Origin of the sequence: Flavobacterium sp. (assembly GCF_052437795.1) — a bacterium.
GTDB lineage: Bacteria > Bacteroidota > Bacteroidia > Flavobacteriales > Flavobacteriaceae > Flavobacterium.
Genome location: NZ_JBQVPA010000001.1, coordinates 1,014,224 through 1,379,329 on the forward strand (window position 1 = coordinate 1,014,224; position 365,106 = coordinate 1,379,329).

At 45.3% G+C, this 365,106-nt stretch carries 331 protein-coding genes, 7 tRNA genes, 1 other RNA gene and 1 pseudogene (1 of these 340 running past the window's edge); 182 read left to right on the top strand and 158 right to left on the bottom strand.

Going from position 1 to position 365,106, the window contains the following annotated elements; translation table 11 throughout:
- Positions 1–673, bottom strand: the 5' portion of a protein-coding gene (locus ACT6R0_RS04980; protein WP_444651856.1) for an agmatine deiminase family protein. 395 nt of this gene lie to the left of the window's left edge; only the first 673 of its 1,068 coding nucleotides appear in the window; its start codon is at positions 671–673; its stop codon lies beyond the left edge, outside the window.
- 65 nt (positions 674–738) lie between these two features.
- Positions 739–1,614, bottom strand: a complete 876-nt coding sequence (locus ACT6R0_RS04985; protein WP_444651858.1) for a carbon-nitrogen hydrolase — start codon at positions 1,612–1,614, stop codon at positions 739–741.
- 360 nt (positions 1,615–1,974) lie between these two features.
- On the opposite strand from ACT6R0_RS04985, the gene ACT6R0_RS04990 reads away from it, so the two are divergent.
- The 5 genes from ACT6R0_RS04990 (at position 1,975) to ACT6R0_RS05010 (ending at position 6,453) form a co-directional block, all read left to right on the top strand.
- Positions 1,975–2,655, top strand: a complete 681-nt coding sequence (locus ACT6R0_RS04990) for a hypothetical protein (protein WP_444651860.1) — start codon at positions 1,975–1,977, stop codon at positions 2,653–2,655.
- A 40-nt stretch (positions 2,656–2,695) separates the two neighbouring features.
- On the top strand, positions 2,696–3,319 hold the full coding sequence (locus ACT6R0_RS04995; protein ID WP_444651862.1) for a hypothetical protein: 624 nt from the start codon (positions 2,696–2,698) through the stop codon (positions 3,317–3,319).
- Positions 3,309–4,088 carry a sensor histidine kinase gene (locus ACT6R0_RS05000; protein ID WP_444651864.1) on the top strand — a complete coding sequence of 260 codons (780 nt, stop codon included), beginning with the start codon at positions 3,309–3,311 and terminating at the stop codon, positions 4,086–4,088. Before ACT6R0_RS04995 ends, ACT6R0_RS05000 begins: the two co-directional genes overlap by 11 nt.
- 5 nt (positions 4,089–4,093) lie before the next feature.
- Positions 4,094–4,756 (top strand): response regulator, encoded by a 663-nt coding sequence (locus tag ACT6R0_RS05005; protein WP_444651866.1) that lies wholly within the window; start codon positions 4,094–4,096, stop codon positions 4,754–4,756.
- Between the two features lie 71 nt (positions 4,757–4,827).
- Complete coding sequence (locus ACT6R0_RS05010) at positions 4,828–6,453, top strand: NADP-dependent glyceraldehyde-3-phosphate dehydrogenase (RefSeq protein WP_444651868.1); 1,626 nt, start codon at positions 4,828–4,830, stop codon at positions 6,451–6,453.
- Positions 6,454–6,482: 29 nt separating this feature from the next.
- Here ACT6R0_RS05010 and ACT6R0_RS05015 read toward each other — a convergent pair whose 3' ends face one another.
- Complete coding sequence (locus ACT6R0_RS05015; RefSeq protein WP_444651870.1) at positions 6,483–7,664, bottom strand: glycoside hydrolase family 88 protein; 1,182 nt, start codon at positions 7,662–7,664, stop codon at positions 6,483–6,485.
- Between the two features lie 35 nt (positions 7,665–7,699).
- A complete protein-coding gene (locus ACT6R0_RS05020) occupies positions 7,700–8,854 on the bottom strand; it encodes a DUF4861 family protein (RefSeq protein ID WP_444658700.1) in 1,155 nt (384 codons plus the stop codon).
- Between the two features lie 148 nt (positions 8,855–9,002).
- Between ACT6R0_RS05020 and trhA the strand changes: the two genes are divergently transcribed.
- A complete protein-coding gene (trhA, locus tag ACT6R0_RS05025; RefSeq protein ID WP_444651874.1) occupies positions 9,003–9,638 on the top strand; it encodes a PAQR family membrane homeostasis protein TrhA in 636 nt (211 codons plus the stop codon).
- A 56-nt stretch (positions 9,639–9,694) separates the two neighbouring features.
- Complete coding sequence (locus ACT6R0_RS05030) at positions 9,695–13,741, top strand: PAS domain S-box protein (RefSeq protein WP_444651876.1); 4,047 nt, start codon at positions 9,695–9,697, stop codon at positions 13,739–13,741.
- 27 nt (positions 13,742–13,768) lie between these two features.
- Here the strand turns inward: ACT6R0_RS05030 and ACT6R0_RS05035 are convergent, their stop codons facing one another.
- Entirely contained in the window at positions 13,769–16,318 is a 2,550-nt protein-coding gene (locus ACT6R0_RS05035) for a PAS domain-containing protein (protein WP_444651877.1), read from the bottom strand.
- Between the two features lie 48 nt (positions 16,319–16,366).
- On the opposite strand from ACT6R0_RS05035, the gene ACT6R0_RS05040 reads away from it, so the two are divergent.
- On the top strand, positions 16,367–17,965 hold the full coding sequence (locus ACT6R0_RS05040; protein ID WP_444651879.1) for a Na+/H+ antiporter: 1,599 nt from the start codon (positions 16,367–16,369) through the stop codon (positions 17,963–17,965).
- Between the two features lie 69 nt (positions 17,966–18,034).
- Here the strand turns inward: ACT6R0_RS05040 and ACT6R0_RS05045 are convergent, their stop codons facing one another.
- Positions 18,035–19,267: an MDR family MFS transporter gene (locus ACT6R0_RS05045; RefSeq protein ID WP_444651881.1), complete on the bottom strand. Its 1,233-nt coding sequence runs from the start codon at positions 19,265–19,267 to the stop codon at positions 18,035–18,037.
- Between the two features lie 167 nt (positions 19,268–19,434).
- Here ACT6R0_RS05045 and ACT6R0_RS05050 point away from each other — a divergent pair, with 167 nt between their 5' ends.
- From ACT6R0_RS05050 to ACT6R0_RS05060, 3 genes are all read left to right on the top strand, one after another.
- Complete coding sequence (locus tag ACT6R0_RS05050; protein ID WP_444651883.1) at positions 19,435–20,037, top strand: DUF1684 domain-containing protein; 603 nt, start codon at positions 19,435–19,437, stop codon at positions 20,035–20,037.
- A 92-nt stretch (positions 20,038–20,129) separates the two neighbouring features.
- Positions 20,130–20,408, top strand: coding sequence for a hypothetical protein (locus tag ACT6R0_RS05055; RefSeq protein WP_444651885.1), 279 nt, complete (start codon positions 20,130–20,132; stop codon positions 20,406–20,408).
- 362 nt (positions 20,409–20,770) lie between these two features.
- Entirely contained in the window at positions 20,771–21,049 is a 279-nt protein-coding gene (locus ACT6R0_RS05060; protein ID WP_444651886.1) for a hypothetical protein, read from the top strand.
- A 109-nt stretch (positions 21,050–21,158) separates the two neighbouring features.
- On the opposite strand, the gene kdsA is transcribed toward ACT6R0_RS05060, so the two are convergent.
- The 4 genes from kdsA to ACT6R0_RS05080 form a co-directional block, all read right to left on the bottom strand.
- Positions 21,159–21,977, bottom strand: a complete 819-nt coding sequence (kdsA, locus tag ACT6R0_RS05065) for a 3-deoxy-8-phosphooctulonate synthase (protein ID WP_444651888.1) — start codon at positions 21,975–21,977, stop codon at positions 21,159–21,161.
- A 132-nt stretch (positions 21,978–22,109) separates the two neighbouring features.
- The gene (locus tag ACT6R0_RS05070; RefSeq protein WP_444651889.1) at positions 22,110–22,565 is read right to left on the bottom strand and encodes a 2-dehydro-3-deoxyphosphooctonate aldolase; all 456 of its coding nucleotides are present in this window, start codon (positions 22,563–22,565) and stop codon (positions 22,110–22,112) included.
- A gap of 179 nt (positions 22,566–22,744) precedes the next feature.
- Positions 22,745–25,117: a glycosyltransferase gene (locus ACT6R0_RS05075; RefSeq protein WP_444651890.1), complete on the bottom strand. Its 2,373-nt coding sequence runs from the start codon at positions 25,115–25,117 to the stop codon at positions 22,745–22,747.
- Between the two features lie 134 nt (positions 25,118–25,251).
- Positions 25,252–25,512: a hypothetical protein gene (locus tag ACT6R0_RS05080; RefSeq protein WP_444651892.1), complete on the bottom strand. Its 261-nt coding sequence runs from the start codon at positions 25,510–25,512 to the stop codon at positions 25,252–25,254.
- A gap of 344 nt (positions 25,513–25,856) precedes the next feature.
- On the opposite strand from ACT6R0_RS05080, the gene ACT6R0_RS05085 reads away from it, so the two are divergent.
- From ACT6R0_RS05085 to lpdA (ACT6R0_RS05095), 3 genes are all read left to right on the top strand, one after another.
- The gene (locus ACT6R0_RS05085; protein WP_444651894.1) at positions 25,857–28,046 is read left to right on the top strand and encodes a glutamine synthetase III family protein; all 2,190 of its coding nucleotides are present in this window, start codon (positions 25,857–25,859) and stop codon (positions 28,044–28,046) included.
- Between the two features lie 157 nt (positions 28,047–28,203).
- Positions 28,204–29,835 (top strand): carboxylesterase/lipase family protein, encoded by a 1,632-nt coding sequence (locus ACT6R0_RS05090; RefSeq protein ID WP_444651896.1) that lies wholly within the window; start codon positions 28,204–28,206, stop codon positions 29,833–29,835.
- A 318-nt stretch (positions 29,836–30,153) separates the two neighbouring features.
- The gene (gene lpdA / locus ACT6R0_RS05095; protein WP_444651897.1) at positions 30,154–31,560 is read left to right on the top strand and encodes a dihydrolipoyl dehydrogenase; all 1,407 of its coding nucleotides are present in this window, start codon (positions 30,154–30,156) and stop codon (positions 31,558–31,560) included.
- Positions 31,561–31,728: 168 nt separating this feature from the next.
- On the opposite strand, the gene ACT6R0_RS05100 is transcribed toward lpdA (ACT6R0_RS05095), so the two are convergent.
- Positions 31,729–32,823 (bottom strand): endonuclease, encoded by a 1,095-nt coding sequence (locus ACT6R0_RS05100; RefSeq protein ID WP_444651899.1) that lies wholly within the window; start codon positions 32,821–32,823, stop codon positions 31,729–31,731.
- A gap of 76 nt (positions 32,824–32,899) precedes the next feature.
- Complete coding sequence (locus ACT6R0_RS05105; protein ID WP_444651900.1) at positions 32,900–34,114, bottom strand: RsmB/NOP family class I SAM-dependent RNA methyltransferase; 1,215 nt, start codon at positions 34,112–34,114, stop codon at positions 32,900–32,902.
- A 163-nt stretch (positions 34,115–34,277) separates the two neighbouring features.
- Between ACT6R0_RS05105 and ACT6R0_RS05110 the strand changes: the two genes are divergently transcribed.
- From ACT6R0_RS05110 to ACT6R0_RS05135, 6 genes are all read left to right on the top strand, one after another.
- Complete coding sequence (locus tag ACT6R0_RS05110) at positions 34,278–35,582, top strand: AAA family ATPase (RefSeq protein ID WP_444651902.1); 1,305 nt, start codon at positions 34,278–34,280, stop codon at positions 35,580–35,582.
- Positions 35,582–36,829, top strand: coding sequence for a tetratricopeptide repeat protein (locus tag ACT6R0_RS05115; protein WP_444651903.1), 1,248 nt, complete (start codon positions 35,582–35,584; stop codon positions 36,827–36,829). The genes ACT6R0_RS05110 and ACT6R0_RS05115 overlap by 1 nt, the downstream gene beginning before the upstream one ends.
- A gap of 120 nt (positions 36,830–36,949) precedes the next feature.
- On the top strand, positions 36,950–37,378 hold the full coding sequence (locus ACT6R0_RS05120; protein WP_444651905.1) for a response regulator: 429 nt from the start codon (positions 36,950–36,952) through the stop codon (positions 37,376–37,378).
- Positions 37,379–37,387: 9 nt separating this feature from the next.
- Positions 37,388–37,990 (top strand): biliverdin-producing heme oxygenase, encoded by a 603-nt coding sequence (locus ACT6R0_RS05125; protein WP_444651907.1) that lies wholly within the window; start codon positions 37,388–37,390, stop codon positions 37,988–37,990.
- A gap of 4 nt (positions 37,991–37,994) precedes the next feature.
- Positions 37,995–40,262, top strand: a complete 2,268-nt coding sequence (locus ACT6R0_RS05130) for an ATP-binding protein (RefSeq protein WP_444651909.1) — start codon at positions 37,995–37,997, stop codon at positions 40,260–40,262.
- A 12-nt stretch (positions 40,263–40,274) separates the two neighbouring features.
- A complete protein-coding gene (locus tag ACT6R0_RS05135) occupies positions 40,275–40,724 on the top strand; it encodes a DinB family protein (RefSeq protein ID WP_444651911.1) in 450 nt (149 codons plus the stop codon).
- A gap of 260 nt (positions 40,725–40,984) precedes the next feature.
- Here ACT6R0_RS05135 and ACT6R0_RS05140 read toward each other — a convergent pair whose 3' ends face one another.
- Positions 40,985–41,587, bottom strand: coding sequence for a 3'-5' exonuclease (locus ACT6R0_RS05140; RefSeq protein WP_444651913.1), 603 nt, complete (start codon positions 41,585–41,587; stop codon positions 40,985–40,987).
- 3 nt (positions 41,588–41,590) lie between these two features.
- A complete protein-coding gene (locus ACT6R0_RS05145; protein WP_444651915.1) occupies positions 41,591–43,510 on the bottom strand; it encodes a DUF294 nucleotidyltransferase-like domain-containing protein in 1,920 nt (639 codons plus the stop codon).
- Between the two features lie 165 nt (positions 43,511–43,675).
- On the opposite strand from ACT6R0_RS05145, the gene ACT6R0_RS05150 reads away from it, so the two are divergent.
- Positions 43,676–44,182, top strand: coding sequence for a DUF2911 domain-containing protein (locus ACT6R0_RS05150; RefSeq protein ID WP_444651928.1), 507 nt, complete (start codon positions 43,676–43,678; stop codon positions 44,180–44,182).
- Between the two features lie 187 nt (positions 44,183–44,369).
- Here ACT6R0_RS05150 and ACT6R0_RS05155 read toward each other — a convergent pair whose 3' ends face one another.
- A complete protein-coding gene (locus ACT6R0_RS05155; protein WP_444651930.1) occupies positions 44,370–44,783 on the bottom strand; it encodes a hypothetical protein in 414 nt (137 codons plus the stop codon).
- A gap of 159 nt (positions 44,784–44,942) precedes the next feature.
- Between ACT6R0_RS05155 and nudK the strand changes: the two genes are divergently transcribed.
- The 3 genes from nudK (at position 44,943) to ACT6R0_RS05170 (ending at position 48,449) form a co-directional block, all read left to right on the top strand.
- Positions 44,943–45,527, top strand: a complete 585-nt coding sequence (gene nudK, locus ACT6R0_RS05160) for a GDP-mannose pyrophosphatase NudK (protein ID WP_444651932.1) — start codon at positions 44,943–44,945, stop codon at positions 45,525–45,527.
- Positions 45,528–45,630: 103 nt separating this feature from the next.
- The gene (locus tag ACT6R0_RS05165) at positions 45,631–47,934 is read left to right on the top strand and encodes an acyl-CoA dehydrogenase family protein (RefSeq protein WP_444651934.1); all 2,304 of its coding nucleotides are present in this window, start codon (positions 45,631–45,633) and stop codon (positions 47,932–47,934) included.
- 80 nt (positions 47,935–48,014) lie between these two features.
- Positions 48,015–48,449, top strand: a complete 435-nt coding sequence (locus ACT6R0_RS05170; protein WP_444651936.1) for a DUF1456 family protein — start codon at positions 48,015–48,017, stop codon at positions 48,447–48,449.
- 40 nt (positions 48,450–48,489) lie between these two features.
- Here the strand turns inward: ACT6R0_RS05170 and ACT6R0_RS05175 are convergent, their stop codons facing one another.
- Positions 48,490–50,412, bottom strand: a complete 1,923-nt coding sequence (locus tag ACT6R0_RS05175) for a T9SS type A sorting domain-containing protein (RefSeq protein WP_444651938.1) — start codon at positions 50,410–50,412, stop codon at positions 48,490–48,492.
- A gap of 88 nt (positions 50,413–50,500) precedes the next feature.
- On the opposite strand from ACT6R0_RS05175, the gene ACT6R0_RS05180 reads away from it, so the two are divergent.
- The 3 genes from ACT6R0_RS05180 (at position 50,501) to ACT6R0_RS05190 (ending at position 52,650) form a co-directional block, all read left to right on the top strand.
- Positions 50,501–51,025, top strand: coding sequence for a DUF4269 domain-containing protein (locus tag ACT6R0_RS05180; RefSeq protein WP_444651939.1), 525 nt, complete (start codon positions 50,501–50,503; stop codon positions 51,023–51,025).
- Positions 51,026–51,268: 243 nt separating this feature from the next.
- Positions 51,269–52,162, top strand: a complete 894-nt coding sequence (locus tag ACT6R0_RS05185; protein ID WP_444651941.1) for a hypothetical protein — start codon at positions 51,269–51,271, stop codon at positions 52,160–52,162.
- A 107-nt stretch (positions 52,163–52,269) separates the two neighbouring features.
- A complete protein-coding gene (locus tag ACT6R0_RS05190) occupies positions 52,270–52,650 on the top strand; it encodes an SMI1/KNR4 family protein (RefSeq protein WP_444652315.1) in 381 nt (126 codons plus the stop codon).
- A 108-nt stretch (positions 52,651–52,758) separates the two neighbouring features.
- Here ACT6R0_RS05190 and glyA read toward each other — a convergent pair whose 3' ends face one another.
- On the bottom strand, positions 52,759–54,033 hold the full coding sequence (gene glyA, locus ACT6R0_RS05195; protein ID WP_444651943.1) for a serine hydroxymethyltransferase: 1,275 nt from the start codon (positions 54,031–54,033) through the stop codon (positions 52,759–52,761).
- A gap of 110 nt (positions 54,034–54,143) precedes the next feature.
- Here glyA and fahA point away from each other — a divergent pair, with 110 nt between their 5' ends.
- Positions 54,144–55,427 carry a fumarylacetoacetase gene (gene fahA / locus ACT6R0_RS05200; RefSeq protein WP_444651945.1) on the top strand — a complete coding sequence of 428 codons (1,284 nt, stop codon included), beginning with the start codon at positions 54,144–54,146 and terminating at the stop codon, positions 55,425–55,427.
- Between the two features lie 132 nt (positions 55,428–55,559).
- Here the strand turns inward: fahA and ACT6R0_RS05205 are convergent, their stop codons facing one another.
- The 9 genes from ACT6R0_RS05205 to ACT6R0_RS05245 form a co-directional block, all read right to left on the bottom strand.
- The gene (locus tag ACT6R0_RS05205; RefSeq protein WP_444651947.1) at positions 55,560–56,234 is read right to left on the bottom strand and encodes a hypothetical protein; all 675 of its coding nucleotides are present in this window, start codon (positions 56,232–56,234) and stop codon (positions 55,560–55,562) included.
- Complete coding sequence (locus tag ACT6R0_RS05210) at positions 56,235–56,915, bottom strand: hypothetical protein (RefSeq protein ID WP_444651948.1); 681 nt, start codon at positions 56,913–56,915, stop codon at positions 56,235–56,237. It abuts the gene before it with no gap.
- Positions 56,899–57,561 (bottom strand): hypothetical protein, encoded by a 663-nt coding sequence (locus ACT6R0_RS05215; RefSeq protein WP_444651949.1) that lies wholly within the window; start codon positions 57,559–57,561, stop codon positions 56,899–56,901. Before ACT6R0_RS05215 ends, ACT6R0_RS05210 begins: the two co-directional genes overlap by 17 nt.
- 401 nt (positions 57,562–57,962) lie before the next feature.
- Entirely contained in the window at positions 57,963–58,910 is a 948-nt protein-coding gene (locus tag ACT6R0_RS05220) for an oxidoreductase (protein WP_444651950.1), read from the bottom strand.
- A 133-nt stretch (positions 58,911–59,043) separates the two neighbouring features.
- Positions 59,044–62,769, bottom strand: coding sequence for a T9SS type A sorting domain-containing protein (locus ACT6R0_RS05225; protein WP_444667366.1), 3,726 nt, complete (start codon positions 62,767–62,769; stop codon positions 59,044–59,046).
- 107 nt (positions 62,770–62,876) lie between these two features.
- Positions 62,877–65,549: a hybrid sensor histidine kinase/response regulator transcription factor gene (locus ACT6R0_RS05230; RefSeq protein ID WP_444651955.1), complete on the bottom strand. Its 2,673-nt coding sequence runs from the start codon at positions 65,547–65,549 to the stop codon at positions 62,877–62,879.
- Positions 65,550–65,652: 103 nt separating this feature from the next.
- A tRNA-Val gene (locus ACT6R0_RS05235) sits at positions 65,653–65,727 on the bottom strand.
- Positions 65,728–65,822: 95 nt separating this feature from the next.
- On the bottom strand, positions 65,823–66,200 hold the full coding sequence (locus ACT6R0_RS05240) for a DUF4258 domain-containing protein (RefSeq protein ID WP_444651957.1): 378 nt from the start codon (positions 66,198–66,200) through the stop codon (positions 65,823–65,825).
- Between the two features lie 17 nt (positions 66,201–66,217).
- Entirely contained in the window at positions 66,218–67,390 is a 1,173-nt protein-coding gene (locus ACT6R0_RS05245) for a proline dehydrogenase family protein (protein WP_444651959.1), read from the bottom strand.
- 87 nt (positions 67,391–67,477) lie between these two features.
- Here ACT6R0_RS05245 and aroB point away from each other — a divergent pair, with 87 nt between their 5' ends.
- The 6 genes from aroB to ACT6R0_RS05275 all read left to right on the top strand — a co-directional run bounded on the left by aroB (position 67,478) and on the right by ACT6R0_RS05275 (position 72,237).
- Positions 67,478–68,539 (top strand): 3-dehydroquinate synthase, encoded by a 1,062-nt coding sequence (gene aroB / locus ACT6R0_RS05250; RefSeq protein WP_444651960.1) that lies wholly within the window; start codon positions 67,478–67,480, stop codon positions 68,537–68,539.
- A gap of 57 nt (positions 68,540–68,596) precedes the next feature.
- Positions 68,597–68,773, top strand: coding sequence for a hypothetical protein (locus ACT6R0_RS05255; RefSeq protein ID WP_444656378.1), 177 nt, complete (start codon positions 68,597–68,599; stop codon positions 68,771–68,773).
- 56 nt (positions 68,774–68,829) lie between these two features.
- Positions 68,830–70,239, top strand: coding sequence for an arginine decarboxylase (locus tag ACT6R0_RS05260; RefSeq protein ID WP_444651962.1), 1,410 nt, complete (start codon positions 68,830–68,832; stop codon positions 70,237–70,239).
- A gap of 27 nt (positions 70,240–70,266) precedes the next feature.
- Complete coding sequence (locus ACT6R0_RS05265) at positions 70,267–71,238, top strand: deoxyhypusine synthase family protein (RefSeq protein ID WP_444651964.1); 972 nt, start codon at positions 70,267–70,269, stop codon at positions 71,236–71,238.
- Between the two features lie 9 nt (positions 71,239–71,247).
- Positions 71,248–71,685, top strand: a complete 438-nt coding sequence (locus tag ACT6R0_RS05270) for a DNA primase (RefSeq protein WP_444651966.1) — start codon at positions 71,248–71,250, stop codon at positions 71,683–71,685.
- An 84-nt stretch (positions 71,686–71,769) separates the two neighbouring features.
- Complete coding sequence (locus ACT6R0_RS05275; protein WP_444651967.1) at positions 71,770–72,237, top strand: hypothetical protein; 468 nt, start codon at positions 71,770–71,772, stop codon at positions 72,235–72,237.
- 70 nt (positions 72,238–72,307) lie between these two features.
- On the opposite strand, the gene acs is transcribed toward ACT6R0_RS05275, so the two are convergent.
- Genes acs through ACT6R0_RS05290 form a run of 3 tightly spaced genes read right to left on the bottom strand, consistent with a single transcriptional unit; the run spans position 72,308 to position 75,992 of the window.
- Positions 72,308–74,248: an acetate--CoA ligase gene (gene acs / locus ACT6R0_RS05280; RefSeq protein ID WP_444652316.1), complete on the bottom strand. Its 1,941-nt coding sequence runs from the start codon at positions 74,246–74,248 to the stop codon at positions 72,308–72,310.
- Positions 74,249–74,283: 35 nt separating this feature from the next.
- Positions 74,284–74,505 (bottom strand): DUF6814 family protein, encoded by a 222-nt coding sequence (locus ACT6R0_RS05285; RefSeq protein WP_444651968.1) that lies wholly within the window; start codon positions 74,503–74,505, stop codon positions 74,284–74,286.
- Positions 74,502–75,992: an MFS transporter gene (locus ACT6R0_RS05290; RefSeq protein ID WP_444651970.1), complete on the bottom strand. Its 1,491-nt coding sequence runs from the start codon at positions 75,990–75,992 to the stop codon at positions 74,502–74,504. The genes ACT6R0_RS05285 and ACT6R0_RS05290 overlap by 4 nt, the downstream gene beginning before the upstream one ends.
- A gap of 193 nt (positions 75,993–76,185) precedes the next feature.
- Between ACT6R0_RS05290 and ACT6R0_RS05295 the strand changes: the two genes are divergently transcribed.
- From ACT6R0_RS05295 to ACT6R0_RS05335, 9 genes are all read left to right on the top strand, one after another.
- Positions 76,186–76,803 carry a flavin reductase family protein gene (locus ACT6R0_RS05295; protein ID WP_444651972.1) on the top strand — a complete coding sequence of 206 codons (618 nt, stop codon included), beginning with the start codon at positions 76,186–76,188 and terminating at the stop codon, positions 76,801–76,803.
- Positions 76,800–79,112, top strand: coding sequence for an oxidoreductase (locus tag ACT6R0_RS05300; protein WP_444651974.1), 2,313 nt, complete (start codon positions 76,800–76,802; stop codon positions 79,110–79,112). The genes ACT6R0_RS05295 and ACT6R0_RS05300 overlap by 4 nt, the downstream gene beginning before the upstream one ends.
- Positions 79,113–79,127: 15 nt before the next feature.
- Positions 79,128–80,744 (top strand): AMP-binding protein, encoded by a 1,617-nt coding sequence (locus tag ACT6R0_RS05305; RefSeq protein WP_444651975.1) that lies wholly within the window; start codon positions 79,128–79,130, stop codon positions 80,742–80,744.
- Positions 80,744–81,181: an acyl-CoA thioesterase gene (locus ACT6R0_RS05310; protein WP_444651977.1), complete on the top strand. Its 438-nt coding sequence runs from the start codon at positions 80,744–80,746 to the stop codon at positions 81,179–81,181. The genes ACT6R0_RS05305 and ACT6R0_RS05310 overlap by 1 nt, the downstream gene beginning before the upstream one ends.
- Before the next feature lie 81 nt (positions 81,182–81,262).
- Positions 81,263–82,237 (top strand): carbon-nitrogen hydrolase family protein, encoded by a 975-nt coding sequence (locus ACT6R0_RS05315; RefSeq protein WP_444651979.1) that lies wholly within the window; start codon positions 81,263–81,265, stop codon positions 82,235–82,237.
- Positions 82,237–82,728, top strand: a complete 492-nt coding sequence (locus ACT6R0_RS05320; protein WP_444651980.1) for a hypothetical protein — start codon at positions 82,237–82,239, stop codon at positions 82,726–82,728. Before ACT6R0_RS05315 ends, ACT6R0_RS05320 begins: the two co-directional genes overlap by 1 nt.
- Before the next feature lie 175 nt (positions 82,729–82,903).
- Complete coding sequence (locus ACT6R0_RS05325; RefSeq protein ID WP_444651982.1) at positions 82,904–84,004, top strand: cupin domain-containing protein; 1,101 nt, start codon at positions 82,904–82,906, stop codon at positions 84,002–84,004.
- A 149-nt stretch (positions 84,005–84,153) separates the two neighbouring features.
- Positions 84,154–85,080, top strand: coding sequence for a fumarylacetoacetate hydrolase family protein (locus tag ACT6R0_RS05330; protein WP_444651984.1), 927 nt, complete (start codon positions 84,154–84,156; stop codon positions 85,078–85,080).
- A 218-nt stretch (positions 85,081–85,298) separates the two neighbouring features.
- A complete protein-coding gene (locus ACT6R0_RS05335; RefSeq protein ID WP_444651986.1) occupies positions 85,299–86,051 on the top strand; it encodes a maleate cis-trans isomerase family protein in 753 nt (250 codons plus the stop codon).
- A gap of 60 nt (positions 86,052–86,111) precedes the next feature.
- Here ACT6R0_RS05335 and ACT6R0_RS05340 read toward each other — a convergent pair whose 3' ends face one another.
- The 7 genes from ACT6R0_RS05340 to ACT6R0_RS05370 all read right to left on the bottom strand — a co-directional run bounded on the left by ACT6R0_RS05340 (position 86,112) and on the right by ACT6R0_RS05370 (position 94,687).
- Positions 86,112–87,290 carry an AIR synthase related protein gene (locus ACT6R0_RS05340; RefSeq protein ID WP_444651988.1) on the bottom strand — a complete coding sequence of 393 codons (1,179 nt, stop codon included), beginning with the start codon at positions 87,288–87,290 and terminating at the stop codon, positions 86,112–86,114.
- Between the two features lie 81 nt (positions 87,291–87,371).
- Positions 87,372–88,097 carry a 3-deoxy-manno-octulosonate cytidylyltransferase gene (gene kdsB, locus ACT6R0_RS05345; protein WP_444651990.1) on the bottom strand — a complete coding sequence of 242 codons (726 nt, stop codon included), beginning with the start codon at positions 88,095–88,097 and terminating at the stop codon, positions 87,372–87,374.
- Between the two features lie 138 nt (positions 88,098–88,235).
- Entirely contained in the window at positions 88,236–89,654 is a 1,419-nt protein-coding gene (locus ACT6R0_RS05350; RefSeq protein ID WP_444651992.1) for an ATP-dependent DNA helicase, read from the bottom strand.
- Between the two features lie 52 nt (positions 89,655–89,706).
- Complete coding sequence (locus ACT6R0_RS05355) at positions 89,707–90,225, bottom strand: DinB family protein (RefSeq protein ID WP_444651994.1); 519 nt, start codon at positions 90,223–90,225, stop codon at positions 89,707–89,709.
- Between the two features lie 80 nt (positions 90,226–90,305).
- Positions 90,306–92,882 carry a phosphoenolpyruvate carboxylase gene (locus ACT6R0_RS05360; protein ID WP_444651996.1) on the bottom strand — a complete coding sequence of 859 codons (2,577 nt, stop codon included), beginning with the start codon at positions 92,880–92,882 and terminating at the stop codon, positions 90,306–90,308.
- Between the two features lie 77 nt (positions 92,883–92,959).
- A complete protein-coding gene (locus ACT6R0_RS05365) occupies positions 92,960–93,439 on the bottom strand; it encodes an Lrp/AsnC family transcriptional regulator (RefSeq protein ID WP_294823891.1) in 480 nt (159 codons plus the stop codon).
- 93 nt (positions 93,440–93,532) lie between these two features.
- Entirely contained in the window at positions 93,533–94,687 is a 1,155-nt protein-coding gene (locus ACT6R0_RS05370) for a M14 family metallopeptidase (protein ID WP_444651999.1), read from the bottom strand.
- Between the two features lie 279 nt (positions 94,688–94,966).
- On the opposite strand from ACT6R0_RS05370, the gene ACT6R0_RS05375 reads away from it, so the two are divergent.
- Positions 94,967–95,422, top strand: coding sequence for a helix-turn-helix domain-containing protein (locus ACT6R0_RS05375; protein ID WP_444652000.1), 456 nt, complete (start codon positions 94,967–94,969; stop codon positions 95,420–95,422).
- A gap of 259 nt (positions 95,423–95,681) precedes the next feature.
- Here the strand turns inward: ACT6R0_RS05375 and ACT6R0_RS05380 are convergent, their stop codons facing one another.
- Positions 95,682–96,233, bottom strand: coding sequence for a 1-acyl-sn-glycerol-3-phosphate acyltransferase (locus ACT6R0_RS05380; protein ID WP_444652002.1), 552 nt, complete (start codon positions 96,231–96,233; stop codon positions 95,682–95,684).
- A gap of 75 nt (positions 96,234–96,308) precedes the next feature.
- Here ACT6R0_RS05380 and ACT6R0_RS05385 point away from each other — a divergent pair, with 75 nt between their 5' ends.
- Positions 96,309–97,043, top strand: coding sequence for a phytanoyl-CoA dioxygenase family protein (locus ACT6R0_RS05385; RefSeq protein WP_444652004.1), 735 nt, complete (start codon positions 96,309–96,311; stop codon positions 97,041–97,043).
- Positions 97,037–97,699 carry a spermidine synthase gene (locus tag ACT6R0_RS05390; RefSeq protein WP_444652006.1) on the top strand — a complete coding sequence of 221 codons (663 nt, stop codon included), beginning with the start codon at positions 97,037–97,039 and terminating at the stop codon, positions 97,697–97,699. The genes ACT6R0_RS05385 and ACT6R0_RS05390 overlap by 7 nt, the downstream gene beginning before the upstream one ends.
- 2 nt (positions 97,700–97,701) lie before the next feature.
- On the opposite strand, the gene ACT6R0_RS05395 is transcribed toward ACT6R0_RS05390, so the two are convergent.
- A complete protein-coding gene (locus tag ACT6R0_RS05395; RefSeq protein ID WP_444652008.1) occupies positions 97,702–98,154 on the bottom strand; it encodes a response regulator in 453 nt (150 codons plus the stop codon).
- 361 nt (positions 98,155–98,515) lie between these two features.
- Here ACT6R0_RS05395 and ACT6R0_RS05400 point away from each other — a divergent pair, with 361 nt between their 5' ends.
- The 5 genes from ACT6R0_RS05400 to rplT all read left to right on the top strand — a co-directional run bounded on the left by ACT6R0_RS05400 (position 98,516) and on the right by rplT (position 102,139).
- A complete protein-coding gene (locus ACT6R0_RS05400) occupies positions 98,516–98,707 on the top strand; it encodes a hypothetical protein (protein ID WP_444652010.1) in 192 nt (63 codons plus the stop codon).
- Between the two features lie 141 nt (positions 98,708–98,848).
- On the top strand, positions 98,849–100,795 hold the full coding sequence (thrS, locus tag ACT6R0_RS05405) for a threonine--tRNA ligase (RefSeq protein WP_444652011.1): 1,947 nt from the start codon (positions 98,849–98,851) through the stop codon (positions 100,793–100,795).
- A gap of 29 nt (positions 100,796–100,824) precedes the next feature.
- Positions 100,825–101,373 carry a translation initiation factor IF-3 gene (gene infC, locus ACT6R0_RS05410; protein WP_444652317.1) on the top strand — a complete coding sequence of 183 codons (549 nt, stop codon included), beginning with the start codon at positions 100,825–100,827 and terminating at the stop codon, positions 101,371–101,373.
- Between the two features lie 124 nt (positions 101,374–101,497).
- A complete protein-coding gene (gene rpmI, locus ACT6R0_RS05415) occupies positions 101,498–101,695 on the top strand; it encodes a 50S ribosomal protein L35 (RefSeq protein WP_294825037.1) in 198 nt (65 codons plus the stop codon).
- Positions 101,696–101,794: 99 nt separating this feature from the next.
- A complete protein-coding gene (gene rplT / locus ACT6R0_RS05420; protein ID WP_444652013.1) occupies positions 101,795–102,139 on the top strand; it encodes a 50S ribosomal protein L20 in 345 nt (114 codons plus the stop codon).
- 241 nt (positions 102,140–102,380) lie between these two features.
- On the opposite strand, the gene ACT6R0_RS05425 is transcribed toward rplT, so the two are convergent.
- Both ACT6R0_RS05425 and ACT6R0_RS05430 read right to left on the bottom strand, forming a co-directional pair.
- Positions 102,381–103,223 (bottom strand): isoaspartyl peptidase/L-asparaginase, encoded by an 843-nt coding sequence (locus ACT6R0_RS05425; protein ID WP_444652015.1) that lies wholly within the window; start codon positions 103,221–103,223, stop codon positions 102,381–102,383.
- A 12-nt stretch (positions 103,224–103,235) separates the two neighbouring features.
- Entirely contained in the window at positions 103,236–104,132 is an 897-nt protein-coding gene (locus ACT6R0_RS05430; RefSeq protein ID WP_444652016.1) for a cyanophycinase, read from the bottom strand.
- A 200-nt stretch (positions 104,133–104,332) separates the two neighbouring features.
- On the opposite strand from ACT6R0_RS05430, the gene cphA reads away from it, so the two are divergent.
- On the top strand, positions 104,333–106,960 hold the full coding sequence (gene cphA, locus ACT6R0_RS05435; protein ID WP_444652018.1) for a cyanophycin synthetase: 2,628 nt from the start codon (positions 104,333–104,335) through the stop codon (positions 106,958–106,960).
- Positions 106,961–107,070: 110 nt separating this feature from the next.
- On the opposite strand, the gene ACT6R0_RS05440 is transcribed toward cphA, so the two are convergent.
- The gene (locus ACT6R0_RS05440) at positions 107,071–108,333 is read right to left on the bottom strand and encodes an asparagine synthetase B (RefSeq protein ID WP_444652020.1); all 1,263 of its coding nucleotides are present in this window, start codon (positions 108,331–108,333) and stop codon (positions 107,071–107,073) included.
- A gap of 269 nt (positions 108,334–108,602) precedes the next feature.
- On the opposite strand from ACT6R0_RS05440, the gene ppsA reads away from it, so the two are divergent.
- On the top strand, positions 108,603–111,047 hold the full coding sequence (gene ppsA, locus ACT6R0_RS05445) for a phosphoenolpyruvate synthase (RefSeq protein ID WP_444652022.1): 2,445 nt from the start codon (positions 108,603–108,605) through the stop codon (positions 111,045–111,047).
- Positions 111,048–111,355: 308 nt separating this feature from the next.
- Here ppsA and dnaB read toward each other — a convergent pair whose 3' ends face one another.
- From dnaB to tgt, 5 genes are all read right to left on the bottom strand, one after another.
- The gene (gene dnaB, locus ACT6R0_RS05450) at positions 111,356–112,897 is read right to left on the bottom strand and encodes a replicative DNA helicase (protein ID WP_444652024.1); all 1,542 of its coding nucleotides are present in this window, start codon (positions 112,895–112,897) and stop codon (positions 111,356–111,358) included.
- Between the two features lie 164 nt (positions 112,898–113,061).
- On the bottom strand, positions 113,062–114,015 hold the full coding sequence (locus ACT6R0_RS05455) for an acetyl-CoA carboxylase carboxyltransferase subunit alpha (protein ID WP_444652026.1): 954 nt from the start codon (positions 114,013–114,015) through the stop codon (positions 113,062–113,064).
- Positions 114,016–114,088: 73 nt separating this feature from the next.
- Positions 114,089–115,042, bottom strand: a complete 954-nt coding sequence (locus tag ACT6R0_RS05460) for a DMT family transporter (RefSeq protein ID WP_444652027.1) — start codon at positions 115,040–115,042, stop codon at positions 114,089–114,091.
- Positions 115,029–116,105 (bottom strand): LptF/LptG family permease, encoded by a 1,077-nt coding sequence (locus tag ACT6R0_RS05465; protein WP_444652029.1) that lies wholly within the window; start codon positions 116,103–116,105, stop codon positions 115,029–115,031. The genes ACT6R0_RS05460 and ACT6R0_RS05465 overlap by 14 nt, the downstream gene beginning before the upstream one ends.
- Positions 116,106–116,123: 18 nt before the next feature.
- Positions 116,124–117,254 (bottom strand): tRNA guanosine(34) transglycosylase Tgt, encoded by a 1,131-nt coding sequence (tgt, locus tag ACT6R0_RS05470; RefSeq protein WP_444652031.1) that lies wholly within the window; start codon positions 117,252–117,254, stop codon positions 116,124–116,126.
- A gap of 350 nt (positions 117,255–117,604) precedes the next feature.
- On the opposite strand from tgt, the gene ACT6R0_RS05475 reads away from it, so the two are divergent.
- From ACT6R0_RS05475 to ACT6R0_RS05485, 3 genes are all read left to right on the top strand, one after another.
- Positions 117,605–118,528, top strand: a complete 924-nt coding sequence (locus tag ACT6R0_RS05475) for a protein-glutamine glutaminase family protein (protein WP_444652033.1) — start codon at positions 117,605–117,607, stop codon at positions 118,526–118,528.
- Positions 118,529–118,674: 146 nt separating this feature from the next.
- Positions 118,675–119,079 (top strand): hypothetical protein, encoded by a 405-nt coding sequence (locus ACT6R0_RS05480; RefSeq protein WP_444652035.1) that lies wholly within the window; start codon positions 118,675–118,677, stop codon positions 119,077–119,079.
- Between the two features lie 229 nt (positions 119,080–119,308).
- A complete protein-coding gene (locus tag ACT6R0_RS05485; RefSeq protein WP_444652037.1) occupies positions 119,309–119,656 on the top strand; it encodes a nuclear transport factor 2 family protein in 348 nt (115 codons plus the stop codon).
- 76 nt (positions 119,657–119,732) lie between these two features.
- Here the strand turns inward: ACT6R0_RS05485 and ACT6R0_RS05490 are convergent, their stop codons facing one another.
- The 7 genes from ACT6R0_RS05490 to ACT6R0_RS05520 all read right to left on the bottom strand — a co-directional run bounded on the left by ACT6R0_RS05490 (position 119,733) and on the right by ACT6R0_RS05520 (position 123,882).
- Positions 119,733–120,488 (bottom strand): LytR/AlgR family response regulator transcription factor, encoded by a 756-nt coding sequence (locus ACT6R0_RS05490; protein ID WP_444652039.1) that lies wholly within the window; start codon positions 120,486–120,488, stop codon positions 119,733–119,735.
- 52 nt (positions 120,489–120,540) lie between these two features.
- Positions 120,541–120,861: a 2TM domain-containing protein gene (locus ACT6R0_RS05495; protein WP_444652040.1), complete on the bottom strand. Its 321-nt coding sequence runs from the start codon at positions 120,859–120,861 to the stop codon at positions 120,541–120,543.
- Positions 120,862–120,867: 6 nt separating this feature from the next.
- A complete protein-coding gene (locus tag ACT6R0_RS05500) occupies positions 120,868–121,188 on the bottom strand; it encodes a 2TM domain-containing protein (protein ID WP_444652041.1) in 321 nt (106 codons plus the stop codon).
- A 3-nt stretch (positions 121,189–121,191) separates the two neighbouring features.
- Positions 121,192–121,515, bottom strand: coding sequence for a 2TM domain-containing protein (locus ACT6R0_RS05505; protein WP_444652042.1), 324 nt, complete (start codon positions 121,513–121,515; stop codon positions 121,192–121,194).
- Positions 121,516–121,517: 2 nt separating this feature from the next.
- Positions 121,518–121,808: a 2TM domain-containing protein gene (locus ACT6R0_RS05510; protein WP_444652043.1), complete on the bottom strand. Its 291-nt coding sequence runs from the start codon at positions 121,806–121,808 to the stop codon at positions 121,518–121,520.
- Between the two features lie 108 nt (positions 121,809–121,916).
- Complete coding sequence (locus tag ACT6R0_RS05515; protein ID WP_444652045.1) at positions 121,917–123,254, bottom strand: 2TM domain-containing protein; 1,338 nt, start codon at positions 123,252–123,254, stop codon at positions 121,917–121,919.
- Between the two features lie 4 nt (positions 123,255–123,258).
- Positions 123,259–123,882, bottom strand: a complete 624-nt coding sequence (locus ACT6R0_RS05520) for a hypothetical protein (RefSeq protein ID WP_444652047.1) — start codon at positions 123,880–123,882, stop codon at positions 123,259–123,261.
- Positions 123,883–124,054: 172 nt separating this feature from the next.
- On the opposite strand from ACT6R0_RS05520, the gene ACT6R0_RS05525 reads away from it, so the two are divergent.
- Both ACT6R0_RS05525 and ACT6R0_RS05530 read left to right on the top strand, forming a co-directional pair.
- The gene (locus ACT6R0_RS05525) at positions 124,055–124,192 is read left to right on the top strand and encodes a hypothetical protein (RefSeq protein ID WP_444652049.1); all 138 of its coding nucleotides are present in this window, start codon (positions 124,055–124,057) and stop codon (positions 124,190–124,192) included.
- Positions 124,193–124,285: 93 nt separating this feature from the next.
- Positions 124,286–124,393 (top strand): T9SS type A sorting domain-containing protein, encoded by a 108-nt coding sequence (locus ACT6R0_RS05530; protein WP_444652050.1) that lies wholly within the window; start codon positions 124,286–124,288, stop codon positions 124,391–124,393.
- Between the two features lie 262 nt (positions 124,394–124,655).
- Here the strand turns inward: ACT6R0_RS05530 and ACT6R0_RS05535 are convergent, their stop codons facing one another.
- The 4 genes from ACT6R0_RS05535 to ACT6R0_RS05550 all read right to left on the bottom strand — a co-directional run bounded on the left by ACT6R0_RS05535 (position 124,656) and on the right by ACT6R0_RS05550 (position 127,803).
- On the bottom strand, positions 124,656–125,549 hold the full coding sequence (locus ACT6R0_RS05535) for an OmpA family protein (protein ID WP_444652052.1): 894 nt from the start codon (positions 125,547–125,549) through the stop codon (positions 124,656–124,658).
- Between the two features lie 116 nt (positions 125,550–125,665).
- On the bottom strand, positions 125,666–126,184 hold the full coding sequence (locus ACT6R0_RS05540) for a C40 family peptidase (protein ID WP_444652054.1): 519 nt from the start codon (positions 126,182–126,184) through the stop codon (positions 125,666–125,668).
- 71 nt (positions 126,185–126,255) lie between these two features.
- The gene (locus tag ACT6R0_RS05545) at positions 126,256–127,305 is read right to left on the bottom strand and encodes an isochorismate synthase (protein ID WP_444652056.1); all 1,050 of its coding nucleotides are present in this window, start codon (positions 127,303–127,305) and stop codon (positions 126,256–126,258) included.
- 72 nt (positions 127,306–127,377) lie between these two features.
- A complete protein-coding gene (locus tag ACT6R0_RS05550; RefSeq protein ID WP_444652058.1) occupies positions 127,378–127,803 on the bottom strand; it encodes a PaaI family thioesterase in 426 nt (141 codons plus the stop codon).
- A gap of 182 nt (positions 127,804–127,985) precedes the next feature.
- On the opposite strand from ACT6R0_RS05550, the gene ACT6R0_RS05555 reads away from it, so the two are divergent.
- From ACT6R0_RS05555 to purL, 5 genes are all read left to right on the top strand, one after another.
- Positions 127,986–129,575 (top strand): hypothetical protein, encoded by a 1,590-nt coding sequence (locus ACT6R0_RS05555; protein WP_444652059.1) that lies wholly within the window; start codon positions 127,986–127,988, stop codon positions 129,573–129,575.
- Between the two features lie 116 nt (positions 129,576–129,691).
- Entirely contained in the window at positions 129,692–130,333 is a 642-nt protein-coding gene (locus ACT6R0_RS05560; protein WP_444652061.1) for a DUF1579 domain-containing protein, read from the top strand.
- A gap of 121 nt (positions 130,334–130,454) precedes the next feature.
- A complete protein-coding gene (locus tag ACT6R0_RS05565; protein WP_444652063.1) occupies positions 130,455–130,883 on the top strand; it encodes a MarR family winged helix-turn-helix transcriptional regulator in 429 nt (142 codons plus the stop codon).
- Between the two features lie 56 nt (positions 130,884–130,939).
- On the top strand, positions 130,940–132,004 hold the full coding sequence (locus tag ACT6R0_RS05570; protein ID WP_444652064.1) for a S41 family peptidase: 1,065 nt from the start codon (positions 130,940–130,942) through the stop codon (positions 132,002–132,004).
- 570 nt (positions 132,005–132,574) lie between these two features.
- Complete coding sequence (gene purL / locus ACT6R0_RS05575) at positions 132,575–136,234, top strand: phosphoribosylformylglycinamidine synthase (RefSeq protein ID WP_444652066.1); 3,660 nt, start codon at positions 132,575–132,577, stop codon at positions 136,232–136,234.
- A gap of 226 nt (positions 136,235–136,460) precedes the next feature.
- Here the strand turns inward: purL and ACT6R0_RS05580 are convergent, their stop codons facing one another.
- Both ACT6R0_RS05580 and ACT6R0_RS05585 read right to left on the bottom strand, forming a co-directional pair.
- Positions 136,461–136,943: a hypothetical protein gene (locus ACT6R0_RS05580; RefSeq protein ID WP_444652068.1), complete on the bottom strand. Its 483-nt coding sequence runs from the start codon at positions 136,941–136,943 to the stop codon at positions 136,461–136,463.
- Positions 136,944–136,948: 5 nt separating this feature from the next.
- On the bottom strand, positions 136,949–137,443 hold the full coding sequence (locus ACT6R0_RS05585; protein WP_444652069.1) for a hypothetical protein: 495 nt from the start codon (positions 137,441–137,443) through the stop codon (positions 136,949–136,951).
- Between the two features lie 110 nt (positions 137,444–137,553).
- Here ACT6R0_RS05585 and ACT6R0_RS05590 point away from each other — a divergent pair, with 110 nt between their 5' ends.
- The 3 genes from ACT6R0_RS05590 to ACT6R0_RS05600 all read left to right on the top strand — a co-directional run bounded on the left by ACT6R0_RS05590 (position 137,554) and on the right by ACT6R0_RS05600 (position 139,619).
- Positions 137,554–137,739, top strand: coding sequence for a hypothetical protein (locus tag ACT6R0_RS05590; protein WP_444652071.1), 186 nt, complete (start codon positions 137,554–137,556; stop codon positions 137,737–137,739).
- 49 nt (positions 137,740–137,788) lie between these two features.
- Positions 137,789–138,703 carry an alpha/beta fold hydrolase gene (locus ACT6R0_RS05595; RefSeq protein WP_444652073.1) on the top strand — a complete coding sequence of 305 codons (915 nt, stop codon included), beginning with the start codon at positions 137,789–137,791 and terminating at the stop codon, positions 138,701–138,703.
- A gap of 67 nt (positions 138,704–138,770) precedes the next feature.
- Positions 138,771–139,619, top strand: coding sequence for a hypothetical protein (locus ACT6R0_RS05600; protein WP_444652075.1), 849 nt, complete (start codon positions 138,771–138,773; stop codon positions 139,617–139,619).
- 128 nt (positions 139,620–139,747) lie between these two features.
- Here ACT6R0_RS05600 and ACT6R0_RS05605 read toward each other — a convergent pair whose 3' ends face one another.
- Positions 139,748–140,335, bottom strand: coding sequence for a dual specificity protein phosphatase family protein (locus ACT6R0_RS05605; RefSeq protein WP_444652076.1), 588 nt, complete (start codon positions 140,333–140,335; stop codon positions 139,748–139,750).
- Entirely contained in the window at positions 140,332–142,257 is a 1,926-nt protein-coding gene (locus ACT6R0_RS05610; RefSeq protein WP_444652077.1) for an LTA synthase family protein, read from the bottom strand. Before ACT6R0_RS05610 ends, ACT6R0_RS05605 begins: the two co-directional genes overlap by 4 nt.
- Positions 142,258–142,392: 135 nt before the next feature.
- Between ACT6R0_RS05610 and ACT6R0_RS05615 the strand changes: the two genes are divergently transcribed.
- Entirely contained in the window at positions 142,393–144,174 is a 1,782-nt protein-coding gene (locus ACT6R0_RS05615; RefSeq protein ID WP_444652079.1) for an AMP-dependent synthetase/ligase, read from the top strand.
- 77 nt (positions 144,175–144,251) lie between these two features.
- Here ACT6R0_RS05615 and ACT6R0_RS05620 read toward each other — a convergent pair whose 3' ends face one another.
- Positions 144,252–144,581 carry a hypothetical protein gene (locus ACT6R0_RS05620; protein WP_444652080.1) on the bottom strand — a complete coding sequence of 110 codons (330 nt, stop codon included), beginning with the start codon at positions 144,579–144,581 and terminating at the stop codon, positions 144,252–144,254.
- A gap of 153 nt (positions 144,582–144,734) precedes the next feature.
- Here ACT6R0_RS05620 and ACT6R0_RS05625 point away from each other — a divergent pair, with 153 nt between their 5' ends.
- The 5 genes from ACT6R0_RS05625 (at position 144,735) to ACT6R0_RS05645 (ending at position 147,775) form a co-directional block, all read left to right on the top strand.
- Complete coding sequence (locus tag ACT6R0_RS05625) at positions 144,735–145,058, top strand: hypothetical protein (protein WP_444658690.1); 324 nt, start codon at positions 144,735–144,737, stop codon at positions 145,056–145,058.
- Between the two features lie 98 nt (positions 145,059–145,156).
- Positions 145,157–146,023 (top strand): bestrophin family protein, encoded by an 867-nt coding sequence (locus tag ACT6R0_RS05630; RefSeq protein ID WP_444652084.1) that lies wholly within the window; start codon positions 145,157–145,159, stop codon positions 146,021–146,023.
- Between the two features lie 160 nt (positions 146,024–146,183).
- Positions 146,184–146,492 carry a hypothetical protein gene (locus tag ACT6R0_RS05635; protein WP_444652086.1) on the top strand — a complete coding sequence of 103 codons (309 nt, stop codon included), beginning with the start codon at positions 146,184–146,186 and terminating at the stop codon, positions 146,490–146,492.
- A gap of 3 nt (positions 146,493–146,495) precedes the next feature.
- Positions 146,496–147,572, top strand: coding sequence for a DNA topoisomerase IB (locus ACT6R0_RS05640; RefSeq protein ID WP_444652088.1), 1,077 nt, complete (start codon positions 146,496–146,498; stop codon positions 147,570–147,572).
- A gap of 32 nt (positions 147,573–147,604) precedes the next feature.
- Positions 147,605–147,775 (top strand): hypothetical protein, encoded by a 171-nt coding sequence (locus ACT6R0_RS05645; RefSeq protein WP_444652090.1) that lies wholly within the window; start codon positions 147,605–147,607, stop codon positions 147,773–147,775.
- Here ACT6R0_RS05645 and ACT6R0_RS05650 read toward each other — a convergent pair whose 3' ends face one another.
- The gene (locus ACT6R0_RS05650) at positions 147,776–148,870 is read right to left on the bottom strand and encodes a serine hydrolase domain-containing protein (RefSeq protein ID WP_444652091.1); all 1,095 of its coding nucleotides are present in this window, start codon (positions 148,868–148,870) and stop codon (positions 147,776–147,778) included.
- Between the two features lie 27 nt (positions 148,871–148,897).
- Here ACT6R0_RS05650 and ACT6R0_RS05655 point away from each other — a divergent pair, with 27 nt between their 5' ends.
- Positions 148,898–149,422 carry a GNAT family N-acetyltransferase gene (locus tag ACT6R0_RS05655; RefSeq protein ID WP_444652093.1) on the top strand — a complete coding sequence of 175 codons (525 nt, stop codon included), beginning with the start codon at positions 148,898–148,900 and terminating at the stop codon, positions 149,420–149,422.
- 85 nt (positions 149,423–149,507) lie between these two features.
- Positions 149,508–150,152 carry a hypothetical protein gene (locus ACT6R0_RS05660; RefSeq protein WP_444652095.1) on the top strand — a complete coding sequence of 215 codons (645 nt, stop codon included), beginning with the start codon at positions 149,508–149,510 and terminating at the stop codon, positions 150,150–150,152.
- 85 nt (positions 150,153–150,237) lie between these two features.
- Here ACT6R0_RS05660 and rho read toward each other — a convergent pair whose 3' ends face one another.
- Positions 150,238–152,085 carry a transcription termination factor Rho gene (rho, locus tag ACT6R0_RS05665; protein WP_444652097.1) on the bottom strand — a complete coding sequence of 616 codons (1,848 nt, stop codon included), beginning with the start codon at positions 152,083–152,085 and terminating at the stop codon, positions 150,238–150,240.
- A gap of 186 nt (positions 152,086–152,271) precedes the next feature.
- Here rho and ACT6R0_RS05670 point away from each other — a divergent pair, with 186 nt between their 5' ends.
- The 3 genes from ACT6R0_RS05670 to ACT6R0_RS05680 all read left to right on the top strand — a co-directional run bounded on the left by ACT6R0_RS05670 (position 152,272) and on the right by ACT6R0_RS05680 (position 154,047).
- Positions 152,272–152,694, top strand: coding sequence for a DUF4293 domain-containing protein (locus tag ACT6R0_RS05670; RefSeq protein WP_444652098.1), 423 nt, complete (start codon positions 152,272–152,274; stop codon positions 152,692–152,694).
- Between the two features lie 113 nt (positions 152,695–152,807).
- Positions 152,808–153,437: a hypothetical protein gene (locus ACT6R0_RS05675; protein ID WP_444652100.1), complete on the top strand. Its 630-nt coding sequence runs from the start codon at positions 152,808–152,810 to the stop codon at positions 153,435–153,437.
- Between the two features lies 1 nt (position 153,438).
- Positions 153,439–154,047, top strand: coding sequence for a hypothetical protein (locus ACT6R0_RS05680; protein WP_444652102.1), 609 nt, complete (start codon positions 153,439–153,441; stop codon positions 154,045–154,047).
- Here the strand turns inward: ACT6R0_RS05680 and ACT6R0_RS05685 are convergent.
- Entirely contained in the window at positions 154,044–154,541 is a 498-nt protein-coding gene (locus tag ACT6R0_RS05685; protein ID WP_444652103.1) for a metallophosphoesterase family protein, read from the bottom strand. The genes ACT6R0_RS05680 and ACT6R0_RS05685 overlap by 4 nt on opposite strands.
- 118 nt (positions 154,542–154,659) lie before the next feature.
- Between ACT6R0_RS05685 and truA the strand changes: the two genes are divergently transcribed.
- From truA to ACT6R0_RS05700, 3 genes are read left to right on the top strand one after another with little or no spacing between them, the layout of a single operon-like run.
- Positions 154,660–155,394, top strand: a complete 735-nt coding sequence (gene truA / locus ACT6R0_RS05690) for a tRNA pseudouridine(38-40) synthase TruA (RefSeq protein ID WP_444652105.1) — start codon at positions 154,660–154,662, stop codon at positions 155,392–155,394.
- 15 nt (positions 155,395–155,409) lie between these two features.
- Positions 155,410–157,173 carry an ABC transporter ATP-binding protein gene (locus ACT6R0_RS05695; protein WP_444652107.1) on the top strand — a complete coding sequence of 588 codons (1,764 nt, stop codon included), beginning with the start codon at positions 155,410–155,412 and terminating at the stop codon, positions 157,171–157,173.
- Between the two features lie 26 nt (positions 157,174–157,199).
- Positions 157,200–157,505, top strand: a complete 306-nt coding sequence (locus ACT6R0_RS05700) for a hypothetical protein (RefSeq protein ID WP_444652109.1) — start codon at positions 157,200–157,202, stop codon at positions 157,503–157,505.
- Positions 157,506–157,575: 70 nt separating this feature from the next.
- Here ACT6R0_RS05700 and ACT6R0_RS05705 read toward each other — a convergent pair whose 3' ends face one another.
- Complete coding sequence (locus ACT6R0_RS05705) at positions 157,576–159,366, bottom strand: DUF6119 family protein (protein WP_444652111.1); 1,791 nt, start codon at positions 159,364–159,366, stop codon at positions 157,576–157,578.
- Between the two features lie 155 nt (positions 159,367–159,521).
- On the opposite strand from ACT6R0_RS05705, the gene lpdA (ACT6R0_RS05710) reads away from it, so the two are divergent.
- From lpdA (ACT6R0_RS05710) to ACT6R0_RS05725, 4 genes are all read left to right on the top strand, one after another.
- Positions 159,522–160,910 (top strand): dihydrolipoyl dehydrogenase, encoded by a 1,389-nt coding sequence (gene lpdA / locus ACT6R0_RS05710; protein ID WP_444652113.1) that lies wholly within the window; start codon positions 159,522–159,524, stop codon positions 160,908–160,910.
- A gap of 300 nt (positions 160,911–161,210) precedes the next feature.
- Positions 161,211–161,984 carry a class I SAM-dependent methyltransferase gene (locus tag ACT6R0_RS05715; RefSeq protein WP_444652114.1) on the top strand — a complete coding sequence of 258 codons (774 nt, stop codon included), beginning with the start codon at positions 161,211–161,213 and terminating at the stop codon, positions 161,982–161,984.
- Between the two features lie 99 nt (positions 161,985–162,083).
- On the top strand, positions 162,084–162,626 hold the full coding sequence (locus ACT6R0_RS05720; RefSeq protein ID WP_444652115.1) for a nuclear transport factor 2 family protein: 543 nt from the start codon (positions 162,084–162,086) through the stop codon (positions 162,624–162,626).
- An 86-nt stretch (positions 162,627–162,712) separates the two neighbouring features.
- Positions 162,713–162,901 (top strand): hypothetical protein, encoded by a 189-nt coding sequence (locus ACT6R0_RS05725; RefSeq protein WP_444652117.1) that lies wholly within the window; start codon positions 162,713–162,715, stop codon positions 162,899–162,901.
- A 69-nt stretch (positions 162,902–162,970) separates the two neighbouring features.
- On the opposite strand, the gene ACT6R0_RS05730 is transcribed toward ACT6R0_RS05725, so the two are convergent.
- Complete coding sequence (locus ACT6R0_RS05730) at positions 162,971–163,213, bottom strand: hypothetical protein (protein WP_444652118.1); 243 nt, start codon at positions 163,211–163,213, stop codon at positions 162,971–162,973.
- A gap of 274 nt (positions 163,214–163,487) precedes the next feature.
- Here ACT6R0_RS05730 and ACT6R0_RS05735 point away from each other — a divergent pair, with 274 nt between their 5' ends.
- Complete coding sequence (locus ACT6R0_RS05735; protein ID WP_444652119.1) at positions 163,488–163,688, top strand: hypothetical protein; 201 nt, start codon at positions 163,488–163,490, stop codon at positions 163,686–163,688.
- Positions 163,689–163,898: 210 nt separating this feature from the next.
- Here ACT6R0_RS05735 and ACT6R0_RS05740 read toward each other — a convergent pair whose 3' ends face one another.
- Positions 163,899–165,170: a retropepsin-like aspartic protease gene (locus ACT6R0_RS05740; RefSeq protein WP_444652121.1), complete on the bottom strand. Its 1,272-nt coding sequence runs from the start codon at positions 165,168–165,170 to the stop codon at positions 163,899–163,901.
- Between the two features lie 170 nt (positions 165,171–165,340).
- On the opposite strand from ACT6R0_RS05740, the gene ACT6R0_RS05745 reads away from it, so the two are divergent.
- From ACT6R0_RS05745 to ACT6R0_RS05760, 4 genes are all read left to right on the top strand, one after another.
- Positions 165,341–166,192: an aldose 1-epimerase family protein gene (locus ACT6R0_RS05745; protein WP_444652123.1), complete on the top strand. Its 852-nt coding sequence runs from the start codon at positions 165,341–165,343 to the stop codon at positions 166,190–166,192.
- A 74-nt stretch (positions 166,193–166,266) separates the two neighbouring features.
- Positions 166,267–166,674, top strand: a complete 408-nt coding sequence (locus ACT6R0_RS05750) for a hypothetical protein (RefSeq protein WP_444652124.1) — start codon at positions 166,267–166,269, stop codon at positions 166,672–166,674.
- 102 nt (positions 166,675–166,776) lie between these two features.
- Positions 166,777–167,925: an ABC transporter ATP-binding protein gene (locus ACT6R0_RS05755; protein ID WP_444652126.1), complete on the top strand. Its 1,149-nt coding sequence runs from the start codon at positions 166,777–166,779 to the stop codon at positions 167,923–167,925.
- Between the two features lie 12 nt (positions 167,926–167,937).
- Positions 167,938–169,563, top strand: a complete 1,626-nt coding sequence (locus ACT6R0_RS05760) for a hypothetical protein (protein WP_444652128.1) — start codon at positions 167,938–167,940, stop codon at positions 169,561–169,563.
- Here the strand turns inward: ACT6R0_RS05760 and ACT6R0_RS05765 are convergent.
- A complete protein-coding gene (locus tag ACT6R0_RS05765; RefSeq protein ID WP_444652130.1) occupies positions 169,560–169,799 on the bottom strand; it encodes a VF530 family protein in 240 nt (79 codons plus the stop codon). The two genes, ACT6R0_RS05760 and ACT6R0_RS05765, sit on opposite strands and share 4 nt — an antisense overlap.
- Before the next feature lie 157 nt (positions 169,800–169,956).
- Between ACT6R0_RS05765 and ACT6R0_RS05770 the strand changes: the two genes are divergently transcribed.
- Positions 169,957–170,442 carry a SixA phosphatase family protein gene (locus tag ACT6R0_RS05770; RefSeq protein WP_444652132.1) on the top strand — a complete coding sequence of 162 codons (486 nt, stop codon included), beginning with the start codon at positions 169,957–169,959 and terminating at the stop codon, positions 170,440–170,442.
- 120 nt (positions 170,443–170,562) lie between these two features.
- Complete coding sequence (gene smpB / locus ACT6R0_RS05775; protein WP_444652134.1) at positions 170,563–171,018, top strand: SsrA-binding protein SmpB; 456 nt, start codon at positions 170,563–170,565, stop codon at positions 171,016–171,018.
- Between the two features lie 212 nt (positions 171,019–171,230).
- On the opposite strand, the gene ACT6R0_RS05780 is transcribed toward smpB, so the two are convergent.
- On the bottom strand, positions 171,231–171,881 hold the full coding sequence (locus ACT6R0_RS05780) for a DUF1349 domain-containing protein (RefSeq protein WP_444652135.1): 651 nt from the start codon (positions 171,879–171,881) through the stop codon (positions 171,231–171,233).
- Positions 171,882–171,883: 2 nt separating this feature from the next.
- Positions 171,884–172,531: a protein-L-isoaspartate(D-aspartate) O-methyltransferase gene (locus ACT6R0_RS05785; protein ID WP_444652136.1), complete on the bottom strand. Its 648-nt coding sequence runs from the start codon at positions 172,529–172,531 to the stop codon at positions 171,884–171,886.
- Between the two features lie 158 nt (positions 172,532–172,689).
- Here ACT6R0_RS05785 and ACT6R0_RS05790 point away from each other — a divergent pair, with 158 nt between their 5' ends.
- From ACT6R0_RS05790 to ACT6R0_RS05825, 8 genes are all read left to right on the top strand, one after another.
- The gene (locus tag ACT6R0_RS05790) at positions 172,690–173,664 is read left to right on the top strand and encodes a Gfo/Idh/MocA family protein (protein ID WP_444652137.1); all 975 of its coding nucleotides are present in this window, start codon (positions 172,690–172,692) and stop codon (positions 173,662–173,664) included.
- A gap of 88 nt (positions 173,665–173,752) precedes the next feature.
- Positions 173,753–174,637: a 3-hydroxyacyl-CoA dehydrogenase family protein gene (locus ACT6R0_RS05795; RefSeq protein ID WP_444652138.1), complete on the top strand. Its 885-nt coding sequence runs from the start codon at positions 173,753–173,755 to the stop codon at positions 174,635–174,637.
- Between the two features lie 136 nt (positions 174,638–174,773).
- The gene (locus ACT6R0_RS05800; protein ID WP_444652139.1) at positions 174,774–175,988 is read left to right on the top strand and encodes a DUF1015 domain-containing protein; all 1,215 of its coding nucleotides are present in this window, start codon (positions 174,774–174,776) and stop codon (positions 175,986–175,988) included.
- Positions 175,989–176,005: 17 nt separating this feature from the next.
- Positions 176,006–176,668, top strand: a complete 663-nt coding sequence (locus tag ACT6R0_RS05805) for a YggS family pyridoxal phosphate-dependent enzyme (protein WP_444652318.1) — start codon at positions 176,006–176,008, stop codon at positions 176,666–176,668.
- Positions 176,669–176,811: 143 nt separating this feature from the next.
- Positions 176,812–178,176, top strand: coding sequence for an exonuclease domain-containing protein (locus ACT6R0_RS05810; RefSeq protein ID WP_444652140.1), 1,365 nt, complete (start codon positions 176,812–176,814; stop codon positions 178,174–178,176).
- Between the two features lie 36 nt (positions 178,177–178,212).
- On the top strand, positions 178,213–179,025 hold the full coding sequence (locus ACT6R0_RS05815; RefSeq protein WP_444652141.1) for an ion transporter: 813 nt from the start codon (positions 178,213–178,215) through the stop codon (positions 179,023–179,025).
- Positions 179,025–179,936 carry a tRNA (adenosine(37)-N6)-dimethylallyltransferase MiaA gene (gene miaA, locus ACT6R0_RS05820; protein ID WP_444652142.1) on the top strand — a complete coding sequence of 304 codons (912 nt, stop codon included), beginning with the start codon at positions 179,025–179,027 and terminating at the stop codon, positions 179,934–179,936. Before ACT6R0_RS05815 ends, miaA begins: the two co-directional genes overlap by 1 nt.
- Entirely contained in the window at positions 179,936–180,676 is a 741-nt protein-coding gene (locus ACT6R0_RS05825) for an acyl-[acyl-carrier-protein] thioesterase (RefSeq protein ID WP_444652143.1), read from the top strand. The genes miaA and ACT6R0_RS05825 overlap by 1 nt, the downstream gene beginning before the upstream one ends.
- A gap of 161 nt (positions 180,677–180,837) precedes the next feature.
- On the opposite strand, the gene ACT6R0_RS05830 is transcribed toward ACT6R0_RS05825, so the two are convergent.
- The 15 genes from ACT6R0_RS05830 to ACT6R0_RS05900 all read right to left on the bottom strand — a co-directional run bounded on the left by ACT6R0_RS05830 (position 180,838) and on the right by ACT6R0_RS05900 (position 205,534).
- Positions 180,838–181,560: a response regulator transcription factor gene (locus tag ACT6R0_RS05830; protein WP_444652144.1), complete on the bottom strand. Its 723-nt coding sequence runs from the start codon at positions 181,558–181,560 to the stop codon at positions 180,838–180,840.
- Between the two features lie 7 nt (positions 181,561–181,567).
- Positions 181,568–183,109, bottom strand: coding sequence for an ATP-binding protein (locus ACT6R0_RS05835; RefSeq protein ID WP_444652145.1), 1,542 nt, complete (start codon positions 183,107–183,109; stop codon positions 181,568–181,570).
- Positions 183,110–183,174: 65 nt separating this feature from the next.
- Positions 183,175–183,768, bottom strand: a complete 594-nt coding sequence (gene coaE, locus ACT6R0_RS05840) for a dephospho-CoA kinase (protein ID WP_444652146.1) — start codon at positions 183,766–183,768, stop codon at positions 183,175–183,177.
- Positions 183,769–184,767 (bottom strand): glycosyltransferase, encoded by a 999-nt coding sequence (locus tag ACT6R0_RS05845; protein ID WP_444652147.1) that lies wholly within the window; start codon positions 184,765–184,767, stop codon positions 183,769–183,771. It abuts the gene before it with no gap.
- 144 nt (positions 184,768–184,911) lie between these two features.
- Positions 184,912–190,215: an Ig-like domain-containing protein gene (locus ACT6R0_RS05850; RefSeq protein ID WP_444652148.1), complete on the bottom strand. Its 5,304-nt coding sequence runs from the start codon at positions 190,213–190,215 to the stop codon at positions 184,912–184,914.
- Positions 190,216–190,556: 341 nt separating this feature from the next.
- Positions 190,557–196,907, bottom strand: coding sequence for an Ig-like domain-containing protein (locus ACT6R0_RS05855; RefSeq protein WP_444658653.1), 6,351 nt, complete (start codon positions 196,905–196,907; stop codon positions 190,557–190,559).
- 284 nt (positions 196,908–197,191) lie between these two features.
- Positions 197,192–198,382, bottom strand: coding sequence for an enoyl-ACP reductase FabV (gene fabV / locus ACT6R0_RS05860; RefSeq protein WP_444652150.1), 1,191 nt, complete (start codon positions 198,380–198,382; stop codon positions 197,192–197,194).
- A gap of 52 nt (positions 198,383–198,434) precedes the next feature.
- A complete protein-coding gene (gene recN / locus ACT6R0_RS05865) occupies positions 198,435–200,087 on the bottom strand; it encodes a DNA repair protein RecN (RefSeq protein ID WP_444652151.1) in 1,653 nt (550 codons plus the stop codon).
- 117 nt (positions 200,088–200,204) lie between these two features.
- Positions 200,205–201,089: a type IX secretion system protein PorD gene (gene porD / locus ACT6R0_RS05870; RefSeq protein WP_444652152.1), complete on the bottom strand. Its 885-nt coding sequence runs from the start codon at positions 201,087–201,089 to the stop codon at positions 200,205–200,207.
- On the bottom strand, positions 201,082–202,293 hold the full coding sequence (gene coaBC, locus ACT6R0_RS05875) for a bifunctional phosphopantothenoylcysteine decarboxylase/phosphopantothenate--cysteine ligase CoaBC (protein ID WP_444652153.1): 1,212 nt from the start codon (positions 202,291–202,293) through the stop codon (positions 201,082–201,084). Before coaBC ends, porD begins: the two co-directional genes overlap by 8 nt.
- A gap of 9 nt (positions 202,294–202,302) precedes the next feature.
- Positions 202,303–202,617, bottom strand: a complete 315-nt coding sequence (locus tag ACT6R0_RS05880; protein ID WP_444652154.1) for a DNA-directed RNA polymerase subunit omega — start codon at positions 202,615–202,617, stop codon at positions 202,303–202,305.
- Between the two features lie 7 nt (positions 202,618–202,624).
- The gene (locus ACT6R0_RS05885; protein ID WP_444652155.1) at positions 202,625–203,431 is read right to left on the bottom strand and encodes an outer membrane protein assembly factor BamD; all 807 of its coding nucleotides are present in this window, start codon (positions 203,429–203,431) and stop codon (positions 202,625–202,627) included.
- Between the two features lie 151 nt (positions 203,432–203,582).
- Positions 203,583–204,095, bottom strand: coding sequence for a ferritin (locus ACT6R0_RS05890; protein ID WP_444652156.1), 513 nt, complete (start codon positions 204,093–204,095; stop codon positions 203,583–203,585).
- Between the two features lie 40 nt (positions 204,096–204,135).
- Entirely contained in the window at positions 204,136–205,014 is an 879-nt protein-coding gene (gene dapA, locus ACT6R0_RS05895; protein WP_444652157.1) for a 4-hydroxy-tetrahydrodipicolinate synthase, read from the bottom strand.
- Position 205,015: 1 nt separating this feature from the next.
- Positions 205,016–205,534: a DUF6913 domain-containing protein gene (locus ACT6R0_RS05900; RefSeq protein ID WP_444652158.1), complete on the bottom strand. Its 519-nt coding sequence runs from the start codon at positions 205,532–205,534 to the stop codon at positions 205,016–205,018.
- Positions 205,535–205,584: 50 nt separating this feature from the next.
- Between ACT6R0_RS05900 and ACT6R0_RS05905 the strand changes: the two genes are divergently transcribed.
- Positions 205,585–206,379 (top strand): 5'-nucleotidase C-terminal domain-containing protein, encoded by a 795-nt coding sequence (locus ACT6R0_RS05905; protein ID WP_444652159.1) that lies wholly within the window; start codon positions 205,585–205,587, stop codon positions 206,377–206,379.
- Entirely contained in the window at positions 206,379–207,287 is a 909-nt protein-coding gene (locus ACT6R0_RS05910) for a bifunctional metallophosphatase/5'-nucleotidase (RefSeq protein ID WP_444652160.1), read from the top strand. The genes ACT6R0_RS05905 and ACT6R0_RS05910 overlap by 1 nt, the downstream gene beginning before the upstream one ends.
- A 117-nt stretch (positions 207,288–207,404) precedes the next feature.
- On the opposite strand, the gene ACT6R0_RS05915 is transcribed toward ACT6R0_RS05910, so the two are convergent.
- The 4 genes from ACT6R0_RS05915 to ACT6R0_RS05930 form a co-directional block, all read right to left on the bottom strand.
- On the bottom strand, positions 207,405–207,692 hold the full coding sequence (locus ACT6R0_RS05915) for a hypothetical protein (RefSeq protein WP_444652161.1): 288 nt from the start codon (positions 207,690–207,692) through the stop codon (positions 207,405–207,407).
- Positions 207,693–207,831: 139 nt separating this feature from the next.
- Complete coding sequence (locus ACT6R0_RS05920; RefSeq protein WP_444652162.1) at positions 207,832–208,026, bottom strand: ArsR family transcriptional regulator; 195 nt, start codon at positions 208,024–208,026, stop codon at positions 207,832–207,834.
- A 57-nt stretch (positions 208,027–208,083) separates the two neighbouring features.
- Entirely contained in the window at positions 208,084–208,530 is a 447-nt protein-coding gene (locus ACT6R0_RS05925) for a hypothetical protein (protein WP_444652163.1), read from the bottom strand.
- Positions 208,531–208,541: 11 nt separating this feature from the next.
- A complete protein-coding gene (locus ACT6R0_RS05930) occupies positions 208,542–208,814 on the bottom strand; it encodes a hypothetical protein (RefSeq protein WP_444652164.1) in 273 nt (90 codons plus the stop codon).
- A gap of 121 nt (positions 208,815–208,935) precedes the next feature.
- Here ACT6R0_RS05930 and nadC point away from each other — a divergent pair, with 121 nt between their 5' ends.
- The 4 genes from nadC (at position 208,936) to priA (ending at position 213,871) form a co-directional block, all read left to right on the top strand.
- Positions 208,936–209,793: a carboxylating nicotinate-nucleotide diphosphorylase gene (gene nadC, locus ACT6R0_RS05935; protein ID WP_444652165.1), complete on the top strand. Its 858-nt coding sequence runs from the start codon at positions 208,936–208,938 to the stop codon at positions 209,791–209,793.
- On the top strand, positions 209,793–210,719 hold the full coding sequence (locus ACT6R0_RS05940; protein ID WP_444652166.1) for a YihY/virulence factor BrkB family protein: 927 nt from the start codon (positions 209,793–209,795) through the stop codon (positions 210,717–210,719). Before nadC ends, ACT6R0_RS05940 begins: the two co-directional genes overlap by 1 nt.
- A 21-nt stretch (positions 210,720–210,740) precedes the next feature.
- Positions 210,741–211,169 (top strand): DUF2147 domain-containing protein, encoded by a 429-nt coding sequence (locus tag ACT6R0_RS05945; RefSeq protein ID WP_444652167.1) that lies wholly within the window; start codon positions 210,741–210,743, stop codon positions 211,167–211,169.
- A 254-nt stretch (positions 211,170–211,423) separates the two neighbouring features.
- Positions 211,424–213,871: a replication restart helicase PriA gene (gene priA, locus ACT6R0_RS05950; protein WP_444652168.1), complete on the top strand. Its 2,448-nt coding sequence runs from the start codon at positions 211,424–211,426 to the stop codon at positions 213,869–213,871.
- A 66-nt stretch (positions 213,872–213,937) separates the two neighbouring features.
- On the opposite strand, the gene ACT6R0_RS05955 is transcribed toward priA, so the two are convergent.
- On the bottom strand, positions 213,938–214,636 hold the full coding sequence (locus ACT6R0_RS05955) for a LytR/AlgR family response regulator transcription factor (protein ID WP_444652169.1): 699 nt from the start codon (positions 214,634–214,636) through the stop codon (positions 213,938–213,940).
- Positions 214,637–214,812: 176 nt separating this feature from the next.
- Here ACT6R0_RS05955 and rpsF point away from each other — a divergent pair, with 176 nt between their 5' ends.
- The 8 genes from rpsF to rlmH all read left to right on the top strand — a co-directional run bounded on the left by rpsF (position 214,813) and on the right by rlmH (position 220,143).
- Entirely contained in the window at positions 214,813–215,157 is a 345-nt protein-coding gene (gene rpsF, locus ACT6R0_RS05960) for a 30S ribosomal protein S6 (protein ID WP_444652170.1), read from the top strand.
- Positions 215,158–215,159: 2 nt separating this feature from the next.
- On the top strand, positions 215,160–215,456 hold the full coding sequence (rpsR, locus tag ACT6R0_RS05965) for a 30S ribosomal protein S18 (RefSeq protein ID WP_020211613.1): 297 nt from the start codon (positions 215,160–215,162) through the stop codon (positions 215,454–215,456).
- Between the two features lie 15 nt (positions 215,457–215,471).
- Positions 215,472–215,918: a 50S ribosomal protein L9 gene (rplI, locus tag ACT6R0_RS05970; RefSeq protein WP_444652171.1), complete on the top strand. Its 447-nt coding sequence runs from the start codon at positions 215,472–215,474 to the stop codon at positions 215,916–215,918.
- A 101-nt stretch (positions 215,919–216,019) separates the two neighbouring features.
- On the top strand, positions 216,020–216,487 hold the full coding sequence (locus ACT6R0_RS05975) for a DUF6495 family protein (protein WP_444652172.1): 468 nt from the start codon (positions 216,020–216,022) through the stop codon (positions 216,485–216,487).
- 102 nt (positions 216,488–216,589) lie between these two features.
- On the top strand, positions 216,590–216,739 hold the full coding sequence (locus tag ACT6R0_RS05980; RefSeq protein WP_444652173.1) for a hypothetical protein: 150 nt from the start codon (positions 216,590–216,592) through the stop codon (positions 216,737–216,739).
- A gap of 78 nt (positions 216,740–216,817) precedes the next feature.
- Positions 216,818–217,390: a hypothetical protein gene (locus tag ACT6R0_RS05985; protein WP_444656143.1), complete on the top strand. Its 573-nt coding sequence runs from the start codon at positions 216,818–216,820 to the stop codon at positions 217,388–217,390.
- A 170-nt stretch (positions 217,391–217,560) separates the two neighbouring features.
- On the top strand, positions 217,561–219,555 hold the full coding sequence (gene ligA, locus ACT6R0_RS05990; protein WP_444652175.1) for an NAD-dependent DNA ligase LigA: 1,995 nt from the start codon (positions 217,561–217,563) through the stop codon (positions 219,553–219,555).
- Between the two features lie 114 nt (positions 219,556–219,669).
- Positions 219,670–220,143 carry a 23S rRNA (pseudouridine(1915)-N(3))-methyltransferase RlmH gene (rlmH, locus tag ACT6R0_RS05995; RefSeq protein WP_444652176.1) on the top strand — a complete coding sequence of 158 codons (474 nt, stop codon included), beginning with the start codon at positions 219,670–219,672 and terminating at the stop codon, positions 220,141–220,143.
- Positions 220,144–220,195: 52 nt separating this feature from the next.
- Here rlmH and folP read toward each other — a convergent pair whose 3' ends face one another.
- Positions 220,196–221,020: a dihydropteroate synthase gene (gene folP / locus ACT6R0_RS06000; protein ID WP_444652177.1), complete on the bottom strand. Its 825-nt coding sequence runs from the start codon at positions 221,018–221,020 to the stop codon at positions 220,196–220,198.
- A gap of 84 nt (positions 221,021–221,104) precedes the next feature.
- On the opposite strand from folP, the gene ACT6R0_RS06005 reads away from it, so the two are divergent.
- The 6 genes from ACT6R0_RS06005 (at position 221,105) to tpiA (ending at position 225,974) form a co-directional block, all read left to right on the top strand.
- Positions 221,105–221,647, top strand: coding sequence for a DUF1599 domain-containing protein (locus tag ACT6R0_RS06005; protein ID WP_444652178.1), 543 nt, complete (start codon positions 221,105–221,107; stop codon positions 221,645–221,647).
- Between the two features lie 66 nt (positions 221,648–221,713).
- Positions 221,714–222,796, top strand: coding sequence for a MauE/DoxX family redox-associated membrane protein (locus tag ACT6R0_RS06010; protein WP_444652179.1), 1,083 nt, complete (start codon positions 221,714–221,716; stop codon positions 222,794–222,796).
- A gap of 9 nt (positions 222,797–222,805) precedes the next feature.
- Complete coding sequence (locus ACT6R0_RS06015; RefSeq protein WP_444652180.1) at positions 222,806–223,882, top strand: ABC transporter permease; 1,077 nt, start codon at positions 222,806–222,808, stop codon at positions 223,880–223,882.
- Positions 223,883–224,000: 118 nt separating this feature from the next.
- Complete coding sequence (locus tag ACT6R0_RS06020) at positions 224,001–224,546, top strand: STM3941 family protein (RefSeq protein WP_444652181.1); 546 nt, start codon at positions 224,001–224,003, stop codon at positions 224,544–224,546.
- A 172-nt stretch (positions 224,547–224,718) separates the two neighbouring features.
- Positions 224,719–225,219 (top strand): TlpA family protein disulfide reductase, encoded by a 501-nt coding sequence (locus tag ACT6R0_RS06025; RefSeq protein ID WP_444652182.1) that lies wholly within the window; start codon positions 224,719–224,721, stop codon positions 225,217–225,219.
- Complete coding sequence (gene tpiA / locus ACT6R0_RS06030; protein WP_444652183.1) at positions 225,219–225,974, top strand: triose-phosphate isomerase; 756 nt, start codon at positions 225,219–225,221, stop codon at positions 225,972–225,974. Before ACT6R0_RS06025 ends, tpiA begins: the two co-directional genes overlap by 1 nt.
- A gap of 134 nt (positions 225,975–226,108) precedes the next feature.
- Here tpiA and ACT6R0_RS06035 read toward each other — a convergent pair whose 3' ends face one another.
- Genes ACT6R0_RS06035 through ACT6R0_RS06055 form a run of 5 tightly spaced genes read right to left on the bottom strand, consistent with a single transcriptional unit; the run spans position 226,109 to position 232,671 of the window.
- Complete coding sequence (locus tag ACT6R0_RS06035) at positions 226,109–226,693, bottom strand: chemotaxis protein CheB (RefSeq protein ID WP_444652184.1); 585 nt, start codon at positions 226,691–226,693, stop codon at positions 226,109–226,111.
- Positions 226,675–227,484 carry a CheR family methyltransferase gene (locus ACT6R0_RS06040; RefSeq protein ID WP_444652185.1) on the bottom strand — a complete coding sequence of 270 codons (810 nt, stop codon included), beginning with the start codon at positions 227,482–227,484 and terminating at the stop codon, positions 226,675–226,677. Before ACT6R0_RS06040 ends, ACT6R0_RS06035 begins: the two co-directional genes overlap by 19 nt.
- Positions 227,485–227,490: 6 nt before the next feature.
- Entirely contained in the window at positions 227,491–227,853 is a 363-nt protein-coding gene (locus ACT6R0_RS06045) for a response regulator (RefSeq protein ID WP_444652186.1), read from the bottom strand.
- 5 nt (positions 227,854–227,858) lie between these two features.
- Entirely contained in the window at positions 227,859–231,407 is a 3,549-nt protein-coding gene (locus ACT6R0_RS06050) for a response regulator (RefSeq protein WP_444652187.1), read from the bottom strand.
- A 49-nt stretch (positions 231,408–231,456) separates the two neighbouring features.
- Complete coding sequence (locus ACT6R0_RS06055) at positions 231,457–232,671, bottom strand: hybrid sensor histidine kinase/response regulator (RefSeq protein WP_444652188.1); 1,215 nt, start codon at positions 232,669–232,671, stop codon at positions 231,457–231,459.
- 387 nt (positions 232,672–233,058) lie between these two features.
- Between ACT6R0_RS06055 and ACT6R0_RS06060 the strand changes: the two genes are divergently transcribed.
- Positions 233,059–233,679 (top strand): L-threonylcarbamoyladenylate synthase, encoded by a 621-nt coding sequence (locus ACT6R0_RS06060; RefSeq protein ID WP_444652189.1) that lies wholly within the window; start codon positions 233,059–233,061, stop codon positions 233,677–233,679.
- 149 nt (positions 233,680–233,828) lie between these two features.
- Here the strand turns inward: ACT6R0_RS06060 and ACT6R0_RS06065 are convergent, their stop codons facing one another.
- Complete coding sequence (locus tag ACT6R0_RS06065) at positions 233,829–238,961, bottom strand: T9SS type B sorting domain-containing protein (RefSeq protein WP_444652190.1); 5,133 nt, start codon at positions 238,959–238,961, stop codon at positions 233,829–233,831.
- Between the two features lie 267 nt (positions 238,962–239,228).
- Positions 239,229–240,791, bottom strand: a complete 1,563-nt coding sequence (locus ACT6R0_RS06070; RefSeq protein ID WP_444652191.1) for a T9SS type A sorting domain-containing protein — start codon at positions 240,789–240,791, stop codon at positions 239,229–239,231.
- Positions 240,792–240,954: 163 nt separating this feature from the next.
- Here ACT6R0_RS06070 and ACT6R0_RS06075 point away from each other — a divergent pair, with 163 nt between their 5' ends.
- Both ACT6R0_RS06075 and ACT6R0_RS06080 read left to right on the top strand, forming a co-directional pair.
- Positions 240,955–241,113, top strand: coding sequence for a hypothetical protein (locus tag ACT6R0_RS06075; RefSeq protein WP_444652192.1), 159 nt, complete (start codon positions 240,955–240,957; stop codon positions 241,111–241,113).
- Between the two features lie 41 nt (positions 241,114–241,154).
- Positions 241,155–241,616 (top strand): hypothetical protein, encoded by a 462-nt coding sequence (locus tag ACT6R0_RS06080; protein ID WP_444652193.1) that lies wholly within the window; start codon positions 241,155–241,157, stop codon positions 241,614–241,616.
- Positions 241,617–241,641: 25 nt separating this feature from the next.
- Here the strand turns inward: ACT6R0_RS06080 and ACT6R0_RS06085 are convergent, their stop codons facing one another.
- On the bottom strand, positions 241,642–243,978 hold the full coding sequence (locus ACT6R0_RS06085; RefSeq protein ID WP_444652319.1) for an ATP-dependent helicase: 2,337 nt from the start codon (positions 243,976–243,978) through the stop codon (positions 241,642–241,644).
- A gap of 158 nt (positions 243,979–244,136) precedes the next feature.
- Here ACT6R0_RS06085 and ACT6R0_RS06090 point away from each other — a divergent pair, with 158 nt between their 5' ends.
- Positions 244,137–244,709, top strand: coding sequence for a pentapeptide repeat-containing protein (locus tag ACT6R0_RS06090; protein WP_444652194.1), 573 nt, complete (start codon positions 244,137–244,139; stop codon positions 244,707–244,709).
- A gap of 1 nt (position 244,710) precedes the next feature.
- Here the strand turns inward: ACT6R0_RS06090 and ACT6R0_RS06095 are convergent, their stop codons facing one another.
- A complete protein-coding gene (locus ACT6R0_RS06095) occupies positions 244,711–245,127 on the bottom strand; it encodes a hypothetical protein (protein WP_444652195.1) in 417 nt (138 codons plus the stop codon).
- Positions 245,128–245,401: 274 nt separating this feature from the next.
- Between ACT6R0_RS06095 and ACT6R0_RS06100 the strand changes: the two genes are divergently transcribed.
- Positions 245,402–245,827: a response regulator gene (locus ACT6R0_RS06100; protein WP_444652196.1), complete on the top strand. Its 426-nt coding sequence runs from the start codon at positions 245,402–245,404 to the stop codon at positions 245,825–245,827.
- Between the two features lie 84 nt (positions 245,828–245,911).
- Positions 245,912–246,103, top strand: coding sequence for a cold-shock protein (locus ACT6R0_RS06105; RefSeq protein ID WP_444652197.1), 192 nt, complete (start codon positions 245,912–245,914; stop codon positions 246,101–246,103).
- A 50-nt stretch (positions 246,104–246,153) separates the two neighbouring features.
- Here the strand turns inward: ACT6R0_RS06105 and ACT6R0_RS06110 are convergent, their stop codons facing one another.
- The 7 genes from ACT6R0_RS06110 to ACT6R0_RS06140 all read right to left on the bottom strand — a co-directional run bounded on the left by ACT6R0_RS06110 (position 246,154) and on the right by ACT6R0_RS06140 (position 252,300).
- Positions 246,154–246,828, bottom strand: a complete 675-nt coding sequence (locus tag ACT6R0_RS06110) for a DNA alkylation repair protein (protein WP_444652198.1) — start codon at positions 246,826–246,828, stop codon at positions 246,154–246,156.
- A gap of 25 nt (positions 246,829–246,853) precedes the next feature.
- Positions 246,854–247,741 (bottom strand): cupin-like domain-containing protein, encoded by an 888-nt coding sequence (locus tag ACT6R0_RS06115; protein WP_444652199.1) that lies wholly within the window; start codon positions 247,739–247,741, stop codon positions 246,854–246,856.
- A gap of 91 nt (positions 247,742–247,832) precedes the next feature.
- Positions 247,833–249,296, bottom strand: a complete 1,464-nt coding sequence (locus tag ACT6R0_RS06120; protein WP_444652200.1) for a magnesium chelatase — start codon at positions 249,294–249,296, stop codon at positions 247,833–247,835.
- A gap of 56 nt (positions 249,297–249,352) precedes the next feature.
- The gene (locus ACT6R0_RS06125) at positions 249,353–250,471 is read right to left on the bottom strand and encodes a vWA domain-containing protein (RefSeq protein WP_444652201.1); all 1,119 of its coding nucleotides are present in this window, start codon (positions 250,469–250,471) and stop codon (positions 249,353–249,355) included.
- Between the two features lie 113 nt (positions 250,472–250,584).
- Entirely contained in the window at positions 250,585–250,998 is a 414-nt protein-coding gene (locus tag ACT6R0_RS06130) for a hypothetical protein (protein ID WP_444652202.1), read from the bottom strand.
- A gap of 173 nt (positions 250,999–251,171) precedes the next feature.
- On the bottom strand, positions 251,172–251,789 hold the full coding sequence (locus ACT6R0_RS06135) for a porin family protein (RefSeq protein ID WP_444652203.1): 618 nt from the start codon (positions 251,787–251,789) through the stop codon (positions 251,172–251,174).
- A 13-nt stretch (positions 251,790–251,802) separates the two neighbouring features.
- Entirely contained in the window at positions 251,803–252,300 is a 498-nt protein-coding gene (locus ACT6R0_RS06140; RefSeq protein WP_444652204.1) for a hypothetical protein, read from the bottom strand.
- A gap of 107 nt (positions 252,301–252,407) precedes the next feature.
- Here ACT6R0_RS06140 and ACT6R0_RS06145 point away from each other — a divergent pair, with 107 nt between their 5' ends.
- From ACT6R0_RS06145 to ACT6R0_RS06160, 4 genes are all read left to right on the top strand, one after another.
- Positions 252,408–252,746, top strand: coding sequence for a PadR family transcriptional regulator (locus tag ACT6R0_RS06145; protein WP_444652205.1), 339 nt, complete (start codon positions 252,408–252,410; stop codon positions 252,744–252,746).
- On the top strand, positions 252,743–253,177 hold the full coding sequence (locus ACT6R0_RS06150; protein ID WP_444652206.1) for a GldL-related protein: 435 nt from the start codon (positions 252,743–252,745) through the stop codon (positions 253,175–253,177). The genes ACT6R0_RS06145 and ACT6R0_RS06150 overlap by 4 nt, the downstream gene beginning before the upstream one ends.
- A 124-nt stretch (positions 253,178–253,301) precedes the next feature.
- Positions 253,302–253,478: a hypothetical protein gene (locus ACT6R0_RS06155; protein ID WP_444652207.1), complete on the top strand. Its 177-nt coding sequence runs from the start codon at positions 253,302–253,304 to the stop codon at positions 253,476–253,478.
- Between the two features lie 125 nt (positions 253,479–253,603).
- On the top strand, positions 253,604–255,070 hold the full coding sequence (locus ACT6R0_RS06160; RefSeq protein WP_444652208.1) for a tetratricopeptide repeat protein: 1,467 nt from the start codon (positions 253,604–253,606) through the stop codon (positions 255,068–255,070).
- Positions 255,071–255,076: 6 nt separating this feature from the next.
- Here the strand turns inward: ACT6R0_RS06160 and ACT6R0_RS06165 are convergent, their stop codons facing one another.
- Both ACT6R0_RS06165 and ACT6R0_RS06170 read right to left on the bottom strand, forming a co-directional pair.
- Complete coding sequence (locus ACT6R0_RS06165) at positions 255,077–255,310, bottom strand: hypothetical protein (protein WP_444652209.1); 234 nt, start codon at positions 255,308–255,310, stop codon at positions 255,077–255,079.
- Positions 255,311–255,385: 75 nt separating this feature from the next.
- Positions 255,386–256,546: a THUMP domain-containing class I SAM-dependent RNA methyltransferase gene (locus ACT6R0_RS06170; RefSeq protein WP_444652210.1), complete on the bottom strand. Its 1,161-nt coding sequence runs from the start codon at positions 256,544–256,546 to the stop codon at positions 255,386–255,388.
- 183 nt (positions 256,547–256,729) lie between these two features.
- Here ACT6R0_RS06170 and ACT6R0_RS06175 point away from each other — a divergent pair, with 183 nt between their 5' ends.
- From ACT6R0_RS06175 to ACT6R0_RS06210, 8 genes are all read left to right on the top strand, one after another.
- Positions 256,730–257,461, top strand: coding sequence for a class I SAM-dependent DNA methyltransferase (locus ACT6R0_RS06175; protein WP_444652211.1), 732 nt, complete (start codon positions 256,730–256,732; stop codon positions 257,459–257,461).
- Between the two features lie 2 nt (positions 257,462–257,463).
- The gene (locus ACT6R0_RS06180; protein WP_444652212.1) at positions 257,464–258,195 is read left to right on the top strand and encodes a ZIP family metal transporter; all 732 of its coding nucleotides are present in this window, start codon (positions 257,464–257,466) and stop codon (positions 258,193–258,195) included.
- 17 nt (positions 258,196–258,212) lie between these two features.
- The gene (murQ, locus tag ACT6R0_RS06185; protein ID WP_444652213.1) at positions 258,213–259,028 is read left to right on the top strand and encodes an N-acetylmuramic acid 6-phosphate etherase; all 816 of its coding nucleotides are present in this window, start codon (positions 258,213–258,215) and stop codon (positions 259,026–259,028) included.
- Positions 259,015–259,242 (top strand): DUF6095 family protein, encoded by a 228-nt coding sequence (locus tag ACT6R0_RS06190; protein WP_444652214.1) that lies wholly within the window; start codon positions 259,015–259,017, stop codon positions 259,240–259,242. Before murQ ends, ACT6R0_RS06190 begins: the two co-directional genes overlap by 14 nt.
- The gene (locus ACT6R0_RS06195; RefSeq protein ID WP_444652215.1) at positions 259,232–259,606 is read left to right on the top strand and encodes a DNA topoisomerase IV; all 375 of its coding nucleotides are present in this window, start codon (positions 259,232–259,234) and stop codon (positions 259,604–259,606) included. Before ACT6R0_RS06190 ends, ACT6R0_RS06195 begins: the two co-directional genes overlap by 11 nt.
- Before the next feature lie 83 nt (positions 259,607–259,689).
- A complete protein-coding gene (locus ACT6R0_RS06200) occupies positions 259,690–260,466 on the top strand; it encodes a TerC family protein (protein WP_444652216.1) in 777 nt (258 codons plus the stop codon).
- A gap of 212 nt (positions 260,467–260,678) precedes the next feature.
- Positions 260,679–262,151, top strand: a complete 1,473-nt coding sequence (locus tag ACT6R0_RS06205) for a hypothetical protein (RefSeq protein ID WP_444652217.1) — start codon at positions 260,679–260,681, stop codon at positions 262,149–262,151.
- 68 nt (positions 262,152–262,219) lie between these two features.
- A complete protein-coding gene (locus ACT6R0_RS06210) occupies positions 262,220–263,995 on the top strand; it encodes a cytochrome c peroxidase (RefSeq protein ID WP_444652218.1) in 1,776 nt (591 codons plus the stop codon).
- Positions 263,996–264,083: 88 nt separating this feature from the next.
- On the opposite strand, the gene ACT6R0_RS06215 is transcribed toward ACT6R0_RS06210, so the two are convergent.
- The 7 genes from ACT6R0_RS06215 to ACT6R0_RS06245 form a co-directional block, all read right to left on the bottom strand.
- Positions 264,084–266,726, bottom strand: coding sequence for a DNA gyrase/topoisomerase IV subunit A (locus ACT6R0_RS06215; protein ID WP_444652219.1), 2,643 nt, complete (start codon positions 266,724–266,726; stop codon positions 264,084–264,086).
- A gap of 6 nt (positions 266,727–266,732) precedes the next feature.
- Positions 266,733–267,248 carry a hypothetical protein gene (locus ACT6R0_RS06220; protein ID WP_444652220.1) on the bottom strand — a complete coding sequence of 172 codons (516 nt, stop codon included), beginning with the start codon at positions 267,246–267,248 and terminating at the stop codon, positions 266,733–266,735.
- Positions 267,235–269,085, bottom strand: a complete 1,851-nt coding sequence (locus ACT6R0_RS06225) for a DNA topoisomerase IV subunit B (RefSeq protein ID WP_444652221.1) — start codon at positions 269,083–269,085, stop codon at positions 267,235–267,237. Before ACT6R0_RS06225 ends, ACT6R0_RS06220 begins: the two co-directional genes overlap by 14 nt.
- Positions 269,086–269,428: 343 nt before the next feature.
- Positions 269,429–270,394, bottom strand: coding sequence for a transglutaminase domain-containing protein (locus ACT6R0_RS06230; protein WP_444652222.1), 966 nt, complete (start codon positions 270,392–270,394; stop codon positions 269,429–269,431).
- A gap of 203 nt (positions 270,395–270,597) precedes the next feature.
- Entirely contained in the window at positions 270,598–271,533 is a 936-nt protein-coding gene (locus ACT6R0_RS06235) for a transglutaminase domain-containing protein (RefSeq protein WP_444652223.1), read from the bottom strand.
- Positions 271,534–271,641: 108 nt separating this feature from the next.
- Entirely contained in the window at positions 271,642–272,325 is a 684-nt protein-coding gene (locus ACT6R0_RS06240) for a TIGR02117 family protein (RefSeq protein ID WP_444652224.1), read from the bottom strand.
- Entirely contained in the window at positions 272,309–272,848 is a 540-nt protein-coding gene (locus tag ACT6R0_RS06245; RefSeq protein WP_444652225.1) for an NADPH-dependent FMN reductase, read from the bottom strand. The genes ACT6R0_RS06240 and ACT6R0_RS06245 overlap by 17 nt, the downstream gene beginning before the upstream one ends.
- A gap of 80 nt (positions 272,849–272,928) precedes the next feature.
- On the opposite strand from ACT6R0_RS06245, the gene ACT6R0_RS06250 reads away from it, so the two are divergent.
- On the top strand, positions 272,929–274,839 hold the full coding sequence (locus ACT6R0_RS06250; protein WP_444652226.1) for a DUF4209 domain-containing protein: 1,911 nt from the start codon (positions 272,929–272,931) through the stop codon (positions 274,837–274,839).
- Between the two features lie 10 nt (positions 274,840–274,849).
- Here the strand turns inward: ACT6R0_RS06250 and ACT6R0_RS06255 are convergent, their stop codons facing one another.
- Both ACT6R0_RS06255 and ychF read right to left on the bottom strand, forming a co-directional pair.
- Positions 274,850–276,244: a hypothetical protein gene (locus tag ACT6R0_RS06255; RefSeq protein WP_444652227.1), complete on the bottom strand. Its 1,395-nt coding sequence runs from the start codon at positions 276,242–276,244 to the stop codon at positions 274,850–274,852.
- A gap of 148 nt (positions 276,245–276,392) precedes the next feature.
- The gene (gene ychF, locus ACT6R0_RS06260; RefSeq protein ID WP_444652228.1) at positions 276,393–277,487 is read right to left on the bottom strand and encodes a redox-regulated ATPase YchF; all 1,095 of its coding nucleotides are present in this window, start codon (positions 277,485–277,487) and stop codon (positions 276,393–276,395) included.
- 208 nt (positions 277,488–277,695) lie between these two features.
- Here ychF and ACT6R0_RS06265 point away from each other — a divergent pair, with 208 nt between their 5' ends.
- Positions 277,696–278,211 (top strand): hypothetical protein, encoded by a 516-nt coding sequence (locus tag ACT6R0_RS06265; RefSeq protein WP_444652229.1) that lies wholly within the window; start codon positions 277,696–277,698, stop codon positions 278,209–278,211.
- A 65-nt stretch (positions 278,212–278,276) separates the two neighbouring features.
- Here the strand turns inward: ACT6R0_RS06265 and ACT6R0_RS06270 are convergent, their stop codons facing one another.
- Both ACT6R0_RS06270 and ACT6R0_RS06275 read right to left on the bottom strand, forming a co-directional pair.
- Positions 278,277–278,720 (bottom strand): hypothetical protein, encoded by a 444-nt coding sequence (locus ACT6R0_RS06270; protein WP_444652230.1) that lies wholly within the window; start codon positions 278,718–278,720, stop codon positions 278,277–278,279.
- Between the two features lie 217 nt (positions 278,721–278,937).
- Complete coding sequence (locus tag ACT6R0_RS06275; protein WP_444652231.1) at positions 278,938–279,288, bottom strand: 4Fe-4S dicluster domain-containing protein; 351 nt, start codon at positions 279,286–279,288, stop codon at positions 278,938–278,940.
- 71 nt (positions 279,289–279,359) lie between these two features.
- Here ACT6R0_RS06275 and ACT6R0_RS06280 point away from each other — a divergent pair, with 71 nt between their 5' ends.
- From ACT6R0_RS06280 to ACT6R0_RS06330, 11 genes are all read left to right on the top strand, one after another.
- The gene (locus ACT6R0_RS06280) at positions 279,360–280,418 is read left to right on the top strand and encodes an acyl-CoA reductase (protein ID WP_444652232.1); all 1,059 of its coding nucleotides are present in this window, start codon (positions 279,360–279,362) and stop codon (positions 280,416–280,418) included.
- A gap of 76 nt (positions 280,419–280,494) precedes the next feature.
- On the top strand, positions 280,495–281,565 hold the full coding sequence (gene serC / locus ACT6R0_RS06285; protein WP_444652233.1) for a 3-phosphoserine/phosphohydroxythreonine transaminase: 1,071 nt from the start codon (positions 280,495–280,497) through the stop codon (positions 281,563–281,565).
- A gap of 135 nt (positions 281,566–281,700) precedes the next feature.
- Positions 281,701–282,666 (top strand): D-2-hydroxyacid dehydrogenase, encoded by a 966-nt coding sequence (locus tag ACT6R0_RS06290; RefSeq protein WP_444652234.1) that lies wholly within the window; start codon positions 281,701–281,703, stop codon positions 282,664–282,666.
- Between the two features lie 163 nt (positions 282,667–282,829).
- Positions 282,830–283,384, top strand: a complete 555-nt coding sequence (locus ACT6R0_RS06295) for a hypothetical protein (RefSeq protein WP_444652235.1) — start codon at positions 282,830–282,832, stop codon at positions 283,382–283,384.
- Complete coding sequence (locus ACT6R0_RS06300; RefSeq protein ID WP_444652236.1) at positions 283,384–284,127, top strand: hypothetical protein; 744 nt, start codon at positions 283,384–283,386, stop codon at positions 284,125–284,127. Before ACT6R0_RS06295 ends, ACT6R0_RS06300 begins: the two co-directional genes overlap by 1 nt.
- The gene (locus ACT6R0_RS06305; protein ID WP_444652320.1) at positions 284,124–284,693 is read left to right on the top strand and encodes a pseudouridine synthase; all 570 of its coding nucleotides are present in this window, start codon (positions 284,124–284,126) and stop codon (positions 284,691–284,693) included. Before ACT6R0_RS06300 ends, ACT6R0_RS06305 begins: the two co-directional genes overlap by 4 nt.
- 19 nt (positions 284,694–284,712) lie before the next feature.
- Positions 284,713–285,063, top strand: coding sequence for a hypothetical protein (locus tag ACT6R0_RS06310; protein WP_444652237.1), 351 nt, complete (start codon positions 284,713–284,715; stop codon positions 285,061–285,063).
- 99 nt (positions 285,064–285,162) lie between these two features.
- Entirely contained in the window at positions 285,163–290,289 is a 5,127-nt protein-coding gene (locus ACT6R0_RS06315; RefSeq protein ID WP_444652238.1) for a translocation/assembly module TamB domain-containing protein, read from the top strand.
- Positions 290,267–292,609: a translocation and assembly module lipoprotein TamL gene (gene tamL / locus ACT6R0_RS06320; RefSeq protein WP_444652239.1), complete on the top strand. Its 2,343-nt coding sequence runs from the start codon at positions 290,267–290,269 to the stop codon at positions 292,607–292,609. Before ACT6R0_RS06315 ends, tamL begins: the two co-directional genes overlap by 23 nt.
- 132 nt (positions 292,610–292,741) lie before the next feature.
- Positions 292,742–293,266 carry a hypothetical protein gene (locus tag ACT6R0_RS06325; RefSeq protein ID WP_444652240.1) on the top strand — a complete coding sequence of 175 codons (525 nt, stop codon included), beginning with the start codon at positions 292,742–292,744 and terminating at the stop codon, positions 293,264–293,266.
- Positions 293,267–293,284: 18 nt separating this feature from the next.
- Positions 293,285–293,986 (top strand): pyridoxal-dependent decarboxylase, encoded by a 702-nt coding sequence (locus ACT6R0_RS06330; RefSeq protein ID WP_444652321.1) that lies wholly within the window; start codon positions 293,285–293,287, stop codon positions 293,984–293,986.
- Between the two features lies 1 nt (position 293,987).
- On the opposite strand, the gene ACT6R0_RS06335 is transcribed toward ACT6R0_RS06330, so the two are convergent.
- Positions 293,988–295,253 carry an NAD(P)/FAD-dependent oxidoreductase gene (locus tag ACT6R0_RS06335; protein WP_444652241.1) on the bottom strand — a complete coding sequence of 422 codons (1,266 nt, stop codon included), beginning with the start codon at positions 295,251–295,253 and terminating at the stop codon, positions 293,988–293,990.
- A gap of 241 nt (positions 295,254–295,494) precedes the next feature.
- On the opposite strand from ACT6R0_RS06335, the gene ACT6R0_RS06340 reads away from it, so the two are divergent.
- The 16 genes from ACT6R0_RS06340 to ACT6R0_RS06415 all read left to right on the top strand — a co-directional run bounded on the left by ACT6R0_RS06340 (position 295,495) and on the right by ACT6R0_RS06415 (position 311,819).
- Complete coding sequence (locus ACT6R0_RS06340) at positions 295,495–296,466, top strand: YihY/virulence factor BrkB family protein (protein ID WP_444652242.1); 972 nt, start codon at positions 295,495–295,497, stop codon at positions 296,464–296,466.
- A 257-nt stretch (positions 296,467–296,723) separates the two neighbouring features.
- The gene (locus ACT6R0_RS06345) at positions 296,724–297,005 is read left to right on the top strand and encodes a DUF7674 family protein (protein WP_444652243.1); all 282 of its coding nucleotides are present in this window, start codon (positions 296,724–296,726) and stop codon (positions 297,003–297,005) included.
- 101 nt (positions 297,006–297,106) lie between these two features.
- Positions 297,107–297,184 carry a K(+)-transporting ATPase subunit F gene (gene kdpF, locus ACT6R0_RS06350; protein ID WP_444652322.1) on the top strand — a complete coding sequence of 26 codons (78 nt, stop codon included), beginning with the start codon at positions 297,107–297,109 and terminating at the stop codon, positions 297,182–297,184.
- 23 nt (positions 297,185–297,207) lie between these two features.
- Positions 297,208–298,896 (top strand): potassium-transporting ATPase subunit KdpA, encoded by a 1,689-nt coding sequence (gene kdpA, locus ACT6R0_RS06355; protein ID WP_444652244.1) that lies wholly within the window; start codon positions 297,208–297,210, stop codon positions 298,894–298,896.
- Positions 298,897–298,903: 7 nt separating this feature from the next.
- On the top strand, positions 298,904–300,937 hold the full coding sequence (gene kdpB / locus ACT6R0_RS06360; protein WP_444652245.1) for a potassium-transporting ATPase subunit KdpB: 2,034 nt from the start codon (positions 298,904–298,906) through the stop codon (positions 300,935–300,937).
- Between the two features lie 10 nt (positions 300,938–300,947).
- On the top strand, positions 300,948–301,511 hold the full coding sequence (locus ACT6R0_RS06365; protein ID WP_444652246.1) for a K(+)-transporting ATPase subunit C: 564 nt from the start codon (positions 300,948–300,950) through the stop codon (positions 301,509–301,511).
- Complete coding sequence (locus ACT6R0_RS06370; RefSeq protein ID WP_444652247.1) at positions 301,508–302,614, top strand: porin; 1,107 nt, start codon at positions 301,508–301,510, stop codon at positions 302,612–302,614. The genes ACT6R0_RS06365 and ACT6R0_RS06370 overlap by 4 nt, the downstream gene beginning before the upstream one ends.
- Entirely contained in the window at positions 302,614–303,741 is a 1,128-nt protein-coding gene (locus ACT6R0_RS06375; protein ID WP_444652248.1) for a sensor protein KdpD, read from the top strand. The genes ACT6R0_RS06370 and ACT6R0_RS06375 overlap by 1 nt, the downstream gene beginning before the upstream one ends.
- Complete coding sequence (locus ACT6R0_RS06380; RefSeq protein ID WP_444652249.1) at positions 303,713–305,464, top strand: ATP-binding protein; 1,752 nt, start codon at positions 303,713–303,715, stop codon at positions 305,462–305,464. Before ACT6R0_RS06375 ends, ACT6R0_RS06380 begins: the two co-directional genes overlap by 29 nt.
- A gap of 121 nt (positions 305,465–305,585) precedes the next feature.
- The gene (locus tag ACT6R0_RS06385; protein ID WP_444652250.1) at positions 305,586–306,554 is read left to right on the top strand and encodes a PEP/pyruvate-binding domain-containing protein; all 969 of its coding nucleotides are present in this window, start codon (positions 305,586–305,588) and stop codon (positions 306,552–306,554) included.
- Positions 306,555–306,607: 53 nt separating this feature from the next.
- Positions 306,608–307,798, top strand: a complete 1,191-nt coding sequence (locus ACT6R0_RS06390; protein ID WP_444652251.1) for a PAS domain-containing sensor histidine kinase — start codon at positions 306,608–306,610, stop codon at positions 307,796–307,798.
- Positions 307,791–308,840 carry a response regulator gene (locus ACT6R0_RS06395; protein WP_444652252.1) on the top strand — a complete coding sequence of 350 codons (1,050 nt, stop codon included), beginning with the start codon at positions 307,791–307,793 and terminating at the stop codon, positions 308,838–308,840. The genes ACT6R0_RS06390 and ACT6R0_RS06395 overlap by 8 nt, the downstream gene beginning before the upstream one ends.
- A gap of 92 nt (positions 308,841–308,932) precedes the next feature.
- Positions 308,933–309,358: a hypothetical protein gene (locus ACT6R0_RS06400; protein WP_444655917.1), complete on the top strand. Its 426-nt coding sequence runs from the start codon at positions 308,933–308,935 to the stop codon at positions 309,356–309,358.
- A 56-nt stretch (positions 309,359–309,414) separates the two neighbouring features.
- Positions 309,415–310,779 carry an oxygen-independent coproporphyrinogen III oxidase gene (gene hemN, locus ACT6R0_RS06405; RefSeq protein ID WP_444652254.1) on the top strand — a complete coding sequence of 455 codons (1,365 nt, stop codon included), beginning with the start codon at positions 309,415–309,417 and terminating at the stop codon, positions 310,777–310,779.
- Positions 310,780–310,817: 38 nt separating this feature from the next.
- Complete coding sequence (locus tag ACT6R0_RS06410) at positions 310,818–311,042, top strand: hypothetical protein (RefSeq protein WP_444652255.1); 225 nt, start codon at positions 310,818–310,820, stop codon at positions 311,040–311,042.
- Positions 311,043–311,819: a hypothetical protein gene (locus ACT6R0_RS06415; RefSeq protein WP_444652256.1), complete on the top strand. Its 777-nt coding sequence runs from the start codon at positions 311,043–311,045 to the stop codon at positions 311,817–311,819.
- Positions 311,820–311,863: 44 nt separating this feature from the next.
- Here the strand turns inward: ACT6R0_RS06415 and ACT6R0_RS06420 are convergent, their stop codons facing one another.
- Positions 311,864–312,223 (bottom strand): winged helix-turn-helix transcriptional regulator, encoded by a 360-nt coding sequence (locus ACT6R0_RS06420; protein ID WP_444652257.1) that lies wholly within the window; start codon positions 312,221–312,223, stop codon positions 311,864–311,866.
- An 80-nt stretch (positions 312,224–312,303) separates the two neighbouring features.
- Here ACT6R0_RS06420 and ACT6R0_RS06425 point away from each other — a divergent pair, with 80 nt between their 5' ends.
- Entirely contained in the window at positions 312,304–313,182 is an 879-nt protein-coding gene (locus tag ACT6R0_RS06425) for an NmrA family NAD(P)-binding protein (RefSeq protein ID WP_444652258.1), read from the top strand.
- A 52-nt stretch (positions 313,183–313,234) separates the two neighbouring features.
- Here ACT6R0_RS06425 and ACT6R0_RS06430 read toward each other — a convergent pair whose 3' ends face one another.
- The 8 genes from ACT6R0_RS06430 to ACT6R0_RS06465 form a co-directional block, all read right to left on the bottom strand.
- Positions 313,235–313,936, bottom strand: coding sequence for a sulfite exporter TauE/SafE family protein (locus ACT6R0_RS06430; protein WP_444652259.1), 702 nt, complete (start codon positions 313,934–313,936; stop codon positions 313,235–313,237).
- A gap of 106 nt (positions 313,937–314,042) precedes the next feature.
- Positions 314,043–314,489, bottom strand: coding sequence for a FixH family protein (locus ACT6R0_RS06435; protein WP_444652260.1), 447 nt, complete (start codon positions 314,487–314,489; stop codon positions 314,043–314,045).
- A 19-nt stretch (positions 314,490–314,508) separates the two neighbouring features.
- Positions 314,509–315,927 (bottom strand): cytochrome c oxidase accessory protein CcoG, encoded by a 1,419-nt coding sequence (gene ccoG, locus ACT6R0_RS06440; RefSeq protein ID WP_444652261.1) that lies wholly within the window; start codon positions 315,925–315,927, stop codon positions 314,509–314,511.
- A 5-nt stretch (positions 315,928–315,932) separates the two neighbouring features.
- Positions 315,933–316,844 (bottom strand): cbb3-type cytochrome c oxidase N-terminal domain-containing protein, encoded by a 912-nt coding sequence (locus ACT6R0_RS06445; RefSeq protein WP_444652262.1) that lies wholly within the window; start codon positions 316,842–316,844, stop codon positions 315,933–315,935.
- A 16-nt stretch (positions 316,845–316,860) separates the two neighbouring features.
- Positions 316,861–317,052, bottom strand: coding sequence for a CcoQ/FixQ family Cbb3-type cytochrome c oxidase assembly chaperone (locus ACT6R0_RS06450; protein ID WP_444652263.1), 192 nt, complete (start codon positions 317,050–317,052; stop codon positions 316,861–316,863).
- 8 nt (positions 317,053–317,060) lie between these two features.
- Positions 317,061–319,256: a cytochrome-c oxidase, cbb3-type subunit I gene (gene ccoN, locus ACT6R0_RS06455; RefSeq protein WP_444652264.1), complete on the bottom strand. Its 2,196-nt coding sequence runs from the start codon at positions 319,254–319,256 to the stop codon at positions 317,061–317,063.
- 9 nt (positions 319,257–319,265) lie between these two features.
- A complete protein-coding gene (gene ccoS, locus ACT6R0_RS06460) occupies positions 319,266–319,436 on the bottom strand; it encodes a cbb3-type cytochrome oxidase assembly protein CcoS (protein WP_444652265.1) in 171 nt (56 codons plus the stop codon).
- An 83-nt stretch (positions 319,437–319,519) separates the two neighbouring features.
- Positions 319,520–321,892 carry a heavy metal translocating P-type ATPase gene (locus tag ACT6R0_RS06465; protein ID WP_444652266.1) on the bottom strand — a complete coding sequence of 791 codons (2,373 nt, stop codon included), beginning with the start codon at positions 321,890–321,892 and terminating at the stop codon, positions 319,520–319,522.
- Positions 321,893–322,045: 153 nt separating this feature from the next.
- Between ACT6R0_RS06465 and ACT6R0_RS06470 the strand changes: the two genes are divergently transcribed.
- A complete protein-coding gene (locus tag ACT6R0_RS06470) occupies positions 322,046–323,314 on the top strand; it encodes an acetyl-CoA hydrolase/transferase family protein (RefSeq protein ID WP_444652267.1) in 1,269 nt (422 codons plus the stop codon).
- A gap of 110 nt (positions 323,315–323,424) precedes the next feature.
- On the opposite strand, the gene ACT6R0_RS06475 is transcribed toward ACT6R0_RS06470, so the two are convergent.
- Complete coding sequence (locus ACT6R0_RS06475; protein ID WP_444652323.1) at positions 323,425–324,795, bottom strand: exonuclease domain-containing protein; 1,371 nt, start codon at positions 324,793–324,795, stop codon at positions 323,425–323,427.
- 207 nt (positions 324,796–325,002) lie between these two features.
- Between ACT6R0_RS06475 and ACT6R0_RS06480 the strand changes: the two genes are divergently transcribed.
- The gene (locus ACT6R0_RS06480) at positions 325,003–325,608 is read left to right on the top strand and encodes a DNA-3-methyladenine glycosylase (RefSeq protein WP_444652268.1); all 606 of its coding nucleotides are present in this window, start codon (positions 325,003–325,005) and stop codon (positions 325,606–325,608) included.
- A gap of 62 nt (positions 325,609–325,670) precedes the next feature.
- Here ACT6R0_RS06480 and ACT6R0_RS06485 read toward each other — a convergent pair whose 3' ends face one another.
- The 10 genes from ACT6R0_RS06485 to ACT6R0_RS06530 all read right to left on the bottom strand — a co-directional run bounded on the left by ACT6R0_RS06485 (position 325,671) and on the right by ACT6R0_RS06530 (position 332,077).
- Positions 325,671–326,222, bottom strand: coding sequence for an exonuclease domain-containing protein (locus ACT6R0_RS06485; RefSeq protein WP_444652269.1), 552 nt, complete (start codon positions 326,220–326,222; stop codon positions 325,671–325,673).
- A 90-nt stretch (positions 326,223–326,312) separates the two neighbouring features.
- Positions 326,313–327,410 carry a slipin family protein gene (locus tag ACT6R0_RS06490; RefSeq protein ID WP_444652270.1) on the bottom strand — a complete coding sequence of 366 codons (1,098 nt, stop codon included), beginning with the start codon at positions 327,408–327,410 and terminating at the stop codon, positions 326,313–326,315.
- Between the two features lie 561 nt (positions 327,411–327,971).
- Entirely contained in the window at positions 327,972–328,319 is a 348-nt protein-coding gene (locus ACT6R0_RS06495; protein ID WP_444652271.1) for a hypothetical protein, read from the bottom strand.
- Positions 328,320–328,610: 291 nt separating this feature from the next.
- On the bottom strand, positions 328,611–328,931 hold the full coding sequence (locus ACT6R0_RS06500; RefSeq protein WP_444652272.1) for a hypothetical protein: 321 nt from the start codon (positions 328,929–328,931) through the stop codon (positions 328,611–328,613).
- Positions 328,932–328,965: 34 nt separating this feature from the next.
- A tRNA-Phe gene (locus ACT6R0_RS06505) sits at positions 328,966–329,039 on the bottom strand.
- A gap of 5 nt (positions 329,040–329,044) precedes the next feature.
- A tRNA-Leu gene (locus ACT6R0_RS06510) sits at positions 329,045–329,117 on the bottom strand.
- Positions 329,118–329,397: 280 nt separating this feature from the next.
- Positions 329,398–329,469: transfer RNA gene (locus ACT6R0_RS06515), tRNA-Pro, on the bottom strand.
- A gap of 94 nt (positions 329,470–329,563) precedes the next feature.
- Positions 329,564–329,635: transfer RNA gene (locus ACT6R0_RS06520), tRNA-Asp, on the bottom strand.
- Between the two features lie 23 nt (positions 329,636–329,658).
- A tRNA-Lys gene (locus tag ACT6R0_RS06525) sits at positions 329,659–329,732 on the bottom strand.
- A 923-nt stretch (positions 329,733–330,655) separates the two neighbouring features.
- The gene (locus ACT6R0_RS06530; RefSeq protein WP_444652273.1) at positions 330,656–332,077 is read right to left on the bottom strand and encodes an RtcB family protein; all 1,422 of its coding nucleotides are present in this window, start codon (positions 332,075–332,077) and stop codon (positions 330,656–330,658) included.
- A 276-nt stretch (positions 332,078–332,353) separates the two neighbouring features.
- Between ACT6R0_RS06530 and ACT6R0_RS06535 the strand changes: the two genes are divergently transcribed.
- The 3 genes and pseudogenes from ACT6R0_RS06535 to ACT6R0_RS06545 all read left to right on the top strand — a co-directional run bounded on the left by ACT6R0_RS06535 (position 332,354) and on the right by ACT6R0_RS06545 (position 336,046).
- Positions 332,354–333,418, top strand: a complete 1,065-nt coding sequence (locus tag ACT6R0_RS06535; protein WP_444652274.1) for a helix-turn-helix transcriptional regulator — start codon at positions 332,354–332,356, stop codon at positions 333,416–333,418.
- A 126-nt stretch (positions 333,419–333,544) separates the two neighbouring features.
- A pseudogene (locus ACT6R0_RS06540) lies at positions 333,545–334,162 on the top strand (DNA alkylation repair protein); the annotation flags it as partial.
- A 66-nt stretch (positions 334,163–334,228) separates the two neighbouring features.
- Positions 334,229–336,046, top strand: a complete 1,818-nt coding sequence (locus ACT6R0_RS06545) for a chloride channel protein (RefSeq protein WP_444652275.1) — start codon at positions 334,229–334,231, stop codon at positions 336,044–336,046.
- 98 nt (positions 336,047–336,144) lie between these two features.
- Here ACT6R0_RS06545 and fsa read toward each other — a convergent pair whose 3' ends face one another.
- The 3 genes from fsa to ffs form a co-directional block, all read right to left on the bottom strand.
- Positions 336,145–336,801, bottom strand: coding sequence for a fructose-6-phosphate aldolase (gene fsa / locus ACT6R0_RS06550; RefSeq protein WP_444652276.1), 657 nt, complete (start codon positions 336,799–336,801; stop codon positions 336,145–336,147).
- Between the two features lie 43 nt (positions 336,802–336,844).
- Positions 336,845–337,648 (bottom strand): SDR family oxidoreductase, encoded by an 804-nt coding sequence (locus ACT6R0_RS06555; RefSeq protein WP_444652277.1) that lies wholly within the window; start codon positions 337,646–337,648, stop codon positions 336,845–336,847.
- Positions 337,649–337,766: 118 nt separating this feature from the next.
- An RNA gene (ffs, locus tag ACT6R0_RS06560) (signal recognition particle sRNA small type) lies at positions 337,767–337,864 on the bottom strand.
- A gap of 87 nt (positions 337,865–337,951) precedes the next feature.
- Here ffs and ACT6R0_RS06565 point away from each other — a divergent pair.
- Positions 337,952–338,986 carry a glutaminyl-peptide cyclotransferase gene (locus ACT6R0_RS06565; RefSeq protein WP_444652278.1) on the top strand — a complete coding sequence of 345 codons (1,035 nt, stop codon included), beginning with the start codon at positions 337,952–337,954 and terminating at the stop codon, positions 338,984–338,986.
- A gap of 60 nt (positions 338,987–339,046) precedes the next feature.
- On the opposite strand, the gene ACT6R0_RS06570 is transcribed toward ACT6R0_RS06565, so the two are convergent.
- Positions 339,047–339,742, bottom strand: a complete 696-nt coding sequence (locus ACT6R0_RS06570) for a lysostaphin resistance A-like protein (RefSeq protein WP_444652279.1) — start codon at positions 339,740–339,742, stop codon at positions 339,047–339,049.
- Between the two features lie 89 nt (positions 339,743–339,831).
- On the opposite strand from ACT6R0_RS06570, the gene ACT6R0_RS06575 reads away from it, so the two are divergent.
- Both ACT6R0_RS06575 and ACT6R0_RS06580 read left to right on the top strand, forming a co-directional pair.
- A complete protein-coding gene (locus tag ACT6R0_RS06575; RefSeq protein ID WP_444652280.1) occupies positions 339,832–340,242 on the top strand; it encodes a helix-turn-helix domain-containing protein in 411 nt (136 codons plus the stop codon).
- Positions 340,242–340,703 (top strand): hypothetical protein, encoded by a 462-nt coding sequence (locus tag ACT6R0_RS06580; protein WP_444652281.1) that lies wholly within the window; start codon positions 340,242–340,244, stop codon positions 340,701–340,703. Before ACT6R0_RS06575 ends, ACT6R0_RS06580 begins: the two co-directional genes overlap by 1 nt.
- On the opposite strand, the gene ACT6R0_RS06585 is transcribed toward ACT6R0_RS06580, so the two are convergent.
- Positions 340,704–341,138, bottom strand: coding sequence for a hypothetical protein (locus ACT6R0_RS06585; RefSeq protein WP_444652282.1), 435 nt, complete (start codon positions 341,136–341,138; stop codon positions 340,704–340,706).
- 78 nt (positions 341,139–341,216) lie between these two features.
- Positions 341,217–341,774 (bottom strand): fasciclin domain-containing protein, encoded by a 558-nt coding sequence (locus ACT6R0_RS06590; protein ID WP_444652283.1) that lies wholly within the window; start codon positions 341,772–341,774, stop codon positions 341,217–341,219.
- 212 nt (positions 341,775–341,986) lie between these two features.
- Between ACT6R0_RS06590 and ACT6R0_RS06595 the strand changes: the two genes are divergently transcribed.
- The 4 genes from ACT6R0_RS06595 to ACT6R0_RS06610 all read left to right on the top strand — a co-directional run bounded on the left by ACT6R0_RS06595 (position 341,987) and on the right by ACT6R0_RS06610 (position 345,109).
- On the top strand, positions 341,987–342,274 hold the full coding sequence (locus tag ACT6R0_RS06595) for a hypothetical protein (protein ID WP_444652284.1): 288 nt from the start codon (positions 341,987–341,989) through the stop codon (positions 342,272–342,274).
- Positions 342,275–342,449: 175 nt separating this feature from the next.
- Complete coding sequence (locus ACT6R0_RS06600) at positions 342,450–342,809, top strand: BlaI/MecI/CopY family transcriptional regulator (protein WP_444652285.1); 360 nt, start codon at positions 342,450–342,452, stop codon at positions 342,807–342,809.
- 1 nt (position 342,810) lies between these two features.
- Positions 342,811–344,814 carry a M56 family metallopeptidase gene (locus tag ACT6R0_RS06605; RefSeq protein ID WP_444652286.1) on the top strand — a complete coding sequence of 668 codons (2,004 nt, stop codon included), beginning with the start codon at positions 342,811–342,813 and terminating at the stop codon, positions 344,812–344,814.
- A 151-nt stretch (positions 344,815–344,965) separates the two neighbouring features.
- A complete protein-coding gene (locus ACT6R0_RS06610) occupies positions 344,966–345,109 on the top strand; it encodes an SsrA-binding protein (RefSeq protein ID WP_444652287.1) in 144 nt (47 codons plus the stop codon).
- A 28-nt stretch (positions 345,110–345,137) separates the two neighbouring features.
- Here ACT6R0_RS06610 and ACT6R0_RS06615 read toward each other — a convergent pair whose 3' ends face one another.
- The gene (locus ACT6R0_RS06615) at positions 345,138–345,650 is read right to left on the bottom strand and encodes an adenine phosphoribosyltransferase (protein WP_444652288.1); all 513 of its coding nucleotides are present in this window, start codon (positions 345,648–345,650) and stop codon (positions 345,138–345,140) included.
- A 113-nt stretch (positions 345,651–345,763) separates the two neighbouring features.
- On the opposite strand from ACT6R0_RS06615, the gene ACT6R0_RS06620 reads away from it, so the two are divergent.
- Positions 345,764–345,837, top strand: a tRNA-Arg gene (locus tag ACT6R0_RS06620).
- Positions 345,838–346,144: 307 nt separating this feature from the next.
- On the opposite strand, the gene ACT6R0_RS06625 is transcribed toward ACT6R0_RS06620, so the two are convergent.
- From ACT6R0_RS06625 to ACT6R0_RS06635, 3 genes are all read right to left on the bottom strand, one after another.
- Positions 346,145–347,590: a T9SS type A sorting domain-containing protein gene (locus ACT6R0_RS06625; protein WP_444652289.1), complete on the bottom strand. Its 1,446-nt coding sequence runs from the start codon at positions 347,588–347,590 to the stop codon at positions 346,145–346,147.
- A 122-nt stretch (positions 347,591–347,712) separates the two neighbouring features.
- Positions 347,713–348,537 (bottom strand): T9SS type A sorting domain-containing protein, encoded by an 825-nt coding sequence (locus tag ACT6R0_RS06630; RefSeq protein WP_444652290.1) that lies wholly within the window; start codon positions 348,535–348,537, stop codon positions 347,713–347,715.
- 81 nt (positions 348,538–348,618) lie between these two features.
- Positions 348,619–350,712, bottom strand: coding sequence for a serine hydrolase (locus tag ACT6R0_RS06635; RefSeq protein WP_444652291.1), 2,094 nt, complete (start codon positions 350,710–350,712; stop codon positions 348,619–348,621).
- A gap of 314 nt (positions 350,713–351,026) precedes the next feature.
- On the opposite strand from ACT6R0_RS06635, the gene ACT6R0_RS06640 reads away from it, so the two are divergent.
- Both ACT6R0_RS06640 and ACT6R0_RS06645 read left to right on the top strand, forming a co-directional pair.
- Positions 351,027–354,011 carry a ligand-binding sensor domain-containing protein gene (locus ACT6R0_RS06640; protein ID WP_444652292.1) on the top strand — a complete coding sequence of 995 codons (2,985 nt, stop codon included), beginning with the start codon at positions 351,027–351,029 and terminating at the stop codon, positions 354,009–354,011.
- Between the two features lies 1 nt (position 354,012).
- Positions 354,013–354,759, top strand: coding sequence for a LytR/AlgR family response regulator transcription factor (locus tag ACT6R0_RS06645; protein ID WP_444652293.1), 747 nt, complete (start codon positions 354,013–354,015; stop codon positions 354,757–354,759).
- Positions 354,760–354,869: 110 nt separating this feature from the next.
- Here the strand turns inward: ACT6R0_RS06645 and ACT6R0_RS06650 are convergent, their stop codons facing one another.
- The 6 genes from ACT6R0_RS06650 to ACT6R0_RS06675 form a co-directional block, all read right to left on the bottom strand.
- Complete coding sequence (locus ACT6R0_RS06650; protein WP_444652294.1) at positions 354,870–356,858, bottom strand: heavy metal translocating P-type ATPase; 1,989 nt, start codon at positions 356,856–356,858, stop codon at positions 354,870–354,872.
- Between the two features lie 5 nt (positions 356,859–356,863).
- A complete protein-coding gene (locus ACT6R0_RS06655) occupies positions 356,864–357,229 on the bottom strand; it encodes a DUF3703 domain-containing protein (protein WP_444652295.1) in 366 nt (121 codons plus the stop codon).
- A gap of 11 nt (positions 357,230–357,240) precedes the next feature.
- Positions 357,241–358,581, bottom strand: coding sequence for an efflux RND transporter periplasmic adaptor subunit (locus ACT6R0_RS06660; protein WP_444652296.1), 1,341 nt, complete (start codon positions 358,579–358,581; stop codon positions 357,241–357,243).
- Between the two features lie 11 nt (positions 358,582–358,592).
- Positions 358,593–362,936 carry a CusA/CzcA family heavy metal efflux RND transporter gene (locus ACT6R0_RS06665; RefSeq protein ID WP_444652297.1) on the bottom strand — a complete coding sequence of 1,448 codons (4,344 nt, stop codon included), beginning with the start codon at positions 362,934–362,936 and terminating at the stop codon, positions 358,593–358,595.
- Between the two features lie 83 nt (positions 362,937–363,019).
- On the bottom strand, positions 363,020–363,346 hold the full coding sequence (locus ACT6R0_RS06670; RefSeq protein ID WP_444652298.1) for a DUF6660 family protein: 327 nt from the start codon (positions 363,344–363,346) through the stop codon (positions 363,020–363,022).
- Positions 363,347–364,180: 834 nt separating this feature from the next.
- Positions 364,181–365,106 (bottom strand): T9SS type B sorting domain-containing protein (locus ACT6R0_RS06675; RefSeq protein ID WP_444667371.1); only part of this gene is annotated, 926 nt, incomplete at its 5' end.

Consider the following 365,106-nt stretch of genomic DNA (forward strand, 5'->3'; position numbering starts at 1 on the left):
GCCCATCGGTATCATCGCCTACAATACCGTCGCCAAGCCAAATTATGTGCTCAACGCCATAATATTCTTTCAGGTATTCCTCGATCTGCTCCCGGTCAAGGTGTGGGTTTCGGTTCTCGTTCAGCAGGCAGGCCGTTGTAGTAAGCAGTGTGCCTTTGCCGTTGAACTCCACACTACCGCCTTCCATCACGATCCCGGGATGGAAAACCCTGTGCCCAAGTGCTGCACCTATTTTGGTTGGTATCACATCGTCCAGGTCGTAAGGTGGGTACTTGTCGCCCCAGGCGTTATAGCCCCAGTCAACAATAGCCTTTTCGCCGGTTTCCTTATTTACGACAAATGCAGGCCCATGGTCGCGGCACCACGCATCGTTGGTAGGGTGGAAGTAGAAACTTACCTCACCCAGACGCCCTTCAGGGACCAATGGCAGGAAGCTTTCAAGTTGTGACTGAGCGAAACGCTGCATCTCCTCATCAGCCACATTAATGCACACCGGCTGGTGGCGCGAAACCTGCAATATGAACTCGCAATATGGCTTGTATATCGTATGCAGCTTCCCAGGCCATGACGCTTCCTTATGCGGCCATGAAAGCCACATAGCACGCTGTTCAGAAAATTCTGCGGGGAATGAAAAACCTAAATTTTTAGGAGTATTATCTGAATGGATATCCATTATGATCTGTTGAGTTTGAATGGCAACCTGAAACTTTAAACTTTAATCTTTAAACCTGGAACGTTCTAATCCCCGTCAAGGTAGCGTTTCGTAATAGGCTGATAGCTATCGATCCTCCTGTCGCGAAGGAAAGGCCAGTGCGTACGGTAATGGTCGCTGGTTTGGGTGTCTATCTCTACTACGGTGGTCTCCTCCTTGTCGTGTGTGGCAAGGTACATGAGCTTTCCGTGCGGATTGGCTACAAAGCTGCCGCCCCAGAATTTCATGGCGCCCTCCTGCTCATAGCCTACGCGGTTCACACTAACTACGTGAACGCCATTGGCAACGGCGTGCGAACGCTGTATGGTTTGCCATGCGTCATATTGCTCTTTATTCGTCTCCTCATCCTGTGCGGAAGCCCACCCGATGGCAGTAGGGTAGAACATGATCTCAGCACCCATGAGCGCGGTAATGCGGCTGGCTTCGGGATACCACTGGTCCCAGCATATGAGCACACCTATTTTGGCGAACTTTGTCTGGAACACTTTATATCCAAGGTCACCGGGGGTAAAATAGAATTTCTCATAATAGCCCGGATCGTCGGGAATGTGCATTTTGCGGTACTTGCCCAAGTATTCGCCATCGGCATCAATTACTGCTGTGGTATTATGGTAAAGTCCTTCGGCACGCTTTTCGAAAAGGGAAGCAACGATCACTACGTTAAGCTCTTTGGCCACTTCGCTCAGCGCCGTTGTCGACGGGCCGGGTATGGACTCCGCCAGCTTAAAGTTCTCATAATCCTCTACATCGCAAAAATACAACGAGGTGAAGAGTTCCTGGAGGCACACGATCTGCGCTCCCTTTGCAGCGGCATTACGCACTTCTTTAATAGCTTTTTCGAGGTTGGGCTGCTTTTCGGCCACGCAGCTCATCTGTACTAATCCTACTTTTACTTTTGACATTTCTATTGAATAAAATTGAACCGCAAATTTATGCAAAAAGTTTGGGATTTTTGGGGTAGTACGGTGTTAGCGTTTGGTTAAAAGGGGAACAGAAGATAATTCTTCTTCCGTTTTGGATCAACTATACTTATAAGATAGTTTACAAGTCTCCGGATGCCTAAAAAGCATATATGAAGAACAGTCAAATGAATATTTTACCGTTTGCCTTTAGCAAAAGATCTCCTATTTACCTTGTATTCACTTGACGAGATATTAATGGTAGTTAAATATTTCTTAAAAAATAGGGTTTTGCCTATGTAGGGATATTGATGAAATGCTGAATTTTACTACAACCAATTATTAACCAAAATTTAATTTATTATGAAAAAAACAACGATCATTGCAGGCTTATCTGTAGTTTCATTAGTGTCTGTTGGATTAGCACTATTCTTTGGGATCGATAGGACTGTAAAAAAATATCCGGCAATATTAGCGCTCAAAAAGTCATGTCCATCATCAATACCTCTCAGTATTAGAGCTCTTACGACTAAGGATAAAATTTATGTTGACCTAAGTAAAATTGGGAATAATCAGCAAGTAATCACATGGTTAGCCAAATATGATGATTGTATGAGTTTTCCTGATAACTATTGGTTCACTGAATTTGCCCATAGTATAGATCCTGTAAATATTAGCGAAAGTGAATACAAAACAATTACATTGGGAGGTATTAAAGATGAACTGTTACGTACATCATCTATAAAATATGATGATTATAAAGAAACATACGATAAATACCTTCAGGTCAACCTGTCACCGACTTCGTTAACTATTACAGCTAATACTACTTATGATGCAGCCCTTGTACTTTATTCTTTCCCTTTAATTGAAAGTATCGTAATGAATCATGGATTGGATAGCAGTGCAGCATTTGATTTTGCAACAACTACGATCGATGGGGTGTCGACCGTTTTTTTAAGGGTCAGGCAAAATGAGAATGCTAAAGACACTGTAGGTTTTTACGATTTCTCTAATAAGCCTCCTTATATGGACCTATTATAATTTAATAAGTAACTTCATCGTATCAAGATGAAGTTTTTTTATGGAGAATTTTCATTTCATTCAAATATTAGTTGCTGCAAGCTTTCTTATAAGCTTGTTTTGGCTTGAGAGAAAAGGTATCGATAAGATAGTTTTCAATATTATATGCCTGAATTTTGCTGTAGAAATGACTGTGAGTACTTTATTGACCCTCGGTTTCGAACATGTAGGGATATTTTATACACTTTATACCATATGTCATAACTCTTTATGGCTTTTGCTAATAACACGTATTTTTAAGGTCCGGGGTATGAGGATGATCGCTCCTTATTTACTTTTCTGCATTTTAAACCTTATTTTATACGAAGGATCATATGACTATAACACTTACAGCTTTGTAATTGGTGGCTTTATATATGTGGCAATATTTATTTATCAAAGTTTTAGATCATTACAACTTGAAAAATTTCAGTTCTTTTTAGGGCTGGACTACTTTTTATTATTCATACCTGTTTTATTTTTTTTAGGGCTTAGTTTTTATTTCGGATTTAAAGACAGTTCGTTAGGCGATATTAAATTAATTGGCGAACTAGATCTGTATAAGTTTGTTATGAATTTTGTTAATTTTGTATATTACAGCCTATTAGTGGTTTATGTAATAAAAAGAGCGAAAAGTGGTAGATAGTAATAATAAAATAGCATTGGGTATCGTGATCGCCATACTTTTCATAAGCCTGCTTATTTTCTTCTGCGCGCTCCTCATAAAACTATACATACGCAAGATAAAGAACTATACACGCGTTATTTACCAAAAAGACCTTGACTTCCAAAAAACACTTACGGCCACCATACTTGAGACCCAGGAACAGGTGCTCAACAACATCTCGCAGGACCTGCATGACGATGCCGGGCAGCAGCTTACCTACATCAATTTCATGATCGAGAACTTAAAACTCGATAAGCCGGAATTGGCAGGCGACCTTGAGCCTTTGGGAAATTCGGCCTATATGCTGTCCAATTCCATCCGGCGCATCAGCCATTCCCTCAACAGCCAGATGCTCGTTCAGCAAAATTTCGTAAAAGCCATAGAAGGCGAGGCCGTCAGGCTCCGTCAGGTAAGCGGGATGGTTATTAAGTACACCGCATGTGGGAATTTACATAATAATTTCGACCCTGCTAAACAGATAGTAATTTTTCGTATATTTCAGGAGATCATCAACAATGCCCTGAAACATTCCCGTGCCACTGAAATTAGTATTGATGTGACAGCAGACCCTTCTTTCATGTTAAAGGTTTCTGACAACGGCAGAGGCTTTAAGTATGATGATGTAAAAAAAGGTCCTGCAGGTTTGGGGCTGCTCAACCTGGTAAGCCGCGCCGAGATGGTGGGACTTGCCATAACCATCTATTCAGCCGCAGGAAAAGGCACTACGATCACCTTACTTGAAATATAATACCTATGCAAAAAATTACCATCGGCCTTGTCGACGACCATAAGATCGTGCGGCAGGGGCTTAAAGAATTACTGGAAAAGCTGGGGAACTACAAAGTCATTGCCGAATACGACAGTGCCCCTGCATTTTTGGACGCTTGCAGTACCGATGAAAATCCTTCGATACTTATTGTCGATTATTCCATGCCGGGTATGAACGGGGTAGAGCTAATCCGCGAGATCGAAAAGCTGGAAGCCGAGTACAGGATCCTCCTGCTCACACAGCATTTTGATGATCATATCATTGATACGGCTTACCACTATGGCGCGCGCGGTTTCCTCCATAAGAATTGCAGTGCGGCCGACCTGAAATTCGCCATTGACAGCATTGCCAATACAGGTTACACCAATGTTGTCGAGATCTTGAACAGGGTGCGCAAATTTGATGTATCATTACTTGAGGAGAAGAAAAAGCACGGCATCGAGCTTACATCCCGCGAGCATGATTTCCTAAAGCTCGTTTGCGATGGCCGCGAGCTTACTTATGAGCAGATGGCCGACATCATGAACGTATCGGTCAAGTCCATTGAAGCCTACCGGACCGCTCTTTTTGATAAATACAATATTAAATCCAAGGTAGGGCTGGTGCTATTTTCCTACAGATACAAGCTCACCGACCCTTTTTTATAAATTAATCTAAATATGTAGGATAATACCGTCGCGATGTTTAATTTTAGTCTTCCAAAAAACATAACATCTAAATGGCAACACCAAACTCGCGTTTCGAAAACATTTTTACATCAGAAGGTCAAATACCTCAAGAATACCAATTACCCGAACTTCACCAGCGCGAATACCTGCTCAACGGGCAGATGGTGCAATGGGAAGGTCCGGTGACTGAAGTATATTCACCCGTATGCATCCCTGGTACCGACGGCCTTAAGCGCAAGCTCGTCGGCAGCTACCCCGATACTTCAGCCAAAGAAGCCCTTGCCGCCCTCGATGCCGCCCTTGCCGCCTATGATAACGGAATGGGGGAGTGGCCCTCGATGAGCGTTGAAAAACGTATTGCGTGCATGCAGAATTTTGTATACTTAATGCTGAAGCAGCGTGATCTGGTGATAAAGCTGCTAATGTGGGAAATAGGCAAATCGCTGGCCGACTCCACTAAGGAATTCGACCGTACAGTAGATTATATCAATGCCACCATTGATGCGCTCAAGGATCTCGACCGTGAGTCGTCGCGCTTCCAGGAAGCCGAGGGTACCATTGCCCAGACACGTCGCCTGCCGCTGGGTGTCGTGCTCAGCATGGGGCCGTTCAACTATCCGCTCAACGAGATATTCACTACGCTGATACCTGCCCTCATCATGGGCAATACCATATTATTTAAGCTGCCAAAGCACGGCATACTGGCACATTACCCGTTACTCGAAGCTTTTAAGGAAGCCTTCCCGAAAGGAACTGTGAACACGCTGTATGGCAAGGGTGCCGAGATCATTCCGCCGCTTATGGAAAGCGGCAAGATCAATGTGCTGGCCTTCATAGGGTCGAGTAAAGTCGCTAACGGCCTTAAAAAGCAGCATCCTAAAGTGAACCGCCTGCGCGCTATCCTAAGCCTCGATGCCAAGAATGCCGCCATAGTGACCAATAATGCCGACCTTGATGTGGCTGTGTCAGAATGTATTGCAGGAGCATTATCATTCAACGGTCAAAGGTGTACCGCCCTCAAGCTGCTGTTCGTACAGGATGGCGTGGCAGACGAATTTGTGAGGAGGTTAAGCGAAAAAGTATCGGCCCTTAAGCCCGGCCTGCCATGGGATAAAGATGTAAAAGTCACCCCACTGCCGGAACCTGATAAACCTGCTTACCTTAAAGAATGTATTGAAGATGCCATTGCCAATGGCGCTAAGGTAATGAACGAGGGTGGGGGATATACCGAAGCTTCCTTCGTTTTCCCTGCTGTAGTATACCCTGTAAATGATTCGATGAAATTATACCACGAAGAGCAGTTCGGGCCCGTGGTGCCGGTAGTTCGCTTCAGTTCGATAGAGGAGCCGATAGACTACCAGGTCAACGCATCACATGGTATGCAGGTTAGCATTTTCAGTAACGACGCTGCCGAGGTTGCCAGCCTTATCGATCCGTTCGTGGGGCTTGTAAGTCGTGTCAACATCAACTGCCAGGCACAGCGTGGCCCTGATGTTTTCCCTTTCACAGGGCGCAAGGACAGTGCAGAGGGCACGCTGTCGGTGTTTGACGCGCTTCGGTCATTCTCCATCCGTTCACTTGTCGCGGCAAAGGTTACCGATGCCAATAAAGAATTGCTAAACAAGATCGTGCGCGACCATGAGTCCGGCTTCCTGAGCACTGATTATATTTTTTAATGATGTGTCAGCATAGCGAGAAAACTTGCTTACTGCATTTTTTTAAGTCTGAGTAACGCTTCAAGGTAGTAATAGTCAGCATACACGATTGAGCAGTCGATCTCGCTTCCTGCCGGCTTATGCCCTGTAGAATGCATTAAAAAAGCATTATTCAGGCTATGGCTTTGGTATTTGGCCGAAAGTTCCGTGAGCATTTTTTCGGCTTTGGAACGGTATTCCTTTTTCAGGATTTTATCGTCGGTAAGTGCCGATAGCTCCAGCAGGGCCGATGCCGTTATCGCTGCCGCTGATGCATCCCTGGGTTCATTGGGTATTCCCGGCGCGTTAAAGTCCCAGTAGGGGATCAGGTCTTTTGGGAGTCGGTCGAGGTACACTCTGGCTACCTTATTTGCAAATTCCAAAAATTTAGGGTCTTTCGTTTCGCGGTAAACCATGGTAAACCCGTAAATAGCCCAGGCTTGGCCACGTGCCCACATACTGTCGTCGGCAAAGCCCTGTGCGGTCACACCTTTTATCTTGTGGCCGGTTTGCGGGTCATATACCAAAACGTGGTAAGAGCTGTGATCATCCCTAAAGTGGTTGGCCATGGTAGTCTCGGCATGCTTCACGGCAATGTCATACAGTTTTTTGTCGCCGCCATTTTTTGAGGCCCAAAACAGCAATTCCAGGTTCATCATGTTATCGATGATGGTATTATGGCCACCATAATTGTTATGCGGCCATGACTGTATCGTGCCCACTTTTGGGTTATAGAGCGTTGCCAGCGTATCGGCAGTCCTGAGGATGATCTCCTTATAACCCGGGTTCTTCGTTATCCTGTAGCCATTGCCAAAGCTGTTGAATACCTGGAATCCCAGATCGTGGTCGCTGGCCTTATTGACCGATAGCGGTGTGAGCAGAAGCGTATATTTATCGGCGGCGGTAAGGAACTTCTGGTCGCCGGTAGCTTCATACAGATACCACAGCTCGCCCGGCCAGAAACCGCTGGTCCAGTCACCGTATTCTACGAATTTCCAATATTTCGCGTTGTTTGGAACACTCCTGGGCAATACTCCGGTATCGGGAATGGTTGCGAGTGTTTTGGTAGCCTGCGCGGCGCAATATTCTATCTGTCTTTGTATATCCGGTCCAGCGCCTGTGTCGCTTTTTAATCCAAGTGCAGCCATCATTGCAGCACCCGCCATCCCTATGAATTTTAATTTTATGCTCATGGTATTATTGATCGTTCTATTTCTCAGGTACTTACCTATATTTTTACTTCCAGCGGATGCGCGATGATCTGCGCCTGCCTTTGCAGCATGGCATCCCATTCTGAAACATCGTCCACCTGCCCGCTTTTCTGCCAGGCAAAACCGGCATAATATACTATCTTACTATTAGGTTTTAGTAGTACCAGCAGGTTACTTTGGTCGGCCGTTTTTGATACATAGGCAAATGCCGACATGATCGTTTCCGGGTCGGTCACTATGCCTTCGCCTATGTAAGCGTCATCTATTTTCTCCCAATGGCGGAACCAGCTTTTTTTCTTATCCATACCAACTTTACCTTCATTTCTGTGCATGGTAATGCCCACGGCATAATTCGGAAGTTTTTTATCGGATCTTACCGTAACTTCAAATTTAGAAAAATTCGACCCCACATCAAGCGTTATACGCTTGGTTTCGCGCACGCCAAATTCGCCCCACGGTGCATAATCCAGCTCAAAAACCGTGCGCAGCTGCCCGGTTGCTATAATTCTGTGGGCAATAAAATTTTCAGATACCTGCAGGCTGTCTTTTATCCAGATGCCACTGCCTCCCGTACCCCGGCTGGCACCAACATGGTAGGGGTCATAACCCTCCCCGCGGTCGGTATGGTAGTAACCGGGCGAAGCTTTATGGCCGGCATACCATGCCTCGATAACAGGATGGGAAACCCGCTTCAGCCAGATGTCCACGCCGCTCGACAAAGTACTCCCTGGAATGCCTTTCAGCGCTTCCTGCTGCCCTTTTGGACCGTATACCCGAAAGGCGACCTTATCATTCTCCCATGCAAGATCATCGCTGCGCTCGGGAATAAATCGTGAATAGGTACCGTACATTATACCGGAAGAGGATGTTTTGCTATCTACAGATAATTTATAGGCCTCGGTCTCATTAGCCCTGACTTCGGCAACAAAAAGCAGTTCATCAACTTTTCCGTCACCGTCATTATCGATCCATTGCAACGGCAGGTATTCATGTGAATTTGCCTTTTGTATCCGGATATCGTTTTGGGAATGTGATCTCAGCAATTTTGCCAGATGCTTCCGTTTTACAGCCACGACCTCCTTCCTGTCAAAGTCAAGATCGTTCTTTACCATAACAGCGATCTCCTGTGCGATGCCGTTAATGCATATCAACAGGAAAGTGATCAGGGCCATGGGTTTGCAGGTTAGCATGCCCAAAGATATAAAATGAAAATGCTGCAAACATTCCTGTCAGAAAATTTATCTTCAGGGAGTATGATATTTCAATTCTTTTTAGCGATGAGATAACGGCTTTGCGTACCTTTACCGTAAACAATCTATCATGCCCAAAAAGAACCGCAAACGTGAGGAACTATGGAATGTGATCACCCACGGAACAGGTGCGCTGCTGTCTGCAGCGGCCTTGGCATTGCTGGTGGTCTATGCGGCCTTCAACGGTACTGCGGTACACATTGCTGTGGCTATAGTATTTGGCTTCAGCCTGCTGCTTCTTTATTCAGCATCGACGGTATACCACTATGCAGCGACCCTTCGCTGGAAACGTTTTTTCCGAAAAATAGACCACCTGTGCATATACATCCTTATTGCCGGCACCTACACGCCCGTGGCCTTATTAGGGCTAAAAGGGGCTTGGGGCTGGACGATATTCGGGTTGATATGGGCTTTTGCGGTAGCAGGCTTCATCTTTAAATTCTCGCCACTGCGAAAGTCCGAAAAACTATCACTTTTACTATATGCGCTCATGGGCTGGCTTATCGTTATCGCCATCAAGCCGCTGATAGAGACTGTAGCGCCACAGGCTTTATACTATTTGCTGGGCGGCGGGCTTTGCTACACCTTTGGCATCTATTTTTACGTAAAGGAAAAAATACCCTACAACCATGCTATATGGCATGTTTTTGTACTGGGCGGCAGTACGTTGCATTTCTTCGGGATATTTTTTTACCTGATACCCTGATTCACGGAATAATTTACTATTTTTAGGACACTAATACTCAAACTTCCCGAAGATACTTGGAAAATTTTGACACAAAGCAGCCTTTCCCCCGTGGTGGCGGAGAAATGGGGGGACTTATACGCGATTTCGATTGGGCGAAAACTTCTGTCGGCCCAATAGATACCTGGCCTTTAAGCCTGAAAAATACAGTGAGTACCATGCTGTATTCAAAATTTCCAATGTTCCTTTTTTGGGGGAATGACAATGTTCAGTTTTACAATGACTCTTTCAGGCAAATGCTTGGCAACGATGGCAAGCACCCCGAAGCATTAGGCCAAAAAGCCATTGATTGCTGGATGGAGATCTGGGATACTATTGGGCCGCTCATTCAGAAAGTGCGAGATCAGGGTGACGGCATTTACTTTGAGGACATGCTCATCCCTATTTATCGGAACGGGCAAATGGAAGATGGCTATTGGACCTTTAGCTACAGTCCCGTGACAGGTGATAGTGGCGACATCGAAGGCGTTTTATCCATTACTGCCGAAATTACTGAAAAGGTGGTTACGATCAACAAGATCGAAGACAACAGGAAAGAACTTGAGTTTGCGCTGGATGCCGCCGAACTGGGCGTGTGGGACCTCGACCCCGCCACAGGCAAATTCTCCGGCAATGCCCGCCTCAAGAGCTGGTTCGGACTTGAACCTGAAGAGGAGATACCACTTGAACTTGCTACGAATGCCATTGCTGAAAAAGATCGCCGGAAAGTTACTGAAGCAATAGGCCGGGCACTCGAGTACGAGTCGGGTGGCCGGTACAATATCGAATATACGGTCATACACCCTTTTACACGTGAAGAGCGCCTGTTAAGGGCCAAAGGCAGGGCATGGTTCAACGAAGATAAAGTGGCTTACCGATTTAATGGCACAGTGCAGGATATAACCGAGAACCGCAAGGCCCAGGAAGAGATAGCCGAAGCGCACCAACTGGCCGACATTGCCATAAAGAGCGCGGGCATGGGGCTGTTCAGGGTAGACCTCATTACAGGCGATATTAACTATTCACCCTTGTTCGCACAGATACTTACCGGTAATATTAATAAGCGGGAAATTACCCGAAAGGAATTTTTGCAGCACGTACACCCCGACGACCTGCCCGAAAGGGCAAAGGCCCTGGAAGAGGGTATAAAAGAAAATCAATTTTATTATTCCCCCCGCGTAACATGGGACGACGGTACGATACACCGCATTGTGGTGATGGGCTCGAATACATTTGATGCCGATGGCAATGCTATAGCCTTCTCCGGAACAGTGAGGGACATAAGCGTACTTGAATCGCAACGACTGGCGTTGGAGAGATCGGAAACAGAAAAACGCGAAAGCGATGCTATGTTCCGCCACGTGACCAACAGTTCGCCGGTAGGTTTGTGGCTCTCTGACGAAAGCGGCAATATTGTTTATTTGAACAGGATCTTATCAGACTGGACAGGTATCTCCAACCAGGACCTGCAAGGAAATGGATGGGCTAATGCCATAATTGAGGAAGACAGGCAGCGCAGCCTGGTGACTTATACTGAAGCTGTAGGAACACGCTCGCATTATGACGTTATTTTCAGGATCAGGAGAGTGGACAGTACAAAAATATGGTGCCGTGCGGTTGGCGATCCCTATTATGACGAAAGCGGAGCATTTGCCGGATACGCCGGATACTGCATGGATATTGATGAGATCATCGAAGGGCGCAAGGCACTTAGTGAAAGTGAAATACGCTTTAAATCGATGATAGAGCAGGCTCCGGTGGCTACCTGCCTGTTTACAGGCCATGACCTGAAGATAGAGGTGGCCAATGACATAATGATAGGATATTGGGGCAAAGACAGGTCCATCATCGGCAATCCCCTGGCCGAAGCGCTCCCTGAGTTAGAGGGACAGCCATTCCTTGATATACTCCATGACATATACAGTACGGGCAAAACACATTCTGAAACAGAGGCCATAGCGCACCTGGAGATAAATGGTATTTTGCAGGAGTTTTATTTTGACTATACCTACAAGCCGATCTTTGATGCCGACGGAAAAGTGAATGGCATAATGAACATGGCCATAGATGTGACCGACCGGGTAGAAGCACAAAGAAAAGTGGACGCTACCCGTAAGCAATTGCTTGACTCTTTTGAGCAGTCACCGGTAGGCATTGCGACGCTTGAGAAAGAAGGGCTGACCTTTAGTATGGCCAACCGCTTTTATAGTGAACTTGTGGGACGCGACCCGCAAAGCCTTATCGGGAAGCCGCTGCTTGAGGCGCTCCCTGAAATAGAAGGCCAGGGTTTTGATACATTGCTTGAACAGGTCATCGCAACAGGAATACCTTTTGTGGCCAATGAGGTAGCGGTAGATATATTGCGCAATGGTGTTATCGAGACCATTTATGTGGACCTTGCTTACCAGCCAATGATATCTGATACCAGCGATGTAGAGCGGATCCTGGTCGTAGCAACCGATGTAACGCAGCAGGTACGCTCCAGACAAAAGGTAGAAATGAGTGAATCAAAACTTCGTTCGATCATTGCGACGGCTCCGGCAGGTATCGGGCTTTTTGTAGGGCGTGACCTCATCATTGAAATGCCAAACCAGACATTTATCGATATTGTGGGCAAGGGCTGGGACATAGTAGGCAAACCGCTCCGTGAAGCCATGCCCGAACTGGTAACACACGGGCAGCCTTTCCTGAAGATACTGGACGATGTATTTACCACGGGTAAAATGTACCAAAGCTATGGCGACCAGGTGAAGATCGTGCAGAACGGGGTAATGAGCTATAATTATTATAACATTACTTACACACCCGTATTTGATGAGAACAATGAAGTATATGCCATACTTGATATTGCCGTAGACGTAACCGACGCCGTACTGGCACGCCAAAAACTGGAAAATTCCCAGGCCGCGCTACGCGGTGCGATAGAGCTTGCCGAGCTTGCCACATGGGTATATAACATTAAAGAAAATACCTTTAGCTATTCTGACAGGTTTAAGGAATGGCTTGGTTTTGATGATGATGAAAAGACTATCATTGAAGCCTACAACCCGTTGCCGGAAGACTATGTTGAAATGGTAGATGCTAAGATAAAGGCTGCCATAGCACCCGGATCGGACGGGATCTATGAAAATGAACATCCTATCATCAACCATGCTACCGGGCAGGTGCGTATTATCCATGCGCAGGCGCAGGTAAGCTATGGCATTAGCGGCGACCCTGAATATCTTACCGGTACCGCGCAGGATGTTACAAAGGAGCGCAGGCTTCAGCAACAGCTCGAGTATGAAGTGAAACAGCGTACCGAAGAGCTGCAACGGGCCAACATGGAACTGGGCGAGGCCAACACTTCCCTGAGGATCAACAATGAAGAGCTTAACCAATTCGCCTACATCGCCTCACACGATCTGCAGGAGCCTACAAGGAAGATAACCATCTTTTCGAAAATGCTGCAGGAAAGCCTTAGCCCGATGGATGAAAGGCCGGCCAACTACCTCAAAAAGATCCACAGTGCCGCAGAAAGGATGGGCAACCTGATACGCGATGTACTGAGCTATTCGCAATTATCGAGGAATAACCAGATGTTTAGGCAGGTTGACCTGAATAAGATACTGGCCGACAACCTGACCGATTTCGAGTTGGTAATTGAGCAGTCAGGAGCAAAAATAAATTCGGATATCCTGCCGGTGATCGATGCCATTCCGTTGCAAATGTCGCAGCTGTTGGGCAACCTGGTATCCAATTCTCTAAAATATACCCGAGAGGGAGTAGCACCTGTCATTACAATTTCGGCGACATTGATGCCACCGGGCACGGTAGATTTTGAATATCATGACGAAAATATAGCTTATTATAAACTGGAGTTCCGGGACAATGGTATCGGTTTTGATGAAGAATACGCCGACCGCATTTTCCAGATCTTCCAAAGACTGCACGGTAAATCAGAATTTTCCGGAACGGGCATAGGGCTTGCCATTTGTAAAAAAATAGTACATAACCACAATGGGCATATAGAGGCATCATCGGCCAAAGATAGCGGAGCGGTATTTACTGTTTATTTGCCGGAGCGGCAACAGGTAAGAAGTTAATCATCATTTCACCACCTACATACAACTCTAATTAGTTATAGTGAAGTGTTTTTCCGGGATCAATAAATTAAATACAGCGCCATTTTCCGAACTGCCGTAGGCGTTAAGGTTGCCGTTGTGGTTCAATGCGATCTTTTTGCACATCGCAAGGCCGATCCCTGTACCTTCATATTCTGACTTGCCGTGCAGCCTTTGGAAAATATTAAATATCTTTTCCGCATATTCTTCCCTGAAGCCTATACCATTATCGCGGAAGGTTATTTTGTAGTACGGTGCCATATGAAAATCATTTTCAGCTTTATCGCTTACTGACATTATTTCTGCGGATATCTGTATCGTAGGTTGGATATCAGTCCGGGCGAACTTAAGTGAATTGCTTATCAGGTTACCAAAAAGCTGCGACATCTGCAACGGGATGGCATCGATCACCGGCAGTTCTTCAACAGTTATTTTTGCGCCCTTCTGTTCAATAAGCAATTCAAAATCGCCCACCACGCCTTCGAGTATGGAATTAAGGTCGGTCGGGATAAAGATCTCATTGTCCTTTATCAGTTCAGAGTAGGTAAGTACATCGCGTATAAGTGTTTGCATTCTCAACGAGGCGACTTTTATTTTCTCGAAATAATTGCGGGACTGTTCGTCAAGCCTGTCTCCCGAGCGCATTTCGATCATTTGGGTAAAAGTGCTTATCTTACGCAAAGGTTCCTGCAGGTCGTGAGAGGCAATATAAGCGAATTGTGCGAGTTCGGCATTTGATCTCTTTAGGTCATTATTGGCTATCTCAAGTTCCCTGGTACGGAAACGCACCACCTCTTCGATCTTCCTGCGTGACATCACCTGAGCGGTCACATCTACAGTTATGGCCAGTACGCCCAGCATTTCACCATCGGTATTGCGGTAAGGTTCATATACAAAATTCTGGTACACTGTTTCTGGCTTGCCGTGGCGTATGAGGTTTACCGCCATTTCATTAGCTACAACGCGCTTACCGGTAGTAAATACATTATCCAGTAACTGCTCCAGCCCCTGCTCGCGGGAATCGGGCAGGTCTTCAAAAACAGGCTTATTCATAACGGCTTCAACGGGTTTGCCCCATAATTCGATCATGGCATCATTGGCAATTTCCACAACATGTTCCGGCCCGAGCATAATGCACATTGCTACAGGTGCCTGCAGTATTATATTCCTGAAGTTCTTTTCACTCTGCTCTATTTTTTTGGCAGCGATAACAAGGTCGGTTACTTCGGCGGCGGTGTTCATTACACCGTAAATAGTACCATCGGTACCATAAAGCGGCGTAAAGCTGTAATTGAAGAAGAAGGGCTGTAAACTACCGTCGACAACCAGATCTACCTGCTGGTTGCGTGCATGGAAGGGTATGCCTGTAGTAAAAACATTATCCAATTGTTCATAGATCCCGGAACCTTCAAGCTCCGGCAAGACCTCGTGATACGTTTTTCCTACAACATCGCTGCCCTTGCCCCATACATCCATGATGGACCGGTTGACCATGCCGATACGCATCTCCCTTCCCAGGTATACACCTATAGGGAACGGCGCGCTTTCTACCACTGACAGCATACGCTGCTCACTATCCTCTACACGTTTCTGTGCCATAACATTGGCTGTAACATCGTGGCACAATGTCATAACACCATCAATTTTCCCGTCAGGATTTTTATACGGCTGATAGATCAGGTTAAGGAAACCTTCATTAGTCACACCATCGGTAGTTATGGAATAGGGGTGATTATTAAGATGGTAGGGGTGCCCGGACGATCTGACACTTTCAATGATCCTTCGGAAATACGGGTCGGTATCAGGTATGGCCTCGAACAGCGGCTTGCCTATCATTCGCCTGTAGTCACGGCCTGTGAGTTTCAGGTAGGCATCATTTACCACCTCGACGATATTATCGTCCCCACGAAGCACAATGATCCCTACCGCAGCTTCGCGGATCAGCGACTCAAAATGCTTTTCCGATTCGGTAAGCTTGCGTTCGGTATGTACTTTTTCTGTTGTTTCGGTGCAGGCTACGAACACGCCGTTTATTTTTCCTTCATCATCATATATCGGACTGTAGCCGGAGTTCCAGTAAATATTCTCTGTTTTGCCATTTCGGTAAAAGGGCACCAGCTGGTCCTCGAACCATACCGGCTCGCCTGTGGTTAGTACCTGTTCGAATAGCGGCCCTGCAAAGTCCCATACATCTGCCCAGAGCTCACGCCCTTTTTTGCCGATCCCCGGGTGCTTGCCGTTATTGCCCAGGCTGGGACGAAAGGCATCGTTGTAAAAGCAGGTCATTTCCTCTCCCCAAAATAATATCATGGGAAAGGCCGAATTTAGCAATATGCCCAGCGATGTACGCAGGCTGAGAGGCCATGTTTCGGGTGCCCCAAGCGATGTTTCGGCCCAGTTAAGGCTGCGGATGATCTCGCCCGATTCGCCGCCGCGGGAAAGGAAGTTGTTTACAGGTGCTTTTTCCATGCAAATATGCCAGATGGTTATGGTAAGGCAATAAGGCACTAAAATAGTAAATTCGATCCTTTTCCTTTCATCTTTTTTGGTAAAATACATACAAAATTACTATAGCTTTTTTGTTGGGAAAATTCGTAATTTTCCCCCATGGAAAACATAAATATCATTGTCATGATGCTCTTCGGGGTAGCGTTCCTCACCATCCTGAGCAACAAATATAAGTTCCCGTTCCCCATAGTGCTGGTTCTGTGCGGCATCATTATAAGCGTGATACCGGGGCTGCCCGTCATTGCCCTTAGCCCCGATGTGGTTTTCCTTATCTTCCTGCCGCCGCTGCTGTACCATGCGGCATGGAATACCAGCTGGCATGATTTTAAAAAAGCCATCCGCCCCATATCATTAGCCGCCATCGGGCTCGTGCTGTTCACTACATTGGCAGTTGCCGTGATAGCGCACGAACTTATTGGGCTTGGCTGGCCCTTGGCTTTTCTTATCGGGGCGATAGTTTCGCCTCCCGATGCCGTTGCCGCGACTTCTGTCACAAAAGGGCTGGGGCTGCACCCACGCATCATTACTATACTCGAAGGGGAGAGCCTGGTGAACGATGCCAGCGGCCTCGTTGCCTACAAATATGCGCTCACTGCCATAACCGCGGGCAATTTTGTAATGTGGGAAGCCAGTGGCAACTTTTTCCTGATGGTGGTCGCGGGCATCGCGATAGGGTTGGGGCTTGGCTATATCATGTACCTTATCCACAAAAAATTCGTGTGCGACCCTATTGTTGAAACAACCCTTACTTTCCTAACGCCTTTTGCCTCATACCTTTTAGCAGAACATTTTCACTTTTCCGGTGTACTGGCGGTTGTTACAACGGGTTTGTACCTCTCGTTCCGGGCCGGTCAGATCTTCACGCACCAAAGCCGCATCATGGCCGTAGCCGTGTGGGATGTAGTGGCGTATATCCTTAACGGGTTGGTATTCATCCTCATCGGGCTTCAGCTCAGGGAGATAATGAATGGCATTAACGGCTATTCTACCGGCGAATTACTGCTGTGGGGCGGGGCGGTGAGCGCTGTGGTCATTATCATCCGTTTCATCTGGGTCATTCCCGCGGCGATGCTCCCGCGTATGCTCAGTAAAAAAATACGCGAGACCGAGCCTTTCGACCGCCGCAATCTTGTAGTTTTTGGCTGGGCGGGCATGCGTGGTGTAGTATCTATGGCAGCGGCAATGGCTATCCCTTTAGCCATGCCCGACGGTTCACCGTTCCCGCATCGCAGCCTCATTATTTTCATTACGTTCTGTGTTATTGTCTCCACCCTGATACTGCTTGGGCTAACGCTGCCATTTGCCATAAAAAAGATGAAGCTGGAGCCTTATTCGGCCTACGCCGAAGAGTATGAGGTCCGTAATATGCTGGTTTCGCAAACAATTGCCCATATTGAGGAGAACCTCTCCTTATTGCAGGATGAGCTGCTCCATAACATAAAGAGCAAGTATGAAGTAAAATTCAACCGTCTGCAAAAGACAGAGCTTCCTGCCAACTTTTTCGGCAAAGGCGAGGCGCTGCCCATAAACATCTTCAATGAGTTTACCCAGCTGCAGATCGACCTTATCGACATCGAACGCGAAAAGATAGAGCAGTTGCACCGTAAAGGCGGTACCAGCGAGGAAGTGCTGCGCAAAATTGAAAAAGAGCTTGATCTTGAAGAGACAAGGTTGCGAATGGATATGTATGAGGGATAGGTCCTCATCATTAATTACCCGGGAAAACGCCTATTTCTAGTCGGTTATTTAGTTTCTAAATAATTTAGACTACACGCTTTTTATCGCGCTATCCTCACGCATTATCATTCGCTGTAGAAGAATGCAGCAACCGAAGGAAAAGACACCTATGATGCCCATCACGAGCCAGTTGGCGGCATAACCGTGTTTGGCTATGAGCATCATGCCCAATTGCGCGCTGGCTATGTGTGCCAGGCTGAACATCATAGTGTACCACCCCATGTAGAGACCTTCCTGGCCTCTTGGCGCACGGCTAAAGGCAAATGAATTGGAGAAAGGGAAGTTAAACATTTCACCGAACGTGATAAGTATAATGCTGATGATCAGTATACCGATCCATCCTTCAAAAAGCAGGACAAGGAAGCTTAACGCGATGAGCAGCGCCCCCCAGCCAACAATGCGTAACTTTGGTACGTGCTTCCTTTCAAAATAGCCTACAAGCGGCATTTCTAGAGCAAAGACCATAAGCCCGTTGAACGACATGAGCAGCCCGGTATGGAATTCCGTAAGCCCATATTGTACATTATGGTAGAGTGGGAGGGAGGTGAGCAACTGGAAAAAAACCATGGCCGTGGCAAAGCTGCAAAACAGGAATACCCAGAACAACTTATCCTTTCGCAGCGTACGGCTTTCTTTTATCTCATCTGTAAAAATTTCGGGCGTGGCAACCTTCTTTTTCTCCTTTACTAAAAGGCGGAATATGAGTATGGCAGTGATGCATGTCGCGCCATCTATCCAAAACAGGGCATTATATCCCAGCGCAACAATAATCAGCCCTCCCATTGCCGGCCCTGCTGCAAAGCCAAGGTTTACAGCAAGCCTTACGAGCGTCATCGCACGGGTGCGGTTCTCAGGTTTTGCGTAGGTACTAACAGAAACGAACATTGCAGGACGGAACATGTCGGCAATGACCATAATGCTGAACATACCTATGCATAAGCCCTTAAAAGTGGTAATGTGCTGTATGCCAAAAAACATAAGCCCACTGGTAAACAGGCTGAATATCATTATTTTGTAAAACCCGAACTTGTCTGAAAGCTTACCACCCAACCACGACCCCAGCATGGAACCCAACCCGAAGCACATGATCACCGCACCGACTTGCTCGTAGCTAAAACCAAGATCTTCGCGCATGTATTTGGTAAGAAAGGGAAAGACCATGGTCCCTGCACGGTTGATGAAGGTAATGATGGCTAATATCCATATCTCCCTGCGGAAACCGCGGAAGTTGTTTACATAACGGGAAATGGCCTGCCGGAACATCGTTTGGGTTTGTTTGCTTCAAAGGTACGTATCCTTTGCCAGTGCTTAATGATCAGATACCAATAATTCTTACAGATCGAAAATTTTTAATACATGGCTTTATCAGGCATGTTGTTTTTGAAGATCACAGGGAGACAATATTGTTTACTTTTGTGAAAATCATTTCTATGAAAACTATCCTTAGCACTTTTGCAATGATCATCTCCTTGTATGCCGGAGCACAGGAATGCTCTGTTCAAAATTCAGAAAAATACCAGCAAAACCTCAATGCAGAATACGCCGACCCCGCTAAGTCACCATTGCTTAAAGCGGACCTGGCAACTTTTAAAGCACTTGATATTTATCCTATAGATATGGAATATTGTGTTGAGGCCAGACTGGTCCGCACACCCAACGAAAAGCCTTTTAAAATGCCTACCACAGGCAACAGGAAGCCCATGTATGTTAAGTATGGTGAGCTGAATTTTAAACTAAAAGGGAAGGCGTTTAAACTTGATGTTTTTCAAAGCCTTGACATGGCAAAGCTGGATGAGTACAAAGATCACCTGTTCCTTCCGTTCACCGATCTTACTTCGGGTAACGGAAGCTATGGCGGCGGGAGGTATATCGACCTTAAGGTCCCAAAAGGTGATATGGTCACCATCGACTTCAATACTGCGTATAATCCGTATTGTGCCTACGATCATGGCTATTCATGCCCCATCCCTCCGAAACAGAACGACCTTGAGGCAGAAGTGAAGGCTGGTGTGAAAGATCACATAAAACATTAGATCTGAATTGTTCGATTTTGTAATATTTTTTACGTTAATTGTTGTTCTGCGTTTGTATTATCGCTTAATTTAGCCTTACTAAAATTTGATGTATGGAAAATAAGTATGCCGACCTGGAGAACAGTTTTGACTGTGCCTGTAAAGATGTAGTTACAAAATTATCAGAAGTGTATAAATCGGATTACCAAGTGGGAGGCCCTGGTAAACTGAACACTTTTCTTGACCTCATCCAGCAGGAATTTGATGCAGTAGAAACAAAGTTCGTAGGGGACAATAACCTGATCAGTGATCATGGAGCACTGCATGCCGTACGTGCCATTGCAAAGGCTTACGCCAAAAGGTGTGTTGAAGATTATGGAAAAGTCGCATGATAATATATTGCTTTAAACAAAAGTTAATGTTAAAACAACATTAAAATATGATGTAGGTATAAAATTATATTATATTTGAACCAAATTGGCAGGAAGGCTATTATAGGCTGCTTTATTTTTGGGGGCATTTATAGGCGCTACGTTAATATAAAGCCGTTACTGCCAATTTACTCTTCTCTCTCTCTCTCTCTTAAATTCATCAATACTGTTTATTTAAATAGTCAATTACTATTTATTGCAGATGCTGTTACCGACGTTTTTATTGTTGGAAAAATTTTATTAATTTTAAGTTAAATTTCATAACTTCATCATTTGATGGATCACTAATTTTGGCTGAAAATTTCAAAATCAATTAATGACGGATGGGTTTCGACTATAAAGAATTAGAAGAACGACTGGCAACGGCCTGTAATGATGTACATAAGGAGTTTCTCCAGAGATTTAACAGCGAAATATACTTTTCGGCCGGTGGCGCGAGGCTAGAAACATTCATAAATGATCTGCAGAAAGAGTTTGAGAGGACCGCATCGGCTTTCCTGAAAAAGCATGATCTCGAAAAAGACAGCGAAGCTAAAAAGAGGGTACTTACCATCACAAAACTTTATGCTAAAAAGTGCACAGAGGATTTCAGTAAGATATAAGTTTAAAATTTAGCCACGGACCATATAATTTACTGATCAATGATCAGCCTTAATTAATAGTCCGTGGCTTATAGACATGGCTTGCGCCGGTAGGGATATTCAGAAAGAATTAAAACTGGTTCACCGTTTTGCGTATGGCTACGAGTTTTTTCATAAGCCCTTCAAAATGATCAAGATGCAGCATATTTGCGCCATCACTTTTAGCATTGGCAGGATCAAAGTGCGTTTCGATGAAAATACCATCAACACCTACAGCTATTCCTGCCTTGGCAATGGTCTCGATCATATCGGGGCGTCCACCCGTAACACCAATGGTCTGGTTCGGTTGCTGTAGCGAGTGCGTCACATCCAATATCGTCGTAGCGAACTGCTGCATTGCAGGGATGCCACGGTAATCTACGATCATGTCCTGATACCCGAACATAGTACCCCTGTCGGTAGCCATTACATTTTCATTGCCACAATCCAGTACTTTTTGTACGGCATGCTTCATGCTCTCCGGGCTCATGAACTGCCCTTTTTTAAGGTTGACCGTTTTGCCGGTATTGGCTGCGGCCACTACAAGGTCGGTCTGGCGTACAAGGAAGGCCGGGATCTGCAGCACATCTACATATTCAGCCGCCATTGCGGCATCCTCATTGGTATGGATGTCAGTTACTGTAGGCACTCCAAAAGTCTGCGATACCTTTTGCAGTATCTTCAGTGCTTTTTCGTCGCCAATGCCGCTAAAGCTGTCAATGCGGGAGCGGTTCGCTTTTTTGAAAGACCCTTTGAATACATAGGGTATCTCCAGCCTGTCGGTCACCTCAACAAGTTTTTCAGCAATGCGGAGCGCCATTTCTTCCCCTTCGATCGCGCAAGGGCCGGCCAGGAGGAAAAAGTTACCGCTGTCGGTATATTTTATCTGTGGGATATTCTTTAAGTTCATTGTTGTGTTTTTAATTGCAGTGCAAAGATAGTTATTTCAGATGTCAGATCGTAGATATCACATTTTTTACTACTCAGCCTTAATAGGCCAGCTTACAGCAGGAGTGAAGGCCGATCTGAGATCTGAAATAACCTATTCTATGATCCTGATCCCAAACCCATGCGGTGCAACGATCTCTCCTTTTTCATAAAGGTTGATATAAATGCGTACCGGCTCGGCAAGGCCATCCCAGCTTACTGCATATATATCGAGCAGCCCGGCGCCCATGTCTGTCCGTTTAGAAGGGAAGGGGCAGCAAGTATCAATTTTTTTATAACTCAGCTTTTCACCTTTAGGGCCTGTCAACGCGCCAAAGTAACGCTGTACGTTGATCTCGGCTGTCTGGTAGCTCATAAACCCTAAATTTACAGGATAATCGTGGTCGTACCCGTAATTCTTGTCTTTACTGATCTCGACAATAATGAAAGTTTTTTCTTTAGACAATGACGGCATTTTAGCATCGTCATTGATGTTCTTTATCGTATTGCGGGTACTCACGCAAGAGGTAAGCGCTAAAAGGGATATCGAAAGCAAAAATATCTTTTTCATTGTTGTTGATCGTTTGTCCAAAGTTATTCAAAAATTTAATATCAAGCTTCACTCAAAACAGATATATACCTGTACAGAAACGTAACTGTAACGTGTAACGTATATCTGAACCTGATCAGTGCCCACATAATAAAAAAGCCCCGATCATCGGGGCCTCAGTCAATCAGTGTGTGTTGTGTTTAGAATTCCATCTGGCGCAGCGCGGCAATTTTGTTTGCCCTTTGCTTCCTGCGGAAATAGGTCATGTTCGGGTTTCCGAAGTATTTTGATATGCTAAGCCTTGCCATAAGGTAGCTTACAGTGCTTTCGGCACCCTGGTTCAGGTTTACGTTCTGCTCTTCCATTCCGTCAAAGCAGCCGCCTGTGCACGGGTTGTATACTACCTGGTGCAGGCGGTTGTTGCCAAGGAACCAGTTAAAGGCCATCTCCATCTTATTACGGTATTCTTCCTCTTTAAAAATGTCATGGAACTTACGCAAAGCCAGTATCGTATAAGCCACATCAATAGGCTGTTCGCCGTAATCTCCCCTGTTCTCTCCTTTTAACAGCCAGCTCCTGTTGGATATTACTTGTATCGAATTTTCATCGAACGTATGCGATAGCAGGAAGTCGAACGAAGCCTTTGCAATTTCCTTGTATGTTTCGCTTCCGGTCATGGCGTGGCATAGCAGCAATGCTTCAGGAAGCACGCTGTTGGCATAGGTAAGGTAGCTCTCAAACCATTTCCAGTCTTCCTCTGCTTCGTGGCGGTACATCTGCACAAGTCGGTCACCAAAGAGTTTGATGTAGATCATCGTATCGGCATCTTTAATACCACGGTTGTAGTAATACAGTCCTTTTATTGTAAATGCCATCGCCCTTGTAGAAAACACATTTCGGGTAAGTGGCAGCGACCTTTGGAAAATGGCTTCGGCTTTACTGATCACCGGTGCAGGCAGTATTTTGCTTAATGAAACTACATAACCCAATGCCCACATGGCGCGGCCTGAACTGTCTTCAAGATTTTCGTTTTTATTCTGGTCTGTAAAGTTGGTATTGTAGTCAACGTAATTCAGGAACCTGCCATCTTTGCTTTGGCAATAGTCAATAAAATTAAGGTATATATTGATGTATTTCAAAACCGACTCATCCCTGTATGATTTATAATACTGGCACATTGAAATAAGCGCGCGGGCATTATCGTCAATCGTATACCCGGAATGAATGTCCGGCCTGTTCAGTTTGCTGAATTGCAACATTCCGAAGTCAGTCGTCATATTTTTAATATGCTGCAGGTTCACTTCAGGATTACGGTACTGCAGCCTGATACTGCCGCCGGCTGTCCTTTCAAGCAATATAGCATGGTCTACCGCCGAGTTTTCCCATGCGGTGTGGATAATTTTATGCAATCCATTTAGCACCATGGTATTTCTGCGTTCAACATCGAACAGTAGTGTATTTATTGATTCTGCCAGCTCTGCCGAATTTCCAAAATCGAAGGTCATGCCGGTATCTCCTGCCAACACTTCTTTAGCATGTGGGATTGGGGTAGAGATGATAGGGCATCCGCAGCTTAGCGCATACGCGAAAGTTCCGCTTACCGCCTGGTTCGGGTCTTTAGATGAGAATACATATATGTCGGTCAGTTGAAGGTACTCCAGCAATTCCTGCAGGTCAACATATTTGTTGATGAACTGTACATTATCCTGTATCCCCAACTCGTTGATCTTCGCTATAAGCGACTCGCGGTAGGTTTCACCTTCATTAAGAGCTACAGTAGGGTGTGTTTTGCCTATGATGAGGAAAAGCGTTTCCGGAGTTTTGTCAATTACCTTCGGCAGCGCCTCCAGTGTTGTCTCAATGCTCTTACCTGAACTGAGCAAACCAAAAGTAGAAAGCACTGTCCTGCCTTCGAACCCATATTTGCGCTTCAGGTCATTTTTGTCAGTGTGGGCCACAAGGTGTGTTCCGTGAGGTATTACCGCGATCTTTTCACGGTCTATTATATAGTCGCGCACCAGTATGTCGGCAGCGTTATTTGTCATTACAATAAGGGAATCTACCCTGTTCAGAATGTGCTGTACGTTGGCCTTGAACTCCTCATTAGGATTAGGCAGCACAGTATGGAAAACTATGGTAAGCGGCTTCTCAACAGCATCAATGAAGTTGTTGAATTCATTAACGGTCTCATGGAAAAGCCCGAACTCATGCTGAATGAGCACGATCTTCAGGTTCTCATCATTATTTATGGATGTTGCCAATGCTTTATATGATGTCGGGTCTGAAGTGTTCAGGGTATATTTTATACTTGGGTCAGTATAGGAATGTTGTTCCTTGTTGGTTTCAAGTGCACAAACTTTGATAGAGAATGAATCGACATAGTGGTCATTCATTGCTTTGATCAAATCTTGCGAATAGGTGGCTATACCGCATTGCCTTGGAGGGAAAGTAGTGAGCATTAAAATTTCCGGGAGGTTTTCCGGATCTTGCCCCATTATATTGTGGGCGGCAAGCTGTTCGATAAGGCTGTTATAAGGCTGGAATTTTTTTCCTGCTGATCTTCTTGTTTTCATGGCGCTTTTCTTTGGTAATATTTATTAGTTATTGGTAGTAGGTTTGGGTATTTTAATTTTAAAGCCGGCTACAAAGTGTTTTTATAACCGGCTTATGTCATTCCTTGCGGAACATATATATAAAAGTGGATATCTTATACGTGGGCTTTGTTTACCCACTCATTGGCTCTGTCCTTTGCTGAATTTACAGCATCTTTAGCATCAGATGCTACATTGCTATATTCTTTTTTAGCCTTGCGCTGCAGTTCATTCAGCTTGCTGCTAAAGTTTTCACGGGCTTCTTCTACTTGTGCCGCATATTTGCTTTGTGACCTTCTGCGGGCAATCAGCACCGCTGCTGCTGCCAGGACTGCTGCTCCTACAGCAATTCCTACTATCATTTTTTTGTTACTCATATTACTTAGGTTATTTGTGTTTACAAAACTTTGACTAAATTACGGCATCATCAGTCAAATGGTAATTTGCTTAATAAATATTTAACTCAATTAACATACGGTTATGAAATTTATAATTTACTTAACGATTGTAAGAATTTCATTGAATTATTTGTAATCAGGAAAATTAAACAGTCATTCCTAATGATTAAATGTTGATCACATAATTACAGGGGTAAATTGTATAATCAGTAAATATTTTAATTTTGACCCCTTAAAAAATAGGGGGTATTTAAAATTTAAAAATATTTTTTATACATTTGCCTAAGTTTTTATCAACCACTAACAATTTAAATCACAGTTTCATGTCAACATTTCGTTCCCATGCGCTACTGCAAACCGCTAACAGGAAGCCGGTAAAAGTAGATGAACTCGAAAGAAAGTCGGTTATTTTTGGAAGCAACGTCTTTAATGATAAGGCTATGCGCCAGTTCTTAACGCCCGAAGCCTACAAAGCAGTACAGAGCGCAGTACAGCACGGAACTAAAATAGACCGTAAACTTGCCGATTATATCGCAATGGGTATGAAAGAATGGGCACTTACTAAAGGTGTGACCCATTATACGCACTGGTTCCAGCCGCTAACCGGTACTACTGCCGAAAAGCACGATGCCTTTTTTGAAACATCCTATGACGGCAGCGACCCAGTAGAAAAATTCGGCGGTACGCAACTTGTACAGCAGGAGCCGGATGCGTCCAGCTTCCCTAACGGTGGTATCAGGAACACGTTCGAAGCGCGTGGCTATACAGCATGGGACCCAACTTCGCCTGCATTCATATATGGTACAACACTTTGCATCCCTACAGTATTCGTATCATACACTGGCGAGGCGCTCGATTACAAGGCACCGCTTCTACGAGCACTTTCCGCTATTGATGACGCGGCTACTGAGGTCTGCAAATATTTTGATAAGAACGTTAAGAAAGTTAGTGCCACCCTTGGGTGGGAGCAGGAGTATTTCCTTGTAGATTCTGCCCTTGCCGCATCAAGGCCAGACATCACCCTTACAGGCCGTACGCTGCTTGGGCATACTTCGGCTAAAGGCCAGCAGTTGGAGGACCACTATTTCGGTTCGATCCCAACACGTGTGCTTAACTATATGCGCGACCTTGAAAATGAGTGCATGCTACTTGGCATACCGGTAAAGACCCGCCACAATGAGGTAGCGCCTAACCAATTCGAGCTTGCCCCGATATTCGAGGAGACCAACCTTGCCGTAGACCATAACTCGCTATTGATGGACGTGATGTCTAAAGTTGCCGAGCGCCACGATTTTAAAGTGCTATTCCACGAGAAGCCATTCAAAGGAGTTAACGGCTCGGGTAAGCACAACAACTGGTCGCTTGCTACAGATACAGGCGTGAACCTTCTTGGCCCGGGCAAAACGCCAATGAGCAACCTGCAGTTCCTTACGTTCTTCATCAACACCATTAAAGCGGTGTACAAGAATGAAGAGCTAATGAGGGCATCTATAGCGACAGCTACGAACGACCACAGGCTTGGTGCCAACGAAGCGCCACCGGCCATCATATCGGTTTTCATAGGCGACCAGCTTACGAAAGTGTTAGCTGAGTTGGAAGGTGTGTCAGCGGGCAAGCTTTCGCCTGAAGAAAAAACCGACCTTAAACTGAACGTAGTAGGTAAGATCCCTGATGTATTGCTGGATAATACCGACAGGAACAGGACATCGCCATTCGCCTTTACAGGAAATAAATTCGAGTTCAGGGCAGTAGGCTCAAGCGCCAACTGTGCTAACGCAATGACCATAGTTAATACGATCGTTGCCAAGCAGCTGAAAGACTTCAAAAAAGAAGTTGACGCGCTTATCGAAGAAAAGGGGATGAAGAAAGATGACGCCATCTTCAACGTATTGAGGGAATACATCAAAGAAACCAAAGCCATCCTTTTTGAAGGCGACGGGTATAGCGACGCGTGGGAGCAGGAAGCGGCAAAACGTGGCCTGAGCAACTTTAAGACTACGCCATCTGCGCTTAAGGCTAAGGTATCTGAACAGTCGCTTGCGCTGTTTGAAGAAATGAACGTAATGAACCACGTTGAGGCCGAAGCGCGCTACGAGATCGAGCTTGAAGAATATACTAAAAAGATACAGATCGAGGGCAGGGTACTGGGCGACATAGCACGCAACCACGTAGTGCCTACAGCTATCCGTTATCAAAATGTGCTTATAGAGAACGTTAAGGGCCTTAAAGAGATATTTGGCAAAGACTTTGAAAATATCGGCAAAGAGCAAATTGCCCTTATCAGGGAAATTTCGGGTCATATTGCTGGTATTCATACAAGTGTTGAGCAAATGGTTGAGTCGCGTAAGAATGCCAATACTCTTGGCAGCGCCGAAGAAATGGCACATGCTTACTGCGATAACGTAAAACCATTCTTTGACGTGATCAGGGATCACTGCGACAAGCTGGAGCTTTTGGTAGACGATGAGATCTGGCCACTAACAAAATACAGGGAACTACTGTTCACAAAGTAATATTTGAAGATAATGAGTTTGAAGCCCCCGCCGAAATGTGGGGGCTTTTTCATTCCCTGATGCGAGGTATAGCACATACCTGACTTCAGCTTTTTAAAAATTCCATAGGTAGCAAGACGGGATTAGTTTATATTTGGTTTTCCAAATAAGCATTACCATGAAAAATATTGCAATGGCGATCCTGCTATCAGTTACTGCAACGACATTCGCCCAAAAAGCGCCTACTGCAAAAACGCAGCAGGGAATTCTCGAAGGGATAACGCTTCCGTCAGGCATAAATACATACCGGGGCATCCCTTTTGCACAGCCACCTGTAGGCGAACTGCGATGGAAAGCCCCGCAACCTCCAAAAAGCTGGAACGGCATGCGCAAAGCTGATAAATTTGGTAATAACGCGATGCAAAAGCCGGTATTTGGCGATATGAACTTCCGTGCGCCCCAAATGAGCGAGGACTGCCTGTACCTTAATGTTTGGACACCCGCTAAAAAAGCAGGAGAGAAACTTCCGGTACTTGTTTATTTTTACGGCGGTGGCTTCATAGCAGGCGACGGGTCGGAATATAGGTATGACGGCGAAAGCCTTGCCGAAAAAGGCATTGTAACCGTAACGCTCAACTACAGGCTTGGCATATTCGGTTTCTTTTCGCATCCTGAACTGACTAAGGAATCACCCGATCATGCTTCGGGTAATTACGGCCTGCTTGACCAGAACGCAGCATTGCTTTGGGTAAAGAATAACATTTCGGCCTTTGGTGGCGACCCCAACAAAATAACCATAGCGGGCGAATCGGCAGGGTCGATATCAGTATCAGCGCAGATGGCATCACCATTGTCCAAGAACCTTATTGCAGGGGCGATAGGGCAGAGCGGGGCGATGATCAACCCTACGCTGGCAGCTGTGCCATTGGCGGAGAGCGAAAAGCACGGCCTTGATTTTGCAGCACGGCTCGAGAATGCCCCACTGGCAAAATTACGTAGCCTCTCTGCCTCGGAACTTTTGGAGGAAGCATCAAAATGGGGAGCGTTCACTACCCGTGCGACCATTGATGGCTATTTCATACCCAAATCGCCCGAAGCAGTATTTGCTGCCGGCGAACAGGCCAAAGTACCGCTGTTGGCAGGATGGACCTCGGCCGAAGTTCCTTATATGGCATTTATGCAGGGGCAGTTCCCTACGCCTGAAAATTATACAGCGCGCGTAAAAGCTACCTATGGCGACAAAACCGATGAAGTATTGCAATTGTATCCCGGAAGTAATGAAAAAGAGGTTATCGGATCGGCTACAGCACTGGCAAGCGATGGGTTTATCGTATACAGCACCTGGAAATGGCTGGAGCTGCACCGCAAAACTTCGAAACAGCCTGCGTATGCTTATATTTTCTCAAAGCAGCGGCCAAAAATGAAAGCCGAAATGGGCAATGCCCACGAAGGCTTGGCGGGAGGCATCATAAAAGATGACGGCGCTACGAAGGAAGAGAACAAAATGCCGGAACCCATGGAAGGCGCGAACCACGCATCGGACATCGAATACCTGTTGGGCAACCTGGCGACCAATACTGTTTATGAGTGGACGAACGATGATCACAAGGCTTCAGAGACAGGGGAGGAGTACTTTGCCAATTTCATAAAGACAGGCAACCCCAACGGCAAGAAAGTTCCTGAATGGCCGGTAAGCACGCCGGAGGGCGATATGACGATCATGGATATCAATACACAAAGCAAAGCGTATAAGGAGCCGCACAGGGCGAGGTATTTATTTTTAGAAGGGTATTTTGGCGGTAAGAAATAAAACTCCTGCTCAGAAAAGTCTACCAACTTTGTGAAGGTGTTCAATAATATATAACCAATGATCTTCATGCCAGATATGCCATCGCTTCCAAATTCGAGAAGATCTGTGAATCCACGCCCTAGTGCAGCTCGCGTGAGGGATAGAGGCGATATCCTGTGGAGAGAAACGGAGCAGATAAAGCCGAGAGCCCGGCGCGTAACGCAGTGGAGCGGCACGCCCAAATAATCCAACTACCAAAATCCGCTTTTTTCATTGGCATATAAATGATATTGCCTAAATTTGCGGGACTAAATTTTCAACCAAAATAAAACACATACCATGAGTTCATTTGATGTAGTCGTTATAGGTTCAGGTCCCGGTGGTTACGTGGCAGCCATACGTTGCGCGCAGCTGGGTTTCAACACCGCAATTGTAGAAAAATATCCAACACTTGGCGGCACCTGCCTTAACGTAGGCTGTATCCCTTCGAAAGCGCTATTGGATTCATCGCACCATTACCACGATGCTACATCGCACTTTAAGGAGCACGGTATTGACATTGCGGGTGAGATCAAGCTGAACTTCGAGCAAATGATAGCGCGTAAGCAGGGTGTTGTAGACCAGAATGTTAGCGGCATCAAGTACCTTATGGATAAGAACAAGATCACGGTGCTTGAAGGCGTGGGCTCATTTGAAGACGCTACGCACATCAAAGTGACCAAGGCTGACGGCGCATCGGAAACAGTAGAAGCAAAATATACTATCATTGCTACCGGTTCCAAGCCATCGTCACTGCCATTCATCAAAATAGACAAAGAAAAGATAATCACCTCTACCGAAGCCTTAAAGCTGAAAGAAGTACCGAAGCACCTTATCGTTATAGGCGGTGGCGTTATCGGGCTGGAACTGGGCCAGGTATACCTTCGCCTTGGCGCACAGGTATCGGTGGTGGAATACCTTGACCGCATTATCCCGGGCATGGACGCAGGCCTTTCTAAAGAACTAACCAAAGTGCTTAAAAAGCAGGGTATGAAGTTCTACACATCGCACAAAGTGAAGTCGGTAGAGCGTGGAGGTGAAGGTGTACAGGTGCAGGCCGAGAATGCCAAAGGCGAAACCATTACGCTTGATGGCGATTATGCATTGGTATCCGTAGGCCGCCGTCCGTTTACCGACGGGCTGAACGCTGAAGCTGCCGGAGTGAAGATATCCGATAGGGGACAGGTAGAAGTGAATGACCACCTGCAGACTGCCGCATCGAACATTTACGCGATAGGAGATGTTGTTAAAGGCGCGATGCTGGCACACAAAGCTGAGGAAGAAGGGGTATTCGTAGCCGAAACCCTTGCCGGGCAGAAACCTCATATTGACTATAACCTGATACCTGGTGTTGTATACACATGGCCTGAAGTGGCCGCCGTAGGCAAGACCGAAGAGCAATTGAAAGAAGCAGGTGTTGAATACAAATCGGGAAGCTTCCCGTTCAAAGCATTGGGCCGCAGCCGTGCGAGCATGGACACCGATGGTTTCGTGAAAATACTGGCAGATGCCAAAACCGACGAGGTTTTAGGTATCCACATGATAGGCGCACGTACAGCCGACCTTATAGCCGAAGCGGTTACCGCCATGGAATTCAAGGCCTCTGCCGAGGACATTTCAAGAATGAGCCACGCGCACCCTACTTATGCGGAAGCTATCAAGGAAGCGGCACTGGCTGCTACAGATAACAGGGCGATACATATATAATTATCTATTGCTTTAGAATAACAAAACCCATCCTTGCGATGGGTTTTGTATTTTATATTGATGAGCTGTTTCCTGATCAGCCGTTGTAAATTATCTGAGGATAGCTCAAAAAAAAATGCCCCAAGTTTCAACTTGAGGCATTTGTATAAAGTAAGATGGATCTCGAAATTAGTTAACCACGATCTTCTGCGTAGCGGTTTTTTCATCAGCAGTGACCTTTAGGATGTAAAAGCCCTGTGGAAGGTTGCTGAGCCTGTATTCATTGCTTTGGGCCTTAGGCTGATGTATGTATTGTATTAGCTGGCCGTTAAGGTTGATAAGCTGTATCTCGTCAAGCTCAGTCTCAGAATAAATGTTCACCTCATTATTTACAGCAGGGTTAGGATACACTTTTAGTGTTGCCAGCAGTTGGTCTTCTACACCTGCAATGCCCCAACGGTCCTGTGCTACCGGCCCGCCCCATATAAGCGTCGCGAGGTAAGGATTATCGATGAAAGGGTTCCTGTTGCCCTGGCCAAATGCATTATTGGCATTGCCAAGGTAAGTGTTCCTCTTATCCTCATATAACGATACGGGATCTTCGGCGTTCCATTCCAAAAATAGCAAAGGCATATTGGCATCAGAAGCAATAGTAGCGCCAACGCCAACATTCTTAGGAAGGCATTGATTGCCATAACGCAGGTACATGTACATCATCATCCTGGCCACATCGCCTTTCCATTCGTCACCGGGATACCATGATGTACCCGTTTCAAATGAATTCCCCGAACCATCAAAGAATTTGTCATTATCCCTGTCAGCGTTCCTTTTTTTATCGCTGGCCCTTACGTGATGCGCGTCAGCGCCCGGGCCTGAAGTTCCAAGGTCAGGATTACCTAAGGCTTTCGGATAGGTATGCTCCCTGTTCCATAAGCATGGGGAAGCTGTACCATCATCATCCATATCTTTATTCCTCCTGCGGTGATCTTTATCATTAGTAGTTACCGCCATGCACATATCACTACTGAAACCGTACAAAAGCAAAAGGTTGGTATTGGTAGCATCCTGTGGGTCAAGATCAACGATCTTCAACGCGTTTTCCAGTTGCTGATAGGTCAGGTTGTTAGTGTGTGTATTGGTGATCTTTGTAGCCAGTGCGGTTTTAAGTGCTGTTCCGCTTTGGTTAAAGTTAAAGCCGTTGTAATAAGGCGCGGCAGGTGCACCGTCCTGGGCAAGGGCGATACCTGTAACCGAGGCCAGTAAAAGGGTAATTATTTTCTTCATTGTAATTTTTTGGGACATCAAATGTAGGGCGATTATTTTAATATCGCCTGAAATTTAACACGATATCTGATAATTGTTATTTTTTTCTTTCCATCAGCGCCATGTAAAAGCCATCAAACCCACTTTCATATGCCAGCACCTTGTTCTCTTTTACAAAAGTGAACTGTTTTCCTATCTCGGTAGTTAGGAAATGCCTGACCTGTAGTTCGTTCTCTGACGGTAGTACTGAGCAGGTAGCATATACCAGCTTCCCGCCGGGCTTCACTATCTTAGAATAGCTTTCCAGTACCTCGGCCTGTGTTTTTTTGATATTATCGATGAATTCCGGCTGGAGCTTCCATTTGCTGTCCGGGTTCCTTTTTAGTACGCCAAGTCCGCTGCATGGCGCGTCAATAAGGACACGATCGGCTTTCTCATGAAGTTTTTTTATCACCTTGGTGCTATCGATAATGCGGTATTCAATATTAAAGGCTCCATCACGCTTGGCTCTTAGCTTAAGCTGCTTTAGCTTGCTTTCATAAAGGTCCATGGCGATGAGCTGGCCCTTATTTTCCATCAGTGAGGCCATGTGAAGCGTTTTTCCGCCTGCACCTGCACAGGTGTCTACCACACGCATTCCCGGCTCTACTTCAAGAAAGCGTGCCACAAGCTGCGACGATGCGTCCTGTACTTCGAACAAACCTTCCTTAAAGGGATCGGTAAGGAATACATTGGAACGCTCTTTAAGTACAAGCGCATCCGGATAATCCTTCGGTGCTTCGGTATCAATGTTCAGGTCCATAAGTACCGCCCTTAACTTCTCGCGCGTCGTCTTTAAAGTATTGACACGCAGTATAACTTTGGCCTGCTCGTTTTGCGCGGCAAGCTCTTTTTCCCATTTCTTTTCGCCCAGCTCTTTTACACCCAGTTCGTCCATCCAGTCAGGAATGGACTCACGGTATTTACGCTCTTTGGAAAGTTCGTCAAAACGCCCCTTGATGCGGCGCACCGGCGTTTCCTCAAAATATTTCCAGTCAGGCAGGGTAACGCCGCGAAGTACTGCCCATACGGCAAATACGCGCCACAGGTTGTCGCGGTCATAAGGTTCCTTCACTTCGGCAATCTCGGCATAAAGCCTTTTCCAGCGTACGATCTCATATATGGTCTCTGCAACGAACTTACGATCGGCACTGCCCCAGCGCTTGTCTTTTTTCAGGGCACGGGCCACAACTTTATCGGCGTATTCGCCATCGTTAAAAATGAACCCCAGCGAGTCAATAACCGTAAAAACTAAATTCCTGTGTAATCTCATTGTAAAAAATTGAACGGCAAAGGTATTGATTTTTTAGGATGTTTTCGGTGTCGGGATAAAAGTTGGTTTTTCGTGTATTTATTGGGCTTTTGAGATAAATTAACCGTTTTTCATTTTTTATTTACGGGTTAAAAAGTAAATTAGCAGATATTTAAAATTACCGATGGATAATAATGCTATTGAAAACCTGAGGGAGGCGCTTAAATTTTCCCCAAACAACATTCCCCTGAGACTACATCTTGCCGAAAGCCTGCTGAATCTTAACAGGCTACAGGAAGCGGAAGCTGAATATAAAGCAGTACTGGCCTTACAGGACCATGCCGGCGCCAAGTATGGACTGGCACTTACTTATTTCAGGCTGGGGCAGTATGCGACCTGCAGCGTAATATTAGAAGATGCTTTGCACAGCGACCCTGATAACATAAATTTCCTGGTGCTGTATGCCAAAACGCTGCTACGGGAAAACCTTTACCAGCAGGCTGCGGATGCCTACCGCAAAGTACTGGAAACGGTCCCCGGTTACGCTGATGAGGAACTGGATGCTGAGCTTCGGGTTGGCATGGCCCCGCAAACACAGGCTGCCGAACAGGAGAACAATGCCTTCCTTACCAAGCCTAAGACCAATTTTGGCGATGTGGGTGGTATGGAAAAGATCAAGAAGGAGATCGAATTAAAGATCATTCATCCGCTGAACCACGCCGACCTGTATAAAGCATACGGAAAGAAGACCGGGGGCGGGATATTGCTATACGGCCCTCCGGGATGTGGAAAGACCTTTATAGCCAAAGCAACGGCCGGTGAGATCAATGCCAACTTCATAAGCGTTGGGCTTAATGACATACTGGATATGTGGATAGGCAACAGTGAGAAGAACCTGCATGAGGTGTTTGAAACCGCAAGAAGGAATAAGCCCTGTGTGTTATTCTTTGACGAGATCGACGCATTGGGTGCGAGCAGGAGCGACATGAAAAATTCGGCGTCGCGCCATCTTATCAACCAGTTCTTACAGGAGCTGGATGGCGTGGAGTCTGATAATGACGGCATACTTGTCCTTGGAGCGACTAACGCGCCATGGCACCTCGATACCGCCTTCAGGAGGCCGGGCAGGTTTGACAGGATCATTTTTATACCGCCTCCCGATGAAGAAGCGAGGGAGTTGATCTTCAATATCAAACTAAAAGGGAAACCCATAGCGAGCATCAATACCGGAAAGCTTGCAAAACAGGCCGAGAACTTTTCCGGCGCGGACATAGAAGCCGTTATAGACATTGCCATTGAAGATAAGCTGGAAGCGTCCTTCAAGACCGGGATACCCGAGCCAATACAGGAAAAAGATCTGGCTAATGCCATTAAAAAACATAATGCCAGCACAAAGGAATGGTTTGTATCCGCCAAAAATTTTGCATTGTATGCTAACGAATCCGGGTTGTACAACGATGTGCTTTCCTATCTAAAAATAAAGAAATAATGACCGAAGTCCTTTTAGAAAGGGCAATGCTGCTGCTACAGCAGCAACGCTATGATGATGCCGAAAGAATATTGAATGAGATCATAAGCCTTAACCCTCAGGATGACCACGCGCTCTATCTTTTGGGGGAGGTAAGCCTGCAGAAGGATCTTTATGACAGGGCAGAAGAACTGGCAGACAGCGCGATCGCCATCAGTCCGGCAACAAGCCATTACTTTTTCCTGAAGTCGCGCATCTTCCTGTCAAAAGAAAAAATAAACGATGCCGAACGGTATGTGACCGAAGCCATCAGCCTGGACCCGTACCGCGCAGACTATTTTGCATTTTGGGCACAGATAAAACTATACCGTAAAAATTTTGCCGAAGCGCTCGATATTGCCAACCAGGCCCTGGCGCTTGATGCATCGCATGTTTTTGCGCTCAATGTACGCAGTACCGCTTTGCTGAAGCTAAACCGCAAAGAGGAATCGTTCGAGACCATTGCCGAAGCGCTGCATGAAAATCCCAATGATGCCTATACCCATGCGAATTATGGCTGGGGGCTTTTGGAAAAAAGGGAAACCGGTAAGGCACTGGAGCATTTTAAGGAAGCGCTTAAAAATGATCCAAATTCCGTACACGGACAGGCCGGGATGACCGAGGCGCTCAAAGCCCGTTTCTTTTTGTACAGGTGGTTCCTCCAATATTCTTTCTGGATGTCGAACATGACCGCAAAGTACCAGTGGGCTTTTATACTCGGATTTTATTTCGGGTCAAAATTCCTGCAGGGCCTGGCCCGTTCAAGCGAAACATTGCGCCCGTTCCTGTACCCGCTGATACTGCTATTGTTCATATTCGCATTTTCCACCTGGATCATTGGCCCATTAGGCAACCTGTTCCTGCGGCTGAACCCTTATGGCAGTCATCTGTTGGACAGGGAAGAAAAAATAAGCTCATCTCTTGTAGGCATAAGCCTTCTCGCATCATTGCTAAGCGGCCTGGCGTATCTCATTACAAAACAGGAAAGCTACATACTGCTCGCATTTTTTACATTTACCATGATGATCCCGCTCAGCAGGCTTTTTGGTGCTCCTAAAGCCGTATTCATGATATACAACGCTGTAATGTTCGTTGCGGGCGCGACAGCTGTAGCATTAGTTTTTGCGGGCAGGGAGCTGATACCGGAACTTGCGGGGCTGTATTTGATAGGGTTGCTTGCCTTCCAGTTCCTTGCGAACTATTATGCGACAAGAAGTAAATTTAGTTAATGGGCCATGTTAAAAATAACAAGTTAAAACTTTCTTAATATTAATGATGAGATCTTTGGTTTTTGATTTTTTAAGGTATTTTTGGTAATCTCCTTGCTATGCCTACTAAATGTCAGTACTATGAAAAATGCATTTACCATATTTTATACCGATGATGACCAGGAGGATCTGGAATTCTTTAAGGAGATAATCGATACAATTGATGCTGATGTAAGCTTACTAACGCAAAGCAACGGTAAAGAGTTACTAAATGCCCTGCACAACCCGCCGCCACACCCGCACCTTGTATTCCTGGACATCAATATGCCGGGCATGACCGGCTATGAGGTTTTGAAAGAGTTAAGGCGATCCCACCAAAAACTGCCTGTTGTAATGTTCTCAACTTCCGGAGACCATGATTCGATATCTAAAAGCAGGGAATTGGGTGCAACCTATTACCTGCCAAAATCGGGCATTTTTGACCAGCTAAAAAGATCCATCGAACACGCCCTGTCCATAAACTGGGGAAGTTTTATTCCCAACGATAAAAACTTTGTTTACAGCCACTAAAAACTTCTAATGAACGAAACCGCTCTCGCACCGTTCCTGGACAAACTGCGCCAGGCCACTGCTCAATCGCATATCAACCTTGAAAGCCTTCCGCTATCAACGATAATAGTAGATCCCAAAGTTACCAATGCCGAATATACAGCCTACCTCCGCCTGATGCGCGATGTGATCGCCGATACCGAAGAGAACATCTTTCCGCTATTGGAAAACATAGTGCCTGACCTGAAGCACCGTACCAAATCGCATTTTATAGATGCCGACCTGAAGGCCCTTGGTGTTGAGGCTGTCGGGACACATAGCAGGCCTGTAACCCGCAATCTTAAGGAACTATCTGCTGGTTTTGCATTAGGTATCATGTATGTGGTAGAAGGTTCGTCACTGGGTGGTAGGGTGATACTGAAGAATATTACGGCGGCTTTAGGCCATGATGGCGAAAAGGGAGCGTCTTACTTTGCAGGCTATGGCGGGCAGACAGGCAGTACATGGCGTACATTTCTTTCGACATTAACCGACTATGAAAGTCAACACAATGCCGGCGATGAGATAATTGCCGGAGCCAATTTTACATTTGATGCCATAAACGAACATTTTAGCAATAACGCCCCGGTATAACTGTATGAAGATAAGGGATATTGTAAACCGCGACATTGTAGATCTTGCCAATTGTGAGCAGGAACCTATCCACATTCCGGGCAGCATACAGCCGCATGGTTTTCTGCTGGGTTTAAAGCAGGATCCTTTCATAATTGATTATTGCAGTGGCAACTGTGCCGAATTTACCGGGTACAGCCATTCGGAATTGCTTGGGTCAGGATTTGGGAATGCTTTTGGAGAAGAGGCGCTTGCACTTCTGAAAGGCTATATTTCTGATGAAAAGATGCTTTCATCATCGCTTCTAAAGCTACAGATCAAGGGAAAGGATTTTTTGTGCACCGTGCATAAAAGCGGGAACGTTTACATACTCGAAGCAGAGCCGGTAAGCGACGACCCCCGTGCTGCAAGTGCTGTATATGACCAGACATCGCAATTCCTTACCTATATGCACGACACACATACCCTGAAGGAACTGTGTGGTTTGGTAGCGAAAGGGACACGCGAGATCACGGGGTATGACAGGGTAATGGTATACCGTTTTGATAAAGACCACAACGGTGAGGTATTTGCCGAAAGCGTGCGAGAGGACCTGGAACCATTCCTGGGGCTGCACTACCCACACACCGACATACCTCCACAGGCGAGGGAATTGTATATGCGTAATCTCCTGAGGCTTATAACCGATATTGATTATACACCGGTGCCAATTTATACAGTTGATGATACCGCAGATAAAAACCTCGACCTGAGCCTCTCCATACTGCGCAGCACATCGCCAATACACGTACAGTACCTGCATAATATGGGAGTAGGGGCAACGCTTACAATATCCCTCATTTATAAAAAGAAACTGTGGGGGCTCATAGCCTGCCACCATTATTCTCCAAAAAACATAACTCCCGATGTAAGGCTCGCGGCACAATTGCAGGGGCATTTCATTACTTCGCAAATAGATGTACGCCAGGCTTCGGAAGAGTATGAGGAGTCGCGAAAAGTAGCACAGTCACTTGAAAAGATGAACAGCTACACGCTGGGGAGCACATCGGCATTGCAGGATATAGCCAATACGAGTGACATCTTAAAGCTTTGTAATGCATCGGGTGTCTCTATCGTTTTCAATGATAAAGTATATAAAGGCGGCCTTACCCCGGCCGATAACGAGATCAGGCAAATGGCCAACTGGCTGGCAGCCTACAGTAACCGTACCACCTTTACGACTGATAAACTCGTAGATCTCCTTCCGGAGATGAAAGGCCATTGCGGGAAAGCATCGGGCATTATTTATCATTCCCTTGACATTGACAGCGATAATTGCATCATTTGGTACAGGCCCGAAACGATCACCGAAGTACACTGGGCGGGAGACCCGGCAAAATCTATAATTAAGGACGAGAAAGGGCTTTCACCAAGAAATTCATTCTCGCTCTGGAAAGAAATAGTAAGCTGCATGAGCAGTCCGTGGCTGCAGCCGGAAATTGATACTGCTTCGGCTTATGCCAACAGCCTCCAGCGCCACATTAACCTCCTGATAATATCTTTAGAAGAAGAAAAATACCGCAAGCTTAGCGAACTTTTGAAGCAAACCAACTCTGAACTTGAGAACATAAACTGGATCAGCACGCACGACCTACAGGAGCCTTTACGGAAAATACAACTCATATCTTCGCGGATAATGAGTAAGGAAGAAGATAATCTGTCTCCCGACCTGCACGATTCGCTTAAACGAATGAACGCATCAGCACAACGCATGCAAACCCTGCTGGTAGACATACTGAAATATACGAAGCTGAAACATACAGATGATTCATTTGAAAGAGTTGATATCGGTACTCTGATCGAAGAAGTTAAAGAGGATATGACAGAAACGATCGCAGACCGATCAGCAGAGATCATTGCAGAATACCTTCCCGTAATTGAGGGCATACCGTTCCTGCTGAGGCAATTGTTCTCTAACCTGATAGCCAATTCTATTAAATATGGCGCTCCCGGCAGGACGCCCGTAATAAAGATCACGGGTGCAGATGAACTGAGGAGTTATACCGAAGAAGACAAACGACGCTTTAAGGTAATTTATGTCGCCGATAATGGTATAGGCTTCGACCAGCAATATGCTGAATCTATATTCAACATATTTACCAAACTGCATGCCTCATCCGATTATAAAGGATCGGGAGTTGGGCTTGCACTTTGCAGGAAGATCATGCAGAACCACAATGGCTACATAACGGCTTCGGGAGCTCAGGGTGAAGGGGCAGTAATGAGCCTATATTTTCCTGTGGAAGAACGTTAGCTTTAAATAGATATGACATCTTACTTCAATGAGCTGTTTGAATATACCCATCACTTTAATGACAAGGTGATCACTCTGCTTTTTACCCTTGAGGACGTTCCTGAAAGATCGCAGAAGCTACTCTGCCATACCATTAATGCCCATGAGATCTGGATCGCAAGGATAGAAAAACGCACACCTTCAACAGGGGTATGGGACACTCGCCCATTGGAAACCCTTAAAACCATCAACGATAAAAACTATAGCGATACGCTCCATATCCTTGAAAATTTTGATATTAACGAAAAAGTAAGCTATGTAAACAGCCAGGGCGCGGCATTTGTGAACACGGTAGGGGAGATACTGCTGCATGCCGGCAATCATTCAACCTATCACCGCGGCCAGATAGCTACCGATTGTAAGGAGCACGGCATTGAACCATTGGTAACAGATTACATTTTCTATAAACGGCAGAGCTTATAACTTAAAAAACAAGGCTGTAACGAATTGTTACAGCCCTGAAACATGCTAAGCACCCGTGCTTAGGAGTTTCAGTATAAAGGTTCCTGTTGACAAGGATTCGTTAAGGGTATCGCCCTGATCATCATTCCTTGCCTGAGCATGCAAATACTATGGACTTGCCCTTCATTACTATGCCGGATGCCAGATTAGGATGCACAAGCTGAATATAAAAACATCTGAGCAATTATGAAACTGGCGCTCGACAAAGGAATCATCTGATCTTATAATCCCAATTTCTTTTTCAGTTTCAGGAAGACCAAAGCAGTAGTATAAGCATTACCTGCAGCAGTATGCCTGTCGCTTTTGCCTATTTTAAGTACGTCGCACAATTCATCGAGAGTGGACTGGCTGTCTTCCGGGAGGTCTTTCCAGCGTTGGTAAAGCGTATTGGTATCCATTACAGGATTTTTTAAACGCCCGAGGTCAAGCCGCCTGAGCGCCTGGTTGATCATCTCGATATCCAAATTGACATTATGTCCAACGAGTGTTGAATCCCTGATAAAGTTAAGAAATTGTATCATGGTCTCGGCCTCTACGAATTTTTCATGCTTTGGCTCTTTAACTATACCACCCATTGCAACTGACTGCGGACTGAATTTATCCTGTTGCACAAATACCTGCAAAAAATCTCCAACCTCAATGGCGTGCCCGGTAACACCTATGGCGCCAATAGACAGGATCACATCTTCCCTCCAGTCAAGGCCAGTTGCTTCCATGTCAAATATCACATAGCGCCTGTGCTCTTTGTCATCTCCTTCAAAAAGGGCAAGGTAGTTTTTCCAGAATTGGGGCGCACTGCCGCCGGTAAGCCAGTCGAATGCCATAATTTATTTGATGGAAGTTATAGAAAAACGGTTCTTTATCATATCCTGAATATCACTTATAGGTTGGAAAGTATTTTTAAGCTTTACTTTATCTGATTTTGATAACTCATTTAAATTTAAATATTTACCATCCGAATTGTCTTTGAGCCCCTCCTCAGTACGAAATTTCATCAGGGTATTATAAGCCTCAGCACATTCCTCATACAGGTCGGCGTTCTTTGGCTCGAGCTCTGCCAGCTTTTTAAAACGGTGGTAGGTGTTGGTGATCTCAATCTGGTTCAGGCTCAGTGCCAGCAGCCTGGCCGCATCTACAAGAGGTTCGATGGCCCTGCTTTTAATATCAAAAAAGTCTTTATGCTCTCCGTCACTTTCTACAAGGAACTGGCGGAAAAAGCCCAATGGTGGTGGATTCTTCAATACATCGGCGGCAAGGTATGCAAAGAACTTTTTGTTACGCGAAATGTTCATTTCAATGTGCGAAGATAAAGCATCCTCTATTACCGGCGCACCGTAAATAAAATCAAAATCGAAGAAGATATTGCTTAACTCCACGTTCTTTTCAGCAGGTGTATTGATCCAGGAATCATACTGTTTCATCCAGTCGGTCAGTGATTTGCACCATTGATTATTGCTTGCCAGCAGTTTGGAAGGGGAGGGTTCGTAGCCCACTTTTACCAAAAACTCAATGACTATCTCTGCCAATTCAATAAAATACCGTTTTACATTATTATACTGTTCCGGTTCAACGTCTTCAAAAACTAGAGCATTATCCTGATCAGTTACCAGTAATTGTTCCTTACGTCCCTGGCTTCCGATGTTCATCCATACGAAGCGGACAGGAGGGGGAGTACCGATCTTTTCGACGGCTAACTCTATGGCACGCTTTGTAATGGCAATATTTATCTCGGCCACAATGTTAGAAATGTGAGAGATGGGTATAAGGTTATCAATGGAACTCTGGATAAGGTCGGTAAGCTTTTCACGCACGTATCGAAGCTCTTTGGCGCTGGTGGCCCTTCGGGTTTGCTTGAGCAGTACACCCGGAGTATTGGATTGTGCCGCAACCACATCATGCTCAGAAATGATGCCACTTACAGTGGATCTTTCAGTACCGTCGCGGGTAACGCATAAGTGACCAACATCATGCTTTAGCATCAGCATTTGCGCTTCGGCTATAGATATATTTTCGGGCACTGTTATTACAGGACTGCTCATTACCTCGCGTGCTTCAGATTCAATAGAGAGCATCCCTGTGGCAATTTTTGAACGGAGGTCCCTATCGGTAATTATACCTATTGGAAGCTGGTTCTCCTGTATGATAACACTGCCTACGGAGCTGTTCGACATCGTTTTTGCAATGAATTTCAGCACATCGTCTGCATTGGCAGTTATAGGATTACGTGTATATTTTATAGGTTGGAAGTACTGGATGTCGGCTACCTGGTCGCTAAATATTACATTCTCGGCCATAAGCTTACCACTGCGCTCCTTGTCATAAGGATTGCGGGTTTGCGAGGCAAAACTCTCCAAAAGGAATTCCAATACCTTCGGATTTCCCGTTATGAAAGGCCTGAAAACCTCGATAGGTATGCCATATACAACAGATTCTTCGCGTGCACGCGCTGTCATAAGGTAATCATTCCTGGCAAAAAAAGGGCGCAAACCCAGGATATCGCCCTCATCGCATTTATCGATAAGCGTCTCTTCGGCATCCGATGTCAATGAAAGACCTACAGCGCCATCTTTAACCACATAAAAGTCAGCATGGGTAGCGTCACCGCCTTTAAATAATACCTGATTCTTTTCAAGATATATTACTTTCGAATTTTCGGAAATAAGCATAAGGTCGGCATATTCGAGGCTGCTGAAAGGAGGGAAGTGCTTTAAAAAATCGGAAATGCCTTGCGCGACAGGGTTTTTCATAACAGGTATTTGAAACCTAAATGTACAGATTTTTCATTTCCTGCAAAAGAGATGCTTACAGGAAATATATAAAGGTTTGTTAAAATTGAAGCCGGCATAGATATCAATGAATTTGTAAGCACTGTAATGATTAAATTTACAGAACAAATTTATAAATAAACTACGATGAAACTATTCAGTAAAGCAGTAATGCTATTTATAGCAGTACTGGCAACATCATTAATGTCCGCACAGGAACAAAAGCCGGCAAGCCCTGCGGCAACAGCAATGGGGAAGATCAACGGCGCCAGCATCACTATCGAATATAGCAGCCCATCTGTAAAGGGAAGGCCGATATGGGGAGAACTCGTGCCTTATGGCAAGATATGGCGTGCCGGAGCAAACAAACCAACGACTTTTGAAACTACAAAACTGCTAATGGTCGAGGGTAAAGAATTGCCTGCAGGTAAATATGCTCTATATGTTATTCCTGAAAAAGACAGCGCCACCGTTATTTTCGGGAAAGACCCTTCGGTTGGTTACAATAAGTATGATGAGTCGTACAAACAATTAAGCGTTGTTGTAAAGACCAAAAAAGCAAAAGAGATGACAGAAAATCTTGTATACAGCATCAATAAAGATAACGTAACGCTTACTTGGGATAATTTAGATATTCCGGTAAATATCAAGTAAATATTTATCATCTTATAAACACATTGTCCCTTAGATAGGGCAATGTGTTTTTTTATTGATTATAATCAAGAAGTGATGTGTATATGAACATATAAAAACATTATATTATTTTACATAATATGCATTATATGTCAAAATATAAAAAATATTTAGCAGGCCGAAACCTGCTAGATCATTGTATTACAGATCATTTTTTGATGTCGCCCGTGTAAACGAACTTCTCACCTTGATATACCGTTACCTGAACAACACCTGTTTTAAGCATATGCATAACATATCCAAATACCTGATTGTTAGGAAAACGGATATAGTATGTACTTTCTGCCATTGTTGGCGCAGGTTTTTTCAGTTTAAAACGATATTCGCCATCAGGCATTATATGCAATGTGAATTTATCTGTTTCTGCAGCTGTGTACATTAGCTGGCCGCCTACATAATGCTCTGTAACTGTTTCAGGTAATGCCGGGAAATCTTTAAATGAATTTGATTTTTTCATTGTTGAATACAACTCAAATGTTTTGATCGATAATGGGACCTGCTTATCCTGGGCGGTCATATTCATTGCAAAGGCCATCAATAAGCAAACAAGTAACTTTTTCATTTTGGTAATTTTTTGATTATGGACGTAAATATAATAAGATTTTCATCTCTTATCCGGATAAGCCATAAATACAACAAAAAATATCAATTAGGTAATTTCCCGTTAAAATATTCAGCCGATATTTGCGTTAGATCACTTCAAACCAATCATCATTTGTATATGTCTGAAAACGTAAAGATCATCTCATCTAGAGTGCTTTCCGATAACTGGGGAAAGCTGAACAAAGTAAAATATGAAACGCAGCTTAAAGATGGCTCCTGGCAAACCCAGGAACGCGAAGTTTATAACCGTGGCAACGGAGCGGCGATCTTGCTATACAATAAAGCTAGGCAAACTGTAATACTTACAGAACAGTTTAGGTTACCAACATGGTTTAATGGTAATGCGGATGGCATGATGATCGAAGCACCTGCAGGTTTGCTGGACGAATATGACCCCGAAGAGTGCATTCGACGCGAAACTGAGGAAGAGACCGGCTACACAGTTACCGATATTAAACGTATTATGGAAGTGTATATGTCACCGGGATCGGTTACTGAGATACTCTATTTCTTTGTAGCAGCTTATTCGGACGCTATGAAAACCGGCGATGGCGGTGGCCTAGATAAAGAGCAGGAAAATATAGAAGTACTTGAATTGAACTTTGATAAAGCATTGAAAATGATTTATTCAGGTGAAATTAAAGATGCCAAAACCATCATGCTTTTACAGTATGCCCAAATTCATTCCCTATTAAATCCTTAGTACCTAACCACTGGTTGCTAAGGCCCTCAGCAACTTAGTTTAACATAACTTTACGACCCATTCTGTAGGTAATTGCTTATTTTTAAGTTTAAATACTTATCGAATGGATATTACCTTCAGCAACGACCCAAAACTCTATATACTACTTCCGTTTATCTATTTTGCATGGCAGGACGACCTTCTGGCCAACAAAGAGATGAAAATAATAACTGATCTAATTGACGGTCAGGAATGGCTTACCAAAGCCGAAAAAGAATTCCTGAAGTCAAAAATAAACACAGCCTCCCCTCCTGCCCGTTCGGAACTTTTTCATTGGAGGGAAAAGATCAATGCAGCGCTGGAAAATACTAAGCCTGCCAACCTTACCGAATTGGGTATACTCATCGCAAATCATGAAAGGGAAGCCATCAAAAGTGAAGACATTAGTTCTCTTGCCGGTGCCTTTGCAGGATTAGAGTCCGGATTGGGTATCATGAGCCGCGAGGTCATTGCGGGCTTTCGCCAAAACAGGGATACCGTCACTAATAAACACAGTACAACGGAAAGTTTCAGCGTTAGTAAAATGACCGCATTACTTGATGGGTCGCAGTCGGAAATAATAAATAAGGTAAAAGAGCTCATTGGGTCGGAAGATCTTGCGCTTGATATCCCAACAGATATCATGCAGTACAGGGAGAAGGTCCTGCAATGGTCGAAAATACTGGCTGATCACGGTCTTGGGTCATACGCCTATCCTAAAGCTCACGGAGGAAAAGATGACATACAGGGATATTTTTCCATCATGGAAACGCTAAGCTATCACGACCTGAGCCTAGTCATTAAGTTTGGTGTACAATTCGGGCTTTGGGGAATGAGCATTCTTTCTCTCGGTACTGAAAAACATTATAAAAAATACCTGAAGGCTGTAGGGAGTTTGGAGCTTCCGGGATGTTTTGCAATGACGGAGACCCATCACGGATCTAACGTAAAAGGCATTGAAACTACCGCTACCTACGATCATACCAACCGGACTTTTACCATTCATACACCCACCAAATATGCCCGTAAAGAATATATTGGCAACGCGGCCAACCATGGTGAAATGGCGACTGTATTTGCCAAATTGATGATCGACGGAAAAGATCATGGCGTGAACGCATTTATCGTACCTATCCGCAATAGGGATAAACAACCTGTGAACGGTGTTGTTATTGAAGACTGTGGCCATAAAATGGGACTGAACGGTGTAGACAATGGCATCATATATTTCGATAAAGTGGTCATACCCTATGAAAATATGCTCGACCGCTTTGCACAGGTGAATGAAGCAGGTGAATTTGAAACGCCGATCCCAAGTGATAACAGGCGTTTCTTTACAATGTTGGGGACACTTGTCGGCGGAAGGATCGGCATACCTCGGTCGGCTTTGGCGGCAGGTAAGACAGGATTGGCCATCGCTATAAAATATGGTGATAAGCGCAGGCAGTTCGGTCCTGAAGGCGCCAGTGAAGTACCTATCCTAAATTACCGCATGCACCAGCAGCGGCTAATGCCCTACCTTGCCAATGCCTATGCGTTACACTTTAGCTTACAATACCTTACCAAACGCTTTGTTAACCGCAAGGAAGATGAAATGCAGGAAATAGAGGCGCTGGCCGCCGGAATGAAAGCATATACTACATGGAACACGCGCGATGCTCTGCAGGAATGCCGGGAGGCCTGTGGTGGTAAAGGCTACCTTAGCGAGAACCGTATTGACGACCTGAAGAACGATACCGAGATATACACCACATTTGAAGGTGATAATACTGTATTAATGCAGCTTGTGGCCAAGAACAGGCTGGGTGAATTCCGTAAGGAGTTTGGCGAAATGAATGTCTCTTCAATTTTTAATTACGTGCTGGAACAGGCAAAAACCGCTGTCACCGAAAAGAACCCGTTCGCTACACGGAATACCGATGAAGCTCACCTGAAAAGTCGTGAATTCCATCTGAACGCTTTTAAATACAGGGAAAAAGAAATAGTAACATCGGCCGCGAGGCGCTTTAAAAGGCTGGTTGATGACGGATTGGATGCATTTGACGCAGCCAATGTGTTGCACCCACACATGATGCAGATAGCTGACTCGTACCTGGACCGCGTGATCCTGGAACAATTCCAGGCACAGCTTGATGTGGTACAGGACGAAGGCCTAAAAGAAGTTTTAGAAAGGCTATACCATCTCTTCGCACTCAACAAGATCAGCGAACATAAAGAATATTATCTCGAGCAGGGCTACATGGAAGGTAGCAAGACCAAAGCGATACGAAAGCTGGTAAGCCAGTTGTGCTGGGAAATACGGCAGGATGCGGTGCCTTTGGTCGATGCCTTTAACATCCCTGAGAGCTGCCTTGCACCGATCGTTACAAATAAAAAGGGCGAGGCGTAAATTTTAGCAGTTGGATAAGCTGGAACTTAATAATTATTTACAAATTCCCGCATTAACAAATAAATCCTACCTTTGCACTTATGAACAACAATGATATATTTAAAAAACTGCGCGTAGCCTTGCAGCTGCGTGACGACCAGATCGTAGAAATACTGGAATTGGTCGACTTCAGGATCAGCAAGGCTGAATTAGGGGCATTTTTCCGTAATGCCGACCATCCTAATTATATGGAATGCGGCGACCAGGTGCTGCGCAATTTCCTTAACGGATTGGTGATCCACCTGCGCGGAACAAAAGAAAATCCGACCAATGCGATGGATGTGCTTGAAAAGAATAAAACAGCCATAAAACAAAATACAGTAAAGGCAGCTCCCGAAAAAAAGGCTACTACAGAAAAAGAGAAGCCGAAAAGGCCACCGCTCAAAGGCCCGAAACAGCATAATAACAACAAGCCTAAAAAGGAACCGATCGTTGAAAAAGTAAAGTTCAATAACGGTAAAAACAAAAGATCCTGATCTTAGTTAGATCAGGATTTTTTGTTAGGTTGAATTTATATTATTGCTTTACTATTTTTTTGGAGGTTGAGTTCCCTTTGCTATCTGTGATCTTTATGATATAAGTCCCTTTTGCAAGGCCGCCCAGGTTTATGGTTTTCGAACCTTCAAGGCTTCCGCTCAGTAATACCTGCCCCACTACGTTGATAACACTATAACTGTCGAGGCTATCCCCGCTTTCTATATTTATTATGTCCGAAGATGGGTTAGGATATACTTTCAGCATCTTTTCATTGAGGTCTTTAACGCCCGCCACGGGCACGCCACATTCGGTCGCACCAAGCTTGGCAATGAAAAAATCGGAAAAGCCATCCATTATCGATGAAGAAGTTATGGTAGGGACACCATCATTTTCGTCAGTAAACAGTTGGTATTTTACAGATCCTCCTACAACATAGTTTCCGTCGTTATCCATTTTGATCGTGGAAACGGAATCATTATATCCTGGCGACCCCATAATGTGGTGCATGCCGGTCACTACGCCTGTCTCCTTATCAAACTTTACGACTATCGGGTCATTGCGGTGCCCGTTAGGCCTGTTGAGCTCAAATCCATTCCAGGATTCGTTGTTACCGTCCCCTCCAAGCAATATCTCGTTCTCACCAATACCTATGCAGATACCTTCGGTAAGTCCGGTAGGTGCTGCCTGTGTAGTAAACCCGCTGTTGGACTGGTACCATAAAACCTGGCCATTACTGTCCATTTTCATGATGTACTTTCGGTTACCTATACCTGTCATGTCGGGGATCGTATAACCGCCCCAGCTGTAAGCTAAATTTGGATACTCATCGACTCCCATCCTAAAATACCTTCCACAGATATAAATGTTCGATTCATCGTCAATTTGTATATCCCTCAGGAAATCGCTTCCAAGGACATCCGGTGTAGCGGTAAACTCCCTGCGCCACAGTTCTTCGCCATTTTCAGATAAAGCAAGCAAAACCATTGCTTCATTGAATGTTGTTCCGCCATAGCTAAAGTTGTCCATCCACGAATTTCCCCCGGGATAATATGCTTCGATAGTCCGGTGCCCTCCTATATAATATTGGTGGGCAACAGGATCATACCTGAATTTCATCATTGTAGAGTTAACCACACCATCAAAGTCCAAAGGCATGACATTTTCATAATTACCTTGAGCATCCATTTTTATAATGAAATATTTAAAATAATTTGCGCCTGACCCCGGTATATAATCGTATGTATCGGGTACTACTGCCTGTCCGTCAAGATGGCTGCCTTTAAGTAGGCCTACAAGTGCATGTATCGTACCATCACCTTCAACATGAATTGGTGATATGGTCCCAATAGATGTAAATATATTGACATCTCCCTGCAACATTTTTCGCCAAACCAGGCTGCCTGCTCCCTGAGTATATTTGGCTATAGCCAACCTTTTGTATCCGGGATGGTTTTCCAGCACATTTACATTAGGGGGCAAGGCAGGCAGATGATCGTCTTCGCTAAAGTGAGGCGGCTCAAAACTGATGGGGCCCTGGTTAGCATCATTATAAACATAAGCTGAAACATATACTCCCCCATTATCGTCGAGGGCAATATTGTATCCCTGATCATAATTCCCGCCACCTATTACACGGCTCCAGCGGTAGGTGCCATCGCACGTGGTCGACAGGAGTAAAATGTCAGCATAGCCATTGGCCGATTCGGTACTGTTGTAAACATCAAAAGGGATGCCATCATAATTGGTATTGTTAGCAGCTACCTGGGTTAGGAAATAATAATTGTTATCTGCATCTATGTCAATGTCTTTAATGTGCTCAGAAAAAGGGCTAAATTCGGGCACATACTCATTGTACGCGATCCTGCTTCCACCGCCACGTTTGGCCCATTGCCAGTCGAATTCCTGCGATACGGCATGCCCTGCCGAGAACAGCAGTGCCGAAATAAATAATTTTTTGATCATAGCTAAATTGGTTTTTTTTATAAACTTATAAAAAAAATCTGATAATTTAGCCTTGGATAAGATCCTTTGATGCGTTAAAATAATAAACATGCTTCAGTTCCATTCCATAGATCACCTTCAAGAAGGCACACCAGTACAACAGGATGCCTATACTATATTGGTATCAAATAAAATAATGGATATCCTTGCCCCTTTCTCCCCTATTCTTTCCGGGACTATTCCATTGAATATTCATATCGAAGGCAGCGACCTGGATATCCTCTGTTGTTTTAAAAATGAGGATGAGTTTGCCGGATCGATACAAGCTGCTTTTTCAAAACATGAAAATTACGATCTTCGAAAGAAGGAAATTGCGGGCAACCCTACGATCATCGCTAACTTTTTCGTGATTGGGTTCGAGATAGAGATCTTCGGGCAGGCGGTGCCGGTAACGCAACAAAACGGTTACCGCCACATGATCGCAGAACATAATATATTACAGGAAAAAGGCGAAGCATTCCGCAGTGAAGTTATCCGCCTGAAAAGATCGGGAATGAAGACAGAGCCTGCCTTTGCAAAACTGCTGGACCTGGAAGGCGATCCTTATATTTCGCTTTTGGAGTATCAAGTATGATGACCTGTACCCTTTACGCAAAATTTTATACATTTATTTAGATCACAATACGAAGGTAGAAGAAAGACGAATGAAAGTTACCCACATAAGAAATGGACAATTTACCGGATCCTCAGGTGGTTCTGGTAAAGAATGGAAAGTAGTAAGATGATGTCGTTAAATAAAAGCATCGGCCTTGCATACTGTGACATAAACTGGCACATACTTTGTACGAACGACCCCACTAATCACAAACCAACTAAAATGAGATCAAAATTATTTTCCCTACTCTTGCTTTTCTTACTTGCCTCCTGCTCTTCTGATGATGATAAAGCAATTGCTTCCGGCGACGGCTCGTTCGTTGAGTTCAGCCTTGACGGTGAGGATGTCGCCATTACAAAGAGAAATACTGACTTTATTGCCAATGAGAACTGCGATAGGATCTATGCTACCATTTCCCATATTTCAGATGACCAAACGTTACGCTTCAGGATGGAATTTGAACTGATGGGGACCGGGCATATTGACAATATCAGGTTTGTAGAATATTCTGACAACAACCGGAACTATAACACTGTCAACTTTCAGCCTGCAGAGACATTCAGCATCAATAACTTTAGTTATGACGCGGCTACGAAGCAATTGTATTTTGACTTCGATGGCGACCTCTACGACATCGACGATCAGGGCCAGAAAAAGCATATATCCGGTAAATTTCAATATTACTCTGCCAATTCAGTTGAATGTGGCTTTTTCCAACGCCATGTAACAGCAGATGACGGATCAATGCATTTTACACGATGGGTTGTGAATACTTCGGCTGACTGGGTACTTTATCAGTTTTATTCAGATAATGGATATTTGATGCGCATTTATTCGGATACCGATATAAGGAATGTGTCGCCCGGTACTTATGATCTTGCATCCGGCGACAATGTGCGCATAGAACTTTATAAATACATTGGTGAGACCAAAGCTACTCCATTACAGCCATTGTATTCCAATGAGTGGGAGTTTTATGACTGTACAGGGACAATAACCGTTAATTCCCAAAACCTTCAGCCATTCCCGCATACCACAGGAACATTCAGTTTCCAGGCAACTGATGCCAATGGGAACATTATTTTTGAAAACCTGTCCGGAACGTTTGAGATGTAATTGCCTCATGGCTGATACCCTTTTGTAATTAACTAATTACTAAATTTATTTGATGATCTTGAATGCATTGATCATTTAAACATTATACATATGCCATTCCCGTAGACATAAAATATATTGTTGAGACTGAGAAGGAACTGAACATTGGATTTCCTGAAAAATTCAGAGAAAAAATGATGCTTCTAAACGGTGGCGAAGTGGTTACCGAAAATGATGATTGGAACTTATTCCCTTTTTTTGATAAGTCGGATAAAAAAAGGATTAGCCGCACTTGCGATCACATTGCCCTTGAAACCCTTAATGCAAGGAAATGGGCTGGATTTCCTGAAAACGCCGTAGCTATAGCAGCAAATGGTTGTGGTGACCTGCTTATATTAAAGCCATCGATACATAATACAATGATCTTGGATGAAACGATCTTTATATGGTTTCACGAAACCGGTACTATTGAAGCCCTAGCCGATCCTTTTGATGAATTGGAGGAATAAATGCTTACAACCATTTCATAAAAAAATCCCTCTTGCGAGGGATCTTGATATTTATAAGGGATCTTTTCGCTCGATCGCGTTCCGATCAAAATGATGCGGAATGTCTATTTAGAAAACGAAGATCGGCCTTTCGCTCATCATGTCGTTTACTTCATCTGCGATCTGCTCAAGCGATCCTTCATTGGTGTGGTCAGCGATAACACGGTCAATGAAGTCAACTATCGTCTCCATGTCGGCTTCAACAAGGCCACGCGTAGTTACCGCTGCCGTACCCACACGGATACCTGAAGTTACGAATGGTGACTTATCGTCGAACGGGACCATATTCTTGTTTACCGTGATCTCGGCTTTTACCAAAGCGTTTTCAGCTTCCTTACCGGAAATTCCCTTGTTCCTAAGATCGATAAGCATCATGTGGTTATCTGTACCGCCGGAAATGATGTCATAACCACGGTTTACGAATGCTGCTGCCATTGCTTTGGCATTCTTCTGTACCTGCATGGCATAACGGAAGAACTCATCTGTCAGCGCCTCTCCGAACGCCACTGCCTTGGCAGCGATGATATGCTCCAACGGCCCACCCTGGTTCCCCGGGAATACCGAACCATCCATAAGTGACGACATCATGCGTATCTCACCTTTTGGTGTTTTTAATCCAAACGGGTTCTCAAAGTCCTTGCCCATCATGATCATGCCGCCACGTGGCCCGCGAAGGGTTTTGTGGGTAGTAGTCGTTACAATGTGGCAATGCGGGATAGGATCGTTCATAAGCCCTTTGGCTATCAGTCCGGCAGGGTGCGCGATGTCGGCCATCAAAAGTGCACCAACGCTGTCCGCAATTTCGCGGAAGCGCTTAAAATCCATATCACGAGAGTATGCCGATGCTCCCGCAATGATAAGCTGTGGCTTTTCCTTAGTGGCTATTTCCTGTATCTTGTCGTAGTTGAGGCGGCCTGTCTCCTTCTCCACCCCGTAGAACACAGGGTTATAAAGCTTGCCCGAAAAATTAACCGGCGAACCGTGCGTAAGGTGTCCGCCATGCGAAAGGTCGAAGCCCAATATCTTATCGCCAGGTTTTAATACTGCTGCAAAAACCGCTGTATTGGCCTGTGAGCCAGAATGTGGCTGTACGTTCACATAATCGGCACCGAAAAGCGCTTTTGCCCTGTCGATGGCGATCTGCTCAATAACATCCACTACCTCGCAGCCACCATAGTAGCGCCTGCCAGGGTAGCCCTCGGCATATTTGTTTGTCAGTATGGAACCTGCGGCTTCCAGTACCTGGTCGCTCACAAAATTTTCTGATGCAATTAGTTCAAGTCCGTGGATTTGCCTGTCCTGTTCTTCAAGGATCAGGTCGAAAATTTGTTCGTCGCGTTGCATTTTATAATTTTTCGTTAATTTGTCATCAAAAGTACAAAAAACGTTTGGTAAAACGACGGGGGAAACTATATTTGACAATTCAATAAAACAAATAAACAGAAACTCATAATATGCCGATAACAGCAAATGACCCATCACGCAGATCCTGGCTCAACGTACCGAAAGACAGCGATTTCCCTATACAAAACATCCCTTTTGGAGTATTCCTGACCAAAGATGACGTAGTAACCATCGGTACCCGCATTGGCGACCATGCCATCGACCTGGGTGCGCTACAACAGCTGAACTACTTTGAGGGCATCGAGCTGACCGACGACATGTTCATGCAGGACACGCTGAACGACTTCATATCCGACGGAAAGAAGACCTGGAGGCTGGTGCGCAACCGCATTGCAGAGCTGTTTGATGAAAATAACGACGAACTGAAAAACAACGAAGACCATAAAGCCGTGGTGATTTTCCATATCGATGATGTGGAAATGCAATTGCCGGTGCTTATTGGCGACTATACCGACTTTTACTCGAGCCGCGAGCACGCTACCAATGTAGGCATCATGTTCCGCGACCCGGAGAACGCACTGCTGCCCAATTGGCTGCACCTGCCCGTAGGCTACCACGGAAGGTCGTCAACAATTGTGCCGTCGGGCATACCGGTACACAGGCCAATGGGACAAACGCTTCCGAACGGTGAAACGCAGCCTGTATTCGGCCCATCGCGCCTGGTGGACTTTGAGCTGGAAATGGCTTTCATCACTACCGATGCCAATGTAATGGGCGAGTCGATACCGGTTGACGAAGCCGAGGAGCATATTTTCGGGATGGTGCTGTTCAACGACTGGAGCGCGCGCGATATACAAAAATGGGAATATGTACCCCTGGGGCCGTTCCTTGCCAAAAACTTTGCCTCGTCAATGTCGCCGTGGATCGTGACCATGGATGCCCTCGAGCCTTTCCGTGTTGAAGGACCTGCACAAACCGACCCGCAGCCGCTGGAATACCTGCAGCAAGAGGGCGCACACTCATTCGACATCAAGCTTCAGGTGGCCATCGAGCCGGAAGGCGGTGAAGAGACGGTGATATCAAATTCTAATTTTAAATACATGTACTGGAGCATGGCCCAGCAGCTGGCGCACCACACCGTAAACGGATGCCGCGTGAATAGCGGCGACCTGATGGGCAGCGGCACCATATCCGGCCCGACTCCTGACAGCTACGGCTCGATGCTGGAACTGACCTGGGGTGGTAAAAACCCCATAACCCTGAAAGACGGCACCGAACGCAAGTTCATCAACGACGGCGACAGCGTGATCATGCGCGGCTACTGTGAGAACGACGAAGTACGGATTGGTTTTGGCGAGGTATGCAGTAAGTTGCTGCCGCCTTATAAAAAATAATGAAAGCCCCGAAAGGGGCTTTTATATTGTTTGCTTGGAAATATGTTTTATATTAGATATATGAATAATCGTTAATATTATTGGTATTAGTACTATAGCAAAAAATGCACCAAAACATAAGCGACATATTTCTTATCCATATAGTTTCTTCAATATATCCTTGCCGTAAAATTCACAATAGTCCATTTTAGATGGCATAACCTCTGCACTCGACGCAGCTGCAACTTCTTCTGGCTTAAATCTAAAACATCCTAAATTATCTTTATAATGAGATAATAATTCGCTTCTAAAAATCTCAGGTGTTGCATTATTAACAGATGTATAATATTTTAGAATTTCAGTTTGCCACTCGAAATCTGTTGCTCTTTCCTTCCAACTCTCCAAATCAATTAATATTATCCCAGCCGAATTTAATATTGAAAGAATAAATGTTGCACAAGTGAGACCAATATCGCCTTTTGCATATACTAAAGTACCATCACCGTTGAATTTACTATTTGTATATTTAATTCCAAAATCAATTTTGCCATGCTTATCCTTAATTAATTCACACAGTGAAGGTATTTGTAATGCAATAGCATCAATTATTATGTCTCTATTATATTTAACGTAGATATAATCTTTATATCCTAAATCTCCAATCGTCACATGGTTTCGCACAGTTTGATTAAAAAAATCAATTGTGTTAATTCTTCCATTCCATTTATATAATATTGACGAATGCAAATATGCACCTTCAATCCCTACAGCTATTGCAAATATAAAATCATCATCATGATTAAGATTCTTAACTTCATCTAAGATCATTTACAATAAAGAATTAAACAGGGACTTATTTAATTTATCTTCCCCTAATTGCGCAACCGCTAGATCCTTAGCTTTGGCAAAAACAAATTTGCGATTAGACAGTTGATTTTTAAATGGAATTGTAGCTGTCAAAAAAGCCGTCAAAACAGCTAATGAAAAATCTAGTTTAGCGACGCTTTCTAAAACTGTATCGGATAATTTAATAGAATGGAAAGATAAAATATCTTGGAAGAGCCTATGTACCTCTTTAATTGAATCCTGCGTTTTATCAATCTTATCAAGCATTCTAATTTTCTGAATAAAACTATCGGTTACAACATAAATATTTAAACTTGTTGCAAAATTTAAATTTTGACCCTCAATTTCTATAAAATTTACTTTCGAATTTTGCACACAACTAATAGCACCAAATTTTAAAAGTATATCATGATTTCTAAAAAATTGAAATTCAGTTAAACTATCAGAAATAACAAATTTAGAAGAAACAAAAGACGTTTTTCTAAATGTAGAATGATCTATTAAATGATTACAAATTTGAAATGTATCAAACATTTTGTTCCCTCCAAAGCACTCAAAATCTGGAGATGTTTGATCTCCCAAATTAGGAATATGCAATATACAGTGCCTTACAGCAGTATTATTAGATATTTCGTTTATGTTATTATTAATTTCCGTTTTCATTACAAATATGCATAATCATTTTTTCAGCTTCTTCTTTATACAACTTATAATTTTCTAACACTTTTAAAATATTACTTCCTTGTTGAGATATCTCATTATAATTATTCCGATAATTAAAATCAAATAATATAGCCTTTTCGGGTTCCTTTCCATTTTCTGTGTAAACGATTGGGTGTGCATCTAACTTGAGTCTACATTCTAAAAAATTTTTGCTAGCATAAAACCCATAACTGTTATCATTTATATCATCGCTAAAATATTCATCTACGATTTTATTATTCGGATTATAAAAAAGATCTTTGGATAAAGAATTTATATTACCATCTTCTGTTTTCAAAAACCAATGAAAATTAATTCCAGATCCACTAACATTTAATGGAAAAACATCAAATATTTTTAATATAATATCACTTATCCCACTATCGCCTAAATAGTCATTATCAGCAGTTATAGAAAAATGTACCTCAGTCATCATTAAAGCAAATTTCTTTGTAATGACTTGTACAATATCTCCTTGAAATGATGATTTTTCTAAAATATCACTTTCATTAATTATATCATTTTTGTCAAAAAAGTACCTATCGAATAAATTTGGCTTAAAAATTCCAATTAAGGTAATATTTTCAATCTTCAGTTCTTTTGTCATCGTTTAATAAATCTGTTCAAATATAGTAATTATTTTATAACGTAATTATCTGTATAATGTTTCATTATGTAAGACGAGTAGTGATAAAAGTTTTGTGTAATAAATTTATAAATATCTATTTAGATAATTTATATATATATTATTTATTTTAACATTGAAATATAACTTATTAAAACTAAACTGCAAACAAATTACTTGCTTTTGGTATTGATCTAACAAATCCTCACCCCGTACCCCTCAAATTCTAAATAACACCCTCCATCCACGTATTTTTTCATGGCTAAAAAGGTAGCTTTGCTATTTTTACGCAAAAAAATGCAATAAAAAGATTGTTTTAGCGATACTATTACCTGCCCGACACCCGACTCTAAAAGCCAGATACTTTTGCGGGCTTTTTTTACTCAATGCCTGTTATCGCAATTAATGTAAAGGTCCTCTTCTGACGCTGATAAAAATGTAATGCCGGGACAGCCAAATGAAACGTATTCAAAACCGAAAACCACAGGGGGCTTGTTTTTAAATAGTTTTCCGGCAAATTGGTTTACTGATGGATATTCATGATCAATGTAATTCAACGGTGCCTGTATGGTCCCTTCGCTATCAACGAACATTTTGTCCAGTACAGGTTGGTTCGAGGCTGAATTATATACCAACAGCCATCGTGCATATATCCTTTCATCTACGATAATATCCTGCAGAAAGAACCGGTAGCCATCTGCATCAGCATTCCATACATCGCCCATAGTATATATCTTCCTATCATAATGATGGATCTTCTTTTCGTTTTCCGCGGTCATTTTAACGTTCGGGAAGTCTTTTGGAGGTATCTTTTTCCATAACAACTGCTTTATACCTCCTTTGGCAAATGGGTTTTCCTTGCCAATATATACCAGTGAATTACTGTAATATTCCCCCAGATCCTTTAAATATTTTCTATCTACTTTAAAACCTATCATGTACTCGTAAGCTTCGAACGGACCTTCATCAACAGAAGAATATATAGTCAGGCAGGCAAAGGCTTCTAACCGGCTTACCTTGAATGTTACCAGCTTATCTTTAAAGTGATCATATATGTAAACATTATCCGTTTCCTGAATTTTTGTTTTATGTAAAAGCTGCTTCCTGTATTTGCCATCAAGCTTAAATACCTGCAGATGGTTTTTTGAAGGTGGAATGGTAAGGGAGTCAGGATGCTCGCTGACATGATAATTATCTGAAAGCGAAATGAAGGCAAAGGAATCTTTCGCTTCGGTCTCATATGGGTCAATATCGTAAATATCCAGTTTTTGGGCATTAGTAAGCCACGAAGCCATTATGGTAAAAAACAGGCAAAAGTTTATTTTCTTCACAAGATTTGGTAATTATTTAAGAAGGGATAATGATACAAAATATAAAAATAGGTTGATAGTTCCGAATGAAAAATGATCAAAATGAAAAAGCCCCATATCTCTCGAAATGGGGCTTTTGAATTAGTATGATAAATTACCGTTTTATAAACTTCACATGAGCTCTGTTGGCCGAAGTAATAAAATACATTCCTGCGCTCAGCGAGGCTGTGTTCACTACATTCGTTCCCGGAACCAATGTTTGTATACCTACTGTCTTGCCAGTCATGTCGGTTATTACAATGTCAGCTGCATCATCTGTTTCAATAAACAATTGCTCTATTACAGGGTTAGGATATACTTTCCAGCCTTTATGTTCAAAAGTTTCGTTACCGAGATCCGTGATCGTTATACATTGCGATGTTGCCTGGCAACCATTATGCGTAACGATAACGGCATACGATCCATTAGCAGTAGCCGTGAACGAAGGTGCCGTCGCTCCATCTATTTGCTGGCCGTCGTTACAGTTGATCCATTGGTAGGAGGCTCCTGAAAGGGTTGCAGTGATCATAGCCCCTGTAACAGTAACGCCTGCATTTACATTGTTTACCGCTACCGTCATTGTTGCCGTTGAAGCGCACTGGCCTGGATTAGGCGTAAAAGTATACGTAGTCGTGGTATTGTTGTTTACCGCAGGGCTCCACGTACCGGTAATGCCATTGTTCGAAACCGTTGGCAAAGTGAACGAACCACCAGGGCATATTGCCGCGATCTGGGTAAATGACGGAGTTACGTTATTGTTTACCGAAACCGTCATCGTTGCCGTTGAAGCGCACTGGCCTGCATTAGGCGTAAAAGTATACGTAGTCGTGGTATTGTTGTTTACCGCAGGGCTCCACGTACCGGTAATGCCATTGTTCGAAACCGTTGGTAAAGTGAACGTGCCTCCCTGGCATATGGCCGGAACCTGGGTGAAAGTTGGTGTAACACCGTTAGTCACATTTACCGTCATAGTGGTGAAAACGGCACACTCTCCCGCATTGGGCATAAATACATATGTTGTAGTTGCTGTATTATTCACGGCAGGACTCCAGGTACCGTTGATCCCGTTATTTGAAGTTGTTGGCAATGTGAACGTGCCTCCCTGGCAAATCGGCGCGATCTGGGTAAATGTTGGTGTCACGTTATTGTTTACAACTACGGTCATAGAAGCGCTAATCGCACACTGACCTGCATTAGGCGTGAAGATATAGGTGGTCGTTGCCGCATTATTTATAGCAGGGCTCCACGTTCCGGTAATGCCATTGTTCGATGTTGCCGGCAGGGTAAATGACCCACCGGAACAAATAGCGGCAACTTGCGTGAATGCTGGTGTTGCATTGCTGTTTACCACAACGGTCATCATTGCAGTTGACGCACATTGGCCTGCTGTTGGCGTAAAGGTATAGGTTGTGGTAGCTGTATTATTAGCTGCCGGGCTCCATGTCCCAGTAATGCCATTGAGCGATGTGGATGGCAATGTAAAGTTACCGCCTGAACAGATGGCAGGTACCTGCGTAAATGTTGGAATGATGTTTCCATTAACAGTAACTGTCATCGTTGCAGCAGAAGCACATTGTCCTGCTATTGGCGTAAAAGTATATGTAGTAGTGGCGTTGTTATTTACCGCAGGGTTCCACGTACCTGTCACTCCATTAGTAGAAGTCGTTGGTAAAATGAATGATCCTCCAGGGCATATTGCTGCGATCTGTGTAAATAGCGGAGTTATGTTATTATTTACTGAAACAGTCATAGTAGCAGTAATTGCACATTGTCCTGCCGTTGGCGTAAAAGTATATGTAGTCGTGGCATTGTTATTTACTGCGGGGCTCCAAGTACCTGTCACTCCATTAGTAGAAGTCGTTGGCAAGGTGAATGATCCTCCAGGGCATATTGCCGCGATCTGTGTAAATGCCGGCACGACAGGAGTTGTTACATTTATTGCAATAGTGTTGCTTGTCGCAGTTATTACCGATGCACACGAAGCATTACTCGTCATTACAACAGAAACAACATTTCCGTTACCAAGGGTTGTAGTGGTAAAGGTCGGACTGTTCGTACCTACATTCGTGGTGCCCACTTTCCATTGGTACGAAGGTGTCGTGCCCCCGTTCGCTGCTACAGCAGTGAATGTAACACTTTGTCCCTGGCAGATCGATGTAGTTGAGGCGCCAATAGCGACCGACGGGGTACAGGCAGCCGGAGGCGGCCCCTGAAGGCAAATTCCGAAACTGCGGGTCTGTAGTGTTGATGAAGCATTAAATACGCGCACATAATATTCCTGGCCTATAATAAAGCTATTGCCTGTATAACTCTCGCTATAACCGTCCGGAAGGTCATTTTTACACGTAACAACAGTTCCGGTACAGCTTCCCTGGCGAATTTCGAGGCCATGGTTAAGATATTGTGCACCGTTAAGGGATACGCTCATTGTCGCTGCGGTTGCGGTAAATTTATACCATACATCCTGCGAGGCGCTTGTTCCACATGAAGGTGCGCCACCATCTAATAGTGTTCCGCTGAATGTCCCGGTAACATAGGTACAGGTTGCAGCAGGTGTAAGCTGTGTGGCATTAGCACAAAGGTCGTTCGCCTGATTTGGGAAATTTTGAACGCAAATACTGAAACTACGTGTAGTTAGTGTACCCGATGCGTTGAAAACCCTTATATAGTATTGTTGCCCAACGATAAAGTTGTTATTGAAATAACTCTCACTATACCCGTCAGCGTTATAGTCATTTTTACACGTAACCAAAGTACCGTTGCAGCCGCCCTGATAAATTTCAAAACCGGGGTTCAGGTACTGGGAACCATCTATATACACACTCATGGTAACATCGGTAGCTGTAAATTTATACCAAACGTCCTGTGAGGCACTTGTGGCGCATGAAGGAACTCCGCCATCCTTTAGCGTACCGCTGAAAGTGCCAGAGGTTAGGTTACACGTATTACTTGATGTAAGCTGTGTGGCATTGGCACAAAGGTCGTTCGCCTGATTTGGGAAATTTTGAACGCAAATACTGAAACTACGTGTAGTTAGTGTACCCGATGCGTTGAAAACCCTTATATAGTATTGTTGCCCAACGATAAAGTTGTTATTGAAATAACTCTCACTATACCCGTCAGCGTTATAGTCATTTTTACACGTAACCAAAGTACCGTTGCAGCCGCCCTGATAAATTTCAAAACCGGGGTTCAGGTACTGGGAACCATCTATATACACACTCATGGTAACATCGGTAGCTGTAAATTTATACCAAACGTCCTGTGAGGCACTTGTGGCGCATGAAGGAACTCCGCCATCCTTAAGGGAGCCGCTAAAAGTACCCGGCGTTAAGGTGCAGGTAACGTTACCGGGGGTAAGCAGCTGTGCGTTGGAACAAAGGTCGTTGGCAGGGGTTGGGAAATTTTGAACGCATATCGTGAAAGAAGCAGTGGTTAACTGTGCTGTTGCCGTAAAAACCCTAATGTAGTATTCCTGCCCGACAACAAAATTGTTGCTGAAGTAACTTTCGCCATAGCCTGCAAAGTAATCATTCCTGCATGCTACTATTGTGCTGTTGCATCCGCCCTGCCTGATCTCCAGTCCGTGGTTAAGGCCATTAACAGCATTTAAGTAGATGCCATTGGTAACATCGGTCGCGGTAAATTTGTACCATACATCCTGTATGGATTCGCTAGCGCAGGAGGGTGCCGCACCGGTTAGGGTTGCCCCACTAAATGTACCCGCTGTGTTGCTGCATGCGATCCCGGGCGTTAGCGCGATGGCGTTGCTGCAGTCATTGTTGGCATGTGAAGTAAAACTCCACAGAGAAAGAAAAAAGAGTAAAAGATTCCTCATCATCTTGATTGAATTATTTTATGTATCTGTAATATTGGCAAATGTATCGTAAGGGTGCGAAAAAGCCTTTAAACGTTGTTGCATATTCATGTACTAATGTTGCAACAGTGCTAAGAATCCTCATTTTTAAGGAATTGACTTGGGCTTTTACCAAAATGCTCTGTAAATGCTTTCGTGAAATAGGATTGGCTGTTGAACCCGCATTGGTACGCTATTTCCGAAATATTACCGTCGTTGGCCAACAACAGGTCCTTTGCTTTTTCAAGCCGCACCATGCGTATGAAGTTGGTAGTAGAGAATCCTGTCAGAGCCGCAAGCTTCCTGTGCAGCTGGCTTCGGCTCACGGCCATATCAGATGACAGTTCGTTAACTGAATATTCGGCATCATCAATGTTTTTTATAATGCTTTCGATCACTTTATTTATATAAGCGTTGTCACTTTTTATCCGCTCCTCAAATGTCTTTGCCGAATTTATTGCCGATCGGTATAGCTGCCTGTTGCGCTGCACCGTGGTAAAAAGATTGTTTACGGTCAGCTTAAGCTCATCGGGCGAAAAAGGTTTGGAAATATACGCATCGGCACCGTAGCCAAGGCCTTGTAGGCGGCTTTCCAGAGATGCTTTCGCTGAAAAAAGAACGAACGGAAGGTGGCTTGATAATTCATCCGAACGGATATCCCTCAATAGCCCGATACCGTCCTTTTCGGGCATCATAATATCGGAAAGTATAATGTCAGGCATATTTTCGCGAATTATTTCTATGGCATCCTGCCCGTTTTTGGCATGTATTATCCTGAAATTATCCTGTAGTACCGAAATGGTGAAGGCAGCCGTATCAGCATCATCTTCCGCAAGCAGTAGTGTCGGTGGTTCGCTATCGCCATATACAGCCTCCGGGGTATTTTGAAGTTGCTTTACCGGCAATGTGATCGTGAACGCTGTTCCCGCAGCTGTGCTTTGCATTTGTATACTTCCCTGTGCCAGCGCTGTCAACTCTTTTACTAACGAGAGGCCGATACCCGTACCATTCGTTCCCGACGAATATTTTCCCCTGAAGAACCTCCGGAACACTTTTTTCTGTTCTGTTTCGGGTATGCCGGGGCCATTGTCTTTTACTTCAATGGTAAGCTCATCCTGCCCTACCCGCGAACTTACCTTCACCTCACTGCCTGCCGGACTATATTTTATAGCATTGCCAATGAGGTTTGACATTATTTTCTCCAAAGCATTCGACGGGAAAGAGTAATATCCATCTATATCATTTTTATCGCTGATGATACTTTTACCACCAGCTGCTGCCTCGCTGGCAAAGCCATCAATAATGTCATCGATGAAATCGCCGATATTGCCCGTCGTATGATCCAGCCTGAAACTTCCCTTACCCAGCTTTGAAGCATCCAGCAACTCATTAACCAAACGCATAAGCCTTTTGGAATTTCGCTCAACAAGTACCAACTGTTCGGTATTTTTCAATCCGGGATCATTTTTCATCAGTTGTATCGGCCCGTCTATAAGTGTAAGCGGGGTCCTTATCTCGTGGAAGATGTTCTCGAACATCTTTAGTTTTTCCTGTTCAAATTCCTGCGTGATCTTCCTGCGTTGTATGACCAGGTACATTACGAACCCTGCAATAATTATTACCAGTATGGCACCAAAAAGTACTAGGTTACGCTGGTTCCTTCCGCGCTCTATTTCCTGCTTGTTCAGCTGGATCTCTTTTCCCTTTTTTTCGCTTTGGTAACGAATTTCCAATTCATCCACCTCTTTTTGCTTTTCTACAGAGAACAAGCGCTGGCGTGCCTCATTTTCAAGCTTTTTATAGTAGTAGGCATTCCTGAGATCACCCATGGCTTCATAAGCCAGGCCGATGCGGTCATACAGCGCAGGCTTGAACTGGTCTTCCGGGCGCAGGTCATTTGCAGCTATTGCTTTCTTCATGAACATTATGGCCTGCTGGTAGTTTTTTCGTTCCAAATGATGATCGCCCATATTTTGGCAGGCCGTCATCATGTTAAGGAGATCTTTGTTCTTAGTGGCAAGATCAAGGCTCTTTTGGTAATAATACATACAGGAATCGGGCTTAACGACCTGATAGGCTGCGCCAAGTGAGTTATAGACAGTCGCCAGATACTGCGGCTGTTTGTTCTGCAAAAGTGTTTTCTCCGCATCTTTAAGCGTTGCTACTGCTTCATTGTATGACTGTGTGGAAATTTGCAATACGGCCAGGTTCGTACTGATCAACGCATAGTACTGATAGTCGTTCGCCTCTTTTTTAGCCTGTGCGGCAAGTTTAAGGTATTCTCCCGCTTTTTTGGGGTTATTCTGGTAAAAATAGCAAACCCCTATACCATTATATATGGTGCCTGCCAGCGACTTTTCATTATGTTTTTCGGCAAGGCCCAACCCTTTCAGGTAAAAGAAAATGGCCTCTTTCATCTTATTTTGCTTTTGGTACGCCTCCCCTATTTTGGCATACGAACGGATGACGATCTTGTGGCCGTTTTCACCGTTAGCGATGGCGATGGCTTTATTGGAATAATATATCGTAGAGTCCGGATCTTGCGTCAGGTAGTAGCCGGCCAGTTCTACGCTAAGTTCCGCCTTCCTTAGCCCATCGGCATTTTTTATCAGCTTTTGGAGCGAATCGGCGGTACCCTGTCCCCAAACCTGCATCGGCATGTAAAAGGAAGCTATAGTTATTAAAAGTGCTGTAAAATATTTTTTCGTGCTGGCAGAGTAATTTGCTTTGGAAGTTATTCCAAAAGCGGCATTTCTTATTGTCATTCCGGTCGGGATCATTTTTGCAAATATATAACAAGTGGGGAATGTATTGTTATATAGGCATAAAACAAAAAACTCCCCAGTTTCCTGAGGAGTTTTGAAGTAGTGGGCGATGAGGGATTCGAACCCCCGACCCTCTCGGTGTAAACGAGATGCTCTGAACCAACTGAGCTAATCGCCCCAATATGTTTCGCAATTTGTCACTGTGGTCAGTTCCGTATTGCGAGTGCAAATATACGCTAAGGATTTGTATTTGCAAGGATTTTGATAAAAAAATCACTCTTTTTTTACGGCCTTCAAAATGGCCTTATCGCTAAAGTTGACCACCTCAAGTACAATCGGCTGTTCCTTAGCCGTTTTCCCTTCTATCACATAAAGCTTGCCTCCGCCCGGGTTGGGCTTGTTGCTTTTGGAAAAATCGACATCACCATACTGCAGGCTCATTTTTACGTCGTCTATCGTTACCCACTTCTCGTTCAGCGTTGCCTCGGCTTCTTTAGAAATGTTCAGGCCTTTAGCACGGATATCCTTTAGCACCCTGCAATTAGGCAGGTAGCAAAACTCAGTGCGCTTTTCTTTAAAGAGGAATACAAGGAATACTCCCCCTATGAGAACGCCTAACAGGTAGTAGGCCAGTCGGTGTGCAAATTTCATTTATACAGTATTATAACTTAATCTTTCAGTTTACGGCGCTTTCTTTCGGCGCTTATCAGGTTGAGCTCACGGCTGGTTTGCCCGGCTACAGATGTATTTTCTTCAGCCCTGCGTATCAGGTACGGCATAACGTCGCGCACCGGGCCGAACGGCAGGTACTTCGCTACATTATATCCATGTGCCGCAAGGTTAAAGCTGATGTTATCACTCATGCCATACAGCTGCCCGAACCAAACGCGGTCGTCATTTTTGGCAATGCCGGACTGCTTCATCAGTTCCATCACGAGGTATGAACTTGCCTCATTGTGCGTGCCTGCAAATATCGCCATTTTATCAAGGTGTTCCATCATGTATTTGATGGCATTGTTGTAATTCGCGTCGGTAGCTTCTTTAGAAGCACATATCGGTGTTGGGTACCCTTTCTCTTCGGCACGTTTATGTTCCTTTTCCATATAGGCGCCGCGAACCACTTTCATCCCAATGTGAAAGCCTTCTTTCTTCGCCTCATCGTGAAGCTTTTTTAGGTAATCGAGCCTGTCATGGCGGTACATCTGCAGTGTGTTGAATACAATGGCCTTATCCTTATTATATTTGAGCATCATATCGGCCACAAGGTTATCGGCGGCATCCTGCATCCAGCTCTCCTCTGCATCGATGAGTAGTGCAACATCATTGGCGTGCGCCGTTTTGCACACGATCTCAAAGCGCTCCGTTACCCTCGCCCATTCGGCTTTTTCGTCAGCGGTAAACTCCTGCCCTTCACCCAGTTTCACCCACAGGTCGAACCTTCCGAACCCGGTAGGCTTGAATACGGCAAAAGATATCGCTTTGTTATTTTTTGAGAATTCAATGGTCTTCAGCGTCACGGCCAAAGCTTTATCAAACTCGGCCTCAGCTTCTTTTGCTTCAACAGAATAATCCAATATCGAGGACACGCCTTTGGTGTACATCCTTTTAACAACAGGCAGGCAATCCTCTTCGGTGGTGCCCCCGCAAAAATGGTCAAATACAGTGGCACGGATCAATCCTTCGACAGGCAGCCTGAGCTTAAGCGCGAAGTTGGTCATTGCGGTACCCACCTTTACCAATGGCCTCGAAGCGATCATCCTGAAAAGAAAATACGCCCTGTTGAGCTCCGCATTGCTTTTTAGTGAGAACGCGCCGGTTGTATCATCGAAGATTTTTTCCATTGTCTTAAAAAATTTGTGCAAATATAAATACTGTGCAATAATTAATGCTATAAAATACTTTATTTTGCTTTTTCAATAAAACATCACATGAACCCGATAGAAGCCGGCAACTACACCATATACTTTAATGAGGACTGCTATGATCATTTGCAGAAGATCTTGGCTATTGGCGGTTATACCGGTATCTTTATACTGGCCGACACCAATACCTCTCAGTATTGCCTGCCCAATTTCCTGGCACAGCTGGCTACCGAACTGCCTATCGAGATCATTGAAATAGAAGCGGGAGAACCCAACAAATCGTTGGAGACCTGTACAGAAGTATGGCACGCGCTGACCGACCTCGGGGCCGAACGCAAAAGCCTTATCATTAATATAGGCGGAGGCGTGGTTACCGACCTTGGCGGGTTCGTAGCCTCGACATTTAAAAGGGGCATTGACTTCATTAATATACCTACCTCCCTACTGGCGATGGTAGACGCATCTGTTGGCGGAAAAACGGGCGTCGACCTTGGTGTACTGAAAAACCAGATAGGCGTGATCAATAACCCTGTTGCGGTACTTATCGATACTAATTTCCTTACTACACTTCCGCAGATGGAAATGCGCTCCGGACTGGCCGAAATGCTCAAGCATGGGCTCATTGCCGACAAAACCTATTGGGATAATTTTTCCGACCTGGGCAATATGACCACCGATGACCTGGGGGCGCTGATACATTGGTCTGTAGAAATAAAGAATAACATTGTTGAACAGGACCCCAACGAAAAAGGCCTGCGCAAGCTGCTCAACTTTGGGCATACGCTGGGACACGCAATAGAATCGCACTTTTTAAACAGCGCCACTCCCCAGCTCCACGGCGAAGCTGTTGCTGCAGGCATGGTACTGGAAAGCTATATTGCCATGGCCAAAGGGCTTTTGGTAGAAGAGGAATACGATGAGATAAGATCGGTGATACTTTCAATTTTCGGGACCGTAAGTTTTACCGCAAAGGATGTTGAGGACATCATCGGCTTGCTGGTGCACGATAAAAAGAATGAGGGGGGCAGGGTACTGTTCGTATTGCCTGATGGCATAGGAAGTGCGGTTATTAACAAGAAAGCTGAGAACATATTGATAATCAAAGCGTTTGAAGACTATCAAAAGTAACAATTTTTTAAGAGATTTGTTTTTAAATACGGATTATTATTTTTTACATTTGCCCTGATGAAATTAAATAAAAACATCTTTTCCTTCGCCGGTTTTGCCCGAAAATCCAAGGTTTTGCAAGGCATATGCAATATAACGTTTTCGTTAAAGGACGTTGCCGGGGCTGAGATATTCAACAGCATACCCAACCACAGGGAAAAGCTCCAGATAATATACGCCAATCTAAGGGTTTGAAAAGGGTTATAATTTAGGAATATTCTTATTTTTATAACATTTATACAAACAAACAGATGAACACAAAATATTTCGACCTGATCAACCAAACATTCTATTTCCCTCAGGAAGAATTTACGCTGAATAAAGACAACCTCCAGTTCCATAATATCGACCTGATGAAACTGGTAGAACAATATGGTACACCACTCAAATTCACCTACCTGCCACAAATATCCAACAATATCCGCAAGGCCAAAAGCTGGTTCAGGAACGCGATGGAAAAGAACAAGTACGATGGCAAGTATTATTATTGCTATTGCACAAAAAGCTCTCACTTCGAATATGTGATGAATGAGGCTTTTAAGAATAATATCCATATCGAAACGTCGGCAGCGTTTGACGTTGACATTGTAGAAAGGCTCTTTGCCGCAGGGAAGATCAATAAGAATACATATGTCATCTGCAACGGCTTTAAAAGGGCGCAGTACATAGAGAACATTGCAAGGCTGATCAATAACGGCCACAACAGGACCATCCCGATCATTGACAACTACGAGGAACTTGACCTGCTTCAGGAGCAGATCCCGGGCAAATTCAAGATAGGCATCCGCATTGCTGCCGAAGAAGAGCCGAAGTTCGAATTCTATACCTCGAGGCTTGGCATCGGCTACAAGAACATCCTGCCATTTTACCGTAAGCAGATCCAGGAGAATAAGAAGGTGGAACTGAAAATGCTTCACTTTTTCATCAATACCGGCATCAGGGACACGTCCTATTACTGGAACGAGCTTGTAAAGTGTTTAAGGGTATACATTAGCCTTAAAAAAGAATGCCCTACACTGGACAGCCTTAACATTGGCGGCGGTTTCCCTATCAAGAACTCGCTTGCCTTTGAATATGATTACCAATACATGGTCGATGAGATCATCAACCAGATCAAAATAGCTTGTGAAGATGCAGAGGTGGACGTGCCTAACATCTTTACTGAATTCGGTTCGTTTACCGTTGGCGAGAGCGGTGGCGCAATATACCAGGTGCTCTATCAAAAGCAGCAGAACGACAGGGAAAAATGGAACATGATCGACTCATCGTTCATTACCACACTTCCTGATACTTGGGCGATCAACAAGCGCTTCATCATGCTGGCCGTAAACCGCTGGAACGACTCCTACGAAAGGGTATTGTTGGGTGGTCTTACCTGCGACAGCGACGATTATTACAACTCTGAGCAGAATATGAACGCCATATACCTGCCGAAATATAACAAGGAGAAGCCATTATACATAGGGTTCTTTAACACGGGTGCCTACCAAGAAACGATTGGTGGCTATGGCGGATTGCACCACTGCCTCATCCCGCAGCCGAAACACATCCTGATAGACAGAGATGAGAACGGCATTATAGCTACCGAAGTATTCTCGGAGCAGCAACAGGCCGAAGACGTGCTTTCAATTTTGGGGTACGCCAAAAAAGAGAACAAATAACAAACAGATAAGACAAAAACCACTGAAATGAGTAAAGGACCTATAAGCCAGTTCATTGAGAAGTACTACCTGCACTTTAACTCTGCCGCATTGGTAGATGCTGCAAAAGGGTACGAAAAGCAATTGGAAGACGGCGCCAAAATGATGGTGACCCTTGCCGGTGCCATGAGTACGGCGGAACTTGGAAAGATTTTCGCCGAAATGATCCGCCGCGACAAGGTGCAGATCATATCGTGTACCGGTGCCAACCTTGAAGAAGACATCATGAACCTTGTGGCGCATTCCCACTACGAGCGCGTTCCTAATTACAGGGACCTTACGCCACAAGAGGAATGGGACCTTCTTGAGAGGGGCCTTAACCGTGTTACCGATACCTGCATCCCTGAGCATGAGGCTTTCCGCCGCCTGCAAAAGCATATTTACAAAATATGGAAGGATGCCGACGATAAGGGCGAGCGTTATTTCCCGCATGAGTTCATGTACAAAATGCTGCTTTCGGGTGTGCTTGAAGAATATTATGAGATCGATCTTAAGGACAGCTGGATGTATGCCGCTGCCGAGGCCAACCTGCCAATGGTGGTCCCTGGTTGGGAAGACAGCACCATGGGCAACATCTTTGCTTCTTATGTGATCAAAGGCGAACTGAAGGCTTCGACAATGAAGTCGGGTATAGAATATATGGCTTTCCTTGCTGATTGGTATACTAAGAACAGTGAGAACGGTATAGGCTTCTTCCAGATCGGTGGTGGTATCGCGGGCGATTTCCCTATCTGTGTGGTACCGATGCTGTATCAGGACATGGAAATGCACGATGTTCCTTTCTGGAGCTACTTCTGCCAGATATCTGACTCAACTACAAGCTACGGTTCCTACTCCGGGGCTGTGCCTAATGAAAAGATCACTTGGGGGAAACTTGACATTACAACACCTAAATTTATCATAGAAAGTGATGCCACTATCGTTGCACCACTTATATTTGCCTACTTGTTGGATTATTAATACCGCTTTATGAAAAGAGTTATAGTTGACTACGCAAAATTAACCAATGAGATCCTGACCCTGCTGGTGGAGAAGTTCCCGGAGGGATATGATGACTCTAATATAGTACGCTTTAAGAATGCCAGGAATGAAACCATTGAGGCCGTTGAAGTGCGTACGGAAGACACCATATACCTTGTAAAAGTGAGCACAAAACTTGCCGACAGAATCGAGAACTTTGATGATGATGAAATAGATGAGCCGGCTGATGACCTTGACGCATTGAAAGATCTTGAAGTTGGCGACGATGATGCTGATGAAAAAGAGGATACTGCTGATAGTGATGATGCAGATGCGGACGGGGATGACGACGATGACGATGATGAAGATGAAGATGGAATGCCGAGACGAAATCGTATCGTAGGCCTTGATGAAATAGACGAGGACGACGAGGATGATGAGGAATAATTTATCATAAAACGAATATTAAAGAACTCTTAACAGGGTTCTTTTTTTGTTTTATATGCAGTAATTTTATTCAAAACAAATCAAATGAAAACAACCTTTGCATTGCTGGCAGCAGGAGCGCTGATAGTTTCGTGCCAGAAAAAAGAAGAGAAAACCGAGACTACGGTCACTGAAGAAACTACTGTGACCACGCCGGCAACCGAGCCTATGGCCGAAAAGGAATGCTACCTGAAGGTAATGAAAAAAGACACCATAATTGTGGAGATCGAGCGCCATGGCGACAGCATCCATGGGATCTACCATTGGAAACCTTTTGAAAAAGATAAAAAGATAAGCACCTACAAGGGCGTTATGAATGGCAACACGGCCAATGTGGTGGCCCAGTCCCAACAGGAAGGGATGGACTTTAAAGAAGAAGTCATTTTTACTGTAACAGATAAAACGCTAGCTGTAAAATTTGGCGAAATGAAAGAAGATAAAGGCATTTGGAAATACAAAGATGTTAGCAAAACATCTGAAGAAGTACTGGATAAGGTAGATTGTAAAAATTAGACAGTATCCCTCCTTACAAGACAAAAGGCAGCCCGGTCGGGCTGCCTTTACTTTTATATATCTGTTTTGTTTACACTTTTGCATCCTTGATCTCATCCACTATCTCAGGATTAAGCAGCGTACTGGTATCACCAAAGTTAGAGAAATCGCCTTCGGCGATTTTCCTCAGGATGCGACGCATGATCTTGCCGGAGCGCGTTTTTGGCAGTCCGGAAACGAACTGTATCTTATCCAGTTTTGCAATAGGCCCGATATGGCTGGATATGTGCTCATTGATCTCCCTGGTCAGGTTATCCCTGTCGCGCACCTCGCCCACTTCCTTCAGTATAATAAAACCGTACAGCGCGTTGCCCTTCACATCGTGCGGGAAGCCTACAATAGCCGATTCTGCTACTGCAGGGTGCTCGTTGATCGCATCCTCTATTGGTGCTGTACCCAGGTTATGTCCTGATACAATAACAACATCATCTACCCTGCCGGTGATCCGGTAATAGCCTACTTCATCACGAAGAGCGCCGTCTCCCGTAAAATATTTGCCCGGGAAGGTCGAAAAATACGTCTCTTTAAAACGTTGGTGGTCGCCCCATATCGTGCGCGCCATCCCTGGCCAGGGGAATTTAATGCACAGGCTGCCCACTACCTGGTTCCCTTCGATCTCGTTGCGCCTTTCATCCATGAGTACCGGCTGTACACCCGGCAATGGCAATGTGGCATAAGTTGGTTTTGTAGGGGTAACAAAAGGTATCGGCGATATCATGATGCCGCCTGTCTCTGTTTGCCACCATGTATCTACGATAGGCGATTTCTTTTTGCCCACGTGGTCGTTGTACCAGTGCCAAGCCTCCTCATTAATAGGCTCGCCAACCGACCCGATGATCTTAAGCGATGACAGGTCGTGCTTATCTACCCACTCCCAATTTTCTTTAGCTAAGGAACGTATGGCTGTTGGCGCGGTATAGAATTGCGTTACTTTATGCTTATCGATAACCTCCCAAAAACGCCCGAAGTCAGGGTACGATGGTACACCCTCGAATATTACGGTCGTGGCGCCATTGAGTAATGGACCGTATAGTATATACGAGTGCCCGGTGATCCAGCCGATGTCGGCGGTACACCAAAATACGTCGTTCTCCTCATAGGCAAAAATGTTCTTGAAGGTATAAGCGCTGTATACCATGTAACCGGCTGTGGTATGGAGCATTCCTTTTGGCTTTCCGGTAGATCCGGAAGTATACAGTATGAACAGCGGGTCCTCGGCATCCATGATCTCCGCTACATTATTAGCAACGGCTTCGTCGAGCAACGGCTGCAGCCATTGGTCACGGCCTTCCTTCATGTTCACAGCGGTCCCGGTACGCTTTACCACCAAAACCTGTTTGACCGACAGGCATTTTTCCAATGCCTCGTCTACAATGCCTTTCAGGTCGATGGTCTTGCTACCACGGAAGCCACCATCGGAAGTAATTACCATTGAGCATTGCGAATCCTGGATCCTCGCCGCTACGGCAGAAGCCGAAAACCCTGCGAACACTACAGAATGCACCGCCCCTATCCTGGCACACGCCAGTACCGCTACTGCAAGCTCAGGGATCATGGGCAGGTAGATACATACCCTGTCCCCTTTTTTAACGCCTTGGCCCCTAAGTACATTAGCCATTTTGGCTACCCTGTCATACAGCTCGTTATAGGTAATGTGCTGTGCTTCTTCCTTAGGGTCGTTCGGTTCGAATATGATGGCCGTCTTCTCGCCTCTCTTGGCCAAATGCCTGTCAATGCAGTTCTTAACAATGTTCACTTTAGCATTTACGAACCATTTTACATCGGCCTCCTGCATGTCGAATTCCACCACCTTGTCCCATTTTTGGTACCAGGTAAAATTTTCGTCGGCTATCTTATCCCAAAACTTACGGGGTTCGCGTATGGATTTATTATAATGCTTAAAATATTGCTCAAGGCTTTTTACCTGATAGTAACTCATTGTGTTTGCTTTTTGGAATTGTAAAGATACGATCCTTTGGTAATTATGGGAATTATTCTGAAGTTTTTTTACACATCATCATATTCGCCTTTAATGGCATAATATCCGAAAATGCCCAATCCAAGTACAATGAGTGGTGTAAGTACGAATAATATAATGATCCCGAAAACAAGGTCCTCCTGATTACCGGTATCTAATTTTGGCAGCCCGAACTCAACAATGCAGAAGTATGCCGCCGCAACTGCCAGTGCCATCCATACTATCCCGAGTATCCTTTTTAATGCTTTCATGATCGATCGTGTTCAGTATTATTTTTAGTTTTAAGGTACACCATCCCGATCACAAAGCTGATCCCCGCAATGATGATCGGATACCACAACCCCTCGAGATAGAACTCCGGGTCGCCATTTTTTTCAGCATTCGTGACCAGGTAGGTGGAGATCGCCGGCAACAACCCGCCAAAGATCCCGTTGCCTACATGGTAGGGCAGTGACATTGAGGTGTAGCGTATCTTTACAGGGAACATTTCTACCAGGAAAGCAGCGATCGGGCCGTAGACCATGGTTACGAAAATAACCTGGATAAAGATCAGGAAAACCAGGTAATATTGCCCGGAAGGTCCAAGTTGTACAACTTCTTTAACCTCTTCTTTACCAGTAGTTTTGTTAATGTTTCTTTTATGATCTGCCTTTGTACCATCGGTATATATTTTACTATCAGGCGATGGTAGCTCACCCGGCGCTCGATAATATTGCTCAGGACTTATTTCTGTTTTCAGCGAAACGTCGGCAGTAATGTACATTTCCTTATATATTGGCCTGTACAGCATGATCGCCAAGAGCATTCCCAGCATCATAATAGGCTTTCGTCCCACTTTATCACTTAGCCATCCGAAAAAAACAAAGAAAGGCGTCCCCAAAAGCAGCGCGATCCCTAAAAGTGAATCTACCTGCGACGATTCAACATGCATTACTGTCTTCATAAAGTTCATGGCATAGAACTGCCCGGTATACCAAACTACACCCTGCCCCATCGCTGCACCAAATAATGCCAGCAGTACGAACTTGAGGTTATATTTGTTGCCAAAGCTTTCTTTTAACGGATTAGTGCTCGTCTTACCTTCAGCCTTAGCCTTTGCGAATTCCGGCGATTCGTGCATTTTTTTACGGATCACATACGACACGATAACCATCAGTATCGATATCCAGAAAGGCACGCGCCAGCCCCACGCGTCGAATTCCTCTGCAGATAATAATTTACGTGTAATTAGTATTACCATCAGCGAGATAAACAGTCCAAACGTTGCGGTTGTCTGTATCCAGGAGGTCCAGTAGCCTCGCTGGCCTTTCGGCGAATGCTCTGCTACGTAGGTTGCCGCGCCACCATATTCGCCACCCAGGGCAAGCCCCTGTAGTAAACGTAGCAGCAATACTAACAATGGTGCGAAAAATCCGATGGACTCATAAGTAGGTATGCATCCAATGAGAAAAGTGGCCCCGCCCATCAGCAGCAGCGTGACCATGAAAGTATATTTTCTTCCGATCATATCGCCCAGCCTGCCAAAGAACAGCGCCCCGAAAGGCCTTACCACAAAGCCGGCAGCAAAAGTAGCCAGCGTAGATAAAAAGGCAGCCGTAGGATTATCGGCCGGAAAGAACTTAGTAGAAATGACAACTGCCAGGCTGCCAAAAATATAGAAATCATACCACTCGATAAGTGTGCCAAGGGAAGAGGCCGTGATGACTTTCCAGATGCCTTTAGTCGATGTGCCTGCCATAGTATTCTGTAGTTTTAATATTTTTATAAATATAGAAAGCCTTTCGTTAAACTAAAAAACACTATATCTATAAAACATGATACTTTTTTGTCACGATAATTAAAATTTGCCATAAATCCTGAATATATCACAAAAATCAATAAAAATTAATCCGTAATTTTTCTTTTATTTGTGGGACTAAACAACCACCACCATGCAGATCGATCCGGCGCATACCAGCCAGAAAGACGTTTACAAGATCCTTACGGGGTCAGTAATTCCGCGCCCTATCGGATGGATATCCACAGTAAGTGAAGACGGCATCCCCAACCTTGCACCATTCTCCTTTTTTAATGCTGTTGGCGAAGACCCTCCGCACGTGATGTTCTCTACCGTACGCAGTGGGGATACAAACAAAGACACATTGAATAACGTACTGGCTACTAAACAATTCGTAGTGAATATGGCTACAGAAGAACTTGTGGAGGCGATGAACAATTCGTCTATAAATCTTCCCCCTGACGGCAACGAATTTGAATATGCCGGACTGACAGCTATACCTTCTGTAGTAGTAAAAGCACCAAGGGTAGCCGAAAGCCCCATCCATTTTGAGTGCGAGCTCGTGCATCACTACAGCTTTGAAGATCATAAAGATGGCGGCGCTACTGTAATGATAGGCCGCATTGTGATGTTCCATGTAGATGAAAGCGTGCTCTTACCTGACTTTAAGATAAACCGGGAGAACTACAAGCCCATTGCCCGTCTCGAAGGTGCAAATTATGCAAAGATCGGTGAGGTTTTCTCCATAAAAAGACCCTTTATAAAAGAATGAAAATAACAGTAATAGGCGGCGGCCCCGGCGGGTTGTATTTTTCAATACTGCTGAAAAAGGCAAGGCCGGACTACACCATTGATGTATACGAACGCAACCGCGCCGATGATTCTTTTGGCTTTGGTGTAGTGTTCTCTGACGAGACACTGAGCGAGTTCCTTACCCGCGACCCGCAGTCGTATGACCTGATCCGGACTAAATTCGCTTACTGGGATGAACTGGATGTTGCGCGGGATGGTGAGAAGGTACGCATTACCGGCAATGGCTTTTGCGGATGCTCCCGTAAAACGCTACTACAGCTCTTGCAGCAGCGCGCTAAAGAAGAAGGCGTAAACCTTCATTTCGAAGCTAATGTAGACGATCTGGGCCAATTTTCAGGCTCGGATATCATTGTGGCAGCGGACGGCATCAATAGTAGCATACGCGGGCAATTTGAGCAGGAATTCGGCACGAGTATCGAAATGAAGAGTAACCGTTTTGTGTGGATGGGCTCTACCCGTCCATTGGATGCGTTTACCTATTTTTTCAGGACCACACCATTTGGTACATTCGTAGCGCACACCTACCAGTACGAGGAAGGCATGAGCACCTGGATATTTGAAACCACGGATGAAACCTGGCGCAAGGCAGGTTTTTTGGTTACTGATGAAGAAGATACGATCGCAAGGCTTAAAGATATTTTCAAAGAAGAGCTTGACGGCCACGGCCTGATCTCCAACCGCTCGCACTGGAGGCAGTTCCCTGCCATTACCAATGACAGATGGAGCCACAACAATATTGTGCTACTTGGCGATGCAAAAGCAACAGCCCACTACTCCATTGGCTCCGGCACCAAGCTGGCCATGGAATGCGCCATTGCGTTAGCCGACTCAATAATAGATCATGGCAGCGATGTACCCGCCGTTTTTGAGAATTATGAAAAGCTGCGCCGTAACCGTGTGGAAATGATACAGCACGCGGCCAATGTGTCGCTCGACTGGTTTGAGCACATGGACCGCCACATACAGCACCCGTTCCAGCAATTTGCTTTCAGCGTGATGACACGGGCCAAGAAGGTTACTTTCGAGAACCTTGGCCTGCGTGACAGGTCGTTCACGCAAAAAGTATTGGCGGAATTCAATGCGAATTTAGCCGATAATAAACCTGATACCCCAGCAGCATTCACGCCATTTTCATTACGGTCGATGGTCCTTGATAACCGTATAGTGATGAGCCCAATGGAGCAATACTCAGCAAAGGATGGTTTGGTTTCCGACTGGCACCTGATGCATTACGGTTCGCGTGCCACAGCAGGCTTAGGATTGATAATTACCGAAGCAACAGCCATTTCCCCTACCGGAAGAATTACTTTAGGATGTCCCGGCATTTGGTCTAAAGAACAAATGGTTGCATGGAAACGAATAACTAATTTTATTCATCAGAACAGTGCAACCAAAATAGCGATACAGATAGGCCACTCCGGGCGAAAGGGCGCCGTGCAATTTCCTTGGAAAGGCAATAATGAACCGTTGAAAGATGCCTGGGGACTGCTTTCGGCCTCCCCTATCCCATTTAAAGATACGATGGGTCAGCCGCACGAAATGACCTCGGAGGACATGGACATCATAACCGATGAATTCGTGAGCGCGGCCAAAAATGCGGATGAAGCAGGCTTTGATATGATCGAGCTCCAGGCACACCACGGCTTCCTGTTAGCATCGTTCCTTTCACCGCTTACTAACACACGCAACGATGAATTTGGCGGAAGCATTGAGCACAGGCTTAAATTCCCGCTAAGGGTATTTAAGGCAATGCGAGAGGTATTCCCTCCGGAAAAACCTATGAGCGTACGAATATCAGCATCCGACTGGGCTGAAGGCGGCATTAGTGATGGTGATGTTTTGACGCTTTCTGAAGCTTTTAAAAAGGCAGGTGCCGACATTATAAATGTATCGACGGGATTGACCGTTGAATATCAAAAGCCAGCCGTGGGCAGGATGTGGCAAACGCCGTTTAGCGATATGGTGCGCAATACCGTGAACATTCCGACCATTACAGCAGGCTATATACAGGACATTGACCAGATCAATACCATACTCCTGAATGGCCGTGCCGACCTTGTGGCATTGGGCAAGACATTATTGCTTGACCCATCATTCGTACGAAACGCACAGGCGTATGAACAATACAAAGCGCAGGATCTGAACGCTGTCGGGATACCGAAGCAGTACATGTCGGCGGCATCACACTTCTATCCCTACAAAGGCGGCGAAAGAAAAGCAATGGAAAGCATGAAAAAGGCATTGAAACCTGTAACACACAAAAAGTAATTTCCCATTATAACAATGAAACATTACGAAGATAATTTTGCACACGACCACCTGCCCCACCCTTCGCTGCAGGCGGAATGCTTTACGGGACATTCGGATTTCGAGTTCCCGGAAGACCTGAATTGTGTAGAAAAGCTGCTGGACAGGCATATAGCCGAAGGTAATGGCGAAAGGATCGCAATCCGTACTTTTGAGGGCAGCTGGACCTTCAATGAACTTTATGAAAAAGCCAACCAGATCGCTCATGTATTAAAAGAAAACCTGGATTTTGTACCCGGTAACCGTGTACTGATACGTTCTGCGAATAATCCGATATATGTGGCTTGTTGGTTCGGCATCCTTAAAGCAGGTGGTATCGTAGTAGCTACCATGCCATTGCTACGGGAAAAAGAATTGAGCGTAATGGTAGAATGTGCCGAAATATCGCACGCACTTTGCGACTATACACTTGAAGAAGCATTGCTTGCTGTAGACTCACCATTCCTGAAGCATGTCATTACTTTTGATGGTTCAGGGAAACACGTTTCGAAACTTGAAACACTGATGGGCAATAAGCCCAAAACCTTTGATAACCATCCCACAAAAGCAGATTCACTATCCATTATTGGCTTTACTTCCGGCACTACCGGTAAACCGAAAATGACCTCCCATTACCACAAGGATATATTACTTATTTGCGAGGCTTTCCCAAAATACGCATTACAACCCACGCCTGATGATGTTTTTACAGGCAGCCCACCCCTTGGGTTTACCTTCGGACTGGGCGGATTGGTGCTGTTCCCGTTTTACTACGGCGCATCGACATTCCTGATAGAAAAACCATCACCGGACCTGCTGCTTAAAGCTATTGAAGATTATAAGGTCACCATCTGCTTTACAGCCCCAACGGCATGGCGTGTCATAACAACAAAAGTGAAGGATTTCGATATCTCTTCGCTGCGCAAATGCGTTTCGGCAGGAGAGACATTACCCCTTAAAGTATGGGATGACTGGTACGATGCGACAGGGTTAAAGATCATAGATGGTATCGGTTCCACCGAAATACTCCATATCTTTATATCCTCGAATGAGGAGAACATGCGCAGGGGCGCGACAGGATTACCGGTACGTGGCTACGAGGCACGCATCACAGATAGCGAAGGCAATGAAATAACCGATGGCACACCGGGACGATTGGCTGTACGTGGGATAACCGGCTGCAAGTACCTGAACAGCCCTGACAAGCAGAAGGAGTATGTGGAGAACGGCTGGAACATAACTGGTGACATTTTCCGTAAGGATGAGGACGGCTACTATTGGTTCGTGGCACGGGGTGATGACATGATCATCTCTTCCGGCTACAACATCGCCGCCATTGAGGTGGAAAGCGTATTGCTGGGCCATGAGGACATTGCAGAATGTGCCGTAGTTGGCCTGCCCGACGAGAACCGCGGGATGCTGGTATGTGCCTACGTGGTTTTAAAGGATAATGACAAAGCATCTGACGAGCTGACCAAGGCAATACAGGACTGGTTCAAGAACGTGGCCGCTCCTTATAAATACCCGCGCGAGATACGCTACATGGAAACGCTCCCCAAAACGGAGACAGGAAAAATACAACGATTTAAACTAAAAAATACAGTACAAGCCTGATGGAAAAAGCATTTAAAAAAGAGGAGACCGTTCGTTTCCAGCATGTGGATTTTGCGGGGATAGTATTCTACCCAAGATTTTTGGAAATGCTCAACAATATCGTTGAAGATTTTTATGACGAGATACTTGGCATGCCGTTCAAGAACATTCACAAAACAGGCGGAATACCCACAGTTGACTTAAAGATACAGTTTAAGAAAGCGGCCCGACTTGGCGATGTACTAACAAAATACATCTGGGTAAAAAAAATTGGCGTGTCATCAATGAAGTGCGGATTTAAGTTTGATCATGCCGACGGTTCTCTATGCCTTGAGGGCGAAGTATCGTTAGTGCGGGTGGAATTTAATGAAGGCCGCGATGATATAAAGGCAAGCCCTTTTCCAGATGAAATGCGCGACAAGCTGGAGGAATATTTTATTCCGGACATGAGGTTTTAAACAGACTTTAGATGGGAGATGATAAGATGTAAGATAATAGACCATAGACGTAATTCATAATTGATAATTCGCAATTAAAATATGTTGGACCTTCCAAAATTCAAGGCTGCCGCCGTACAAGCCTCCCCTGTTTTTCTGAACGTGGATGCCACAGTTGAAAAAGCCTGTTCGATAATTGCTGAGGCTGCAGGGAATGGGGCTTCGTTGGTGGCCTTTCCCGAAGTATTCGTGGCCGGTTATCCCTATTGGAACTGGATCATGACACCCGTACAGGGCAGCAAATGGTACGAGAAGCTGTATGTTAACTCTATCACTTTACCGGGGCCGGAAACCGACAGGATATGCCAGGCGGCCAAAGAGCAAAACTGCCACGTGGTAATTGGAGTGAACGAGCGTGGGCAGAGCTTTGGCGAATTGTACAACACTAATCTTATCATAGATAATAACGGTAATATTGTTGGCAAGCATCGCAAGCTGGTACCTACCTGGGCGGAAAAGCTTACCTGGACCGGTGGTGACGGGTCGTCGCTGAAAGTATATAATACAGAGATCGGGCCTATCGGTACACTGGCATGCGGCGAGAATACCAATACACTGGCACGCTTTACACTATTGGCACAAGGCGAGCTGATACATATCGCCAACTACATTTCGCTGCCCGTTGCCCCGCCGGATTACAACATGGCAGAGGCGATAAAGATACGTGCGGCGGCTCATTCCTTTGAGGGGAAACTGTTCACGATCGTGTCGTGCTCGACCATAACGAAAGAGATCATTGACATCATGAAGGAAGATGTGCCGAACGCGGAGGAATTGCTTACCCGGAAGAACAGCGCTTTCTCGGGTGTCATTGGGCCAAACGGCGCTGTGATAGGCGAACCGCTGATCGATGAGGAAGGGATCGTGTATGCCGATATTGACCTGTCGAAATGCATACAGCCTAAGCAGATGCACGACATACTGGGGCATTACAATCGCTTCGATATTTTCGATCTGCGGGTGAATACTGCCCCGAGGAAGAATATAACGTTCATCGACGGACAGGAGGATCTTTAATGTTCAGAAAGCTTAAAGCACTGACGATAGTAAGCCTGTTATTGATGGCGGGTGCACTTTGGCTTATTATGCTGAAGTACGAGGATATGGAAGTTCTTAAAAGTGGCAAGGAGATAACTGTACGTATTATCGATATACCGACTCCTTGTGGCGAGGGCTCGAGAAATAATAAAGCACATTTCAGGTTTGATTATCTTGGACAGATACACGTTAAGAATTTCAAGGGATTGCACTGTGATGAGTTGCATACCGGTAAAGAGTTTAAATTGCTTACAAATACAGACAATTCTACGTTCGTTTTTAAAGATGAGGGTGCGAAAATAAAGTCGGACATTGCTGCATTTGCCGGATTGGCTGCGATATTTTTAGTTTTTGCCATTATTGGCCAGCGGCAAAAGGATAGATCGCTTATACCCAAGCAAAGGAATTACAAAAAAGAAAAGAAGCCAAGCCAGCTTAAAATGGGACGTTATGGAAATAAGATAGAATAAAGCAAACGGCAGGAGATGCTTCCAAATTAAAAGTAGATGGCCATTAGCCCTGACTGGAGCGGCATCCTCCCGTAGCGGTAGCGAGGGAGATACAGCGGAAGGCAGGAATATGAATGGCTGATATAGACAGGCCCCTTCGCTTTAAATAAAATAAATTCAACTAAATAAGTTTAGTATGGAAACAAAATATGATGACAGTGTTTTAGGCCGTGCACGGGTGCAGGATACCCCGGAACTGGAAGCCTATTACAAAGAGTTGGAAAGCCTTGGCGCGGGTGCGCTGTGGACAGTGGCCAACGACATCGAGCCATGGGAGCCGCGCACATCATCGGTGCCGATGTTGTGGAAATATGAGCAGCTGCGGGAACTGGTACTAAGATCATCGGAACTGGTTACGCCCGAGCAGGCAGGCCGCCGCGTGGTGTACCTTGTAAATGACAAGCGCCGCGATGTGAGCGCTGCCGTGGGTTGGCTTTATACCGGCATACAGGTTACGCGTCCGGGCGAAAGCACGTCGGCGCACAGGCACAGGGCTTCGGCACTGCGATTCATAATGGAGGGCGAAGGCGGATATACCGTTGTGGACGGCAACAAGATCATGCTTGAAGTCAACGATTTCGTGATAACACCAAACAGCACCTGGCACGAGCATGGTGTTGAGGAAGGTGGCAAGACCTGCATCTGGCAGGACGGGCTGGACATTCCGCTTGTAAATGCCCTTGAAGCCAACGATTATGCGGTGTATGACGGAAAGCAGCCATTGACAGCACCGGTAAACCATTCGCCAATGACCTATAGCGGCGTGGGACTGGTCCCTGCTGACAGCGGTTGGGACAAGCCCTACTCTCCCCTTTTCAAATATTCGTGGAAGCACGTATACCCGGCGCTTTTGGAGGCGGCAAAGGCCAATGAAGGTTCCCCGTACGACGGAATCCTTATGCATTATACCAATCCGCAAACAGGCGGTCACGTGATGCAGACAATGGGCGCTTCGATACAACTGCTTCGCCCAAGCGAGCACACGCTGGCACACAGGCATACAGGATCGTTTGTATACCAATGTGCGAAAGGCAATGGTTATTCGATCATAGCAGGCAAACGCCTTGACTGGAAAGAGCGGGATATTTTCTGCGTGCCATCATGGGCCTACCATGAACACGTGAACCTTAGCGAAACAGAAGATGCGTGCCTGTTCTCATTCAACGACCTGCCTGTTATTACATCACTGGGATTGTACCAGGAAATGGCGCATCCCGATGGGCGGCAATCCGTTTAGGGTTCGGTCGCAGCGAGGTTTTCACTCAGTAACGGTTGTCAGTTCGAGCGCAATCGAGAACGACAACTGCATATCGCAAGCATCCCGACTGTGCTCGATGTGACAAAAATGTGAAATTAAACAAGTAAGATACACAAACAACCAATATAATGAAATTAGTCACCTACCGGATAAACCATGCCCCGCCAAGCCTGGGATTTGTTGAAGAAAATATGATCGTGGATGCGCACAAGCTGGGACAATTAAAAAGAAGCCATCTGCCCGACAATATGCTTGAGTTCATCGACCTTGGTATTGATGGTATCAACAATGCGATACACTTGCTTAATACCGCCACTAAAGACGAATTGCTTGACTGCTCCATACCTTTAGCGAATGCCACGCTCTTAGCACCTATACCTAAACCCAGAAAGAACATTTTTGGCATCGGGCTGAATTATACCGAGCATGTTGCAGAATCGGCACGTACACTTGACACTTCAAATGAATTGCCGCAACAGCCGGTTATCTTCTCGAAGCCGCCATCTGCGGTGACCGGTACAGAAACGAATATTATCCATAACCAAAAGATCACACAGCAGCTGGATTGGGAAGTCGAGTTGGCGGTTATCATTGGCAAACGAGGCAAAAATGTACCTAAAGATCAGGCAATGGATTATGTTTACGGCTATACTGTCATCAACGACATCAGCGCGCGCGATTGCCGCCGTGCCGGGCAATGGATCGTGTCTAAAGGGCAGGATACTTTTGCACCGATGGGGCCAGTTCTTGTGACCCGCGATGAAATAGTCGACCCACACAATCTCAATTTGAAACTGACTGTAAACGGCGTGGAAAAGCAGAATTCGAATACCAAATTCATGCTGTTCAACATTGAAGACCTGATACACGACCTTAGTACGGTATTCACACTCGATGCCGGGGACATCATCGCTACGGGAACTCCGGCAGGTGTTGGCGCAGGCCGTAGCCCTCAGGAGTGGATGTGGCCGGGTGATGTGGTGGAGGCTACCGTTGAAGGCATTGGAACGTTGAGGAATACAATTGTAGATAGTGAAGAATTAAATTCTAAATAGCAAATTGCAATAACTTCCAAATTAACCACATAGATACATAGGCTTCATAGATTTAATAGCTCGGTTAAGGATACATAGTTACACATAGAAAAGCGGAGCTTTTAATTCTGTGTGACTGAACTTACTTTAACTAAAAAACTAATGGCTATGTAACTATGTGGTAAAAATGCATAAGAATTATTGGTGCTTTGACTTGATAATTTATTGAAACTTACAAAATGAAAAAGACATACCGTATTGGCCAGATCGTGCCGAGCTCAAATATTACCATGGAAACGGAAATACCCGCATTGCTTCGTTCGCGTGAGACGATCGCACCTGAAAGGTTTACTTTCCATTCCAGTCGTATGCGAATGAAAAAAGTGACCAAGGAGGAACTGGAGGCTATGGATGCCCAAAGCCTGAAGTGCGCACAGGAATTGAGTGATGCCCGTGTCGACGTTATGGGGTACGCATGCCTTGTGGCTATCATGAGCATGGGACGCGGCTACCACTGCGTATCAGAAACCAACCTGCATGAGGAAACCGTAAAAAATGATTTCCCTACCCCTATCGTGACCAGTGCGGGCGCGCTGATCAACGGGCTGAAAGTGCTTGGCGCTAAAAAAGTCGCTGTCATTACACCCTATATGAAGCCACTGACACAGCTTGTGGTAGATTACATCGAACACCAGGGGTTTGAGGTTGTTGATTTTATTGCACTTGAAATTGCCGACAACCTTGAGGTTGCAGCACAGGACCCAATGAACCTTTTGGATATTTACAAAAGGCTTAACCTTGAAGGTGCAGATGTGCTTGTAGTTTCTGCCTGTGTACAAATGCCTTCCTTAGAAGCCATAGATGCGATAGAAAAAGAGATCAGCATACCGGTAACATCGGCGGCAGTGTGTACAACTTACGAAATGCTGAAGAAATTGGGGCTTGATACAAAGGTACCCATGGGCGGGGCACTGCTTAGCGGGAAATATTAATTATATTTTAAAAACAGTAAACAATAACGCCGACTAATTAGCCGGCGTTATTTGTATCATCTAGTATTCGAATGTCCCGTATTCGCTCTCGATGGTCAGCTTTTTAGTTCCGGAAGGATTCACCCTTCCAACAATTTTCGCGTCAACATTGAACGACTTCGAAATTTCTATAATGTCCTGTGCAATGTTTTCCGGTACGTAAAGCTCCATCCTGTGCCCGCAATTAAAAACCTGGTACATCTCTTTCCAGTCGGTGCCGCTTTGCTCCTGTATCAGCCTGAATAATGGCGGAACCGGGAACAGGTTGTCTTTCACCACATGCACATTATCTACAAAATGCAGCACCTTTGTTTGCGCGCCTCCGCTGCAATGTACCATCCCATGGATATCGGCAGGGGTATATTTTTCAAGTATCTTTTTAATGATGGGGGCATAGGTACGCGTTGGCGAAAGCACCAGCTGCCCTGCATCTATAGGGCTTCCGTTAACTGCATCGGTCAGTTTTACCTTTCCGGAATACACCAGGTCAGACGGCACTGCTGCGTCAAAGCTTTCAGGGTATTTTTGCGCGAGGTAATTGTCGAAAACATCGTGGCGTGCAGAAGTGAGTCCGTTACTGCCCATACCGCCGTTGTAGCCTTTTTCGTAAGATGCCTGCCCAAAAGAAGCCAGCCCCACAATTACATCGCCGGGTTTGATATTGGCATTATCAATAACATTACTACGTTTCATTCGCGCAGTTACCGTAGAGTCTACTATAATGGTACGTACCAGATCGCCTACATCGGCAGTTTCACCACCGGTGGAATGGATGGTAACACCATAAGACTTTAGTTCTTCAATAAGCTCTTCGGTACCGTTGATGATGGCAGAGATCACGTCGCCAGGTATTAGGTTCTTGTTACGCCCAATGGTCGAGGAAAGCATGATATTATCTGTAACGCCTACGCAAAGCAGGTCGTCGATGTTCATGATAAGGGCATCCTGCGCAATGCCTTTCCATACGGAGATATCGCCGGTTTCCTTCCAGTACATATAGGCAAGGGACGACTTGGTTCCCGCGCCGTCGGCATGCATGATGAGGCAATAGTCATTATCGCCGGTAAGATGATCGTGAACGATCTTGCAAAAAGCTTTCGGGAACAGTCCTTTGTCGATATTCTTTATGGCGTTGTGCACATCTTCCTTGGATGCCGAAACACCGCGCTGGCTGTAGCGTTTGCTGGTATCAGAACTCATGTAGTATAGTTTGTGTCGTTGTTGGGACAAAGATAGTTGTAATGGAACAATGTAGCAATTATTTACTGCAGCAATTGATAATTACAACATCCTCCTCGCCTTTTCCAAATCCTCCGGCGTATCAATACCTATCCCGGCATGGCTTGTCTCTACCATTTTAATTTTTTTGCCATACTCCAGATAACGCAGCTGTTCCAGCTTTTCTGAGGCTTCGAGCGACTTCATCGGCAGCCTGTAAAAATCCAGCAACGCGTGCTTCCTGAACGCATAAATGCCTATGTGGCGGAAGTACCTCACCCCTGCCTCCTTATCCCTCGGATACGGAATGACTGAGCGTGAAAAATAGAGCGCAAAGTTTTTTTGGTCAACGATCACTTTTACGTTATTCGGGTTTTCGATATCCTCCAAATTGGTAATGTGCATCATCAGCGAGGCCAGGTCGATCTCGTGGGCCGTATCGCTTTTGAAAACCTCAAGTACATCGGCCAGCGGCTCCTTATTGATAAATGGTTCATCACCCTGCACATTGACCACAATGTCCACATCAAGGTTCTCAACAGCTTCGGCAATGCGATCACTGCCACTTTCGTGCTGCTTGATGCTCATAATGGCTTTGCCACCATTGGATACAATTTCGTTAAAAATTATATCGGAATCCGTTACCACGAATACATCGTCAAACAGCCCTGTGTTCAGTGCTGCGTGGTAGGTACGGGTTATCACGGTCTTTCCGCCGAGGTCCTGCATCAGTTTGGCAGGAAAGCGGGTACTGGCATATCTTGCGGGTATTACGGCTATTATTTTCATGGTCATGAGGCCTCTCCCGGCCCTTCTCCAAAGGAGAATATACTGTTGGAGAGGTTGCGGTTATTGAGTTATTAGTAATTTGTAAACTTTTTTTTGCGTTTTAGTGCAGCTGCTCCCTCTCCTTGGGCTGGGGAGAAGCTATTCAAAACCCTCATCCTTAAACCCTATCAGGTATAATTTATCTTTTGCCCTGGTTATGGCCGTATACAGCCACCGTATGTAATCTTTCGTGATGCCCTCCGGCAGGTACGGCTGCTCTATGAATACCGTATTCCACTGCCCGCCCTGCGACTTGTGGCAGGTAATGGCATAGGAGAACTTAACCTGTAGCGCATTGAAATGCGGGTTGTTCTTTACTTTCAGGAACTTTCGATATTGCGGTTCACCTTCATAATCCAGCATCACTTCATTGTACAGGCGGTTGGATTCCTCGTAGTTCAGCGATGGCGATTCGCTCCCTACTGTGTCCAGCAGCAATATTGTTTCCAGCGGCTTAGCATCAGGATAATCGACCATGCGGACTTTAACCCGTGCGAACTTGAACCCATATAATTCCTCGATCCTGAAAATTTCCAGTATCTCGATAATGTCACCGTTGGCAATAAAGCCGGCCTCACTTTTTTCGTCAAGCCAAAAATAGTTATTCTTTACCACCATCATGTAATCACCGGCAGAAAGTTCACTTTCGCGCGACAAAATCCGGGTACGTATTTGCTGGTTATACTGATTGGCGCGCTTGTTGGATCGCACAATGAACGCCGTGTCCTCAATGCTGTAATTGCTGTACGCGTCGTTTATAGCGTCCTGTATGTCGTAGCCGTCGGTGAGCCTGATGATGTCCTTAAAGCCTTTTACCTTAAATTGGAATGCATCAAAAAAAGCTGTCTTCAGCAGCTCCCTCAATTCGGTAGCATTATATAATATACCCGAATTCTCCTCCTGACGCATTACCTCGTCAAGTTCGATATGCTGTACATCCCTGAAGTAATTCTGCGAAAGCGCCTCAATATCCAGCGCAGGGCTAAGGTCGGAATTCACAGGCGGAAGCTGTGCTGTATCGCCTATCATGATCATCTTACAATTGTTCCCCGAATATACGTAGGACATCAGGTCGTCCAGTAATGAGCCGTTCTCATACATCTTAGATTCCTGAACGGAGTCCGAGATCATCGAAGCTTCATCAACAATAAAAACAGTATTGGTGAACTTATTCTGCTGCAGCGTGAAGCCCACCATGCCGCCACTCCCCTTTTTAGGGAAGTAAATACGCTTGTGTATGGTAAAGGCCGGCTTGCCCGAATAGCCCGCGATAACCTTTGCCGCACGGCCTGTCGGTGCAAGGAGGACGTATTTTTTCCCGGCATCCGCCAAATGGTTAACGATCGTAGAAATGATAGTGGTCTTCCCAGTACCCGCGTAGCCTTTCAGTACAAAGAGGCTGTCATTCTTAGGGTTGATGATAAATTCGGCAGCCTTCTGCAAAAAAATATCCTGCTTAAGCGTTGGGCTAAAAGGGAATTTCTGGCGGAGCAGCCTGTAAAACGTTGGGGAATCCATATAAAGGGAGCGGGATTTATTTATCCAAAGATACGGTCAAATTATCAACTTGCTACAAATACCTTTCCCTGAAAACGTTGATATGATGGTTCTGGTGGCCTATCAGCAAAAAGCCGAAAGCTCGCACCGATACAGTATATCCAGATGCAGTTCCTTTTCGCAGCATGTCTTCTTTATCAAACGATTTGAACATCATGATATTGGCATGGCGGAGCGCGCTCATTTCGGTAAGCAATTCGTTTATGCTCCTGTCGTCGCCATGTGCATTGGCAGCATAGCTGTTCTCATCAAACCCCGGAAGCGCCGTAGTATCGTTGCGCGAAAAACGCAACGCACGGTACGCGAATATCCTTTCGGAATCGATAAGGTGCTGTAAGATGTCTTTGATCGTCCATTTCCCTTCGGCATAACGATAGTCATATTTATCCATGGGTATCTCGCGAACGAAATGTACAAGGTTATGCACACTTATTTCAAGCTCTTCTATTAGCGGGTACGATGGGTCTACAAGCTTAATGTATGCTTCCTGATAAGGCGCATATTCGTCAGGGGTAATATCGGTTATTTTCATTTACTATCTATATAGGGCAAAACTACAAAAATGCCACATTTTTACTGTGTCCAATGTGGCATTTTCGTAATTACATAAAATTAAGCCGAATTCCTGCTGGCATTGATATTCCCAAAAAGCGAGCGGGTCACGATCTTTTCGTACACTTCCAGCTGGCTTTCATCTCCTTTGCCACTTTTTATCTGCCTTATCCTGTTAAGCGCATATTGCTGTATGGTTAGCAGCGGCAATACGATATGTTCACGCATTTTGATCGAAGCCCAGCCATCGGGATAATTTTCCATCAGTTCATTATAACCCGAAATTTTAAGCAACAGTCGCCTTGTCTCATTAAATTCATCAAAGATTATTTGCCAGAATTCACCAAACTCCGGGTCGTCCTTCATATAGGCCGTTAGCGGGAAGAACGATTTGGATAGCGACATCATTGTATTCTCCAGCAGCGTACGGAAGAACAGCGACTTGTCATACAACGCCTGTACCTTTTCCCACTCCCCTCTTTCTTCATACTTGCCTAAAGCATAACCTACCCCAAAGAACCCCGGCACATTCTGCTTGAGCTGGCTCCACGAGCCAACAAATGGTATCGCCCTGAGGTCGCCAAAATCCAGCTCCTTCGACTTGCTCCTTTTTGATGGGCGGCTACCAATGTTGGTTTTTGCATAATAGTTAAGTGTGCTCATCTGGTCAAGGTACGGCAGGAATTTTGGATGCTGCTTAAAGGCGGTATATTTTTCGTAGCCCAGTTGCGCAAGGTCGTCGATCGTAGCCTTCTGGTCGTCAGTAAATTGCTTTTTGTCCTTATCGAATACCCCATTGGTTATCCCGGCGCTCAGCAGGTTCTCAAGGTTAAAGCGGCAGGAATCGAGCGTACCGAAGTTAGAGCTTATCGTTTGTCCCTGTATGGTTATCTGTATCTCATTGTTCTCGATACTGGCACCCTGAGAGGCATAATACTTATGTGTTTTACCGCCACCCCTTGCCGGAGGGCCGCCACGCCCGTCAAAGAACACGACTTTTACCCCATATTCGCGCGCCATCAGCGTAAGGTTTTCTTTTGCCCTGTATATGCCCCAGTTGGCCATCAGGTAGCCACCGTCTTTTGTCCCGTCTGAAAAACCTACCATTATAGTCTGTTTATTACCCCGGCTTTTTAAGTGTGCGGCGTAGTCTTTATTTGTGTAGAGCAGTTTCATAATAACATCTGCATCCTTAAGGTCTTCAACCGTTTCAAAAAGCGGTACGATGTCCACAGGAGGTTTTTCCCAGCCCAAAAGGCGGAACATTGCCAGCAATTCCAAAACGTTGAGCGCGCTTTCGTTATTGCTGATCACATAACGGTTGGCCCCCTGCTCACCATTTTTCTCCTGGATGGTTTTTATGGTAAGTATGGATTCGAGCGTGCTCCGTGTATAGTCATTAAAATCTTCCGGGTTTATGGATGCTTTTAATTTAGCCAAGGCTTTAAGCTTATCTGTATCATCCAAGGACTGATAACCGGAAAAGGCTTTATCTTTTTTAGCAAGATGCTCCATGATCTCTTCAAATACATTATCATGTATCCTGCTGTTCTGTCTAATGTCGAGCGATGCAAAATGATAGCCAAAAAGGTTTACCTTGTTTATAAGCCCGTCTATCTCGTCCGAATAAAGCGACTGGTGCTCATTAACCACAATGTCGCGTACTTTAGCCAACGTTTTTTTCAGTTCCTCGAGGGTTATGTAGATCTCGCCGTCCCTTGAGTAGAACACCGACCGGTACAACTTCTGCTCCACATCGGCGATCAGTTCCTGTACTCCTGTAAAGGTCAGCCTCCGCTTTAGTTTACGAATGTCATTATAATAGCACTTCATTACCGAACATCGCAGCCTGTCGGCTACCTGCATCGTAATTTCGGTAGTTACAAAAGGATTGCCATCTCGATCGCCGCCGGGCCAAAACCCAAACGACAGCACCGGATGCCGTAGTTCGCCCTCTTTATAAATGGTATCCTGCACAAACGACGATATGTCGCCCGCTGCATTGTAAAAAACATTTTCAAGGAACCATATCAGGCTCACGGCCTCGTCATAAGGCGTAGGCTTTTCTTTTTTGATAAATGGCGTTTTGCCCAATTGGGAAAGAAGAAGCTTTACCTCTGCCAGGCTGTTCTTCTTGATGGCAGCAGTAAGATCGGTAATGATACCCAGCACCGAACCCGGGTAAAATTGCGTTGGATGCGCCGTTAACACTGCCCTAACCTGGAACTCTTCTAAAAATTCCCTTAGTTCATCCATCAAACCACGATTTTCGGCCTTTTCGCGGCTGTCGCGCACCGAACCGTTCCCTTCCACATTATTGAGGCTGTTAAAAGCCGCATCCTCAATGGCATCGAACAGCACTACCTGCCTTTCTACATATTGGATGAAACGGAACATAAGGCCTACCTGCTCTTTATCGGAACTGCCTTTCAGGTATTTGCCAACGAACGCATCAAATATCTCCTCAGGACTATTATTGTTTTTGTAGCCTTCTTCACAAATTTCTGAGAACAGCGGTAAAAGCGATCCCGTGTTATCTATAGACTGGAAAGGCAGGGTCAGGAATATGCTGTTGAAGAGCTGGTATTTAAGCTGCACTTCTTCATTAAAGCGCTCAATTCGTGTGGCGGGATACATAATGATATTTTTTGCTGAATTTAATAAAAAAACCCCCATGTAAAAAACATGAGGGTTATAAAATTTCCATAAAGATCTTACATATCTTTAAATATGGTATGCATCAGGCGCTTCTTGTCGTTGATGCTTTCTTCAAGCGATATCATTGTCTCGGTCCTGTAAACACCCTCAATATCGTCGATCATGAAGATAACCTCTTTGGCATGCTTGGTATCTTTTGCCCTTATTTTGCAAAAGATGTTGAATTTACCGGTAGTAACGTGCGCAACGGTAACAAATGGTATCTCATTGATCCTTTCAAGGACGAATTTTGTCTGCGAAGTGTTATGAAGGAATACGCCCACATAAGCAATGAACGAATAGCCCAGTTTTTCATAATCCAGTGTTAGCGAAGATCCCATGATGATACCGGCATCTTCCATTTTTTTTACCCTAACGTGCACTGTACCTGCAGAAATAAGCAATTTCTTTGCTATGTCAGTAAATGGCACCCTGGTGTTATCGATCAGCATATCAAGGATCTGGTGATCAACTTCATCTAAACGAAACTTGCTCATAAATGTATTATTTTTTTAAGTTGGTTAATGTTTGTCGGGCGTTCCTCCTTAGCCCTAATTTGTTTTAGTTTACATTTATAAGAAAAAAGCTGTTCAAACCTCCTGTCCATTAACAAATTTTCTACGCTCACCTATAAAAAAATTTGCTTTTTCATCAGTTTTTGGCATTTTATTTCCCTCATCAGTGGAAAATTCTGCACCGTTACAGTCAATTTCTGCGTGACCATGCATAGTATCCAAATTACCTATTTCGCTAATAATAGCTTGAAAAATTACAGAATTATCAAATAGCACTTCCCTATATTGTGATGCAAAATTCGTGATTTTTTCTTTATTTTCATAATTTATTTTGACATTTTTGAATAGGATGTCATAAAAAACAATCTTATTTTGAGGAATATTAAAATATTCCTCGGATCTGTTAACAGCTATAACGTTTTCGTAAATAGCGTTAATTCCTGACAATAATGCAAAAAAGATAAATTTTCGAGTTATTTCACGCTCGTGATCGCCCTGATAGTAGCCTGCCTCAAATAGTACTGTAGGCACACCCAGTGACTGGAACATATCACCGATACAGTTAATATTGAACGAATCATCAAATCGCCCTACCTGCCCGGGAATGTGTTCCTGAAGTGTATCATTCATGGCAGCTATCAGGTTTATAGCCTTTTGCCGGCTATCATTTATTTCCCTTTCATCATTATAGGCAGGCGATAAAAAGGAGACTGTGGCAGGCATGGGCGCATCGCCAACACCAAATATGGTCCGCTGGTCATGCATGTTATAGCAGTAGTGCGGCTTAAACTCCTCAAAGCATTTACGCAGCACCTTGCTTTCCGGCTGCGACAGGTAAACAGAATCACGGTTAAGGTCGACAGCGTTGGCGTTCACACGGGTGTAAGCTTCAGCACCATCAGGATTAAGTATTGGAAGTATATATAAGGTAAAATGACCCAGTAATGTTTTTGCGAAAGCATCCTCGCTGTTTAGAAATGATAGCAGGTCAAAGATCGCTTTAGTTGTTGTCGACTCGTTACCATGCATCTGCGACCAAATAAATATCCTGATATCACCTGTCCCGGCAAGAATGCTATAAATAGGTTTTCCCAATACCGATCTCCCTTCGACCCTAACATCACATACACCTTTATACTCCTCTAAAATTGGCTGAATATGCTTATTGGTAATGTAGCGTCCGGAAAGCTGGCTTTCCTTATATATAGTAAATAATGCCTGTAGATCCATTGATTTTGTTTGATCACAAATGTAAACATCTTACATTTTACATCTGTAAATATATTTATTTTGTGTTTTGTTTACAATTGTAATCGTTATTAAGTACGTATTAATGTTTATATCAAGTTGTGATTGAAAACAATATGTAATAAATTTACAGTCAATAATATATATTGGACTATATAAAGTATCAGTATAGTATTTTCGATATGTTTCAACCTAAATACTTATTATAATGATTAATTGTTTACATTTGTAAATCCAATAAATATACAAATGTAATTTACAATGGTAAACACAGATGACTTTATAAAACGCCTTGAAGCCATATTGGATTATTATTCACTTACAGCTTCATTATTTGCGGATAAGCTGGGGATACAACGTTCCGGACTCTCTCACCTAATGTCCGGCCGCAACAAGCCAAGCCTTGATCTCGTAATGAAGATAACGGAGAATTTTTCTGAGGTAGACCTCTACTGGCTCCTGAACGGTACGGGTTCTTTTCCGAAGAAAATGACGAGCGAAAGTGAACCGCCCCAATCGCTATCCCCCGCCCCAGTAGTACCTATAGAAACAAAAGGAACAATATTAGGCGACCTATTCTCGCAAACTGAAGACAACAATGAAAAAACACAGCCCCCTCTGCCGCATATAAAAGCTGCATCTCCAGGAAAGAAAACTGAAAGGATCGTAGTATTTTATACAGATGGGACTTTTAAAGAATATTTTCCGGAACAGTGACCTGTAACAGATCACTTGATTAGAAAATTTGCGTGACCAGTGTCCATTAAAAAATAAAATTAAAAAACCCCGACTGCTTTATAAAAAGCGTGCCGGGGCCATTAACCAATAAAACAAACACAAATTTTCTTTACAAATAAACCCCTTCTAATGGGTAATACTTAAGTCGATCTTATTGACTAATTTGTACCTTCAAATCTGCATTGTAAAGATACGATCGCAATTCGTAAAAATTACCTAACATAACGTTAAACTGTTCTTAATCATTTTTATAACTATATTCCGGGTTGTATCCTGTAACCCCCTTGTAGTTACTCTCCAGTATTTTAAAGTCGGTTTCCTTATCTCCTGTCAAATTATATGGAGGTGCCAGGACAACTTCCTTTTTCCCATGGTCAAAGGCAACGGCAACAACAGGCACATCCGCCTTCAGGGCAATGTAATAAAATCCTGTTTTCCATTCCGTCACTTTTTTGCGGGTACCCTCAGGCGCGATGGCGAGGCGGAATATTTCACGGCTTTTGAAGATAGAGGCAATAGCATCAACCTTATTCTCTTTTTTCTGCCTGTTGAGCGGCGTCCCACCCATCCATCGGAAATAGGCGCCGAACGGAAATCGGAATAATTCTTTTTTTGCGACAAAGTGCATTTCCAGCCCAATCGCACCCCGTACGAGTACTCCGATAATAAAATCCATCCAACTGGTGTGAGGTACCACGATGATGACACATTTTTTTAAGCCGCTTTCTATAGTTCCCTTTAGCTTCCAGCCCATTAGCCTGAAAAAGATGAACCCGTAAATTTTTTTCATATTATTTATAAAAAACACCGCTCAAAATTACTATATATTTACAAGATCGAAATTGTTTATCATTCCTTTATTAAGATGACAGTAGGAAAATCGGTTAGCGAGGTCAGGCATGAGATCACCAAAGAAGGATTTGCCGTAATTAATGACATTTACACCAATGCCGAAATTGAGGGGATCCTCAGCGCAATAGAAAGAGCAGATACTTCCGGAGATACCTTCCGCAGATCGGTACACCTCTTCGCTATCAGGCAATTTTTAAAAGGAGTACCCGATACATTGCCGCTCATTTTCACGAACAAACTGAAAGGCCTCCTGAATGAGATTTTTGGAGCAGGCTATTTCCCCGTAAGATCTATTTACTTTGATAAACCCAGCGGGTCAAATTGGTTTGTGGCCTGGCACCAGGACCTTACTATCTCCGTTAAAGAGAAGTTCGATATGCAAGGCTTTGGGCCATGGACTGTAAAACAGGGACAGTTTGCCGTACAGCCGCCGGTGGATCTGCTGGAGGATATTTTTACGATCCGTATACATCTGGATGAAGCAAATGAAAATAACGGCGCTTTGAAAGTAATTCCCAATTCGCACTCAAAAGGTATCTACAGGCCCGAAACCATTGATAGGGATAATGAGCGTGAAGTTACGTGTAATGTACCAAAGGGTGGAATTATGCTGATGAAGCCCCTCCTGCTCCACAGTTCCGGAAGAACTGTGAATGAAGCAAGACGCAGGGTTATCCATATTGAATTTAGCAGAAGGGAATTGCCTGCAAATTTGCAATGGTCCGAAAAAACAGAAGTACCATGCTAAAGCGACTCCTTAGTTTCTTCATCCCTGTCAATATTCACGAACAGAATTCGGACACAAGCCAAAAACTGGAGGTTACATGGAATAATGGACAGCTGGTGCTTGACTCAAAAAACACGAATTATTCGTACGGAAGCCTGCAACGCATACTTCGCAAAGGGCTCCACTACATTGGATCTGAAAGGATACGCGGTTTCGAAAATACCCTGGTGCTTGGCGTTGCTGCGGGAAGTGTAATAAAAACGCTTGCTGAGGAAATAAAATTCAGAGGAAAGATCACGGGGGTTGAGATCGATCCGGCCGCTATAGAGATCGCCAATACCTACTTTGGACTGAATGAAGTAGCAAACTGCGAGATCGTTATTGATGATGCCTTTGAGTTCGTGCTGAAGACAAAAGAAAAATATGACCTTATAATAATAGATATTTTTCGTGATACAGAAATGCCTAATTTCCTGTTTGAGGATTTTTGGCGGAACCGGATAAATTTCCTTCTAAGAATAAATGGCTTCATCCTTTTCAATACCATGACGCTTAACGAAAAACATAAAGAACGCAATCTGCTGTACAGGTCACGCTTCAGTAGTGATTATTCGGTAAGGATGTACCCTAAAGTGGAAGACCACAATGAGCTGTTCACCATAAAGAAGTTGCGATAGTGTTATGCTGACAACACAAAATCTTCTCTTGCAGGCTGCTGTACGCCGTGCTCTGCGACCGAACGTAATGCCTTATTGATCAGGCCGCAAAGATCAGAAAAACTGGAAGGTTTGGTTATGAAAAAATTGGCACCATGCCCATATGAAGTTTCTATATCATTCTGGTGGTTGCTCGTGGTGAGCATTATAACAACGCTGTCCTTTAAGCTCAGGTGGCTACGGATATCCTGCAGGCATTCTATACCCGACCTCATTGGCATGTTAAGGTCAATAAAAATAATATCTGCTTGTGGATCAGGCGGCTGATGCAGGTGCTCCATTAGCTTTTGGCCGTTATTCAACACACTGAGCTTCAGACTGGGATAAAGCGAGCCGAGCGCTTCGGTGAAAAGTGTGCAATCATCATCGTCATCGTCGGCGAGCATGATATGACTCCATTTAAATTCAGTTTTCATAATAACATTTTTAGGAAAGCCTCAAAACGGTACGTTTGAAATTTATTTCGCAAGCCTGCTAAAGTTTGAAAACGTAAATTACGCCGGTATGATTTTGTAACAATCGATTAACCACTACAAAGATACGCTATTTATATGGTTGATCTTATGGAATCATACGTGATTGTTATGTTATCTTACAGTTATAATGATTTAAACTACTACAAAAAGATGTTATTTTATGCTAAAAATATTAAACATTCCTTAATAGGAGGCTTGTTTCGAATAAAAATTTTGAAAATCGATAATGAATTAATATATTGCAGAAAATAATTGTTGTGATTTAGAACAATTTCAGCATTATATTAAAAAAATAAAAGCAATGTCAAAGAATATTTCAAAATACAGGAAGCAATATTTAAAAGCGCTGGCTGCCGGGCAAGTCAACAACGATATCGAATACCGATATGGGATTTCAGGTCATGGCCGCATTGTGTGGGGTACCATAATCGCGTTATCAATTGTCGTTATATGTATTTCTGTTGCTTCAGGAAGCGGACACCATGCATGGTAAGCGCATATTCAAATTACTACCCGCATTACACGTACTTCCGGACAATTATTGGTAGCTAAATTCCCGGGATATAAACGCTCAATTTCCCTATTGACATTCTCCCTATATTCCACTATATTTGCGGTCAATAATTTATAAACAATGATAAATATTACATTGCCGGACGGTTCGGTAAAAAATTTCGACGCGGGTGTATCACCCATGGACGTTGCCATGAGCATTAGTGAAGGATTAGCAAGGAATGTGATCTCTGCTTCCTTTAATGGTACAACTGTTGAAACGAAAACCCCACTGACGACGGACGGCTCTTTAGTATTATACACCTGGAACGATGCCGAAGGCAAAAAAGCATTCTGGCACTCATCGTCGCACGTACTGGCTCAGGCACTCCAGGAAATGTACCCTGGCATTAAGCTGACCATTGGGCCTGCCATCGATAATGGCTTTTACTATGACGTTGACTTTGGCGATCACGTGGTGACTGATAAAGATTTTAAAGCTATTGAAGACCGCTTCCTTGCCATTGCCCGTGAAAAGCATGAATTCACAATGCGTGAGGCTTCAAAAGCCGATGCACTCGATCTCTATAAAAAAGAGAACAACCAATACAAGGTTGAGCTGATCGAGAACCTGGAGGACGGGACGATCACTTTTTGCGATCATGCTACTTTTACCGACCTTTGCCGCGGCGGCCACATCCCGAACACCGGTATCATTAAGGCGATGAAGATAATGAGCGTGGCCGGTGCCTATTGGCGCGGTGATGAGAAGAACAAGCAGTTGACAAGGGTATACGGCGTATCCTTCCCTAAGCAAAAAGACCTTACAGAATACCTTGAGCTACTGGAAGAGGCCAAACGCCGCGACCACAGGAAATTAGGAAAAGAGCTTGATCTTTTTGCCTTCAGCAGCAAGGTTGGGCAGGGCTTGCCTTTATGGCTGCCAAAAGGTGCCGCACTGCGCGACCGCCTGGAGCAGTTCCTTAAAAAGGCACAGAAGAAAGCCGGATATGAGCAGGTGGTAACGCCGCACATCGGGCAGAAAGAGTTATATGTAACATCGGGCCACTATGCGAAATATGGCGCCGATAGTTTCCAGCCGATCCACACCCCGAATGAAGGTGAGGAATTCCTGCTGAAGCCAATGAACTGCCCGCACCACTGCGAGATATACAATACCAAGCCATGGTCTTATAAAGACCTGCCGAAGCGTTATGCTGAATTCGGCACCGTATACCGCTACGAGCAGAGTGGCGAACTCCACGGGCTTACACGCGTTCGCGGGTTTACCCAGGATGACGCGCACATCTTTTGTACGCCTGACCAGCTGGATGCGGAATTCAAGAACGTGATCGACCTGGTACTGTATGTATTCAGTTCTCTTGGATTTGAGAACTTCAGCGCACAGATATCGCTACGCGACCAGGAGAACCGTGAGAAATATATAGGTAGCGATGAAAATTGGGAAAAAGCTGAAAATGCGATCATAAACGCGGCTCGTGACAAAGGGCTTAATACTGTGGTGGAATATGGCGAGGCTGCCTTCTACGGCCCCAAGCTGGACTTCATGGTAAAGGATGCGCTTGGGCGACAGTGGCAATTGGGTACGATACAGGTAGATTATAACCTTCCGGAACGCTTTGACCTGACCTATAAAGGCTCTGATAATGAGCTGCACAGGCCGGTAATGATACACCGTGCACCGTTTGGTTCGATGGAGCGTTTCATCGCGATATTACTTGAAAATACAGCAGGGAACTTCCCGCTTTGGCTAATGCCCGAGCAGGCTATCATATTGTCTCTTAGTGAGAAATATGAAAATTATGCCAAAAAAGTTTTAGAATTGCTGGAAAATCACGAAATTCGCGCCCTGATCGACAACCGTAACGAGACGATAGGCAGGAAAATACGCGAAGCAGAAGTTCAAAAACTGCCATTTATGCTTATCGTTGGCGAGGAAGAAGAGAAGAACGGAACGATATCCGTACGCCGCCACGGCGACGCGGGCAAGTCGAACCAAAGCATGACAATTGAAGGATTTGCCGCACTTGTGCAGGCAGAAATAGATAAAACATTAAAAGCATTCTAAGTCAAACTTAAAATTTAAGAGCCATAGCAATTAGAAACAACAGGGGCCCGGCCCGCGTAGAAAAAAAAGATGCCCACAGGATAAATAACCTTATCCGTGTCCCCGAAGTAAGGCTTGTTGGGGAGAACATAGAGCCCGGAGTCTATAAGACCTCTCAGGCACTACAGATGGCAGATCAGCAGGAACTGGATCTGGTTGAAATATCACCAAATGCAGAGCCGCCGGTATGCAAGATAATGGACTATAAGAAGTTTGTTTATGAGCAGAAGAAGCGCGACAAAATGCTTAAGGCAAAGAGTACGCAGATCGTCGTAAAGGAAATTCGCTTCGGGCCGCAGACAGACGAGCACGATTATGAGTTCAAGAAGAAGAATGCCGAGAAGTTCCTTAAAGAGGGATCGAAGCTAAAAGCTTTCGTATTCTTCAAAGGGCGCTCGATCATTTACAAGGAACAGGGACAGATCCTATTGTTAAGGCTTGCCACAGACCTTGAAGAATGGGGCAAGGTAGAAGCCATGCCTGTACTTGAAGGAAAGAGGATGATCATGTTCATTGCTCCGAAGAAGAAAAAGGTATAACAAAGTCTAAAAGACGAAAGTTAAAAAGTTGGAAAGCCCTGTACTGCTTTTGACTTTATAACTTTCGACTTTTTAACTTTATGACTAGAAAAGTAAGTAAGATAAATCAAAATACAGGAAGAAAATGCCTAAAATGAAAACAAAATCCGGAGCCAAAAAGCGCTTTAAAGTGACTGGCTCAGGTAAGATCAAAAGGAAGCACGCTTTCAAGAGTCACATCCTGACTAAAAAATCTAAGAAGCGTAAGCTTGCGCTTACTCACTCTGCACTGGTTCACCCAACAGATGAGAAGAGCGTTAAACAGCAATTAAGGCTTATCTAATACGCCGCTGTTTCGGTTAAAACAATTAATAACCCTGGAGTATGGCTTTCAAGTCCCTAAAATCATAAAGGGCGCCTGCTACAAAAACACATTTAAATTATGCCAAGATCAGTAAATTCAGTAGCTTCAAGAGCTCGTCGCAAGAGAGTATTGAAGCAGGCCAAAGGTTTCTTTGGACGTCGTAAAAACGTTTGGACAGTAGCCAAAAACGCGGTAGAAAAAGCAATGGTTTATGCTTACCGTGACAGAAAACAAAAAAAGAGGAACTTCCGCGCTTTGTGGATCATGCGTATCAACGCTGGTGCACGCCTTCACGGAATGAGTTACTCTCAATTCATGGGACAGGTTAAAAAAGCAAATATCGAATTGAACCGTAAAGTTCTTGCCGACCTTGCCATGAACCACCCTGAAGCGTTTACTGCTATAGTAAACCAGGTTAAATAAGAACGTTTATAAACAATATATTTATCTTACTTACATAAAAAGATCCCGCTACGGCGGGATCTTTTGTTTTGCATAACAGTCGACCGGAGTAAAAACGGAGCCTAAGAATGGCTATTGTCGGAAATGTATCAATTTAAAATTGATAAGGCTTCTCATTGCTCCACGATGCTCCTAACAACAAAGAGCCCAAAGATCTTTAAAACCTTTGAGCCCTGAATATTTGTGCATCTATTAAAAGTAACTACCCAAATAGTTCCATTTCTTCCCCATCATAGCTGGCATACACCATACTTGGATGTGAATCTTGGTGGCATATATTGCCATCACGATCAATAGCAATGGCGCCTGCAAAACCATCATAAGGCTTTAGTTCCTCAAAGGTTTTGGCAAATGCCTCTTTTATAGGCATGCCATCGGTAACGCGGGTTACGATCTTGGCGGCAGTAGCATTGCTCACAATGTCCTCTCCCACCCCGGTACAGCTCACGCCACAAAATGCATTGGCATAATTTCCTGCTACAGTAGCCGAATCGGATATGCGCCCCGGCATCTCAAAACCTTTGCCGCCCGTAGATGTCGCCACAGCAATGTTTCCTGTCGCATCCAGCGCCACACAGCCTACGGTCCCTAAACCTTTAATCTCCAGCTTAGCTTCATATTCGGCACGGCGTTGCGGTATTTCGGTAGAGAAAGCTTCAAAACCGTTGTAGCGTGCAAAATTAGTAGCACCGCCACCGCCCAACACACGATCATCAAAAGGCATCAGCTTTACCGCTACCTGTATGGGGTTCTTCACCTCTTCGATATTAATAACACCGCTCATTTTTTGTGTCGCCCCGTCCATCAGGGCAGCGCTCATGCGTATCTTGCCGTCACTTTGTATCTGCGAGCCGGTCCCGGCATTAAAAAGCGTATCGTCTTCCAACAGGGTCACGGCATAAGCCACAGTCTCCAATGCGGTATGCTCCTTCAGGTATTCATAAGCAGCCTTTACAATTGCGCTCATGGCTTCCTGCTTGGCCAGCTTTGTGCCCGCATCGGTATGCGACTCACTGAAAAATCCCCCGTGGATGATAACTTTCATAAAGAGTAGGTTTTAATCCGCCGAAGTGATCAGCGGCGAAAAATATTGTGAATTATGTATTTCAAGCGCATGTGTGTTCAGGTCATAAATGTCGTACATACTCATTACGTGTACCGTGAGGCTATTGATGGATATCGGCCTGCCAAGCTCCACCTGCGTAAGGTTGGTGTCTTTAATATTACGTCCATCGACCAAAATTACAAGTCCGGAACCTATTGCTTCCATCTTACCATCACTCGTAATGAGCAGTCCGGTATCTTCGCCAAGGCCAATGCCAAGTACGCGAGGATTACCTACTACTGCCTGGAAAAGCCTTCCTATACGACCGCGGTGTACAAAGTGTGTATCGATTATTACGTTCTGTATCAGGCTCAGCCCACTGGTTATCTTAACCTCACCTTTAAGCAATGCTTCGTGGCTGCTTCCCTGGTAGATCATGTTATTGGAAGCCGCCGCCGCTCCTGCCGAAGTTCCGGCATATATAAAATCTTCGTTCTGGAATTTATCAAGAATGATATCATGGAGTTTTGTACCCCCTAATATAGAGGTGAGCCGCAACTGGTCGCCGCCGGTGAACATTACCACATCGGCCGCCTGAATGCGCTCTAAAGTCTCAGGCTCTGAACATTGCTCTCTTTTTTCGATATGCATTATGCCCACATTCTTGGCCTTCAGGTATTCAAAAGCCTTTACATATTCCGGCCCTACCTCGCGGGGCACTACCGATGCTGTTGTGATCACTTCGATCTTTGAATCCTCGTTATGTTTTGATTCGCGGATGATACGCCTTAAAATACCGGTCTCAAAAAAGTTCAGGTTATTGGCTACGTTAGCATCAAATGAAGATTCTGTAAAGCTTCCCTTATCAACTGCGCCCCCTATAATTATAAGTTTTCCTTTTGCATTCATGCGCCAAAAATAATTAAAATAAAAATAACATTACCCGCAACGCTATGGCAACAGTAAAAGAATTTTATAAAAAAATCTTATAAGAGAGTGTTTTTGATCATATTTTTAATTAATTTTCTGACGATGAATTATTCACCGTAACGAAACATTAGCGAATAACCAAAAACACCTATTTAACATATAATTTACCCTAACCATTTATGAAGATATTGAAGATACAGGCACTTCGCGGGCCAAACATCTGGAGCGTTTACAGGAAAAAACTCATCCAGATGCGCCTTGACCTTGAAGAGGCGGAACAAACCCCTACGAACTTAATACCCGGCTTCCGCGAACGCATTGAAGCCCTGCTGCCCAGCCTTATCTCGCATCGCTGTTCCGAGGGATGTGAAGGCGGGTTCTTCATCCGCGTCAAAGAAGGTACCTGGATGGGCCATGTCATAGAGCATATCGCACTTGAGATACAAACCCTTGCCGGGATGGATACGGGTTTTGGACGCACGCGCGAAACAAAAACGCCCGGCGTATATAATGTTGTGTTCAGCTACATCGAGGAAAGTGTTGGTGCTTTTGCCGCCGAAGCCGCGGTTCGCATTGCTGAAGCACTGATCGCAGGCACAGAATATGATATTGATGCCGACATCCAGGAAATGCGCAAGATCCGCGAGCGCGATCGCCTTGGCCCAAGTACAGGCAGTATCGTTGAAGAGGCCGTGGCACGCGACATCCCATGGATCAGGTTAGGGACTAACTCGCTCGTGCAGTTGGGCTACGGCATCAACCAGATACGTTTTCAGGCTACCATAACGAATAAAACAAGCCACATAGCGGTTGACATTGCCTGCAATAAAGAACAGACAAAGCGCCTTCTTGAGGCAGCTTCTATCCCGGTCGCAGGTGGAGGCATTTGTCGTGATGAGGAAGGCCTGGAAGAGATCATCAATAAAATTGGCTACCCGATAGTGCTTAAACCCCTTGACGGTAACCATGGCAAAGGGGCATCCATAAATGTGACCACTATTGAAGATGCCAGGGCAGGATTGGAATTTGCCCAAAAGTATGGGCCGAGGGTTATCGTGGAGAAATTCATTACCGGATTCGATTTCCGTGTGCTTGTGATCGATAATAAAGTAGTGGCCGCCGCGCAGAGGGTTCCTGCTCACGTGAAAGGCAACGGAAAAAATACTATACAGGAACTTATTGATATTGAAAATACCGACCCACGCAGGGGCTACGGCCATGAGAACGTATTAACAGAAATATCGGTAGACAGGGATACGACCGACCTGTTGGATAAAAAAGGCTACGACCTTGAAACTGTTCCCGGGCAGGATGAGATCGTGTACCTGAAATCGACCGCCAACCTGAGCACCGGCGGTACATCGGTAGACGTTACCGACATGATGCACCCTGAGAACATCTTCCTTTCAGAGCGCATTGCGAGGGTTATCGGGCTCGACGTATGTGGTATCGACATTATGGCCGAAAACCTTACGCAACCGCTTAAAGAGAACGGAGGCGTGATACTTGAAGTAAACGCCGCACCGGGTTTCCGCATGCACCTTGCGCCAAGCGAAGGACTGCCCCGCAATGTGGCCTCACCGGTTATCGACATGCTTTACCCTCCCGGAAAAGAAAGCCGCATCCCGATCTTTGCGGTTACCGGTACTAACGGAAAAACCACCACTACCCGACTGCTGGCCCACATCGTGAAAAACAACGGTTTTAAAGTAGGCTTTACCACTTCTGACGGTATTTACGTACAAAACCATATGCTTGAAAAGGGCGACACTACAGGACCCTTCAGTGCCGAATACATACTTAAGGACCCAACGGTAGAATTTGCCGTACTGGAGACCGCACGCGGGGGGATCCTGCGTTCCGGGCTTGGTTACAGCCGATGCGATATCGGGATCATAACCAACATACAGGAAGACCATCTTGGGCTGAATGACATCCACGACCTGGATGATCTTTCTAAAGTGAAACGCGTGGTGGTGCGCAGTGTGAAAAAAGACGGCTGGGCCATACTTAACGGTGATGATGCCGAATGCATTAAGATCGCTAAAGAATTAGATTGCAACGTTGCTTATTTCTGTATGGATGAGGATAGCCGAAAAGCTAAAGAACTCGCGAAAGAAGGAAAGGTACATGCCGTTTATGAGAATGGGTTCATCACGATCAAGAAAGGCGAATGGAAGATACGCATCGAAAAAGCATCGCATGTACCACTCACCCTGGGCGGGAAGGCGAAATTCATGATCGCTAACGTGTTGGCAGCTTCATTGGCATCATACCTATGGGGCTTTAAGACAGACGATATCAGCCTCTCACTGCAGACTTTCATTCCGGGTGCGGCACAAACACCCGGCAGGATGAATATATTCAATTTCAGGAAATTTACCGTGCTTATCGATTTCGCACACAACCCTGCAGGCTACCGTGCTGTAGAGGAATACCTCCAGAATGTTGAGGCTACCCAAAAGATCGGCATCATTGCCGGCGTGGGCGACAGGCGCGATGAGGATATCAGGGAATGTGCCGAGATCGCAGGCAGGATGTTCGACCACATTATCATTCGCCAGGAAAAGCATTTGAGAGGGCGTACCGATGAGAATATCAACGGACTCATACTGGAAGGCATTGCACGTTCGGGCAGGAATGTAACCCATGAGATCATAGCAAAGGAGACCGACGCGATAAAGCACGCGATAGACAATGCACAGGAAGGCAGCTACATCACCGCATTAAGCGATGTAGTGGCCAACGCTATAGAAATTGTGCAGGGATACCTTGATAAAGAAAATGAGGAGATAATCGCTGAATAAATACTTAGTGCAAATTCGTAAAATAAATGATCCCGCATTGCGGGATCATTTATTTTACATCTTTAAAAAACTTACAGTCCTTATGCTGACACGGAACTCTGATAACCGAATTACGTTTTTAATTTTTTCTTTCTCGCCGCAGGGAACAATACATTGTTCAATATAAGCCTGTAGCCGGGAGAGGTAGGATGCAGGTCAAGTACTGTGGGCGCATCCCCTACCCTGTGCTGGTAATCCTCAGGGTCGTGGCCGCCATAATAAGTGAACATTCCCTTTCCTTTGGTCCCGTGAATATAACGTGCCTCACCAGTCTGCTTATTCTCGCCCATTACCAGCACGCTTGATTTTACCTTATCGGAATAAAAAGCCGTGGTTTGTCCCATGAAGCCTTTCACCAGCATAGTGTGGTTCTGGCACAGCATGGACGGTATCGGATCCCATTTCGCAGAATATTCCATTAATGTAAAGTAATCATTATCAGGTAAGATGGCACGTTTATTTGTGGTGTCAATATCCGAAAACTCATATACCATTGGGTTGCGTTCCAGTATATAATCCTTAAAGGCGAATGAATTATTATAATCGATCTTCGACTGGTAGTTCGCATCGCTGGCATCACCGTCGAACATAGGCTCACAAATGTCTACTCCTTCTGCCGACAGCGCGATATCAAAACTATCGGTCGCTGAGCACATCGCGAACATAAAGCCGCCACCTATTACGAAGTTGCGAATTTTAGTAGCTACAGCCAGTTTCTCATCAGATACCTTTTCAAATCCCAGCTTTGCGGCCAGCGCTTCAGCCTCCTTTTTTTGTTCGATGTACCATGGCGCATTGCGGTACATTCCGAAGAATTTGCCATACTGGCCGGTAAAATCTTCATGGTGCAGGTGCAGCCAGTCATACAGCAGCAGGGCATCGCTCAATACTTCTTCATCATATATCGGCGTAAATGGTATTTCGGCATACGTCAGCACCAGCGTCACAGCATCATCCCAAGGCTGCTTGCCTTTTGGGGTATAAACCGCAATTTTCGGCGCTTTTTCGAGCACTACATTTTCCATGTTCTGCGAAGGGCTGCTGATATCATCGAGGATGCTATTAGCCTCGCTGTCACTGACCACTTCGAAGCTTACGCCCCGTATTTGGCACTCCCTGCGAATTTCATCGGCATCAGGCAACAAAAATGATCCGCCACGGTAATTGAGCAGCCAGTTCACCTTATAGCTGCGGTCTAAAGCCCAATAGGTAATGCCATAGGCTTTAAGGTGGTTTTGCTGTGTGGTTTCGTCCATTGGCAGCAGGATCATAGAAGCTTTCATCCCCATCGACGCCAACAGCAGCAGGACTATATATATTCGTTTAAAAAGCATTTTCCTTTTTCTTTAAGTATTTCCAAAGATAGCAAATAGATGAATGTATATATAACTGGCCTGTAGCTAATTTATTTTACCAGCAACATTTGCGAATTAGCACTAACTTAATTCTGAATATCACAAAATTTACGAAAAGTTTAATAATTAATCACACTATATCGTTTTCGTAAAATAAAATTACCTCATACATTTGCATCATTTTCAAATTAAGGCAAATTTACATAGGCTCAATTGAAAACTTCATAATTTCTTAACAACACAACATCATGAATTACACACTGCCCTTAAAAAATGTCGGAATTAACGACATACCCCTCGTTGGAGGAAAGAACGCCTCCCTTGGCGAAATGCTCCAAAACCTAACTTCGCTTGGCGTGACCATCCCCGACGGATTTGTGGTAACGGTAAATGCCTACTACGCGTTCCTTAAGCACAATGCGCTCGACGAGAAGATCAAAGAGACTATAGATGCAATTGATCACGACAATATCGAGTCCCTGCGCCGTGGCGGCATGCAGATACGCCAGTCGTTCCTCAATGGAAAGTTCTCTGAGGAAATGCGCGAGGAGATCACCAACTGCTACCTTGAGCTTTCGGCTCAGTACGGGCAGGAAATGACAGATGTCGCAGTACGCAGTTCTGCTACCGCTGAAGATCTTCCGGATGCTTCCTTTGCTGGCCAGCAGGAGACGTTCCTGAACGTGCGCGGGCCGGAGATGCTTATGGATTCCATCCGCAAATGCTTTGCCTCCCTCTTTACCGACAGGGCCATAAGCTACCGTCAAAGCTTTGGCTATGATCACCTTGAACTGGCGCTATCGGTTTGCGTACAGAAGATGGTGCGCAGCGATCTGGGCACATCAGGTGTAGCATTTTCCATTGATACCGAAAGCGGCTTTAAAGATGCCGTGGTCATCAACGCCTCATACGGCCTGGGTGAAATGATCGTGCAGGGCGCGGTATCCCCGGATGAGTATATCGTATTCAAGCCGTTGCTCAATAAAGGCTTCAATTCGATCATCGAAAAGAAAATGGGCAACAAGGATGTCATGATGATCTATGGTGAAGGCGGTGATGAGCGCGTAAAGACCATCCCTACCGAAGACAAGTTCAGGAAGCGCTTTTGCCTTGCCGATGACAATGTGATCAAACTCGCGAAGTGGGTGATGATCATTGAGGAATATTATTCGAAAATACGCCAAAAATGGACCCCAATGGATGTTGAATGGGCGATAGACGGACTGACCAAAGAAATGTTTATCGTGCAGGCGCGACCGGAAACCATCCACTCACAAAAGAACCAGGCGACCATTACAGAATACAGGATAGAAGATGAAAGCCGCCACGAAAAGCTACTCCTGAAGGGCATTGCCGTAGGTGACAAAATAGGCACTGGCAGCGCGACCATCCTTTACTCAATGGATAAAAGGGTATCTGAAGGGCATGAATTTGTGCCGGGTTCTATTCTGGTGACCGACATGACCGACCCAGATTGGGAGCCTATTATGAAAAAGGCATCGGCCATCATAACAAACAAAGGAGGACGCACGTGCCATGCGGCGATCATTGCACGCGAAATGGGTATACCTGCCATTGTGGGCTGTGGCAATGCGACCGAACTTATTAAAGAAGGCCAGGTGGTTACCGCTTCGTGTGCCGAAGGCGACCAGGGCTTTGTTTACGAAGGTGAAATAAAATTCATCAAAACCGAATATGACCTGAGCCAGCTCCCCGAGGTTAAGACCGACATTATGCTGAATGTAGCTTCTCCAGGACTGGCATTCCAGTTCTCTCACCTGCCAAATAAAGGCGTAGGGTTAGCAAGAGAGGAGTTCATCATCAATAACTATATTGAGGTACATCCCTTGGCATTACTCAACCACCGCAGCCTGAACGATGCCGCACTGACAAAGGAAATTGAAAAGAAAATAACGGGCTATGCCGACGAAGAGACATTCTTTATCAATAAACTGGCCGACGGCGTTGCAAAGATCGCCGCTTCATTCTACCCGAACAAAACTATCGTTCGATTCTCTGATTTCAAGAGCAATGAATACTACAACCTGTTGGGCGGCAAATACTACGAGCCGACCGAAGAGAACCCAATGATCGGCTGGAGGGGCGCTTCAAGATATTATTCAGATGCCTATAAAGTAGCTTTCGGGCTTGAATGCCTTGCCATTAAAAAAGTGCGCGAAGAAATGGGGCTTAGCAATGTTATTGTGATGATACCTTTCTGCCGCACAGTAGAGGAACTGCATAAGGTAACAGAAGTGATGAAGGAATTCGGGCTGGAGAGAGGCCAAGATGGATTGGAGCTGTACCTGATGGCTGAAATACCATCGAATATCATTATGGCTGAAGAGTTTGCGGCGCATATTGACGGCTTCTCCATAGGCAGTAATGACCTTACACAGCTTACGCTTGGCCTGGACAGGGATTCGTCGCTGGTGGCACATCTGTATGATGAAAGGAACCCCGCTGTAAAGCGCATGCTGGAAATGCTTATCAAAACCGCCAAGAAAGCAGGTGTGAAAGTAGGCATCTGCGGGCAGGGGCCATCAGACTTCCCTGATTTTGCGCAATTCTTGGTAGGATTGGGTATCGATAGTATTTCGGTAACCCCCGACTCTGTAATAAAGACAGTAAATGCGATAGCAGAAGCGGAAGCTTTGATCGCAGACAAAAAAGAAGTACTGCATTTAAATTGATTTTAGTTTTTATTGGTTAAATAAAAACGTCCCACTATTAACGGGACGTTTTTTATTGATGTGGTCGCTAGCATATTCATTAAACCGAAAACAAGAAATATAGCGTTCGCATAACAAAAGATCTCTATCACATCTTTAAGCTAAGTTAATTATAATTAAGAGCAACAAAAAGCGCATCCTTCAATGCGCTTTTTGTTTACTCTTCGATGGAAACCAGCTCGGCGCCGTGCACCACCATTTCCAAAATTGTTTCGTTCAGTTGAAAGTCGTTCGTAGTTTTTCCCATAGTGTCGTTTAATTTTATATGTTTAGAATGGCACATCGTCGTCGCCATCATTGCTGTTCATGTTGCTGCCGAAAGCCTCGTTGGCCGAAGGCAGGTTTTTAGTGATAAAGGCAGAACTGTCGTTCATGCTCGAAGGCAGGTCGGTAAACGGCGACCCAAAATCATCGAGGTTGTCAAATTTACCCAAGCTTCCGATGAACTTGAGCCTGATGTTGTCAAGTCCGCCATTACGGTGTTTGGCTACGATAAATTCAGCCTGGCCCTGTGTAGGCGATTGTTCCTCATCATCCCACTCCTCGATCTTATAGTATTCCGGGCGGTAGATGAACGATACGATATCCGCGTCCTGCTCGATCGCACCCGATTCCCTAAGGTCGGAAAGCAATGGCCTCTTGCTTGATCCCCTGGTCTCCACCGCACGCGAAAGCTGAGATAGTGCAATTACAGGTACTTCAAGTTCCTTTGCCAAAGCCTTTAAATTTCGTGAAATTGTCGAGATCTCCTGTTCACGGTTCCCTCCCCCTTTTCCGTTACCACCGGCTGTCATTAGCTGGAGGTAATCGATTATTATCATCTTTATACCATACTGCGAAGAAAGCCTTCGTGCCTTCGCCCTAAGGTCAAATATTGACAGTGATGGCGTATCATCAATGTATAGAGGTGCTTTTTCAAGGTCTTTCACCTTGATGCTCAGTTGCTCCCACTCATGCTTTTCCAATTTCCCCGTACGGAGCTTCTCTGACGGAAGCCCTGTCTCACTTGAGATCAAACGTGTTATTAACTGTACAGAGGACATCTCCAGGGAGAATAAAGCCACTGGATGGTTGAAATCGATAGCGATGTTCCTGGCCATGGAAAGTACGAAGGCTGTCTTACCCATACCCGGCCTCGCCGCGATGATTATAAGGTCACTGGGCTGCCAGCCCGATGTAAGCTTGTCCAGGTCGTGGAAGCCGGTAGCGATACCGCTTAGGCCCTCTTTATTTGCGATCTCCTCAATACGCTTTTTAGCCTGTATAACGAGGCTTTGCGCAGTTTCGGAGCTACGCTTGATGTTGCCCTGTGTTACTTCATACAGGCGCGATTCTGCCTTGTCGAGCAGGTCGAAGACATCGGTGGTCTCATCATATGATTCTTCAATGATCTCACTTGATATCTTTATCAGGCTTCGCTGTATGAATTTCTGCAGGATGATCCGGGAGTGGAATTCGATGTGTGCCGAAGAGGATATTTTCTGTGTGAGCTGTATCAGGTAAAAATCCCCTCCGGCCAGCTCCAGCTTAGCTGTCTTTTTGAGCTGTGCCGAAACGGTTAATAAGTCGATCGGCTGCGTATCGTTAAAAAGTGCCACAATGGCCTCATAAATGTGCTTGTGGGCGTCTTTATAAAAAGCATCAGGCTGGAGTATGTCGATCACCTCGTCCACTCCTTTTTTGTCTATCATCATGGCACCCAATACTGCCTCCTCAAGGTCGAGCGCCTGCGGTGGCAGCTTGCCTTTTTCCAGGCTGATAATGGTGGCCTTATCAACTCTCACCGGGTTTATGTTCCTGATATTTTCCATAGTGCGAATGTAGGTAAATTTAAAGCGGAGTTGTTAAGTAATTGTTAAGCAGAAAAGTTTACAACCTGTTGAAAACGTGTTGATAACCAACATGTTCTTTGTTGATAACCAAAAAAAAATCCGAAGCGGCAAGGCTTCGGACGTTTTATGCATTTCCTGCCCGATTATTCCTTATACTCGCCCATTTTGCTGTATTTATCCATCCTTTGCGCTACAAGTTCGGCTGTTGATAAATCTTTGAGTTCGTTATAACCTTTCAATATGTATTCCTCTACGCTTTTGAAGGCGGTTTCCCTGTCGTAGTGCGCTCCTCCCAGTGGTTCCGGGATAATGTCGTCTATCAGGTTTTGTTTTTTCATGTCGAAGGAGGTCAGTTTCAGTGCTTCGGCGGCCTGTTCCTTGTATTCCCAACTCCTCCAAAGTATCGATGAACAGGATTCTGGCGATATTACCGAGTACCATGTGTTCTCCATCATATATACTTTGTCACCAACGCCAATACCCAATGCACCTCCCGAAGCCCCCTCACCTACTATAACAGTAATGATAGGTGTTTTAAGGCGAACCATCTCTAGAATGTTCCTTGCAATAGCTTCTCCCTGCCCGCGCTCTTCGGCTTCAAGGCCCGGATAAGCTCCCGGAGTATCTATAAGGGTTACTACAGGGATACCAAATTTCTCAGCCATCTTCATCAGCCTCAATGCCTTGCGGTAACCTTCAGGATTGGCCATACCGAAATTGCGGAACTGTCTTGTTTTTGTATTATATCCTTTCTGCTGGCCTATGATCATGAACGACTGTCCGCCGATCTTGCCCAACCCGCCTATCATCGCTTTATCATCTTTAAAAGCACGGTCACCGAACAGCTCAAGGAACGTGTCTCCCGTAAGGGCACGAACGTGGTCCATGGTGTAAGGGCGGCTCGGGTGCCTTGACAGCTGTACCCTTTGCCATGCAGTAAGGTTCTTGTATATTTTTTTCTTGGTCTCTTCCAGTTTCTTTTCGATCTGCTTGCAGGTGTTAGACACGTCGACATCGCTCTCCTGGCCTATTATCGTACATTTATCCAACTGGTCCTCAAGCTCCTTTATAGGGAGTTCAAAATCTAAATATTCCATAGTATGGGCAGATTTTCATTTTTGGTTCGAACTACAAAGATAAAAGTTTCCATTGGTCTACAAACCGCAACGGCTAATTACTTTCACTTTTCGATCTATTTTTAATTATACCATTGATAATCACTGTACTCAAAATAATGAGGGCTCCTACATAGAATGCCGGCCCCATTTTTTCCTTTTCGCTGAAAACTATTAATGCAAGAATAATCCCATATACCGGTTCCATGTTTATGGTGAGCATTACTGTATATGGCGATATCACCTTCATAACGTGCACCGATGCGATGAACGCATAGGCGGTACAAAACGACCCCAATATCCCCAGCCACATCCAGTCTTCCGCGGTAAGCGTAAAGAACTCCACCGTGAATTGTCCGGAAAAAAGAAGATAAAGTGAAAAGAAGAACACTCCACCCAGCAATTCATAAAACGATATGGCTACCGGATCATACTCCTTTGCGAACTTGCCGTTGATAATTGAAAAGGATGCCGACAGGAATGCCGATGTAAGCGCCAGGGCTATCCCAAGGTAATGTCCCGGGCCCGAAGCACCGCCGGCTAATATTTCCCAAAATTGTGAAGGGTTTTCGATAATTGCGGGAATGTGCTCACCATAAATGATAATGCATAACCCTACCACCACTACAAGCCCCATTACAATTTCCTGCATGATGAGCTTTCGGCCGTATACTATTGATTCCAATAAGGTAGCGAACAATGCCCCTGTAGAAAGGCACGCCAGTGTGATGGATATATTCGAGACTTTTATCGCTTCAAAAAAGGTAAACCAGTGCAGCGCAATGACCAGGCCCGCAAGGATGAACCACAGCAGCGCTTTCGCTGAAACTTTCATCGCGGTCTTTGTTGCGATCGCAAAAAGAAGGATAAGCGCGACGGCAATGCACATCCTGAACCAAACCAACGGTAATGCGTCGAGCGTTATGAGCGCACCGAGTACCGCTGTAAAGCCCCAGACGAACACAATGAAGTGCAGGTGAATATAGCTCTTAATGTTATCGGCGGGCATTGCGAAGCAGGTATATAGCGAGTATGCCAAAAGTCACGTTCGGGATCCATACCGCGACCAGCGGCGACATGCTTGATTTTTCGGCCAGGGTGCCAAATACCTTGTCGAAGAAGATAAAGGTAAAAGCCAATCCTATGCCCATGGCAAGGTTAACACCCATACCCCCGCGCCTTTTCATTGACGATACGGCTACAGCGATTATCGTCAGGATAAAAGCCGAGATCGGTATACTGTATTTCTTATATTTAACTACCAAATAGGCGTTGATGTTACCGGAACCGCGCTGCTTTTCGTTGTCTATGAACTTATTGAGCTCGCTCAGTGTCATGGTCTCTGCGGCATATATCGTAGGTGTTAGATCGTCCGGCTTAAAGTTGAACTTGAACTTCTTCTCGGTAGCCGATTCGATCTTGTCTTCCATTTTGCCAATGGTGCGCTTGGTGTAATTACTAAGGGTATAAGTGCTGTCCTTCTCGTTCCATTTGATCGTCGAAGCGTTCATTTTAGAAACCATCTGATTGTCCTTGAACGTTTCAAGGCTAAAGTTAACGCCCATCTTCGACATGTAGTTGAAGCTGCTAACGTAAATGTATTCGTTATCGCTTATCTGCTTGTAAACATCGATATTCTTGCGTACCTCAGCCCCTTTTTTGAGGTAGGTAAAGCGAAAGTCGTTGAACCCCTTGCTTGCTTTCGGTACAAAGAAAAAGCCCATCAGCAATGCCAGTATCGAAATGATGGTCGCCCCCACGATATACGGCCTGAGGAAGCGCATGTACGAAATGCCCGAACTGAGTATCGCAATGATCTCGGTATTGTTTGCCAGCTTCGAGGTGAACCATATCACCGACAGGAAAAGGAAGATCGGGAACAGCATGTTGGCGAAATAGATGGTAAAGTCGCCGTAGTAGGCCATTACCTGCAGGAACGGCACTTTGTTCTCAAGTATACGGTTGATCTTTTCCGAAACGTCGATGACGATACCTATTGGAATGAACATCAGCAGCATCACGAAGAATGTTGCCAGGTAACGCTTCAGGATGTACCAGTCTATTATTTTCACGCTTTTACGCTTGTTAGTTTAGAGCCTGTTGCTCATCTGTTTTACCATCATCTCTTTCCACTCACGGAAATCTCCTGCTAAGATATGCTTTCTTGCCTCACGAACCAACCACATATAGAACCCAAGGTTGTGTATGGTAGCAATTTGCTTGCCAAGGAATTCGTTGGCCGCAAAAAGGTGGCGCAGGTAAGCTTTGGTATATTCAGTGTCGACGAATGTGATACCCATTTCGTCAATGGGTGAAAAATCATCCTCCCACTTTTTGTTCTTGATATTGATAGTGCCGTGCGCCGTGAACAGCATCCCGTTGCGGGCGTTGCGCGTAGGCATCACGCAGTCGAACATATCCACACCTAAAGCGATGTTCTCCAGAATGTTTATCGGGGTACCAACTCCCATCAGGTAGCGCGGCTTGTCTTCCGGTAGGATGCTGCACACCACATCGGTCATGGCATACATTTCCTCGGCCGGTTCGCCTACGGAGAGGCCGCCAATAGCATTACCCACGGCGCCTGCATTGGCAATATATTCAGCTGATTCTTTACGTAAATCGGTATAAGTGCTACCCTGCACGATCGGGAAGAACGCCTGGCTGTAGCCGTACTTGAACGGCAACTTTTCGAGGTGCGAAATACAGCGGTCGAGCCAGCGGTGCGTCATGTGCATGGAGCGCTTGGCGTAGCGGTAATCGCACGGATATGGTGTACACTCGTCGAAGGCCATGATGATGTCGGCGCCAATGGTGCGCTGTATCTCCATCACGCTCTCGGGGGAGAAGAAATGGTACGACCCGTCGATATGCGACTTGAATTTCACGCCCTCCTCCTTGATCTTGCGGTTGGCCGAAAGCGAGTACACCTGGTAGCCGCCGCTGTCGGTCAGGATGGGGCGGTCCCAGTTCATGAACTTGTGGAGACCTCCTGCCTTTTCCAGTATGTCGGTTTGCGGGCGGAGGTATAAGTGGTAGGTATTCCCTAAAATGATGTCGGGGTTGATGTCATTCTTCAGCTCGCGCTGGTGTACGCCTTTTACGGATGCGACCGTGCCAACGGGCATGAATATCGGGGTTTCTATAACGCCGTGATCGGTCGTGATGCTCCCCGCCCTGGCTTTGGATTGTGGGTCTTTTGCTAGTAAGTCAAATTTCATAAGTAAATTTTACGGGTGCAAAGATAGGGAAAGCGGAGGAGATTTAGGTAAAGGTGGATATTTAAAGAGATGTGCAGGCGAGATGAATAAGGTGAATAGATACTTTAAAAGTAACAATTTTAAAGTATCTATTCAAATTTGTGTCTAAATCTATGTTTTGTCTATCAACATGTCGTGAAGTACATTAAATAGAACGTAAATTGTATTGTCTTATTTAGTTATATATCATAGCTTTACATTTTAAAAAAGTGATTTGTCATGTCTTATATTGTGTTTCATCCATGAATAATATCCAATCAATAAAAAATTCGATCTTTATTTGGTCAAATAAAAAAATAAAAATTATGACAATGAAAAAGTTAATAATAACTGCGGCACTAGTTGCTTCGCAGATTATATCTCATGCACAAACAAAATTCACAATAACTTTCAATCAAGGATTTGGACAGTTGCCAACTTTTACGAAATATAAAGAAGCTGACCTGCTTACAACTAAACAAGCAGAAGATGCATTCAATTTTATAAAAAATAGTGTTGGTATAGAATGGGGATATTCTTATGCTGGCTGCGAGAAGCGGGCACACGCCGCATCCTTATTTTTAAAAAAGAAAAAGGTAGAACATTATAAGATTTGGAATTTTGATCCAATGATGATCTCACTTTTCAATAAATCTGAAAAGCCAACTATAATTAGTAAAGCTGGATTAAGCCCAAAAATTAGTTGGGGCTATCATGTTGCCATTTTAGTATTTGTGAAAGACGGTAAAGAAATTAAGCCAATGGTTATTGACCCTGCCTTGGATGATAATTTACTTACGCAAGAGAAATGGCTTGATCTTCAAAATTCAACTACTTCATACTATACCTATTTAGACTCAAAATGGTATAATTATGCAACAACAGACAAATTCAAGTATTATTGCCAAGGGGTTGCACATCCCTTTCCACCTTGTATGGACGGGCTTCTAACTGGTGATTTTTTCCTTAATGATGATGTAAGTTTAACATCGATGTGGATTGAAGAAGCACTAGCCGTTAATCAACTTGCCATGAGATTAATTAGAGAAATTATAAATAAAGAACCTGCAAACTCATATAAGAAAAAAATATTTACAGAATTAGTTGAAAATTTTAATAATTTAACAAACGCTTTAAATGGAACAAATTTAAATGAGGACATTAAAGTGTACGCTGACATATTAAAACCTTATCAATCTGAATTCATAACAATTAAAAAAAATTGGAAATCGAAGTTGGACGAGCTCCGACAATAGTAATAATATTAATGTCAGGCTCAACATTAGCTTCCAGTTCGTGGAAAGGAACAAGCCGATTTAATGTCACGAGCAAAATGCTCGTGACAGTATTATGTACGAAACAAAGCCTAACATCGTTATGAATTACAACCAACTTCCTTACAATGATGAAAACAAGAATATTTCTTTTACTACTGCTCGCCCTAACCTCCTGCACCAAAAACGAAAATAAAACCATAGATCAGGAACCATTAAAAATCGACACAACGAGGGTATCAATAATAGAATACAACCTGGCCAATAATCCTGAATGTAAGTTTATATTTGAAGATGTAACTAATGCAGAATTGACCAATACCGACCTGAAAAAGATTGAGGATGCAATAGACAGGATCATCAAAAAGCAAAACCCCAAGGAGATGGAATGGTACGAACGTGCTAAAAAAATGTATCCGGAAGAAAATTATAAAAAGGAAGACTTTGTATTAAAAAAAGAAGAATATATTAGGCGGTATTTAGTTGTAAAAAACAAAAAAGGGCAAAAGGAAGTTTATGTCGCTATGGTTTGAAATGATATTGCAAAGCTCTATGATTTTAAGAAAACTCTGAAACAGGGATTCGGCGGCGGCTCCTGTCTGTTTTCTTTCAAACTGAATCTTGATACCAGAAAGTATTATGATGTTTATTTTAATGCTGAAGCGTAGTATTTAATCCGCCCAGCCCACCACGGTGCAGAAAGGTGTATTTCTGGATAATAAAAAATTTCCCGTATATTAGGGATAACTAAAACCAATCCCTATGCAACCCGACAACAAATCAACCCTTCTTCTCGCCAACGCAACCATTACCCAAAACGACCATGAAGGCTTTTTAAAACATTGCACCGAAGATACTACCTGGATATTCGTAGGCGACATTACCCTGCGTGGCAAGGAAGCCGTGCGGCAATGGATGGCTGAGAACTATATAGAGCCGCCGGTTTTTGAAGTAGAGAAGATTATTGAAGGGGAAGATCATGTAATTGCGATGGGAACAATTACGATAAAAGATAAGCACGGTAAGGCGACCACATCGTCATATTGCGACGTGTGGCGCTTTGAAGAGGGAAAAATGGCGGAGTTGAGGGCGTATGTTGTAGCCACCTGACAAGCCCCCTAGCCCCCGAAGGGGGAACTCCACTCTTGCTCATTTAACGTGCGATTTTTTATGCTTTAGACTAAAACTAATTAAGCCACTCCCTAAAGTCATTCACCCGCTCTCGGCTCACGATGACCTCATCGTCTTTGTAGGTCGGCAGGATGACTTTGAGTCGGGAATTGGTGTACACCACAATATCCTTTATGGCATTAACGGACACGATGAACTTGCGGCTCACCCTAAAGAATTGTTTTGGGTCGAGTTCGGTTTCAAGCTGTTCGAGCGTGTTTTCCAGCAGGTAGTCGCGCCCGTCGGTGGTATGGATGTAGGTGCCTTTATTTTCGCTGTAAAAGCATTCCGCGTCCTCGATGCTGATCATCTTGAGGTGCTGCCCCATTTTTATCGTAAAACGCTTCTTATAGCTTTTCTCTGCGGGGTTGGACAGCATGCGGCGTATCTGGTCGAAATCAACCGACAGCTGCTGCGGCTTGGGCTGGCGCTCGCGGTATTTGTTCACGGCACTCTCAAGGTCGTCCTCGTCTATCGGTTTCAGCAAGTAGTCGATGCTGTTCAGCTTGAACGCACGAAGCGCATATTCATCATAGGCCGTAGTAAATATCACCGCGCTGCTAATGGGGATGGTCTCGAATATCTCGAACGACAGCCCGTCGCTCAGCTGGATATCCAGGAATATGAGGTCGGGCTGCGGATTGTTTTGGAACCAGCCTATCGCCTCCTCTACCGAATGCAGCATGGTACTTGTCTCGATATCCAGCTTTTGCAGTTTACGCTGCAGCAGGCGTGCGGCAGGCTTTTCGTCTTCAATTATAATTACGTTCATTTGTTGGTTGTTTTTGGTCGATCTGAAATCTACACTCTGAGATCTGAAATGGTTACTCCCATTTATTGGACTGGTTCTTTTCACGGTCCATGTATTCCTGGATCTTGCGTTCTTCCCAGTCCCTGCTGAAAAATATACTGCGGCTGTATACCGTAAGCCAGTGCGCCAGCAGTCCTATCCCCCATGACAATGGCGTGATGAAGCTGCCCCATGACCAGAATTTTTCACCCGGGTCAAGGTTAATGGCGTGCATAATGAGCAGGAAAGCATTTACCAGTACATAGGCCGCGAGATGTTTGTAAAAGCCTTTTATATCCTCAACCCTTTTTCTGGCTTTTTCCAGCCTTTTGTGTTCTTCAAATGGATCTTCCATGATGTTCTATTTTTGGTTGGTGTTGTTCCTGTTTTTTTCTCTCTCAATGAGATCGTGCATTTTTCGTTGCTCCCATCCTTTTTTATAAATCAGGTCGGGGCCGAAAACCACGGCTATGTGCGCCAGGAGTATGATAGCGCCCACGATCAAAGTACCTATCAGGCAATTGACCCAAACAGCCGGGTGCAATCCGAAGCCGATAAGCCCGGCAATGTAGGTGAGCACATTTACCGTGATGAACGTGAGTATGTGCCTGTAAAAATCCTTTAGTGTGTCGATGCGTTTTTTAGCCCTGTCGTAGCTGGCTCTTTCATACATGTCTTCCATCACTTATGTAGTTTGGTTGTCTTTGCTCCTGAATTTTTCCCTTGCCCTGCGGTCCTCTTCCATGAATTGCTGTAGCTTGCGCTCCTCCCAGTCCTTATTCAGGAACGGCACATAATTGAAAGCCGCCATACCATGGAACAGCACTCCCAGCCCCCATCCGCACATTGAAAAGTAAAACCAGTGGAATTCGGGTGTAAAGGTCAGGTTGATGATGATGAGTATCGGGATGATGGTACAATACAGTCCCAGGTTGATGTAAAACGACCGTATCTCCTTTACCCTTTTGCGGGCACGCTCTATGTCACGCCCTTCAAATCTGTTTTCCATGGCTATTTGCGTTTTTGCTTGTCTTTCTCTAATATTTCATTCAATTTTCGCTCTTCCCAACCGCGCCCAAAAAATGATGGCAGGAACGTAACGATGCCGTGTATCGCCAGGCCTAAGCCCCAGCCGAATGCAGTATATTTATACCAATGCTCGCCGCCCGTGTAATAAATATTTATCAATGCCAAAACCGGTATCACGATGATGTAGCTTGCCACATGGTCATAGAATGACCTGATCTCCTTTACCCTCTTTTTGGCCCTCAGGTAGCTTTGTTCTTCAAAATTGGGTTCCATTGTTTTTTGATTTTGTTGATCTTTGATCGATGACTGAATTTCCTCTCCCCCAACCCCTCTCCAAATCGGAGGGGAGCGGGACGTAACACTTTTGCTAAATATTCCCGATCACTTCCACCGGTTGCTGCGCTCCCGCTCCATGAGTTCGTTGAGCTTGCGCTCTTCCCAGTCGCGGCCCAGGAACGGTATGTAATTGAACACTGTGCAAAAGTGGATCACCACCCCTATTCCCCAGCCTATTGCAGGGTACAGGAACCACAAATGCTGCGGCGAAGTAACCAGATTAAGTATTGCCAACCCTGTTATGACGATAACATAGGACATCAGGTTGCCGTAAAAACCTTTTATATCTTCTACCTTCTTTTGGGCCTTGAGGTAACTGCTTTCCGATTCGCTATAGCTTGTTTCCATGATAGTGACTTGTTTTGTGAGTACGGGCAATTTTACGGTAAAATGTTTCTCTGTCTGTTCTATGTGTACTTTCCTTTCGGAGATGATCGCATACCGGCTTACTATGTTCTGCAAGCCTACGCCGCGCCTGTCCTGCAGCACTTCCTTCTTTTGGTAGTCATTCTGTACCACCAGGTAGCCATCTTGCTCAAATATCCTGACATGGAGCGGCTTCTGCTGGCTTACGATGTTATGCTTTACAGTATTCTCAAGCAGCAGCTGAAGCGACAGAGGGACTACCCTCGCGTCCGGGCTGGATACGTTTTGCGGCAGCTCGTAAAACACGCTGTTCTCAAAGCGCATCTTAAGAAGGTTCATGTAGGTCTTGGCGAAATCCAGTTCCTCCTGTATGCTTACCAGCTCTTTATCTTTTTGTTCAAGAACATATCGGTATACTTTTGATAATGAAGTAGTAAATCGCTGTGCGCTATCCGGATTTTCTTCGATCAGCGAGCTCAATACATTCAGGCTGTTGAACAGGAAGTGCGGGTCGATCTGGTTCTTAAGGGTCTCGAATTTTGCCGAGGCCGTACCAGCTATTATCTTTTGTTCCTTAACCCTGTTCTCCTGGTAACGCTTGTAAAAATAGAATGCATGCCCCAGAAAGCTCATGGTGAGGGTTATTATTGAAGCCACATAGTAGTTTTCGGCTTTTTCCTCACTTATGAATTTTGAGAACGACTCTCCTTCCATAACAACATCTTCAAAAACACGCAGCAGGAAGATAATGACCAGCGATACCCCGAACGATGAGAGAAATCCAACTATCAGCCTTTTTTTCATTACCCCACCTCTGCTATATTTTTTATCCATCCACACAAAAACAAGCTTATTGGCCATATAAAGCGTCATGGAATAACCAATAACTACATATAGGAATTGTATGAGGTGGAAGTAGTTCCACTCAAATTTTCCTCCCCACACCCCAAACAGCAACACCAGGTAAATGATCACGCCCATGGCCGCTGCTTTCGCTAATTCCTTATAAATATTCATGCTTTTATTTTTTACATTCCGCAAGCGCCTGCTCTGCCCTTTCCTTACCCCAGTTCGGGTGGAATGGCGTTTCCGGCTTAAAGTTAGCAAAAAGTGTGACAGCTCTTTCAATTTCGGCACACATAGGCTTGATGTCCTTGCCAAAGTAGCGCGCGCCGCCTATCTCAAACTCGGCTTTGTTGAACACTACCCTCGGGTTGTCAGGAGCGATCTTCATGGCTTTGGAGTAAATTTCATTTACTGTACCGGACAGTTTCATGCCGTTGGTCATTGGGTCGGCCACTATCCATGCGGTGTGTATCATTGCCTGCATTACCAAAAGTTCGGCATTATCGGGCGACAGGTCCAGTGCATTGTCTGTGGCTTCCTGTGCTTTTGCCAAAAGGGCTGAGATCTTTTCTTTATCCTGAGTTTGGAAAGCATCGGTGGTGTTAACCAGGGCCACATAGTAGTACGGCAGCCAGTTGGTTTTTTCGGCGGCGGCTATCCTCTCGAACATTGCCGAAGCCTCGGTACTTTTTTTCTCTCCCCAAAGGGCAAATGCTTTTTGCATGCCTGTCTCAAATTTCGACTGTGCATTTAGTGTTGTGCAAATCAAAAGGACTACTGCTGTAATAATTCGTACCATAATTTTATTTTTTTAGGTTGTTGTATTTTGATGAAGCAAAGGTGCGATGTTTTCCTTCTCAGTAAAAAAGTGTTTTACCGAACTGTAGAATTTGAAGGATGAGTTGCAGGTTATCATAATTAAAAAACATTTCGACTGCACACTCCCTTTGACAAATGATACTGTTGCTGCCATGGATGAAGACTTCAGCAGCGATGGCAATCTTGCCAACGTGATACCGATGACGACGGCCTTCCGGATTTTGCCGATAATGATGATGATGGCAATCTTGTACTTACTTCTGAAGAATGTTTTTGGGCGTGACGCTTAAGATGAATTTTGGGCTATCGATAATGACAGCATTCCGAATTATCTCGATAATGATGATGACGGTGATGGCCTACTGACTCCCAATGAAGACTATATGCATAACGGCAATGCCGTTAATGTTACCGACCTGCAAAGCGGTATTTATTTTGTGAAGATACTGGTTAACAACCAAGTGATCATTCGCAAATTCATTAAGAAATAACTGTAGTAGTCATTATATCTTAATACTGGCTTCGCTGAAAAAGCAGGGCTTTATTTTTCTGAAAAAAGCTTTTTAAAATTTGGAAAACAGAATATGGGCAGCGCGCTTCTAAAATCAATTTACAGTGCAGTATTCAAAATTCCTTCGACTATACTGCCTCAGGAATTCAACTACATACTTAATCCGGCACACCCTATGAGCAGCCAATTCAAAATAGCATCTTTACGATCTTGTTTACGATGTAAGGATAAAATACAAGTAGTTACGGGTTTTCCACGATCAGTATCTCTACCCTCCTGTTCTCGGCGGCCTGCTCTTTTGTTTTTTCAGGGATCGGGTGTATAGGCCTTGATACGCCAAAGCCTTCAAATGATAACCGATCTTTCGCTACACCATTGGTATTGAGGAATTGCATTATTGCTTTTGCCCTTTTGGTAGAAAGGTCCTGACGGTCGGCTTTCATGCAGCAAACATGCCCTTGAAGCTTTATCTTCAGGTTAGGGTTGGCGCGCATTATCTCCAGCAGCTCATGCATCCGGTTACGTGATTCCTTTACCACACCAAATGTATTCTCATAAAAATTGAGGTTATTGATGATGATCACATCGCCTTTTTTAGCATCACCCACTTTTTTCATGAAGGCAACATCCAGCCTGAGTGTTTCATCTTTTCCGTCAGGGTTACGGACTGTAATTTCTGAAGGATATTCTGCAGCCTTTTTTACTTTGGTTACAGGCTTTGGTGTTTCTGTAATGCCAAGTATCTCATTCTCCATTGCCAGGTCTTTTTCCTGTAAATAATAGAGCGTTACTTTACGGTTCTCGGCTTTTACTGGTGACATTTGATGCAGTTTGCCAAAGCTGCGGGTCTTAAAATCTTCACGGGTACTTACTTTGCCTTTTACGATACCGAAAACCTGGGTCACCCTGCGCTGGGCAAGTGTATCGTTCATGCCTATGCTGCCATCTTCATCCGTATAACCATTTATGGCAAGTATTTTTGAAGTTTTGTTAGCCGCGATCCACTCACCAAGCCTTTCCTGCTGTGTTTTGGTAAGCTCGTGCTTATTGGTGTCAAAAAATACAGAAAACTGTTCCTGAGCAGAAACGGTCAGTGGCAATACCGCGAAAGCGATGAAAGAAAGCAGTTTTTTCATGGAGTTTTGTTTAGGTAAACGAAAATAGCGATTTTTTATTGTGAGAGAACACTGATGATACTGATTTATCAGATTTACAGGAAATCTTTTAGATTACTGAATAAGAAGACTGTGAATTACTTACTGATCACATCCACACATTTATAAAAGCGCTTTGTGTACATATCGGAATCCAGATCACTAATGATGACCGCCATTTCCTTGCCTGATGAAGAATGTATGAATTTTGATCTCATCCCGTTGGCTTCGCAGATGATGCCAACATGGCCTACAGAATTGCGGTCACGGTAGCCATAGAACACCAATACATCGCCTACTTTAAATTCTTCAGGCTTTAAAGTTTTTCCGACGTTAGCAAATCCTGATGAACTGCGGGGTACATCGATATTAAAATTGTCAAATACAAAATTTACGAAGCCGGAGCAGTCAAAGCCTTTTTTAGGATCGGAAGATGCATAACAGTACGCCGTGCCCAGGTGCTTTTTTGCAAAGGCTATGATCTCTTCACGCTTTACACCATCTGTACTTCTTACAGGGGTTTCGGCTATGGGAGGCTGTATAGCGACTGGTGCGGATCTTTCTTTGGCACAGGCTAAAAAAATGACAGCTAAAAAAGGTATGGTAAGTAACTTCATGATGTTGTTTTATGAAAGCAAGTTAACAATTACTATGCCTGCGGCTAATTGTTTTAACGCATATTTACACTTTACAATACCCTGCGCATCGTCATGCTTTTATTCACCGTCTCAATAAATTCTTTTTCGGGGTCGCTGTCTTTGGTTATGCCACAACCTATAAATAGCTGTGCGGTATTGCCCTCTACTTTCATGGAACGGAGATTTACGAATAAGTCCGTCCCCTTTTGCCCGTCATTATCAACACCGTTGATCTGGCCCAAAAAACCGGAATAATATTCCCTGTCATAGCCTTCATTTTCCAACAGGAACTGCCTAGCCTCATGTTTTGGCAAACCGCATACGGCAGGTGTTGGGTGTAATTTATCAATGATCTTTTTCAGATCAGATGCAGGGTCTATCGTTGCCGAAATATCAGTTTTTATATGTACGAGGTTGCCTGCCCTGAAAGTATATGGCCCATTAGTCCGTACATCTGCGATCGTGCCATTCAGTTCTTTAAGAATGTAGTCGGTCACAAATTGCTGCTCCTGCTTCTCTTTATTCTCCCAAATAATTTCCCCATCAGAATATGGTTGCGTGCCGGCAAGGGCAACGGTATGCAATTTTGCACCATCCAACCTTACCAATTGTTCTGGGGTCGCGCCCATCCACGATCCTGTTTCAGGGGTATGAAAGCAGTAACGGTAAGCGTTGGGATATGCAGCCAGCAACCTTTGACAGATCGTAGTTATGTCTGTATCAGTCTGTACTTTTTCTGTGCGGGAACACACCAGTTTCTCAAATCTACCGGCACGAATTTCTGACACACTTTTGGCAACAAGTGTTTCAAAAGCTATTTTGGCATGTTGGTCAATTTCGGGTTGGCTTGCTGGATGCACGCTTAGGCCACCATCAAGAACGGCGGTGATCACATCGGCTATTTCCAAAGGAATGAACACACGCCTGTCACCAAAAAAAGGTGCGAACACAAATCCGGGATCATTATAATTCTCCAGGTAATGCACTCCGGGCTCTCTCTGGAAAAGTCCTGTAACGGCTGTGGCGCCCGGCTTGCAAAATACCGCAAAGGGTAACTGCAGGTCGAGGTGCGATCTTATTTTGGAAAGAAGATCTATCATCTTAGTGGATTTTTGGATAAGTTGATTTGTTTATGCCAAGAATACGAATTATTAGATCAACAAATAACCGGATCAACGTTTTCTTGGTAATACCATATTCGTGATCTTACAAAGCGAGATCAGCCTGTCCTGCTCATCGGTCACTCTTATTTCCCACAGGTGCAGGCTCCTACCCTGATGAATGATGCGGGCAGTTCCCGTAACCACACCGTCGCGCTTGCTGCGCAGGTGGTTGGCCGAAATTTCGATGCCGCGCACTTCCTGCAATTCGGGATTCACGAACAGGAGCGATGCAGCGCTGCCTACGCTTTCCGCTAAAGCTACCGTTGCCCCGCCATGAAGTAATCCCATGGGTTGGTGTACGCGGGAATTGACCGGCATTTTTGCTTCCAGGAAGCCTTCTCCCGCATCGGTATATACAATATCGAGGGTTTCCATCAGGGTATTTTTAGCGAAGTCGTTGCACATTTTCAGTGCTTTTTCTTTATCGAAAGACATAAGTAGGATTTAGGTTGATAAAAGTACAAAAAGCCCCCCAACCCACAAAGGGGGAATTGGTATCCCAAATAAACAATCAACGCATCTACAAATAAACTAAAAACCATAATCCTGCGTTAACAGGTAAATCGCTTTCATACATTTCAAATTAATAGCTACTTTTACAAAAAAAATTGTTTCGCATGCGCCGAATTTTACTCTTAATCATCATAGGCTTTGCCGTATCGCTTACTTCCTGCCGCAACGACTTTGACTTCGAACCCAGCACGGGCGACCTGAAGTTCTCAAAAGACACGGTGTACCTTGATACTGTTTTCACCAATATTGGCTCGAGCACTTATACTCTAAAAGTGTACAACCGCAGCAATAAGAATATCAATATCCCAAGCATCAGGCTTGGCGAGGGTGAAGCATCCAAATACCGCCTTATGGTAGACGGTATTCCGGGCAAGGTATTTAACAACATAGAGCTTTTAGCCAAGGACAGTATGTTCGTATTCATTGAAACGACCATTGATTATAACGAGTACACCAATAACACTACAACTTTCCTGTACAACGACAAGATATTGTTCGATACCGGGTCTAATGAACAGAAAGTTGAATTGGTAACATTGGTACAGGATGCCATATTCATCAAACCGGACAGGCTCCTCCCTACCGACACTAAAGAAATGCTTGAAATAGCAGGCTTAGAGGACGATACGATATTTGGCCACGAGCTTACCACAGCCGATGAATTGCACTGGACCAGGCAAAAACCTTATGTAGTTTATGGGTATGCGTATGTACCTGATGGGCGGACCCTGAACATTGATGCGGGGGCACGGGTGCATTTTCACGCCGATTCCGGGCTCATTGTTGGCAGCAACGGTACGTTGAATATCAACGGCGCACGATCGTTCAACCCGGAAACCCTTGAGAACGAGGTTATTTTTGAAGGCGACCGTCTTGAACCCGGCTTTGCTGAAGCGCCCGGGCAGTGGGGAACGGTATATATCATGTCGGGTAACGACAACCGTATTAACCATTTAACTATCAGGAATGCTGCTATTGGCATTTTGGCAGGACGTGCCGCTGAGAATCAACCGGTAATGCCAAAGCTGAATATTACCAATTCGCAGATATACAACAGTGCGGTAGCGGGAATGCTTGCACAGCGCAGTGAAGTAAGTGGAGATAACCTGGTGATCAATAATGCATCCCAGGCAGGATTGATATGCTCATTGGGAGGTACTTACAGGTTCAGGCATTGTACCTTTGGCAATCATTACAGCACCTTTAATCAAATGCCGGTTTTTGTACGCGATTACCTTGACACCGATGATGGCACTCTGGTATCGGGCATTGATGCAAAATTTGAGAACTGCATCCTTTACGGTTCATCCAACTACGGCATCCTGTTCGACAGGAAAGGATCGGATACTAACCCTCCTACTGCATTTAATGTTGACCTGGACCATTGCCTGATAAAATTCAGCGACTTCAGCAACCAGTATACAGGTACGGAATTCTATAAATTTGAAGCGAGTACTGAAGCCGACATGGTATTTTATAACCAATGCCTGATCGCTAAAAACTCGACTGAAAACAACCCGAAATTCTTTAACCCGAATAAAAATAACCTGAATATCGTACAGGGTGAATCGGCGGCAGAGGGTATTGCCGGGCAGGCAGTGGCCAATGCGGTGCCGCTTGACATTAACGGCACAAGCCGGACAACTGCACCGGACATTGGAGCGTATGAGAGTACAACAATGCCTGAAGAATAACTACCAAAATATTAAAGATCCCCCTGCCAAAACAGGGGGATCTTATTTTTAATTATTGAATATTTTGTACTATTTTTTTTCATAAGTTTACTACACAAACTATAAATCAAGCAATTATGAAAAAATTATTACTCTCAATGGCGGTACTGTCGCTATGCTTCGCATCTTGTAAGAAAGAAGAAAAAACTACGGAAACAACTACAACTTCTACAGATTCTGTAGCCGTAAAAGAGGAAGCCCCGGAGCAGCCTATGGATTCTGCGGCTATGGACGCGGCATGGAAAAAATATGCGACACCAGGCGAGAGCCACAAAATGCTGGCCGATGAAGTTGGCAAATGGAACTGTGAGATGACTTTTTGGATGGGGCCGGGTGCTCCGCCTGAAAAATCGACATCGGTGGCAGACGTGAAAATGATATTGGGCGGACGCTATCAGGAAACTACCTATAAAGGTAAGGTCATGGGACAGGATTTTGAAGGAAAAGCTACCGTATCGCACAACAATGCTAATGGTGAGATCACTTCTACCTTTATTGACAATATGGGGACCGGAATGATGGTGGGGATCGGTACGTATGATGAGCCAAGCAAAACCATAAACCTTAGGGGAGAAATGGTAAACATGATGGATGGCAAGAAAACGCCTTACAGGGAAGCATATACGATCGTTGATGAAAATACCCGTACAATGGAAATGTTCGATACCAAAGACGGAAAGGAATATAAGAGCATGGAAATTGTAATGAAGCGTCAATAACACATTAATACATGGTTAAACATCCGGCCTGAGTGCCGGATTTTTTATGCTCCGACCAAAAAATATTATTTTATTTGTTTTATGTTGATATATCAAATATATTTGCATCAAATAATTTCAAATGGAGAATTTAAACAGCATCATTTTTTATACTATTGATAAAGCGATAAAAAGCTACAGACAATTTGCACAGAAGCAACTAAAGGAAGCAGGCTTTGCCCTTACCATAGATCAATGGCTGGTCTTGAAAGCGCTCGAGCAGGATGGCAATGCCCCACAGCAGCAAATCGCAGCCGCCGTGTTCAAGGATGTAGCCTCTATAACCCGGATAATTGAGTTACTGGTACAAAAGGGCTATCTGATGCGGGAATTCCATTCCGGGGACAGGAGGCGCTTTAAGATCACGCTTACCGATATGGGAAAAGAGGTGCTTGAAAAAATGCAGCCCCACATCATTGCCAATCGTAACCGCGCGCTTCATGGTATAACACAGGACGACATAAAAATGTTGCAGGGGATCCTCTCAAAAATTACCCAGAATGTAATGTAGTTCAATCATCATCAATCATCAATCATCAATCAATCATCAATCAAAAAACGGACATCATGAAAAAACAATTCTTCCTGGCAACCCTGGTCGCCATGGCAACGGTATTCATTTCACAAAAAATGAATGCTCAGGCATCGCAGCCCAAACCACTGGATATGGCTGCAAAAAATGCGGTCATCTCCTCATTGCTGCTACAAATGGATGAAAAGTACATTTTTCCCAAAACTGCTAAAGCAGCCGCAGTTAAAATTATGGAATATCAAAAAAAAGGTATTTACAATATGACAACCGATCCGAAGGAATTCGCGAAGCTACTGACAGAGCAGTTACGTGATCTGGTAAAGGACAAGCACCTAAGCGTATGGTACAACCCCGATCAAAAGCCAAAAGACGTACTTAAGGACGAAACCGTTGAAAAAGAACGTGAATCGAAATTCCTTCGCTATATGGGCCGGCAGAACTTCGGGCTGCCAAAGCTCGACATACTGGAAGGCAATGTAGGCTACCTGAAGATCGACGGGTTTGGACCTGTGGATAAAGTTGGTGAAACTGTTACAGGCGCCATGATGTACCTTGCCAACACCGAGGCACTGATCATTGACCTGCGCGACAACGGCGGCGGCGAACCCGATCTGGTGCGCTATGTGGCAAGCTATTTCTTTGGCGATACGCCGGTGCATATTAATGACCTGTACTATCGCAAGGATAACAAAAACACCGAATACTGGACCATTCCCGTACCGGGCAAAAAGTATTTAGCTAAGCCTGTATATGTACTGACCTCGGGCAGGACCTTCTCGGGCGGTGAGGAACTGGCCTACGACCTGCAAACGCAAGAGCGGGCGACGCTCATTGGTGAAACAACCGGCGGAGGTGCCAATCCCGGCGACATGGCCGACCTGGGCAACGGGTTCTTTGCTTTTATCCCCGACGGCCGTGCCATTAACCCCATTACCAAAACCAATTGGGAGGGTGTTGGCGTTATCCCAGATGTAGCCATAAATGAAAGCTCTGCCCTTAGGCTTGCACACCTGATGGCTTTACAAAAGCTTTGGGAAACCGCCCCGGACGATATGAGCCGTGACTTTCATAAGAAGAGCCTTGAGGCCGTACAGCAATAAAAATTTTAGGTTTAGGTTTATTTAGGAAATGCCGCGGGTGAAAGCCTGCGGTGTTTTTGTTTTGGGTGTGCCGCTTCGGCAGGATACTGAATCGGGCTATTTAATTGAAGGTGATAGTGTCGAAGATATACTTTAGAAAACAATTCTATCAATTTAGATACGGCAGTAGTTACCGACATTATTGGCTCGTATAAAATGCTTTTAATAAGTTTTACCTCTGCACTAAAATGGTTGAAAATGTTGAAGGCAACGAAACATGCGCATACCTTTTGATGAAGGTACGAAACAGTCGTTCAAGTATCAATAAAAGAATAGTACTTTTCCCGCGCAGTACGACGGAGCAGATACAGCCCAGGTCCCGACGTTGTAACTTGCGGAAGCGGCACGCCCAAAAAAAGATTTCAGTTTTCAGTCGCAGTTTTCAGCGTACCTGTAAAGATTGCTTCGTTCCTCGCGATGACAGCAAGGTGAAAATTTGTGTAAATAGTGTAATTCGTGGCTAAATTATCTCTTTGCACTCTCGTAACAAATCCTTAATTTTGCACCTCACAACTACAACACGACAACACAATGATCCATTTCTTCGGAAACCAGACCAAAACGGTTTTTGCGGTACAGGCGCAAGGCGAACTTTCGGCAGAAGACACATCAAAATTAAACTGGCTTTTTGGCAACGCACATAAGATAGAAAGATCCGCACTGGCGGATCTCTTTGTTGGTCCCCGTGCCACCATGATCACACCATGGAGCACCAATGCTGTAGAGATCACCCAGAACATGGGCATTTCGGGCATCATCCGCATTGAAGAGTTTGAGAAAGTGGAGGAAGCCGATGTTAAGTTCGACCCGATGCTTTCGCAAAAATACAACGGGCTTACGCAAGATATATTCACTATCAACATAAAGCCGGAATCGATACTTGAGGTGACCGATATTGCCGCCTACAACGAAAAAGAAGGACTGGCGCTCAATGCTGAGGAAGTAGATTACCTGCGCAACCTTGCGATAAAGCTGGGCCGCAACCTGACCGACTCGGAGGTATTCGGGTTCTCGCAGGTGAACAGCGAGCACTGCCGCCACAAGATATTCAACGGCACGTTTGTGATAGACGGTGAGGAGAAGCCTTCGTCGCTTTTCAAAATGATCAAGAAAACGTCGCAGGAAAACCCGAATGATATTGTTTCGGCGTATAAAGATAATGTGGCATTTGTAAAAGGCCCACGCGTGGAGCAGTTCGCCCCGAAAAGCGCCGACAAGCCTGATTATTATGAGATAAAAGAATTTGATTCGGTGATATCCATTAAAGCCGAGACCCATAACTTCCCTACTACGGTGGAGCCTTTCAACGGCGCGGCTACAGGTTCGGGTGGCGAGATTCGCGACAGGCTGGCGGGCGGACAGGGTTCGCTGCCATTAGCCGGTACTGCTGTGTACATGACGGCCTACTCCCGACTTGAAGAGAACCGCCCATGGGAGAACGCTATGGACGAGCGCAAGTGGCTCTACCAAACACCTATGGATATCCTGATAAAAGCTTCCAACGGTGCCTCTGACTTTGGGAACAAGTTCGGGCAGCCGCTGATCACAGGTTCGGTACTGACATTCGAGCATGAAGAAGATGCCCGCAAACTGGGCTTCGACAAAGTGATTATGCTTGCCGGTGGTATCGGTTATGGGAAAGAAGCACAAAGCAAAAAACAAAAGCCGCAAACCGGCGATAAAGTCGTAATCCTTGGTGGTGAGAACTACCGCATCGGGATGGGCGGGGCAGCGGTATCCTCAGCAGATACGGGCGCTTTCAACAGCGGCATCGAGCTGAACGCCATACAGCGCTCCAACCCCGAAATGCAGAAACGCGCTGCCAATGCCGTTCGCGGCATGGTGGAGAGCGACAACAACCCCATCGTTTCGATTCACGACCATGGCGCGGGCGGGCACCTGAACTGCCTCAGCGAACTCGTGGAGGAAACGGGTGGAAAAATAGACCTAGACAAGCTGCCGGTGGGCGACCCTACCCTTTCGGCAAAAGAGATCATAGGCAACGAATCGCAGGAGCGCATGGGCCTTGTGATCGGGCAAAAAGACATTGACACCCTGAAACGCATTGCCGACCGTGAGCGTTCGCCAATGTATGAAGTAGGCGACGTGACCGGTGACCACAGGTTTACGTTTGAGTCGGCTACTACAGGCGCAAAGCCGATGGACTTTGCTTTGGAAGATATGTTCGGCAGTTCGCCAAAAACAATAATGACGGATAGAACGGTTGCAGCCAACTACAGCGCACCGGAGTATTCGCAGGAAAAAATTCACGAGTACCTTGACCAGGTATTGCAGCTTGAAGCCGTAGCCTGCAAGGACTGGCTGACCAACAAAGTTGACCGTTGCGTAGGCGGAAAAGTCGCCAAGCAGCAATGCGCCGGGCCGCTACAATTGCCATTGAATAACGTGGGCGTTATGGCGCTGGATTATGCCGGGAAAGAAGGCGTTGCAACGACCATAGGCCACTCCCCTGTTGCCGCATTGGTTGACCCTGCTACGGGAAGCCGCACTGCCATTGGCGAGGCACTGAGCAATATCATTTGGGCACCAATGAAGGACGGCCTGAAAGGCGTTTCCCTATCGGCCAACTGGATGTGGGCGTGCAAGAACGAGGGCGAGGATGCAAGGCTGTATGAGGCCGTGCAGGGCTGCTCAGAGTTCGCGATCGAGCTGGGCATCAATATACCAACCGGTAAAGACTCCCTTTCCATGAAGCAGAAATACCCGAACGGAGACGTGATCGCGCCGGGAACTGTGATCATATCAGCTGCGGGCAATTGTAACGATATTACTAAAGTTGTGGAGCCGGTACTGAAACGTAATGGTGGCAACATTTACCACATTAACCTTTCGGGAGATGCATATAAACTGGGCGGGTCGTCGTTTAACCAGGTGTTGAACAAAGTGGGCAATGAAGTCCCTACGATCAAAGATGCGGCTTCATTTAAAAATACATTTAATGTTATACAAGACCTGATCAAAGCAAGTAAAATTGCAGCAGGACACGACATAGGCAGCGGCGGTTTGATCACTACCCTGCTTGAAATGAGCTTTGCGGAATTGAACCTTGGCGCGGAGTACGACCTTACCGGACTGGGTGAGGCCGATACCATTAAAGCCCTTTTTGCCGAGAACATTGCCATAGTGATACAGGCAGATGCTTCGGTTGAGGCGGAACTGGCTGCAAAAGGCGTGGCATTCACAAAAATAGGCCAGCCGAAAGAAGGCAACACCATTACCGTGAAGAACGGGGATACCTCACTTGAATTTGACATTACAAAAACACGTGACACCTGGTTCAAAACCTCCTACCTGCTTGACCAGAAGCAAAGCGGAAAAGAGAAAGCCACCGAGCGTTACAACAATTATAAGAACCAGCCTTTACACTATACGTTCCCTGTCCATTTTACCGGAAAGAAAGTCATCATTGATGCCTCTAAGCCAAGGCCGAAAGCAGCCATTATCCGTGAGAAGGGATCGAACTCCGAGCGCGAGATGGCAAACGCCATGTACCTTGCCGGCTTTGATGTGAAGGACGTACACATGACCGACCTCATCTCAGGCCGTGAGACTCTGGAAGACATCCAGTTCATAGGCGCGGTGGGCGGTTTCTCGAACTCGGATGTACTGGGTTCGGCAAAAGGATGGGCAGGCGCGTTTCTTTACAATGAAAAGGCAAAAACAGCATTAGAAAACTTCTTTAAGCGTGAAGATACATTGTCGGTGGGGATATGCAACGGGTGCCAGCTATTTATTGAGTTGGGGTTAATTAACCCTGACCACGAGCAGAAGCCGCGCATGCTGCACAATGATAGCCGTAAGCACGAGAGCGGGTTCACCTCCGTAAAAGTGCAGGAGAACAGCTCGGTGATGCTGTCAACCCTTGCGGGAAGCACGCTGGGTGTATGGATCTCGCACGGCGAAGGTAAATTTGACCTCCCTTACGAAGAAAGCCGCTATGACGTGGTTGCCAAGTACGCCTACAATGGCTACCCCGCTAACCCGAACGGCTCGCACTTCGACATTGCCATGATGGCCAGCAACGATGGCCGCCACTTAGTCATGATGCCGCACATTGAGCGCTCCATGTTCCAATGGAACTGGGCGTACTACCCGGAAGGCAGAACAGATGAAGTGAGCCCGTGGCATGAGGCATTTGTGAATGCTCGACTTTGGTTGGAGAACCGTTGATCTGTTGATTTGTTGATGGGTTGATTTGTTTATTCGATATAGTAAACGCTCTCAGAAATGGGGGCGTTTTTGGTTATGAATACTAAAATTTATATATATCTGAAACACTTCACGCTCATGCGAGGTTAGATTTCGGGCAGACAAGAGTAAACCTATCAGTACTGCGACGAGCTAACTCTACTCGAGCCTGAGGTTCTAAAAAATACCCACCCTGTTTCGTAAAACCTTACCTCAACACCCTTTTACACTCTTCGGTCCAAAACATTATCAGGAAGATGATGGCCGGGATGATAAACAGTGACGAGATGGCGATCACAATGCCTTCGCCGCCAAAATCAGGGTCGTTCATGTAAACAGATGTGGCCCAAAAGCACGTCAGGATGTAGATCGCTTGCCCAACAGTGTACACATAGAGGCCTTTCAGGTGTTTCATAAGCATCATTATTGCGCCGATGATTGTCATGATTGCTGTGATCGAGTATATCCATCCACGTATGTATTCGCTGTTGTTATCAGCAGCGGCAACGAGTTCATACAGCATACCTCGGAACAGCTGGAACACTGATCCGATGATCGTTAGTATGGACAGCACGATGAGTAGCGTGCTGCTTTGCTTCGAGCCAATAGTAAAACGTTGGTCCGTGCCGCATGTCGGGCAAAAATTGGTGCCGGCTTCGAGCGGTGTGTTACATCGTATGCATTTTTCCATAGACTCTAAGATAGCGATCTTCTGTTAACATTCAGCCAGTACATGATAAGGAATGCAAGCGATATGGCAATGCCCATGACTACGGATATCGTTATGAATAGTTGCGGGACCTTGTCGTCCTTAGGGATCACGTCGAACCCAAAGGCCATGGCCAGCGTCAGCAGCATGTTCCCGACCGATGCGGCCGTATAAATGTAAAGTCCTGTGAGCCGCTTTTGCAGCATCAGGATCGCCCCGGTAAGTTTACCGATAGCGGCAAGTATCCCTAACATCTGGAATGTACGGTGGGCTGCTGTCATACCGGATATATTGCCCCACGTCATTGCCCCTGAAAGCAGGGCTAATGATGCACCGACAATGGTAAGGATACAGAGTACTTTTAGAAATGTGTCGTCGTATGCTTGTGGCGGACGCTTGGTAATGCCCTGGCTGGCGCCACAGGAAGGGCAATTAATGGTGTGCTCAGAAATAGCATGTCCGCAACGAATGCAGGTCCTCATAATTTTTAGGTTGGTTTAGTTGGTAATGTAAATATAGAAAATTTCTCACAAGAAAAATACAAGTTTGCTAAAGTGAACAAATGCTGTACTTTTGCCCTGATCAAATAGCCATGCTGTATAAATATCTCCCGCTACTCGGGATCATATTCCTGCTAACACTCCTGCTCTCTGTAAAACAGAGCCGCAAACGGCTGTGGGAACACGACAGGTCACGCAACGTCCGCATGTATACACTACGAGCCATCTTCGTGATAGTAGTGCTTATAGTATTCTTATTTTTCTCGATGGTGCGCTAACCTATTGGAAAAAGGCTTAATTTGCAGCATCATCAATCAAATCAAAATAATGAAGATCAATGTATTACTCATGTGCTGTGTGCTTTCTTTTACGGCATTCGCACAGCAGTCCCAATTCATTACCGTCGGCAAAACCAAATTAGCATTTAAGACCTCATCTGCAGAAAAAAGGGAACCGGGCGAACCAATTGTAGTTTACGAAGCAGGGTTTGGGTCCGGTGGTGGCAGCTTTGCCCCTTTGATACGATTGCTGCCGGATATTCCCTATTTCGCCTATGACCGTAATGGCTTGGGGGAGTCAGCAATTGATACAGCGGTTAGAACAGATACCGATGTGGTAAAGCAACTCCATGAACTGCTGTCAGCAGCCAAAGTCGCGCCGCCTTATCTGCTGGTCGGGCATTCGTTGGGCGGGCCATTCATCAGGCTGTATGCGGCGACCTATCCGGATGAAGTGTGCGGACTGCTGTTTATTGACCCTACCGACTTTATGCTGACTACTGCTGAAGATGAGCAGGCCAAAAAAGCCAGCGGCAGCACTACAGGCTACATTGGCCTTATGCGAATACTATTTAACCAAATCGCAAATGACAGCAATACTGGTGAAGGAGTTCGTAATGAGGCACAAAGAGAATTGAAGACCATGAACTCAGTCTTCTTTGGAGAATACACGGCTCTCCCACCATTGAAAAATATACCTGTCACCGTTATCATATCATACGCTAAACCTACTGAGCCATCGCAAGTGCAGATGAATACAGACCTGAAGCTGAACATTAACCTTGATATATGGTGGAAGGAGTACGACCGGCTGCGCAATAACCACTATTCCGACATGATCGCCCACAATCAAAACAGCAGCCTGATACTGCTGCCCGGATATAGCCACGGTATACATCACCAAGATCCTGAACTCGTGGCGAAGGCTTTGCGGGACCTGTATCAAACCTGCCACAAAAGATGACAGGGGGTCTAGGTTAGCTCTGCAATATTAATAGCTGTAGCAGCGTTGAAAGGTAAACACCAACCCAATGGCTTTCAACTACCTTAAAACCGCTTTTGCAACTATAGTTATCATCTCGCTGGGATGCAAAAAAGATGCTGTGCCTGAAAAAAAGCCGACATCGGCCCAACCTGAAAAAACCAGGGCAGAACAAACCGTACCTTTCGACACGCTCACCAAAACCATACATATATTCGTGGCATTGTGCGATAACAAGTACCAGGGCATTGTCCCCGTCCCGGCAGGCATTGGCAACGGCCAGGACCCGAACAGTAACCTGTACTGGGGATGTGGGTATGGCATACGAACCTACTTCAAAAAGAGCAAGGAATGGAAGTTCCTGAGATCGACAAAGTCGGGCGGGGACATACTGGAGCGCATAGTATTCAGGCATGCTGCCAAACCTGATCAATACCTTGTTGCCGATGCTTATGACGGCCAGTATATAAAGCAATGCACGCAGGATTTCCTCAACAGCAGTGCCGGAAAAAGAAAAGATGCAATTACCATCGAAGATAAAACGATAGGCATTGGTGGCAACGCGCAATTGCTCGGGTACATAGGCCACGACGGGCTAATGGATTTTGAGCTGGACGAAACTTATAAAAATACCGACAAAAAGAAAAGGGATGTGATCATACTCGCCTGTTTTAGCAAAATGTATTTCGGGCCGCATTTGGAGCATGCGAATGTAGATCCGCTGGTATGGACCTCGCATCTTATGGCTCCCGAAGCCTATACCATTCATGATGCCATAACCGGTTACCTTGCCGGCGAGACAAACGAGCAAATACGAACCCGTGCCGCCAAAGCCTATAATACCCACCAAAAGTGCGGGGAAAAAGCAGCGAGGAAGCTTTTCATTACCGGATGGTGAAAAGTTTGATCTGTTTATTCAGTCATTTTTAGTATCGAGATCCTTAAAGATACATATCAAAAAGCCTTAATAAAAAACGAACGCCCATGAGGGCGTTCGCATATCTTTAATAGCATTGAAAGTTCCGGTTAATTGCCGCCTTTTTGTGCCTCCAACTGCTTCCTCGTTTTATAATTCAATAGGTATTTTCCCTTGGATCTTTCGGCATTGAACACGCAAAGGTCGGCAAACCATCGTGCTTCTTTTCGGGCCTGCTCATTCGGGGTGCCTTCATATTCTATCTTATATATGGCCCCGAACAGCGGCGCTCTTCCCTCCCCATGGTAACAGTGTACCAGTACGGGATAATTGTTTGGATCGTCCATCACAGCAAAATACTTGTCCAATACTGCCTGGTCCGGTATCTGTTCAGAGCCTACATCAAAGTAATTAGTGCCGGGAACGCTTTCAACGGCTGACTTTTCCTGCAAAAGTTCCTTGCTCACCTCAGGGTTGTTCACAAGGTCCTTAGTACCCGGCCTGCGAAGGTCGACCACGCTCTTAATGTTATATTTTTTGATGTATTCCGGCAGTTCATCGGGCGGAATGGTACCGGAACGGTATACTTTTCCTTCCACCACCGGCTCAAAGTTATGGTCGATGTTCACATCATAAACATACTTGCCCACACCAATGAGAACGATCACACCTACTACGATCAGTATCTTCTTTATCATTTTTTATAGTATAATTTTTTGTCCATTATCCTTTCGAAATAGTCCTGCAAAAACGCCTTACAGGCTGTCTCGGCATCTTCCATTTCCTTATTCTTCTTATCGATCAGGTTCTTCTCCAAGCCTTTGTCGTTAATATCATAGAAGCCAATAGCTTTGCTGCCGTCGAAAGCGCAAATATAATTACCGCGCTGGAATAAATACCTGTTCCCGTTGAAACTTATCACATACGGCTGTACCTGCTTATCACCCACCAGGCTCCTGCCCCAGCTTAGGAACGGCTTGTCGTAGCCGATCAGGTCCAGTATCGTTGGGTAAATGTCGATCTGCTGGCTCAATGAACTGTCAACGCCCTTTAGGCTTCCATCCGGCTTAAAGATGAGTATCGGCGTAGCGTGGCGGTTAAGCACTTTGCGATACTCTTCATATGCGATCTGGTTACCGTGGTCGGCCGTAATAATGAAAATGGTATTGCTGTACCATGGCGATCTTTTCGCGGCCTCAAAGAACTTTTTAAACGAATAGTCCGTGTAGCCTACCGTTTGGTGGATAGGCACAGTACCTTTTGGGAATTTGCCTTTATACTTGTCAGGCACCACATACGGCTCGTGCGAGGATACTGTAAAAATCGTGCCAAAGAACGGCTCCTTCTTTTTATCGAGCGTGGTTTTCATGAACTGCAGGAACGGTTCGTCCCAAATGCCCCACGATCCATCGAAGTCATCATCATTGTTATATTCCGTCTTTCCATAATAATGGTCAAAGCCAAGGATATTGCCAAAGCCCTGGAAGCCCATCGACCCATTTGGCGCACCGTGGAAAAATGACGTATCATAACCCATTTCTTCAAGGGTTGACACCAGCGATTGAATTTTCTGTTTCGGATAGGGTGATGAGGTAAAGGCATCCTTGAACGAAGGTATGCCCGCCAGTATCGATGACATACCATGTATCGATTTGCTGCCGTTGGCATAGCTGTTATCGAATATCAGGCTGTGCTGTGCCAATGAATCGAGGAACGGTGTGTAACTCACAAATCCGGGAATGTTACGGTTTTGGTTCATGCAGCCCCAGTATTCACGGCCCAGGCTCTCTGTAATGATAAGCACGATGTTGGGCGTCGTTCTCTGGTTGTTGGCATAATGCTTTATGGGGTGGAAATTCTCCTCTATTACGCTTTCATCAACAAAATGTACTTTCTTGAAGCTGGTGGCATTAAATGTCCTGATAATCGAAAAAGGTGTATTAAGCACCAGGTCGGCATGCTCGGGTCTTTCCACATGGCGGTTGGCATCGATGATATTGATAGGACGTGTGCTTTTCTTGAAATCACCACGTATGCCACCCACGATCATCGTTCCTGTAAACACAAATGCAACAGCTGAAATAGTAAAGTATTTCAACTTATTAGAAGGTTTATCTGCATCTTTTACTTTAACCCTATTATATAACCATACCCACGCCAATGCCGTAACAATGAACAGCAGGAACACGTGCCAGTAGCTTATCAGGAAACGCCCTAAAAGGTTGGCTTGGTCCTCATTCTTTATTACATCGATAACCGCAACGGTAGTCCGGGCATAGATGTAGCGGTAATAAATGAAGTCGCTAAAATTAGTCGCATACGCTATGAGGTTGGTCACAAAATACAGCCACATCAGGAAAGTCTGGTAGCCTTTCCCCGAATTGATCGTGAAAGGGAGTATCGAGAAGAGTATGAACAAGAGGTTTGTATACAGTATGGCGGTGGTATCAAAGGCCAGGCCATGGTAATATAAGGTAAGGTAGTCGCCAACAGATGCTACATTGAGCAGGTCGTAGTTGTAAGCTAAAAACAGCAGCCTTACAATGAAGTAGAAAAAATATGCCAGAAATAGGCGATACAACAGCGCTTTGTATTCCTGAAGCCTGAAAGTGTTATTCATTTGGAACGTATGGATTTAACACGAAATTAAGAAGAGGCTAAATTAAGAAATTTAGTACTTTCGACCGCATTTATTTACATATTTGAATATTAATAAGCATTTTTTTCATAATTTGCAGGAACAAACATATAAAACATGCAAGACATTAAACGTTTATTCGATTTCCCATATTACCAGCTCGAAAAGTACAGCCTGAGTGATGCGCTGGTGACAAAGTATGGTGAGGAATGGGTAAAAACCTCTACGCAGGAGTATGTGGACAAGGCCAATGCTTTTTCGCGCGGGCTTTTACGCATGGGCGTGAAAAAGAATGACAGAATAGCCGTAATATCATCTAATAACCGCACCGAATGGCATATTGTTGATGTTGGCGTGCTGCAAACCGGAGCGCAAAATGTCCCCGTATACCCTACAATAACCGAAGACGATTATGAATATATCCTGAACCATTCGGAATGCATCTACTGCATTGTTTCCGATCAGGAGCTGTATAATAAGATCATGTCCATCCGTGACAAAGTACCGGGGCTTAAGGAGATCTATTCATTCAATGCGATCAATGGCTGCAAAAGCTGGAACGAGATACTGGAACTGGGCAAAGATACTTCTAATCAGGACGAGGTAGACCGTATAAAGGACAGCATTACCGAAGATGAGCTGGCTACTGTAATTTATACGTCAGGTACTACAGGAAGGCCTAAGGGCGTAATGCTTTCGCACAGGAACATCGTTTCGGATGTGCTTATGAGCGCCGAACGCGTTCCTTTCGAGTCGGGCAACAGCCGTGCGCTGAGCTTCCTTCCCATCTGCCACATTTACGAAAGGATGATATTATATCTGTACCAATATTACGGTGTGTCGACCTATTTTGCCGAATCTATCGAGAAAGTGAGCGATAACATTAAGGAAGTAAAGCCTTTTGTGATAACAGCCGTACCAAGGCTTCTGGAAAAAGTATACGACAAGATCATAGCCAAAGGCGCTGACCTGACAGGGATAAAACGCAAGCTGTTCTTTTGGGCGGTTGAAGTAGGCCTTGAGTACGAACCATATGGAGCGAATGGTGCATGGTATGGATTCAAGCTGTGGATAGCTCGCAAACTCATCTTCTCCAAATGGAAGTCAGGGCTTGGCGGCAATCTTGGCCTAATGGTATCAGGAAGCGCGGCCATACAGCCGAGGCTTGCACGTGTGTTTGCAGCGGCAGGCATACCGGTAATGGAAGGCTACGGTTTAACTGAGACTTCGCCAGTTATCGCGGTAAATGATGAACGTAACGGCGGGTTCCGCATAGGTACAGTAGGCAGGCCGCTAAATGGTGTTGAAGTGAAGATAGCCGAAGACGGTGAGATACTCTGCAAAGGGCCAAATGTGATGATAGGCTACCTTAACGATAAGGAAAAGACCGATGAGGTGCTGAAGGATGGCTATTTCCATACCGGCGACATCGGCATCATTGATAAGGACGGCTTCCTGAAGATCACCGACAGGAAAAAGGAAATGTTCAAGACATCCGGAGGTAAGTACATCGCACCGCAGCTGATCGAGAACGCCATGAAGCAGTCGCGCTTCATCGAACAGATCATGGTGATAGGCGACGGAGAGAAAATGCCGGCAGCTTTCATCCAGCCTGACTTTGAATTCGTAAAGCAATGGGCATCGCGCAAGGGATTGTCTCTTTCAGACAACAAGGCCATTGCCGAAAGCAAAGAAGTAAAAGACCGTATCAAGGAAGAGATTGACGAGGTTAACAAAAAGTTCGGGCACTGGGAACAGGTGAAAAAGTTCGAGATCACACCGGATTTGTGGTCGGTAGACGGCGGCGAAATGACCCCTACCCTCAAGCTCAAGCGAAAAGCGATAAAAGAAAAGTACCAGAAACTGTATGACAAGATATACAGGGAAGGTGATAAATAGAAACTGAAAAACTCCCCGGAATGGGGAGTTTTTTTTTTCTGCTTATGTTAATAATGCTCAAGCAGCCTCCGCAGTGATCAGCCTGATTTATCTGTCATATCTATAATTGTAGCGCTACTTTTTCCATCAAGGCTTCGTGCCGCCTTCCGCAGGATGGATGACTCCCCTTCACGTTTGCGCAACCGAAGGTTCAATAACACATAGGTTTTCCGTTTTTTTTCTTTCTTAGTATGATTTGCTAGGTCTTCTGACACTCCGGTGTCATTACGCCTGCTTACGATCTTAGCTTTACCACTAACAATTGCATCAACGGCCCTTCCCCAAAAATGCTTAGGATTCTTAGTATTGGATGACAATCCGAATCCCCTTCCGGGAAGCTGTAATACAACAAAGTAATTTTCCATCATCTGAATTCATTAAATATTTATGTGAATTTACAAATCAATTTAATATGCGAATAATTATTTAATATGTAATTAACTATTTTCCTACTAAATAGAATTGGTGAAAAAATTCTGTATTTTTATACGATACTATGATAGATAAGCGTTTACCAATCCATGAAACTATTGCTATATATTTTATTTTCGACTGCCATGTTGGGAAATTTGGCTATCGATACTCAGGATAAGATTAGGATAACGGGCATTGCGACGGATGCCAAAGCCGGCGCCGTAGTGCTCGATGACACGGGTACACCCTACTATGTTGATGGCCTTGACCACTGGGAGGAAAAATACCTGGATAAAGTTGTGAACGTGACCGGCGAACTCAAAAAAGTAAAGATAAAGAACGAGAATAAAACCGCTTCAAAGAAAAAGCAGCAGGCAAAGGGTACGCAATTCGTACTGATGAATGCGGAGTGGGAACTTGCGAAAAAATAGTATTATTTCCATATAAAGAGAGGACATCCGTGTTCGTACTTTTGAACTTCAACTTCAGACTTCCTGACTTTTTTCGTTAATTTGCCGAAAAAACAACAATGATATCCTACAACCCCAAAGAGTGGTTTTCATTCATATTCCGTTTCCATAAAGGTGATACATTCCGCAAGCTGATCCCGATAATGTTTGGGATAGGACTGTATTCCGCCGGGATCGCATGGCTCGAGATAGAATACTGGAAGCTTTCGGACAGCAGCCACGTTAAGAACATTACGGTGATGCATACCATGCTGGGCTTCGTGATATCATTGCTTCTTGTGTTCCGAACCAACACCGCTTATGACCGCTGGTGGGAAGGCCGAAAGCTATGGGGAGCTTTGGTCAATAACAGCCGCAACCTTGCCATAAAAATGGCTGTAATGCTGAAGGACCCCGCCGACAAGGAGATCATGCGCAAGCTTATCCCCGGGTTCGCCTCAGTGCTGAACCTCCACCTGAAGAATGCCGACATAAGCCACGAGCTGTTCGACGATGCCACCCTCCCCTCCGACCATTATAAGCACAAGCCCAACCAGATCGTAAAGACCATCATGGCGCGTGTAGACGAAATGTACAAGGATGGCAGGCTTACCGGCGACCAGCTTATCATTATCAATGACGAACTGCGCTCTTTCCTCGAGATCTGTGGGGCGTGCGAGCGTATAAAGAATACACCTATCCCCTATTCATATAGTGCCTTCATCAAAAAATTCATTTTCTTTTATGTGATGACACTACCGTTTGGGTATGTATTCCAGCTTGGATATTTCGTGATACCTGTGGTGGTTTTTATCTTTTATGTATTAGCCAGCCTTGAGCTCATTGCTGAAGAGATCGAAGACCCGTTCGGCACCGACCCTAATGACCTTCCACTCGAAAAAATAGCCGACAACATCCGCAAAAATGTTGAGGAGCTTATTTATTAACATAATATTCTGAGAGCTTAACGATCATTTTGATCCTACCGTGATATCTTTCCACATAAACATTTCTGTCGGAAAATGTTTAACATTTCGTTGGCTGCGAGCCTGTTTTGAAATATGTAATTTTAAAGTAAATAAAACAGCTAACATAAACGAAAATATCATGGACAGACAGATGTATCATTATGCAACGGTATCTAAAGCGTTGCAGGAACTGAATGAAAAAGGCTATACGACTGACTTTAACCTGGAGGAAAAGCGTATCAAGGACCATTGCGAAGATTTTGAAATTTCGCACATATACCGATATGAAGGCGAGAGCGATCCCGGAGATGAAGCTACCGTTTATGGCATTAAGTCGAAAAATGGAGAGAAAGGCGTATTTGTTGTAAGCCCCGGAGCTTTTACTGAAGATGGCGCTGCAAAAGTATTGCTTGACATGAGCATTAAAGGCCGTGCAGAACAATCGTAAAGCATGAACAGGCTCCAAAAAAAGCTCGAAAAGATAGGGAGAGATCCCATAGTCACCGCCAAAGCCGTTGGCCTGCGCTATTCTTTAAAGTCGGATAAAGGCTATTACAGGAAGCGGAAAGGGAGCGGCTTTTCGTATATTGATGAAGAGGGAAAAGTGGTCAGGGAAAAAGAGGCTATCGACCGGATAAAGAAACTTGTAATACCTCCTGCATGGGAGAACGTGTGGATATCGCCCTTCGAGAACGGACACCTGCAGGTTACAGGCATCGACAAGCGCGGCCGCAAGCAATACCGCTACCACCCCAACTGGAACAAAATACGCAACCAGTCAAAATTCTTTCGCCTGCACAGGTTTGCCAATTGTTTGCCACACATACGCGAACAGGTGGATAAGGACTTGGAGCGTAAGGGCCTGCCTTACGAAAAAGTGGTAGCGCTTGTTGTACGGCTAATTGAACTAACCAACATCAGGATAGGTAACGATGCCTATAAAAAGCTCTACGGCTCGTTCGGACTTACCACATTGCGCGACAAGCACGTAAAGTTTGACGGCAGTACGGTGTATTTTGAATTCGTAGGCAAAAAAGGCGTGAAGCACAAGATAAAGCTACAAAGCCGCCGCATGGCCAACCTGGTCAAAAAATGCAAGGACATTCCGGGGCAGGAACTTTTCCAGTATTATGATGACGATGGAAAAAGGCACACTATAGGATCTGCCGATGTGAATAATTACATCAAAGAGATATCGGGTGAAGATTTTACTGCCAAGGACTTCCGTGCCTGGGCGGGCAGCCTGAACGCACTGTGTGCTTTTAACGACCTGGGCGAATTTACCAGCGAAAGCGATTGCAAGAAGAAGATCGTATCAGTGTTGGATTCGGTGGCCGAAAAACTGGGGAATACGCGTACCGTTTGCAAAAAATACTACGTGCACCCTACTGTTATTGCTGCTTACGAAAAAGGGAATATTTCAAAATACATCTGCAATGATGAACCTGTTAAAGGAGAACTGAACGCACAGGAAAAAATGCTTGTAGAACTCCTTACTAAAGAAGAAATAGCCGAGGTCATCGCTTAGGCATAGCCCGGAAACCTGATAAACAAAGATTTATGAAAGACGACAAGAAACCATCTGAAGGCACTACCAGTGCCGATGATAAAGTAGATAACAACGCGCACTACTCAGGATCGGGAGAAATTACCCGGGATGATGAGCGTGACCGGAACAACAGTGCGGACGACTGGAATGCTGAGGACAGCCGTACAGGCAGGAATAAATAATTAGTACTTTTCAGCAAGGGAATTGAATAGATTTTCCCAATCTACCGCGCCGTGCCCTTCGCCCAGCCTTACGATGAGCAGGTGTTTCGACGGATCAACGTAAATGTACTGCCCCAAGATCCCTTTGGCCATGTAGGTCCCGTTGCCTTCCAGCCACCATTGGTACTTATAAAAGCCTTCACCTCCGGCTCCCGGTCTTGTTGACTCCTCCACCCACTGCTGGCTTACGACCTGCCTGCCGTTCCAGTTGCCTTTATTGAGGTATAGCCTTCCTATTTTGGCAAAATCGCGCGCCCTTGCATTGATGCAGCAGAAAGTCTTCTCCAGGCCATCCTTCTCCTTATCAAGGCTCCAGGTGGCATCATATTCCATCCCGAGCGGCTTCCATAGTTTTTCTTCAAGGTAAGCCGTAATGGTCTTGCCTTTCAGGGCCCTTTCCAAAACCAGCCCCAACAGTTGGGTATCACCACTGCTGTAAGCATATTCCTTACCCGGTTCGTTATCAGGCTTTCTTCTCTTTATTGCATTGCGGAGGTTGCGCCCATAATAGAACGTGGCCGCGTCGCCAAATGGGTTCACGTAGCTTTCGTTGAACTTAATACCGCTTTTCATGTTGAGCAGGTGCGCAATGGTCACTTTCTCCATGCCGTCGTGATCCAGTTCGGGTATATAATTAACCATCGGCTCATCAACCGACTTTATAAGCCCGTCGTCAATGGCACAACCTATTAGTATCGAGGTGACCGACTTGGCCATAGAGAACGATGCGACTACCGACTCCTGCTTATAGCCTTTAAAATAGTTCTCGTACTGTATGCTGTCATTCCGGATGATAATGAATGCGACCGTCCTGTTTTGCTCCAGGAAATTTTCAAACGTCATTTCCCTGTTTCCAACGGTCAGCTTTTTAGGCGCTTTGGGAATTGGCGCTTCCGCGAAATGGAAGTGTACCGGATCGGCTTCGGCAGTACGGGCCGGAAATATCTTGTGGTCGGTAATGTTAGCGAAATTGTAGTAGGCGAAACGGCCGACCTTACATGATGATGTTATTAGTAAAACAAGCGCTAGGGCAGGCAGGCAAGTATATTTTTTCATTATCATTGCGGTATCAATAAAGCAAATATGGACAAAAATATCTTATCGGTAAGGGAAATGGATGAAAAAGATATTCCGCTGTTCACCGAGTACTGGTTTACAGCTTCGGGCGATTTCCTGAAAGGCATGGGCGTTGACCTTGAAAAGATGCACACGCGTGAACAATTTACCCAAATGCTGCTAAACCAATTGGCACTTCCTTACGAAGAAAAAAAGGCATACGCGCTGCTATGGGACGCTGATGGAAAGCCATTCGGGCATAGTAATCTAAATCCAGTGGCCTTTGGTAAAGAAGGCGCGATGCACCTGCACATCTGGAAGCCCGAAATGCGAAGGCTTGGCATAGGCGCCGAAATGGTGCGGTTATCTCTACCGTATTATTTTGGCAATATGCGACTGAACCGAATTTACAGCGAACCGTTTGCTAATAATCCTGCACCTCACAAAACCCTTGAAAAGGCAGGATTTACATTTGTAAAAGAGTATGTGACCACTCCCGGTTCCATAAGTTTTGAGCAGCCCGTAAAGCAATGGGAGATCTTGCTGAAATAAAATCAGGTACAAATCGTTATCAGTAAACCCATTCATGTATAAACTGGCAAAATTTTTGTTACTTTGTTTTTAAAGAACGCTTAGTATGAAATACTTCTTTACATTATTGGCAGGATTTGCATTTACATCTGCGTTCGCCCAAATGGATAGCGGAACGGGCGGCATTGCCATTCCGCGCGCTAGATCTGAAGTGCCAAAAGCCGCGCCTACCATGAGTGCAGCAAGCCCTTTTTCACGCAATAGGGAAAAGGCGCCTACCAACGCCACTACTCCGCAAATTGGCGAGAAGCAAAGTAATTTCAGCATGTTCAAAAAAGATGAATTCGTTAACCGCAGCAGCGAATACCAGGACAGGGTCGAGATAAAGCAACGCGGTGAATCGAGTGAAGCCTACAAAGGGAACCAGTATTTCGGCGAAGTGCGTACTAAAACTAAATTCGTGCAAGTACTCGCGCGCGACTTTGAATATGCCGACGGCGACAGGATAAAAGTACTGGTAAACGACCGTATCGTCGTGGCCGACATGACACTTGACAATGATTTCAGGGGAATACAGCTGACACTGGACGAAGGCTTTAACAAGATCGATTTTGAAGCGCTCAACCAGGGAACATCAGGGCCTAATACTGCCGAGTTCCGTGTTTTTGACGACAAGGGCGAAGTGATCTCCAACCACCAATGGAACCTGGCTACAGGCTTTAAGGCTTCAGTAATGGTTATAAAAGAATAATGTTAAATACATATATACAAAAAGCCCCAACCGGGGCTTTTTACATTTTATATAAACTCAGGCACCAATAGCACCTGATCAACTTTTATCCATCGTTCATGGAGATAAGGAACTCTTCATTGTTCCTCGTCTTTTTGAAACGGTCGTTGATGAAGTCCATGGCCTCGACCGGGTTCATGTCCGCAAGGTATTTTCTCATGATCCACATACGCTGTATGGTCTTCGCATCAAGCAGCAGGTCGTCGCGGCGCGTGCTCGATGAGGTAAGGTCGATGGCCGGGAAGATGCGCTTGTTGGCGATCTTCCTGTCGAGCTGGAGTTCCATGTTACCCGTACCCTTGAATTCCTCAAAGATAACCTCGTCCATTTTAGAGCCGGTATCGGTAAGCGCTGTGGCGATGATACTTAGCGATCCGCCGCCCTCGATGTTACGTGCCGCACCAAAGAAGCGCTTTGGCTTCTGTAATGCATTGGCATCCACACCACCGCTCAATACTTTACCCGATGCAGGCTGTACGGTGTTGTAAGCCCTGGCAAGGCGCGTGATGGAATCGAGCAGGATAACCACATCGTGGCCGCACTCTACAAGGCGCTTGGCTTTTTCGAGCACGATGTTGGCCACCTTCACGTGACGGTCGGCAGGCTCATCAAAAGTTGAGGCGATAACCTCTCCCCTCACACTGCGTTGCATGTCGGTAACCTCTTCCGGCCTTTCGTCTATAAGCAGTACGATAAGGTACACTTCGGGGTGATTGGCCGCTATCGAGTTGGCAATGTCCTTAAGTAGCATTGTTTTACCCGTTTTAGGCTGTGCCACGATCATTCCCCTCTGCCCTTTTCCTATTGGAGAGAACAAGTCGATGATGCGTGTAGAAATGGTACTCTGCCTGTCGGCAAGATTGAATTTTTCATCAGGGAAAAGCGGCGTCAGGTGCTCAAACGAAACCCTGTCGCGCACTACTTGCGGGTCGTGCCCGTTGATCTTGTTCACCTTTACCAGCGGGAAGTATTTTTCACCTTCTTTAGGCGGGCGCACCACGCCTTTTACCGTATCGCCTGTTTTAAGGCCAAAAAGGCGCACCTGCGAGTTGGAAAGGTAGATATCATCGGGGGAAGCAAGGTAGTTGTAATCGGAAGAGCGAAGGAAGCCGTAGCCGTCAGGCATCATTTCAAGCACCCCTTCACTTTCTATTATACCGTCGAACTCATAATCAGGCTCGCGGAAGTTTTGTTTTTTATTCTGGACAGGCTGGGATACCGGTGTAATTACAGGTGCAGCAGTCTTTTCCTGTGCGGGCTGGTCGGCATTTTGCTTACCCTTATAGCTTGGGTGGTTAGGGTTATTGGCATTGGCCCTTTCTATCTGCGCCTGCCTTTCCTCTTCAGTAAGTATCCTCTTTGCTTTTTGTGCGGGATTTTCCTGCCTTGGGTTTTGATTGTTGGCTGGCGTGATCGCCTTTCTGTCATCATTACTGTCGGCAGCCTTCCTTTGCTGGCGCGGTTCAGCTTCAGCTTTTGGGCGTGGTGTATCTTCGGCGACAGGCACCTCTTTTGCAACACGAGGCTTTATGACAGGTTCTATTTTTATCGGGGCCGGTTTTTCATCAGCTTTAGCTTCTGTCGTTTCAGGCGCCGGAGCAGCTGCCGGCTCTTCCTGTGCAGGTATTGCGGCATGTGTTACTTCAGTAACTGCATTTTTAACGATGCGCTGGCGTTTTGCCTTTTCTTCCGTGATAGCGGGAGCGGCTTCCGCTTGAGGTGCGGCATCTTCAAAAAGTGGCTTTATTTGTGTTGGATTGGCTGCCTGGTGGTCTAATATCTGGTAAACAAGTTCCTCCTTTTTTAAACCTCTGTATTTGCTAATCTTTGCTTTTTTTGCAATTTCCTGAAGCTCAGGAAGCTTCATTTCTTTCAATTCGGAAATATCAAACATGAATAATTTCTTGGTTAAATTTAGTATCGTAACTCAAAATGGATAAAGGGAATTTTAGTTGGGGAAAAGCATACTTCGCAGAATGAAGCACTTGCGCTTTTGTACTGCAATATTACAAATTTATTTTTACTGCACAATAGTATTTATTAAAAAGAAAACATATTTTTGTGCTGCGATCACAGCAGTATGATACAGAGAATACAGACGATATACCTATTAATTGCTTTTATGGCAACGGGCGTGCTTCCCTTTGTTTTCCCATTATGGACAACAGAGAACGGCGAGCATTACTATTTTATCAGGAACCTGGCCTACGTGGCTTTGTTCGGGCTGAGCACAACGCTTAGCATCATTAGTATACTCACTTACAAAAAGAGGAAGAACCAGTTTGTCATGGGCAGGCTGAACATAATATTGAATTTAATTTTATTAGGGTTATTTATTTACCAGTCGCTAAATATATCCGGAGAAACCGACCATGCGTTAGTCGTTTCTGAGAAGGGTATTGGGATGCTCCTCCCTATTGTTTCTATCGTTTTTTTGAGCCTTGCCAACAAGGCCATCAAGAAGGATGAGGATCTCGTAAAATCAGTGGACAGGTTGAGGTAAACCTACTTAGTTTATTAGTGCGTAAAGATCCCGCCAAAGCGGGATCTTTTATTTTATGCCACCAAAGCAACCCTTTCTGTTTTTGTGTATCTTTCATAAAACAAACCAACAATATGAAACAACTATTAACGGGAATGCTATGTGCATTTTTTCTTTCAGGCTGCGGGATCGATTATGACGGCGCGACCAAGCTCGTTTTTGAAGGACGTGTAACAGGAGCCGACGGGCAGCCGCTGCAAGGTGTAAAAGTCAGTACCCAAATATCCAACAGCACCGATATGGATATCATAAGCTATGACTTTACCGACAGCAACGGTCGCTACCTGATGATATTCCCCAAACCTGATGAAAGGGTCGATATTGAAGTTATAGTGAATTCATCCGTCGATGAAAACACTTTATCACGTACAGGGATATTCAACATTGGCCTTGGACAGTTTGAGGATTTCAAGATCGACTTTGGAACTTCTGCGCTATACGAAACGGAAAATTCCGTTACGCTCCACATCAATTTCCCTAATGGCATCCAGCCCTTAAAAATAGGACTCACCGGGCTTGTTGCCAATAACCTTGTGGACTACAACTTTAACGAAACTCCCGAAGACGGTTTTACCTGGCCGAATAACGATATACTTGTAGCCCCTGATCAGGTAATTACGCTAAAATATATGCTATCCAACGGATCAGTACTTGAAACGGAAATACCAATTGGTGACACCGATGTAACCTTTAATGTAGAATAACATGAAAAAGTTATTTATAGCACTTACCGTACTGAGTTGCGTTTCGTTATGGTCGCAGGAGGAACTTATGAAGCCCATGGAGCGCAAAAAGCCCGAAAGCCGGAAAGAATATTTCAGGATGTATTATTTGATACCCAACGGCATAGGCGATAATGTTCTGGCAAAAGCCAATGACGGCAGAATGGGTCTTGGATTTGCCGTTACTTTCTACTCGTGGGAGCAGCTGCACATTATAGGCGGGTACGAATTCATCCAGTATGATGTGACCGACCCATCGCTTGCCGGCAATATAAAAAACACAAATATGGCCAACTATTATCTTGAAGCGCTGTATAAGATCCCGGTAATAGACAGGGTGGATCTTAATCCTAAATTCTCTGTCGCGTATATGACACTACGCCAAAAAACGCACTCTACCAACTATGGCCAGCAGTCGGGTGTTGGCTTCTCTCCCGGCTTTGATGTCGACTACAGGATTTCCGGCGGCTTTAGGGTCTATGCGGGACTGGATTACTGTGTTTCATTTCCTGACACTGATACAAATGCAGAATACCGATCTTTTTTTGGCACCTTGCAACAGCTTAATATCCAGTTCGGCATAAAATTCTAATACCTCTTCCCTATCTCTACCACCTCAAGGTTCTGTATCTTGTCGCCATCAATCTCAAAGCGGAGCATGGTGCGAACCTTATGCAGCCCGCTGATGCCCGCCGCGCCGGGGTTCATATGTAGCAGGTTGAGTTTTTGATCGAACTGTACCTTGAGTATATGCGAGTGCCCACAGATGAAAAGTTTTGGTGGTTTACTGCTGATCTCCTCACGAACGGCAGGGTTGTACTTGCCGGGATAGCCGCCAATGTGTGTGATCCATACATCAATACCTTCACAAAAAAAGCGGTTATTGAGTGGGAATTCCATCCGCGCCTCATTGCCGTCGATATTACCGAATACGGCGCGCAAAGGCTTTTCCGCCTTAATGGAGTCGGTCACGGCAAGGTTGCCTATGTCGCCCGCGTGCCAAACCTCGTCGGCCTGCCTTACATATTTCAGGATGGTATCGTCGATATGACTGTGGGTATCGGAAAGAAGGAGGATTTTTTTCAAGTCAGAAAGTTTAAAGTGGTAAAGTTAGAAAGTTCTTTTGATCAATTAGCCTGTGCGGCCACTTTATGACTTTGACACTTTATGACTTTACAACTAAAACCTTATCTTTGCATACGCTATGAGATACTTTATAGAGTTTGCTTACAACGGGAAAAATTACTGCGGATGGCAGTTCCAGCCGCATAGCCCGTCGGTACAGGAAACACTGAACAAAGCCCTTTCCCTCCTCCTCAGAACGGAAATTGACGTAACCGGCGCCGGACGTACCGATACCGGTGTGCATGCAACACAGATGTACGCGCACTTTGACCATGAGGAAATTACCGATGCAGATACGCTGATAAAAAAACTGAACTCATTCCTGCCGAAAGACATTGTGGTGTACCGCTTTATCCCGCTGCATAATGAGGCGCACGCGCGGTTTGACGCGGTACGGCGGACGTATGAATACCACATACATACCTTTAAAGACGCGTTTGTGCACGAGGGCAGCTGGTACAACTTCCATCACCTGGACGTGGAGAAGATGAACGAGGCCGCCAAAGTGTTGTTTGGCTACACAGACTTTAAATGCTTCTCCAAAACACATACCGATGTGAAGACCTTCAACTGCAAAATAATGCAGGCCGAATGGCAGCAGCACGGCACAAGGCTGGTGTTTACCATAAGCGCCGACCGATTTTTGCGTAATATGGTGCGCGCCATTGTAGGGACGCTGGTTAATGTGGGAATGGGAAAAATAACGACTGACGACGTACGCGCCATAATAGAGAGCCGCGACCGGGGCCTTGCAGGGTTTTCGGTGCCGGCGCACGGATTATACCTGACCAAGGTAATTTATCCGTACCTTTAAGCCACTAATATTACAATGGAAACCAAAGAAAAACACAAGAATAAAACATCATTAAAAAAGGTAATGCAATTCGCCAAACCCTACAGGGCCCGCTTTGTATGGGTGGTGGTATTTGCTGTTGCATTATCCATATTTGCCGCCATACGCCCCTACCTGCTCAAGCAGACAGTGGATGATTACCTGCTCGACAAGCACGAAAGCGGCCTGCTGAACTTTGTACTGCTAATGGCTGCGGTGCTACTTTTTGAAGTGGCCTCGCAATTCTACTTTGTATATTGGGCCAACTGGCTGGGGCAGGACATTGTAAAAGACATACGCGAGAAGCTTTTCGGGCACATTACGAGCTTCAGGATGAAATTTTTTGATAATGAGGCCGTAGGGCGATTGGTAACACGCACGGTTTTCGATATTGAGTCCATCGCCAAGATATTCAGCCAGGGATTGTTCATGATCATCAGCGATGTATTGAAGATGATCGTGGTGCTGGGCGTAATGTTCTACATGAACTGGAAGCTGACCATTGTAGTAATGCTTGCCATGCCGATACTGGTTGTAGCCACCCGGATCTTTCAAAAGAAAATGAAGGGCGCGTTCGAAGAGGTGCGTGCGCAGGTAGCCAACCTCAACACATTCGTGCAGGAGCGCCTTACGGGCATGAAGATCGTCCAGCTTTTCAACCGTGAGGAGATAGAATACGAAAAATTCAAGCAGATCAATAAAAAGCACAACGATGCCTGGCAGAAGAACATCTTGTATAACTCCATCTTCTTCCCAATTGCCGATACGATATCTTCGCTCACACTTGGTTTTATCATTTGGTACGGCAGCGTGAGCATACTGAATGGTGAGAGTGTAACCTCGTCGGGTGACCTGTTCGCGTATATCTGGTTCATAGGCATGCTGTTCAACCCGCTAAGGCAGATCGCTGATAAATTCAACGAAATGCAGATGGGGATCGTAGCCTCCGACCGTGTTTTCGAACTTTTGGAAATGGAGGAACTGATACAGCAGTCGGGCACCAAAACAGCCGGGCATTTTAAAGGTGAATTGCAATTTGATAATGTACGCTTCAGCTATCTAGCGGGTGAGGAAGTGATAAAAGGCATTAACCTGAATGTGGCCGCAGGCAAAACCATAGCTATTGTAGGCGCTACGGGGGCGGGCAAATCGACCATCATCAACCTGCTGAACCGCTTTTATGAAATTGACAGTGGGAAGATCTTCATCGACGGCACCGACATTAACGAATTTACACTGGAAAGCCTGCGCAGGCAGATAGGCATCGTGCTGCAGGACGTTTTCCTTTTTGCCGATACGATACTGAATAACATTACCCTGAACGACCCGGCCATTTCGCGCGAAGAAGTTATCACTGCGGCTAAAGCCATAGGCGTGCACGACTTCATCATGACACTTCCCGAAGGATATGACTATAACGTAAAAGAGCGCGGTGTAATGCTTTCTTCCGGGCAAAGGCAGCTGATAGCATTCCTGAGGGCGTATGTAAGCAACCCGAGCATCCTGATATTGGACGAGGCGACCTCATCCATTGATACGCATTCCGAGGAAATGATACGCACAGCTACCGACAAGATCACTGAAGGCAGGACATCCATTGTCATTGCCCACCGACTGGCCACAATTGTAAATGCCGACAAGATCATCGTGATGGACAAGGGGCTGATCGTAGAGTCGGGTACGCATTATGAACTCATCAACCGTGAGGAAGGGTACTATAAGAATTTGTATTATTCGCAGTTTGCGGTGGAAACTTCGTAATAGCAAAATAGGGATACCAAACGTGTATGAAGCAATTTATAAAGATATTCATATTGGTTTTCTTTACCGAAATTGTTTTGGCCATACTGGCATGGATTTTCAGCCTGAAAAGTGAGGTATCGCCATCATCCGTAATCGCACACGATGGCATTATGTTTATGCTCTCGCTCCCTTTCAACCTCGTGGACCCGCAATATCCTTATGACGCACCGGAGACAGAGCCCGGATTTATTATTGCAATTGTGGTAGCCGCTACATTGATGATCCATACCATAGCTATATACATGATCAGCCTGGGGGTCAGCAAGCATCCGGGTACAAACCACAATTGAATTTTTTGTTAATAAAAATTTGAATTACTCGCAGTTTGCTGTAGAGACGCCGGAAAGTTGAAATAGTAAGTTATGATTTTAGTATTTCAAACAATTTTATTGGATAAGACAGCGTATTCATTTCCCTTACACATTGAATTAAAGAGTATTTAGCAATATTCGATTCAGCTTTTGAAACATTACCTCTTATTTGATTTAGCTTTTTTAAATTTGATCGAAAAGCCATCACAAACACAAAACTCTTTCCTTGGTCAAAAACATTTTTGATAAAATCATCTTTATCGATTAAATTATCTGCATTAACGGCTTTATGATTATAGGCATCAATTACCTTCGAAAGAAATTCAGTTTTTCCAGAATTTCTTTCATTCATAAATCGATTTGCTGATATCTGGATTTGATTACTTAAATCTCTAATTTTTGCGTCAAATCCATCTTTAACATGTATAAAATAAATATTTGAGTCATCTTCAAACATAACATCGCATAATTCAATATTTTGGCTAATAGCTTTATCAAATACCCAATAATTTTCTTCAAGATGGTATAACCTATTATACGAATCTTCATTTTCTATATAATTATCCCATAAATGATATAAAACTTTCCCATTTAAATAATTATTTTCAAGCATTTGATCACAAATATTATTAATAGAATCTGTAAAATTATCATCTACCTTATACCATCTCGAATCAATTTGAAAAATGGGTCTGTTTTCAACATTAATTTCACAAACTATATGATTTAAAAAAACAGAATGACATAGAGTTTCATTTTTTCTCATCCCGTACAAATGTAATCCTGAAACTATTTTAGTAAATTCAAATAAAGTTACATTTTCCAACTTTTCATAAATAAGCTTCAACCCTTCTAAAAATAAATTCTTCCTATCATAAAATTTATATCCATTTTTGTCACCTTTGAATTTGTAAACATATTCCTCAGCTTCATAAAATTCCTTAATAAGTGATGGATGTACAAATTCAATATCAAGCTTTTTTGGATAGTCAGACTTTGCAGGTGAATATCTATCCATCATATTTTCAAATAAAATCAATATTAGTTGATTACGATATGAATTTTCAATTAAAAATTTATCTTTAACTTCAATAAATGATGTCAGTGATTTTTTATGATCAGACTGCGAAACCTCGTTAATCTTCTTTAACAGCATAGTGAGACTTTCGAACTCAATTTTGTGTTTTATATTAAAATAGGAACTTATTTCAAGCACAGTGCTTCTCTCTCCAAAATCTATGAAATCGAATAAAGTATCTTTAATTTCTTTTTTAAGAATGAGATTGATTTTGGAAGGTATATTTGTGAAGTTTAAAACGTCAATCAGTTTTAATCCATCTTTAAATATATCAGCTCTTTTTGTAAGTTTACCTGAAATACCCCTAACTTCAATAGAAATAACATCTTCATTTAAGTCAGTAATGTATTCAAAAAAATCTAAACCAAACCTGTGATTTTGATACCTTATTATTACCCTGCTTCCACCTCCTCCAACAATAGCATAAATATTTTGATCTATACTGGCAAACAATACAAATGACAATTGTAGGATTCTAAAGTCTAAATTTTGTGAAAGTTCTTTTGGTATAAAACTTTTCCAGTATGAGTCTTTTTCAGTTTCGTTATACAGGTAAACATAAAACCCGACATCGTCTATTTCAGTAGGATAAATTTCAACATTCAAATCTTTTGTGTTCTCAACCTTTTTCCTGTGTTCGTTAACAACATAATTGATTATCCTATGATTTTCAGCTAAGCCTAAATTTCTAAATTCGTAGTGACTGCGATCAATTTGAAAAATTTTGATCTCATATTGTTTATTTTCGAAATTTTCTTCCATTATCCATTATTTTGTTATGTGAATTTAAAAAAAAATTAACATATTTCAATTTTATATCTATAATTATTACGATAGCAATCTATCCCAAACATTTCCACCTTTCCAAAATTATACTTATTTTCGTACCACGAATGTAAACAGCAAATTATATACTGATGAAATACGATGTTATTGTTTTAGGAAGCGGCCCGGGCGGCTACGTTGCAGCCATAAGGGCTTCACAGTTAGGCTTGAAGACAGCTATTGTGGAAAAAGAAAGCCTCGGCGGCATCTGCCTTAACTGGGGGTGTATACCTACCAAGGCGCTGCTTAAAAGCGCGCAGGTTTTTGACTACCTGAAACATGCTTCCGATTACGGGCTTACCGTTACTGAATTTGACAAGGATTTTGGCGCTGTGATCGCGCGCAGCCGTGGCGTAGCTTCGGACATGAGCAAAGGCATCCAGTTCCTGATGAAAAAAAATAAAATCGACGTTATAGAAGGCACGGGCAAACTGAAGCCGGGCAAGAAAATGGACGTTACCGATAAAGACGGCAAAACTACCGAACTAAGCGCCGACCATATTATTATCGCTACGGGTGCACGCTCCCGCGAGCTGCCAAACCTGCCGCAGGATGGCAAAAAAGTAATTGGTTACCGCCAGGCAATGGTACTGCCGGAGCAGCCGAAGTCGATGATAGTTGTTGGCTCTGGTGCTATAGGCGTTGAATTTGCGCATTTTTACAATTCAATGGGTACAAAAGTTACTGTTGTTGAATTTATGCCCAACATTGTTCCGGTTGAAGATGAGGACATCTCCAAGCAATTTGAGCGTTCCCTTAAAAAGTCGGGTATCACGATCATGACCAACTCATCGGTTGAGAAAGTAGACACATCTGGCAATGGCGTAAAAGCTACCGTAAAGACTGCGAAAGGTGAAGAAATCCTTGAGGCGGATATCCTGCTTTCGGCTGTGGGCATCAAATCGAATATCGAGAACATTGGCCTAGAGGAAGTGGGCATCGCTACCGACAGGGATAAAGTATTGGTGAATTCTTATTACCAAACGAACATACCGGGCTATTATGCTATCGGCGACATCGTTCCCGGACAGGCTTTGGCACACGTTGCATCGGCAGAGGGCATCCTTTGCGTAGAGAAGATCGCAGGCCTGCATGTAGAGCCGCTTGACTATGGCAACATACCTGGCTGTACGTATGCTACGCCAGAGATCGCTTCGGTCGGCCTTACCGAAAAGCAGGCTAAAGAGAAAGGCTACGAACTGAAGATAGGCAAGTTCCCGTTCACCGCATCCGGAAAGGCAAAAGCTGCCGGTACGCCTGACGGTTTCGTAAAAGTAATATTTGATGCGAAGTACGGCGAATGGCTGGGCTGCCACATGATAGGCGCCGGCGTTACCGACATGATCGCTGAAGCCGTTGTAGCAAGGAAACTTGAGACTACAGGCCACGAGATCATCAAATCAGTTCACCCCCACCCTACTATGAGCGAGGCGATCATGGAAGCTGCCGCCGCTGCGTATGATGAGGTGATACATATATAATTTCAAATTGTAGATCGAGCTGCACTCGTAAATAATTTAGATCCGCTTTGAAATTCTCAGGGCGGATATTTATTTTAATGTAATTAGTTATAACATATATTTTCTCTTTCGGTCAAACATCAAAAACCCGATAGACAAAGGGGTTTGCAAAATTTTGTTGAATTAATATTATTAATTATGATGAAAAAATAAAATATTTCAAAATACTGATGATATAATTATCACATTTTCACTACATTAGCTTAAAATCCTTTATATATGAAAGTCAAAAGCTATTTTTTAAGAAGATATCGCTCTTTCATGGAGAAAAAGCATCTTCATTCGGTAAACAAGATCCATTGCGATACAGATGATCTTTTAGGCGCAGACAATGTGAGGCTGAAAGAGATATTTGAAGATCCCGAACTCAGGAAAAGCTGGGATGAAGCAAAAGTCGGCCTCGAGGCTTTCCTTTTCCCCGAAACTTCGGGAGGTGTTAATAAAGGCGACAGGAGAGCATTATTTTACATCATAAACAAATTCAGGCCGTTCTCTGTTCTAGAGATCGGTACACACGTGGGGGCATCAACACTGCAAATTGCTTCAGCCCTTAATACAGTGCACGGCACAAATGCAAAACTCACAACGGTAGATATTCTGGATGTAAACGATGAGGCCGGGAAAAGATGGCTGAAATTTGGCACTAAATTTTCACCGCTCCAAAATATCACTAAGAGTGGGTTCCATGATTTTGTTAAATTCGTAAACAGCCCGTCCATTCCTTTTGCAGAAAGCTGCAATGAGCGTTTTGACCTCATTTTCCTTGACGGCAGCCACCAGTCAGATGTTGTATACCGCGAGATCCCCATGGCATTGAACCTTCTTAATAAAAACGGCATTATACTCCTGCACGATTATTTCCCCGACATGAAGCCTTTATGGTCGAACGGGAATGTAATACCGGGACCTTACCTTGCAGTTAACCGCCTTATAAAAGAAGGTATGAAGGCTCATGTTATCCCATTTGGTGAGTTGCCATGGAACACTAAGCTTAATTCTAATATTACGAGCCTCGCCATTCTCGTGAAAAACTGATCTATTCTATATTTATCGGATCAAATAATAATTAGGGCATCGATACCAATTATTCAAAACATAAAAAATCCTTATTTTAGCCCTAAATTTTATCATCCAATGAAGAAAAACATACTCCTATGTGGACTGGTACTAATGGCTTTTACAACAGCCTGTGAGCAAAAAACAACAATTACTGAAACAACCGAAACCACGAAAGGCAAGCCTTCGGACCTTGAAACGCTGAAGACCGAGCTCGTGGCCCTGATGGACAGCTTTCATAGTGCACTAAAAAATAAGAAAGCCAACGACTTTAAAAACCTGCTTGACCCGAACGGGCTGTACTGTGGCACCGACCCAAGCGAGATGCATAACCGCGATGCCTATGCGCAGGAAATGGCCGAATTCCTCAACGATCCTACAATAGGCACAATTGCCTATACGGTAGACCTCCGCCAGATACGTGTTGCCGAAGATGGCAATAGCGCCGTTATAGTAGAGCAATATAAAATGGACCTTGTAAGCCCTGAAATTCCGTGGAGACTTGTAAGCCATGCCGTAAAAAAAGATGGCGTATGGATCTTGGACTTTTTAAGTTTTACATTGGTGCCTACCAATGCCCAGCAAGCACTGATAAACAATGCTGTGCATGTTAAAGCATGATAGCGGCTAAACGATCCTTAGCGCCGCGTTATAATTCTTTTACATTAATACTTACTTATTACCTTTAGGTGTAAAACCTTAAGATAATGAGCAAAGTAAAGAAAAAAGCGAAAAAGCGCAGTGCCAAAAAGAATAAACTTGGTGTAAAGAATTCACTGGTGAATAACATCAATGCCCGCAAGAGGAAAGGCATATCGCGTCCCAAAAGCAAAAAGACCGTTGCACGATCCTCTTATAAAAAGCTGAAAAGCAACTGGGGCAAAAAGAAAAAATAAAGCTTTTATAAAAAGCGAAAACCCGGGCTTACATTTCCGGGTTTTCTTAAAAAAGCGTTGTATCTTAATTCATCGGGCGCTCTTATAGTCGTAGTATTCACGAATGGTCATGATACCTTTGTAGTTATTTTTCTTGCGGGCCGAATACAGCCACGCCAAACCTCCTACCGTTAAGCACGAAGTCAGCAGGATCAGCACGGCAGTTATAAGGTAATTGCTGAAGCTGGTATTATCGAAATTAAAATCGTTTAGCAGCATATATCCTGAAAAGAGCAGGATAGCGATCGAGATGGTAAGGTATATTAATTTCATAGTTGAGTGATTTAGAGATAAACTTCCGTTCAAATCATGTTGCTAATTTCTGCAATTAAATCATCACCTCATAACAGTTTAATACTATATAACTTTTATTTAGTATTTCATTTGAAAGCAAAAGACTACACAAACTAATGTATCCCAACGCTGCGGGCACTTTTCAAAGATCACTGAAAGATATTCATCGATGTGTGTTAATGTTTTTACAAAGCTTCATTATATTATTTAAATTACTTAGAACTTTGTTTAAATCTTACTAAATACTACTACCATGAACTTAAAACGATTATTTGGTGCCATCCTTACGGTACTTGGCATAGTTGGCCTTATTTACGCGGCGTATATCTTTGCGAACACCTCTACAGGTGAACAAAACATTAAGACAACCGCCATATATGGCGTTATTGGCCTGATATTTTTCATTGCCGGTATCGGTCTTGTAAAAAAGACACGTGACGACTCGCACGCATAGCCTATAATATCTATAGAAAAGTCCTTTACAGTAAAGAATATATAAGGATAGATGCACCTCCTCCACGTGTGTGGGAGGTGCTTACACTACCTGAATATATCCAGCATGGGATACGCTCCCTGACTTTTGGATCATGAGATCCATACTGCGATTTAACGAGACCGCATCGCAAAAGATCGCAGAACTTGCCGGGAATTGGTAAATCCTACTTTAATCGAATCGGATGAACATACTGCGGAAGCTGATGGTCATGCTGTCAAATTGCTTTATCAGGTCCTGCCCTATATTCCCATAAAAGAATTTATCGTTATCACTTGCCGCTTCGGTTAAAAGATGTACATTCTTTATATCGATCGATCTTCCGTGTATGACTGGGCTAAAGGTTATAATATATCCTTTTTTGGTAGTCATGCCACCCGCACCGCCAAATTCAATATCCGATCCCGTGTATTTTGATCTAATTTCGTCTTTGTGCTTCTCAAAGTATTTCGGATACAAAGAAGTACCCACAGCCCCGGTATCGAAGGTGTAGTGCTCGTCTCCTATCCTGATTACGGGAATAAGGAAGTCGAGTGCCATTTCCGACCCGCTTACCGGCGATATATGGTGCGTTATTATAAATTCATCAGCTTTTGTGATCTGTATCTCGCCCATAGCTTCAATAACGGGAAAGCCGATGATGCCGTTGATCTGGTAATCAATTTGGGGAAATGCCAGTGCCTCATCAGGGAATACCAGGAATACGGCGTTTTTTACCACGGTGTTATCAATACTGAGTTCCCTGCATACCGCCATTTTTGCATGCACGGTAGCACCCGTTATCGAGCCTACCTCTATACTTCCGCCAAGTATGTTCATCCCCATCTTTAGGGCGGTACTTTCAGTTACGGTTGAAAGGTTAGCGCCGGTATCAAAAATGAAGTCGATGGTGGTGGCGTTAGCCTTCACGGGAAGGTTGGCAAGGTTGGCCTTGTCCCGTGTCATTTTGATAAATGCATCCTTATTTATTATAACTTCCTGCCTGGGCTGCTTTTTGAGCAATGACCATATATTGGCCATGTTGGCAAAGTCTTTCGCTTCATCGTCAGTAAGATATTTTGATGGGCCTGCCAATACCTGCTTGGCAGTTTTGTATGCTGCGGCATATTCAAAAAGGCGTGCGTGGTTGGCATGCTTTAGCCTTAATAGCCCAAGCTTGAGTGAGTCGCCTATTTCCCTGCCTGATCCCTTAAATAATTTGGCTATCTTTTCATTAGATAGTTCCGGGTTATTGAAAATATTATCCAGGTTGGCCTGAAGTACAAGGCTTTCAAACTTTGCGAAGTGCTTATCATTTTGATATACAAAGTCTTCCGCGTTGAAATAATCTTTTGCTTCAAGCATTTTTTGTGCTTTAGCATAGAGATCACCCTGCCCCGTTTTCTGTGCGTTCGCAATAAAGGATACGGAAACAGCCAGTGTGAGTAACAATAATTTTTTCATAGCAGTATTTTGATCATGCAAACATAAGGGAATTGTAATAGAGAACGTTAGAAACGTTGATCCAATTTCTATACAGGTTATAACCATTCCGGTAATATTTTATAAACACCTTTATACCATACCTATGGTGTATTCATTAAATTAGCCTACTGAACCTAATAATTTTAATAGTGGACATAATCATTACCAACGGCCTGCTAACTGCTGCGATCAACCCGAAAGGCGCCGAACTCAACTCCCTGAAGGACAACAAAGGCAGGGAATACATTTGGGAAGGCGACCCTTCTTTTTGGGGCAAGCATTCTCCTGTACTGTTCCCGATAGTGGGCACACTACGCAACAACAGCTATCTTTATGAAGGCCAAACCTACGGTATGACCCGCCATGGTTTTGCCCGCGACAATATGTTTTCGGTAAAGCAGCAGGAAGACAGCTGCATCGTGTTGACGTTCTCATCCAATGATGATACTAAAAGGATGTACCCATTTGATTTTGAACTGGAACTGTCCTACATCCTTAATGAGAACACATTGCACATTTATTATACGGTAACGAACAAAGGCACTGCTGACATGCCGTTTTCCATTGGGGCACACCCCGCATTTGCCCTTCCCGGTAATTTTGAAGACTACAGCCTTGTTTTTGAGAACGATGAAACACCCGTAAGTACGCAGCTGGAAAACGACCTGCTGTCATCAAAAACTATCGAGCTTCCGGTTAAAGGCACAGTGCTGCCACTCAATTATGACCTGTTTGAAAACGACGCGCTCATCCTGAAAAGCCACACCTCCCGAAGCCTGAAGATAGCAAAGAACGGAGACCCATTCCTCAAGGTGGCCTTTAGCGATTTCCCACACCTGGGCATATGGACAAAAGAAAAAGCGCCCTTTGTATGTATAGAGCCCTGGCTTGGCTATTCGGACCCTGAAAATGCTTCCGGGAATATCATTGAGAAAGAAGCCATTACGATCTTGTCGGAAGGCGAAAAGTTCAGGGCGGGCTTTAGCATTATAATTTTATGATAAAACAGTGGCTATCGACGCAACCAATCGGTCAAGGTGTCATCTACATGTAAAACCATTTTTATTTAAAGATCATGAAAACGCTCAAACTTAGATTCATCGCATTAATTATTGTCATTGCAGCTACTGCGGCATGTAGTGTAGACAATGGACCGCAAACTTGTTTTTTTAATGCCCAAATGGCTACTACTGCGGTGACCGGCCCCGAAACAACTCTTGTAAATGTACCTATAACCTTTAATGTAACTTTTAGGGTGGGTAATGATTGCGGTGTGTTCAACCGTTTTTTGGAGACCAACGGTTTTCCTAAACAGATCGTAGCGCTGGTTGACTATCCCGGCTGCGATTGTACCAATACACCTACTGCTACGCAAACAAAGCCGTATACGTTCACAGCTTCGGCAGCAGGAACTTATGAACTTAAATTCGTAGTTGATACGAATGTGTTCATTACTAAAACAGTTACTGTTACTGTGGATTAGATCAAAAAAATAGGCTATCATAAAAATCTTCCCACAAGGAAGATTTTTATGTTTATGGTAACCACTTGTTTAATATATTTGGTACCTACACCAACTGACCAAATGAACGAATTCCAAAGACAATATGACGAGGTGCGCGACCTGCTGCGCTTCGGAGACTATGCACTGGTAATAAAGCGTGTTATCGACTTTACGCTCGATACGCTATCAGTCGCATTTTACAAAAAAACCAACGCACTGCTCGACAGGCTGGATGACAACCCCGACGATGAGGCAAAGAGCAGGGAACTAAGCATAATACTGGATGAGTTGCATGTTTTCCTTTCTGATAGGCAAATGCCCAAAAGGGAAAAGGTCCTTGAGGCCATCCATATACAAAAGCAATATTCGCACTCATCCTTTGCGCTCGGCCCGGTAAACCTCAGCCTGTATGCGGGCGACATCGTGGGGCTTGTAGGTGAGAACGGCAATGGCAAGACCACCCTGCTCAGGGTACTGTGCGGCGAGCTGTATACCACATCCGGAAAAGTAGAATATGCATTTCCGTATAAAGATGCCTACGACCTTCGCACGCAACTGGTTTACATACCGCAACGTACCGACACCTGGTATGGCTCAATGTTCGAGAACCTTGTATTTACCGCGGCGATGTATGGCTACACACCTGAAGAGAACGAACTGGTGGTAAACCTCATCATTGCCCGATTGGGACTGCGCAAATTCAGGTCGCACAGCTGGAAACACTTGTCATCAGGATACAAAATGCGCTTTGAGCTGGCACGCATGCTTTTGCGCAAGCCAAAAGTTTTGCTGATAGACGAGCCATTGGCCAACCTGGACATACTTGCCCAGCAAACAGTGCTGGAAGACTTCAGGGCGATAGCCAAGTCGGCATTCAGGCCGATCGGGATCATACTAAGCTCACAGCAATTGTATGAAGTGGAAAAGACATCAGACCAGGTGATATTCCTGAAACAGGGCGTACAGAAAAACCTTCACAATGACGAAGCCGCTTCTGAAATGAAAGACCTTGTGATCGAATTTGAAAGCGAGTGGACACAAAGCAGGCTCAACGATATTTTCGCTGGCAACGGACTTGTATCGCTGCAGTTTAACGGCGGCACCTATGTAGCGACATTCACCGATGAGAAAACCATCCATGACTTCATGAGTATCGCCATAGCCAATGAGGTACCTGTTATCTACTTCAGGAACATATCCAACTCTACCCGACGTTTTTTCGTATCCTAAACACTTACTGACATGTTCAAGAACATCCAACATAAATTATTGCTGCGCTACCCTCTTTTGTGGAATATGCGCATTGTCCCGGTCATTATTGCGGGAGTGCTGCTTAATATCGTATTCTTTGCCTGGGGCTTTGATCACGGTGCTGTAGATTTTGGCCCTGAAAATTCGATGTATTATATCGACCCCACCCCTGCTATTGTCATTATGCTCAGCGTTGTCCTGGCTTTGCTGATCGTCATTTTATGGCTGGTATTTTACCTGCGCAATAATGCCTTCAAGTCCTATTACCCGATAAAGGGCAAGGCGCTTTACAAAGAGTGGCTGCTGCTGGTCCTGGCCTGTGTAATAAACTGTACGTACTCGCTCTCATTCCTGTATGGCCAGGATGTGCGCGGAAGGAGCTATTTTTCGGAAGAAGAGTTTTCGCACCGCATTGATGTCATAAGCATGGTATCCCTGTTCGCCGATGGCGGCTTTGAAGATGACGGCGTAGACCAGACATGGGTAAATGACCGGCCAGTTTACAAGAAGCGCAACTACACCACTTTCAGGGGTAAAAGGTATCCGCTGAATTCGCTCCTTAATAAAGAGACCGCCGACTTTTCCTATCAAAGGGACGGCAAGGATTCACTCAACCAGGACCGCGTAAAAGGCTGGTTGGCAGAAGGCCGCAAGGACTCCGTACTATGGCTGATGAAGGAGTTCGATAAGATCGTAAAAGACCATAAAGCAAAAACAAGCCTTACGCCGGAAAAATGGCTGGAACTTGTGTATAATTACCCGGCCTTCTCAAAATACATAACGGTGGGGCGCATAGAACGCTATGAAGTGCAGGAAACCATGAGGGCTGTAAGTGCCGATAATGTTCCGTATGAAGAAGAGGTTGCCATGGTTGACTATGCCGTTGAAGCCGATACGGTAACTTCTACAGAAGAATACATAAAGCACATAGACACGATCTCGAATTACATAAGGGTCATAGACAGCGTAACCTACATCTATCCTAAATATGCAGTGCCGCTAAACCAGCTGGAGCATGCCTACGCAGATGTATCTCAATCATATGTTAATCCTGAAATAGATTGGCCCATTGCCATGGCCTATGTTTGCTTTGCAATGGGACTATCATTACTAATATTTTCTTTCAGGGTAACCTCGGGCAGGGCATGGCTTATAGCCCTCGTGGCTTTTGGGCTTGCGGCATTGTTAACTGCATTCGTAACTTTTGCGATATTGGAAAAATACCTTGCCTCACCATTTTTCAGCCGTAACCAGGAAATGTTCTATTTTATACTCTGGCTTTGTATAGTCTTAGGATTACTGTTGTATTTCCTTTCCAGAAAACGATCTAAGGGCCACACCGCGATAGTGCTTAACATACTGCTCTGGTTAACGCCGTTCGTGTTGCCCGTACTGCTTTTTACAGCTAAAGAGATCGTAGCGTATTACACCTGGAAAAGATATACGGGCGATTATGATGACTATTGGATGGCAAAACAAGTGCACCAAACAGCATTTGAAGCCTTTATTGAAGATAATCCGGTGATCATCATATCCGCGTTAGTGCTGGGGTTCGTGATCTTCATGTACTTTTTCACCAATGCGATAAAACGCTGGAAGGGCCTCGCGGAGTCTTAAGGCTTGTGCTGCCTGATCTTGGGTAATGTACGGATGTACAGCTCTTCAACCTCTTTGCGGGCCCAGGGGGTCTTGCGCAAAAATGCAAGGCTTGACTTAATGCTCGGGTCATAGGTAAAACAGCGGATCTTAATGAGTTCGCCCAATGTATCAAACCCATAGAAAGCTACAAGGTCCCCGAGTATCATCTTTAAAGTAATGCCGTGCATCGGATCATTAGAAATTGGCTTTTCCATTTCGTAAATGTAATGTATATTGCGGCAGAAATTTGACTATTTTTACCGATCAGCACAAAAGTATGGGCCAAAGGTAGGGTAAACCCCGCCCCGGCTGTTACAGTACAACTGTAATGCAGTATTTTTTGCAAATAAAAACAATTTAAACCGGACTTATATGAAAAGCCTTTATCTGATCCTAACTGTACTTATCATGAATGTTTCTGCCTGGGCACAGGACAACACAACGACCATCTACCTGATCCGCCATGCCGAAAAAGCCGATGCCTCTGCCGATCCGCACCTGTCTGTAGCCGGAAAGCAGCGCGCGCAGCAATGGTCGACCTATTTTGCAGGTAAAGATATCGCAGCAGTTTACTCAACCGCTACGAACCGTACACGCGAAACCGCACAGCCGCTTGCTACCGCAAAGAGCCTTCAGGTAACTGAATACAATGCTGCCGACTTTTACCTTGGCTCCCTTGTAAAGAAAATGGGTGGGCAAAGCATTGTTATCGTTGGGCACAGCAATACACTGCCAAAGCAGATCAACCAGCTTTTGGGCAAAGACCAATACACAGACATTGCTGAAGCGGAATACAGCCAGCTATACACCATAACCATTACTGACGGCATACCTACTGCGACAGTACAAAAGTTATAGTCATTACAACATATAAAACAAGCCCGTCAGGATAAACTGCCGGGCTTGTTTTATTTTAAGTAAATATTCACTTACGTGGTTATTGCTGTATTAAACTATTGTCACTAAATTTGCACTCCTATGCAAAAAACGGTAAACATACTCAACAAGCGCGCGCGCTTTGATTACGAAATAATAGAGCGCTATGACGCGGGCATTGTACTGGCCGGATCAGAGATAAAATCCATCCGACTGGGGAAGGCATCCATTGCCGAAAGTTTTTGCGAATTCCAGGGCATGGAACTGTTTGCTATCAACACCAATATCGAAGAGTATGCCTTTAGCCGCAGCTTTAGCCACAAGCCCAAAAGCGAGCGCAAGCTGCTGCTCAACAAAAAGGAACTGAAAAGCCTCCACAAAAGCGTGCAGAACCAGGGGCTGACCATCATTCCGTTACGGATGTTCACCAATGAAAAAGGCATTGCCAAACTGGAGATCGGGCTTTGCCGCGGTAAAAAGAACTACGACAAGCGCGAGACGATGAAAGAGCGCGATAGTAAAAGGGATATTGACAGGATCAAGAAGATCTATAAGTAATCTTATCCAAAATTTTTATTTCTCCCTTAACATCACCATAGCAGTATGTTACAACGGCAATAATTCCATTATGCACAGCCAATCTACTATTGAATGCCTCATCATACCATAAATCTTCAGAATCCAGAGATTTAATTTCGCTATCTTCGAGATAGAATTGATTATAAGAGGTGCTGAAATTGAAATAGTATTTACTCATCACTTAATTTACATTACTCCTTATGCTCCTCCAGCCATTCCAGCCTCCTTTGGTCCGGCAAGTGCTTTACGCTAAAATAATCAAACTTCGCTTCAAAACCATTGCCATCGGGTGAGGCGGCCATCAGTCCCACCATAACAGGCGTGTTGTCCTGCAATGGTGCATTACGTGTCATGATATAATTTTTATCGTCAAGGCTGTAGTAGATCTCGACCGCATCCAGTCGGCGCACCACTTTTATCCAAATGAATGGCGGTACTTTATCCAAAGGCGTTACGCTCCAGTCGCTCTTGTCGTGCGTCACTACCGTACTGACGTTGAATTTACCATCCACAAATTCCACGCCTGTTTTAATATAATGCTTATGGTCAATGCGCAGCATCAGCCCCATCTGGTCGAAGCGGGCTTTATAGGCGCCGGTCAGCTTTACCTTGGCCTCGAACTCGCCGCCATAGGTCGCATAGTAAAAAGGCGCATCGTCTACCGTAAAGCCGTAGTGCGAAATGCGCCAGTAATCGCTCTTGGGCGTTACCTGCATAATAAGGCTTTTATCTTTTATCTGCCATTGCGAAGGCTCATTGAACCACTGCATTTTTTCAAGGCTTTGCGCCGATGTGAAATGGCTTGCCGCGATGAGGGCGAGACCGGTAAGGAACTGTTTCATATCTAATTCTTATTTTCTAACAAAGGCACGAACCTGAAATTCCCCAGCTCGTGCTTCTCGAACTGCGTTTCGCTTTTGCGTATCAGCAGCGTCATGATTTGGGCTTCGTGCTCGCCACCCACGGGAATTACGAGCCTGCCGCCTATTTTGAGCTGTGCCATAAGCGGTTTCGGTATCATAGGTGCCCCGGCGGTCACGATGATGCTGTCGAAGGGAGCGTAATTCGGCAGCCCCTTGTAGCCATCGCCAAAAGAAAGGTGCTTAGGGCGCATGCCTAATTTTGGAAGCAGTAAAGATGTCGATTTGAACAGCTCGTTCTGCCTCTCTACACTATATACTTTAGCCCCCATAGTGCACAGCACTGCCGTTTGGTAACCGGAACCTGTGCCAATTTCCAGTACCTTGTGGTCCTTTTCTACCTCAAGCAATTGCGACTGGTAAGCTACCGTGTAGGGCTGCGAAATAGTCTGACCTGCCCCAATGGGGAATGCTTTATCCTGGTAAGCATAATCCTCAAATGACGAGTTGAGGAAAAGGTGGCGGGGTATCTTCCGGATGGCTTCCAATACGTTTTTGTCGGTAATGCCTTTTTGTTCCAAAACGCTTACCAACTGATTGCGAAGTCCCTGGTGCTTGGCTGTGTCTTTCAATTGCGGCTTGTATTAGTTGCGGTAAAAATAGCAAACATTTTTGTGATTTGTCAAGCAAGGAGAGTATTATAAATTCAATAAAACTAAAGGGATATTTTAAACGCCGCTTTTGGAATTTCAATGCAAATAATGTTATTTTTGCTTAAAATATACTTCTTATGTTAAAAGTTGGCGTACTCGGCGCGGGGCATCTCGGGAAGATCCACCTCCGCCTGCTCAACCAGTCTGAAAAATATGAGCTAACGGGTTTTTATGACCCCAATAGTGAAAATGCTGATAAGGTGGCCCGCGAATTCGGCTACCGCAAATTCGACACCATAGCCGAACTCATTGCCGCCGTAGATGTGGTGGACATTGTAACCCCTACCCTTTCGCACCATGATTGTGCCAAAGAGGCCATCCTTGCCGGAAAGCACGTTTTTGTGGAAAAGCCCATCTCCAATACAGTTGAAGAAGCCGAAGAGATCATGGAGCTTGCCGCAAAGCATAACGTTAAGGGGCAGGTAGGCCATGTGGAGCGCTTTAATCCCGCGTTCATTGCAACCAAGGCCATGATAGAGAGCCCTATGTTCATCGAGACGCACCGCCTGGCAGAGTTCAACCCGCGCGGTACAGATGTGCCTGTGGTACTCGACCTGATGATACATGACATCGATGTGATATTGAGTGTGGTGAGATCACCCGTGAAGCACATTAATGCGAGCGGCGTTTCGGTGATCAGCGATACCCCTGATATTACCAATGCCCGCATCGAGTTTGAGAATGGCTGTGTAGCCAACCTTACTGCAAGCCGTATTTCTATGAAGAACATGCGCAAGTCGAGGTTTTTCCAAAAGAATGCCTACATATCGGTCGATTTCTTAGATAAGGTATGCGAAGTGGTTAAAATGAAGGATGCTCCGGAGGTACCGGGCGATTTCGACATGATCTTGCAAAATGCAGAGGGCGTAAAAAAGCAGATCTATTTTGATAACCCCGATGTGCAGGCCAACAATGCCATCCTCGATGAGCTGGAAACATTTGCCGATGCGATCAATAATGATTCTACGCCTGTGGTGACACTGAAAGATGGGACCGAGGCATTACGGATAGCTTACAGAATCATTGAGGCATCGAAGAATAATTTGAAATAGTAATAAAACTCCTATAAACAATTGCGAATTCAGTGAGTTCGCAATTGGCTTTTATACAAACAACAAACAAACTAAACATACTTAAAAAATGAAAAACATAGCTGTAATTGGCGCAGGAACCATGGGCAACGGGATTGCCCACACCTTCGCGCAAAGCGGATTTAATGTAAAGCTTATCGACGTATCGGAAAAGTCACTGGACAAAGGCATGGCAACGATCGCGGCCAACCTGGACCGTATGGTGGCTAAAGGCTCGATAACAGAAGAGGACAAGCACAAGACCATCAGCAATATCGTGACCTATACCGACCTTCAGGATGGTGTGGTAAACTGCGACCTTGTAGTGGAAGCCGCTACTGAGAACGTAAACCTGAAGCTACAGATATTCAAGGACCTGAATGATTATTGCGACGCAAAAACCATTTTGGCTACCAATACTTCCTCTATTTCGATCACCCAGATCGCTGCAGTAACATCAAGGCAGGACAAGGTGATAGGCATGCACTTCATGAACCCTGTACCGATCATGAAGCTGGTGGAGATCATCCGAGGATATAATACTTCTGACGAAGTAACTAAAAGCATTATGGAACTAAGCGAGAAGCTGGGCAAAGTACCTGTAGAGGTGAACGACTATCCCGGCTTTGTAGCCAACCGCATCCTGATGCCGATGATCAACGAGGCGATCGAGACGCTGTACAACGGCGTGGCAGGCGTTTACGAAATTGATACCGTAATGAAGCTGGGCATGGCACACCCTATGGGACCGCTGCAGTTGGCCGACTTCATTGGGCTTGATGTATGCCTTTCTATCCTGAATGTAATGTACGATGGTTTTAAGAACCCTAAATATGCCCCATGCCCACTGTTAGTGAATATGGTACGTGCCGGCAAGCTTGGCGTGAAAAGCGGCGAGGGATTCTATGATTACTCCGAAAGTAAGAAGGCGGAAAAAGTGGCATATAAGAAGTAGTTTTCAATAATAGTCCTCAGTATGCTCAGTCATCTCAATGAAGGAGAAATCCCCACTATCAGAGATTTTTCCTTCGTTGAGATAACAATTCGTACTAAACAGGCGATCACTTTAAACCTGAAACCAAAAAAAAGATTTGGCAAAAATAATCCCATTCAGGGCGGTGCGGCCGGCGCGCGACAAGGCAGCCCTCGTAACTTCTCGTTCCTACGACGATTACAGCCCCGCCGAGCTCGCCTCGCAGCTGGACTATAACCCATTCTCGTTCCTGCACGTGCTGAACCCTGCCTATGTGAACCAATTGAAGATATCTGCTTCAACGCGGTTCAAAGCCGTGAAGACACGATATGAGGAATTTAAGCACGAACAGGTATTGAAGCACGAGGCCAGCCCGGTCCTTTACCTGTACGAGATACAGAGCAAGAACCGCATTTACACCGGGATCATCGCTGGGACTTCGATCGATGATTACAAGAATAACATCATCAAAAAGCATGAGGACACCCTGCCCTACCGTGTGGAATATTTCAAGGATTACCTGCACCAGACGGGCTTCAATACCGAGCCGGTGCTCATTACCTACCCTGAAAACAACGAGATCGCCGAATGGATCTCAAATAAAAAACAAAAGCGGCCGCTGTACCTGTTCTCCTCGCCCAATCGCGACAAGCATACCCTTTGGCGGATAAAGGAAGATACCGAGATAAACTGGCTCGAAGAAAAATTTGGGGCTATGGAAAGCCTGTACATTGCCGATGGCCACCACCGTTCGGCCTCCGCTGAAATGCTGTATGAGGAAGACAAGGCATCTGGTAATGAAAACCTCAATTACTTCATGAGTTTCCTGATCTCTGAAAATGACCTGAAGATCTACGAATACAACCGCATCATCCACGACCTGAACGGACTGACTAAAGATAAGTTCCTGAAGGCGCTTTCGTCTGACTTCACGATTGAGAACAAAGGCCAGCAGCTGTGGAAACCGGAAGCAAAATTCCAATACGGTATGTACCTTGACGGAGATTTCTACGCATTTTACCTGAAAAACACTACCTTTAGTTCGGTTGCCGAAGCATTGGACGCACAGATATTGTACGATAAAGTATTACAGCCTTTATTAGGAATAACCGACCTACGTAATGACAGCCGCATAGAGTATATACCCGGCAGCAAACCGGTAACCGCTATAAAGCAAATGGTGGACGAAGGCGAATATGAAGTTGGGTTCACACTGTTCCCCGCAAGCATTGAGGAGATAAAGCACCTGGCCGACAACAACCTCATCATGCCGCCTAAAAGTACGTACATTGAACCGAAGTTCCGAAGTGGGCTGGTGGTTTATGAGATATAATTTCAGATTTGTAAATGATGACGATAAAAGATAATCTTTCTAAAATACGATCCTCCCTCCCACCCCATGTTACATTGGTCGCGGTAAGCAAAACCTGGCCGGTGCCCGACCTGATGGAAGCCTACAACACCGGGCAGCGCATTTTCGGGGAAAACAAGATACAGGAAATGGCCGCCAAATATGAAGAGATGCCAAAGGACATCCAATGGCACATGATAGGCCACGTGCAGACTAATAAAGTAAAGTACATGGCATCGTTCGTAACACTCATACATGGCGTGGACAGCCTGAAGCTACTTGCCGAGATCGATAAGCAGGCGAAGAAGCACAACCGCGTAATCGACTGCCTGCTGCAAATGCACATCGCCGAAGAAGACACAAAATTCGGCCTGGACGAAGGTGAACTCAATGACCTGCCGGCCTCCGCTGAATTTAAGCAGCTGAAAAACATCCGCGTTACAGGTCTTATGGGCATGGCTACCTTTACCGATGATGAAAAACAGATCCGAAAGGAATTTATGCATTTAAAGGAAGTATTTGAATATTTGAGTAAGCAACCTGAAACCTTAAACTTTAGACCTGAAACCTTATCCATGGGCATGAGCGGTGACTACAAAATCGCCATTGAATGCGGAAGTACCATGGTACGCATTGGGAGCAGTATTTTTGGTTCTCGCTAATCCAGCCCCCTAACCTCAAAAGGGGGGAATTCTTACTCATATCGTTAAATACGGGTTTAATTACTATATTTGCTATTAATGGCTTTAAAGACCGACATTTTGAATATTTACGATAATAATTTCCCCTTCGGGGGTTAGGGGGCATGTACGCAATACTCGACATAGAAACTACCGGCGGGCAGTTTAACGAAGAAGGGATCACCGAAATTGCCATTTATAAATATGACGGGCATGAGGTGGTCGACCAGTTCTTCAGCCTGATCAACCCCGAAAAACCAATACAGCCCTTTGTGGTGAAGCTTACCGGCATAAATAATGCCATGTTGCGCAGTGCACCCAAATTTTATGAGGTAGCCAAGCGGATCATCGAGATCACCGAAGGCTGCATACTCGTGGCTCACAATGCCCAGTTCGACTACCGTGTATTGCGCACGGAGTTCCGCAACCTGGGTTACGACTTCGAAAAACAAACACTGTGTACCGTAGAGCTTTCGCAGAAATTGCTTCCGGAACAGCCCTCCCACAGCCTCGGCAAGCTTGTCCGTGCCCTGGGCATCCCCATGACCGACAGGCACCGTGCAACGGGCGATGCGCTGGCGACCGTACACTTATTCAAGCTTTTGCTCGAAAAGGATGTGGAGAAGGAGATACTGAAAAGCCTTGTAAAGACAGAAGTTATAAAAGGCATAGCGCCCAAGCTGATGGACCTCCTGGATAAGGTCCCTTCAATTACGGGTGTGTATTACATACATAAAGAAGACGGCCAGATGATCTACCTTGGCAAAAGCCGGAACATAAAAAAGCGGGTCAACCAGCATTTTACAGGCACTTCGTCCAAATCTAAAAAGATACAAAAACTGGCCTTTACGGTCAACTATGAAGCCACAGGCAGTGAACTCATTGCATTATTGAAGGAGTGTAGTGAGATTAAAGCCAACAGGCCAACCTATAATGCCGCACTGAAGAAGAACATCTTCCCGTGGTCGATATATGCTGAAACAGACGGCAACGGCTATATTGCCCTGAAACTGCAAAAGACCGATGCCCGCAGGAAAGAGGTCCTATCGTTTGCCGGCCCGGCCGAAGGCAAAAGCGCGTTGTTCAAAGCTACTGAAAAATACAGGCTATGTCAAAAAATAAATGGCATGGACCCGACGGCTAAAGAACACTGCTTCCCTTATGAACTGGGCGAATGCAATGGCGCCTGCCTGCAAAAGGAAGCGCCTGAGGATTATAACCTGCGTGTGAACGAATACATCCTGGAAAACACTTTCAGCAACCAGACAATGGCCATTATTGACCGTGGAAGAACTGTTGAAGAACGCAGTGTGGTACTTATCGAGGACGGCATATACAAAGGCTATGGCTTCTTTAACCTCAACTACCAGGTGCATAAGCTGGATATACTAAAAAATAGCATTGTCCCGATGGAGGACAATAAAGATGTACGCCGTATCATCCGCAACTACATGCACAAAAAGAAAGGCTTGAAAATAGTACGGTTCTGACAGATCTCGTATATTTATTAAACAAAATAATCTTTCATGCCCATCATTTCGGAAAATTTCAGGAAGAAGCTCCATACCGTCATCTATGAGGCTGATACCCCGGCCGGAAAATTTTTCGATATCAGCCTTATCTTCGTTATCATCATCAGCGTGGTTGCCGTAATGCTGGAAAGCGTAGCGCCGATCAAGATAAAATACGGGTATGAGCTTGCTGTGGTAGAATGGGTCGTGACCATCTTTTTCACTTTTGAATACATTGCCCGTATCATTGCCTTAAAGCAGCCGGCAAAATATATCTTTAGCTTTTATGGCATTGTCGACCTGCTGGCAACACTTCCAAAATACATAGGGCTACTGTTCCCCGGCACAGGATTCCTGATAGCTATACGGGCGATACGCCTGCTGCGTATCTTCAGGATACTTAAGCTGGTGCATTTTGTTGGGGCTTCCAACCAATTGGCTGCGGCTATAAAAAAGAGCAGGGTCAAGATCGCGGTATTCCTGTTCAGCGTAGTGGTATTGTGCATTATCCTCGGCACGCTCATGTACATGATAGAAGGGCCTGAAAGCGGCTTTACCAGTATACCTACCAGCATCTATTGGACTATTGTAACCCTTACCACCGTAGGCTTTGGCGATATAACACCTGCAACCCCTTTCGGGCAGTTCGTTTCGATGCTCATCATGATATTGGGTTATGGCATCATTGCTGTGCCAACAGGGCTGGTTACAGCGCAATTCATTACCACACAGCCGCATGAAAATACGCAATCCTGTCCAAATTGCTCTGCCGAGCACCACAGGGACAATGCAAAATTCTGCTATAACTGTGGCCATACACTCAACTAATGGAAACTTCACCAAAATACCTTATCACCATCATAGGCCCAACTGCAATCGGCAAGACATCGTTGTCCATAAAGATAGCGCAGCACTTCAACTGTGAGATCATTTCTGCCGACAGCAGGCAATTCTTTAAGGAGATGTCCATTGGGACCGCCGTGCCTTCTTCGGAAGAACTGGAGGGCGCACCCCATCACTTCATACAAAACATCAGCATATTTGACGATTATACAGTGGGCGACTTTGAACGCGATGCTATTGCCAAACTCGACGAACTGTACCAAACTAACGACTTTGCCGTAATGGTCGGCGGATCAGGGCTATACATCGATGCGGTGCTGAAAGGGTTTGACGACTTCCCAGACATCGACCCCTCGGTGCGCGGGGAACTCATAACCAATTATGAAGAACATGGTATTATATATCTGCAAGAAGAATTAAAACGGCTCGACCCGGTACATTATGAGAAAGTCGCACTTGAAAATCCGCAACGGCTGATGAGGGCTTTGGAGGTGAGCATCGGCTCGGGCAGGCCCTACTCCTCTTTCCTAAATATCAAGAAGAACAGCCGGCGCTTCACCCCTATCATAATTGGGCTTGAAGCCGACAGGTCGACCACCTACCGCCGCATCAACGAGCGTGTAGACATCATGGCAGCCAGTGGGCTGGTCGAGGAAGCACGGGTACTCTACCCACATAAAAAATTGAACGCGCTTCAAACAGTTGGCTACCGCGAATTGTTCGCCCATTTTGATGGCGACATTACCCTCACGGAAGCATTAGAAGAAATTAAAAAGAACACACGCCGATTTGCCAAAAGGCAGATGACATGGTTCCAGCGTAATGAAGGGGTAAAATGGTTTGACTTTACCACGCCTTCCGAAGACATTATTAACCATATTGAAAGCATACGATAATGCCCATATCCGAAAAATTTGAATCAGTATATAGCCACGAATGGGAGATCAATTTCCTGCAGTGCACGCCTAATGGCTTGCTAAAGCACACCGAACTCTGCAACCTGTTGCAACTTACAGCAGGCTACCATGCCGAAATGGGCGGGCTCAGCTTTACCGATATGCAGCAGCACGATCAGGCCTGGGTACTGAGCCGTATGCGGGTAGAGATCGATGAGCTTCCTAAATGGCGCGATATCGTGACCGTAAAAACGTGGATATATGACCTGCAGGGCTCGCGTTCCATACGGGCGCTGGAAATGTACCTGGGCGATAAAAAGATAGCAGGCTCGGAAACATTCTGGGCAGTATTCAATACAAAATTACGCAGGCCTGAAGCCCTTGCCCTGCCCCATGAGCATTTTGAGAAATACCCGGAAAGGCGTGCAACGGTTGAAACGTTTAAAAAGGTAGACATATCACGGGAAGCGGCACTTCATTCAGAAAGGACTGTAGTTTTATCCGACCTTGACATTGTGTTCCATGCCAATAATGTAAAATACCTTGAATGGTGCCTGGACGGGATCGACCCTAAACCGATACTGAAAAACAAGCTTGCAAGCTTCGACATGAACTATATGCGCGAATTGATGCTTGGTGATACAGTTGAAATAAACAAGGGCAATGATGATGGTCAGGATCATTTTACGATCAGTAAAGACGGAAAACCGAGCTTTGCATTAGAATTGAACTGGAGGTAATAAAATTGAACTCTGATGATCATGCTAAGCTTAGCACGCAGCGGATCGAACAAATCATCGCGGATCTCTATTTACCGCATGACAGTAGCACACAAATACCCCTGTAAATATCAAAAGCCCTGCTTGTCGGGGGCAGGGCTTTTAAATCTCTGTTTCAGATATTATTTCTCTTCAGCTACTTTGTTTTTTACAACAAGCCTGAAACCTTCACCGTGAATGTTCAGTATCTCTACGTCCTCATCCTGCTTTAGGTACTTCCTTAATTTAGCAATGTAAACGTCCATACTTCTTGATGTAAAGTAATTGTCATCCCTCCATATCTTGGTAAGGGCAAGCTCCCTTGGCATAAGGTCGTTCTCATGCAATGCGAGCATTTTAAGCAACTCGTTCTCTTTCGGCGAAAGCTTGATAGGCTCATCTTCTGAGAATGTAAGGAAACGCAGTTTTGAGTTCAGGTGGAACTTACCGATCTGGAACTCGAACTTAGAGTTATCGGTTTTCGTTTCCGAAGCTTTCCTTTGTATGATGGCCTTGATCTTCATCAAAAGCACCTCAGAGTCGAAAGGCTTGTTCAGGTAATCGTCAGCACCAACCTTGTAGCCTTTCAGCACATCCTCCTTCATGGATTTGGCTGTAAGGAAAATGATAGGCACTTCCTTGTTTTTTTCCCTTATTTCGCGCGCCAGAGTATATCCATCTTTATAAGGCATCATCACGTCCAGTATGCAAAGATCAAAATTATCTTTTTTGAACTTTTCAAAACCTTCCATTCCGTTCTTAGCCAGTGTAACGTCAAAATCATTGATCAACAGATAGTCTTTCAGTACCGCCCCAAAGTTGGGATCGTCTTCGACCAAAAGGATCTTTTTGTTTACTTCTTCCATACTATGTTTAATTTATTAGTGGCATTTTTATTATAAAGGTGCTGCCTTTTCCTTTTTCACTTTCTACGTATATGTGGCAATTGTGGTCTTCAACAATCCTCTTGACATAAGCGAGACCAAGTCCGTGTCCCTTCACATTGTGAAGATCGCCGGTATGTTCCCTGTAGAATTTCTCAAAGATCTTCTTTTGCACATTTTTGGACATTCCCAGTCCGTTGTCTTTTATCTTTATCAGGACAAAGTCCTTCACATTCTCTGTAGCTACCTCTATAACGGGTTGATCGGGAGAATATTTGATGGCATTATCTAAAATATTAACAAGAACATTCGTAAAGTGCACATCATTTAGTAAAACTGTCGTCCTTTGTGCATGGAGGTGCCTTGTCAGAGAACCATGGCTTGCTTCGATGATCAGGTTCACATGCTCTATGGCTATGTCGAGAATGTCATGAATATCAGCCTGCTCCTTTACAATTTCAAGCTCTTTCTTTTCCAGCCTGGATATCTGGAGCACATTTTCTACCTGGGCATGCATCCGCTTATTCTCGTCGCGTATCATTTGCAGATAACGCTGTACCTTTTCCTTATCGTCAAATATTTTCGGGCTCTTTATGGCATCCAGTGCGAGGTTGATGGTCGCAATTGGTGTTTTGAACTCGTGGGTCATGTTGTTGATGAAATCGGTCTTTATCTCCGAGATCTGTTTTTGTTTTATCAACTGGTTTATCGCGCTCAGATAAGCTATTATTATGATCAGCGTAAAGATGATCGATAATGACGTTATGCCAACCAACTGAGTGAACAGGAATACCCTCTTTTGCGGGAAGCTTATCACCAGTACATATGCTGATGCACCGTCGCTGTCTGTAAACACATTATGGTGCAGTAGCGAACCCGGGTCCGGATCATACTTTAAATTATCCGACTTGATCTTTGTAGGCATCTGGTTGCGGTATATCGCAAACTCAAATGGCGTATGCACTTCATTCTGCTCAAGCTCATTGCGGATGATCCTCTCAACCTTATCTTTGGAAACCCATTTTTCAGGCGGATTGTACTCCCTATAATCCTTCAAAAACCCTGCCAATTGAAAGTCAAACCAACGTTCGCGATCATCGGCACCTGCCTTCTTGTCGGTACTGCCCTCCTGCCCTGCAGAAGCTTTGCTGCCCGACTTCCTTCTTACAAAATTATCAACCCTGTATTTATCAAAGAACACATCGCTATAATCCTCACGTGTTACGTTGTCAGAATAAATGATCGGCTTTCGCCTTGACCCGTCTTCCTGCACATAGAAAGGTACCAAATCATTCCTGTTCGGGTTCCCCCCCAGGCTGTCTTTTGCCTTAACGTATGTCTTATAAAACTCATCAGCCTCCTGCTCCTCAAGCTTGTTGGTCACTTTATCCAAAATGCCCTGTATGTGGTATCGGAACTGTTCATCGTTATTTTTGAGCGACGAATTGACCCAATATAACTGTACCAGTATAATGCCTATCAGTGACAGGCTCATAAAAAATACCAGTAAGCGAAATCTAGTTTTATTCATCTCTCCAAAATTAACATTTTAACATTTAAAGCCCGAAAATATTAACCAAAGATTAACAGCGGACTTTAATTAGGTACATTTGTTATAATTTTATATACTAAAAATGCATTTTCCCTCGCTTTTTCAGGGTCAATGTTCTCAATAATGTGATCACTCAAAGCAAGCTTTCTTTCATCATCCCACTGATTATCCATCCGCTCCATCACTTTTTCCCTCGTAACATTATCACGCTGCATTACCCTGCTTATCCTGGTCTCCTTCGGGGCTGTCACCAAAATTATGGCATCGAGATCTTTGTAGCTTCCAGTTTCGAACAGGATGGCGGCTTCTTTAATTACACAAGGCTTGTCGCTATGGCTTGCTGCCCAGTCCAAAAAATGCTGCTTCACTTTCGGGTGAATGATGCGGTTAAGGATATTAAGCTTTTCCGGATCGCTAAACACGATCCCTGCGATCTTTTGCCTGTCCGGAATACCATCGGTAAAGGCCGCTTCGCCAAATGCATCGCGTATCTCCTCTACTGCTTCGGGCAAGTACAATATTTTCTTTGCTTCATCGTCGGCAAAATAAACCGGTACGCCCCAGGAAATGAAATGACGGGCAATGGTAGTCTTCCCGCTCCCAATGCCTCCCGTTAAACCGATCATTTTTGTCTTCATCTATTTTCTAAAGAATAGTTCCGGAAATGCTTCTTCCGGTCCCTGCCTAAGGATATGCACTAAAACCAGCGATCTGAGGTAACCTATACCGTATCCGTAAAACTGGATCACCACAGCCACTAATGACAATAAACCGATCTTAATGCTCCTGTTTTGCAACGTCGAGGCAAAGAACAGAATTATGAAGTACAAAGTATAAAAATATAAGAAAATATTTATATTAATTAACATTAAGATAAGAGAAACAGCCAATCCGATGATAAATAGTGACGGAAATAAAAAGGTGATCTTTTTATATTCGGGATGCCAAAGATCCAGTATCGGCCTCGCTTTCCCGAATTTATTTACCTGCTTGTAAAATTTTTGCCAGTCGATCCTGCGCTTGTGGTACACAAAACAATCCGGATAAAGGCTGGTTTTAAAACCCAGCTTCCATAGCCTTATGGACAGGTCAGGATCCTCACCGGGGTGTATGTTCCCAAAACCACCCGATGCTTTGAACGCCTTCTCTGATAATCCCATATTGAAGCTGCGGGGTTGGAACTTCTCTATTTTTTCCGATTTTCCGCGAATGCCCCCTGTCGTAAGAAATGATGTCATGGTAAAATTGATCGCTTTTTGCACATCGCTAAACGAGTCCAGGGCCGCATCCGGGCCACCAAAGCAATCGGCATAATTAGCAGCAAGGTTTTGAGCAACATTAGCCATATAGTCCGGCGGGATAATGCAATCGGAATCGAGGATGATAAAATAGTCTCCACTGGCCTGCCTCATCCCAAAATTACGTGAATCGCCCGGACCGGTATTTTCTTTAAAAAAATAGGATATGTTGAGCTTTCCGGTATAGTTACCCACAACATCGCTGCACGCCACGGTAGAGCCATCCTCAATGATCACCACTTCGTAGTCTTCTGTATAGGTTTGAAGCGTTAGGCTCGCCAATAACTCTTCGATCTCATCGGGCCTGTTGTAAACAGGTATTATCAGGGAAATAAGCATCGTATGCGTAATTTTTAACAAAGTTACTTTTTTATAAATAAAAAACTTGCAAAATATTGGGCCGTCCTGCGAACTCACAAAAAAAGCCGCTGCATTGCTGCAACGGCTTTAAAACCTTCTATGATCGGGCTTATTGCCTTACCATTATTGTTTTTTCATGATCTTGATCGTCTTAACTGCATTGCCTGATACCACTTTCATTACGTAAGCGCCATCGGCCAGGCCTGACATATCAACTTTAGCCTGTGCGCTGGCAGGGTTTAGGGAAATAACCTGCTGGCCAAGCATATTAAATACATTGATCGCTGTAATGTCAGATGAGTAAGAAACGTTTAACACATCTTTCACCGGGTTCGGATAGTACTTGAACGAAGCAATATCGAAATGCTCACCGCCAAGGGCTACATCTACAGTAACTGCAAATGCAGTAGTACTCGAACATTGACCCACCGTCTGGATAGCATAGTAAGTATTGCCGGATACAAGCTGTGTGCCTGCAGCAAGAGCGTTCTCACCATTAAGTGCATCTTCTTCAGAAGCATACCATGTTACATATCCTTCAAATCCTGCAACCATAAGGTCTTCGATCGTAGCGTCATTAACATCACTTACAGTGATCGTTTGGTCGGCATCTCCCGTCAGAGCGTCAACAGTACCGATCGCAACAGCAACTACTGTCCTTTCCATACTTTCACAGCCATCAATTGTTTGAGAAGCATAGTACAGCATACCGTCAGCCAGTTCGGCATCGTCAGCAAGTGCAGTGCCTCCTGTAGCCGAAGTATACCACATTACATTGCTTCCTTCAACATCCAGGTCTGCAACCACAGCGCTTGTACAAAAAGCTTGAAGGAGTACAGTAGCAACCGGTGCAGCAGTAGTGTTAAAGGCTACAGTAACCATAGTCCTTGTAGCGCTTTCGCAGCCTGTCAGCATTTGGGATGCATAATATACACCGCCATTAGTAAGTGCGGCAGAAGAAGAAAGTGCTGTTCCGCCGGTAGCAGAAGCATACCACATAATGCTGTCGCCTGTTGCTGTTAGGTCGGCAACGGTCGCACCATTACAGAATGATTGTGTTGCATCAGCTTCAGGAGCGGCAGGTGTTGTAAGCGTTACGGTCACCATGGTCCTTGTAGCGCTTTCGCATCCGTCAACAGTTTGTGATGCATAGTACATACCTCCTGTTGTAAGAGCTGTACTGCCTGCAAGAGCAGTTCCGCCTGTTGCAGCAGCGTACCATGAAACGTTACCCGTTGCGGCAAGGTCTGAGACCATAGCCATATTACAGAACGTCTGTGCAGATGCAACAGCAGGAGCGTCAGGAGTAGTAAAGTCTACCATGACCATTGTCCTTGCAGTGCCTTCGCAGCCGCCAATTGTTTGAGATGCATAATACATGCCACCGTCAGTAAGCGCAGTAGTAGCCGCAAGTGCAGTACCGCCTGTAGCAGCAGCATACCATTTTATACCAGAACCTGTAGCCATAAGGCCTGCAACAGTTCCTGAGTTACAGAAAGTTTGTGTTGCAGCAGCAGTTGGTGCAGCAGTTACATTAACTACAACAGCAACAGCAGTCCTCAATGTGCTTTCGCAGCCATTAAGTGTTTGTGAAGCATAGTATACTGTAGTACCTGCCTGGAACGCAGTTGTACCTGCAAGAGCGGTTCCGCCCGTAGCAGCTGAATACCATTGGATATTCGAGCCTGTAGCTACAAGCTGCGATACAGTACCCGCATTACAGAATAACTGGATATCGTTAGCCACCGTAGGTGCAGCGGTAACATTGATAGTAACGGTTACCGGTGTCCTTAGCATGCTTTCGCATCCGTTCGCGGTTTGCGAAGCATAATAAGTAGTTGCGTTAACAAGAACAGCTGTATTTGCAAGCTGTGTGCCACCCGTAGCGGCAGCATACCATTTTATGCCTGTACCTGTTGCAGTAAGCCCGGTAACCGTAGCACCGCCACATACTGATTGTGCGGCATCAGCTATCGGAGCCGGTGTGCTGGTAAAAATAACTTCGATCGCATCTGTCACAGTACAACCCGATGGGTTTGTCGCAGTAGCAGCGTAAGCAGTGGTCATTGTTGGCTTAGCATATACCGTAGCCATTGGCTGGCCCGTGTAGGCTATTGTAGCAGCAGCATCTGTATAAAGTCCTGCCTGTGGCGCCCATGTAATATCAGCACCCTGCTGGCCTGTCAGAGACACGTTGTCAATTGCCCAGAAGTAACCCCATACCGCATCGAACTTAAATCGCACATATACTACCGGCTGGTTAAGGAAAGGAGCCGTAAGTGCGATGTTCGCAGCGTTGAAAGCGGTATAGGCACCGGTGTTGGCACTATACGTTTGAAGCGTTGTCCATGTCGTACCATCTGTTGATGCCTGTACAAGTCCTGAAGAACCTGTTGCCCAATGTTGGTAGAAGTGGTGGAATGCCAATGTAGCCGAAGCATAACCAACAGTACTGAACGATGGTGACTGAAGGGTTGTAGATGTTGTACTTCCACTACCCTGTTGGTCGCTATTCGACATGTAGAACTGCGAATTGTCATTACTATGCACAAGCTGGTATCCAGGGATCGTATAGCCGTCGGCACGAAGGGTCCATGCCGCATTAGCAACCGTACCACCAGTACCTGTGTTGGTCGTTGTCCAGTTGTTCGTAGCACCATTGAAGTTTTCTGACAAAAGCGTATTTAGTGTAGTTGCTCCTGTAGCAGTTATCGCCACAGCAGATCCACCTTCGCATATCGCTGCACTGTCAGCAAGTACAAGCGCTGTAGGCAGCACATTTACGTTTACTGTAAATGTAGTAGTAGTAACACATCCTGATACAGTGTTCGATGCTGTAAGCGTATAGGTAGTAGTTGCAGTAGGGTTAAATGTATAACCTGCAGCTGCATCGCCCGATACTCCTGCAAGTGGTGTCCATGCAAAGGTATCAAAAGAAGTCCCGCCTGTTGCAATGGTCACAACATCTGATGACTGGCCCACGCAAATAACATCTGAAGCTGCGCTAAGGGTAATAGATGAAGGCGCCGTTACTGAGAACGGAGTGGCCGATGTAGCCGTACCCGCGATCGTAGTTACAGATACCACACCCGAAACGCCAGCAGGAACAGTAGCTACTATCTGGGTCGCTGTATTAGATGTTAATGGCGTAACCGGAGTGCCGCCAACAGTTACCGTAGCATTGCCAAGGCCTGTACCTGTGATCGTGATCACACCTGTTGCAGCACAGTAGCTTGCAGGAGTGAACGATGTGATAGCAGGAGCCGGAGGCATGACCGCATTGATAGTATAATCTTCAAAGCTTCCGTATGTACCGGTATAGCATGGGCTGCTCGGCCCTGTATCCGTATCTGTAGCACCTATCCTCATCCTGTGAGTACCTGCGAATGTTGCATTGGCCGGCACTACAAATGAACCGCTAAGGACAATTGGCGCAACGGCACCTGAAAGGCCTGTGTAAACAAGTTCACCGGCATCGGTAAAGTCAAGGTCGTTATTCCAGTCGATCCAAATTTTCGTACCATAAGTATAGCAGCTAAAAGCATCACAGCTGTTAAGTGCTATAGTAAAATTCACTGTTGATCCCAATGTAGCATCAAAGCTCATGGCAGAGTAGTTGCCATAGTTACCTGTTTCGCCGGCAGTGGTATTGTTTATCGTACCCATTGTAACATTAGTTATACCGGTACCATCAACACTTGAAGGTGCAGGCGTACAATAGCCTGTAAAGAAGCTTGAAGGCCCTGTCCATGCACTCTGGTCAGATGCAGTACAGTTTGACCTTACCCATACATAATAAGTAGTGTTAGCCGCAAGGCCACCAAGCGGTGATGTCAAAACACCAGCGCCAACACTGCCTGTAGGTGTAGTTCCTGCGGTAGGAGCAGTATTAGTAGTACTTACATAATACTGGTATCCGTTAGCAGGAGCTGTAGAAGGGGCGGTCCATGAAACCGTACCCGAAGTAGTTGTCACCACGGCAGCTGTTACAGCTGTAGGAGCGAAACATGTTGGGCTAAGCGTAACAGAAATATCATCCACCATCAGCCAGAACAAGTTCGCTGCAGAATAGGCCTGAAAACCGAAGTAATATACGCCGGATGTAGCAGGAGTAAAATCTACAAAATTTGTCAACGGACTGGTCGTAATGCTTGGATGGTCGGCCAGTACATTCGTCATAGCAGTTGCAACATTTGATGTTCCGTAAGCTACTTTAAGCTTTTCAGCTGAGCCGCCGCTTCCGTACTTATACGCGATCCTGTAGGATGTCCCTGCGGTAAGGTTTAGCGCTTTTGTGTAGAACCATGCATTGGCAGCATTGGAAGAGTTCCATGCATACCTTAGGGTTTTGTTCGTAAAGCCATATCCCGGATTGTTAACGGTTGTCCAGTTGTTACCTGAACCGGCATTTTGCAGCGATGTACATGATGGCATGGCAGGTACTGTCGCCGACTCAAAATCCTGAGTGTACGGTATGTCCTGTGCGTCGCATGCTGTGGTAAATGTCGCCACAGTGCTCCATGAACTTGTATCGCTAGCGCCGCATTTACCCCTTACCCAAATATAATAAGGTGTATTGGAAGTAAGAGAGCTAAGTGGTAGTGATGCTGTAGCCACGTTACCTGTAGGTGTAGTACCTGCTGTAGGAGCTGTGTTAGTTGTAGAAAGGTAGTAATCATAACCCATTGCAGGGGCCGTTGCAGGCGCTGTCCAGGTTACTGTTGCACCACCATTGGTGATCGCGTTCACGTTTAGCCCGGAAACAGGGAAACATGATGGCGGAGGCGAGATCACAAATCGAGCCTGCGGTTTCCATGCGTTTACCAAATTCGTTGTCACGCCACACTGGTTGGCGCCGTCAGCACGCGAAAACCTGCTGCTGTTGGCGGCAGTGCCATAGGTAAATACCTGTCCGTAAGGAGTAGTAAATGCCGCCGCGCCATAACACACATCTACAAGTATGTTGCTGGTACCATCCCAAATAAAGGGAGAAGACAGCGTGAGCATATTATAGCCTGCGACCGGTGTAAGGCTGGCGCTGTATACTTCCGAAAGGGTAGCCGTATTATTAGCGGCCGAATCTGTAGCAGAAGTTTGAGCCATCCTCACCTTGTAGTTTGGCAATACCGGAGATGCTGTAGAAACATTCCAGCCAAATTGCGTAACCGCTCCGGCAGAACCTCCGGCAGCAGTGATCTCCGCAGCTGTATACACGACCTGGAAATGCATGTACTCATAATACGCATTTACCGGCCCAAGGCCTGCAGCGGTCGTGTTAGCTGTGGATGTGGTGGTGCCAGACCCTAATGTAACGGTGGTTTGGGCCTTCAGACCCGTGACCGTCAGTAGATAAAGCACCAGGCAAAAATGCCAAAACCTCAAATTTTTCCCAGAATTTGAGGTTTTAAAAATAGTAGTGTTTTTCATTTAATAAAATTTATAAATTATTATCAATAAAGTTAACTAATTATCTATAAACTTAACAAAAAGTTAAACTTTTATTCAATTTTTAAATATTATCTACAACATATATCGTTTTAGTATAAAATTCACATGATAAAGGTTTATTTTTTGTAAAATATTATCATATCCTTAATATACACGTTAAAAAATATCCCTAAAAGCGATCTAAATCGGCATTGTTAATAGGATAATCCTTAATTAGTATGATTTACAGCAATAAAGTTTATTACTGTTATTTAAAATATGATAAACAAAAAAGCCACCCGTTATGGGTGGCTTTCCAAGGCATCTGAACCTTTATAAAATTACTGTTTTTTTACGACCTTGATCGTTTTTACAGTATCTCCTACAGTTACATTGACAATGTATGTAGCCTCAGCAAGCGAAGAAAGGTCTACTTTAACTTCATTCGCATTCGGTTGTTTTGAAAGTACCTGTTGTCCAAGTAGGTTAAATACCGCGACGGAGGTTATCTCTGAAGTGTAAGAGATCGTAAGCACATCTTTAACAGGGTTTGGATATACCCTGAACGCAGTGTGGTTAAAATCTTCCTTGCCCAACACTACATCTACCGTTACGGCAATATAGTCAATGCCTGAACATTCACCTATTGTTTGTACACCATAGTAAGTATTGCCCGACACTAATTGTGTACCGGCAGCAATAGCGCCTGTACCATTTTCAGCATCGATAGCTGTTGGATACCATGTGATCGTTCCACCGGCGCCAAGCGTTACAACAATATCTTCGATAGTCGCGTCGGCAACGTTATCAACAGTGAAAGTCTGCGTTTCGGCCCCTTGAGGAGCATCCGGAACAGCAGGAGCATCGTTGATAACTACTGTAGCTGTAGCAGTACATCCATCGGCATTTTTAACGCTAACCGTGTAAGTACCCGGAGCAACGTTCTCAAATATTGATGATGGGCCAAATGTAGTACCATCAATACTGTATGTATAAGCATCTGCGATCGGAGTACTCACTGTGATCGTACCTGTAGCTACAGCACATGTTGGCTGTACCAGTACGGTTACCGGAGCAACAGGCACTTCAGGGGCAGCATTTACTGTCACTGTTGTAGTCGCTACGCAGTCGTTGGCATTTTTAGCAGTTACTGTATAAGTACCAGGGGCAAGAGCACTAAATGTAGCTCCCACCTGGAAAGCTGTACCATCGATACTGTACGTATAGTCAACTCCAACCGGAGCAGTAACTACGATAGTTCCCGTAGCTACAGCACATGTAGGCTGGCTAACAGTTGCTACCGGAGTGGCTACAGTAGAGATAGTCACTGTAACCATTGTCCTCACTGCCGACTCACATCCTGTTACAGTTTGCGCGGCATAGTATATTCCACCATTTGTAAGTGCAGTTGTGGTAGCAAGGGCTGTACCGCCTGTTGCATCACCATACCATGAAATAGCAGCACCTGCAGTACCTGTAGCTGTAAGGTCAGCAATAGTAGCAGCATCACAGAATGTTTGTGAAGCAGCAGCAGTTGGAGCAGCCGGGGCATTGATCGTAATAGTTACAAGGGTCCTTGCAACACTTTCGCATCCTGTTATTGTTTGCGAAGCATAATAAGTACCACCATTTGTAAGTGCAACTGTAGCTGCAAGCGCAGTTCCGCCTGTAGCTTCGTCATACCAGCTTATCGTAGCACCTGCTGTACCTGTAGCCATAAGATCGGCAACTGTACCGGCATTACATAGTGTTTGCGTAGCCGTTGCCGTTGGGGCAGCCGGAGTAGTAAGCGTTACTGTTACCTGTACCCTGGCAGTGCTTTCGCATCCGTCAATTGTTTGTGATGCATGATATACACCTCCATTAGTAAGTGCGGTCGCAGCATCAAGGGCAGTTCCGCCTGTAGCGGCAGCATACCATTTAACACCGGTACCAGTAGCAGAAAGGTTAGCCACGGTAGCAGCATTACAGAATGTTTGCGTTGCATCTGCTGTAGGTGCTGCAACAGCATTTACAGTAAGTACGCCACTCACATTCGATGTACCGTTCCACTCACCTCCGCTAAAGCCTCCATAATAGAAAGAGCCTGTAAGGAATTTGAAACGGCTTGCATAGTAATATGTACCTGCAGGAAGTCCTGAGATCGTGTACATATACTCATCATTATTGTCTGACTGAACGTTGAACGTAGCAAGATGCCATGCTGTTTCTGGCCATGTTGACGGGTCGCCTGCATTTGCAGAAACACCTATCCACGCAGTGATATTAGCGCCTTGTCCGGCAGCTTGGGTAACACCGTCCTTGTAAACCTGAGCATAAACTGTATGTGTACCACAGGTATTGATGGTCCCTGTAGCAGGGTGCTGCAGGTTAGCCCAGTCGATACCGCAGTTAAGTACTGTTACATCCGCAGTAGCTGTTCTTGTACATCCTGCCGTATTTGTAACGGTAGCTGTATAAGTAGTTGTTGCCACAGTGGCCGCCGACTTAACATATACCGTATTTGCATTAGTGCCAGCAACATATGGTGTCGCAGCTGTCGCATCCGTATAAAGGTTAGCAGCCGGAGACCAGGTAACCGTATTGGAAAGGTTGAATGCGAACCTTGCATTTGGCCTTGCCGTACGTACACCTTTAGTTGTAACCGTAGTAAGGTCCAAAGCCTGTAGGCTTGCTACACCCGGAGGTGTGGTGCTGTCCTTAACCAGGTAATAAGCACTGTCGAATGTTGTTGTTGTAGTCTTTATCGTAGTACCTGCACCATTTCCTCCGTTACCGGAATTATGTACAACTTCTACAACGATATTGCTTACACCATCCCATACGAAAGGTGTAGTAAAGTTAAAGGTAACAAAACCTGTTGTACCCGCTACCGGAGTATAATTGGCATTATAAACCGTAGAAAGTGATGTGAACGGTACGAATCCACCCGTCATGTTCTCATTAGAAGAAGAACCGATCCTTATGGTAAGGTCGTTCAATGTTTTATCCGATGAGTTAGCGAAATCGAAAGCGATCGAGCTAATTGCCACGCCGGCGATCATTCCCTGCGCTTCAAGTTCTGCTTTTTTGTATAGCATTTGTGTCCAGTGGCCACCATACCATGCATTGAACGGATTTGGATGCTCAGTAGAGCTTGGAGCCGTTGTGCCCGTACCTATGCTAGCATTTCCTGATACTGTTCCACCTGTAGCTGTAAGTGCCTGTACAGCATCAGTACATATAGTTGATGCAGCAGGAGAAAGCGTAATTGCAGATGGCAATGCGTTAACCGTTACAGTAAACGTTTTGCTCACAGAACACATACTTCCCGCAGACTGTGTAGCAGTAAGGGTATAAGTAGTTGTAGCCGTTGGATTGAATGTCCATCCGGTAGTCTGGTTCCCTGTTACGCCTGTAGCCGGAGCCCATACATAAGTATCGTAATCCGCAGCGCCGGCAGTAACCGTTACTGTTGACGATTGTCCGTTACAGATCGAAGCCGTAGCCGCGCTCAGTGTAAGCGCCGGAGGTGTAGTAACCGTAGCTGCTACAGCCTGGCGTGGAGAAAGGCAAAGTTTATTACCATTAAAGATGAACTTTGGCCTTAACGAATAAGACGTAAGGTTACCACCACTTGTTGCACCACATGCTACAGAAGCAGCCGTTGCTGAAGAGGTATGGAATTTAACAGTCGATACGTACGATGTAACATCAGCCGCTACCGTCCTGCTCATTGTTGCAGATGAAGAACCGTTCCCGTGGCAGAATTCAACAACGATATTAGAAATACCGTCCCATACGAATGGTGTAGTAAACGTAAATGTATTAATACCTACAGTAGGAAGGTATGACGGACTTGTATAAACTGTTGCAAAACCACTGTTGCTTGTAAATGCGGTCATTGAAGTTGCATTGCTCGCACCAACCTTGATAGCCAGGTCGATCATTGGCAATGTTCCTGCCGATGTAACATCAAGAGCAATGGAGTTGATAGCACCGGCACCTATACCGGCAGCATATAGCTCAGCCGCGGTGATAAGGTGTTGCGTGTGGTTGTTGCTCCACAAAGAGTAGAACGGGTTAGAATAGGTATCGGTAGTTGTCGCACCGGCACCCACAGCTACATCCGTGTTAAGGGTCGATGATGCGCTGCTCACATAATAGTTGGTCGTAGCAGAGATAAGCGGTGTAGTGAATGCGTTGCCTGTAGCGATCACACTACCGCCTGTAGCAGCATTATACCAAATATACTGCGCACCCGCAGGGGCAGTAGCCGATAGCGCTACAGTACCTTGTCCGCAAACAGATCCGCCTGTAGTGGCAGTGATATCCGGGTAGTCACAAAGTGTAGTGAATGTTCCGGAAGGTGTCCAGTTACTAAAGTCAGAACCACATACGCTCCTTACAAAAACATAATAGGTCGTAGAGCTTGTAAGTGAACTTATGTTAGCAGTTAGTCCAGCAGCAGGTGTTCCTGCACCGGCAGGTGCTGTATTTGTTGTAGATACAACATACTGATATCCGGTTGGCGAACTTTGAGCCGGAGCTGCCCAGTTTATCGTAGCACTGTTCTTCGTAACACCAGTAGTTGCAGCCAGTACGGGGGTTTCACACGCCGGGATAGCTTCTATGATCAGGTTACCGATGTGGAAGTCATAATCCTGGTCAGCCTGGTTAACCGGGCCGTCTGTTGCCTGGAAGGCGATCTGGATCGTTTGTCCTATATACGCGTTAAGTAAAACAGTATACTCTGTTAGCTGGTTGGTAAGCGTAGTGGTGCTTGCAGCGTCAAATGTATAAAGAGGGGTCCAGTTGGCACCACATCCGTCTGTAGATACAAGTACCATTACCTTATCATCTGTACCCTGCATACGATGTACGTCGGCAGTAGTAGTACCAGCATTGGCATATTCAGCGATAGCAGCCTTAAACTTCAGCCTGCTGTTAGCAGTGATCGCCATTTTAGGGCTAATGATCCATGCATTGGTAGTATTATCAAAAAGGTTCACTTTAGCTGTAGTGATCCCGAAAGCGGTAGATTGCCTCCAGCCTGTAGATGTATCCAGTCCGTTCACAGGATTGGTGCTTGAAGGGTTGGTACCCGCAACAGTAGGGATAGATGCTTCATACCATCCCGGTACTGCCGTAGAAAGGTTCGCACCAGTATAACCTGTAAAGTTGTTAATAACAGCAAGCGGCAATGTAGCCGGTGAAAGCGTAGTAACTGTTATTCCATTTGTTCCTGTAGTGGTATTGTAATAATAATCGTATGGGCCCGGACCGCATCGGTTATAATCAAAAACCTTTACATAGTATTGTGTTCCGCAGGCAAGTCCTGTAATGGTTACCGATGTACCGGTACCGTCATAAACTATCTGCTGGCCTGTACCTGCATAAGCAGCTGCTGCGGTAAGTGCAGGCTGGCCGGTCACGTTCACAGGGTCGGTTATAGGAGTAGTGCTCACAACCACCATCCTCCTGCCGCCGTTGCCGACGGTCCAGCTTGCAGAAAATGCATTGATGGATGTATTTGCAGCAGTTACAGTAATTGCGGTCGCCTGTGTCGATGGCGCTGCAACAGGGTTGATAGTTGTAACTTCAGAGTATACGGCGTCGCCACCGTTCGCACAAGTTACTTTTAGCCTGTACTGTATAGATGCTCCTGCGAATACAGGAGGTGTGTAGCTTGCTGTCGTCGCACCCGTTCCGCTTGTTACAGATGCCCAGTCAGTTCCGCCATTAAGCGATTCCTGCCATTGGTAAGCGATACCCGGTATTGAAAGCGAAGTTGCCCCCGCTACAGTTATTACGCCCGGCGCTGTGCCTGAACATACAGAGCGGATCAGTGTCGTACTGGTAGTTCCCGCTACAGGCGTAGCAGTACATGCTGCCGGTGGTGACCACTTGAAAGTAAGTCCCGGAACCGGGAAGGTCACCGTAGTGTTGAACGACATTTTAGAAGAGTTGGATGTACCTGAAACAGAGGCATTCCAGTCGGTTGTCGTTGTCCTGTTATTGATGTTGGTAGCAAACGTGTTGTTTGGCCCCTTAATACCAACTTCTGCAACCCATGCAGTTGCGGCTGTTGATGAGGTTGCCATTGAACCATAAACAACTTCAACTACGTTAGATGTTTCGTTAAGTACGATCTGGTAGTTAATGCTGCTTGTTTGTGCACCAGTGGTATACCTTTTTACATTTTTCCACTGAACAACAAGTTTACGGTTAGGAGCCGACCCTACAAGGGCATAAGACAATTCTGAACCTGCTTGTCCCTGCATGTCAGTACCCGCACCACTAATAACATTGCTAATCGAAGCAGTGCCGCTTGATAGTGGTGTGCTCGTACTTTCAATAGCGAACGAACCTGTACCAAGTTTGATCCATCCGTTGTAGTTAACAGCAAATTTGTCATAAGCAACACCGTCATAAACAAAACTGAACCCGATAGGGAACCCTGTATTTGTTATTGAACCTGTCTCACCTGTGGTATTGTTGTTAAATACCTGGTCATCACTCCCTACAGCACCTAAAACGGTACCTCCGGAGATCTCTGTGTAGGTGCCGTTACTCTGTGAAAATGTGTAGAGTGTGGCTACCTGGGCTTTTGCCATCTGGACGCAGAATAGGAAAAGAACGCACATAGAAAGCCATGCAACTCTTCCATTCCCTACTGCCCGATAAGCAATTGCAGAAGTAAATTTTCTCATAGTTTATTAATTATTTTTAAAAAGTTAATAAAACTATAAATTTTAAGCCAACCTTTCTGTCAAAAGTGCGATGGTGTTACATTTTTAGTAAAAATCAAAATATTGTTATATTTAATTATATAAAAACTGTTAAAACATATTTTAAATCAAATATATAAATATTAAGTTAACAGTTATTTGTTAAATAATTACGCAATTTTTTCTTCTTAATTTGGTAAGTTATTAATATATATGCATAAAAAATACCCTTTCGGGCATTTTTTATCACAAATTCAATACTATTCTTATTTAATACTTTCAACCTGCACCATTTCATTGGCATCTTTATTATAATCAACATTCGGGTAGTCAAATCCGAACAGGTTATAAAAATCTTTGCGATACCCCTCAAGGTCGCCAATTTCTGACAAGTTCTCAGTTGTGGCCTTTTCCCAAAGCTGCGCTACCTTAGCCTGTACATCATCACGCATTTCCCAATCATCTATACGTATGCGGCCTTTTTCATCTACCGCGACTTCGCCCGAGGTATAAAGCCTTTCGGCATAAAGGCGCTGCATCTGCTCAATGGTACCTTCATGGATACCCATCTCTTTCATCGTTTTATATAGTAGCGATATATACAAAGGTATGACCGGTATCGCCGAACTCGCCTGTGTTACAAGCGCTTTGTTAACCGATACATATGCCTTTCCTCCTATTTCCTTCAGGTTGTCAGATATTTCAAATGCCGTAGCCTCAAGGTGGTCTTTGGCACGGCCAATGGTACCTTTTCTATACACAGCTTCTGTAAGCCCAGGCCCAATGTACGAATACGCTACTGTAAGCGCCCCTTCTGCGAGCAGGTCCTCCTTCTTTAGCGCATCGATCCACATCGCCCAGTCTTCGCCACCCATTACTGTAACGGTATTCTCAATGTCATCGCCTTCAGCTGGCTGGATAGTAACTTCAGATACTTTTCCGGTATGGAAATCTACTGTTTTGTTGCTAAACACCCCGCCTATCGGCTTGAGTGTCGATCGGTGCAGCACGCCTGTTTCCGGATGCTGGCGCACAGGCGAGGCAAGGCTGTAGATCACAAGGTCCACCTGCCCAAGGTCGGCCTTGATAATGTCTATCGTTTGCTGCTTTACTTCTTTAGAAAAAGCGTCGCCGTTAATGCTCTTGGCGTAAAGCCCGGCCGCGTGCGCTTCTTTTTCAAAGGCAGCCGAATTATACCATCCCGGCGAAGCGGTCTTGCCCTCCATAGGTGGCTTTTCAAAAAATACGCCTATGGTAGCGGCATCGCTGCCAAAAGCGCTTGTTATCCTGGATGAAAGCCCAAAGCCTGTAGAAGCGCCTATTACAAGCACTTTCTTCGCTCCCGCGATGGGGCCTTTCAATCTTACATATTCGATCTGTTGTTTAACATTTTGCGCTGCACCGTCCGGATGGGCGGTGAGGCAAATGAATCCTCTCATTCTTGGTTCAATGATCATATCTTCAAAAATATAGTTTGTAGAATTAGTATAGCAAATATAGCCTGATTTTTTAGTTCAGCAAAGCCCTCGCATGGTTTAAGGCCGAATCGGTAATATCCTTACCCGAAAGCATCTCTGCGATCTCCCGCACACGTTCGTCATGCGAAAGCAGCTTGAGCTCAGACACTGTTGTCTCACCCTGTGTGGTCTTGAAAACCTTATAATGCTGTTGCCCTTTGGAGGCTATTTGCGGCAGGTGTGTTATGGCAAATACCTGCATTGTACGGCTCATGCCTTTCATGATATCGCCCATCTTATTGGCTACTTCACCTGAAACACCCGTGTCGATCTCATCAAAAATAATGGTAGGCAATTTGGAATATTCCGCCAGCACGGCTTTTACCGCCAGCATGATGCGCGACATCTCCCCGCCGGAAGCTACCTTCTTCAGCAGACCGAAATCAGTACCCTTATTGGCCGAAAATTGAAGGCTCATAACGTCCTTCCCGTTATTGTGATATGCATCCGATGCCCTTACCTCAAACCTGAACCTTGCGTTCGGCATGCCCAGCTGCGCCAGTATGAGCGTGATCTTTTCGGCAAGTACAGGTATAGCACGCTGCCTTTGCTCATGCAATAAAGCGGCAGTATCATCTGCCTTTGCGCTGTATCTTTCACTTTCTGCGACCAGCTTTTCCATAGATGAATCGATATCCCCGGCAAGCAGCGCCTTGCTGTCCAAAGCCTCTAGTATGGAAAGCAGCTCTTCAACTGTAGCCACACTGTGTTTTTTTTGCATCGAATAGATCAGCTGCAATTTCTGGTTTACACGCTCCAACTCTTCAGGGTCGTTGGCCAGGGTTTCGTAATTTTGAGAAAGGTCGCCGGCAATGTCATCCAACTCGATAAGCACGCTCGACACCCTTTCATAAAAGTCATTATATTCTGCCGATATGCCGCTTACTTTTTGCAGCGCGGCTTTTATTTCCTTCAAATTCTGTATGGCACCCATCTGTTCCTCATTGGCTACAGCCAAAGCCCTTGCCAGCGTCTCCTTGATAAACTCGACATTTCCCAGCTTCTCAAGGCTGCTTTCCAACTCCTCCTGCTCCCCTGCCTTCAGGTTCGCGGTGAGCAACTCCTGCAGCAGGAACGCATTATAATCTTCTTCTTTAGACAGCGTTGCCTTTTGCTCCCGCAACTTCCTAAGTTCAGCCTGTACTTTTTTATAGGCCGCCAGCTGTTCCTTGTATTTCATGAGTATGGAGCCGTTCCCGGCCACCGCGTCCAGTATCTGCATCTGGTAGGCCTCATCACTCAGTTCGCGGGTCTGCTGCTGCGAATGGATATCGATAAGGTAGTAACCCAACTGCTGCAATTCCTGTAAATTAACAGGGCTGTCGTTCACGAACGCGCGCGACTTGCCCGAGGGTAGTATCTCCCTGCGGATGATGGTCACCTCTTCATAGTCCATGTCATTTTCCGTGAAAAATTCCTTCAGGTTATAATCCTTAATACCAAAATGGGCTTCTACAACGCATTTCTGCTCTTTGTCTTTTAGCGAAGAAAGATCGGCACGGTTGCCCAACACCAATCCCAATGCCCCGAGTACAATGGATTTACCAGCCCCGGTCTCGCCGGTGATGATGGAAAGGTTATTAGAAAAATCAATATGGAGCTGCTCAATGAGCGCAAAGTTCTTAATGTGTAGTGTTTGCAGCATGGGTATTGCGATAGCTTTACAAATATAGTATTTTAGGTTAAGATATGCAGGTTTAGCTACAAACAAAAAGCCTCAAAACAAAACTGCTTTGAGGCTTTAAATTATATCGAAAAATAATTACCTGATATTATTCCACTTGGAACCGTTCAAAGGCGAGATCCTGTTAAGTGTATCTACCAGGTCGGTCAAGGTCACCTGCGGCCCTCCCGAAAATATGTCAACCACTTCATTGGCCTTCGCGTCAAAAAATGTCCTCATAAGGAACGAGTTGGGCCTGGCACTGTGCACAGCGCTCAAACCCTTTAGCGCCGCGATGATCTTATCTTTTGCTTCTTTAGGATTTTCAGACATTTTATCAAGGCCGCCTATGTGATAGCTGTATAAAGCCTCTCTCCATGCTGTATACGTATTGGAAAGGATGTCATTAATAAGAAAATACCTGTTCTGGTTGCCATCCTGCTGGCTCCAACCTTTGTAGTTGCTGCCCTGTGCCAGCGTAGCCATGCCCTGTGCGGCCTGGTAATAGTCGGTGCCTCCGTTCTTCGCAAAACTATCGGCATCCATACCTATGATCACATTGGCATAAAAAGATACTACCCCAACGAGGTTAGAATCAAAATTGTTCGGGTTATAAATAAGGTTTTCCCCCTCGGTATAACGAAAGCTTACATCCTTGTCATTGTAGTTGAATATCGGTGTGGAAAAAGTCGAGCCATAAACCGGCCTGGTCGACTGCACCTGCAGCGAGGCGCTGAATGAATTGGAATCATATGCCGAGATCGTGAATATCATCGAGCAGTCGATGCGCTCGCTGCGCCCAAAGTTGCGGCTTGTCCAGCGGGTATTGTTCACAAAATCACCAAGCGACTTTTCCAGCGTCTTGAATATTTGCGGATTGGCATCGGTAATCATCTGGTAATTTACCTGCACTGTGCAGTTAAGCTCCTGCGCCTTTGCGGAAAAGCCCAAAAACAGCAGTAATACGCCTATATATCTATACATTGTAATGCTTTTTTATTTTATCGATAATATCTTTGGCAACATCCTCTTTAGACTTCAGTTCCATGGGCTCCTGGCGGCCTCCCCTGTCAATGAAGGTCACTTTATTCGTCGGTTTGCCAAAGCCGGCCCCTTTGTCATTAAGGGAGTTTAAAACTATCAAATCTAAGTTTTTTTTGGCGATCTTCGCTATGGCGTTCTCAATTTCATTTTCGGTCTCCAGGGCAAACCCTATAAGGTACTGCCTGTCCTTCTTTGCGCCAAGCGAAGAAAGTATGTCTTTTGTCTTTTCCAGTTCCAGTACCAACGTTCCCACGGTCTTCTTTATTTTTTGCGGTGCAATAGTTTTTGGCCTGTAATCGGCAACAGCGGCAGCGGCAACAGCGGCATCTGCGTCATCAAAATACTCATGGCACGCATGGTACATTTCTTCCGATGATGTTACACGTACCACTTTTACCATTTGATGTTCCAGCTTTAGGTGGGTCGGGCCGGTGACCAAAACCACTTCAGCGCCTTCATCGGCAGCGGCTTTCGCAATGTCAAAACCCATCTTACCGGTAGAATGGTTCCCTATAAAACGCACAGGGTCTATCGGTTCGTATGTGGGACCTGCAGTAACAAGTATTTTTTTTCCGCGAAGGGGTAATTTGCCTTCGATGTCTTTTTCGATAAATGCTACGATATTCTCAGGTTCAGCCATCCTCCCTTCGCCGTGGAGCCCACTGGCAAGCTCACCCGATTCGGCAGGGATCATAATGTTGCCAAAACTTTTGAGCGCCTCGAAACTTGAAACTGTAGAAGGATGCCTGTACATATCCAGATCCATGGCCGGGGCAAAATACACAGGGCACTTGGCAGAAAGGTAGGCAGCAATGAGAAGGTTGTCGGCATTGCCGGAAACCATTTTAGCCATGGTGTTGGCCGTAGCAGGCGCAATGACAAAAAAGTCGGCCCAAAGGCCAAGGTCCACGTGGTTGTTCCAAACAGCATTCTCATCCTCCTCATTAAAAAAGGAAGAATATACCGGATTTTTGGACAGGGTGGACAGCGTTAGGGGTGTAATAAAATCTTTAGAGGCAGGTGTCATGACTACTTGTACATGTGCACCTGCCTTTATAAATAGCCTTACTAACGACGCTGTTTTATACGCGGCTATCCCACCGGAGATCCCGAGCAGTATTTTTTTGCCGCTTAAAACAGACATGGCCGTATATTATTTAGATTCTTTGTATGAAACTTTACCATCAAGCCATTCCTGTACGGCAAGAGCGTGCGGCTTAGGCAGTTTCTCATAAAATTTAGAAACCTCGATCTGTTCCTTGTTCTCAAAGATCTCCTCAAGGCTGTCGTTATAAGTAGCAAATTCTTCAAGCTTCTCGATCAGTTCCTTTTTTATTTCGGTATTGATCTGGTTGGCCCTTTTTGCCATAATGGTAATTGCCTCGTAGATGTTACCTGTTGGTTCTTCGATCTTGCTCTTATTGTAGGTAACGGTGTTTACCGGGGCAGTTGTTTTCTTTAGGTCCATGGAGTCTTTATTTAGAAAATTTTTGTAATTCAGCTTCAATTTTTGCGAGGTTTTCATCAGCCTCTTTTTTGTATTTGGTCTCCGGCCTGAACTTAACCAGGGCGGCATAATTTGCCTTGGCATCGGTAAGCCTTTGCTGCTGCTTTGCAGGTACACTGTTTATGGCCAGCAGGTAGGAAGAATCGAATTTATAGTAAAGCGCGTCTTCCTTTAATGGTGTGCCGGGGAAGTCGATAAGGAAATTGTCGAACGCCTTGATAGCGGCATTGTAATCTCCAAAATATTCGCCGGTCTTGTGGTACTGCTTCGCGATTTCATAAGCCTTCTTCTCAAGCTTCTCCCTTAGCTCCTTTACCAGTTGGTTAGCCTCGGGCATCAGCTGTGAATTCGGGAAATTATTTATGAAGGCCTGGAGTTTGTCCAGCGCCTTGTAGGTATCGGTTTGGTCCAGCGAGTAACGAGGCGACAGCTGGTAGTAGCTTTTTGCACCTAAGAACGATGCTTCCTCGATCATCGCGCTCCTCGGGTAGCTGGCTGTGAACTTCTCGAACTGGTAGCCTGCCGTATAAAACTGTTTTGTTTTGTATAATGACTGCGAATACATATAGAACATCTTCTCCGCCTGTGGCTTGCCGCCGTAGGATGGCGCTATTTGTTCAAAAAGGCGTATCGCCTTAGCGTATTTTCCTTTTTCATAAAGCATTTCGGCTGTTTCATATTTCATCTTGATGTCATCAGATTTCAGCGCCTTCTGGAACTGGCTGCACGATGAGAACACTAATGCGATAAGGACTATGTAAAAAAATCTTGCCATATATATTGGTTAAACTGCAAAGCAGCCGCTATTTTTAAAGCAACTGCAAAATTAGGTAATAATTAGGTAATACAAAAATCTTTTTTCAAGGCGTGGTCAAAGAAAAAAAGATGCCCTGAAAGCACCTTCTTTAAACTGTATTTTGAAAGATTTATTGTACGATGTTATGTCCGGCGGCACTAAAGTTTTTCATATCGTTGTCAAACAGGTACAAACCACCCTTATCGTCACCTATCAGGTCGATCTTGTCGAGGATCAGTTTGGCTGTGGCTTCCTCCTCTATCTGCTCGCTTACATACCATTGCAGGAAGTTGCTCGTGGCGTAGTCCTTTTGCGAAAGCGCGATGTCGACAAGGTTATTGATAGATTCGGACACCTTAACTTCATGGCGGTACAGCTGTCTGAACAGCGCCTGGAACGAGCTATAGTCAAGTTTTGGCTCGTCCAGAGCAGAGACTATGGCGTGCCCGCCCCGCTGGTTCACATATTTCACAAGCTTGAGCATGTGCATCCTCTCCTCGTCACTCTGCCTGAACATGAACGACGCAATGCCGTCAAAACCCTTTACCTCGGCCCAGGAGGCCATGGCAAGGTATATCTGCGATGATTCCGCTTCGGCCTTTATCTGCTCATTGAGCGCTGCCTGCATTGTATCTGATAGCATGATCTTTATTTTTTAGTGTGATATCCTTGATCTTACAAAGTTAGCCGATCTTCTTGACAAAAGCACTCAGCCTGCCTGCCAGATCTTCGTTAACATTCACAAGCGGCAATCGTACCGTATCGCTACACACGTCCAATTCCTTAAACACGTGTTTTATGCCTGCCGGGTTGCCCTGCTCGAATATCATATCGATTGAATCTGCCAGTAAATAATGGAGCTTGTAGGCTTCGTCCACCTTGCGTTCAAGGCCGAGCTTCACCATCTGGGAGAATTCTTTAGGGAAACCCTCGCCAATTACTGAGATCACCCCGGCGCCACCGGCAAGTACCATCGGCAGGGTTATCATGTCATCGCCGGATATTACAAGGAACCCTTCCGGAGCGCCCTGTATCAGCTTCATGGCCTGTACGATGTCGCCGGCAGCTTCCTTAATGGCAACTACGTTAGTAAAGTCTTTTGCCAGGCGTATCACGGTTGACGGAAGCATGTTGCTGGCGGTCCTGCCCGGTACGTTATACAGGATAACCGGTATTGGAGATGCTTCGGCTACAGCCTTAAAGTGCTGATAGATGCCTTCCTGTGTTGGTTTGTTATAATAAGGCGAAACCGATAGCACTGCCACGAATGCCGAGAGATCACGGGTCTTTAGCTCTTCCACCACTTCGGCAGTATTATTGCCGCCCACACCCAATACAAGCGGCAAGCGGCCAGCATTGGCTTCGATAACGGTTTTTATTACAAGTTCTTTTTCTTCTTTATTCAGCGTGGCCGCTTCAGCCGTAGTACCCAGTACCACGAGGTAGTCGATGCCGCCATCTATCTGGAAATTCACAACATTCTTCAATCCGTCCACATCAACGGAAAAATCTTTTTTGAAAGGCGTGATAAGGGCTACACCCGTGCCAATAAGTTGCTGCATGTTATAGTTTTTTTAGTATTTTCAGGTATTTGAACAGTTCCGAAACAAATTCGGGGTATTTCTCGGCCTGGCTGCTGATCATGAAATGGTTCAGGCGGTTGTCCACACTGGAAAAACCCACTTTAAAATTTGCCTTTGACTTGAGCGTAGCCAGTACCAGCGGTGGCTTCTCCACATCATAAAAACTGATAAGCATGTCGAATGGTGTTTCGATGAACTCCGCCACATCGGGCTTTTCAAAATTGCCCGTCACTGATATGTCCTTCCGAGTGAAATGGCAGCAGTCCACGATCTCTTTTGGCTTTACCCGCTCCTTGAAACTTAACGTTCTTATGTTGTTACGGTCAATGCCATTGGCCATTAATTCTTTAATAAGCTGCTCCTTGTCAGCAAAATAGCTTTCATCAATGATCACTCCTACCCTGTGCACCACATCCGGCGATGACACCGGCTTGTAATGGGATAACTTTTTCTTAATGATCTTTTTTAAGCTAAAATCTTTAATAAACTTTAAAAACATAGTACTTTTACTTGTCGAATACAAAATTAATCCAAATATACCTCTCCTCAATGACAATCTCAAAAAAGTATGATACTTCCCTGAGGCGATTTTTTCTGTTATTAACGATGTGCGGGCTTATGGCCTGCGGTACATCAGGCTTCCACAATTCTAAGATCGAAGGAAAGAAGGTGCCGGTTACCGCCGAATATGCTGATACGCCGGAGATCGAAACCTTTATAAAACCCTACCGCGACCATATCAATAAAGACCTGGACAGCGTGCTCTCCTATTCACCGGAAACCCTTGATAAGTCCAAACCCATTGATAAATGGCAGACTCCGATAGGCAACCTGATGGCAGATGTAACGCTGGAAGCCGCCGATAAAGTATTGTTTGCCCGCGAAAAAAGGCATGCTGACATCTGCCTGCTCAACAACGGCGGCATACGGGCGATATTGCCAAAAGGCGATGTAACGGCACGCACGGCTTTTGAGATCATGCCTTTCGAGAACAGCTTAGTGGTAATTGCGCTCAAGGGAGAGCAAATACGCGAGATCGCCGATTACCTGATAAAAGAAAAAAAACCGCATCCGCTGGCCGGGATGGAGATCCGCCTTGACAAAGACGCTACAATAGTAAAGGGCATTACCGTGAAAGGAAAGCCTTTGGAACTGAATAAAATATACAATGTCGCCACATCTGACTACCTGTCGAATGGTGGTGATAATATGGAATTTTTTAAACAGGGCATTGCCATTTACGACCTCGACTACAAGCTGCGCAACGTATACATCGACTATTTTAAGTCGACCGACACTATCCATGCATCAAGATCGTTGCGTGTAATAACCGAAAAGCAATAATGAAAAGAAGGGACTTCATACAAAAAACAGCTGCCGGCAGCGCGCTTGTGTTAGGCGGATTGTCACTAAGCAGCTTTGATAGTAACGACACCAAAAAACTTGTCATACTGCATACCAACGATGTGCACAGCCACATCGATCCATTCGCCATAGACGACCCCAAATACCCCAACATGGGCGGGGCGGCACGCAGGGCAACGCTCATAGAACAGATACGCCGTGAGAACGCCAATGTACTGCTGTTCGACGCAGGCGATATTTTCCAGGGTACTCCGTACTTTAACTACTATGGCGGCGAACTGGAGTTCAAGCTCATGAGCATGATGAAGTACGACCTTGCTACGATGGGCAACCACGATTTCGACAACGGAATAGACGGGTTCAACGCAATGCTGCCGCATGCTAAGTTCGATTTTGTATCAGCCAATTACGATTTTAAGAATACAGTACTCAACGGCATTGTAAAGCCGTATAAGATATTCCATAAGGACAGGCTTAAGATCGGCATTTTCGGGCTTGGCGTGGAACTGCAGGGCCTTGTGGATAAAAAGCTGTACAAGGAGACTGTTTACCTCAACCCTATCGAGATAGCGCAGGACATGAGCCGCATCCTGAAGGTCAACGAGAAGTGCGACCTTGTTATATGCCTGTCGCACCTCGGCTTTATTTACGCCAATGAAAAGGAAAAAATAAGCGACCTTATGCTTGCCTGGAAAACGAAGAACATCGACCTGATCATCGGCGGCCATACCCATACCTTCCTGACCAAGCCGCACCTTGAGAAAAACCTCGACGGGCAGGATGTAATGATCAATCAGGTGGGCTGTTATGGTATCAACCTCGGGCGCATTGACTTTACATTTGACAAAGGGAAAAAGTCGGCGGAAGGAAGGACGATAATAGTTTAGGGTTTAGGGGGTTTGCTGACGCAATTTGCAAGATAAAAATTTAACTGCACGAGCAAGATACCCGTGCTAGCGGATGCTTGGGCGGGCAACAAAAATCACGAAGATCCAAATAGTGAATTAATCTGTTTTAACTCTTAATTTTCCTGCATAGTGCTTTACCTCGTATCCGTCTACTTTAACCAGATCTACCTTAAGTTCCTCAGCAGACCTGACATTCACATCAATAGACCCATCCTTATTTAATGGAACCAAACCATAATTTTTATTCGGATCAACTGAGGGTAACTTCAGTATACTGTCATTAGCATATGTTTTAGGGATGATGTCAACGCTCTGTAATGTCAGCACTGTTAAGCAGGCAGCTATAACTGTCAAAACTGTTTTCGTGTATTTGTCTGTAGTCATATATTGTTTTATTTAGAAGTGTAAGTATAGGTATTTTAAACTGATTTAAAACTGTCAAATCAATAAAAACAAAACATTTACTATCTTCTGTGACCTTTGCTAATCGACTTAGGGGTGTCTAAAATAAATTTCCCATAAATTACTCCTCCTTTATCAGTGACAGGTCAACACCCAATTTGGTAAACTCTTTCTCTCCTTTTGAAGTGATGTAATACTGTTTGTCTGATGCCTGCTCTTTGGCGATCCATCCTTTTTCGATGAACTGCTCCAACAATAACGAGCCCAGCTTTCCGCCAAGGTGGGAATAGCAGGTTTTTGCAGGTTTGGTTTTCATGTTATTTGTTTTTATATTACGAACAAGATGGTAGCGATGGCCAGGATTAATAGCTATTTACGATTTGTTTTTTTTTATATAATTGACAATAAGTATGATTAGTGAAGTAACTACCGTAAATATTAGCATGTATCCTAGAAAAATAGCCAGTAAGATTTCCAATGTTTCGTCAGAAAAAAAATCTTCCCTATTTAATAGTGCAGCTGCCGATGGTATTGCTACAATATATATTGATATTAACAAAAATATTGCGAGAGTTATGGTTTTGAATGGCAACAATACATTTTCTTTCTTATCGAAAGCCATTATAAAGGCAGAGGCTATGGGCATTGCAATAAATACTAATATTCCTGCAATATCGCTTGGCTCGTTTTCAAAAACAAATTTGAAAAAAATAAAAAAACCAACCAACACCCCGAAGTTAACTGCGTAGAATATCCTAAACCTTTTCCATGGCTTTGGTATTGGGGTAGTGAAATCTTCTTCATTAAGGAGGTCTTGCATTGCGTTCAGAATCAGGAATTATCAGCATTCTCCGTTTTAAGAAAAGTAAATGGTAAAATCATTTCATAAATTACTCCCGCGCCAAAAAGGATATATCCTGCGAGTTCAATCCATCCCCTTATTATTTCCTGCCGGAAATATTTTTCCAAGCTTTCCACAGAAGGATTATCTGTAAAACCTTCGGTAAAAATATAACGATAAACGAATCGGGTCCCGATAATAATCAGTCCCACGACTTCGATAACCCTAAACAAGCATCTTGTTAGCTTACTTTTAAATTTCATAATTGGCAAGCAGAAGATTTATTTATAAGTACTTTTCGTTCGACGAATATACAATTTCATTTTCTTTATGGTAAAAACCCATTAAAAAAATAATTGTACCTTAGCCCTACAAACAATTCCAATGATCTCAGACATTCAATTCCAAAACGAACTCGACATCATCATAGCCAATGCCATCCGCGAAGATGTTGGCCCCGGCGACTACTCCTCCCTTGCCTGCATACCCGCCTCCGCTACCGGGAGGGCTAAGCTATTGGTTAAAGACACCGGCATACTCGCGGGTGTGGACTTTGCCAAACAGGTGTTTAATTATGTTGACCCTGCGCTTGAGATCGAAGTTTTTATAAATGACGGCACCCCCGTAAACTATGGCGATATCGCCTTTCACGTTTCGGGCAGTTCGCAGAGCATCCTTAAAGCCGAACGCTTGGTGCTTAACGCCATGCAGCGCATGAGCGCCATTGCCACCAAGACCAAAAAATACGTTGACATCCTTGAGGGAACGGGCACTAAAGTACTCGACACCCGCAAGACCACGCCGGGCATACGCGCCCTGGAAAAGTGGGCTGTTAAGATCGGCGGCGGGGAGAACCACCGCTTTGCCCTGTATGATATGGTGATGCTCAAGGACAACCACATCGACTTTGCCGGGGGCATTACCCCTGCCATACAAAAAACGCACGAGTACCTCAAGGCGAACAGCCTAGATCTCAAAGTGATCGTTGAGGCACGCAGCATCGACGAGGTATGCGAGATCATTTCGAATCCGGGCGTGCACCGCATATTGCTGGATAATTTCGATTACGACCAGACACGAGAGGCCGTAGCCCTCATCGGCGATCACTGCCAAACGGAGTCTTCCGGCGGCATCAACGAGGATACCATGCGCCACTATGCCGAATGCGGTGTCGACTATATTTCGTCGGGCGCGCTTACGCACTCGATCTACAACATGGACCTTAGCCTTAAAGCCTTTTAATGTCTATTGAGCTGGAACATAGGCTGGAACGCATTCCGGTAGTAAAATACCTCGTAAGGTTTGGCAAGAGCATCAAAATACCTTATGGTGAAGGCCTTACGCTGTACCACTTGCTCGAGCTGTACATTACGGGCATCGTAAAGGGCGATATTTCCTATCGCGCGGGCGCCATCGCGTTCAGCTTTTTCATGTCGCTGTTCCCGTTCGCGCTGTTCCTTTTCAACCTCATAGCCTTCATTCCCATGCAGGGTTTCAAAGAAGACTTCATGCTTTTTGTCCACGATAATGTTCCACCAAATACTTACGACGCTATTGCCGGCATCATCGCCGACATTATGACCGACAAGAAGCCCAACCTGCTCTCCTTTGGTATCGTGCTGGCCATTTTCCTGATGAGCAATGGCATGAACGCCATATTGAGCGGCTTCCAGAGCAGCCTGCATATTACCATCAAACGCACCTATTTCAGGCAGTACGCGCTGGCCATTGTATTGTCGCTGGTTTTCTCGGTCATCCTGATCATTACCGTGGCGGCCATCGTAATACTCGAATATTTCATCCAGAAGCTCACCGCGCAAAGCTGGCTTGAAGACGACCTATGGCTTCTCAGGCTCATACGCTACGCCATCCTTATCTTCATGATACTGACCACTACCTCTTTATTATTCAAGTTTGCCGCCAAAGAGACAAAGCAGGCCGCATTCTTCAGCTATGGGTCAGTTTTCAGTACTGTTTTATTTGGCTTAACTTCTTACCTTTTTGGTATTTACGTATCGCACTTCGCAAAGTATAATGAGCTGTACGGCTCAATTGGCACGCTGCTTGTATTGATGTTATATATATGGATCAACTGCTTCATTTTATTGCTTGGGTTCGAATTAAATGCGCTTATCCATAAATTGAAAAGAAAAAATTTATATATTTAACAAAACTAACGACATTAAATTATGAAGAAAGCATTCCTGACACTATTGTTCGTTGCCATCGGAGGCTTGTTCTCCGTGCAGGCACAGGTTACCGGAAAGTGGAAAACCATTGATGACGAAACGGGTGAGCCGAAGTCGATCGTAGAGATCTACGAGCAGAACGGCAAGATCTACGGCAAAGTGGTCGAGATCCTTAACCCTGCCAAGAAGAACGCAAAATGCACCAAGTGCAAAGGGGCCGACAAGGATAAGCCTATCCTTGGGCTGGTGATCATCAGGGGCCTTGAAAAGGACGGTGATGAGTGGACCGACGGTGACATCCTGGACCCGAACAAAGGTAAGTTGTACAGCTGTACCATCGAAATGGACGGAAAGGACAAACTGGAAGTGCGCGGCTACATGGGCATCTCGCTTTTGGGACGCAGCCAGACATGGCACAGGGTAAAGTAAACCTTGGTTTACGATCGACATTTGGAGGAATAATAAAGCTACATACAATATAAACACTCTTTCGGGAGTGTTTTTTTTTGGCTCAACCCTAACCGATAATATATACCGATAGATCAAGGTCAGGTGCAGTGCCTGCGTCTCTACCTTACGATTTAAATTTATGGAATTAGTGTAATTCACCGCAAATACACGGCGACTGCGACTGCAAACTTTTTATTTATCTTTGCTGTATATAATCCACTCACATCCTGTATATGCCACATTTCATCGAAGCCATCCTCCCCCTCTCTGTCCCCAAGACCTTTACCTATGCTATAACAGAAGCCGAATACGGATTCCTAAAACCCGGTATGCGTGTAGCTGTGCCATTTGGGCGGAACAAAATATATACGGGACTGGTCGTGGGACTGCACCAAAACCCTCCGCAAACCTATGAGGCAAAGGAGATCCATCAGATACTCGATGATCATCCTCTTGTTACCCAGATCCAGCTGGCGCATTGGCAGTGGGTCGCGAATTATTATATGTGCAATATAGGCGATGTTTATAAATCAGCCATGCCCAGCGGTTTTTTGCTTGAAAGCGAGACCATCATTACCCAGCATAAGGATTACGATGCCGAAACAAACGACCTGACCGACGACGAATACTTAGTATACGAAGCGTTGCAAAAACAGTCGGCACTGAAGGTGCAGGAAGTTTCCAATATCCTTAATAAAAAAACGATACTCCCCGTAATTAACCGGCTCATCGCAAAAAATGCTATCGCCCTTCAGGAAGAAGTTTCTGAGAAATATAAACCGAAAAAACTGCGATACATCCGCCTTTATGAAGAGTTCATGCGCGATGAGCAGCTATCCGAACTTATGGAATTGCTATCCAGGGCACAAAAGCAGCGCGAAGCTGTATTGCAGTACTTTCAGCTTAATGCTGCAGAGAAAAAGCCCATTACTGCTAAAAAGCTCAATGATGCAGGTATTACGCCTGCTGTAATAAGATCACTGGTAGACAAGGACATTTTTGAGGAATACTATCTTGAGGAAGACCGGGTTGCTTTTGAAAGCAGCGATAATTCAGGCTTCGGCCTCAGCCCGAAACAGAAAGATGCATTTGACGAAATAAAGCAGAGCTTTGAGCAGAAAGAAGTTACATTGCTGCATGGCATCACCTCCAGCGGCAAGACGGAAATTTACATCAAGCTCATTGAAGAATACATTAACAGCGGACAGCAGGTGCTGTATCTCCTGCCCGAGATCGCACTTACCACACAGCTCGTTGTCCGGCTAACGGCCTACTTTGGCAATGAGGTGGCGGTCTTCCATAGCAAATACACAAACAACGAACGCGTAGAGGTATGGAACCAGGTGCTTGCTGCTTCGGAAAAGGCAAAGGTGGTCATTGGGGCAAGGTCGGCGCTGTTCCTGCCCTTCCAGGACCTGGGCCTTATCATCATCGATGAGGAGCATGAACCTACCTTCAAGCAACAAGACCCTGCTCCGCGCTACCACGCCCGCGATGCCGCCATTGTTTTAGCGAATTCGCATAAGGCTAAAGTGCTGTTGGGGTCGGCCACACCGTCTATCGAGACCTATTACAATGCCACCAACGGCAAATACGGTTATGTAGAACTGAAGGAACGGTACGGTAATGTGCTTCCGCCCGAGATCGTGCTCATCGACCTGAAGGACAAATACAAGCGCAAGCAGATGACAGGCCATTTTAGCGACCTGATGATCGAGACCATTACCGACACACTTTCGCGGGGCAAGCAGGTGATACTTTTCCAGAACCGCCGTGGGTACTCGCCCTGGATGGAGTGCCTTACCTGCGGGCACGTACCCCAATGCCCGCAATGCGACGTGAGCCTTACCTACTATAAATATAAAAGTGTGCTGCGATGCCATTACTGCGGCCACCACATCGCCAAGCCCACCCATTGCCACCAGTGCCATTCGCCCGACCTTGACACCAAGGGCTTTGGCACCGAACAGATCGAGCTGGAACTGAAGACCCTTTTCCCTGATAAGCATTCGTGGCGCATGGACCAGGACACGACGCGGGGCAAGCATGGCTACGAGAAGATAATCGACTCGTTCAGGAACCAGGAGATCGACATACTGGTAGGTACGCAGATGCTTGCCAAGGGGCTGCATTTTGACAATGTAGAGCTGGTGGGGATAATGAATGCGGACAATATGCTTTATATGCCCGACTTCCGTGCCTTTGAGCGCGCCTATCAAATGATGGTACAGGTTTCGGGCCGCGCGGGCAGGAAAGGCGGCCGGGGCAAGGTATTGATACAAACCTACAATCCTTTACACAACATCATACGCCAGGTGACCGACAGCGATTATGAAGGGATGTATAAGGAGCAGCTATATGAGCGCCATAATTTTAAATACCCGCCATTCTTCAGGCTGGTGCGCATTACGCTGCGCCACAAGGACTATGAAAAAGTAAGGGATGCCGCAACATGGCTGCACAATGTACTCTCACAAAACCTCGGAGTAACGGTGTTAGGGCCTGAAGAACCTGGCATTAACAGGATACGGAATGAATACATCCGCACTATTATGATCAAGATACCGCAGGGAGCAGCACTGGGCGGTACCAAAAGATCGATAGAGAAGGTACTGGGAAGCTTTGAGGCTGTGCCGCAATACAGGCCGGTAAAAGTAACGCTCAACGCCGACCCATATTAAACGGAACATCCTAATAATGCAGCATACGGACTGCACCGATATGGCATTATTAGGACGTTCTATAAATTATGATTGCTTATTCAGCGCGTTGGCAAGATCTTCCTTTTTGTTCCGGCTGAGCGGTATCTGGGTTTTGCCGATCTCGGCAAACTTGCTGTTGAAGCGCTGCACCTTGTCGATATTTATAATAAATGACTTGTGCACCCTCAGGAATTTGTCGGGCGGGAGTTCGTTCTCAAAAGCCTTCATGGTAGACAGCACAAGGTGGGTATCGTCTTCGGTATTGATCTTCACATAATCACCAAAAGCCTCGATCCATTTTATTTTGGTAATATAGACTTTAAAGTTCTTAAGGTTGCTTTTCACAAAGATGAATTCGCCTTCTTCTTCGGCACCGTCTTTTTTCATGGCATGCATCTCGATGGCTTTTTGCACTGCCTTGTTAAAACGCTCCTTATTAACGGGCTTCTGCAGATAGTCTACCGCGGCATAGTCGAATGCTTTCAGTGCATAATCGGATTTTGACGACACAAATATGATCTGTGGCCTTGTCCTGAGCCCGTCGAGAAGGTCAAAACCGGTTTGTACCGGCATTTCAATGTCGAGGAAAAGCAGGTCGACCGGCTTGGTCATGATGCAGTTGCGGGCTTCCTGCGCATTGGAAAAGTCGCCCACAAGGTTGAGTTCAGGGTGCTCATTAACAAGTTTGGCTACGGTGATCCTGTGTATTGTGCTATCGTCAACAACAACACAGCTAAGTTTCATTTGTCATGCTCAGTTATAATGTTCAGTAATTGGTATAGGTTTTTTTAGCTTGGGATAACACAAATATAATCAAAAAAAAAAGTGTTTAACGTTTTAAAAAGCAATTTTGGGGGTTGCACAATAAATATTAATTACTACCTTTGCACCCAATTTTATAACATATAAATATTCGAATCATGAATCACTATGAAACTGTTTTCATTTTGAATCCCGTTTTATCTGAGACCCAGGTAAAGGAAACAGTAAGCAAGTTTGAAGATTATCTTACTTCAAGAGGTGCCCAGATCGTGTCTAAAGAAGACTGGGGACTTAAAAAATTAGCTTACGAGATCCAGAACAAAAAAAGCGGATTCTACACATTATTGCAATTCCAGGCTCCGGCAGAGATCCTTATCGGATTTGAAACTGAGTTCCGCCGCGACGAAAGGGTTATGCGTTTCCTAACCGTAACACTTGACAAGCACGCCATCTCATGGGCAGAAAGAAGAAGAGATAAACTAAAAGCAGCTAAAGCAAACTAATCATGTCAACAATAGAGCAGTCAGCTAAAGGAAAAAAAGACGGGGATATCAGGTATCTTACGCCTTTGAACATAGAAACGAACAAGACTAAAAAGTACTGTCGTTTCAAAAAATCAGGTATCAAATATGTAGATTACAAAGATCCTGATTTCCTATTGAAATTTGTAAACGAGCAGGGCAAGATCCTTCCTCGTCGCCTTACAGGTACCTCTTTGAAATACCAAAGGAAAGTATCTGTAGCTGTGAAAAGGGCACGTCACCTAGCGTTAATGCCATATGTGGCGGATTTACTAAAATAATAAGGAAGCAATATCATGGAACTTATACTTAAACAAGACGTACAGAACCTGGGTTTTAAAGATGATGTAGTTACTGTAAAAGCCGGATACGGCCGTAACTTCCTTATCCCACAAGGATTTGCCCAAATGGCAACTCCGTCAGCTAAAAAAGTTTTGGCTGAGAACCTTAAGCAAAGGGCTTTTAAAGAGCAAAAGATCGTTAACGATGCAAAAGCTACTGCTGAAGCGCTTAAAGCACTTGAAATTAAACTTACTGCAAAAGCAGGAGGCGAAAAACTATTTGGTTCAATAACCAATGCTGACATCGCTGAAGCTCTTGAAAAAGCAGGACAGCCGATCGAAAGGAAATTCATCACAAGCGGTATCGTTAAGCGTACCGGTAAATACTCTGCAAGCATCAGGCTTCACAGGGATGTGATCGTAGACCTTCCTTACGAGATCGTTGCCGAGCAGGAAAAATAATTTTCTGAAATATATAGAAAGCCTTCCGATCGGAAGGCTTTTTTTATTTTACAGACCCAACAACTTTGTAACTTTGCTACTTTGAAACTTTTGAACTCACAATGAAATACGCAAGACTTACCAAAGAACAACTTGAAGAGCTGCATCCGGAATTCATAAACTTCCTGGCATCACAATCTATTGATAAAGCCGAATGGGATATCCTGAAAAAGGAAAAGCCGGAAGTTGCTGAACAGGAGATCGATGTGTTCTCCGACCTGATATGGGAAAATGTAGTATCTAAAGCGGAGTGGCTGGAGCATTACTCCAAAAACCACATCTTCCTTTTTAAGCTTGACCAGGAAAAAATGGAAAGCATTATCATCCACGCCCATACACCCATGGCCGATCTCCTTACTGAAGGCGGGCTGCACTGGCTCAACGAGAACATCTTTAGCAAGGAAGTACAGATACAGCGCGGTGCCAAGCCCTTTAGCCAGGAGCGCAACACCGAGATATTCAGCCTTATCGAGCAGGGCGCCGTATTGAGCGACGGGACCTTGTACAAGCAGCTGGAGGATATGTTTTAGCGGAAGGGACTGGGGGGCTGAGAGGCTTAAGTATCTGGCTTTTTAGAAACTTAAAACAATATTCATATCTTTATATCGTAGTATAATAATAAATCCTGCGCCATGGAAGATACAATGCTGATACAGTTGACTGATAAGAAAGCTGTTAAATTGTTGCGTGATCTTGAGGAATTAGGCCTTATCAAAATTTTAGAGGAAAATATATCGCCTGATAGGATATGTGACAAAACTCTGCTTTTAAAGCCACATTAGAAATTCCATATGTGAACATGATTTGCACTTTTAAAAGTCACGAATAGCCAGCCTGAATCGCTATAAGACATTTAGATAATGAATCGTATATTGAAAATTTCCGGAATTTTTATGTTATTGATTAGTTGTAAATCAACTAAACCTACAATTTTTGATAATAATATTTTTTGGTATGATAATTTAGGAATCCGTGAAATGATTAAAGTTGAAGGGAGACTTAATTCTATAGATATCTCTGAAAAATCCCGAGTTGTAGCTTTTGGAATAAATTTATACCCTAATGAGAAAGAATTTAATTTACAGAAGCCAAAAGTTTTCTTACGGAATTCGAATACTGAATTACCTCTTAAAGTTTTTTATCAATTTAGCAATGATAGTATTAACAGACTTATACTATACGAATGGGATATTTCAGATGCTTTAGAGAGAAGTGAATTGTCTTATAATGAAAAAAGAAATTTAAACGAAAAGTGCATTTTAAAATTTAACGAAATAGTTAAGTTAATTACATCTAAACTTGGAGAGCCGAAGGAAGATACAACATCAAAATCCAATCGGAGAGAAGTCAAATGGATGGGCAAGAATGGTTTAAATGTGTTTCTAATTTCGTTTGGTCCTAATCCAATAAGGCTATCTATTTACAAAGAATAAGTTTTTATAACAGCCGCTTATCCCTCATCTTCCAGCAAGACTGTTTAATGTTGGTGTTTTCCATTATACCCTCGGAAATCGATTTTACCAAAATCCTTACATACTACATTTATAATGTTTAGATTTTCAAAAATCTTGGCTAAATTAGCACTGCAAACAAATTTCAGCCGATGAACATCGAACAGCAGATAAATGCCCTTCGTGATGAGCTTAACCAGCACAATCACAACTACTATGTATTAGACACCCCCACCATAACCGATCTTGAGTTTGACATCAAACTAAAGGAATTGCAGGAACTTGAGGCAAAGCATCCGGAATTTTATGATGCCGACTCCCCTACCCTTCGTGTTGGCGGTGCCATAACCAAGAACTTTAATACCCTACAGCACGAATACCGTATGTACTCGCTGGACAACAGCTACTCCAAAGAAGAGCTACTGGAATGGGAAAAGCGCGTGCAGCGTGGCTTGGGCACCGATAACGTACAGTATACCTGCGAGCTGAAATATGACGGGGCTTCGATGAGTATTACCTACGAGGACGGCAAGCTAAGCAAAGCCGTAACCCGTGGCGACGGTTTCCAGGGTGATGAAGTTACGGCTAATGTAAAAACCATCCGTTCGGTGCCATTGAAGCTCAAAGGCGACTACCCATCCAGATTTGAAATACGCGGGGAGATCATCCTTCCGTTGGAAGGTTTTGCGAAAATGAACCAGGAAGTAATAGCCGCCGGAGGTAGTCCGTATGCCAACCCGCGCAATACAGCTTCAGGATCACTAAAGCTTCAGGACAGTGCCGAGGTGGGCAAAAGGCCGCTCGACTGCCTGCTGTATTCGCTTGTTGGGTCGAACCTGCCTGTTAAGACACAATATGAAGGGCTTGAAAAAGCGCGCCAGTGGGGCTTTAAAGTCCCTAAAGAAGCTAAGCTGGCTAAAAACATTGAGGAAGTAATGGCGTTTATCGACCATTGGGACATACACCGCCACGATCTTCCGTATGAAACAGATGGCGTGGTTATAAAAGTAAACGATATCCACCAGCAGGAAGAATTAGGCTATACGTCCAAATCGCCACGCTGGGCTATTGCCTATAAATTTAAGGCCGAACGTGTTTCAACAAAACTCAACAGCATATCCTACCAGGTGGGCCGTACGGGGGCGATAACCCCGGTTGCCAACCTGGAGCCGGTTCAGTTGGGAGGGACTGTGGTAAAGCGCGCCTCACTGCACAATGCCGACCAGATCGAAAAACTCGACATTCGCGTAGGCGATGAAGTATTTGTGGAAAAAGGCGGCGAGATCATTCCAAAGATCATTGCGGTAGACTTTACAAAACGTCCCGAAGACGCCGCAAAAACAATATACATTGACAAATGCCCGGAATGCCTTGCCGAACTGGAACGCAAGGAGGGCGAAGCGCAACACTACTGCCCTAACTATTACGGCTGCCCTCCGCAGATCATCGGCCGTGTACAGCATTACATTTCGCGCAAAGCGATGGATATTGAAGGGCTTGGCGGGGAAACCGTGGCATTGCTTTATAATTCTGATCTGATACATAACTATGCCGACCTTTACGAACTCAAAAAAGAGCAGGTGGTGCCACTGGAAAGAATGGCAGATAAGTCGGCTGAGAACCTGATAAATGGCATTGAGGCGTCCAAGCAGATACCGTTCGAGCGTGTACTCTACGCATTAGGTATACGCTATGTGGGTGAAACCGTTGCTAAGAAGCTCGCCAAGCATTACAAGAACATCGACGATCTGGCGAATGCCTCACTAATGGACCTGATCCTCGTAGATGAGATCGGCGAACGCATCGCGCAAAGCGTGATCGACTTTTTTGCCAATGAGGAAAACCGCAAGATCATAGAGCGACTGAAAAACTATGGCGTGCAGCTTGAAACATCCGGCGGAAGCACCAGCGTGAGCGATATGCTGGCCGGGAAAATTTTTGTGGTGTCCGGTGTATTCACCAAATTCTCTCGCGACGACCTGAAGAAATCCATTGAAGATAACGGCGGTAAAGTGGGCAGTTCCATATCATCCAAAACAGATTATGTGGTGGCGGGTGATAACATGGGCCCGGCAAAGCTTGAAAAAGCAAACCAGTTGGGCGTGAAGATCATTAGTGAGGATGAGTTTATTGAATTAGTATCATAGTAGCTGCATAATATGTTACAGAGTGGCAAAGTGGCAAAGTTTTTTTGCAACACCCTGTTGTTCACTTTGTAACTTTATAACTTTTTTACTCTGCAACTTGTAACTTAAAAGGAAATGAACATCAAACTCCTCGCCATAGGTAAAACCGACAACAAAGCCCTGCAGCAGCTTATGGACGATTACATGAAGCGGCTGTCGTTCTACATCAGGTTCGAACTGGAGGTCATTCCCGACATTAAGAATGCCAAGAACATGAGTGAGGCACAGCAAAAGGAAAAGGAAGGTGACATCATCCTCTCGAAACTCTCGCCTACCGACCAGCTTATCCTGTTGGATGAGAACGGCAAAACCTTCAGCAGTGTGGGTTTTTCGGACGAGTTGCAGAAGAAGATGAACTCGGGCATCAAAACGTTGGTCTTCGTAATAGGCGGGCCATACGGATTTTCCAAAGAAGTGTATGCCAAAGCGCAGGGCAAGGTTTCGTTATCGGCTATGACCTTCTCCCACCAAATGGTGCGCTTGTTCTTTATTGAGCAGGTGTACAGGGCGTTTACGATATTGCGGGGGGAGCCGTATCATCACCAATAAGTTTACTTGTTGATTTGGTTATTTGTTGATTTGAATGCCGCTAATAAACAAATCAACCCATCAACATATCAACTATTTTTATACTTTCCTTCGCTTCCTTAACATCGTGAACACGTAGTATATTAGCACCTTTCATCAAAGCTATGGTATTCAATGCTGTTGTCCCGTTTAGCGCTTCCTGTGGGGTTATACCAAGCAGTTTGTATATCATTGACTTGCGTGACATTCCTGCCAGCAATGGCAACCCTGACATTTGGAAAAGCTCCATTTTGCCCAGCACCTCATAATTTTGCTCCAGTGTTTTGGCAAAGCCGAACCCCGGGTCGATGATGATGTCGTTTATCCCGAAACTTCGTGCCGCGGCTATCCTTGCGGCAAAATAGAACAGCATCTCTTTCACAATGTCATCATATTGTGTCAGCTTTACCATGGTTTGGGGCGTACCGCGCATGTGCATCATGATATAAGGCACATTGAGTTTACCAACTGTTTCAAGCATCTTATCGTCCAGCATTCCCGCTGAAATGTCGTTTACAATAGCCGCACCGCTCTCTACACAGGCTTTGGCTACCTCCGCACGAAAGGTATCGACAGAGATGAGCGTATCGGGAAAATGCTTCAGTACCAGCTCCACAATAGGCACTATCCTGTCCTGCTCTTCCTGCTCCGGAACGAATTCGGCATTAGGCTTGGAGGAATAGGCGCCAATGTCGATGAAGTCGGCCCCTTCACTTAGCATTTTTTCTGCCTGCGTCAATAACTGCGCTTCATCCCGGTACTTCCCGCCATCAAAAAAGGAGTCGGGCGTAACATTTAGTATACCCATTATTTTGGGTTGTGACAGATCTTTAAGCGCGCCTTTGCAGTTGATAAGCATGGTGATTTCTTTTTGCAGCCATCCTTGGGTTTAGGGGGCTTTTTTAGTACATTTGAAAAAAATACACACAAAGATAGCACTTAAATGAGTAATACCTCGCAGGAATTCGACAAGGTCATAGCCGTTTGCAGGCAGCTTTACAGCAACAAAATGAAAGACTATGGCAGTGCATGGCGCATCATGAGGCTGCCATCGCTTACCGACCAGATATTCATCAAGGCGCAGCGCATCCGCAGCCTGCAGGAAAATGATGTGCGCAAGGTAGATGAGGATGAGACCGGCGAGTTCATCGGCATCATTAACTATTCCATCATGGCGCTGATCCAGATCGATAAAGGCATTGCCGAACAGCCCGACCTTAGTCTTGAAGAAGCGGTACACCTGTATGACGAAAAAGTGCTGCTGACCAAGACACTGATGGAGGCCAAGAACCACGATTATGGCGAAGCATGGCGCGATATGCGTATCAGTTCGTTGACCGACCTTATCCTCCAAAAGCTGCTTCGCGTAAAGCAGATAGAGGACAATAAAGGGAAAACCCTAGTATCGGAAGGTATCGATGCCAATTACCAGGATATGATCAATTACGCCATTTTTGCGCTGATACTTTCGGGGTTCACCAAATAACATGTCAATAACAACTCATTAACAAAACAGGTTGCGATTCAGCCTATTTTTGAGAAAAACTTTACAATGGAAAAAAATAAAAATACCATAGCGTTAGTGATCAGGGGCCTTATCGCCTTTTTATTCCTGCTTTCGGCCGTGGCAAAAATTTACCCGTCGCCTTATTTCGCCATATCTACTTTTGAAGTGAAGCAGCTGTATCCAATGGGCTTTTCGGAAACAACGGCCGCTTACTTTTCGCGTACGCTGATAGGCATTGAGTTCGCCCTCGGCCTTCTGATACTCCAACGCAACTTCCTGAGGAAACTGGTTATTCCTGCCACGATACTGATGCTTGTGGTATTCATCATCCACCTTACCATCGACACCATCGCTAATGGCAATAGCGGCAGCTGCGGCTGTTTTGGCGAGCTGTTGCCAATGACACCTGTTGAAGCCATCATTAAGAACGTGATCAGTGTAGCGTTGCTGGTTTGGCTTTACAAGCTGATGCCTGCCGGAACAGACAAAAAGAATTTCTGGATACTTACGACCGTAACCTTTGCCTGTATACTCGGCCTGTTCATGTTAGCACCGATACAGCCAAGGACATCGGATACAGGGGTTGACGAGCCTGTTGAAACAGCAGTTGATACTGTAACTACAACCCCACCCGCGATAAACAGCACTACCACTACCCCAACTGCAACACCGGCAACACAAGCCGAACCGGCAGCGATAGAACAGCCCGCTGCTGCACAGGAGCCACCAAAGACAAAATCAATCTATTCGCAGTATTTTGCAAGTGCCGATAAAGGAAAGAAGATCATAGGGCTTTTCGCTCCCGGCTGCGACCATTGCCAGGAAACCGCAAAGTTACTCACCCAGATGAGGGCTAAAAATAAGGACCTACCGGAATTGCTCATCATATTCATGGATGAGGAAGCCGAAAAGATACCAGAATTCTTTCAGCATGCGGGGGCACAATATCCGTACAAGCTGGTAGATGTGATCACCTTCTGGAAGCTTATCGAAAACGGTGATACACCGGGCGTAGTGTACCAGTGGAACGGAAAAAAAGTAAAAATGTGGGACGGCATCAACGAGAAGGAATTTAAGAGCAGCGAACTGCTTAACCTTTACAAAAAGCCTTACGCTGAATTGAAATAACGACCAATTTTGGTAAAATACCTTTTATACAAAACAGGATATGCTCTGCTCACGCTTTTTGGTGTGGTCACTGTCATATTCTTTTTGTTTACGGTACTGCCGGGCGACCCGGCACGCATGATGCTCGACCAGAACGAGAATTCTGAGCAGCTGGCCATCATCAAGAAAAAATACGGATTTGACCAACCGGTATCGAAGCAATACCTTTACTATCTTAACGACCTCTCCCCCATTTCTTTCCACAGCACGAACGAGGGGGACTATACTTATTTATCCGATGGGAAATATACGGCAGCAAAATTGTTTACCATTGGCAATACCACTACCGTTATTAAAGCTCCATATCTTAGGGAAAGCTTCCAGAAAAGTGGCAAAAAAGTAACACAGATCATCGGCGACACACTGCCTAACACTGCAGTATTGGCATTCTTTGCTATAATCATTGCGATTGTAGTGGGCATATTTTTCGGCATTGTTTCGGCGTTATACAAAGATACGTGGGTAGACCGTACCATTGCGCTTGTAAGTACGCTGGGTATGAGCCTTCCCTCTTTTTTCGCGGCCATACTGTTCGCATGGGTGTTCGGTTTCCTGCTGCACGAATACACTCATATCGACATGACCGGAAGCCTGTATGAGGTGGACGACTTTGGTGAAGGATCCTATATTAAATGGAAAAACATCATCCTGCCTGCCATTGTGCTGGGTATCCGTCCGCTGGGTGTGGTCATTCAGCTGATGCGCAATTCACTCCTCGAAGTAATGGGCCAGGACTACATACGCACTGCCCGGGCCAAAGGACTTAGCGAGGTACGCATCATCCGGAAGCATGCATTAAAAAATGCGTTAAACCCTGTGGTTACGGCCATATCCGGGTGGTTTGCCTCGATGCTTGCGGGCGCTGTATTTGTGGAATACATCTTTGGGTGGAATGGCCTCGGCAAGGAAGTCGTAGAAGCCCTCAACACGCTCGACCTCCCGGTGATCATGGGGTCGGTGCTGGTTATAGCAACGACTTTTGTTGTTATCAACATTCTTGTAGACCTTATTTATGCCTGGCTGGATCCAAAGATCAGGCTGGGATAACTATTTATCTTAGCACGTACCTGATATAGGATACATTTATTTTTGGAGTACGGGATCATGATAGGGCTGAAATGGCCGTCCGCTACAAATTTCATTATATTTGGATAAATTTTACAATATGTCAATCCAGCCCATTATCATTCCGATCAGTAAAGGTAAGCTGGTTAAACTGTTGATTTTCTCAATCATTTTTGTAGTTGCCGGAACTTTTATTTTAAATATTGAGCCAAGTAGCCGAAGGAGCCTGATGAATATTGCCTTTATACGATATAGCGTAGCTTTTTCCGCAATTATAATGGGAGCAGTAGGCTTGATCTTCTTTATTATAAAGATATTTGACAAAAAGCCTGGTTTAGTGATCGACTCAAAAGGCATAACTGATAATGCAAGCGGGGTTAGCGCAGGGTTTATACCTTGGGAAGACATAAGGCATATTTACACTACTCAGGTTATGAGTGAAAAATTCGTATTAATTGGTGTCTCAGATCCTGAAAAATACATAAACAGGCAGACAAATTTCCTAAAGAGAAAAGCTATGAGCTTTAATAATAAAACTTACGGTTCCCCGATCTCTATCACTTCAAATGGCCTTAAAGCAGATCAGGATGAACTTCTTACAACTTTGAATGAAATGTGGGGAAAGTTTAAAGGAACTTCGGAATAATAAGTCGCTTTGTGACTTGCGATGCTATGTGAAAGAGAAATTTATAGGATCGGTGTAATTAGTTGCAACACCCAACTACATCGGTTTAGCCCTTACAAAACCCAAAATAAGCCAAATACCGCATCGCCGTGTCGCGCAGTTATCGTAAATTTGGTATTCTTAATTCAAAAAAATGAAAAAATTACTCATGTTGCCGCTGATATTCTTCGGGATGATGTCATGCTCTGAAGCGCAGGAAACATCGTTTTCCGAAGCGGCGCTCAACTCAAAAATGACTTCCGTTGGCGGAAAAGAAATAGCCTTTAAAGATATTTTGGCACAGTACAAGGGTAAGACCGTTGTGATCGACGTGTGGGCATCATGGTGCCCCGACTGCATCAAGGGCATGCCGAAGGTTCATGCGCTGCAAAAGCAGTTCACTAATGCGGTATACCTGTTCCTGTCCTATGACCGTGAGGATGCCAAATGGAAGGAGGGCATTAAAAAATATGGCGCCAACGGCGATAACTACCATGTGGGTAAAAGTATGAAGGAAGGCGATTTTGCCAAAGCGATAAAGCTCGACTGGATACCGCGCTACATGGTGGTGGACAAGACTGGAAAGATCGCTCTCTTTAAAGCCATTGAAGCCGACGACGAAAAACTGATAGCTACCTTAAAACAACTTAAATAATGAGAAAAAAGATCGTTGCAGGAAACTGGAAGATGAATAACGACAGCGCCCAGACCGAAGCGCTTATAGAGGAACTTTTGGCTAAAAAGCCGGAGCATTCCGTTGCTAAAATAGTAATTGCACCAAGCTTTATAAACCTGCAGGCCGCTGTCGAGCAAACGCATGGCACCAACATCATCGTTGCCGCGCAGAACATGCACCAGGCTGAAAGCGGCGCTTACACAGGCGAGGTTTCCGTTGGGATGCTGAAGGGGATCAAAGTGAATACCGTGATATTGGGACACTCAGAAAGAAGAGCCTACTTTGGCGAGACCAATGCACTTTTGGCCAAGAAAGTCGATACGGCATTAAGCCACAACCTTACCATTATATTCTGTTTTGGTGAGGAATTGGCCGACAGGCAAAGTGGCAACCACTTTAACGTGGTAGAGTCGCAACTGAAGGAAGGTTTGTTCCACATCAGCGAAAGCGACTGGGCAAGTGTAGTATTGGCCTATGAGCCGGTATGGGCTATCGGCACCGGCGAAACCGCTACACCTGAGCAGGCACAGGAAATGCACGCGTTCATCCGTACCCTGCTTCATAATAACATTGGCAACAAGATCGCCGAACAAACATCTATACTGTATGGCGGCAGCGTGAAGCCCGACAACGCACGCGAGATCTTCTCCAAGCCTGATGTTGACGGCGGACTGATCGGTGGGGCATCGCTAAAAGCAGGTGATTTCCTCGAGATCGTGAACGGGATGCAGTGATCTCGTTTCTACATATATTATCAAAAAGCAGTCCGGTTGGGCTGCTTTTTTGTTTGAAGCAGGTGTTTAAGTGTGTACTTTAAGTTGCTTATACCAAAGCTATACCAAGGAATAGCTTCATGAAGGCTGTGGCCCTATTTATGAATAGCCCCTCTTATGAACTCCCCTATCTCCTCGACATTTAAGACCATATCAGGTGTAAAATTCTCAATGGCATTATTGGGCATAAAAGGCATAACGGCAGTTTCCGGGTCCTGTACAATGATGGTGCCCCCGGCGTTCCTTACGGCAGCAAGGCCTGCGGTACCATCGGCATTGGCACCCGACAAAAGTATGGCGCATAATGAAGGCCCATAAACCTCGGCAGCCGACTCGAACGAAACGTCAATGCTCGGCCTGCTATAGTTCACCTTTTCAGAAGTATCAAGCGACAGTATATCGTTGTTCTCAAAAAGCAGGTGGTAATCGGATGGAGCGATGTAAATATACCCTGGCAGTATTGGTGTCTTATCCTCTACTTCGGTAACAGGCACAACGGTTTTTGCGGCGATCAGCTCCTCAAGGGTCGTGTCTTCGGAACTCTTGCGGTGCAGTATTATGGCCATCGAAAAAGATATCGATGTGAGTGGCGGCAAGATCTTCAGGAGCACTTCCAGGCTTCCTGCCGATCCTCCAATAATGAGCAGGCGGCATCCTGATATCACTTTATCTTTCTCCATATCTTCTCCCTGTTCAATTGTTCATATCGTTTGTGCATTGGCGAAAATTTAATGGTCTCCTTTGTTCCCAGCGCCAGATAGGCAAGATTTGAAAGGCTTTCATCAAACAGCTGCAGTGCCTTCTCCTGAAGGTCTTTATCGAAATAAATGAGCACGTTTCGGCACAGTATCAGGTCAAACTCGTTGAACGACCTGTCCGAAACAAGATTGTGCTGTGAGAACACCATTTTTTCAGAAAGCTCGTCCCTGAATTTTGCCCGTCCGTAGTGGGCAGTATAGTACTCTGAAAAGTCCCTTTTACCTCCCGACAGGATATAGTTTTCAGAATACTGCTTCATCATGCCCAGCTGGAAAACACCCTTACGGGCCGCGTCGAGCACCGTAGGGTTCAGGTCGGTGGCATATAGCAGTGATTTGTGCAACAGGTTGGCTTCCTGCAAAAGTATCGCCATGGAATAGACCTCCTCGCCGGTAGAGCAGCCAGCGTGCCAAACGCGTATAAAAGGCTTGGTAGCCAGTACAGGCAGCACTTCGGTACGGAGCACTTTATAGAACAGCGGATCGCGGAACATCTCGGTAACATTTACCGTGATCTCCTCCACCATCCTCTTGAAATATTCTTCATCGGAGCGTATTACAGACAAAAATTCGGCGAAATTTTTGAACCCGTCGAGGTTGTACAGCCTGTCGATGCGGCGCTTGAACGAGGCAAGGGAATAGCCGCTAAAGTCGTAACCATAGTATTCGTAGATCTCATTGATCAGCACTTCAAGTTCCCTGTCATTAACCATACGATCTTATATGGCGCTGAGCGCCTGCAATAATTTATCTACATCTATAGGTTTGGATATGTATCCATCGGCCCCGGCGTTAAGGCATTTTTCCCTGTCGCCCACCATAGCCTGTGCCGTTACCGAAATAACCGGTGTGCCAACCCTGTGCGGAATGGCTTTAATTATCGGAATGGCTTCATATCCGTCCATTTCCGGCATCATCATGTCTATGAGTATCGCGTCTATAACAGCATCGCCTTCGAGCAGCCTGATCGCCTGTGCCGCGCCCGTACAGGAGATGCATTCAAAGCCCTTGGCCCGCAGTGTCGCGCTTAGTGCGAATATATTGCGGGGGTCATCGTCTATTATCAATATCTTCTTTTTCATCCCGCTTAGTTTTTATCATAAAGCCATACGCGCAGCAGCGACAGCAGCTGGTCTACGTCTACAGGTTTGGTGATGTAGTCCGATGCGCCGGCGTTGATGCATTTTTCCCTGTCACCCGTCATAGCCTTTGCTGTAACGGCGATCACAGGGAGGTTTCTCAAATCCCTGTTCTCGCGTATACGGGCCGCGGTTTCATAACCGTCCATGTTCGGCATCATCATGTCGAGGAGCACCACATCGGTTTCGGGATGGCTTTCAAGCATCTTCAGGGCTTCCTTACCATCTATTGCCGTGATCACGTTCATCTTAAGGGCCTCGAGCGCCTTTGTTAGCGAATAGATGTTGCGCACATCATCATCCACCACCAATACCGTCTTGTCGCTCAGTACATTATTAAGCAGGTTTAGTTTTTTCTTGCCCTTGCTTTCCGCTTTTTTGTTTTCTTCCATCAGGTGCAGGAACAGCGACACCTCATCCAGCATTCGTTGGTAGGAATGTGCCGTTTTCACTATAATGGAATCTGCATACTTTTTGATCTTCACCTCTTCCTGAAGCGAAAGGCTCTTACCAGTAAATACGATCACCGGCAGGTTCTCCAGCCCGGAATTCTTCTTGATGTTTTCCAGCACCTCATACGCATGCCTGTCAGGTATTCCCATATCCAGTATAACGCATTCCACATCGCTGTGCTGCAGCACTTCCACACCTTCAGACACTTCGCTCTTTACTTCTGAGTTGATGTTAAAAGTTTCCAGGAAATACGCTAATGCCTTGGCATGCTTAGGATTGTCCTCTATGATCAGGACCTTTTGCGACTCACGGTTTATGATGTGCTCAATGCGTCGGAATACTTCGGGTATCTGCTCAAAGGCCACGGGCTTGTCGAGGAAGTTCACCGCGCCTTTCAGGAGGCTTTCCTGCTTCATTTTGTGCGATGACATGATGTGCACCGGTATGTGCCTTGTCTGGGCATTGCCCTTCAGCTCTTCCATTACTTCCCATCCGCTCTTTATTGGCAGCTGGATATCGAGCAATATCCCTACAGGCTTGTACAGCAGCGCGAGGTCGAGCGCAAGGTCCCCCCTTACCGATACCACACCCCTGTAGCCGCGTTTTCGCGTAAATTCGAGCAGGGACCGGGCAAAGTTCACATCGTCTTCCACAATGAGTATCACCTTATCATTTTCGGCAATGGCAGCCCTGTCATCCGGAACATCTTCAGGTATGATCTCGCTAATGTATTTACCTTTTTCATCTTCTTGCTTCTCTTTTTCAGAAACTGACTTAACGTTTTCTACAGGCATTTCCGGCTCCCTTACCATACTTATCTGTGCCGGGGCTGCAGAGCCTATTACAGGCAGACAAATGGTAAACTCGCTGCCTTCGTTCACCTCGCTCTTGAGGCTTATATCGCCCCTCAGCAGCTTGCTAAGCTCCCGGCTGATGGAAAGCCCAAGCCCCGTACCGCCATATTTACGCTTGGTCGAGCCGTCAGCCTGCTGGAACGCCTCGAATATAATCGGCTGTTTCTCGAGCGGAATACCTATACCTGTATCTTTTACAGAAAAGCACACCTGCTTATCATTGTCTTTCTTCTTTCTGACCTCAAGGGTAACCGATCCTTTTGAGGTAAATTTGATAGCATTCGAGATCAGGTTCTTCAGTATCTGCTCCAGCCTCATCTTATCGGTGCGGATAACCAGCGGCGCATCATCGGTAACGATATTAAATTCTATTTTTTTCTGCTTGGCCACTTCTGTAAACAGTGCTTTCAGGTTATCGGTGATCTCTTTTACAGAAACATCCAGGAATTCCAGTTCCATTTTGCCGGCCTCGATCTTTGAAAGGTCGAGTATCTCATCAATGAGCCCCAGCAGCCCATTGCCCGAACTCTGTATCACTTTTGCAAACTCCACCTGCTCATCGTTCATGTTACGGTCGTTATTCTCAGACAACAGGCGGCTCAAAAGCAGTATCGAGTTAAGTGGCGTGCGCAGTTCGTGCGACATGTTGGCAAGGAATTCCGACTTATATCTTGTGGTAAGTTCCAGGTCCTCCGACTTCTTCTGTATCTCCATGTTGCGCTCCTCGAGCAATACGCTGCGCTCGGCAAGCTCTTCGTTGGTCTGCTGCAGTTCTTCCTGCTGTACACGCAATTCTTCTTCCGATGCCTGGAGCTTTTCGGTTTGTGTTTCCAGTTCGGCATTAATGCTCTCCATTTCGCTATGCTGCATCCTTAGCTCTTCCGACTGCGCTTCGGTCTCCTCAAGCAGTTCCTGTACGCGCTTACGGTTTTGCGCTGTGGTTATGGCTACAGCAATATTGTGCGCCGCAGTGGTCAGGAATTCAAGCTGAAGTCCGGTAAATTCATTTACAGATGCCAGTTCAGCAACACCTGCAAGCTTATCGTTAATAAGCGGAACCGCCACTACATGTTTTGGCTTCACTTCGCCAAGTGCATAGGTTATCCTGATATTAGTCGACGTAATATCCTTTAATTCCAGTATTTCTCCTGAAACTGCTGCCTGCCCTGTAAGCCCCTGGCCAAATGGGATCCGCTCGCGGTTCTTATTTGGCAGGTAGCTAAATGCTCCTGCCGGATATAGCATTTCTCCATCGGGCAGGTAAATAATACCGGCGCTGCTTTCTGTGTAAGTAGCAATGTGTGCTATTACCTCCTGGGTAAGTTGTTCCGGAGTTTTATCCCCGATCATTACCTTATTCAGTTCGGCAATGCCTGTTTGAAGCCATTCTTTTTCAGATAAGGATGTAAAAGAAGTATCCAGTGCCACCGCCATGTTATTGAGCGATACTGCAACACTGCCCAGCGCGTCACTTTGCATATCATTTACCCTCGTGGCAAAGTTGCCACTTGATATCTGTGCCGCTATTTCACTAATTGCCGCTATCCTCTCGGCCATTACCTTTTCCGCTTTTTGCAATTCAAGCTGCAATTTCAATCGTTCATTATAATCCTTCAAGATCCTGACAAAAAACGTCCCACTTATGAGCAATGCCAGTAGCGCCGCTACCACAATGAGCACGCTGCTGTAGGCTCCATATTTTTCAGAATTGGACATACGCTCTTCAAGCAATTGTTGCTCACGTATCTCCATAGTCTTGAATTCTGAGCGTATCTTACCTGTTATCCTTCTTCCTCCGTCAAGGTCGCTGGCCTCGGTAACCCGGCCTCCTTTTTTTTCCAGTACTCTCAGGCGCAGGTAGTCAAAAAATTCGTCCTTTAGCTTCTTTACATATTGCAATGATCTTTGCTGTTCAGGGTTGTCTGATGTCAGCGCCTCAAGCTTTTGAATGGACCTGTTCATTTCGTCCTCGGCCGTAGTGTACCTGTCCAAAAAATCTTCCCTTCCGGTAACTAAAAAGCCCCGCATGCTCGATTGGGCCTCTACCATGACCGATGTACCCTCGTTAAGGTTAACGATAACATCCTGGGTATGGTTCACCATGCGGTTGCTATTCATAAGTGTGCTGATGCTCAGGAATGACGCTACCGAGCTTACAATGAGTATCAGCATTGATACCCCGGTACTCATTATTAAATTCCTTCTAAAATTTCCGTTCATCCTAATATCGCTTGTTTTATTATTGGTGTTTTACAGGCAGTACCATTATAAAGCTGGATCCGTTGCCGGGCTCGCTTTTTGCAGTAATGATACCGTTGTGCTTCTCTATTATCTTCTTGGCGATAGCAAGGCCTATCCCCGTGCCTTCGTAGGCGCTGCGATCATTAAGGCTCTGGAATATCATGAATATCTTTTCAAGGAATTTTTCCTCGAACCCTATCCCGTTATCGCTAACAGTTATTCTGCAAAAATCGCCGCTTTCCGTAATTGGGCTGTCAAATTCTTTTGTGGCTACAATTTCGGCGTCGATCTTTATGACAGGTGGTATTTCTTTTTTAGAGAATTTAAGGGAGTTGCTGACCAAATTCTGGAATACCTGGCGCATTTGGCTGCCCACGCAATGTATGGCGGGAAGCTGGCGTATTTCGATCACAGCATCCTTTTCTTCGATCATGTAATCAAAATCGGATATGACATCGTCGAGCACGGCATTCAGGTTGGTCTCCTCTGCCGAAACATTAGCCGAAAGCCGGGAGTAATCCAGCAGGTCGGTAATGAGTGCCGACATCCGCTCGGCCGACTTGATGGTTCGCTTTACATAGTCAAAAGCGGTTGGGTCTTCTTTAAGGTAACGCTCCCTTATGATCTTGATGAACAGCTCGATCTTCCTGATAGGCTCTTTCAGATCGTGCGATACCACCCAGGAGAATTGCTGCAACTCGTGGTTGCGCATCTCCAATTCTTCATTCTTATCTACCAGTTCCCTGGTGCGTTCGGCAACCTTAAGCTCAAGGTTTTCCTGCGCCCCTTTTCGTATCTCTATCTCCTTGGCCAAAAGGTCCCTTGTATCCTTGAGTTCCTTTTGTTGCCCGTACAGCTTCAGGAACGTCTTTACCTTTAATATGAGCAGATCGGGATCAACAGGTTTGGTGACATAATCCACCCCTCCCGACTCATAGCCTTTCGAAATGAATTTCTTCTGCTTGTTCACTGCCGAAAGGAATATGACAGGGATATCTTTTGTCCTGTTGCTGCCCGCCAATGCCTCAACTACCTCAAATCCGTCCATGCCCGGCATCTGCACATCCATGATGATGAGCGAATAATCGGTTTTCAGGATCTTGCGCAATGCCTCTTCGCCAGATCCGGCAGCATCAACAGGCAGGCCATGGAGCTCCAGTATCTTTTGCAAAGCGACAATGTTCGCCCTTATGTCGTCAACGATCAGTATCATATTTTAAAAGGGCAGCCTTGAGGGGGATGCAACGTTTGCCCAGGGGTTTTCGGTTAAGATGCAACAAAAAAGAAGCCGCGAGCAGCGGCCATCCTCAAAAGTATAAAAACTATTGTTAAAGAGTTGTTAATATGACAGCCGGTTTTACACATTAAGGCACTAATGATATATGTCATCGCCGTATGCCGATGAGATCAACTCTGATATGTTATATTTCCTATACACTTTCAAAAACAAGAACTGCCGTGGCTTATACAAAAAATGAATGATAAGTTACCTGTTGTACATACCCGCCATATGCCTGAGGCAATTCATCTTTACCTATATATTAACATCACTATTCCCACAGATCTCCTACCTTTAATCTTTAATTTGAAAGGAAAACAAATGGCACAATTCATAAAGATATATCCCGAAAACCCTAGTGAGAAAGAGATAGCTAAGATCGTGCGCATTTTGCGGGATGGAGGCCTCATTATTTACCCGACCGATACCGTATATGGGCTGGGCTGCGACATTACCAACAGCCGTGCCCTGGAGCGCATTGCCAAGATAAAGGGGATCAAGCTGGAAAAGGCCAATTTCTCTTTCGTGTGCAGCGACCTGAGCAACCTTTCCGATTATGTGAAGCAGATCGACACAGCGACCTTCAAGATACTGAAGCGTTCACTGCCGGGCGCCTACACCTTTATCCTGCCGGGTAATAACAACCTGCCGAAGGAATTTAAGAAGAAGAATACTGTAGGTATCCGCGTGCCGGATAATAATATAGCGCTCGAGATCGTGCGACAGCTGGGCAACCCAATTGTTTCTACCTCGATACACGACGACGATGAAGTGTTGGAATACTCCACCGACCCGGAACTGATCTTTGAGAAATGGCAAAGCCTGGTCGATGCGGTTATCGATGGCGGCTATGGCGATAACACCCCCTCCACCATCATCGATCTTTCCGGCGATGAGCCTGTTGTAGTAAGGGAAGGAAAAGGGGATCCGGACGTGTTTTAAACATATAGTTCGATCACAGGATAATAGAATTTAGGTAAATAAATATAAAAGAGGGGCAGTCTCGTAAGTGACAGCCCCTCTTTATTTCTGGTTATAACAAAAGTCCCCATAGCAAAATGCTATGGGGACCTGCAATTAAAGAAGAAAAATTATTGTTCCCTATTCACGTATACCCATCCGGTCTTATTGCTTCCGGCGTGCTCAATTACGTAAAAGTAAGTTCCTGTCGGAAGTTCGTCACCATTATCCCCCTGGCCTTTCCATTCGTTGGTATAACGTGCTTTTGAGTATACCTCCTGGCCGTACCTGTTGAATATCGATACCTTTCCTGCGTTCATTCCCGATATGTCGAAGTTATCGTTCATGCCGTCATTGTTTGGCGAAATACCCCTCGGGATGTCGCAGAAGGTACCGTCAACTTCAAAGGTATAGTCAGCCATACAGCCTCCCGGTGTAGTTACGGTAAGCGTCAGCTCCAGCGGATATTCTGAAGGGCTGAAAGCGTTGAGACGTGCGTACTCGGTCGCATTGAACGTTGTACCATTGCCTACGGTCTCGCCTGCTGCGTTAGTCCACACAAATGAGTCAGTACTTGCGTTAGCACCGCTTACAGAAGCATTCAGCATGTAGCTGCTCTCGAAATTCCATCCTTCACAGCCTTGTGCTCCCGTGATCACGATATCGCTCACCGGCGGTACCAGTACTACCTCTGTTGTTTCCGATTTACAGCCTCCGTTGCTTTGTACGGCTACATCGTAAGTGCCTGGTAGCACATTGTTGAATACAGTGCCCGGCTGCCAGTTAATACCGTCAATAGTATAAGTGTATTCAGAACCCAGCGGGCCTGTAATCGTCAATGTCCCCGTTCCTGTAGCACAAGTAGGCTGTCCAACCGTTACCGAAGCCGATATCGGTGTTTCCGGTACAGGGTTTATGGTTACCGATGTTGTCGAGATACAGCCATTGATATTCTTAACCGTAATGGTATAGTTGCCCGGCACAAGATCAATGAAGCCCGTACCGTTCTGGAAATTCACCCCATCGATACTGTAGCTGAATCCTGAACCTGTTGGCGCGTTAACATCTATCCTTCCCACATCATTAAAGCAGTCAGGGTGTGTAATGCTGGCCTGTGCCACGGCAGGTACAGGAGAGTTATCTATGGTAATAATAGCCGTTGCAGATGTACATCCACCCGCATTTCTAACGGTCACTATATAAGCTCCGCCTGCAAGATTGGCAAATGTAGTACCTGCCTGGAAGTTAGTACCGTCTATACTATAAGTGAACCCTCCGCCTACAGGCGATGTAATTAAAATCGTACCTGTTGGGACAGCACATGTAGGCTGTGTAACCGTAGTAGCTGCAACAGCAGGAACGGTAGGCACAGGATCAATTATAATTGTTGACGTTACCGACTGGCATCCTGAGTTATCAGTAGTTACGGTATATGTGCCAGGTGCCAGGTTGGCAAAGGTTGACGATGCCTGGAATGTTGTACCGTCTATGCTGTAGCTGTATCCTGCCCCAATTGGCGCGGTCACAGTTATGGTACCGGTGGTAACGCCGCTGCAGTTTGGCTGGGTAGCCGTAGTTGTAGCTACATCAGGTGTTCCCGGTGCTGTAGTAATGGTTACCGGTGCCGATGTAGAATTACAACCTGCTGCGCTTTGTGTAGTAACAGTGTAGCTGCCCGGCGCAAGGTTGGCAAATGTTGTAGATGACTGGAAGTTAACCCCGTCGATACTATACGCAAGGCCAGCCCCTGTAGGTGCTGTAACTGTAATGGTCCCGGTTGGCGCAGCACAGGTAGGCTGTGTTACCGTAACAGTAGCTACCGCAGGGTTGGCAGGTACAGGGTCTATTACTATAGTTGTAGACGAAGTACATCCGCCCGCATTTTGAGTAGTAAGTGTATAGCTGCCCGGCGCGATCCCTGCAAAGGTCGTAGATGCCTGGAAGTTCGTACCATCTATGCTGTACGTCAGGCCTGCACCGGTTGGCGCGGTAACTTCAACAGTTCCGGTCGGTGTAGCACAGGTAGGCTGTGTAATGGTAGTTGAAGCCACTGCCGGTGCTCCGGGTACAGGATCGATGGTTATTGTCGCGGTAGCCGAAGTACATCCATCCGCATTTTGTGTAGTAACGGTATATGTGCCCGGAGCTACGTTAGCAAATGTTGTCGAAGCCTGGAACGTAGTACCGTTGATGCTGTAGGTAAAGCCTGCGCCTGTTGGTGCAGTTACCACAATGCTTCCCGCTGTGGTACAGGTAGGCTGTGTTACAGTTGTAGTCGCAACAGCCGGAGTTGTTGGCGCAGCATTTATAGTTATCGTAGCTGTTGCCGATGTACAGCCGTCAGCCGATCGTGTAGTCAAAGTATAACTGCCTGCCGCAAGTCCTGCAAATACTGGTGATGCCTGGTAGGTCGTCCCGTCGATGCTATAGGTAAATTCTGCACCGGTCGGAGCTGTTACCGTAATGCTTCCTGTAGCAGTAGTACAACTTGGTTGCGTTACAGTTGTAGTTGCCACCGCAGGTACTACCGGCGCACCGTTGATGGTAATGGCAGACGTTACCGATGTGCATCCGCCTGCTAACTGCGTGGTAACCGTATAGGTTCCCGGAGCCAGGTTAGCAAAAACAGGCGATGCCTGGAAGTTCGTACCATCTATGCTGTAGGTAAGCGTACCTCCTGTTGGAGCATTAACCGTAATTGTTCCTGTTGCCACGGCGCATGTAGGCTGAACCACAGTAGTAGTTGCCACGGCAGGAGTTGCAGGGGCTGCATTTATGGTTATAGCTGCCGCTATGGCTGTACATCCGTCAGCTGACTTCGTAGTTACAGTGTAGTTGCCCGGAAGAAGGTTGCTAAACAACGTTGAACCCTGGAAGTTAACTCCGTCAACACTATAAGTCAGGCCTGCGCCCAATGGCGATGTTATAGTTATGCTTCCTGTCGCGGTAGTACAGTCAGGTTGTGCTACTGTCGTAACAGCCACAGCAGGCACTACAGGTGCGGCATTGATAGTAATGGATGCCGTTACCGAAGTACAGCCTTCATTTTGCGTTGTTACGGTATAGTTGCCCGGAGCAAGTCCTGTAAACACCGGAGACGCCTGGAAATTAGTCCCGTCAACGCTGTAAGTATATGTTGCACCAACAGGTGCAGTAATGGTAATGTTTCCTGTAGGCGTATCACAAGTAGGCTGCGTCAACGTTGTGGTTGCTATTGCCGGAGCGGCAGGAGCAGCATTAATAGTTACGGTCGAGGTTTGAGATGTACAGCCCAATGCCGACATAACGGTAACCGTATACGTTCCCGGTAACAGGTTCGAAAAAGATGTTCCTGCCTGGAATGTAGTACCATCAATGCTATAGGTTATGCCTGCCCCCAGTGGGGTATCTACTGTGATCGTTCCTGTAGGCGTTGTACAATCAGGCTGTGCGACTGTAATGGTAGCCACTGCCGGTGTTGCCGGTGCCGGATTGATGGTAAAAGGGAATGTAGTGATGCAGTTGGCCGATGACTTTATGGTAAGTGTGTACGTACCTGCTGCAAGCCCGTTGAAGGCAAGTCCCGTTTGGAAGGTTATGCCGTCAAGGCTGTACGTAAGCCCATCTCCCACCGATGGCATGATAAGGATCCCGCCTGTTGGTATGGTACATGTAGGCTGCACCGGGATGACAACAGCCAATGGCAGCGGCGATACGGTAAGCTGCACAGCATTGCTCACAAGCGTACATCCTACTGATGTGGCCTGGCAATAAAATTGTGCCGTGTTGAAGGATAGCGGAGCATCGATTATGGTAAGCTGGATGGTATTGGTACCTGCAAAATTAGGTCCGTCAGTAAGGTTTACCCAGTTGCCTGATGAGTTTAGCATTTTCCATTGGTAGGTAAATGTCGATGCCGCACTGAGCGTAACGGTGTACTGTACATTGTCGCCTTCGCAAATAGCCGCGCTCAATGGTTGTGCCGATATATGGTCAGATGGTGAAGAAGTGATATTGTGGATGCCCAGATTGGCACAGTCCTCGGTATTGTTAATCGCCCAGTTCGACGCGTTGAACGTTGCCTGAGGCACTACCGCATTGCTGTTGCGTATCATGGTAAAGCCCACATTATCGGGTGTGTAAACCATGTCGACCACAACAGCCCCCTTAACGAGCTCCAGTTGGTCATCTTCGTTAAAGCCTGAAGTAAGAAGGTTTACGGGAGCACCTGCAAGCCCGCATACGGATGTAGCGGTGCGCACTATGTGAACGCCGCCGGACGCCAGTATGCCGGTAAGGTTCACGGTCATTGTTACAGGCCCGCCCACAGTTCCCCTTCGGGTAATGCTGTACTGCGAAAGATCGATAGCAGCGGCAGTACCGTTATACAGTTCGATCGCGCCGCCTTCTCCTGTCGGGGCGTCATATACTTCAGATATGAAAAGTTCTGTTGGCGGTGCGAATGCAGGACAGTTGGATGAGATCACGGTAAAAGTACCCGATGTGCCCACACAACCCGCTGTGGTCACCGATAGCGCTCCGGTCACCGCGACAGAAGCTACCAACGCTTTGATCTCGGTATCGGAAACTACTGTGAACCCTGCCGATTCGATGCCTCCGAATTTCACTGATGTCGTACCTGCGCTAAACCCGCTTCCGGTAATAGTCACCATGGTGTTCGTAGGGCCTGATGCCGGGGTAAACGAACTGATCACAGGTGCGGCACAGCCCGAATTAACGGTCCCGTTAAGGGTAAAGTCGTCCAGCCTGAAAGTCCCGTTACCGGTGGCGCCGCTAAGGGTAAGCACAACTGTTACAGTGCCGCTAAGGCCGTTCACCGGGTTGGCTACAGGAGTAACCCCAATTGCCGATCCGGGCGCTACAGGCATAGTTCCTGACCCTACGTTGACGCCGTTGACGGTCATCGCCCAGTTTTGAGCGCCGGTATTGCTGCGCTGCCTCCAAAAGTTAAAAGAGGTAATGTCAAGCGTCTTACCCGCGGCAACATTGAATGTCAGCGTTATCGCAGGCGTGCCCGAACTGTTGCTCAATGCAATTGCCTGGCCGGAAGAGCCTGCAAAACTGGTCCATGTACCGGTACTATTCGTCCATACCGAACCGGAAAGATCGGGATTTAGTGTAGGCGGTGCTACAGTGTAGGGATGCGTCGTGATGTTGGCTGTACCAAAGTCGTGCTGGTACACCTGCGCATACAATCCGGGCTGCATTACAAATGCGATCGCGAGTAATACGAACAGCCTGAGGTAGGTAATTTTTCTCTTCATAATTGTTACTTTTAAGCAAAGGATTTCCGCACAAAATTATGTACTTACTGTGCTACGGTGTTGCGTCATTAAGTAACATTTATTAAAAGATTAACCTCCATTTAAGAGTTGAAGGGGGCAGTTTACTATGTCTTCATAAAAAAATCAGCCTCAATACTTTAGCTGATTTTTAATAAAACTTTATTTACAATTTATTTTAGCGGAAGATCTGTTCCAATTAACCTTTTATCTATAGTAATGCCCTAAATTCCAGTAGTAGGCTAAATATTAATACTTAACAAATTTCATTGCAGGCATTCCCTCTGCTTTTAATAAATAAGTGCCTGGCGGCAAATGACCTATTTGCAACGGATCACTGACGTCAACTTCAAATTCTGATACCTTTTGCCCAAGCATATTTATAACACATCCATTAATTTTACCTTCAAGTCCTGAAATATATAATGCTGATGACGCAGGATTGGGATAAAGCATTATTTTGTCTTCAATAGGCTTGTCTGTCCCCATTGTCCCGCTGTTTATTTTTGTAATGAAAGGATAGTAACCGTATGGATTGGCATCATGCACAAAACTGTCAAAGGTGGCAGGTCCATTGCAGGTTCCGGTAACAAAAATGTCACCGTTGCCGCTTACCGATATGGCATCGGAATTATCATAGCCTTCCCCTCCTGCTGTCTTAGCCATCAACACAGTTCCGGCAGGGTCGTACTTGAGCACTATTACATCGTTCCCCATGAGCGGTGTATCGGTGGTTATGCCGTTACCCCAATCGATCTCTCCTCCGGTAAATCCTGTAAAGTATATGTTGCCTTCAGCATCAATATCCAGGAAACTCCTGTTGCCCTGCCCTGTTTTGCTTATTCCCTCCACTTCTCGGACCCACTGATAAACTCCTGAGGCATTTAGTTTCGCCAGGAAAAAATCATCGAACATACCACTATCAGGACCCGTGGTTGGGATATCATCAAAATCATAAGCCCCGAACAGGTACGAGCTGAAATACACTTCATCCGGTGTGCGGGCAACTACGGCAGGCTGCGGACAGGTAATGTCCTCAACGAATTTTACCCATTGGTGAACGCCCTGAGGCGAATATTTCACCACATACGTATTGTACTGCAGATCGGTTGGCACCAGTGTTCCGGCAAACTCCGCGTTGAGGTCGGCGCACGACCCTGCTACATAAATATTACCTTCGGTGTCAATGCTCACAGAGGTGGCGGTGCTGACATTCTCCTGGACTATGGCAAGGGACCTTGTTCCGTCGGGAGCATATTTATCAATGTAAGAATCCATGAAATCACCATATCCTATATAAATGTTATCATTACTATCTATCGCCAGGCCGCGCATATCCGAGATCCAGGAAGATTCCTGTTGGCTCTCAATAAGCCTGTGCCACAAAAGGCTGCCCTGACCATTGAATTTTGCCAGCACAAAATGCTCACCCTGCTCTATTGTCGTGATCGTAACCTGATCAATGGTAATGTTCTGCACATAACATAACGCTATAATTACATTACCCTGAGAGTCGGTGATCATATTCTGCGCAGACGCCTTGCCACCTATCTCCTTTTCAAAGATAAGCTGCCCGTTGGCGTCATATTTATTGAAAAACTGGCTCCCCATCAGTTCATTGTAATTGAAAGGCTCGCTCTTGAAACCTGAAAAATAAACATTCCCCTCAGGATCTGCAGCAACGGAGTATCCTGCCATGTCCGGATTAGATCCGAACGTGATATCAGGCGTTTGGAGCCATTCGAACGTTGGGTTTTGGGCTGTTGCCATACCGGCATAGCACAGTATTGAAAGGCAGAGTTTCTTTTTCATGGGATATTTTTAAGCAAAAATAGATATCGCCAGCAACCTTTTGCAGGAAAATAATTATTCATGCCGCCTCATTTAGAATTTACTGTATGTAGTTGAGAATTTGGCTATTTGATACCTGCACCTCCGCCAAAAATGTATATTTGCACTACTTACAAATAAACCAATGCGGGAACTTACCTACAAACTTCATCTTCCGGGAAATGAAACTTTTGAAAGCACAATGGCCGGGAAGGATAATGGCGACAGGTTCGTCTTTTATGAATATTTATTGCCCAGGCCGTTATTCCCTCCCGTAAGGATACCTTCAAAATATTTTTCATAAAGAATAGCGACACTAAGCGCTACTACTACAAATACAATATTTTGGTGGCGATTTTGGGCTGGTGGGGGTTGCCGTTCGGGCCCATGCATACCATAGCCATATTCAGTAATAATCTTAGGGGCAACGACGTGACCGATGATGTATACCAAAACCTGACACCTGAAGGAGTAAAACATAAAAAAGTAGTGATAACAAGCATTGCTACCGTTTTTGGGCCACTGGACAGGGAAATGCATAAGGAACTCTTCAAATGCCTGAGAAAATTTGCCCAAACCAAAGATACGTTCGTTTCCGACCCGGTCGTTGGGGTGCATATCGATTCTCAAACTCAGGAGATCTATATTGGCCTGGATAATAGTGATATGCCCAAATACGATGCGCTTTTAAAAGAAGTGTACAAATACTTTTATAAGCATACCAAGTTCAAATGCATCGCTATAACTGATGCTGCCGAATTGTCGCAAAAACTGAAAGAACAGGGAACGGTTATCCACTGCAAATAATGCCTTTAAACCCTGAACGGTTTAACTATTCTAAAATATCCAGTTTCGCGAACCGCAACAACAATTTTTTTATCCCCCCTACCTCAAAACGTATCTCAGCTTTTTTATCGCTGCCAACGCCTTCAAGATTGAGCACCTCGCCTTTGCCAAAACGTTCGTGCATTACGATATTGCCGGGAACGAGTTTGGTATCGGGCATGGGCGTACTGCTGCCTGAACTACGCCCTTCAACAGGCTTTAGTTTGCGTATGCTGGTACTTGGCGTAGGTTCGTTAGATCTGACCCATGCCGGTGGAGGTGTATTCGTTGGCTTTACCTGACGCAATTTCGATCTGTCTACATCGCCAAAAATATCGGTATCTATCATGGGCTTGTAGCGGTAGCTGTTCTCGGCAGGTGTAAGGTATTCCAGGAACGTGTCGGTTATCTCTTCAATAAATCGCGATGGCTCGCTATCCACCAACTTGCCCCAGCGATAGCGTGACTGGGCATACGTAAGGTAGGCCTGGTGCTCGGCACGGGTGAGTGCCACGTAGAACAACCTCCGCTCCTCCTCCAGCTCACTGCGCGTATTCAGGCTCATCGCGCTCGGGAACAGGTCTTCTTCCATGCCCACAACAAATACATAAGGGAACTCAAGCCCCTTGGCAAGGTGTACGGTCATAAGTGCTACACGGTCATCATCGCCGGTATCTTTGTCCAGGTCCGATGCAAGTGCTACATCTTCCAGGAATTCTGCCAATGCTCCCCTTGCGCCATCCACTTCACGCTGGCCTTCTACGAAATCGCGGATACCATTTAGCAGTTCCTCTATATTCTCGATGCGGGCAATGCCCTCCGGAGTTGCATCCTTTTTCAGTTCCTGTATCAGGCCGGTCTTTTTGGCTACGTGCTCGGCAAGGTAGAACGCGTCCTGGTTCTCATTGATCACCTGGAAGCTCTGTATCATTGTTACAAAGTCCTGCAGCTTGTTGCGGGTACCGCTGTTCAGCTTCAGGTCGATCTTGTCTATCTTTTCCATTACCTCGAATATCGAGCGCTTATAATGGTTGGCCGCTACGGTAAGTTTCTCTACAGTAGTGTCGCCTATTCCCCGTGCGGGATAATTGATAACACGTATCAGTGCCTCCTCATCCTTCGGATTGATCACCAGGCGAAGGTAGGCCAGCACATCCTTGATCTCTTTTCTTTGATAAAACGATAAGCCGCCATATATGCGGTAAGGGATATCGCGCTTGCGTAGTGCATCTTCCATGGCGCGCGACTGGGCATTGGTACGGTACAGGATGGCAAATTTACTGTTCATCAGCTGGTTGCGCATCTTCTCTTCAAAGATGGTGCTTGCCACAAAACGGCCTTCCTCGGCATCGGTAAAGCTGCGGTGCACTTTTATCTTGTGGCCTTCCTCATTGGCAGTCCACACCACCTTGTCCAGCTTGGTCTTATTCTTATCGATGATGGCATTGGCTGCCTCCACTATATTTTTGCTGGAACGGTAATTCTGCTCCAGGCGGTATACCTGCACATTATCATAATCCTTTTGGAAGTTGAGGATATTATTGATATTCGCGCCACGGAACGCATAGATACTCTGCGCATCATCGCCTACCACACAAATGTTCTGGAACCTGTCCGACAACGCCTTTACGATAAGGTACTGCGAGTGGTTGGTATCCTGATACTCATCTACCAATATATAGCGAAAACGATCCTGGTACTTTGCCAATACATCAGGGAAACGGTTCAACAGTTCGTTGGTTCGCAACAGGAGGTCGTCAAAATCCATCGCGCCCGATTTGAAGCAGCGGTTCACATATTCCTCATAGATCTCACCGAGGCGCGGTTTTTTTGACATCGCGTCGGCTTCCTGCAATTCCAGATCATTGAAGTAGGCTTTTACAGTTATCAGGCTGTTTTTGTATGACGATATTCTGCCCAAAACCTGCTTGGGCTTATACACATCCTTATCCAGCTGTTTTTCCTTGATGATGGAACTGATGAGGCGCACACTGTCCTGAGAATCATAAATAGTGAAATTGGAAGGGTAACCCAACTTTCCTGCTTCGCTACGCAGTATTTTTGCGAATACCGAGTGGAAAGTCCCCATCCACAAATTTTTAGCTTCAGGCCCTACGATCTCGCTGATACGCTTCTTCATTTCCTTGGCCGCCTTATTGGTAAAGGTAAGCGCCAGGATATTGAACGCGTCTACCCCCTGGCTCATCAGGTAGGCAATGCGTATCGTTAGTACCCGTGTTTTTCCCGATCCTGCGCCGGCTATCACCATCATCGGTCCGTCCTTCAGCAATGTTGGCGCCTGCTGGGCATCATTCAACTGGCTTATATACTTGTGGATATCCATTTTCATAACTGCAAAAATAGCGATTTTGGGTGAGATTCAGAAGGAATTTATGGAACCGGATGAGAAGCATTTGACTGATGAGAACTTACTAAAGATCGCACAAATTACTTCAACTTAACACTACTACTGCTACTGAAAACTTTCACTACTTTTACACCATGGAAAATTACATTATCGACCAACAGATCACAGGCCGCATTTATAACCCGGAAGACATCATGTATAAGGATTTTGAGCGTTGTACCTTCATGCAATGCGATCTATCGGCATGCAGTTTTACAGGCGTGGCCTTTATCGACTGCAATTTCATCAGCTGCAACTTCAGCGAGGCGAAGATCAACTACGTGGGGCTGCGGGGGGCAATATTCGACAATTGTAATTTTACCGGAGTGAATTTTTCAATGGTCGACAAGCTGTTTTTTTCTGTAGAGTTCAAAAACTGCAGGCTGGATCACACAAAATTCTATACCCTTGCCATAAAAAGTACGGTATTTACTGATTGCAGCCTGATAGCTGTAGATTTCATGAACACCGACCTTACCGGTGTACTATTCGATAACTGCAACCTGCATAAGGCTGTTTTTGTAGATTCCATTGCTAACAAGGCCGACTTTAGCACCAGCTATAACTTTTCTATCGACCCCGAACGCAACAAGCTGCGCCGCGCACGCTTTTCGCAGGACGGGTTAAAAGGGCTTTTGGAAAAATATGAGATAGTGGTGGTCGACTGATCTATTCGGGCAGCTTCCCATAACTATTATTATACTTCTTCCCTGCTTTAGGATGGGTAAATTTCAGCGCCGACCATACCGCGTTCACACTGATAGACGTACTTTCAACCAAACCATGATCGTACCCTATCCTGATCACTTCCTTTATGTTCAGGTCTGTACCCAACTGTTTTGCCTTGGGCCACGATACCCACAGCATACCATTTACAGCAAGATGTTTTTGCAATTTTAGGAACCATTCTTCCAACTGTTCTTGATCTTTTGCAAAGATATGGATATAATCAATTTGGCCTGAAAGACTTTTAAGGATCTTCAGGTCGGGCAAATTGATAGCGGCAATGGCTGCTTCATTTTTACCTGCAAAATAGGCACGTGAACCTGCCTTAATACCCATTTTTATGGCGACTGTCCTTTCCATATTCTAAAGATAAGCAGTATCTTTTAGGATGTAAATGCATTTAACTCCTAATTATCAGCAAAATATGACATTACTAAAAAGTTAGTAAAATATTAGGCTAACAAATTTTCTTAACTTACATTTGCACTATTGTCAACTATGTTATGAGTAGGCAATATTAAAGACCCAGGGGCTTCCACCCACGGGTCTTTTTCATTTATAGGAATTTGACTGAGGCCTAACTTTAATTATTGGCTACATTTACTACCTTTATAACTTATCAAACAATTTCGACATGAATAAGAAGGGCCCGTTCATTTTTATTGAAGACGATCTCGATGACCGTGAGATCCTTACCGAAGTTTTTCGGGAACTGAGCTATAGTAATGAGTTGATATTTTTCAGCAATGGGATCGACGCGCTGGCTTACCTGACAGAGAGCGACATTGAACCATTCATTGTTTTTTCTGATATAAATATGCCCAAGTTGAGTGGCATGGAACTAAGGGAAAAAATCCACGAAAATGAAGATCTGCGATTAAAGTCTATCCCCTACCTTTTCTTTTCGACAAGCGCGGAGCAGGGACATGTAGTGGATGCCTACTCAAGATCCATACAGGGATTTTTTGTGAAGCCTAACGGGTATAAAGAACTTAAAGACCTCATACAGAGCATTGTCGGATACTGGCAGAAGTGCGTTTCTCCCAATTACGTCAAGTGATCTGTGATAATAAAAAATTAAAGCGCTCTTTTTCAACAGCGTACACAAAAATTGTGTACATTTGCAAAAATTAATACATTTATAATGCAAGAAGGTACAGTAAAATTCTTCAATGAAGAAAAAGGTTTCGGATTTATTACACCGAGCAATGGCGGAGCCGAAATTTTTGTTCACGTTTCAGGACTTACAGACAGTATTCGCGAGAATGATGAGGTCCGTTACGAAATCGCTGAAGGCCGTAAAGGCCCTAACGCCATAAACGTAGTCGTAGCTTAATCACTATAACATATAGTTTAAAAGCATCCTTATAGGATGCTTTTTTTATATTATCCCGCCTGGCTTTCCTTTCGCTTCACCATTTCATTGATCCATATCGGGGCAAATGGCGAGGTGCACCCTTTAGATACCGGGTAGTCCCGGTAAATACCCAGCTTCTCCCCTATTTCCAATGCCTTTTGACGGAACTCCGGATGGTTGATGCCGATATTGGCCAGCGTTGTATTCATCGTCCACTGAACTTCTGACGGGGCAGTTGGCATTTCCTTTTCGATCCGGTCAAGGGTAGCGGCGATGTCGATTCCTTCGTACCCGCGAGCAACCCTCCCAGCCATCAGGCTCCAGCCCGAACGCGCTGCCCATTTGTTATCCGAGTCCATCCATTGCTCCCTGAATAGTTCCTTGTTGGGAAGATCTTTTAGCACATACGAATTGAACCAGTCCGCCTCATGCACAAAATCCATGGAGTGCACCATGCGGCTCACTTCCTCTGCCGACAGCTTTTTAGGGTTCACAATAAGCGTTGCCAGCAGCCTTGCCTCTACATAACCCGTTTCCCAAAGCTCAAAGGCAAGCTCATGGTTTATCTTTATCTTTTTGGCCATGGCCCTTATGTCACCAAGTTTTACACCAAACTGCTTTACCGCGCCGTATTTTTCGTTGTGGGTAAAGGTCGATCCATTGCGGAGGGTTTCAAATTGTGTAAGGATCTCAGATACCAACATAATAAAGCTGTTTTAGGCAAATTTATCAAACTACATTTTTCGCATCCTCCTTTTCCAATAACGCATTGGTCCGGCGGATAGACTCCATATCTTTATAGTCCAGCCACTCCTGGCCTTTACGTTTGCGCATCCAGTTATCATAGTAACGTATGACTGCCACGTTCAGGAAGCCTTTCCACAAGTTGACCGGATTGCCGGCCAGTGAGCGCAGGCTCAGCGAAAAACCCGGTGTGAGGTATTTCATATAATGCCACCATCCTTCAGGCATATATAGCATCTCTCCGTGCTGCAGGTTGGTAATGTAAGGCCTGACCTTCCTGAGCGCAGGGAATTTTTCGTAGTCAGGGTTATCAAAATCAATGTCTTCATTGCAGATCCATGAATACGGGAGGCGGTACATGTATTTTGTCTCTTTCGGGTCGACCAGCACACATTGCTTCTTTCCCTCAAAATGGATATGGAAAATATTGGGGAAATCGATATCATAGTGCATGAAGACCTTAGCGTCCCGGCCTCCGAAAAACACCAGCGGCAGGCTCTTTATCAGCCTTAATCCCAACTTGGGCCATTTCATATCTGCCTTCATGGATGGAACGTCCTTCATCAGGTTATATAAAAAAATACGCAGGTCGGTTGGGCCCTTTTCCAGAATGTCTATGTATTCCGACATTGTCATGGTAAAGTCGGGTTCGTTCACTTTTTTGGTGTAATCGGTCTTTCTGCTGTCGTACAGCGGTACGGTCTTATCTCCTGCTACCTCGCGAAGGAATTTAAAATCCCATTTGCTGAAGGCAGGCCAGTCATCTATCTGGTTCGTAATAACGACCGGTTTTTGAGGCTTGTAGTAGTTTTCGATAAACTCTTTTTTTGTAAGCTTTTCAACCCTTTCTATTTCAATATAATTAAAGCCCATATAGTTCTGTTTGTATGGGGAAAGGTACAGGAAATAAAAAAACAGAGCAACATTGCGCAAAAAAAAATCCCTCAATTAAGAGGGATATGATTTAAAGCTTACTGATGTAGCTGCCGTAGATGTCCTTAAACTGGTAGCCTTCGCTAAAGCGGTCCTTGCTAAGCTTGTTGTTCTCTGCTAATCCCCAGAGTATGAATTCCTTTATGAAGTAAAGGTCTTCCTTCTGTGTATCGGGTTGGTATTTCTGTATTAATTGCCTTAGTGGGATGATGCTGTCCAGCAGCTTACGGTAAGCTGCATCGGTTATGTCATCCTCCATTTCCAGGCCACTTTCATTAAAGAACCAATCAATGAGTTCCTGATAAGGGCTGCTGCCGTCCTTCTTCTCCAGCTTTTCGAGTTTTGGGAAGTAGTCTGCAAATATGGTTTTTACCGCGCTGCCTATCAGGTGTTCTGCAACGGCTGCCGCGCCTTCCTGCTCGCCTTCGTATACAAGTTCTACCTTGCCGGTTATCGCGGGGATGATACCCATGAAGTCGGCCAGCCTTACCGTAGTCTTTTCCTCGCCTCCCCTTAATGCCCTGCGTTCAGCCGTACTCAGCAGGTTCTCAAATGCCGTAATGCTCATACGTGCGCTCACACCGCTCTTGTAGTCGACAAAGTCGCTGTTGCGGGCCTCAAAGCCTATCTGCTCCAAAAGGTCGCGCGCAAGCCCGGGTACGTATATGGTATCACTCTGGCGGCCATCGCGGTTGGCTTCCTGCTCGGTTATAGTACGGGCGATCTCTACTGTTTCCGGGTAATGTGTCAGTATCTGCGAGCCTATCCTGTCCTTCAATGGCGTCACGATGCTTCCCCTGTTGGTATAGTCTTCGGGGTTGGCGGTAAATACGAACTGTATGTCGAGGTTAAGCCTTACCTTAAATCCGCGTATCTGGATGTCACCCTCCTGCAATATGTTGAACAGCGCCACCTGGATGCGTGCCTGAAGGTCGGGCAATTCATTGATAACGAAAATGCAGCGGTTGGCCCTCGGTATCATCCCGAAATGGATCACGCGGTCATCGGCATATGACAGCCTTAGGCTCGCGGCCTTTATCGGGTCTATATCGCCGATCAGGTCGGCAACAGTTACATCCGGCGTGGCCAGCTTTTCATAGAAGCGCTCACTACGGTGCAGCCAGGTTATCGGGGTATCATCGCCTTTTTCAGCAATGAGTTCTTTAGCGTAGCGCGAAATGGGCTGCAAAGGGTCATCATTGATCTCCGAGCCCTTCACCACCGGAATGTATTCATCCAGAAGGTTGACCATTAACCTGGCAAGGCGTGTCTTGGCCTGTCCCCTTAATCCAAGCAGGTTGATGTTGTGGCGCGAGAGTATGGCGCGTTCCAGTTCGGGTATTACGGTATTCTCAAAGCCCCAAACGCCTTCAAATACTTTTTCTCCTTTTTTTATTTTATCACGCAGGTTATTCCGAAGCTCATCCTTGATGTTCCTGCTTTGATAACCTGCTTTCTTTAATTCGCCTAATGTCTTTATGTTCTCTGTGTTCATTATCTGTTGTCTATCATCTATTATCTAAAAGTCTATTTATAATAATCTACAAATCCCTACTTCACCCTCTTTTTCCTATTCGCCTCATAATCCTCAAATATCATTTCGCCAAGCCCTTTCAGCCCTGTATAAAATGCCTTCCCTTGGTTGGCCTCAGTAAAGTGCTGTATGAATTCCTGTAAATATGGGTCGCGGGCTATCATGAAGGTCGTGATCGGGATGTGCAGTTTCCGCGCCTGTTGTGCCATGGTATAGCATTTGTCTACAATAAATTCGTCCAGGCCGTTGCTGTTCATGTAGTAGGTACCATCGGCCTGGCGAACGCAGCTGGGCTTGCCGTCTGTTATCATGAATATCTGCTTGTTGGTATTGCGCTTACGACGAAGCAGGTCCATTGCCAGCTGCAATCCCGCGACAGTATTGGTATGGTACGGCCCCACCTGCAGGTAAGGCAGGTCTTTGATAGCGATCGGCCAGGCATCGTTACCAAATACAAGTATATCGAGCGTATCTTTCGGGTAGCGGGTGGTGATCAGTTCGGCAAGCGCCATGGCGACTTTTTTGGCGGGCGTAATGCGGTCTTCGCCATACAATATCATGCTGTGGCTGATGTCGATCATAAGCACGGTGCTCATTTGTGCTTTGTATTGCGAATCTTCGACCACAAGGTCAGCCTCATAAAGGCGAAAATCGTCAATGCCGTTGTTTACCTGTGCATTGCGAAGGCTTTCTGTAAGCGATATCCTTTCCAGGCTGTCGCCGAAGCGGTATTCCCTAAACTCACCCGTATGCTCATCGCCGCTGCCGGAATATTTCGTCCTGTGGCTGCCAGAACCCGCACGCTTGAGGTTGCCGAATATCTGTTCCAATGCCTGTTGGCGGATGGAGCGCTCTGTCTTAGAGGTTATCGTAAGGCCGCCTTCACCATCCGGCTTTATCTCCTCGCGGATGTAACCTTTCTTTTTCAGGTCGTCAATAAAGTCATCAATGGTGTAGCTGGCATCGGTCAGGCTATACTCCTTATCCAGTTGGCGCAACCAGTCAAGGGCTTCGTCAAGGTCGCCTGAGGTATGCGTTATGAGTTCGGTAAATATCTCAAAAAGCTTGTCGAAGGGCGAAACATTCGGGGCTTCGTAGGTACGGAATACGAAACCTTTTTTCCTTTCTTTTTCCATTCCCCTAAATTACCAATTTAGCGATCAGGAAATGCAAAATGTAATATAATTTTTTACAGTAAGGATCACCCTTTCACCAATGTGAAAGAGCTTCAATATTTACTGTTAGGGATTCACGCCGACAAATGCGTTCCGCCAAAATAATGCCCGTTGATATCCTGGTCGCTCAGGTCTACATAATCGCGCATTACCAGCTGGTAATTGTCACAGGTATCAATGACCATTTCATGATTGGCGATCTTAAGGAGGTCGGATACTTTTTTGAGGATCGTTTTTTTATCCTGTGCTTCTTCCTTATTCAGCATAAGGTAAAACAGCAAGTAGGTATTGAAGTCTTTGCCACAAAGGGTGTGGCTGCGTACTGCTTCGGCTATACCCGTATCCTGCCTGACAGATACTATTTCCGATAAGCCACGATCAACAGCATTTGCGGCATAAAGCCAAAAATTTTCAGGGCTGAACCTCCCCTCTGCAAATTTCAGTTCCTCGCTGCCTGGCAGCTCCAGAACTACAAAATAAGTCTCCATAAACAAGGTAATTATTATCCATAACATAAAGATAATAACTGCATATGGAGTTATAGTATTAATTACAAGGGTGTTAACATTAAATTCATGATTTAATTATGAATTATTTACAAATCAAATTTTTAGCCCAATTATAAATTAATGTTTTGGCTATAAACAGATAATATCTAGAATTACAACACTAAAAAATTAACACCCACATTCAGCGCGCTCCTGACCGAACGCACGTCGGGTACTGTGCTGTCCTTATAAATGCTGTTGAATCCCGTCTGGAAGTCATACTCAATATACAGCTTTACAAATCTGGAAACAGGTATCTTAGCCCCAATTCCAAATGTCAGGCCAAAGTCGGTATCCCTGAACGCTTCCTTTACATCGGCATCAAAATTCTCCTCGCCCGCCTCCATCAAAAAGCCCGCATACGTTCCAAAGTTCAGGTACCAATTTCGCTTGCCGCCAAAATGCCAGCTGAGCATTACGGGGACGGTAAGGTAATGCAGGTCGACATCGGCATTACGCAGCATCCCGCCACGAAAGAAGAGCGTACCGTCATCCCAGCCTTTTTGGTCATAAATAACCTTGGTCTTTACACTCCAGCGGTTGGCAAAATTATAATCGGCCGAAGCACTGAAATTGACACTTCTGGCTGTTCGGGCGTCAAAAGCAGTATCATCATAATTTACTGTAGAGCCGCTTGTCCCTATACCAAAGCCCAGTTCGAGATCGCCTTTTACCTGTGCAAAAGATGTTGCAAAAGCAAAGGATATGATGATCGCACAAATTTTTTTCATGGCAGTCATTAGTTTAGTCTTCAAGCATTTTTTTCAGTGCGGCTACCACATCCGGCCTCAGATATTTGTATAGGGCATCGGGGGATGTTCCTATTGGCAATACGATAAGCTTGAAATATTCGGCAGGATACATAAATTTATCCTTATCCCTTTGATGGTCTGCCATCCGCACAATGGTTATGTGCAATGCCTGCTCTCCAATTTCCGGGTCGTGCGCTTCACCTATCTCACCATCGCCGTAAGCTGGGGTCTTTTCGATCTTTTCGCCTGCAATGAATTTATTAAAGCCATCGGTCACTGCAGCAATGTCAAGTTTTGCAAAATTCTCTTCCCCGTTGAGGGTGACCTTTCCGTCCTTGTTAATATACACGATCTTATCAGTAATGCTGTCTTCGGCATTTTTTGCCCATCGAAAAATATTGATGCTGTACAGCTGTTTGTCTTTGGGGATGGATTGCCCGGCACATAATGTGGTCCATGTAACAGCAAGGAAAAGTAATATAGCTTTCATAAATATTTTTATTCCAAATATATAGGTTTTACAAGCTGTTTTTAAATTCCTGAAAAATAATTCATCATTTTATTTGTATACATCGAAACAAAATGTATATTTGTCCTATGTATAGTAAAGAACTCACCAAAGGAACCCTCCAGCCCATCATCCTCAAGCTCCTCAGCAAGAGCGATAAAATGTATGGCTACGAGATAACCCAAAAGGTAAAAGACCTTACGCGTGGCAAAATAGACATTAGCGAGGGTGCGCTTTACCCTATCCTGCACAAGCTGGAAGCCGATGGCATACTGGATACAGAAAAGGTATACATTGGCAAGCGCGTGCGCAAATATTACAAAGTAACAGGCACCGGCAAAAAAGCAGTGCAAGAGGTGACCGATGAGCTTAACGATTTCATTGCCACACTGTCGCTTATATTTAACGAAAAACAGATCGCACCATGATACTTACAGAAGAGCAAATAGAATACATTGCCACCAATCTTGAGTTTTACGGCATAGCATCCGGCGAACTTCGTGCCGACGTGTTAGACCATATCTGCACACATATTGAAACCGGCGACCTCGACGATTTCGATGCAGCCTATGACAGCGCGATACGGCAGTTTGGCGGCTATCAGGCACTCAGCGGCATTGAGCGCGACAGGTACCTTATGGTATCGCTTAAAAGCAGCCTGTGGAGGCAAAAGCTTATCAATATTTTCGGTTGCGTTTCTGCCTGCATGATATGTATAGGGATATTGTTTAAATTCATGCACTGGCCGGGGGCTACAATTACTTTTTTCCTGGGATGTGCATTGTTCATTGTGGCTTTCCTGCCATTATTTTTTTACCACGGGTACAAGGACTATTATAAAAAGGCGATTTCGAAGTAAACGCAAATTGCTTCAGCTTACCTAAGGCTTCGGCCTTTATTTTTTCAATATATACATTTTATTAAAATGCATTTAAATTAAAACCATAAATAATAACCGCCTTAGGGCATAAATCGATCACACCATGAAAAAAAGTGTTTATGTATTCGGGTTCTTAGCGAGCTTCCTGCTTAGTTCAGGGATCATGTTCAAAATGATGCACTGGCCATCGGCCAACATCCAGATCTTTATTGGGTTCCTTGTACTTAACTTTGCATTCCTGCCGGTATATTTTTACCAAAAGGCAAGAACAGCACAGTAAGTACTGTTTTCTTTTAATGAGTTAGTTAATAAAGGGGCTTCGGCTCCTTTTTATTTTTATGCTCTACACTCAAAAGCAGAAGCACATCTCGTTTTTATTTATATTTGAGACCAAACCAACTACCTATGAAAAAGATACTGCTCTCTGCAGCCTTGCTGTTCACGCTTTGTGGGTCTTCACAAGACCTGAAACGAAAAGTTTTTGACTACGCATCCATGAAAGAAAATAATGGTGTCTGCTCCTCTTCGGCCGACGAAGGGTCACAAAAAGCGTTTAACTTGCTGTCAGGGAACAATAGTAAGGCAGCCGTAGCCATAGCCAAAGCCCAATACGAAAGTGATAAAAGTTGCCCGGGCGTTTATGAAAGCTATGGATATGCACTCTTTCGCAGTGGCGAGTGGATGGATGGGGTCGCGGTCGTGGAGGAAGGTATCCAAAAATTTGGAGGTGTGCCATCGCTGATAAAAAGGCGTAGCGACATGAGCCTTGAAATGTTCCAGTTGGGCACAGGCGCGAAGAACATAGACGGTAATTCGGTATATAAAGCAAAAAACAGCGAACTTCCGTATGATGAGGAACAATTCAAGTCCGAGAACCTGCGGTCTGCCACCCTCGATCTCGAATACCTGAGCAGCCTTTACCCAAATGACGAAAACACTTTCTACCTTGGAAAGATCTATCAAATGCAGGGGCAATTCGACAGATCGAACGCCAAATTTGAAACGCTTACCGACAGCGACAGTTACAATGTAGCTGCCCGGTACAATATTGCCGATAACTACCTTCGTCAAAATAATTATACCGAGGCCGAAAAGAGATTCCTGGAAGTGCTGAACGACAACCCCGGACAGCCTGAAATTTACAGTAAACTGGCAGAAGTGGTCGAGGCATCGGGCAACAAAGCCAAAAAGTCCGAATACGGGCAAATGTCCCAATACTATCGCTACATGCCCGACTTTACTGCAATGGAATATTCGCAGGAAAATTATGATCTTCTGATGTTTTTTGGCGGAAATGAAAAGACCGCTAAGGAAAAAATGGACAGGCTTAAGCAGATAAAAAAGGCAAAAAACGATGCCTACACGATCGATGTATGCCTGATGGTGCTAAAGCTGCATGAAAACCATGGCAACGGGGTAGAGGAAAATGCCGCTGATATTTTAACCGGCATAGGAAAACCGGCATTGGAAAAAGTGCATTTACTTTTTAAGTCGGATGTTTCTACATGTACGATAACCAACCTTGCCGGTATCATGGCAAAGTTGAAGGATGAAAGCTCATGGGAGCTAATGGCAGAATACCTGCCATACATAGCCCAAATGCCATCGACCCTCATACCACCCGCGCTGCCTGAAAAAATGGTGGAGTTCGACCGCGACCGTGGCGTTCGCGAGATCCTGAAAGTGGTAAAAGGGCTTCTGTCAGAAACAGCAGTACCTAATGACGATCCACTTGCCGACCTGGCCGGATTTTCGCAATACGTGTACTACATGCCATTGGAAAAGATAGACCGTAAGAAAGTGCTTGCCATGGCAAGGGAACTCAAGTACACCGACACTGAGATCGCTAAACTTACTGAAAAATTAAAGTAAGAAGTATTATTTTACCTCCTTGACGCCTTTTATGAAAAGCCATTTCATGAATATCTTATGCTCGCCCTGCACTTTTATGGCCTGGAACTTTGGCGCCAGTATGGTGGTAGCCACAGCTGCCGTAAACGGTATCCAAAAACCGGTAAGGCCGGTAAACTCCTGTATCAGGTAGCTTAGCAAAAGGAAAAAGGGCAGGAAGCCCAGAAAGTTATATAATAATGCTTTTGCAGTTTTGCTCATGTTCGTATATTTTGCGGCTTCCAAATTTACATTTGATAGAAGCCCGATCTGAATTATGAAATCTAAAGCCTGAAATTACTCCGACTGGAATTTGGCTCTTTTGCTCCCTTCATACATCTCGTATTTTACCAGCCTGGCTTCGAGCTTGCCGTTAAAAAGCTTGATCTTACGAGATGGCTTGAGGCCTACATATTTTAGTGCCTCAAGGTTAGCCGTGATGAACCATGCGTTCGTTCCCGGATAACTCTGTTTTAGCGTGTCGCCTATCTCACGGTAAAAACGCTCCATATCAATATCAAGCCTTTCGCCGTATGGCGGATTGAATACCATGTGAAGAGGGCCGCGCGTCTCTTTTTCTGTCTCGAAGAAATTAAGCTGCTCAACGGTCACATATTCATCAAGGTTGGCGTTGATGATGTTATCCTTGGCTTTATTAACTGCAGATGGTGCTTTGTCGTAGCCCTTTATGCTATAGTGGAATTCCTTGGTCTTTTTCATCAGGGAGTCAACTATCATATCGAACAGGTCATTGTCCCAGTCGTTCCATTTCTCAAAACCGAATTCCTTGCGGTTGATGTTCGCCGGGATGTTGCAGGCGATCATCGCCGCTTCGGCTAAAATGGTACCACTGCCGCACATTGGATCAAGGAAGTCGCCCTGCCCGTCCCATCCGGAAAGCAGCAGCATACCCGCGGCAAGCACCTCATTAATAGGAGCAATGTTGGTTGCCGTACGGTAACCGCGGTGGTGCAGCGAATCGCCCGAAGTATCCAGAGCCACAGAGCATTGGTCAGAATGGATGTGAAGGTTGATACGCACATCGGGATGGTCCTTATCAATATTCGGCCTTTTGCCATAACGCTCCCTAAACTGGTCTACAACAGCGTCCTTAGCCTTTAACGCAACGAACTGCGAATGGTTAAAATGATCGGAATGCAGTGTCACATCGATAACGAACGATTGACCCGCATTGAGGTATTTGGACCAATCCACCCCCATGATGCCCTTGTAAAGGCTTTGCTCATTGTAAGCACGGAAATGGTATATAGGTTTAAGGATCTTGAGGGCGGTACGCAGGCTCAGGTTGGCCTTGTACATGAAGCCCTTGTCTCCTTTAAAGCTTACCATCCTTACCCCCTGCTCCACGTCCTGGGCGCCTAATATGTGCAGTTCCTTCGCCAGTATCTCTTCAAAACCGAAGAAGGTTTTGGCGATCATTTTAAAATTGTCTTCCATCCTGTGATAATTGGCTGCAAATTTAGGGTATTTTTCATTCTTAGCCTGCTAAACGTTTTGAAAGGTTATCACAGTAAGGCCAACTATATTAAAAATTAGTGAAATTCCATCCTGAACAAATAGCACCACGCCCCAAAATATAGTAAATTTGCCGTTCTATAAATCCTTATCGCTTCGGCTGCTATGCATCAAGAGAAAAAAAAATGGTTTGCTTCCTGGTTCGATACACCCTATTACCACATTTTGTACAAGGATCGGGACTATGAAGAGGCTCAGCTCTTTATGGATAACCTGACCAATTACCTTAACCTCCCCGAAGACGCTAAGATACTTGACCTTGCCTGTGGCAAAGGCCGCCATTCGGTATACCTGAATAAACTCGGATATGACGTGACCGGCGCCGACCTTTCGGAGAACAGCATTACCGAAGCTTCGAAAGACAGCAACGACAAGCTGCACTTCATGGTGCACGACATGCGCGAGCCTTTCGACCAGAAATTCGATGCGATATTCAATCTGTTTACCAGCTTTGGCTACTTTGAGGATGATTCCGATAATGTAAAGACCCTCAAGGCAATGTGCGCCAGCCTGAACGAATATGGCTTTGGCGTGATCGATTTTATGAATGCGAATTACGTTATCAACAACCTTGTGCCGGAAGAGGTAAAAACGGTTGACGGTATCGACTTCCACATCAAGCGCTACGTGAAAGACGGCCACATTGTTAAGGAGATCGACTTTGAAGCCTGCGGCGAGCAGCTCCACTTTACCGAGCGCGTACAAGCCCTTACGCTGGAAGATTTTGAGAAGATGATGGATGAGGCAGGCATCTACCTGCTGGACATTTTTGGCGACTACAAGCTCCGTAAATTCTTTAAGAACGAGTCGGAGCGTTTAATAATGATCTTTAAGTAATCATGATATATCTATTACCCTTATTATCAGTCATACTGGGCTACGGAATGGCGTTGATCTTGAAGCCCAGCAACAAAAAAAGCCTTAAACTTTTGCTTGCGTTCAGCGGTGCATTTTTATTGTCGCTCACTGTAATGCATCTTTTGCCGGAAGTGTACGAAAGTTCACTACATGGACATGAGGGACACGACCACGGGCATGAGCACGGCCATAACCACATCATAGGCATTTACATCATGGGGGGGATCGTGTTCCAGATCATTCTGGAATATTTTTCCAAAGGCGCTGAGCATGGGCACGTACATGCCTCTTCGCACGACCATGACCACGAGCACTCAAACTCAATGCCGTGGCTGCTGTTCATTAGCCTGTGCATCCACGCGCTGCTGGAAGGCATGCCGGTAAGCCACCATCACGACCTTGCCTGGGGCATTGCCATACACCACTTCCCTATCGCTATCATCCTTACGGCATTCTTCATGAACTCGGGGCTCAACAAAACAGCCATATTTCTGTTCATGATCGCTTTTGCCGCCATGACGCCACTGGGAACCCTGGCTTCGGGGCAATTGCATTTCATCAGCCATTACTATACAGAGATATCAGCCATTGTAGTGGGAATACTTTTCCACATATCATCCACCATCATATTCGAGAGCAGCGAAGGGCATAAATTCAATCTTGCCAAGCTGCTGGTCATCATCCTTGGGGTGGTAATGGCCTATTTTCTATAAACCTTAGCCAAAAACCTATGTCGTTTACACGCACAACTGAACAATCTTCTAACTACGAGCATCTTGAAAAAATGTCCGTAAATGAGTTGCTTGCCAACATTAACAATGAAGACAAGACCGTTCCGCTTGCTGTGGAAAAGGCACTTCCGCAAATAGAAAAACTGGTAACGAGAACCGTAGAGCAACTAAATGCCGGCGGACGATTATTTTACCTGGGCGCAGGTACCAGCGGAAGGCTGGGCATTGTAGACGCGTCAGAATGCCCGCCTACATTTGGTGTGCAGTTCGACCTCGTTATCGGTCTCATTGCCGGTGGTGACAGTGCCATACGTAAAGCAGTTGAATTTGCCGAGGATGATGATGAGCAGGGCTGGGCCGACCTTCAGGTTTGGAACATCAACGAGAATGATATAGTGATAGGCATCGCGGCATCGGGCACAACGCCTTATGTCATCGCCGCACTGGAAAAATGTAACCTAAATAACATTCCTACGGGTTGCATTACCTGCAATGCCGGAAGCCCGTTGGGGGCAGTAGCCAATTATCCTGTAGAAGTCGTAGTAGGGCCTGAATTCGTAACAGGAAGTTCGCGCATGAAAGCCGGTACAGCACAAAAATTTGTGCTCAACATGCTGTCTACCGCTACCATGATACAGTTGGGCCATGTTAAGGGGAACAAGATGGTCGACATGCAGCTAAGCAACCACAAGCTGGTAGGCCGCGGCGTGCAAATGATAGTGGAAGAGCTTGGCATACCGCAGGACGAAGCAGCCGCACTACTCGATGAACATCAAAACGTAAGAAAAGCCATAGAAGCCTATGCCAACCGATAAGAAAACACTCATGAGGGGGTTGCGTTACCTTAGCGGTGCGCTTCCGTTGCTGTTTATGGGGCCCGTCGTCATACACAATGCGTTCATGAATAAGGAACACCCGTTCTTCAAGATGGTGCTGGGCATTGGCATTGCTTTTTGCATCATAGCCATATTGCTGATGATACAGGGATTGCGTACGATAATGAAAAGCCTTTTTGACAATGAAAAATAGTATTTACATCCTTTTGGCAGGTTTTGCATTGACCGGATGCTACGAGCAGGAACGCAATTGTGCGGGGTTTAAAACCGGAAAGTTCCGTGCGGAATTTGAGGTAGACGGCAAAAAGCATGTTTCTGAATTTGAGCGTACAGAGACCCTTGAAATTGAGACCATCAATGGCAAGGTTGATTCTACTTCCATTCGTTGGGTGAACGACTGCGAATACATAGGGCGTAAAGTAAACCCTAAGAATATGCAGGAGGAAAAGGCAGTACAGATAAAGATACTTTCGACAACGGAAGATTCGTATTCTTTTGAATTCTCCCTTGTGGGCGATGCCAACAAGCAGAAAGGCACGGTTACAAGGATCAGATAATTATAGCATTATTTCCTTACAAATAGCTAAAACTAATAACGGTTTGAAGTTTTTTCGATAATTTAGGTGCTAAATCACCTGAAATGGAATTCCTCTCCGATCCCGATACGTGGATATCGCTGCTTACCCTTACTTTCCTTGAGATCGTACTGGGGATCGACAACATTATATTCATTTCTATAGTTACCGGAAAGCTGCCCGTGAAAGACCGTAAAAGGGCGACGCGGATCGGACTGTTCATTGCCATGTTCATGCGTATCGCGCTGTTGTTCGGCATATCGCTGCTCATCGCAATGAAGGAGCCGGTATTTGGTTTTGACTGGGGCTGGTTCAGCGCCGACTTTAGCGGGCAGGCATTGATACTGCTGGCAGGCGGGTTATTCCTCATTTATAAAAGCACCCGGGAGATACATGAAAAGGTTGACCACAAAGGCGAGAAAGAACAAAAGCTTAGTGGCAAGGCTGCAAGATCGTTCAGCAACATCATCATGCAGATACTCCTCATCGACCTCATATTTTCTGTCGATTCCATCCTTACCGCTGTAGGCATGACCAACGGGCTTGAAGGTGCTTTGTACATCATGATAACAGCCGTGATCATATCCGTAGTAGTAATGATGCTGTTCGCTGTTCCTGTTGGCAATTTTGTAAACGCTAATCCATCCATACAGATACTCGGGCTGGCATTCCTGATACTTATCGGCTTCATGCTGATCACCGAAAGCATGCACCTGTCGGACGCGGAGCTGGCGGGGCAAAAAGTAGGCGCAGTACCGAAAGGCTATCTGTATTTTGCCATTGCATTTTCGCTGGGCGTAGAGATGCTGAACATGAAAATGAGGAAAAACAAGGCCGCTTAATGTCTTTTTTTATACGGTCTCTGAAAGCCAGCACTATGATCTGTCGATCCGAAAAGAGCTGAAAAAAAGTTCATCTTACGTTTAAATTTTAGAGAACTTTATTTTACACTCCTAACCTTTTGATGACTTAAAATTAAACGGCAGGATCATTTTGCCTAAGGACAACTTAACTGTTGAAGGGTACTTTTGCTACAAACAAAAACTACTTCAACATGACACAATTCAACAAATTCACGCTGCTTGGGGCGGTGTGCGCTGCGCTCGTATCCTGCAACGAGGATGACAGCAACTCAAAGTCGGTGAACAAGGACATTGACTTCTCCAACCATTCATCAGTACCTGCGTTCGTGTTTCCTATGCCTGGTTTTGAAGATATGGAGATCAGCAGCCTTATCAGCTCAAGTGACGTGCTTTCGCAATCCCCATCATTCGTATTCGCCGGCCAGCCTGATGGTGCGGGCTTCATGAAAGACCCGAACAGCGATGGTTACATCATGATCAATAACCATGAGATATCACAGTCGGTATCAAGGGTATTCCTTGACAAAACGTTCAAACCGGTAAAAGGTGAGTATATCGTGAACAGCCTTGGCGGAATGACAAGGCTATGTTCTGCTACGCTTGCCACTCCCGGCATCCATGGATTTGGGCCGGTTTTCCTTACTGCGGGCGAAAGCGGCGAAGAGAGCATGGTACATGGCATTGACCCAATGGGAAGCGTTGGGGAGGCCGGAAGGACAGACAGGGTGCTACCTGCATTGGGTAAAGCGAGCATGGAAAATGCGGTACCGCTTCCCAAAGGCGTTTACTCCGGAAAAACGATAATATTCATAGGCGAAGACCAGTCGTACGGATCATCGCACGCCAGTGCCGGGCAGCTGATCATGTACATGAGCAACACCCTTGGCGACCTGCAAAACGGTAAATTGTATGCCCTGAAAAGGAATGATGGCAACCAGGTGGAGATGACCATGCAAAAAGGCTCATCGTATGACGTGAACTTTGTAGAGATACCAAATGCTAAAAACCTTACCGGCGCTGTTATCAACACTACCGTGAATGGCCTTGGCGCCATCCGTTTCTCGAGGGTTGAGGACGTTGACTACGGCAAAGGCAGTAAAGCCAACAATAGGGAGATCTACTTCACGGCTACAGGACAGGCTTCGTCCAACCAGCCGGTTGAGGGATACACCATGTGGGGCCGTGTGTACCACCTGACCATGGATGCCAACGACCCGCTGAAAGGGAAGCTTGAGGTAGTTGTGGAAGGCGATTCTACTCCGGGTACAGGAATCATCAACCCGGATAACCTTTGCGTTACCGAGAACTTCGTATACATCCAGGAAGATGGCGACAGTTACTACACTGCCGCACAGCACGACTCGTATATATGGCAATACAACATTCGCACAAAAGTGAACAAGCCGTGGCTTAATATGAACCATAAAAGGAATGACCCAACATGGGTAGCGGCGTATAACCAAACAGGCGAAACACGCCTTGGATGCTGGGAATTCGGAGCGATGAACGACATATCTGACCTGATAGGCGTTCCCGGCACATTTGCAGTGAACATCCACCCGCACACTTGGCAAAAAGATGCTTTCAGGAATGCTGACGGTAGTGGTAACAGCACTAATAAAGAAGGCGGCCAGGTGGTGATCATCAGGAACGTAGAGCAATAAACCAACCAATTATTTTCATGATACCGCAACCCTTTTTCACAAAAGGGTTGCTTTTTATTATTATGTATATGAGATATTTTTTATCCCTGATAGTAACCTTTTTAGCGCTCACAAGCTGTCAGAAGGAAAACCGATATACTGTTTCTGTAAAAAGTACGGTACTGGCGGAGGCAGACAGCCTTTTAACGGCTACGAAGCAGTTTTCAGAATTGGCAAATAAGTCAAACGATACTAAAGCATTACAAGCCAAATTCATGCAATGCCGTGTGCTATACAAAAGATCGGAATGGGCAATAGAATACTTTATCCCCGATGTGGCGCGCTTTATCAATGGCCCGGCTCTCGACGAGCTGGAACTGGAGGAGAACAGGGAATTCCCGCCCCATGGCTTCCAGGTGATCGAGGAACTGCTTTTCCCTGAATTCGACCCAAAAACAAGGGGCGAACTTGTACGGGAGATCAATACGCTGGCATCCAACATCATGATCTGCCAAAAGCACCTCGATGCCGTGACCATGAGCAACGACTATGTAATGGATGCCGCCAAGCTACAGGTATACCGCATCATTACACTGGGCATTACCGGGTTCGACTCGCCTGTAGCGTTGGCCTCGGTACCCGAAGCAAAGGCCTCACTCGAATACCTCCCGCAACTGGTAGGGATGATCGGAACCGGCACTACTACCGATCCCATTAAGGATCAGATCGCTGCACTTGCCAAAAAAGCCGCGAAGTACTGTGCGGTCAACAACGACTTCAACACGTTCGATCGCGCGGTTTTCATTTTAGAGTACCTAAACCCCATTTCCAAAAAGCTTTCGGAATTGCAAAAGGCTGCCAACATTCCGTATGTGAACCGCACTAACGCGCTCAGGGCAAATGCCGTGACACTGTTCGACGAAAATGCCTTTGATGTAGATGCGTTCATTCCTTCACCGGAATATGAATTCTCAAAAGAAAAGGCCGCTTTGGGCGAAAAGCTGTTTTACGACACCATGCTTTCCGGTGACAATACCCGTAGCTGCGCCTCATGCCACAGTCCTGAAAAAGCCTTTACCGACGGCATCAAAACCAGCACCAGCCTTTCCGGAAGCAGCCTGAGGCGCAATACCCCTACACTTACCTATGCCTCATTGCAGCACGGGCAATTTTGGGACCTGCGCCAGCCCGACCTGGAAAAACAGAGCATGGATGTTGTCAGCAATGCCGATGAAATGCACGGCTCAATGGCCAATATTGCCAAGAAAGTAGCCGGCAGTGAAGAGTATAAAAAATTATTCGTTTCAGCCTTTGGTAAGGGAGACGCCAGGGAATGGCAGATACAGAACGCCATTGCGAGCTACATCCGAACCCTCAACAAGTTCAATTCCCGTTTTGACAAGTACATGCGTGGGGATGTAAAGGCGCTTACTGCGAATGAGATAAACGGAATGAACCTTTTCATGGGCAAGGCCAAATGCGCTACCTGTCATTTCACTCCGATATTCAACGGGACGGTACCGCCATCCTTCAGCAAAACGGAGCATGAAGTAGTAGGCACACCTGCCGATACCAAAGGGACAAAATTAAGCGATGATACCGGGCGCTATATTTACAACAAAATGCCCCAACTGAAGAATGCCTACAAAACACCGGGACTGCGAAATGTCGCGAAAACAGCGCCCTACATGCATAATGGTGTATACGATACACTTGAAGAAGTGGTCGATTTTTATAATAAAGGTGGTGGTGCCGGGTTGGGATTGCCTGTAGATAACCAGACATTGCCTTTTGATAAGCTAAGCCTTACACAACAGGAAATGGATGACATCGTGGCATTCATGAAAACGCTAACGGATGAATAAAAAAAACGGTCTGTCATTGACCGCTTTGTCATTTCTCGACTCCACTGCGTTTCGCTCGAAATGACAAAGCGGTTATAACAGCCCATTATTATTCCAGTGATAATGTTATCTGTCCGTCATCTTCAAGTGTGATGGTGGTATTTTCATCCGTAATGTCAAGCCCCTCCTTCACTTCCGGTTCCGGGGTTTCCTCAACCGGCTCTTCATACGGCAATGGTTCCAGCAGGCTTATCTGCTTCACCTTGTCGGCGGTAAGCTGGTTGCCCAATGCCTTAATGCCTTTTACGGCAATGAAATTCTCCAGGTCAACAGTAAGGGTCTCCTTCTGTACACCTTTTACCTTAGCAAAAATTACTTCGGCTACAGGTCGATAGTCAGTAGAGACGATCTCAAGTTGTGATTTCTCGTGTTCGGTTATAAATGTTTCTTCCTTATTTTCGTTCTCCACAAGGAAACGCTTTACATAGTAGCGCTCTTTTTCGCCGTCGAAATAAATGGCGGAAACCGGCTTTTTTGGGTTCCACTTTTCGAGCACGATCATGCCGTGGTCAAAGTGTGTGGTCAGTTCCGGGATAATGGTTTTTACCTTGCCCGACTGGTTGATGATGAGCAGCCTGTCATTCGGGCGGAACTCTCCCAGCAGCTCACCCCTGCCATCTACATTGAGGCGGTGTACGGTATCGTCGAACCATATCCTGCGCGGTTTGAGGGTCGAGATACCTTTCTCCTTAAGCTCGATCTTCTTTATCGGGTATTTGGTTACCAGGTTTCCTTTTGATGCACGGCCCTTAATTGCCATGGTTGCGAAATCAAGGTCAAATTTCAGCTTTTTCACACTGCCCACCTGGCGTAACAATACCGTAATTACTTCGGCCTCGCCATTAGGGTTATCTGAAAAATAAAGAACCATCGAGTCTTTTGTCCCGGCGGTAAGGTCGTATGGCTTATCACGGGTAACGCCCGATACGTTGAACCTTTTTATATACGATGGCCCCGACTTACCGTCGCGGTATATCATGTTGTAAATAGTGCGCTTATCATTCTTATCGAATACTGCTACATGTATGATGTCCTTGCCTACAAAGGTCTTAACATCCACTTTCGTAATGACCATGCTGCCGTCCCGAAGGAATACGATCACATCATCAATATCTGAACAGTCGGCTACATATTCATCTTTCTTTAAGCCTGTACCTACAAAGCCTTCCTCACGGTTTACGTAAAGCTTAGTATTGCGCAGTACCACTTTAGTAGCTTCAATATTATCAAAGCTGCGGAGTTCTGTTTTTCGCTCGCGGCCTTTTCCATATACGTCTTTTAGTCTTTGGAAAAAAGCAATGGCAAAATCGATGATGTGTGCCAAATGGTGCTTTACCTGCTCGATCTCGCCTTCCAGTGATTCTATCTTCTGCTGGGCCTTATCAATGTCAAATTTGGAAATGCGCTTGATACGGATCTCCGTAAGGCGTACGATATCATCCTCGGTTACGGCGCGCTTAAGATGTTTTGTGAATGGCTTCAATCCTTCGTCAATGGCCTTGATCACACCCTCCCAGGTCTCTTCCTCTTCAATGAGGCGGTAGATCCTGTTCTCAATGAAAATACGCTCAAGTGACTGGAAATGCCATGATTCCTCAAGTTCCTGAAGTTCGATCTCCAATTCGCTCCTCAACAATTCTACGGTGCGGTCTGTGGAGATCTTAAGCATGTCGCTTACTCCAACAAATCGCGGCTTATGGTCTTCAATTACGCAGCCTAATGGCGCTACCGAGGTTTCGCAAGCTGTAAAGGCGAACAATGCATCGATGGTCTTATCGGGCGATACACCCGGCGGCAGGTGGATAAGTATTTCCACATCAGCGGCGGTGTTGTCCTCAATTTTCTTAACTTTTATCTTGCCCTTTTCATTGGCTTTCAGAATACTCTCGATAAGCGATCCTGTATTGGTGCTGAATGGTATCTGGGTAATTACCAACGTGCTCTTGTCCAATTGCGAGATCTTAGCACGCACACGAACACGGCCTCCGCGCATCCCGTCGTTATAGTTGGAAACGTCGGCAATACCGGCAGTGGGGAAATCAGGGTACAGCGTGAACGGTTTTCCTTTAAGTATCTTTATCGAAGCATCAATAAGCTCGTTGAAGTTGTGCGGCAGTACTTTCGTGGAAAGACCTACAGCAATACCCTCCGCGCCCTGTGCCAACAGCAATGGGAACTTTACCGGAAGGTTAATGGGCTCATTGCGGCGGCCATCGTAGGATAGCTGCCACGGCGTGATCTTTGGGCTGTACAGTACTTCTAAGGCAAACTTAGACAGCCGTGCCTCGATGTAACGCGAAGCGGCCGCGCCATCGCCGGTAAGGATGTTTCCCCAGTTACCCTGTGTGTCGATAAGGAGTTCCTTCTGGCCTATCTGAACCATAGCGTCGCCAATGCTCGCATCGCCGTGCGGGTGGTACTGCATTGTATGCCCTACCACGTTGGCCACTTTGTTGTAGCGGCCATCGTCCAGCTCGCGCAGGGAGTGCATGATGCGGCGCTGTACGGGTTTGAATCCGTCCTCAATGGCGGGAACGGCACGCTCCAGGATAACGTATGACGCATAGTCCAGGAACCAGTCCTTGTACATGCCGGTTACCTTGGTAATGGTATCCTGTGGATCGGCGTTTCCGTCCCTCTCGTAAAAATGCTCCCCTTCAAAGGAGTTTATATTTTCTTCGTCTTCGTTCATTTATTCTCAAAAATATTTTATTCCGGCACTTTTGAAAACCGGATATAATGTTCCAACACTTGTCATGGTGTATTTAAAGTCATTATTTGATGCCTGGCCTACCGCACAACCGAAACAAATTTCGTAAGCATAAATTATTTCCGAATTCGTGTTATAGAAAACAACAGCATGACGAGGGTCGAAACAAGCTGCACTTTCAGAGTTCGGAGTTGGTGTAAAAAAAGCTTTGAACAAATCCTTTGTCAACTTTTCATTCAACACAACTCTTTCCTTCACATGAGTTGTATCAAATAAAAGCTTCTTATCCTCAACAATCCTATTCGAATATCTCCTTATAGTATCCCAATCATTCCTGTTTTCATAAGATAAAAGCTCTATCTTCTCCGTTTCCGCAAAAGGAAAAGTCTCTTCCATTTTGGGGAGCTTTACTTCTTTTTGGACAACAGCTTTCTCTTCAGCGTTTTTACAGCTGAATAATGAAAATACTGCGGCAACAATTATTAAAAAACTACTCCACCGCATCCAGCTCTACTTTCAGGTTATTAATAATAAACTGCTGCCTGTCTGGGGTGTTCTTGCCCATGTAAAATTCGAGCAGGTTTTGTATGGAGGTCGCACTGTCCAGCTGTACCGGATCAAGGCGTATCTCCTGGCCTATGAAGTGCTTGAACTCGTCCGGCGATATCTCACCCAGTCCCTTAAATCGCGTAATCTCCGGCTTGCCCGAGAGCTTTTGGATGGCATTGCGGCGCTCCTCCTCGCTGTAGCAATATATGGTTTCTTTTTTGTTACGCACACGAAACAGCGGGGTTTGCAGGATGTACAGGTGATTCTCCTTGATGAGCTCAGGGAAGAACTGCAGAAAGAACGTGATGAGCAGCAGGCGGATGTGCATGCCGTCAACGTCGGCATCCGTAGCGATCACGATGTTGTTGTAGCGCAGGTTCTCCATTTCCTCCTCAATGTCCAGTGCGGCCTGCAGAAGGTTGAATTCCTCGTTCTCATAAACAATTTTTTTGCTCATGCCATACGAGTTCAGCGGCTTACCCCGAAGGCTGAACACCGCCTGGGTATTCACGTCCCTCGACTTTGTTATCGAACCCGAAGCCGAGTCACCCTCTGTAATGAAAAGCGTACTCTCGAGGCTTCGCGGGTTCTTGGCATCGGTAAGGTGAACGCGGCAATCCCGAAGCTTTTTGTTGTGCAACGAGGCTTTCTTGGCCCTGTCCCTTGCGAGCTTGCGGATGCCCGAAAGCTCCTTGCGCTCACGCTCAGCCTGTAGTATTTTCTTTAGCAGCGCGTCTGCCGTTTCGGGGTTGCGGTGCAGGAAATTGTCTAGTTTGGTCTTTATGAAGTCATTCACAAATGTACGTACCGACGGCGCGTTAGGCCCCATGTCAGTCGACCCCAGCTTGGTCTTTGTCTGCGATTCGAATACCGGCTCCTCCACCTTTACGCTGATCGCGCTCACGATGGATTTACGGATGTCCGAAGCCTCAAAATTCTTATTGTAAAATTCCTTTATCGTCCGCACAATGGCCTCACGGAAAGCACCTAAATGCGTACCGCCCTGCGTAGTGTTCTGCCCATTCACGAACGAGTAATATTCCTCGCTGTACTGGGTCTTGCTATGCGTCATGGCGATCTCTATGTCGTCGTCCTTCAGGTGGATGATGTCATAAATGCGGTCATCTTCGGCAATGGTCTCGCCCAAAAGGTCCTTAAGCCCGTTCTCGCTAAAGTATTTTTCACCATTGTAAATTATCGTCAGCCCCGTATTGAGGTAACAATAATTTTTGAGCATCTTGATGATGTACTCGTTACGGTACTTGTAATTTTTAAAGATGGTTTCGTCAGCTGTAAAGGTCACTTTCGTGCCCTTGCGCTTAGTGGTTTCTGCCTGGTCTTCCTCGCTGGTCAGTTCTCCGGCAGAGAACTCGGCAGCCTTAATGATGCCATCGCGCACCGACTCCACACGGAAGTAATTTGATAACGCATTCACTGCCTTGGTACCTACACCGTTCAAACCTACCGATTTCTTAAAAGCTTTGGAATCGTACTTGCCGCCTGTGTTCATTTTCGACACTACATCCACAACCTTGCCCAGCGGAATGCCCCGGCCAAAGTCGCGCACGCTTACGGTCTTGTCCTTCAGCGTTACCTCTATGGTTTTGCCCGTGCCCATCACGAATTCATCGATGGAGTTGTCAATAACCTCTTTTATAAGTATGTAGATGCCGTCGTCCGGAGATGAGCCGTCGCCCAGCTTACCTATGTACATACCCGGACGCATCCGGATGTGCTCCTTCCAGTCGAGTGAACGGATATTGTCTTCAGTGTACTGATCCTGCTCCAGCATAAAATTTTATGGATTTTGTGCTAATATAGCGCAAATGCACAAAAAATGAAAGCAGGCAGGCAGAAACTTATTAAAAGGGTCTTAACAATTGAAGGCTAAATTTAGCAGGCTCATTTACAGCCACACTGTCATTGCGAGCGAAGGAACGGAGCACGGCAATCCTTACTCCGTTGCACAAAGTTTGGTATTTAGAAAGATCGCTTCGTCGTGCCTCATCGCGATGACGGATGCATTAGAGAAATCTCAAGATATTTTCCGTAATTCCTTGATATTTCTCCACTCCGCTGCGCTACGGTCGAAACCTAACGAAGTGGTTCAGCGAAGCTAAATGACAGGATCCGGATTACCTGATCCTATACGCCGCCACCGATTTCTGGTTGATGTATATCGTCAGCACGCCGTTGGAATTACGGTCTAAAGGTATACTGAATTCAGATACACTTCCTGTAGTAACAGGCTTCGCATCCTTGAAAACTTTTTCTTTACTAAAGGCATAATGCACCTTGTCACCAGGCTGTAAATTCTTTATTTTGAAAGGGATGTAGGCCGACGACTGGTTGGTGAACGTACCGCCATCAGGGGTTACGAACTCATAGCCACCCATAAGGTAGTTGCCGTAGTACAAAGGCAGTTCGGCAAAGTCCTTTTCCGTTTTTGTGGTCAGCAGCCATTTTTTATCATCCGGGAAATGGTTCAGGAAGAATACCTCCGGGTCGGTAAAAAAGTATTTGTCGTTGAAGCGGAAACCAAACTGCGGCTTTTCGCCCGTTACCGTTCCGGCCGCCCATGTGGTATCGAGCAGCTTCCACTCCCCACCAATTTTTACAGCATTCCACGCATGGTCACTGGCACCGGGAGCGGCACCAATGTGCGCGGGATGCGACTTTGACGTACCCGTGATGATCACCGGTTCCAGCCCCGCTTTTTCGGCAACGATGAGGAATAATGTTGCATAGCCCTGGCAAACGCCTTTTTTTGTTTTAAGGGTCTTTTGGGCTAGGTCCTCCTTGAATTTCTTTTCCTTGGCTTCCTTTTCCGCCTGTGTCTTGAACGAATAGGCCACAGGGCGCTCGTTAACGTCAAAGGCCGCCAGGTCGTATTTTATATGGGTAGCGATCCATGTGAATATCGCACGTGCCTTTTCATCCTCGCGCTTGAAGTCGGTATTCACTTTTGCGGCAAATTTATCAGTGTCTGCAAAGTCGGGGTAGCCTTTTACAGTGGCATCAACTTTTGCAAAATCCTGAGCAAATAGTACGCCGGTTGCCAACAAAAGGAATATTGTGAATAGGTTGTGTATTTTTTTCATGTGTGTCATTTATCCAAAAAGAATGCCAGTGTCATTACCATTTAAAATTCACTTAACCACATAGATACATAAATCTCATAGAAACCTTCTACAATTGAAGGAGACATATCTACACATAGATGAAGCAAAACTTCTTATGTTTGACTCCATCAAGCTTTGTTATTGACAGTCAAGAGCTATGTATCTATTTGGTTAAATAAGTATCAATTAATTTTATATGCCGCGACCGATTTGCGGTTGGCAAATATCGTAAGCGTACCCGCCGCCGACTTATCTAAAACGATCGTAAACTCTCCTACCCCATTGGTTATTTTTGGGGTCACTTTACGGGAAAATGCGCCCGATGTATATTGGTACAACACATCGTCGCCTGCCTTCAGGCCGCGTATCTTAAACTGTACTAACTTCGAACCGGTAGATTTTATTATGCCTGCTGACGGGCTGATGATCTCGTAATCAAGATCGTAATGCAGAGGTAACGCAGCAAACTCCGACTCGCTTTTGCCTGTGAGCAGCCACTTTTTATCGTCGGGGAAATGGTTCAGGAAAAACTGTTGCGGGGTGGTAAAAAAATAGTTATCATCGTACCCAAGGTCACCCGAAATGCCACCCGATCCCCAGGTCACATCTATCAGCTTCCACTGCCCGTTGGCCTGCACCACATTCCACGCGTGGTTGCCTTTTGAAGGCGCTTTGCCAATATCCGAAGGTACCGACTTTGCCGTGCCATACACCACCTCGCTTTGCAATCCTAACTTTCCGGCGACTACTTTATAAAGCATTGAGTAGCCGTGGCATACCCCTTTGCGGGAAAGCAGCGTTTTGTTAGCCAGGTCGTTCTCGATAGCGGCCAGTTTTTTCTTGCGTTCGGCTTCATTCTTTGCCGAAAAATGGATAGGTTTACGTCCCGGCGCGTTGGGCGACCTGTCATAGCTGATGTTCATAGCAATCCAAGTGTATGCTGCCCTTGCCCGCTCATCCTGACGGATAAAGTCGGCCGCTATTTGCGAAGCCAGCCTGTCGGTCGTGGCGAACGTTTTGGGGTACGCTTTTACTTTGGCATCGACTTTTGAATAGTCCTGTGCATTAGCGAATGCTATCGAAAGGACACTGATAAAGAGTAGATTAATTGTCTTCATGACTGGCAATATCCAAGAAGGATGCCAAAATAGTTGCAAAGTTATAAAGTTTCAAGGTTGCAAAGTTTTTAGGACCTGAAATTTGAAACTTTGTCCCTTTGTTACTTACTATCGATAATGCGTAAATATCCCGCCTTCATAAACCGTCCACAGTGCGGCTTTCTGGTTGGCGGCTTTTAATGCATTATTCGCCCAGGTATTGCAGGTATAGAACAGGCTGTACTTGCCTTTTCCTTCATAAAAGGCATCGTATTGCCCGTAGCTGTGGTTGGCGATCCAAAGTACTTTCTTATCCTCACCGAACTGGAAGCTATCGTTAATGTACTCTACCAGGCTTTCGTAATCCTTCTTGCTGATTGTAAGCTTTATGCAGCTGTCATCTTCTTTCAGGTCGGAATAATAGCGTGTGTGCATGGCCGATGTACCGAGGTAGAACGCTGCCTTAGCCGCAGTACTTGCCTTGAGGTCGCTCCACTCCGGCGTGTCGAGGTAAAAGCCCTTATCGCCCCACCCGAACGCTACGTACTTCATGATACTGTCCTGCGATTTGGTATGGGCATAGAGAATCTCTTTGCTCCAGTCTTTTACCTCGTTCTTTACGGGAACTACAATGTCGGTATGCACACCGTTGGAATTGATGAATATGGTCACCTCATCGCTTTTTTCCGGTTCATCATTTACGGTGATGTGCGAACAGATGACTATTACAACTACATATACTGCAAGGAATGCAACAATGGCGAGCAAAAACCTGCTCGTAAATTTAAGTCCCTGCCTAACCTTTTTGTTCATGGTCGAAATTGCGTATAATATCCCTTAACGCATCATCATACTCTTTATTGGATATTTTGCCGGCCTCTACATCAAAATTTTCCTGGAACTTGGGCAGGGAGAACTCCCCACGGATATCGCCCCCATAGCGCGGCAGGCTGATCTTGGCGGCTTCCAATGCATTTTTGGCACCATAACCTCCGGGAGAAGTCGACAGCAACAGGACAGGCTTGTTATCAAAAACCAGCTTCTTTTGGCGCGAAGCCCAGTCGTATATGTTTTTAAAGGCCACGGTCATCCCTGCATTGTGCTCGGCAACAGAGATCACGAGCATGTCGGCCCATTCGATCTTGTCGAGGAACACACGGGCAACGGGCGGCTGGCCCATTTTCTTTTCTTTGTCTACACTGTACAAAGGCAATTCAAAATCGTTTAGGTCGAGTATTTCGGTTTCAGCCCCATCGAACAGGCTTGCGGCATAAGTAGCGAGTTGCTTGTTGATGGATTTTGTAGAGCTGCTTCCGGCAAAGGCGAGTAGTTTCATAATTATTTATTATATCTGTTTAGAGTTAAAGATATAAAGAAATTATAATTTAGTAATCTATTATAAACACATTAATACAAATGGATATTCTTGACGGATTTTATAAAGAACTAGATGAATCAGATTATGATTGCCATTCATTTACAGAAATAAATTCGAAATTAATTGCTATATCATCCAATCTAAACGAAATTTCAAATTTTGAAAGATTTAGAATTTCAGAATTAGAAAGAGAGGCATTTGCAATTACAAAAAATGTGAAAGACGAAAAGAATGCACAGGAAGGAATAATTAATGGCCTTGGTTCTAGAATGTCTGGTGTACAAACTTTGGATGATGGTAGTAAATCTCCATACTACTGGCCAAATGTTAGTAAATTAGAAGTTAAAGATTTTGAATACTTTGAAACAAGATATAAGGTATGTAAAAACCTCTTCGCTAAAACCGAATTTGGCCTATTGATTTATTTGGGTGCGAAAACAACATATTCCAAACATATTGACTTTAAAAAATCTTTAGCCGACGACTTAATAGAGTTAAGTCAATATTATCTAAAAAAATCATACACCAATGAAAGGGACACATACCTATTCGATTACATTGACACAAGTAAGAAAGTGTTTGCCATATGTTACAAATGTAAGATTTCAGATAAGCTCAATTTAGTAATTCATTTAATATATAATTCACTGATCAACTGGGACACAGAATTTGAGAAATCATTTCCTGTATTAAATGATTTTACAAATTTTACTATAGAACATTTTCGATCATTTAAATTAATCGCTAATTATGATAAGATTATTGAAATCAATATAAAGGGGGCTAAAGAGTTTGAAGTAAGCAGAACTTGGAATTCAATTTCTTTAATAGATAACTGTATTAAAATAGCAAAAAAAGTCAACTTAGATAATAGCGAGTTTTTATCATTAAAAGCACAATTATATTTAAAATTATCTAACGAAGCTGACCTTAATAATAATATTACTTCAGTAAAATTTTGTGAAACGGCACTTCGTATATATCAAAAAATTAAAAAGACGAACTTGATAATCGAAACAGAAAAAAGATATTCTGAATTACGAGGCAAATTTAGACTTAACCTAATAAAGGAAAATTTTTCAAAAGAGGAAAATGACAGAATAGTTGGCAATATAAAAAATATAGTTTCAGGTAGCAATGAAAGTGAAATAATTCAGTATTTGATTGATACCCCTTGGTACAAAAGTATTAGTGAAATTAAAAAAGAGGCAGAGATGGCGAAGCGAAGAAATGGCCTGTCAATTTTTTTTGGGAATATTATACTTGACAAATATGGGAATACAATTGACACATTTCAAACTGAAGAGGAAAAAGAAATTTTTAACTTTTGGCAGTCCTATAGTTATAGTTATCAATTTGGAACGCAGTGTATGTATATGTTCTTTTTTGAGGCTTATAAAAATAAAAAAATTACATATGAAAGTATGTTACAATATTTAAAAAATTCATGGCTTAATGAACCTATAGTTAGAAATTACTCCGGTGAATTATATCAAATTGTGCCTTTAGATTTAATAACTCCTGGTCTGAAACGCTTTTTTGATGAGCTTCATTCAGCCTTTTTTTCTAACTCTTCGCACAAAATTGATTTAGTTACAGTTTTAGATAGTTTGGTTTTAAAAATTGAAACACTTATCAGAAATATGTGTGAAAAGATTGGAATTGCTACTTTTAAAACAAGGCTAAAGGGAAGTAATGAAGTAGTCATGGAAAAGCTTCTAGATGATTTATTAGCTGATTTAACACATTCCGACAATAATCCTAGTGGATTTTCGGAGGATGATAGGATTTTCATAAAATATGTTATGAGTGAAAAATGTGGTTCAAATTTAAGAAATGAAATCGCTCATGGATTAATGGATTATGAAGAATATACAGCATCAGATGTAATCGTGACTATATCAATAATATTAAAAATAAGTAAATATGTATTTATGAAAAAATCTTAATTCATAATCCCTACTCATCCCCATACTCTCCCCCATCCAGCGACAGCCAGCCTTTGCTCCCATCCGGTAAGGTATACCTCGCAAAGCCTTTATCGAATTCCGAAAGCTCCTTATAACGGGCGCTGTCATTCTGCGGCCAAAAACCGTGCAGGCCATCGCTTTTAAATCGCAACGGCACACCCATCTCATATTCCCTTGCCGTAAAAATGTAGTCATCCGGCTCCAGGGATAATTTATAAGTGCCGTCCTTCTTCAGTTCGATAATGCTTTTTGCACCGCTGTTCAGCGTTACGATATAGCCTTTCGGGTTGGTATTGTACGGACTGTAATAGGCCGTTGTAAGGCCGTATGAAATTGTTTTGCCGTTAAGCAATTTTACCTCCTTAAAGTCAGATACTTTGGCAATTAACGTTTCCGTAACCCTCGTTTCGCCATATCGGTAAGTGTGCCTGTGCTTGTAATAGCCGCCCTGCTTTACGATGGTATCGCTGTAATGCGGGATAGTGCCGCAGCCGTCCATCCTCATATCGGGGAGTTTCTCCAACAAGTTGCCCTCGTGGGTAAGGTAAAATACCTCATTGCCCACCAGTACCCCCGCATACGAGTCGGATTGCTGCTGTAGGGCACGGATATTTTGCGGACCCGGTTCGCCGTTACGGTACAGCAGCGTTATCTTTTTCCCCGAATGCACCGCAACCATCGACGCCGTTGCAGTACTTATGGAATCGTGTACCGCGGGGATGATTGCTTTTTTTCCATCACGGAACCTGAGCCCATATTTATTATTTTCGGTGAAAATTTCGGTAAGGGGGAAGTTGAGCCGAACCTTTTTGCGCAGTCCTTCGGCGTCGGTAATTTGGCCGGCGACCGGCTGGGCATTTCCATAGCCATAAAACATCCTGAGCTTGTAGCCGTCATTCATCGGGTAAATGCGCCCGGCAATACCGCCATCCTTATAAACATTGAATAAAGTACGCCCCGAGATGGTCTGGGCTTCCAGCGTGCAGAACACCAGATTGGCGTATTCCGGGTGCGCTGTAGAAATATTGCGTATTACCATCAGGCGGTTGGGCAAAAAATTCATGATATGGTACTGCGAGGCGCGCTCCACCCTCGGGTAGTCCAGTTGAATGTGCTGCAACTCCTCCAACATCTTAGCTTCGGTGGTTTTCTGAAGCGAATTTACTTCCACTATAGACGTTTCAGGCACATTGAGCAGCTTTGCCAAAGATGCGGGACTATCGGCAGAACGGCCATACCTGGGTTTGCCGTTCTCTACGCTCACCTCACTGTACAGCGCACCGGTCCTCACGGCATATTTATAGTCCATGATGTAGTCCGGTTCAAAAGGCAGCTGGGCACAAGCGGCAAGGCTATAAAGCAGGAAAACGATAATAATTCTCATAAAGCATTTTTAGGTATAGAGGGCTTTTGAGTGCAAAAGGTTGGGAAGGCCTGCAAATAAAACTAAAGAACCTGCCGGAAAGTATCCGGCAGGTTCTTACTATTTAATTTCGATATCTCAATACTAACATCTCAATACTCAATACTATTTACACGTTAAACCTGAAATGCATCACGTCGCCATCCTTAACAATGTATTCCTTACCTTCTACTTTAAGCTTTCCGGCTTCCTTTACTTTGGCTTCGGTGCCGTAAGTAACGTAGTCGTTATAAGCGATCACTTCGGCACGGATGAACCCTTTCTCAAAATCGGAATGGATAACACCGGCGGCTTGGGGAGCAGTGTCACCAATATTGATAGTCCAGGCGCGTACTTCTTTTACACCTGCCGTAAAATACGTTTGCAGGGTTAGCAGCTTGTAGGCCGAGCGGATAAGCGATGACGCTCCCGGTTCTTTCAGGCCAAGGTCTTCAAGGAACATCTGGCGCTCCTCATACGTTTCAAGTTCGGTAATGTCAGCTTCGGTACCTACAGCAAGGAACATTACCTCGGCATTTTCATCCTTAACCAGTTCGCGAACCTGGTCTACATAAGCATTTCCTGTAGCAGCGGCTCCTTCGTCCACATTACATACGTAAAGGACCGGCTTGGTAGTGATCAGCTGGAAGTTCTCAATCAGGGCGATCTCCTCTTCATTTTGTGGCTGCACCGTACGGGCCGACTTCGCCTGAAGCAGTGCCTCACGGATCCTTTCCAGTAATGAAACCTCAGTCTGGGCTTCCTTGCTGCCTACTTTAGCGGCTTTTTTTGCTTTTTCAAGGCGCTTCTCTACCGTTTCAAGATCTTTCAACTGTAACTCTATATCTATGGTCTCTTTATCGCGGATAGGGTTCACATTACCGTCTACGTGAATGATGTTGTCATTGTCAAAACAGCGTAGCACGTGGATGATGGCATTACATTCGCGGATGTTGCCCAGGAACTGGTTGCCCAATCCTTCGCCTTTACTCGCTCCTTTTACAAGCCCGGCTATGTCCACGATCTCAACGGTCGCGGGGATAACACGCTCCGGATTTACCAGCTCTTCCAGCTTTTCAAGCCTCTGGTCCGGTACGTTCACTACGCCAATGTTCGGCTCAATGGTACAAAATGGAAAGTTCGCACTCTGCGCCTTGGCGTTTGACAAACAATTAAAAAGTGTCGATTTCCCTACGTTCGGCAATCCTACTATCCCTGCTTTCATTTATATATGTGGTTTTTGAGGGTGCAAATATAGCACTTTGGTTCCGAGTTTCAAAGTTGAAAGTTAGGGCTACAGGGTCCTGAGTGGCTAATCCCAAACCACGAACTCTAACTCCGGACATTAAACATTATAAATACTTTATGTTTTCCTAAAAACACATTTAACATTGCGTCGGTAACTTTGCAGTATAATCTAAAAGACTGAGAACATGAAAAATATAGCTGTAATGATGATGCTAACCCTGGGATTCACTATGAGTGCCCAGGTAAAAAATGTAACCAAGGAAAGCACCACTACCACCGTAACTGTAGATAACGGCACCGGCAGGCCAAAAAAAGTGGTTAAGACTGAGAACACCAATGCCACTCAGAACATTGAGCTTCAGGATGCCGAAAGCAGCAAGCTTAATAAGGACATTAAGCGTACTCCGGTAGAAGTGAACAGATCGACCACAGTATCTGGCGATGGTATCCCTACCTATTACGAAACTAATGGCCAACGTTACATTTTTGTGCCTGATTCCAATGGTTACAAGGTATCTTCATCAACAGACGTGAATAATTTTGGTGTAATGCGTAAAACGTCTAACGGGCAGTACATTTACCATTCCAATGGACGTACATCGTTAGGATATATTGATGCCAACGGAAATTTTGTGGTGGAGACCTATGATGACAAAACCGATGGTGTAACGGTTGAAACCTACACCAGGGTAAAACAATAAATTGGTTTGATTATTTGCTATGAAAACTGAAAAAATCCCGAAGTGCGAGCTTCGGGATTTTTTGTTTATTCCATTGAGGCAAACCATTTTTTAAGGGCTTTGAATATGGCAAAAGCTACCGGGCCTACCAATGCCAGCACCAACCCAAGGGCGATGTCATAAAGGGTAAGCCAGTAATTGATGATGGTTGCTGCCCTGTATTCGTCTTTGGCTGTGTCGTACAGCACCGTCACTTCATCGCCATCGTCCAGGAACTCTACCATCTCCAGATCGGCCAGGTTAAATTCGACATCCTCCCCGCCCGCCTGAAAAAGAATGACCGGGGCAGACACCCATTTTTGGTGCTCTTCATCGTTGCCGGAACGGTTGTGTACTGTATAATACAGCAAAACCGATTCGTGCCGCACTACCTCGCCATCGGCCCTGTCGTACATAAAGTACTGTATGCCCTTATACACAAAGTTAAAGGCAAGAAGGATAATTATAGAGGTTATGTATTGTTTGAGCATTTTTTAAAACTTTAGGCAACTCTCTAGAACACTTAACCACATAGAAACATAGGCTTTATAGTCCTTTATTATCCAAGCGGTGACAGGGAAGCATAGTGAAGCGAAGCTTCAGGCTGTGAATTGCTAAAATGTGATTAATTTTTAATTCCGGCAAAATTTGGACAATAACTGCTCCTGCGTAAAGATAAAAAATCCCGGAATATCCGGGATTGTTATTTTACTCATTGTGCAAAAAGGCCTGCCTGTTGAGCAGCGTTTCCTCGCTCTCCACGTGGTTGTCATCGGGCACGCAGCAGTCTACCGGGCAAACGGCGGCACATTGCGGCTCCTCGTGGAAGCCCTTGCATTCTGTACATTTATCCGGCACAATGTAGTAGATGTCGTCAGATATTGGGGTACGCGGTGCATCGGCATCAATTTCTTCGCCTGTAGGCAAAACTACACGCCCCTTCAGCGCGGTGCCGTCTTTGTAGCGCCAGTCGTCGGCACCTTCATAAATGGCCGTGTTTGGGCATTCAGGCTCGCAGGCCCCGCAGTTGATGCATTCGTCTGTTATAATGATAGCCATGGCTTATGTCTTAGTATTAATACGTAAATTTGCTGCAAAATTACGTCCAAATCCATTCATACGCAACAATAATGACGTTAACAGAAACAAAAAACGCATTCATACAGCTGGGCAAGTTCCTGTCGCAGTTCGCATTGGATGCCAACCATAAAAATCCCGAAGTGCTTCATAACGAGGAATTTTATGACCGCTTCATCGCGCTCATAGCGCTTTCCAGGTCGCACAATGGCTGGTATACCGAAGAACAGGTATGTTTTTCGGTGAACTCGTGGGCAGAAGCGCTGGCGGCTGAAAACCTTGACAAATGGCTTGATGCCTATGATCTTTCGGATTCAGGCGGCAAAACCGTTGGCCTCATCCTTGCCGGCAACATTCCTCTAGTTGGCTTCCATGATCTTCTTTCGGTGCTGGTCACAGGGCATACGGCTTTGGTAAAAACGTCGTCCAACGACCAGCACCTCCTGCCCTTTTTGGCCAAATACCTTATCGCTGTTGAACCAAGGATGAAGGAGCGCATCATTTTCGCCGAAGGCAGACTGGAAAACTTCGATGCGGTCATAGCTACGGGAAGCAACAACACCGCACGTTATTTCGAGTATTATTTTAAAGGCAAGCCGTCCATCATCCGCAAAAACCGCAACTCATTGGCTGTGCTTACGGGGAATGAGACTCACGAAGAGCTTGTTGGACTGGGCGAGGACATTTTCCGTTATTTCGGATTGGGATGCCGCAATGTTTCAAAATTATTCGTACCAAAAGATTATGATTTTAAAGGGTTCTTCGAAGCCATTTACACCTATAAGGATGTCATCTTCTACGAAAAATACGCCAACAATTACGATTATAATAAGGCAGTATTCCTGATGAGCAACTTTAAGTTGTTGGACAATGAATTTCTCACATTAAAAGAAGATAACGGCTACGCGTCTCCGATCTCGAGTGTGTTTTACGAATTTTATGATGATATCAACGAAGTTCGACAACGCCTTGAAGCAGAACATGAACAAATACAGTGCATTGTAGGGAATAACGTCACAGCTAACAGCATCGCTTTCGGGCAAACGCAAAAACCTGCTTTGTGGGATTATGCCGATAATGTAGACACAATTACATTTTTATCAAAAATATAGCGAAATTATTTATAAAAATTCTTACGGTTTTCAGTTCCTATTTTGGAACTTTACATCACCAAAATAACATCCGTAAATGAAAAAACATAATTTCAGTGCAGGCCCTTCCATCCTGCCGCAGGAAGTTTTCGAAAAAGCCTCACAGGCAGTACTTGACTTCAATAATTCCGGATTATCTCTTTTAGAAATATCGCACCGCAGCAAGGACTTTGTTGCCGTGATGGAGGAAGCCAGATCACTCGCCCTAGAGTTGTTGGGACTAACCGGCAAAGGCTACCAGGCGCTGTTCCTTTCGGGCGGGGCAAGCCTTGAGTTCGTAAGGGTGCCCTATAACCTAATGACCAAAAGTGGCAAGGCAGCTTACCTCGACACAGGAACATGGGCCGCGGCGGCATTAAAGGAAGCCCGTGAGTTTGGTGACACTGTGATCGTCGCATCCTCCAAAGCTGATAATTATACATACATCCCAACAGGATATACCATTCCTTCCGATGCAGATTATTTCCACTGCACAAGCAATAACACCATATTCGGCACGCAGATGCATTCGTTCCCGGAAACTGATATTCCGGTAGTTTGCGACATGAGCTCGGACATTTTTTCACGCCAACTGGATTTCTCTCAATTCGGCCTGATCTATGCCGGGGCGCAAAAGAACATGGGTCCGGCAGGCACAACGCTTGTGCTGGTTAAAGAGGAACTGCTGGGCAAAACAGGAAGGCACATCCCCTCCATACTTGACTATAAGCAGCACATAGATAAGGAAAGCATGTACAACACACCGTCGGTTTTTGCGGTATATACTTCCTACCTTACATTACAATGGCTGAAAAATAACGGCGGTATCGCAGCTATGGAAAAGAAGAACAATGCCAAAGCTGAGCTGCTTTATACTGAAATTGACCGCAATCCACTATTTATAGGCACTTCCAAAACCGAAGACCGCTCCAAAATGAACGTTACCTTCCTACTGAACGACGAGTCGCATACCGAACAGTTCGACAAGCTGTGGAAAGCCGCGGGCATCAGCGGACTGGCAGGCCACAGGTCGGTAGGCGGTTACCGCGCGTCCATCTACAATGCCATGCCGATCGAAAGCGTACAGGTTCTTGTGGATGTGATGAAAGAGTTGGAAAAGAATGTTTAATTTGTTTGTTTAAAGTTTCAAGTTGCCACTCAAACCCTTAAACACGAGAAGCTCAATCTGAAATATAACATTCAGTAATTCAGAAACCGAGTGAAGCTTGATCTGAATTCTGAGATCTAAAATCTGAAATTGTAAATGAAAGTATTAGCAAATGACGGCATCTCACAAAGCGGTATAACTGCCCTTGAAGAAGCCGGTTTTGAAGTGATCACTACCAAGGTAGCCCAGGAACAGGTGGCTAACTATATAAATACTAACAACGTCAGCGTATTATTGGTGCGCAGTGCGACAAAAGTCCGCAAAGATATCATCGATGCGTGTCCCGGCCTGAAGATCATAGGCCGTGGCGGCGTTGGCATGGATAATATAGACTTGGAATATGCCCGCGAAAAGAATATCCATGTAATAAATACCCCGGCATCATCATCTGACTCGGTTGCGGAACTGGTGTTTGCGCACCTGTTCACAGGCGTCCGTTTTTTGTATGATGCCAACCGCAACATGCCGCTGGAAGGCGATATTAATTTTGAAGGGCTTAAAAAGGCTTATGCCAACGGCATAGAGCTGCGTGGCAAAACGCTGGGCATTATCGGTTTCGGGCGCATAGGGCGTTCGGTGGCGCGGATAGCGCTGGGGCTGGGCATGCGTGTCATCGCTTCAGACAAATTCGTTGGCAATGCCGAGATACGCGTTGACTTTTACAACGGGCAGTTCATTAATGTGGATATTCCTACTGAACCGATGGAGGACATACTGATGCATGCCGACTTTATCACACTACACGTTCCCGCACAGGAAAGCGGCTACGTAATAGGCGCGCCTGAATTTGAAGCCATGAAGGACGGTGTTGGCATCATCAACGCGGCCCGTGGAGGTATTATCGATGAAGTTGCGCTCATTGATGCGCTTGATTCAGGTAAGGTGGCTTTCGCAGGACTTGATGTTTTTGAAGAAGAGCCTAAACCTGCCGTACAGGTACTTATGCACCCTAAGGTTTCGCTGACCCCGCACATTGGCGCGGCAACGCTGGAAGCACAGGACCGGATCGGCACCGAGCTTGCTGAGCAGATCGCCAGCTTGCTGAAGACGGAGAATTCTTAAGAGGATTAGTAATACTTCATCCAGTCATTGCGAGGCACGAAGCGATATTTCTATAATTATGAGAATTTAATATGTTACATAGCTATATCTAAAGGCCGCCATTCGACGGCCTTTTTACACAATATAATTTTTGATAAAAAATTTCATTACATTATATTTGAGCATGAAAAATATCCTGACGTCCCTAGTACTGCTGGCAATGCTGTCCTGTAAAAATGATACGGTAAAACCTGTGAACGGTACAGAAATAAATAGTCAGGGATCGGTGGATCCGGATAACGGAGCGACCGAAAAAAGCATTGACAAAGCAAAGGCACTTGAAGACGAAATTATCGTACTGCAAAAGAATATTACCAATTCTACCGCTGCCGACCGCAAAAGCCTGCTGGAACGCTACCTATCGTATTCCCCGAGAATGGACGGCGCTTTGGCCGAAAGCTACAGCATGTTCGCATTTGAATATGAGCAGGAACATACTGCCGACTTTTATTCGGTACTGTTGGAATCGGATACCGATATCATAGTACAATGGGCCGATGAAGCCGCGCTGGAAATTGCCGTACAGATAGAGACACAAGCCGAAGCCGAAGCCTTTTTGCAGGACCTGAAGCACACCAACGAACCCAAAACAGCTTCTTTTGATCCTGCCCACACCGAACTGTTTAATTTATACCACAAGCAACTCGCCGAAAAGGTATATAAGTACATACAAAAATAATGAAAGGAAAACTACTATTACTGCTCACGCTGACGGGGCTGCTGTGTACCTCGTGCCTGTCCATCGGCCTAAAGATGATCGGGGCGTATGACAAGGAGGCGACCGTATCGCACTACAGCAATGGCGATAAAGAGGTGGCCTATATCCCGATGAAGCACATTGGGCCGAAGGAATTTTACGGCAACGTGAAAAAGAAGGTTGACTCGCTGCAGGCGGAGGGCTATATTGTGTACATGGAGAGCGTACGGGTGAAAGACTCGCTTACGCCTCAGCAAAAGGACACCCTGAAATGGAAGGCCAGGAAGCTTACGGGCGTGAACATAAGCACATCGGGCTACATTGATACCATAAATAAGACCCTTATGGGCTATAAGTTCAAAAACAGGAAAGGCCTCATCAACCAGCCGCGCTATTTTGTGCTTGGCGTTGACACCATTAAAGGCCGCGTGGTAGATGTGCCCATGAACGACCTGATCGCTGCCTACGAAAAAGAATATGGCCCCATAGTACTGAACGACTGCGATCACACACTGCCATGGGACCAAAAATACACCTGCGGAAAGATCGCCGGAGAAGAGTCGAACGCCATGATACTTGATTACCGTAATGCCCACCTTGCAATGGAGATAATCGACGAAAAAAACAAAAAGATAGCTGTGATCTATGGCGCCCTGCATGAGAACGGGCTTTACAAAGAGCTAAAAATAAGGGATAGCCTTTGGATAAAGAAACCTTTGCGATGAGCCACCGCCATTTCCTGATTTTCAAACCGTATGGCTACCTGAGCCAGTTTACCTATAACCTGAAGCGCAACAAAAAGCTGTTGGGCGAACTGCATGATCTTCCTGAAGGCACCATGGCTATTGGCCGCCTTGATGAGGACTCAGAAGGATTGCTCCTCCTTACCACAGATGGCATGATGAGCGAGATCGTGCGGAGTAAAAAAGTAGAGAAAGAGTACTATGTCCAGGTTGATGGCATTATAACTGAAGAAGCTATTGCTCAACTCAAAGCTGGTGTAGAAATAGGTTTCAATGGCATTCGTTATGTGACGAAACAATGTGAGGCATCTATTTTACACGATCCTCCCACATTTCCCGAAAGGGGCAAAAAAATACGCGACGAGCGCCACGGGCCAACATCATGGCTAAGCGTGACCGTAACCGAAGGCAAATTCCGCCAGGTACGTAAAATGACGGCAGCAGTGGGTTTCCCTACGCTGCGGCTGGTGCGTGTAAGGGTAGGTAATGTGATTTTGGGCAATTTGCAGCCGGGGGAAGTAATGGAGGTTGAAACATTTGAAATATAATTTTTATACCTGAAAAATTATGGAACATCGGAAACAAAAAGTAGCAACCTTACCGCATTTTTTCATGAGGTTGGGCCGGTATACCCTTTTTGCCATATTCTTAATACTGTTTTCCTGCGGAATTGGAACTGTAGGTTATAGATATTACGCACACTTAGGATGGATTGACAGCTTTTACATGGCTTGTATGATATTGACGGGAATGGGTCCTATTTCAGATATGCCAAATGACTCCGCTAAATTATTTTCCTCCTTTTATGCACTGTATAGCGGTGTTGCCTTTTTAAGTATTACCGCAGTATTCTTCGCACCGGTTATACACCGGCTGCTGCATATTTTACAGGTAGAACAAAAAGATGATGAAAATTGACAGATAATGCTTGGGATTGTTCTTTCATATCAAACTGTAAGATTTTTTAGCAAAACTTTAAAATGCCCCTGTTCATTTAATGTCTATTTTTAGCGTTAAATGAATTCAAAAGTAAAAAAATATCTACGCAAGACAGGAAAGATACTATTATGGATAGTGGGCACCATCATCGGGCTGTTCCTGCTTATCGTTCTGCTGTTGCAGATCCCCTACTTTCAAAACCTGGCCAAAGACGAGGCTATCAGCTATTTGGAGGGAAAGATCGGTACAGAGGTCAAGCTTGACCGCATCGAGATCGGCCTGCCAAAGAAAGTGATACTGGAAGGTTTTTACTTTGAAAGCCAGCAGGGAGACACCCTGGTGGCCGGGGAAAAACTGGCCGTGGACATCAGCCTTTTCAAGCTCTTCAGCAATGAGGTAGAGATCAACTCCATCAGCCTTGAAGGGATCACTGCCAATGTAAAACGTAATAAAGATTCTGTTTTCAATTTCGATTACATCATCAAGGCATTTGCATCGGATAAGCCTAAGGATACTACTTCGGCCCCAATGAAATTCTCGATAGATAAAGTAAACCTTGACCGCATTAAGGTAAGGTATGACGATGCTATTACCAAAAACAACCTTTACGCTAACATCGGGCATTTTGATACACGTATAAAAACCTTCGACCTTGACAAACTGGAATTTGAAGTGCCCAGGATAAAGCTTGACGGCCTGAAGCTGACACTTGAGCAGGGCATGGTGGCCCAGGTAGCACAGTCGACACAAGAGGTTGCAGAAGAAGCCTCTACAAGACCTGACCTGAAACTGAAGCTGGGAGAAATAGAACTTTCAAACATTGACATTGGATATGATAATGAAGGCAGCCGCCTTGATACCGGCATTAAGCTGAAAAAACTTAACCTTGAAGTCAATGAAATTGACCTGAAAAAACAACTCATTGACCTTGAAAGCCTCGAACTGAACGGACTGAAGGGGCAATTAGCTTTCGGAAAATTTGAAAAGCAGGTCCGGGAAGCGCTTCCGGAACAGTCAGCGGCAGTACAGCAGGCACAATGGAAATTCAAATTAACGAATGCCAATATTGATAATGTGGCGTTTAAATTCGATTATCAAAATTCAGCTCCTGTATCCAGAGGCATAGATTATAACCACCTGGACATTTCGAACCTTACTCTGAAAGCTAAAGACTTCTCTTATGGGCCGGATGCCATTTCGGGCGATATTGACAAACTGACCGTACGCGATATAAGCGGTGTGGACATAAAAGAGCTGCGCACCGATTTCTTTTACGGGCCCAAAGGCGCTGAGCTAAAAGGACTATACCTCGAAACACCGAATACTTTATTGAAAGACCAGATCATTGTTTCCTACCCTTCCCTTGAGTCACTGCAAACCGATATTGGCGAGCTTGCGGTGAACGCGAACCTTGAAGGCAGCAAGGTAGGCTTTAAGGATGTGTTGGTGTTCGTCCCAACATTGGCCGGCACTCCCCCATTCAAAGGCAACCCGAACGGCACGCTGAACATATCCGGCAAAGTGGAAGGCAGGGTAAAAGACCTGTACATAGACAGGCTTGAGGTAAGCGGTATAGGGGCTACCTCCATCACGGCAAGCGGCAGGATTAAAGGTCTGCCGGATGCAAAGAACGCATATTTCGACCTTAATGTGTCAGCTTTCCGGTCAACGGCAAAAGATATTAACAGCTACATTCCGCCGGGTACAATCCCGGCCAACATACAGCTTCCTGGGAACATTTCGGCAAAAGCCAAATTTAAAGGTACCCTCGATAACTTCAATACCAACCTTAACCTTGCAAGCAGTTTTGGCAACGCCAATATTAGGGCCACATTCGACCAAAGGCGGAAAGATCATGAACGCTACGATGCCGATGTGGACATACAGAATTTTGACATTGGCAAACTGATAAAAAATGATTCGCTGGGCAAAGTCACGCTAAAGGCAAAAGTGAAAGGCACCGGACTTAACCCGCAGACCGCAAACGCAATGATCGATGGTAAATTGGCGAAAGCCGAATTCAATGGTTATACCTATCGCGACCTGGCTATCAACGGGAAAATAAGCAAGGGTAACTTTGATGTGAAAGCCGCCATGGACGATCCTAACCTCGACTTCCAGCTTGTAGCGGCAGGCGGTTTTAAGGACAAGTATCCTAACGGAAAAATACGACTGAACGTAGACATTGCCGACCTCAACAAACTTAATCTCCATGCCGGGCCGCTCAAACTGCGCGGTAACGTGGATGCCGACATTGCGGACGCCGACCCCAACAACCTGAACGGTACCATAAGCCTGCACCATTTTATGTTCGCTAACGAAAATGAGGAATTTGCATTGGACTCCATCAGCATTGTAGCGATGACCAAGCCGGATACCACCGCGATCATACTGCGATCATCTGTGGCGAGGGCTAAGGTCGTGGGCAAGTATAAAGTAGGCGAAGTTGGTACCGCGCTCGCAAATACTTTTACCAAATACTATAACACCAACCCGTCGGCACAAAAGAAGGCCACAAGCCCGCAGCAATTTGACCTGGAATTGGTTATCGACAATGACCCTGTGATCTATAAGCTCATACCTGCCATTGAAAGGCTGGAGCCGATAACCATAAAAGGGGCTTACAACAGCGTGAATGACAGTATAGTGCTGAACGGCAGCATACCGCGCGTGGTATATGGAGATTACACCATTTCGGGTGCTAAGATCGACATTAAAAATGAAGAGGACGCACTGGCCTACAACGTGGTGATCGACCAGGTACAGGGGGCACAGTTCGTACTGCCGCACACCAGCCTGACAGGCAATATTAAGGACAACATTATAGCATACAGGCTACAGATACAGGATGCCAAAGAGAAAGAGCAATACCTGCTTGCCGGTCAGCTAAAGGCTAATAATGGCAGCACCGAACTACAGCTTAATCCCGATGGCCTGAAGCTGAATTACGAACCGTGGAACATTGCCGTAGATAACCTGTTGCGTTTTGGCAAAGACGGTATCTATGCCAACAATTTTGAGATGAGCAACGAAGGTGGAGCGATAAAGCTACAATCGCAGTCGGAAGCTCCCAACAGCCCTCTGAATGTTGAATTAAGAGATTTTAAGATCGAGACGCTGACCAACATGATCCAGAAGGATGATCAAAAATTCAAAGGGACGATAAATGGCACTGCCGAAGTACGCAACCTGACGCAAAGCCCGGTGTTCGTGGCCGACCTGGACATTACTGATTTTGCCGTAGCGAAAGATACCTTGGGAAATATTAAAGTCCTTGTGAATAATGAAGTTGCCAACACCTATGCCGCCAAAGTGAGCATTACCGGTCAGGGCAACCAGGTAAACCTTGACGGGAACTATAACACCATGGGGCAAAACTTTGACCTTGACCTAAACATTGAAAAACTGAATATTACGAGCATACAGGCGTTGAGCTTTGGGCAGGTGAAGGATGGAGAAGGCTATCTTTCGGGACGTTTTGACATTACAGGTACAGCAACTGACCCGAACATTAACGGTAACCTTAAATTCAACGAAGTGGCCCTGAAGGTAACACAGCTTAACTCGAAGTTTAGGGGGATGAACGACAATATTGTTGTGGACGCGACCGGCATACGTTTCGATAATTTTGATATTGAGGATGAGAAGAGCAATCAGCTCACCATTAACGGTAATATAGCCACAACCGATTACAGGAATTTTGCTTTTGATCTGACAGTAGATGCTGAGAACTTCAGGGCTGTCAATTCTAAGGCAAAAGACAACGATTTTTATTATGGTAAACTGTTCATCGATACCCACCTGAATGTAAAAGGCACTATGGATGCTCCGGTTATAAATGGCGACCTGAAGGTAAACGAAGACACCGAATTTACTGTAGTATTGCCGCAACAGGACCCGTCAATTGCCGACAGGGAAGGGATCGTTGAGTTCATAGACCAGGACAATATGGAAATACAGCAACGCCTGAAAATTGAAGAGGCTGTAAATACGACCGCCTTTAAAGGGATGGATGTATCGGTGAACATACAGATCGTAAAAGAGGCCGAGCTGAACCTCATTATTGATAAAGGTAATGGAGATTTCCTTCAGTTAAAAGGTGAAGCAGAACTTACGGGAGGCATCGACCAGTCGGGTAAAACAACCCTGACAGGACGCTATGAATTTGACGAAGGCGCATACCAAATGACCTTCAGCCCTATAAAGAGGAAATTCGATATCCAGAAAGGCAGCTACATCCTTTGGACAGGTGAACCGACCGAGGCCGATGTGAGCATAACGGCTGTATACAAAACCGACATTGCGCCAATTGATCTCGTAGACGACCAATTGGGATCCTTTGCGGAAGGCAAGCGCAATATGTACAAGCAAAAGATCCCTGTACATACATTATTGAAGATAAATGGCGAACTGCTTAAACCGGAACTTTCATTCGATATTATAATACCTGAAGGTAATTACAATGTTGACACACAGGTTTTGAGCATTACAAATGCGAAACTCGCCCAGATACGCGAGCAGCCCTCAGAACTTAACAAGCAGGTTTTCGCCATATTGCTCCTTAACCGCTTTATTGGCGAGAACCCTTTTGCCAGCGAGGCAGGCGGTACCAGCGGCGAGGCATTGGCAAGGCAGAGTGTCAGCAAGCTGTTGTCGCAGCAATTGAACAATTTTGCGGGCGACCTGATCAAGGGCGTAGAACTGAATTTTGATCTGGAATCGACCGAAGATTATACTACCGGGCAACAGGAACAGCGTACCGACCTTAACGTGGGCATATCGAAAAGGCTGTTGAACGACAGGCTAAAGGTTACTGTGGGCAGCAGTTTTGGCCTTGAAGGCCCACAGCAGGCAAACGAGGAGACGACCAATATTGCCGGCGATGTGGCCGTAGATTACCAACTAACCAAAGATGGCCGCTACCTTGTAAGGGCGTACCGCAAGAATGAGTACCAGGTGGCATTGCAGGGACAGGTGGTAGAAACAGGTGTTGCCTTTGTTATAACGATGGATTATGACAAATTCAGTGAACTTTTCCACCGTACTGCAGAAGAAAAAGAAGCGGCAAAGCAGGAGAAAGAGCGTAAAAAGCGTGAGAAGGAAGAGCGAAAAAGGAAGAAAGAAAAAACTGAAGCAGAAAAGAAGGAAGATAAAAAAGACGACTTACCGCCAAACAGCACCAATGAAGAAGATGAAAAAAAATAGGCTGCCATATTACCTCATTTTAGCATTGCTTTTTGCCTATGGATGCAGCAACACCAAGTATTTGCCGGAAGGCGACATGCTGTATGTAGGTGGCGAGGTCGAAGTGAAGGATACCGTTATGAGCCGAAAGGAGCGCAAGGCCATGGAAAAAACCATGGAAGGGTTGCTGCGCCCCAAACCCAACACCGCATTTTTTGGGCTAAGGCCAAAGCTGTGGATATACAATATTGCAGGAACGCCCAAAAAAGACCGTGGATTTAAATACTGGTTAAAGAATAAGGTGGGAGAACCACCCGTTCTTTTCAGCCAGGTGGATATGGACTACAATGCGGACATACTGCAAAATTATGCCGAGAACAAAGGCTATTTTAAAGTACGTACGGCTGCCGACTCGACCTCCCGCAACCGCAGGGCAAAGGCAAAATATACGGTAATGCCGAAGCAGCAATATACGATACGTAAAGTCATATTCCCGGGAGACTCTGCCGCGACCGAACTTGACAGTACTGTAGCTAACATCCGCCGCAGGAGCCGCCTTAAGAAAGGGCAGCCGTATGACCTCGACGTGATCAAGGAAGAAAGGGAACGTATTGACCAAAGGCTGAAGAACAAGGGCTATTTTTACTTCAATCCCGACTATATCTTAGTACAGGTAGATAGTACCGTAGGCAAACACCAGGTAGACCTGATCGTAAAAGTAAAGGATGAAACCCCGGCGCGTGCCAAAAGAGTGTATACTATTGGCGATATCGTGATCTACCCCAACTATTCATTGGCAAATGCCAAAGACACGCTGGCTAAGGATCCAAAAGCTGTGGAGCGCTATAAAGACTTTACGATAATAGACCCCGACCATACGTTCCGCCCCATCATTTACGACCGTACAATGTTTTTCCATAAAGGCGATAAATACAGCAGGCGCGACCATAACCTGACGCTCAACCGCCTCGTTAACCTGGGAACCTTCAAGTTCGTGAAAAATGAATTTCGCCCGTCCGATTCGCTGGACACAGTACTGGATACCTACTACTACTTTACTCCCCTGCCCAAAAAGTCGATACGTTTCGAGATCTTGGCAAAGACCAATTCGGCCAACTACAACGGCTCGGAAGCAAGCGTGAACTGGAGCAACCGCAATGCCTTCAGGGCGGCGGAACTGCTGTCATTCTCAGTATTTGGCGGGGCCGAGATACAGGCATCGGGACAGAATAAGGGCTACAACGTATACCGTGTGGGTGGAGAGGCGAGCCTGGTATGGCCGCGATTCATCACTCCGATAAAAATACAGGATTCCAGCGCCTTTGTGCCAAGGACACGCGCCATGGTAAGTTATGAATACCAGAACCGGGCTAGGCTGTACTCACTCAATTCATTCAGGACGCAGTTTGGTTATTTGTGGAAGGATAACATAAGGACGGAGCACCAATTAAATGCCTTTGATGTGAACTATGTTAGCCCTGCTACAGTAACGCAGGAATACAGGGACCAGATCACAGCTGCTGATTCACTCAATAACGGCAGTGGTAACGCACTGCGAAAAGTGATAGAAAAGCAGCTTATCTTCGGGCCGAACTATTCGTATACCTACACCAACACTATGCGCAAGTTCCGCAAGCATACCTTTTATTACAAAGGTTCTATAGACCTTGCCGGAACGATAGCGGGGCTTGCCACGGGAGCGGATGCCAGGACCAAGGAACCGGAAGAGATCTTGGGTGTGCCCTTTAGCCAGTTCGTAAAAACCGAGCATGATCTTCGCCACTATATGAAACTAGGTGAAAAGTCGAGCCTCGCAAGCCGCATCATTGCCGGTGTAGGTGTGCCTTATGGCAACTCTACCGAACTCCCGTTCATGCGGCAGTTCTTCATTGGCGGCACCAATAGCATACGGGCTTTCAGGGCGAGGTCGATAGGCCCCGGAAGTTATCGTAATCCCGACATTGATGCCAGCAGCTTCCTGCCCGACCAGAGCGGCGACATTAAGCTGGAAATGAATACGGAGTACAGGGGTAACCTTTTTAGTGTTATTAACGGGGCGGTGTTTTTAGATGCCGGTAACATTTGGCTTTGGAATAAAAATGAAGGAAAGCCGGGTTCGCAGTTTACCAGCAAGTTCTATGATGAGCTGGCCGTGGGTGCCGGTGCAGGTTTGCGTATCGACATTACATTCCTTGTGCTACGGCTTGACCTTGCCTTCCCTTTGCGTAAACCATGGCTGCCGGAGGGCGAGCGTTGGGTTATCGACGACATTGACTTTGGCGGAAAAACCTGGAGGAGGAATAACCTGGTTTTCAATTTGGCGATCGGGTATCCTTTTTAATTTTAAAAGAACGCGTATCTATGCAGATCTTCACACATCTGATCCCGGAATTGGTTAATGAATTTTAGATCCGTGACCATCATCATATTTCCAACACATCGCGTACTGTAATTTTGTCGGAAAACAACGCCAATGCGATACTGGAAAAAACTGACGACAGCCCAACAGCAGCAGCACATACAGCAAGCACTGAGTGACAATGTGAATTTTTCTACAGATACCTCACTGGGCTATCCGGCATCAAAGCTCGACCAAAAGGTGTTCCCTACTGATGTGCCTTTCCTTAAAGACGCGCCGTTACTACAAGTGTTTGTTGCCAACCCCAATAACATCGGCTGCCACACAATTGGAACTTCCGAAAAGGCTTTTAAAGGGACACAGGAGATCGAGACTGAAGTACTCAACATAATCGCTGTCGATATTTTTAAGGCCGGACCCGACAGCATTGATGGTTACATTGCGCCAGGTGGCACCGAAGCCAATATACAGGCGCTATGGATGTACCGCAATTATTTCATCAATGAATTTGACGCACGGCCGCATGAGATCGCTATCGTAGCTTCCGAAGATACCCACTACTCCATTGCAAAGGGCGCTAACCTGCTGATGCTGGAATGGCTGAGGATCCCCGTCGATCCAAACCAACGCCATATTTAGATAGGAACACTCGAAACAATAATAGCCGATGCGCAGGCCCGCGGTAAAAAATACTTTATTAAGGTAGCCAATCTGGGTACGACCATGTTCGGGTCGGTAGATGATCCCAAAACGTACACTGACCTGTATGAGCGGCTTGGCATTAGATACAAACTCCATATCGATGGTGCTTACGGTGGTTTTGTTTATCCTTTCAGCAATACGGCGAGTACCATCAGCTTTGAAGATCTGAACGTGAGTTCCATTACCATCGATGCCCATAAAATGTTGCAGGCACCCTACGGTACCGGCATTTTCATTTGCCGAAAAGGCCTGATTGAAAATACGCTTACTAAAGAAGCCGAATATGTAGAAGGCATGGACCTTACCCTTTGCGGAAGCAGGTCGGGTACCAATGCCGTAGCGGTATGGATGATACTCTGCACCTATGGGCCTAACGGATGGTTTGAAAAAATAAGCATACTACAGATGCGTACGTCCTGGCTTTGCAAAATGCTGGATAAAATAGGTATCCCATATTTCAGGGAGCCGTTCATGAACATCGTTACCATTAATGCAGAATTTGTGACCGAAGCGACGGCAGCCCGCTTTGACCTCGTGCCGCAAAAACATGACTCATCTAACCAATGGTACAAAGTGGTTGTTATGGACCATGTGGAGAATGAGCATCTTGCCTTACTGGCAAATGCCCTGAACGATAACGTACCTTCATTTCAGTAAGCTATGTCTTCGAGCGCTTATCCGGCCTGATGATCATCCGCAATGACTGGTCACGGGAAAAATAGGCGATCATCCAGTTGTAGGCGGTTACGATCCTGTTGCGGTAGCCTATAAGCGACATCAGGTGGATGAAAAGCCACATGAGCCACGCAATGAAGCCTTTGAAGTGCATTTTTGGTTTAGGAAGGTCGACCACCGCTTTGTTCTTCCCGATAATGGCCATAGAGCCTTTATCGTTATATTTAAAAGGTTTTAATGGATCGCCCTTAAGCTCACTCTTAAAGTTTTTTGCAAGCCGCTCCCCCTGTTGTATCGCTACCTGTGCCACCTGCGGATGTCCTTTCGGCCAGTCCGGGTCATTGGTTTGTAGGCAGGTATCGCCAAGGGCGTATATATTTGTAGTATTTAAAATTTTATTGTGCTCATCTACCAGCAATCTCCTGCCGGGGCCATAGCTTTCGGTAGGGATGCCCTCAAAAACTTTGGCTGAGACACCGGCAGCCCAAATAAGGTTTTTAGACTGTATGGTCTCGCCTGTGTTAAGGTGAACGGTATCGTCGGTAAAGTCTGTTACACGGGTATTGAGCTTTACCACTACGCCCATTTTTGTAAGCGCCTCCAAGGTATCCTGCTGCGAATCTTTACTCATTGGCGACAGCAGGGCATCGCCTCCGTCGACAAGGTAAATGTTGCTGGCACTGGTAGAAAGTTCTGGATATTCCTTTCGCAATATGCCGTTCTTCATTTCGGCGAACATACCTGATACCTCCACCCCTGTTGGCCCTCCGCCAGCAACGACGATATTAAGGTATTTGCGGCGCTCGCGGCTGTTCTTGCAAATGGTAGCCCTCTCCATGCGCTGCAGCAGCTTATTACGCATCTCAATGGCATCGTTAAGGGTTTTCATTGGTATGGCGTTCTTGCGGACATTCTCCATTCCGAAATAATTGGTTTCGGCACCTGTAGCGAAAACAAGGCGGTCGTACTCAAGTTCGCCATTATGCAATAGTACCTTATTCGCGGCCATGTCTACCGAGAGCACCTCGCCCATCCTGAAGCGGATGTTGCCTGCATTGCGGAAAAGCTTTCGAAAAGGATAGCTGATGCTGGATGGCTCAAGAAAAGCCGTAGCCACCTGGTAGATGAGCGGCGGGAAAAAATTGTAATTATTCTTATCAACGAGCGTAACGTCAAAATTTTTATTCCCCGCCAGGCCCTGCGCGAAGTTGACCCCCGCAAACCCTCCTCCTACGATAACTATTCTCATGGCATTGCTTTTATGCAGCGTGGCTGCTTTACTCCTATAAAGTTACGCATAATACCAACAATGGCAAATGCTCCCACGCCATAAGAGATAAATTTATGAAATAATTGTGTTTTTAAAACTGTAGGTTATTTCTTTAAGATTAAAATATAGCAAAACACGCAGATACATTTATAGTTATGTTAATATTGTAGTAATTGCCTGATGCTATAATTATTTTTATCGTAGCAACAATCCTATAGCTATGAGAAAGATCTTAAGCAAAGACACTTATAAAAATATCAAATGTATCCTGATCGATACCTTTAAAGGGTTCATGAACGACAAAGGACTGAAATTAAGCGCTTCCCTCTCCTACTACACCGTATTTTCAATGGCACCGCTGCTATTGCTCATCATTTCGCTTGCGGGTGCATTTTTTGGACGTGAAGCCAGCGAGGGCAGGATATTCGATGAAATAAACGGCCTGATCGGCTCACAGGCGGCATTGCAGGTACAGCAGATCATACAAAACCTGGAGCTGTCGGGAAAAACCACCATGTCTGTCATTATCGGCGCAATAACACTGGTGATTGGTGCTACTACCGTTTTCGGGGAGATACAGGATTCCATCAACATGATATGGAAAGTAAAGGCAAAGCCAAAACGCGGCTGGGTAAAACTCATAAAAGACAGGCTGCTTTCGGGTTCCATAATCGTAGGCCTTGGCTTTTTGCTTATCGTATCCCTGATCGTTAACGGGGCATTGCTGGCGGTTAGCGACCTGCTGAAGGCACGCTTCCCCGACCTTACCATCGTGCTGATAAATGCGGCTAACCTGGTGATCAGCTTCATTGTGATTACAATACTGTTCGGTGTGATCTTTAAAGTGCTCCCCGATGCCAAAATTGGATGGAGGCATGTTCGCGCGGGAGCTTTCTTCACAGCCTGCCTGTTCCTTTTGGGGCGTTATGTCATAGGACTATATATTGAGACCACAGCCGCAGGATCGCCCTACGGCGCTGCGGGATCACTGATAATAATTTTGCTGTGGGTGTACTACACGGCTGCGATATTATATTTCGGGGCCGAATTTACCCGTGCCTATACCAGCTTTAAAGGTGCCAAGATAGAACCTGCAGAGTTTGCAGTGTATGTAGAGCAGCAGGAAAAGGAAAGGGACGTGAAATTCATCCCGCCAATGGAGTCATCACTGGACACCGAAAAAAAAAAGTAATGCCGGTTGGGTTGGGATCAATGTATAAGCATTGCCTGATAACCCGAACCCATTCCTGATCCTTCGGGATCACAGACCCAATTTTCAGTATCCTACATATTAAAATGAAAGCCCCGACCCTATCAAAACGATAGGGTTTTTCTTTGGCATAAAATAAAAAAACCACCTTACCATCTACAAATAAGCCAGTTGCATTATTTTTCTTTTTGCGGTATGTGTTTTGGCATAATAAGGCAAAACGTAAAACATTTTCAAAAATGAAAAACCATGCTACGACTGCCTGCGCTAAAGCAGCCCGTTTTGCCGAGATCACCAAAGAGCTTATCCGTAAAGGGAATATCCCAAGGGTAAGAAAATGCCTTACCACCGCCGAACAGCTCCTTGCTACAGGCAGCGCTGAAACAAAGAATGCCATTTCCAACATCTATGTATTCTCGGTCTCCACTTTTATGGAGCTGCACAACTGCAGCATTGCCAACCTGTTCCCACAAACCTTACGAAGGGAGTACATAACACAGGTAAACACATCAGGAGTATAACTTAAAACTATAATTATGTTAACAGCGCTGCTTATCGCGACCGGGATCGTGCTTTTTGCCATCTGCCGGGGATCAATTGACATTTTCGAAAAATTCTAATCATGATCGCATTACTCATTCTATCCGTATTGGTCTTCGCCTACATCTGCTACGTGCTTATAAGGCCGGAGAAATTTTAAACCAGTAATCCAAATCCTTAACAATGAATACTGAAATAATCGGGATCATAGCCATGTTCATCCTTACGATGGCACTGGCTATCCCACTGGGCAAATACATTGCCCGCGTATACTCGGGGCATAAGACCTTCCTGGATCCGGTCTTTGGTCCTGTAGAGAAACTGATTTACAGGCTCTGCACGATCGACCCTAATGAAGAAATGGGTTGGAAAAAGCATCTTAAGATACTTTTAGCCATCAACTTTATATGGTTCCTCGTCGCAATGGGTGTATTGATGTGCCAGGGATGGCTCCCACTGAACCCCGACAACAACCCGAACATGAGCCCCGACCTAGCGTTCAACACCGCCATATCGTTCGTAGTAAATTGTAACCTGCAGCATTATTCGGGTGAGACAGGCCTTAGCTATCTGGGGCAGCTATTCCTTATGTTCCTGCAGTTTGTCTCTGCTGCCATTGGGCTTGCCGCCGCCGCCGTACTTTTCAATGCCCTGAAAGAGCGTACTGCAGAAAAGCTGGGCAATTTTTATGAGTATTTCGTAAGGTCGATCACACGCATATTGTTGCCATTATCACTGATAACTGCAATATTGCTGATGCTGGCCGGAACACCAATGACCTTTGACGGAAAACAGGAAATGATGACCCTTGAGGGCGAGACCGTGCAGGTGGCAACAGGTCCGGTGGCGGCATTCACAGCAATAAAGCACATTGGTACCAATGGCGGCGGCTTCTTTGGGGCCAACTCATCCCATCCGTTCGAGAACCCCAACTACTTTACCAATATGGTTGAAATGATCGCGCAGATGCTCGTGCCATTCGCCATGATATTTGCACTGGGCTACTACCTCAACAGGAAAAGGCTTTCGTACATGATATTTGGGGTAATGACAGTAGGCTTCCTTGCGTTGACCGTGCCCACGGTGATGACCGAAATGAACGGCAACCCTGCCCTAGCCCAAATGGGCATCGACACCACGTCTGGCGCCATGGAAGGCAAGGAAACACGCTTTGGCGCCGCGGCTTCGGGCTACTGGAGCATTGCCACCACGGTTATCTCTACAGGATCGGTCAACTCGATGCACGACAGCTCGATGCCGTTATCAGGCATGAACCAGATGCTCGCCATGATGGTGAACTGCTTTTACGGCGGATGTGGCGTGGGGCTGCTCAACTTTTACATCTTCATCATACTTGCCGTATTTATAAGCGGACTGATGGTAGGCCGAACACCTGAATTCTTAGGCAAAAAGATAGAGGCACGGGAAATGAAGATCGCTATGATCATCGCATTGCTGCATCCTTTCCTTATACTGTCGGGTGTAGCATTATGTGTAGCGTTTCCTGAGCATGGCGCCAGTACGCTGAACAACCCCGGCTTCCACGGTTTCAGTGAGATACTGTACGAGTTTACCTCATCAGCGGCCAATAACGGTTCCGGTTTTGAAGGCCTTGGCGATAACAATCCGTGGTGGAACGTAACCACAGGTATCGTGCTGCTGCTTTCCAGGTTCCTACCCATCATTGGCCCTATTGCCATAGCCGGAATGCTTGCCGCGAAAAAGCACGTACCCGAAAGCGCCGGCACGCTTAAAGCCGACACCTCGACTTTCGGTGTTCTTACCCTTGCCGTGATAGCCATCATTGCAGCGCTGTCGTTCTTCCCTGCGCTGGCACTTGGTCCGGTAGCCGAATATTTTTCACTTCAATAAATTGACAATGAAAACCCAAAATAAATTATTCCAAAAAGAGCTGGTGACCGAAGCGCTGAAGCAGTCGTTCGTAAAACTGAACCCGGTAACGCTTTTCCGAAATCCTATCATGTTCACTGTTGAGATCGGCACCATAGTGATGTTTTGCGTATGTGCCTGGATACTTACCGGCGAAACCTCCCAGGGGTCTTTTACTTATAATCTCGTAATATTCCTGGTGCTTTTTTTCACGCTTCTGTTCGCCAACTTTGCCGAGGCCATAGCCGAGGCGCGAGGCAAGGCACAAGCCAACAGCCTGCGCAAGACACGTGAGGAAACACCCGCCAAAAAGATCGAGCCTGTAGGCGAAATGTATGTGGATGAGGTGCAGATAGTACCCTCTTCCAAGTTAAGAAAAGGCGATGTATTCATTTGTGAACCTGGCGATATTATCCCCACTGACGGCGAGATAATCGAAGGCCTTGCAACCATTGATGAGTCTGCGATAACGGGCGAATCGGCGCCGGTTATACGGGAGGCAGGAGGCGATAAAAGTTCGGTGACCGGTGGTACCAAAGTGCTTTCGGACCACATTAAGGTAAAGGTCACCACCGAGCCGGGCGAAAGTTTTCTCGACAAAATGATCGCACTGGTGGAAGGTGCTTCCCGCCAAAAAACACCTAATGAGATCGCCCTTACCATTCTGCTTGCAGGTTTTACGCTCGTTTTCATCATAGTATGCGTTACGTTAAAGCCGTTCGCCGATTTTGCCAATGCCCCTATCACGATCGCCGCCTTTATTTCGCTGTTCGTATGCCTTATACCTACTACCATAGGCGGGTTGCTTTCGGCAATAGGCATAGCAGGCATGGATAGGGCGCTGCGTGCCAACGTGATCACCAAATCGGGTAAAGCGGTAGAGACAGCAGGAGATATTGATGTCCTCCTTCTCGACAAGACAGGAACCATAACCATAGGCAACCGCAAGGCGACACACTTTTATAATTCAGAAGGCGTTTCGGAAAAGCATTTCATCGAAGCGGCTGTGTTTAGTTCGCTTGCCGATGAAACACCCGAAGGCAAGTCGATAATAGAACTGGCCGGGCTGGACCAGAACATTCAATTAAAGGATGCAGCCTACATTAAATTCACTGCAGAGACCCGCAGCTCTGGTGTCGACCTTCCCGGAAGGAGGATACGCAAAGGCGCTTATGATGCCATAAAAAACCTTGTTGAGAGAAACGACAACGAGTTCCCACAGGTAGTTGCTGAAAAAGTGAAGAAGATCTCATCGAATGGTGGTACGCCGCTGGTCGTGGCCGAAAATGAAAAGGTGATCGGAGTGATCGAATTGCAGGACATCATCAAGACCGGGATAGCCGAGCGTTTTGAGCGCCTGCGCAAAATGGGCGTGAAAACCGTAATGGTAACGGGCGACAACCCACTGACGGCAAAATTCATAGCCGAAAAAGCCGGTGTGGATGACTTTATAGCTGAGGCAAGGCCCGAAGACAAAATGAACTATATAAAGGCCGAGCAACAGCAGGGCAAGCTGGTAGCCATGATGGGTGACGGCACTAACGACGCCCCCGCACTGGCCCAGGCCGACGTTGGCGTAGCCATGAACAGCGGTACGCAGGCCGCCAAGGAAGCGGGAAACATGGTCGACCTTGACAACGACCCTACCAAGCTCATCGAGATCGTGGAGATAGGCAAGCAATTGCTGATGACTCGTGGTACGCTGACCACTTTTAGCATTGCGAATGATGTAGCCAAGTACTTTGCCATTATTCCGGCCCTCTTTATTACTGCCATCCCCGCACTGCAGGGACTGAACATAATGAACCTTCACAGTCCCGAAACCGCGATATTATCAGCAGTCATATTTAATGCGATCATTATCCCATTCCTCATACCGCTTGCGCTGAAAGGCGTGGCATACAAGCCCATAGGTGCTTCAGCACTCTTGCGAAGGAATTTGCTCATCTATGGATTGGGTGGCATTATTGTACCGTTCATTGGTATCAAGCTTATCGATATGGCAGTAGCACTTTTATTTTAATTCAACGATCATGAAAAAGACATTCTTACAAACGTTAATCCTTACCCTGATCTGCATAGTGAGCCTTGCAGGTATCTACGCCCTGTTGGTATTTGGCGTGGCACAGGTAATGCCTAACCGTGGTAAAGGGAAAGTGGTTTCCCATAACGGTAAAACCTATTACGAGAACATTGGCCAGTCGTTTACTTCTGACAAATATTTCAATTCCCGCCCATCGGCAGTTGGCTATAACGCCGCAGGTTCAGGCGGGAGCAACAAAGGGCCTTCCAACCCCGAATACCTTGCAGAAGTGCAAAAGCGAATCGATACAATTTTGATGAAAAATCCTGAAATCAGCAAGAAAGACATTCCTGTCGAAATGGTAACTGCCTCCGCCAGCGGGCTTGACCCGGACATCTCAGTCCTATCCGCAAAAATGCAAATAAAAAGAATCGCGAAGGAGCGCAACATAAAGGCATCGGAATTGGAAACCTTAATTGAAAACCACACTGACAGACCACTCCTGGGGCTTTTCGGGCCTGAAAAAATAAATATCTTAAAACTCAACTTAGCGTTGGATAACCTCAAGCAATGAAAAATAATATAACAGCTCTCCTAATGGCCGTGGGCGCAATAACGGGCACATTGGCACAGACGAACGACTCTATAGTGGTACTGCCACAAAGCGAGGTCCCCTCACTTACGTTCTCAGGGTACATAGAGACCTATTACACCTATGACTTTGGTCAGCCTGAAAGCAATACCCGTCCCGGTTTTATTTATTCTCATAACCGCCATAACGAAGTGGCGTTAAACCTTGGCTTTATCAAGGCATCTTATGACAATGGAAATGTGCGTGGGAACCTGGCACTTATGGGGGGCTCTTATGCCAATGCCAACCTCGCGGCAGAAGATGGCGTAATGAAGAACATTTACGAGGCTAACGCCGGGGTAAAGCTTTCCAAAACGGCTAACCTGTGGGTAGATGCGGGAGTTTTCGCCTCGCACATAGGGTTCGAGAGCGCTATAGGGAAGGATTGCCAAACACTTACCCGCAGCATACTTGCCGATAATTCTCCCTACTATGAAAGCGGTGCCAAACTGTCGTATACTTCCCCTTCCGGAAAATGGTTCGTGAGCGGTCTGGTGCTCAATGGCTGGCAGCGCATACAAAGGGTTGAGGGCAACAGGACACTGGCTTTTGGCCACCAGCTTACCTACAAGCCCAGTGCCAGGGTAACGCTCAACAGCAGTTCCTTTGCAGGCAATGACAAGCCTGTGGCCGAAAAGCGCATGCGTTACTTCCACAATTTTTACGGGCAGTTCCAGGTAAGCGGCAAATTTAGCCTTACCACGGGATTTGACATAGGCGCAGAACAGAAAAGCAGGCACAGCGAAAGCTACAGTTCATGGTATTCGCCTGTGCTGATAGCTAAATATGCCCTGACCGATAAGGCATCGCTGACCGCACGTGGGGAATATTATGCAGATAAAGATGGTGTGATCATTGCTACCGGTACCCGGAATGGTTTCAAAACCTTCGGCTATTCGGTTAATTTTGACTATAGCCTGTACACCAATGTGATCTGGCGCATTGAAGCGAGGACACTGACCAGCAAAGATGAGATATTCATGATGAACGGTAGCCCATCAAACAACAATACTTTTATTTCAACTGCTTTGGCACTATCATTTTAATGGATACTGAAAAAGAAAATAATGTAAAGCACTTTCTCGACCTGATACAAAAGTCGCGCAAAGGCAAGTTTAAGGTCTACATCGGCATGAGTGCCGGTGTAGGCAAAACGTTTCGCATGCTGCAGGAAGCGCACACATTATTGCGCAATGGCATTGATGTGAAGATAGGCTTCATAGAAACACATAACCGCAAGGAAACGCATGACCTGTTGGACGGATTGCCCGTAATACCCAAACGCTCCATCTTCTACAAAGGTAAACACCTCGAGGAAATGGATGTACAGGCCATCATCAACTTACGTCCCGAAGTGGTTATAGTAGATGAACTGGCGCACACCAACATAGAGGGAAGCAAGAATGGCAAAAGATGGCAGGACGTGATGGATATTATCGATGCGGGCATCAATGTGATAAGCGCGGTAAACATTCAGCATATTGAAAGCCTGAATGATGACGTGCGCGAGATAACCGGAATTGAGGTGCAGGAACGCGTACCCGACAGCGTGCTGAAAGCAGCCGATGAGGTGGTGAACATTGACCTTACCGCCGATGAGCTGATCGCCCGCCTGAAGGAAGGGAAAATTTACACGGCCGAAAAGATCGCTTCGGCGCTCAACAATTTCTTCCAGGCTGAGCACATACTCCAGCTACGGGAACTGGCTTTGAAAGAAGTAGCCAGCCAGGTGGAGCGCAAGGTAGAGACCGAGGTGACCGGACTGCGCAATTTTAAGAAGGAACGTTTCATGGCATGCATCAGCAGCAATCATAAAACGGCTAAGACCGTGATACGCAAAACCGCGCGCCTTGCCAACTATTACCACAGCAAGTGGTATGTGCTGTATGTAGAACTACCTAAGGAAAACAGCCATAATATCCAACTGGATAAGCAGCGCCACCTCATTAATAACTTTAAGCTTGCTACAGAACTTGGTGCTGAGATAATCAGGGTGCAGCATAGCCGTGTGGCAACCGCCATAACCGAACAGGCCGAAGCCCGCAGGATAACCACCATTTGCATTGGCAAACCGCACCTTACGCTGCTTAAGGTTATTTTGTCGACCAATATTTTCAAGGCATTGTTAAATAAATTATCTTCGAATGATATTGACCTTATCCTTCTTTCCTGACATGAAGATCAAGACCAAACTCATACTGGCTTTCAGCCTTTTATTCATAATGATCCTTACCCTCGCAGGTATTGCCACGCGGCAGGTGCGGTTGTTGGGAGACGAGTCTAAGAACATACTGGTGGCGAACTACCAATCGATGGATTATTCGCGCAATATGTACAAAGCGCTCGATGCATTTGGCGAAAAGCCCGATGCGGCCGAAAAATTCCAGTCGTACCTGGACCAGCAGATGGCCAACATTACCGAAGTGGGCGAACAGGAACTTACCGCAGACCTTCAGGAAGATTATTCGGCATTACTGAAAGACCCGAAAGACCCTGAACTACTGCGTAATGTACGTGCCGACCTGAACAGCATCATGAAGCTGAACATGGATGCCATAAAGCGCAAAAGCGACATAGCCGAAAATACTGCTGCCAGTGCGATATGGTGGATATCTATCGCAAGCGCTTTCTGCTTTGTGATCGGCTTTACGCTGCTGCTCAACCTCCCGGGCTATATTGCCAATCCCGTGCGCGACCTAACTGAAAGCATCCGGCAGATCGCGGCCAAGAATTATTCGCAGCGGGTTTATTTTAAAGGGCATGACGAATTTTCGGTCCTGGCACGATCGTTCAATACCATGGCAGAAAAATTGCAGGAATACAGCAACAGCAACCTCGAAAAGCTGATGATGGAAAAACGCCGTATCGAAACACTGATCAACAACCTCAGCGACCCTGTTATAGGGCTGGATGAGACGATGAAGATACTGTTCATTAATGAGGAGGCCATAAAAGTTTCGGGTCTGATAAAAGATAAGGTAATTGGCCATCAGGCGGAAGCAGTAGCGCTGTATAACGACCTTTTGCGTACGCTTTTACAGGATGATAAAGGATTGATCGGAAAGGAGCCGATGGAAATTTATTCTGACGGAAAAGAAAGTTATTTTGAAAAGCATAGGATACCAATAAGCATTGTACCGACAGGTGAAGAAGAAACGCGGCCGATAGGTTCGTTCATCATCCTGAAGAACATTACGGCTTATAAAGAGCTGGACAGTGCGAAGACCAATTTCATCGCCACAGTTTCACACGAGTTCAAGACCCCGATAGCCTCGATGAAAATGAGCCTGCAACTGCTGGCCAACAATAAGACCGGTAGCTTGAACGAAGAGCAGCAGGAACTTTTGGAAAGCCTGCATGATGATACAGAACGCCTGTTGAGAACTACAGGGGAACTGCTGAACATTACACAGGTTGAGACCGGAAAGTCCAATTTTAAGACCGAAACCGCAAGTATGCAGCATTTGATCGCCGAAGCCGTTGAGGCTAACCAAAAAGTAGCCGCGTACAAAAACATTAGCATCCGCCAGAACGACATGAGCCAATTGCCGAAAGTAGTTGTAGATAGGGATAAAGGTGCATGGATCATCTCCAATTTATTGTCAAATGCCATCCGCTATTCTTACGACAATGATCAGGTCGAAGTTAAGGCAGGCGTGACACCAACACACATCGAGATAGCTGTGACCGATCATGGTACAGGCATTTCGCCGGAATTTCAGGAAAAGGTATTTGATAAATATTTCCGTGTGCCGGGCACAGAGAAGGAAGGCACAGGATTGGGGCTGAGCATCAGCAAGGAATTCCTCCTGGCAATGGGTGGCTACCTCCATTTAAAAAGCGACATTGGTAGTGGCAGTACTTTTACCGCGGGGTTCATGAAAGCAAATTCGTAAATGTCGCTGGATACTATAGGATGAGTTAATTATCGTAATTGTGACGGATGTCATAGATGTGCACTCAGGTCGACCTTACTTTTGTTCCCTTGCCGGCAGTAATTTTCCGGTAATTGAAAAAATGGAGCAACTGATAATAAACTTTGATGAAACAGGTTCCGGGTACGTAAAGGATGTCGGGTTAAAAAATGCATCCATAGGCGAATTGTACCGGATGGGCAGCGCAGTTGTAAATGTGCCCCCGGGTTTTGCCATAACCTTTGCCGGCTTCAGGAATTTTAAACAGCATAACGGGCTGGATGCCAAACTGGAAAGCCTACTGTCAGCCCTTGATCGCTGTGAGTTTTCAAATGTGGCACAAATATCATTGCAGGCCAGGAAGATCATCATCAATTCAAAATTCCCTAAATTCCTGGAGGATGCGATACTTTCATCTTACGAAACTACTTTTGTGCGCCAGGATGTGGCCGTGCGCAGCAGCGTAGCCGATACCGCATTGCCTGCCAATACCGGCCTGCCGGAATCGTTCCTTAACATTAGCGGCAGCATTGCCCTGCTGTATGCCATAAAATGCTGCTATGCCTGCCTGTTTAATGAAAACGCATTGCGGCAGGCAGGCATAACGGGGTATGACCCTTGCCGCATAGAAATATCGGTGGGGATACAGCAAATGGTACGATCGGACATGGCGTGCTCCGGGATCGCCCTTACCCAAAACGGGACGGTAACCGTGAACGGAAGCTGGGGCCTTGGGCAAAATTTTACCTCCAACCTGATAACACCCGACGAATTTTGCGTTTCCGGCCCTTTTACCGGGAATGCAGTGCCGATAATATCAAAAAGCCACGGCAGCAAAAGCAGGATGCTGGTGTATAACGATCTTGCCGCGGGGACCAATTCTACCGTTCATAAGACCACCCCGGGCGAACTTCGCGAGCAGATGGTGCTTACTGATGGTGAGATCGTTTCCCTTAGCCTGGCTATGAGCGAAATACGCGACAGCCATAAAAAGGATGTACTGGCAGAATGGGCCAAAGACGGCCTGGATGGCAAGATATATTTACTGCAGGTACAGCCTTATGCCTCATAAATTTTTCCACATCTTTTTAAATTGCGATATTTGTTGAGCAACAAAACACTGCCATGAGGAATGAAGCCTTACTGAATGCGATCATTGATAATGCCATAGACGGCATTATTACCATAAACGATGAGGGCATTATTGAATCGATAAACCCAGCTGCCTGCCGCCTGTTTTTATATGAACCCCAAGAGGTCATAGGGCACAACATATCCATACTGATGCCCTCGCCCGACAGGGAGCGACACGATACTTATATGGAAAATTATAAGCGGACCGGCATTGCACACATCATAGGCTACGGCAGGGATGTGCTTGGGCGTAAAAAGAACGGTTCGGTATTCCCCTTCCGACTCGGCGTTAGCGAAGTGCGCTATGAAGAGCAGCGTTTCTTTGCCGGGTTCGTCCACGATCTGAGCCACCAGAAGGAAGCCGAGAACAGGCTAATGCAATACACACAGCACCTTGAAGAGCTGGTGAAGGAACGGACTGTATCGCTAAATGAGACCATCGACGCGCTTACCCATGCCAAGGAAGAGGTGAGCCATTCGCTGGAAAAGGAAAAAGAACTGGGAAAGCTAAAAAGCCGCCTGCTCTCGATGGCATCGCATGAATTCCGCACGCCCCTCAGTTCCATACAACTATCTACCTCATTGATAGAGCGATATGCCGAAAGTATGGACAGCAGCAAGATAGGAAAGCACGTCACCAAAATAAAAAATTCGGTGAACAATCTTACCACTATACTAAACGACTTTTTACATGTGGAAAAAGCCGAAGCCGGTAAGGTCGAAGTATCTTTTTCGGACTTTGACCTCGCTGCCTTTTCTAAAGAGATAGCAGACGAAATGCAGCTGTTGGCCAAAAAAAGCCAGAAGATCATTTATACGCATTATGGGAACGATGTTACTGTAAGGTTAGACAGGAACCTGCTTCGCAACAGCGTTATCAACCTCATATCCAATGCTATAAAATATTCGGGAGAAGCTACCACGATACAATTTATTACCCGTATTGAAAGCGGCAGCTGCAGCATAACCGTTCAGGACGACGGCATAGGCATACCCGAAGAGGAGCACAAGCACCTGTTCGAAGCTTTTTTCCGGGCGCAGAATACCGGAAGCATTCCCGGAACCGGCCTGGGGCTTAACATCGTGCTTCGGTATGTAAAGCTTATGCACGGCACCATCGATCTTGAGAGCGCTGTAGATAACGGCACACGTTTTACCATTACATTCCCGCAAAATGACTAAGATACTTGTAATTGAAGACAATACCGACATTCGTGAGAACATAGTTGAGATACTGGAGCTTTCGGGCTACCAGGTATATGACGCGCCGAATGGCGATGCCGGGGTAAAGATGGCCCTGAGCCATTTGCCCGATATCATTTTGTGTGACATTATGATGCCGGAGCTTGACGGCTATGGCGTGATCGAAGAGTTGAACAAGCACGAAAATACCAGGGCCATCCCCTTTATTTTCCTCACGGCAAAGGCCGAGCGTACCGATATTCGCAAAGGTATGGAACTGGGTGCCGATGATTACCTGTCTAAGCCTTTTGATGATGCCGAGTTGCTGGGCGCCGTGGAAAGCCGCCTGAAGAAAAAGGAATTGCACCAGCTGTTTTATGGGCAGACTGCCGAGAAGCTGGGCGAAGTGGTCGCGAAAAAAGACGGCTTGCAGGAACTGAAGCAGCTGATGCAGGGACGCGACAGCCGGATGTTCAAAAAGAACGAAACGATACATCACGAAGGCGACAGGGTAACGGGAATTTACTTCATCATCAATGGTAAGGTAAAGACCGTAAAGCTTACCGAAGACGGCCGCGAACTGATAACTGGAATATACAAAACCGATGACTACCTGGACATCAATATCATCCTGAGCGAAGACATATACACCGATACCACCATAGCGCTCGAAGCGACCGAACTTGGCTTTTTGCCTGCTGACCAACTGGGCAAGCTCCTAAATAGCTACCCCGACATAGGTGCGAACTTTGTAAAACTGCTGGCGAACAATGTGCGGGAAAAGGAAATACGACTACTACAGATCGCCTACTCATCGGTAAGGAAACGTATTGCCGAAACCATTGTAAACCTGGTACAGCAGCATAGTTCCGATGGGAAGACAATAAAGATAAGCCGCGACGACCTTGCCGCGCTTTCCGGTACCGCGCCCGAAACCGTGAGCCGGACGCTTACCGACCTGAGGGAAGAGGGGCTTATCGACAAGGCAGGCAGTACCGTTTATGTGCTTGATATGGAGAAGCTCAACAAGCTGAAAAATTGATCCTGTAGTGATGGGAGTCATTATTTACAAAAGGTGGCAGTGCTAACTTGCGCCGCAAAACAGGTATGGTTTTTATCTTGATAACAGCCGCGTTGCTTCTACTGTTAGTATCGCTAAGCGCGATCTCAGTGATACCCGATGAATTGCTTTCAAAAAAAGTACCGGGGAACGCTCTGATGATAACTAACGTTGGAAACATGGATCTCCCGGTTCCGGTACAGCATTACCTGGAACGAAGCAGTGCCAAAAAATCTTTACTGCGGCAGCTCCCCTCCTTTTTAGTGTGTATTTTTCGTGCCAGCCGGAATGATGCGGTTTTCTATAATACGCTCTCGGCTTACCTGACGCAAAAAACTAATTTAAGTTATTATCTCTTTCCCGACGCCGGGTTGGCCTATGTCTTCGATCCGATCAACGGGTCATGGCAGCTCCTTAAAGTGAAGCACAATGCACAACTGGCCATACTTTCTCAAAGCGTTGTGGCCGACTCCCCTCATGCCCTTTTGCCAAAAACCTGACGAATATCATTTTTTGGAAGCTCAGGCCGCAATACCTTTGGCTGAAACAACAGGATATGTGCCAGTCGATATTACAAAAATATAATGTGCCGGGACCAAGGTACACTAGTTATCCCACCGTTCCGTATTGGGATGGTGCGGGATTTACCGATGATAGCTGGAAAGATTCATTCATACGCTCTTTTGGCGAAAGCAACAGTACTGAAGGCATAAGCCTGTACATACACCTGCCCTTTTGCGAAAGCATGTGCACCTTTTGCGGTTGCCACAAACGCATTACCAAACGCCATGACGTCGAGGGTCCTTATGTTAAGGCAGTCCTGAAAGAATGGGCGCTTTATCGCAATATGTTCACTACCAGGCCGCGTATTAAGGAACTGCACCTGGGCGGTGGTACACCAACTTTCTTCAGGCCGCAAAATCTCCGTAAGCTGATCGAGGGGATCTTTGAACTGGCCGATGCTACGCCTGGTTATGAGTTCAGCATTGAGGGCCATCCCAACAATACCACACGCGAACACCTGCAAACGCTGTATGACCTTGGTTTCCGGAGGGTAAGCTATGGTGTGCAGGACTACAGCGAAAAAGTACAGAAGGCCATAAACCGCATACAGCCTTTTCAAAACGTGGCGCTGGCTACGCGTTGGGCCAGGGAGATCGGGTACACATCCATAAGCCACGACCTTGTGTATGGGCTCCCATTCCAGTCGATCGAGAACATGGTGGATACAATAGAAAAGACCCAGGCATTACGCCCGGAGAGGATATCTTTTTACAGCTATGCCCACGTGCCCTGGATAAAAGGGAATGGCCAGCGTGGCTATGATGAGGCCCACCTGCCAAAAGATGAAGAGAAGCGCCGCCTGTATGAAACGGGCAAAAAAATACTCATTGGAAAAGGTTACCACGAAATTGGCATGGACCATTTCGCGTTGGAAAATGATAATATGTATTCCGCCGCGCAAAACGGCAAGCTACACCGTAACTTTATGGGTTACAGCGCCTCCAAAACACAGCTGATGATCGGGTTGGGCGTATCGTCCATAAGCGACAGTTGGTACGCCTTTGCGCAAAATGAAAAGAACCTGGAAGATTATTATAAAAGACTGGCAGAAAACGAGTTGCCGGTTTTCAGGGGACACCTGCTTACCGATGAAGACCTCATCATTCGCGAGCACATCCTGAACCTAATGTGTCGTTTCGAGACCAGATGGGATGAGGATGGCAGCTACTTTAACGAATTGCCCGAAGTGCTGTGGGACCTCCGTGAAATGGAAAAGGACGGCTTGCTGACGATCGGGGGCACAGCTATAGGAATAACCGAAAAAGGGCGGCCATTCGTACGCAATATCTGCATGGCATTTGACCTGAAACTGAAGCGAAAAGCACCGGGAACGAAGCTTTTTTCGATGACGATATAATTTTTCCCGTTCTTATAAAAAAGCAGTATATTTGTTATATGCAGGAAAAAGATAAAAATACAAAGGTATATCTTACCAAAAGGGCTTTAATCAGTGCTACAAAAAAAGGTATGCGTGAGGCTGCGAAAGAAACCATATCTGTAATGGGATATAATGTTGTGTCAGAAGACGGATGGGTAGTAAAAAAATATCCTGATGGCCGTATAGAGCGCATTAAACAGATGGAGGAAGTGAAAAGACCCGCTAAACTTATATTGGATTAAATGGCTGATTTGAGGCTACGCGTATTTGCAGGGCCAAATGGTTCAGGAAAAAGTACCGTGATTGATAAAGTACGGAATTTTCAGCAAAACGGGAAACCAATTGAATTTGGCCATTATATTAATGCGGACGACATTGGTGCGCAATTAAAAAAAGCAGGAAAATTTTCGATAGTAGATTTTGACATCATTTCGGATTCAGAAGATTTTGCACAAGTTGCCTTAGCTTCAGGTCTTATCAGGGAGGGTTTTACAGAAGATATTTTTTATTCCTGCTGGCAGTTTGAATTCCCATCTTTTTCTTACATTCTTGAGGACAAACAATATATTGATAACGTATCTCAAATAATTGCAGATTTTTTACGAAAAAAACTTTTAATCGACAAGAAGCGATTTTCTTTTGAAACTGTATTCTCGCATCCTTCGAAAATTGATATTATGAAGGAAGCTAAAGACCTGGGTTACAAAGTGTACCTTTATTTCGTTTCCACCGAATCTCCCGAGATCAATAAATTTAGGGTTAAAGCAAGAAAAGCAAAAGGAGGTCACGATGTAACTCCCGATAAAATTGAATCCCGCTACTACAGATCGCTTGATTTGTTGCATGAAGCTGCTCAAATATCGTATCAGACTTATTTTATCGACAATTCAAGAGATGGTGAGGATGCTAACATCTTTGCTCACTTTAAAGTAATAGGTGATAAAAAAGAATGGGATGCCATAGATATGGAAAAAGTTCCCGGTTGGTTTATCAAATATTATTCAGATAAAAATAAGTAGTACAGCTTTACGGCATTTGAGCTATTTTATTTAACAGTCCCCATCTAATACTTCCCGTCAGATACCTGTATCGCCCAGCCCGCCATCGCGTCGATAACAGGTATCAGGCCCTTCCCCGCATCGGTAAGCCGATAGGTCACAAATGGCGGCACGACAGGTTTCGCTTCGCGGATGAGCAGGTTATCGCTCTCCAGCTGCTTCAGGTGCTGAATGAGCATTTTTTCGGTAATGGCGGGTATGGCCCGTTTCAGTTCGCTGTAGCGCTTGTCGCCCTGCGAAAGATGGTATAATATGATGGGCTTCCAATAACCACCTATCTTTTCCATCGTATAGGTAACGGGGCACATGCTCAAGGCATACGCCTTATTTTCCTGTATGGTCGATGTTTCTTTTATCGCTGTCATATATACATACTTTAGGGTAAGTACTTGTAAAAAAGTAAGTAAAGATATAATTTCGCTTTATAATAAAAAAATATTTAACCATGAAAATAGCAATTACAGGCTCGCTCGGAAATGTAGCAGGGCCGCTTACAAAGCAATTACTGGCCGAAGGCCACCAACTTACCGTAATTAGCAGCAGTGAAGACCGTAAAAAGGACATTGAGGCACTGGGTGCGGCAGCCGCAATTGGCAACATTACCGATGCATCGTTCCTTGCAAAGTCTTTTAGTGGTGCTGATGCCGTGTTTGCCATGACGCCGCCCAACCTCGGGCTGCAAAACATTGTGGAAAATACCGCTGCTGCCGGAAAGGCCATTATTAATGCTGTAAAACATGCGGGTGTACAAAAGGTCGTGCTCCTGAGCAGCATTGGCGCTGATCTGGAAGAAGGCACCGGACCCATCAAAGGGCTTCACGCCATCGAAAATGCGTATAAAGAACTTGAGGGAGTGAATGTAACTTTCCTGCGTGCGGGGTACTTTTACATCAACTTCAATAACAGCATCCCGATGATACAGCACTCCGGGATACTGGGCAGCAACCTGGATGCGGACACACAAGTCCAATTAGTACATCCAAAAGATATAGCCGCAGCTGCTGCCGAAGAACTGGTAAAAGAAGCTTCAGGCATTAATGTGCGCTATATCGTGAGCGATGTAAAAACCCCGGCCGAGATAACGGCAGCTTTAGGTAAGGCCATCGGCAAGCCGGAGCTGCCTTGGATCACATTCAGCGATGCAGATAACGAGCAGGGCATGGTGCAGGCGGGCGTTCCGGCAGAGATCGCATCCCTGTATACCGAAATGGGACGCGGCCTTCGTGAAGGAAAGATACAGGCCGACTTTCTTAACAGCGGCCATAGCATTGACGGCAAGGTAAAGCTGGAAGATTTCGCTAAAGAATTCGCAGCAGCGTTTTAAATGAGGACAGGCCGGATCTACCGGCCTGTTTTTTTTAAAATAGTAATATATATTATTTGCACTGCGGAGCTTCGGTGACATAAAGGCTGATGTTAGATGGTGATACATACGGTATGCCCAGTCCCATGCCCCTCACTATGAACAGCATTCCAACAAACACCGCAACATAGGGAACTACATTAGCGATCGTTTTACGTGCATTGTTCTTTAAAAATCCGCTTATGTATACTACAGCACTCATCAGCGGTACCGTGCCCAGCCCGTACAAAGCCATATACAAAGCGCCAAAGCCCGCACTTTGCATGGCTATCGCGCCGAAAAGGGCTGCGTATACCAAACCGCAGGGCAGGAACCCATTGAGCGATCCGGTAGTAAATAATGCTTTGTACCCGCTTTTCCTGAACTGGCTGCCCAAGCTGCTTTTTATATAGCTGATGACCCTGTATACCGGCTTTGAGAAATTATAACGGGCAAATATCTTCTCGGGTACCATGGCAATGGCAATAATGGCCACACCTGCGATAATAGACAGCCATTGTTGCATTCCCGCAAGATAAAGGCCTTTGCCCACAATACCGAATACAAGTCCCAATAAGCTGTATGACGTGATCCTTCCGGCATGGTACACCAGTATCTGTAATGCCTTTCGCGCCGGCTTATTCCGGCTCACAGGCAGCATCATGGCTATCGGCCCGCACATCCCTATGCAGTGCAGGCTTGATATAAGGCCAAGTAAAAGCGCTGAGTAAAGCATTTGTTAGATTTTAGATGGGAGATGAAGAGATAATAGATAATAGATAATAGATAATAGATGAGAGACAGCGCGTTACGGTCTATTATCTATTATCTATATGTCTTTCTTAAAGCGAAAGCATATCCCTGCTCAAATACCCTTTGCCTTCATATTCCCAATCGATGGTAATGTCCCAACGGCCGCCTGCCAGATCACTTTTAGGTATGAGCAGATATGGCGTCGATAATGAAATGGGTACCTCAAAATCGAGCTTTTTGTCAGACGGCCTGTAAAAGGACACTTTTCCTGATATTTTAACAGGGTCAAACCCTTTGGGAAATGTTATTTTTATCGCTTCGGATGTATTCTGAACGTTTACGTCCTGCTCAAGCAATGCAGCGTTCTGCTCTTTATCCAGCACCGCCTGCAGGCCGCGTTCCTGCTTGTAATATTCTTCTACTACAAGCTCATTATCATACTTGCTGTCAGACTGTACCCTGAAAACAAAAAACAGTATAAATCCCATGAACAGCGCGAATGCGATCACTATTCCTGTACCCCAGTTGATCTTCATAGTTTTAAATTTAGTCGTTCTAATTAAAAGTACGCGGCCCCAGGAAATTGGTCGTCTCCCTGTCGAGCAGCCTCTCGCCCGAATATACTCCTAGCATTATTTTCGTTTTGTCGCCTTTCAGATGGGCCGGGTCTATCTCGACGAACAATGTGCCTTGCGCCGCAGCCTCCTTAGCTATACTGAATTCCGCCTTCCCTACCATCTTTACTTCTCCTTGTATGCCTTCCAGCCTGAAGTGTACGTTGTCAATATCCTCCATTGTCTTGTTGACAAGCTTGTAGGTGAACACGTTGCTTATGTTGCCACCTTTATGCTCAAACAATTGGCCGGGAAGCCTGAGTATCGTCGTGTCGACATCGTTGCGCAAAAACATCATGCCTGTAAAAACGCCCATTAATATTATCAGGACGGCGGTGTAGCCTTTCATACGGGCAGTAAATTTGAACTTCTCCTTTTTCACAATGCCATTTTCGCTGGCATAACGAATGAGTCCCTGTGGCAGGCCAACCCTGTCCATCACGGTATTGCATTCATCTATACAGGCGGTACAATTGGTACACTCCAACTGGGTGCCATTGCGAATGTCAATGCCCATGGGGCATACATTTACGCACAGCTTGCAGTCGATGCAGTCGCCCTTGCCCGAGAGCATGCGATCCTCATTTTTAACCATCTTAGCGCGCCCTGCCTCCTTTTCGCCGCGAACATGGTCGTAAGCTACTACTATTGTCTTATTGTCCAGCAATGCGCCCTGCAGCCTTCCGTACGGGCAGGCAATGATACACACCTGCTCCCTGAACCAGGCATATATAAAGTAGAACACACCCGTAAAAATTAGCAGCGCGATAAAGTTACCGGTATGGGCAAAAGGCCCTTCGGTCACCATGAGCATCAGTTCCTTGCTGCCCACCAGGTAGGCCAGGAAAATATTGGCGATCAGAAATGATATTACAAAGAACACAAACCATTTCAGCGCACGCTTCCTTATTTTTTCGGCATTCCACTCCTGTTTGTCGAGCTTTGCCTGCGCATTGCGGTCGCCGTCTATCCAGTACTCTATGCGGCGGAATACCATTTCCATGAATATCGTTTGGGGGCATATCCACCCACAGAATATCCGTCCGAATGCCACCGTGAACAACGCCACAAAAATGACGCCTATGATCATCGAGATGACGAACAGGTAAAAATCCTGCGGCCAGAACGGCACCCCAAAGATGTTGAAACGCCTTTCTATCACGTTGAACAACAGGAACTGGTTGCCATTTATGGTAACGAACGGGGCCGAGAACAGGAACGCCAACAGCCCGTAGCTTACCCATTTCCTGTAATTATACCATTTGCCCGAAGGTTTTTTAGGGTATATCCAGGCGCGTTTTCCGTCTTCATTGATCGTCGCTATATGGTCGCGGAACGTTTCCCCTTCATTTTCAGCCATTGCGATTATTTTACATTAGCCGCGGCAACCTGCGCCGCATCATCCTTCCATATTTCCCCGTCGGGTGCCTTAGCATCTTTCGGGTTGCTGCCTTTCAGCGACAGCACATAACTTGCCACGAGTTGTATCTCAGATGGTTTTAGCGTACCCTGCCAGGCCACCATCCCCTTGCCGTCGCGGCCGCCTTTGGTGATCGTATTGAACACATTTTTGATGCCGCCGCCAAGTAGCCAGTGCTCATCGGTAAGATTAGGGCCTATCGCACCTCCACCATCGGCACGGTGGCAGGCAGCGCAATTGTTTTCAAATATCTTTTTACCCTGTGCCAGTTCGGCCGCATCAGTAAGGAGCGTTACAGTATTAGCATCTATCAGGTCTTTGGCCGTTTTTTTATATTCCTCTACAGCTATGCGGGCCACCTCCATTTCGGCAGTAAATTCCGCATCCTGATCGCCGCCCGAAAAAATGTGATAGTATCCCAGGTAAATGATCCCGAAGACAATAGTGCCATAAAACAGCTTTACCCACCACGGTGGCAGCACGTTATCAAGCTCGTGGATGCCGTCATAGTCATGCTCCATCATTATGGTGGCTTCCTCTTCAATTGGCTTATGTTTCGCCACAAAATAACTTTTTAGTTTTTTAAACCACGCCTTTTCGGTAAATCCGATAGCCTCTTCAGCCTCTATCTTTTTACGCTGCTCTTCGGTAAGCAGTGCCAGCGTGACCCTGTCTATCGCGGCAACCACGATCTCTATAGCTATCAGCAGAAAAATGAATATGACCAGGAATAGCGACACCATAGGGTATTTTAGGAAAGCGGGCCTGTCGCCGGAATCGATGAAATACTCGGTAGCCATGAAAACAATGGCGAACATTACGGGAACCCTTACATATACGGGAAATAAATTTTTCATTGCTAGTATGTGTTTGTTAGCTGTTATTTTCGTTGGCCTCGGCACCGTCAAAAGGCAGCTGGCTTATCTCGGCTATCTTTTCCTTTTTGTAGGTATACACCCAAACATAAAGCACTACAAAAAAAATGAAGAATATCAGCAGGGACAGTATAGGGAAGATCCCAACTCCCGAGATGCTTTCCAGATTATATTTTACGAATTTGAGCATGGCTTTACTTATTTAGTTTCGGCAACAGTGTTTTTTATCTTAATGTCGGTACCCATGCGCTGAAGGTAGGCGATGAGCGCTACGATCTCCCTGTCCTTCATCGGCACAAAGGCCTCGCCTCTTGCCGCGGACGCTTTTTTGCTTTCCTCGTAGCTTTTTACAAAGTCGGGGTCGGCATGCAGGCTTTTTTCTATTTTGGCCGACTGTGTCCCGATCGTCCTTTCCGCATTTTCTATATCCTTTGCGGAATAAGGTACTCCCAGCTGCGCCATCACTTCCATTTTCTTTTTAATGTCCGAAATGTCCAGTTTTTTATTGTCGAACAGCCATTTGTACGCCGGCATTATCGAGCCTGCCGATGTGCTTTGGGGGTCCCACATGTGATTAAAGTGCCAGTTGTCGCTATACTTGCCGCCTATCCGCATCAGGTCGGGGCCGGTACGCTTGCTTCCCCACAGGAATGGGTGGTCGTATACATACTCGCCTGACTTCGAGTACTCGCCGTAACGCTCTACTTCACTGCGGAAGGGGCGTATCATCTGCGAGTGGCAGTTCACACAGCCTTCACGAATGTAGAGGTCGCGTCCCTCAAGCTCCAGTGGCGTATATGGCTTCACGGTAGATATAGTGGGTATGTTCGACTTTACCATGATGGTAGGCACTATCTGTATCACACCGCCTATCAGTACCGCAATGGTTGCCAATAAAGCCAACTGTATGGGCCTTCTTTCCAGCCATGGGTGGAACTTTTCACCCTTAAGCCTTTTGGTGCTTATTTTTTGCAGTGCCGGTGCTTCGGCAAGTTCGTCCTCTATCCCGCGCCCTTGTTTTACGGTCATGATCACGTTGTAGCATAGTACCAGCAACCCGATCACGAAAAGCGTTCCGCCTATCGCCCTCATCCAGTACATTGGCATGATGGCCTGTACCGTCTCCAGGAAGTTACCGTGTACCAATGTGCCGTCGGGGTTAAACTGTTTCCACATAGATGCCTGTGTGAACCCGGCAACATACATCGGCAATGCATACAATATGATGCCCAAAGTACCGATCCAAAAGTGGAAGTTGGCCAGCTTTACAGAGTAGAGCGTAGTTTTGGTAAGGCGCGGAATGAGCCAGTATATCAGTGCAAAGGCCAGGAAGCCGTTCCATGCCAGCGCGCCCACGTGCACGTGGGCCACGATCCAGTCGGTAAAGTGTGCAATTGCGTTCACATTCTTAAGCGAAAGCATCGGACCTTCAAACGTTGCCATGCCATAACCTGTAATGGCTACCACGAAGAACTTCAGTACAGGGTCGGTGCGGACCTTATCCCAAGCGCCGCGCAGGGTAAGCAAACCGTTGATCATACCGCCCCATGACGGCGCAATGAGCATTATAGAGAATACAACCCCAAGGTTCTGCGCCCAGTTGGGCAGTGCAGAATACAGCAGGTGGTGCGGGCCTGCCCAGATGTAGATGAATATGAGCGACCAAAAATGGATAATGGAGAGCCTGTAAGAATATACCGGGCGGTTGGCGGCTTTAGGCAGGAAGTAGTACATAAGCCCCAAAAACGGCGTGGTAAGGAAAAAGGCCACGGCATTGTGCCCGTACCACCATTGCACCAGCGCATCCTGCACCCCTGCGTATACTGAGTAACTCTTCATCCCGCTTACCGGCAGTGCCAGGCTGTTGAATATATGGAGGATGGCCACGGTAATAAAAGTTGCCAGGTAAAACCAAACCGCTACATACAGGTGGCGCTCCCTGCGCTTCAGGATCGTGCCTATCATGTTGATGCCAAATACTACCCACACTACCGCAATGGCAATGTCTATGGGCCATTCCAGCTCGGCATATTCTTTAGATGATGTATAGCCCATAGGGAGCGATATGGCCGCCGCTACAATAATGAGCTGCCATCCCCAAAAGTTGATGCTGCTCAGCACATCGCTGTACATGCGGGTCTTGAGCAGGCGCTGGAGCGAATAATAAATGCCCGCGAACATGGCATTGCCCACAAAGGCAAAGATCACCGCATTCGTATGCAGCGGCCTCAGCCTGCCGTAGCTTAGCCACGAAACCCCATCTGTAAGTCCCGGGAACATATACATCGAGGCAATGAGCAGCCCCACCAGCATTCCTACTACACCGAACACTATGGTAGCGTAGAGGAATTTCTTGACTATCTTATTATCATAATAAAACTGTTGCACTTCCATATTCAAATCTTATTTTGGATTGTTTTGGTTTTTCTTTTTCAGTTCATCATCAAAGAGCATCCGTACCGATGGGGTATAATCGTCGTCATACTGGCCGCTTTTTACGGCTTTTACAAAAGCGAGCAAAAAGGCCACCGCAACAATGATGCTGATGGAAATAAGGAGATAAATGACACTCATACCTATTGTCTTAATTATATGTTAACAAAAGTAGGATTGGATGACGGGGTAAAACATGATGCCCGTCACAGTTGGGTTATTTTTCATTTCCGCGAGGCGAAATAATTGCTCATTAGCGTTACGAAGCTGATAATGGTAATGGTGCTCAGCGGCATGATGATGGCTGCGGTAAGCGGCATGAGCTGCCCCGTAACCGCAAATGACAATCCCACTACATTGTACAGCAATGACAACAGGAAACTCATCTTGATGGTTTTGACCGTATTTTTACAAAAGCGCAGGTACCTTGCCATTTCCCTAAATTGCGAGGCATCGAGTATGCCATCGCATGCCGGGGAAAATACATTTACATTTTCTGATACGGAAATACCAACATCGCTTTGTGCCAGCGCTCCCGCATCGTTAAGGCCGTCGCCAACCATCATGACCCGGTGGCCCTGCTCCTGCAAATGTTTTATGTAGTCCAGCTTTTGTTCTGGCTTTTGGTTGAATACCAACTGTGTCCCCGCTGGCAGCATGGTTTCGAGCATTTGCATTTCTCCGTCATTATCACCCGAAAGCACTGCCAGCCTGTAGTCGCGCCCCAGGTCTTTAAATAACTCCGAAAGCCCTTCGCGGTATTGATTTTCGAATACATAGCGGCCAAGGTAATTCCTGTTTATAGATATGTGCACACATGTTTGCAGCGGGCTATCCTGTCCGTTCTCCACAAAAGAAGCCGATCCTGCCTTTATACAGAAACCATCAATAACGCCCTGCACACCTTTGCCCGTAACTTCCCAAAACTCATCTGTAGGCACTACAGGCATTACCGGCAAATGGTCATATATCATGCGGCTCAGCGGATGGTTCGAGCCGCGCAGTATGTTCTTTATATACATCAGCTGCTTGTCGTCGGGCGGTGTACCTTCAAAGGTTATCCCCGATCTCCTGTTGGTGGTTATCGTGCCTGTCTTATCAAAAACAAGCATGTCTATTTTGGCCATCTGCTCTATTACCGTGGCATTTTTCAGGTATAGCTTTCGTCGGCCCATTATCCTCAGGACATTGCCCAGCGTAAACGGCGCACTGAGAGCCAGCGCGCATGGGCAGGCCACGATGAGCACTGCAGTAAATACGTCAAAAGCCGTTTTGGTATCGATAAAGGTCCAAACCAGGAATGAGGCTATGGCAATGAGCAATAGCACGGGGGTAAAGTAGCGGCTTATTGTATCGGTCAGGGTCTTGTGATCCTTTGCATCCTTCTTATCAAAAACCTCGTTGCTCCACAGTTGTGTAAGGTAGCTTTGCGATACCGATGCGAGCGCCTCCATCTCTATGGGCTGCCCTTCCTGTCTGCCGCCGGCGTATATCTTTTCGCCTGACCGCTTGCATATCGGTTCAGCCTCGCCGGTTACAAAGCTATAATCTATAAGTGTAGAATCGCTTATCAGGATGCCGTCTACAGGGATGAGCTCTTTGTTGCGGATGAGCAGCCTGTCGCCTGCCTGCACGTCATATACCGGTACCGATAATTCGCGCCTGTCTTTAAGCACTTTGGTGACAGCGATGGGAAAATATGATTTGAAGTCGCGCTCGAACGAAAGGAAATCGTATGTTTTTTGCTGGAACAGTTTGCCCAGCAACATGAAAAATACCAACCCTGTAAGGCTGTCGAAAAATCCCTGCCCGAACCCGAAGATGATATCAACCGTACTGCGTACGAACATGACAACTATGCCCAGTGCAATAGGGATGTCTATATTAAGCAGCCCTGCCCTCATGCTTTTAAAGGCCGAGACATAATACCCGCTTGCCGAATACAGGAACGAGGGCAGCGAAAGCGCGAAAACGAGCCACCGGAAAAAGCCGCGGTAATTGTCCAGCCAGTATTCCTCAACCTCAAAGTATTCGGGGAACGATAGCAACATCACATTGCCGAAACAGAAAAAGGCCACACCCAGCTTATAGATGAGGTCGCGACTCACTTTTTTACGGCGGTCCTCATAATTGTCCAGGCTTATGTAGGGCTCGTACCCGATCGAGCATAGCAGGAGCACTATCTGCTTTAGGGGTACTTCATCGGGATCGAACATGATACGCACTTTCTTTTCGTGAAAGTTTACCTGAGAGCTGCTTACTCCCTTGCACAGCCTGTTGAGGTTCTCAAGTATCCAGATACAGGAACTGCAATGGATGTGCGGGATGTAGAGCGAAATGATGTGGGTACCGCCTTCCTTGAAGTCGAGAAGCTTGCCCACAATGTCTTCGTTGTCAAGAAAGTTGAATTTGCCCCCAATATCCTGCGGGGTGGCTCCGGGTGCCGCTTCGAAACTGTAATAGTCCGAGAGCCCGCTGAGCGTAAAGATCTCATATACGGTTTTACAGCCATTGCAGCAAAATGCCCTGTCGTCGAACAGGATCTCGTCTTTTTGTGCAACGTCCAGCCCGCAATGATAGCAAGTGTGCGTATCCATTATCTGCTTATTTATACCTGCTGCAAATTTGGCATGGCACACACTCTTAAAACATGATGGCTGTCACCGCTATAAAAAAATGTACTTTTAATTAGTGACGCCCATCATATTTTTACGTTCGGCCGTAAAATACCTTTGCATAAAAAGTTATCCATGCCAGTATATACAACAGCCAACGAAGCAGTAAAAACCATTCGGTCAAACCAAAGGATTTACATTCAGGCAGCAGCGGCAACGCCATCTATACTAACACAAGCCCTTGCCGAACGCGCCCCGGAACTGAAAAATGTTGAGATCTGCCACCTCCATACCGAGGGCGATGCTCCGTATGCCAATCCTGAATTGGCAGAGAGCTTCCATGTGAATTCCTTTTTCATAGGTAAGAACGTGAGGCATACGCTGTCAGCAGGCAATGGGTCATACACACCTGTTTTCCTTAGCGAATTGCCGAACCTTTTCAGGCGCAACATCATACAGCTGGATGTGGTCCTCATTCACGTATCGCCGCCCGACAGCCACGGCTATTGCTCACTGGGCGTATCGGTCGAGGCAACAATCGCAGCCATAGAGGCCAGCAGTGTTGTTATAGCACAGGTAAACCCGAACATGCCCCGCACCTTTGGCGACAGCATCATCCACATATCACGGATAGACTATGCCGTTGAGGTAAACGTTCCCATCCACCTGCAGCACGCCATAACAATATCAGATGTTGAAAGCAAAATAGGATACAACGTCGCCTCGCTCATAGATGATAAGAGCACACTGCAAATGGGAATAGGTTCCATCCCCAATGCAGTGCTTACCAACCTTGAAAGCCACAAAGACCTGGGCCTCCATACCGAGATGTTCTCGGACGGAGTGATCGGCCTGATAGAAAAAGGCGTGATCAACTGCCGCTATAAAGGCACTGTAAAAGGCCGTGCGCTGGCAACTTTCCTCATCGGGTCGCAGCGCCTGTATGATTTTGTGGACGATAACCCTTTCCTCGAAATGAGAGAATCCTCATTCGTGAATGACACCGCCCAGATACGTCGCAATCCAAAAATGATAGCAATCAATTCGGCCATCGAGGTAGATATTACCGGCCAGGTATGCGCCGACTCCATAGGCATGAAAATGTATTCGGGCGTTGGCGGGCAAATGGACTTCATAAGGGGCGCATCGTTAAGCGATGGCGGCAAGGCAATCATTGCACTTCCGTCGGTCACCAAAACAGGTGCCAGCAGGATCGTGCCTTTCCTTAAAGAGGGAGCAGGCGTAGTAACCACCCGCGCCCATGCCCAATATGTAGTGACCGAATACGGCATTGCAGAACTATACGGCAAAACGCTCAAACAGCGCGCTAAGGCGCTTACTGACATTGCCCATCCCGATCACAGGGCAGCTATCGAAGAACAATTTGCAGCAGCATCCCACTAACATACATATATTTTTGTCCACAGCCCCGGACCGTAAGGATCTGGGGCTTTTGTTTTTTTGCCCTTAACGGTACGTCCAAAGAATAATGTGCTGAAAGTTAATTCAGGATACTATTTCTGATCAAGCACCTTGCCAGGGTATTTTTGCGCAAAGGAATAAATTACCTGCATCATGTAGTGATTGCTGCGATAGGGCGTTACATACTCCTTTATATCTGATGGTTCGGTAAAGCCAACGTCTCCTGCTATATAGCCCATGCCATAAAAATGACCATTCTCCACCCAAATGCAGCTGCGCTCGTCGGGTGTGCGGCCTTTATCCAGTATGGCGAAGCTCGGCCTGCTACCTAAGTAAGAATCGAGGGCACTTTCTACCTGGCGATTGTGTGCATCCACTTCAGGCAGGCCGCTTGTATCGGGGCGGAAATAAGAGGTTTCGCCTTCAACAGCCGCACCATATTTACATAGGCGGTGGTCTATACCATATTCTGTAGCAAGGCTGCGTAATAGGTTAATGCCATCATATTCGTGCGTAAATACCTCAAGGCAGCGCTGGTGCTTGCTTATCTTCCCAACAGCAAGGTAGCGGTAGCCATTGCGCGCTTCATAATCGTACAGGCCAAACTTGGGCTCAAACCGTTTGAGCACCGTATTATAGGCAGGCCAAAGTTTCTTTATTTCAGAACATTCCAACAGCAGCGCCATCAGTTCGGTAGCGCAAACCTCGAATGAGATACCATGGATGTCACGCAGGAAATTCTGCCGCTGCGGCTTTATGTTATGGCCTGTAAAATGCGATGCCACCCGTTTTTTGATATTTACGGCCTTGCCTACGTAAACTACCTTTCTTTCACGGTTATAAAAATAATATACCCCCGGTTTTTGGGGCAGCTTTTCAAGATCTTCAGGCGGGAGATTGGGCGGCAGGCGTTGATCAGGCGCACTTTTTTTTATCATTTTATCCAGTTCGCCGTCAGTATCCCATTCCAGCAGGCGCGAAAAAAGTATTGCTGTGGCATCGGCATCCCCGCCTGCCCTGTGCCGGTTTTCGAGCAGGATGTCGAGCGAGCTGCACAAATTTCCCAGGCTGTACGAACGCAGTCCTGGCTTGATCTTCCTTGCTGCACGCACAGTGCAAAGTTTTTGGGCTGTCCATTTGAACCCCGACCCCTCTAACTGATGGCGGATGAACGAATAGTCAAAATTCACGTTGTGGGCTACAAATATCCTGTCCCTGAGCATTTGGTATAGCTCTTCGGCAATGTCGTCAAATACCGGGGCGTTGCGCACCATGTCGTTATTGATGCCTGTTAAGGCAAAAATGGGCGCGGGTATTTCCTTTTGCGGATCAATAAGCGTTTCCCACCGGCTTGTTACGGCTGTACCGTCATGAATGATCACGGCGATCTCGGTAATACGGCTGCCCGAGGCATTCCCCCCGGTGGTCTCGATATCTACTATAGCATATTCCCTCTTCATCAGATAATTGTCATAAATCCATCAAAGCAATGTGCAATGGATCTTTTCTGCAATATTAGAAAATTATCTCAACCAAGATAAAATTATCTTGCTAAATTTTAGAGAATAATGCCAGGCCTTAAATACATCATAAAAATTTACCGGATCTATCTGTTATCAGTAATTTTGAAAAGCCTTTGACCAATTCATGAGGTGTAAATTTTCAATGCCTTGAAACTATCTTATTCTTATTATCAAAACCCCGATGTACTGTTCCTTGCCAAGGATCTGCTGGGGAAAGTACTTTTTACGCAGATCGACGGGGAAATAACCGCCGGGATGATCACTGAGACCGAGGCCTACCATGGCATTCACGATAAAGCTTCCCATGCTTATGGCGGAAGGCGTACCAACCGTACCGAAACCATGTATACCCAAGGCGGTATATCCTATGTTTATTTGTGTTACGGCATCCATAACCTGTTCAATATTGTCACTTCGATCAAGGATGAGCCGCATGCTATATTGGTAAGGGGAATTGAACCTTTGAGAGGAAAAGAGATCATGGAGCGCCGGCGGAATATGCCTGTTACTAAAGAAGCTATCTCATCTGGCCCGGGTTCTGCCGCGAAGGCTTTGGGTATTGACCGCAGTTTTAATGAAAAGGACCTTACGGGAGACGAAATATGGATCGAGGATCACGGCATCCGCTACAGCGAAGACGAAATTGCGGCCACACCGCGTGTAGGTGTGGACTATGCGGGCGACCATGCGCTGCTGCCATGGCGTTTTTTCGTAAAGGGTAATAAGTATGTAAGTAAGCCGAATAAAGTCTGACATAAAAGAAAACGGCCATCCTTCCGGACGGCCGCTTACCAATTCAAATCCAAAAAACCATATTAGTAGTTCTCAACGCACCATTTCATGATCTTGGCGATGTTGTTGGCATCATCAACACCCCAGTGGTGCGTACCCTCAAGGGGTATATTGAGGATATTGAGCGCACCGTTCATACCTGTAGGCCTCGCTAAGCCACGCACCTGCGTAAAGAACGTTTTCACGTTAATGTGGTCCTCGCCCATTGGGTACGGGATATTGCGGTTGCGGCACTGCCTTCGCAGCATATTGAGGTCGTACTGGCCGTAGCTCGCCCAGGTATATTCCTTGGGGTCGTATTGGTCAGCTACCATTTCAATGGCTTCGGCAAATGATACGCCCTGCTCATCGAGCAGTTGCTGCGTAATGGTCGTCAGCTCCGTACAAAAAGGGCTGAATTCCGAGCGGGTGGGCTGTATCAATATGCCCTGGTTCTGCGAAATTTCGCCGGTCTCAGTATCCAATACGCTGAGGCCGATCTCGATGATCTCGCTTTCCTGGCCTTTCGGCGGGACCTCGTTTTTCCAGCACGTGGCTTCGAGGTCGATGATGATAATTTTATCTGTAATTTTCATTTTGTTCGTAATGTTTTTAAATGGGCTATCGCTGAGATCTCTCGTTCGTCGAAATGACAAAATAATGTTCAATTCAGGATAGCCCCTTAATTATTTAAAAAATAGTTCCTTAAGCTGGCCTACGATATTTCCGCCGCCGGATACGGTAATTTCACCTATCCTGTCAGCGATCTTTTCAACATATTCCATCTCTTTCAATTTCCACAGCATTTCGTTCTCCTCCATCAGCTTCGCTGTGTTAAGGAGGCTACGGGTCGCTGCAGTCTCTTCACGCCTCATGATGCTGTTGGCCTGTGCTTTCTTTTCGGCTACAAGCACCTGGTTCATGATCTCCTTCATGTCGCCCGGCAGGATGATGTCCCTGATGCCCGCATCAGAAACCGCAATGCCAAGATTTTCGATCTTTCCTTCGGCATGCGCCAGGATCTCCTGTGCTACGGCATCCTTCCTGCCAAGCAATTCGTCGAGCGTATATCCGCCGGTAAAAGCCCTTAGTGCAAGCTGCATCACTACATACAACTGCTTGTCGAAGTCCTTGTTATCCTCCAACGCCTTCACAATGTCGGTAACCCTGTACCTCACAAAGAAGTTTATACGCACTGCCGCCTTGTCTTTGGTCAGCAATTCCTGTCCGGAAATTTCCAGCTGCTGCTGCCTCATATCAACGGCCTTTACCTCAACAGAGACAGAGTTGTTCCAAAAGTAATGTGTACCGGCGCCTAACTCTTTCGCAAATACACCGTTTACGTACAGCAATGCTTTTTCGAATGCCTGCACCTGAAATTTCCTTACATATGGCCTTACCCTAACGTTTTCTAGATGTGCCACGGCAATGCCCTCTGTGATGTCGGGTTTAGACAAGTCGGCCTTCACAAAGTCATACGTGACGAAACCTTTCCAGAAAGCGTAACGCCCCGGCGTGAGCACCTCCCTGAAGTTTCCGTTCACGAACTGTAGCACGATCTCGTTGTCGGCTACTTCGATCACTTCGAGCATTGCCGCAAGCTCTTCATTCTGCAGCAGCACGTTAAGTTCGATGGAAGGTGTAAAAGGCAACGCCATGTCATACACCAGGACATCTTTATTGCCCCAGATCCAGTAGTCGCCTTCCTGCAACACTTCGATCAATTTCCTGTTTTTAAATACCAGCCCTGCCTGGTATGCTTTGATAAGTATTTTTATAACCATTATTCCTGTATTTTTTAATTGGACATTATTTTAAAAGGAAAACAAGCTGCGGCTATCCTCCCAAACGGGCGGAAAAACAACCTGACTTTCGTCCCGGCCATTGCGTTTGGCATTACGGCAGAGCAGGCGTACCCGCTCCCCTTCTGCCTTTAGCCATGGCTTTCGCCAAAAATACCGGCTGTTTTTGCTGGCCCATCCAAAAGTGCCTCATACCTGAGGTGTTTAGCCGACAACCGCAACATCATTTTCCAAAGCGCATTCTTTAAGGAGTTAATGCTGCTCCGACAGATCAAAAGTCTGTTTGACAACCGCTGTCAGACCGGGGTCACCGGTGCAGGAATCGAACCTGTCTTTCCATCCATTGCTCTAACCAAACTGAGCTATCACATCGTAATATGTGAGTGGGACTCGAACCCACGACCCATAGATCCTATGGTGGGCGTTTTTGGAAAACTCCCGAAACCTCAGGCCAGGCTGGACAGGAACGCCGCATACCCTTTCGGGCAAAGCATCCTGCAATAGTGCTGTATTGAAACACCCAACGAGACCTGCCTGATATTTTCAGATCACGATCGTTCTAAAATCGTGATCGCTTATCTTCTCTTTCACGGTTATTTTGTCCGTATCAAAAGCTGTGTAATGCGGCATGTAGCAATCTGAGAACTCCGTGGCTACTTCGTGGCCGTTACTGCACAACTTGTTCAGGGCGTCCGTGCCCCCACTTCCGCAACATCCCTGAAATTTTTTCTTGTCAGGATGGTTTGCCAATTCCCCTTCTTTTAAGGAAATTATCAATTGAGAAGCGATAGGTGTGTCAGTAAAAAGTGAAAATCTTCCCACTGCCAAAGCATCCTGCCTGTCACCAAGTCTCAGGCTTTCTTCCGGAATTTCCACTAAGGGGCCTGCCACTTGTACATTGCATTTTTTACAATAAACATAAATAGTCCTCATCATTGATTATGTTACACTACAAAGATTTCAACCCATCTGCGCAACTATTTTGCGCAGTAAAAAAAATTAATTTATAAATGAAAAATTAATTTTACCACATAGTAACATAGGATGTATAGCCTTCCTTAACCTTGGCATATATAGTGAAGCTAAGCTTCAACTGTGTGTAACTCAAACACACCTTTTTTCCATCAACTAAAGCTATGTATCTATGTGGTTAAAATAATGTCCAAAGATTTTCGACCTTCCTTACAAAAGCCCCATCCTTTTCTGGTGCTCCCGGTCCCGCATCTCTATCGCCCCAAAGGGACTGCCTTTGAAATAGCCTATGTTGGTAAAGCCGTTATCTTCGGTTATCAGAGACTCTTTCTTCGTGACCGCACCCGTATATTTGGAGCCGTAGTTGCCCGTAAGTTTCTTCGTCGCCGGGTCTACATCGCCCCATTCCGGGGTTTTGCCGTTGTAGATAGGCTCAACAAAATAGATGATGCCCGTGTAGCGCGACTTCATCAGGAAGCGCCCTGTTTCATCGGTATTGGTCAAAAATCGTTTTAAAATGTCCTGTCTCATGGTTACTCATTTTTAAAATTAAACTTCAATGTAGTGGAACAGACCCGGATCGAACGGATGCCTCTTGTGCTTCAAACAAGCGTGCAACACCTTGTACACCACTGTTCCTTTTGTACAGGAAGGGAGAGTCGAACTCCCAAAATACTGACCCTGAATCAGCCGCGTCTGCCATTCCGCCACTCCTGCGATTTGTGTAAGCAGAAAGATTAGAACTTTCTTACCAACTACAACAGATTTTAATAACTGTCCAATAATTTATTTAACCACATAGAAACATAGGCTTCATAGTATTTAATTCATTCTAAGTCAATATAGATAAACATAGTGAAGCGAAGCTTCAGGCTCTGTGTCACTCAGTTACACACTATAGCCATCCATCAAAAACTATGTACCTTTGTGGTTAAATTAATTCTGGCAAAATTTACAGTCTGCCCCAGCGCGCCAGTTTTGGCGTACTTCCATCTTGTCCGGGAAGCAGGATTCGAACCTGCGACCTCCTGCATCCAAAGCAGGCAAACAGCCACCGTTATCTTCCCGGATCCAATAAATTTGGGTGCTTTCGGGGGAATCGAACCCACGAACTCCGGAACCACGATCTGGGATCTTACCACTTAAACTAAAAGTACCATGTGCGGCCCATACGGGAATTGAACCCGTATCTCCCAAGAGACAGTTGGGAAGGATAGCCATTACCCCAATGGGCCTTGTCCCTTTCTACAGAACTGAGTGATCCCGGCAGGAGTTGAACCTGCAACCTTCGTGTTAAAAGCACGTTGCTCTACCTGGTTAAGCTACGAGATCAGTAATTTTTGGGCATAAAAAAAGCACCCGTTATAAGGTGCTTCATAATGCTATAAGATATGGTTATCCTATGTCACGTGTGTTTGCACCTGCTTATTTTGTCCGGGTCGAAGCCCGGCTTTCCAAATCCTTTATGCCCGTCCAGGCTAAAGTCGTTTAGGTTGAGTATGTTTTTATAATGACGCATTGTTGCTTTTATTTATGATTAAAATGCTAATCAGTATCTCCTGATTTTCTGTGGCAAAGATAATGTCAAATATTTTTACCATGCAAATAAATTTTGAATTAATTTATTGATTTTCAAATACTTATATTTTAATTTCAGGCAAAACAAATCCTGTCCGCATTCCTGCAGATTTCCCGGTTGGCATCAATTGACTGTCTCTCATCCAATTACTTTCCAATGTTATATTTCGCTATCGCATTTATGCATTAAACATTGTGGTCGTTTATTTTTTAGTTTTTTTTCGTTTGTTATCGTTTTCCTTCTGTTCATAAGCCTTAAAACAAAAAAAGCGCCCTGTAATCAGGACGCTTTCATGTAATTATTGTAAGTTGGGACTATAAATTCTGCTCCAAGATCCTACAATACATGCCGCATCCGTAACGCATGGCCGGAAGAAATCCGTCTTTGCGATCACTTATTTGTCCAAAAGACAGGCTAGTATGTATAGAATTATTTCTCATTGTGGTGCAAAAGTAGGAAAATATTTTAATTGACGAGGTTTTTTTGAACTAACCGTTATAGACCTCACCCCCCGGCCCCCTCTCCAAAGGAGAGGGGGAGCAGCTACACTCCTGCCGGTTAGTCCCCTCCCCGGCCCTCCCCAAAGGGGAGGGTGACAAGGCGTAACACTCGTGCCGGTTAGACCTCACCCCCAGCCCCTCTCCAAAGAGAGGGGGCCGGGGGTGAGGTCTTCAAATCAATCCTCCCGGCTCCCGTCATCCGCCATTCTCACCATCTTCGGGGTGAATTTCGCCACCACATCCACCAGTTCCTGCTGCGAGGCCATTACCACATTAATGTCCTTGTAGGCCATCGGTGCTTCGTCCAGGCCCGCGCCTATCAGTGTTACGCCGTGGTCGGCCAGTATGTCGTGCATCTGCATTTTGGTAATGGTTTTCTCCGCCTGGGTACGGCTCATCTGCCTTCCCGCGCCATGCGATGCCGAGTTGATCGCATTCTCCTCACCCTTACCCCTCACCAGGAATCCCGGCGCCGTCATGCTGCCCGGAATAATACCCATCACGCCCTTACCTGCCGGTGTCGCGCCTTTACGGTGTACGATCACTTCCTCCCCATTATGCATTTCTTTCCATGCGAAGTTATGGTGGTTCTCTACTTTGGCAAGCACGGTAGCGCCCAGCGACCTTTGCAGCTTGTTATGGATCACCTCGTGGCACGCCGAAGCATAATCGCCTGCAAGTTTCATCGCGATCCAGTATTCCTGCCCGAGTTCCGATGCCATGTGAAGGTACGCAAGGTTACTGGCGACATCCGGTAGTTTACAAACTGCCTTTGCCATTTTGGTATAATGGCCGGCAATGGTAGCGCCAAATCCCCTCGAACCCGAGTGTGTCAGCAAGGCCACGTACTTCCCTTTCGGGATGTTTAGCGCTTTATCGTCCTGTTCGAACTCAAGGATACCGAACTCCACGAAGTGGTTACCCCCACCTGATGAACCCAGTTGCGACCAGGCTTTGTCTTTGAGGCTTTTGGTTAACGGGTTGGTATCAAAATCCCTGCTGTCAAGTACGGCGTGCTCAGATTTATATTGTCCGCTGAATCCATGGCCCGCACCAAACTTGGTATGCTCCATCAGTTCCCTTTTAAAAATATCGTGGTTCTGGTAAAAATGATTTTCTGATATATCATATACAGATAATGCCATCCTGCACCCTATGTCCACACCCACACCATACGGAATGATCGCGTTTCGGGTAGCCAGCACACCGCCGATCGGCAGGCCGTATCCCTGGTGGGCATCGGGCATCAACGCGCCAGCAACCGTAACAGGCAGCTGCATCGCAGTCCTCATCTGCTTAAGGGCGCCTTCTTCAATATGGCTAAGGCCATACGCTGAAAATGCTGCAGGATTTTCATTTAATGCGATAAGATCTTCATGCTTTTCATTGGCTTTCTCTATCATTAACGCTGCCAGCTTCCCGAACACGCGGTCGTCAATATAGCTTTCCGGGTTGGCAAGTATCGCTGCATAATGCTGCATCATCTGCTCGCGGTTGTAGCCGTTCCTTCCGCGGTTGATCCTTAATGCAAGGCCTAAGATCTTTCCTTCTGAATAACCTATTGCTAACAGGTCGCTTCCGTTGATCATTGTACTCATGGTTGTTTCTTTTTGATAGTACAAAGATGCAAACCCAACTGCGCAATTATTTTGCGTAGTAAAAAAGAAATTTTATTTTTGAAAAATTAACCACCAAATTTATTTTTAACCACATAGGTACATAGCTGTCAGCATGGATATAAAGTTTCAGTAAATGACACAGAGCCTGATGCTTCGCTTCACTATGCTTAATTACAACTGCTTTATAATCATATACCAGTTTAAATCCTATGTATTTATGTGGTTAAAATTAAATTTTGGTCAAAATCCCTCCAAATGGCACAAAACAAAAATGCCCTCATCCGCTATAAAGCCATCGACAAATGCCTGCAAAACCGCTACCGTCAATGGACTTTGGAAGACCTCATGGATGCCTGTTCTGATGCTTTATTTGAGTACGAAGGCAAGGAAAACCCCGTGAGCAGACGCACCACGCAACTCGACATTCAATTGATGCGAAGCGAAAAGCTTGGCTATAATGCGCCTATAGTTGTCTATGATAAAAAGTACTACAAGTATGATGATGACGATTATTCTATCACAGACATCCCGCTCACAGAAACGGATATCAACGTACTTACCGAAACAGTTTCGATGCTCAAGCAGTTCAAGGACTTTTCGCTTTTCAGCGATGTGTCCGACATTCTCCAGCGCCTTGAGGATAAGATCTACGCCGAAAAATCGCATACACGCCCTGTTATTTACCTCGAAAAAAATGAGGGGCTGAAAGGCCTGCACTTTCTCGATACGCTCTACCAGGCCATTGTGAAGAAAGTAATAGTGGTTATTACCTACAAATCGTTTACCTCAACCGTCGAAAACAAGTTCAGTTTCACGCCTTTTATCCTAAAGGAGTTCAACAACCGGTGGTTCCTGATAGGCCGGAAGATAAGAGCACGCAATGTATCCAACCTCGCGCTGGACAGGATCATCGCCATTGACTTCGATTTCCGGACACCTTATTTAGATGAAGATTTTAATGCCGAAGCATTTTACAAGGATGTGGTGGGCATCACTGTAAACCAGGGAGTGCCGACCCAGAAGGTAGAGCTTTGGATAGACTGTCACAATGCACCTTATGTACTGACCAAGCCTTTCCATCCGTCACAAGTGCTGGAAAAACAAAATGACGATGGCAGCGTGATCGTTTCACTTCACCTGAAAAGGAATTACGAATTCGAAAGGCTACTCCTTGGCTTTGGTGAAGGCCTTAAGGTACTTTCACCACACAATCTGCAAAGGCGCATAAAGAAAAAGCTGGAGGATGCGTTGGGACAGTATATGGGAGGCAGCATTCCCACACAAAATGAAGATATAAGCAAAACTGAGATGCGATCGTAACAACTATTTTTGACGAAAAACAGCTTCATTAGTTTCCGTTATGAAACAAATTTAAAAAAGGAATATAAATTTAGCAAAATGAACTTCACGGAAGACCTTACCAGATAGTACAATGAGAACGCATCGCCCGAAAAAGCCGGTCCAATGGAAAATTACATGAAAAACAATTTTCCGTTCTATGGCATTAAAACAGAATTGCGACGGTCGTTGCATAAAGCTGCCGTGGAAAAGCATAAGGAAGAGGTTAAGGCTAATGCCCGTGAGATCGCTTTTGAGCTTTACAGCAAAAAGGAACGCGAATACCACTACAGCGCCATCGAGATATTGATGAAGGAGTTGAAAAAGAAATTCCTAAAGCAGGATATTGACCTGATCGAAAAGCTGCTGGTAACACATTCGTGGTGGGACAGCGTCGACACGATATCTAAATACTTGTTAGGCGGCTACCTTCAGCAGTTCCCTGAAGTAATATATACGGTAATTGAGCGCTTTTCGGCATCGGACAATATGTGGCTCAACCGGGCAGCGATCATCTTTCAACTGGGCTATAAAAAAGATACTAATGCCGCACTGCTTTTTAGCGAATGCGAAAAACACAGGCATTCGAAGGAATTTTTCATACAAAAAGCGATCGGGTGGGCATTGCGCGAATATGGCAAAACGGATCCGGAAACTGTAAAAATTTTTGTTCGGACCGCCAACCTGAAACCGTTGAGCACCCGCGAAGCTTTAAAAAATATATAAAGCAGGCGAAAATTTTTATAAATGGAGTAAATTAGCATTTTTAACCCGAAATCCTATCCTTACTACATGCCCAGTCGCGCCTTATCCAAGATACGGTTATTTTTCAGGCAACAGCTTCGCCGTCTCGAATCCCTGCTTTTCATCCTGAAAGGCCTGCTATCCGAAAGGCATTTCATTTACCTTTCGTGCGTACTAGTGGCAATTTCCACATCGTTGGCAGTGATCGTGCTAAAGGCCTTTGCCCATAACGTATTCCTTTTAGCTACTTATGTAAATGGCTACCTCAAACTGCCCTACATCAACAGTATACTTCCTGTTGTCGGTATTTTGCTCACAGTGCTCGTCATCAAAAAAGTGCTTGATAATAAGATCGAGAAGGGCAGTTCGCGTATACTATACGCTGTTGCCAAGAAAGGAGGCATCATGCCGAGGGCGCAAATGTACGCGCAGATCATTACGAGCTCGCTTACGGTAGGCCTTGGTGGCTCGGCGGGACTTGAGTCGCCGATCACTATTACAGGTGCAGCTTTCGGATCGAACTTTGCCCAGAAATACAAGCTTTCCCAAAAAGACAGGATACTGCTTTTGGCTTGCGGAGTAGCGGCGGGTATTGGTGCAGCGTTCAACGCGCCGATCGCGGGTGTACTATTTGCCATAGAGGTGGTACTGACCGATGTGACCATAACGGCATTCATCCCCATTATCATTTCGGCGGCTACCGGTGCACTTATCTCGACAGTACTGCTGAATGAGGAAGTATTGCTTTCCTTCAAACAACAGCAGGTTTTCGATTACCATAATATTCCGTATTACATTATTTTGGGTATACTGGCAGGCTTCGTATCGCTATACCACGCGCGCACTTTTCAAAAGATCGAAGCCCATTTTGCACGTCTCAAGATCTCAGGCTACCGAAAAGCACTGTATGGCGCAATTCCACTTGCTTTGCTGATATTCCTTCTACCGACCCTTTTTGGTGAAGGGTATGAAAGCATTAAAACATTATCGAATTCCAATGCAGGGGTCCTGCTTGAAAACACACTCCTCGAGAGCCTGAAGGACAACGGCTGGGTAGTTTTGCTATTTGTTGGCATTACCATGATGCTAAAGGCTTTTGCAACAGGCCTAACGCTTTCGGCGGGGGGCAATGGCGGTAACTTTGCACCGTCGCTCTTTGTGGGGTCGTACCTGGGCTATTTTGTAGGTAAATTTTTAAGCCTGGTGGGAGTAGACAATGTTCCCATTGGCAATTTTACCATTGTAGGTATGGCGGGGATACTAAGCGGATTGTTCCATGCACCGCTTACAGCCATCTTCCTTATCGGGGAGATCACAGGAGGCTACAACCTCATGGTGCCGCTGATGATCGTATCATCTATCAGCTTTGCCGTATCCAAACAGTTTGAAAAACATTCTATGGATGTAAAGCACCTTGCAGCCAAAGGGCAGGTCTTTACTACCGATAAAGACAAGAATATCCTTTCGGGAATTGATATACTTGCCGTAGTGGAGACCGAATTACTAACACTTAAACCCACCCAACGAACGGAAGACCTTATCGGGCTGCTGTCTACCACGCACCAATCGATCTTTGCAGTGACCGACGAGAAGAACAGGCTGCTGGGGATCATCGATTTTGACAAGAACAGGCATATCGTTTTCAATACGTTCCAGATAAAATATACCACGCTTGCCGAAATGATGGCAGACCCAAAAGAGGTCGTATCGCTTGAGGATTCGATGGAGATGATCATGGAAAAGTTTGAAGCGGCACATTTTGATCACCTACCTGTGCTGAAAGACAACAAATATTACGGATTCATTTCCAAAGCTAAAGTATTAGAAGCGTATCGCGCCAAGCTCAAAGAAATGATCATTGAATGATCCATGCAGATAGTATAAGTTTTACAAAACGCAAATAGCCCCATGCAATGCATAGGGCTATTTTGTATAACCCATTCAGGGTTTTATGGGACTAAATTTTATTTGTTGCCTTTCTCGAAATCAGCGATGAATTGCGCAAGGCCAATATCTGTAAGTGGGTGCTTTAACAATCCTGTGATTGCTGAAAGCGGGCCTGTCATTACATCGGCACCGATCTTGGCACAATTCACTATATGCATTGTGTGACGTACAGATGCGGCAAGGATCTGGGTTTCATAACCGTAGTTATCATAGATCATACGGATCTCCTCTATAAGCGCAAGGCCATCGGTAGAAACGTCATCCAGGCGGCCAATGAACGGCGATACATAGGTTGCTCCTGCTTTTGCGGCAAGCAATGCCTGGCCCGCAGAGAAAACCAGCGTTACGTTAGTTTTGATGCCTTTATCCGAGAAATATTTTGCAGCCTTTAGGCCTTCTTTGGTCATTGGCAGCTTTACAACGATCTGCTCATGCAGGTCGGCAAGTTCCTCGCCTTCGTTGATCATGCCATCGTGATCTATGGCATTAACCTCAGCGCTCACGTCGCCATCCACAATATTGCAGATGTCTACATAATGCTTAAGGATGTTGTTCTTTCCTGTGATGCCTTCCTTAGCCATAAGCGAAGGATTGGTCGTTACACCGTCAAGCACACCAAGTTCCTGGGCTTCTTTGATCTGGGCAAGGTTGGCTGTATCAATAAAAAATTTCATGGAATATGATTTATTTAGTTGTGTTGAAAAATTTTGTGCAAAACTACAACTTATAATGGTTCATCAATAATTTTTCGTAGACTTTATCCGGCAATGCCCTCTTGAGCACTATCGAGAACTTTTGCATGAATGCCCCCACCTTGTAATGCACATTCGGGTTGGGCGTTTTCATGATCGCATATACGGCTTCGGCCATTTGCTGCGGGTCGCTTCCGGCATCAACATGCGTATTCATTTCGTTGAGGGTATTGCCATAAACGGTTTCATACGGCGAGCCTTTAACAACTGGCGCATGGTAGCGTCCGGCGGCAATATTAGTGGCAAAGTCGCCCGGTGCGACCGTAGTTATGGTAATGCCGAAGCTTTTCACCTCCATGCGCAATGCCTCACTGATGAGCTCCAGCGCGCCTTTGGATGCTGAATATACACTCCTATATGGCAGCCCCATATATCCGGCAATTGAGGTAACATTAATGATCAATCCGCTCTTTTGGTTGCGCATGTGCGGCAGTACCGCTTTCATAACCTCTATCGGGCCAAATAGGTTGGTCTCAAAATTGTTCCTTATTTCTTCTGCGGGAATTTCTTCCAACGGTCCCGTAATACCCACGCCCGCGTTGTTGACGAGAACATCGATCTGGCCGGTTTTAGCGATCACGTCGGCAACAGCGGACCTGATGCTGTTGGCATTACGCACATCGAGCGCCACAAGGGGGAATACTGAGCCGGAAACTTTTTCGGGGTTGCGGCTGGTACCATATACCGTATAGCCTTTTTGATGGAGGAATTCGCCTATGGCTTTGCCTATGCCGGATGATGCACCGGTAATGAATATTGTTTTGCCCATGGTTTACGTTCTTATTACTAATGTATTTTTAGCCACGAATTTAACGAATTGAACAAATTTTATGCAGTGGCTATAAACAAAAAAATCCCCTTGCGGAGACCTGTGTAAAAAAGAAAAAAATGGCAAGCGACCTACATCGCACCGCTACAACCACATACCTTTGCTGTGTTCCCACCCTGGAGGAGTCTGCAGGAGCTGGTCGTGTAGGACTTGCCGCTGCAAATATACAATCTTTTTATATTTTTGCAAGCCTTGGGCACGTAATAAAATTCATTGTATATTGGCATCATTATTTATCTGACCATGAAAAAATATAACTTATTAGCAGTCATTTTGTTGGGTGCTGCTGTAATATCCTGTACAGGAGAAAAAAAAATTAACTTTAATGTCTCGAACCTGAAACAACAGTATACAGGTGATGAGACCGTGCCACTTTCTGTAAACAACCCGGAAAAAGAAACGATCGATTCGATAGCTTTTTATGCCAATGACAAGCGCATTGGCAGCGTTAAGGGCGAAAGCAAATTCGACTTTAACCTGAAAGGACAGAAATTCGGTTATTATGAGTTGAAGACCGTAGCTTATTCTGAAGGAGATGCTGTTAAGGACTCTGCCCGTATAGAGGTGGTTTCTCCCATAAAGACCGCTTTGGTAGAATATGAGATCGTAAACACGTATCCCCACGATATCAATGCATACACACAGGGGCTTGAGTTTTACCGCGATACATTGTTTGAAGGTACAGGGCAATATGCCAAGTCGAGCCTGCGCAAAACCAACTACAAGACCGGCGAGGTGTACAAGCGCATTGACTTGGAAGGCAGGTATTTTGGCGAAGGCGTTACTGTTTTTAACGATAAAGTGTACCAGCTTACATGGAAGGAGAATACCGGATTTATTTACAACCCTGACACTTTTAAAAAGGAAAAGGACTTTACCTACTTTAAGCAGGTGCAGGGCTGGGGGCTTACACACGATGCTAAGTACCTGTACATGAGCGACGGATCGGAAAAGATCTACAAGCTGGACCCTGCTACTATGAAGGAAGTAGACTACATCAACATTTACACTGGTGCCACCAAGGTAAAATCGGTTAATGAACTGGAGTGGATAAACGGCAGGATATTCGCAAATGTATACCAGGAAAATGCGATCGCCATCATCGACCCGGCGACCGGCGCTGTGGAAGGCGTGCTGAACATGACCCAACTCGACAAAGCGGTAACCAATGCTAACAAAGATGTGTTGAACGGTATTGCCTATAACCCTAAGACCGGGACCATTTTTGTAACCGGCAAGAACTGGGACAAGATGTTTGAAATAAAGATTAAAAAATAGATTATTTGTTGATCTGATCACTACTAATACTAATATAAAGCTGCCTAGGGGCGGCTTTTTTTATGAAAGATCGGGTTTTACCTTCATTAGTAGATACCACCCCAGCAGTTGAAATCCTGTATAATGGATAATAAGTACCGGTATCGAAATAATTGCTTGGGGCACTACCGGATCTGTGGTGAAAGTTCTCAGCAGCATTTGATCGCCTATGGAAGCATCTCCCGAGAACAGTATCATTTGTGTGATGTTGTTACCCAGATGGAGTGCAAAGGGCAGATACATAGAGCGGGTGCGTACAAATGCAAGCGCAAAGATATATCCGCACGAGCCGGTCATCAGGAAAATAACTAGCATCTGGACAGGATTCCCGAATGCCTGCCATGCAAACCAGTGGTAAATGCCAAAAGCCGCAGATGAAACCAACATCGCTCTGTTCGTTCCTGTTTTTTGAATGAGAAGATACAGCAACGCCCCCCTAAAGATCAATTCTTCATAGAGTACAGCCCTGAAAACATAAGCGACCGCCCCAATAAGATCCTGCATAGTATAACCCGGATTCATTTTGTAAGGGTTATGAACAAGCCACGCCAAGGTAAATTTAAAGATGCAAAAAAACAGAATGGGAAACATGATACCCAGCGCTAATTGCATTAACTTCCTCCTGTCGGGTTTAAGCCCGAGAGCATCAACAAAGTTATGGTTGAAGTATTTCAAAATAAAATAAGAGAGTAAAATTTCGAGAGCAATTCCTAGCATAGTAATGATTTAAGCGGCAAATTTATTAGCTTTGAGATCGTTAATCCCCACGCCAAATGCGAATGGCGTTCAAATGACGCTTTTGACACATGACCGAAAATAAAGAGAATATAGGTGATAAAGTACGCGAAACGCGACTTGCTAAGGGTTTTACGCAATCAGAGCTATCAGAACTCACAAACATAAGCCTTCGATCCATACAGCGCATTGAAAACGGCCAGGTAAATGCCCGGACCTACACGTTGAAAGTTTTGGCTTCACACTTGGATCTTGATCTTTCAGCTCGTAACAATACCGGACAAGGGATATTACTCAACGATACTAAAGCATCTCCAAGCAGGCTTATATTGTCATTCGGCATTGCAGTAGTATTAATGTTAACTGGAGGTGCATACCTGGCCCAGTCATCAACTTTTCCTGAAACTACTTTCGAACTGTTGTTATTTTGGGCCGCGCTTTCGGTAATCTACATTATTGTACTATTAAAGATCTGGAAATAATGAAACACCTCCTACTCAAACTCATCCTGCCGCTTAGCCTCTTCTCATTTGTGTTCGTTACCAAATGGTCGTATGTAATTGTAGAGGACGGGCCCGATGACATGCTCTTCGGCTTCCCACTGCCCTACCGCTGCTCGGGGTGGCATACTTCTATGTCTACTCAATATTTCCTGATGGAGATGGTGTTTGACTTTGTAGTGTACTTTATCGCCTGGCTATTATTCATAGCCCTGACAAATCGAATTTTCACATTGAGACCAAACAGAGCTGTAGTTATTGCTATCTGGCTTGTAACGGTACTTTCAATTGGATACCCTGTTTTCATTGCTACAGCTTTCGACAATGTATTCAAGACAAAACGGGATCTTAAATACCAGGAAGTTGATACAGGCGTACACTTTATGTGGGACGGCGAGTCGAATCCTGAATATGAAAAATATTTTCCTGAGAAGAAACCATAGCTATTCCTTAATTTCTTTAACCTCATCAAATATAATTATATCTTGAGGATATTCATTTTTCTTAAAATTAAGGTTCAGTTCACTCATCACAACTGTTCCAAAAAGAACAAAAGAAAAAAGAATGTACAACAGCATAAACCATCCATGACTAACTTTGTAACGCTTGCAGTATCCAGGCCTGGACATATCTTTTTCCTTTACAAAAACATAAAGCATTGTAATTATTGTTATGTAACCTGAAATACAAATAATTGGAAGTAAATTTCTGTCACTATAATTTGCAGCAATATATTTCGGAGCACCAGTCGCAAATGCTAACGCAAACAGATTCAGGAATATTATAGCTCCGAACAAACATGCAGCTCTAAAGAAAGGCGTATATTCCCACCTTCCTGAAATATAATACCTGTAAAGGATGTAAAAAATATACTTCATCAAGCAAATATAATTTTTCTCTATTACAAAAAAAAGCCCTCACTATTCGTGAAGGCTTCAACCAACAAACCACACCATTTATTTATGCATCAATACGGTATCGATCACATGGATCACACCGTTTGACTGGTTTACATCGGCAATCATTATTTTAGCTTTGCCGCCTTTTTCATCTTTAACCCATACGTCCTTGCCATCCATCATGAACCATAGCTTTCCGCCCTGTACGGTTTTTACTTCGGCTGTACCATTACCTTTTTTTATCGCCGCCATAACATCGGCAGCGCTCCATTTGCCGCTTACCACATGGTAGGTCAGCACGCCCTGAAGCATTTTTTTATTTTCAGGTTTTAAAAGCGTTTCAACTGTTCCATTTGGCAATTTGTCAAACGCCATATTGGTTGGCGCAAAAACAGTAAATGGCCCTTTGCCCTGCAATGTTTCAACAAGTCCTGCGGCTTTTACCGCGGCCACGAGTGTGGTATGGTCTTTCGAGTTCATGGCGTTCTCTACAATGTTTTTGGTAGGGTACATTTCGGCACCACCTACCATTTTTGTCTTTTGGGCAAAAGAAGCCGTTCCTGCCATCATTGTAAATGCCACTACGGCTGTCGATAAAATTTTTGAAATTTTCATGTTCTGGTTTATTAAAAGTTATAGGAGCAATTACGCCTTATCCCTTTCCGTAGTTTTGGGAGATCGTCATTTTGGCATAAGATTAACTTTCGCTCTTTTTGCTTACCCGTAAAATTACCTGTTTTTAAGATCGCAAAAAAAACAGGTAAAAACCGTGGTAGCCATCTTGCGAAAAATCCCATCCTTTGTACTGCGTAAAATCATTTATACCTATGGCTAATTTTTCCAGATCAGAGCTAAAGTATGCTTATTACACTTGGAACAAAAGTGAGGGCGAATGTACGAATGTGGAAGGTTTCCCTGACCATCCGCTGAACAGGATAGAGGGTTATGAGGTGCTGTCGTTCATTAACAGGTTCATGGCAACCCACAACTATTCGCTTACCTCTACCTTCGAGAGGATCGAAGAGGCCATCATTGCCCGTGTGCCGCTGGACCGCCGCAGCCATAAGACCGTAAAAGAATGGCTGGAGACGCGCTACCTTTCTGAGTGTATTTAAGTAAGGTCAAAAAGCCGCCTGTAGATAACGGGCGGCTTTTTCATTAATAGTATTTTAAAACACATTTTTTATCCACCCTATACAATAAATAACGAACCATTTAGTTATTTAACTATATAAATAGTTGTGTAACTAAAAAAATAGTTTTAGCTTTGGATTATACAAAAACAAGGACATGCAAAAACTGACCAATAAAGAAGAAGAGATCATGCACATACTATGGAAGCTGGAGAAAGCTTTCGTAAAAGATGTGCTGGAGGAAATAAAGGACGACAAGCCGCACTACAACACGCTGTCGACCATTATCCGCAATCTGGAAGACAAAAAGTATGTGGGCCATAACGCTTACGGCAACACCCACCAGTACTACCCTGTAGTGACCAAGGAAGAATACAGGAAAGGCTTTATGAACATCGCGATCGAGAGTTATTTTAACAACTCTTATAAGAGCATGGTATCGTTTTTTGCGAAGGAAGAGAAGATCAGCGCCGATGAGCTCCGTGAGATACTTGACATGATAGAAAACAGGAAGTGATATGGAAAATTTTATCATTTACATGGCCAAGGCAAGCGGGCTAATAGCCGTGTTCTACCTCGCCTACCACATTTTATTGAAAAAGGAGACCTTCTTCAACTCGAACCGCTGGTTCCTGCTTGCCGGATTGTTCACCGCCGCTGCCCTGCCCCTTTTGGTATATACCAAAACAATATGGGTAGACCCCGTCCCCATGGCCGAAACCGCCACCCGCACAGTAACATTGGAGCAACTGATAGCCTATAAGCAGTACCAACAGCAAATGGCAGAGAAAGCCGCTATCGAAGCCGCTGCCATAAGCATTAACTGGTTTGACGTTATAGTTGGAATGTACCTTACGGGGGTACTGCTGTTCAGCATCAGGTTCGTCCTCGACTTTTTGTCCATCAGGCGCATACTGAGCGGCAACATCGTGATGAAAGATGGCCGCTTCAGGCTGATCGATTCGGAAAAGGCAAGATCGCCGTTCTCGTTCTTCAATTACATCGTATACAACTCGGCACAGCTAAAGCAGGAAGAGCTTGCGGGTATCATAATACATGAAAAAGTACACAGCAGCCAGAAGCATTCGATCGACATGATGATCGGCCAGCTGTTCTGCATTGTGTTTTGGTTCAACCCGCTGGTATGGATGTACAAAAGATCCATTTCGCAGAACCTTGAATTCATTGCCGATGCCGGTGCCATACAGGTAATGGAAGATAAACAGGCGTACCAAAAGACACTATTGAAAATAACAGTGCAGCCCGACTGCATTAACCTTACCAATAATTTTTATCAATCATTAATCAAAAAACGGATCGTTATGTTAAACAAGCAACAATCAAAAAAACTGAACTCGTGGAAGTATGCTGCAGTGCTTCCTCTCTTGGCCGTATTCATGCTGCTTTTCCAGGTAGAAACTGTAGCGCAAGAAAAACAACCTGCGATCGAACTGATAAAATTGCCCGAAGCAAAAGTAAAGTTTGCCGTTCAAATTGACAAAAACACACAGGATAGCGAACTCGAAGAAAGCAAACAACTCCTTAAGGATGAATATAATGCCGATGTGAAGTATGAGAACGTAACGCGTAACCCTGAAAAAGAGATCACTGCCATTAAAGTTACCGTGAAAGACAAAGGCCAGTCGCAGGTTTATGAAGTTGCAGGCCACCAGCCTATCGCGCCGTTTACGATCGAGATCGAAAAGAACAATTCCGGCCGTAATGTGATCACTTTTGGCAATAGCATTGGAAAAGATAACTTTGTAAGGGCACAGGCTTTCCGCATAGACGCTAACGGAGACCTGCAGGATCTCGCTAACGACAGCATGCATGTGCAAAAACACAAGATCATTATAGGTTCATACGGAATGGATGGAGATAAGATGCCATTAAGATCATCTGTTCCACTTAAGGTCCCTGAAGGTCATTGGTCGGTTAACAGCCTGAAGATAGGAGACACCGATATGCTTATTGTGATCAATGGTGTAAAACAGAAAAAAGGTGATGCTATAAAACTTCCCCTTGGACAGGAAATTGCAGAACTGAACATGGTGAAAGCCAAAGAGGCTAAAAAGAAATATGGTAAAGAAGCCAAAGACGGTGCGGTAGAAATCATCACTAAATCGGGTGGGCCTTTCCAAATGAAAATGGGGCCGGAAGTATTTAGTTTCCAAATGCAACCGGAGATGAACCAGGAGTTTGACATGCCGATGGATTTTGACATAAGGGTAGAGGATTTCCCGAACATGCAGGAATTCATGGGAATAATGAAAGATGGCGACTTCGAGCTCTCAGGTACGTTTGACTCTGAAACCATAGAGCAGTTGAGAAAACATGCAGAGGATATGAAAGCGCAGGGATTTGAAAAATTCCGCAACAGGGAAATGACCGCCGAAGAGCAAAAAGCCGCTAAAGAAGATCTTGAGAAAGCCAAGAAAGAAATTGAGGAATCGCGCAAGGAATTGGAAAGATCGAGGAAAGACCTTGAAAAAGCTAGAAAGCAGCTCAACAAAAAAGCATAAATTATATTTAGGGTTAGTTATATTTAAATTGGAGGCCGCTTTACAGCGGCCTTCTTTTGTATAAGTAAATTCTATAAATAACAATTTATTATGACAGAACGGCACTTGGACAAAGCTGAGTTTTTGTAATTTAGTAATAAAACGAACTGCCATGTTTAAACTTTTAGCGAAACTCAACAAATGGCTGTTGCCCAATTATACCAGGGAACAACTGGACCTTGTAAAAGCCACAAAGTTCCAAAAAGCAATTATTGCCTGGAAGTATTGGGTAACAACAAGGGCATTGGGTCAATAATGCCGCATTTTACGTATTTACGACAGGCCTAATACACCAGCGGCGAATATACCTCATGCCCAGCCAGCTTATCCCTGCCATTGAGGAATGACAGTTCCATCAGAAAATTGCACTGCACGATCTCGCCGCCAAGCTTTTCCACCAGTTGACATACTGCTTTTGCTGTTCCGCCTGTAGCAAGCACATCATCGTGTATGAGCACCCTGTCACCATTTTTAATGGCATCGGTATGTATCTCCAGGGTATCGGTACCATATTCCAGTTCATAGGACGCGGATATCGTTTCGAACGGTAGCTTTTTAGGCTTGCGTACCGGAACGAACCCAGCGCCAAGCTCATAAGCCAGTAATGTGGCGAAAAAGAAGCCACGGCTCTCCACCCCAACAACAACATCTATATTTCGCCCACGCAGGTTATTGATAAGCAGCGCCATGCATTCTTTTACTGCTTTTGGGTTGGCAAGCAATGGTGTAATATCTTTAAAAACAATTCCTGGCTTCGGAAAATCCTGAATGTCACGCACATACTGATTCAACGTCATTTTTTTGTATTTTTATATTGATTTAGGTTTGCAAGTTACGCATTATTATGTATATTTGCACCCGCAAACAAGTTCTCCGAACGCCTTATAAACAGGAAGTTTGCTAACATAACGGCCTCGTGGCGCAACTGAATAGCGCATCTGATTACGGCTCAGAAGGTTACTGGTTTGAATCCAGTCGAGGTCACTCTTAAAATAGTGTTAAATCGAAAGATTTAGCACTTTTTTGTTTTAATAATCTTACATATAAAAATGCTATGCATTTGTAAGTTTTTAGTTTCGGTTTAAATGTCCTGAGTAGTTGACTTGACAGGATACAAACCGTCTTAAAAATTGACTGAAGTATATTAAATAACTCAATTTTGTTAATGTAAAATCTTACTGGTGAATTTTTTACGTTATTTTATTTATTAGTTCTTGCGTAGTGGTATAATAATTTGCTCAAAGCAGCGACAAACAACTTGCCGCTGCACGAAAAATTAATCCCAAAAAAACTACTTCTTGATTACTTTCGCAGATCCTACATCAGTATTCAGTAAATATATTCCTTTGGCGAGGCTGCTAATGTCTATCGGAGTATTGCCATTGGCTGTTACTTCAAGCAGCTTCTGTCCCGAAACGTTGTAAAGTGACACCACAATACCTTCAGTAAGGCCAGCAACTGTTATGTTATCGCTTGCCGGGTTAGGATATACTGAAAACTTTCCCTTAGCAAAATCGACCTGTGACAGCGCCTCCTGGATATCATAGCGCACCAACACCATATTGGAATTATCATTGCCTACGGCCAAAACTTTTCCGTCCGGCTGCTGCACCATGCAGTACATATACTGATGATTGTTAAGGGTAGTCGTAACTTCTCCCTGCATTCCCAGCGTTGTATCTAGTATGCCATTGGCATCAATGAAGGCAAGCCCAAAATCAAATGAAGCAGTATATCGCCTTAATCCGTTTATGATTTTTCCATTGGGCAGCTGCAGCATCCGCACGGCTACTTCATCTTCTGCGGAAGAATTCACTAATTTAAAAACACCGGCATCGCCAAAGGTATTGTCAGGAGTACCGTTTGGCAGCAGGCGTAATGTAAAGGCCGTTCGCGGTGCATTATTTAAAGAACCGCAAAGCAATATTTTGCCGTCAGCAGCGGCCTTGATTTCGCTTGGAAAGCATTGGGATCCACCGTGGGTAACTGTAGCAACGCCATTAGTGCCAAAAGAAACATCTGCCTGGCCATCCTGCAAGAACCTGAAAACACCTGCAGTAGCTCCGTTTACACTCAATATTGTCACTATCCTGCCTTGTTCATCAATATCTATTGTATTATAGGCGCCTATAAGAGATGTCAGTACTTTATATCCTGTACCGTTAAAAGATGTGTCTGGTGTAAAGTCGGCGTTAAACCGTGCCAATGCTGGCCTTGATACACCCATTCCTCCAGGGGGCACACTCCCCGAAACCATAATTTTACCATCAGGGAGCCGGATCATTTTTTTAACGTCCGACCGCTGCTCCGTCCCAAATGCCGTCAGCAGCATACCCTCGTTTCCTAAAGAAGTCTCCAGGGTTCCATTTTGGCTAAAACGCATGAACATGATCTTCGATGTGTTAGGAATTATTCCTCCTCCCGAAATATAGCGAATTCCCATTGCCAGGATTTGTCCGTCAGGTAGTTGGGTTATGTCTGTAAAATATTCTGTATGAGGCAGGTTGAACTGAACTTTCCCATTTGTGCCAAAAGTTGTATCCGGCGACCCATCCGCATTAAACCTCAAAATTATCGGATCGGGAAAAGTGCCAAATTTGCTGCCGGCAACCAGGATTTTACCATCACTTTGCAATGCCATTGCATTAGTAGTAAAAAATTCGGCGGTAACTATGCCGTTATTCCCGAAGGTACTGTCCAGAAATGTATCTTGGGCATTTGATACAAACCCGGACATTAACAACATCATTAAGACTGAGATAAAATTAGATTTCATAATTATAAATATTAAAGTGATAATCAAAAGCAGCAACAGGAATGAAACCTGCTACTGCGATGAAATTTAAATAAACCAAAAAACTATTTCTTAATTACCTTTACAGTCCCAACAGGCGTTTTTACGAAATAAGCCCCTGAAGCCAGGCTGCTGACATCTATTCTGGTGTCGCTACTACCCATAACATCCTTAACTTTCTGTCCTGTAACAGTGTAGATAGATACAGGCGTGTTATCCGCCAGGCCGCTTATAGTTACCATGTCGCTTGCAGGGTTAGGGTACACAGATAATTTGGGAGTGAGAAACTCTTCAATTCCCGCAGTATTTGAAGCTGTTACCACAATATCATCGAGTATAAGGTAGCCGTTACCATAGGTCAGAAACGGTTCATGATACCACATAAGGGTTATGGTTTCTCCTATAAAGGGTGTCAGATCAAAAGTTACTTCATGAGAACCTTCACTCGTAATTGACTCCACAAAATTGGGATTAGCAAAATCAACAAAATCATCTTCTACGACCAGTAACTGATAGCCCATCTGTCCTTCGTCTAAAAGTAAAGCCCCAATTCTAAAAGTAAGCTGTGCACTGCTGTAGCCTGAAAGGTTTATTAATGGGGAGCCAAGAAGGTTCATTGTACTAAGCGGAGTTATATTGCCTTCTTCATCAGATGTGAATGAGGCAGAAGCGTCCACAATTCCGGTGAAGCCTAAGTCATGAAAATCCGAACTGAGGTAAGGCATCCACCCATGCCCGTTGCCGTCAAGCTCAGCAACGCCCCAGCCCGCTGTAGCGGCCTGCATTGATGCCAGGTCTGTACCAAAATCATTGCTGAGCAGTAGCGTTTGCGCCACTATAGCATGGTTAAAACAAAGTACTGATAGTAAAGCGATGTAAAAATATTTCATAAATCCATTAGTTTATCAATGCTGTAAGCAGTAATTCGGCAAAAGCCTAACCACTGCTTCAGCATTGCATCATGAAAAAAACTACTTTTTGATTATTTTCGCTGACCCCTTAGCCGTGTTCAGGAAATACATGCCTTTGGCCAGGCTGCTAATGTCGATTGCCGTGTCACCATTGGCTGCTACATCCATAAGTTTTTGCCCTGAAATATTGTATAGTGATACTATAGTACCATCTTCAAGTCCGGTAACCATTACCTTGTCGGCTGCAGGGTTAGGGTAAACTCTGATTACATCTTTGTTTAGGTCAGCAAGTCCCAGTGATGTGCCAACATACAAATCGTCAAGAAATATAGTGCCCCCACCATCATTTGTTTGTTTGAATCGTATTAGTAAGTTGCTGTTAGCATAAGCGGCCAGCGAAATAGTCTCAGTATGCCACTCCGCAGCAATTTGTGGAAAATAACCCCAAATATCAGCATCACTCATGAAAAGGCCTTGTGAAAGTATTCCTCCCGCTTTATTATAAAGCGAAGTCCAGGTTGCTCCGCAATCGCCTGAAACAAGTACTTCAAGAGTATCGTCTGCACCTGGCAATGCACTGTAAGCATAGCTGAAATTCAGTTGCTGCGAACCGTTGGCTACATGCAGCATAGGCAGGTCTATGTAGCTTACAGAACCGATGTTCGCATTTTCAAAATTATTTTTTACAAGAGAAGCAGTACCTGTTTTGGAAGAAAGATCCGTCCTGCCCCATTCGCGGGAAATCAGATGTTCCGGACTCCAGATGTTTACGTTTAAACTAGTGCCTTCAAATCCTTCGGAAAAAGTTGATGGCAGGCCATTTCCAGTACTGAACGTAAAGCTGGAGTTCCTGCTGTCATTGTACAAATTTCCCTCGGAAGCACCGTTTGGTGTTGTAGTCCATATTTTCAGGTCGTGATTTCCGGCCGCAGCTGTAAGTACAGGCAACGTGACCTGTAGTTCTGACCCACTCGCGATATTTCCGGTCCAGCTAAACGTTTGTGCCGTTCCGTTATCTACCTGGTAATTTATTGTGGCACTTGTTAAGGCAGCGCTGCCAAAATTCTTCAGCATCACCACAGGCGCAATATTCTGGCTGCATATTGTGCTTCGGGGTGACACAATCTTACTGATACCCGCATCGTTTACTTTTTTCGGGAAGTATTGCAGATACGGATTATATAAGGCTGCGTACGTTGGTCCCGGGATTTGGTCAGTATTACCTACCAGGAATGTTATTGCCCCGGACCTGCGGTTATAAATAACCTCGGAGATGAACCCTATATAGCTGCCACCGTGGAAGAATATCTCATCGTTATTCAGCGTAAAAATACCCTCCCTGATACCCAGGCCAAACCCTGACCCACTTTCAAAATCGAGAAGTTGCTGCATTGAAACATCAGATAGAAATGATTCGTGAAACAGCGCCTTGTAAAAATCTACAACATCTTGTGGCGTCGCAACAATGCTGCCTGCTCCGCGAATTAGCGAAGCTGCCGCTACTGACCCCAGACGTGGCCACCAGAAATCTACCGTATAAGATTGTGATTCCTGTACTGCATTCAGAGCAGAAGTATCTTCCGCCGAATCAAAAGTCATATCCAGCCCCAAAGGTGTAGTAATGTACTGGTGCAGATTATGTGCATAGCTGTTACCTGTTACATTCTGGATAATGTTAGCTGCAATGCTATATCCGACATTGCTGTAAGCAAAAGCGGTGCCTTTACTAAAAAGGGGCTGCTCTATCATTGTGTAGTAATTTTGGTAACCCCAAAATACTGTCGGGTCGTTATAAACATTTCCCCAAAAAGCTTCCCATCCATCGTTTACTGGGTCAAAAATCCCTGATTCATGCTTCAGTAGCTGACGGATGGATACGGTCATATCTACATTGGCGATTGGTGTTGTAATGTATTGGCTAATGGGACTATCAAGAGAAACCAATCCCTGCTCCTGTAGCTTTAACAAAATAACAGCAGTATACAACTTGCTATGGCTACCAATACCCATAGTATGGTTCACTGTTAAAGGAACTCCTGGAGATGCAACTCCCGAGGCACCCTGCCAGCTCCCATAACCGGGAATGTACATTGCGAATCCTACACCTGTAGCCTCCCCTGTATCTGTAAGAACTGTAGATGTCAGGTTATTCATAACAGTCTGTATACCGGTAGTCATCTCCGTTGGGATTTGCGCGCTTACGCTAAGACTGACACATAGAAAAAATGCACTAAGTAATTTTGTTTTCATAAAGTTTTGTATCTGATTAATTTCAGTCCAAAAATATTAGGAAAGTTTTTGTAAAAAAGTTCTGATATACCAAAGTTGGTTTTGGCTTGACCGTTGGTAAGGAATTTATAACCGTTGGGAATATAAAGTCTGGAAAAAGCCAACAATCCGCTTTTCACTCGGCAATGCGGCAGGCAGGCATTATCAACCAATGTTAAAATTGCATATTTTTACCGCCGATGATCCATTTACTTAAAAATATCATTTTCATAACATTGCTGTTAGCCTGCCTTTTTGCCAATGCGCAGGAAGGGCCTCCCCTATTGCGTAAACTTACTGCTGAGAACGGGCTGCCACAGGGCTTTATCAGTGCAATAGTGCAAGACAGTAAAGGCTTCATTTGGATTGGCACGCGCAACGGGCTGGCACGTTATGATGGCAGGGAATTCAGGAACTTTTACCATATACCATCGGTTAAGGGCGGACTCTCATCAGGAATAATTACCCAGCTTTGGCTGGATAAAAAAGATAAGCTTTGGATAACTTACGAGTCGGGCCATCTCGATATTTTTAATACGGCAACAGAAAAGATAATTCCCCTTACTGCCAAAAAAGAATTTGCAGGCCTTGAAGGGCTCTTTAAACGGGGAAGGTCATTTATTGATACTTCAGGAGATTACTGGCTCCTCGCCAATACCGGAGAAGTATATATAATAAACGAGGCATTTACTACACTGCAGCACATAAGGCAAAAAGACCCCGTACTGGGAATTGCATCAGTGGGAAAATCAATTATCCTGACCACAGATTATGAGCTGATCTTCCTGGACAAAAACCACGCAGTGACACAACGGGTAACCATTCCGTTTAAACCTACAAAACTGCCGCCGTCTACTGTAGGCCTACGGGATAATTCGGTAATAGCAAGACCCAACGGCCAACTGACTATCGTTTATGATGATAAGATAATAAATTATCGGCCTTCGGACAAAACATTTAAGTCTATTCCGCTTCCTTCCACACTAAACAAGCAGTATCTGGCCGTATCGCAAAAAGTGATCGGCAATGATGGCAGTATCTATTTTAGCAAGAACTGGGTGGGCATGCTGTCATTAGACCCACAAAACAACCTCAAGGTTGTAAGTACAAAGATGAATGGGTCTCCGCAATTAATAGACCGTTCTGGCATTCTTTGGGTCGGTACCGGTGGCCTGGGCATTGAGCAATATGACCTGAGGATCAACCATTTGGCCAGGAAGTCAATAAATAAATTATTCCATACCAATATCCTTAAAAAAGCCGGGCTGGATGACAGGCGTGCCAATAAATTACTCGATACCATTTCGGGGTACTACTGGCGTTGGCTCCAGGCAAAAGACGGGACGCTCTGGGTGGCACAATCACAACCGGATTCCCATATTGGGAGTGTTTTCTCCATGGACAGGGATAAAAAAGTAAACTATCCGCAATGGAAATACGAGGGCGGCTTGCCTAAGAAATTGCCTACCTGCGCGATGGCCGAAGATCCGTCGGGCAGGGTTTGGGGCATAGGGCTCGATATGCGGCTGTATACGCTGGATCCGGCTACCAATACGATCACTTTCAGGCACAAGGTCCCATTTGATATTGGCGATCCGTTTCAAAACGAAATTAACGGGCTTGTTGCCGGCAATTCTGATTTTTGGATAAGCAGCACACTGGGCCTGTTTCATTACGACATCGGCAATGGCAAAACAACACGCTATTTCCCGGATGTCCGGGTAATTTCAATACTTAGGGACTCCAAAAAAAAAGACATTTTATGGATCGGGACTATGTATGCCGGGCTCATAAAATTTAATACAAAAACCAGACAGCACTTTGGATACACGACTGCCAATGGCCTTCCCCACAATACAGTTGCCAACCTGCTTTCGGATAGCAGCGGAAACCTTTGGGGCATAACAGGCAAAGGCCTCCTGTCTTTCGCGTTTGACGGGAGCAGGATACATTTGCATAATGTTATTGGCGAAAACGGACAGGAATTCAACCGCTACCACTATTTCAAATTTCCCGATGGCAGGCTTGCCTTTGGAGGTGCGTATGGGTATGTTGTTTTTGACCCGAAGTCAATGCTGACTGACAACTACAAGCCTGAAACGCTCATCACTTCAATATTCATAAACAATAGGGAGCTGCCGGCTGTCAACCAATTTTCGGGCAATGGAATTAATGGTATCCAACTGATGGAACTCCCCTACGATAAAAATTCGCTGGCATTTGAATTTGCCGCAGCCGAATACAACCTCCCCGAAAAAATACAGTACCGCTACCAGATGAAGGGGCTTGATGATGGCTGGGTATTTTCGGGGAACGATAATACCGCAACCTACTCTTACATTCCGCCCGGGGACTATGAGCTGCATATCAATGCTTCCAATACCATGGGCGAATGGAGTGATAAGGTAAAAATAGTAAAAATCCACATTTCGCCTCCTTTTTGGCTGACGTGGTGGTTTATGTCGGCCATTATCCTTATCGTAGCACTATTAGTTTATCTGGGCGTAAGGCGGAAAATTACACAAACCAGAAAAAAAGACATGCTCCAGATGGCCTACGAGCGTGAGGCGATGCAGCTGGAAGCGAAGGCCATGCGGGCGCAAATGAACCCACACTTTATCTTCAACTGCCTCAACTCCATAAAATCGCTGATGCACGATTTCCGGAACAAAGAAGCAATATTGTACCTCTCCACTTTTGCACAGCTATTACGCAACCAGCTCAACAGTAACCTGCTTGAGGTGAGCCTTGCCGATGAGCTGCATACCTGCCGCCTGTACCTAAAACTCGAGGCCCTGAGATTTGGTAAAAAGCTGCAATATGAATTTGATATTGACCCGGATGTTGATCCGAATGCTATTAAGATACCAGCTTTGCTTTTACAGCCATTTATAGAAAATGCCATTATTCACGGGCTGTTGCCGCTGCCGCAAGGCGGGAAGATCACGGTTTCTGTAATTTTGGAAGATGAGCTTATTTATTGTAAAATTGACGATAATGGCGCGGGCCGAAATTCACAGCCTAAAGAACCGGGGCACGAATCGAAGGGCGTAAAACTTGTGGAAGGCAGGCTTGACCTGTACAATGCCATGCACAACGGCAGCGCAAGTATAGAAATAATTGACAAAAAAGATAGTGACGGGCAGCCATCAGGCACGTTAGTCATAATTACATTAAACGTATAGAATGAGAGCCATTATCATAGACGATGAGCCGCACTGCATCAACGCGCTGCAGAGTGACATCCAGTTGTTTTGCCCCGAAGTAACCGTGATAGCAACCTGCCAGTCAGGGCAGGAAGGCATTGAAGCTATCAGGGAACACAAGCCAAATATAGTTTTTTTGGACATCTCCATGCCCCTGATGAGCGGTTTCCAGATGCTGGAGCAGCTTGGCGACGCGGTAAATTTTACAGTGGTATTTACAACGGCTTACGACCAGTTTGTATTGAAGGCGCTGCGTGTTAGCGCATTCGACTACCTGCTAAAGCCTGTAGACACTGAACAGCTTATGGATACCATCAACCGGCTCAAGCGCGAAAATGCTTCGGCAGGCATGGCCGAACGTGTCCAAAACCACAGCCTGAATAAAGGCCTGCAACCCGGTAAGCAGCGCATCGCCCTGCGAAATAAGGATGGCTATGATTTTATACGTGTAGATAATATTCTTTACTGCAATGCCGAGCGTGCCTATACCGAAGTGGTACTTTTAGATAGGCGGAAACTTATAGTATCGCGCTCCCTTGGCGAAATAGAACCCCATCTGCCGGAAAGCATTTTTGAGCGGATACACCATTCTACCATAATCAATATATCCGAAGTAGCGCAGTTTTCAAGGAACGAGGGCCTTTTTGTCATCATGGAAAATGGCGATAAACTGGCGGTGGCAAGGTCAAAGAAAGATAGCTTGCTTACACGTTTGGGAATTGGATAATGCTTGCTTTAGTGCTAAATTTAAAGAACGATATAATTCTCTGTAGATATATAAATATCTGACATCAATCAGATAATTATGGAAAGAATTGTCGCGCAGTAAGCATGCTGTCAAATGCTATTATTTTTGTATGCCAACAGTCGGAGCGCATTGAATACAACCAGCAGAGTAGAACCTTCGTGAGCAATTACAGCAGGCCCGATGGTTGCAACACCTGCAATTGTAAGAGGGACTAATGCTGCTACAACACCAAGGCTTATCCAAAGGTTCTGCTTTATTATAGCACGCGATTTACGGCTAAGCCCTATGGCAAATGGAAGCCCCTCAAGCTTGTCTCCCATCAGCGCTATGTCAGCCGTCTCCAGGGCTACATCGCTTCCCGCGGCACCCATGGCGATGCCTACGGTGCTTTTAGCCATAGCAGGAGCATCATTGACTCCGTCGCCTACCATCGCTACCTTACCATGCTCTTTATTCAGTTTTTCTACAGCTGCAACTTTGTCTTCAGGCATTAGATTACCCATGACTTGCGTAACCCCAATTTCTTTGGACACAGCTTCCCCTACCTGCTGGTTATCACCTGTCAGCATTATCATTTTCTTAATGCCTAGTTCACTTAACTGCTTAAGTACTGCAGCAGCTTCATCCCGCGCAATATCCATAAGTGACAATATCCCGATATACTTCCCATCGAACCGGACTATCATGGTAGTATTGCCCTCTTTTTCAAGGACTGTAACCTTTTCTTCCAAATCGTGTTCCAAGTCCCCGTTATCTTTAAATAGTGCCTTGTTGCCGATCAACACTTCCTTGCCTTCAAACTCGGCACTGACACCTTTACCAACGATGCCTTTAACATTGGAGGCATCACCAACAGCCAAGTCGGGAAATTTATCTTTTACGCCCTTTACGATAGCTTGTGCGAGCGGGTGATCACTTTGTTTCTCAACAGCAACTGTAATTTGCAGGAATCGTTGTTCGTCAATATTGCCGAATGGTATTATGTTCGTTAGCTTGGGCTTGCCTTCGGTTAGTGTACCCGTCTTATCAAAGGCTACCGCTTCAAGGCTTCCCAGGTCTTCAAGAGGCTTCCCACCCTTTATAAGCACACCGCCCTTAGCCGCCCTCGCAACGCCGCTAAGAACGGCACTGGGTGTGCTGATTGCCAGAGCGCAGGGACTGGCCGCCACCAGTACAGCCATGGCTCTGTAAAAGCTCTTGCTGAACGGCTCGTCAATTATTAAAAATGCGAAACAAAGTAGTGAGACCAAAACCAGGACCGCCGGTACAAATATCTTTTCAAAACGGTCCGTGAAGAGTTGTGTGGGCGACTTCTGCTGTTCCACTTCGTTAACCATCTTGATCAGCCTGGCTATTGTTGAATCCTGCGCCTTACGTATAACTTTCACTTCGAGTGCAGAGGCGCCATTTATGGTGCCTGCGAAAACCCTGTTTTCTGCTTTGATATTTTTATCCTCGCTATAGTCTTTTTCGGTGTCCGAAACTGGCCTTTTATCGACAGGGACACTCTCTCCTGTTATGGGTGCCTGGTTTACGCTGCCCTCTCCCTTTACAACCACGCCATCGGCGGGCATCTTGCTGTTTGGCTTGATTACGATGACATCTCCAAGTTCAAGTTTTTCGATAGGCACCTCCTGCTCCTTGCCATCTCTTCGGACTAACGCAACAGGTGGCGCAAGGCTTGCAAGTGCTTCTATGGATTTTCGCGCGCGTCCCATTGCATAGTGCTCCAGGGCATGACCGAGGCTGAAAAGGAAAAGCAGCAGTGCGCCTTCTGCCCATTCACCAAGTATACCGGCGCCTATGGCGGCAACCAGCATCAGGAAATCAATCTCAAAACCGCCCTTTGCAATAGTCTGTATCGCCTCTTGCGCGGTAAAGAATCCGCCGAAGAAATAGGCAGCTATATAAAGGGACAGTGGGATCCAGCCCGGAACATCAGCAAATGATAGTGCAAAGCCGATCCCTAGCAGGAAGCCGCACAGCAATGAGAAATACAATTCCGTATTCTTCCCAAACAAGCCACCCTCTTCATGGGCGTGCCCGTGGTTTTCTCCCCTAGATTTATGCTTTTCCATATTGATCAGTTTGAGTTATTTTTAATTATTTCCTGAAGGTCTTCGGGTATCGGCATTGGTTTTAACGCCGGCACATCCGCGCCTCCCGTATTGCCGACAGGTATCCTGCCCACAAAAGATTTGACGCCTCCTATGGCGAGCCTGGGCAGCTGCCCCAGGATTTCCTTTGCACTCTTAATCGTAAAGCCGAACTTTAGCATCTGCCAGTGTACGGATGTATGCTGTAATGGATAATGCTGGCCTATGATATGCGCCCGTTCCAGATGTCTCCAGCTTTGCATCATATCGGTATCTGACATTTCTTTTGACCTTACCAATTCCGCCTTAAAGTACGGCTTAAGATTTTTTGGCATTGCAGTATAAAACTTCATTCTAACAGTTTTTAATGTTGATGCCCGCCGCCGCCTTCGCTTTTTACAAGGTGGCTCTGGATATAATAGGCGCCTTTCAGCACGATTTTCGCGTCCTTTCCGATTTCCTGCAGAAGGGTTACCTGTACATAACCCAGTTGGGAAGTCCCGGTTTTGACTTCGATGCGCTGGAAATGATATGTTGTCCCTTCTTCCTCGTGCTCATGCCCATCGTCATGGTTATGCCCTTCTGTAGCGTCATGGTCGTGGTCATGGTCGTGCCCGTCGTCATGCTTATGCCCCTGCTGCTCATCATGTGGAGCCTCTTCATGGCCCTCCTCTAATACGAAGATATATTCCCTTCCGTCAGCTCTTATTACCGCATCTGCCGGAAGCGCCTGCACTTGGCGGGTACCCACATCAATTAATGCATTCACATACATCCCAGGTATGAGTGATTTTGTTGGGTTCAGTATTTCTGCATGTACGGCGACGGACTTGGTATCATTTTCAAAAGACTTGCTTACGTTAAACACTTTGCCTATTATCTCGGTATTATCCTGGTTGGTAAGCACAAAACGAATATTTTGCCCTTCCTTTACCTTTTGCAGGTCCTTTTCATAAACCAGCAGGTCTACATGGAGCTTGGAATTGTCCACGATGGTAAACAGCGGTTTGCCCACCTCTGCATTGCTGGCAAGCCTTACGTTGACCTCAGTAACATAACCGGTGAGTGGCGACGTCAGTGCCATTACGGATGTTGCGGATTTTTTGCTCAGGTTGAGTACTGAAAGCTGCCTGTCCAGGGAAGCAAGCCTCGATTTTTCAATATCATAATCGGATTTCGTACGCTGGAATACTTTTTTGGAATTTACATTTTCATCACTGAGTATCTTCTGCCTTTCGTATTCAAGCTTAAGGAATTCGAGATTGCTTTTGGATGTCAGGTAAGCCTCCTGCAACTGGGCGAATTCAGGGCTTTCAAGGGTAGCCAATACATGCCCTTTTTTTACATACTGTCCTTCAATGACGTTGATGGACTTCACTATACCGGTCATATGTACTGAAACATCGGCTTGGTTCTGCGGGGGCAGCTTGGTGTAGCCGTTGGCATTCACGACCTCGCTGAGGTTCTTCATCGAAAAAGTTCCCAGTTCTATTGAAGATGCTTTAAATTGGGCTTCGTTAAGTTCTACCTCCTTAACCGCTGAATTATCGCCTGCCTCAGCTTCCGGCTTTTTCTCCTCCTGCTCATGTTCATGGTTGTGGGCATCATCTTTTATTGTATTGCGCAACAGGAAGTAGTCAAACGCAAAGACTGCAGCAAGTCCAAGGATAATATATAGTATATGTTTAAGCTTTATATTTTTCATTGTCATTAGATTTATTGGTTCAACAGGAATTGCAGGTTAATTACAGCCTGGTTATGGTTATTTACAGCATTGATATAATTCGTCCTTATGTCAAGGGCTGTCTCAAGGCCCTGCATGTATTCCACATAGGATATGTCGCCGTTCATATACGCCTTAGTGGAATTATTGACGATGATCTTGGCATTTGGCAGCGCTGTTGTAGTGTAGTAACTCACCAGGGACTCGAAAGTATTAAGCTGCTCTAACTGTTGCTGGAATTGCCCCTGCAATTGCGCCTGAAGGTAGTCCGAACTCATTTGCTGCGCTTCCACATTGGTTTTGGCGGCTTTTATCCGTGAAGAACCGCTTCCCGCGAAAATCGGGATCCCGATCCCCACGGAGAATCCCTGAAACTGCAACGAGCTGTCGTAACTTACAGGAGAGCCATTTACATCCTGCACGCCGCGCATGGACTGTATGAAATAGCCGGCAGTAAAGTCCGGCATCAGGGCGGACCGTTCCACTTTTATTCCTGCTTTTGCAACCTCAAGTTCCTGTTGGGCAAGCTTTACATTGGCATTATGCTTTACCATTGCCGAGTCTCGTACAGCCATGGCAGGGAGCGCAATAAAAGCGGTATCGCTAACTGTAAAGTCATCAGTAAGGTTCAGCAAGACCCGCATTTTTGAGCGCTCCACTTTTATCATGGCTTCATTCTGCTTGATCTGCTGCAGGAGCTCCTGCTGCTTGGCAATTGCGGTCGTATTCTCGAGCGAGCCGGTTTCCCCTGTCTTAAACTTCAGGTCAGCGGCACGGACAAATTTCTGCATATAGCCATTCTGTTCCTGAAGTATCTTATTAAGCTCATTATAAAATAGCATGGCATTCCATGACTGCCGCACCCTGTAGGATAGTTCCTGCTTGGTAACTTCTAAACGAAGTTCGGATGCAGTAGCTGTTGCATTCAGTAATTTTCTGCGCGCCCCGAACTGGAACGGATTAAAAGTCTGTGAGATGCTGAAGTATTTATCTTGTGCGGCAGTATTTACCTGGCCGAATGTTCCAGTAACTTCTGTTTTCGGCAAATCAAATACCGTCCCTTTAAGCTGGGATTGCATACGGCTCTCAAGCACTGATGCCTGTACGCCCCTGTTATTCTGCACTGCCGTGGATATAGCGGAGTTCACGTCCAGTGATTTTGTGCTTTGCGCGTTACCGCTGCATAGTGACAGCAGAAGGGCTATGACAGCAAAGCCTTTTACCTTTGGCTTTTGGCCAAAACCCCTTTCAAAATAATAATACAATATCGGCAGCACAATCAGCGTCAGCAATGTCGCGGTAATAAGTCCGCCAATCACAACGGTAGCCAATGGCTTTTGCACTTCAGCACCAGCCCCGGAGCTCAGGGCCATTGGAAGGAAACCAAGTGACGCAACTGCTGCGGTCAGAATCACAGGCCTCAGCCTGGCTTTAGTGCCCTCGTGAATCCTTTTGTATATATCATTCATACCTTCAGATTTTAACTGGTTAAAATAGGCGATCAATACGATACCGTTAAGCACGGCCACCCCAAACAATGCTATGAAGCCCACGCCTGCTGAAATGCTGAACGGCATATCGCGCAGCCATAGCGCAAAAATTCCTCCGATAGCCGATAGCGGGATTGCGGTAAAGATGAGCAGGGACTGCTTTATGGATTTAAAGGTGAAGTAGAGCAGTACGAATATCAGGGCCAAGGCTACAGGCACAGCAATCATTAGACGTTTGTTTGCCTGCACAAGATTCTCAAACTGGCCTCCGTAAGTAATGTAATAGCCCGACGGAAGCTTAAGGCTGGCGCCGAGCTTTTCCTGTATCTTCTTGACAACCGATTCGACATCTGCCCCCCTGACATTGAAACCAACAACGATTCTTCTCCTGCCGTCTTCCCTGCTTATCTGCATCGGGCCATCTTCATATTTTATATCGGCCACCTGGTCTAACGGAATTTGGCTTCCGGATGGAAGTGTAACATACAGCGATTTCAGGTTACTGATGTCGCTTCGGCTGTCCTCTTCAAGGCGCACTACCATATCAAAACGCTTTTCTCCTTCATACACAACACCTGCTGCTTCACCGGCAAAACCCATGCGAATGACCCTGTTCAGGTCGCCCACATTCAGGCCGTACAGTGCCAGCTTGTCTTTGTTATAGCGGATGGTTATCTGCGGAAGCCCTGTAACCCGCTCAGCCTTGGCATCGGCGACTCCGGAGATACCCTTTATCATCTGTGTAACTTCCTCACCCTTACTAACAAGCATATCAATGTCTTCACCGAAAATTTTAATGGCAACATCACTGCGGACACCCGTCATAAGTTCATTCATGCGCATCTGTACAGGCTGTGAGAATTCAGTTGTAGCGCCGGGAATCTCTTCCAACACTTCCTCCATCTTTTCCATTAGCTCCTCTTTTGTTTCGGCAGAGGTCCACTCATCCTTATCTTTTAATATAATGATCATATCACCTGCTTCAATAGGCATGGGGTCAGTCGGTATTTCCGCACTTCCTATTTTGGTAACGATCATGGTGATTTCAGGGAATTTATCCCTTAATAATTTTTCTGCTTTGGTGGTAGCTTCAATTTCCTGCGAAAGCGAGCTGCCTGAAGCTATTATGAGGTGTGTGGCGACATCGCCCTCGTCCAGTGTCGGTATAAATTCGCCCCCAAGCGAGTTGAATACCAACAACGCCATTGCGAACAACGCCAATGACGCGCCGATGATAATGCCTTTCGCCTTAAGTGCCTTGTCAAGCAATGGACGGTAAGTATTGTATATCGAAGAAATAATCTTATCACTGAAATTCAGTGTATGCCCTGTCTCTTTCTTGAGCACCCAGGCGCTCATCATTGGTACGTAGGTAAGGGAAAGGATAAAAGCGCCAAGAATTGCAAAGGATACCGTTTGCGCCATAGGCCCGAACATCTTTCCTTCTACACCTACCAATGCCAGGATAGGCAGGTACACAATAAGTATGATTATTTCGCCAAAGGCAACACTACTCCTGATTTTGGATGCGGCACCATAAACTTCTTCATTCATTTCTGCAGCGGAGAGCTTTCGCTTCTTGCTGACCTCAAGCCTGTGGATTATCGCCTCAACGATGATGACAGCGCCATCGACGATAATCCCGAAGTCAATAGCGCCAAGGCTCATTAGATTACCACTCACACCAAAGAGCTTCATCATTGAAATGGCAAACAAAAGGGCGAGCGGAATCACCGAAGCCACTACCAAACCGGCGCGCCAGTTGCCTAAAAGAAGCACTAGTATAAAGACCACGATAAGCGCACCCTCAATAAGGTTTCTCTGTACGGTGCCTATGGCATTATCTACCATTTTTGTCCGGTCAATGAACGGCTCAATAGCAACACCCTCAGGAAGGGACTTCTTGATCTGCTCCATCTTTTCCTTAACCCGCTCTACAACCTGCCCGCTGTTTTCGCCTTTAAGCATCATGACAAATCCGCTTACCTCTTCGCCTTTGCCATCCTTGGTTACAGCCCCGTAGCGGATACTGCTTCCAATCTGGACTTTAGCTACATCCCTGACCAATATAGGGATGCCGTTGACATTTTTTATTACAATCTTATTGATATCATCAATACTGCTTACCATACCGATACCCCTTATAAAATAAGCGTAAGGTTTCTTGTCGATGTATGCCCCTCCGGTATTTTCATTATTGGCTTCAAGAGCCTCGAAAATTTCAGAGACGGTAGTATTCATGCTCCTCAGGCGGTCAGGCTGTACCGCAATCTCATATTGCTTTAGCATGCCCCCAAGGGTATTTACCTCTGCAACACCTTTGGTTCCGGTAAGCTGCGGCTTTATGATCCAGTCTTGTATCGTACGGAGCTCTGTAGCGTCAAACGTATCTTCATACCCTTTTTCAGGGAAAACCACGTATTGGTAAATTTCGCCAAGCCCGGTACTTATCGGGGACATTTCAGGAGTGCCGAGACTTTTGGGAATGACATCTTCAGCTTCCTTGATGCGTTCGGATATTTGTGCCCGTGCCCAATAAACATCGACATCGTCCTCAAAAACAACGGTTACTACGCTCAGTCCGAATCGGCTTATGGAGCGAAGCTCTACTACTTTTGGTATTGATTTTACAGATTGTTCAATCGGATATGATATGAGTTGCTCAACCTCCTGGGTTGCAAGGGTAGGCGAGCTGGTAATGATTTGTACCTGGTTGTTTGTGATGTCCGGCAGGGCATCAATTGGCAGGTTGTACAGCGAATAGGTCCCCACTACAACGAGTGCCAAGGTAAAGAGCCCAACAATAAATTTATTGTTGATGCTAAAATGAATGATCTTATCTAACATTGATGATGCATTAGTGTAATGATTTAAATACTACTCGCCACAAGATTGCATGCGGCATGTACCGGCTCATCGCCGGTAAATCATTATACTAACTGGGGTGGCTGCCAGATGGAGCCATGGAAATCGGATGTAACCGACTGGTAGAAATTGGATGTCTCCGTGTGAATCTCAATAGCAGGATCAAGCAAATTATAATCCGATGGAGAATGTAACACTATCGCAGCAACGCAACCACCGCAAACGCAAAACGGCGTACAGGTTTCCATGCTATGATCATGGTCATGCTGGTCTTGTGAGGCTGTTTTATGAAATGAGGCTTCTTGTGCGTGTGACTCACTGCATGGCAATACCATAAGACCTAGTAGGTATACTGAAAAGAGTAGAATTAGTATGTGCCGCATTTTGCCCATTCAGTAAAAGTATAAATTTAATTTACACGTTTGAAATTTAATTGACAAAGTATTTAAAATGGTGTCACATGAGATGGAATTACAGCTGGGAAGGCAGTAGAACTAATGTTATCACTTATCTTAAAATTAGATAATTGTATGAATTATAAAATAAATTGCTATGAACTTGTGCCAGTTTAGAAGCATAAAAATGTAACAATCCTCAACTGGACAAAATAAACCATTAACTTTGTGAACGTATAAAATTTATCTTAATAAATCCCGTTAAAGTAGGCCAATTTCTTTAAATCCTGCATAAAATGGTTTGGAATTTGTACACTTGGGGTCACTCTTAAAAAAGTGTTAAATCGAAAGATTTAGCACTTTTTTAATGCTTTAAAATGTGAAATTTTGCGTTAAATATTTGACATATTTTTATGTGTAAAAACCATTATATTTTATTGGACTATTCATGAATTCAGCCATATATGGGTTACTAATTTCGGATTTGAAAAGACCCAAAAGCACTGCAAAACATCGCTAACAAAATCAGCTAAATTTTACAATAAAGAGATTATTCATTCTTGAGTATGCCCGGATTTCAGACTAACATTATGGGTTAATCAATATAGGTCGGGTCCTTCGTGGGGCATATAGCGTAGAGCAGAGCCGAAATGCAAGGACCTGCATTAGCCTATAAACTGTAAATTGCCAGTTGTGTAACAGGATATATGATAAGGTGGGGCTACTTGTACAGAGGCATTCCGCATCCCCCGATTGATGCGCGGCAATACCGGCCGCCAATACATAAAACTACTATTAAAACTATCTGGCGGCCTGCATATTACTTCCTTTTTATCTTTTCAGCGAGAAATGCGCCTTGAATTCACGCTTTTGATCGCCTATTGTGAACTCGACGGTGAACCAGTAATCTGTTGCAGGAGCAGGGGTTCCGTTGTAGGTCCCATCCCATCCGGCACCTGCCGCGCTTATCTGCTTCATCAGCTTTCCGTATCGGTCAAAAATGAAGATCTTCGCATCCCTGTTCTCATCGGTATTTAAACCGAAGATGTTCCAGTAGTCGTTGTATCCGTCCCCGTTCGGTGTAAAGAAATTAGGGAAGTCAATAACACTTACATTCTCAAGCCCAAGGATCAGCTCAAGGTCGTCACACGGATCGGCGGTCGCTACATCCCATACGTATATGGTATGAGGGCTATAGGCCGACACATTCTCAAATACATTTGAGTTTTGCCAGGGGCCGTCATCCAGCTTGTACTGGTATTCACCATACCCCTGTACAAGTACTGTGATCACCTGGTCGCCTCCAAATGGGTTACCCACTACATAGCCGTAATTGATCGGGCTTGCAGGGCCACTCCTTTCGATAACGACCGGAGCTATCGGGTCTGATACACATCCTGTAGCGCTGGTCGCCACAACGTTATAGCTTCCCGGCTCAAGCACTGTAAGTGTCGGGCCTGTTTCTCCTGCTATTACGATACCGTCTTTGGTCCACACAAAGGTATGGGTAGCATCAAGATGGGTATCAATAACGGCGGCGCGTACATTCTCACCGGTCTCAAAATCAATACAAACCGTTGTATGGTCGGTGTCAAGCACCGGCTCCGGTATACGCTCTACGAACAGTTCCATGGTACTCACCTGGTAGCATCCGCTTACGGTCGACTCGTTGGTCACCCTTACCCATATCATCACGAAGTCCGGCGAAGTAGTGTTCCGGAACGCCGGTGCGTTCGAAATAGCATTATTCCCGTCTT

Bases quoted from the DNA above. Each gene is read 5' to 3' on its own strand.
- serC (WP_444652233.1), top strand. From the start codon at position 280,495: ATGAAAAAACATAATTTCAGTGCAGGCCCTTCCATCCTGCCGCAGGAA.
- ACT6R0_RS06670 (WP_444652298.1), bottom strand. From the start codon at position 363,346: ATGGGCAAAATGCGGCACATACTAATTCTACTCTTTTCAGTATACCTA.
- ACT6R0_RS06470 (WP_444652267.1), top strand. From the start codon at position 322,046: ATGCCAGTATATACAACAGCCAACGAAGCAGTAAAAACCATTCGGTCA.
- ACT6R0_RS06340 (WP_444652242.1), top strand. From the start codon at position 295,495: ATGAGAAAGATCTTAAGCAAAGACACTTATAAAAATATCAAATGTATC.
- ACT6R0_RS05395 (WP_444652008.1), bottom strand. From the start codon at position 98,154: ATGAAAACTGAATTTAAATGGAGTCATATCATGCTCGCCGACGATGAC.
- ACT6R0_RS05380 (WP_444652002.1), bottom strand. From the start codon at position 96,233: ATGAAAAAAATTTACGGGTTCATCTTTTTCAGGCTAATGGGCTGGAAG.
- ACT6R0_RS06195 (WP_444652215.1), top strand. From the start codon at position 259,232: ATGAAAAATAGTATTTACATCCTTTTGGCAGGTTTTGCATTGACCGGA.
- ACT6R0_RS05010 (WP_444651868.1), top strand. From the start codon at position 4,828: ATGGCAACACCAAACTCGCGTTTCGAAAACATTTTTACATCAGAAGGT.
- ACT6R0_RS05550 (WP_444652058.1), bottom strand. From the start codon at position 127,803: ATGTCTTTCGATAAAGAAAAAGCACTGAAAATGTGCAACGACTTCGCT.
- ccoG (WP_444652261.1), bottom strand. From the start codon at position 315,927: ATGGCTGAAAATGAAGGGGAAACGTTCCGCGACCATATAGCGACGATC.
- ACT6R0_RS06465 (WP_444652266.1), bottom strand. From the start codon at position 321,892: ATGGATACGCACACTTGCTATCATTGCGGGCTGGACGTTGCACAAAAA.
- ACT6R0_RS05255 (WP_444656378.1), top strand. From the start codon at position 68,597: ATGAAATTAAATAAAAACATCTTTTCCTTCGCCGGTTTTGCCCGAAAA.
- ACT6R0_RS05230 (WP_444651955.1), bottom strand. From the start codon at position 65,549: ATGACAATAAGAAATGCCGCTTTTGGAATAACTTCCAAAGCAAATTAC.
- ACT6R0_RS06390 (WP_444652251.1), top strand. From the start codon at position 306,608: ATGAGGAATGAAGCCTTACTGAATGCGATCATTGATAATGCCATAGAC.
- rpsR (WP_020211613.1), top strand. From the start codon at position 215,160: ATGTCAACAATAGAGCAGTCAGCTAAAGGAAAAAAAGACGGGGATATC.
- ACT6R0_RS05105 (WP_444651900.1), bottom strand. From the start codon at position 34,114: ATGAGATTACACAGGAATTTAGTTTTTACGGTTATTGACTCGCTGGGG.
- ACT6R0_RS06040 (WP_444652185.1), bottom strand. From the start codon at position 227,484: ATGGTTAATGACAGGGAACTTGAAGTGCTGATCAATGAGATCTACGAA.
- ACT6R0_RS05900 (WP_444652158.1), bottom strand. From the start codon at position 205,534: ATGTTTTTAAAGTTTATTAAAGATTTTAGCTTAAAAAAGATCATTAAG.
- ACT6R0_RS05365 (WP_294823891.1), bottom strand. From the start codon at position 93,439: ATGAGCAAGTTTCGTTTAGATGAAGTTGATCACCAGATCCTTGATATG.
- smpB (WP_444652134.1), top strand. From the start codon at position 170,563: ATGCAAAAAACGGTAAACATACTCAACAAGCGCGCGCGCTTTGATTAC.
- ACT6R0_RS06610 (WP_444652287.1), top strand. From the start codon at position 344,966: ATGTTTAAACTTTTAGCGAAACTCAACAAATGGCTGTTGCCCAATTAT.
- ACT6R0_RS06105 (WP_444652197.1), top strand. From the start codon at position 245,912: ATGCAAGAAGGTACAGTAAAATTCTTCAATGAAGAAAAAGGTTTCGGA.
- ACT6R0_RS06035 (WP_444652184.1), bottom strand. From the start codon at position 226,693: ATGGAGAAAGATAAAGTGATATCAGGATGCCGCCTGCTCATTATTGGA.
- ACT6R0_RS05015 (WP_444651870.1), bottom strand. From the start codon at position 7,664: ATGAGCATAAAATTAAAATTCATAGGGATGGCGGGTGCTGCAATGATG.
- ACT6R0_RS05855 (WP_444658653.1), bottom strand. From the start codon at position 196,907: ATGAGAAAATTTACTTCTGCAATTGCTTATCGGGCAGTAGGGAATGGA.
- coaE (WP_444652146.1), bottom strand. From the start codon at position 183,768: ATGAAGACAAAAATGATCGGTTTAACGGGAGGCATTGGGAGCGGGAAG.
- ACT6R0_RS06640 (WP_444652292.1), top strand. From the start codon at position 351,027: ATGATCCATTTACTTAAAAATATCATTTTCATAACATTGCTGTTAGCC.
- ACT6R0_RS05790 (WP_444652137.1), top strand. From the start codon at position 172,690: ATGTTAAAAGTTGGCGTACTCGGCGCGGGGCATCTCGGGAAGATCCAC.
- ACT6R0_RS05835 (WP_444652145.1), bottom strand. From the start codon at position 183,109: ATGAATAAAACTAGATTTCGCTTACTGGTATTTTTTATGAGCCTGTCA.
- ACT6R0_RS05475 (WP_444652033.1), top strand. From the start codon at position 117,605: ATGAAAAAGTTAATAATAACTGCGGCACTAGTTGCTTCGCAGATTATA.
- ACT6R0_RS05305 (WP_444651975.1), top strand. From the start codon at position 79,128: ATGAAACATTACGAAGATAATTTTGCACACGACCACCTGCCCCACCCT.
- ACT6R0_RS06575 (WP_444652280.1), top strand. From the start codon at position 339,832: ATGACCGAAAATAAAGAGAATATAGGTGATAAAGTACGCGAAACGCGA.
- ACT6R0_RS05080 (WP_444651892.1), bottom strand. From the start codon at position 25,512: ATGAGTAACAAAAAAATGATAGTAGGAATTGCTGTAGGAGCAGCAGTC.
- ACT6R0_RS05265 (WP_444651964.1), top strand. From the start codon at position 70,267: ATGAGTAAAGGACCTATAAGCCAGTTCATTGAGAAGTACTACCTGCAC.
- ACT6R0_RS05905 (WP_444652159.1), top strand. From the start codon at position 205,585: ATGACAATCTCAAAAAAGTATGATACTTCCCTGAGGCGATTTTTTCTG.
- tgt (WP_444652031.1), bottom strand. From the start codon at position 117,254: ATGAAATTTGACTTACTAGCAAAAGACCCACAATCCAAAGCCAGGGCG.
- ACT6R0_RS05125 (WP_444651907.1), top strand. From the start codon at position 37,388: ATGAACGAAACCGCTCTCGCACCGTTCCTGGACAAACTGCGCCAGGCC.
- ACT6R0_RS05120 (WP_444651905.1), top strand. From the start codon at position 36,950: ATGAAAAATGCATTTACCATATTTTATACCGATGATGACCAGGAGGAT.
- ACT6R0_RS06290 (WP_444652234.1), top strand. From the start codon at position 281,701: ATGAAAGTATTAGCAAATGACGGCATCTCACAAAGCGGTATAACTGCC.
- ACT6R0_RS05980 (WP_444652173.1), top strand. From the start codon at position 216,590: ATGGAAGATACAATGCTGATACAGTTGACTGATAAGAAAGCTGTTAAA.
- ACT6R0_RS06095 (WP_444652195.1), bottom strand. From the start codon at position 245,127: ATGGAAAGGACAGTCGCCATAAAAATGGGTATTAAGGCAGGTTCACGT.
- ACT6R0_RS05225 (WP_444667366.1), bottom strand. From the start codon at position 62,769: ATGATGAGGAATCTTTTACTCTTTTTTCTTTCTCTGTGGAGTTTTACT.
- coaBC (WP_444652153.1), bottom strand. From the start codon at position 202,293: ATGTCTGTTTTAAGCGGCAAAAAAATACTGCTCGGGATCTCCGGTGGG.
- dnaB (WP_444652024.1), bottom strand. From the start codon at position 112,897: ATGGAAAATATCAGGAACATAAACCCGGTGAGAGTTGATAAGGCCACC.
- purL (WP_444652066.1), top strand. From the start codon at position 132,575: ATGATCCATTTCTTCGGAAACCAGACCAAAACGGTTTTTGCGGTACAG.
- ACT6R0_RS06325 (WP_444652240.1), top strand. From the start codon at position 292,742: ATGCGATACTGGAAAAAACTGACGACAGCCCAACAGCAGCAGCACATA.
- ACT6R0_RS06375 (WP_444652248.1), top strand. From the start codon at position 302,614: ATGGATACTGAAAAAGAAAATAATGTAAAGCACTTTCTCGACCTGATA.
- ACT6R0_RS06295 (WP_444652235.1), top strand. From the start codon at position 282,830: ATGAAAAATATCCTGACGTCCCTAGTACTGCTGGCAATGCTGTCCTGT.
- ACT6R0_RS05700 (WP_444652109.1), top strand. From the start codon at position 157,200: ATGAAGCAATTTATAAAGATATTCATATTGGTTTTCTTTACCGAAATT.
- ACT6R0_RS06655 (WP_444652295.1), bottom strand. From the start codon at position 357,229: ATGAAGTTTTATACTGCAATGCCAAAAAATCTTAAGCCGTACTTTAAG.
- ACT6R0_RS06250 (WP_444652226.1), top strand. From the start codon at position 272,929: ATGGATATTCTTGACGGATTTTATAAAGAACTAGATGAATCAGATTAT.
- ACT6R0_RS06555 (WP_444652277.1), bottom strand. From the start codon at position 337,648: ATGGGCAAAACAATATTCATTACCGGTGCATCATCCGGCATAGGCAAA.
- ACT6R0_RS06200 (WP_444652216.1), top strand. From the start codon at position 259,690: ATGGAATTCCTCTCCGATCCCGATACGTGGATATCGCTGCTTACCCTT.
- ACT6R0_RS06145 (WP_444652205.1), top strand. From the start codon at position 252,408: ATGTATAGTAAAGAACTCACCAAAGGAACCCTCCAGCCCATCATCCTC.
- ligA (WP_444652175.1), top strand. From the start codon at position 217,561: ATGAACATCGAACAGCAGATAAATGCCCTTCGTGATGAGCTTAACCAG.
- ACT6R0_RS05275 (WP_444651967.1), top strand. From the start codon at position 71,770: ATGAAAACAACCTTTGCATTGCTGGCAGCAGGAGCGCTGATAGTTTCG.
- kdpF (WP_444652322.1), top strand. From the start codon at position 297,107: ATGATCGCATTACTCATTCTATCCGTATTGGTCTTCGCCTACATCTGC.
- ACT6R0_RS06580 (WP_444652281.1), top strand. From the start codon at position 340,242: ATGAAACACCTCCTACTCAAACTCATCCTGCCGCTTAGCCTCTTCTCA.
- ACT6R0_RS06050 (WP_444652187.1), bottom strand. From the start codon at position 231,407: ATGAGTACCGGGGTATCAATGCTGATACTCATTGTAAGCTCGGTAGCG.
- ACT6R0_RS06275 (WP_444652231.1), bottom strand. From the start codon at position 279,288: ATGGCTATCATTATAACAGACGAATGCATCAACTGCGGGGCCTGCGAG.
- ACT6R0_RS05770 (WP_444652132.1), top strand. From the start codon at position 169,957: ATGAAAAGCCTTTATCTGATCCTAACTGTACTTATCATGAATGTTTCT.
- ACT6R0_RS05605 (WP_444652076.1), bottom strand. From the start codon at position 140,335: ATGATAAAGAAGATACTGATCGTAGTAGGTGTGATCGTTCTCATTGGT.
- kdpB (WP_444652245.1), top strand. From the start codon at position 298,904: ATGAAAACCCAAAATAAATTATTCCAAAAAGAGCTGGTGACCGAAGCG.
- ACT6R0_RS05720 (WP_444652115.1), top strand. From the start codon at position 162,084: ATGAAGAAAAACATACTCCTATGTGGACTGGTACTAATGGCTTTTACA.
- ACT6R0_RS05815 (WP_444652141.1), top strand. From the start codon at position 178,213: ATGCCCATCATTTCGGAAAATTTCAGGAAGAAGCTCCATACCGTCATC.
- ACT6R0_RS05915 (WP_444652161.1), bottom strand. From the start codon at position 207,692: ATGACTACAGACAAATACACGAAAACAGTTTTGACAGTTATAGCTGCC.
- ACT6R0_RS05260 (WP_444651962.1), top strand. From the start codon at position 68,830: ATGAACACAAAATATTTCGACCTGATCAACCAAACATTCTATTTCCCT.
- ACT6R0_RS05650 (WP_444652091.1), bottom strand. From the start codon at position 148,870: ATGAAAAAATATACTTGCCTGCCTGCCCTAGCGCTTGTTTTACTAATA.
- ACT6R0_RS06300 (WP_444652236.1), top strand. From the start codon at position 283,384: ATGAAAGGAAAACTACTATTACTGCTCACGCTGACGGGGCTGCTGTGT.
- ACT6R0_RS05975 (WP_444652172.1), top strand. From the start codon at position 216,020: ATGAAATACGCAAGACTTACCAAAGAACAACTTGAAGAGCTGCATCCG.
- tamL (WP_444652239.1), top strand. From the start codon at position 290,267: ATGAAGAAGATGAAAAAAAATAGGCTGCCATATTACCTCATTTTAGCA.
- ACT6R0_RS05740 (WP_444652121.1), bottom strand. From the start codon at position 165,170: ATGAAAAAATTATTGTTACTCACACTGGCTGTTTCCGTATCCTTTATT.
- ACT6R0_RS06150 (WP_444652206.1), top strand. From the start codon at position 252,743: ATGATACTTACAGAAGAGCAAATAGAATACATTGCCACCAATCTTGAG.
- ACT6R0_RS05425 (WP_444652015.1), bottom strand. From the start codon at position 103,223: ATGAAAGTTATCATCCACGGGGGATTTTTCAGTGAGTCGCATACCGAT.
- ACT6R0_RS05705 (WP_444652111.1), bottom strand. From the start codon at position 159,366: ATGGAAGAAAATTTCGAAAATAAACAATATGAGATCAAAATTTTTCAA.
- ACT6R0_RS05055 (WP_444651885.1), top strand. From the start codon at position 20,130: ATGGAAAATAAGTATGCCGACCTGGAGAACAGTTTTGACTGTGCCTGT.
- ACT6R0_RS05795 (WP_444652138.1), top strand. From the start codon at position 173,753: ATGAAAAACATAGCTGTAATTGGCGCAGGAACCATGGGCAACGGGATT.
- ACT6R0_RS05085 (WP_444651894.1), top strand. From the start codon at position 25,857: ATGTCAACATTTCGTTCCCATGCGCTACTGCAAACCGCTAACAGGAAG.
- ACT6R0_RS05530 (WP_444652050.1), top strand. From the start codon at position 124,286: ATGCATAACGGCAATGCCGTTAATGTTACCGACCTGCAAAGCGGTATT.
- ACT6R0_RS05525 (WP_444652049.1), top strand. From the start codon at position 124,055: ATGGATGAAGACTTCAGCAGCGATGGCAATCTTGCCAACGTGATACCG.
- ACT6R0_RS05325 (WP_444651982.1), top strand. From the start codon at position 82,904: ATGGAAACAAAATATGATGACAGTGTTTTAGGCCGTGCACGGGTGCAG.
- ACT6R0_RS04990 (WP_444651860.1), top strand. From the start codon at position 1,975: ATGAAAAAAACAACGATCATTGCAGGCTTATCTGTAGTTTCATTAGTG.
- ACT6R0_RS06020 (WP_444652181.1), top strand. From the start codon at position 224,001: ATGTCAATCCAGCCCATTATCATTCCGATCAGTAAAGGTAAGCTGGTT.
- recN (WP_444652151.1), bottom strand. From the start codon at position 200,087: ATGCTGCAAACACTACACATTAAGAACTTTGCGCTCATTGAGCAGCTC.
- ACT6R0_RS06380 (WP_444652249.1), top strand. From the start codon at position 303,713: ATGATATTGACCTTATCCTTCTTTCCTGACATGAAGATCAAGACCAAA.
- ACT6R0_RS05735 (WP_444652119.1), top strand. From the start codon at position 163,488: ATGAACTTAAAACGATTATTTGGTGCCATCCTTACGGTACTTGGCATA.
- ACT6R0_RS05245 (WP_444651959.1), bottom strand. From the start codon at position 67,390: ATGGAAAAAATCTTCGATGATACAACCGGCGCGTTCTCACTAAAAAGC.
- ACT6R0_RS06425 (WP_444652258.1), top strand. From the start codon at position 312,304: ATGAAAATAGCAATTACAGGCTCGCTCGGAAATGTAGCAGGGCCGCTT.
- ACT6R0_RS05045 (WP_444651881.1), bottom strand. From the start codon at position 19,267: ATGTTCCGGCAGGCCATTTCCCGTTATGTAAACAACTTCCGCGGTTTC.
- ACT6R0_RS06115 (WP_444652199.1), bottom strand. From the start codon at position 247,741: ATGGGCTTTAATTATATTGAAATAGAAAGGGTTGAAAAGCTTACAAAA.
- ACT6R0_RS06345 (WP_444652243.1), top strand. From the start codon at position 296,724: ATGAAAAACCATGCTACGACTGCCTGCGCTAAAGCAGCCCGTTTTGCC.
- ACT6R0_RS06305 (WP_444652320.1), top strand. From the start codon at position 284,124: ATGAGCCACCGCCATTTCCTGATTTTCAAACCGTATGGCTACCTGAGC.
- ACT6R0_RS05075 (WP_444651890.1), bottom strand. From the start codon at position 25,117: ATGAAAACAAGAAGATCAGCAGGAAAAAAATTCCAGCCTTATAACAGC.
- hemN (WP_444652254.1), top strand. From the start codon at position 309,415: ATGTGCCAGTCGATATTACAAAAATATAATGTGCCGGGACCAAGGTAC.
- ACT6R0_RS05730 (WP_444652118.1), bottom strand. From the start codon at position 163,213: ATGAAATTAATATACCTTACCATCTCGATCGCTATCCTGCTCTTTTCA.
- ACT6R0_RS05205 (WP_444651947.1), bottom strand. From the start codon at position 56,234: ATGATCTTAGATGAAGTTAAGAATCTTAATCATGATGATGATTTTATA.
- ACT6R0_RS05810 (WP_444652140.1), top strand. From the start codon at position 176,812: ATGTACGCAATACTCGACATAGAAACTACCGGCGGGCAGTTTAACGAA.
- ACT6R0_RS05430 (WP_444652016.1), bottom strand. From the start codon at position 104,132: ATGAATGCAAAAGGAAAACTTATAATTATAGGGGGCGCAGTTGATAAG.
- ACT6R0_RS06265 (WP_444652229.1), top strand. From the start codon at position 277,696: ATGAAAAATATAGCTGTAATGATGATGCTAACCCTGGGATTCACTATG.
- ACT6R0_RS06605 (WP_444652286.1), top strand. From the start codon at position 342,811: ATGGAAAATTTTATCATTTACATGGCCAAGGCAAGCGGGCTAATAGCC.
- ACT6R0_RS05680 (WP_444652102.1), top strand. From the start codon at position 153,439: ATGAAAAAGTTATTTATAGCACTTACCGTACTGAGTTGCGTTTCGTTA.
- ACT6R0_RS05165 (WP_444651934.1), top strand. From the start codon at position 45,631: ATGGATATTACCTTCAGCAACGACCCAAAACTCTATATACTACTTCCG.
- ACT6R0_RS05175 (WP_444651938.1), bottom strand. From the start codon at position 50,412: ATGATCAAAAAATTATTTATTTCGGCACTGCTGTTCTCGGCAGGGCAT.
- ACT6R0_RS05180 (WP_444651939.1), top strand. From the start codon at position 50,501: ATGCTTCAGTTCCATTCCATAGATCACCTTCAAGAAGGCACACCAGTA.
- ACT6R0_RS05320 (WP_444651980.1), top strand. From the start codon at position 82,237: ATGTTCAGAAAGCTTAAAGCACTGACGATAGTAAGCCTGTTATTGATG.
- ACT6R0_RS06415 (WP_444652256.1), top strand. From the start codon at position 311,043: ATGGCTGATTTGAGGCTACGCGTATTTGCAGGGCCAAATGGTTCAGGA.
- ACT6R0_RS05110 (WP_444651902.1), top strand. From the start codon at position 34,278: ATGGATAATAATGCTATTGAAAACCTGAGGGAGGCGCTTAAATTTTCC.
- ACT6R0_RS05100 (WP_444651899.1), bottom strand. From the start codon at position 32,823: ATGAAGAAAATAATTACCCTTTTACTGGCCTCGGTTACAGGTATCGCC.
- ACT6R0_RS05215 (WP_444651949.1), bottom strand. From the start codon at position 57,561: ATGACAAAAGAACTGAAGATTGAAAATATTACCTTAATTGGAATTTTT.
- rlmH (WP_444652176.1), top strand. From the start codon at position 219,670: ATGAACATCAAACTCCTCGCCATAGGTAAAACCGACAACAAAGCCCTG.
- ACT6R0_RS05885 (WP_444652155.1), bottom strand. From the start codon at position 203,431: ATGGCAAGATTTTTTTACATAGTCCTTATCGCATTAGTGTTCTCATCG.
- ACT6R0_RS06570 (WP_444652279.1), bottom strand. From the start codon at position 339,742: ATGCTAGGAATTGCTCTCGAAATTTTACTCTCTTATTTTATTTTGAAA.
- kdpA (WP_444652244.1), top strand. From the start codon at position 297,208: ATGAATACTGAAATAATCGGGATCATAGCCATGTTCATCCTTACGATG.
- ACT6R0_RS05285 (WP_444651968.1), bottom strand. From the start codon at position 74,505: ATGAAAGCATTAAAAAGGATACTCGGGATAGTATGGATGGCACTGGCA.
- ACT6R0_RS06310 (WP_444652237.1), top strand. From the start codon at position 284,713: ATGGAACATCGGAAACAAAAAGTAGCAACCTTACCGCATTTTTTCATG.
- nudK (WP_444651932.1), top strand. From the start codon at position 44,943: ATGTCTGAAAACGTAAAGATCATCTCATCTAGAGTGCTTTCCGATAAC.
- ACT6R0_RS06430 (WP_444652259.1), bottom strand. From the start codon at position 313,936: ATGCTTTACTCAGCGCTTTTACTTGGCCTTATATCAAGCCTGCACTGC.
- ACT6R0_RS05850 (WP_444652148.1), bottom strand. From the start codon at position 190,215: ATGAAAAACACTACTATTTTTAAAACCTCAAATTCTGGGAAAAATTTG.
- ACT6R0_RS06535 (WP_444652274.1), top strand. From the start codon at position 332,354: ATGGCACAAAACAAAAATGCCCTCATCCGCTATAAAGCCATCGACAAA.
- ACT6R0_RS06650 (WP_444652294.1), bottom strand. From the start codon at position 356,858: ATGGAAAAGCATAAATCTAGGGGAGAAAACCACGGGCACGCCCATGAA.
- ACT6R0_RS06500 (WP_444652272.1), bottom strand. From the start codon at position 328,931: ATGAGACAGGACATTTTAAAACGATTTTTGACCAATACCGATGAAACA.
- ACT6R0_RS05825 (WP_444652143.1), top strand. From the start codon at position 179,936: ATGCCCATATCCGAAAAATTTGAATCAGTATATAGCCACGAATGGGAG.
- ACT6R0_RS05635 (WP_444652086.1), top strand. From the start codon at position 146,184: ATGGACAGACAGATGTATCATTATGCAACGGTATCTAAAGCGTTGCAG.
- ACT6R0_RS05610 (WP_444652077.1), bottom strand. From the start codon at position 142,257: ATGAATAACACTTTCAGGCTTCAGGAATACAAAGCGCTGTTGTATCGC.
- ACT6R0_RS05945 (WP_444652167.1), top strand. From the start codon at position 210,741: ATGAAGAAAGCATTCCTGACACTATTGTTCGTTGCCATCGGAGGCTTG.
- ACT6R0_RS06315 (WP_444652238.1), top strand. From the start codon at position 285,163: ATGAATTCAAAAGTAAAAAAATATCTACGCAAGACAGGAAAGATACTA.
- ACT6R0_RS06130 (WP_444652202.1), bottom strand. From the start codon at position 250,998: ATGGAGACTTATTTTGTAGTTCTGGAGCTGCCAGGCAGCGAGGAACTG.
- ACT6R0_RS06545 (WP_444652275.1), top strand. From the start codon at position 334,229: ATGCCCAGTCGCGCCTTATCCAAGATACGGTTATTTTTCAGGCAACAG.
- ACT6R0_RS05155 (WP_444651930.1), bottom strand. From the start codon at position 44,783: ATGAAAAAGTTACTTGTTTGCTTATTGATGGCCTTTGCAATGAATATG.
- ACT6R0_RS05295 (WP_444651972.1), top strand. From the start codon at position 76,186: ATGCAGATCGATCCGGCGCATACCAGCCAGAAAGACGTTTACAAGATC.
- ychF (WP_444652228.1), bottom strand. From the start codon at position 277,487: ATGAAAGCAGGGATAGTAGGATTGCCGAACGTAGGGAAATCGACACTT.
- ACT6R0_RS05145 (WP_444651915.1), bottom strand. From the start codon at position 43,510: ATGAAAAACCCTGTCGCGCAAGGCATTTCCGATTTTTTAAAGCACTTC.
- ACT6R0_RS05880 (WP_444652154.1), bottom strand. From the start codon at position 202,617: ATGGACCTAAAGAAAACAACTGCCCCGGTAAACACCGTTACCTACAAT.
- ACT6R0_RS05050 (WP_444651883.1), top strand. From the start codon at position 19,435: ATGAAAACTATCCTTAGCACTTTTGCAATGATCATCTCCTTGTATGCC.
- ACT6R0_RS05185 (WP_444651941.1), top strand. From the start codon at position 51,269: ATGAGATCAAAATTATTTTCCCTACTCTTGCTTTTCTTACTTGCCTCC.
- ACT6R0_RS05830 (WP_444652144.1), bottom strand. From the start codon at position 181,560: ATGGAAGAAGTAAACAAAAAGATCCTTTTGGTCGAAGACGATCCCAAC.
- ACT6R0_RS05585 (WP_444652069.1), bottom strand. From the start codon at position 137,443: ATGAGGACCTGCATTCGTTGCGGACATGCTATTTCTGAGCACACCATT.
- ACT6R0_RS06225 (WP_444652221.1), bottom strand. From the start codon at position 269,085: ATGCTGGAGCAGGATCAGTACACTGAAGACAATATCCGTTCACTCGAC.
- ACT6R0_RS06630 (WP_444652290.1), bottom strand. From the start codon at position 348,537: ATGAAATATTTTTACATCGCTTTACTATCAGTACTTTGTTTTAACCAT.
- ACT6R0_RS05020 (WP_444658700.1), bottom strand. From the start codon at position 8,854: ATGGCCCTGATCACTTTCCTGTTGATATGCATTAACGGCATCGCACAG.
- ACT6R0_RS05520 (WP_444652047.1), bottom strand. From the start codon at position 123,882: ATGGTACGAATTATTACAGCAGTAGTCCTTTTGATTTGCACAACACTA.
- ACT6R0_RS05340 (WP_444651988.1), bottom strand. From the start codon at position 87,290: ATGAGTTCTGATACCAGCAAACGCTACAGCCAGCGCGGTGTTTCGGCA.
- ACT6R0_RS05565 (WP_444652063.1), top strand. From the start codon at position 130,455: ATGGAGAATTTAAACAGCATCATTTTTTATACTATTGATAAAGCGATA.
- porD (WP_444652152.1), bottom strand. From the start codon at position 201,089: ATGTATAGATATATAGGCGTATTACTGCTGTTTTTGGGCTTTTCCGCA.
- ACT6R0_RS05390 (WP_444652006.1), top strand. From the start codon at position 97,037: ATGCTAAAGCGACTCCTTAGTTTCTTCATCCCTGTCAATATTCACGAA.
- ACT6R0_RS06090 (WP_444652194.1), top strand. From the start codon at position 244,137: ATGGAAAATTACATTATCGACCAACAGATCACAGGCCGCATTTATAAC.
- ACT6R0_RS06490 (WP_444652270.1), bottom strand. From the start codon at position 327,410: ATGGTTATAAAAATACTTATCAAAGCATACCAGGCAGGGCTGGTATTT.
- ACT6R0_RS06270 (WP_444652230.1), bottom strand. From the start codon at position 278,720: ATGCTCAAACAATACATAACCTCTATAATTATCCTTCTTGCCTTTAAC.
- aroB (WP_444651960.1), top strand. From the start codon at position 67,478: ATGAACCCGATAGAAGCCGGCAACTACACCATATACTTTAATGAGGAC.
- ACT6R0_RS06025 (WP_444652182.1), top strand. From the start codon at position 224,719: ATGAAAAAATTACTCATGTTGCCGCTGATATTCTTCGGGATGATGTCA.
- ACT6R0_RS05535 (WP_444652052.1), bottom strand. From the start codon at position 125,549: ATGAAAAAACTGCTTTCTTTCATCGCTTTCGCGGTATTGCCACTGACC.
- ACT6R0_RS05595 (WP_444652073.1), top strand. From the start codon at position 137,789: ATGAAGATCAATGTATTACTCATGTGCTGTGTGCTTTCTTTTACGGCA.
- ACT6R0_RS05440 (WP_444652020.1), bottom strand. From the start codon at position 108,333: ATGCTTTTTAAACGAATATATATAGTCCTGCTGCTGTTGGCGTCGATG.
- folP (WP_444652177.1), bottom strand. From the start codon at position 221,020: ATGCTTATCAACTGCAAAGGCGCGCTTAAAGATCTGTCACAACCCAAA.
- ACT6R0_RS06435 (WP_444652260.1), bottom strand. From the start codon at position 314,489: ATGAAGATCAACTGGGGTACAGGAATAGTGATCGCATTCGCGCTGTTC.
- ACT6R0_RS05040 (WP_444651879.1), top strand. From the start codon at position 16,367: ATGGAAAACATAAATATCATTGTCATGATGCTCTTCGGGGTAGCGTTC.
- ACT6R0_RS06140 (WP_444652204.1), bottom strand. From the start codon at position 252,300: ATGAAAGCTATATTACTTTTCCTTGCTGTTACATGGACCACATTATGT.
- ACT6R0_RS06170 (WP_444652210.1), bottom strand. From the start codon at position 256,546: ATGGAAGACAATTTTAAAATGATCGCCAAAACCTTCTTCGGTTTTGAA.
- ACT6R0_RS06280 (WP_444652232.1), top strand. From the start codon at position 279,360: ATGACGTTAACAGAAACAAAAAACGCATTCATACAGCTGGGCAAGTTC.
- ACT6R0_RS05675 (WP_444652100.1), top strand. From the start codon at position 152,808: ATGAAACAACTATTAACGGGAATGCTATGTGCATTTTTTCTTTCAGGC.
- ACT6R0_RS06060 (WP_444652189.1), top strand. From the start codon at position 233,059: ATGGCACAATTCATAAAGATATATCCCGAAAACCCTAGTGAGAAAGAG.
- ACT6R0_RS05670 (WP_444652098.1), top strand. From the start codon at position 152,272: ATGATACAGAGAATACAGACGATATACCTATTAATTGCTTTTATGGCA.
- ACT6R0_RS05805 (WP_444652318.1), top strand. From the start codon at position 176,006: ATGACGATAAAAGATAATCTTTCTAAAATACGATCCTCCCTCCCACCC.
- ACT6R0_RS05755 (WP_444652126.1), top strand. From the start codon at position 166,777: ATGAACGAATTCCAAAGACAATATGACGAGGTGCGCGACCTGCTGCGC.
- ACT6R0_RS05455 (WP_444652026.1), bottom strand. From the start codon at position 114,015: ATGGAATATTTAGATTTTGAACTCCCTATAAAGGAGCTTGAGGACCAG.
- ACT6R0_RS05955 (WP_444652169.1), bottom strand. From the start codon at position 214,636: ATGAAACTTAGCTGTGTTGTTGTTGACGATAGCACAATACACAGGATC.
- ACT6R0_RS05725 (WP_444652117.1), top strand. From the start codon at position 162,713: ATGAGCAAAGTAAAGAAAAAAGCGAAAAAGCGCAGTGCCAAAAAGAAT.
- ACT6R0_RS06240 (WP_444652224.1), bottom strand. From the start codon at position 272,325: ATGAACAAAAAGGTTAGGCAGGGACTTAAATTTACGAGCAGGTTTTTG.
- ACT6R0_RS06085 (WP_444652319.1), bottom strand. From the start codon at position 243,978: ATGGATATCCACAAGTATATAAGCCAGTTGAATGATGCCCAGCAGGCG.
- ACT6R0_RS06155 (WP_444652207.1), top strand. From the start codon at position 253,302: ATGAAAAAAAGTGTTTATGTATTCGGGTTCTTAGCGAGCTTCCTGCTT.
- ccoS (WP_444652265.1), bottom strand. From the start codon at position 319,436: ATGAGTGTCATTTATCTCCTTATTTCCATCAGCATCATTGTTGCGGTG.
- rho (WP_444652097.1), bottom strand. From the start codon at position 152,085: ATGTTTGATATTTCCGAATTGAAAGAAATGAAGCTTCCTGAGCTTCAG.
- ACT6R0_RS06635 (WP_444652291.1), bottom strand. From the start codon at position 350,712: ATGAATAACCTGACATCTACAGTTCTTACAGATACAGGGGAGGCTACA.
- ACT6R0_RS05140 (WP_444651913.1), bottom strand. From the start codon at position 41,587: ATGGCATTCGACTGGCTTACCGGCGGCAGTGCGCCCCAATTCTGGAAA.
- ACT6R0_RS05035 (WP_444651877.1), bottom strand. From the start codon at position 16,318: ATGTATTTTACCAAAAAAGATGAAAGGAAAAGGATCGAATTTACTATT.
- ACT6R0_RS05300 (WP_444651974.1), top strand. From the start codon at position 76,800: ATGAAAATAACAGTAATAGGCGGCGGCCCCGGCGGGTTGTATTTTTCA.
- ACT6R0_RS06255 (WP_444652227.1), bottom strand. From the start codon at position 276,244: ATGAGAATTATTATCGTTTTCCTGCTTTATAGCCTTGCCGCTTGTGCC.
- nadC (WP_444652165.1), top strand. From the start codon at position 208,936: ATGATCTCAGACATTCAATTCCAAAACGAACTCGACATCATCATAGCC.
- ACT6R0_RS06005 (WP_444652178.1), top strand. From the start codon at position 221,105: ATGAGTAATACCTCGCAGGAATTCGACAAGGTCATAGCCGTTTGCAGG.
- ACT6R0_RS05400 (WP_444652010.1), top strand. From the start codon at position 98,516: ATGTCAAAGAATATTTCAAAATACAGGAAGCAATATTTAAAAGCGCTG.
- ACT6R0_RS05620 (WP_444652080.1), bottom strand. From the start codon at position 144,581: ATGATGGAAAATTACTTTGTTGTATTACAGCTTCCCGGAAGGGGATTC.
- ACT6R0_RS06665 (WP_444652297.1), bottom strand. From the start codon at position 362,936: ATGTTAGATAAGATCATTCATTTTAGCATCAACAATAAATTTATTGTT.
- ACT6R0_RS05270 (WP_444651966.1), top strand. From the start codon at position 71,248: ATGAAAAGAGTTATAGTTGACTACGCAAAATTAACCAATGAGATCCTG.
- ACT6R0_RS05910 (WP_444652160.1), top strand. From the start codon at position 206,379: ATGAAAAGAAGGGACTTCATACAAAAAACAGCTGCCGGCAGCGCGCTT.
- ACT6R0_RS05625 (WP_444658690.1), top strand. From the start codon at position 144,735: ATGAAACTATTGCTATATATTTTATTTTCGACTGCCATGTTGGGAAAT.
- glyA (WP_444651943.1), bottom strand. From the start codon at position 54,033: ATGCAACGCGACGAACAAATTTTCGACCTGATCCTTGAAGAACAGGAC.
- ACT6R0_RS06055 (WP_444652188.1), bottom strand. From the start codon at position 232,671: ATGATACTGATCGTTGACGACATAAGGGCGAACATTGTCGCTTTGCAA.
- ACT6R0_RS05600 (WP_444652075.1), top strand. From the start codon at position 138,771: ATGGCTTTCAACTACCTTAAAACCGCTTTTGCAACTATAGTTATCATC.
- ACT6R0_RS06595 (WP_444652284.1), top strand. From the start codon at position 341,987: ATGGCTAATTTTTCCAGATCAGAGCTAAAGTATGCTTATTACACTTGG.
- fahA (WP_444651945.1), top strand. From the start codon at position 54,144: ATGCCGATAACAGCAAATGACCCATCACGCAGATCCTGGCTCAACGTA.
- ACT6R0_RS06645 (WP_444652293.1), top strand. From the start codon at position 354,013: ATGAGAGCCATTATCATAGACGATGAGCCGCACTGCATCAACGCGCTG.
- rpmI (WP_294825037.1), top strand. From the start codon at position 101,498: ATGCCTAAAATGAAAACAAAATCCGGAGCCAAAAAGCGCTTTAAAGTG.
- ACT6R0_RS06625 (WP_444652289.1), bottom strand. From the start codon at position 347,590: ATGTCCGGGTTTGTATCAAATGCCCAAGATACATTTCTGGACAGTACC.
- lpdA (WP_444652113.1), top strand. From the start codon at position 159,522: ATGAAATACGATGTTATTGTTTTAGGAAGCGGCCCGGGCGGCTACGTT.
- murQ (WP_444652213.1), top strand. From the start codon at position 258,213: ATGTCGTTTACACGCACAACTGAACAATCTTCTAACTACGAGCATCTT.
- ACT6R0_RS05545 (WP_444652056.1), bottom strand. From the start codon at position 127,305: ATGATAGATCTTCTTTCCAAAATAAGATCGCACCTCGACCTGCAGTTA.
- ACT6R0_RS05695 (WP_444652107.1), top strand. From the start codon at position 155,410: ATGGAAACCAAAGAAAAACACAAGAATAAAACATCATTAAAAAAGGTA.
- ACT6R0_RS05765 (WP_444652130.1), bottom strand. From the start codon at position 169,799: ATGGAAAAGCCAATTTCTAATGATCCGATGCACGGCATTACTTTAAAG.
- ACT6R0_RS05370 (WP_444651999.1), bottom strand. From the start codon at position 94,687: ATGGATCTACAGGCATTATTTACTATATATAAGGAAAGCCAGCTTTCC.
- ACT6R0_RS06210 (WP_444652218.1), top strand. From the start codon at position 262,220: ATGAGATATTTTTTATCCCTGATAGTAACCTTTTTAGCGCTCACAAGC.
- ACT6R0_RS05090 (WP_444651896.1), top strand. From the start codon at position 28,204: ATGAAAAATATTGCAATGGCGATCCTGCTATCAGTTACTGCAACGACA.
- ACT6R0_RS06135 (WP_444652203.1), bottom strand. From the start codon at position 251,789: ATGAAAAAAATTTGTGCGATCATCATATCCTTTGCTTTTGCAACATCT.
- ACT6R0_RS05715 (WP_444652114.1), top strand. From the start codon at position 161,211: ATGGAGAAAAAGCATCTTCATTCGGTAAACAAGATCCATTGCGATACA.
- ACT6R0_RS06125 (WP_444652201.1), bottom strand. From the start codon at position 250,471: ATGGAAAAAGAAAGGAAAAAAGGTTTCGTATTCCGTACCTACGAAGCC.
- ACT6R0_RS06160 (WP_444652208.1), top strand. From the start codon at position 253,604: ATGAAAAAGATACTGCTCTCTGCAGCCTTGCTGTTCACGCTTTGTGGG.
- ACT6R0_RS05510 (WP_444652043.1), bottom strand. From the start codon at position 121,808: ATGGAACCCAATTTTGAAGAACAAAGCTACCTGAGGGCCAAAAAGAGG.
- ACT6R0_RS05480 (WP_444652035.1), top strand. From the start codon at position 118,675: ATGATGAAAACAAGAATATTTCTTTTACTACTGCTCGCCCTAACCTCC.
- ACT6R0_RS06190 (WP_444652214.1), top strand. From the start codon at position 259,015: ATGCCAACCGATAAGAAAACACTCATGAGGGGGTTGCGTTACCTTAGC.
- ACT6R0_RS06075 (WP_444652192.1), top strand. From the start codon at position 240,955: ATGCGGGAACTTACCTACAAACTTCATCTTCCGGGAAATGAAACTTTT.
- ACT6R0_RS05355 (WP_444651994.1), bottom strand. From the start codon at position 90,225: ATGAAAATAACCGATATTACCCCTGACGAATATGCGCCTTATCAGGAA.
- ACT6R0_RS04985 (WP_444651858.1), bottom strand. From the start codon at position 1,614: ATGTCAAAAGTAAAAGTAGGATTAGTACAGATGAGCTGCGTGGCCGAA.
- ACT6R0_RS05560 (WP_444652061.1), top strand. From the start codon at position 129,692: ATGAAAAAATTATTACTCTCAATGGCGGTACTGTCGCTATGCTTCGCA.
- ACT6R0_RS06165 (WP_444652209.1), bottom strand. From the start codon at position 255,310: ATGAGCAAAACTGCAAAAGCATTATTATATAACTTTCTGGGCTTCCTG.
- miaA (WP_444652142.1), top strand. From the start codon at position 179,025: ATGGAAACTTCACCAAAATACCTTATCACCATCATAGGCCCAACTGCA.
- ACT6R0_RS05920 (WP_444652162.1), bottom strand. From the start codon at position 208,026: ATGAAAACCAAACCTGCAAAAACCTGCTATTCCCACCTTGGCGGAAAG.
- ACT6R0_RS06445 (WP_444652262.1), bottom strand. From the start codon at position 316,844: ATGAAAAATTTATTTCCCGTATATGTAAGGGTTCCCGTAATGTTCGCC.
- ACT6R0_RS05360 (WP_444651996.1), bottom strand. From the start codon at position 92,882: ATGTATCCCGCCACACGAATTGAGCGCTTTAATGAAGAAGTGCAGCTT.
- ACT6R0_RS05495 (WP_444652040.1), bottom strand. From the start codon at position 120,861: ATGGAAGATCCATTTGAAGAACACAAAAGGCTGGAAAAAGCCAGAAAA.
- ACT6R0_RS05005 (WP_444651866.1), top strand. From the start codon at position 4,094: ATGCAAAAAATTACCATCGGCCTTGTCGACGACCATAAGATCGTGCGG.
- ACT6R0_RS06365 (WP_444652246.1), top strand. From the start codon at position 300,948: ATGAAAAAGACATTCTTACAAACGTTAATCCTTACCCTGATCTGCATA.
- fsa (WP_444652276.1), bottom strand. From the start codon at position 336,801: ATGAAATTTTTTATTGATACAGCCAACCTTGCCCAGATCAAAGAAGCC.
- ACT6R0_RS05115 (WP_444651903.1), top strand. From the start codon at position 35,582: ATGACCGAAGTCCTTTTAGAAAGGGCAATGCTGCTGCTACAGCAGCAA.
- ACT6R0_RS05070 (WP_444651889.1), bottom strand. From the start codon at position 22,565: ATGAAAAAGATATTTTTGCTTTCGATATCCCTTTTAGCGCTTACCTCT.
- ACT6R0_RS05940 (WP_444652166.1), top strand. From the start codon at position 209,793: ATGTCTATTGAGCTGGAACATAGGCTGGAACGCATTCCGGTAGTAAAA.
- lpdA (WP_444651897.1), top strand. From the start codon at position 30,154: ATGAGTTCATTTGATGTAGTCGTTATAGGTTCAGGTCCCGGTGGTTAC.
- ACT6R0_RS05375 (WP_444652000.1), top strand. From the start codon at position 94,967: ATGGTAAACACAGATGACTTTATAAAACGCCTTGAAGCCATATTGGAT.
- ACT6R0_RS06100 (WP_444652196.1), top strand. From the start codon at position 245,402: ATGAATAAGAAGGGCCCGTTCATTTTTATTGAAGACGATCTCGATGAC.
- kdsA (WP_444651888.1), bottom strand. From the start codon at position 21,977: ATGAACTTAAAGAATATCCCACAGATAAAATATACCGACAGCGGTAAC.
- ACT6R0_RS05485 (WP_444652037.1), top strand. From the start codon at position 119,309: ATGCAACCCGACAACAAATCAACCCTTCTTCTCGCCAACGCAACCATT.
- ACT6R0_RS05315 (WP_444651979.1), top strand. From the start codon at position 81,263: ATGTTGGACCTTCCAAAATTCAAGGCTGCCGCCGTACAAGCCTCCCCT.
- ACT6R0_RS05490 (WP_444652039.1), bottom strand. From the start codon at position 120,488: ATGAACGTAATTATAATTGAAGACGAAAAGCCTGCCGCACGCCTGCTG.
- ACT6R0_RS05150 (WP_444651928.1), top strand. From the start codon at position 43,676: ATGAAACTATTCAGTAAAGCAGTAATGCTATTTATAGCAGTACTGGCA.
- ACT6R0_RS06215 (WP_444652219.1), bottom strand. From the start codon at position 266,726: ATGAACGAAGACGAAGAAAATATAAACTCCTTTGAAGGGGAGCATTTT.
- ACT6R0_RS05580 (WP_444652068.1), bottom strand. From the start codon at position 136,943: ATGGAAAAATGCATACGATGTAACACACCGCTCGAAGCCGGCACCAAT.
- ACT6R0_RS06590 (WP_444652283.1), bottom strand. From the start codon at position 341,774: ATGAAAATTTCAAAAATTTTATCGACAGCCGTAGTGGCATTTACAATG.
- ACT6R0_RS06370 (WP_444652247.1), top strand. From the start codon at position 301,508: ATGAAAAATAATATAACAGCTCTCCTAATGGCCGTGGGCGCAATAACG.
- ACT6R0_RS05060 (WP_444651886.1), top strand. From the start codon at position 20,771: ATGGGTTTCGACTATAAAGAATTAGAAGAACGACTGGCAACGGCCTGT.
- ACT6R0_RS05640 (WP_444652088.1), top strand. From the start codon at position 146,496: ATGAACAGGCTCCAAAAAAAGCTCGAAAAGATAGGGAGAGATCCCATA.
- ACT6R0_RS06230 (WP_444652222.1), bottom strand. From the start codon at position 270,394: ATGAAAAAAATACACAACCTATTCACAATATTCCTTTTGTTGGCAACC.
- ACT6R0_RS06065 (WP_444652190.1), bottom strand. From the start codon at position 238,961: ATGAAGAGAAAAATTACCTACCTCAGGCTGTTCGTATTACTCGCGATC.
- ACT6R0_RS06120 (WP_444652200.1), bottom strand. From the start codon at position 249,296: ATGAACACAGAGAACATAAAGACATTAGGCGAATTAAAGAAAGCAGGT.
- ppsA (WP_444652022.1), top strand. From the start codon at position 108,603: ATGAATTACACACTGCCCTTAAAAAATGTCGGAATTAACGACATACCC.
- ACT6R0_RS06205 (WP_444652217.1), top strand. From the start codon at position 260,679: ATGACACAATTCAACAAATTCACGCTGCTTGGGGCGGTGTGCGCTGCG.
- ACT6R0_RS05985 (WP_444656143.1), top strand. From the start codon at position 216,818: ATGAATCGTATATTGAAAATTTCCGGAATTTTTATGTTATTGATTAGT.
- ACT6R0_RS04995 (WP_444651862.1), top strand. From the start codon at position 2,696: ATGGAGAATTTTCATTTCATTCAAATATTAGTTGCTGCAAGCTTTCTT.
- ACT6R0_RS06660 (WP_444652296.1), bottom strand. From the start codon at position 358,581: ATGAAAAATATAAAGCTTAAACATATACTATATATTATCCTTGGACTT.
- ACT6R0_RS06530 (WP_444652273.1), bottom strand. From the start codon at position 332,077: ATGAGTACAATGATCAACGGAAGCGACCTGTTAGCAATAGGTTATTCA.
- ACT6R0_RS06220 (WP_444652220.1), bottom strand. From the start codon at position 267,248: ATGCGGTGGAGTAGTTTTTTAATAATTGTTGCCGCAGTATTTTCATTA.
- rplT (WP_444652013.1), top strand. From the start codon at position 101,795: ATGCCAAGATCAGTAAATTCAGTAGCTTCAAGAGCTCGTCGCAAGAGA.
- ACT6R0_RS06070 (WP_444652191.1), bottom strand. From the start codon at position 240,791: ATGAAAAAGAAACTCTGCCTTTCAATACTGTGCTATGCCGGTATGGCA.
- ACT6R0_RS05290 (WP_444651970.1), bottom strand. From the start codon at position 75,992: ATGGCAGGCACATCGACTAAAGGCATCTGGAAAGTCATCACGGCCTCT.
- ACT6R0_RS05135 (WP_444651911.1), top strand. From the start codon at position 40,275: ATGACATCTTACTTCAATGAGCTGTTTGAATATACCCATCACTTTAAT.
- ACT6R0_RS06335 (WP_444652241.1), bottom strand. From the start codon at position 295,253: ATGAGAATAGTTATCGTAGGAGGAGGGTTTGCGGGGGTCAACTTCGCG.
- truA (WP_444652105.1), top strand. From the start codon at position 154,660: ATGAGATACTTTATAGAGTTTGCTTACAACGGGAAAAATTACTGCGGA.
- ACT6R0_RS05660 (WP_444652095.1), top strand. From the start codon at position 149,508: ATGAAATACTTCTTTACATTATTGGCAGGATTTGCATTTACATCTGCG.
- ACT6R0_RS05750 (WP_444652124.1), top strand. From the start codon at position 166,267: ATGAAAACGCTCAAACTTAGATTCATCGCATTAATTATTGTCATTGCA.
- cphA (WP_444652018.1), top strand. From the start codon at position 104,333: ATGAAGATATTGAAGATACAGGCACTTCGCGGGCCAAACATCTGGAGC.
- thrS (WP_444652011.1), top strand. From the start codon at position 98,849: ATGATAAATATTACATTGCCGGACGGTTCGGTAAAAAATTTCGACGCG.
- ACT6R0_RS06010 (WP_444652179.1), top strand. From the start codon at position 221,714: ATGGAAAAAAATAAAAATACCATAGCGTTAGTGATCAGGGGCCTTATC.
- kdsB (WP_444651990.1), bottom strand. From the start codon at position 88,097: ATGAAAATAATAGCCGTAATACCCGCAAGATATGCCAGTACCCGCTTT.
- ACT6R0_RS05925 (WP_444652163.1), bottom strand. From the start codon at position 208,530: ATGCAAGACCTCCTTAATGAAGAAGATTTCACTACCCCAATACCAAAG.
- ACT6R0_RS06420 (WP_444652257.1), bottom strand. From the start codon at position 312,223: ATGACAGCGATAAAAGAAACATCGACCATACAGGAAAATAAGGCGTAT.
- ACT6R0_RS05930 (WP_444652164.1), bottom strand. From the start codon at position 208,814: ATGAAATTTAAAAGTAAGCTAACAAGATGCTTGTTTAGGGTTATCGAA.
- ACT6R0_RS05655 (WP_444652093.1), top strand. From the start codon at position 148,898: ATGGACAAAAATATCTTATCGGTAAGGGAAATGGATGAAAAAGATATT.
- ACT6R0_RS06175 (WP_444652211.1), top strand. From the start codon at position 256,730: ATGCATCAAGAGAAAAAAAAATGGTTTGCTTCCTGGTTCGATACACCC.
- ACT6R0_RS05460 (WP_444652027.1), bottom strand. From the start codon at position 115,042: ATGCCCGCCGATAACATTAAGAGCTATATTCACCTGCACTTCATTGTG.
- rpsF (WP_444652170.1), top strand. From the start codon at position 214,813: ATGAATCACTATGAAACTGTTTTCATTTTGAATCCCGTTTTATCTGAG.
- fabV (WP_444652150.1), bottom strand. From the start codon at position 198,382: ATGATCATTGAACCAAGAATGAGAGGATTCATTTGCCTCACCGCCCAT.
- ACT6R0_RS06045 (WP_444652186.1), bottom strand. From the start codon at position 227,853: ATGAAAAAGAAGATATTGATAATAGACGATGACCCCCGCAATATATTC.
- ACT6R0_RS05615 (WP_444652079.1), top strand. From the start codon at position 142,393: ATGCAAGACATTAAACGTTTATTCGATTTCCCATATTACCAGCTCGAA.
- ACT6R0_RS05555 (WP_444652059.1), top strand. From the start codon at position 127,986: ATGCGCCGAATTTTACTCTTAATCATCATAGGCTTTGCCGTATCGCTT.
- ACT6R0_RS05570 (WP_444652064.1), top strand. From the start codon at position 130,940: ATGAAAAAACAATTCTTCCTGGCAACCCTGGTCGCCATGGCAACGGTA.
- ACT6R0_RS06110 (WP_444652198.1), bottom strand. From the start codon at position 246,828: ATGTTGGTATCTGAGATCCTTACACAATTTGAAACCCTCCGCAATGGA.
- ACT6R0_RS05170 (WP_444651936.1), top strand. From the start codon at position 48,015: ATGAACAACAATGATATATTTAAAAAACTGCGCGTAGCCTTGCAGCTG.
- ACT6R0_RS05330 (WP_444651984.1), top strand. From the start codon at position 84,154: ATGAAATTAGTCACCTACCGGATAAACCATGCCCCGCCAAGCCTGGGA.
- rplI (WP_444652171.1), top strand. From the start codon at position 215,472: ATGGAACTTATACTTAAACAAGACGTACAGAACCTGGGTTTTAAAGAT.
- ACT6R0_RS06585 (WP_444652282.1), bottom strand. From the start codon at position 341,138: ATGAAGTATATTTTTTACATCCTTTACAGGTATTATATTTCAGGAAGG.
- dapA (WP_444652157.1), bottom strand. From the start codon at position 205,014: ATGCAGCAACTTATTGGCACGGGTGTAGCCCTTATCACGCCTTTCAAA.
- ACT6R0_RS05845 (WP_444652147.1), bottom strand. From the start codon at position 184,767: ATGCTTATTTCCCTGATAATACCTGTTTACAACAGGCCCGATGAGATC.
- priA (WP_444652168.1), top strand. From the start codon at position 211,424: ATGCCACATTTCATCGAAGCCATCCTCCCCCTCTCTGTCCCCAAGACC.
- ACT6R0_RS06245 (WP_444652225.1), bottom strand. From the start codon at position 272,848: ATGAAACTACTCGCCTTTGCCGGAAGCAGCTCTACAAAATCCATCAAC.
- ACT6R0_RS05890 (WP_444652156.1), bottom strand. From the start codon at position 204,095: ATGCTATCAGATACAATGCAGGCAGCGCTCAATGAGCAGATAAAGGCC.
- ACT6R0_RS05385 (WP_444652004.1), top strand. From the start codon at position 96,309: ATGACAGTAGGAAAATCGGTTAGCGAGGTCAGGCATGAGATCACCAAA.
- ACT6R0_RS06485 (WP_444652269.1), bottom strand. From the start codon at position 326,222: ATGAAAATTACAGATAAAATTATCATCATCGACCTCGAAGCCACGTGC.
- ACT6R0_RS05760 (WP_444652128.1), top strand. From the start codon at position 167,938: ATGTTCAAGAACATCCAACATAAATTATTGCTGCGCTACCCTCTTTTG.
- ACT6R0_RS05310 (WP_444651977.1), top strand. From the start codon at position 80,744: ATGGAAAAAGCATTTAAAAAAGAGGAGACCGTTCGTTTCCAGCATGTG.
- ACT6R0_RS06180 (WP_444652212.1), top strand. From the start codon at position 257,464: ATGATATATCTATTACCCTTATTATCAGTCATACTGGGCTACGGAATG.
- ACT6R0_RS06385 (WP_444652250.1), top strand. From the start codon at position 305,586: ATGGAGCAACTGATAATAAACTTTGATGAAACAGGTTCCGGGTACGTA.
- ACT6R0_RS06615 (WP_444652288.1), bottom strand. From the start codon at position 345,650: ATGACGTTGAATCAGTATGTGCGTGACATTCAGGATTTTCCGAAGCCA.
- trhA (WP_444651874.1), top strand. From the start codon at position 9,003: ATGCCCAAAAAGAACCGCAAACGTGAGGAACTATGGAATGTGATCACC.
- ACT6R0_RS05130 (WP_444651909.1), top strand. From the start codon at position 37,995: ATGAAGATAAGGGATATTGTAAACCGCGACATTGTAGATCTTGCCAAT.
- ACT6R0_RS05505 (WP_444652042.1), bottom strand. From the start codon at position 121,515: ATGGAAAACAGATTTGAAGGGCGTGACATAGAGCGTGCCCGCAAAAGG.
- ACT6R0_RS05515 (WP_444652045.1), bottom strand. From the start codon at position 123,254: ATGAATATTTATAAGGAATTAGCGAAAGCAGCGGCCATGGGCGTGATC.
- ACT6R0_RS06235 (WP_444652223.1), bottom strand. From the start codon at position 271,533: ATGAAGACAATTAATCTACTCTTTATCAGTGTCCTTTCGATAGCATTC.
- ACT6R0_RS05210 (WP_444651948.1), bottom strand. From the start codon at position 56,915: ATGAAAACGGAAATTAATAATAACATAAACGAAATATCTAATAATACT.
- ccoN (WP_444652264.1), bottom strand. From the start codon at position 319,256: ATGGAAGTGCAACAGTTTTATTATGATAATAAGATAGTCAAGAAATTC.
- ACT6R0_RS05590 (WP_444652071.1), top strand. From the start codon at position 137,554: ATGCTGTATAAATATCTCCCGCTACTCGGGATCATATTCCTGCTAACA.
- ACT6R0_RS06410 (WP_444652255.1), top strand. From the start codon at position 310,818: ATGCAGGAAAAAGATAAAAATACAAAGGTATATCTTACCAAAAGGGCT.
- ACT6R0_RS05240 (WP_444651957.1), bottom strand. From the start codon at position 66,200: ATGAAATTTGCACACCGACTGGCCTACTACCTGTTAGGCGTTCTCATA.
- ACT6R0_RS05540 (WP_444652054.1), bottom strand. From the start codon at position 126,184: ATGAAGTTACTTACCATACCTTTTTTAGCTGTCATTTTTTTAGCCTGT.
- ACT6R0_RS05645 (WP_444652090.1), top strand. From the start codon at position 147,605: ATGAAAGACGACAAGAAACCATCTGAAGGCACTACCAGTGCCGATGAT.
- ACT6R0_RS05350 (WP_444651992.1), bottom strand. From the start codon at position 89,654: ATGGATTCCCCAACGTTTTACAGGCTGCTCCGCCAGAAATTCCCTTTT.
- ACT6R0_RS06395 (WP_444652252.1), top strand. From the start codon at position 307,791: ATGACTAAGATACTTGTAATTGAAGACAATACCGACATTCGTGAGAAC.
- ACT6R0_RS06565 (WP_444652278.1), top strand. From the start codon at position 337,952: ATGAAAAAATATAACTTATTAGCAGTCATTTTGTTGGGTGCTGCTGTA.
- ACT6R0_RS05335 (WP_444651986.1), top strand. From the start codon at position 85,299: ATGAAAAAGACATACCGTATTGGCCAGATCGTGCCGAGCTCAAATATT.
- ACT6R0_RS05780 (WP_444652135.1), bottom strand. From the start codon at position 171,881: ATGAAACAGTTCCTTACCGGTCTCGCCCTCATCGCGGCAAGCCATTTC.
- ACT6R0_RS05500 (WP_444652041.1), bottom strand. From the start codon at position 121,188: ATGGAAGACATGTATGAAAGAGCCAGCTACGACAGGGCTAAAAAACGC.
- ACT6R0_RS05630 (WP_444652084.1), top strand. From the start codon at position 145,157: ATGATATCCTACAACCCCAAAGAGTGGTTTTCATTCATATTCCGTTTC.
- ACT6R0_RS06600 (WP_444652285.1), top strand. From the start codon at position 342,450: ATGCAAAAACTGACCAATAAAGAAGAAGAGATCATGCACATACTATGG.
- ACT6R0_RS06450 (WP_444652263.1), bottom strand. From the start codon at position 317,052: ATGCTCAAATTCGTAAAATATAATCTGGAAAGCATCTCGGGAGTTGGG.
- tpiA (WP_444652183.1), top strand. From the start codon at position 225,219: ATGAGAAAAAAGATCGTTGCAGGAAACTGGAAGATGAATAACGACAGC.